The sequence below is a fragment of the Bordetella bronchialis genome (genome assembly GCF_001676705.1).
GTDB lineage: Bacteria > Pseudomonadota > Gammaproteobacteria > Burkholderiales > Burkholderiaceae_B > Bordetella_C > Bordetella_C bronchialis.
In genome coordinates this window covers 4,731,777-5,193,149 of sequence record NZ_CP016170.1, presented here as the reverse complement: position 1 = coordinate 5,193,149, position 461,373 = coordinate 4,731,777, and the positions used below count along the sequence as shown (strand labels likewise).

At 68.2% G+C, this 461,373-nt stretch carries 377 protein-coding genes, 2 tRNA genes and 2 pseudogenes (2 of these 381 running past the window's edge); 159 read left to right on the top strand and 222 right to left on the bottom strand.

Translation table 11 applies throughout. The annotated features are described in order from the left end of the window. Window positions 1–418, top strand: the 3' portion of a protein-coding gene (gene ruvX / locus BAU06_RS22740; protein WP_082993894.1) for a Holliday junction resolvase RuvX. The gene continues 80 nt to the left of window position 1, outside the view; 418 of the gene's 498 nt are visible here — the last part of the coding sequence; its start codon lies beyond the left edge, outside the window; the stop codon is at window positions 416–418. A gap of 432 nt (window positions 419–850) precedes the next feature. Beyond that, window positions 851–1,636 (top strand): lysophospholipid acyltransferase family protein, encoded by a 786-nt coding sequence (locus tag BAU06_RS22735; protein ID WP_066355954.1) that lies wholly within the window; start codon window positions 851–853, stop codon window positions 1,634–1,636. A gap of 111 nt (window positions 1,637–1,747) precedes the next feature. Here BAU06_RS22735 and BAU06_RS22730 read toward each other — a convergent pair whose 3' ends face one another. Next, the gene (locus BAU06_RS22730) at window positions 1,748–6,166 is read right to left on the bottom strand and encodes an RHS repeat domain-containing protein (protein ID WP_066355948.1); all 4,419 of its coding nucleotides are present in this window, start codon (window positions 6,164–6,166) and stop codon (window positions 1,748–1,750) included. 379 nt (window positions 6,167–6,545) lie between these two features. Then, entirely contained in the window at window positions 6,546–11,588 is a 5,043-nt protein-coding gene (locus BAU06_RS22725) for a hypothetical protein (RefSeq protein WP_156770313.1), read from the bottom strand. Between the two features lie 210 nt (window positions 11,589–11,798). Between BAU06_RS22725 and BAU06_RS26940 the strand changes: the two genes are divergently transcribed. Beyond that, window positions 11,799–12,800: an RHS repeat-associated core domain-containing protein gene (locus BAU06_RS26940; protein ID WP_082988422.1), complete on the top strand. Its 1,002-nt coding sequence runs from the start codon at window positions 11,799–11,801 to the stop codon at window positions 12,798–12,800. Between the two features lie 54 nt (window positions 12,801–12,854). Here BAU06_RS26940 and BAU06_RS22715 read toward each other — a convergent pair whose 3' ends face one another. The 13 genes from BAU06_RS22715 to mpl all read right to left on the bottom strand — a co-directional run bounded on the left by BAU06_RS22715 (window position 12,855) and on the right by mpl (window position 29,309). Next, window positions 12,855–13,700, bottom strand: a complete 846-nt coding sequence (locus tag BAU06_RS22715) for a symmetrical bis(5'-nucleosyl)-tetraphosphatase (protein WP_066355943.1) — start codon at window positions 13,698–13,700, stop codon at window positions 12,855–12,857. Then, window positions 13,697–14,875: an LPS export ABC transporter permease LptG gene (gene lptG / locus BAU06_RS22710; protein WP_066355935.1), complete on the bottom strand. Its 1,179-nt coding sequence runs from the start codon at window positions 14,873–14,875 to the stop codon at window positions 13,697–13,699. The genes BAU06_RS22715 and lptG overlap by 4 nt, the downstream gene beginning before the upstream one ends. Before the next feature lie 156 nt (window positions 14,876–15,031). Continuing rightward, entirely contained in the window at window positions 15,032–15,766 is a 735-nt protein-coding gene (gene mtgA, locus BAU06_RS22705; protein ID WP_066355933.1) for a monofunctional biosynthetic peptidoglycan transglycosylase, read from the bottom strand. Window positions 15,767–15,774: 8 nt separating this feature from the next. Further along, window positions 15,775–16,677, bottom strand: a complete 903-nt coding sequence (gene aroE, locus BAU06_RS22700) for a shikimate dehydrogenase (RefSeq protein ID WP_066355929.1) — start codon at window positions 16,675–16,677, stop codon at window positions 15,775–15,777. Then, complete coding sequence (locus BAU06_RS22695; RefSeq protein ID WP_082993789.1) at window positions 16,674–17,567, bottom strand: TonB family protein; 894 nt, start codon at window positions 17,565–17,567, stop codon at window positions 16,674–16,676. Before BAU06_RS22695 ends, aroE begins: the two co-directional genes overlap by 4 nt. A 138-nt stretch (window positions 17,568–17,705) precedes the next feature. Then, window positions 17,706–18,791, bottom strand: a complete 1,086-nt coding sequence (locus BAU06_RS22690) for an ABC transporter ATP-binding protein (RefSeq protein ID WP_066355927.1) — start codon at window positions 18,789–18,791, stop codon at window positions 17,706–17,708. Next, window positions 18,784–20,556, bottom strand: coding sequence for an ABC transporter permease (locus BAU06_RS22685; protein WP_066355925.1), 1,773 nt, complete (start codon window positions 20,554–20,556; stop codon window positions 18,784–18,786). The genes BAU06_RS22690 and BAU06_RS22685 overlap by 8 nt, the downstream gene beginning before the upstream one ends. A 237-nt stretch (window positions 20,557–20,793) precedes the next feature. Continuing rightward, entirely contained in the window at window positions 20,794–21,888 is a 1,095-nt protein-coding gene (locus tag BAU06_RS22680) for an ABC transporter substrate-binding protein (protein ID WP_066355922.1), read from the bottom strand. A gap of 141 nt (window positions 21,889–22,029) precedes the next feature. Next, on the bottom strand, window positions 22,030–24,579 hold the full coding sequence (locus BAU06_RS22675) for a sensor histidine kinase (protein WP_066355920.1): 2,550 nt from the start codon (window positions 24,577–24,579) through the stop codon (window positions 22,030–22,032). A gap of 17 nt (window positions 24,580–24,596) precedes the next feature. Next, complete coding sequence (locus tag BAU06_RS22670) at window positions 24,597–25,268, bottom strand: response regulator transcription factor (RefSeq protein WP_066355914.1); 672 nt, start codon at window positions 25,266–25,268, stop codon at window positions 24,597–24,599. A gap of 49 nt (window positions 25,269–25,317) precedes the next feature. Continuing rightward, complete coding sequence (locus BAU06_RS22665) at window positions 25,318–27,237, bottom strand: ribonuclease catalytic domain-containing protein (RefSeq protein ID WP_066359594.1); 1,920 nt, start codon at window positions 27,235–27,237, stop codon at window positions 25,318–25,320. Between the two features lie 60 nt (window positions 27,238–27,297). Beyond that, the gene (locus BAU06_RS22660; protein ID WP_066355912.1) at window positions 27,298–27,924 is read right to left on the bottom strand and encodes a YqiA/YcfP family alpha/beta fold hydrolase; all 627 of its coding nucleotides are present in this window, start codon (window positions 27,922–27,924) and stop codon (window positions 27,298–27,300) included. After that, on the bottom strand, window positions 27,921–29,309 hold the full coding sequence (gene mpl / locus BAU06_RS22655; protein WP_066355910.1) for a UDP-N-acetylmuramate:L-alanyl-gamma-D-glutamyl-meso-diaminopimelate ligase: 1,389 nt from the start codon (window positions 29,307–29,309) through the stop codon (window positions 27,921–27,923). The genes BAU06_RS22660 and mpl overlap by 4 nt, the downstream gene beginning before the upstream one ends. An 89-nt stretch (window positions 29,310–29,398) precedes the next feature. On the opposite strand from mpl, the gene BAU06_RS22650 reads away from it, so the two are divergent. The 8 genes from BAU06_RS22650 (at window position 29,399) to BAU06_RS22615 (ending at window position 36,790) form a co-directional block, all read left to right on the top strand. Then, window positions 29,399–29,917, top strand: a complete 519-nt coding sequence (locus tag BAU06_RS22650; RefSeq protein ID WP_066355906.1) for a TlpA family protein disulfide reductase — start codon at window positions 29,399–29,401, stop codon at window positions 29,915–29,917. A 199-nt stretch (window positions 29,918–30,116) separates the two neighbouring features. Next, entirely contained in the window at window positions 30,117–30,551 is a 435-nt protein-coding gene (gene aroQ / locus BAU06_RS22645; protein WP_066355904.1) for a type II 3-dehydroquinate dehydratase, read from the top strand. A gap of 95 nt (window positions 30,552–30,646) precedes the next feature. Continuing rightward, entirely contained in the window at window positions 30,647–31,105 is a 459-nt protein-coding gene (accB, locus tag BAU06_RS22640) for an acetyl-CoA carboxylase biotin carboxyl carrier protein (protein ID WP_066355898.1), read from the top strand. Window positions 31,106–31,113: 8 nt separating this feature from the next. Beyond that, on the top strand, window positions 31,114–32,460 hold the full coding sequence (accC, locus tag BAU06_RS22635) for an acetyl-CoA carboxylase biotin carboxylase subunit (protein ID WP_066355896.1): 1,347 nt from the start codon (window positions 31,114–31,116) through the stop codon (window positions 32,458–32,460). 211 nt (window positions 32,461–32,671) lie between these two features. Then, window positions 32,672–33,598, top strand: a complete 927-nt coding sequence (gene prmA, locus BAU06_RS22630; RefSeq protein ID WP_066359592.1) for a 50S ribosomal protein L11 methyltransferase — start codon at window positions 32,672–32,674, stop codon at window positions 33,596–33,598. A 30-nt stretch (window positions 33,599–33,628) separates the two neighbouring features. Continuing rightward, window positions 33,629–35,065, top strand: coding sequence for a DUF3426 domain-containing protein (locus tag BAU06_RS22625; RefSeq protein ID WP_231933940.1), 1,437 nt, complete (start codon window positions 33,629–33,631; stop codon window positions 35,063–35,065). Between the two features lie 26 nt (window positions 35,066–35,091). After that, the gene (locus BAU06_RS22620; protein WP_066355892.1) at window positions 35,092–36,039 is read left to right on the top strand and encodes a carbohydrate kinase family protein; all 948 of its coding nucleotides are present in this window, start codon (window positions 35,092–35,094) and stop codon (window positions 36,037–36,039) included. A gap of 229 nt (window positions 36,040–36,268) precedes the next feature. Next, window positions 36,269–36,790, top strand: coding sequence for an outer membrane lipoprotein (locus BAU06_RS22615; RefSeq protein ID WP_082988420.1), 522 nt, complete (start codon window positions 36,269–36,271; stop codon window positions 36,788–36,790). A 135-nt stretch (window positions 36,791–36,925) separates the two neighbouring features. Here the strand turns inward: BAU06_RS22615 and BAU06_RS22610 are convergent, their stop codons facing one another. The 6 genes from BAU06_RS22610 to BAU06_RS22585 all read right to left on the bottom strand — a co-directional run bounded on the left by BAU06_RS22610 (window position 36,926) and on the right by BAU06_RS22585 (window position 44,836). Further along, the gene (locus tag BAU06_RS22610; RefSeq protein WP_066355891.1) at window positions 36,926–37,486 is read right to left on the bottom strand and encodes a YggT family protein; all 561 of its coding nucleotides are present in this window, start codon (window positions 37,484–37,486) and stop codon (window positions 36,926–36,928) included. Between the two features lie 151 nt (window positions 37,487–37,637). Continuing rightward, window positions 37,638–38,147, bottom strand: coding sequence for a histone H1-like DNA-binding protein (locus BAU06_RS26355; RefSeq protein WP_082988419.1), 510 nt, complete (start codon window positions 38,145–38,147; stop codon window positions 37,638–37,640). A 270-nt stretch (window positions 38,148–38,417) separates the two neighbouring features. Continuing rightward, complete coding sequence (locus tag BAU06_RS22600) at window positions 38,418–39,596, bottom strand: ribonucleotide-diphosphate reductase subunit beta (protein WP_066355888.1); 1,179 nt, start codon at window positions 39,594–39,596, stop codon at window positions 38,418–38,420. 24 nt (window positions 39,597–39,620) lie between these two features. After that, entirely contained in the window at window positions 39,621–42,554 is a 2,934-nt protein-coding gene (locus BAU06_RS22595) for a ribonucleoside-diphosphate reductase subunit alpha (RefSeq protein ID WP_066355886.1), read from the bottom strand. A 328-nt stretch (window positions 42,555–42,882) separates the two neighbouring features. Further along, window positions 42,883–43,848, bottom strand: a complete 966-nt coding sequence (locus BAU06_RS22590) for a Bug family tripartite tricarboxylate transporter substrate binding protein (protein WP_066355884.1) — start codon at window positions 43,846–43,848, stop codon at window positions 42,883–42,885. 157 nt (window positions 43,849–44,005) lie between these two features. Beyond that, complete coding sequence (locus tag BAU06_RS22585; RefSeq protein ID WP_066355880.1) at window positions 44,006–44,836, bottom strand: alpha/beta hydrolase; 831 nt, start codon at window positions 44,834–44,836, stop codon at window positions 44,006–44,008. Window positions 44,837–44,928: 92 nt separating this feature from the next. Here BAU06_RS22585 and BAU06_RS22580 point away from each other — a divergent pair, with 92 nt between their 5' ends. Continuing rightward, window positions 44,929–45,825, top strand: a complete 897-nt coding sequence (locus tag BAU06_RS22580) for a LysR substrate-binding domain-containing protein (protein WP_066355878.1) — start codon at window positions 44,929–44,931, stop codon at window positions 45,823–45,825. 194 nt (window positions 45,826–46,019) lie between these two features. Next, the gene (locus BAU06_RS22575) at window positions 46,020–46,523 is read left to right on the top strand and encodes a hypothetical protein (RefSeq protein ID WP_066359588.1); all 504 of its coding nucleotides are present in this window, start codon (window positions 46,020–46,022) and stop codon (window positions 46,521–46,523) included. A gap of 98 nt (window positions 46,524–46,621) precedes the next feature. On the opposite strand, the gene gltX is transcribed toward BAU06_RS22575, so the two are convergent. Next, on the bottom strand, window positions 46,622–48,034 hold the full coding sequence (gene gltX, locus BAU06_RS22570) for a glutamate--tRNA ligase (protein WP_066355877.1): 1,413 nt from the start codon (window positions 48,032–48,034) through the stop codon (window positions 46,622–46,624). A 58-nt stretch (window positions 48,035–48,092) separates the two neighbouring features. On the opposite strand from gltX, the gene BAU06_RS22565 reads away from it, so the two are divergent. Next, window positions 48,093–50,591, top strand: coding sequence for a bifunctional acetate--CoA ligase family protein/GNAT family N-acetyltransferase (locus BAU06_RS22565; protein ID WP_082993788.1), 2,499 nt, complete (start codon window positions 48,093–48,095; stop codon window positions 50,589–50,591). Here BAU06_RS22565 and BAU06_RS22560 read toward each other — a convergent pair. Continuing rightward, entirely contained in the window at window positions 50,584–51,267 is a 684-nt protein-coding gene (locus BAU06_RS22560; RefSeq protein WP_066355876.1) for an alpha/beta hydrolase, read from the bottom strand. The genes BAU06_RS22565 and BAU06_RS22560 overlap by 8 nt on opposite strands. A gap of 22 nt (window positions 51,268–51,289) precedes the next feature. Next, on the bottom strand, window positions 51,290–51,829 hold the full coding sequence (gene yjgA / locus BAU06_RS22555; RefSeq protein WP_066355874.1) for a ribosome biogenesis factor YjgA: 540 nt from the start codon (window positions 51,827–51,829) through the stop codon (window positions 51,290–51,292). Window positions 51,830–51,889: 60 nt separating this feature from the next. Between yjgA and pmbA the strand changes: the two genes are divergently transcribed. The 11 genes from pmbA to erpA all read left to right on the top strand — a co-directional run bounded on the left by pmbA (window position 51,890) and on the right by erpA (window position 61,747). Beyond that, window positions 51,890–53,254, top strand: coding sequence for a metalloprotease PmbA (pmbA, locus tag BAU06_RS22550; protein ID WP_066355873.1), 1,365 nt, complete (start codon window positions 51,890–51,892; stop codon window positions 53,252–53,254). 285 nt (window positions 53,255–53,539) lie between these two features. Next, complete coding sequence (locus BAU06_RS22545) at window positions 53,540–54,691, top strand: ABC transporter substrate-binding protein (RefSeq protein ID WP_066355871.1); 1,152 nt, start codon at window positions 53,540–53,542, stop codon at window positions 54,689–54,691. Between the two features lie 95 nt (window positions 54,692–54,786). Continuing rightward, entirely contained in the window at window positions 54,787–55,668 is an 882-nt protein-coding gene (locus BAU06_RS22540) for a branched-chain amino acid ABC transporter permease (protein WP_066355870.1), read from the top strand. Between the two features lie 6 nt (window positions 55,669–55,674). Further along, complete coding sequence (locus tag BAU06_RS22535) at window positions 55,675–56,541, top strand: branched-chain amino acid ABC transporter permease (protein WP_066359586.1); 867 nt, start codon at window positions 55,675–55,677, stop codon at window positions 56,539–56,541. After that, complete coding sequence (locus tag BAU06_RS22530) at window positions 56,534–57,319, top strand: ABC transporter ATP-binding protein (protein ID WP_066355867.1); 786 nt, start codon at window positions 56,534–56,536, stop codon at window positions 57,317–57,319. Before BAU06_RS22535 ends, BAU06_RS22530 begins: the two co-directional genes overlap by 8 nt. Further along, window positions 57,316–58,026 (top strand): ABC transporter ATP-binding protein, encoded by a 711-nt coding sequence (locus BAU06_RS22525; RefSeq protein ID WP_066355864.1) that lies wholly within the window; start codon window positions 57,316–57,318, stop codon window positions 58,024–58,026. Before BAU06_RS22530 ends, BAU06_RS22525 begins: the two co-directional genes overlap by 4 nt. 311 nt (window positions 58,027–58,337) lie before the next feature. Continuing rightward, a complete protein-coding gene (rplM, locus tag BAU06_RS22520; RefSeq protein ID WP_066355861.1) occupies window positions 58,338–58,766 on the top strand; it encodes a 50S ribosomal protein L13 in 429 nt (142 codons plus the stop codon). Window positions 58,767–58,775: 9 nt separating this feature from the next. After that, a complete protein-coding gene (gene rpsI, locus BAU06_RS22515) occupies window positions 58,776–59,168 on the top strand; it encodes a 30S ribosomal protein S9 (RefSeq protein ID WP_066355857.1) in 393 nt (130 codons plus the stop codon). Between the two features lie 224 nt (window positions 59,169–59,392). Further along, window positions 59,393–60,457, top strand: coding sequence for an N-acetyl-gamma-glutamyl-phosphate reductase (gene argC, locus BAU06_RS22510; RefSeq protein ID WP_066355854.1), 1,065 nt, complete (start codon window positions 59,393–59,395; stop codon window positions 60,455–60,457). A 48-nt stretch (window positions 60,458–60,505) separates the two neighbouring features. After that, entirely contained in the window at window positions 60,506–61,264 is a 759-nt protein-coding gene (locus tag BAU06_RS22505; protein WP_066355852.1) for a DUF6776 family protein, read from the top strand. A 111-nt stretch (window positions 61,265–61,375) separates the two neighbouring features. Continuing rightward, a complete protein-coding gene (gene erpA, locus BAU06_RS22500) occupies window positions 61,376–61,747 on the top strand; it encodes an iron-sulfur cluster insertion protein ErpA (protein WP_066355850.1) in 372 nt (123 codons plus the stop codon). A gap of 127 nt (window positions 61,748–61,874) precedes the next feature. Here erpA and BAU06_RS22495 read toward each other — a convergent pair whose 3' ends face one another. After that, window positions 61,875–62,993, bottom strand: coding sequence for an anhydro-N-acetylmuramic acid kinase (locus BAU06_RS22495; RefSeq protein ID WP_066355849.1), 1,119 nt, complete (start codon window positions 62,991–62,993; stop codon window positions 61,875–61,877). Window positions 62,994–63,019: 26 nt separating this feature from the next. Then, window positions 63,020–64,438, bottom strand: a complete 1,419-nt coding sequence (locus BAU06_RS22490; protein WP_415834850.1) for a M23 family metallopeptidase — start codon at window positions 64,436–64,438, stop codon at window positions 63,020–63,022. 148 nt (window positions 64,439–64,586) lie between these two features. Between BAU06_RS22490 and tyrS the strand changes: the two genes are divergently transcribed. From tyrS to BAU06_RS22410, 16 genes are all read left to right on the top strand, one after another. Further along, window positions 64,587–65,816, top strand: coding sequence for a tyrosine--tRNA ligase (gene tyrS / locus BAU06_RS22485; RefSeq protein WP_066355848.1), 1,230 nt, complete (start codon window positions 64,587–64,589; stop codon window positions 65,814–65,816). Between the two features lie 56 nt (window positions 65,817–65,872). After that, a complete protein-coding gene (locus BAU06_RS22480; RefSeq protein ID WP_066355847.1) occupies window positions 65,873–66,526 on the top strand; it encodes a YbhB/YbcL family Raf kinase inhibitor-like protein in 654 nt (217 codons plus the stop codon). 304 nt (window positions 66,527–66,830) lie between these two features. After that, window positions 66,831–68,075 (top strand): serine hydroxymethyltransferase, encoded by a 1,245-nt coding sequence (gene glyA, locus BAU06_RS22475; RefSeq protein WP_066355843.1) that lies wholly within the window; start codon window positions 66,831–66,833, stop codon window positions 68,073–68,075. 36 nt (window positions 68,076–68,111) lie between these two features. Then, window positions 68,112–68,594 (top strand): transcriptional regulator NrdR, encoded by a 483-nt coding sequence (gene nrdR / locus BAU06_RS22470; RefSeq protein ID WP_066355840.1) that lies wholly within the window; start codon window positions 68,112–68,114, stop codon window positions 68,592–68,594. 34 nt (window positions 68,595–68,628) lie between these two features. Then, window positions 68,629–69,735 (top strand): bifunctional diaminohydroxyphosphoribosylaminopyrimidine deaminase/5-amino-6-(5-phosphoribosylamino)uracil reductase RibD, encoded by a 1,107-nt coding sequence (gene ribD / locus BAU06_RS22465; protein ID WP_066355837.1) that lies wholly within the window; start codon window positions 68,629–68,631, stop codon window positions 69,733–69,735. Window positions 69,736–69,886: 151 nt separating this feature from the next. Continuing rightward, a complete protein-coding gene (locus BAU06_RS22460; protein ID WP_066355834.1) occupies window positions 69,887–70,528 on the top strand; it encodes a riboflavin synthase in 642 nt (213 codons plus the stop codon). Between the two features lie 291 nt (window positions 70,529–70,819). Further along, window positions 70,820–72,745: a PrkA family serine protein kinase gene (locus BAU06_RS22455; protein WP_066355833.1), complete on the top strand. Its 1,926-nt coding sequence runs from the start codon at window positions 70,820–70,822 to the stop codon at window positions 72,743–72,745. A gap of 10 nt (window positions 72,746–72,755) precedes the next feature. After that, the gene (locus tag BAU06_RS22450; RefSeq protein WP_066355831.1) at window positions 72,756–74,021 is read left to right on the top strand and encodes a YeaH/YhbH family protein; all 1,266 of its coding nucleotides are present in this window, start codon (window positions 72,756–72,758) and stop codon (window positions 74,019–74,021) included. Further along, window positions 74,018–75,553 carry a SpoVR family protein gene (locus tag BAU06_RS22445; RefSeq protein ID WP_231933938.1) on the top strand — a complete coding sequence of 512 codons (1,536 nt, stop codon included), beginning with the start codon at window positions 74,018–74,020 and terminating at the stop codon, window positions 75,551–75,553. The genes BAU06_RS22450 and BAU06_RS22445 overlap by 4 nt, the downstream gene beginning before the upstream one ends. A 143-nt stretch (window positions 75,554–75,696) precedes the next feature. After that, window positions 75,697–77,550 (top strand): ABC transporter ATP-binding protein, encoded by a 1,854-nt coding sequence (locus BAU06_RS22440; RefSeq protein ID WP_066355823.1) that lies wholly within the window; start codon window positions 75,697–75,699, stop codon window positions 77,548–77,550. Window positions 77,551–77,609: 59 nt separating this feature from the next. Beyond that, the gene (locus tag BAU06_RS22435; protein WP_066355820.1) at window positions 77,610–79,139 is read left to right on the top strand and encodes an ABC transporter substrate-binding protein; all 1,530 of its coding nucleotides are present in this window, start codon (window positions 77,610–77,612) and stop codon (window positions 79,137–79,139) included. Window positions 79,140–79,224: 85 nt separating this feature from the next. Continuing rightward, a complete protein-coding gene (locus tag BAU06_RS22430) occupies window positions 79,225–80,151 on the top strand; it encodes an ABC transporter permease (RefSeq protein ID WP_231933937.1) in 927 nt (308 codons plus the stop codon). Between the two features lie 4 nt (window positions 80,152–80,155). Then, a complete protein-coding gene (locus tag BAU06_RS22425; RefSeq protein ID WP_066355817.1) occupies window positions 80,156–81,019 on the top strand; it encodes an ABC transporter permease in 864 nt (287 codons plus the stop codon). Window positions 81,020–81,022: 3 nt separating this feature from the next. Further along, complete coding sequence (locus BAU06_RS22420; RefSeq protein ID WP_066355815.1) at window positions 81,023–82,768, top strand: M14 family metallopeptidase; 1,746 nt, start codon at window positions 81,023–81,025, stop codon at window positions 82,766–82,768. Between the two features lie 164 nt (window positions 82,769–82,932). Further along, on the top strand, window positions 82,933–83,529 hold the full coding sequence (locus tag BAU06_RS22415) for a cysteine hydrolase family protein (protein WP_066355813.1): 597 nt from the start codon (window positions 82,933–82,935) through the stop codon (window positions 83,527–83,529). Between the two features lie 280 nt (window positions 83,530–83,809). Beyond that, window positions 83,810–83,900 (top strand) — tRNA-Ser (locus BAU06_RS22410). A 37-nt stretch (window positions 83,901–83,937) separates the two neighbouring features. Here BAU06_RS22410 and BAU06_RS26780 read toward each other — a convergent pair. Beyond that, entirely contained in the window at window positions 83,938–84,090 is a 153-nt protein-coding gene (locus BAU06_RS26780; protein WP_415834849.1) for a hypothetical protein, read from the bottom strand. Window positions 84,091–84,478: 388 nt separating this feature from the next. Between BAU06_RS26780 and BAU06_RS22400 the strand changes: the two genes are divergently transcribed. Next, a complete protein-coding gene (locus BAU06_RS22400; protein WP_066355809.1) occupies window positions 84,479–85,120 on the top strand; it encodes a DsbA family oxidoreductase in 642 nt (213 codons plus the stop codon). 53 nt (window positions 85,121–85,173) lie between these two features. Here BAU06_RS22400 and BAU06_RS22395 read toward each other — a convergent pair whose 3' ends face one another. Next, window positions 85,174–85,755 (bottom strand): hypothetical protein, encoded by a 582-nt coding sequence (locus BAU06_RS22395; RefSeq protein WP_066355807.1) that lies wholly within the window; start codon window positions 85,753–85,755, stop codon window positions 85,174–85,176. A 294-nt stretch (window positions 85,756–86,049) separates the two neighbouring features. Between BAU06_RS22395 and budC the strand changes: the two genes are divergently transcribed. After that, on the top strand, window positions 86,050–86,814 hold the full coding sequence (budC, locus tag BAU06_RS22390) for a meso-2,3-butanediol dehydrogenase (protein ID WP_066359577.1): 765 nt from the start codon (window positions 86,050–86,052) through the stop codon (window positions 86,812–86,814). A gap of 26 nt (window positions 86,815–86,840) precedes the next feature. Here the strand turns inward: budC and BAU06_RS22385 are convergent, their stop codons facing one another. From BAU06_RS22385 to BAU06_RS22370, 4 genes are all read right to left on the bottom strand, one after another. After that, window positions 86,841–87,371 carry a hemerythrin domain-containing protein gene (locus tag BAU06_RS22385; RefSeq protein ID WP_066359575.1) on the bottom strand — a complete coding sequence of 177 codons (531 nt, stop codon included), beginning with the start codon at window positions 87,369–87,371 and terminating at the stop codon, window positions 86,841–86,843. A gap of 263 nt (window positions 87,372–87,634) precedes the next feature. Continuing rightward, complete coding sequence (groL, locus tag BAU06_RS22380) at window positions 87,635–89,254, bottom strand: chaperonin GroEL (protein WP_066355801.1); 1,620 nt, start codon at window positions 89,252–89,254, stop codon at window positions 87,635–87,637. A 35-nt stretch (window positions 89,255–89,289) separates the two neighbouring features. Further along, window positions 89,290–89,607 carry a co-chaperone GroES gene (gene groES, locus BAU06_RS22375; RefSeq protein ID WP_066355799.1) on the bottom strand — a complete coding sequence of 106 codons (318 nt, stop codon included), beginning with the start codon at window positions 89,605–89,607 and terminating at the stop codon, window positions 89,290–89,292. Between the two features lie 173 nt (window positions 89,608–89,780). Continuing rightward, complete coding sequence (locus BAU06_RS22370) at window positions 89,781–90,425, bottom strand: diguanylate cyclase (RefSeq protein WP_066355795.1); 645 nt, start codon at window positions 90,423–90,425, stop codon at window positions 89,781–89,783. 227 nt (window positions 90,426–90,652) lie between these two features. Between BAU06_RS22370 and BAU06_RS22365 the strand changes: the two genes are divergently transcribed. Continuing rightward, on the top strand, window positions 90,653–91,477 hold the full coding sequence (locus BAU06_RS22365; RefSeq protein ID WP_066355794.1) for a DUF2243 domain-containing protein: 825 nt from the start codon (window positions 90,653–90,655) through the stop codon (window positions 91,475–91,477). Window positions 91,478–91,552: 75 nt separating this feature from the next. Here BAU06_RS22365 and BAU06_RS22360 read toward each other — a convergent pair whose 3' ends face one another. From BAU06_RS22360 to BAU06_RS22310, 11 genes are all read right to left on the bottom strand, one after another. Continuing rightward, window positions 91,553–92,899: a class-II fumarase/aspartase family protein gene (locus tag BAU06_RS22360; RefSeq protein WP_066355792.1), complete on the bottom strand. Its 1,347-nt coding sequence runs from the start codon at window positions 92,897–92,899 to the stop codon at window positions 91,553–91,555. Between the two features lie 73 nt (window positions 92,900–92,972). Further along, window positions 92,973–93,935, bottom strand: coding sequence for a Bug family tripartite tricarboxylate transporter substrate binding protein (locus tag BAU06_RS22355; RefSeq protein ID WP_066355790.1), 963 nt, complete (start codon window positions 93,933–93,935; stop codon window positions 92,973–92,975). Window positions 93,936–94,004: 69 nt separating this feature from the next. Beyond that, window positions 94,005–94,676, bottom strand: a complete 672-nt coding sequence (locus tag BAU06_RS22350) for a 3-oxoacid CoA-transferase subunit B (protein ID WP_066355788.1) — start codon at window positions 94,674–94,676, stop codon at window positions 94,005–94,007. After that, on the bottom strand, window positions 94,673–95,341 hold the full coding sequence (locus tag BAU06_RS22345; protein WP_066355787.1) for a 3-oxoacid CoA-transferase subunit A: 669 nt from the start codon (window positions 95,339–95,341) through the stop codon (window positions 94,673–94,675). Before BAU06_RS22345 ends, BAU06_RS22350 begins: the two co-directional genes overlap by 4 nt. A 37-nt stretch (window positions 95,342–95,378) precedes the next feature. Then, window positions 95,379–96,548, bottom strand: coding sequence for an acetyl-CoA acetyltransferase (locus BAU06_RS22340; protein ID WP_066355784.1), 1,170 nt, complete (start codon window positions 96,546–96,548; stop codon window positions 95,379–95,381). Further along, window positions 96,545–96,964, bottom strand: a complete 420-nt coding sequence (locus BAU06_RS22335) for a Zn-ribbon domain-containing OB-fold protein (protein ID WP_066355779.1) — start codon at window positions 96,962–96,964, stop codon at window positions 96,545–96,547. The genes BAU06_RS22340 and BAU06_RS22335 overlap by 4 nt, the downstream gene beginning before the upstream one ends. Window positions 96,965–96,983: 19 nt before the next feature. Then, window positions 96,984–97,886 carry an SDR family NAD(P)-dependent oxidoreductase gene (locus tag BAU06_RS22330; protein WP_197509366.1) on the bottom strand — a complete coding sequence of 301 codons (903 nt, stop codon included), beginning with the start codon at window positions 97,884–97,886 and terminating at the stop codon, window positions 96,984–96,986. 278 nt (window positions 97,887–98,164) lie between these two features. Further along, the gene (locus tag BAU06_RS22325) at window positions 98,165–98,401 is read right to left on the bottom strand and encodes a hypothetical protein (protein WP_066355776.1); all 237 of its coding nucleotides are present in this window, start codon (window positions 98,399–98,401) and stop codon (window positions 98,165–98,167) included. A 16-nt stretch (window positions 98,402–98,417) separates the two neighbouring features. Further along, window positions 98,418–99,023: a YbhB/YbcL family Raf kinase inhibitor-like protein gene (locus BAU06_RS22320; RefSeq protein ID WP_231933936.1), complete on the bottom strand. Its 606-nt coding sequence runs from the start codon at window positions 99,021–99,023 to the stop codon at window positions 98,418–98,420. Between the two features lie 133 nt (window positions 99,024–99,156). Continuing rightward, the gene (locus tag BAU06_RS22315) at window positions 99,157–99,435 is read right to left on the bottom strand and encodes a hypothetical protein (protein WP_066355772.1); all 279 of its coding nucleotides are present in this window, start codon (window positions 99,433–99,435) and stop codon (window positions 99,157–99,159) included. Between the two features lie 137 nt (window positions 99,436–99,572). Next, window positions 99,573–99,833: a hypothetical protein gene (locus tag BAU06_RS22310; protein ID WP_066355770.1), complete on the bottom strand. Its 261-nt coding sequence runs from the start codon at window positions 99,831–99,833 to the stop codon at window positions 99,573–99,575. A gap of 257 nt (window positions 99,834–100,090) precedes the next feature. On the opposite strand from BAU06_RS22310, the gene BAU06_RS22305 reads away from it, so the two are divergent. The 4 genes from BAU06_RS22305 (at window position 100,091) to BAU06_RS22290 (ending at window position 107,916) form a co-directional block, all read left to right on the top strand. After that, window positions 100,091–101,272 (top strand): NAD(P)/FAD-dependent oxidoreductase, encoded by a 1,182-nt coding sequence (locus BAU06_RS22305; RefSeq protein WP_066355767.1) that lies wholly within the window; start codon window positions 100,091–100,093, stop codon window positions 101,270–101,272. A 151-nt stretch (window positions 101,273–101,423) separates the two neighbouring features. Then, the gene (locus tag BAU06_RS22300; protein ID WP_082993787.1) at window positions 101,424–103,082 is read left to right on the top strand and encodes an argininosuccinate lyase; all 1,659 of its coding nucleotides are present in this window, start codon (window positions 101,424–101,426) and stop codon (window positions 103,080–103,082) included. Between the two features lie 157 nt (window positions 103,083–103,239). Further along, window positions 103,240–106,737 carry a hypothetical protein gene (locus tag BAU06_RS22295; RefSeq protein WP_156770311.1) on the top strand — a complete coding sequence of 1,166 codons (3,498 nt, stop codon included), beginning with the start codon at window positions 103,240–103,242 and terminating at the stop codon, window positions 106,735–106,737. A 33-nt stretch (window positions 106,738–106,770) separates the two neighbouring features. Continuing rightward, a complete protein-coding gene (locus tag BAU06_RS22290) occupies window positions 106,771–107,916 on the top strand; it encodes a winged helix-turn-helix domain-containing protein (RefSeq protein WP_066355761.1) in 1,146 nt (381 codons plus the stop codon). Between the two features lie 42 nt (window positions 107,917–107,958). On the opposite strand, the gene BAU06_RS22285 is transcribed toward BAU06_RS22290, so the two are convergent. The 4 genes from BAU06_RS22285 to BAU06_RS22270 form a co-directional block, all read right to left on the bottom strand. Further along, on the bottom strand, window positions 107,959–108,888 hold the full coding sequence (locus BAU06_RS22285; RefSeq protein WP_066359566.1) for an isocitrate lyase/PEP mutase family protein: 930 nt from the start codon (window positions 108,886–108,888) through the stop codon (window positions 107,959–107,961). A 253-nt stretch (window positions 108,889–109,141) separates the two neighbouring features. After that, the gene (gene araD, locus BAU06_RS22280; RefSeq protein WP_066355756.1) at window positions 109,142–110,929 is read right to left on the bottom strand and encodes an L-arabinonate dehydratase; all 1,788 of its coding nucleotides are present in this window, start codon (window positions 110,927–110,929) and stop codon (window positions 109,142–109,144) included. Between the two features lie 13 nt (window positions 110,930–110,942). Next, window positions 110,943–111,743: an aldolase/citrate lyase family protein gene (locus BAU06_RS22275; protein WP_066355754.1), complete on the bottom strand. Its 801-nt coding sequence runs from the start codon at window positions 111,741–111,743 to the stop codon at window positions 110,943–110,945. Between the two features lie 9 nt (window positions 111,744–111,752). Next, window positions 111,753–112,748, bottom strand: coding sequence for a Bug family tripartite tricarboxylate transporter substrate binding protein (locus BAU06_RS22270; protein ID WP_066355750.1), 996 nt, complete (start codon window positions 112,746–112,748; stop codon window positions 111,753–111,755). Window positions 112,749–113,012: 264 nt separating this feature from the next. On the opposite strand from BAU06_RS22270, the gene BAU06_RS26350 reads away from it, so the two are divergent. Continuing rightward, the gene (locus BAU06_RS26350; protein ID WP_082988414.1) at window positions 113,013–114,116 is read left to right on the top strand and encodes a LacI family DNA-binding transcriptional regulator; all 1,104 of its coding nucleotides are present in this window, start codon (window positions 113,013–113,015) and stop codon (window positions 114,114–114,116) included. Window positions 114,117–114,238: 122 nt separating this feature from the next. On the opposite strand, the pseudogene BAU06_RS27155 reads toward BAU06_RS26350, so the two are convergent. From BAU06_RS27155 to BAU06_RS22245, 4 genes and pseudogenes are all read right to left on the bottom strand, one after another. Continuing rightward, a pseudogene (locus BAU06_RS27155) lies at window positions 114,239–115,453 on the bottom strand (amidase family protein); the annotation flags it as partial. Window positions 115,454–115,585: 132 nt separating this feature from the next. After that, entirely contained in the window at window positions 115,586–116,782 is a 1,197-nt protein-coding gene (locus tag BAU06_RS22255; protein ID WP_066355744.1) for an MFS transporter, read from the bottom strand. Next, on the bottom strand, window positions 116,769–119,378 hold the full coding sequence (locus BAU06_RS22250) for an amino acid adenylation domain-containing protein (RefSeq protein ID WP_066355742.1): 2,610 nt from the start codon (window positions 119,376–119,378) through the stop codon (window positions 116,769–116,771). The genes BAU06_RS22255 and BAU06_RS22250 overlap by 14 nt, the downstream gene beginning before the upstream one ends. A gap of 14 nt (window positions 119,379–119,392) precedes the next feature. Next, a complete protein-coding gene (locus BAU06_RS22245) occupies window positions 119,393–120,394 on the bottom strand; it encodes a hypothetical protein (RefSeq protein ID WP_066355740.1) in 1,002 nt (333 codons plus the stop codon). A 402-nt stretch (window positions 120,395–120,796) separates the two neighbouring features. Here BAU06_RS22245 and BAU06_RS22240 point away from each other — a divergent pair, with 402 nt between their 5' ends. Next, on the top strand, window positions 120,797–122,302 hold the full coding sequence (locus tag BAU06_RS22240) for a tripartite tricarboxylate transporter permease (protein ID WP_066355739.1): 1,506 nt from the start codon (window positions 120,797–120,799) through the stop codon (window positions 122,300–122,302). Here the strand turns inward: BAU06_RS22240 and BAU06_RS27225 are convergent. Beyond that, window positions 122,299–124,818 carry an ATP-binding protein gene (locus tag BAU06_RS27225; RefSeq protein ID WP_082988413.1) on the bottom strand — a complete coding sequence of 840 codons (2,520 nt, stop codon included), beginning with the start codon at window positions 124,816–124,818 and terminating at the stop codon, window positions 122,299–122,301. The two genes, BAU06_RS22240 and BAU06_RS27225, sit on opposite strands and share 4 nt — an antisense overlap. A gap of 306 nt (window positions 124,819–125,124) precedes the next feature. Between BAU06_RS27225 and BAU06_RS22230 the strand changes: the two genes are divergently transcribed. Genes BAU06_RS22230 through BAU06_RS22220 form a run of 3 tightly spaced genes read left to right on the top strand, consistent with a single transcriptional unit; the run spans window position 125,125 to window position 129,058 of the window. After that, complete coding sequence (locus BAU06_RS22230; protein WP_231933935.1) at window positions 125,125–125,796, top strand: (2Fe-2S)-binding protein; 672 nt, start codon at window positions 125,125–125,127, stop codon at window positions 125,794–125,796. A gap of 9 nt (window positions 125,797–125,805) precedes the next feature. After that, window positions 125,806–126,810, top strand: a complete 1,005-nt coding sequence (locus BAU06_RS22225) for an FAD binding domain-containing protein (protein WP_066355730.1) — start codon at window positions 125,806–125,808, stop codon at window positions 126,808–126,810. 16 nt (window positions 126,811–126,826) lie between these two features. Further along, a complete protein-coding gene (locus BAU06_RS22220) occupies window positions 126,827–129,058 on the top strand; it encodes a xanthine dehydrogenase family protein molybdopterin-binding subunit (protein ID WP_066355729.1) in 2,232 nt (743 codons plus the stop codon). A 42-nt stretch (window positions 129,059–129,100) separates the two neighbouring features. Here the strand turns inward: BAU06_RS22220 and BAU06_RS22215 are convergent, their stop codons facing one another. The 12 genes from BAU06_RS22215 to BAU06_RS26775 all read right to left on the bottom strand — a co-directional run bounded on the left by BAU06_RS22215 (window position 129,101) and on the right by BAU06_RS26775 (window position 142,189). Beyond that, window positions 129,101–130,453 (bottom strand): amidase, encoded by a 1,353-nt coding sequence (locus BAU06_RS22215; RefSeq protein ID WP_231933934.1) that lies wholly within the window; start codon window positions 130,451–130,453, stop codon window positions 129,101–129,103. Further along, window positions 130,450–130,665 (bottom strand): hypothetical protein, encoded by a 216-nt coding sequence (locus BAU06_RS22210; protein WP_066355725.1) that lies wholly within the window; start codon window positions 130,663–130,665, stop codon window positions 130,450–130,452. The genes BAU06_RS22215 and BAU06_RS22210 overlap by 4 nt, the downstream gene beginning before the upstream one ends. A gap of 17 nt (window positions 130,666–130,682) precedes the next feature. Then, a complete protein-coding gene (locus tag BAU06_RS22205; protein WP_066355723.1) occupies window positions 130,683–132,086 on the bottom strand; it encodes an amidase in 1,404 nt (467 codons plus the stop codon). A gap of 29 nt (window positions 132,087–132,115) precedes the next feature. Beyond that, the gene (locus BAU06_RS22200) at window positions 132,116–133,546 is read right to left on the bottom strand and encodes an amidase (RefSeq protein ID WP_066355721.1); all 1,431 of its coding nucleotides are present in this window, start codon (window positions 133,544–133,546) and stop codon (window positions 132,116–132,118) included. Between the two features lie 12 nt (window positions 133,547–133,558). Continuing rightward, a complete protein-coding gene (locus BAU06_RS22195) occupies window positions 133,559–134,656 on the bottom strand; it encodes an AbrB family transcriptional regulator (protein ID WP_082993785.1) in 1,098 nt (365 codons plus the stop codon). Then, the gene (locus tag BAU06_RS22190) at window positions 134,650–135,699 is read right to left on the bottom strand and encodes an ABC transporter ATP-binding protein (RefSeq protein ID WP_066355717.1); all 1,050 of its coding nucleotides are present in this window, start codon (window positions 135,697–135,699) and stop codon (window positions 134,650–134,652) included. The genes BAU06_RS22195 and BAU06_RS22190 overlap by 7 nt, the downstream gene beginning before the upstream one ends. 14 nt (window positions 135,700–135,713) lie before the next feature. Next, window positions 135,714–136,775, bottom strand: a complete 1,062-nt coding sequence (locus BAU06_RS22185) for an ABC transporter ATP-binding protein (protein WP_231934126.1) — start codon at window positions 136,773–136,775, stop codon at window positions 135,714–135,716. Between the two features lie 117 nt (window positions 136,776–136,892). Beyond that, window positions 136,893–137,804 carry an ABC transporter permease gene (locus BAU06_RS22180; RefSeq protein ID WP_082993783.1) on the bottom strand — a complete coding sequence of 304 codons (912 nt, stop codon included), beginning with the start codon at window positions 137,802–137,804 and terminating at the stop codon, window positions 136,893–136,895. A 13-nt stretch (window positions 137,805–137,817) separates the two neighbouring features. Further along, window positions 137,818–138,741 carry an ABC transporter permease gene (locus tag BAU06_RS22175; protein ID WP_066355715.1) on the bottom strand — a complete coding sequence of 308 codons (924 nt, stop codon included), beginning with the start codon at window positions 138,739–138,741 and terminating at the stop codon, window positions 137,818–137,820. A 36-nt stretch (window positions 138,742–138,777) separates the two neighbouring features. Continuing rightward, on the bottom strand, window positions 138,778–140,382 hold the full coding sequence (locus tag BAU06_RS22170; RefSeq protein WP_066355712.1) for an ABC transporter substrate-binding protein: 1,605 nt from the start codon (window positions 140,380–140,382) through the stop codon (window positions 138,778–138,780). 80 nt (window positions 140,383–140,462) lie between these two features. Beyond that, window positions 140,463–141,959, bottom strand: a complete 1,497-nt coding sequence (locus tag BAU06_RS22165; protein WP_066355710.1) for an amidase — start codon at window positions 141,957–141,959, stop codon at window positions 140,463–140,465. Beyond that, window positions 141,956–142,189, bottom strand: a complete 234-nt coding sequence (locus BAU06_RS26775; RefSeq protein WP_156770310.1) for a hypothetical protein — start codon at window positions 142,187–142,189, stop codon at window positions 141,956–141,958. The genes BAU06_RS22165 and BAU06_RS26775 overlap by 4 nt, the downstream gene beginning before the upstream one ends. 315 nt (window positions 142,190–142,504) lie before the next feature. Between BAU06_RS26775 and BAU06_RS22160 the strand changes: the two genes are divergently transcribed. Further along, window positions 142,505–143,239, top strand: a complete 735-nt coding sequence (locus BAU06_RS22160; protein WP_066355708.1) for a TetR/AcrR family transcriptional regulator — start codon at window positions 142,505–142,507, stop codon at window positions 143,237–143,239. An 85-nt stretch (window positions 143,240–143,324) separates the two neighbouring features. On the opposite strand, the gene BAU06_RS22155 is transcribed toward BAU06_RS22160, so the two are convergent. Further along, window positions 143,325–144,350, bottom strand: a complete 1,026-nt coding sequence (locus BAU06_RS22155; RefSeq protein WP_066355705.1) for an aldo/keto reductase — start codon at window positions 144,348–144,350, stop codon at window positions 143,325–143,327. A gap of 390 nt (window positions 144,351–144,740) precedes the next feature. Here BAU06_RS22155 and BAU06_RS22150 point away from each other — a divergent pair, with 390 nt between their 5' ends. The 3 genes from BAU06_RS22150 to BAU06_RS22140 all read left to right on the top strand — a co-directional run bounded on the left by BAU06_RS22150 (window position 144,741) and on the right by BAU06_RS22140 (window position 148,028). Then, window positions 144,741–145,694: an NUDIX hydrolase gene (locus tag BAU06_RS22150; RefSeq protein ID WP_066355703.1), complete on the top strand. Its 954-nt coding sequence runs from the start codon at window positions 144,741–144,743 to the stop codon at window positions 145,692–145,694. A 433-nt stretch (window positions 145,695–146,127) separates the two neighbouring features. Continuing rightward, window positions 146,128–146,946 carry a carboxylating nicotinate-nucleotide diphosphorylase gene (nadC, locus tag BAU06_RS22145; RefSeq protein WP_066359560.1) on the top strand — a complete coding sequence of 273 codons (819 nt, stop codon included), beginning with the start codon at window positions 146,128–146,130 and terminating at the stop codon, window positions 146,944–146,946. A 176-nt stretch (window positions 146,947–147,122) separates the two neighbouring features. Next, window positions 147,123–148,028: a tripartite tricarboxylate transporter substrate binding protein gene (locus BAU06_RS22140; RefSeq protein WP_231934125.1), complete on the top strand. Its 906-nt coding sequence runs from the start codon at window positions 147,123–147,125 to the stop codon at window positions 148,026–148,028. A 37-nt stretch (window positions 148,029–148,065) separates the two neighbouring features. Here BAU06_RS22140 and fabI read toward each other — a convergent pair whose 3' ends face one another. The 3 genes from fabI to gloB all read right to left on the bottom strand — a co-directional run bounded on the left by fabI (window position 148,066) and on the right by gloB (window position 151,221). Next, entirely contained in the window at window positions 148,066–148,848 is a 783-nt protein-coding gene (gene fabI / locus BAU06_RS22135) for an enoyl-ACP reductase FabI (protein WP_066355701.1), read from the bottom strand. Between the two features lie 107 nt (window positions 148,849–148,955). After that, window positions 148,956–150,380, bottom strand: a complete 1,425-nt coding sequence (locus tag BAU06_RS22130) for a transglycosylase SLT domain-containing protein (protein ID WP_066355700.1) — start codon at window positions 150,378–150,380, stop codon at window positions 148,956–148,958. Between the two features lie 7 nt (window positions 150,381–150,387). Beyond that, complete coding sequence (gene gloB / locus BAU06_RS22125; protein ID WP_066359552.1) at window positions 150,388–151,221, bottom strand: hydroxyacylglutathione hydrolase; 834 nt, start codon at window positions 151,219–151,221, stop codon at window positions 150,388–150,390. 19 nt (window positions 151,222–151,240) lie between these two features. Between gloB and BAU06_RS22120 the strand changes: the two genes are divergently transcribed. From BAU06_RS22120 to BAU06_RS22095, 6 genes are all read left to right on the top strand, one after another. Beyond that, window positions 151,241–152,005 (top strand): class I SAM-dependent methyltransferase, encoded by a 765-nt coding sequence (locus BAU06_RS22120; protein ID WP_066355698.1) that lies wholly within the window; start codon window positions 151,241–151,243, stop codon window positions 152,003–152,005. 49 nt (window positions 152,006–152,054) lie between these two features. Beyond that, entirely contained in the window at window positions 152,055–152,540 is a 486-nt protein-coding gene (rnhA, locus tag BAU06_RS22115) for a ribonuclease HI (protein WP_415834848.1), read from the top strand. 101 nt (window positions 152,541–152,641) lie between these two features. Continuing rightward, window positions 152,642–153,388 carry a DNA polymerase III subunit epsilon gene (gene dnaQ / locus BAU06_RS22110; protein WP_066355692.1) on the top strand — a complete coding sequence of 249 codons (747 nt, stop codon included), beginning with the start codon at window positions 152,642–152,644 and terminating at the stop codon, window positions 153,386–153,388. A gap of 152 nt (window positions 153,389–153,540) precedes the next feature. Continuing rightward, window positions 153,541–153,615, top strand: a tRNA-Val gene (locus BAU06_RS22105). A 411-nt stretch (window positions 153,616–154,026) separates the two neighbouring features. Next, a complete protein-coding gene (locus tag BAU06_RS22100) occupies window positions 154,027–155,163 on the top strand; it encodes a Fic family protein (protein WP_066359546.1) in 1,137 nt (378 codons plus the stop codon). Between the two features lie 118 nt (window positions 155,164–155,281). Beyond that, window positions 155,282–155,728, top strand: a complete 447-nt coding sequence (locus BAU06_RS22095) for an SRPBCC family protein (RefSeq protein ID WP_066355690.1) — start codon at window positions 155,282–155,284, stop codon at window positions 155,726–155,728. A gap of 32 nt (window positions 155,729–155,760) precedes the next feature. Here BAU06_RS22095 and BAU06_RS22090 read toward each other — a convergent pair whose 3' ends face one another. After that, window positions 155,761–156,651 (bottom strand): YihY/virulence factor BrkB family protein, encoded by an 891-nt coding sequence (locus BAU06_RS22090; protein ID WP_066355688.1) that lies wholly within the window; start codon window positions 156,649–156,651, stop codon window positions 155,761–155,763. A 129-nt stretch (window positions 156,652–156,780) separates the two neighbouring features. Beyond that, window positions 156,781–157,302 (bottom strand): winged helix-turn-helix transcriptional regulator, encoded by a 522-nt coding sequence (locus BAU06_RS22085; RefSeq protein WP_066355685.1) that lies wholly within the window; start codon window positions 157,300–157,302, stop codon window positions 156,781–156,783. A gap of 241 nt (window positions 157,303–157,543) precedes the next feature. On the opposite strand from BAU06_RS22085, the gene BAU06_RS22080 reads away from it, so the two are divergent. Beyond that, window positions 157,544–158,725, top strand: a complete 1,182-nt coding sequence (locus BAU06_RS22080) for an MFS transporter (protein ID WP_066355684.1) — start codon at window positions 157,544–157,546, stop codon at window positions 158,723–158,725. Window positions 158,726–158,905: 180 nt separating this feature from the next. Here the strand turns inward: BAU06_RS22080 and BAU06_RS22070 are convergent, their stop codons facing one another. Next, on the bottom strand, window positions 158,906–159,640 hold the full coding sequence (locus BAU06_RS22070) for an IclR family transcriptional regulator (protein ID WP_066359543.1): 735 nt from the start codon (window positions 159,638–159,640) through the stop codon (window positions 158,906–158,908). Between the two features lie 141 nt (window positions 159,641–159,781). Between BAU06_RS22070 and BAU06_RS22065 the strand changes: the two genes are divergently transcribed. From BAU06_RS22065 to BAU06_RS26345, 7 genes and pseudogenes are all read left to right on the top strand, one after another. Continuing rightward, entirely contained in the window at window positions 159,782–160,582 is an 801-nt protein-coding gene (locus tag BAU06_RS22065) for an enoyl-CoA hydratase/isomerase family protein (RefSeq protein WP_197509362.1), read from the top strand. A gap of 173 nt (window positions 160,583–160,755) precedes the next feature. Next, a complete protein-coding gene (locus tag BAU06_RS22060; protein ID WP_231933933.1) occupies window positions 160,756–161,739 on the top strand; it encodes a Bug family tripartite tricarboxylate transporter substrate binding protein in 984 nt (327 codons plus the stop codon). Between the two features lie 166 nt (window positions 161,740–161,905). Further along, a complete protein-coding gene (locus BAU06_RS22055; protein ID WP_066355673.1) occupies window positions 161,906–162,880 on the top strand; it encodes a Bug family tripartite tricarboxylate transporter substrate binding protein in 975 nt (324 codons plus the stop codon). An 85-nt stretch (window positions 162,881–162,965) separates the two neighbouring features. Further along, window positions 162,966–164,165, top strand: coding sequence for a CaiB/BaiF CoA transferase family protein (locus tag BAU06_RS22050; protein WP_066355672.1), 1,200 nt, complete (start codon window positions 162,966–162,968; stop codon window positions 164,163–164,165). Window positions 164,166–164,198: 33 nt separating this feature from the next. Beyond that, window positions 164,199–165,053, top strand: coding sequence for a citryl-CoA lyase (locus BAU06_RS22045; protein ID WP_066355671.1), 855 nt, complete (start codon window positions 164,199–164,201; stop codon window positions 165,051–165,053). A 127-nt stretch (window positions 165,054–165,180) separates the two neighbouring features. Next, window positions 165,181–166,287, top strand: coding sequence for a mandelate racemase/muconate lactonizing enzyme family protein (locus tag BAU06_RS22040; RefSeq protein ID WP_066355670.1), 1,107 nt, complete (start codon window positions 165,181–165,183; stop codon window positions 166,285–166,287). A gap of 38 nt (window positions 166,288–166,325) precedes the next feature. After that, window positions 166,326–167,114: pseudogene (locus BAU06_RS26345) on the top strand (SMP-30/gluconolactonase/LRE family protein); the annotation flags it as partial. A 190-nt stretch (window positions 167,115–167,304) separates the two neighbouring features. On the opposite strand, the gene BAU06_RS22035 reads toward BAU06_RS26345, so the two are convergent. The 7 genes from BAU06_RS22035 to BAU06_RS22005 all read right to left on the bottom strand — a co-directional run bounded on the left by BAU06_RS22035 (window position 167,305) and on the right by BAU06_RS22005 (window position 174,218). Beyond that, a complete protein-coding gene (locus tag BAU06_RS22035; RefSeq protein WP_066359537.1) occupies window positions 167,305–167,979 on the bottom strand; it encodes an amino acid ABC transporter permease in 675 nt (224 codons plus the stop codon). Window positions 167,980–168,116: 137 nt separating this feature from the next. Further along, entirely contained in the window at window positions 168,117–168,794 is a 678-nt protein-coding gene (locus BAU06_RS22030) for an amino acid ABC transporter permease (RefSeq protein WP_066355668.1), read from the bottom strand. Window positions 168,795–168,846: 52 nt separating this feature from the next. Then, on the bottom strand, window positions 168,847–169,635 hold the full coding sequence (locus BAU06_RS22025) for an amino acid ABC transporter ATP-binding protein (protein ID WP_066355667.1): 789 nt from the start codon (window positions 169,633–169,635) through the stop codon (window positions 168,847–168,849). A gap of 178 nt (window positions 169,636–169,813) precedes the next feature. Further along, complete coding sequence (locus BAU06_RS22020; protein ID WP_082993781.1) at window positions 169,814–170,665, bottom strand: transporter substrate-binding domain-containing protein; 852 nt, start codon at window positions 170,663–170,665, stop codon at window positions 169,814–169,816. 89 nt (window positions 170,666–170,754) lie between these two features. After that, a complete protein-coding gene (hydA, locus tag BAU06_RS22015; RefSeq protein WP_066355665.1) occupies window positions 170,755–172,227 on the bottom strand; it encodes a dihydropyrimidinase in 1,473 nt (490 codons plus the stop codon). Between the two features lie 29 nt (window positions 172,228–172,256). Then, window positions 172,257–173,180, bottom strand: coding sequence for a dihydrodipicolinate synthase family protein (locus BAU06_RS22010; RefSeq protein ID WP_066355663.1), 924 nt, complete (start codon window positions 173,178–173,180; stop codon window positions 172,257–172,259). Between the two features lie 114 nt (window positions 173,181–173,294). Next, window positions 173,295–174,218 (bottom strand): LysR substrate-binding domain-containing protein, encoded by a 924-nt coding sequence (locus BAU06_RS22005; RefSeq protein WP_066359529.1) that lies wholly within the window; start codon window positions 174,216–174,218, stop codon window positions 173,295–173,297. Window positions 174,219–174,373: 155 nt separating this feature from the next. On the opposite strand from BAU06_RS22005, the gene BAU06_RS22000 reads away from it, so the two are divergent. Both BAU06_RS22000 and BAU06_RS21995 read left to right on the top strand, forming a co-directional pair. Next, window positions 174,374–175,054, top strand: a complete 681-nt coding sequence (locus BAU06_RS22000) for an aspartate/glutamate racemase family protein (protein ID WP_066355661.1) — start codon at window positions 174,374–174,376, stop codon at window positions 175,052–175,054. A gap of 2 nt (window positions 175,055–175,056) precedes the next feature. Next, window positions 175,057–176,463: an FAD-binding oxidoreductase gene (locus BAU06_RS21995; protein WP_066355660.1), complete on the top strand. Its 1,407-nt coding sequence runs from the start codon at window positions 175,057–175,059 to the stop codon at window positions 176,461–176,463. 1,282 nt (window positions 176,464–177,745) lie between these two features. Here BAU06_RS21995 and BAU06_RS21990 read toward each other — a convergent pair. Continuing rightward, window positions 177,746–179,203, bottom strand: coding sequence for an N-acyl-D-amino-acid deacylase family protein (locus BAU06_RS21990; protein ID WP_066359523.1), 1,458 nt, complete (start codon window positions 179,201–179,203; stop codon window positions 177,746–177,748). Between the two features lie 304 nt (window positions 179,204–179,507). Here BAU06_RS21990 and BAU06_RS21985 point away from each other — a divergent pair, with 304 nt between their 5' ends. The 8 genes from BAU06_RS21985 to BAU06_RS21950 all read left to right on the top strand — a co-directional run bounded on the left by BAU06_RS21985 (window position 179,508) and on the right by BAU06_RS21950 (window position 188,787). Continuing rightward, complete coding sequence (locus tag BAU06_RS21985; protein WP_066355659.1) at window positions 179,508–180,947, top strand: M81 family metallopeptidase; 1,440 nt, start codon at window positions 179,508–179,510, stop codon at window positions 180,945–180,947. Between the two features lie 79 nt (window positions 180,948–181,026). Beyond that, window positions 181,027–182,604: an ABC transporter substrate-binding protein gene (locus tag BAU06_RS21980; protein ID WP_066355657.1), complete on the top strand. Its 1,578-nt coding sequence runs from the start codon at window positions 181,027–181,029 to the stop codon at window positions 182,602–182,604. A gap of 75 nt (window positions 182,605–182,679) precedes the next feature. Next, a complete protein-coding gene (locus tag BAU06_RS21975) occupies window positions 182,680–183,615 on the top strand; it encodes an ABC transporter permease (RefSeq protein WP_066355656.1) in 936 nt (311 codons plus the stop codon). 134 nt (window positions 183,616–183,749) lie between these two features. Continuing rightward, complete coding sequence (locus BAU06_RS21970) at window positions 183,750–184,628, top strand: ABC transporter permease (RefSeq protein ID WP_066355642.1); 879 nt, start codon at window positions 183,750–183,752, stop codon at window positions 184,626–184,628. A gap of 14 nt (window positions 184,629–184,642) precedes the next feature. Then, window positions 184,643–185,734: an ABC transporter ATP-binding protein gene (locus BAU06_RS21965; RefSeq protein WP_082993780.1), complete on the top strand. Its 1,092-nt coding sequence runs from the start codon at window positions 184,643–184,645 to the stop codon at window positions 185,732–185,734. Window positions 185,735–185,753: 19 nt separating this feature from the next. Then, window positions 185,754–186,797, top strand: a complete 1,044-nt coding sequence (locus tag BAU06_RS21960) for an ABC transporter ATP-binding protein (protein WP_066359519.1) — start codon at window positions 185,754–185,756, stop codon at window positions 186,795–186,797. A 69-nt stretch (window positions 186,798–186,866) separates the two neighbouring features. Next, the gene (locus BAU06_RS21955) at window positions 186,867–188,432 is read left to right on the top strand and encodes an amidase (RefSeq protein ID WP_231933932.1); all 1,566 of its coding nucleotides are present in this window, start codon (window positions 186,867–186,869) and stop codon (window positions 188,430–188,432) included. Between the two features lie 121 nt (window positions 188,433–188,553). Further along, window positions 188,554–188,787 (top strand): DUF3820 family protein, encoded by a 234-nt coding sequence (locus BAU06_RS21950; RefSeq protein ID WP_066355640.1) that lies wholly within the window; start codon window positions 188,554–188,556, stop codon window positions 188,785–188,787. On the opposite strand, the gene BAU06_RS21945 is transcribed toward BAU06_RS21950, so the two are convergent. The 5 genes from BAU06_RS21945 to BAU06_RS21925 all read right to left on the bottom strand — a co-directional run bounded on the left by BAU06_RS21945 (window position 188,784) and on the right by BAU06_RS21925 (window position 194,889). Further along, window positions 188,784–189,614 (bottom strand): amidohydrolase family protein, encoded by an 831-nt coding sequence (locus tag BAU06_RS21945; protein WP_066355635.1) that lies wholly within the window; start codon window positions 189,612–189,614, stop codon window positions 188,784–188,786. The two genes, BAU06_RS21950 and BAU06_RS21945, sit on opposite strands and share 4 nt — an antisense overlap. A 139-nt stretch (window positions 189,615–189,753) precedes the next feature. After that, window positions 189,754–190,746: an NAD(P)-dependent oxidoreductase gene (locus tag BAU06_RS21940; protein WP_066355633.1), complete on the bottom strand. Its 993-nt coding sequence runs from the start codon at window positions 190,744–190,746 to the stop codon at window positions 189,754–189,756. Then, window positions 190,743–191,882: a LacI family DNA-binding transcriptional regulator gene (locus BAU06_RS21935; RefSeq protein ID WP_066355628.1), complete on the bottom strand. Its 1,140-nt coding sequence runs from the start codon at window positions 191,880–191,882 to the stop codon at window positions 190,743–190,745. The genes BAU06_RS21940 and BAU06_RS21935 overlap by 4 nt, the downstream gene beginning before the upstream one ends. Before the next feature lie 9 nt (window positions 191,883–191,891). Next, window positions 191,892–193,793: a TRAP transporter large permease gene (locus BAU06_RS21930; RefSeq protein WP_066355626.1), complete on the bottom strand. Its 1,902-nt coding sequence runs from the start codon at window positions 193,791–193,793 to the stop codon at window positions 191,892–191,894. A 46-nt stretch (window positions 193,794–193,839) separates the two neighbouring features. Next, window positions 193,840–194,889 carry a TRAP transporter substrate-binding protein gene (locus BAU06_RS21925; RefSeq protein WP_066355624.1) on the bottom strand — a complete coding sequence of 350 codons (1,050 nt, stop codon included), beginning with the start codon at window positions 194,887–194,889 and terminating at the stop codon, window positions 193,840–193,842. 292 nt (window positions 194,890–195,181) lie between these two features. Here BAU06_RS21925 and BAU06_RS21920 point away from each other — a divergent pair, with 292 nt between their 5' ends. Next, window positions 195,182–196,204 carry a glycosyltransferase family 2 protein gene (locus BAU06_RS21920; RefSeq protein ID WP_066355621.1) on the top strand — a complete coding sequence of 341 codons (1,023 nt, stop codon included), beginning with the start codon at window positions 195,182–195,184 and terminating at the stop codon, window positions 196,202–196,204. Between the two features lie 178 nt (window positions 196,205–196,382). Next, window positions 196,383–197,879, top strand: coding sequence for an ArnT family glycosyltransferase (locus BAU06_RS21915; protein WP_231933931.1), 1,497 nt, complete (start codon window positions 196,383–196,385; stop codon window positions 197,877–197,879). On the opposite strand, the gene BAU06_RS26340 is transcribed toward BAU06_RS21915, so the two are convergent. Then, entirely contained in the window at window positions 197,839–198,234 is a 396-nt protein-coding gene (locus tag BAU06_RS26340) for a GtrA family protein (RefSeq protein ID WP_197509360.1), read from the bottom strand. The two genes, BAU06_RS21915 and BAU06_RS26340, sit on opposite strands and share 41 nt — an antisense overlap. Window positions 198,235–198,324: 90 nt before the next feature. On the opposite strand from BAU06_RS26340, the gene BAU06_RS21910 reads away from it, so the two are divergent. Next, window positions 198,325–199,098 (top strand): ChbG/HpnK family deacetylase, encoded by a 774-nt coding sequence (locus tag BAU06_RS21910; RefSeq protein WP_231933930.1) that lies wholly within the window; start codon window positions 198,325–198,327, stop codon window positions 199,096–199,098. On the opposite strand, the gene BAU06_RS21905 is transcribed toward BAU06_RS21910, so the two are convergent. The 5 genes from BAU06_RS21905 to BAU06_RS21885 all read right to left on the bottom strand — a co-directional run bounded on the left by BAU06_RS21905 (window position 199,085) and on the right by BAU06_RS21885 (window position 203,553). Then, window positions 199,085–199,735 carry a GntR family transcriptional regulator gene (locus tag BAU06_RS21905; RefSeq protein ID WP_066359508.1) on the bottom strand — a complete coding sequence of 217 codons (651 nt, stop codon included), beginning with the start codon at window positions 199,733–199,735 and terminating at the stop codon, window positions 199,085–199,087. The two genes, BAU06_RS21910 and BAU06_RS21905, sit on opposite strands and share 14 nt — an antisense overlap. A gap of 182 nt (window positions 199,736–199,917) precedes the next feature. After that, a complete protein-coding gene (locus BAU06_RS21900) occupies window positions 199,918–200,850 on the bottom strand; it encodes a dihydrodipicolinate synthase family protein (protein ID WP_066355610.1) in 933 nt (310 codons plus the stop codon). Between the two features lie 63 nt (window positions 200,851–200,913). Further along, a complete protein-coding gene (locus tag BAU06_RS21895) occupies window positions 200,914–201,870 on the bottom strand; it encodes an alpha/beta hydrolase (RefSeq protein WP_082993779.1) in 957 nt (318 codons plus the stop codon). Between the two features lie 38 nt (window positions 201,871–201,908). Next, a complete protein-coding gene (locus BAU06_RS21890; protein WP_066355602.1) occupies window positions 201,909–202,544 on the bottom strand; it encodes a LysE family translocator in 636 nt (211 codons plus the stop codon). Window positions 202,545–202,632: 88 nt separating this feature from the next. Beyond that, window positions 202,633–203,553, bottom strand: a complete 921-nt coding sequence (locus tag BAU06_RS21885; protein WP_066355591.1) for a DMT family transporter — start codon at window positions 203,551–203,553, stop codon at window positions 202,633–202,635. Window positions 203,554–203,787: 234 nt separating this feature from the next. On the opposite strand from BAU06_RS21885, the gene BAU06_RS21880 reads away from it, so the two are divergent. The 3 genes from BAU06_RS21880 (at window position 203,788) to BAU06_RS21870 (ending at window position 206,191) form a co-directional block, all read left to right on the top strand. Then, entirely contained in the window at window positions 203,788–205,257 is a 1,470-nt protein-coding gene (locus BAU06_RS21880) for an aminotransferase-like domain-containing protein (protein ID WP_066355575.1), read from the top strand. A gap of 28 nt (window positions 205,258–205,285) precedes the next feature. After that, window positions 205,286–205,645, top strand: a complete 360-nt coding sequence (locus tag BAU06_RS21875) for a protein tyrosine phosphatase family protein (protein ID WP_066355559.1) — start codon at window positions 205,286–205,288, stop codon at window positions 205,643–205,645. Between the two features lie 81 nt (window positions 205,646–205,726). Next, window positions 205,727–206,191 carry a universal stress protein gene (locus tag BAU06_RS21870; RefSeq protein WP_066355555.1) on the top strand — a complete coding sequence of 155 codons (465 nt, stop codon included), beginning with the start codon at window positions 205,727–205,729 and terminating at the stop codon, window positions 206,189–206,191. A gap of 154 nt (window positions 206,192–206,345) precedes the next feature. Here BAU06_RS21870 and BAU06_RS21865 read toward each other — a convergent pair whose 3' ends face one another. Both BAU06_RS21865 and BAU06_RS21860 read right to left on the bottom strand, forming a co-directional pair. Next, window positions 206,346–207,317: an RHS repeat-associated core domain-containing protein gene (locus BAU06_RS21865; protein WP_082988402.1), complete on the bottom strand. Its 972-nt coding sequence runs from the start codon at window positions 207,315–207,317 to the stop codon at window positions 206,346–206,348. Window positions 207,318–207,500: 183 nt separating this feature from the next. After that, a complete protein-coding gene (locus BAU06_RS21860; RefSeq protein WP_197509358.1) occupies window positions 207,501–208,478 on the bottom strand; it encodes an RHS repeat-associated core domain-containing protein in 978 nt (325 codons plus the stop codon). A 358-nt stretch (window positions 208,479–208,836) separates the two neighbouring features. On the opposite strand from BAU06_RS21860, the gene BAU06_RS21855 reads away from it, so the two are divergent. The 3 genes from BAU06_RS21855 (at window position 208,837) to BAU06_RS26935 (ending at window position 212,005) form a co-directional block, all read left to right on the top strand. Next, a complete protein-coding gene (locus BAU06_RS21855; RefSeq protein WP_066355543.1) occupies window positions 208,837–209,790 on the top strand; it encodes an RHS repeat-associated core domain-containing protein in 954 nt (317 codons plus the stop codon). Between the two features lie 165 nt (window positions 209,791–209,955). Further along, the gene (locus BAU06_RS21850) at window positions 209,956–211,002 is read left to right on the top strand and encodes an RHS repeat-associated core domain-containing protein (protein ID WP_082988399.1); all 1,047 of its coding nucleotides are present in this window, start codon (window positions 209,956–209,958) and stop codon (window positions 211,000–211,002) included. Beyond that, window positions 210,986–212,005, top strand: a complete 1,020-nt coding sequence (locus BAU06_RS26935) for an RHS repeat-associated core domain-containing protein (protein WP_197509356.1) — start codon at window positions 210,986–210,988, stop codon at window positions 212,003–212,005. Before BAU06_RS21850 ends, BAU06_RS26935 begins: the two co-directional genes overlap by 17 nt. Window positions 212,006–212,060: 55 nt before the next feature. Here the strand turns inward: BAU06_RS26935 and BAU06_RS21840 are convergent, their stop codons facing one another. From BAU06_RS21840 to BAU06_RS21815, 6 genes are all read right to left on the bottom strand, one after another. Next, complete coding sequence (locus BAU06_RS21840; protein WP_066355524.1) at window positions 212,061–213,728, bottom strand: OFA family MFS transporter; 1,668 nt, start codon at window positions 213,726–213,728, stop codon at window positions 212,061–212,063. A 181-nt stretch (window positions 213,729–213,909) separates the two neighbouring features. Next, entirely contained in the window at window positions 213,910–214,167 is a 258-nt protein-coding gene (locus tag BAU06_RS21835) for a formate dehydrogenase subunit delta (protein ID WP_066355517.1), read from the bottom strand. Between the two features lie 14 nt (window positions 214,168–214,181). Further along, entirely contained in the window at window positions 214,182–215,123 is a 942-nt protein-coding gene (fdhD, locus tag BAU06_RS21830; protein WP_082993778.1) for a formate dehydrogenase accessory sulfurtransferase FdhD, read from the bottom strand. 33 nt (window positions 215,124–215,156) lie between these two features. Continuing rightward, window positions 215,157–218,021 (bottom strand): formate dehydrogenase subunit alpha, encoded by a 2,865-nt coding sequence (gene fdhF / locus BAU06_RS21825; RefSeq protein WP_066355510.1) that lies wholly within the window; start codon window positions 218,019–218,021, stop codon window positions 215,157–215,159. A 55-nt stretch (window positions 218,022–218,076) separates the two neighbouring features. Next, window positions 218,077–219,726: a formate dehydrogenase beta subunit gene (locus BAU06_RS21820; RefSeq protein ID WP_066355502.1), complete on the bottom strand. Its 1,650-nt coding sequence runs from the start codon at window positions 219,724–219,726 to the stop codon at window positions 218,077–218,079. Beyond that, window positions 219,723–220,277 carry a formate dehydrogenase subunit gamma gene (locus tag BAU06_RS21815; protein ID WP_066355494.1) on the bottom strand — a complete coding sequence of 185 codons (555 nt, stop codon included), beginning with the start codon at window positions 220,275–220,277 and terminating at the stop codon, window positions 219,723–219,725. The genes BAU06_RS21820 and BAU06_RS21815 overlap by 4 nt, the downstream gene beginning before the upstream one ends. 221 nt (window positions 220,278–220,498) lie before the next feature. Here BAU06_RS21815 and BAU06_RS21810 point away from each other — a divergent pair, with 221 nt between their 5' ends. Genes BAU06_RS21810 through mobA form a run of 3 tightly spaced genes read left to right on the top strand, consistent with a single transcriptional unit; the run spans window position 220,499 to window position 223,434 of the window. Beyond that, a complete protein-coding gene (locus tag BAU06_RS21810) occupies window positions 220,499–221,575 on the top strand; it encodes a substrate-binding domain-containing protein (protein WP_066355492.1) in 1,077 nt (358 codons plus the stop codon). A gap of 42 nt (window positions 221,576–221,617) precedes the next feature. Then, window positions 221,618–222,739, top strand: a complete 1,122-nt coding sequence (gene moaA / locus BAU06_RS21805) for a GTP 3',8-cyclase MoaA (RefSeq protein ID WP_066359498.1) — start codon at window positions 221,618–221,620, stop codon at window positions 222,737–222,739. Between the two features lie 50 nt (window positions 222,740–222,789). Beyond that, window positions 222,790–223,434: a molybdenum cofactor guanylyltransferase MobA gene (gene mobA, locus BAU06_RS21800; protein ID WP_066355489.1), complete on the top strand. Its 645-nt coding sequence runs from the start codon at window positions 222,790–222,792 to the stop codon at window positions 223,432–223,434. On the opposite strand, the gene BAU06_RS21795 is transcribed toward mobA, so the two are convergent. The 6 genes from BAU06_RS21795 to moaC form a co-directional block, all read right to left on the bottom strand. Further along, window positions 223,429–224,634, bottom strand: a complete 1,206-nt coding sequence (locus BAU06_RS21795) for a molybdopterin molybdotransferase MoeA (protein ID WP_066355486.1) — start codon at window positions 224,632–224,634, stop codon at window positions 223,429–223,431. The genes mobA and BAU06_RS21795 overlap by 6 nt on opposite strands. A gap of 127 nt (window positions 224,635–224,761) precedes the next feature. Further along, complete coding sequence (gene moaB, locus BAU06_RS21790) at window positions 224,762–225,310, bottom strand: molybdenum cofactor biosynthesis protein B (protein ID WP_066355483.1); 549 nt, start codon at window positions 225,308–225,310, stop codon at window positions 224,762–224,764. Next, window positions 225,307–225,792: a molybdenum cofactor biosynthesis protein MoaE gene (locus BAU06_RS21785; protein ID WP_066355480.1), complete on the bottom strand. Its 486-nt coding sequence runs from the start codon at window positions 225,790–225,792 to the stop codon at window positions 225,307–225,309. The genes moaB and BAU06_RS21785 overlap by 4 nt, the downstream gene beginning before the upstream one ends. Window positions 225,793–225,798: 6 nt before the next feature. Further along, entirely contained in the window at window positions 225,799–226,050 is a 252-nt protein-coding gene (gene moaD, locus BAU06_RS21780) for a molybdopterin converting factor subunit 1 (protein WP_066355477.1), read from the bottom strand. A gap of 148 nt (window positions 226,051–226,198) precedes the next feature. After that, window positions 226,199–227,395: a membrane-targeted effector domain-containing toxin gene (locus tag BAU06_RS21775; protein ID WP_156770308.1), complete on the bottom strand. Its 1,197-nt coding sequence runs from the start codon at window positions 227,393–227,395 to the stop codon at window positions 226,199–226,201. Window positions 227,396–227,775: 380 nt separating this feature from the next. After that, window positions 227,776–228,267, bottom strand: coding sequence for a cyclic pyranopterin monophosphate synthase MoaC (gene moaC, locus BAU06_RS21765; protein ID WP_066355452.1), 492 nt, complete (start codon window positions 228,265–228,267; stop codon window positions 227,776–227,778). Between the two features lie 178 nt (window positions 228,268–228,445). Here moaC and BAU06_RS27355 point away from each other — a divergent pair, with 178 nt between their 5' ends. From BAU06_RS27355 to BAU06_RS21740, 5 genes are all read left to right on the top strand, one after another. Continuing rightward, a complete protein-coding gene (locus tag BAU06_RS27355; protein WP_066355444.1) occupies window positions 228,446–232,414 on the top strand; it encodes a DUF748 domain-containing protein in 3,969 nt (1,322 codons plus the stop codon). A gap of 56 nt (window positions 232,415–232,470) precedes the next feature. Further along, window positions 232,471–233,364: a dienelactone hydrolase family protein gene (locus BAU06_RS21755; protein WP_066355440.1), complete on the top strand. Its 894-nt coding sequence runs from the start codon at window positions 232,471–232,473 to the stop codon at window positions 233,362–233,364. 111 nt (window positions 233,365–233,475) lie between these two features. Next, window positions 233,476–233,979 (top strand): peroxiredoxin, encoded by a 504-nt coding sequence (locus BAU06_RS21750; RefSeq protein WP_066355438.1) that lies wholly within the window; start codon window positions 233,476–233,478, stop codon window positions 233,977–233,979. 71 nt (window positions 233,980–234,050) lie between these two features. Next, window positions 234,051–235,418 (top strand): MFS transporter, encoded by a 1,368-nt coding sequence (locus BAU06_RS21745; RefSeq protein WP_066355434.1) that lies wholly within the window; start codon window positions 234,051–234,053, stop codon window positions 235,416–235,418. 293 nt (window positions 235,419–235,711) lie between these two features. Next, window positions 235,712–236,050, top strand: coding sequence for a DUF4148 domain-containing protein (locus BAU06_RS21740; RefSeq protein ID WP_066355428.1), 339 nt, complete (start codon window positions 235,712–235,714; stop codon window positions 236,048–236,050). A gap of 166 nt (window positions 236,051–236,216) precedes the next feature. On the opposite strand, the gene BAU06_RS21735 is transcribed toward BAU06_RS21740, so the two are convergent. The 19 genes from BAU06_RS21735 to tssA (BAU06_RS21645) form a co-directional block, all read right to left on the bottom strand. Further along, window positions 236,217–237,926, bottom strand: a complete 1,710-nt coding sequence (locus BAU06_RS21735) for a protein kinase family protein (protein WP_066355426.1) — start codon at window positions 237,924–237,926, stop codon at window positions 236,217–236,219. Window positions 237,927–237,950: 24 nt separating this feature from the next. Beyond that, window positions 237,951–238,718, bottom strand: coding sequence for a type VI secretion system-associated protein TagF (gene tagF, locus BAU06_RS21730; protein ID WP_082988588.1), 768 nt, complete (start codon window positions 238,716–238,718; stop codon window positions 237,951–237,953). Between the two features lie 73 nt (window positions 238,719–238,791). After that, window positions 238,792–242,406, bottom strand: coding sequence for a type VI secretion system membrane subunit TssM (gene tssM, locus BAU06_RS21725; RefSeq protein ID WP_156770426.1), 3,615 nt, complete (start codon window positions 242,404–242,406; stop codon window positions 238,792–238,794). An 8-nt stretch (window positions 242,407–242,414) separates the two neighbouring features. Continuing rightward, a complete protein-coding gene (locus BAU06_RS21720) occupies window positions 242,415–243,698 on the bottom strand; it encodes a DotU family type VI secretion system protein (RefSeq protein WP_066355423.1) in 1,284 nt (427 codons plus the stop codon). Between the two features lie 25 nt (window positions 243,699–243,723). After that, complete coding sequence (tssK, locus tag BAU06_RS21715) at window positions 243,724–245,058, bottom strand: type VI secretion system baseplate subunit TssK (protein ID WP_066355421.1); 1,335 nt, start codon at window positions 245,056–245,058, stop codon at window positions 243,724–243,726. 48 nt (window positions 245,059–245,106) lie between these two features. Beyond that, complete coding sequence (gene tssJ, locus BAU06_RS21710) at window positions 245,107–245,646, bottom strand: type VI secretion system lipoprotein TssJ (RefSeq protein ID WP_066355418.1); 540 nt, start codon at window positions 245,644–245,646, stop codon at window positions 245,107–245,109. After that, the gene (locus BAU06_RS21705; RefSeq protein WP_066355411.1) at window positions 245,643–246,038 is read right to left on the bottom strand and encodes a TssQ family T6SS-associated lipoprotein; all 396 of its coding nucleotides are present in this window, start codon (window positions 246,036–246,038) and stop codon (window positions 245,643–245,645) included. Before BAU06_RS21705 ends, tssJ (BAU06_RS21710) begins: the two co-directional genes overlap by 4 nt. Before the next feature lie 107 nt (window positions 246,039–246,145). Then, window positions 246,146–248,794 (bottom strand): type VI secretion system ATPase TssH, encoded by a 2,649-nt coding sequence (gene tssH, locus BAU06_RS21700; RefSeq protein ID WP_066355407.1) that lies wholly within the window; start codon window positions 248,792–248,794, stop codon window positions 246,146–246,148. 24 nt (window positions 248,795–248,818) lie between these two features. Then, window positions 248,819–249,259, bottom strand: coding sequence for a DUF2195 family protein (locus BAU06_RS21695; protein ID WP_197509354.1), 441 nt, complete (start codon window positions 249,257–249,259; stop codon window positions 248,819–248,821). Beyond that, complete coding sequence (locus BAU06_RS21690) at window positions 249,246–249,770, bottom strand: L,D-transpeptidase family protein (RefSeq protein ID WP_082993777.1); 525 nt, start codon at window positions 249,768–249,770, stop codon at window positions 249,246–249,248. The genes BAU06_RS21695 and BAU06_RS21690 overlap by 14 nt, the downstream gene beginning before the upstream one ends. Then, a complete protein-coding gene (gene tssG, locus BAU06_RS21685; RefSeq protein ID WP_066355399.1) occupies window positions 249,767–250,873 on the bottom strand; it encodes a type VI secretion system baseplate subunit TssG in 1,107 nt (368 codons plus the stop codon). The genes BAU06_RS21690 and tssG (BAU06_RS21685) overlap by 4 nt, the downstream gene beginning before the upstream one ends. After that, on the bottom strand, window positions 250,848–251,504 hold the full coding sequence (locus BAU06_RS21680) for a DUF3540 domain-containing protein (RefSeq protein WP_066355397.1): 657 nt from the start codon (window positions 251,502–251,504) through the stop codon (window positions 250,848–250,850). Before BAU06_RS21680 ends, tssG (BAU06_RS21685) begins: the two co-directional genes overlap by 26 nt. A 30-nt stretch (window positions 251,505–251,534) precedes the next feature. After that, window positions 251,535–253,442, bottom strand: coding sequence for a type VI secretion system baseplate subunit TssF (gene tssF, locus BAU06_RS21675; protein ID WP_066355395.1), 1,908 nt, complete (start codon window positions 253,440–253,442; stop codon window positions 251,535–251,537). Beyond that, window positions 253,442–254,062 (bottom strand): type VI secretion system baseplate subunit TssE, encoded by a 621-nt coding sequence (gene tssE / locus BAU06_RS21670; RefSeq protein ID WP_082993776.1) that lies wholly within the window; start codon window positions 254,060–254,062, stop codon window positions 253,442–253,444. The genes tssF (BAU06_RS21675) and tssE (BAU06_RS21670) overlap by 1 nt, the downstream gene beginning before the upstream one ends. Beyond that, the gene (locus BAU06_RS21665; protein WP_066355386.1) at window positions 254,062–254,892 is read right to left on the bottom strand and encodes a type VI secretion system accessory protein TagJ; all 831 of its coding nucleotides are present in this window, start codon (window positions 254,890–254,892) and stop codon (window positions 254,062–254,064) included. The genes tssE (BAU06_RS21670) and BAU06_RS21665 overlap by 1 nt, the downstream gene beginning before the upstream one ends. 5 nt (window positions 254,893–254,897) lie before the next feature. Continuing rightward, window positions 254,898–255,386 carry an Hcp family type VI secretion system effector gene (locus BAU06_RS21660; protein ID WP_066355384.1) on the bottom strand — a complete coding sequence of 163 codons (489 nt, stop codon included), beginning with the start codon at window positions 255,384–255,386 and terminating at the stop codon, window positions 254,898–254,900. 166 nt (window positions 255,387–255,552) lie between these two features. Beyond that, window positions 255,553–257,055, bottom strand: a complete 1,503-nt coding sequence (gene tssC, locus BAU06_RS21655; protein ID WP_066355382.1) for a type VI secretion system contractile sheath large subunit — start codon at window positions 257,053–257,055, stop codon at window positions 255,553–255,555. A gap of 17 nt (window positions 257,056–257,072) precedes the next feature. Continuing rightward, on the bottom strand, window positions 257,073–257,642 hold the full coding sequence (tssB, locus tag BAU06_RS21650; RefSeq protein WP_066355380.1) for a type VI secretion system contractile sheath small subunit: 570 nt from the start codon (window positions 257,640–257,642) through the stop codon (window positions 257,073–257,075). Window positions 257,643–257,674: 32 nt separating this feature from the next. Further along, complete coding sequence (gene tssA, locus BAU06_RS21645) at window positions 257,675–258,787, bottom strand: type VI secretion system protein TssA (RefSeq protein WP_231933927.1); 1,113 nt, start codon at window positions 258,785–258,787, stop codon at window positions 257,675–257,677. 505 nt (window positions 258,788–259,292) lie between these two features. Between tssA (BAU06_RS21645) and BAU06_RS21640 the strand changes: the two genes are divergently transcribed. From BAU06_RS21640 to BAU06_RS21620, 5 genes are read left to right on the top strand one after another with little or no spacing between them, the layout of a single operon-like run. Next, complete coding sequence (locus tag BAU06_RS21640; protein WP_066355378.1) at window positions 259,293–261,680, top strand: type VI secretion system Vgr family protein; 2,388 nt, start codon at window positions 259,293–259,295, stop codon at window positions 261,678–261,680. Further along, the gene (locus tag BAU06_RS26335) at window positions 261,677–262,078 is read left to right on the top strand and encodes a hypothetical protein (protein WP_082988394.1); all 402 of its coding nucleotides are present in this window, start codon (window positions 261,677–261,679) and stop codon (window positions 262,076–262,078) included. The genes BAU06_RS21640 and BAU06_RS26335 overlap by 4 nt, the downstream gene beginning before the upstream one ends. 4 nt (window positions 262,079–262,082) lie before the next feature. Next, window positions 262,083–264,725 (top strand): DUF2169 family type VI secretion system accessory protein, encoded by a 2,643-nt coding sequence (locus tag BAU06_RS21630; RefSeq protein ID WP_066355372.1) that lies wholly within the window; start codon window positions 262,083–262,085, stop codon window positions 264,723–264,725. After that, window positions 264,722–265,774, top strand: coding sequence for a pentapeptide repeat-containing protein (locus BAU06_RS21625; RefSeq protein ID WP_066355366.1), 1,053 nt, complete (start codon window positions 264,722–264,724; stop codon window positions 265,772–265,774). The genes BAU06_RS21630 and BAU06_RS21625 overlap by 4 nt, the downstream gene beginning before the upstream one ends. Window positions 265,775–265,788: 14 nt before the next feature. Beyond that, window positions 265,789–266,172: a DUF4150 domain-containing protein gene (locus tag BAU06_RS21620; RefSeq protein ID WP_066355360.1), complete on the top strand. Its 384-nt coding sequence runs from the start codon at window positions 265,789–265,791 to the stop codon at window positions 266,170–266,172. Window positions 266,173–266,197: 25 nt separating this feature from the next. Here BAU06_RS21620 and BAU06_RS21615 read toward each other — a convergent pair whose 3' ends face one another. The 3 genes from BAU06_RS21615 to BAU06_RS21600 all read right to left on the bottom strand — a co-directional run bounded on the left by BAU06_RS21615 (window position 266,198) and on the right by BAU06_RS21600 (window position 269,008). Then, window positions 266,198–267,523 (bottom strand): sensor histidine kinase, encoded by a 1,326-nt coding sequence (locus tag BAU06_RS21615; protein ID WP_066355356.1) that lies wholly within the window; start codon window positions 267,521–267,523, stop codon window positions 266,198–266,200. A gap of 13 nt (window positions 267,524–267,536) precedes the next feature. Further along, a complete protein-coding gene (locus BAU06_RS21610; RefSeq protein WP_066355349.1) occupies window positions 267,537–268,277 on the bottom strand; it encodes a response regulator in 741 nt (246 codons plus the stop codon). A gap of 359 nt (window positions 268,278–268,636) precedes the next feature. Further along, window positions 268,637–269,008, bottom strand: a complete 372-nt coding sequence (locus BAU06_RS21600) for a GFA family protein (RefSeq protein ID WP_066355330.1) — start codon at window positions 269,006–269,008, stop codon at window positions 268,637–268,639. 249 nt (window positions 269,009–269,257) lie between these two features. Here BAU06_RS21600 and BAU06_RS21595 point away from each other — a divergent pair, with 249 nt between their 5' ends. Further along, a complete protein-coding gene (locus BAU06_RS21595; protein ID WP_066355323.1) occupies window positions 269,258–270,007 on the top strand; it encodes a cytochrome c biogenesis CcdA family protein in 750 nt (249 codons plus the stop codon). Between the two features lie 10 nt (window positions 270,008–270,017). Continuing rightward, complete coding sequence (locus BAU06_RS21590) at window positions 270,018–270,545, top strand: thioredoxin family protein (protein WP_066355322.1); 528 nt, start codon at window positions 270,018–270,020, stop codon at window positions 270,543–270,545. 71 nt (window positions 270,546–270,616) lie between these two features. Here the strand turns inward: BAU06_RS21590 and bioD are convergent, their stop codons facing one another. The 4 genes from bioD to bioB all read right to left on the bottom strand — a co-directional run bounded on the left by bioD (window position 270,617) and on the right by bioB (window position 275,104). Next, window positions 270,617–271,357: a dethiobiotin synthase gene (gene bioD, locus BAU06_RS21585; RefSeq protein WP_066355319.1), complete on the bottom strand. Its 741-nt coding sequence runs from the start codon at window positions 271,355–271,357 to the stop codon at window positions 270,617–270,619. Beyond that, the gene (gene bioF, locus BAU06_RS27135) at window positions 271,354–272,541 is read right to left on the bottom strand and encodes an 8-amino-7-oxononanoate synthase (RefSeq protein ID WP_066355317.1); all 1,188 of its coding nucleotides are present in this window, start codon (window positions 272,539–272,541) and stop codon (window positions 271,354–271,356) included. The genes bioD and bioF overlap by 4 nt, the downstream gene beginning before the upstream one ends. Next, window positions 272,538–273,914: an adenosylmethionine--8-amino-7-oxononanoate transaminase gene (gene bioA, locus BAU06_RS21575; protein WP_415834881.1), complete on the bottom strand. Its 1,377-nt coding sequence runs from the start codon at window positions 273,912–273,914 to the stop codon at window positions 272,538–272,540. Before bioA ends, bioF begins: the two co-directional genes overlap by 4 nt. An 89-nt stretch (window positions 273,915–274,003) precedes the next feature. After that, window positions 274,004–275,104, bottom strand: coding sequence for a biotin synthase BioB (gene bioB / locus BAU06_RS21570; RefSeq protein ID WP_082988392.1), 1,101 nt, complete (start codon window positions 275,102–275,104; stop codon window positions 274,004–274,006). Between the two features lie 357 nt (window positions 275,105–275,461). Here bioB and BAU06_RS21565 point away from each other — a divergent pair, with 357 nt between their 5' ends. Continuing rightward, window positions 275,462–275,764: a YciI family protein gene (locus tag BAU06_RS21565; RefSeq protein ID WP_066355311.1), complete on the top strand. Its 303-nt coding sequence runs from the start codon at window positions 275,462–275,464 to the stop codon at window positions 275,762–275,764. 31 nt (window positions 275,765–275,795) lie between these two features. On the opposite strand, the gene BAU06_RS21560 is transcribed toward BAU06_RS21565, so the two are convergent. The 5 genes from BAU06_RS21560 to BAU06_RS21540 form a co-directional block, all read right to left on the bottom strand. Beyond that, on the bottom strand, window positions 275,796–277,358 hold the full coding sequence (locus BAU06_RS21560; RefSeq protein WP_066355306.1) for a hypothetical protein: 1,563 nt from the start codon (window positions 277,356–277,358) through the stop codon (window positions 275,796–275,798). A gap of 253 nt (window positions 277,359–277,611) precedes the next feature. Beyond that, entirely contained in the window at window positions 277,612–278,160 is a 549-nt protein-coding gene (locus BAU06_RS21555; protein ID WP_066355303.1) for a cysteine hydrolase family protein, read from the bottom strand. Window positions 278,161–278,190: 30 nt separating this feature from the next. After that, entirely contained in the window at window positions 278,191–280,011 is a 1,821-nt protein-coding gene (locus BAU06_RS21550; protein ID WP_066355297.1) for an ABC transporter ATP-binding protein, read from the bottom strand. Window positions 280,012–280,300: 289 nt separating this feature from the next. Further along, window positions 280,301–281,155 carry a hypothetical protein gene (locus tag BAU06_RS21545; RefSeq protein ID WP_066355292.1) on the bottom strand — a complete coding sequence of 285 codons (855 nt, stop codon included), beginning with the start codon at window positions 281,153–281,155 and terminating at the stop codon, window positions 280,301–280,303. A gap of 313 nt (window positions 281,156–281,468) precedes the next feature. Next, entirely contained in the window at window positions 281,469–282,857 is a 1,389-nt protein-coding gene (locus BAU06_RS21540) for an MFS transporter (RefSeq protein ID WP_066355290.1), read from the bottom strand. Window positions 282,858–283,077: 220 nt separating this feature from the next. Here BAU06_RS21540 and BAU06_RS21535 point away from each other — a divergent pair, with 220 nt between their 5' ends. Together BAU06_RS21535 and BAU06_RS21530 are read left to right on the top strand one after the other, a co-directional pair. Beyond that, a complete protein-coding gene (locus BAU06_RS21535) occupies window positions 283,078–284,082 on the top strand; it encodes a Bug family tripartite tricarboxylate transporter substrate binding protein (protein ID WP_066355284.1) in 1,005 nt (334 codons plus the stop codon). A 65-nt stretch (window positions 284,083–284,147) separates the two neighbouring features. After that, window positions 284,148–285,908 (top strand): IlvD/Edd family dehydratase, encoded by a 1,761-nt coding sequence (locus BAU06_RS21530; protein ID WP_066355282.1) that lies wholly within the window; start codon window positions 284,148–284,150, stop codon window positions 285,906–285,908. Between the two features lie 30 nt (window positions 285,909–285,938). Here BAU06_RS21530 and BAU06_RS21525 read toward each other — a convergent pair whose 3' ends face one another. Then, entirely contained in the window at window positions 285,939–286,841 is a 903-nt protein-coding gene (locus tag BAU06_RS21525; protein WP_066355280.1) for a LysR family transcriptional regulator, read from the bottom strand. 252 nt (window positions 286,842–287,093) lie between these two features. On the opposite strand from BAU06_RS21525, the gene BAU06_RS21520 reads away from it, so the two are divergent. Further along, window positions 287,094–288,053, top strand: a complete 960-nt coding sequence (locus BAU06_RS21520) for a dihydrodipicolinate synthase family protein (RefSeq protein WP_066355277.1) — start codon at window positions 287,094–287,096, stop codon at window positions 288,051–288,053. 63 nt (window positions 288,054–288,116) lie between these two features. Here the strand turns inward: BAU06_RS21520 and BAU06_RS21515 are convergent, their stop codons facing one another. The 18 genes from BAU06_RS21515 to tssA (BAU06_RS21430) all read right to left on the bottom strand — a co-directional run bounded on the left by BAU06_RS21515 (window position 288,117) and on the right by tssA (BAU06_RS21430) (window position 314,829). Then, window positions 288,117–292,046, bottom strand: a complete 3,930-nt coding sequence (locus BAU06_RS21515; protein WP_066355269.1) for a type VI secretion protein IcmF/TssM N-terminal domain-containing protein — start codon at window positions 292,044–292,046, stop codon at window positions 288,117–288,119. Window positions 292,047–292,072: 26 nt separating this feature from the next. Further along, window positions 292,073–292,750, bottom strand: coding sequence for a DotU family type IV/VI secretion system protein (locus BAU06_RS21510; protein ID WP_066355261.1), 678 nt, complete (start codon window positions 292,748–292,750; stop codon window positions 292,073–292,075). A gap of 4 nt (window positions 292,751–292,754) precedes the next feature. After that, window positions 292,755–294,149, bottom strand: a complete 1,395-nt coding sequence (gene tssK / locus BAU06_RS21505; RefSeq protein WP_066355257.1) for a type VI secretion system baseplate subunit TssK — start codon at window positions 294,147–294,149, stop codon at window positions 292,755–292,757. A 20-nt stretch (window positions 294,150–294,169) separates the two neighbouring features. After that, entirely contained in the window at window positions 294,170–294,868 is a 699-nt protein-coding gene (gene tssJ, locus BAU06_RS21500; RefSeq protein WP_066355253.1) for a type VI secretion system lipoprotein TssJ, read from the bottom strand. 11 nt (window positions 294,869–294,879) lie between these two features. Next, the gene (locus BAU06_RS21495) at window positions 294,880–295,284 is read right to left on the bottom strand and encodes a DUF4150 domain-containing protein (protein ID WP_066355250.1); all 405 of its coding nucleotides are present in this window, start codon (window positions 295,282–295,284) and stop codon (window positions 294,880–294,882) included. Window positions 295,285–295,297: 13 nt separating this feature from the next. Then, window positions 295,298–296,005, bottom strand: a complete 708-nt coding sequence (locus BAU06_RS21490) for a DUF3540 domain-containing protein (protein WP_082988391.1) — start codon at window positions 296,003–296,005, stop codon at window positions 295,298–295,300. Between the two features lie 18 nt (window positions 296,006–296,023). Continuing rightward, the gene (locus BAU06_RS21485; protein ID WP_066355246.1) at window positions 296,024–296,974 is read right to left on the bottom strand and encodes a pentapeptide repeat-containing protein; all 951 of its coding nucleotides are present in this window, start codon (window positions 296,972–296,974) and stop codon (window positions 296,024–296,026) included. Further along, window positions 296,967–299,594, bottom strand: a complete 2,628-nt coding sequence (locus BAU06_RS21480) for a DUF2169 domain-containing protein (protein WP_066355242.1) — start codon at window positions 299,592–299,594, stop codon at window positions 296,967–296,969. Before BAU06_RS21480 ends, BAU06_RS21485 begins: the two co-directional genes overlap by 8 nt. Window positions 299,595–299,598: 4 nt before the next feature. After that, the gene (locus BAU06_RS21475) at window positions 299,599–302,043 is read right to left on the bottom strand and encodes a type VI secretion system Vgr family protein (RefSeq protein WP_066355240.1); all 2,445 of its coding nucleotides are present in this window, start codon (window positions 302,041–302,043) and stop codon (window positions 299,599–299,601) included. A gap of 15 nt (window positions 302,044–302,058) precedes the next feature. Beyond that, on the bottom strand, window positions 302,059–304,518 hold the full coding sequence (locus BAU06_RS21470) for a type VI secretion system Vgr family protein (protein ID WP_066355238.1): 2,460 nt from the start codon (window positions 304,516–304,518) through the stop codon (window positions 302,059–302,061). A gap of 2 nt (window positions 304,519–304,520) precedes the next feature. Continuing rightward, a complete protein-coding gene (gene tssH, locus BAU06_RS21465) occupies window positions 304,521–307,316 on the bottom strand; it encodes a type VI secretion system ATPase TssH (RefSeq protein WP_066355234.1) in 2,796 nt (931 codons plus the stop codon). After that, complete coding sequence (gene tssG, locus BAU06_RS21460; RefSeq protein ID WP_066355232.1) at window positions 307,313–308,377, bottom strand: type VI secretion system baseplate subunit TssG; 1,065 nt, start codon at window positions 308,375–308,377, stop codon at window positions 307,313–307,315. Before tssG (BAU06_RS21460) ends, tssH (BAU06_RS21465) begins: the two co-directional genes overlap by 4 nt. Next, on the bottom strand, window positions 308,341–310,065 hold the full coding sequence (gene tssF, locus BAU06_RS21455; protein WP_066355229.1) for a type VI secretion system baseplate subunit TssF: 1,725 nt from the start codon (window positions 310,063–310,065) through the stop codon (window positions 308,341–308,343). The genes tssG (BAU06_RS21460) and tssF (BAU06_RS21455) overlap by 37 nt, the downstream gene beginning before the upstream one ends. Window positions 310,066–310,094: 29 nt before the next feature. Beyond that, entirely contained in the window at window positions 310,095–310,514 is a 420-nt protein-coding gene (tssE, locus tag BAU06_RS21450) for a type VI secretion system baseplate subunit TssE (protein WP_066355223.1), read from the bottom strand. A 42-nt stretch (window positions 310,515–310,556) separates the two neighbouring features. Continuing rightward, a complete protein-coding gene (locus tag BAU06_RS21445; protein WP_066355218.1) occupies window positions 310,557–311,045 on the bottom strand; it encodes an Hcp family type VI secretion system effector in 489 nt (162 codons plus the stop codon). A 122-nt stretch (window positions 311,046–311,167) separates the two neighbouring features. Continuing rightward, the gene (tssC, locus tag BAU06_RS21440; protein ID WP_066355216.1) at window positions 311,168–312,661 is read right to left on the bottom strand and encodes a type VI secretion system contractile sheath large subunit; all 1,494 of its coding nucleotides are present in this window, start codon (window positions 312,659–312,661) and stop codon (window positions 311,168–311,170) included. 3 nt (window positions 312,662–312,664) lie between these two features. After that, window positions 312,665–313,183 (bottom strand): type VI secretion system contractile sheath small subunit, encoded by a 519-nt coding sequence (gene tssB, locus BAU06_RS21435; protein ID WP_066355212.1) that lies wholly within the window; start codon window positions 313,181–313,183, stop codon window positions 312,665–312,667. A 23-nt stretch (window positions 313,184–313,206) separates the two neighbouring features. Beyond that, window positions 313,207–314,829 carry a type VI secretion system protein TssA gene (gene tssA, locus BAU06_RS21430; RefSeq protein WP_066355210.1) on the bottom strand — a complete coding sequence of 541 codons (1,623 nt, stop codon included), beginning with the start codon at window positions 314,827–314,829 and terminating at the stop codon, window positions 313,207–313,209. Window positions 314,830–315,214: 385 nt separating this feature from the next. Between tssA (BAU06_RS21430) and BAU06_RS21425 the strand changes: the two genes are divergently transcribed. Further along, complete coding sequence (locus BAU06_RS21425; protein ID WP_066355202.1) at window positions 315,215–318,814, top strand: AAA family ATPase; 3,600 nt, start codon at window positions 315,215–315,217, stop codon at window positions 318,812–318,814. On the opposite strand, the gene BAU06_RS21420 is transcribed toward BAU06_RS21425, so the two are convergent. From BAU06_RS21420 to BAU06_RS21395, 6 genes are read right to left on the bottom strand one after another with little or no spacing between them, the layout of a single operon-like run. Beyond that, on the bottom strand, window positions 318,758–320,203 hold the full coding sequence (locus tag BAU06_RS21420) for an amidohydrolase family protein (protein ID WP_066355199.1): 1,446 nt from the start codon (window positions 320,201–320,203) through the stop codon (window positions 318,758–318,760). The two genes, BAU06_RS21425 and BAU06_RS21420, sit on opposite strands and share 57 nt — an antisense overlap. Beyond that, the gene (hydA, locus tag BAU06_RS21415) at window positions 320,200–321,747 is read right to left on the bottom strand and encodes a dihydropyrimidinase (protein ID WP_066355197.1); all 1,548 of its coding nucleotides are present in this window, start codon (window positions 321,745–321,747) and stop codon (window positions 320,200–320,202) included. Before hydA (BAU06_RS21415) ends, BAU06_RS21420 begins: the two co-directional genes overlap by 4 nt. Then, window positions 321,744–322,475, bottom strand: coding sequence for a maleate cis-trans isomerase family protein (locus BAU06_RS21410; RefSeq protein WP_066355195.1), 732 nt, complete (start codon window positions 322,473–322,475; stop codon window positions 321,744–321,746). Before BAU06_RS21410 ends, hydA (BAU06_RS21415) begins: the two co-directional genes overlap by 4 nt. A 48-nt stretch (window positions 322,476–322,523) precedes the next feature. Further along, window positions 322,524–323,297: an ABC transporter ATP-binding protein gene (locus BAU06_RS21405; protein ID WP_066355191.1), complete on the bottom strand. Its 774-nt coding sequence runs from the start codon at window positions 323,295–323,297 to the stop codon at window positions 322,524–322,526. Next, the gene (locus BAU06_RS21400) at window positions 323,294–324,115 is read right to left on the bottom strand and encodes an ABC transporter permease (RefSeq protein WP_066355187.1); all 822 of its coding nucleotides are present in this window, start codon (window positions 324,113–324,115) and stop codon (window positions 323,294–323,296) included. The genes BAU06_RS21405 and BAU06_RS21400 overlap by 4 nt, the downstream gene beginning before the upstream one ends. A 22-nt stretch (window positions 324,116–324,137) precedes the next feature. Next, the gene (locus BAU06_RS21395; protein ID WP_066355184.1) at window positions 324,138–325,142 is read right to left on the bottom strand and encodes an ABC transporter substrate-binding protein; all 1,005 of its coding nucleotides are present in this window, start codon (window positions 325,140–325,142) and stop codon (window positions 324,138–324,140) included. Window positions 325,143–325,706: 564 nt separating this feature from the next. Between BAU06_RS21395 and BAU06_RS21390 the strand changes: the two genes are divergently transcribed. From BAU06_RS21390 to BAU06_RS21350, 9 genes are all read left to right on the top strand, one after another. Further along, on the top strand, window positions 325,707–326,375 hold the full coding sequence (locus BAU06_RS21390; protein ID WP_082993888.1) for a GntR family transcriptional regulator: 669 nt from the start codon (window positions 325,707–325,709) through the stop codon (window positions 326,373–326,375). 171 nt (window positions 326,376–326,546) lie between these two features. Beyond that, the gene (locus tag BAU06_RS21385; RefSeq protein WP_066355168.1) at window positions 326,547–327,092 is read left to right on the top strand and encodes a hypothetical protein; all 546 of its coding nucleotides are present in this window, start codon (window positions 326,547–326,549) and stop codon (window positions 327,090–327,092) included. Window positions 327,093–327,233: 141 nt separating this feature from the next. Further along, window positions 327,234–328,790, top strand: coding sequence for an amidase (locus BAU06_RS21380; RefSeq protein ID WP_066355163.1), 1,557 nt, complete (start codon window positions 327,234–327,236; stop codon window positions 328,788–328,790). Between the two features lie 799 nt (window positions 328,791–329,589). After that, the gene (locus BAU06_RS21375; RefSeq protein ID WP_066342657.1) at window positions 329,590–330,837 is read left to right on the top strand and encodes an IS256 family transposase; all 1,248 of its coding nucleotides are present in this window, start codon (window positions 329,590–329,592) and stop codon (window positions 330,835–330,837) included. Window positions 330,838–331,765: 928 nt separating this feature from the next. Continuing rightward, window positions 331,766–332,707 carry an ABC transporter permease gene (locus BAU06_RS21370; RefSeq protein ID WP_066355158.1) on the top strand — a complete coding sequence of 314 codons (942 nt, stop codon included), beginning with the start codon at window positions 331,766–331,768 and terminating at the stop codon, window positions 332,705–332,707. Beyond that, window positions 332,707–333,540 carry an ABC transporter permease gene (locus tag BAU06_RS21365; RefSeq protein WP_066355155.1) on the top strand — a complete coding sequence of 278 codons (834 nt, stop codon included), beginning with the start codon at window positions 332,707–332,709 and terminating at the stop codon, window positions 333,538–333,540. Before BAU06_RS21370 ends, BAU06_RS21365 begins: the two co-directional genes overlap by 1 nt. 2 nt (window positions 333,541–333,542) lie before the next feature. Then, window positions 333,543–335,663, top strand: coding sequence for a dipeptide ABC transporter ATP-binding protein (locus tag BAU06_RS21360; protein ID WP_082993774.1), 2,121 nt, complete (start codon window positions 333,543–333,545; stop codon window positions 335,661–335,663). Window positions 335,664–335,828: 165 nt separating this feature from the next. Beyond that, window positions 335,829–337,418 (top strand): ABC transporter substrate-binding protein, encoded by a 1,590-nt coding sequence (locus BAU06_RS21355; protein ID WP_066355152.1) that lies wholly within the window; start codon window positions 335,829–335,831, stop codon window positions 337,416–337,418. 14 nt (window positions 337,419–337,432) lie between these two features. Continuing rightward, entirely contained in the window at window positions 337,433–339,010 is a 1,578-nt protein-coding gene (locus BAU06_RS21350) for a M81 family metallopeptidase (protein ID WP_231933925.1), read from the top strand. A gap of 30 nt (window positions 339,011–339,040) precedes the next feature. On the opposite strand, the gene BAU06_RS21345 is transcribed toward BAU06_RS21350, so the two are convergent. Further along, window positions 339,041–339,937, bottom strand: coding sequence for a LysR family transcriptional regulator (locus tag BAU06_RS21345; RefSeq protein ID WP_066355146.1), 897 nt, complete (start codon window positions 339,935–339,937; stop codon window positions 339,041–339,043). 70 nt (window positions 339,938–340,007) lie between these two features. Continuing rightward, the gene (locus BAU06_RS21340) at window positions 340,008–340,907 is read right to left on the bottom strand and encodes a LysR family transcriptional regulator (RefSeq protein ID WP_066355143.1); all 900 of its coding nucleotides are present in this window, start codon (window positions 340,905–340,907) and stop codon (window positions 340,008–340,010) included. Between the two features lie 153 nt (window positions 340,908–341,060). Here BAU06_RS21340 and BAU06_RS21335 point away from each other — a divergent pair, with 153 nt between their 5' ends. From BAU06_RS21335 to BAU06_RS21315, 5 genes are all read left to right on the top strand, one after another. Beyond that, on the top strand, window positions 341,061–341,891 hold the full coding sequence (locus BAU06_RS21335; RefSeq protein ID WP_066355134.1) for an amidohydrolase family protein: 831 nt from the start codon (window positions 341,061–341,063) through the stop codon (window positions 341,889–341,891). 44 nt (window positions 341,892–341,935) lie between these two features. Next, a complete protein-coding gene (locus BAU06_RS21330; protein ID WP_066355123.1) occupies window positions 341,936–342,928 on the top strand; it encodes a tripartite tricarboxylate transporter substrate binding protein in 993 nt (330 codons plus the stop codon). Between the two features lie 147 nt (window positions 342,929–343,075). Then, entirely contained in the window at window positions 343,076–344,005 is a 930-nt protein-coding gene (locus BAU06_RS21325) for a LysR family transcriptional regulator (protein ID WP_066355112.1), read from the top strand. Between the two features lie 149 nt (window positions 344,006–344,154). Further along, the gene (locus BAU06_RS21320; protein ID WP_066355109.1) at window positions 344,155–345,039 is read left to right on the top strand and encodes an amidohydrolase family protein; all 885 of its coding nucleotides are present in this window, start codon (window positions 344,155–344,157) and stop codon (window positions 345,037–345,039) included. 107 nt (window positions 345,040–345,146) lie between these two features. Then, window positions 345,147–346,139 (top strand): Bug family tripartite tricarboxylate transporter substrate binding protein, encoded by a 993-nt coding sequence (locus BAU06_RS21315; RefSeq protein WP_066355106.1) that lies wholly within the window; start codon window positions 345,147–345,149, stop codon window positions 346,137–346,139. A 15-nt stretch (window positions 346,140–346,154) separates the two neighbouring features. On the opposite strand, the gene BAU06_RS21310 is transcribed toward BAU06_RS21315, so the two are convergent. The 14 genes from BAU06_RS21310 to BAU06_RS21240 form a co-directional block, all read right to left on the bottom strand. Further along, a complete protein-coding gene (locus BAU06_RS21310; protein WP_066355104.1) occupies window positions 346,155–347,132 on the bottom strand; it encodes a Bug family tripartite tricarboxylate transporter substrate binding protein in 978 nt (325 codons plus the stop codon). Window positions 347,133–347,195: 63 nt separating this feature from the next. Next, the gene (locus tag BAU06_RS21305) at window positions 347,196–350,435 is read right to left on the bottom strand and encodes an autotransporter outer membrane beta-barrel domain-containing protein (protein WP_082993773.1); all 3,240 of its coding nucleotides are present in this window, start codon (window positions 350,433–350,435) and stop codon (window positions 347,196–347,198) included. A gap of 125 nt (window positions 350,436–350,560) precedes the next feature. Continuing rightward, entirely contained in the window at window positions 350,561–354,565 is a 4,005-nt protein-coding gene (locus BAU06_RS21300) for an autotransporter outer membrane beta-barrel domain-containing protein (RefSeq protein WP_066355095.1), read from the bottom strand. A gap of 816 nt (window positions 354,566–355,381) precedes the next feature. After that, window positions 355,382–355,924, bottom strand: coding sequence for a superoxide dismutase family protein (sodC, locus tag BAU06_RS21295; RefSeq protein ID WP_066355093.1), 543 nt, complete (start codon window positions 355,922–355,924; stop codon window positions 355,382–355,384). A gap of 173 nt (window positions 355,925–356,097) precedes the next feature. Further along, entirely contained in the window at window positions 356,098–357,471 is a 1,374-nt protein-coding gene (locus BAU06_RS21290) for a heavy metal sensor histidine kinase (protein WP_066355090.1), read from the bottom strand. Continuing rightward, entirely contained in the window at window positions 357,468–358,154 is a 687-nt protein-coding gene (locus BAU06_RS21285; protein WP_066355084.1) for a heavy metal response regulator transcription factor, read from the bottom strand. The genes BAU06_RS21290 and BAU06_RS21285 overlap by 4 nt, the downstream gene beginning before the upstream one ends. A gap of 48 nt (window positions 358,155–358,202) precedes the next feature. Continuing rightward, window positions 358,203–361,391, bottom strand: a complete 3,189-nt coding sequence (locus BAU06_RS21280; RefSeq protein WP_066355081.1) for an efflux RND transporter permease subunit — start codon at window positions 361,389–361,391, stop codon at window positions 358,203–358,205. Further along, on the bottom strand, window positions 361,388–362,641 hold the full coding sequence (locus BAU06_RS21275; RefSeq protein WP_066355080.1) for an efflux RND transporter periplasmic adaptor subunit: 1,254 nt from the start codon (window positions 362,639–362,641) through the stop codon (window positions 361,388–361,390). The genes BAU06_RS21280 and BAU06_RS21275 overlap by 4 nt, the downstream gene beginning before the upstream one ends. A gap of 36 nt (window positions 362,642–362,677) precedes the next feature. Next, window positions 362,678–364,273: an efflux transporter outer membrane subunit gene (locus tag BAU06_RS21270; protein WP_082988387.1), complete on the bottom strand. Its 1,596-nt coding sequence runs from the start codon at window positions 364,271–364,273 to the stop codon at window positions 362,678–362,680. 217 nt (window positions 364,274–364,490) lie between these two features. Then, a complete protein-coding gene (locus BAU06_RS21265; RefSeq protein ID WP_231933924.1) occupies window positions 364,491–364,913 on the bottom strand; it encodes a CopD family protein in 423 nt (140 codons plus the stop codon). A gap of 53 nt (window positions 364,914–364,966) precedes the next feature. Further along, window positions 364,967–365,515 (bottom strand): hypothetical protein, encoded by a 549-nt coding sequence (locus tag BAU06_RS21260; protein WP_066355078.1) that lies wholly within the window; start codon window positions 365,513–365,515, stop codon window positions 364,967–364,969. After that, window positions 365,512–366,429 (bottom strand): hypothetical protein, encoded by a 918-nt coding sequence (locus BAU06_RS21255; RefSeq protein WP_066355076.1) that lies wholly within the window; start codon window positions 366,427–366,429, stop codon window positions 365,512–365,514. Before BAU06_RS21255 ends, BAU06_RS21260 begins: the two co-directional genes overlap by 4 nt. A 108-nt stretch (window positions 366,430–366,537) precedes the next feature. Continuing rightward, window positions 366,538–366,954: a GreA/GreB family elongation factor gene (locus BAU06_RS21250; RefSeq protein WP_066355071.1), complete on the bottom strand. Its 417-nt coding sequence runs from the start codon at window positions 366,952–366,954 to the stop codon at window positions 366,538–366,540. Between the two features lie 1,038 nt (window positions 366,955–367,992). Next, the gene (locus BAU06_RS21240; RefSeq protein WP_066355062.1) at window positions 367,993–368,835 is read right to left on the bottom strand and encodes a FadR/GntR family transcriptional regulator; all 843 of its coding nucleotides are present in this window, start codon (window positions 368,833–368,835) and stop codon (window positions 367,993–367,995) included. A gap of 162 nt (window positions 368,836–368,997) precedes the next feature. Between BAU06_RS21240 and BAU06_RS21235 the strand changes: the two genes are divergently transcribed. From BAU06_RS21235 to BAU06_RS21205, 7 genes are all read left to right on the top strand, one after another. After that, complete coding sequence (locus BAU06_RS21235; protein WP_066355057.1) at window positions 368,998–370,197, top strand: ABC transporter substrate-binding protein; 1,200 nt, start codon at window positions 368,998–369,000, stop codon at window positions 370,195–370,197. 88 nt (window positions 370,198–370,285) lie between these two features. Then, window positions 370,286–371,143 carry a branched-chain amino acid ABC transporter permease gene (locus tag BAU06_RS21230; protein ID WP_066355055.1) on the top strand — a complete coding sequence of 286 codons (858 nt, stop codon included), beginning with the start codon at window positions 370,286–370,288 and terminating at the stop codon, window positions 371,141–371,143. Beyond that, the gene (locus BAU06_RS21225; protein WP_156770307.1) at window positions 371,140–372,126 is read left to right on the top strand and encodes a branched-chain amino acid ABC transporter permease; all 987 of its coding nucleotides are present in this window, start codon (window positions 371,140–371,142) and stop codon (window positions 372,124–372,126) included. Before BAU06_RS21230 ends, BAU06_RS21225 begins: the two co-directional genes overlap by 4 nt. Continuing rightward, window positions 372,123–372,890 carry an ABC transporter ATP-binding protein gene (locus tag BAU06_RS21220; protein WP_066355025.1) on the top strand — a complete coding sequence of 256 codons (768 nt, stop codon included), beginning with the start codon at window positions 372,123–372,125 and terminating at the stop codon, window positions 372,888–372,890. The genes BAU06_RS21225 and BAU06_RS21220 overlap by 4 nt, the downstream gene beginning before the upstream one ends. Next, a complete protein-coding gene (locus tag BAU06_RS21215) occupies window positions 372,887–373,585 on the top strand; it encodes an ABC transporter ATP-binding protein (RefSeq protein ID WP_066355012.1) in 699 nt (232 codons plus the stop codon). The genes BAU06_RS21220 and BAU06_RS21215 overlap by 4 nt, the downstream gene beginning before the upstream one ends. Before the next feature lie 51 nt (window positions 373,586–373,636). Continuing rightward, on the top strand, window positions 373,637–374,896 hold the full coding sequence (locus tag BAU06_RS21210) for a Zn-dependent hydrolase (protein WP_066355006.1): 1,260 nt from the start codon (window positions 373,637–373,639) through the stop codon (window positions 374,894–374,896). Beyond that, window positions 374,893–376,443 (top strand): M81 family metallopeptidase, encoded by a 1,551-nt coding sequence (locus tag BAU06_RS21205; RefSeq protein ID WP_066354992.1) that lies wholly within the window; start codon window positions 374,893–374,895, stop codon window positions 376,441–376,443. The genes BAU06_RS21210 and BAU06_RS21205 overlap by 4 nt, the downstream gene beginning before the upstream one ends. Here BAU06_RS21205 and BAU06_RS21200 read toward each other — a convergent pair. Further along, a complete protein-coding gene (locus BAU06_RS21200) occupies window positions 376,406–377,611 on the bottom strand; it encodes a YbfB/YjiJ family MFS transporter (RefSeq protein WP_066354985.1) in 1,206 nt (401 codons plus the stop codon). The genes BAU06_RS21205 and BAU06_RS21200 overlap by 38 nt on opposite strands. A 174-nt stretch (window positions 377,612–377,785) precedes the next feature. Here BAU06_RS21200 and BAU06_RS21195 point away from each other — a divergent pair, with 174 nt between their 5' ends. Continuing rightward, complete coding sequence (locus BAU06_RS21195) at window positions 377,786–378,376, top strand: TetR/AcrR family transcriptional regulator (RefSeq protein ID WP_066354983.1); 591 nt, start codon at window positions 377,786–377,788, stop codon at window positions 378,374–378,376. On the opposite strand, the gene BAU06_RS21190 is transcribed toward BAU06_RS21195, so the two are convergent. The 3 genes from BAU06_RS21190 to BAU06_RS21180 form a co-directional block, all read right to left on the bottom strand. Further along, complete coding sequence (locus tag BAU06_RS21190) at window positions 378,373–379,668, bottom strand: MFS transporter (protein ID WP_066354980.1); 1,296 nt, start codon at window positions 379,666–379,668, stop codon at window positions 378,373–378,375. The genes BAU06_RS21195 and BAU06_RS21190 overlap by 4 nt on opposite strands. A gap of 159 nt (window positions 379,669–379,827) precedes the next feature. Further along, window positions 379,828–381,678, bottom strand: coding sequence for an ABC transporter ATP-binding protein (locus tag BAU06_RS21185; protein WP_066354977.1), 1,851 nt, complete (start codon window positions 381,676–381,678; stop codon window positions 379,828–379,830). Window positions 381,679–381,690: 12 nt separating this feature from the next. Further along, window positions 381,691–382,569, bottom strand: coding sequence for a LysR family transcriptional regulator (locus BAU06_RS21180; RefSeq protein WP_066354972.1), 879 nt, complete (start codon window positions 382,567–382,569; stop codon window positions 381,691–381,693). Window positions 382,570–382,709: 140 nt separating this feature from the next. Here BAU06_RS21180 and BAU06_RS21175 point away from each other — a divergent pair, with 140 nt between their 5' ends. Beyond that, the gene (locus BAU06_RS21175) at window positions 382,710–383,687 is read left to right on the top strand and encodes an AEC family transporter (RefSeq protein ID WP_066354969.1); all 978 of its coding nucleotides are present in this window, start codon (window positions 382,710–382,712) and stop codon (window positions 383,685–383,687) included. A gap of 43 nt (window positions 383,688–383,730) precedes the next feature. Here BAU06_RS21175 and BAU06_RS21170 read toward each other — a convergent pair whose 3' ends face one another. Further along, window positions 383,731–383,988: a DUF378 domain-containing protein gene (locus tag BAU06_RS21170; protein ID WP_066354966.1), complete on the bottom strand. Its 258-nt coding sequence runs from the start codon at window positions 383,986–383,988 to the stop codon at window positions 383,731–383,733. A gap of 241 nt (window positions 383,989–384,229) precedes the next feature. Here BAU06_RS21170 and BAU06_RS21165 point away from each other — a divergent pair, with 241 nt between their 5' ends. After that, entirely contained in the window at window positions 384,230–385,633 is a 1,404-nt protein-coding gene (locus BAU06_RS21165) for an MFS transporter (RefSeq protein WP_066354963.1), read from the top strand. 5 nt (window positions 385,634–385,638) lie between these two features. On the opposite strand, the gene BAU06_RS21160 is transcribed toward BAU06_RS21165, so the two are convergent. Further along, window positions 385,639–387,246: an EAL domain-containing protein gene (locus BAU06_RS21160; RefSeq protein WP_066354961.1), complete on the bottom strand. Its 1,608-nt coding sequence runs from the start codon at window positions 387,244–387,246 to the stop codon at window positions 385,639–385,641. Window positions 387,247–387,393: 147 nt separating this feature from the next. Beyond that, on the bottom strand, window positions 387,394–388,140 hold the full coding sequence (locus BAU06_RS21155) for an SDR family oxidoreductase (RefSeq protein WP_066354957.1): 747 nt from the start codon (window positions 388,138–388,140) through the stop codon (window positions 387,394–387,396). A gap of 275 nt (window positions 388,141–388,415) precedes the next feature. Here BAU06_RS21155 and opgC point away from each other — a divergent pair, with 275 nt between their 5' ends. After that, complete coding sequence (gene opgC, locus BAU06_RS21150; RefSeq protein ID WP_231933923.1) at window positions 388,416–389,633, top strand: OpgC domain-containing protein; 1,218 nt, start codon at window positions 388,416–388,418, stop codon at window positions 389,631–389,633. On the opposite strand, the gene BAU06_RS21145 is transcribed toward opgC, so the two are convergent. Beyond that, window positions 389,614–390,423, bottom strand: coding sequence for an SGNH/GDSL hydrolase family protein (locus tag BAU06_RS21145; RefSeq protein WP_082988384.1), 810 nt, complete (start codon window positions 390,421–390,423; stop codon window positions 389,614–389,616). The two genes, opgC and BAU06_RS21145, sit on opposite strands and share 20 nt — an antisense overlap. 376 nt (window positions 390,424–390,799) lie before the next feature. Between BAU06_RS21145 and BAU06_RS21140 the strand changes: the two genes are divergently transcribed. The 4 genes from BAU06_RS21140 (at window position 390,800) to BAU06_RS21125 (ending at window position 394,946) form a co-directional block, all read left to right on the top strand. Next, complete coding sequence (locus BAU06_RS21140) at window positions 390,800–391,603, top strand: ABC transporter ATP-binding protein (protein ID WP_066354954.1); 804 nt, start codon at window positions 390,800–390,802, stop codon at window positions 391,601–391,603. 1 nt (window position 391,604) lies between these two features. Beyond that, the gene (locus BAU06_RS21135; RefSeq protein WP_231933922.1) at window positions 391,605–392,564 is read left to right on the top strand and encodes an ABC transporter permease; all 960 of its coding nucleotides are present in this window, start codon (window positions 391,605–391,607) and stop codon (window positions 392,562–392,564) included. A gap of 71 nt (window positions 392,565–392,635) precedes the next feature. Beyond that, window positions 392,636–393,613 carry an ABC transporter substrate-binding protein gene (locus BAU06_RS21130; RefSeq protein WP_066354949.1) on the top strand — a complete coding sequence of 326 codons (978 nt, stop codon included), beginning with the start codon at window positions 392,636–392,638 and terminating at the stop codon, window positions 393,611–393,613. 10 nt (window positions 393,614–393,623) lie between these two features. Beyond that, entirely contained in the window at window positions 393,624–394,946 is a 1,323-nt protein-coding gene (locus BAU06_RS21125; protein ID WP_197509352.1) for an amidase, read from the top strand. A 176-nt stretch (window positions 394,947–395,122) separates the two neighbouring features. On the opposite strand, the gene BAU06_RS21120 is transcribed toward BAU06_RS21125, so the two are convergent. The 3 genes from BAU06_RS21120 to BAU06_RS21110 form a co-directional block, all read right to left on the bottom strand. Continuing rightward, a complete protein-coding gene (locus BAU06_RS21120; RefSeq protein WP_066354938.1) occupies window positions 395,123–396,088 on the bottom strand; it encodes an N-carbamoyl-D-amino-acid hydrolase in 966 nt (321 codons plus the stop codon). A gap of 337 nt (window positions 396,089–396,425) precedes the next feature. Then, the gene (locus BAU06_RS21115; protein WP_231933921.1) at window positions 396,426–397,022 is read right to left on the bottom strand and encodes a hypothetical protein; all 597 of its coding nucleotides are present in this window, start codon (window positions 397,020–397,022) and stop codon (window positions 396,426–396,428) included. A 290-nt stretch (window positions 397,023–397,312) separates the two neighbouring features. Beyond that, window positions 397,313–398,578 carry a DUF445 domain-containing protein gene (locus BAU06_RS21110; RefSeq protein ID WP_066359467.1) on the bottom strand — a complete coding sequence of 422 codons (1,266 nt, stop codon included), beginning with the start codon at window positions 398,576–398,578 and terminating at the stop codon, window positions 397,313–397,315. Between the two features lie 297 nt (window positions 398,579–398,875). Between BAU06_RS21110 and BAU06_RS21105 the strand changes: the two genes are divergently transcribed. Then, entirely contained in the window at window positions 398,876–399,820 is a 945-nt protein-coding gene (locus BAU06_RS21105; RefSeq protein ID WP_066354933.1) for a ketopantoate reductase family protein, read from the top strand. A gap of 60 nt (window positions 399,821–399,880) precedes the next feature. After that, window positions 399,881–402,148 carry a hypothetical protein gene (locus BAU06_RS21100; protein WP_156770306.1) on the top strand — a complete coding sequence of 756 codons (2,268 nt, stop codon included), beginning with the start codon at window positions 399,881–399,883 and terminating at the stop codon, window positions 402,146–402,148. 31 nt (window positions 402,149–402,179) lie between these two features. Here BAU06_RS21100 and BAU06_RS21095 read toward each other — a convergent pair whose 3' ends face one another. Further along, window positions 402,180–402,617 carry a hypothetical protein gene (locus BAU06_RS21095; protein ID WP_066354930.1) on the bottom strand — a complete coding sequence of 146 codons (438 nt, stop codon included), beginning with the start codon at window positions 402,615–402,617 and terminating at the stop codon, window positions 402,180–402,182. Between the two features lie 351 nt (window positions 402,618–402,968). Here BAU06_RS21095 and BAU06_RS21090 point away from each other — a divergent pair, with 351 nt between their 5' ends. Together BAU06_RS21090 and BAU06_RS21085 are read left to right on the top strand one after the other, a co-directional pair. Then, window positions 402,969–403,322 (top strand): YciI family protein, encoded by a 354-nt coding sequence (locus tag BAU06_RS21090; RefSeq protein ID WP_066354924.1) that lies wholly within the window; start codon window positions 402,969–402,971, stop codon window positions 403,320–403,322. Window positions 403,323–403,533: 211 nt separating this feature from the next. Continuing rightward, window positions 403,534–404,820, top strand: coding sequence for an RNA polymerase sigma factor (locus BAU06_RS21085; protein ID WP_066354923.1), 1,287 nt, complete (start codon window positions 403,534–403,536; stop codon window positions 404,818–404,820). 13 nt (window positions 404,821–404,833) lie between these two features. On the opposite strand, the gene BAU06_RS21080 is transcribed toward BAU06_RS21085, so the two are convergent. The 3 genes from BAU06_RS21080 to BAU06_RS21070 form a co-directional block, all read right to left on the bottom strand. Continuing rightward, window positions 404,834–405,397: a Dps family protein gene (locus tag BAU06_RS21080; protein ID WP_066354920.1), complete on the bottom strand. Its 564-nt coding sequence runs from the start codon at window positions 405,395–405,397 to the stop codon at window positions 404,834–404,836. Window positions 405,398–405,468: 71 nt separating this feature from the next. Continuing rightward, window positions 405,469–406,770, bottom strand: a complete 1,302-nt coding sequence (locus BAU06_RS21075; protein ID WP_066354918.1) for an NYN domain-containing protein — start codon at window positions 406,768–406,770, stop codon at window positions 405,469–405,471. Beyond that, window positions 406,770–407,480, bottom strand: a complete 711-nt coding sequence (locus tag BAU06_RS21070; RefSeq protein ID WP_066354916.1) for a DUF2239 family protein — start codon at window positions 407,478–407,480, stop codon at window positions 406,770–406,772. The genes BAU06_RS21075 and BAU06_RS21070 overlap by 1 nt, the downstream gene beginning before the upstream one ends. A gap of 236 nt (window positions 407,481–407,716) precedes the next feature. Between BAU06_RS21070 and BAU06_RS21065 the strand changes: the two genes are divergently transcribed. Next, complete coding sequence (locus tag BAU06_RS21065) at window positions 407,717–408,265, top strand: hypothetical protein (RefSeq protein WP_066354914.1); 549 nt, start codon at window positions 407,717–407,719, stop codon at window positions 408,263–408,265. Window positions 408,266–408,369: 104 nt separating this feature from the next. Here the strand turns inward: BAU06_RS21065 and BAU06_RS21060 are convergent, their stop codons facing one another. Further along, window positions 408,370–409,344, bottom strand: coding sequence for a tripartite tricarboxylate transporter substrate binding protein (locus BAU06_RS21060; protein ID WP_066354912.1), 975 nt, complete (start codon window positions 409,342–409,344; stop codon window positions 408,370–408,372). A 327-nt stretch (window positions 409,345–409,671) separates the two neighbouring features. Here BAU06_RS21060 and BAU06_RS21055 point away from each other — a divergent pair, with 327 nt between their 5' ends. Next, window positions 409,672–409,896: a hypothetical protein gene (locus BAU06_RS21055; RefSeq protein WP_066354911.1), complete on the top strand. Its 225-nt coding sequence runs from the start codon at window positions 409,672–409,674 to the stop codon at window positions 409,894–409,896. Between the two features lie 10 nt (window positions 409,897–409,906). Here the strand turns inward: BAU06_RS21055 and BAU06_RS21050 are convergent, their stop codons facing one another. After that, window positions 409,907–410,248: a 2Fe-2S iron-sulfur cluster-binding protein gene (locus tag BAU06_RS21050; protein WP_066354910.1), complete on the bottom strand. Its 342-nt coding sequence runs from the start codon at window positions 410,246–410,248 to the stop codon at window positions 409,907–409,909. A gap of 72 nt (window positions 410,249–410,320) precedes the next feature. Between BAU06_RS21050 and BAU06_RS21045 the strand changes: the two genes are divergently transcribed. Next, on the top strand, window positions 410,321–411,217 hold the full coding sequence (locus tag BAU06_RS21045; RefSeq protein WP_066354908.1) for a LysR family transcriptional regulator: 897 nt from the start codon (window positions 410,321–410,323) through the stop codon (window positions 411,215–411,217). Window positions 411,218–411,292: 75 nt separating this feature from the next. After that, on the top strand, window positions 411,293–413,020 hold the full coding sequence (locus BAU06_RS21040; protein WP_082988381.1) for a chloride channel protein: 1,728 nt from the start codon (window positions 411,293–411,295) through the stop codon (window positions 413,018–413,020). Between the two features lie 12 nt (window positions 413,021–413,032). Here BAU06_RS21040 and BAU06_RS21035 read toward each other — a convergent pair whose 3' ends face one another. Beyond that, window positions 413,033–413,905, bottom strand: coding sequence for a glycosyltransferase family protein (locus BAU06_RS21035; protein ID WP_066354906.1), 873 nt, complete (start codon window positions 413,903–413,905; stop codon window positions 413,033–413,035). Window positions 413,906–414,144: 239 nt separating this feature from the next. Between BAU06_RS21035 and BAU06_RS21030 the strand changes: the two genes are divergently transcribed. Further along, window positions 414,145–414,744, top strand: coding sequence for a DUF4142 domain-containing protein (locus BAU06_RS21030; protein ID WP_066354905.1), 600 nt, complete (start codon window positions 414,145–414,147; stop codon window positions 414,742–414,744). A gap of 238 nt (window positions 414,745–414,982) precedes the next feature. Here BAU06_RS21030 and BAU06_RS26760 read toward each other — a convergent pair whose 3' ends face one another. The 15 genes from BAU06_RS26760 to BAU06_RS20955 form a co-directional block, all read right to left on the bottom strand. Continuing rightward, window positions 414,983–415,195, bottom strand: a complete 213-nt coding sequence (locus BAU06_RS26760) for a hypothetical protein (RefSeq protein ID WP_066354903.1) — start codon at window positions 415,193–415,195, stop codon at window positions 414,983–414,985. A 30-nt stretch (window positions 415,196–415,225) separates the two neighbouring features. Further along, window positions 415,226–415,705, bottom strand: a complete 480-nt coding sequence (locus BAU06_RS21020) for a hemerythrin domain-containing protein (protein ID WP_066354902.1) — start codon at window positions 415,703–415,705, stop codon at window positions 415,226–415,228. A gap of 82 nt (window positions 415,706–415,787) precedes the next feature. Next, complete coding sequence (locus BAU06_RS21015; protein WP_066354901.1) at window positions 415,788–416,057, bottom strand: hypothetical protein; 270 nt, start codon at window positions 416,055–416,057, stop codon at window positions 415,788–415,790. A 145-nt stretch (window positions 416,058–416,202) separates the two neighbouring features. Further along, the gene (locus BAU06_RS21010) at window positions 416,203–417,126 is read right to left on the bottom strand and encodes a glycosyltransferase family 2 protein (RefSeq protein WP_156770305.1); all 924 of its coding nucleotides are present in this window, start codon (window positions 417,124–417,126) and stop codon (window positions 416,203–416,205) included. Next, on the bottom strand, window positions 417,123–417,857 hold the full coding sequence (locus tag BAU06_RS21005) for a PIG-L deacetylase family protein (RefSeq protein WP_156770304.1): 735 nt from the start codon (window positions 417,855–417,857) through the stop codon (window positions 417,123–417,125). The genes BAU06_RS21010 and BAU06_RS21005 overlap by 4 nt, the downstream gene beginning before the upstream one ends. A gap of 54 nt (window positions 417,858–417,911) precedes the next feature. Further along, the gene (locus tag BAU06_RS21000; RefSeq protein WP_066354900.1) at window positions 417,912–418,910 is read right to left on the bottom strand and encodes a UDP-glucuronic acid decarboxylase family protein; all 999 of its coding nucleotides are present in this window, start codon (window positions 418,908–418,910) and stop codon (window positions 417,912–417,914) included. After that, entirely contained in the window at window positions 418,907–419,875 is a 969-nt protein-coding gene (locus BAU06_RS20995) for a glycosyltransferase family 4 protein (RefSeq protein WP_066354898.1), read from the bottom strand. The genes BAU06_RS21000 and BAU06_RS20995 overlap by 4 nt, the downstream gene beginning before the upstream one ends. Continuing rightward, window positions 419,868–421,034, bottom strand: a complete 1,167-nt coding sequence (locus BAU06_RS20990; protein ID WP_156770303.1) for a glycosyltransferase family 9 protein — start codon at window positions 421,032–421,034, stop codon at window positions 419,868–419,870. The genes BAU06_RS20995 and BAU06_RS20990 overlap by 8 nt, the downstream gene beginning before the upstream one ends. After that, on the bottom strand, window positions 421,031–422,014 hold the full coding sequence (locus BAU06_RS20985; protein ID WP_066354894.1) for a glycosyltransferase family 2 protein: 984 nt from the start codon (window positions 422,012–422,014) through the stop codon (window positions 421,031–421,033). The genes BAU06_RS20990 and BAU06_RS20985 overlap by 4 nt, the downstream gene beginning before the upstream one ends. A gap of 59 nt (window positions 422,015–422,073) precedes the next feature. Then, window positions 422,074–423,813 (bottom strand): carbamoyltransferase family protein, encoded by a 1,740-nt coding sequence (locus BAU06_RS20980; protein ID WP_066354892.1) that lies wholly within the window; start codon window positions 423,811–423,813, stop codon window positions 422,074–422,076. A gap of 50 nt (window positions 423,814–423,863) precedes the next feature. Further along, a complete protein-coding gene (locus BAU06_RS20975; protein WP_082988378.1) occupies window positions 423,864–425,048 on the bottom strand; it encodes a glycosyltransferase family 9 protein in 1,185 nt (394 codons plus the stop codon). After that, complete coding sequence (locus tag BAU06_RS20970) at window positions 425,045–425,638, bottom strand: D-glycero-alpha-D-manno-heptose-1,7-bisphosphate 7-phosphatase (protein ID WP_066354890.1); 594 nt, start codon at window positions 425,636–425,638, stop codon at window positions 425,045–425,047. Before BAU06_RS20970 ends, BAU06_RS20975 begins: the two co-directional genes overlap by 4 nt. Next, window positions 425,635–426,363, bottom strand: coding sequence for an SDR family oxidoreductase (locus BAU06_RS20965; protein ID WP_066354880.1), 729 nt, complete (start codon window positions 426,361–426,363; stop codon window positions 425,635–425,637). Before BAU06_RS20965 ends, BAU06_RS20970 begins: the two co-directional genes overlap by 4 nt. 12 nt (window positions 426,364–426,375) lie before the next feature. After that, window positions 426,376–427,662, bottom strand: a complete 1,287-nt coding sequence (locus BAU06_RS20960) for a glycosyltransferase (protein WP_066354878.1) — start codon at window positions 427,660–427,662, stop codon at window positions 426,376–426,378. Window positions 427,663–427,975: 313 nt separating this feature from the next. Then, complete coding sequence (locus BAU06_RS20955) at window positions 427,976–430,666, bottom strand: ABC transporter transmembrane domain-containing protein (RefSeq protein WP_066354872.1); 2,691 nt, start codon at window positions 430,664–430,666, stop codon at window positions 427,976–427,978. A 220-nt stretch (window positions 430,667–430,886) separates the two neighbouring features. On the opposite strand from BAU06_RS20955, the gene BAU06_RS20950 reads away from it, so the two are divergent. The 5 genes from BAU06_RS20950 to BAU06_RS20930 all read left to right on the top strand — a co-directional run bounded on the left by BAU06_RS20950 (window position 430,887) and on the right by BAU06_RS20930 (window position 437,105). Next, the gene (locus tag BAU06_RS20950) at window positions 430,887–432,461 is read left to right on the top strand and encodes a DUF1800 domain-containing protein (protein WP_066354867.1); all 1,575 of its coding nucleotides are present in this window, start codon (window positions 430,887–430,889) and stop codon (window positions 432,459–432,461) included. Next, a complete protein-coding gene (locus BAU06_RS20945; protein WP_066354864.1) occupies window positions 432,458–433,885 on the top strand; it encodes a DUF1501 domain-containing protein in 1,428 nt (475 codons plus the stop codon). The genes BAU06_RS20950 and BAU06_RS20945 overlap by 4 nt, the downstream gene beginning before the upstream one ends. A gap of 172 nt (window positions 433,886–434,057) precedes the next feature. Continuing rightward, on the top strand, window positions 434,058–434,810 hold the full coding sequence (locus BAU06_RS20940) for a lytic transglycosylase domain-containing protein (RefSeq protein WP_066354862.1): 753 nt from the start codon (window positions 434,058–434,060) through the stop codon (window positions 434,808–434,810). Window positions 434,811–434,980: 170 nt separating this feature from the next. Further along, on the top strand, window positions 434,981–435,610 hold the full coding sequence (locus BAU06_RS20935) for a phosphatase PAP2 family protein (RefSeq protein WP_066354860.1): 630 nt from the start codon (window positions 434,981–434,983) through the stop codon (window positions 435,608–435,610). A gap of 103 nt (window positions 435,611–435,713) precedes the next feature. Then, window positions 435,714–437,105, top strand: coding sequence for an MFS transporter (locus BAU06_RS20930; RefSeq protein ID WP_066354858.1), 1,392 nt, complete (start codon window positions 435,714–435,716; stop codon window positions 437,103–437,105). 54 nt (window positions 437,106–437,159) lie between these two features. Here BAU06_RS20930 and BAU06_RS20925 read toward each other — a convergent pair whose 3' ends face one another. Further along, a complete protein-coding gene (locus BAU06_RS20925; protein WP_066354857.1) occupies window positions 437,160–437,597 on the bottom strand; it encodes a DUF2501 domain-containing protein in 438 nt (145 codons plus the stop codon). 185 nt (window positions 437,598–437,782) lie between these two features. Between BAU06_RS20925 and BAU06_RS20920 the strand changes: the two genes are divergently transcribed. The 3 genes from BAU06_RS20920 to BAU06_RS20910 all read left to right on the top strand — a co-directional run bounded on the left by BAU06_RS20920 (window position 437,783) and on the right by BAU06_RS20910 (window position 441,871). Beyond that, window positions 437,783–438,766, top strand: coding sequence for a D-2-hydroxyacid dehydrogenase (locus tag BAU06_RS20920; RefSeq protein ID WP_066354853.1), 984 nt, complete (start codon window positions 437,783–437,785; stop codon window positions 438,764–438,766). 319 nt (window positions 438,767–439,085) lie between these two features. Beyond that, window positions 439,086–440,696: an arylsulfatase gene (locus BAU06_RS20915; protein ID WP_066354851.1), complete on the top strand. Its 1,611-nt coding sequence runs from the start codon at window positions 439,086–439,088 to the stop codon at window positions 440,694–440,696. 38 nt (window positions 440,697–440,734) lie between these two features. Continuing rightward, on the top strand, window positions 440,735–441,871 hold the full coding sequence (locus BAU06_RS20910) for a formylglycine-generating enzyme family protein (protein WP_066354849.1): 1,137 nt from the start codon (window positions 440,735–440,737) through the stop codon (window positions 441,869–441,871). A gap of 7 nt (window positions 441,872–441,878) precedes the next feature. On the opposite strand, the gene BAU06_RS20905 is transcribed toward BAU06_RS20910, so the two are convergent. From BAU06_RS20905 to BAU06_RS20890, 4 genes are all read right to left on the bottom strand, one after another. Then, window positions 441,879–442,874 carry a tripartite tricarboxylate transporter substrate binding protein gene (locus tag BAU06_RS20905; RefSeq protein ID WP_066354848.1) on the bottom strand — a complete coding sequence of 332 codons (996 nt, stop codon included), beginning with the start codon at window positions 442,872–442,874 and terminating at the stop codon, window positions 441,879–441,881. Window positions 442,875–442,946: 72 nt separating this feature from the next. Beyond that, window positions 442,947–444,014 (bottom strand): lactonase family protein, encoded by a 1,068-nt coding sequence (locus BAU06_RS20900; RefSeq protein WP_066354844.1) that lies wholly within the window; start codon window positions 444,012–444,014, stop codon window positions 442,947–442,949. After that, window positions 444,011–446,689: an aconitate hydratase AcnA gene (gene acnA, locus BAU06_RS20895; protein WP_197509351.1), complete on the bottom strand. Its 2,679-nt coding sequence runs from the start codon at window positions 446,687–446,689 to the stop codon at window positions 444,011–444,013. The genes BAU06_RS20900 and acnA overlap by 4 nt, the downstream gene beginning before the upstream one ends. Before the next feature lie 86 nt (window positions 446,690–446,775). Then, the gene (locus BAU06_RS20890) at window positions 446,776–447,657 is read right to left on the bottom strand and encodes a LysR family transcriptional regulator (protein ID WP_066354841.1); all 882 of its coding nucleotides are present in this window, start codon (window positions 447,655–447,657) and stop codon (window positions 446,776–446,778) included. Between the two features lie 125 nt (window positions 447,658–447,782). On the opposite strand from BAU06_RS20890, the gene BAU06_RS26755 reads away from it, so the two are divergent. Next, window positions 447,783–448,364, top strand: a complete 582-nt coding sequence (locus BAU06_RS26755) for a hypothetical protein (RefSeq protein ID WP_156770302.1) — start codon at window positions 447,783–447,785, stop codon at window positions 448,362–448,364. On the opposite strand, the gene BAU06_RS20880 is transcribed toward BAU06_RS26755, so the two are convergent. Then, on the bottom strand, window positions 448,255–449,223 hold the full coding sequence (locus BAU06_RS20880; RefSeq protein WP_066354837.1) for a LysR family transcriptional regulator: 969 nt from the start codon (window positions 449,221–449,223) through the stop codon (window positions 448,255–448,257). The two genes, BAU06_RS26755 and BAU06_RS20880, sit on opposite strands and share 110 nt — an antisense overlap. 181 nt (window positions 449,224–449,404) lie before the next feature. Here BAU06_RS20880 and BAU06_RS20875 point away from each other — a divergent pair, with 181 nt between their 5' ends. Next, window positions 449,405–450,574 carry a mandelate racemase/muconate lactonizing enzyme family protein gene (locus BAU06_RS20875; protein ID WP_066354832.1) on the top strand — a complete coding sequence of 390 codons (1,170 nt, stop codon included), beginning with the start codon at window positions 449,405–449,407 and terminating at the stop codon, window positions 450,572–450,574. 808 nt (window positions 450,575–451,382) lie between these two features. Here the strand turns inward: BAU06_RS20875 and BAU06_RS20870 are convergent. Further along, entirely contained in the window at window positions 451,383–452,804 is a 1,422-nt protein-coding gene (locus BAU06_RS20870; RefSeq protein WP_231933920.1) for an MFS transporter, read from the bottom strand. Between the two features lie 153 nt (window positions 452,805–452,957). Here BAU06_RS20870 and BAU06_RS20865 point away from each other — a divergent pair, with 153 nt between their 5' ends. Then, complete coding sequence (locus BAU06_RS20865; protein WP_066354825.1) at window positions 452,958–453,923, top strand: LysR family transcriptional regulator; 966 nt, start codon at window positions 452,958–452,960, stop codon at window positions 453,921–453,923. Window positions 453,924–453,999: 76 nt separating this feature from the next. On the opposite strand, the gene pgl is transcribed toward BAU06_RS20865, so the two are convergent. The 6 genes from pgl to tkt form a co-directional block, all read right to left on the bottom strand. Continuing rightward, entirely contained in the window at window positions 454,000–454,722 is a 723-nt protein-coding gene (gene pgl, locus BAU06_RS20860) for a 6-phosphogluconolactonase (RefSeq protein ID WP_066354822.1), read from the bottom strand. A 94-nt stretch (window positions 454,723–454,816) separates the two neighbouring features. Beyond that, on the bottom strand, window positions 454,817–455,689 hold the full coding sequence (locus BAU06_RS20855; protein ID WP_066359455.1) for a Cof-type HAD-IIB family hydrolase: 873 nt from the start codon (window positions 455,687–455,689) through the stop codon (window positions 454,817–454,819). Beyond that, window positions 455,671–457,218 carry a glucose-6-phosphate dehydrogenase gene (gene zwf / locus BAU06_RS20850; protein WP_066354815.1) on the bottom strand — a complete coding sequence of 516 codons (1,548 nt, stop codon included), beginning with the start codon at window positions 457,216–457,218 and terminating at the stop codon, window positions 455,671–455,673. The genes BAU06_RS20855 and zwf overlap by 19 nt, the downstream gene beginning before the upstream one ends. Further along, window positions 457,218–458,195, bottom strand: a complete 978-nt coding sequence (gene gnd / locus BAU06_RS20845) for a phosphogluconate dehydrogenase (NAD(+)-dependent, decarboxylating) (protein ID WP_066354813.1) — start codon at window positions 458,193–458,195, stop codon at window positions 457,218–457,220. The genes zwf and gnd overlap by 1 nt, the downstream gene beginning before the upstream one ends. A 79-nt stretch (window positions 458,196–458,274) precedes the next feature. Further along, a complete protein-coding gene (locus tag BAU06_RS20840) occupies window positions 458,275–461,118 on the bottom strand; it encodes a bifunctional transaldolase/phosoglucose isomerase (protein WP_066354811.1) in 2,844 nt (947 codons plus the stop codon). Further along, window positions 461,115–461,373: the final stretch of a transketolase gene (tkt, locus tag BAU06_RS20835; RefSeq protein WP_066354805.1), read on the bottom strand. Its footprint extends 1,841 nt past the window's final position; only the last 259 of its 2,100 coding nucleotides appear in the window; the start codon falls outside the window, past its right edge; its stop codon occupies window positions 461,115–461,117. Before tkt ends, BAU06_RS20840 begins: the two co-directional genes overlap by 4 nt.

Below are 461,373 nucleotides of genomic sequence, written 5' to 3'. Positions count from 1 at the left end.
TGGTGGGCCGCGCCGCGCCGGGGCGGAGGAAACCCTGCTGGCATTCGACTTCGGCACCAAGAAAATCGGCATCGCCATCGGCAATACCCTGACGCGCCAGGCGACGCCGATGGAAATCATCCACAGCGAGGTCCGCGATGTGCGTTTCGGCCGCATCGCGGCCTTGCTGCGGGAATGGCAACCCCAGCGCCTGATCGTCGGCCTGGCCCTGGCCGCCGATGGCGGCGAACAGGAAGCCACCGCCCGCTGCCGCCGCTTCGCCAATCAATTGCACGGGCGTTTCGGGCTGCCGGTGGAGCTGGTGGATGAACGCGGCTCCAGCATGCAGGCCCAGGCGCTGCTGGGCACCAATGCCCCCGACGACGCGGCGGCGGCGGCCGTCATCCTGCAGCGGTATCTCGACAGCTTGCCGGCCTGAGATGCCGGGTTCCTGGCTTCCGGCTCCGCGGCCTCTCGGCTCCGCGGGTGTTCGGTCCCGCGCCCCGGCGGCCCTGGCGCGCGGTCCCCAGCGTGATGCCGGCCCGGTGATGCGGGCGCCACGGCGGACCGGATCTGAAACATGGCGGCGTGGTATGGTGGCGTCCGCACGGCGGCACCGCCCACGCCAATTTTTTATTTCGATATGACAGACCGCGGATCCTCAGCCACCCATCCGGAAGCGACTTCCACGGAATCCATGGATTCCGGTCCAGCCGCGGATATGCGCCGCGATAGCGGCCCGGACCGTGGTCAGGCCGCCGAGCCAGGCACATTGCATGGCGCTGGATCGTCCTCGGGAGCGCGACGTGATTCCACCCCGCTGCCTGTCCGCCTTGTCCGCTTCCTGCCTCGGGCGCTGATCGTCACGCTGATGGTCCTGGCGGGACTGTTGCTGGTCGGCCTGGTGTACCCCATCGTCGGCCCGCGTGGCCGCGACTTCCTGAATCGCACGTGGTCGCGCTGGCTGTTGCGCGTCTGCGGGGTGCGGCTCGTCGTGCGCGGACGGCCGGTGTTGCAAGGTCCGGTGCTTATCGTGGCCAACCATGTGTCCTGGCTGGATATCTTCGTCATCAACGCGGTTCGACCCACGGCATTCGTCGCCAAGGACGATATCCGGCGCTGGCCCGTGGTGGGCTGGCTGGTGGCGGGGGCGGGTACCTTGTTTCTCCGGCGCGGGCACCGCCAGGCGATCCATACGGTGGGCGAGGCCATGCGGGCCAGGTTCGCCAATGAAGAGGCCGTGGGACTGTTTCCCGAAGGCACGACCACGGAGGGATTTTCCCTGCTGCCTTTCCATGGCAGCCTGTTCGAACCGGCCAGGCTGGCCAATGTGTCCATCCAACCCATCGCATTGCGTTTCCTGCGCCACGGCAGGCGCGATGCCTACGCCTGCTTCGTCGGCGAGGAAACCCTGGTAGGCAATCTCTGGCGGGTACTCGGCGCCACGGGGTTGGCGGTGGAAGCCATCTACCTGGATCCGCTGGGTGTGCAGCAAGACGGGGGGGCAGGACCAGGCCGGGCGGCATCGGCCCGCGCCTTTCCTCACGACGCTGAACCTGGCCGGGCCGAACCTGGCCGGGGCGCTCCCAGCCGGACCGAGCTGGCAGGGCTCGCGCGTGCCGCCATTGCGCGCGCCATGGAAGACGGCCAGCGCTGACTGACCGGCCGGCCATGATGCAGCGAAGCGCCGCGGCCGCCTGCGAAGACGGCCGCGTTTCGCCACCGCGATCCCCGCGCTACGGCCGCGTATCGCTATCCGGCCTACCCGCTACTTGAGCGACTCTTCCCCGTAGGGCGAATAAGCCCGTTGCTCCACGTCCGACGGCTGCCCATTGCTGGAATTCAATACCGATCCCAATTGATCGGCCCCCAGCATCCATGCGCCGGCCTGGTCTCCCGCGCTGTTGTATTGCGCCGCGGGCGCGCCCGACAGCGAACGGTACAGGCGTATGTTGTTGCCGCTGCCCTGTATCAGGTTCACCAGCTCGTTGGAACGGTAGTAGAAGTAGTTGACGGCGTTGTCGGTATCGGACGACGTGGTGACGCCCTGGCGGTTGAAGGCATCGTAGGTGTAAGTGCCGTTCAGTCCGGTCAGTTCGCTGGCGGCGGTACTGACGCGTCCCATCGCGTCATAGCTCAGCGTGGTGCCCTGTCCGTCGTTCGTGATCCGCCCGGCGGCGTCGTATTGCACGGTGAAGCTGGCTGTATAGCCCATCTCCGGCTTGCTGTTCGTGCCGGTGAGCAGACGGCAGGGATCGGTGCTGTAGTCGAAACTGAACGTGGTCGTGTTCACCCCCGTGCTCGACGCGTTGCTCAGCTGCGATACGACAGTAGTGACGTTATTCAGCGCATCGAAGGTGAACACCTGCGTTCGCATCGTGTTGCCATATCGGTCGCAAGGGGCCGGAAGGTCGGTGCCCGTAACGCCGCAGCTCCATTGCTTGAGGCGATTGCGCGCATCGTAGGTATAGACCTCGCTGCGCGTGGACGAATTCAACTCGGTGACGCGCTGTCCCAGCAGGTCATTCTTCTGCCAGTACGAGGGATCTTGCGTGATCGTCCACAGATTATTCACGTCCTGTATCGTGCGCTGGGTCTCCCGGCCGAAGTCGTCCAGGGTCAGCGTCGTCGTCAGGACATAGTCGTTATTGGTCTCGTCCTTGGACTGCCATCCCGTCAGCCGCCCGGCATCGTCGTACTGAGGCGTTACCGTCACATCGTCATCCGCGACGGACGAAATCCTGCCCTGTGCATCGCGCTGGACCACGGTCGTCGCCCCGTCGACATGGACATACTTGCTCATCGCGCCGCCGATGGTGTACCAGTACGACGTGGTCCGTTCGAACGCGTCGGCCTGCTGCGCTTGTGGGGCGTCCGGCTGCGGATAGTCTATGGTTTCGCCCTGCAGGCGGCCGGACGGGAATGGCTGGAAGCTGAGCAGGCTGGTCTGCGTACTGGCTTGTTGCTGCAGGTCCTGCTGGGCGCTCGTCATGATGCCGGTTACCGGCTCGTACTCGAACTGCTGGGTGTACTGCGCCACCGTCAGTTTGAGCAAGGCGGCATCGTGCTCGTAGTCGTATTCGTACTGGTAGGTCTGGTTATCGGGCGAGACCGCGGAATCCGGCTGCGGATAGCCGTCGAAGGCCGTGCTGTCGTACGGGTAGTGGTATGTCCACGTGCACCCGCCCACCGTCTTGCTGGTGATGCGCCCCAGGCTGTTGAAGTTGCGCGTGCCTACCGTGCAGGTTCCCTGCTGCGCCGTGCCCTGGCCCGTGAGCCAGCCGTTGACGGTGATGCTGCTTACCCATGAGGCGGGCGATTTGCGGCTATAGCCGCGGGTAACCACGGTGGCCGGCGTTTTGATCTGGTTCGAGGTGGTATAGGTGGCGTCGGGCAGGGTCGTGACGGTCGTGCGGCCCCATGCGTCCTGCGCATAGGTGGTCTTGCGGTTCATCTCGTCGGTGTCCGACATTACCCAATACAGACCGTTGTAGGTGCGCGTGCGCTGGCTGTACGGCGTGGCCGCATCCGGCGTGGCCGCGCTTTGGCGGCGCTCCATCTTTATGGGCTTGCGGTTGGCGTTGTAGTCGTAGGTGGTGACGTACCATGCGGTTCGCAGCGTAACGGTCTGGCCATCCGTCATGCCGCAGCGGGTATGGCTGATGGTCTTGCCCACGGGGTCGTATACCGTCAGGTCCGCCGTGTCGTCGGTGTAGGAAACCTGCTTTGCCTGGCCCCAGTTGTCATACAGGGTGGTGGCCACCAGGGTGTAGGGATCGCCCTGCTGGTTGCCTTCGTCGTCCACTTCGTAATCCAGCACCGTATGCGTCGACAGGCGCCCCATATTGTCGTAGCTGCGCGTTTCGGTCTTCCACCAGGTGGAGACGCCGTTCGGCACGTCCGGGGCGTTGATGTCGTGCCGGATCCGCCGATGAAGCCCATCCATCGTGTAGCACGCCGAGTTATTGTTGGGGTCCGTCTGGGATACCTGGAAGGGGTAGGTGGCGCTATCGCCTAGCAGCGACCCGGCGATCGCATACTGGTAGGTGAAGGTGTTGGTGGCGCCATCGGTGCTTAGCGCGTTCAGGCTGCGCGAGGTAACCCGTCCCAGGAAGTCGTATTGATACTGGGTGGCGTTGCCCACCGTGTCCGTCTCCTGCAGCTTGCGCCCGCTGTAGTTGGACGTGGTCACGGTGCCTTGTACCTGCAGATAGCCGGCCGGATGCCCGTTGGCCTGTTCCGCCTTCACATCGGGGTCGTCGGCCTTCAAGGTGTGGGTCGTCGTCAGGACGGCATAGCTGTCCGTATCCGACGGCGCCGGGTAGCTGAAGGTGCCGGCGGTATAGGTAAAGGACTGGGTGCTCTTGTAGCTGGCGCTGGAAGTGCCGGTTTTGCCATCGGGATAATGTGTCGCCACCTGCTGCGTGACACGTCCGGCGTTCAGCTGGCCGCCGGTGTCATAGGCGTGGGTGACCTCGGCGATCAAGGTGCTGCCGCTGGTGTGCGAGGAATAGTTTTGCAGCACCAGGCCGTTGACATACGACGTGGTCGACGAGATCGCCGCGGGGGTCACCGACGCATAAGTAAAGTTCGTCTGCTGCGCCGGTGCGCCGGACTCGATATAGTCGCCCGTGACGCCGCTGGGATCGATCTTCATCCATTGCGCGTAGCGGGTGAAGCCGTTGGGGTCCGCGGGGCAGAGGAGCTTGCTCGTGTCCTGGGTATCGTAGGTGTCGGTGCTGCCATCGTAGTAGGACCACTGCGTGAACAAGCCATCCGGCGCGGTCATCCGCAAGGGGTTGCCCCAATTGTCCCAGCCGGGATTGCTGTCGTCGCCGTAGGACGTGGTTTCGGCGATGTGGGGGTCGGAGTCGGGATCGCTGCCATTTACCCAGGTCGTGGTTTTGGTCTTGGGGCACTGGAAGAAGGCGTACTGCAGGTCCTGGTAAGCGGCGCTCTCGTCCGCGTAATACGCGGTCTGCATGACGATGGTCTTTTGATCGGTGCCGGACCCCTGCGTGACCTTCTCGACGGTTTGCAGATGGAATTTGTTGTAGACGCGCGTGGTGACGCGATCGACGCAGGTTTCGACGGAGCCGTAATCGTAGGCGCTGGAATAGTCGTACAGGTTGTCGCGGTTGGTGCTCCAGCTGGCCATATCCGTCGCGCCGGCGACAAAGTTATGGCCGTCCATGTCCGTCCCGGACTGCTGCGAGCTGTAGGTGTAGGTCGTCGTGATGGCGGGCTGCCCGGCGCCTGGCGTCTGGGTATGGCTGCGCACCGCCGGCAGGTCGGGAAGCCCGGCGGACGGCGGGAAGGAATGGGTGGTCATATACGTGACCGACTCGCTGCCGCCGCCCGGCAGGTCCAGGCCCGTCACCCATCCGGCCCACTTGGGATCGGAGGAGTACGAGGCGTAGTTCAATGTCCAGCTCAGCAGCGGATCGGCGGTATCGCTTTTCCGGATCTTGACTTGCGTGAGCTTGCTGGCTGCCTGATAAATAAGTTCCGCCTGATAGCTTTCCGGCGTGTCGGGATAGAAGGTGAATACCGTCATGTCCTGGGACGCTTTCATCAGCGTTGCGCCAGTGTCGTCCAGCACGGCGGCCAGCCAGCATGTGGAGCCCTGGTATTGCCATTGGAACGCCAGGGCTTGTCCGGACGGGGTAATGCTCAGCAGGGGGAGTTTGGTGGGATTCCCCATATTGCCGCCCTGCAGGATTTCCACCATGCCGGATTTCTGGATGACCTTGTAGCAGGAGGTGATGGCGGCGCCACCTTTCCAGGGAATATTGCAACTGTCATAGCGCTTGAACGTCACGCTCTGCAGCTTGGATTGGACCAGCGGGATAATCACACCCCCGTCGCCGTCCGGCGTACCCGCGGACTCATCCACCGGGTAGCTTTCGCCGGTGGACATGATCAGCATCTGGTTCTGGGTGTCGTACATGGACATGCAAAGCGTAATGCCATCGCCCAGGTTCAGGTCGGTACCCTGGTTGCCCTGGATAATGGTCATCGGGCTGTATTGCAGCGTGACGGGCCAGGCGGGACCGATGCCCTGGTTGCCGATGATTTTGCCGAGCGTGATGTTCGTGCCATAAAGGCCGGTGCGCGGGTCGACCTGCCCCGACACCGCGCTGCTGAAATTGCCGGCCTGGCTGACAAAACTAGGGGCGTTGCTCATTGTGCGTCTCCAGTGCGATAGCCGAGTAGGCGTGAGGTTGGCCGCACTGTTGACCAGTGCGAAACGGGCCGCAGCCGCCCAGGGCCTTGGCGGTGATCGGTGATCGGGGCACGTGAGGCCGCGACGTCCCATGCGCGCGCGAAGTGTTGTGCCGGACACGGTTCACTGCTGTCGAGAATATCGAACTGAGCGTGGACGACTTTTCAACGAGAGCTCAAACCTTTTGCTTTCAGGTTGTCGTTCGAGTCACGGTCATGGCTCAACCACACGCCTCGTCCGGCCGCGATGCAGCGAACCGATGGGCCTGCCTCAGGTCCGCTACGCATATCGCCGCTCGGCACGTTGGGCAGGCCGGGCCGCCAGCTGCATTGCCCCACTATCAATAGTCAGTTTCGTCCTGAGTGAATCGCCATAGCCAGCGGTTGTCGAAACTCCCGCCTGTTGGATTCCCATACATGGCTGCGCCGTCTTTCTCAGGTGTCCAACACCATACGTATTGGCTTCCGGACCAGAACCCATCGTGCATAATGAAACCGTTTTGTGTCCACACCGGGCGCATCACGCAACCGATCGCGAATTCGGGACGGGCGAACACGTTGGGCATCTGTTGATTGTCCACCGTCAATCGTACTCCCCAATAAAATCCACCGTATCCCGCGTTATATAACGCCATGGAGTTTGACGGAGGCGTCGGTACCAGGTATATGAAGCTCCACTTGAACCGGTCGCTTCTTTCTCCGGCATGCGTCAACTTTTCTGCTCGCAGTGGCGATTGCAGGAATGTTTTCGAATCCAGGTATGCCCATTGTGTACTTTTGAGCGAGAACAAGTACGCGTACGATTGCGTCAGCGTCGGAGGACTGGATGCGTTGGTCGTGATGACGTCGTCGAAGCCGGAGATTTGCGTATTTCCAAGTTTTATTGGAATGATGCTGGCGTTGCGAGGATAGCTGTCGCGCGAAGGATCGTACTGTTTTGGATAGTAGGTCGACGGAAGGTTGAAATTGACATAGAACTCTCCTGGGTTGCCGTATTGGTCGTGGAACGTTACTTTTCCCAGCCAAGGGCTATCGCCGTTCTTGTACGTTACGCATGAGAAAGGGGAAATCAAGTTCACGTACGACAGAAATATCAGGGTGATGGAACCTGCGCTTTCTCCGCTTTCGAGCGTGATCGGATAGCCGGGCCATAGATTCTTTTGCAGCTTTGGCGTGCCGCTCCAGCAGATATACTCTTCAGTCGTGTAATAATTCCTGGTATATCCTAGGAATTGGACGCTGCTTGGCTTGCCATCCGCGCTACTCATCTCCACGGAAACACCGTCGACCGCGAAGTCGGCGATCTTCTTATCGCCCGCCTGGTCGTTCACGGACGACCCGTCGCGGTTCCGAATGACAACGCGATAATTGTCTTGACGCCAATAGAAGTCGGGAGACCAAGCATTCGTGTCGGTATGGGTCTGCCAGTAGTTGTCGTCGTCGCTGCCGAATGCCAATCCCCGCTGTACGTGTGTACCGTCGTACCCCAATCCGCCGTTGTAGACGTTGGCGTTGTACTTGGTGTAGGCGTATACGGTCACAGGAAGCGGAGCCGTACCATCCACATTCTTCCACCCGTAGGTCGCCATAACGCCACTGGGCATACTGACCATCATGCCGATTTGCGTCGATCCGGACGTCGTTGACGTGTAATACCGACGTGCGCACCAGTCAATTGGAACGTTAGCGTTGACGGTGGGGAGGGAAGACACCGGTTCCATTTGCTGCGAGCCGGCGATTGCCGCGGTATAAGCCGTGGGCCCTAGCAGCGAATGTGTCGCGTCGACTGGCTCGCCATTGGCTTCCATTAGCGAAATTGTGAAGCCTGTATGCGGTTCGCTGGAGTCGGATGATGCCGACAAGTCGTTTCTCGACACAAAGCCGAGAGTTTCCATATATTGTTTGAAGTACTTGCCGGGCTGTTGTGTGTAATCGGGAGAGATTATGCCGTCGCTACCGGAGGGATTGAAATAAAGGACAATTCCCGTGCAGTGGTTGCCATTGCCGAAGATATAGGCCGATTTGACCTTGGTGTCATAAGCCAGGTACTGGTCTTCCGTGGCATTGAATGCATGGGCCCAATTATCGTTGTCTGGCTGTCCCAAGGCTGGCGGCGGATGGTTCATGACATTGGCTACGCCGCTCGGGTTGGTGCAGATGTAGTAGGCACCCTCGATATATCCGGTCCCAACGAAGTCGGACCCCAGTAGCTGGTAGATATCGTGCTGCTTGGCGTTGGCGTCGTGGCGGAAGTACTTCGGATCATCGAAGGACCCCCCACGGGGGACGACGAACTTGAAGTTCAGGGTCGTCGGGTCGGAGGGCAGGATATCGTTGTCGTCGTAGTCGATGTCGGCTTTTAACCCCACGGTCTCTCCCTTGACATCCACGAACTGTGCCGTGGCGGTGTCGTTGACCAGCGGCGCGACCAGGACTTTGTGCGCTGTATCGCCATAGGTTTGCTTGTCCTGCAGCACGAAGGTGGCGGATTTGTTCGCGGGCAGGGTAAAGGTCACGTTCCAGGGGTAATTGATGGTGGCTTTTTTCAGCGTGGCGGTGGCCGTGTGTTTGCTGGTGCCGTCGGCCGCCACGCTGGGCAGGCCATCGCCTTCCAGGCTCAGGTAGAGCTTGGGCAACTCCGAGAAGGTGAAATTCACGGCCGACGCGGGTAACTTCACGACGTCATTGGCGACGGTGGCATTCAGCGCCACGGTTTCGCCTTTGGGCTTGTCGTCGACAAATCGGGCCGTGGCCTGGTTGTTCGAGAGCCTGGCATACAGGATGGTGCGGTCGGTTCCGTCGGTCCCACCGTAGGTCTGGCCATCCTGGGCGACGAATCGGGCGGATTGGACTTCCGGCAGGCTGAAGGTCACAATCCATTCGTAGTTCTTGCCCGCCGTTCCGTTTACCAGTGTCGCGGTCGCAGAGCAGTAATCGACCCCGTCGGCCTGTGGGTGGACGTTTGGATTGTTGTCGCGCAGGTCCAGCGCCAAGGCGCCGGGCAGTGCTTCGAATTTGAAGGAAACCTTCGCGGGTACCGAGTTGAGCGTGCCCCCACTCACCTCATCATTCTTGATCGTCGCGCCCAGCTTCACGGTCTCGCCGTTCTTGTTCGTGTCGACGAACTTGACCTTGGCGACGTTGTTTTCCAACGGAGCGATGAGCATCCTGGGATTCGTGCCGCCATCCCCAATCCGTTGCCCCGTCTGCGGGACAAACGTGGCCGAGGCATCCGTCGGCAGCGTGAAGGTGACATCCCAAGGCTCTTGCTGGGATTGCTGCAGCGTGGCCGTCGCGCTATACGTGCTATAGCCGTCGGCTTCCACGGAGGCGCCCCCATCGCTCTCCAGCTTCAGGACGTCATTGAAGTCGAATGTCAGGATATTGGAGAAGAGACCCAGATCCTCGTTGGAGGCTTCCAGCGATACCGCTTCCCCCGTGAGGCTGTCGTCCACGAACTTTACCGAGGCCTTTTTGTCGGTCAGTGGCGAAATGAGCGTCCTACCGTTATCCAACACACGCTGGCCTGCCGTCTCGTCGACGAACCAGGCGCTGATGTCCTTTTTGGAGCCGCGGGCCGGGCTCAACTTGAAGGTCACCAGGAAATCCGCCGGCACATCGCCGCCCTCGAACGTGACCGTGGCGGTGTGTTGTGCCACGCCGTTCGCCAGGGTGGCTGTGCCTTCATCCGGGCTGGTCAAGTTCAGCTTGCTATTGGTGAGATAGTCGAGTTCGGGCGGGTGCGATGGCAGATAGATGTCGTTGTTCTCGATATAGGCCTGCACCGCGACTACCTCGCCGCTGGCCTTGCTGTCCTGGAAGTGCGCGTACGCCGTGCCCTCGCTCAATTGAGCTGTCAGTACCTTGCCGTTCGCGCTGATCGTCTGGTTGTCGTCGGGCAGGAATGTGGCGGACGAATCGGCCGGAAGCGTGAATGTCGCTTTCCACAGATTCTGGACCAGCCCACCCAGCCCTTTCGCTGCCGCGATGGCCTCATAGATGTACATATCCTTATCTTTATTGGTTCCGATCAGCGCGTAGCCGCGTTCCAGATCCAATGACGCGCCGATGTTGCGCGAGAACGTGAACTCCACGGACGTCGGCGTGGACTCCAGGTAGTAGGAGCTGTTGCCCGGATCCATCTCCACGGTGGCCCGGACGGCAACGACTTCGCCATTGGTGGCGGTGTCCACGAACTGCACGCTGGCCTTGCCTGTCACGGGATCGGCCGGCGCCCTGACTTCCTTGCGATCGGCGCTCAGCGTTTGTCCGGCCAACTGGATAAAGCGTGCGGTCCTGTTGTCATCGGGCAGGCTGAAGATGATGGGATAAGGGAAGTTGGCGACCGCGCTGCCGTCCTTGCTGATGATGGCCGTGGCGGTATGCGGGGTAAGCCCGTCGGCCTGCGGCGCCAGATTGTCGTTGCCCTGCAATTGCAGCGTGTACGGGGATTGCGGCGGCTGTACCGGAACTTTCGACAGATACTTCAGTGTGAACAGTTCTCCGGCATCGCCCTGCATCAGGGCGGGGACTTGTATGCCCCCGATCGTCGCCAAGGCGCACATGTACCCGGTCTCGGGGTCCCAGAGCCGGAAGGCGCCGGTGTCGGGGTTGTAGTCCCGAATGAGCAGATCGGTGCCGGTATTTTCGTTAGGCTCCATCACGAAGATGTATTGACCATTGCCCACTGGCCGTTTTTTCAGCCCCAATCGGTTCGCACTGAATCGGACCTGGTTGTTCGTGACGACGCGCATGTCGAAACGGGTTCGGATGTCCGTCCCGTTCGTCGTGAGCATCACGGTGTAGGGCGAATACGACGAGGCGCCATCGATCCAGTATCGCCCGTTCGCACTGATGATCTGTACTTGGCCTTGATCCAGGGGGGCGACGCGTTCGGCCGCGCTGAAGGAGAAGTACCCGCCCGGCGGATCGGGCATGAAGCTTCCGCCCGCGGAATCCATGACGAATACCTTGAGATAAGCACCATCGCCGTCCGGATTCGTGCAGACGAACTTGACGGTCGTCACGCTCTGCAAGGGCATGGTCAGGGTCTGCCTGTCCGGGCTCAGGGTCTGGTTGTCCGCCGTCCGCAGGAAAATTACGGAGTCGTTGGCCCCCGTAAGCACGAACTTGGATTCAACCCACGGAGCCTCTACCGGTATAAGCAGCGTCAGCGTGACCGTGTGAGGCGTTATTCCGTCTGCCTGCGGCAGCCTGACTGTATCGGTGGTAAGAGTGGCCCAAGCGCTCATCGTGGTTTCCTTTGAAGTGCACGATGCGCGGTATGCCGGTATCCGAATCACGCATCCGTGTCTGGCCAGCATATCGATACGCGACCAAGCAACCTTTTCGGACGCGTCAAAACGTTTTGTTTTCCGGTTCATTCGTCCGGGCTCCGATGACGTAGGGGAAGCGCTTACAGGATCAACTCGAAACACAAAATTGCGGCGCGCGTTCATCCAGGGTCCGACCGAAGTTGTACTGTCGGGGCATCGGCTGTCCCAGCATGGCGACACGGTGGCGTATTTACGTATTGAGCCGCGTGGGCCGGCGCGGACACCCGGTTAGCGGGACGAATTGTGGGAAAAAACCAAATGTCTACACGGATGGTGCAAGGCTATACCGGCGAATGGCGCGACCCGGTCACGGGCGTCATGCCGCTGGGCAACGGATATCGCATATACCTGCCGGGCTTGATGAGATTTTCAGCGCCGGATGACAGCAGCCCTTTCGCCGCGGGAGGCATAAACAGCTATGTCTATTGCGCGGGCGACCCGATCAACCGCAGCGATCCCGGCGGACACAGTTTCCTTGGGCTGGGCAGCCTGTGGTCTGCCTTTGCCTCGCACGTATTGAAGCCGGTAGTAAAGGCCTATATCGACATGATGGCGGCGCCGGGCCACTTCGACGTTCTCAAGCTCTTGGAACAGACGCTTGTGACAGGACTTTTGGCGGGGGCCGGAATCGCAATGACGATTGCGACGGTCGGCACGGCCGGCTGGATGGCCGTGGGAATGTTAATCCTGGCCGTGGGCGGTGGACTATTAGCGGAAGGGCAAGTCATCTCGGGGCAGTTTTCCGGCAAGGGTGCCCAGCAAGCCGGGAAAGACATGATGTACGCGTCGTTCGGCACGGACGCGGCGGAGATCGCGTTGGGTGGCGTCGAGGCGATCTCAACCATCGGCGACGATGTCGCGGAAGGCACGCGCGCCGTGGGCGCGGCGGCCGCGGAAGCGGCAAACGCGGCTTCCAAAAAAACCCGGACATTGGCCGGAAACGTGTGGAAATTCGCGAAGGATTCCATTTTCAAGGCCGGCACCAGCGTGGGCATGTACTACGGGATGAACGCCCTTGTGAAATGGGTGTACCCCCCCATGCCTGAAGCCGAACCCACCAAGTCCGCGCCGCGGCATGTGCCGCATTCCGGCGTCGGGCTCAGCCTGCCCGCGACCAACAGCCTCCTGGCCAGCAACGCGCTACCCGTCAGCAACGCTTTACCCGCCAGCAATGCCTTCCCCACCAGCCTGTCGTTTTCTTCGGGGGGAAACGGCCGCCGCCCGGGCTACCCGCCGCAGTACAACGCCTTGTGGGGCTAGGCTAGGCCAGGCATACGCTTGCGCGGCGATCGCCCGAGCGACCCGGGTGAGAACTCAAGCCCCCGCATCCGCCTTCAACGGATCCAGCCCCTTGCCGCAATTGACCTGCACCAGGCGGCGATCCTGCAGCCGCAGGGCTGTCAGCATCCCGCCCCAGACGCAGCCCGTATCCAGGCATACGACGTCCTTGCGCAGCAGCAGCCCCAGGGTCGACCAATGCCCGAAAACCACGGTGACGTCGCGCGTCTTGCGATTGGGCACGTCGTACCAGGGAATCAAGCCCGGTGGCCAGGCGCCGGGCGCCACCTTGGTGGCGAACTCCATATGCCCCTTGGGCGTGCACAGCCGCATGCGGGTCAGCGCGTTGATGATGACACGCATGCGCTTGGCGCCGTGCATCTCGTCGTCCCAGGCGACCGGCTGGTTGCCGTACATCTTCTGCAGCGCCCGCTGCCAGTTGGGCCCGCGCAGGGCGTCCTGCACCTCTTTGGCCAGGGCCAGCGTCTTGGCGACGTCCCATTTGGCCAGGGTGCCGGCGTGCACCAGCAGGTGTCCTTGCTCGAAGTGCGCGAGCGGGCGGTAGCGCAGCCATTCGATCAGTTGGGTGGCGTCCGGCGCGTCCAGGATTTCCTGGATGGTGTCGGACTTGGTGGGGCGCCGGACGCCCGCGGCAGCGGCCAGCAGGTGCAGATCGTGATTGCCCAGCACGGCCACCGCGCGGTCTTCCAGCGCCATCACGCGCCGTAGCGTGGCCAGCGATTGGGGACCGCGGTTGACCAGGTCCCCCGCGAACCAGAAGCGGGACTCAGGCTCGCCGACCAGGTCGGGGTGCGCGAGCAGCCTTTCCAGCGGGTCGCAGCAACCCTGCAGGTCTCCGATCATCCAGATGCTTGCGGTCATACCGGCGAACGGCGCCAGGGCCAGCGTTGGTCCATCACGCGCGCGACGGTGTGGCGGTATTCCATCAGCGTCAGCGCCCCCAGGGCAAGCAGCAGCGCGGCCAGGTTGGGCACGATGGCCGTGACCCAGGGCGGCCAGTGACTGAGCATGCCGACGTTCAGAGACAGCTGGTTGACCATGAAGAAGGCGACCCCGAGCAGGATGCCGACGAAGACTTTGGCGCCCACGCCCCCGCGGCGGGTCTGCATGAATGCCACCGGCGCGGCGATGGTCATCATAATCAGCAGGGTGAAGGGGTAGACCGCCTTGCGCCAGACCGCGACGACCTGGCGGTCGGCCTGCAGCTGGTTGTGGCGCAGATAGTCGATATAGTCCAGCAGGGTGACCAGGGACATGCGTTCGGGTGTCAGCACGCGGGCCAGCAGGCGGCCGGGGCTGAGCGTGGTCGTCAGCTCCCGTTGCGGGATCTTCACCACTTCGATGACCGGGCCCGGCGGCGGCTTGGCGTTGTCCAGCGCCTGCACGGCGTCATGCGAGATGCGGTTTTCCACCACGTTGTACAGGATCAGCTTGCCATCGGCGAAGCGGCCCCGTTCGGCCTTGGACAGGGCGATCAATTCCAGGTCCTTGCGGAACTCGTACAGCGTGATGCCTTCGACCTCGCCGTCTGCCTTCAGGGTGGCGATGTTGATGGTGCGCGCGCCGCCCTCGGCCGTGGGCTCCTTGAACCAGTAGCCGCTTTCCAGGCGATTGCCGCCCGCGCTGCCGCGGTATAGCAGATTGGCCTCGCCGCTTTTGATCTCCGCGATGGGCGTGACCCATTCCGACAGTACGGTGGCGCCTATCATGACGGGCACCGTCACCAGCCACAGCATGCCCAGCAGCTTCAGGCCGCTGACGCCCGAGACCCGCAGGATGACGAGCTCGTTGCGCTGCGCCAGCCCGGCCAGCGCCAGGATGGAGCCGATCAGCAGGCCGATGGGCAGCAGGTCGTACAGCCGCGTGGGCATGGCCAGGGCCTGCAGATAGAACAGCGCCAGGATGGTGAATTTGCTGCCGACGTTGTCCAGGTCGTCGACCAGGGCGAAGAACGTGAACAAGCCGAGCAGGGCCAGCAGCACCACGGTGCAAGAGCGGTAGATTTCTCGGGCCAGGTATCGGCGGGCGGTGCGCATGGGTTACGGCAATAGGCGGGACAGGGTGGTGCGGTGCTGGATCTAGCGGTGCGGAATCCGATAAACGAAGTAGCTTAACAAAAATATGCGCCGCATCCGGCGTGCCGTTGAAATCTCGCCGATATGAAGGAGGGCGCCGCCGGCAACGATGGCGCGTCAGGGGATCTCTACCTGCGGCATGCGCCGTTGCAGGATGGCGGCCCGGCGAGACAGGTAGGACGTGACGCCGCGCTTGTCGTAATAGCGGGGATTGGGCAGCATCGCGGCCAGGCGCGCCGCCTGGGCCGAGTTCAGCCGCGCCGCGCTGGTGCCGTAGTAATGCTCGGCGGCCGCCTGGGCGCCGAAAACGCCCACGCCCCATTCGGCGATATTCAGGTAGATCTCAAGAATGCGCCGCTTGGGCATGACCCATTCGATCATATAGGCCAGGATCAGTTCCTCGCCCTTGCGCAGATAGGTGCGGGAGCCGGACAGGAACAGGTTCTTCGCCACCTGCTGCGTGATGGTGGAGCCGCCCCGCATGCGGCTGCGTCCCAGCTCGGCCTGTTCCTGGTTGTATTCCCAGGCCTTGCGCATGGCTTCCCATTCCACGCCGTCGTGGTCGGTGAAATTCGCGTCTTCCGACGCGATCACCGCCCGCTTCAGGGTGTTGTTGATCTGGGCGTAGTCCACCCATTCGAAGCGCAGCCGCGCCTTGGGATCTTCTTCGCGCAACCGTGCCATCTCCTGGCGCATGACCGAACTGCTGCCGGGATTGCGGTGCGCATACCAGACCACCATGCAGAACAGCCACAACTGGTACAGGATGGCCAGGCAAAGCAGCAGCATCACCCCGGCCGAGATGACCCGGAACCATGAAATCCTTCCCGTGGAGCCGCGCCGCGTCGCCATCCCGGCGGCTACCGTGGTGGGGCCGCGGCCAATTCCTGCCGCAGCGCCGCCAGGACCGGTTCGGCATCCGGCCGCACGCCATGCCAGATGAAGAAGCTTTCCGCCGCCTGGCACACCAGCATGCCCAGGCCGTCCGCGGTGGCGGCCGCGCCATCGGCCCGTGCCTGCCGCATGAAGGGGGTAGGCTGCGCGCCGTACATCATGTCATAGGCCAGGGCTCCCTCGGCATACAGGCCGCCCGGCAGGTCCGGCGCGGCGTCGCCCAGGCTGCTGGCCGTGGCGTTGACCACCACGTCCCAGGGCCCGCCCTTGTGCGCCTCGTCCAGCGCGCCCGCGCTGACCGTGGGCGATGCGGCGCCGGTGGCGCGCAGCCATTCCGCCGCCAGGGTGTGCGCCTTTTCCGGGGTGCGGTTGACGATATGGATGCGGGCGCAGCCTGCCTCGGCCAGGGGTTGCAATACGCCCCGGGCGGCGCCGCCGGCGCCCACCATCAATACCCGCGCGCCGGTCAGGTCCATGCCCAGGGCGCGCAGGTCGGCCACCAGGCCGATGCCATCGGTGTTGCAGCCATGCAGCGCGCCATCGCGCTGCCAGAGGGTGTTGACGGCGCCCGCCAGGCGGGCGCGCTCGCTCAGCCGGGGCGAAGCCAGCGTCCAGGCCTGCTGCTTGAAGGGGACGGTGACGTTCAGCCCGCGCCCGCCGCCGGCGAAAAAGCCCCGCACGGTGGCCTCGAAGCCATCCAGCGGCGCGGCAAGCAGGCCATATTCCAGCGCGATCCCGGTCTGTTCGCCGAACATCGCATGGATGCGTGGCGAGCGGCTGTGCGCGACGGGGTTGCCGATCACGGCATAGCGCCCCGGCTGGCCGCCGGCCGGGGGAAGGATCGCCTGCGGGGAAGCATAGGCCGTCATGGCGCCCGGGTCTCCAGCGTGTCGTTGACGAAATTCCACGTGCGCGTGATCGCCAGGATGTCGGTATCGCGGGCGATGTCCGGCGGAAAGGGCGCGAAGGGGGCGGACAGCTGCACGATACGGCGGGCGGCCTGGTTCAGTACGGGGTACTGCGACGGGGTGTCGATCTCCACATCCGCCACGCTGCCGTCGGCGCGCACGTACACCGTCATGCGCAGCGTGCCGTACAGCTTGCCGCGCGCTTCCGCCGGGTAATTCTGCGTGCCCACGGCTTCTACCCGGCTGCGCCAGGCGTCCAGGTATTGCGCGTAGCGGGAGGCTTCGGCCGAAGGCGCCACGAAGGTGCGCCGCGGACGCTTGTTGTAGGCCTGCACGCGGGCGGCCAGTGCCGCCACCTGCGCGTTCTGCAGGACACTGTCCTGGTCCTGGTCCTCGCGCCCCGGCGTGTCGGCGTTGGGCGCCGGTTCGCCGGACTGGCGCGGGGGATTGACCTGGGTGCTGGCCTGCAACTGCGACAACAGGCGTTGCTGGGTTTCCTCCAGGGCCGCCTGGCGCTTGCGCATGGCTTCCAGCACCACGGCGCTGGGCGCGTTGCCGGATTGCGGCAGCGGCGATTGGGCCATGCCCTGGTCCGCCTCGCCGCCGCCTTCCACGTTGGCCTGCGCCTGGGCCTCTGCCTTGGCGGGCGCGTTGTCGGTCTTGGCGTTGACCAGGATGATTTCCAGGGATTGCGCGGGGGGATGCGGCGTCCGGGGCGGCGCGAAGCGCACCGCAAGCACGGCCCCATGGACGATTAGGGAAATCGCCAGGGCCAGCCAGAGGTGATGTCGGGCCGGGGCGCCCACCCAGTGGGCCGCCCGGCTCAGCGAGGAGTCGGGATCGTCATGCACGGACGCATTTTAGTCGTGTTGCGCGACCGCGCATGCGCCGGACGCGATCGCATGCCGGCCGGGCCCGGCCTCGCCCCGCCAGGCGCGGCCGGCCCAGGCCCGCCCCGCCTAGGCCGGCCGCGCCTGGTCCGGCCGCGCCTAGGCCGGCCGCGGAAAGATCCACATGCTGGACGCCGGCAGCGCCAGCCGCTGGGCGCCCGGCGCCCGGTTTTCCTGGCCGTAGGCGCGCAGCGCCATGGTGCTGACGGATTCCTCGCCGGGCGGGCGGAACACGTATTCCCAGCGGTCGCCCAGGTACATGCTGGTCATCAGCCGCATGTCGACATGATTGCCCTGGCTTTCGTCTCCCAGGCGCACCTGCTCCACGCGGATGACGCCCACGGCCTCCTGGCCCGCCTGCACTCCCGCGCCGGCCTGGCCCCACAGCGCCCAGCCCTGGCCTTCCAGCCGCGCCTGGCCGTCGCGGACTTCCGCGACCCGGCCGTTCAGGCGGTTGTTGGTGCCCATGAACTCGGCGGCGAACAGGGTGGCCGGGGTGCCGTACATTTCCTGCGGCGTGCCTTGCTGCTCGATGCGGCCGTTGTTCAGCAGCAGGATGCGGTCGGAGATGGCCATCGCTTCGCTCTGGTCGTGCGTGACCATCAGCGCGGACAGGCCCAGGCGCACGATCAGCTCGCGCAGGAAGGCGCGGGCTTCCTCGCGCAGCTTGGCGTCCAGGTTGGACAAGGGTTCGTCCAGCAGGATGACCGGCGGGTTGTAGACCAGGGCGCGGCCGATCGCCACCCGTTGCTGCTGGCCGCCGGACAATTGGTGCGGATGCCGCTGCGACAAATGCCCCAGGCCCAGCTGGTCCAGGACTTCCTGTACCCGCTGTTTGGTTTCCGCGGCCGGCGTGCGGCGCAGCTGCAGCGGATAGGCCACGTTCTCGAAAACCGTCTTGTGCGGCCACAGCGCATACGACTGGAACACCAGGCCCAGGTTGCGCTCTTCGGCCGGCACTTCACGCCGGGCCGCGCCGTCGTACACCAGGCGTTCGCCGATGGCGATCTTGCCGCGCTTGGGCGCCTCCAGGCCGGCGACGGCGCGCAGCAAAGTGGTCTTGCCGCTACCCGACGGCCCCAGCAGCGAGACCACCTCCCCCTGCTTGAGCGCCATCGATACGCCCTTGAGCACGGGGTTGTCCCCGTAGTCCAGGTGCAGGTCGTCAACGGATAGTTCAATCATGAAGTTTCACTCCGAATCGCAGCGCTATGCCCAGGCCGACCACGACCAGCGCGATATTGATGAAGGACAGCGCGGCCACGATGTCGATGGCGCCGGCGGCCCACAGCGAAACCAGCATGGAGCCTATGGTCTCGGTGCCGGGCGACAGCAGGTACACCCCGGTGGAATATTCGCGCTCGAAAATCAGGAACATCAGCAGCCAGGAACCGATCAGCCCGTAACGCGCCAGCGGCACCGTGACCTGTCGGGTCACCTGGCCGCGGCGGGCGCCGGCGCTGCGCGCCGCCTCTTCGAGCTCCGGGCCGACCTGCAGCAGCGTGGACGAGATCAGCCGCAGCCCATAGGCCATCCAGACCACCGTATAGGCCAGCCAGACGCTGAAAATAGTGCTGCGTATGGATCGCAGCCATTCCACGAAGTTGTCGCGCAGCCAATCCGCATACGGCAGGAAGGACAGCAGGCCGCCTTCGTCCAGCGAGTTGTCCAGCCATAGCGGCACGAACAGGAATACCCACAGGAAGGCCAGGCCGGCCAGCAGGCCGGGCACCGCGCGCGGGACCAGCACGCTGTAGTCCAGGAAGCGCGTCACGTGGTCCGGCTTGCGGTGCATGGCCAGGCCGATGAAGGTGTAGCAGACCACCGCCAGGGCGCCGCCGAACACGCCGATGGCCACGGAGTTGACGATGGCGCGCAGCAGGTTGGGCTGGCCCCATACCGAGCGGAAGGCATCCAGCGACAGCACGTCCAGCAGCGATACGCCCATCCCCCAGTTCGATACGAAGGCGCGCAGCACGACGCCCGTCAGGGGCACGAAGATGGTCACGATCAGCCACAGCCACACCACCGCGCTGGCCACGCCGCGCCATTTGCCCAGGGGCAGCGGCCGGGCCCGCGAGGCCTTTCCCTTGACGGTCACGAAGCGGTTGGCGGTGCGCATCAGCCGCCGCTGCAGCGCCACCAGCGGGATGGTGATGCAGATCAGCACCACGGCCACCGCGGCCATCAGGTGGTACGACGGCGTGCCCAGCTTGTTGGTCAGCTTGTACAGATAGGTCGCCAGCACCAGGTTGCCTTCGGGATCGCCCAGCACCAGTACCAGGCCGAAGACCTCCAGGCCCAGGAAGAACAGCAGCACCGATGCGTACAGCAGCGCCGGCCGCACCATGGGCAGGCTGACGGACATCATCACGCGCAAGGGCGAGGCGCCCGTGACGCGCGCGGCTTCCTCGACGTCCGATCCCATGCTGCGCAGCGCCGAAGAGATGTACAGGTAGGCGTGCGGCACGTGGGTCAGGCCGGCGATGATGACGATGCTGGTCATGGAATAGACGTTCCATGGCACGAAGCCCAGCAGTTCCCTGGCCCATATGGAGAAGAAGCCGACGGGGCCCGCCGCCACGACATAGCCGAAACCCAGCACCATGGGCGAGACGAACACGGGCACCAGGATCAGCGGCTGTATCCAGTTGCGGCCCGGCAGGTCGGTGCGGATCAGCAGGAAGGCCAGCATGCCGCCCAGCGGCACGGCGATGATGAACAGGCCGAATGCCAGGATCAGGCCGCTGACCAGTGCTTTGTAGAAATCCGGATCATCGAAAATGAAGCGGAAGGCATCCAGCCCCAGTTCCTTCGATGGCGAGAAGAAAGGGGCGGATAGAAAGCTCTGGTACACGATCAGCGACAGCGGCACGTAAATCGCCAGCGCCGTGATCAATACCACTACGCCGCGCGGCAACGATTGCCATCTGGAGCGCAATGTCTGCATGGATGTATCCCGGTGTTCAAGCCCTGCGCCGGCGGGCGGCGCCCTACGCGACGGTACGGCGAGGGCGGGTGGGCACGGCTCGTGGCCTTGCCCCCCGCCCGGCGCGCGGTCCGTTTCGGTCCGCGCGCCGACCGTCCTGTTCACCCCCTTGCGCCGGCGGCGGCGCCGCGCCGCCATGGCGCGCGTCCCGCCCGCCCGCCAGGCGCGGGGGTCTTGTTCCTTGCCCGGCCGGCAGGCTTACTTGCCCGCCGCCTTGCGCCAGTCGTTGATGAATTCCAGGCGCTTCTTCTGCTGCAGGTAGTCCAGCAGCGTTTCATTCACGGGAATGGGCTTGAGCGCCTTGCCCAGCTTCTTGGTCAGGCCGTCGACATCGTTGTCGCCCGGCACGTCGTCGCGGATGGACGCCATGTCGGCCTTGTTGGCGACCAGGTCCTGGCCCTTCTGCGACAGCAGGTAGTCCATCCACAGCTTGGCGGCGTTGCGGTGCTTGGACTTCTTGCTGATGAAGGCCACGCGCGAGAGCACCAGCGTGTAGTCGGTGGGGTAGACGATGCCGATGGACTCGTCCTTGCGGGCGCGTGCCTCGGCATAGGAGCCCAGGATGTTGTAGCCGATCAGGTTCTCGCCGGATGACACGCGCTCCATCATCGTGCCGGTGGAAGACTGCACCACCAGGCCGCCCTTGGCGGTATCGCGCAGGGTGTCGAAGTAGTGCGGATCGTTCATCTTGTCCTGCACGGCCAGCATGAAGCCGACGGCGGATTTCTCGATATCGTAGGTGGTGACCTTGTTCTTGAACTTGTCCGTTTGCGCGGCCACCAGCTTGGCCAGGTCGCCGTGGGTTTTCGGCACGTCGCCCTGCGGGATCAGGCGTTTGTTGTAGATGAAGACGGCCGGCTCGTAGGTCGTGCCGTAGGCCGCATCCTTCCACACCGCCCAGGAGGGCAGCTTGCCTGCTTCAGGCGACTTGTACTGCAGGGCGTAATCCTTGGCCAGTTGCAGCGCGGAATCCATGGATGAGCTCCACACCACATCGCCGCTGGTGCCGCCGGAGGCCTGTTCGCTGATATAGCGGTTATAGAGCTCCGTGCTGTTCATGTCGTTGTATTCGACCTTGATGCCGGGATACGCGGCTTCGAAGCCCTTGATGATCGGGTCGGCGGTCTTGGTGTCGGTGGTCGAATAGATGACCACCGTGCCTTCCTTCTTGGCGCCGTCGATGATCTTCTGGTAATCCGAGGGATAGCCTGCCGGCGTCTGGGCCAGCGCGTTCGCGGCGGTCAGGGAAAAAGCGGCGGCGCAGGCCACCGCCAGGCGTGACGGGACGAGCATTGTCTTCTCCATTTGGAATAGTTTTGCTGGACGGCGCCAGCGTGGCCGCATCTTAGTGGCCGCATGCTGTCGCCGTCCTGTCATGCGCAAGGCGCGATAGGGCGGCCGTTGATGCGTCGTTGATTGCGACGGGACAGCCGGCTAGGGCGCGGGCGGTTTCGCCGCCGGCGTATCGGTGACCAGGCGGGTCCAGTTCTGGATGAAGCGCGCATGCCGCTGGCGGTCCAGGCCGACCAGCAGGGCAGGGCCCAGTACGACGGGCTGCACGATGCCCTGCGAGCGCGTCAGCGCCGTTTCGCCGCTCCAGGCCGCGCGGCCATCGTCCACCATGGGGCCCAGGCCGCTGACCGTGGCGATTTCGGTCTGGCCCGCGGGCGATAGCAGCCAGTCGATCAGCGCGCGCGCGAGCGCGGGATGCGGCGCGCGGCGCGCGATCAGCGCCGACCGCGGCAGCACCAGCACATAGTCCTGCGGGAACACCACGCCGATACCGCGGCCGGCGGCCTGGCGCGCCAGCGCGTAGGAGCCCAGCACGTTGTAGCCGATGTCCAGCTCGTCGTTTTCGATGGCGTTCAGGATCCCGGCCGTCGTGGCGCTGAGCCGCACGCCCACCTGCCCCAGGGCGTTGGTCAGGCCCCAGAAGTTGGAGGACACCTGTTCGTCCTCCTCGGCCAGGACCTGGCCGACGCTGCTGCGCGCGATGTCGTAGGTGCCGACACGGCCGTGCAGTTTTTCGCGTTCGGTTTCCAGCAGGCGCAGCAGTTCCTGCCGCGACCGCGGCACCGTCGCCTCGGTAAAGCGGCGCGGGTTGTAGACGATGACGGCGGGCTCGAAGGCGAAGCCGAAGACCTCGTCGCGCCATACCGCCCAGGACGGCAGGCGATCGGCGCCGGGCGCGTCGTAGCGCATTGCATAGCCGTCGTTGGCCAGCCGGACCTGCAGGTCGGCCGCCGAGCTGATCAGGACGTCCACATCCGCCAGCCGTCCGGCGACCGTCGCCTGGTACAGCTCGCGGCTGCCCATCTCGCGGTATTCCACGGCGACGTCGGGCTGCTGGGCCTGGAAGGCGACGATGATAGGCGCGGCCGCGGGCGTGTCGGTGGTGCCCGCGATCACCAGCAGCCGTCCCGGCGGCTGCGGCGCGGGAAACCGGGTGATGGTCGATGGCGCGGGCGCGGCGCCCTGCGGATCCCGCGCCGACGGCTGCGTGCGCGCCGGCCCGCCATCCGGCGATGCCGCGCGGGCGGCCGGCGGCGGCACGGCCAGCAGCATGCCCACGATCGCCGCCGCGGCCAGCAGGGTGCGGGGATAGGCCGGCCGCGCGCGCGGCAGCACCACGCGGGCGGACAGGCCGCCGCCCTGGCGGTCCTGCAGCCACAGCGCACCGCCGTGCGCTTCGGCCACGGTCTTGGCGATGGACAGGCCCAGGCCCGAACCGGGCGTGCCGGCGCCCGTGCGGCCGCGCGTGAAGCGTTGCTGCACCGCGTCCTTTTCGTCGTCGGCGATGCCTGGGCCGGCGTCGTTCACGGTCAGGGCCACGCGGTAGCCGGCGACGGGCGTCGCCGTGATTTCCACCGGCCCATCGGGCGCGTACCGCAGGGCGTTGTCCACCAGGTTGCGCAGCATCTCGCGCAGCGCCACCCGGTCGCCCACGACACGGGCGCGCCGCACTTCCGGCGCGATGGATATCCGCAGGCGCCGGGCTTCGAGGGGGCCGATGCGTCGGCGCGTTTCATTGACGGTTTCGGCGATGCCGACGGATTCGTGCCCCCGCATGCCCAGGCGGTGCGTGATGGTGGCATCCATCAGCAATTGGTTGATCAACTGGCTGGCATGGGTGGCGTTCTGGTGGATGCGCGCGACACGGGTGCGCAGGCGTTCCGGATCGGTTTCGTCCATCGCCACTTCCGCCTGCGCCCGCAGCGACGCCAGCGGCGTGCGCACCTGGTGCGCCGCATCCGCCACCAGGTTGTTCAGCGACGACATGATGCCGTTCAAGCGCCGCATGAAACCGTTCAGCGCCTCGGCCAGGCCCTTGACCTCGCGCGGTACGGGCGCCTCCAGGGGCGTCAGGTCGTCGGGCGCGCGGGCGCGCAGCGATCGTTCGATCACCGCCAGCGGCGCGAAGGCCCGCTGGATGCCGAACCACAGCAGCGCCAGCGCCACCGGCACCACCACCAGCAGCGGCAGGGCGCTGCGGTTCAGGATCTCGGCGGCCAGCGCCTCGCGCGCGTCGCGGGTTTCGGCGACCCGGATGGTGACCCAGCCGGCGTGGCGGCCGGCGGAGATCAGCCGCCCCACGGTGGCGATGCGTATCGGTTCGTCGTGATAGGTGGCGTCCGAAAACACCGGCGCGGCGGACTGCGCCAGGGGCAGTCCGGGTGCCAGGTCGTCGTAGCCGGTGATCGGCTTGCCGCTGGCATTGCGTACGCTATAGAACACACGGTCATTGCCCGATAGCATGGCCAGGGACGAGAACGGCGGCTCGGCCGTGACGTCGTTCTCGTCGATCTGCACCGACCCCGCGATGGTCAGGGCCGAGGCGGCCAGCAATCTGTCGAAGGCGCGGTCGGCGGCACGGTGCGCGTACTCGCGCAGGAACAGGCTGACGGCGATCGAGGCGCAGAGCAGCAACAGGCAGCCCATGGCGAACACCCGCCCGCGTATGGAGAAGGCCGTGCCGGTCTTCATGGACGCTGGGGCGCCGTTCAAGAGGGATCGTGCAGGCGGGCCTGATAGCCGACGCCCCGCACGGTAACGATATCGACCGTCGCGCCGGCGATTTTGCGGCGCAGGCGCGATACCAGCAGTTCCAGCGCGTTGGGCAGCACGTCTTCCAGGTCGAAAAGCTGGCTCATCAGCCTTTCCTTGCCGACCGTGCTGCCCAGGCGGTCCAGCAGGATTTCAAGCAGGCGGAATTCGCGGCGGCCCAGGGTCACCGGCACGCCGCCGATGTGCGCCGTGCGCCCCGCCACGTCCAGCGTCAGGTTGCCGTGCACCGCCACGCTGGTGGTGCGGCCCGCCGGGCGGCGCAGCAGCGCGCGCAGCCGGGCTTCGAGTTCGCGCAGGTCGAAGGGCTTGACCAGGTAGTCGTCGGCGCCCAGGTCCAGCATATCGATCTTGTCCTCGATCTCGGCCCGCGCGGTCACCACCAGCACCGGCGCGTCCATGCCGGATGCGCGCAGTTCGCGGATCACGTCGAAGCCGCTCTTGCCGGGCAGCATGATATCCAGCACCAGCGCGTCCCACTCCTCGTGCCGGCTCCATTGCAGCGCGGCTTCGCCATCGCGCACCCATTCCACGCTGTGGCCCGACGCGCGCAGCTTGCTTTCGATCGCGTCGCCCAGATCGGCATTGTCTTCGACCAACAGTATGCGCATGGTTCGGTCTCCCGCATCGGCCCGGATCGCGGCATGGGCGGACGCTGCGTTATTCGGTGTCGGCCACGCCTTCGTCGGCGGGCGCCGCCGCCAGTTCGCCGACGAAGCGGCACTGCACTTCCAGCGTCAGCTCGTCGCGCTCCAGCAAGTCGATTTCCACCTGGGCGCCGCGCGGCAGGGCCGGCAGGCCGCCCACCCGCGTGACCAGCGGGGCATCGTTCAGCCGCACCAGGTCGTCGCGCAGCACGCTGGCCCTGGCGCGCGTGACGCCTTGCTGCGCCAGCCAGCGCAGGCACCAGTAGCGCTCCATGGTGTTCTGGAATTCCCCCCAGGCGGCATACTGCGCGTCGAAGGCGCCGATGATGGCGAACAAGTCCGCGTCGCGCGGCTTGAAAGGCGCCACCAGCCGCGCGGATACGCCGTTTTCCACCGCCGCGATCAACTGCCACTGGTTCACCAGGTCCACATAGCGGCGCAACGGGGAAGTGCTCCAGGCATATTGGGGCACGCCGATGGCTTCGTGCGGCAGGGGCTGGGTGCTCATGCGTACCCGGCCGGCCTGCTGCGAGCGGTAGATGCCCGGCACGCCATGCTGCGCCAGCAGGCCGCCCCACAGGTTGTTGGCCAGGATCATGTATTCCGCCACCATGCGGTCCAGCGGCGCGTTGCGCCGGCGCGGCACCAGGCGCACGGGGGTGTCGGGGTTGTCCGGGTCGCCGTCCACGTAATAGCTGTATTCGACCCGGCTGTTGTTCTCGGGCTTGCCGCGTACTTCATCGCGGCGCGCCGACAGGGACTGCGCCAGCCGCCACAGCGGCCGCAGCCAGTCGCCATACGGCAGCGGCCCTTGCGGATCGTCCAGCGCGGCTTCGGTGACCGTTTCGTCCAGCAGATTGTGGCGCAGGTTCTCCCGCACCACGATGCGTTCCAGCCGGCTTTCATGGGCCAGGATTTCGCCATTGTCCGGATCCGCCGTCACGTAGAGCGACAGGGCGGGGACCTCGCGTCCGGCATCCAGCGAAAACGCCTGGATGACGGTGTCCGGCTGCATGGGGATCTTGTCGCCGGGCATATAGACCGTGGAAAGGCGCGCCCGCGCCAGCTTGTCGAGCTCGCTGCCGCGTGTCACGGCCAGGCCCGGCGCGGCGACGTGTATGCCGACACGCAGCTTGCCGTCCGGCAGGGCGGTGACGGACAGCGCATCGTCGATCTCCGTGGTCGTAACGTCGTCGATGGAATAGATCTCGGCCTCCGCCAGGGGCAGCTCGCGCGATGGCGCGGGCAGCTCCACCTCCGGAAAACCGGTGCCGCGCGGAAAATACTGGGCCAGGAAGCGGCGCTTGTGCAGCGCCAGGGCATGTGGGAAAGCGCCCAGGTCCAGCAGCAGGCGGTCCGGGCTTTTCTGCAGCCGCGAGCAGGCGCTTTCCAGCGCCTTCCATTGCATGGTGTTCTTGTCCGGCCGCACCACCAGCGTTTCCGCCATGGCGGCGATTTCCGCCGGCAGCCGCCCGGCGACCATCTCGTCCACCCATTCCTGCTGCTGGGCGGCCTGTTTCTGCTTTTTCTCGATGGCGGCCAGCGCGGCCGCCAGGATGTCCGGCGGCGCGGGGCGATAACGGCCCTTGCCGCGCCGATGGAAGTAGGCCGGCGCGCCATGCAGGCGCATCAGCACGGCGGCCTGCTCCGTGGGCGAGGGCGCGTGGCCGTAATAGTCGGCGGCCAGCGCCGAGGTATCGAATTCCTCCTGCGGCGCGCATTCCCACAGGAATTGCAGGTCGATCTCCTGCGCGGCGGCTTCCGCCTGGCGCAGCAGTTCCGCCGGCTCGGGCGCCGGAAAGGTAAAGATCGCGTTGGCCCGCTTGATCTTGCTGCGTTTGCCCGATTCGGACTCTACCTGCAGGCTGGCGTCCGCTTCGGAAAGGATATGTCCGGCCTTGAGCTGGCCGTCGTCTTCGTAAAACACGTGCATGGCGTGGTCCATCTGGGGCGCGGGCGGCTGCCGCCGTCCGCGCGCGATCCTGCTGAATAGTTATTGGTCGGGGCCTGTCGATACCGGCGGGGTGTCCAGCGCGAATTGGAGGACTTCGGGCATCCAGACGGCGAAGTCGGACAATCCGTGGTCGCTGCCTTCGACGATGCGCTGCCGGCAGCCCGCATACCAGTCCCGCATCTCGCGCCAGTCAAGCAGTTCATCGCCGGTGGCGGCGACCAGGAAATAGCGTTCCGGCCGGGTCGGCGCTTGCACCGCCAGGGCGGCCAGTTCATCCACGTATTCGGGGCGGAAGTCGAACGGCGCGCCCGAATGATACATACTCTGCCGGCCCACCTGCGTGGCAAGGTCGCGCGGCGCGTGCACGGCCGGGTTCAGTAGTACCGCCTTGCAATCGAGCTGTTCCGCCAGCCACGTGGCGTAGTAGCCGCCCAGCGAGGATCCGATCACCGTCAGGGCGCGGGGCGAGGTCCTGCCTTGGCGGGACAGGGCATCCAGCTGGTCCCGCGCCAGCGACATGGCCAGGTCCGCGGCTTCGCGGGGGCTGGGCGGCAATTGCGGGCAGCGCCAGTCGGCGGACAGGCCGCGCCGCGCCATTTCGTCCGCCAGCATGCGCGCCTTGAACGAGGCGGGGGATGACCGGAATCCGTGCAGGTAGAGAATCATGGCCGCTCCGGCGCCGGCGGCGATGCGGCCAGCGCATCGAGCAGTTTGCCGTGGATGCCGCCGAAGCCGCCATTGCTCATAATCAGTATGTGGTCGCCCGGGCGGGCGGCGCGCGCGATGGCGGCCACCATCGCGTCCAGGTCGTCGTAGGCGGCGGCGCGGTCGCCCAGCGGGGCCAGCACCCGGGCCGGGTCCCATCCCAGGGCATGCTTGCCCGACTGCGCGCCGAAGCAGAACACGCGGTCGGCGGCCTGCAGGGCGCCCGGCAGCCGTTCGGCCATGGTGCCCAGTTTCATGGTGTTGGATCGCGGCTCCAGCACGGCCAGGATGCGGGCATCGCCTACCCGCCGCCGGAGGCCGGCGACCGTGGTCTCGATGGCGGTGGGATGGTGGGCAAAGTCGTCGTAGACGGCCACTCCGCGCACCGTGCCGCGCAGTTCCATGCGCCGCTTCACGCCGGCGAAGGCGGAAAGCGCCTCTACCGCGGCCCGCGGCGACACGCCCGCGTGTTCGGCAGCGGCGATGGCGGCCAGCGCGTTCAGGCGGTTGTGTTCGCCCAGCAGGCGCCAGCGCACCATGCCGACGTCGACGCCCTGATGCCGTACCGCGAAGGCGCCGTCCGCGTCCGGCGGCCCGGCCTGCCATGGCGCATCGTCGCCGAAGCGGGCGGTATCCGACCAGCAACCGCGCGCCAGGACGCGCTCCAGCGCCGGGGAGCCGGCGGGCAGCACGATGCGCCCGCTGCGCGGGATGGTGCGTACCAAGTGGTGGAATTGCGTCTCGATGGCGGCCAGATCGGGGAAGATATCGGCGTGGTCGTATTCCAGGTTGTTCAGAATGGCGGTGCGGGGGCGGTAATGGACGAACTTGGACCGCTTGTCGAAGAAAGCGGTGTCGTATTCGTCGGCCTCGATGACGAAAAACCGGCGCGACGGGTCGTAGCGCGCCGACACCTGGAAGTCTTGCGCCACGCCGCCCACCAGGAAATTGGGCCGTAGTCCGGCGTATTCAAGTATCCAGGCCAGCATGGCGCTGGTGGTGGTCTTGCCGTGCGTGCCGGCCACGGCCAGCACATGCTGGCCCGCCAGCACGTGGTCCCCGAGCCACTGCGGTCCCGAGACGTAGGGGGCCCCCGCGTCCAGGATGGCTTCCATCAAGGGATTGCCGCGTGTCACCACATTGCCGATCACGTAAAGGTCGGGACGCAGATCCAGCTGTTCGGCGCCATAGCCCTCGACCAGCTCGATGCCCTGTTCGGCCAGCTGGGTGCTCATCGGGGGATAGACGCCGGCATCGCAGCCGGTGACCCGATGGCCCGCCGCGCGGGCGATCAGGGCCAGTCCCCCCATGAACGTGCCGCAGATGCCTAGAATGTGCAGATGCATATGGTGTTTCTCCTGCCGGCATTGTAGATGCAGCAATGCGCCGCCCTGGCGGCTTTCCGCGCGCCCCGGGCGCCGGGTAAGATGACACGATGAAACGACGCACTGTTCTCCGATCGCTGGCCGCGCTGGGCGGCCTGGCGGCTGCCCAATCCGGCCTGGTCCGCGGCGCGGCCGCCGCGGATACCGCCGGGTCCGCCGCGGGCCTGCTGGCCCAGTCTTTTCCCGATACCCAAGGTAAGCCGCAACCGCTGTCGCAGTGGAAGGGCAAGCCCATGCTGGTCAACTTCTGGGCCACGTGGTGCCCGCCCTGCGTTAAAGAGATGCCGGAACTGGATGCGCTGCATAAGCAGCACCCCGGCGTGCAGTTCCTCGGGCTGGCAATCGATACATCGGCCAACGTCGGCAAATTCATGGCGAAAGTGCCGGTATCCTATCCCGTGCTGATCGCCGGGCCGGGCAGCATAGACCTGATGCGCAAGCTGGGTAACGCGCCGGGAGGGCTGCCGTTTACCGTCCTGTTGGGCGCAGATGGCGCGATTAAACAGCAGATCCTCGGTCCGGTGGACGTCGGGGCGCTGGAAAAGACGCTGACCGCGCTGGCGGCGTAACGCGCATGGACAAATAGGCGAAATTGTCGTAAAAAGCGGGGTTATTCGCGGTTTTCGTGTCAAAACCCCCTGGTGTGCAACCCGGCGGTCATGATGCGAGCCTAGGTGGGCGGCTTCGGCCGCCGATTCCGATTCACCCCGGCATGCAGTCCTGACGCGCCCCGTGCGCGGATGGCGCCGGTCCTCCATTCTGGCAGCAATGGCGCAACGCATACTGGTCTTGCACGGCCCCAACCTGAACCTGCTGGGTACCCGCGAACCGGGCATCTACGGCAGCCTGACGTTGGCGCAGATCAATGACGGCCTGGCGGCGCTGGCTGCCGACCTGGGCGTGTCCTTGACGGCGTGGCAGGGCAATCACGAAGGCGCGCTGGTCGAACGCATCCAGGCCGCCCGCGAGGACGGGACGGATTTCATCGTGATCAACGCGGCGGCCTACACGCACACCAGCGTGGCGGTGCGGGACGCCCTGGCGGCCGTGTCCATTCCTTTTATTGAAGTACATTTGTCCAACTTGTATAAGCGCGAGCCATTCAGGCATCACTCCTACCTGTCGGACCTGGCGGTGGGACTGATTTCGGGCCTGGGACCCGATGGCTACGAAGCCGCGGTTCGCTACGCCGCGCGCCACTGACTTCGTTCGACCGTTTTCCTGTCCCCCACAACAGAACCATCCAATGCGGCGCGGCAGCTCGGCCGCCTGTCGTCAACATTCCGGGAAGCACTTATATGGATCTCCGAAAACTCAAGACCCTGATCGACCTGGTGGCGGAGTCCGGCATCGCCGAACTCGAAATCACCGAAGGCGAAGGCAAGGTCCGCATCGTCAAGTTCTCGCAGACGGTGCAGCCGGTCGCCTACCACCAGCCGACAGAGGCCGCTCCCGCGCCGCAGGCCGCACCCGCCGCCAACGTGCCCGCGCCGGCCGCGCCCGCCGCGGCGCCAGCCGTGCAGGGCCACGTGGTCAAGGCGCCCATGGTCGGCACCTTCTACCGGTCGCCCAATCCCGGCGCCGCGCCCTTCGTCGACGTCGGCCAGACCGTCAAGGAAGGCGACCCGCTGTGCATCATCGAAGCCATGAAGCTTCTCAATGAAATCGAGGCCGACAAGTCCGGCGTCATCAAGGAAATCCTGGTCGAAAACGGCGAGCCCGTCGAGTACGGCCAACCCCTGTTCGTCATCGGCTGACTGTTCCCATGTTCGAAAAAATACTGATCGCCAACCGCGGCGAGATCGCCCTGCGCATACAGCGCGCCTGCCGCGAGCTGGGCATCAAGACCGTGGTTGTCCATTCCGAAGCGGACCGCGACGCCAAGTACGTCCGGCTGGCTGACGAGTCGGTGTGTATCGGGCCGCCGCCCTCGCGCGAAAGCTACCTGAACATGCCGGCCATCATCTCGGCGGCGGAAGTGACCGACGCGGAAGCCATCCACCCCGGCTACGGCTTCCTTTCCGAGAACGCCGATTTCGCCGAACGGGTGGAAAAGAGCGGCTTCGTCTTCATTGGCCCACGGCCGGATTCCATCCGCCTGATGGGCGACAAGGTCAGCGCCAAGCGCGCCATGATCGAGGCCGGCGTGCCGGTGGTGCCCGGCTCCGAAGGCGCCTTGCCCGACAATCCCCAGGAAATCCTGCGCATCGCGCGCGAGGTCGGCTATCCGGTCATCATCAAGGCGGCGGGCGGCGGCGGTGGCCGCGGCATGCGCGTGGTGTACACCGAGGCCGCGCTGATCAATGCCGTCAATATGACGCGTTCGGAAGCCGGGGCCGCCTTCAACAACCCGGAAGTCTATATGGAGAAGTTCCTCGAGAACCCTCGCCATATCGAAATCCAGGTGCTGGCCGACGGCGGACGTAACGCCATCTGGCTGGGCGAGCGCGATTGCTCCATGCAGCGGCGCCACCAGAAGGTCATCGAAGAAGCCCCCGCGCCCGGCATCGCCCGGCGGCTGATCGAACGCATCGGCGACCGCTGCGCGGATGCCTGCCGCAAGATCGGCTACCGCGGCGCCGGCACCTTCGAGTTCCTCTACGAGAACGGCGAGTTCTATTTCATCGAAATGAACACGCGTATCCAGGTGGAGCATCCGGTGACCGAGCTGATCACGGGCATCGACCTGGTCCAGCAGCAGATCCGTATCGCGGCGGGCGAGAAGTTCATGCTGCGCCAGCGCGACGTGATACTGAAAGGCCACGCCATCGAGTGCCGCATCAATGCCGAGGATCCTTTCCGCTTCGTGCCCAGCCCCGGCCGGATCACCAACTGGCATACGCCGGGCGGTCCCGGGGTGCGCATCGACTCGCATGCCTTCAACGGTTATTTCGTGCCGCCCAACTACGACTCCATGATCGCCAAGGTCATCACCTACGGCGACACGCGGGAGCAGTCGCTGGCGCGCATGCGCATCGCCTTGTCGGAAATGGTCGTCGAAGGGATTTCCACCAATATTCCGCTGCACCGGGAGCTTCTGCAGGACGCCCGTTTCATCGAGGGCGGCACCAGCATCCATTACCTGGAGCAGAAGCTGGCCCAGCGTCCCTGAGCAGAAGCCGCGCGGGCGTTTCCGGGCGGCCCGCCCCACGTACAATACGACGGTCCGGCCGCGCGGCCCCCAGGGTCCACGGCAGGGCAGGGGCGGACCGCGGCACACCGGGTGCGCGCGCCCGACGTAGCCAGGGATGCGCCGCGCGCGGCCGCGGCGCAAGCCGGGCGGCGCCGGCCGGTCCGCGGATATTCATACGGAAGATCGTTTCATGCGTGAGCTGGTGCTCCATTCCTCCGAGGCGCAGGCCGAAGCGCTGTCCGATGCGCTGCTGGAGGCCGGTGTCCTGTCGGTCTCCGTGGAAGACGCCGACCGGGATACCGACGCCGAGCAGCCGCTCTTCGGCGAGCCGGGCACCGAGCCTGCCGTCCAGGCCTGGGAACGCAACCGCGTGGTCGCATTGCTGCCCGACGGCACGGATCCGGCGCAGATCGTCGAAAGCGTGGCCGCGGAGCTGGGCGGCGACTATGCCGACGCACTCGCCGGCTGGTCGCTGCGCGATGTGCCGGACGCCGATTGGGTGCGGCTGACGCAACAGCAGTTCGGGCCCATCCATATCGCCGACCGCATCTGGATCGTGCCCAGCTGGCACCGCGACGATCCGGCCGTACCCGGCCTGGGGCAGCCGGAGCGGAACGGCGATATCCATATCGAACTCGACCCGGGGCTGGCCTTCGGCACCGGCAGCCATCCCACCACCCATCTTTGCCTGGCCTGGCTGGAGGCACAGCTGCCGGCCGGCGCGACGGTGCTGGACTATGGCTGCGGATCGGGCATCCTGGCCATCGCGGCGCGCAAGTTGGGCGCCGGCCGTACCTGGGCCGTCGACATCGATGAGCAGGCCGTGGTCGCCACGCGCGATAACGCGCGGGTGAACGGCGTGGAGCTGCTCGCCATGCTGCCGGACGAACTGGGCGAAGGCGCCAGCGACGTCGTCGTGGCCAATATCCTCTCGAATCCGCTGAAAGTGCTGGCGCCCATGCTGTGCGGCCGCGTGGCGCAGGGCGGATCGCTGGTCCTGTCCGGCGTGCTGGCGCGCCAGGCCGAGGAAGTCTGCGCCGTCTACGCGCGCTGGATGCCGATGTCGGTGTGGCGCGAGCGCGATGGCTGGGTCTGCCTGCACGGACGCAAGGCCTGAGAACGGGCCGGGACGGTAGCGCAGATGGCCATGACCACCCGTTGCCCGCATTGCGGTACCGCCTTCAAGGTGGTGGCCGATCAATTGCGCGTGCGCAATGGCCTGGTACGCTGCGGCGCCTGCTCACGGGTGTTCGATGGCCAGGCCTGCATCGTCGGCGGCCAGGGTGCCGCCACGCCGGCACGGCCCACGCCGGCGTCCGCACCCGCGCCGGCGGTTCGCCCCACCCCGGGCGCGCACACCGAGTCCGCTTCCGCCCAGGGCGCCGTGCCCGCACAGGCGTCGCCCGTGCTATCCGTGCGCGCGCCGCAGGAGCCGCCGGCCTACCATCCGCCGTCCTATCCCGCGCAGCAGGAACCTCCGGCCTACCATCCGCCGTCCTATCCCGCGCCGCAGGAATCGCCGTACTATCCCGCGCCGCCCCGTCAGGCGGCCTCCCATCCGGCGCCGTCCTATCCCCCGGCACCGGATACCGCTTCAATCGATACGGCCTCGCCCGACACCGCGGCATCCGGGAACGCGCCGGCCGGTTCGGCATCCTGGCACGCCGCGCCATCCCGCGCCGCCGTTCCGCCTTCCCGGACCGTGCCTGCCGGCGTCACTCCGGAACCCGCCGTCCTGCGTGGGCGGGAGGATACCCGGCGCGCCATCCCCGAGCAGCACGGACCTGTCTTCGGACCCGCGACGACGCCACGACGGAAGGATGTCGAAGACTTCGATGAAGACGATGCCGCCGGCTACCGCGAACCCTATGCGCCATACCGCCAGGACGATCTGGAGGACGCCGAGCAGCAGGCCCGCGATATGGCCCTGCCGCGCGACGACCGTTTTCCCATCTACGCCGATCGCGACCTGGTCGACGAGGACGAACCTGCCTTTGTCGCGGTGCCCGGCGAAGCGCGTACCCGCTACGACGACTTGACCGATGCCGGCATGGCGCCGCCCATCTTCATGGATGAAGAGGTGCAGCGTCGTCGCTCGCTGTTTGCGCGGCTCTGGGTGGCTGGCTGCCTGGTCGGGCTAGTCGCCCTGGCGCTGCAATGTGTGTATATCTACCGCACCTCCATCGCGACGGCCGTGCCCGCGCTGCGTCCCGTCCTGGAGGGCGCCTGCGCGCCGCTGGGCTGCCAGGTCGGGTACACGCGCCGCCTGGAGCGTATTTCCATCACGGCGTCCTCGCTGCAGCCGCAAAGCGGCGTGGCGCAGGAGGACGGCGTCATGCGGCTGACGCTGCGCGTCACCCTGCGCAACCGCTATGACAAACCGCAGCCGTGGCCGGCCCTGGTGCTGCAGCTGACCGATCTTTCGGACACAGTGGTCGTACGCAAGGTGCTGTTGCCCGAAAACTACCTGCCCCCGGGCACGCGTGGCCCCTTCCAGGCCGGGGCCGAGCAAACCCTGGCCGTGCCGCTGACCGTGAACGGCTTGCACGTGAACGGCTACCAGCTCGACAAATTTTTCCCCTGATCTTTCTGGATAAAGGATTCCCCAACATGGCAGCTCCAGTTCTGGTCTGCGGTTCCATGGCGTTCGACACCATCGCGGTGTTCGAGGGCCGGTTCAAGGAGCACATCATGCCCGACCGCATCCATTCGCTCAGCGTGTCCTTCCTGACGCCGTTCATGCGCAAGGAGTTCGGCGGCTGCGCGGGCAATATCGCCTACAACCTCAAGCTGCTGGGGGGCGATCCCCTGCCGGTGGCTACCGTGGGCGAGGACGCCGGGGGCTACCTGGAACGCCTGGCCGGCCTGGGCATCGACACCCGGCACGTCAAGGTCGTCCCGCAGACCTTCACCGCGCAGTGTTTCATTACCACCGACCTGGACGATAACCAGATCGCGGCCTTCCATCCGGGCGCGATGGCGCACGCGGCCGAAAACGATCTTACGGGCACGGCCGCGCAGTGGGCCATCGTCGCGCCGGATGCCAAAGAGGGCATGTTCGCGCACGCACAGCGCCTGAACGCCGCCGGGATCCCGTTCGTCTTCGACCTCGGCCAGGCGATGCCGCTGTTCGATGGCGCGGACCTCCAGCGCATGCTGCAGCTGGCCCAGGCCTTGACGGTGAACGACTACGAGGCCGGCGTGGTGGAACAACGCACCGGCAAGAGCATCGCGCAACTGGCCGCCGGCCTGCGCGCCGTCATCGTCACCCGTGGCGCGGAGGGCGCCAGCCTCTGGACCGAAGGCACCGAACACACCATCGCGCCGGTCCGCGCGCAGGCGGTGGTGGACCCGACGGGATGCGGCGACGCACATCGCGCCGGCCTGCTGCATGGCTTGACCAGCGGATGGAGCTGGCTGGACAGCTGCAAGCTGGCGAATGTAATGGGCGCAATCAAGATCGCCTCGCGCGGGCCGCAGAACCACGCGCCCACGCGGGACGAAATTGGTAATCTGCTGCAACAGACCTATGGCCTGAAGTTGCCGGCCGCCGCCTGAAAAAGGCCGTCGCGGGGGCGCTGCTTTCCCAGCGCGGTGTCCCTGCGGTCCGGCGTTTACGCGGCTCGGGAGAAAAACAGGGCCCGGCCTGAAACTTGCGGGCGCGCCGCCGGACTAAGCTAAAACAGACGTTGCAACGTATTTCCCAGTGCGTGATTTCGGCGATCCCGCCCGGACCGCGGGAGTATCATCCGTAACGCTGGTATGTACCGACAGGAGCCGCATCATTATGAATAACACCGTTCCCTCCGTTTCCTTCGGCCCCGCGCGGGTTCGCGGCTCGCGCGCGGCTCGCTGGGTTGCCATTACCGCGGCCGTTGCCGCGGTGGCCTTGGTATCCGGTTGTGCCAACCGCAGCGCTTCCAGCGCCGTCTACAGCTATGACCAGGCGCAGCGCGAACAGATCGTACGCACCGGCGTCGTCACGGGCGTGCGCCCTGTCACTATCCAGAACGACAAGTCCAGCGGCGCGGGGCTGCTCGCCGGCGGCGCGCTGGGCGGTGTCGCCGGTAATGCCATCGGCGGCGGCAGCGGTCGTACCATTGCCACCGTGGGCGGCGCCATCCTGGGCGCCCTGGCCGGCAATATGGTGGAAAACCGCGTCGGCACGACGTCCGGCCTGGAAATCACCGTACGCCTGGATAACGGCGAGACCCGCGTCGTGACGCAGGAAGCCGACGTGCCGATCAGTGTCGGCCAGCGTGTCCAGGTGATCAGCGGCAATGGCCCCACGCGCATTACGCCGATGTAAGGCCGCCGTGGCGGCCGGCATGCCCGGCCGTCCCTGAAGCGGGATCGACGGGCAACGTCATTCACAGTCGCGGATGCCGTTGCCGAAAAGCAAAAGCCTGTCTTGCCACCGCAAGACAGGCTTTTTCATCGCCCGCTACAAGCCGAACGCGGCGTAGGTGATGCGTGTGATGATCATCAGGGCCACTTGCGCCAGCACCAGCAGCACCAGCGGCGAAAAATCGATAGGCGTACGCGGCAGGATGCGGCGGATGGGATCGAGCAGCGGATCCGTCAATGCCTGCAGCACCGGCATCAGCGGCGCGCCGGGATTGACCCAGGACAGGATGGCCTGTGCCAGCGTGACCCAGACGATCAGGTTGAAGACCCACTTGACCACGGTCAGGAAGGAAATGCCCAAGGCCATCGGCAACGCGGAAAGCGGGATGATCATGCCCAGGGACGTCACCCACATCAGCAGCAGATAGACCAGCGCGGTGACCCATGCGGCGATCAGCGCGGCCCAGTCGATCGGGCCGGCCGACGGGACGATGCGCCGCAAGGGATTCACCAGCCAGTTGGTGGCCTGGTATATGAAGCGGGCCACCGGGTTGAAGGGATGCATGCGCACGGCATGCATCCATGCCCGCGCGATCAGCGCGGCGCCGAACAGGGTGAAAAGCGTGTCGAGCAGAAAACGGAAGATATCGCCGAACATGGCCGCCTGCTTTGTTGGAAAGAAGTATTAGAAAGGGGTCTTACGGCAGGCCAATTGTCGCACGATGTCATGGCCTGCTTTTCTTCCCAAGGCAAAAAAGCCACCTGGCAACGCCAGGTGGCTTTCGTACTACAGTGCTGCGGTGTCGACCTTACGGACGGCCGCCGGTCGGGAACGGCCACGACGCGGCAGGGTTCAGCGCGGTCTTCGCACCCGGCGCGGCAGCGGTCGAAGGCGGCGTGGCCGGCTTCTTGGCGGCAGCCTTCTTTGCAGCAGGCTTCTTGGCGGCAGGCTTTTTCGCAGCAGCCTTTTTGGCAGGCGCCTTTTTGGCGGCCGCTTTCTTGGCGGGCGCCTTCTTGGCAGCCTTCTTGGCCGCTACCTTCTTGACCGCGGCTTTCTTGGCCGGGGCCTTCTTGGCGGCGACTTTCTTGACGGCGGCTTTCTTGACGGTGGCTTTCTTCGCTACCTTCTTGGCCGGCGCCTTCTTGACAGCCTTCTTCGCTACTTTCTTGGCAGCGACTTTTTTGACTGCGGTCTTCTTGGTGGCGACCTTCTTGACGGCGGTCTTCTTGACAGCCTTCTTGGCGGGGGCCTTCTTCACAGCTTTTTTGGCTGCGGTCTTCTTAACCGCCTTCTTGGCGGCCTTCTTGGCAGTTGCCATGGCATTGCTCCTTAGGTTCAGGGGTCCCAGAACTTAAACCCGTGCACCCGCCCATGCCTTCTGGCGTGGTCGATGCCCGGGCTATTCATCGGCGCATACCCGCTGCCCCATACGGGCGACAGCCTGCTTCGATGTGCGCTAATGAATACGGCACTGCCATTTGATATGGCCCCCGCTCCTTCTGGCGCGAGCCATTTCAAATGGCGCCGACAGGCGACGCGGCCATCCGCGTCGCCTATCGCTACGTTGCTTCCGACACCCTGGACCGGTTTATTCCCAGCTCAGCGTGCCTCCGGTTTGGTATTCGATGACTCGAGTTTCGAAAAAGTTTCGTTCTTTCTTGAGGTCGATCATTTCCGCCATCCACGGGAAGGGATTTTCTTCCTGCGGGAACAATGCTTCGATACCGATCTGCTGGCAGCGGCGATTGGCGATGAAGCGCAGATACGACTTGAACATCGGCGCATTCAGGCCCAGCACACCGCGCGGCATGGTGTCTTCGGCGTAGGCGTATTCCAGTTCGACGGCCTTCAGGAAAAGAGCACGGATTTCTTCACGGAACTCGGGCGTCCAGAGGTGCGGATTCTCGAGCTTGATGGTGTTGATCAGGTCGATGCCGAAATTGCAGTGCATGGATTCATCGCGCAGGATGTACATGTACTGTTCGGCAGCGCCGGTCATCTTGTTCTGGCGCCCCAGCGCCAGGATCTGCGTGAACCCGACATAGAAGAACAGGCCTTCCATCAGGCAGGCGAAGACGATCAGCGACTTCAGCAGCTTCTGGTCGGCTTCCGGCGTGCCGGTGTGGAAGTTCGGGTCCGCGATCGCGTCGATGAACGGGATCAGGAATTCGTCCTTGGCGCGGATGGACGGAATCTCGTTATAGGCGTTGAAGATTTCCGATTCGTCCAGGTCCAGGCTTTCGACGATGTATTGGTAAGCGTGGGTATGGATGGCCTCTTCGAATGCCTGGCGCAGCAGGAACTGGCGGCATTCCGGGGCCGTGATGTGCCGGTAGGTGCCCAGCACGATATTGTTTGCGGCCAGCGAATCGGCCGTGACGAAGAAACCCAGGTTGCGCTTGACGATGCGGCGCTCGTCTTCCGTCAGCCCGGTGGGGTTCTTCCACAGCGCGATGTCGCGCGACATGTTGATTTCCTGCGGCATCCAGTGGTTGGCGCAGGTGGCCAGGTACTTTTCCCAGGCCCATTTGTATTTGAACGGGACCAGCTGATTGACGTCGGTCTGGCCGTTGATGATGCGCTTGTCGGCGACCTTGACGCGCTGTGCGCTGCTGCCCGGCTGCGAGCCGGCTTGCGCCGGCGCGGCCGCGGGCAGCGCGGCGTCGTCGAAGGCGCCCGTCGACGCGCGCGCCGGCATGCCGGCCGCCGGCTTGGCGGCGGGCTGGCCCGGTTGCGTTGCGACGTTGTCGTCTTCCCAATTGATCATGTGAAATTCTCCGGAGGCGGTCGATTACTGGCAGGCTTCGCACTCTTCGAAGCCGGGATCGCCCGGCCGCATGGTGCAAACCGCTCCGACGATTTCAGGTTCCGGCAGGACCGGGGCCGCGGAGGCGGCCGCCGTGCCGGTCTGGCTGCCCGACGCGACGGCGTTCAACTCGCCGCCGCGACCGGTGGATTTTTCGGCGCTGGTGGCGCCCAGCGTGCGCAGGTAGTACGTGGTCTTGAGGGCACGCTGCCAGGCCAGCTTGTAGGTTTCGTCGAGCTTCTTGCCCGATGCGCCGGCCATATAAATATTGAGCGACTGCGATTGATCGATCCACTTCTGGCGACGCGACGCGCATTCCACCAGCCAACGCGGTTCGACTTCGAACGCGGTGGCGTAGATTTCGCGGAGTTCAGCAGGCACGCGATCGATACGGGACAGGCTGCCGTCGAAGTACTTGAGGTCGGCGACCATGACTTCGTCCCAGAGACCGAGTTTCTTCAAGTCGCGTACGAGGTATTCGTTGACGACCGTGAACTCGCCGGAGAGATTCGATTTAACGTACAAGTTCTGGTAAGTGGGTTCGATGCACGCAGATACGCCAATGATATTGGAAATCGTCGCGGTTGGGGCGATTGCCACGCAATTGGAGTTGCGCATGCCATGCGCTTTGATGCGCGCACGCAACGCATCCCAATCCAGCGTGGACGACATATCGACATCGACATTACCGCCACGCTCTTCGAGCAGCATCTTCAACGTGTCTTGCGGAAGAATGCCACGGTCCCACAGCGAACCCTTGTAGGTGGGATAGTGGCCGCGTTCTTCGGCCAGCTCGCTCGAAGCCCAGTACGCGTAATAGCACACCGCTTCCATCGAGCGATCGGCGAATTCCACCGCGGCTTGCGACGCGTACGGCACGCGCATCATGTGCAGGCAATCCTGGAAGCCCATGATACCCAGGCCCACCGGGCGATGGCGCTCGTTGGAGTCCTTGGCCTTCTTGACGGCGTAGTAGTTGATGTCGATGACGTTGTCCAGCATGCGCATCGCCACGCCGATCGTGCGCTTCAGTTTTTCCAGGTCCAGCTCGTAGCCGCCGTTGGCGGTGGGCTTCATGTGCGCGACCAGGTTCACCGAGCCCAGGTTGCACACCGCGATTTCGGATTCGTTGGTGTTCAGCGTGATCTCGGTGCAGAGGTTGGAGCTGTGCACCACGCCGACGTGCTGCTGCGGCGAGCGGATGTTGCAGGGATCCTTGAACGTGATCCAGGGATGGCCGGTTTCGAACAGCATGGACAGCATCTTGCGCCACAGCGTGACGGCGGGCATCTTCTTGTAGAGCTTCAGTTCGCCGCTGGCCACCTTGGCTTCATAGCCCAGGTAGGCCTGTTCGAACTCGCGGCCGTACTTGTCGTGCAGGTCGGGGCAATCCGAAGGCGAAAACAGCGTCCACTCGCCATTTTCCATGACGCGCTTCATGAACAGGTCGGGGATCCAGTTGGCGGTGTTCATGTCATGCGTGCGGCGTCGTTCGTCGCCGGTGTTCTTGCGCAGTTCCAGGAATTCCTCGATGTCCAGGTGCCACGTTTCCAGGTAAGTGCAGACGGCGCCCTTGCGCTTGCCGCCCTGGTTCACCGCGACCGCGGTGTCGTTGACGACCTTCAGGAAGGGGACCACGCCCTGGCTTTCGCCGTTGGTGCCTTTGATGTGGCTACGCAAGGCGCGTACCGGGGTCCAGTCGTTGCCCAGGCCGCCGGCGTACTTGGCCAGCAGCGCGTTTTCCTTGATGGCGTCGTAGATGCCTTCCAGGTCGTCCGAGACCGTGGTCAGGTAGCACGACGACAGCTGCGAGTGCAGGGTGCCCGAGTTGAACAGCGTGGGCGTGGAGCTCATGAAGTCGAAGGACGACAGCGTCTCGTAGAACTGGATGGCGCGCGCTTCGCGGTCGACGCCCGGCTGCGTTTCGCCCAGCGCGAGGCCCATGGCCACGCGCATGTAGAACACCTGCGGCAACTCGATGCGGCGGCCACGGATGTGCAGGAAGTAGCGGTCGTACAGGGTCTGCAGGCCCAGGTAGCTGAATTGCAGGTCGCGCTTGGCGTCCAGCGCCGCGGCCAGCCGCGGCAGGTCGAACTGCGCCAGCTTGGCGTCGACCAGGCCGCCCTCGATCCCGCGCGAGATGAACGTCGGGAAGTATTCCGCATAGCGCTGCGCCATCTGCGCCTGCGAGACTTCCTCGCCCAGGACTTCCTTGCGGATCGTGTGCAGCAGCAGGCGCGCGGTGACCTGGCTGTAGGCCGGGTCTTTTTCGACCAGCGCGCGCGCCGACAGGATCGCCGACTTGAAGACTTCGTCGACCGGGATGCCGTCGTACAGGTTCTTGACCGTTTCCTTCAGGATGGTCTCGGCGTCGATGTAGTCGGACAGGCCTTCCCCGGCCGCTTCGATGGTGGCGCGCAGCGCGGCCAGGTCCAGCGGGCGCTTCACGCCCTGGTCGGTGACATTCAGCACATGTTCGGGCTGCGCCGCGGCGGCCGGCTTGACGTGCTCGGCGGCGGCGCGTTCCTGCGAACGCTTTTCGCGGTACAGCACATAGGCGCGGGCCACGTCGTGCTCGCCGGAACGCATCAGCGCCAGTTCGACCTGATCCTGGATTTCCTCGATATGGAAGGTGCCGCCGTTGGGGCGGTTGCGCAGCAGCGCGTTGACGGCCTGCCGCGTCAGCGTGTCGACCAGCTCGCGCACGCGGGCGGACGCGGCGCCCTGGCCGCCGTTGACGGCCAGGAAGGCCTTGGTCATCGCGATGGCGATTTTGCTGGGTTCGAAGCCGACCACCGCGCCGTTGCGGCGGATGACCTGGTAGCCGGCCCATTGGCCGGACGCGGAGGTCGACTGTTCATCGTTGGAAGGCGGCACGGCGCTGGGCCGAGTCACAGAGGCGATCGAAGTGTGCTGCATGGAAGCTCCTGTGCGTAGTGGAAAGCGCGACCGGCGTCGCGCTTGGATATTCGAGTCTTGCCAGGGAGAGGTTGCGGTTACCAATGGACGCAGGCAGGCCGGGAAGCGCCCGGCCCTGGTCCCTAACCACAAGATGTTGTGTCTATCCCCGATCCCAGGCCAAATTCTAGTGGTGGTTGGGGATGGCTACAAGCGCGATTTGAAACGCGATACTTCTTTAAGTTGTTACGAATTATATCGGTGGGGCGTTATCTTGTCTGACGGCGAAGTGCCCGCTTCGTCACTCGCGATTGTCGCATGGAAGGGGGATCGGCGCCCCTGCGGGGCGCTATTGCGGCGCGATGCCCGCCGTGGCGATCCACTGCTTCCAGCGTTCGCCATCCTCGCGGACGAAGGACTCGAAGCGGGCTACGTCCATGCGTTGCGGCTGCAGCCCCAGCCGGGTCAGCTTGCCGCGTACCTCCGGGTCGTCCACCGCTTCCGCAAGATAGCGGTTCATGGCCTGGACGACCGCCTCGGGCGTGCCGGCGGGCGCGGACAGGCCCAGCCATCCCAGTACGACGAAGCCGGGGTAATACGACGACATGGTGGGTACGTCGGGCCAGGCGGGGTGGGGGGCTTCGCCGGTGACGGCGATGGCGCGCAGTCCCTTGCCGTCGATCTGCCCCATGGCGGTCAGGTAATCGACGAAGGCGAAATCGATCTGGCCGCCGCGCAGGTCGGTGATGATCTGCGTGACATTCTTGTATGCCGCGCCGTCTATCTGCAACCCGGCTCGCGCCTTCAGCAGCGCCGAAGGCACCTGCGACGAGGAACTGTAGTAGCCGTAGAACACCTTGCCGGGGTGCTGTTTCGCGGCATCCACCAACTGCGGCATGCTGTGGAAGGGGCTGGCGGGGGCGACCACCGCCACCGACCCGAAAGTGCCCAGTATCCCAACCTGGCGGAAATCCTTGAGCGGGTCGTAGGGCAGCGATTTATACAGATAGGGATTGGCCGCCTGCGTGGAATTGGTGGACAGCAGGAAGGTGTAGCCGTCGGCCGGCGCCGACTTGACCGCATTGGTGCCGACGATGCCGCCCGCGCCCGGGCGGTCTTCCACCACCACGCTCTGTCGCGTCCTGGCCCCCAGGAATTGGGCGAAGGTGCGGGCAGTCAGGTCGGCGGCGCCGCCCGCGGCGGAGGGCACGACGATCGTCACGGGACGATCCGGCCACTCCGCCGCGCCCGCCGGCGCCATCGCGCACACGCCGCACATCACGAGCAATGCCGACAGCTTTTTATGGCTTTTCATTGTGGTTCCTTATCGCGGTCAGGGATGGCGCGGAGTCGCGACGCGCCCATCCTCGTTGTCTCCAGTGTGCGCTGCATCGCTTCGTCGCCCCGGCCATGCTCTCTATATATATAGATATAGGCGCGCGAAGCGGGTAATCGTCCGGGACCGGGGCGGCTCAGTCCGGAAAGCTGCGCCGGTACCAGCCGTGGATGGCGGCGGCGCTTTCTTCCCAGCCCCGTGCGTACATCATGCAGTGGGGCAGGCTGGGCAGCAGGCGGTATTCGAAACCGTAAAGGTCCGCCACCGCCTTGTCCTGTCCGGGGGGATGACGTTCGGCATCGTCGTCGCCGGCCTCCAGGCAAAGGCCCGGCGCGTTCACCGCATGCGGCGGTATCTCCAGCCGCAGCAGATAGCGGTCGTTCATGGCTTCCGCGCTTTCGGGGCAAAGGCGGATCGCGACGGCGGCCACTTCGTCGCGGGTCATTTCGCCGGTAAAGCGGCGCCGTATGGCCTCCAGTCCAGGCGGTGGCCTGCTGGCATCGGGGGGAACGGGCGGCAACGCCCGCGCGCCGGGGACGTTGCGGGGCGGCGAAGGGGCCATCAGTACGACGGCGGCGACTTCCCGCACGGTGGCCGCGTACAGCACGGGCAAGGCGCCCATGCTGTGTCCCGCCACGATGACAGGGCCTTCGATCAGATCCATGGCCTGGGCGACGCAGCGGCCGTAGTCGCGCACGCCGTAGCGATGGAACTCCGGGGTTTGCGGCAGCCAGCCATGGCCGGGAAGGTCCAGCGCGGCGCAGCCGATACCGTGCGCCGCGAAATATTGCAGATACGCGGCATAGCACCAGGCGCCGTGGAAGGCGCCCGGCACGAAGAGCAAAGAGGGGCGCGCCGGGGCGCCCCGCGCGCCTATCACCAGGCGGCCTTCGCCTGCCGCCTGCGAAGGCAGGCGGTCGACCACGTCGAAGTCCGGCAGGGCAAAGGGCGTGGAGAGTGTGTCCATGCGGCGAATGGTAGGGCCCGCGTTCCGATCAGAAAAATTTATTTTTTCTATTCGATAATAAGCCCGGCAAATACCTCGGAGCCTTTCCTTTCATGAGCCAGCTTCCGGATCTGTCCATCACGCATTACCGGCATTTTCTGCTGGTGGCGGAGCTGCGCAGCTTCCGCGCCGCGGCCGCGCGCGCATTCCGCTCCCAGCCCGCCCTGTCGCTGTCCATCCGCGAGATGGAGCAGCGCCTGGGCCAGCCGCTGTTCGAGCGTGGCGCGCGGGTCACATTGACGCGCTTCGGAGCGTCCTGCCTGCCGCTGGCCCGCGAGCTGGTCGATCATCACGACAGGGTCGCCATGAGCCTGGGCGGCCTGGCGCGCAGCGAAACCGGCCTGTTGACGCTGGCGGCGGTGGCCACGGCGGCATGGCTGTGGATACCCGAGGCAGTGGCACGCTACCGCGCGACGCATCCAGGCGTGGCCATGCGGCTTTACGACGACAACTCGGAAGGCGTGGAGCGCATGGTCCTGTCGGGGCAGGTGGAACTGGGCATATGCAGCCCGGTGCTGCGCGACAAGCGGCTGGCCTTCGAGCCGCTGTGGCGCGACGAATTCGGCCTGGTGTGCCGGAACGATCATCCCCTGGCGGGCCGGTCATGGGTGACATGGAAAGAGATCGCGGCGCTGCCGCTCATCGGTACGGTGGCGCATCGGCAACTGGCCGGCCACCGTGCCGCCGCCTTCATGGCGGATACGCCGCTGTTCGTGTCGCACATGATGTCGCTGACGGCCATGCTGGAACGCGGCGTGGGCGTCACCGTGCTGGCGGAGCTCGGCAAACCGCCGGATGCGCGCAGCCTCGCCTTCGTGCCGCTGCGCCGGCCGCGCATCGGCCGCTCGTTGGGCATTACACGCCTGGCGGGGCGGACCTTGTCGCCCGCGGCGTCCAGGATGGAGGCGCTGCTGCGCGACCAGGCCGCGCGCTCGCCGCACGCCGCCTGATCGCGTGCGCGTTTGCCCGCGCCATCTCCGCCGTGCGGCCGGGATGTTGCGCGGTTCGCACAAAAGCCATGGCAAGCGCGCTCGCGACGGGCATGGACATTGCGTCTTGCCGCGGCGGTATTCAGAATCGAGATGTCACACCGATGCGTTTTTCCCGCGCAAATGCGGACATCTCGGTGGTCTGTGAGGATTTCATGAGCAGTGCGTTTTCGCGTTACGCCGGCGTTGCCTGCGCCGCGTTTATTCTGGCGGGTTGCGCGACCAGGAAGGATTCGCCGCACCCCGCGTCCCAGCCCGCGCCACCCCCCAAACCCGTCGCCTGCGCGGCCAGCTCCGGCGCCGATGCGCTGGCCGGAACCTGGTATTCGGTGACCACGCCGCGCGGCGTGGCGGGCACGCAGCAGACCGTGATGGTGCTTTCGCCGGATGGCAAGATGCGCTATCAAACGCAGCTCAAGATCCGCAACAAGTCGCGGCCCGGGCTGGACGAAACGGGCTGCTGGTCCTTCGCCAACGGCGTCTACACCATGCAGACCACGGAATCCAACGGCGACCCGGTCGATCCCTCGGACCCGATCTACACCAACCGCTACAAGGTGGAAAGCGTGAACCAGGCGACGCTGGTGCTGCGCGAGCAGAAGCCCGGCGGGGAAGTGCTGAAAGCACGCAAGATGCCGCCGGGATATTTGCTGCGTTAGCGCGCCGGGGCCTGGCGGGCAAACCGCACGCCCCGGTACGCTTCGCCCGATACGCGCGTCCCCTCTGGCGCGGACCGCCCTGGCTGGATGCGACCGACTCAGCCCAGCGCCCGCTGCAGCCGTTGCAGGACTTTCTCCTTGCCCAGCAGGGCCAATACCGCATCGATGGCGGGCGTCTGCGTCTGGCCGGTGACGGCCACGCGCAGGGGGATCGCCAGCTGCGGCATTTTCATTCCCCGGGCGGCCAGCACACGCTTGATCGCGGCGGACAGGGCCTCTTTGGTCCATTCCGCGGCGCCTGCTTCCGCCGCGAATGCTTGCAGGGCCTCGCGGGCCGGTTCGGTCAGGTGCTGGGCCGCGAGTTCGACGGGCGCGCCGGCGTAGGGGCCGCAGAACAGCATCGCGCCGTCGGCCAGTTGTTCCAGCGTTTCGGCCCGGTCCTTCAACAGCGCCATGACGGCGGGCAGGTCCGCCGCCGCGGGATCGCCGCCGCGGCGGGCGATACGCGGGGCCACGCGCTGCGCCAGGTCGGCATCGGCCAGCTGCCGCAAATAATGGGCGTTGACCCAATTCAGCTTCTTGGGATCCCACTGCGAGGCGGACTTCGACAAATGCCGGGTGTCGAACCACTGCACCAGCTGCTCGCGGCTGAAGAGTTCGTCGTCGCCGTGGCTCCAGCCCAGGCGGGCCAGGTAATTGATCATGGCTTCCGGCAGGTAGCCGTCCTTGTCGTATTCCATGACGCTGACCGCGCCATGCCGCTTGGACAGTTTTTCGCCGTCGGGCCCCAGGATCATGGGCACGTGGCCGTATTCCGGCAATTGCGCGCCCAGCGCGCGCAGGATGTTGATCTGCCGGGGCGTATTGTTGACGTGGTCGTCGCCCCGCAGGACGTGCGTGATGCCCATGTCCCAGTCGTCCACCACGACGCAGAAATTGTACGTGGGCGTGCCGTCGGGGCGCGCGATGATCAGGTCGTCCAGCTCGCCATTGTCGAAGCTGATCGGTCCCTTGACCATATCGTTCCAGCTGGTGACGCCGGTCAGCGGGTTCTTGAACCGCACGACGGGCTGGCGGCCTTGCGGCACGGGCGGCAGGGTCTTGCCCGGTTCGGGGCGCCAGGTGCCGTCATAGCGGGGCTTCAGTCCCTGGGCGCGGGCGCGTTCGCGCATGGCTTCCACTTCCTCGGGCGTGCAGTAGCAGTGGTAGGCGGTGCCGGCGGCCAGCATCTGGGCCACGACTTCGCGGTAGCGGTCCATGCGGCGCATCTGGTAGAAGGGGCCCTCGTCGGGTTGCATGCCCAGCCAGTCCATGCTGTCCAGGATGGCCTGCACCGCCTCGGGCGTGGACCGCTCGACGTCGGTGTCCTCGATGCGCAGGATGAATACGCCGCCGTGGTGGCGGGCGAAGGCCCACGAGAAAAGCGCCGTGCGTGCGCCGCCCAGATGCAGGTAGCCGGTGGGCGAAGGGGCGAAGCGGGTGCGGACGCGGGAATTGGAAGTCTGAGTCATCGGAAAGGCCGGCGGTTATATTGCGCGATGGCGGCATTTTAGAATAGGGTGGCAGACCATGCTTCGACACGCGCTGGCTTCTCTGTTCGATCCGCGGTCCTTGCTCATCATCGCGGACCGGCCCCTGCCGGGCACGGCCTCGCTGCCCGCGGGGCTGCGCGCGCGCACGACTTGCCTGGCATGCCCGCCCGGCGTGGCGCCCGACATTCCCGACACCCTGGCCGGCCTGGACGAGGGCGAGCGCCCCGATCTTGCACTCCTGTGCGTGGCGCCCTCGGTCTTCGCCGAAACCCTGCGGCGGTTGACGCCCCGCGCGCCGCGCGCGCTGATCGTCCTGCCGCATGAACAGCCGGATCCCTATCCGCGCGGGACGGTCGCCCTGTGCCAGGCCTGGGCGCAGGAAAACCGCTGCAAGCTGCTGGGTCCGCGCGCCTTCGGCGTGCAACGTCCCCATGCCGGCCTGAATTTCAGCCAGCATCCCACCCTGGCGCGCGACGGACGCGTCGCGCTGGTGGCGCAGTCGCGCTCCATCATCGCCGCCGTCATGGACTGGGCGGAAGACGCGCAAATCGGCTTTTCGACCGCCATCGCCCTGGGCGACGAAGCCATCGTGGGACTGGGCCCCGTGCTCGACTACCTGGCCACCGACCCTCGCACCGACAGCATCGCGCTGTATCTGGAAGACGTCGGCCCCGCCCGTCCGTTCATCAGCGCCCTGCGCGCCGCGGCCAGCGCCAAGCCGGTGGTGGTGCTTAAGGCCGGCCGCGGCGGCGGCGACGATGCCGTGTTCGATGCCGTGCTGCGCCGTGCCGGCGCGGTGCGGGTGCGCTACTTCGTGCAGCTGTTCTCGGCGCTGAAGGTACTGGGCTATGCCCGCCGCCCACGCGGTCGCCGGGTCGCCTTGTTCTCCAATGGCAGCGGTCCGCCGCAGCTCGCGCTGGATCTGATCGGCCCGGACGCCGCCGTGTCGCGGGCCGAGCTGTCTCAAGCGACCGTGCAGGCGCTGACGGGGCTGCTCGAGCCGGGGTGCGCGGTGGGCAATCCCGTCATCACCCACGCACCCTTGACGCCCGACACCGCACAGGCGGTATTGGATGCCTTGATCGACGACGCCGGCGTGGACGGCGTCCTGGTGCTGCTGGCGCCGGACGCCTTGGCGGACCTGCGCGCGGTGGCCGAGCGCCTGGCGCAGATCGCGCCCCGCGCGCGCAAGCCCATCGTGTCCTGTTTCATGGGCGATGCCGGCATGCGGCCCTTGCGCCGCATGCTGGACAATGCGGGCACTTCGGCCTTCCGGACGCCGGAATCGGCCGCCGATGCCTTCGGCGTGCTGTCCACGCACTATTACAACCAGCAACTGCTGCTGCAGTCGCAGCCCCCGCTGCCGCAGGGCCCGCAGCCCGTGCCGGGCGCGGCGCAGGCCATCGTGGACGCCGCGCGCCGCGATGGCCGCCATGCCCTGGCGCCCGCCGAGGCCCGCGACCTGCTGTCGACGTACCTGGTTCCCATACAGGACGCGATGCCCAGTGGAGCCTTCGAGCCCTTGTCCCGTCCGATGGCCATACGTGTGCATCGGGATGCGCGCTTCGGCCCGGTGATCCGTTTCGCGGCGGGCGGCCCGGACGCGGTGCTGAACGCCGCGGACCGCGGCATGGACCTGCCGCCGCTCAACGGTTTCCTGGCGCAGCAACTGATAGAGCGCAGCAGCCTATGGCGCAAGGTGCTCGCGCACCGCATGGGCATCGCGGCCTTCGAGACCCTGCAGCAGGTGCTGGTGCGCATATCCGAACTGATTACCGACGTGCCGGATATCGAGACGCTGGAAATCGATCCGCTCTATGCCGGCGAAGCGCGCTTGTACGCCCGCTCCATGCGGGTGGGGTTGACCGCGCAGCCGGCTGCCCAGTGCGTGCACCTGGGCGGCTATCCGCACATGGCCATCCATCCCTATCCGGCGCGGCTGGTGCAGGTGCTGCGCTTCGACGATGGCACGCCGTGGATCGTACGGCCCATCCGGCCCGAAGACGCCGATGCCTTGCAGGGCTTTATCCGGGAATTGTCGGAGCGGTCGCGCTACATGCGCTTCGTCTCGATGATGCGCGAGCTGACGCCGCGCATGCTGGCGCGCTACACCCAGGTGGACTATGACCGCGAGCTCGCCCTGGTGGCGACCACCGAACTACCCAATCCCGCCCACCGCGGCCACCGCCACGACGCCGTGATCGGCCTGGCGCACTACCTGCGCAATCCCGACGGACGCGGCGCGGAGTACGCCCTGGTAGTGGCCGATGCGTGGCAGGGGCGCGGCCTGGGCCGCCGCCTGATGAGCATGCTGATCGACGCCGCGCGCGAGCAGGGCCTGGAATATATAGAAGGGCTGGTGCTGGCGGACAACCGCCCCATGCTGCGGCTCATGACGAGCCTGGGCCTGAAAAACGATCCCGACCGGGACGATCCATCCATGCGGCGGGTGTGGCTGGACCTGGGCCGTCCCCACGGGGCGCGCGCGAACGCCGCCGTGCCGGGCGTCGGTACGCCCGGCGTGCGGGCTACTTGAGTACCTGCAGCAGGAATTCCCGGATATCGGCGACTTCTTCGGCGCACACCGAGTGTTGCATGGGATAGGTGTGCCAGCGCACGTCGTGGCCCAGCGTACGCAGCATGTCGCGCGACGCGGTGGCGCGGGCGATGTTCACCACGGGGTCGTAGTCGCCGTGGGCCAGGAAAATCGGCGTGTCGGCGTTGGCCGCCTGGCGTTCCGCGGCGGCCAGGTCCAGCAGGGGCAGATAGCCGGACAGGCCCATCATCCCGGCCAGTTTTTCCGGCAGCCGCAGCCCCGTGTGCAGCGTGACCGCGCAGCCTTGGGAAAATCCGGCCAGGACGATGCGCGAGGTCGGAATGCCGCGGGCGTTTTCGCGTGCGATGAGGGCGCGCACGGCGGCCTCGGAACGGCGGATGCCGGCCGCGTCCTCCTGGCGCACCAGGTCCATGACCAGGATGTCGTACCAGGAGCGCATGTGCATGCCGCCGTTGATGGTCACGGCCTGCACCGGCGCGTGCGGGAAGACGAAGCGCACGGCGGGCGCGGCGGGCAGCCGCAGTTCCGGCACGATGGGCGCGAAGTCGTTGCCGTCGGCGCCCAGGCCGTGCAGCCAGATGACCGCGTGCGTGGGGTTGGGGCCGGTTTCGAGCTCGATGCTGTCCAGCAGGTCGGGGGTGGAGTCTGCGGTCATGGCGTGGGCCTTGGTCACTGGGTCAGGGCTGCAGGGTCTTGAGGGCCTGGAACAGGGCGCGATAGTGCTTGCGCCTGGGCTCCTGGCCCTGGGCCAGGGCGGCATTGGCGCGCGCTTCCTTGCGCGCTTCGCGGATCAGGGTGCGCAACTGCTGCGCGTCCACGCCGGGGTTGCGCGACAGCAGTTCGGTCAGGACGGCATCGTCGTCCAGCAGCCGGTCGCGCAGGTTTTCCAGGCGATGCATCGAGGCGGTTTCCTCGCGCGAGCCGTTCTCCCAGGCGTCCAGCTGGCGGCGGATGTCGTCGGCGGGCGCGTCGCGCATCAGCTTGCCCACGTAATGCGTCTGCCGCCGCAGGCCTTCGCGGCTGGTGGTGCGCTGGGCTTCGCGGATGGCGTCGTACAGGCGTTCGGCCAGCGGCAGCTGGCGCAGGCGTTCGGGCGAAAGGGCGATCAACTGCTTGCCCAGTTCCGTCAGGGCAAGCATTTCGCGCTTGACCTGGGATTTGCTGGGGCGGTCGTAGCCGTCGTCCTCGTCGGCCGCGGACTCGGTTATTTCTGACATTGTTGGAACAGCGGATAGGCGGACTTGGCTATGATACCTGTCTCTCTCAAGCGAGTTTCAATGGTCACCTATTCCTCCTCCCTGCCGGTCGCCGAAAACCACGCCCGGTTCAGTGAACTGGTCCAAAGCGTCCTGGACCATGCGCGCAAGGTCGGCGCGAGCGACGCGGTCGCGGAAGTCTCCGAAAGCCTGGGCCTGTCGGTATCGGTGCGCAAGAACGATATCGAGACCGTGGAGCAGACGCGCGACCGGTCGCTGGACGTCACGGTCTATGCCGGCCAGCGCCGCGGTTCGGCGTCCACTTCCGATTTTTCCGAGGCCGCGCTGCGGGAAACCGTGGAAGCCGCCTGGCACATCGCCAGCCACACGGCCGAAGACCCGGCCGCCGGCTTGCCGGACGAAGATCTGCTGGCACGCCAGTACCCGGACCTGGCGCTGCATTATCCCTGGGCCATCGGCACCGAGGAAGCCGCCGAACTGGCCCTGCGCGCGGAGCGCGCGTCGCGCGCCGTGGATCCGCGCATTACCAATACCGAGGGCGCTTCGGTCGGCACCTTCGAAGGCCAGTTCGTCATGGGCAATACCCGCGGCTTCCTGGGCGGCTATCCCTATTCGCGCCACAGCCTGTCGGTGGCGCCCATCGCCGGCCGTGGCAACGGCATGCAGCGCGACTACTGGTACAGCAGCGAACGCGATGCCCGCAACCTGGCCGATCCCGAAGCCGTCGGCCGCTATGCCGCCGAGCGCGCGCTGTCCCGCTTGTCCGCCCGCCGCATCCGCACCGGCAAGTTTCCCGTGCTGTTCGAGGCCCCCCTGGCGCTGGGCCTGCTGGGGGCGCTGACGCAGGCCGCCAATGGCGGCGCCCTGTATCGCAAGGCCAGCTTCCTGCTCGATAGCCTGGGCAAGCCCGTCTTCGCCGACCATATCGACATCGCCGAGGATCCGCACATCGCCGGGGCCATGGGCAGCTCCCCCTTCGACGACGAAGGCGTCGTCACGCGGGCGCGCGACGTGGTCACGGGCGGCGTGCTGCAAGGCTATTTCCTCTCCACCTATACGGCCCGCAAGCTGGGCATGCGCACCACCGGCAATGCCGGCGGTTCGCACAACCTGACGCTGCGTTCGCGCCTGACCGATCCCGCCGACGACCTGCCCGCCATGCTCAGGAAAATGGGCACCGGATTTATGGTGACGGAGCTGATCGGGCAGGGCGTCAACTACGTCACCGGCGATTATTCCCGGGGCGCATTCGGCTACTGGGTGGAAAACGGCCAGATCCAGCACGCCGTGCAGGAAGTCACCATCGCCGGCAACCTGAAGGACATGTTCCGGCAGATCGTCGCCGTCGGCGCCGACACCATTGCCCGCGGGACCAAGTCCACCGGCTCGATCCTGATCGAGCAGATGGCGATCGCCGGGGCATGACGGCCGGCCCGGTGCCGCCGGCAGCGGTGGCCCGGCCGCGGCGATGCCAGGCCGGTGCGCGGGGCATCGTGCCCGGCTTGCCGCCCACCGGGGCCGGCGATGCGGCGAAAAGGTCGCGTTTTACCGGCCTTTCGGCGGGTAATGGGGTTGCAACCCGCAACAAATCTGGCAATTCGAGTAATAATGGCGGACTTGTCCGCGCCGGCCCGGCCGGCACGGGCCTGCTCATCCAGCGAGGCGCAGACCCTCGCGCAGACATATAACGCCCGTGAGAGAGGCTTTCCCATGAAGACGACATACACCCTGTTGGCGGCCGTGGTCGCCAGCGCCATCCTGCCCGCCGCCCACGCGGCCGAGATCAAGCTGGGCGTGGCCGAGGCCCTGTCCGGCGGCGCCGCCCAGTACGGCATCTCCATCCGCAACGGCTTCCAGCTGGCCGCGGACGAGATCAACGCCGCGGGCGGGATCAACGGCAACAAGATCGCCCTGGTCATCGAAGACGAACAGGGCAAGAAAGAAGAAGCCATCAATGTCTTCAAGAAGCTGATCTTCCAGGACAAGGTCCTGATGACCTTCGGCCCGACGCTGTCGAATTCCGCGCAGGCCGCCGATCCCATCGCCCAGGCGGCCAAGACGGTCGCCTTCGGCACCTCGAATACGGCCGACGGCATTACCTCCATCGGCAACTACATCTTCCGCAATTCGGTCACCGAAGCCGACGTGCTGCCGGCCACGCTGACCACCGTCAAGAACAAGGTCGGCCTAAAGAATGTCGCCGTGCTGTACGGCAATGACGACGTCTTCACCAAGAGCGGCTACGACAACTTCAAGAAGGCCCTGGAAGACCTGAAGATCCCGGTCACCACCACGGAAACCTTCGCCAAGGGCGACGTCGACTTCAAGGCCCAGCTGACCAAGATCAAGGGCACCAACCCGGACGCCATCGTGCTGTCCGCGCTGCTGGCCGAGGGCGGTCCCATCATGGTGCAGGCGCGCCAGCTGGGCCTGAACGTGCCGGTCATCGGCGGCAACGGCATGAACTCGGTCAAGATCTTCGAACTGGCGCCGGGCGCCGCCTCCAACAATCTGTGGATCGGCAGTCCCTGGTCCATCGAGAACAAGACGCCCGAGAACACCAAGTTCATCGACGCCTACAAGGCCAAGTACAACATCGCGCCGGACCAGTTCTCGGCGCAGGCGTACGACGCCATGTACATCGTCGCCCAGGCGCTGAAGAAAGTGCAGCTCAAGGGCGACCTGGCCGCCGATCGCGCCGCCGTGCGCGACGCGCTGCCCGACGTGCAATGGACGGGCGCCACCGGCCCCTTCAAGTTCCGTCAGGCCAAGGACCGTGCCGGCAAGCCCGCGGGCTACGACGCCGAGCAAGCGCCTATCGTCAGCAAGACGGAAAACGGCAAGTACGTCATAGAAAAGTAAATCCTGTGCGCGAGCGCGGCTGAACGCCGCCTCCGACGCCTTGCAGGCTGCGCCGGCCGCGGCCCGCAAGGCGTTTTCGATTCGGAAGTCCCGGTATGTTGGAACAACAATTCGTCAATGCCCTGTCGCTGGGCTGCGTGTACGCCCTTTTCGCCCTGGGATTCACGCTGGTCTTCGGCGTGCTGGGCATTATCAACCTGTCGCATGGCGCGGTTTTCATGGTCGGCGCCTATGCGGCCCTGTCCATCATTACCAAGCTGGGCATTCCGCTATGGATCTCGCTGGTCCTGACCTTCGTGGTGGCCGGCGCCCTGGGTGCATTGATCGACTGGCTGGTATTGAAGCCCCTGCGCCGGCGCAATGCGCCGCACCTGATTCCCATGATCGCCACCATCGGCGTGGGCATCGTGCTGAATAACGGCATCCAGGGCATCTACGGCGCCAACAATCTGCGCTTCCCCCCGGGCGTGGTGCCGGACGACACCCTGGTCGTGGCCGGCATCCATGTCACCGCGATCGAGCTGGCGATCATCTTCCTGTCCTTCGCGCTGATGGCCGTGCTCATGGTGGTGATGCGGCGCACCCAGTTCGGCCGCGCCTTGCGCGCCATCGCCGAATCGCCCAAGGCCGCCTGGCTGCTGGGCATCAACGTGGAACAGCTGTTCCTGTTGACGTCCTTCCTGGCCGGCGGGCTGGGCGGCGTGGCCGGCCTGCTGATCGGCCTGTATTCGAACGCGCTCTATCCCCTGATGGGCCAGCCCATGCTGCACAAGGGCATCGCGGTCATCATCCTGGGCGGCATGGGCGACATCCGCGGCGCGATGCTGGGCGGCCTGTTCCTGGGCTTCGCCGAGGTGCTGTCCGTGGCCTACATCGGTTCGACCATGCGCGATGCCGTGGCCTTCGGCCTGCTTTTCCTGATCCTGCTGGTGCGCCCCCAGGGCCTGTTCGGCAAAGTGGTGCAACGCAAGGCCTGATTGATCATGAATGCATTCGATAGTTTCTGGGCCATCTACGGCAATGTGGTGCTGACGCTCGGCACCAACGCCCTGCTGGCATTGTCGATCTGGCTGACCCTGGCGTGCGGCATGCTCGCGATGGCCAACGCGGCCTTCATGGGCATCGGCGCCTATACCGCGGCCATCCTCACGATGAACTACGACGCGCCGTTCTCCGTGGCCCTGGCTGGCGGCATGGCCGCTCCCGCCGTGGTGGCCGCGCTGATCGGCCTGCCCACGATACGGCTGTCCGGGGTTTATCTGGCCATGGCCACCCTGGGCTTCGGCGAAGTCGTCCGGGTCACCGTCCTGAATACCGAATCGCTCACCGGCGGCGCGCTGGGACTGAACGGCATCCCGCAGTCGACGCAGTGGTGGCATGTGGCGCTGGCGCTGGCGCTCGTGCTGCTGGTGCTGTGGCGCGTGCGCGTATCCAAGCTGGGCCGCGCCTTCGACGCGATACGCGGCGACGAGACCGCGGCCGGCCTGATGGGCATCAATGTCCGGGCCAACAAGATGCTGGCCTTCATCCTGGGGGCGATGATCGCCGGGCTGGCCGGCGCGCTCAACGCCCACCTGACATTCTTCATCGGCCCGGGCGAATACGGCTTCGACCGAGGCGTGGAGATCCTGACCATGGCCATCCTGGGCGGCATCGGCGGGCTGCCGGGGCCGGTGGTGGGCAGTGCCATCATTACGCTTTTGCCGGAAGTGCTGCGCGGCTTCAGCGATTTCCGGCTGGTCGCCAATGGATTGATTCTCGTGCTGATCGTGCTATTCCTGCCGCAAGGCATCTGGGATCCGGCGCGTTTCGCGCGCTGGATGCGCAAGGGGGGCGGGCGCCATGCTTGAGCTCTCTTCCATTTCCATGCGTTTCGGCGGCCTGCATGTGCTGCAGGACGTCAATCTGCACGTACCCGAAGGCGCCATCTTCGGCCTGATCGGGCCCAATGGCGCCGGCAAGACGACGGTATTCAACATCATCACCGGCCTGCTGCGGCCCAGCGGCGGTAAGGTGCGTTTCGCCGGACAAAGCCTGATCGGATCCGCGCCGCACCAGATCACGCGAGCCGGCATCGCGCGTACCTTCCAGAACATCCGCCTGTTCAAGGAAATGACGCTGCTGGAAAACGTCGTGGTGGGCGCCTATCGGCATATGCATTACGGCGTGGCCGGGATGCTGTTCAGCCTGCCCGGTTTCCGCCGGCACGAGGCCAAGGCGCGCGAGCGCGCGCTGGAGCTGTTGTCCTGGATGCGCCTGGACCACAAGGCGCACGACCTGGCCGATAACCTTTCCTATGGCGAGCAGCGCCGCCTGGAGCTGGCCCGCGCGCTGGCCACCGAGCCGCGCCTGCTGTTGCTCGACGAGCCCGTCGCGGGCATGAATACCGGCGAGCGCGCCGAGCTGATGCGCGAAATCGAAGCCATCCGCGCCCGCGGCTATACCATCCTGATGATCGAACACGATATGCGTTTCGTCATGGGGCTGTGCGAGACCATCGCAGTCCTGAACTTCGGCAAGATCATCACCAGCGGTCCGCCCGAGGCCATCCGCACCAACGAACAGGTCATCGAGGCCTACCTGGGCCGCGACGACGAAGAGGACGCCGCGCGGGAGGTGCACGCATGACCGCCATGCTGGAAATCCGCGGCCTGGAAGTGAACTACGGACATATCGAGGCCGTGCGCGGGGTGGACATGACCCTGCGATCGGGCGAGATCACCGCCCTGGTGGGCGCCAACGGCGCGGGCAAGTCCACCACCCTGCTTGCCCTGTCCGGCCTGCTGCCCAAGGCCAAGGGCGCCGTCATTTTCGAGGGCGAGGACATCACCCGCCTGGCGCCCCACCAGATCGTGGCGCGCGGCATCGTGCAGGTCCCGGAAGGGCGGGCCATCCTGACCACCATGACGGTGCGGGAGAACCTGGAGCTGGGCGCCTACCGGCGCGGGCGCGCCGAGACCGGCACCGACCTGGAGTACGTGTTCAACCTGTTCCCGCGGCTGAAGGAAAGGCTGGACGGCATCGCCGGCAACCTGTCGGGCGGCGAACAGCAGATGCTGGCCATCGGCCGCGCCCTGATGGCCAAGCCGCGCCTGCTGCTGCTGGACGAACCTTCCATGGGCCTGGCCCCGATCGTGGTGCAGGAAATCTTCCGCGCCCTGCGGGCCATCAACGCCGACGGCCTGACCCTGTTCCTGGTAGAGCAGAACGTCCGCCAGGCGCTGAAGATCGCCGGCCATGGCTACGTGCTGGAAAACGGCGCCCTGGCGCTGTCGGGCACGGGCCGGGAACTGCTCGGGCATCCCCGGGTGCTGGAAGCGTATCTGGGCGCCTGAATCCGCGCGGCCGGGACGCCGCCGGAGCGGCGGCGCCGGCGTGCGATAGCCGCACCCGGGACGGAACCGGGCCCAGGGCCAGGGCCATTCCGCGCCGGCCGTGGCGGCCGGGCGGCCGCGTGGACGGGCCCGTTACAAATCTCCTTCCGCCGTGTCGCTCAATTTTTGAGCGATTTCGTGCTAGAATCGACAGCTTTCCCTCATTTCCACCAGCACGGGCGGCTGATAACGCTTAGGCAGGTCGAAAAAACGCGAGGGAAAAACACCCCGGCCGATTTCCGGCGGGTGAACATATTCATTCAGGAACCATCATGAAGACCTTTGTGGCAAAGCCGCACGAAGTCAAGCGTGAGTGGTTTGTGATCGACGCGAAGGGCAAGGTCCTCGGTCGTGTGGCCAGCGAAGTCGCACACCGTCTGCGTGGTAAGCACAAACCCGAATTCACGCCTCACGTCGATACGGGCGATTACATCGTCATCATCAACGCGGCGGACATCGTCGTCACCGGGAACAAGTCGCAGGACAAGAAGTACTTCCGCCACACGACGTACCCGGGCGGCATACGCGAGACCAATTTCGAAAAGCTGCAGCAGCGCTTCCCGGGCCGTGCCATCCAGAAGGCGGTCAAGGGCATGCTGCCGAAGGGTCCGCTGGGCTATGCCATGATCAAGAAACTGAAGGTGTACGCCGGTGCCGAGCATCCGCACACCGCCCAGCAGCCCAAGCCGCTGGAAATCTAAGGAATCGCCATGATCGGTAACTGGAATTACGGAACCGGCCGCCGCAAGACGTCGGTGGCCCGCGTGTTCCTCAAAAAAGGCACGGGCAAGATCGTCGTCAACGGCAAGCCCGTCGACGAGTTCTTCGCGCGCGAAACCGGCCGCATGGTCGTGCGTCAACCGCTGGAACTGACCGGCCACCTGGAATCGTTCGACGTCAAGGTCAACGTCCACGGCGGCGGTGAATCCGGCCAGGCTGGCGCCGTGCGCCACGGCATCACCCGCGCCCTGATCGATTACGACGCCACGCTCAAGCCCGCCCTGTCGCAGGCCGGCCTGGTCACGCGCGATGCGCGAGAAGTCGAACGTAAGAAAGTCGGCCTTCGCAAGGCACGTCGGCGCAAGCAGTTCAGCAAGCGCTAATGTCCAGCAAAAAGGCCGCGAAAGCGGCCTTTTTGTTTATGGGGCGGACCCGGACGGGTCGATGCGGAACCGTCCAGTCCGATCCAGCGGGGTGGGGCGGCGGTGTCGTTCCTTCCCTGGAGTGAAAATATGGGCCTACCGGCGTATCGGATTGGTCCATGGGGCCGCCAGGCGCGGCGATACAATTCCCATTCGTCCTTCGGAACCAGCAGGAACCAGCAATCATGGCACAAGCATCCAGCGCACGCGTCAAGGTCGGCATCGTAGGCGGGACCGGATATACCGGCGTCGAGCTGCTGCGCCTGTTGTCCCAGCATCCCAACGCGGAGCTCACCGCCATCACGTCCCGCAAGGAAGACGGCATGCCGGTCGCCGACATGTTCCCCAACCTGCGTGGGCGCGTGAAGCTGGCGTTCTCCACGCCGGAAAAAGCGCCGCTGGGCGACTGCGATGTCGTCTTCTTCGCCACGCCGCACGGCGTGGCGATGGCGCAGGCGCAGGCGCTGCTGGACGCCGATACCCGCATCATCGACCTGGCGGCGGACTTCCGCCTGCAGGACACGGCCGTGTTCGAGAAGTGGTACAAGATGCCGCACGCCTGCCCGGCCATCCTGAAAGAAGCCGTGTACGGGATCCCGGAAATCAACCGCGCGCAAGTCGCCAAGGCCCGCGTCGTGGGAAACCCCGGCTGCTATCCGACCACGGTTGCGCTGGGCCTGGCGCCGCTCCTGGAAAACGGCGCCCGGCTGGTCGACACGCAAACCCTGATCGCCGACTGCAAGTCCGGCGTCTCCGGGGCGGGCCGCAAGGCTGAAATCGGCCTGCTGTTCTCCGAGGCCAGCGACAACTTCAAGGCCTATGGGGTGGCGGGGCATCGCCATCATCCCGAAATCTCGGAACAGCTCGAGCGCCTGGCGGGCGGCAAGGTCGGGCTGACCTTCGTGCCGCATCTGGTGCCCATGATCCGCGGTATGCACTCCACCATCTATGCCCGGATCCTGCCGGATGCGCGCGGCACCGACTTCCAGGCCTTGTACGAGAAGCGCTACGAAAACGAGCGCTTCGTCGATGTGATGCCTGCCGGCAGCCTGCCGGAAACGCGCTCGGTGCGCGCTTCCAACGATTTGCGTATCGCCCTGCACCGGCCGGAGGGCGGGGACCTGCTGATCGTGCTGGTGGTGCAGGACAACCTGGTGAAGGGCGCGGCCGGCCAGGCGGTGCAGAACATGAACGTGATGTTCGGCCTGCCGGAAGACACCGGGCTGGGTCAGGTGGCCGTTCTCCCTTGAAGGCCGTGGCCGGCGCAGGCAAGGTTGGCCCATGAGCGGGCGCCCGGTATGACCAGGCAGGATCCGGACGAACCGGTCCAGGCCGGGCCGGATGCCCGTTCCGACCGGGGTTTTCGGCTGGGCCTGATCGCCGGCGCGGTGGGCGCGCTTGTGACGGCCGCCATCCTGGCGGCCATCGTCGTCCTGCTTTGGCCCGCCAGGCAGGGGGCATCGGCCCAGGAACAACTGGCGGCCTTGCAATCGCAGGCGGCGCAGGATCAGGCGCAGGTATCGGCCCTGCGCGGCCAGCTGGCCGCATCCGACGCGGAACTGGCCGTGGAACGCGCGGCGCGCCGTACGCTGGAAGACTCCGTGGCGGCACTGCAAGCCCAGGCCGGGCAACTGCGCGACCGGCTGGCGTTCTACGACCAGCTGTTTCCCGCCGGGCCGGCGGGCACCGTCTCGATACGCGCGGTGGAAATCGCCCGCGTGCCGGCCGGCCTGCGCTATCGCGTGCTGCTGATGCGCAGTGCGCGGCCGGGCCTGGCTCCCTTCGTGGGCAGCCTGCGTTTCGTCGCCAAGGGGGCGCGCGATGGCGAGCAGATCGGCCTGCCACTGGCCCCGCTGCAGGCCGCGGCCGCGGCCGAGGCGCCCCCGCAGGCTGCCGTTACGGAAGCGTCGCCCCTGGTGCCGCTGGAGGTCGACCAGTATCGCAACAGTGAAGGAATCCTGGCGGTGCCGCCGGATTTCACCCCCACCGAAGTCACGGTAGAGGTGATCCAGGATGGCGCCGTCCTGGTGTCGCAGCAGGCGCCGGTCGCATTTTGATTCGCCGGGGCGCTGCGCTATAGTAAGACCAAATCAGGGCGGTATTGGACGCCCTTCACGGATTGGACAGGCCCGGAGCGGGCCACGCCCCTAGTGGGCAGGAGTCAGGAAATGAACGCAGTAACCGAAACCGTCGATCTGCAGTCGGCACCGCCGACCCCGCTGATTTTCACCGATGCCGCCGCAGCCAAGGTCAAGGATCTGTTGGCCGATGAGGGCAACCCCGAGCTCAAGCTGCGTGTGTTCGTGCAGGGCGGCGGATGCTCCGGCTTCCAGTATGGCTTCACCTTCGATGAAGTCGTCAACGAAGACGACACGGTGCTGGATAAAGCGGGTGTGCAGCTCCTGGTGGATCCCATGAGCTTCCAGTACCTGGTCGGCGCAGAGATCGACTACAAGGAAGACCTGGAAGGCGCGCAGTTCGTCATCCGCAACCCCAACGCCACCACCACCTGCGGTTGCGGGTCGTCGTTCTCGGTATAAGGGCGGCTCCGGGTCCGCTCGTCCGGCGGCGGGGTCAGGTAGCGAGACCTGGCGCGCCACGGATGGAATCGAAAACGGGCGCTTGTCGGCGCCCGTTTTTCTTTGCTCGCTGCCCGGGGAAAACGCCTCAGGCGGGATACAGCGCCCCCAGCACCCGTGCGCCGCGGGCGCCCGTTACCTCGGGCAGGCCCGCCGCGATGCGGTGGACATGGGCATAGGCCAGCCAGGCGAAGGCCAGGGCTTCCACCGATTGCGCCGGGATGCCATGGTCGTCCGTGACGGCGACCGGGCGATTCAGGCATTCCGCCAGGTCGCGCATCAGGCCGCCGTTGCGCGCCCCGCCGCCGCATACCAGGACTTCCCGTGTGCCGGGTGCCTCCCGCTCGATGGCTTGCGCCACGGTACGCGCGGTGAACCGCTGCAGGGTGGCCTGGATATCCTGCGGCGTCAGGCGCCGGCAATAGCCATCCCAGGCATTCAGCCGGCTGTCCAGCCAGGCGGCATTGAACAGATCGCGCCCGGTGGATTTCGGCGGCCGCTTGGCCAGCCAGGGTTCGCTGGCCAGCAGGTATTCCAGGATGTTGTCGTCGACCTTGCCGGCGGCGGCAAAGCGGCCATTGTCGTCGTAGTGCTGCCCGGTGTGCCGCCGGCACCATTCGTCCAGCAGCATGTTGGCCGGCCCGGTGTCGAAACCGGTCACCGGCTGTCCTGGCGCCAGCAAGGTCACGTTGGCGATGCCGCCCAGGTTCAGCACGGCGCGCGGGACATCCGCCGCGAAGATCGCGGCATGGAAGGCCGGTACCAGCGGTGCGCCTTGGCCCCCCGCGGCCACGTCGCGCGTGCGAAAGTCCGCCACCACCGCGATACCCGTGCGTTCGGCGAGCAGGGCGGGGGCATTCAGCTGCAGGGTGTAGCCCAGGTCCGGCCGGTGCCGTACGGTTTGCCCATGCGCGCCTATGGCGGTGACATCGCCCGCGGTCACGCCCGCGTCGCTCAGCAGGCGGGCCGTGGCGTCCGCGTACGATCCGGCCAGCGCCAGCGAGGCCAGTGCCGCACGTTCCAGTTCGTTGTCGCCCGGGGCGTTCAGCGCGAGAAGCGCCTGCCGCAGCTCGTCGGCCATGGGCAGGCTGGTTTCGGCCAGCACCGCTGGCCGGCCGTCCGGCGCGATCCGCGCCAGGACGCCGTCCACGCCGTCGGTGCTGGTGCCCGACATCAGTCCGACATATAAACCGGCTGCTGTCGTCATGGGCCTGCCCCGATGGTCCGCCGGCTTCAGTTGCCGGCCGCGCTGGCCAGCGTGGTGCCGGGCATGGATTGCTGGAACTGCGCCAGCATGTTCAGCTGCTGCTTGTAGACGCCGGTTTCCTGGGCAAAGGCGGTCTTGTCCTTGCCTTCCAGCGCCTGGGCGACCGGCAGGTCGACGGACAGCGGGTCCACCGGCTTGTCGTTGATGCGGAACTCATAGTGCAGATGCGGGCCGGTGGCCCAGCCGGTCTGCCCGACATAGCCGATGACTTCGCCCTGCGCGACGCGCACGCCTTTGCGGATGCCGGGCGCGATACGGCTTTGATGCGCGTACAGGGTAGAGAACTTGTTGTCGTGCTTGACGATCACCACATTGCCATAGCCGCTTTGCACGCCGGCGAACTCCACTTCGCCATCCGAGGTGCTGTGGATGGGCGTACCGGTGGGCGCCGCGTAGTCGACGCCCTTGTGCCCCGTCCACGTCTTGTGGATGGGGTGCATGCGCATGCCGAAAGTCGAGCTGATACGGCTGAACTTCAGCGCGGTGCGCAGGAAGGCGCCGCGCAGGCTCATGCCGTCGAAGTCATAGTACGAACCCGTGCCGCCGCCCGGCGGCGTGAACCATACCGCCGTGTACAGCTTGCCCTGGTTCTGGAATTCCAGCGCCAGCACCCGGCCGGCGCCGGCGTAGCGGCCGTCGTGCGAGCGCGTTTCGTACACCACGCGGAACTGGTCGCCCTGGCGCAGGCTGCGCAGGAAGTCGATCTTGGCGCCCAGGATATCGGCCATCTGCAGGGTGATGGAATCCGGAATGCCCGCCGCATCGGTGGCGGCGAACAAGGAGGACTCGATGGTGCCCATGGCCACGCGGACCTGGCGGTCCGTGTCTTCGGTCATTTCCTGGGCGGCGTAGCCATCGGCCTTGGGTTTGACCTCCAGGAACCGCGTGACGATCTGCCCATCCGATTCATTTCCCGGCGTGTGGATGTAGCGCAGCCATACCAGATTGCCGTCGCCGTCGGTGGCCGCCTGTACCGAGCGCCCCGGGTACAACTTGTAGATGCTGCGGGCGCTGGGGTCGTGCGTCAGGAAAGCCTGCAGGGCATCGCTGTCCAGATGCAGGCGCTGCAGCACGGCCGCCAGCGTATCGCCGCGCCGGATGCGCGTCTCGTTGATAAAGGGGGCGGAAGACCCGTCGCTGACCTGGTAATCGTCCGGCGACAGTGCCATCACCTTTTCTATCGTCCGCGTGGGCGGTAGATCGGCGGCGTCCGGATGCTGCACCATACCGACGGCGGCGGCAGCGGCGAACAGGCCCAGCGCGGTGGCGAGCGCGGCCGCGCGGAGGATTCTGGAACGGCGGGAGGGGAATGCGGAATCGGGCAGGGTGGGGAGCGCAGCGGATAGCGGGCCGCCGGTCCCGGTTTCTTTGGACCCTGTAGTCATCTTGTGAAAAACCCTGGGGCCACGGTGCCCCCTATGACAGTTGCGTATGATTAGGGCGGTATCCTAGCCGATTCGGCTAGAATTTTCGACAACTTTTGTGCTTTTTACCTCCTTGTCATCGTCCGGGCGGGTTAAGCCGTCCCTCAATATGCCCCAATCCGAAGCTCCCATTACCCCCGAGGTCGAGGCCGACCTGCGCATCGCCAAGCGCGGCTGCGACGAATTGCTCGTCGAGTCCGAATTCGTCCGCAAGCTGGCGCGCAGCCGGGCCACCGGCGTACCGCTGCGCATCAAGCTCGGCCTGGACCCCACCGCGCCCGATATCCACCTGGGCCATACGGTCGTGCTGAACAAAATGCGGCAGCTGCAGGACCTTGGCCATACGGTGATCTTCCTGATTGGCGACTTCACCTCCATGATCGGCGACCCCAGTGGACGCAACAGCACCCGTCCCCCTTTGACGCGGGAGCAGATCGAGGCGAACGCGAAAACGTATTACGCTCAGGCCAGCCTGGTGCTGGACCCGGCCCGCACGGAGGTCCGCTACAACTCCGAATGGTCGGACCCTCTCGGCGCCCGCGGCATGATCCAGCTGGCCTCCCGCTATACCGTGGCGCGGATGATGGAGCGCGAGGATTTCACCAAGCGCTTCAAGGGCGGCATCCCCATCTCGGTGCACGAATTCCTGTATCCCCTGATGCAGGGCTATGACTCCGTGGCCCTGAAATCCGACCTGGAGCTCGGCGGCACGGACCAGAAGTTCAACCTGCTCGTGGGCCGCGAGCTGCAAAAGGAGTACGGCCAGGAACCCCAGTGCATCCTGACCATGCCGCTGCTCGAGGGCACCGACGGCGTCGAGAAGATGTCCAAGTCCAAGGGCAATTACATTGGCATCTCCGAGTCGCCGGGTTCGATGTTCGGCAAGCTCATGTCCATTTCGGACACGCTGATGTGGCGGTATTACGAGCTGCTGTCCTTCCGTTCCCTGGACGATATCGCCGCCTTGAAGGCGGCCACCGATGCCGGCCGCAACCCGCGCGATGCCAAGGTGGAACTGGCGCAGGAAATCGTCGCGCGTTTCCACGGCGTCCAGGCCGGCCGCGATGCCCTGGCCGAATTCGAGGCGCGTTTCCGCGATGGGGCGATTCCCGAGGACATGCCCGAGGTCGCCGTGGCCGGCGCCCCGCTCGGCATCCTGAAGGTCCTGCGTGAAGCGGGCCTGGCCGCATCGGGCGCCGAAGCACAGCGCAACGTCGAACAGGGAGGTGTCCGCGTCAATGGCGAGAAGGTGGAAGACAAATCGTTGCAATTGTCCGCGGGCGTCTACGTGATCCAGGTAGGAAAACGGAAGTTCGCGCGTGTTACCTTGGCGTCGTAGGGAATTTTCCAGCGTCGCCCACGACCCATCCTTTTAGTTTGCAAAGGAGGCATGCCATGAAGCTAGCGAGCTTGTCTTTTTCCGATAACGAGTCCATCCCTGAGCGCTATGCCTTCGCGCGGATCGACCCGCAGTCGCATGTCGCGCTGGCCGATAACTTCAATCCCCAGTTCTCGTGGGATGACGTGCCGGATGGTACCCAGTCTTTCGTCATGATCTGCCATGACCCCGACGTGCCCAGCAAGCCGGACGACGTCAACCAGGAAGGCCGCGTCGTGCCGGCGGACCTGCCTCGCGTGGAATTCTTCCACTGGGTGCTGGTGGACCTGCCTGCGGATATGCGCGAAATCGAGGAAGGCGCTTTTTCCAACGGTATTACGCCTCGGGGCAAGGGCGGGCCGCTGGCGCCGCACAACGCCCGCCAGGGAATCAACGACTACACGGGCTGGTTCGCCGCCGATCGCGACATGAGCGGCGACTACTTTGGCTACGACGGCCCTTGCCCGCCGTGGAACGATGCGCTGGTGCACCACTACATCTTTACCCTGTACGCCTTGAGCGTCCCGCGGGTGGAAGTGGAAGGCACGTTCAACGGCAAGCAGGTGCTCAGCGCCATCCAGGGCAAGATCCTGGCGCAGGCATCCGTCACGGGGACATACACCCTTAACCCGGCCCTGGCTCCCAAGGTCATCGGCACGACCTCGGCGTGATGGCCGGCGGGACGCCGCCGCCAGGGCCCCTGGCGTCCCGTCCGCCGGCATCCGGGCTCATCCAAGGGCGCCGCCTGTGCGGCGCCCTGTCTTTTGCCGAAGCCGTTTCGGCCGCCATGCCGCCCCCGCAGGATGAACGATGCTCAAGCTGGCATGAGCCGGTTTTCCCGCGCTGGCGCCTTCCCCGCGGAAAATGCTCCGCAGGGCACTTCCAGCCCGTCAACCGGGGGAAATGCGCCGTAAGCGCACGGTAAACTATGGACAATCCGCGTTTCCCGCTTTTTGACTCCGTTCAGGAACCTCCATGTTCGACCGTACCCGCACCATCTCCCAGGTAGACGAAGAAGTCTGGGCCGCCATCCAGAAGGAAAACCACCGCCAGGAACAGCATATCGAGCTGATCGCGTCGGAAAACTATGCCAGCCCCGCCGTCATGCAGGCCCAGGGCACGCAGCTGACGAACAAGTATGCGGAAGGCTATCCCGGCAAGCGGTATTACGGCGGCTGCGAGTTCGTCGACATCGTGGAACAGCTGGCCATCGACCGCCTGAAGCAACTGTTCGGCGCCGAGGCGGCCAACGTGCAGCCCAATTCCGGCTCGCAGGCCAACCAGGGCGTCTACATGGCCGTCCTCAAGCCGGGCGATACCGTGCTGGGCATGAGCCTGGCCGAAGGCGGCCACCTGACGCATGGCGCGTCGGTCAATGCGTCGGGCAAGCTGTACAACTTCCTGCCCTACGGCCTGGATGCCGACGAGGTCCTGGATTACGGCAAGGTCGAAGCCCTGGCCCAGGAGCACAAGCCCAAGCTGATCGTGGCGGGCGCCTCGGCCTACAGCCTGCACATCGACTTCGAGCGCATGGCCCGCATCGCCCGGGACAATGGCGCGCTGTTCATGGTGGACATCGCCCACTATGCGGGGCTGGTCGCCGGCGGCGCCTATCCCAATCCGGTCCCGCATGCCGATTTCGTCACCTCCACCACGCACAAATCGCTGCGCGGTCCGCGCGGCGGCGTCATCATGATGAAGGCGGAGTTCGAAAAAGCCGTCAATTCGGCGATTTTCCCCGGTATCCAGGGCGGTCCGCTGATGCACGTCATCGCCGCCAAGGCAGTGGCCTTCAAGGAAGCCCTGCAGCCCGAATTCCGGGATTACGCCCACCAGGTCGCCAAGAACGCCAAGGTGCTGGCGGAAACCCTGGTCAAGCGGGGCCTGCGCATCGTGTCCGGCCGCACCGAAAGCCACGTCATGCTGGTGGACCTGCGCGCCAAGGGCATCACGGGCAAGGAAGCCGAAGCCGTGCTGGGCCAGGCCCATATCACCGTCAACAAGAACGCCATCCCCAACGATCCCGAAAAGCCCTTCGTGACCAGCGGCATCCGCCTGGGCACGCCGGCCATCACCACCCGGGGTTTCAAGGAAGCGGAAACCGAGCTGACCGCCAACCTGATCGCGGACGTGCTGGACGACCCGCGCAACGAAGCGAACATCGCGGCGGTGCGCGAACGCGTCGACGCCTTGACCTCCCGTCTGCCGGTCTACGGCTGAACGGCCGGCCATCACGGGCTCTAGCGGGGGAACACGGTGCGTTGTCCTTTTTGCGGCCACGCCGATACCCAGGTTATCGATAGCCGGGTACTGGAAGAGGGCGAAACCATCCGCCGGCGCCGGCGTTGCCAGCATTGCGATAAGCGCTTCACCACGTACGAACGGGTGGAACTCGTCATGCCGTCCGTGGTCAAGCGCAACGGCAGCCGCAGCGAGTACGACCAGGGCAAGCTGCGCGCCAGCCTGTCCCTGGCGCTGCGCAAGCGTCCCGTCAGTACGGAGGACGTCGACGCGGCCGTCGCCCGCATCGAGGAAGCCCTGCTGACCAGCGGCAAGCGCGAAGTCCCGTCCGCCTACGTGGGCGAGCTGGTGATGACGGAGCTGCGCAAGCTGGACAAGGTCGCCTACGTGCGGTTTGCCTCCGTCTACCGCAGCTTCGAGGACATCGGCGAATTCATCGAGGCGATCCGCGAAATGCAGGGTCCGCTGTTGTCCGGCAAGCTGCGCAAAGAGCCCTGACGTGCCTGCGAGCGCGGACCAGGATCGACACTGGATGCGCCACGCGCTGGAGCTGGCGGGCCGGGTGCTTCATACCACCGCCCCCAATCCCCGCGTCGGCTGCGTCATCGTGCGCGACGGACGCATCCTGGGCGAAGGCGCCACGCAGCCGCCTGGCGGTCCTCACGCGGAAATCTGCGCCCTGCGCGATGCCGCCGCCCGCGGCGAATCCGTCGTGGGCGCCACTTTTTACGTCACACTGGAGCCCTGCAGCCATTTCGGACGTACCCCGCCCTGCGCGGATGCCGTCGTCGCGGCTTCGCCGGGCCGGGTGGTGGTCGCCATGGGCGACCCCAATCCGCAGGTCAATGGCGCGGGCCTGGCCCGCTTGCGCGCCGCGGGCATTCCCGTCGCGACAGGTGTCTGCCTGCCGGAGGCCTTGGCCTTGAATGCCGGTTTCGCGGCCAGGATGAGCAGGGGCAGCCCCTGGGTATGGCTGAAGATGGCGGCCTCGCTGGACGGCCGCAGTGCGCTGCATAACGGAATGTCGCAATGGATTACGGGCCCGCAGGCCCGCGCCGATGGACATGCCTGGCGCGCGCGCGCGGACGTCGTTCTTACCGGCATGGGCACCGTACTGAAGGACGATCCCCGGCTGACCGTGCGGGACGTCCCCGTGCCGCGGCAGCCGCGCAAGGCCGTCGTGGATGGCCGCCTGCAGATTCCCGAAAGCGCCCGCCTGTTCGACGGCGAGGAAGTCTGGGTCTTCACCGCGCACGAAGATCCCGTCAAGGCCGAGCGGCTGGCGCGGCGCAATGCACGCGTGATTGTGTTGCCTGGCGCCGAGCCGGGGCGGGTGGACCTGCCGGCCATGATGCGATGGATGGCGCGCCAGCATATCAACGAGGTACACGTCGAGGCCGGCGCGGGCCTGTCCGGCGCCTTGTTGTCCGCCGACTGCGTGGATGAGATCCTGGCCTATGTCGCGCCCGTATTGCTCGGGGACGCCTTGGGCATGGTAAAGCTGCCCATGCTTACCCACCTGGATGCCGCGCGCCGGTTCGAATTCATCGACGTGGCGCCGCTGGGCCCGGACGTGCGCCTGCGCGGGCGCTTCGCCGACCGTTGGCAGACGCTGATGGCTGCTGCCAACCCGCGTTGAAGCCTTATACGTTCAGGTTATTCCCATAGCGCCCCTGCTCTGCGCGGAGCGCGTATCCTATCCCCATCCGCCGCCTTGGGCCCGCCGTATGCGCAGGGTCTGCCGACGGCGCCGATATCCGTGTAGTCCAACATCTTCAGGAGCGTTTTCTATGTTCACCGGCATCGTCACGGCCGTCGGCCGTATCGTGCGCGTTCAACCCCATGAAGCCCATGATGGCGGTGGTGGTATCCGGGTGCGCATCGATGCGGGAAACCTCGGCCTGTCAGACGTCCAGTTGGGCGATTCCATCGCCGTCCAGGGTGCCTGCATGACCGTCGTTGCGCTGGAAGCCAATAGCTTCGAAATAGACATTTCGCGCGAAAGCCTCCGGCGCACCGTCGGCCTCGATCGTGAAGGCGAGGTCAATCTGGAAAAATCGCTGCGTGTCGGCGATGCCTTGGGTGGACATCTGGTATCGGGCCACGTGGACGGCCTTGGGGTTGTTGTCCGCTACGCGCCGGTAGGTGAATCGCGGGAGCTTATCATCCGCGCGCCGAAGGAAATGGCCAAATATCTGGCCTACAAAGGCTCTGTTACGGTTAATGGCATCAGCCTTACAGTGAACGGCGTACAAGATGGTGTGGAGGGTAGTGAGATCACCATTAACGTAATTCCCCATACCCAAAACATGACCACGTTGCGTAACGTAAACGTAGGCGACAAAGTTAACTTGGAGATCGATACGATCGCGCGATACGTCGAACGAATGATGCAGGTGTCCGATGTGGCTGGCCGTCCGCAGGCAGCTTGAACGGGCCGCGCAATCCCGACGTTATCGCGATGGTTATTCGGCTCCGCCGGAGAAACAAAGGACCTTTCCAAAAGCTATTTCAAACGCCTTCGCGAACGGAACTTGCTTGGTTTGCGTAGGACTAAATCGTATGGCCGTAATACCGTTGCGATTGCTGTGTGTGGGGAAAGCAACATAGCATCACCATGAATCTGTATCCGCTGAACACCACTGGCGACACGGAGCCAAATAGGGCACACAATGGGGATGACGGACGGCTAGCCCTTTTCTGATGTTGTTGGAGGTATCCCAATGCTGAACATCGTCGAAGGCTTTAAGTCGCAGTACGCGCGGGATCAGGAAACCGAGCTCTCGCTCGAGGAATATCTGAACCTGTGCAAGCGCGATCCGATGGCATATGCCAGCCCCGCGGAACGGATGCTTGCTGCGATCGGTGACCCGGAAATCGTCGATACGCGCAACGACCCGCGGCTGTCCCGCCTGTTCTCCAATCGATTGATCCGCCGTTACCCCGCCTTCAAGGAATTCTTCGGCATGGAGGACGTGATCTCGCAGATCGTGTCCTTCTTCAAGCATGCCGCCCAGGGCCTGGAAGAACGCAAGCAGATCCTTTATCTGCTGGGCCCGGTGGGGGGCGGAAAATCCTCCATCGCGGAGCGCCTGAAAACGCTCATGGAGACCTATCCGATCTACTGCCTGAAAGGCTCGCCGGTAAACGAGACGCCGCTGGGCCTGTTCAACCCCACCCGCTTCGGCGACCAGCTGGAGCAGGATTACGGCATTCCACGCCGTTATCTGTCCGGCATCATGTCCCCCTGGGCCGTCAAGCGCCTCAAGGAGTATGACGGCGACATCTCGCAATTCCGGGTCGTGCGCCTTAATCCGTCCGTCCTGCGGCAGATCGCCATCGCCAAAACCGAGCCGGGCGACGAAAACAACCAGGACATTTCCTCGCTGGTCGGCAAGGTGGATATCCGCAAGCTGGACCGCTATTCCCAGGACGATCCGGATGCCTACAGCTATTCCGGCGGCCTGTGCCTGGCGAATCAGGGCCTGCTGGAATTCGTGGAAATGTTCAAGGCGCCGATCAAGATGCTGCATCCCCTGCTGACGGCCACGCAGGAGGGCAACTTCAAGGGGACGGAAGGTTTTTCCGCCATTCCCTTCAACGGCGCCATCCTGGCGCACTCCAACGAGTCCGAGTGGCAGACGTTCCGCAACAACCGGCATAACGAAGCCTTCCTGGATCGTATCTACATCGTCAAGGTGCCCTACTGCCTGCAGGTGAGCGAGGAAATCCAGATCTACAGCAAGCTGCTGCACAACAGCTCGCTGGCCGAGGCCCCCTGCGCGCCGGGTACGCTGGACATGATGGCCCAGTTCTCGGTCCTGACGCGGCTGAAAGAGCCGGAGAATTCCAGCATCTATTCCAAGATGCGGGTCTATGACGGCGAAAGCCTGAAGGACGTGGATCCCAAGGCCAAGGCCCTGCAGGAGTACAAGGATTATGCAGGGACGGATGAAGGCATGACCGGGGTCTCCACGCGGTTCGCGTACAAGATCCTGTCCAGCGTCTTCAACTACGACCAGACGGAAGTGGCGGCCAATCCCGTCCACCTGATGTACGTCCTGGAGCAGCGCATCGCCCGGGAGGACTTCCCGGAAGACACGCGGCGCCGCTACCTGGAGTTCATCAAGGGCTACCTGGCCCCGCGCTACGCCGAATTCATCGGCAAGGAGATCCAGACGGCCTACCTGGAATCCTATTCCGAGTACGGGCAGAACATCTTCGACCGCTACGTCACCTTCGCCGACTGCTGGATCCAGGACGAAGAGTTCCGGGACCCGGAAACGGGGGAAAGTTTCGACCGGTCGGCCCTGAACGACGAACTGGAGAAGATCGAGAAACCGGCGGGGATCGCCAATCCCAAGGATTTCCGCAACGAGATCGTCAACTTCGTGCTGCGGGCACGCGCCAACAACAGCGGCCGCAATCCGACCTGGACGAGCTACGAGAAGCTGCGCGAGGTGATCGAGAAGAAGATGTTCTCGAACACCGAGGACCTGCTGCCGGTCATCTCCTTCAATGCCAAGGCGTCTGCCGAGGACAAGAGCAAGCACCAGAGCTTTGTGGAGCGCATGGTGGAAAAAGGCTACACCGAAAAGCAGGTCCGCCTGCTCTGCGAGTGGTACTTGCGGGTGAGAAAGTCCTCCTGAGCGAGGTAGTATGAATTCACTTATCGATCGTCGTCTCAACGGACGCAACAAAAGCGCCGTCAACCGCGAGCGATTCCTGCGGCGCTACAAGACCCAGGTTCGTAAGGCGGTGCGGGACCTGATACGCGAGCGTTCGATCGAAGAGATGGACCAGGGCGGGGAGATCAATCTTCCCGCCCGGGATATCTCCGAACCCCGCCTGCGCCACGGTGCGGGCGGCGATCGCGAAATCGTGCACCCGGGCAACCGGGAGTTCGCCAAGGGCGACACCATAGACCGGCCCGACGGGGGAGGCGACGGCGGCGGCCGGGGCGATCCCGGGGAAGGCGATTCGGTCGACCAATTCACCTTCACCCTATCGCGCGCCGAGTTCCTGAACTTCTTCTTCGAGGACCTGGAGCTGCCGCACCTGGCGCGCAATCAGTTGGGCGATGTGCACCAGAAGAAATGGCACCGCGCCGGCTATACCACCACGGGCTCGCCCAGTTCGCTGGCTGTCGGCCGGACGTTGAAGGCCTCGCTGTCGCGGCGCATCGCGCTCAGCGTCGGTGCCCGGCGCGAGCTGACCGAAGCCGAGGACAAGCTGGAGGACCTCGAGCGCCGGGGCGCGCCCCTGGCGGCGCTGGAAGCGGCGCGCGCCGAAGTCGAATCGGCCCGCGAGCGCGTGGCGCGGGTGCCCTTCCTGGACGAGATCGACCTGCGCTACCGGCACCGGGTGTCGGTGGCCGTGCCCATGGCGCGCGCGGTGATGTTCTGCCTGATGGACGTCTCCGGCTCGATGGATGAGAACAAGAAGGACCTGGCCAAGCGCTTCTTCACGCTGTTGTACCTATTCCTGATGCGCAAGTACGAGCATGTGGACCTGGTATTCATCCGGCACACGGACAACGCCGAGGAAGTCGACGAGGACACATTTTTCCACGATCCCAAGAGCGGGGGCACGGTGGTGCTGTCGGCCCTGGAGCTCATGCACGAGATCATCGAGAAGCGCTATTCGCCTTCCACCTGGAATATCTACGCCGCCCAGGCCAGCGACGGCGATTCCTTCGGCGCCGATGCGGCCCGCAGCTCGCGCTATCTCTCCGAGCACCTGCTGCCCGCGGCGCGCTATTTCGCGTACATCGAGATCCACGATACGCACGACGTGCGCAAGAGCAGCCTGTGGGCGGAATACGAGCGCGAGCCAGCCGAGCACTTCGTCATGCGCCGTATTTCCGAACGCGGCGAAATTTTCTCCGTCTTCCACGAGCTGTTCCGGAAGGAGGCCGTTGTATGAGCGATGTCATGAGCCGGCTCGAGAGGCCGCGGGGCGACAAGCTGGTGTCCCCTATTTCGACCGGGTCGGAGTGGACCTTCGATCTGATCCGCCGCTATGACGAGGCCATTGCCGAAGTCGCGGCGGAATTCAAGCTTGATACCTATCCCAACCAGATCGAGATCATTACCTCGGAGCAGATGCTGGATGCCTACGCGTCCGCCGGGCTGCCCGTGGGCTATCCCCATTGGTCCTACGGCAAGGAGTTCATCCGTAACGAACAGGCGTACCGGCGGGGCGTCCAGGGGCTGGCCTACGAGATCGTCATCAACTCCAACCCCTGCATTTCCTACCTGATGGAAGAGAATTCCATGGCGATGCAGGCGCTGGTGATCGCGCATGCCTGCTATGGCCACAATTCCTTCTTCAAGGGCAACTACCTGTTCCGGCAGTGGACCGACGCGGACGGCGTGCTGGACTACCTGGTCTTCGCGCGCAATTACGTGATGGCCTGCGAAGACCGCTACGGCATCGAGGCCGTGGAGGAAATCCTCGACTCCTGCCATGCGCTGTCCTCGCATGGCGTGGATCGCTACAAGCGGCCCCACCCGGTCTCGTACAAGGAAGAGCTGCAGCGCGTGGCGGACCGCGAGGAATACCAGCGGGTGCAGTTCAACGACCTGTGGCGCACGGTGCCCAAGGCCGAGACCTCGGATACGGAGAAGCGCGACGTCTTTCCCGCCGAGCCGGAAGAAAACATCCTGTACTTCATCGAAAAGCATTCGCCCAAGCTGCAAACCTGGCAGCGGGAACTGGTGCGCATCGTGCGCAAGATCGCGCAGTATTACTACCCGCAGATGCAGACCAAGGTGATGAACGAGGGCTGGGCCACGTTCTGGCACTACACCATCCTGAACCGCCTGCACGAAAAAGGCCTGGTGGACGACGGCTTCATGATCGAGTTCCTGCAAAGCCATACCAATGTGGTGTGCCAGCGGGGCTTCGACCAGCGCGGCTACGGCGGCATCAATCCCTACGCGCTGGGCTTCGCCATGATGACGGACATCCGCCGTATCTGCGAGCACCCCACGGAAGAGGATCGCCGCTGGTTCCCCGACATCGCGGGCGGCGACTGGCTGAAGACGCTGGACTTCGCCATGCGCAACTTCAAGGATGAGTCCTTTATCTCGCAGTACCTGTCGCCCAAGCTGATCCGGGATTTCCGCTTCTTTGCCATCGCCGACCACGAGGAAAACCCGCAGCTGGAGGTCGTCGCCATCCACGACGACGAGGGCTACCGCCATGTGCGCAAGCTGTTGGCGCAGCAGCACAATCGCGACAACCTGGTCCCCGACGTACAGGTCGTTCAGTTCAACCGGGATTCCGATCGGTCGCTGGTCTTGCGTCACCAGCAGACGCGCGGCAGGCCCCTGGTGGCCGAAGAGGCCGACCAGGTCATGAAACACCTGTCCCGGCTGTGGGGGTTCAAGGTACGCATGGAAGAAACCGACGCCGACGGGCAGACGCTGGCATTCCGCGAGCTGGGGGGCTGACGGCCGTCGGCCTGGGCATACAGGCGGCGAAAGCCGCCATTTTTGTGCGTTGCGCAACCCGGGTTTCCCCGCACCGCGCCGGTTGTTCAAGATTTACCGATAAATCGTTAACATCCCGTTTTCTCTTCGCTTCACCCCTTTCCTTGGCTACGCCCCCAGATACGAATCCCCCGCCGCTGCTTTCCCTGCGCGGGGTGTCGGTGGAATTTCCGTCGGAAGACGGCGTGTTCCGCGCCGTCGATGGACTGGATTTCGATGTTTTCCCCGGCCGCACCCTGGCCATCGTGGGCGAATCCGGCTCCGGCAAGTCCGTGACCTCCATGGCCATCATGCGGCTGACCGACTACACCGGGGGCCGCATTGCGGAGGGCAGCATCCTGCTGCGCGACAAGGCGGGCCGGGAACTGGACCTGACCCGCGCCGACGAGGACACGCTGCGCGAAATCCGCGGCAACGATGTGGCGATGATTTTCCAGGAGCCGATGACCTCGCTCAACCCGGTGTTTACCGTGGGCGACCAGATTACCGAGGCCATCATCCTGCACCAGCGCCTGAGCCGTCCGGCCGCGCGCGAGGCGGCGCGCGCATTGCTGGAAAAAGTGCGCCTGCCCGATGCGGCAAGCATGCTGGACCGTTATCCGCACCAGCTCTCCGGCGGCATGCGCCAGCGCGTGATGATCGCCATGGCGCTATCGTGCCGCCCGCGCCTGCTGATCGCCGACGAGCCGACGACCGCGCTCGACGTGACCATCCAGGCGCAGATCCTGAATACGATCCGCGAACTGCAGCGGGACCTGGGCACCGCGGTCATCTTCATTACGCACGACATGGGCGTCGTGGCCGAAATGGCCGACGAGGTCGTGGTCATGCTGCGCGGCCGCAAGGTGGAGCAGGGGCCGGTGGAACGGATATTCCGTGCACCGGAGCATCCCTACACGCGCGCGCTGCTGGCCGCCGTGCCCCGGCTGGGCAGCATGACGGGCCGGGACCTGCCGCTGCGCACGCCGCAGATCGTGCTGGAAGCGGGCGCCTTGCGCGAAGTCGGCAGCACGCATGAGCAGGATACGGCCGACTACACGCAGCCCCTGCTCAGCGTGCGGGACCTGACGACGCGCTTCGACGTGGGCCGCGGCTTCCTGGGCCGCGTGACGCATCGCGTCCACGCGGTGGAAAGCGTCAGCTTCGATATTTTTCCCGGCGAGACCCTGGCGCTGGTGGGCGAGTCGGGCAGCGGCAAGTCCACCATCGGCAAGACGCTGCAGCAACTGGTCGATCCGACCTCCGGGCAGGTGCTGTTCCAGGGGCAGGACATCTTTTCCATGGACGCCGCGGGCCGTCGGCGATTGCGCCAACAGGTGCAGTACATCTTCCAGGACCCGTATGCCTCGTTGGATCCCCGCAAGACGGTGGGGTTCAGCATCGCCGAGCCCATCGTCACGCACGGCTTGCTCCACGGGGACAAGGCCATCGCCGCGCGCGTGGCGGAATTGCTGGAACAGGTGGGCCTGCGCCCCGAGCATGCGCGCCGGTATCCCCATGAGTTTTCCGGCGGTCAGCGCCAGCGGGTGTGTATCGCCCGGGCGCTGGCCAGCGATCCCAGCCTGATCATCGCCGATGAGTCGGTATCGGCCCTGGATGTCTCCATCCAGGCGCAGATCCTGAACTTGCTGATGGACCTGCAAAAGGACCGCCGGCTGTCCTATCTGTTCATCACGCACGACATGGCGGTGGTGGAGAAAGTCAGCCACCGCGTCGCCGTGATGTACCTGGGCCAGATCGTCGAGATGGGCCGCCGGCGGGCGATTTTCGAAACGCCGCGGCACCCCTACACTCGCAAGCTGCTGGCCGCCGTGCCCGTGGCCGAGCCGGGGCGGCACATCGATACCACGCTGATCTCCGGCGAGATCCCTAGTCCGGTGCGCCGGGTGGGGGATGCGCCGCGCGTCGTCCCCCTGGTGGAGATCGCCCCGGGGCACCTGGTGGCCGAGGCGGCCTGACCGTCATGCCCCGCGCATCGTTCTTTTCCTCGTCATCGAAAACGTCCCTGGAGGCGCTCATGTTTACCTACACCAAGACCGTTCGCGCGCTGGGCGCGGCGCTGGCCGTCAGCGGCACGCTGGCCCTGGCCGCGCCCGCGCAGGCCGCCGGCACGCTGAACGTGGCCATCACGCAGGACGCCGGCAGCTGGGATCCCATCGACACTTTCGTGACGTGGTGGGGCTCGGTGGGCAGCAATCTGTTCGACGGCCTGACGATGCGGGGCGCCGACATGAAGCTGCAGCCGGGCCTGGCGACCAGCTGGGAATTCCTGGACAACGACACGCGCATCCGCTTCAAGCTGCGCGAGAACGTCAAGTTCCACGATGGCGAACCCTTCAACGCCGACGCGGTGAAATTCACCTTCGATCGCCTGCTGGGCCCGGAGGGCGCGAAGGGGCCGCAGCAATCCAACTACAACTCCATCGACAAGGTCGTGGTGGTGGATGAGCACACCGTCGACTTCGTGATGAAGCGGCCGGACCCGGTCATCCTGACCAAGCTGGCCGGCTATGGCGGCATGATCGTCCCGCCCAAGTACCTCCAGGAAAAGGGTGACGCCTATTTCAACGAGCATCCCGTCGGCACCGGCCCTTTCAAGTTCGTCGAGTACAAGCCCAAGATCAGCCTGACCCTGGCGCGCAATGACGACTACTGGGGCGGCAAGCCCAAGCTGGACCAGGTGGTGTACCGCTTCATCGCCGAGCCCGCCACCCAGGTCGCCGAACTGCAGGCCGGCCGCGTGGATATCGCCACCGCCATCCCGCTGGGCCTGGTGGACACGGTGAAGAAATCCAGCAATGCCACCATCGTCAGCACCAGCGGCCCGGGCACCGTGGTGGCCCGCTACGATACCTCGCGCGGCATTACCAAGGACCGCGACGTGCGCCGCGCGCTCATCATGGCCGTGGACCGCGACGCCATCATCAAGCAGTTGCTGCTGGGCTATGCCAAGCCCATCGCCAGCTTCCAGGGCGATCTCTCGTTCGGCTACGACCCCGCGCTCAAGCCGCTGCCCTTCAATCCCGCCGAAGCCAAGAAGCTGCTGGCCAAGGCCGGCGTCAAGCCGGGCGCCGCGATCCAGCTGGACATCCGCGGCAGCGATTCGCAGTTCCGCGAAGTGGCGCAGGCCATAGCCGGCTATCTGCAGGGCGTGGGCATCAAGACGACCATCAAGCCCTACGAGACGCCGGTGCTGATCAACGACATCATCCCGCAGGGCAAGACCGGCGAGATGTGGCAGATGTATTGGGGCGGCTGGACGTACGACTACGACAACACCGCCTACCTGATGTACCACACCGGGCAGAAATGGAATCCGTACGACAAGGATGCCAAGCTGGACGCCATGCTGGATGCCCAGCGCAACACCTACAAGACGGATGAGCGCCAGAAAACCCTGCGCGCCATTGCTGCCTATGTCGCCGACAATGCGCTGGAAATGCCGTTGTACGCGCTGGATACCGTGGTGGGCGTGAACAAGCGGGTCAAGAACCTGAGCGTGCCCGGCGACATCCGCTTCCGTTTCGTCGACGCCAGCGTCGATTGACGCCTAACCCTGGCGCGCTCCGGCCGCGCCCGCCTGCACCGGAATATTCTTCCGGCTGCGGGCGGTCCCGGCACCGGACGCAGAGATGATGATCGCTTTTCTAATCAAACGTATCCTGCAGGCGGTTTTCGTCATCTTGGCGGTGACCCTGCTGGTTTCCTATGCCGTCCGCATGACCGGCGATCCGGCCATCATGCTGAGCCAGGGCGCGGGCAGCGTCACCGAGCAGGACCTGCAGAATATCCGCGAGGCGCTGGGGCTGAACCGGCCGTTCTCCGTGCAGTACCTGTCCTATATGCATGGCATCGTGACGGGCGATTTCGGCCGCAGCTTCATGGGCGGGACGTCCGTGTCGCACCTGATCGGCGATGCGCTGCCGGCCACGCTGCTGCTGGCCTTCGTGTCACTGGCCCTGTCGCTGGCGATATCCATCCCCCTGGGGGTGCACGCGGCCGTGCACAAGGGCAAGGCCGCCGACCAGGCGATACGCATTTTCTCCCTGGTGGGGCTGTCGTTTCCCAACTTCTGGCTGGCGCTGATGCTGGTCCTGCTGCTGTCCATCACGTTTCCGCTGCTGCCCCCGTCGGGCTGGGATGGGCCGGTCAGCCTGATCATGCCGGCCTTGACCATGGCGATCATCCTGAGCGCGACCAATGTGCGGCTGGTGCGTACCACGATGCTGGAGACCCTGTCGGCGCAGTACATCATGGTGGCGCGCAGCAAGGGCCTGAGGGAGCGCGTGGTGCTGTACAAGCATGCGCTGCGCAATTGCTCGATCCCGCTGATTACCTACATGGGCCTGCAGTTCGGCGGCCTGATCGGCGGCATCGTCGTGATCGAGAAAGTCTTCAACTGGCCCGGCATGGGCACGTTGGCCTTCGATGCCATCGCGGCGCGCGATTATCCGGTGCTTCAGGGCGCGGTAACCGTCCTGGCGCTGGTCATCATCATCGTCAACCTGCTGGTCGACATCGCCTACGGCATCGTCGATCCGCGCATCCGCATACGCTGAATCCATGCAAACGACGCTGACTGAAACCGCAGGTAAGCGGCGCTCGCGCCACCGTTTCCGCTCCCTGGAATTCGTCATGGGCGTGGTGCTGACCGGCGCCGTGGTGCTGGCGGTGCTGCTGTCGGGCTGGCTGTTCCCCGACGGCGGCGAGGGCATGGACCTCGCGGCGCGCCTGACGCCTCCGTTCCAGAGCCTGGCGCATATCCTGGGGACCGATCCGCTGGGCCGCGACGTGCTGGCGCGGGTGGTGGTGGGCGGGCAGATTTCGCTGACGGCCGGCTTCGTGTCGGTGCTGTTCGGCGCGCTGTTGGGCACCGTCATGGGCCTGATCGCCGGCTACTACCGCGGCTTCTGGGACGTACTGGTCATGCGCTTCGCCGATGTGCAGCTGGCGCTGCCCTTCATCCTGGTGGCCATCACCTTCATCTCCATCCTGGGCGGCGGATTGTTCAACGTGATCTTCTTCATGGTGATTTCGCAGTGGGTGCAATATGCGCGCCTGGTGCGCGGCCAGGTGCTGGCGCTGCGGGAGCGCGAATTCGTGCAGGCCGCGCGGGCCTTCGGCGTGCGCGACCTGGCCATGATCCGCCATCACATCGTGCCCAACCTGCTGGGGCCGCTGATCATCCTGATGGCGCTGAACGTCGCCAACAATATCCTGCTGGAAAGCAGCCTGACCTTCCTGGGCCTGGGCGTGGATCCCACCATACCCAGCTGGGGCGGCATGCTGGCCGACGGCCGGACGTATCTGCAGACCGCGTGGTGGGTGAGCGTGTTCCCCGGACTCGCCATCATGCTGACCGTACTGGGACTGAACCTGCTGGGCGACTGGCTGCGCGATCGTCTCGATCCGACTGGAAAGGTATAAGCCATGACTGTGTTGCTGGACCGCAGTATCGACCGCACGCTGGACGCGTGGGTGCGTGAGTTCGGGCAGGACGAATACCGCGGCGCGCGGGTGCAGGCCTGGCTGTTCGAGGACGAGGCGGCGCGCCGCGCGGCGGAGCGCCGGCTGGCCGCTGTGGGCGTGACGGCGGTGTTCCGCAGCGCCTACAAGCCGCTGGTGCATTTTTTCCTGGAAGAGGTCGACACCGAAGGGCTGCAAGCGGTGTCCGTGCGCTATCCCGTGCGGCAGGAAGCGGTGCAGCGCCGTTTCTCCCTGGAGGCCTATCCCCTGGCCGGCCTGCTGGACGGCATCGACCTGGAATTCGTCGCGGGCGACGCCGACCTGCACTACGAGGTAACGCTGCAATATGCCGACGGCCGTGTGGAGACGGCGTCCGTGTTCGCGCCCAATCGCGTGGCCGACGACCATGCCGGCGTGGTCAATCTGTCGCCCACCGGATGGGTGCGGGTGGAAGGGCGCGAGGACGGCGTGGAGATCGACGAAGCGCGGCCCACGGAGTTTTCCCAGGCATTCAGCGCGATCGTCGCCGCCGTGCGCGACCATCGCTGGGGGGACACCGAGCCCTATTTCGAGCGCCTGGACATCCGCGTCGATATCCCGGGGATCGAACGCGACCTGCACTACCACGACGAAGTCATCAGCACGGTCGAGGCGCTGCACGAGGACTTGTACTTCGGTTTGCTGGAGGTGTTCCAGCGGCATTCCGGGCGGCCGCTGGGCAATCGCGGCCTGCAACCCGGGCAGATCGTGCCCGATGTGCGGCGTGTCGATGGACCGGCGCGCGTGCGCGTGGCGCTGCAATCCTTTCCCGCCGTCGCCCAGGTGGCGCCGGACGCTGCCGGCCTGCCGCTGGACGAGGTGGACGGCGCGCTGTCCTTCGGCCGCATCGCGCACGAGATGGAACGCATCGGGGGCGAGCCCTACACCGCGCGTACGCGGCAGGGCCGCCCGGTGCTCTGTACCTATCTGAAGGGCTCGAATAAGCCCGTGGTCATCTCCGGCGGCCAGCATGCCAACGAGACGTCCGGCGTGGTTGGCGCCCTGCGTGCCGCGCAGGTGCTGCGGCGGCAGCCGGGTGCGCACTTCGTGCTGTTCGCGTCGGAGAACCCCGACGGCTATGCGCTGCACCGCGAGTTGTGCGAGCACAATCCGCGCCACATGGCGCATGCGGCGCGTTATTCGGCCCTGGGCGATGACCTGGCCTATCGCGAGCGCGCGCCGTGGTACGAGCGCGAAGCGCGCCGCAAGGCTTATGAGCTGAGCGGCGCGCAGTTGCACGTCAACTTGCATGGCTATCCGGCGCATGAATGGACGCGGCCTTTGTCCGGTTACCTGCCGCGGGGTTTCGAGCTATGGACGGTGCCCAAGGGATTCTTCCTGGTGCTGCGGCACCATCCCGGCTGGGTGGACCAGGCCGATACGCTGCTGCGCCATGTGTCGGCGCGGCTCGCCGAGAAAGTGCCGGGCCTGGTGGAGTTCAATGCCCGCCAGATGCGCATGTTCGAGACGCACGCCCTGCAGCGCGGGTTCGAGGTGATGAACGGCATACCCGTGCAGCGCACCGAAGGCGTCGGGGAAGACGTGCCGCTGGTATTGATTTCGGAGTTTCCGGACGAGACCATATACGGCGAGCCGTTCCGGTTCGCGCATACCGTGCAGATGGAGACCGTGCTGGCGGCGGTCGAAGGATATCTGGCGCTGGAGCTCTGACGAGCGGGGCCGCTGCCCAAGGCGGGGTGACCGATGCATCGTCTGCTTTGAGCAGTATTCCGGTCCGGGCATTTCGATGGTCTTGAACGGCTTCGGTCGTGAGCCGTTCAGTTTTGTTCGAGCGCCGTCGGTTGTCCCGATCAGCCTTGAACAGGGAGAGCGAAATGGGCAAAGCCACTTCTCTTTTTTTGGTGCTGGACATGCAGAACGATCTGGTGCACCCGGATGGGCCGGCCGGGAACACCCCGTTGGGGGCGCAGGTCCGTGAGCGCCAGCTGATCGCCAAGACCGCGGCAGCCATCGCCAAGGCCCGCGCGGCCGGGGTCGCGGTAGGCTTCGTGCGGGTCGGGTTTTCCGAAGGTTATCCGGAATGCCCGCCGGCATCGCCGGTGTTCGCGGCGGCGGCGCAGCATGGCCTGTTCAAGCTGGGCGCCTGGGGCACGGAGATCCACCCGGACCTGGAGCAACGGCCCGGCGACGTCCAGGTGGTCAAGCACAGGGTCAGCCCGTTTTATTCGACGACACTGGAAGTGCAACTGCGCGCGCGCAACGTACAGCGGATTTATTGCTCGGGCGTGTCCACCCAGGCGGTGGTGCAGGCCACCGTGCGGGACGGCCACGACCGGGATTACGAGATGATCGTGCTGGAGGATCTGTGCGCGGCACACAGCGCGCAGGAACACGAGAATTCCATCGGCAGCATCGGGCGCTTCTGCAGAATCGAGTCCAGCGATACGGTGGTGTTCGCGCAGCCGGGCTGAGGCGACGCGACAGCGGCCGCAAAACTCTGCTAGAATCGCGGATTGCCGTTTTCCGGGTCGGATCCTATGCCGATCCGTGCGTTGGGTGGCCGGATGGCCGAGGCAGGCAGGGCCGTGGTAGCGGCCCGCGGGTTTCGGGCAAACGGGCAGCGGTGGGGCAGCGGTGGGCAGAGCGGTAATCGGCCCGCCCGCGCCCATAGGCGAAAAACGCAGGAAAACGCCGGGAAACCGGTCTTAGCAGGCAAGACGGGCTTCCGCAGCCCGCAGCAGTACCGGATCAGGACAGGTGGCCGAGTGGTTGAAGGCGCACGCCTGGAAAGCGTGTATACGTCAAAAGCGTATCGGGGGTTCGAATCCCCCTCTGTCCGCCAGAAATCCAGAACAATCAAAGTAGTTTGCGACACCGGCTCAGCGAAGCGGCTTGATATTACGCATCCGTAGCACGCCGTTCCATCGCTCGGTTTCCTCCGCGATCAGTTCCTGGAAGGCCATCGGCGTGTTGGGGGGCTGGGGTGTGGCGAAGGCTTGCCGCGCCATGGGGTCGTGCAAGGCGGGGTTCATCAGCGCGGCGTTTATCGACCGATTCAGTATTTCGACGACATCGGTTGGGGTGGCTGTCGGTGCGCAATGAGTTGTGCCAGCGCGTCGGCGCTACCACCGGGCGGGAAACCGATCACCAGGGTAACGGGACGTTGCGGGTACGCCGCTTCCTGGTCGGACGCCGCTACCGCCCATGGCATGGCGGCACTCGCCAAGGCAATGGCCGCCAGGTCTCGCTTAAGATGATGCATCTCGTCTCCGTCCTACTACTGTTGTCGGCGACATGTCGGCATGACCTCGCGAAGCGTCCGCGACATGAGTAAAAGGATGATCTGCCCCGACGGGGCAGGCCTGAGTAACGGGGACGACATATGCGTTCAGAGAATCTTGCGAGAACGGAGGTACGTCAGTGACCCTGGCCCTGAGAATAGATTTCGTGTCCGATGTGGCGTGCCCCTGGTGTGCAATCGGTTTGTCCTCGCTGCAGCGGGCGCTCGAGAACGTGGGCGGCCTGGTTCAGGCGCAGATCGTCATGCATCCCTTCGAGCTGAATCCCGATATGGGACCGGAAGGCGAAGCCATCGTCGACTATATCGGCCGGAAGTACGGCCGCACGCCCGAGCAGATCGCTGAATCGCAGGCCATGATCCGGGAGCGCGGTGCCGGCGTGGGGTTCAGCTTCGGTCCGCGCACACGGGTCTATAACACCTTCGACGCGCACCGCCTGCTGTTCTGGGCCGGGGTCGAGGGCGAGCAATTGCCCCTGAAGATGGCGCTATTGCAGGCCTACCATTCAGATGGCAAGGATCCCAGCAAGCACGATGTGCTGGTCGACGCGGCACGGTCCGTCGGCCTGGATGCCGATCGTGCGCGGGATGTCCTGGAAAGCGGCCGGTATGCCGACGAGGTGCGCGCCGAGGAGCAGCAATACCTGGGGATGGGTATCCAAGCCGTGCCGGCGATCATCTTCAATCGGAAGTATCTCGTCAGCGGAGGGCAGCCGGTCGAGGTTTTCGAGCAGGCGATACGGAAGATCGCCGCGCAGGGCTAGTCTGCCCGGAACAGGACGCGATAGGCCGTGCCGCGCGCCCGTGCCGGCGCGGCCTAGCGACTCTTGCGATTCCGAAGGCTGACGAGCAAGACGCTGAACTCAGCAGGCAGCGTGGGCACAAGGATGGAGACACGGGTTTTGCCGTCGGGCAGCGGAACCAGCCTGTTCCGGCAGTTTTCGGCCTTGGTTCCGCACGCCACCCGGTAGTCGAGCGAGCGGACATTCTGCGGCAAGGTGGTGTACCGGATCGTGACGAGGGCTTCCGTCCCGGCCCTTTCGGTATAGCTGATGGTGGCCACCGTTTTGCCTAGCGTCATCCTGTCCTGGGTGGCCGTCCAGCGGATGTAGGCGTCGCAGCCGCTCTTGATGTTCAAGGGAAGCGGAAGCGTTTGATCCTGTACGACGTCGAAAGTCTTCATGCCCGGGTTCGTTACGCAGTCGTTGTGCGCGTCCCACATCACCTTGAGCGGCGCATTTACCAGGTTGCGCCACGTGACTGTGCCGGCGCCGGATGCCTGGGCCGCCGCGGATGTACAAGCCCACAGGATCACGGCAAGTGGCGCGGAGGCCAGCAGCGTTGTCCGGGGCGGGGTTGCCCGCTCGATGGGGCGTGGCCGAAATTGTTCGCGGTGCATGTCGAGTCCCCGATCTGTGGCCGCGGAACCGCTCGCCAAGACAAGCGCGGCGCATCGCTGCGGCGGTAGTGCCAGCATGTCAGCGGCGCGCCGTTTCGGATAGGGTGCGCGGCTTGCGGGCAGGTACTTTTCTGTATCCGCGGGTGAGACGCGCTCGCGCGCGGGGCGGGCGAGGGGGCTCCGCGACCGGCGGCGCGTGGCGGTATGCCGTTTGCGTCCCGCCTGATTCTTCGCGGCGCCGCCTGCCTCGGCGGCCGGCGCCCTTGCTCAGCAATCAGGAGGCACGGCATGAACATGACGCGATTCACGGACCAGGTTGTCATCGTGACGGGAGCCGGGTCCGGCATAGGCGAGGCCACCGCGCGCCGCTTCGCCGACGAGGGGGCCAGGGTAGTGCTGGTGGGCCGCACCGAGGAAAAGCTGCGCAAGGCCGCGGCCGGCATGCCGGCCGACCGGGTAATGATCTGCGCGGCGGACGTATCGCGCATGGAGGACGTGCAGCGCGTCGTCGATGCCACGATAGCGCGCCATGGCGCCCTGCATGTGCTGGTCAACAACGCGGGAGTGGCGCCGGAGGGCAAGATCACGGAGGCCAGCATGGACGACTGGCGGCAGGTCATGGCGACCGACGTGGACGGCGTCTTCCACGGATGCCGCGCGGCCATCCCGCACCTGATCGAGACGGGCGGGTCCATCGTCAATGTTTCCTCTGTTTCGGGCCTGGGCGGGGATTGGGGCCTGAGCTTCTACAACGCCGCCAAGGGCGCCGTCACGAACTTCACCCGCGCGCTGGCCATGGACCATGCGCGCGACGGCATCCGCATCAATGCCGTTTGCCCCAGCCTGACGCGTACCGACCTGACCAGGGATATGTATGGCAACCGCGAGCTGATGGACAAATTCGCTGAGCGCATCCCGATGGGACGCGGCGCGGAGCCGGAGGAAGTGGCCGCCGTGATCGCCTTTCTGGCCAGCGACGACGCGCGCTTCGTCAATGGCGTGAACCTGCCCGTGGACGGAGGACTGACCGCGTCCAATGGCCAGCCGCCGCAGGCTTGACTGCTGGCGCGCGAGCTGAAGTAGCTTCAGCGCAAGGCGGCCCGCACCGCGCAGCCCATGGCCAGCACGGCCAGGGCGCCCAAGGTGAAGGTGGCCATCGGCATGCCGCGCGCCATGTCGCGCGCGATTTGCCCCGTCCGCGGACAGGCCAGTTGCAGCCGGCGGCGCGTCATCTCGCGGCCCAGCTCCTGCAGGCGCGCTTCGGAGAACCGTCTTTCCGCTTCGGGCAGCACGACGGTTTCCTCGTCGGCCACGTGATGGATGACGTCGCGCATGAGCGCCATCAGGGTCTCGTCATAGCGCGGATCGTCCGGCGTCATGGTGCGCAGTTCGTCGATCAGGCGCCGCATCTCCATGTGCTCGGGCACGCTTTTACGCAGGACCTCGTTGTCCGTGACCGCCCGCACGGCGGGGTAGAAAATCTCTTCTTCGAGCGTGGCGTGGATCTCCAGCGCCGTACAGATGACGCCGACCAGGCCGGCCTTGCGCGAAGCGGGAAGGTCCTCGTGGTAGCGATGGAATGTGGACAGCACGTGCGTGTGGTCCAGGCGGATCATGCTGGTGGCGCGGGGCATCAGGCGCTGGTACAGCGGCTGGCCGCGACCGGAGGCGGGTTGCGCGGCGTCGAAGGGCATTTCGGTGGCGTTCATGGCGGTCTCTTGAAGTGGGGAGCCGGAAGTCGGCCGGAACGTGCCAGGGGCAAGCGTCATTCCTGCCCGTCCTTGCAAATGAAAAAAGCCGCGCCGCCGTATCGCGGCGCGGCTTGGTGCCGCTATGGACGGGTCCGGCTACTCATCAATTGCCGGCCGCTACTCCGCCATCAATAGTCCATTTCCGGCGCCGGCGCGGCCGCCTTTTCTTCCTTGGGCAGCTCGGCGACGGTGGCATCGGTGGTCAGGATCAGCCCGGCGATCGAGGCGGCGTTCTGCAGGGCGGTGCGCGTGACCTTGGTGGGGTCCACCACGCCGGATTCCAGCAGGTCGCCATATTCGCCGGTGGCGGCGTTGTAGCCGAAGTTGCCGCTGCCCTCCAGCACCTTGGCCACGACCACCGAGGGCTCTTCGCCCGCGTTGGCCACGATGGCGCGCAGGGGGGCTTCCAGCGCCCGCAGCACGATGCGGATGCCGGCATCCTGGTCGGCGTTGGCGCCCTTGAGCTGGCCGATGGCCGACCGGGCGCGCAGCAGGGCGATGCCGCCGCCGGGGACGATGCCTTCTTCCACCGCGGCACGCGTGGCGTGCAGGGCGTCGTCGACGCGGTCTTTCTTCTCTTTCATCTCGACTTCGGTCGCGGCGCCCACCTTGATGACCGCTACCCCGCCAGCCAGCTTGGCCACGCGTTCCTGCAGCTTTTCGCGGTCATAGTCGCTAGTGGCCTGTTCGATCTGCGCCTGGATGGACTTGACCCGCGCATCGATGCGCGACTGCTGGCCCGCGCCGCCGATGATGATGGTGTTTTCCTTCTGCACCTCGACGCGCTTGGCGCTGCCCAGGTCTTCCAGGGTGGCCTTTTCCAGCTGCTTGCCGGTTTCCTCGGAGATCACGGTGGCGCCGGTCAGGATGGCGATGTCTTCCAGCATGGCCTTGCGGCGGTCGCCGAAGCCGGGCGCCTTCACCGCCGCCACCTTGAGCACGCCGCGCATGCTGTTGACCACGAGCGTGGCCAGCGCTTCGCCTTCGACATCCTCGGCCACGATCAGCAGCGGCTTGCCGGCCTTGGCCGACGCTTCCAGCACCGGCAGCAGTTCGCGGACGTTGGAGATCTTCTTGTCGTGCAGCAGCACCAGCGGGTCGTCCAGGGTGGCAACCTGCTTTTCGGGATCGTTGATGAAGTAGGGGCTGAGATAACCGCGGTCGAATTGCATGCCCTCTACCACGTCCAGCTCGTTTTCCAGCGACTTGCCGTCCTCGACGGTGATCACGCCTTCCTTGCCGACTTTATCCATGGCGTCGGCGATGATCTTGCCGATGGCCTCGTCGGCATTGGCCGACAGCGCCGCCACCTGCGCGATTTCCTTGCCGGTGGAAATGGGCTTGGACTGCTTGCGCAGGGCGTCGACGACGGCGGTCACGGCCTGGTCGATGCCGCGCTTCAGGTCCATGGGATTCATGCCGGAAGCAACGAACTTCATGCCTTCCTGCACGATGGCCTGGGCCAGCACGGTGGCCGTGGTGGTGCCGTCGCCGGCCACGTCGGCGGTCTTGGAGGCGACCTGCTTGACGACCTGGGCGCCCATGTTCTCGAACTTGTCCTTCAGCTCGATTTCCTTGGCCACGGACACGCCGTCCTTGGTGATGACGGGGGCGCCGAAGCTGCGCTCCAGCAGCACGTTGCGGCCTTTGGGGCCGAGGGTCACCTTGACGGCATCGGCAAGGATGTTGACGCCTTTGACCACGCGGGCACGGGCAGTGTCATGGAATTTGACGTCTTTCGCGCTCATGTTCTACTCCACTCGCATAGATAGCCTGGCCGCGATCACGCGGCTTTTTTCAGTTCGCCGCTGTCCTGCTCGAAGATGCCGAAGACATCTTCCTCGCGCATGACCAGCAGCTCTTCGCCGTCTACCTTGACGGTCTGGCCGGAGTATTTGCCGAACAACACGCGGTCGCCGGCCTTCAATTGCATGGGGCGGACGGTGCCGTCCTGCAGCACCTTGCCACTGCCGACCGCGATCACTTCGCCTTGTTCGGGTTTTTCGGTGGCGGAGTCCGGGATCACGATGCCGGAGGCAGTCTTGCGCGCTTCTTCGATTCGCTTGACGATAACCCGGTCGTGAAGGGGACGAATCTTCATGATTGATCTCCTAAGCGATGACAGATCACCTGAAACGGATCGATGCCTTGCCGGCGCCGGGCCCTGCCCGTGGCCGGGGGAAGGCATCCGCGAACCGGTAGTCGCCGGTCCGCGGACGTGATGTAGGGACGGCCGCCAGGCGCTTCAAGAGGGTGTCCGACGGCGACGTTGTATCAGTGTGTATCAGGAAGAATGAGCCGATCCACCCGGCCGAGCCGGTAGACGAAGCGCTGGTCGCGGGCCTCCATCCAGGGGCGCGGGCGGACCGGGCAGGGCGGCGGGCGGCCCCCGCCTTCGTCCACCGTGCTGTCTTCGTCGCCCAATTGGGACCAGACGCCGGCCTTGCGAGGGCGGAACATCCAGCGGACGTAGCCGCGCCGGGCGGCCATCTCCATCAAGGCCGGGCGGTCCGGGAGGTCGGCGACCAGTGTTTCGATGCCGTCCTCCGCGTCGGGGTAATCGCCGAAGGCGCGGCGGCAGGCCAGGGCCTCCGCGGCCGGTGCGCCCAGCCGCCGCCAGGGGCGGTGGGTGACCCGTTCGACGTCCCAGGCGCCGAACCGCCAGGCGGCGTCCAGCATGGCCTGGTCGACGGTGGCCATGGAATCCCAATGCGCGTCGATCTGCAGCGCCGATCCCGGCACCGGGCGGGGCGGCATCGGCACGCCCGGCACATGCACCGGCGTCTCGCGCCGGAAGCCATGCCAGTGCAGCATCAGCAGGACGGGCGTATCGACACGGGCAGCCGCCGTCACCGTGACGGCGTACAAGGGCAGGCGCATCGCGTCATGGTGCGCCTTGATGGTTTCGAACAACTCCATGTTCACCTCGCAGCGATTCCGCCGGGGCTCGGGCCGGGACGGCATGCCAACGCGGTGGCACGCGACGACGGACGCCGGCCGGCCCCGACAAGCAAAATTTAGGCATTTCCCGTCCGCCTTACAAGCGGCGATGCGGCCCCGCCGCAGCGGGCGCGGAAGATGCTGCGGCGGCCCGGGGCGCGCCATGGGGCGCGCATCGGCGCGAGGACAATCGGCGCGAGGACAGCATGGACCGGACATTCATCCCGCGGCGGGCGGCGACCCGCTATTCCTCTTCCTATACCTGGGCGGGCTACACGCTGGGCTTCGCCATGAGCGGATTCTTCGACGGCATACTGCTGCACCAGATCCTGCAGTGGCATCACCTGCTGTCAGGCCTGACGTCCGCGCGCTTCGCCGACCTGCGGATACAGATCATGGCCGACGGCCTGTTCCACGCCCTGATGTACGTCATCGCGCTGGCTGGCTTCTATATGCTGTATCGGGCGCGCGCCGATTTGTCCTTGCCGCGCGCCGGCAGGCGGCTGCTGGCGAATTTCTGGATCGGCTTCGGCGTATGGCACGTCGTCGACGCGCTGCTGTCGCACTGGATCACGCGCATCCACCGGATCCGCATGGACAGCGACTATCCGCTGGCCTGGGACCTGGCCTGGCTGGTGGCCTTCGGGCTGGTCCCGCTGGCGGTGGGATGGTGGATGCGGCGGCGTCCCGGCGCATCGCCGTCCGCGCCTGCCGGGCTGGCGATGGGGCTGGTGGGCGCCTGCCTGCTCGCCGGAACGGCAAACCTGTTGCCGCTGCGCGGCGGCGGCGACACCCTGACCGTGGTGCTGCGTCCGGGGGCCACCGGCGCCGGGGTACTGGCCGCGCTGGAGGGCACGCAGGCGCGCGTGGCCTGGAGCGATCCGTCCGGCGCCGTATGGGTGCTGCGCGGCCAGGCCGGGCTGGACGCCTGGCGGTTCTACCGCCAGGGCGCGATGTATGTGGGCGGCCAGGGCGCGCTGGCGGGATGCGCGGGCTGGCTCGCGGAGGCTAGAACCCCGTTTCGCGGATGACCACGACAAAGTCGTTTTATTTCCATCGCGCCGGCATGCGGGCGGACGCATGCCTACGCGCCCGCAGCCGGTCCGTCAGCGTGCCGGGAAGGCCCGCATGCGATCCACCATCCGCGGCGCGGCGCCCAGGTAATTGCCCGGGTCGCACAGCCTGTCGATGGCGGCGCGGTCCAGGTGCTGCGTGACGCGGGCTTCGCGTTCCAGCACCTGGGCGAGCGGGCAGCGTTCCGCCAGCGCGGCACGGCAGGCGTCGTACACCACGTCGTGCGCGGTCTGGCGGCCCAGGTAGGGCGCAAGGCCCATCATCACGGCTTCCGCGACGATCAGCCCGCCGGTCAGGTCCAGGTTCTGCCGCATGCGCCGGGTGTCGACCTCCAGTCCGCCCAGCATGAACTTGGCCTGGCGCAGCGCGCCGGCGGTCAGGACGAAGGATTCGGGAATGGCGGACCACTCGATATGCCAGGGCCCGGTGGCGCGCTCGAAATCCTGCACCATGGCGTCCAGCGCCAGTCCTGCATGTTGCCGCACGGTCTTGGAGGCGCTGAGCATCAGTTCGCAGGAAATGGGATTGCGCTTCTGCGGCATGGTGCTGGAGGCGCCCCGGCTCTTGACGAAGGGCTCGAAGGCTTCGGCGATTTCGTTGGTCATCATCAGCATCACGTCCAGCGCGATCTTGCCCAGCGATCCGGCCACCAGTCCCAGGAACTGGATGGTTTCGGCCAGGCCGTCGCGCGCGACGTGCCAGGTGACCGGCGCCGCATGCAGCCCCAGTTCGCGCATCAGCGCCTCTTGCACGGCGATGCCCTGTTCGCCCAGCGAGGCCAGCGTGCCCGCCGCGCCGCCGAACTGGCCCACCAGCGCGCGGGGCCGCAGCTGGGTCAGCCGCTCGCGGTGGCGGCGGACCATCAGCAGCCATACCGCGGCCTTGTAGCCGAAGGTGATGGGCAGGGCATGCTGCAAATGGGTGCGGCCCGCCATGGGGGCGTCGCGGTAGCGCTGCGCCAGGCTGTCCAGGATGCCGTCCAGTTCGACCAGGTCCGCCTCGATCAGGTCGAGCGCCTCGCGCACCTGCAGCACCGTGGCCGTATCCATGATGTCCTGCGTGGTGGCGCCCCAGTGCAGGTATTCGCCCTCCGGGCCGCACATGCGCGCCAGCTGGTGGACCAGCGGCAGGATGGGATAGCCGACGATCTCGGTTTCGTGCCGCAGCACATCCAGGTCCAGGGCGGCCGCGTCCGCGCGCGCGGCGATGGCATCGGCGGCGGCTTGCGGGATGATGCCCAGCCGGCCCTGCACGCGTGCCAGCGCCACCTCCGTTTCGACGTAGCGGCGCAGCGTGGCCGCGTCGTCGAACACCGCGCGCATCGCGGCGGTGCCGAACATATCTTTGAAAATAGCGGATTCGATTACGGAAATAGGCATAGTGTCGGTGCTGCTCGGGTTCGATGATGAGACCCCGCGCGCGTCCGTGGCCGGAGCGCGCCGGGCGTTGCCGCTACTGGAGCTTGATGTCGGCGTCCTTGACGACCTTGGCCCAGCGCGCCGTTTCCTGCTTGATGTAGTCCATGAAGCCGGCGGGATCGGAGGGGGACGGGATATAGCCCAGGTCTTCGACCGTCTTGACGAACTTGGGATCCTTGACCGCTTCGGTCAGCGCCTTGTTCAGGACGCCCACCACGTTATCGGGCGTGCCCGCCGGCGCCAGCAGGCCGTACCAGCCCTGGACTTCGTAGCCCTTCAGGCCGGCCTCCTGGACCGTGGGCACGTCGGGCATCAGCGCCAGGCGTTCGGGGCTGGTGACGGCCACGGTATGCAGCCTGCCCGCCTTGGCCAGGTGCAGCGAGTCCGGGCCCGCGAACACCGCGTCCACTTCGCCGCCCATGGCGGCCGTGACCGACGGGCCGCCGCCCTTGTACGGCACGTGCAGCAGTTTGACGCCCGCGGTGGTGGCGAAGAGCTCCGTGGCCAGGTGGCTGGTGTTGCCGTTGCCCGCCGATGCCACCGACAGGCGGCCGGGGTTGTCCTTGGCGTACTTGATGAACTCCGGCACGGTCTTGGCCGGGAACTTGGGGTTGGTATAGAGGACGAGCGGCAGCTTGGCGACCATGCCGATGGACGTGAAGTCCTTGACGGAATCATAGGGCAGGTTGGGGTACAGGCTGGGATTGATCGCGTGGGCGGCCAGCACCATCACCATGGTATAGCCGTCGGGCTTGGCCCGCGCCACATACTGGGTGGCGATGACGCCGCCGGCGCCCGGCTTGTACGAGACGACGATGGGCACGCCCAGTTTTTCCTGCAGCGCGGCCGACAGCGGCCGCGCCACCGCGTCCGCCGTGCCGCCGGGCGGGTAGGGGATGATGATCTCCACGGCGTGGTCGGGGAAGGACGCGGCGTGCGCCACCGTGGCCAGGCTCAGCGCCGCGGCGCCCAGCAACTGTTGGATCAATCGTTTCATCGTGCTTGTCTCCGGTATGCGCCCGTGGGTCGATGTGCCTTCATGGCGCGGGTGTCGATAGGGGTTGGGTCAGATCAGGGCCACGTCGTCGGCGTAGCTCAGGGGCGCGGCCGTCGCGGCCTGCAGGGCTTCGCGGCTCAGACCGCGCGCCATGGCGCGCACCACGAAACCGCGCGCGGGGTCGACGTCGATCACGGCCATGTCCGTGTAGATGGTGTCCACCACGCCCTTGCCGGTCAGCGGAAAGGTGCAATCGCGCAGCAGCTTGGGCCGGCCGTCGCGGGTGGTGTGCTCCATCACCACGATGACCTTGCGGGCGCCGGCGACCAGGTCCATGGCGCCGCCTATGCCCGGCACCGCCTCGGTATCGTTGGTGGCCCAGCTGGCGATGTCGCCCTGGCAGGAAACCTGGAAGGCGCCCAGGATGGTGGCGTCCAGGTGGCCGCCGCGCATCATGGCGAAGGACAGCGACTGGTCGCAGATGGACGCGCCGGGAATGAGCTGCAGGCGCGCCTTGCTGGCGTTGATCAGGTCTTCGTCGCCCGGGTCGCCGGCGGTGACGTCCTCGATGCCCAGGATGCCGTTCTCGCTGTGCAGGATGATTTCCTTGGCGGGATCCAGGTACTTGGCGACCAGCGTGGGCATGCCCAGGCCGATGTTCACGTAGCTGCCCGGGGCGATCTCGGCGGCCACTTGTTGCGCGACGCGGTCGCGGCTGAGTTTGTTGGCGCTTTGGCTCATTTGCTGTCCTTGCGTACGACGCGGCCGACGAAAATGCCGGGGGTGACGACGGATTCGGGATGGATCAGGCCCAGGGGCAGGATGTCGTCCACCTGCACGATGGCGGTCTCCGCCGCCATGCACATCACGGGGCCGAAGCCGCGGCCCGCCAGGCGGTAGGTCAGGTTGCCCCAGCGGTCCGCGTGGCAGGCCTTGACCAGCGCGAAATCGGCACGCAGCGGTTCTTCCATGACGTAGCCCTTGCCCTGGTACACGCACTGCGGCTTGCCCTCGGCGATGGGCGTGCCGTAGCCGGTGGGCGTGTAGAAGGGGCCCAGTCCCGCGCCGGCGGCGCGCATGCGCTCCAGCAGCGTGCCTTGGGGAACCAGTTCCAGCTCGATCTTCTTTTCCCGGTACAGCGCGGTGAATACGTCCGCGCCGGAGGACTTCGGATACGTGCAGATCATCTTGCGCACGCGGCCGGCCGCCAGCAAGGCCGCCAGGCCGGTGGTGCCGGTGCCGGCGTTATTGCTGATGATGGTCAGGTCCTTCGCGCCGTGGTCGATCAGCGCGTGCAGGAGCTCGCGCGGCAGGCCCGAGTCGCCGAAGCCGGTCACCATGACCGATGCGCCGTCGTGGATGCAGGACACCGCTTCGCGCAGGGAGGGGAATATCTTGTTGATCATCTCTGTCTCGTTCTATGCGTATTCCGTGCGTCCGGCGCTACAGCGCCGCGGCTGTCCCGAAGATGGCCGTGGACTGGCTGGACAGCGTCGCGCCGTTGCCGTGCACCAGGGCCACCTCGCAGGGCTGCTGCCGCTCGCCCGCCTGGCCGCGCAGCTGGCGCACGGCCTCGATCACCAGGAAGACGCCGTACATGCCCGGGTGGCCGAAGGACAGGCCGCCGCCGTTGGTGTTGACGGGCAGCCTGCCGCCGGGCGCGATGGCGCCGCCGGAGACATAGCGTCCGCCTTCGCCCTTGGGGCAGAAGCCCAGGTCTTCCAGGAACAGGATGGTGTTGATGGTGAAGGCGTCGTACAGGCATAGCAGGTCGATGTCGTCCGTCGACATGCCGGCCATGCGCAGGGCGCGCGGGCCCGATTCCGCCGCCGCCGTCACGGTCAGGTCGTCCATGCTGGAGATCTGCCGGTGCCAGACGGCCGTGGCATTGCCCAGCACATAGGCGGGCGGATGCGGCAGGTCGCGGGCGCGATCGGCGCGCACCAGCACGAAGGCCCCGGCGCCATCGGTCAGCAGGCAGCAGTCGCGCACGGTAAGCGGATCGCACACCATGCGGGCGTCCAGCACGTCCTGGATGGACAGCGGGTCCCGCGAGTAGGCTTCCGGATTGAGCCGCGCCCAGGCTCGTGCCGCGACCGCGACTTCCGCCAGCTGTTCGCGCGTGGTGCCGTACTGCGCCATGTGCCGCGCCGCCGCCAGCGCATAGGCGCTGATAGGCTGCATGGGCTCGTAGGGCGTTTCGTAGGGCTGCGGGTCCAGCACCTGGCGCATCTTGCCCACGGCGGCGCGGTTGACGGTGCCGGTGCGCTGCGTGCTGCCGTAGCACACGAGCACCGCGTTACACACGCCGGCGGCCAGCGCCTGGATGGCGGGCAGCAGGTGGGCGACGAAACTGGAGCCGCCCAGCATGGTGCTGTCGATGAAGGCCGGCCGGATGCCCAGGTATTCGGCCACCGGCATGGCCCACATCGTGGCCGAGGCGCTGCAGGTGCACAGGCCGTCGATGTCCGACATGCGCAAGCCGGCATCGGCCACCGCGCGCGCCGCTGCCTGCGCCAGGATTTCCATTTCGGTGTAGCCGGCGGCCGAACCCATGCCGGCCTGGCCCACGCCCACCACCGCGGCCGCGCCGCGCAATGCGTTTCCGCTCATCGTGCCTGCTCCGTCAGGGTGAACACCACCAGGTTCTGTTCGCCCTCGCGGCGGATGTGCGCGCGGACGCGGTCGCCGATGCGGGGCAGGGCGGGATCCACATCCTCGACGCGGCTCATCATGCGCACGCCTTCGTCCAGGTCGACCAGGCACAGGTTGCGGTCGCCGCCGGCCTGGGCCGGCCGCCGCATCACGGTGGTGGAATAGATCGTGCCCAGGCCGGACGGCGCCACCCAGTCGAAGTCCTGGCCGCCGCAGGCCAGGCACGCCATGCGGGGATAGAACTGCGCCTTGCCGCAGGCGCGGCAGTGGGGCAGGCGCCACTCGCCATCGGCGAGATAGCGGAAATAAGTCTGTTCGGGACCGAGCGGGCCCGGGGGCGGGCTGTCGCCGCGCCCATTGTTTTCCTTGGACATGCGGATTCCTCGCGAAAATTCAGATGGGATCCCAGCTCACCACGTCGGGCGAGCGTTCCAGTGCGTAGAAGCTGGCGCGCATGGCGGGTATGGCGATGTCCGCGATCGATTGCGGCGTCCAGCCCTCGCTCATGTGCACCGAGCGGACGGGGCGGGGCTGGCTGAACAGCAGGATCTCGTTGGCGCGCACGCCGAAGATCTGCCCGGTGACGCCGGCCGCGGCATCGCTGGCCAGGAATACCGCCATGGGGGCGATCTTGCCGGCTTCCATCTTCTTCAGCTTCTCGACGCGCGCCGCCTCTTCCGGCGTGTTGGCCGGAATGGAGTCGGTCATGCGGCTCCAGGCGAAAGGCGCGATGCAGTTGGAGCGCACGCCGTATTTCTGCATGTCGAGCGCGATGGATTTGGACAGGGCGACGATGCCCAGCTTGGCGGCGGAATAATTGGCCTGGCCGAAATTGCCCACCAGGCCCGAGGTGGACGTCATGTGGACGTAGGCGCCGCCGTTCTGCGCGCGGAAATGCGGCGCGGCCGCGCGGCTCACGAAGAAGGTCCCATGCAGGTGCACGTCGATGACGGACCGCCATTCGTCTTCTTCCATGTTGTGGAAGAAGCGGTCGCGCAGGTTGCCGGCGTTGTTGACCACGGCGTCGATGCGGCCGTAGGTGTCCAGCGCGCAGGCGACGATGCGGCGGGCGCTGTCCCAATCCGACACGCTGTCGGTGCATGCGACCGCCTGGCCACCGGCCGCGCGGATTTCTTCGGCCAGGTTTTCCGCCACGCCGCTGTCGCCGCCCTGGCCCGAAAGCGATACGCCGACGTCGTTGACCACCACGCGGGCGCCGGCCCGCGCCAGGGCGTGCGCGATACCGCGCCCGATGCCGCCGCCGGCACCCGTTAGAACCACTACTTTGTCTTCCATGTCACCCGTCCACCGATGGGAGGCGGCCGCGGCCCCTGCCGCATGCCCGCCGGCGCCTTGCATCACGCTGTTTATATGTCTATACATAATATTATGTACAGGACATATTCCTGTCAACAGGCACGTCGCGGCTGCCGTCCGTGGCGGGACGCGCCGGCATGTTCGAGGCATGGAGGAACGGGAAGGAACCGGCCGGGCGCCGATCCGCGCGGCGGCAGGACCGCTATAAGGCCCGGCCGCGATCCCGGCCGATGTTCACAGGCAGTGGTGCGGGCGGCTCAGCCGCCGACCGAGCGGTTCTGTGCCGCGCCCAGTACGTCGTCGACGCGCGCCTCGTAGGCCGCGCGCGCGTCCGCCGGCCACTGCGGACGATGCTGATCCAGCCAGGCCAGCACGTCCACCTTCATCTGGGCGATGAAGGTTTCGGGGTCGGGCTGCTGGCCGGCGATAAGGCGCACCAGTTCCGACAGGATGCGGGCGTCGGCGGCGAGCGGGGCGAAGTCGGAGTCGGTCATGGCAAGCTGCCTGGGATCAGGTTATCGATGGCGAGCCCACCTGCGTGGCCGCGAGCGCGGGGTTCAAGGTGTAGGTCCCCGTCAGCGAGCATTCCGCCAGTATCAGGCCCTGCATGGCCTGGACCACATCCGGGCCCGTGAAAGGCTCCGGCAGCGCCAGGCGCGGGACGGACAGGGCGTACACCGTGAAACGGTAGCGATGCGGGCGGGCATCGTTCCAGGGAGGCTCCGGTCCGCCATAGCCCTGTCCCACGCTTTCGTCCCGGCCGGGCGTGCCGGCATAGTCGTTCCGGCCCCGCCGGCAAGGGGGCGTGGCGTAGGCGGCCGTGCCCGGATCCCCAGGCAGTGCGACGAAAGCGCCTTCGTCGATCTCGCGCACGGTGCCCGGCAGATCGGCCAGCACCCAGTGATAAAACACGCCACGCGGACTGTCGACGGCCAGCACGATGGCGGGGTTGTTGACGCCCGACCGGTCTTCGGGCGCATCGAGGTCGACACACAGCAGGGCGAACGATGCCGTGTCTTCCGGAACATCGTCCCAGGCCAGTTGCGGATTGAGGTTTTCCGCGGGGACCAGGATGGTGGGGCCGCTGTTGCGGGAGAGCGCATATCGATCCGGCATGATCTCTCCGTCCAGAAATGAAAGGCTGCTGAGCTTCACTATTCCGCCGCTTGCTGATGTCGTGGGAGCCGCCCACTTCGTTGCGCGGGACGTGTGTCCTTCCCGCGGCGCGGCGTTGCTGCAAGCCTCGTACCTATGGCCGCCGTTCCTGCCCGGCATGGTCTGCCGCCCGCAGGTCCGCGGATGTCACCATGATGTCGCCGGCGCGCGCGGCGCCCACTTGCTGGGCCACCGCATGGATGCTGCGAAAGTTGGCGCGGTATGCATCCAGCAGGCGGGCGTCGCTGTCGTCGGCGCCGAAGTACTCCCGCAGCGCGGCGCCCGAAACGCGTACCGTGCGCAGGCCTTCGGGGAAGTGCATCGTGAAACGGACGTCGCCGCCTTCGGCGCGGGCATCGGGGTCGAAGCTCATGGCTGCTCCTGGGATAGCCGCGCGAGTGCGGCGGGAGGACGCTGTCCATGGGCAAGCGCCGTGCGCGCTTTCGCCCGGACCCGGACATGCGCGGCAATGGCGGTGGCGCTCATCCGTGGCAAAAACTGCCCGAGCATCTAGTCGAAGCGGCCCGCGCGGAATTCCTCTGCCGTCAAGGGCGTGTCCCATGCGGCCTGGGGCAGGACGCCGGACGTATCGGCATCCGCATCGCCGCCGACGGAAGCGAGCAGATCGGCCATCCGGTCCGCGGCGCGGGTAAGAGGCGGATGCCATGACGGGCCCGCTTGTTTTGCATCGCCGTCGCGGCGGCGGTGCGGCGACGGTTGCAGCGACCCGTAGGCGACGGGGGGCGAGTAAGCGTTCTGCACGTTGGACATGGTTGCTCCACAAAAAGGTGCGTTCAGAAGCGGGATGGGCCCAAGGCTGGGCCCGGACGCCCTGGCTTGACCACGGCGCCTGTGTGGTCATGGCGGTCCAGGAATTCCAGGCGGGGCCGTTGAAGCGATCTCATGCGGCACGCGGCAGCGTGGGCTGGCGGAATGCGCGGATACCGGCTCCGGGCAGGGCAATCTCCAACAGCCAGCCGCCGCGGGGAGTGGCATGATCGCCCTTTCATGCCCCTACGGATGCGCATATGAGTCCAGCCCAATGTCCTCGCCATGACGTCGCCATCATCGGCGGCGGCATCGTCGGTTCCAGCACCGCCTTCTTCCTGAAACAGGCCGACCCCGGCCTGTCGGTCTGCGTGATCGAGCCGGATCCCAGCTACGAGTTCGCCTCCGCGCTGCGGGCCTCGGGCGGTTGCCGCGTGCAGTTCACCTGTCCCGAGAACATCGCCATGTCGCGGTTCAGCATAGACTTCATCAAGTCGTTCGACCGGACGATGGGCACGGCGACGCAGCCCGCCAATATCGATTGGGTAGAGGGCGGCTATCTGTTCATCGTGCCGCCTGCCGGCATCGCCAACCTGGAGCGCAACGTGCGGCGGCAGCAGGCGCATGGCTGCACGGTGGATCTGCTGACGCCTTCCGAACTGAGGCGCCGGTTTCCCTCCATGAACGTGGCGGACCTGGGCGCCGGCGCGCATACGCCCCTGGATGGCTGGTGCGACCCCTACGGACTGCTTTGGGGGTTCCGGCGCAAGGCGGTGGAACTGGGCGTCGAGTACGTGCAGGACCGCGTCGTGGCCGCCGACGTGGACGCGGCCAAGGCCAAGGCCGTGCGGCTGGAAGGCGGCGGCATGCTGTACGCCGACAGCTTCGTCAACGCGGCCGGGGCATGGAGCGGCGACGTGGCGCGCTTCTTCGGCATGCACCTGCCTGTGTCGCCGCTGCGCCGCTTCGAGCATTACTTCACGGCCGGCAACCCCATCGAGCCGCTGCCTTACGTCAAGGATGTCGCGCGCCTGGCTTTTCGTTCGGAGGGCAAGGGATTCTCGGGCGGGCTGGTGGCCGGCGACGCCGCGCGCGGCTACAACTTCGAGGTGGACCACAATTATTTCGAAGAGGTGGTGTGGCCCGCGGTGGCCCATCGCTTCCCGCCCTTCGAAGCCGCCAGATGCCACCGCACATGGTCCGGGCTGTACGAACAGAACGAGCTGGACGGCAATCCGGTCATCGGGCGCTGGAACCGCCGGCTGCCCAATCTGCTGACGGTGGCGGGTTTCTCCGGCCACGGGATGATGCACGCGCCGGCCGCCGGGCGCGGCATCGCCGAACTGATCGTCCATGGCGGCTTCCAGACGATAGACCTCTCGCGCCTGGGATACGAAAGGGTGGAGGACGGGCAGCCCTACGCGGAGGAAGGGATCCTGTAGCGGTATCCACGCGCACCGGGGATGGCGCGCCGAAGCGATGCCGTCGCGCGGTGGCATGACCCGGCCAGGCGGAGCGGCGGGCTGTCTGGCGGGCTGTCTTATCGGACGTGCATGGCCTATAGAATGGGGGCCCACCAAGAAGGAGGCCCCCATGAGACCCGAGCCGCGACGCCGTTTCCTTACCCCGAGCTGTATCGCCATTGCCTTGAGTTGCCTGACTTGTTGCCTGACTTCCGTCGCGGCGGCACAGTCGTCTCCCGCGGCGCCGGCACAGTCATCGTCCGCGGGGGCGCCCCAGGCCCCCTCGTCCGGCGCGCCGGCGGCGGCCGTGCCTTCCGCCGCCAGCGGCAGGATCGGCAAGGCGCCCGGTCGCGACGAGTTCTTCTGGCTGGGCGAAATCAACAAGGCCACCGCCGTGATCAATACGGACGAAGGCCTGCTGGACAAATCCATGGCGCCGCGCCTGGCCGCCGCGGTGGCCAAGGTGATCCAGGACGGCGACCAGCCCGGGGCCAAACGGCCTTCCACCGTCATCACTTTCGAGCCGCTGCTGATCAAGGCGGGCGGCCTGGACGTTACCCTGCTGCACGCCGGCCGTTCCAGCCAGGACATGCACGCCACCTACCGCGCGGCCATCCTGCGCGACAAGCTGCTGGAGCTGGCCAGCCAGTTGAACGCGACCTCCACCACGCTGATCGATCTGGCGGCCCGGCATGTCGACACCATCGTTCCCAACTACACGAACGGCGTGGCGGCCCAGCCCAATAGCTACGGTCACTATCTGCTGGGCTACGCGGCGGCCCTGGACCGCGACGCGCAGCGCATCCGCGAGACCTACGCGCGAGTCGACCGCTCGCCCATGGGTACCACCGTCCTGAACGGCACCAGCTGGCCGCTGGACCGCAAGCGCATGGCGGACTACCTCGGGTTCCCCAAGCTCGTGGACAACGCCTACGATGCCTCGCAGCTGTCCTCCATGGACGAGCCGGTGGAAGTCTCTTCCATTGTCACCGCCGTCGCGCTGCACGCCGGCAACTTCATCGAGGACATCATGACCCAGTACGCGCAATCGCGTCCCTGGATCCTGCTGGAGGAAGGCGGCGGCAATACCTATGTGTCCAGCGCCATGCCGCAGAAGCGCAACCCCGGCCTGCTCAATTCCACGCGCAGCGATGCCTCGACGGCCGTTACGCTGGCGATGGGGCCCATCATCCAGACGCACAACATCACCCCGGGCATGCCCGACCCCAAGGACGTGGAACAGAACTCCGCGATGGTGGACAGCGCCATCAAGGTGTTGAAGAAATGGGACCGCGTGCTCAAGGCCCTGGTGATCAGCCCCGACCGCGCGCTGGAAGAGCTGAACAGCGACTGGACGGCTTCGCAGGAGCTGGCGGACCTGCTGATGCGCAAGTACAAGCTGCCGTTCCGCGAAGGACACCACTTCGCGTCCCAGGTGGTGGAGTACGCGCGGCAGAACAATATCAAGCCGCTGGAATTCAAATATGCCGACGCGCAGCGCATCTATGCGGAGACGGTCAAGGGCACCAAGTATGCGCAGGAGCTGCCCATGAGCGAAGCGGAATTCCGCGCCGCGCTGGATCCCGTGGCCATCGTCAGGAGCCGCGCCACCTCGGGCGGCCCGCAGCCGGCGGAAATGGCGCGCATGCTGAAGGAAGCGCGCGAGAAGCTGGCCGCCCAGGATGACTGGATCAAGCAGCGCCGCGCGCATATCGACGATGCCCTGTCCCGCCTGGACAAGGACTTCGGCCAGCTGGTCGCGAGCGCGCCGCCCGCCCCCGCGAAATAGGCGGAGCGCCACGGCCCCTTGACGGGCCGGCGTCATCCTGGGTAGCGGCCGCCCCCGGGAACCATCGGATCGCCGCGTGTACCCACCCCGCTCGATGCGTCGTACCGTGCGCCTTGCCGCACCGTGCGACGCATTTTCTTTGCGCGGAGATCCAGGCATGAGCGTAATCGTCATCCCCCCCAACTTGCCGGACAGTGTCAGGATGCTGCTAGGCCAGGACCCGCCGGCGCGGCCCGTGCCTGGCGCGGTGGCGGCCACGTGCGCCGAGTGCGCCGGCGCCGCGGCGGCGCTCGCCCAGGCCCCGGCCACGGGCGAGCCATCCCCGGCGGCACGCGGCGGCCTCGCGCCCACCGATGTATGGGTGCTGGCCTCGCTGCTGTTGCCATGGGACGGCCATGCGCGGCCGGAGGCCGCCACGGCCATCGACGCGGGCGACCCGCGCTGGATGGCCGTGAAGGCCGGCATCGCGGCCGCCGGCGTGCTCGATATCGCGCCGCAGGATTGCACGCCCGAAGAACTGGCGCAATTGGGCCAGGACACGCTGATCCTGGCCGCCGCGCGCAAGGCCGGCCTGATGGACGAGGCCGGCGTGCAAGGCGCGGATTCCGGCAGCCTGGTGCAAAGGCTGGAGTCCGCCGTGCGGGTGGAGTTCGCCGATGCCATCGCCTTCTACCAAGCGATGGACCAGCTGGACAACCTGCGCATGCCCACGCGCGACGAGGTCGCGCGGGATGTACTGGCCGAGGCCGGCCTGAACCCGGACTACCCGCGGTTCCAGCACACCGTCGTGGACTATCCCGTCGCCAGCATGGTCTGGGGCGCACAGCCGGGGCGCACGGTACTCAGGACGCCGGCCGACCGCTACTACGCCAGCGATGCGCTGTCGGCCCAGGACGTGCAGGCGCTGTGGACGCGCGACAATACGAGGCCGACGCCGGCACAGGTGTCCGAGATCCTGGCGCGCCTGCCCGCATCGCTGAATGCGGAGTTCGACGCGCGCTTCGATGCCTATGCGAACCAGGCCGCGGCGCAGATGGCCATCCTGGTGCGACGCAAGCTGGCCATGCACGCCGCCGCGAACGCCATCGATCTGTCGTCCGCCACCGTCTCGGTCGCCAGGCCCGCGCTGGAAGCCTTCCTCAACGAGGTCATGCCATTGCGGGGCGGCGCCGTCGTCTACGAAGGCAAGGCGCGCACGGTGCTTCAACCGGAAGGCTATGTGTACACCGTCCGGTCGGCGGGCGCGGAGCGGCGCTTTTTCCTGTCCTCGAAGAACGCGCCGCCGCGCGAATTGCCGGCCGATGTCTCCATCGAGGACTGGGTCCATGCCAATCGCCGCATCGTGTTCGGCGAGGCGGCGTTCGCCCGCGGCATGCAGCCGCCGTTCCGCACGCGGCTGACCCGCGGGGAACTCGCGGCGGGCGACCTGTCCACCCTGGACGCCCGCCTGGCCGCCGCCTTTCGCAAGGATATCGAGGCCCTTCGCGAGGCGGCGCGGGGCCAGACGCCGCAGGAGCAGATGGCGGAATTGCTGCGCGGGCTGATCCCTTTCCGGGAGACGATACAGGCCGTACGGCGCAACGATCCCGCGGCGGCCGTGACGGCCGCGGGTGTCGAAATCGTTTCATTGATCCCTACGCTGTACGCCGGCGGCCGCCTGGCGGCGCTGGGCGTCAAGCTGGGCAGGCAGGCGCTGCTGGCGACCGTCGCGACGATGAGGTCGCCGCAATGGGCGGCAGCCATGCACGCGCTGGGCTCCCAGGCGACGGGCATGTCGGGCGTGCATGGCGTGGCGCGGCTGGCTCGTTCGCTGCGCGACGCCATCCAGCCCGGGACCCTGCAGGGCGCCGCCGGTATCTGGGGGCGCATGGTGCCACGGCGGCCCGGGACGATTACCGGCGGCGTCGGCGCGGCGCCGGCGGGCGGGGCGGCCGGCGGGGCGGCCATAACGCGCGCGCCGCGCGCGGCCGCGCCCGCCGATGGCTGGTGGCGCGTGCCGGCACGGCCCGTCCATGCGGCGGAAGCCATGGCCGACGATGCCATCGACAGGCTCCCTTCCGTGGTCGCACAGGGCAAACACGGCGGCGAACTGCCGCTACAGCCTTACGGACGGTCGGGCGCCTATACGCAATACCATTCCGGTACCGGCGAGCGCTACGGCCCCGTCATGCTGGCGGGCCGCGGCGGCCTGCTCTATCGAACGCTGGCGGTGGAGGCCATACGGCGCTACCGCGTGAATGCACCGGACCTGCTTTCCCGCCTGGGGGCGCGGCCGCCGGCCGCGGACGGCACCATCGCACTGGCCGGCCGTCACTATGCGCGCATCGGCGACGACTATATCGAGATTGCCGTGGACCTGGCCGTCTCCACGGCGGCGCGGCAGATCTGGCGCGCCGTGCCGGCGGCCTCGTCCGGCGGCGAAGCGGCCCTGCATCGGATCGTCTACGACAAGGACCAGGCCTTGTGGCGCCAGGCCGGCACGCCCGGGCTGGAAGGCGGCGGCCGGATCCCTCGCCTGGGCTCGGGAGATATGTCCTTGTCGCGCGGCGCTTCGCTGGATGCAGGCTCGGTGGACACGTCGCCGGCCCAGGTGTCTTCGGGCACGGCCTCGCCCGCGGCCACCGTGTCCAGCAGCACGAGCGGCGCCTTCTCGTTCGATACCCCGCCGTCGCGCCATTCCTCTTTCAGCCCCGCGGGGGGCGTCGCGCCAGGCAAATCGCAGCTGGAACTGCAGCCCTTCGGACACGGCATCCGCGCGCGCCATCCCGGCTTGGTCGGACACGCCAGGAAGAACTACTTCGTCCAGGGCCCCGATGGACAGGTCCGCCGCTTTCCCGGCGGCTATTCGGGCGGTACGGTCACCCCGGAATTGCTGGACGGCGAATTCGTGCGTTCCATGGATCGCATCGTGGATTATTCCCATGCCAAGGCATTGGGCGAAGTCCTGGCGGGTTATCGGCACGATGCGGCCAAGGCAGCCGTCAGCTTTCGCGTGGGCACGCGGGCGGTGTCCTCGTACGACGCCGCAAGAGCCGTATATCCGCTGCGGGAAGGGCCGCATGCCCAATACATGATTCCCGCCACCGACCAGCTGGGGGACGCGGAGGCCTGTGCCCAGATGCTGCTGGCCGAGGGCAAGACGCCGGCCCAGGCGGTGGAGCAGGTGAACCGGTACCAGCAGCTGCGGCCCAGGTATCCGCGTGGTCAGGATGCCTACAGCGATACCCTGCTGCCGCTGGCCGCCCAGCTCAACGGGGCCGCGGTGACCACCTACACCAATGGCGCCACGCACGAGGCCACGCTGCAGATGCTCCAGCGCTCCCTGCGGGCGGACGCGCCGCTGATCCTGTTCAGGAAGGACAAGGCCGTCATCCTGGATGCGATCGGAACCGACGCGGAGGGCACCTGGCTTACCATCAGGCATCCGGTCACCGGCAGCCAGGTGCGCATACGCGATCATCGGGAATTCTGGACCGGCGACGATCGTGCCCTGACCGTAACCCCGACCACGCCGGACATGGTGTTGCACGATATCCGTGTCATCGCCATCGAGCACGAGCATCGCCTGCGGCATCTCCAGGCCGTGCGGCAGCAGGCCGCGTCCGGATCCTCCGTGGCCACGGGCGATCCCGGCAGCCATACCGTGGTGGATTAACACGGGCTGGCGGATTGCGCTAAAAATGCAGGCATGAGCAAACCGTCATACGTCCTGACGCCCGCGCAGGCACGGGCAATCTGGCTGCGCGCGCAATGCCTGGACCGCGAGGAACCGTTCGGCGCCGGGCCCGACGCCACGCGCCAGGCCGTCGCCCATCTGGGCTATGTGCAGATCGACACCATCCATGTGATCGAGCGCAGCCATCACCACATCCTGCATACCCGCATTCCGCGGTATGCGCGTGGCGACCTGGAGCGCGCGCAGTCGGTGGACAAATCGGTATTCGAGTACTGGACGCACGCTCTTTCCTATGTACCCACCGCCGACTACCGCTACTACATGCCCGCGATGGCCCGGCATCGCGAGGCGCCGCGTACGGCCTTCACCGCCGTCAGCCCGGAAGACTACGCCGCCCTGCTGAAACGCATATGCAAGGAAGGCGCGCTGTCCATCCGCGATATCGAAGAAGAGCTCGTCGAAAAAACCCATCCCTGGGACAGCCGCAAGCCGTCCAAGCGCGCGCTGCGGCTGGGCTTCCTGAATGGCGACCTGGCCATCAGCCAGCGCACCGGGATGCTCAAGCGCTACGAACTGGCGCCGCGCCATTTCGGCTGGCCGCCGCGTCCCCGGCCGGCCACGGAGCGGCAGTTCGCCCAGTACCTGCTGGAGCGGGCCCTGCGCGCCCAAGGCATGGCCAGCCTGGACTCCATCTGCTTCGGCAACCTGTCGATGAAGCCGGCGGTCGCCGAACTGATCGCCGCGCGGGTGCGGCGCAAGCAGCTGGTGCCGACGCATATCGATGGCCGCGAGCAGGTCCGGCATTGGGCCGAGCCGGCGACGCTGGACACCGTCCCTGCGTCGGATGGCGCGCCGCCGCGCGTGCATATCCTGTCGCCCTTCGACCCTCTGGTGATCCAGCGCAAGCGGCTGCACGCATTCTTCGGCTACGAACATCGCTTCGAGGCCTATGTGCCGCCGGACAAGCGCGTGCTGGGCTACTTCGCCCTGCCGGTGCTCGTCGGCGACCGGATCGCCGCCGCGGTCGACTTGAAAACGGATCGCCAGGCGGGCCAATTGGTCATCAAGCAGTGGACCTGGCTGGCGAAGCCGCGGGCCGGCGTCAAGGCGGCCATCGAAGAGGCCCTGGCCCGCTTCGAGCGCTTCCAGCTGGGGTAAGGGCACGCGCGGCGGCAAGGATGCCGGTCTGCGCGCCCGTGTCTAATGGTCGCCCTGGATCACGAGGGACTGCTTCACCCCGTGGTATTTGCGCGCCAGTTCCTCTTCGGTCAGCAGGCTGGATTCGAGTTCGTCGATGAAGGCATAGCCCATCAGCGAAGCGATGTCCTCGATGCCCACCAGCAGGTCGGGGCGATCGTGGCGCGTGCCGGTCGCGGCGCTGTCCATCAGCAGGTCCAGCGCCTGGCCCATGGCCATCAGGGCCGCGGCCGGCAGCATGCGCGCATAGCTGACGCGCGCCACCCCCATGGCCTGCAGCTGCACCGGCGTCAGCAAGGGGGTGGTGGGGCGCGAACGCAGGCCGAAACCCATATTGATGCTGACGGGCGCCTTGACGGCATCGACGAAGCGCTGGATGTCGTCGGCCGATCGGATGGCGTCGGGATAGACCATGTCGGCGCCCGCGGCCACGTACATGCGGGCGCGCTCGATCGCCTTGTCCAGGCCCTCCACGGCGATGGCGTCGGTACGGGCGTTGATGATGAAGCCCGGATCGCGCTTGGCCCGCGCCGCGGCTTCGATCTTGCGCGCGGCCTCGCGCGCGTCGACGACTTCCTTGCCGCGCATGTGGCCGCAGCGCTTGGGATAGCTTTGGTCCTCGATGTTGATGCCAACCAGGCCGGCTTCCTCGAAATACTGCACGGTGTGATAGACGGTGACCGCGTTGCCGTAGCCCGTATCGGCGTCGGCCATCACCGGAATGGAAACGGAGCGCGCGATGTGCTGGCAGGCGTTGGCGTTTTCCAGCAGCGACATGATGCCGATGTCCGGCTGGGAGTAGCGTGAATTGGACGTGGCCGACCCGCTGATCGCCGCGGCCTGGAAGCCCTTGCGTTCCACCATGCGGGCACTGTAGCCGTCGTAGATGCCCGGGGCGACGATGATCTTTCCCGAGGCCAGCATGTCCCGCATGCGGCGGATCTTGTCGGCCTGGCTGACGGGACGGGCCAGGTTGTTGGGATACTGCGTGGGATTCGGTGCATCGTGGCTCATGGTGTTGCTCATCCAGCTTGGTGGGGGAGGACCGTGGTAACGGTCATGCCATAGCTTGAGCCAGCGGATGCCGATCCGCAATAGACCGGGCGCGCGACCCGTGCATGGCATGCATGGCGCTGGAAAGGCGGTACGCCGGGCTGCCCGGCGTACCCGCGGCCGCGGTGCCGCTTCAGTAGATGGGCGGTTCGGGCGTCGGCGCGGCGCCGGACAGCGAACGGAAATCGCAGCCCTGGTCCGCCTGCGTGACTTCCGCCTGGTAGATGCGTGTATACCCGCGCGCATAGGGCTGCGGCGCGGGCCGCCATGCCTGGCGGCGCCGGGCCAGCTCCTCGTCGGACACCAGCATGTCCAGCCGGCGTTCGCCAATGTCCAGGCGTATCGTGTCGCCCGTGCGCAGCAGGGCCAGCGGTCCGCCCACGGCCGACTCCGGCGCGACGTGCAGGATGCAGGTGCCGTAGTGGGTGCCGCTCATGCGGCCGTCGGAAATCCGCACCATGTCGCGCACGCCCTGCCGCAGCAGTTTTTTCGGGATGGGCAGGTTGCCCCATTCGGGCATCCCGGGCCCGCCCACGGGGCCGGCGTTGCGCAGGACCAGCACGGTGTTTTCGTCGGCGTCCAGTTCCGGGTCGTCCACCGCGCGCAGCATCTCTTCGTTGGAATCGAACACCAGGGCGCGGCCGGTGTGGCGCAGCAGCCGCGGGCTGGCGGCGGAAGGCTTGATGACCGCGCCGTCCGGGCACAGGTTGCCGCGCAGCACCGCCAGCGCCATGCCGGCCTCGGGGCAGTCTTCCGTGGCCGGGATCAGCGGCCGGTCGCAGGCCCGGATAGTGGGCGCGGCGCCCGCGGCCGGTCCCTCGTCGGCATCGGGCCAGTCGGCGATTTCCTCGCCCAGGGTGCGCCCGGTGACGGTCAGCGCGTCCAGGTCCAGGTGCGCGGCAACCTGCTTGAGTACCGCGGGCAGGCCGCCGGCGTAGAAGAATTCTTCCATCAGCCCCTTGCCGGAGGGGTAAAGATCGACGATCACGGGAATATCGCGCGCGACCGCGTCCAGCTCGTCCAGGCCGAGCGGGATGCCGGCGCGGCCCGCCATCGCGGGCAGATGCACCGCCGCGTTGGTGGAGCCGCCCAGCGCCATGTAGGCGACGATAGCGTTCCGGAACGAAGCGCGGTTGACGAAGCGCGAAGGCTTCAGGTCCTCCCACACCATGTCCACGATGCGGCGGCCGCAGGCCCAGGCCATGCGCGGATGCGCGCTGTCGACGGCGGGAATCGCCATGGCGCCGGGCAGGGACAAGCCCATGGCCTCGACGATGGCCGTCATCGTGCTGGCGGTCCCCATGGTGTTGCAGGTGCCGGGCGTGCGGGCCATCTTGCCTTCCAGGCGTATCCACTCGTCCCGGCCGATATTGCCGATGGCGTATTCTGCCCAGAACTTCTTGGTGTGGGTGCCGGCGCCCACGGCCTCGCCGCGATAGCGGTCGTTGATCATGGGACCGGCGGGCAGGAAGATACAGGGGATGTCCATGGACAACGCGCCCATCACCAGGCCCGGCGTGGTCTTGTCGCAGCCGCCCATCAGCACGACGCCGTCCAGCGGCAGGCTGCGCATGAGCTCCTCGGCTTCCATGGCCAGGAAGTTGCGGTAGATCATGGTCGTGGGCTTGACCATGACCTCGCCCAGGCTCATCGCCGGCAGCTCGAAGGGGAAGCCGCCTGCCTGCAGGATGCCGCGCTTGACGGACTCCGCGCGCTCGCGCAGATGCGCGTGGCAGGGCGAGAGATCGCTCCAGGTGTTCAGGATGCCGATGCAGGGGCGGCCCAGGAAGGCCTCGCGCGAGAAGCCCTGCTGCTGCATGCGCTGCCGGTGGGCGAAGCCGCGTATCTCTTCGTTGGCGAACCAGCGCTGGCTGCGCAGCTGGTCCAGGGTCTTGCGGGGTGCGTCGAGGCGTTGCGTCACGGTGGGTATCCGTTCAGTAATGGGCGTCCGCGGCGGGCTTGCCGGCCCGGGCGAAGCGCGCGGCGACGTCGTCGGCGGCCTTGCGCAGCAGCACCTGGTCGGTGGCGACCGCGACGAATAGCGCGCCCAGTTCCAGGCAGGCCCGCGCGCGCTTTTCGTCCAGCATCAGGATGCCGGGGGCCTTGCCGCATGCGCGTATGCGCCGGATGGCGTCATCGATGGCGGCGCTTACCTTGGGGTGCTGGAGCTCCCCCGGATAGCCCATGCTGGCGGACAGGTCGGCCGGCCCGATGAATATACCGTCGATGCCGTCCACCGCTGCGATGGCCTCGATATTGTCCAGCGCTTCCCCGGTTTCCACCTGGACCAGCACGCAGATCTCCTTGTGTGCGTCGCGCACGTAGGCGGCGTCGCGGCCGAAGTCGCTGGCGCGCATGGTGCCGCCCATGCCGCGTATGCCCAGCGGCGGGTAGCGGGTGGCGGCAACCGCCGCGGCGGCTTCGTCGGCGCTCTGCACGAAAGGCAGCAGCAGCGACTGCGCGCCGATGTCCAGATAGCGCTTGATCAGTACGGCGTCGTTCCAGGCGGGCCTTACCACCGCGCAGGTGGCGCGGCGCGGGTCGGCGGCCACCGCCTGCAGCTGCTGGAGCATGATGGGCACGTCGCTGGGGGTGTGTTCCGTGTCCAGCAGCAGCCAGTCGAAGCCCGAGCCGGCGATCAGTTCGGAAACATAGGGCGATGCCAGGGTCGACCACAGGCCGATCTGGGCGCGGCCGGCCAGCAGGGCCTGCTTGAATGCATTGGGTTGCGGCATGGTTGGTGCTCAGTCGATGTGGACGTTGCCTGCCCGGATCACCGCGCCCATGGCGTCGTAGTCCTTCTTGAGCCGGGTGGCGAATACGTCGGGCGTGGAGGAGAGGATCTCGAATCCCTGCGCTTCCAGCGGCTTGCGGAAGGCCGGGTCGTCCAGGATCTTGCGCATGGCGGCGTTCAGGCGGTCGACGATGGCCGGCGGCGTGCCGGCGCGTACCAGCATGCCGCTCCAGGCCACCGATTCCACGCCGGGCAGGCCGGCTTCGGCCATGGTCGGCACATCCGGCAACAGCGGCGAGCGCTTGACGTCGGCCACCGCCAGGACGCGCACCTTGCCGGCATGATGGAAGGGCAGCACCGCCGACAGGTTGTGGAACATCATCGGGATCTGGCCCGCCAGCACGTCGTTGAGCGCCGCCGGACCGCCCTTGTACGGGATGTGCATCAGCTGTATTCCCGCCTTGGATTGGAATTGCAGGCCGACCAGATGCATGGTGTTGCCGTTGCCGGCCGAACCGAAGGCCAGCGCGCCCGGCTTGGCTTTGGCCGCCGCGATGACGTCGGCCACCGACCGGTAGGGCGTCTGCGCGCCCACCACCAGTACATTGGGCGTCTGGTTGGTCAGCGTGATGGGTTGGAAGTCCTTGAAGGGATCGAAACCGGCGTCCTTGTACAGGTGCGGGTTCACCGCCAGTGTGCTGACGGAGCCGTAGAAGACGGTGTAGCCGTCGGCGGGCGTTATGCGCGCGACGTTGGCCGCGGCGATATTGCCGTTGGCGCCCGGGCGGTTGAGGATGATCACCGACTGGCCCAGCTCCTTGCCCAAGGCCTGGCCGAAGGGACGGGCGAACTGGTCCGCCGCGCCGCCGGCCGGTTGCGGCACGACGATGGTGATGGGCTGGGCCGGATAGCCCGGTGCGGACTGCGCCTGCGCGGGCGCCACACCCAAGGAGGCAAGGACCAGGGCGCCGGCCAGCAGCGGGCGCGGGAAGGGGACGAGGGACATATCGCGGTCTCCGGATCTTTTACTTGGGCCGGCGGCGCCAGGGTGGCCGTCGGCGGTTTTATGGGTCTGCTCGGTGTGGGCTGCGCGTCCTTCGGCCAGAGTGTGGCTGGGCCGCGCCGCCGTATGGAACCGGTTTCATTTTTCGACACGATCAAACAATGAAACCGGTTCCATCGGGGCGGAAGTGTATTATTCCGCCTCGTCATCCGTCAATCCGCGCGCCCGGCAACGCCTGGCAGGGCGCGCGTGCACCCTGGGACATCCATGAGCGCCAAGGAACCGGGCGGCCCGGCCGCGGCCGCCGACGACAGCGCGGGCGCGCGCCGCCGCGGCCCGCGTCCCAAATTGCTGGCCACCACCAACCGCGACATCGCCAAGCTCGCCGGCGTCTCGGTCGTCACGGTATCGCGCTACTTCAACTCGCCATCGTCGGTGTCCGAGACGCTGCGCGAGCGTCTGCGTCAGACGATAGAACAGACCGGCTACGTGCCCAGCCAGGTCGCAAGACGCCTGGCGTCGTCCGCGGGCGGCGTGGTGGGCGCGGTGATGCAGAACGTCGGCAGCCCGACTTTTGCGCGGGTGGTGCAGGGCATCACCGAAGTCCTGGAGCAAAACGCGCTGCAGCTGCTGCTTGCCAGCAGCGACTACATGCAGGATGCGGAGGCCCGTGCCATCCGCACCTTCCTGGGCTGGCATCCCGCGGCATTGATCCTGACGCGCGGCGACCACACGCCGGACATCGAGGCGCTGCTGCGCGGCACCCGTATTCCGGTCGTGGAGGCCTGGGACATGGTGGAGGACCGGCCCTTCCACCAGGTCGGATTCCGGCAAGCGGATGCCGGCGCCCTGGTCGCCCGGCATTTCATCGAGCAGGGCGTGCGGCGCGCGCGGTTCATCCTTCCCGCCACGTCCCAGGACGTGCGCGCGACGCGGCGCGGGGAGGGTTTCGCACTCGCCATGCGCCAGGCCGGACGGCATGCGGAAGTCGTGCGCGCGCAGGCTGGCGATGATTTCCTGGCCGGCGAGGCCGCCGTCGCCGCCTGGGCCGCGGAAGACCCGGCATCGCGGCCGCGCGCGCTGGCCTTCGCCAACGACAACATGGCGGTGGCGGCGATTCTGCGCGCGCCGGCCTATGCCGTGCAGGTGCCGCGGGATTGCGGCGTGGCGGGGTTCGGCGATGCGCCGGTGGCGACCATACTGTCGCCATCGCTGACGACGGTGCGGCCGGAGCCTTATGAGATCGGGCGTGCGGCGGCGCTCGCGGTGCTGGCCCTGTTGAAGCGCGATGCCGGCGAACCGGCCGCGGCGCTGCGGCAGGAAGTGCCCTGCGCGCTGGTCGCCCGGGCCAGTACCGCCATGGGCGGATAGTCGGCGGCGGCCTGCCATCGGGCCGGCACGGACAGGATGGACTCCAACGTCAGGCCGATGGACAGCAACTGCCGGTCGGCATGGGGCGGACCATCGATCTCGATACCCACGGCCTGGCCCTGCGCGGTATAGCCTGCCGGCAGGGTCAGGCCGGGCAGCCCGGCGTTGCTGGCGGGCAGGGTATTACGCAGATAGGCATAGTTGGCCGAGACCGGCGACTCGTTCAGCTCCACGACGCCGCCCGCGGAGGACAGGCAGCCTGCCACGGCGATGGTGGTCGGCAGGACGATGCCGTCCAGCTTGTGCCGGCAGAATTGTTCCAGGAACAGGCGGCGCAGCGCCGGGCGATGGGTGCGCAGCGCGGTTTCATAGCCTTCCGGCGTGACGCCGTGCGGCGAGCCGGGCGCGAGGAAATTCTCGATCAGGGCCCGGACGTCGCTGCCGGCGGCGGCGCGTGCCACGTCGGCCATGGACAGGCCGGTGTCGTGGGTCCGCAGGTAGTGTTCCATGGCGGGCCAGAACTCGGCGAAGCCGATGGCCGTGCCGGCGGTCTCGCTGAGCGTGCCCAGCTCGGGCATGCGCAGCTCGATCAGTTGCACGCCGCTATCCTGCAGGCGCTGCAGCGCGGCATGTATCAGCTGGTGGACCTGGACATCCAGGCCTTCGAAGAAGAAGCCGCGCACCACGCCCAGGCGTATGCGTTCGGGCCTGACCGGCACGATGGGGCGTTGCGACCCGGTGATGACCTGATCGACCAGGGCGACGTCGGCCACGGTGCGGGCCATCGGTCCCGGGGTGTCTCGCGTCGGGCTGACCGGCGCCACGCCGTCCGCCGGATACCGCCCCACGGTGGGGCGCAGCCCGACAATGCCATTCAGGGCGGCCGGGATGCGTATCGATCCCGCGGTATCGGTGCCGATCGCCGCGTAGGCCAGGCCAAGCGCCACGGCGACGGCGCTGCCGCCGCTGGATCCGCCGGCCAGGCGCGACGGATCGCGTGCGTTGCGCACGTCGCCGAAGTGCGCGTTGTGCGAGGTGACGCCCAGCGATAGTTCATGCATATTGGTCTTGCCCACCAAGAGCGCGCCGGCCTCGCGCAGGCGGCGTATCACGGTGGCGTCGCGCCCCGGCCGGAAGCCGGCCAGCCCCGGCGTGCCGGCGGTGTTGGCGAAGCCGGCCACGTGGACATTGTCCTTCACGGCGATGGGCATGCCATGCAGCGAAACAGGCGCCAAGGGCGCGTCCGCCGCCGTGTCGTGCGCCCACCCTTCCAGCAGGACTTCGTAGGCGGCGGAAATGAAAGCGCCGGAATGGCTGTTTTCCGCATGGCGGCGCATCGCGGCGGCGATGACCTCGCGCGGGCGTATGGTGCGGCGGCGCAGCGCCGCAATGGCCTGGGTAAGGGTGAAGTCGGCGATGTCCGCGGGTAGCGCCGCGGCGCGGAACGGTAATAGCACGACGATGCTCCTTCAGGCGAGTCGTTTGCGCAGGGCGAGATAAAGCGCGAAGTTGGCCATGCCCAAGCCCAGCATGACACCGCCGAACGCGGCGGGCCGGTGCGAGGTCAGCGGGCCTATCGCTTGGGCGGCCAGCGCCGCGCAGGAAAGCTGCAGGAAGCCGGCCAGGCCCGAGGCGCTCGCCGTGTGGGCCCGGGCCGCGCCTACCGCCGCGGCGGTGCCCAAAGGGAGCAGGAAGCCGTTCGCGAAGGTCAGCACCGAGACGCCGGCCAGCAGCAGGGCGGTGGAAGCCGGCAGCAAGGGCAGGCCCACGCCCAGCGCGATGCCGGCGCACAGGAACAGCAGGCTGCCGTGGCGGTAGAGCGCCGGACTGCCGACCCGTGGCGCCAGCACGCGGGCGACGGTATTGCCCGCCACATAGGCGGCCGCCAGGCTGATATAGGCGTAGCCCAGCGCGCCGGCCGGCACGCCCTGGCGCAGCAGCAGGAAGGTGGATTCGGACAGATAGGCGAAGTAGGCCGCTTGCGCGACCGCGATGATGGCCGTGTTGAGCAAGAAGCCCGGCGCGCGCAGTACCTGCGCATAAGCGGTGAGCGCATGGCGCACGCCCACCCCGGCAGCCGCCGCCGCGTCGCGGCTTTCCGGAAGTCCGGCGTAGACCAGCAGGCCCAGCAGCGCGCCGAAGGCCGCCGTGAAGACGAAGCAGGCCTGCCAGCCCAGGGCCGAGTACAACTGCTGCCCCAGCACCGGCGCCAGGGCGGGCGACATGCCCACGAAGATGGATACGCCCAGGAAGAAGTCGCGCAACGCGTCCCCGCGATGGAAATCCGCCGCCACGGCGCGCCCCACCACGATGGCGCCGCAGGCGCCCACGCCCTGCACGACGCGCCAGAGCAGGACGGCTTCATAGCGGTCGGTCCAGGGAATGGCGAGCGAGGCGATCGAATACGCCGCCAGCGAGGCCAACAGGGGGATGCGCCGCCCCAGGACATCGGAGAGCGGGCCATGGACCAGCTGGCTGACGGCCAGGGCATAGAGGAACACGCTGAACATCGCCTGGATCTGCGTGGCGTCCCGCTCGTAGGCCAGCGACAGCGCCGGAATGGCCGGCAGGAAGATGTCCGTGGCGACGAAGCCGCACACGGACGTCATGGCGACCAGCAGGGGAAGATGGCGCGGCGCGGCCGGCCTCTTGCTAGGCCACGGCATGGACCTTGCCCTGCAGCGAGCGCTGGATCGCCGACTCGATCAAGGCGGCGATGTAGGGCGCGACGGGCGGCCGGTACAGCGTGTAGTGGTCGGCCGGCACGTCCTGCACGTGCAGCCACTTCAGCAGCGGCGGCCACCCTGGCAGGCTGTCGCGGATATTGCCCGTGCAGCGGATGAACAAGGCGGGCCCTTCGAAGGCATCGCGCGGAACGTGCGTTTCGGCCGCCTGGTTGTTGGCGATCCATATCGCCAGGCCTTGCTCCACATCCCGCAGCGTGGCGTCGGCGGGCAGATGGCCGCCGCGCACGCCCATCTCGAGCAGCAGTTTGTTGCGTGCGCCCACCGGCATGGCCGCCAGGGCGGCACGCGAGGGCGCCTGGGCGCCGCCGTCGACCAGCTTGCGCGCATAACTGGCGATGAAGTCCAGTGTGTCCTGGCCGGTGGGCCGGCTGATGTAGGTGTCCAGCAATGCCAGCAAGGCGGGCTCCACGCCCTGGGATTGAAGGTACACCGCCATTTCATAGGCCACATTGCCGCCGAAGCTGTAGCCGCACAGGATCACCGGTTCGTCGGATTGCCGCGCCAGGATGCGGTCCGCGTAGCGATGGGCCATGCGTCTCAGGTCCGTTTCATAGCCGCCGGCCTGGTCCAGCGGCTCGCAGGCGATGCCATAGGATTCCACCCCGCTGGCCGCTTCGGCGATGTCGCGATAGCACCAGATGCCGCCGCCGGCCGGATGGATGAACCACACCCGCGGCGCGCCCGCGCGTCCTGCCAGTTTGACGAAGCCCGGGCCGGCGCCGCGGCGTGCGGCGTCGGCCACGGCCGCGCGCACCATGCCGATCAGGCTGCCCAGCGTGGGTTGCGAGAACAGCGCGCTGGCGGAAAGCGCCAGGCCGAAGTCCCGGTTCAGCGCGGCGATCAATTGCATGGCAAGCAGGGAATGGCCGCCGCCGCGGAAGAAGTGGCTGTCGTCGCCCATGTCCCGGGGCAGCAGCGCGGACCAGGCCGCGCGAACGCGGTCTGCGACCTCGTCCTGGGCGGGGGCCTGCCGCGTCGGGGAGGCGGCATCGTCGCGGCTGCTATCGACGACCCGGGCTGCGCCGCATGCGCTCAAGCGGCTCAGGGCAGCGCGGTCCCATTTGCCGTTGGGCAGTGCCGGCAGGCGGTCCAGCACGGTGTACAGGGCCGGCTGCATGTAGGCGGGCAGCGCGCCCGCCAATGCCGCGCGAGCGGCGGCTTCGTCCCAGGGCATCGTGCCGGCATCGACGAAGAGCTCGATCTGCTGGGCGGGGTTGACGATCGCCATGGCGCCGCGCAGCGCCGGCATCGCGCGTAGCAGCGCCTGTTCGATTTCCTCCAGCTCTATCCGCAGTCCGCGCAGCTTGACCTGGTTGTCGCCGCGGCCCAGGAACAGGTAGTCGCCACGGCCGTCCCGCATGACGCGGTCGCCCGTGCGGTATGTGCGCCCGCCCGTCCGCGAGACGCCGAAGCGCGTCGCGGTCAATTCGGGCTGGCCGCGATAGCCCTGCGCCACCCCGGGGCCCTCTACGATCAGTTCGCCGGCGCCGCTTTCGGCGTCGGCGGCGTCGATGTGGAAGGCCGTGCCGGGCAGGGGGCGTCCCAGCGGCACCGGATCGCGGGTGTCGCCGTCGCCGGGCTCGCACACGTGGAAAGCGCATTGGACGGTGGCTTCGGTCGGCCCGTACAGGTTGACGACGGGGATGGGCAGGTGCCCATGGACCTGGTCGACCAGGCCGCGGGGCAGGGGCTCGCCGCCGCTGAACAGCAGCCGCAGGCTGGCCAGGTCGCGCAGCGCCGCCGGCTCGGCCAACACGCGCAGCATGGCCGGGACCACCTGCAATAGCGTGGCGCCGTGCCGGCGGGCCGCCTCGGCAATGGCGTCGGGCGTGTTGTCGGCGATGACCATGGTGGCGCCCACGCTCAACGGCGCCAGGTATTCCCACACCGATGCGTCGAACGCCGTGGGCGTCTTCTGCAGGAAGACGTCGTCGGCGGTGCACGCGAACTCGCCGACGAACCAGGCCATCTGGTACGCGAGGGCGTCGCGGGAAACGACCACGCCCTTGGGGCGGCCGGTGGAACCGGACGTATAGAGCACATAGGCGGGATGGCCGCCGTCCACGGATGGCTCGGACGGGCCTGTCGCCACCGGCGGGGCCCCGGGCGAGCCGGCTTCATCCACGTACGCGCCGTTCGCCAGTTCCTCCATCGTCAGGGCGCGGTCCCCGCCAAGGTGGCGGTGCGCGGCATCGGCGATGATGTGGCGGGCCCCGCTGTCCGCGATGTACAGCGCAAGCCGTTCCTCCGGATATGCCGGGTCCAGCGGCAGATAGGCGGCGCCGCATTTCAGGATACCCAGCATGGCGGCGACCCATTCGATCGAGCGGTCCAGCGCGATGCCGACGATGGCGCCCGGGCCGACGCCCAGGTCGCGCAGCCGTGCGGCCACGCGCCCGGACGCCGCCTGCAGTTCCGCATGGGTGCAGGCGCGGTGGCCGTGGATGATGGCGCGGCGCGCGGGCATGGCGCGAGAGCCACGGTCGATGGAATCGAGAGAGAACGGCGTGCGCATGGGAGGTCTCCGGTTCAGCCGTTGACGATACGGGGGCGGTCTTCGGCGAAGTACTGTGCGTGCTGGGCCAGGGAACGTACGTTCACGGTTTTCATCAGCCAGCGGTTGCGCAGGGCGTCGGCGTCGCGCACCAGGCCGACGTCCTTGTTGTGCAGGCAGTCGTTGTTGGCGGCGCCGACCAGGTCCCCCGGCAGGATCCGCACACGCTGCTTCAGCTTGTGCAGCGCGATGACCACGGCGTCGATCGCGCGGCTGGCCCGCGGCGTCAGCCCGCGCGTCCGGTTCTCGAAGAAGCGCAGGTCGGTCGGCGTCGCGCCGCCCAGGACCGGATGTACGTCCGCCTCGCCCAGCCGTACCTTGCTGTTGTGCATGGTCAGGTCGTCGTAGGGAGTGTGGAATTCCTCGCGGCGCAGGTCGGCGCAGATGGCCTCGCCCAGCTCGGCGAGCAGGTCCTTGTTGCGCACATAGGAGGTATAGATGTCGTTTTCCGGCGAGGCGCGCAGCCCCAGGATGTTGACCCAGTCCGGGCGCACGAAGTGGTTGGCCAGGTCCTTGTGGAAATAGATCGGCTTCATCGCTTTCTGCGATTGGCTTTCCGCCAGGTTCTTCTTGGGATGGATGTCCTGGAAGATGTCGCCATCGTTGACGTTGGCATAGCCGATCGGCTCCTGGCCCATGAGCTTGGCGTACAGCAGCAGGAAGGCTTCGGCGACGTAGGTCTTCTTGCGGGTCCGCTTGTCGGTGACGGGGTCGTCGAAGTCCAGGTAAGGCAGGTCGGCATCGATCGGGCAGTTGCGCAGGACCACGTAGGGGCTTTCGTAGGTGTCGGCATGCCGTAGCGAGGCGCAGGCGTCCAGGAAGGCCTGGGGCACCTGTCCGTGGCGGATCACGGCGTCGACCCGCGCGTCGAACTCGCCGTAGCGGGTGTACGGGTTGGCGCCTATGGCTGTCAGCGCGCGCTGTAAGCGCGCCGAGTCCTCAGGGGCGAAACAAAAGTCCACGGTTAATTCCATCATGGGGAGACCTCGTGCGGCAGAGCGCCGGATGGGTGTATCCGGCTTGGCGGCGGCAGACTAGGCGAGCCACCCCGGCATCGCCGATCGTGGAAAGGAATATCGGACCGCTTTACTTCGATAGGCCCGGATGCAGGACGGATCCGGTGTCAATCGACCGCACCGTTATCAGAGGTATCCCTACCTTTCCCCCGTAGCTACGCTCGGCTACGATTTTGTTCAGTAAATAGTCAGTTGAATGTATGTGTATTGAAAGGTAACGGCGGCGGGGCCCATGGCTTTCGCGGTCGGGCGCCATCGGGTCGGCCGATCCGCGGCGCCACACGGGCAGCGGCGGCGCGCGCACGGCGCGTCGTCCGGTCGCGCGGCCGGCCCGGACGAATAATCGATAATCAGGGAGGCAGCGTGGATCTTCTGCAAAATCTCGCGTTGGGTTTTTCGGTCGCCGTATCGCCGGAAAACCTGCTCTATGCCTTGCTCGGCTGCATCCTCGGGACGTTGGTCGGCGTGCTGCCCGGCCTGGGACCCGTGCCCACCATCGCGATGCTGCTGCCCATTACCTACGTGCTGCCCCCTATCGCCGGGCTGATCATGCTGGCCGGCATCTACTACGGCACGCAATATGGCGGGTCCACCACGGCCATCCTGGTCAATCTGCCGGGCGAGACATCCGCCGTGGTGACCACGCTGGACGGCCACCAGATGGCACGCAACGGCCGTGGCGGCGCGGCCCTGGCCCTGGCAGCGATCGGTTCATTCTTTGCGGGTACCGTGGCCACCACCATCATTGCCGCTTTCGCGCCGCCACTGGCCGAAGTGGCATTCAAGTTCGGGCCCGCCGAGTATTTTTCCCTGATGGTGCTTGGGCTGGTGGGCGCGGTCGTATTGGCCTCGGGCTCGCTGCCCAAGGCCATCGCAATGATCCTGCTGGGATTGTTGCTGGGCATGGTCGGCACGGACGTGAACTCCGGCGTCGCGCGCTATGACTTCGGCATTCCGGAATTGCAGGACGGCATCGACTTCGCCATCGTCGCCATGGGCGTGTTCGGCTTCGCCGAAATCATGACCAACCTGGAGCTCAAGGATAAGCGCGTCGATATCTCCGACAAGGTGGGATCGCTGTATCCGAGCCGCAAGGAATTCCGCGAGGCCGCCCCGGCCATTCTTCGCGGCACGGCGCTGGGCTCTTGCCTGGGCATCCTGCCGGGCGGCGGCGCGACCCTGTCGGCATTCGCCTCGTATACGCTGGAAAAGAAGGTATCGCGCGAGCCGCAGCGTTTCGGCAAGGGCCATCCGGCCGGCCTGGCGGGCCCGGAATCGGCGAACAACGCCGGCGCGCAAACCTCTTTCATCCCGCTGCTGACGCTGGGCATCCCGGGCAATGCCGTGATGGCCCTGATGGTGGGCGCGATGACGATCCACAACATCCAGCCCGGTCCCCAGGTGATGAGCAGCCACCCCGAGCTGTTCTGGGGCCTGATCGCCTCGATGTGGATCGGCAACCTGATGCTGGTGGTGCTGAACCTGCCGCTGGTCGGGCTGTGGATCAAACTGCTGAAAGTGCCCTACCGCGTACTGTTTCCGGCGATCCTGGTCTTCTGCACGATTGGCGTCTACTCCTTGAATTACAACTCCTTCGACATCTTCGTCACGGCGGTATTCGGCGCCATCGGCTATCTCTGGGCCAAGCTGAAGTGCGAAGGCGCGCCCTTGTTGCTGGGCCTGGTGCTGGGCCCGATGATGGAGGAAAACTTCCGCCGGGCCTTGCTGCTGTCGCGCGGCGATTTCACGACCTTCATCACGCGGCCGCTGTCCGCCTGCCTGCTTGCCGCCGCCGCGGCGCTGATCGTGATCGTGGCCTTGCCGTCCATACGCAAGAAGCGCGAGGAGACCTTCGTCGAGGAAACCTAGGGGCCTGTGGTGCCTTGCAGTGCCAGGCGCAGCAGGCACTCCATGTCGAAGCTGTCCACGCACCGGGCGACCTCGTCGTAGAAGGTCGTGTACTGCGGATAGGCGTCGCGTGTTCCGCTCACCCAGGCTTCGATTTCGGAAAGTTCGCCGTCGCGCGCCAGGCGCGCCAGCACCAGGCGCACGGCCAGCGGCGGCGCCTCGAGTTGCCGCGCGGGCCCGCCGGCAGCCGGCATGGGCGCCCCGCCTATGGGCCGCGTGGCGACGAGCGTCCGGTCGACCAGTTTGACCGGCACGGTGAGCGTGAAGCGGGTGCCGCGCTCCGGGGCGCTTTCCACGTCGATGGAGCCGCCCATGGCCGTGGCGATGCGTTCGACGATGAACAAGCCCAGGCCCAGGCCCGCTTCGCGGCGATGCAGTTGCCGAAATGCCACGAAAATGCGTCCCTGGTCCGCTTCCGGGATATGCATGCCATCGTTGAAGACGCCGATATCCAGCTCGGGCCGAGGCCCGTCCATGCCGCGCACGCGCGCATCCAGCCGCACGATCCCCTCGCTGGTGAACTTGGCGGCATTGCTCAGGAGGTTCAGCACGGCCTGGCGCAGTCGCTTCACGTCCAGCAATACCAGGGCCGGCAGCCTGGGCACCGGCAGATACTCGAAGCGGTTCCGTTGGTGCGTGCACAGCGCGATGCCGAAGTGGGCGAATTCTTCCATGAGCGGGCGCAGCTCGACGGACTCCGCGCTGACGGTGAAGGGCTGCAGTTCGGACTTGCTGTAGGCCAGTATCTCGTCGACCAGCTCGAACTGGTGCGCGACACTTCGTTCGATGACGTCCAGATAGGCATGCTGGTGGGGCGTGGCGGCTTGCCGCAGCATGCGGATATAACCGCTGATGATGGCGAGCGGCGCGCGCAGGTCGTGGCCGACATAGCTCAGGATCAATGCCTGGCGGTCGTCGCCGATCGAGCCCTCCGCGTCCCGCCTTGGCGCCGCATCGGACGCGCCCGGCACCGTGCCGGATGCCGCGGTCGGCAAGGCCCCCCGCGGATGCGCGGGCGCCGGCCGGTCCACGGATCCCGGCGGCAGGCCGGCGGGCGGCGGCACGGTATTCGCCGGCGGTACCGGCACGTCGGGTGCGGCGCCTGGAGGCATGCGGATCGCGCCGCCGCTACCCGCTTCGGCGACGGGGCGCGCCAGGACATCCGGCGATACATGGGCGGCGATGCGCGTGCGCCATGGATTGCCCGATAGCCGCGCGGCCCACAGCGTGAGCACGGTCAGGTTGCCCGCCACCCCCAGCAGCGCCAGCGGCGGCGATCCGGAATCCAGGATCAGAGTGACGGGGATCAGGGGCGTGGGCAATAGCGGGCCGATGGTCCGGACGGCCGCGTCCAGCGCGATGAATATCCCCGCCAGTGCGAGCAGCGCGGCGGTGACCTGCGCATGGGTGTCCGTTGGCCGGCCCGCCCGCAAGCGCGCCGGGCCGGCCAGCATAACGGCGGATCCCAGCAGGCACAGCGAAAGCGCGGCGGCCAAGGCCTGGTATAGCCACACCGCGGTCTGCACCGGCCATGCCGCCTGCCCTGGCAGTAGCGCGGCGATCAGCAAACCGCCGGAGAGCCCCGCCACGGCATTCGTGTACACGCGCGTGCCGGGTATGGAAATAATTTCACGGCGCGCCGCGCTGCGGATGAAGAGGGCGCAAAGCGCCAGATGAATGACGTCCAGCGTGAACTCGAGCCGGTAACCCCAGTTGCCGTCCAGTGGCAGGGTCAGGCGTTGCAGGTATTCGCGCGCGGCGGCTTCGCGCAGCAGGGCGCCGGCGGCGATCGCCGATAACCAAAAAAACGGCATCCGCCGCCCGACGATCGCCACCAACATAGTGCACCAGACCAGTGCACTCCCGGCGCCGACCAGAATTCCGTCGTAAGCCATCGTGGTGTGCATGGCCGTACGGAACAGACGGTCTGTATACGCCACAGGCGTGAGCGTGTAAGGCGTGGGACTTTTGATTCTTATCCATATACGGGCGGTATCTCCGGCTGCCATCTGCAGGCGCAATGCCGGATAGCGGGTCAGGTCCTGCTGCTGCAGAATCGGTACTCGCGTGCCCGCGCGCGTGTGCAGTTCCTGCCCGGCCTGCGCGACGTAGAAATCCACCTCTTCAAGATTGGGCGGCCCGGCGACCACCACCACGCGGCGCATGCGGTCGCTTGCGTTCGCGATGTCGGTCCGCAGCCACCAGGCCGAGCCCAGGCGCGCGCGGGCCGGTCTTTGGATTTCCGCCGGTTGGAAGATTTCGGGGTTTTTCTCGTGCAGTTCGCGTATCTGGTCGAAATCGAGGCGGCCGGTGGAGTCCTCGTAAGCCTCTGCGTACGGTTGCAGCGAGATAGCGACTTCCTGGTTGGGGGGCAGCTCCAGCGCCTGGCCCGCGTTCGCGTCCCCTGGCAGCGCCAGTCCCAATAAGGACGCCAGCCAAAGGATAGCGTTCAGGAGTCGTGTTTTGAGTACCCGCATCTGGTGGTGTTGAAGAATGTCGGCACTTCATGGACGGCGTCGAGCGCCCGTTTCGAATTGTGTATTAAGCCGAACGCTGTATCGACAAATACTGCAGTAAATCCCTGCGATAAGCCAGGATTTATTGACGCATGACAGCCATAACAGTAGCGATGGGTTCTGTATAGAACGGCAAGAAAACGCGATGCGGCCGGGCGTGGGCGCGTGGCGGCTTCAGGGTCGCGCAGGCCGCGGGTACGAGTCTTGCCGTCGGTAGAAGTTTTGCCCTTCCAGCCTGCATCGTGCTGGGTCACTCCGGAGACCTTCATGCCATCAGCTTCCCCTCCCCAACGGCCGCACGGAGGCCCGCAGGACGGCCTGAACCGTCCTGCACGAAGGACCTTCCTGGCCGGCATGGGCGCCGCCGGCCTGTCGGCGACCGCGGCGGCCCATCTGGTCGCCGATGCGTCCGCCTCGGGCGGCCAGGCCGCCGAAGCGCCATCCACCGATAGTCCGGCCGCGCAAGCGCCGAAAGGAACGATACCCATGCAACTGACCGTGAACGGCCAAGCCCACCAGTTGAATCTGGATCCGCGCACCACCCTGCTGGATGCGCTGCGCGAACATCTGCATCTGACCGGCACCAAGAAGGGTTGCGACCACGGCCAATGCGGCGCTTGCACCGTGCACGTCAATGGCCGGCGCGTGAATTCCTGTCTGAGCTTCGCCGCGACGCATGAAGGCGACACGATCACCACCATCGAGGGGCTGGGCCAGCCCGGCCAGCTCCATCCCATGCAGGCCGCCTTCGTCGAGCACGACGGCTATCAGTGCGGCTATTGCACCTCGGGCCAGATCATGTCCGCTGTGGCCATGCTGAAAGAGCCGTGGGGGCAGGCGGATGCGGAGGTCCGCGAAGCCATGAGCGGGAATATCTGCCGCTGCGGCGCGTATCCGAATATCGTCGCGGCCATCCAGGACGCGCGGCGCAAGGTCTAGGAGACAGCCATGGAAATGTTCCAGTTGACGCGCGCGAGCGATGTGCAGGACGCGGTACGCGCGGGCGCGGCCGCGCGTACCGCGCAACAGGGCGCGGACGTGCGCTTCCTGGCGGGCGGCACCACCTTGATCGACCTGATGAAGCTGGACGTCGAGCGTCCCGCCCATGTCATCGATATCAGCAGGCTGGCGCTCGACCGCATCGAACCGCGGCCCGACGGCGGCGTGCGCATAGGCGCGATGGTGCGCAACGCCGATCTGGCCAATGACGCGACGATCAAGCGCGATTACGCGGTGCTGTCGCAGGCCTTGCTGGCCGGCGCTTCGGCGCAACTGCGCAATATGGCCACCACGGGCGGCAATCTGCTGCAGCGCACGCGCTGCGTGTATTTCCGCGATACCGCCGCCGCCTGCAACAAGCGCGAGCCGGGCTCCGGCTGCGCGGCCATCGGCGGCTACAACCGCAACCTGGCCATCCTGGGCACCAGCGAACATTGCATCGCCAGCAATCCGTCGGACATGAACGTCGCCCTCATGGCGCTGGAGGCCACCGTGCATATCCAGGGCGTGCAGGGCGAGCGCGCCGTGCCGATAGGCGAGTTCTATACCTTGCCAGGCGATACGCCGGATCGGGAGACGGTGCTGCAGCCCGGCGACCTGGTCACGCATGTGAGCTTGCCGGCGCCCGCGCCCGGCAGCCGGTCCGTATACCTGAAGCTGCGCGATCGCGCCTCCTACGAGTTCGCGCTGGCGTCGGCGGCGGTGGTCGCCACGGTGGAGCAGGGCGCCATAGCGCAGGTGCGCGTCGCGCTGGGCGGCGTGGGCACGCGCCCGTGGCGCTCGCCCGAAGCGGAAGCCGTGTTGCGCGGGCAGGCGCCGGGCGAGCCGCTGTTTCGCGCCGCCGCGGATGCCGCGCTCAAGGAGGCGCGTCCGCAAAGCCAGAACGCCTTCAAGATCGAGCTGGCGCGCCGCTGCCTGGTCCAGACGCTGAAACAGGCCACGCAGGCCGCCTAAGACAGGAGTTCGACTCATGAATACAGTCGCAGAAGCTTCCCGCGCGCAGGTGGCCGACATCATCGGCCGCGCCACGCCGCGCGTGGACGGACCGCTGAAGGTCAGCGGCCAGGCCATGTACACCTCGGACTTCCACTTTCCGGGCATGCTTTACGCGGTACCCGTATGCAGCACCATCGCCAATGGCCGCATCGAGTCCCTGGATACCTCGGCGGCGCAGGCAATGCCGGGCGTCCGCCTGATCCTGCACCGGCAGAACATCGGCAGGCTTTACCGGGTACAGGGAGCCAAGGTGGACGAGGAACGGCCGCCTTTCCACGACGACGTCATCCGCTATTACGGGCAGTACGTCGCCGCAGTGATCGCGGACACCTTCGAGCAGGCCACGGCCGCCGCGGCGGCCGTCAAGGTGCGCTACGCCGAAGACAAGCCGGCGGTCGATACGCGCTTGTCCGCCGATACCGAGATCAAGGTGGGAAGCGAGCGGGGTCGCGTGCAGACCGCCTACGAGGCCGCGCCGGTGAAGGTCGACCAGACCTACGTGACGCCGGTGGAAACCCACAACCCCATCGAGCTGCATGCCACGGTGGCCGTGTGGGACGGCGAAAGCTACACGCTGTACGAGACCTCGCAGGCCGTGGACAACCACAAGGCCGTCATGGTGCAGTCGCTGGGCACCACGCCGGAGAAGGTGCGGGTGATATCGCATTTCCTGGGATCCGGCTTCGGCGGCAAGCTGTGGCCGTGGCCGCATTGCATGGTAGCCGCCGTGGCGGCGCGCCAGCTGGGCCGGCCCGTCAAACTGGTGGTGACGCGGCAGATGATGTTCCAGAATGTCGGCCATCGCCCCATCACCCAGCAGCGCATACGGCTGGGAGCGACGGCGGACGGTAAGCTGGTGTCGCTGCAGCATGACTACCTGACCCAGACGTCCATCCTGGACGACTACGAGGAAAACTGCGCGGAAGCCACGCCGCATATGTACAGCACGCCCAACCTGCGCACCGCTTCGGCACTGTGCCGGCGCAATATGGGCACGCCCACGGCCATGCGCGGACCGGGCGCCGTGCCCGGCTTGTTCGCGCTGGAGTCGGCCATGGACGAGCTGGCGGTCGCGTTGAACATGGACCCGGTGCAACTGCGCCTGAAGAACGAGCCCGATCATGACGAAAGCAATGGCCTGCCGTTTTCGTCGCGGCACCTGACCGAATGCATCCAGCGCGGCGCCGAAAAGTTCGGCTGGTCGCGCCGCACGCCCGAGGTCGGTTCCATGCGGCGCGATGGGAAGATACTGGGATGGGGCATGGCCTGCTGCTCGTGGCTGGGCGCGCGCCAGCCGACCCATGCCCGGGTGGAGCTGCGTGCCGACGGATCCGCGCATGTGTCCTGCGGCACCCAGGATATCGGCACCGGGACCTACACCATCATGGCGCAGCTGGTCAGCGCGGAGACCGGCATCCCCGTCGACCGCATCGAGGTCGTGCTGGGCGACACGGCGCTGCCGCCCGGCCCGGTCTCCGGCGGATCCACCGTGACCTCATCGGTGATTCCGGCCGTGTTCCAGGCCACGCGGGCTGCCGTCAAGTCGACGCTGCAGACCGCCTGCAAGGCCAACGAGGGCGAGTTCTCCGGCCGCGAACCCGATGACCTGGCCTTCACCCAGGGCCGCGTGCATCTGAAGGACCAGCCGGCCGACAGCGGCACACCCTTCGCGCAGATCATCGCGGCCGCCGACCTGCGCGCCATCGCGGGCGAAGGCAGCGAAACCGCTGGCAACTTCGGCAACGATCCGCTCAAGCGGAAGTACTCCATCAATTCCTATGGCGTCCATTTCGCCGAGGTCGAATGGCAGCCGGAAATCGCGCGCCTGCGCGTCAGCCGCGTGGTGACCGTGATCGACGCCGGCCGCATCCTGAACCCGCGTCCCGCGCGCAACCAGATCGAAGGCGCGGTGGTGATGGGTGTGGGCATGGCCCTGTTCGAGCACACGGTCTACGATGACCGGTCCGGCAAGCCGGCCAACAGCAACCTGGCCGACTATATCGTGGCGTCGAACGCGGATACGCCGGAGATCGATGTGACCTTCCTGGATTATCCGGATCCGGTGCTCAACGAGCTGGGCGCACGTGGCGTGGGAGAGATCGGTCTGGCCGGCACGGCCGCGGCCATCACGAATGCCATCTATCACGCCACCGGCATAAGGGTGCGCGAGCTTCCCGCGATGATCGAGGACCTGATGCAGGCCTGACGGCGCCGGGCGCGCGAGGCATGCCGGCGGCGCCGGCATGCCTTACGCGGCCATCGCCTCGTCCACTTCGATCTCGCCCAGCATGCCGTTCTCGTGGATCACCGGAGCACAGGCCGCCGCGATGGCCAGCAGGCGGGAGTCGGCGAAGCGCGGCCCCACCAGCTGGATGCCCAAGGGCAGGCCGCGCGCGCTCTTGCCGACCGGGATGGCCACGCACGGCACGTGCAGCAAGGTCCACATGGCGTTGAAAGCGGGGTTGCCCGTATCCTGCAAGCCCTGGGGCGCTTCCCCGGGCGATGGCGGCGTCAGGACGACGTCCAGGTCCGCGCCGAACAATCCGTCGAAAAGGCGGCGGCACGCCGCGGCCAGGTCGTAGGCCTGCACGAGTTGCGCGGGCGAGATGCCGCGCGCGTTCTCCACCATTTCACGGAAGTCCTCGTGCAGCAGGTGATGGCTGCCGAGATAAGCCGGCAGGAAGGCGGCACGGCCTTCGCCGCGCATGACGGTCTGCTGGGCGGCGTCCATGCCGTCGAATTCGGCCGGCAGCGTCAGTTCCCGGACGATGGCGCCCGCCGCTTCGAGGCGGCGCGCGGCTTCCATCAGCGCCGCGCGGCCGTAGGCGTCGGCGGCCTGCCATACGGGCGTACGGCACAAGCCGACCCGCAGGCCCTTGACGCTGGCCGGCTCGACGGTACCGGCCCCGGGATGGCCGTCCGACCCGGGAAGCCGGAAGGCGCTGCCCACCAGCTGCAGGTCCTCCACGGAGCGTCCATACCAGCCTATGGTGTCCAGGGTGTGGGAATACATCTTGGCGCCCTCGCGGCTGACGATGCCGTGCGTGGGCTTGATGCCGTAGATGCCGTTGAACGCGGCCGGACGGATGTGCGAGCCGCCGGTCTGCGTGCCGAAGGCGAGCTGCACCTGGCTGTCGCCGACCGCCGCGCCGGAGCCGGACGAAGAGCCGCCGGGCGTGTGCGCCGGATTGTGCGGATTGCGCGTGACGGCGCGGCGCCCGCCCGAAGCGAACTCGACGGTGTCGGTCTTGCCGACGATCAGCGACCCGCTATGGCGCACCACGGCCACGCAGGCGGCGTCCTGCCCGGGCCTGTGGTTCACGTGTATGGGAGAGTTGTGCTGGGTCGGCATGTCGGCCGTGTCGATCACGTCCTTGACCCCGAAGGTCAGGCCGTGCAAGGGGCTGCGCGGCGGGGTTTTGTCCAGCTCGCGCGCGTTGCGGATGATCGTGTCCGCGTCGAACCAGCTCCATGCGCGTACTTCGGGATCGCGCGCAAGGATGCGATCCAGCGTGGAGCGCGCCAGTTCTTCGCAGGACAACTTGCGCGCGGCGATCAGGGCCGAGGCTTGGGTGGCGGTCAGTTCGTACGGTTCCATCATGCTTCCTCGCGGTTGGATGAACCTGCCGGCAGGTTGAAGACCAAGGCGGGTTCGCGGTCCTTGGTCGGCATGCGCGCGATGGCCATGCCGGTTTGCGTCACGGTGGTGGATAGTTCCTGCATGCGGCGCATCAGCGGCTCGGGCAGGCGCAGGCCGTAGCGTTCGCAATGCGCCTGGATGTCGGCGGCGCTCCATAAGGGGGGCGTGGTCATGGTGTGAGTCCTCAAGGTCAGAGCAAGGGGCGGCGCTCGCGCCATGGCGTGGCGCATTCGTAGGCGCGCGCGACGCGGAATACGCGCGCTTCGTCGAACCAGCGACCGACGATCTGGGCGTTGGTGGGCAGTCCATCGGCGTCGTAGCCGGTGCAGACCGTCATGGCGGGATGGCCGGACGCGTTGAACGGTGGGCAGGCGTTCTCGCGGGTGTAGGCCCGCATCGCGGCCTGGTCGTCGAAAGCCGGTGCGACGCGGAAGGCGCAGGGTGCGATCAGGGCGTCCACGGATCGAACCACCGCGTCCGTGGCGTCAGCCAGCTCACGCCGCCGCCGCTGCGCGGCCACGTAGTCGACGGCGCGGGTCATGGCGCCGGACATCAGCTTGTCGCGCAGCGCATAGCCCATGTCGGGAGCCCGCCGCACGAAGTCTTCTTCGTGTATGGACAGGGATTCGGTCCAGTTGATCACGGACGTCACGCTACGGTATTCGTCGATGGGCGCGGGTAGCGCGACGTCGACGATGCGCGCGCCGGCGTCGCGCAGTACCCGGGCCATGTTGTCCAGGGCCGCGGCGTTGGCCGCATCGATGCTGCCCGGCGTGGCGCCGACGTCGCGCATCATGCCTATCGTCATGCCGGCCACGCCTTCGTCCAGGCATTCCCTGTAGTCGGGCACGGCGCGATCCGCGCTGGCCGGATCGCGGGTGTCGCGGCCGGCGATGGCGCCCAGTACGATGGCGCTGTCTTCCACCGTCCAGGTCAAGGGCCCGGGCGTATCCATGGTGTAGCAATTGGGCAGGATGCCGTGGCGGCTGACCCGTCCATAGGTAGGCTTCATGCCTTGCAGCCCGCACGCGGCGGCCGGCAGGCGTACCGATCCCGTCGTGTCCGAGCCCAGGGCGATCATGGCCGTGCCGGCCGCCACCGCGGCGCCCGCGCCGGTGGAGGAACCGCCGGTAAAGCGCGACAGGTCCCAGGGGTTGCGCGCGGGTTCGAAGGGCAGGTCGAAATACACGCCGCCGTTGCCGGTGCCGTATTCCCAGGTGTTGAGTTTCCCCAGCATGATGGCCCCGGCATCGTCCAGCCGGCGTACCGCGGTGGCGTCATGGTCCGGCACGAAGTCCAGCAGCAGGCGCGAAGCGGCGGTGGTTCGCAGCCCGCGCGTGTAGTAGTTGTCCTTGACCGCGTAGGGAATGCCATGCAGCGGTCCGCGGTAGCGGCCCGCCGCGATATCGTGTTCGGCCTGCCGCGCCCGCGCCCGGGCCCGATCCGCCGTCACCAGCAGATAGCTGCGGACCCTGTCGCCGACCGCCGCGATGCGGTCCAGGAATGCATCCACCAGCGCCACGGGCGAGAGCTCGCGGCGCTGGATCAGGCGCGAAGCCTGGCACACGGTCAGGTGGAACAGCGGCGTGGTCATGGGCGGTCGTCTCCGATGAGTGCGGCTTATCAGGCGCTTTCGAGCGCGGGCAGCGCTTGCAGCGAGGGCCGGCGTTCCCGCCATTGCGTGGCGCGCTCATGGGCGCGCGCCACGCGCAATACCGTGGCCTCGTCGAAATAGCGGCCGGCGATCTGCGCATTCGTCGGCAGGCCCGCGGCGTCGAAGCCCGTGCACACCGCCATCGCGGGGTGGCCGGACATATTGAAGGGCGGGCAGGCCGTGTCCGTGGTGTAGGCCTTGACGCGATCGAAATCGTCGATGGGCGGGGCGGTATGGAAGGCACAGGGCAGGATCAGCGCATCCACGCTGCGTATCAGCGCGTCGGTGGCGGCGGCGAGTTCGCGGCGCCGGCGCTGCGCGGCAAGATAGTCGACCGCGCGGGTCATGAATCCGCTCATCATCTTGTCCCGTAGCGCCTGCCCCATTTCCGAGGCGCGGGCCATAAAGTCGCTTTCGTGGATGGACAGCGATTCGGTCCAGTTGATCACGCTGCTGGCCTGCCGGTAGTCCGCCACGCCGGCGGGCAGGACGACCTCCACGATGCGCGCGCCCTGAGCGGCCAGGACGCGAGCAATGTCTTCCAGGCCCGCGCGGTTGGCCTCGTCCAGGCCGTCGCCTTCCCGGCCCAGGTCCCGCACGATGCCTATGGTCATGCCGCGGACCCCGGCCTCCAGCCCGGCGACGAAGTCCGGAACGGCCACCCGCGCGCTGGCGGGGTCGCGCGGGTCGTGGCCGGCCATGGCGCGCAGGAACAGGGCGCTGTCTTCCACCGTCCACGTCAGGGGACCCGGCACGTCCAGCGTGTAGCAATTGGGCAGGATGCCGTGGCGGCTGACGCGGCCATAGGTGGCCTTCATGCCCTGCAGGCCGCAAGCCGCGGCGGGCAGGCGGACCGAGCCCCCGGTGTCCGAACCCAGCGCCGCCATGGCGGTGCCGGCGGCCACCGAGGCGCCCGAGCCCGTCGAGGAGCCACCCGTAAAGTGCGCCAGGTTCCAGGGATTGCGCGCCGGTTCGAATGGCAGGTCGAAATGCACGGCCCCCGTTCCCGTGCCGTACTCCCAGGTATTGAGCTTGCCCAGCAGGATCGCACCGGCATCGCGCAGGCGCTCGATGGCGGCGGCGTCATGGTCGGGCACGTGGTCCAGCAGCAGTCGAGAGGCGGCGCAGGTGCGCACGCCGCGGGTGTAGTAGTTGTCCTTGACGGCGTATGGGATGCCGTGCAGCGGACCGCGCCAGCGGCCCGCCATGATGTCCTGCTCCGCCGCGCGCGCGGCGGCCCGGGCCTGCTCGGCCATCACCAGCAGATAGCTGTGCAGGCGGTCGTCGACCGCGTCGATGCGCGCCAGGAAAGCGTCCACCAATTCGACCGGCGACAGCTTGCGGGCCTGGAGCAGGCGGGCGGCCTCGGCCACGGACAGGAAATGCAATTCGGCGTTCATGCCGTCACTCCTTCAAGTGGACCGCGCGGCGGTCGCGGGAACTTCGATAAGGCCCCCGCGCCGCATGGCGGCGAAGACCCAGGGTGTGGCCGCCAGGACGACGAATACCCGGCAGACGTGGAAACCGACGATCAACGGCACCTCCAGGCCCAGGGCCCGGGCCGTCAGGCACATCTCCGTGACGCCGCCGGGCGAGGTGGCCAGCACCAGCGAGTGCGGATGCGCGCCGGACATGGCGGCCAGTGCCATGGCCACGCCCGCGCACCCGCCCGCCAGGATGGCGACGTTCAGCACGATGGCGGGCAGGGCGCGCCGCACGGCAAGCAGGTCCTTGCGCCGGAACGCCGCGCCCAGTTGCGTGCCGATGAAGACCTGCGCCAGGCTTGCCAGCGGGCCCGGCATCGCGGAGGCGGTCCAGCCCGACAGCGTCGCCGCGATACCGACCGCCAGCGGTACCAGCAGCCAGGCGCTGCGCATGCCGGCGCGCGCCATGAGCAGGGTGGCGATGCCGGACACGATCAGTAGTCCGGCCAGCGCGGGCATGTCCACCGTCCCGGTGCCTGCCAAGGGGAGCACAGGCGACTTGCCGCCATCCGCGCTCCAGGTGAGCACGGCCGGCAGCACGATCACGAGCAATACGACGCGCAGCATTTGCGCCACCGCGATGGGGGTTGCCGCGCCGCCGTAGCGGCGTGCCAGCAGGCACATTTCCGCCGCTCCCCCGGGGACGCTGCAGAAGAATGCCGTCACGCGGTCGATGCCCGCCGTGCGGGTAAGCAGCAAGGATGCGGTGCAGGCGATCAGCAGCGTCGCCAGCACGGCGGCCAGGATCAAGGGGATATGATCCAGCAGCTGCCGTGCGGCTTCCGGGGTGAACGACAGGCCCAGCGCGGTGCCGACCACCGTCATGCCAAGATTGCGCAGTGCGGCGCGCGCCATCACCGGCAGGCCGGCCAGGGATGCCGCCGCGGTGAAGGCAAGCGGGCCCAGCATCCATGGCAGCGGCACCCGCGCTTGCTGGAACAAGCAGCCCGCCAGCGCCGCGCCGGCATAGGTTGCCGTGGCGCGAAACACGGTGGACCGCAACGCGGCATGCAGTCTCGTTACCATCCCGCCGCTTCCAGGCGGGGGTTCTCGGCGCCGATGCGTATGCAGCGGGCCGCATGGCCGCTACCCGGCATGGCGAGCCGTCCGCCCTCCATGCGCAGCGGCTCGCGCAGCACCGGCACCCCGGCGTCGCATTCCGGCTGGTGCATGGGGCAGCGTGGCGCGAAGCAGCATCCGGGCGGCAGGGCAGCCAGGTCCGGCGGCGCGCCGGGTATCGGCAGCAGGTCGCTGTCGCGCATGCCGGCGTGCACGGTGGAGCGCAGCAGTCCCTGGGTGTAGGGATGCCGGGGCTGGTCCATGACGTCGGCGATGGTTCCGGTTTCCACGAAACGGCCGGCATACATGACGGCGACCTTGTCGGCGACCTCGCAGGCCACGCCCAGGTCGTGCGTGACGAATATCGTCGCCATGCCCAGTTCGCGCTGCAGCTCGCGCAAGAGCAGCAGCACCTGGATCTGCACGGTGGCGTCCAGCGCGGTGGTGGGCTCGTCGGCAAGCAGAAGGCGCGGGCGGCAGGACAGGGCCAGGGCGATCATCGCGCGTTGCCGCAAACCGCCCGACAGTTCGTGCGGATAGGCCGCCAGCCGGCGCGCGGCCGACGGTATCTGCACCAGTTCGAGCAGCTCCAGCGCGCGGCGCATCGCATCCCGCTTGCTGACGCCGTCGTGCCGGCGTACGGTTTCGGCGATCTGCTGGCCTACGGTGTAGACCGGGTCCAGGGCCGTCAGCGGTTCCTGGAAAATCATGGAGATCAGCGCGCCCCGTATGTCCGGCAGCCGGCGGCGCGGCAGGGCCAGTATGTCGTGGCCGCCCACCGTGACCTGGCCGCCCAGGCGTGCGCTGTCCGGCAGCAGGCGCATCAGGGCGCGCATGGTCACGCTTTTGCCCGAGCCCGACTCGCCCAGCAGGCAAAGGACCTCGCCTTCCTTCAAGGCGAAAGAGACGCCGTTGACCACCGGCACGTTCATGTCGCGGTTGACGAAACGCACCGTCAGGTCCTGCACGCGGACCAGCGGCGCATCGATGTATCCGGAAGCAGCGATCATGGGCAGGTCTCCAGTCAGGCGCGTAGCCGCGATGCGGCGTCGACCTCGGCGATGCCCGTCGTGCCGTCGGCCGCATCGGGCGCGGCGTACCGCAGGGCCTGCGCCTCGCCCGGGCGCAGCGGGTAATGGCAGGCGGCAAGGTGGCCGGCGTCGTCGTCCGCCGCTGCCAGCGGCGGTGCTTCCTCCGCGCAGCGGGCCTGGGCCCGCGGGCAGCGGGTCCGAAAGCGGCACCCCGACGGCGGGTCGATGGGGTTGGGCGGGTCGCCGGACAAGGGCGGCCGCGCGACCCGGCGGCGCGGGTCCATCGACGGTCGCGAGGCCAGCAGCGCGGCGGTGTAGGGATGCCGCGTGGTCTGGTAGATGCGCGCCACCGGGCCGGACTCCACCACCTGTCCCAGGTACATGACCAGCACGCGGTCGCTGATGTACTGCACCACGCTCAGGTCGTGCGAGATGAACAGATAGGTCAGGCCGAGTTCGCGCTTGAGTTCGCGCAGCAGGTTGAGCACCTGCGCCTCCACCGATTTGTCCAGCGCCGAGACCGATTCGTCCAGGATCAGTACCCGGGGCCCCATGGCCAGGGCGCGCGCGATGTTGACGCGCTGGCGCTGGCCGCCGGAAAGTTCGTGGGGATAGCGGCGCGCGAAGGTCTCCGGCTCCAGGCCCACCATGCGCAGCAGGCTGGCCGCGCGGACTCGCGCCTGGGCTTCCGACATGCCCACCACCTTGGGCCCGAAGGCGATGCTGTCGGCGATGGTCAGGCGGGGATTGAGCGACGCGTAGCTGTCCTGGAACACCATCTGCATATGCGAGCGCAGATCGCGCACACTGATGCCGCGTACTTCGGAGACCTCTTCGCCGTCGAAGATGACGCGTCCGGCATCGGGCTTCAGCAGGTGCATCAGCAGCCGGCCGGTGGTGGACTTGCCGCAGCCCGATTCGCCCACGATGCCCAGGGTTTCCCCCTTGGCGACCTGGAAGCTGACGCCGTCGACCGCGCGCACCACCGTGCGCGGCCCACCCAGGCCGTTACGGCCCACGTCGAAGTGCTTCTTCAAGTCCTGCACGATCAGCATGGGCTGGGCGGGGCCGCCGCGGTCGCGCGGGTCGGGATGCTTGTCCAGCAGCCGCAGGGCGTCGGAAGCTGCCGGCCGCGAGCGGGATTTCAGGCGTGCGAACATGGTGGGCTCCGGTCAGGCCTTGACGTCCATGGCACCGCGCAGGCCATCGCTCATCAGGTTGAAGCACATGGAGGTGACGAAAATCATGATGCCGGGCAAGATGGCGTTCAGCGGGCTGACGTAGATGGCCTGGCGCAGGGTATTCAGCATGAGGCCCCACTCGGCGTTCGGCGGGCTGACGCCCAGGCCCAGGAAACTCAGGCCGGACGCGATGACGATGCCGACGCTGATCAGGCTGGAGGCATACACCAGGATGGGGCCGATGACATTGGATAGCACGTGGCCGCGCACCACGCGCAGCCCCGATGCGCCCGTGGCCCGGGCCGCTTCGACGAAGTCCTGTTCGCGCACCTGGGTCGTGACGCTTTCCGCGATGCGGGCGATGGGCGGGATGAACACCAGCGTCAGCGACACGATGCTGTTGGTCAGCCCGGCGCCCAGGGCGCCGGAGATCGCCACCGCCAGCAGTACCGAGGGGAATGCGTAGAACACGTCGACCAGGCGCATGATCACCATGTTCCAGCGGCCGCCCGCGTAGCCGGCGGCGATGCCCAGCGCGCCGCCGGTCAGCGTGGCCAGCACCACCGGTACGAAGCCCGTGAACAGCGACAGCCTGCCACCGTGGATCAGCCGCGACAGCATGTCGCGTCCCAGTTCGTCGGTACCCAGCAGATGGCCTTGGTAGCCCGGGGGCTTGAGCCGCCGGATCATGCTCATCTTGTAGGGATCGTCCAGGCCGATCCACGGCGCCGCGATGGCCAGCGCCACGATGACCAGCAGGACCAGCGCACAGCCGATCGCCACCGGGTCGCGGGACAGGCGCCGGCCCACGCCGTGCCAATAGCCGCGGGTCGGACGGCGAAATCCCGCGTGCGCGGTAATGGCCTGCGGCAAGGCGGACAGGGAAGCGGTGTTCTGCGTCATTAGGACAGCTCCTTCAGGCGCGCTTGACGCGCGGGTCCACCAGCATCTGCAGCACGTCCACGATCAGGTTGGTAAAGACGAACAACATCGCCAGCACCAGGATGGTTCCCTGCAGAATGGGCAGGTCACGCGTGAAGATGGCCGCGTTCAGCAGGAAGCCGGTGCCCGGCCAGGCGAACACCGTCTCCACCAGGATGGAACCGCCCAGCATCTGGGCGAACTGCAGGCCCATGACGGCCATGACGGCCGGCGCGACGTTCTTGGCAACGTGCGCCAGCACATGCCGGCCGCTCAGGCCTTTGGCGTACAGGGTCTGCACGAACTCCTGCTTGCGGATCTCGCTGACGGAAGCCCGTACCGAGCGCGCGACGATGCCCATGGGAATGACGGAAAGCGTGACCGCGGGCAGGATCAGGTGCGCGATATCGGGCGCGCCCATGCCGGTGGCGGGCAGCAGGCGCAGTTCCACGGAAAACAGCACGATCAGCACCATGCCCAGCCAATAGTGCGGCAGCGAGACGCCGGTAACGGCCAGCGCCGTCACCGTGCGGTCGACGGCGGGGCGCCGCGTGTAGCCGGCCAATCCGCCCAGGATGCAGCCGCCGGCGAAGGCCAGCGCGATGGCCACCGCCGCCAGCAGCATGGAGTTGCGTATCGCCGGCGCGATTTCCCACAGAACGGGCCGCCCGGTCTTGATGGAGGTGCCCAGGTCCCCGGTCAGCACGCGCTCGAGCCAGATGAAGTACTGCGCGGGTAAGGGCTTGTCGAAGCCGTATGCGGCGCGGATCTCCTGGATCACCGCCGGCGAGGCGTTCTCGGGCAGTACCGCGCTGATCGGATCGCCCGGTGCCAGGTGCACCAGGGCGAAGCAGACCAGCGATACGCCTATGGCGATGGGAAGCGTGTACAGCAGGCGGCGAAGCACGTAACGCAGCATCTCGCGGTCCTCCAGGGCGGCAGCGCGCCGCGCGGCTTACTGTTGCAGGTACACGGGGGTCAGGTCCTGGAACCAGCTCTGCGCCTGGACGAAACCCTTCACGTTGGGAGCGAGGGCGCGCGGGTTCAGATCGTGTACGACCCATATCCACATCGCCTGGTCGACGATGCGGGCATGCAGCTGCGCCAGCAGCGCGTCCTGCTTCTTGGGATCGAACTCCACCTTGGCCTTGGCCGCCAGTTCGTCGGCTTGCTTGTCGCTGAAGCCGCCCCAGTTGTAGCCCGCGGGCGGCCGCATCCTGGACCAGGATGTGCCGATCAGCCCGATGTCCGGATCCCAATAGCCGAAGCTGTTGTTGATGCCGTCCACGCCCTTGTTCTCGGGCGCGTCCGAACCCGCGCGGCGTCGCGCGCGCAGGGCTTCCCATTCCATTACTTCCAGTTCGACGTCGAAGCCTACCGCTTTCAGGTTCTCCTGGACGAACTCGTTCATGGGCAGGGGTTGCATCTGGCCGGAGCCGGACGTGGAGATGGCGAACTTGACGTGCAGGGGATGCTGCGGGCTGTAGCCGGCTTCTTTCATGAGGCGGCGCGCTTCGTCCGGGTCATAGCGGATCTTGAAGTCCGGATGGCCGAACCACGGATGTTTGGGATCGACCATGCCTTCGGACGGGATGGCCGTTCCGCCCAGGAATTCGACCAGCCCCTGGCGGTCTATCGCCAGATTGGCCGCCTTGCGGATGCGAATGTCGCGAAACGGCGAGCCCTCGGAATAGCTGAGCTGGTAGGGCCAGTTGTGTGGGTAGATGTTGGTGACGATCTGCATGCCCGCTTCCTTCAGGCGCGGAAGGGTGTCGGGCGGCGGCGCCTCGACCCAGTCGACCTGGCGCGACAGCAGCGCCGCCACGCGGGTATTCGGATCCGGCATGGTCAACAGCACCATGCGGTCGGACTTCGGCACGCGCTGGGGATCCCAGTAGTTCGGGTTGCGTATGAGCTCCGCGCGTTCGCGCGGGACCAGCTTGTCCAGCATCCACGGGCCCGTGCCCGAGGGCCGTTGCGCCACCTTGGTCCAGTCGCCGCCCAGTTCCTTGTAGCGGGCGGGACTGGACATCATGACGTCGGCGATCAGGTAGGGAAAGACGGCGTCGGCGTACTTGGTCGTGATTTCCACGGTCATGGGGTCGACCACGCGGTACGACGCGACGCCCGACACGTACTGGCTGGCCTGGGTGGCCTGCGCCTGGTCGAACTGCGGCGCATCGCGCTTGAGCAGCTTGTCCAGATTCCATACCACCGCATCGGCATCGAAGGCGGATCCGTCATGGAATTTGACGTTGGGCCGGAGCTTGAAGGTCCATTTGGTATGCGTGGCATCGTCGACCGACCAGCTGGTCGCCAGTCCCGGCACGAGCTTGGCGGGCTGGTCGGCCTTGGACAGATCCCAGCGGATCAGCGCGTCGTAAAGCGTGAAGCCGATGAAGCGCATGCCTTCGCCGCCCTGGCTGGGCTGGCCGGTCGTCAAGGGAATGTCCGACAGCGTGGTGGCGACGCGCAGCACCATTTCGGCCCGCGCGGCGGGGGATGTGAAAAGGACGAGCGAGGCGGCGAAAAGCGGGGCCGCGAATTTCTTCAGTACCAAGGCATATCTCCGATGGACGATGCCCGCCGTCCCCAGGGGGACGGTGGCGTGGAACCGGTGCAGCACGAAAGAAAGCGGTCTTATGCGGGCGCGGTCGCCGCCGGACCGGGGCTGGCGGCAGCCGCGCTGCTCGTCGGGGCCGTGGCGCCGGCGTCGCGGATGGCCGCCGACTGTGCGGCAAGCGCCGCGATGTCGGGACGGCGGCCGCGCCAGGCGGTTGCCTTCTCATAGGCATCGCCGACGCGCAGTACCGTGGCTTCGTCGAACAGGCGCCCGGCGATCTGCATCGACCAGGGCATGCCGTCGGAGTCGTAGCCATTGCATACCGAGAGGGCAGGATTGCCGGCGGAGTTGAACGGCGTGGTGTAGTTGGGCTGCGTGAACATCCAATGCGGCGATGTCGGCTCGAGTTTGCCGGCGGGCTCGGCGCAATGCGTCACGATCAGGTCCACCTGGCCGAAGACGGCCTGCGTGGCGGCCGCCAGCTCGGCGCGCATGCGCATGGCCTGCACGTAGTCCTCGGCGCGCAGCAGCGCACCGCCGATGATGCGGTAGCGCAGGCTGGCGCCGAGCAGGTCCGGTTGCGTGCGCAGGGTGCGCTCGTGGATGGAGAACAGCTCGGCCAGCGCAATGATGCGCTTGCAGTCGTTGTAGGCCAGGAGCGGTGGCAAGGAAATCGGCTGGACCGTGGCGCCCAGTTCGCGCAGTACGTCCAGGGCCGCCTCGAGCGCCTGCCGCGAACCGGCGGAGATGGGCGCTTCGCTTTCCATCCAGGCCCACGGCACGCCTATCTTCAGGCCTTTCGCGTGGCCGCACAGGGCAGCGCGATAGTCGGGCACCGGACGGTCGGCGCTGCCGGGGTCCCGCGCGTCATGGCCGGCCACCACGCCCAGCAGGATCGCCAGGTCCTCCGACGTCCATGCCATCGGCCCCGTATGGTCGTGGCTGAACGAGTTCGGCAGTACGCCGCGCCGGCTCACCCGGCCGTAGGTGGGCTTGATGCCGGCGATGCCGCAGGCCGCGGCCGGCATGCGGATGGAGCCGCCCGTGTCGGACCCCATGCTGGCCAGGCACAGTCCCGCGGCGATGGCGGCGCCGGAGCCCGACGACGAGCCGGCGGGATGCCGGCTGGTGTTCCAGGGGTTATGGGCAGGCGGCGCCACCACGTCCCAGGATGGCCCGCCGTGCGCGAATTCCCAGGTGGTGGTTTTCCCCAGCAGCACGCCGCCCGCGGCGTTCAAGGCCTCTTGCGCCGGGCAATCACGGGCCGGCACATAGTCCGCCAGGGCGCGCGATTGGCCCGTGGTGCGGATGCCCGCCGTCTCGTAGATGTCCTTTAGGGAATACGGAATGCCGTGCAGGGCGCCGCGCGTTCCGTCGCGCACGATCTCGGCCTCGGCGGCGCGGGCCTGGGCCACAGCGAGGTCGGGCGTGGGCGTGATGAAGCTGCACAGGGCGTCATCGACGGCCTGCATGCGCTTCAGGCAGGCCTCGGTCAGCTCGACCGGCGACAGCGCCTTGCCGGCGATCAGGCGGCTGGCCTCGGCGATGGTAAGGAAGGTCGGATCGCTGTTCATCGGGCCGGCTCCTCGCCGGCGCGGAAGCTTGCCGGCACGAAGGTATGCGCCGGTTCGTCGGCATAAGGCCGGCTGCGGCGCACGCGATCGAGCATGGGCGCGATATGGCGCCAGGCGTCGGCCAGTTCGGCAAGGTGGGCAGGGGAGAGCGGCAAGCCCGCATGGGCGGCCAGGATCCGTAGATCCTCCGGGCGTGGGGACGCCTCGGATGAAACCGATGTGTCTGACATGGAAAAGCCCCTTGAGCTAATGGATAAGCGCGTGTTGCAACGCACATTCCATTTATTTATCAATACCTTAACGCATGTCCAGCCGATAAAACAGTTGTTTAATTCTAGGAACCGCCCTCAGGAGCGTCAAGGTAAAAATGGCCGGGTAGTGGTAAATCCTAGTGCGGTGCAGCAAAACGCCCGCCGCCGAGCCGGTCGTGCGAAAATCACGGAATCTCGCGCCATATCAGGGGCTTGCAGCGCAAGCGCCCCGCCAGGCGCGGGAGGGGTTGTGAAGCAAATTAAAACAATTGATAGACCAACAGGGAGGACGCCATGACGAGCGCGTACGTGGGCGGCATGTCGCCGGCCAAGCTGGACAGCGCCGAGGACACGGGCGACATGCCGGTTCCGGACCGCATCCTTCGCGTGGCGAAAGAACTGATCGCGCGCACGGGCCCGTTCAATACGACGGTGCGGGACATTTGCGACGCGTCGGGTGTCAACGTGGCGTCGATCCACTACTACTACGGATCCAAGGACGCACTGGTGAAATCCGTGCTGCTGTCCGTGCTCGAGCCGGTCAATATCGAGCGGCGCATCCGGCTGGAAGAAGCGCGCCAACGCTATGGCGACGGGCCTTTGCCTATCCCGGTGATCCTCGAAAGCCTGCTGCGGCCCTTGGTATCGTGCGAGCGCGGCGAGGACGGCGGCCGGCTTTTCGTGCGCATGGAGCATCACCTGCGCGCGGTGCCGGACAGCGACTACACCCTGTTCGTCGCGCGCCACCTGGACGGCTACGCACAGACGTTCATCGACGCGCTGGCGCAGACCCTGCCAAGGTTCACGCGTTCCGAGATCATCTGGCGCTACGAATTCGTGCGCGGGTCGGCCATGCACCTGCTGGCCAATTGCGATCCGCTGTCGCGCAAGTTCCAGGTATTGGCCGGCGCGGGCGGCATGATAGACCTGAACGACGACGAGCTGATATTGCGGGAGCTGCTGGGGATCGCGGTGCTTGGGATAGGCGCGCCGGCGGTGTGGACCGCCGACGCGGGCGCCTCGCGATAAGGCCCGGGCCCGGAGGCCGGGCGCCGGCCGGCAGGCGGCGTGCCCATATGCCTGTCGCGGGCAGCGCCAAGCCTGGGTCGTCCGGTCAAACGGGGAAAGGATTGCGTTCCGCGAACCCGACCTGGTGCCAGTACGGATAGGCGCGATCGACCGCGCTGGCCTGGTCCAGCTTGGCGACCTGTTCGGCGGTCAGGTTCCAGCCCACCGCGCCCAGGTTCTGGCGCAGCTGGTTCTCGTCGCGCGCGCCGATCAGCACGGTGCTGACGGTGGGCCGCTGCAGCAGCCAGTTCAGCGCGATCTGCGGGATGGTCTTGCCCGTTTCGGCCGCCACTTCGTCCAGGGCGTCGACCACGCGGAACAGGTATTCGTCCGGTACGGGAGGACCGTATTCCGCCGTCTTGTGCAGGCGGCTGTTGGCGGGCAGCGGCTGGCCACGGCGGATCTTGCCGGTCAGGCGGCCCCATCCCAGCGGACTCCACACCACCGCGCCCACGCCCTGGTCCACGCCCAGCGGCATGAGCTCCCATTCGTAGTCGCGGCCGATCAGCGAGTAGTAGGTCTGGTTGGCGACGTAGCGCGGATAGCCATAGCGATCGGCGGTCGCCAGCGACTTCATCAGATGCCAGCCGGAAAAGTTGGACACGCCCGTATAGCGGATCTTGCCTGCGCGTACCAGGGTGTCCAGCGTGGACAGGACTTCCTCGACAGGCGTGCGGGCGTCGAAGCCATGCAGCTGGAACAGGTCGATATAGTCGGTGCCCAGGCGCTTGAGCGCATTGTCCACCGCCCGGATCAGATGAAAACGCGACGAGCCGACATTGTTCGGTTCGTCGTCGAAACGAAAGGTGGCCTTGGTGGACAGGATGACCTTGTCGCGGCGGCCCTTGATGGCTTCGCCCAGGATGGACTCGGACGCGCCGCGCGAGTAGATGTCGGCCGTGTCGAACATCGTCACGCCCTCGTCCAGGCAGATGTCGATCAATCGCCGGGCCTCGGCGACGTCGGTCTTGCCCCAGGCCTCGAAGAGTTCGCCCTTGCCACCGAATGTGCCGGTGCCGAAGCTCAATACGGGAACCTTGAATCCCGATGCACCCAGATGTCGATATTCCATGTATGGCCTCTGTAAGTAGGGAGGGAGGAACGCGCGGTGGGCCGGGTGGCCCGCCGCGTCGGTAAACAGCGATTGTGCGCCACGCCAGGACAGCGAAAAACCCCGGTGCCGGCGAAACACTTGTTCGTCCAGGTAAAGAATCCCGGTCATCGCCGCGGCAATCCCGGCGGGTCGTGGTCGCGGCATCGCCGCGCGCGGGTGGCGTCAGTCGGCCAGCGTCGGCGGGGCGCCGGGGCTATTGCTCCGCATGCCGCGGGCGCTTGCGGCCGACGCCGGGCAAGCAGGCCCGTGTACCGGCATTCCGGTCATGATGGCCCCGTATAATGCCTAGCCTCGCGGCCGGGAGCGATCCTTCCGCCGTCGTCTCCATCCGCCGCGATCGGCGCGGCGATGCTGCCATCCTTGCGCACCTTGACCGAACCGATCGAAAGCCGCGTCTCCGCCGAACTCGTTGCCGTCCTCGTCGCAGTGACCGACGGACAGCCGCGCGTGCTGACCACCGAGGATGCGCGGGCACTGCCCGCGGGGCCCTTCCAGTCGGCCCACCGGTCCTTGCAGGCGGGCCTGCGCGCATGGGTGGAGGCGCGCACCCACCATCCGCTGGGTTATGTAGAGCAGCTGTACACGTTCGCGGACAGCGACCGGGCGGAACAGCCCGATACCCGCATCATCTCCGTCAGTTATCTGGGCCTGACACGCGAGCTGCCCCACACGGGCGAAGCCGGCGTGGGCTGGCAAAGCTGGTATCGCTATTTTCCCTGGGAGGACCGGCGCGATGGCGCGCCCGCCTTCGTCGCGTCGCTGGTGGAGCCGCGCCTGCGCGCCTGGGCGGCCAGCGGGCCGGCGGCGCAGCGCGGCCGCCGCTACGATCGCGCGGCCATTACCTTCGGGCTGGACGGCGCCGCCTGGAACGAGGACATGGTGCTGCAGCGCTACGAGCTGCTGTACGAAGCCGGCCTGGTGCCCGAAGCCAGGCGGCGGCCGATCCGGCCGGCACTGCCGGGCACGCCGATGACACACGATCACCGCCGCATCCTGGCCACGGGCATCGCCCGCCTGCGCGCCAAGATCAAGTACCGGCCGGTCGTGTTCGAGCTGATGCCGGAGGAATTCACCCTGCTGCAGTTGCAGCAGACCGTGGAGGCCCTGGCGGGCCGCGGCCTGCACAAGCAGAACTTCCGCCGGCTGATCGAACAGCAGGAACTCGTGGAGGAAACCGGGGGCATGACCAGCGGCACCGCCGGACGGCCGGCCAAGTTGTTCCGCTTCCGCCGCGACGTGATGCTGGAGCGCGCCATATCGGGCAGCAAGCTGCCGCTCGCCCGCGAATCCCATCTGGTATAGCGTGCGGTCGCGCCGCCGCGGCGCCTGGGGAATCCATTCCATCGCGGGCCGGCGCGGGCCCCGCCGCCCGCCCGTTGGCGCCACGTATTTCGCGCCGCACAAAATCCCATATCCCGTGGCTGGCAAGCACGCGGACGCGATTTTCGGCCCGGCTAGCGCGGGCTTTTTCCGCGCCGCCACAAGGAGGGTAACCGCGAACGTGCCCGTCCCGATGGCGGAAGAAGCCAGCCGGCGTCGCGAAAAAAATGGTTGACAGTCTATTATGCTCAGAAATAGTATAAATCCACCCCTGGACTCCGTCGTCGTAATACTCAAAATGAGCATAAGCATATTACCCCGTGATTCCGCGGTCCGCCTGGACCCCCGTGAACCCGCTGCGCGCGGTACCCCGGAAAAGGGAAGCGCCCATGCGCCATCCCCGTTGCCGGCCGTCATGCTGGAACCGGTCGTACGCGCCGCCTTGCTGGAAGACCTGGGTCGCGCCGGCGACATCACGACCGATGCCATCGTCGATCCGGATACCCGCTCGCGCCTGCGCCTGGTCGCCCGCAAGCCCGGCGTGCTGGCCGGGCTGGACCTGGCGCGCCTGGCATTCACGCTTACCGACCCGCGGATCGAGTTCCTGCCGGGCATGCGCGATGGCGCGCGCCTGCGTCCGGGCGACGAGATCGCCGTCGTGGCCGGGCCCGCGCGCGGCATCCTCACGGCCGAACGCACGGCCCTGAACATGCTATGCCATCTGAGCGGCGTGGCCTCGGCCACGGCGGCCATCGCCGATGCCATCCGCCCCTACGGCGCGCGCGTCACTTGCACGCGCAAGACCATGCCCGGCATGCGCGCCCTGCAGAAGTACGCGGTGCGTGTCGGCGGCGGCAGCAATCACCGCTTCGGCCTGGACGATGCGATGCTGATCAAGGACAACCATGTCGCCCTGGCCGGCGGCATCCGCCCCGCGGTCGAACGCGCGCGCGCCGCCGCGGGCCACCTGGTCAAAATCGAACTGGAGGTCGACACCCTGGCCCAGCTGCGGGAAGCACTGGACCTGGGCGTGGACGTCGTCCTGCTGGACAACATGGACCTGGACGAATTGCGTCAGGCCGTCGCCATGGCCAAGGGCCGCGCGGTGACCGAGGCCTCCGGCGGCGTGACGCCCGAGACCGCGCCGGCAATCGCGGCGACGGGCGTGGACCTGATCGCCATCGGCTGGATCACGCACAGCGTGCAGGTGCTGGATATCGGCCTGGACGCGTAACGGAGCTGACGATGAATACCTTGCAGCGGCGCCCGTGGCGCCGCATGGCCGGCGCGCGCCTGCGCGGCGCGATGTTGGCCGTCATGGCCTTGCTGGCCGTCGCGGCTTGCCTGCGCGCGGTCGGCGGCCAGAATGAAGGCCCATCCGGGGCGGGCGTCGCGTCCACCGGGCGCGATATGGCCGGCCGCTATCCGGCGCATCCCATCACCATCATCGTGACTTTTCCGCCGGGCGGTGGCACGGACCTGCTGGCGCGCCGCCTGGGCGCCGCCCTGCAGCAGGACCTGGGCCAGACCGTCGTGGTGGAAAACCGCCCCGGCGCCAGCGGCGTCATCGGCGCGCGCGAGGTGGCGCAGGCCGCGCCCGATGGCTATACGCTGTTGATGGTGAACAGCTCCTATGCCATCAATCCCGGTGTGTACCGCGACTTGCCGTTCTCGCCGACGCGCGACCTGAAGGCCGTGATCAACGTGGCCTTCGTGCCGTCGGTGCTGGCGGTGCCGGCGTCTTCTTCCTTCCACACGCTGGCCGATGCGCTGGCCGTTGCGGGCAAGGACGGCAAGGCCTTGCCCTATGCATCCTGCGGCAACGGTACGCCCCAGCACCTGGCGGGCGAAATGCTGCGGCTTGCCAGCGGCCGGCTATTGCAGCACGTCCCCTACAAGGGCTGCGGTCCCGCCTTGACGGACGTACTGTCGGGCCAGGTTGGCATGGGCATCGTCACCGCGTCCAGCGCGGCGCCTTTCCTGGCCGCCGGCAAGCTGCGCGCGCTGGCGGTGACCTCTCCCGCGCGTACCGAACTGATGCCATCCGTGCCTACCGTGGCGGAGCAGGGGTTCCCCGGCTATGCGCTGGACCAGTGGCACGGCCTGCTCGCGCCGGCGGCCACGCCGCCCGCCGTCGTGGCGAAGTTGAACGCCGCGGTGGCCGCCATCATGAAACGCCCGGACACCCGGCAGGCCTTGCTGCAGCTGGGCTATAGCCCGACGGCCAGCACGCCGGAGGAATTCCAGGCGCTGATCGACGCCGATATCGACCGCTTCGGCAAATTGACGGCGCGCCTGGGCTTGCGCGCCGATTGATGACTCCCGTCCGGGCCGGCCCTGCGCCGGCTCGCGCTTACTCCATGCCGGCCACGACCGTGGAGAAGCCCGCATCCACGTGGGTGATCTCGCCGGTGACGCCGTTGGCCAGGTCCGACAGCAGGAAGGCCGCCACGTTGCCGACATCGTCGATGGAGACATTGCGGCGCAGCGGGGCGTTGCTCTCGACGAACTTCAGGATGGAAGAGAAGTCCTTGATCCCGCTGGCCGCCAGCGTCTTGATGGGACCGGCGGAAATGCCGTTGGCGCGGATGCCCAGCGGACCCAGCGACGTCGCCAGGTAACGCACGCTGGCTTCCAGGGAGGCCTTGGCCAGGCCCATCGTGTTGTAGTTGGGAACGACCCGTTCGGCGCCCAGGTAGGTCAGGGTCAGCACGGAGCCGTTGCGGCCCTTCATCAGCGGCAGGGCCGCCTTCGCCATGGCCGGAAAGCTATAGGCGGAGATATCGTGCGCGACGCGAAAGCCTTCGCGCGACAGGCCTTCCAGGAAATCGCCCGCGATGGCCTCGCGCGGGGCGAAGCCGATGGAATGCACGAGTCCGTCCAGCCCGTCCCAGCGCTGGCCCAGCTGCGCGAACGCGGCTTCGATCTGCGCATCGTCGGCCACGTCGCAGGGCAGCACGATGTCGCTGCCGAACTCGCCGGCGAACTCGGCCACGCGGTCCTTGAAGCGGTCGCCCACGTAGGTAAAGGCCAGTTCCGCGCCTTCGCGATGGCAGGCGCGCGCGATGCCATAGGCGATGGAGCGGTTGGAGAGCACGCCCGTGACGAGTATGCGTTTGCCGGCAAGAAAGCCCATGTGTCGAATCCTCTAGACTGAAACCGCTATTTTAGGTGAAGGGCAAGAAAAAGCCGGCGCGCGAGCGCCGGCTTTTCGTATCGCGGGGGCGGGCCCGCGCGGCGTGCTCAGCCGCGCACGTTGGTGCCCGGCACGCGCAGCACGCTGCCCACCTTCAGGGCATTGCCCTTCAGGTTGTTCAGGGCGCGCAAGGCATCCACCGTGGTGCTGTACTGCCGCGCCAGGGAGTACAGCGTATCGCCGGACTTGACCTTGTGCTGCCGCACATTGGGCCGCGGCGCATTCATCTTGGCCGACGCGACCTGTGCGGTCGCCGGGCGGACCGAACCGCGGCTGACCGGCGCGCTGCCGTTGGCCGGCCCGGCGTTATCCAGCGATGCCACCTGGACGCCGCCGCGCGCCGGCACCAGCAGATGCTGGGCGGTGGCGATGCGTTTCTGGCGGGACGGGATGTCGTTCAGGCTGCGCAGCGTGGCTTCCGAGATGCCGAAGCGCCGCGCGATGGAGGCATAGGTATCGCCGCGCTGCGGCTGGTACACCCGCCAGCTGGAGAGCTCGCCCTTGTAGTTCTCCATGTTGGCGTTGAAGATCTCCACGCGGTCGGCCGGCAGGATCACCGAGGCGTGTTCGCCGCGGATCACCGGGCGGTTGAACGAGGGATTCAGCGCCTTGAATTCGTCGACCGGCATTTCGGCCAGGCGGGCGGCGACTTCGATATCGATGTCGCGGTTCTTTTGCACGGTGGCGAAGTAAGGCGTGTTGCTGACCGGCGGCAGGACCACCGCGTACTTGGCCGGATTGGCCACGATGTTCTTGATGGCCTGCAGCTTGGGCACGTAGTTGCGGGTCTCGTCCGGCATCTGCAGCGACAGATAGTCGGTGGGCAAGCCCGCGGCCTCGTTCTTGGCCATCGCGCGCTGCACGGCGCCTTCGCCCCAGTTGTACGAGGCCAGCGCCAGGTACCAGTCGCCCTGCATTTCGAACAGGTTTTCCAGGTAGTCCAGCGCCGCGTTGGTGGAGGCAATGGGATCGCGCCGTTCGTCGCGCCACCAGTCCTGCTTCAGGTTGAAGTGCTGGCCGGTGGCGGGCACGAACTGCCACAGGCCGGACGCCTGCGCGCGGGACAGGGCCGTGGGGTTGTAGGCGCTTTCCACGAAAGGCAGCAGCGCCAGTTCGGTGGGCATGCCGCGCTGGTTGATTTCTTCGGTGATGAAGTAAAGGTACTTGCCCGCGCGTTCAGCCATGCGCTGGACCGCCTCGGGGTGCGAGGCATAGTAGTCGGTCCATTGATCGACCAGCGGGTTATGCAGATTGGGGATGGCGAAGCCGCGGCGGATGCGGTCCCAGACATCGCGCGGCGGGTGCGTCAGGTCGATGGTGCGTGACGTGACGGTGGCGACGTAGCGGGTCGGATAGCCGGGTTGCTTAGTGTCGAGATCGGTGTCTTGTAGCGTTGCCTGTTTGTGTGTCGTTCCCGCGCAGCCGGCCAATACGGCCAGGAGCAGGGGAAAGATAAGCCGGAACAATTTCATCGATTGATCACTTGAAGTTATTTTTCCATTCGCGAAGTACGGCGAATACTTCGACGGGCGAGTTTAGCGAACGCCCAGCATGTGCTGCGGCAGCCTGGGTAATTTCAACTTGCCGGGTACGCAGGAACGGATTGGTGTCCCGCTCCAGCCCGATGGACGAGGGAAGCGTGGGAATACCTTGTTCGCGCAGTTGCTGGGCCCGCTGGTACCACTGTTGCAGGGTGCGGTTGGCCGGATCGACGGCCAGCGCCCAGCGCAAGTTGGCAAGAGTGTACTCGTGTGCGCAGCAAACTTGTGTTTCAGCCGGTAATGTTACGAATTTTCCCAGGGAATCCGCCATTTGCGCGGGCGTGCCCTCGAAAAGCCGTCCACAGCCCCCCGCGAACAGGGTATCCCCGCAAAAAAGCACGGGCTCGACCCCGGCGACGCGCCCGTAATAGGCGATGTGGCCAGCCGTGTGGCCCGGGACGTCCAGGACTTCCATGGCCAGGTCCAGGGCTTCGATGCGCACCAGGTCGCCTTCCTTCAGTGCGATATCGCACCGCGGCAGGGTCTCATTCGCCGGGCCATATACGACCGCCCCCGTGGCGAGCGACAATTCGAGCACGCCCCCGACGTGGTCCTGGTGGTGGTGCGTGAGTAGAATGGCGCGCAATTGCAGGCCGTGCTCGCGCAATGCGCGCAGCACGGGCTCGGCCTGGCCGGGGTCGACCACGACGGCCTGGCCGTCGCGGTGCGCCAGCCAGATGTAGTTATCGGAAAAGGCGGGCACCGGCACCAGTGACGAAAACGAGGAAGGTCCCGGCACATCGACGTCTGCGGGGGCGGAGGTGGCTTGCATCATCAGAGGAACCCATAGCGTGGCAGAAGAAAGTGCGCCGATTGTAGAACTGGCCGAGTGGTTTCAAACGCCCCCCGGGCAGTACGTGCTGCGTTGGGAGCAAACCCAGTTCGATGCCGTGGTGGCCGATGTGTTCGGCTACAACGCGCTGCAGGTTGGCCTGGCGGAGCTGGACCTGCTGCGCAACAACCGCATGCCTTTCAAGGCCTATGTGGGCACGGTCATGCCGGAGCCCGAGGCGGCCGCGCATTGGCAGGCCTGCGCGCTGGCGGACCCGCGCGCGCTGCCCTTCGCCACGCAAAGCATCGATCTGCTGGTGCTGCCGCATGCCTTCGAATGCACGGACGCGCCCCACGACGTGCTGCGAGAGGTAGAGCGCGTCCTCATGCCGGAAGGGCGCGTGGTGATCTCCGGCTTCAATCCCTGGAGCCTGTGGGGGGCCCGCAACCGCATGCCCGGCATGGAGCCCTGGCTGCCGCATGCGCCGTCCGCGCAGGTGTCGCTGGCACGTGTCAAGGACTGGCTGAAACTGCTGTCCTTCGAAGTCGACCGGGGCCGTTTCGGCTGCTATGCCCCTGCCTGCCAGACCGACATCTGGCTGCAGCGCTGGCGTTTCATGGAAAAAGCGGGCGACCGCTGGTGGGCGGTGTGCGGGGCGGTGTATATGGTCTCCGCCGTCAAGCGGGTGGCCGGCATGCGGCTGATCGGGCCGGCCTGGAAGCAAAAGCGCAAGCCCGCCGCGGCGGCCTCCGTGGTGGCGAACCATCGCACCGGACAGTTGTGAAAGCCGCGATGACAATATCGCTTTGAGCAGTACTTTGCAGGAACAGCAGATGAATGAAATTGGAATGGCCGACGCGGATGCCGGGCTGGAAGCCGTGGAGCTGTGGACCGACGGCGCATGCAAGGGCAATCCCGGCCCCGGCGGCTGGGGTGTGCTGATGCGCTCCGGCACCCACGAAAAAACCCTGCACGGCGGCGAAATGGCCACCACCAACAACCGCATGGAATTGATGGCCGTCATCCAGGGCCTGACGGCGCTGAAGCGCCGCTGCCGGGTCACCATCCACGTCGACTCCCAGTACGTGATGAAGGGCATGACGGAATGGATACCCAACTGGAAGCGGCGCGGCTGGATGACGGCCGACAAAAAGCCCGTGAAGAACGCCGAACTGTGGCGCCTGCTGGACGAACAGGTGGCGCGGCACCGGGTGTCGTGGAAGTGGGTGCGTGGGCATGCCGGCGACCCGGGCAATGAGCGCGCCGACCAGCTGGCGAACCTGGGCGTGGAGGAAGCCCGGCGCGGGCGCGCTGCCTAGCGGGCATCCAAAGGTACACTACCGCATTCGGCCGATGCGGCCCGTGCGGCGGGCGGCCGGTCTTCCGTCTTTTGCCCTTTTGCATTGCCTTTGATCCCACCATGCGCCAGATCATCCTCGATACCGAAACCACCGGCCTGGAGCCCGCCCAGGGCCACCGCATCGTTGAAATCGGTTGCCTGGAAATCGTCAACCGCATGGTCACGGGCAACACCATGCACGTGTACCTGAACCCGGACCGCGACAGCGATCCGGAGGCGCTGGCGGTGCACGGCCTGACCACGGAATTCCTGTCCGACAAGCCGCGCTTCGCGGACATCGCGGACGAGCTCGTGCGCTTCCTGGATGGCGCGGAAATCATCATCCACAACGCGGCCTTCGACACCAAGTTCCTGAATGCCGAATTGGCGCGCATCGGCCGCCCGGCCATGCATGAGATCTGCGCCACCATCACCGACTCGCTGATGCACGCGCGGGAGTTGCACCCCGGCAAGCGGAATTCGCTGGATGCGCTGTGCGAGCGCTACGGTATCTCGAACGCCCATCGCACCCTGCACGGCGCATTGCTCGATGCGCGGCTGCTGGGCGAGGTCTGGCTGGCGATGACCCGCGGCCAGGACGCCCTGCTTATCGACCTGGACGAAGGCGAAGGCAAGGGCGCGGGAGAAGGCCTGGTGCTGGCGCGCTTCGATGCGTCCGGCCTGCCCGTCATCCGCGCCAGCGCGGAGGAACTGGCCGAGCACGAGGCATATCTGGCGGCGCTGGACAAGTCCGTGGGCGGCGCGTGCCTGTGGCGGCAATGGGATCCGGCGCCGGTGCCGGCCGAAAGCCAGGCGCAGGCGGCGTAGCGGTTCGGGTTCCGGGGCGGTTCGCCAGTCCCCGGCTTGTCCGGCGCCTGGTCCCTGCTACCGCGATGCCTCGGTGGCGCCGCGCGGTGCTGGAGGCAGGGCGCGCTGGATTGCATCGTTTCAAAATCCCATGCTAGAATCGCTGTCTTCTTGGGCGGTTAGCTCAGTGGTAGAGCACTGCCTTCACACGGCAGGGGTCACTGGTTCGAACCCAGTACCGCCCACCAAGATGGCTTGCAGATCAACGGCTTAGCTTTTATGGCTAGGCCGTTTTGCTTTCTGGGCTCCGAAAAGTAATTACTCCTCCAACGCAAAACTGGTCTATAGCGAAGATCTGGATCTGTCTATAGCGAAGGTCCTTTGGGCGGCTCGGTGCGGACTTTCGCCACTCACTTCGTGCCCACTTTGGCAGGCAGGGATGGTTGTTTATTGAATCTGAGAAGCAAATTCGCTAGTTGCTAAAGATAGGCTCTTTGTTGTTCTCAAAGGCAATAGACTCTCATCTTCGGAAGACAACTCCGCTTGTCTCTCGGATCTCCCAAGCGCTGACCAGCTATCGACGTAGAGTTCCAGGAAAAGTAAAATATTGAAATCAAAGCCTCTTGGCTTCGATGTATGTAGAAACCTGGGAATCTACCATGGTCACAAGACTCGCTTCGCCCGATCTTTCCGAGGCTGTTCAGTACCACTACGGGCGCTTCCCGCCTGCGCAGCTCGACTATGGAAAGCTGGTGCCGCAATTGGTCAAAGCCACGGACGCTATAGCCCGTTTCGACCAAATGCTCAAGAACATGCATAACAGTGAGATTCTTCTGCGACCCCTGAGGAGCCAAGAGGCCGTGATCTCCTCTCGAATGGAAGGCACGGTTAGCACTATCGATGAGATCCTCCGCTATGAAGCGGATCTGGAGGACGATGCGAAAGAAAGCATGCACGCTCGCTCGGAGGTTATCGAAACGTTCCTCTACCAGCGCGCTTTGAAGGGCGCGCAGTCGGCTATCGAGGCGGGTCAGCCACTCTCCCAGCATCTGATTCGCTCGGCGCATCAGACGCTTCTTTCCGTGGGCAGGGGAGCGCGGCTTGCGCCTGGTAGCTTCAAGACGGAGCAGAACTACCTTGCTGATAGGTCGAGACGGAAGATATTGTTCGTGCCCATTAGCCCAGAGCATCTACAAGAGGGATTGGACAACCTCTTCAAATATATCGACGACAACTCAGATGTGCCTTTGATAAAGGCGGCTATCTCGCACGTTGAGTTTGAGGCGCTACATCCGTTCAAAGACGGTAATGGGCGCATCGGACGCATGTTGATCACCCTGCTCCTTTGGAGTGCAAAGGTGATCTCGGCGCCCCACTTCTACATAAGCGGATTCTTCGAAGAGAACAAAGATCAGTACATCGACATCATGCGCGAGGTTTCTGCTTCGAATGATTGGACAAGCTGGTGCCTGTTTTTTCTGGAGGCAGTGGAGAAACAAGCGTTCAAGAATCTGGAAGTGGCCGAGAACATCAGACAGCTATATGAACGGATGAAGATCGAGTTCAGTGACGTCCTCGCTTCGAAGTGGAGTGTCATCGCGCTCGACTACGTCTTCACTTACCCTGTGTTTCGGAACAACAGATTCACACGGGATAGTGGCATTGCCGTCTCCAGCGCGATTCGGATTACCAAGGCTTTGCAGGAGCGTGGCCATCTTCGTGTGTTGGAGGAGCCTTCTGGGCGCCGTCCCGCACTTTATATGTTCGAACCGCTGCTTCAACTGGTGCGGGTGTAAGCCCTCGACCGCCTTCCTGGCCTTGACGCTTCAGGGTTTTTCCCTATCATCCCGTGTCGATATCGGCGGGGTTCGAACGTCGTCCCTGTACATCCACTTCATATCGAGGCAAACCACCATGGCTACCGGTACGGTCAAACTTCATCGCGTCTTCAAGGCCACTCCCGAGCGCGTGTATCGCGCGTTCCTGGAGGCGGATGCGATCGCCAAATGGATCCCGCCGTATGGCTTCACCTGCACGGTGCATAACATGGATGTGAAGGTGGGCGGGACGTTCAAGATGTCCTTCCGCAATTTCGGCACGGGGACCAGCCATTCCTTTGGCGGCGAATACCTGGAGCTGGTGCCCAACCAGACCATCCGCTATACCGACCGATTCGACGATCCGAACCTGCCGGGACAGATGCAGGTGACCGTCTCGCTGCGCGAAGTGATCGGCGGCACGGAATTCCATGCGGTGCAGGAAGGCATCCCGGAAGTGATTCCGGCGGAAATGTGCTATCTGGGCTGGCAGGAATCGCTGGAACAGCTGGCCAAGCTGGTCGAGCCGCAGATTCCGGGCTGATGGCGTGGCGCGGCCGGGCCTGATCCGCGGGATCAGCCTGGCACGGCGCGCGGCGCCTGGTCCTTGTCCCGCACGCCGCGCCGTGAGCCGTGCTCATTGGCGTACACCCAGGTGAACTCCGCGCCCAGCAGGAAAACCTGCGCCGCGTAATACACCCAGATCAGCACCACCACCAGCGAGCCCGCCGCGGCGTAGGAAGAGGCGACCGACGCCTTGCCGACGTAGAGCCCGATCAGGAACTTGCCGATCTCGAACAGGACTGCCGTGACGAAGGCGCCTGTCCAGACGTCATGCCAGGCCACGGACGCTCGGGGCATGAAGCGGTAGATCATCGCGAACAGCACGGTCATGATGGCCAGGGCCACCACGGTGTTGATGACCTGCAGCAGGATTTCCCACCCGGGCAGCAGGCCGGTCGCCCAGCTGCCCATTGCGCCCAGCACCGTGCTGACCACCAGCGATACGATCAGCAGGAAGGCGAGCGCCAGGACCAGCCCCAGGGACAGCAGGCGGGCACGGATCATGTTCCAGATGCCGGATTTCTTTTCGGCGGCGGGGACTTCCCAGATGCGGTCCAGCGCGCTCTGCAATTCCGAGAACACGGTAGTGGAGCCCACGACCAGGACGATCACGCTGGCCACGGTGGCGGCGATGCCTTGCGCGGGCTCCTGCGCGCCCTGCACGACGCTTTCCACCGCCTTGGCCCCGTCGGGGCCGACCAGGGCGCCGATCTGTTCGAAAAGCTGTCCCTGTACGGCCTCGCGGCCCCAGAAGAAGCCCGCCACGGCGATCACGATGATCACCAGGGGCGCCAGCGAGAAGACGGTATAGAAGGCGATGGCCGCGCCCATGCTGGGCGCATAGTCGTCCAGCCACGCGCTGACGGCTTTTTTCGCCAGGCCGAAGAATCGTTTGATATGCATGAGCCGCCCCCTGGAATCGTGTGGGACGTGTCATGCAAGCGGTGTGCCCCGCCGGGACGATATTCATGGGGCATGCCGCCGAGCCCCGATGGCTGGTCGCGGGACGCCGGTGCGGCTTCTTGCGCCGGCCTACGCCGTATCGTCGGCCGGCTGGCCCAGTATCCGCCGATTGCGGTTCGCGATGGCGCGCGCCGTGGTGGAGGTCGCGCCGGGACCGGCGGCGAAACGGATGTCGCGGAAGGACAGGGGCGTGCCGTTCCTGGCTTGGACGGCGATCCGCTCTATGGGCTCGCCCGTTTCCTTATCCAGCATTTCGAGCGGCGGCTTGCCGTCGGGCGCGAGCCAGTCGTCGCCCCATTGCTTGAGCGCGACCAGCACGGGGTAGAGCGCTTCGCCCTTTGGGGTCAGCCGGTAGCCGTCGGTATTGGCGCGGTCGGCCAGGGGGAAACGCTCGATGATGCCCGATTCGATCAAGCGCTCCAGGCGCGCTGCCAGCACGTTGCGGGCAATGCCCAGCTCGCGCTGGAACTCGTCGAAGCGGGTCGTGCCCTGGGTGCATTCCCGCACGATGAGCAGGCTCCACCATTCGCCGACCTCGTCCAGGGCGCGCGCGATGGTGCAGTTCATGCCGGTGAAGCGTTTTCGGTACATGGGGTTTTTTTACCACTGTTAGTTTTGTGATGCAACTTTCTGGCCTTGAATAGTTGCTTGAAAAAACTATCCGCGCGTATAGTTTCGTCAAGCAACTTATCTGCGACCGGAAGTGATGCCAGGAAGAGACGCCATCCAGGGCAGGGCTGGGCGTCGATGGCTTCAAGGCCATGTATCGGTCGCTGGAACGCCGTTCGTCGACCGGGCCCGCGGGCCATCATCATTTCAAGGAATCCTGACCATGGATCGTCGCCTTCTCGTCCTGGCCTTGGGCATGTTCGCGCTGGGCACCGACAGTTTCGTTGTCGCCGGCATCCTGCCCCAGCTCGCGCAGACCTATGGCGTCAGTATCGGCGCGGCCGGGCAGATGACCACGGTGTACGCCATCACCTATGCGGTGCTGGCGCCCACGATCGCGGCGCTGGCCGCGTCGGTGCCGCGCAAGCGCCTGCTGCTGGCGGGCCTGGGCCTGTTCGTGGTGGCCAATCTGGCGACCGCGCTGGCGCCTACATTGGGCATCGCCCTGCTGACCCGGGCGCTGGCGGGGCTGGGCGCGGCGATGTTCTCGCCTACCGCGACGGGCGCCGGGTCCATGCTGGTGCCGCCCGAGCGGCGCGGCTACGCGCTTTCGATTATCGTCGCCGGCTTGACGGCCGCCACGGCGCTCGGGTCTCCCATGGGCGCCGTGATCGGCGGGGTAGGCGACTGGCGCTGGACCATGGTCTTTGTGTCCGCGCTGGGCGGGGGCTCGCTGCTGGGGGTGTGGCTCCTGCTGCCGCAAATGCCCCTGCCCCCGGCGGTCACGCTGCGCAAGCGGCTGGCGCCGTTGGCGGATACGCGGGTCGGCCTGACGCTGGCCACCACGCTGCTGGCGATGAGCGGGCTGTTCACGGTCTATACCTATTTCTCGGTGGTGTTCGAGCGCGCGGTGGGCGACAGCGCCGCCGTGCTGGGTGTGTTGCTGGTGATCTGGGGCGTGGCGGGCACCGCTTCCAACCTTATGGCGGGGCGCCTGATCGATACCGTGGGCTCGCGCAAGGTGCTCGTCACGATGCTGGCGGTGCTGGTCGTGGACATCGCGCTGCTGCCGTGGACCGGGTCCAACGTATGGACGGCGGCGCTGGCGATCGCGGTGTGGGGCGGTTGCGGCTGGGGCCTGCTGGTGCCGCAGCAGCATCGCCTGGTGACCATGGCGCCGTCGATCGCGCCCGTGCTGCTCGGATTGAATACGGCGGCCACCTATATCGGCGTGTCCGCGGCCGGCCTGATCGGGGCCGGCGCCATACAGGTGCTCGGCGTGGACCAGCTGGGGTTCGTGGCGGCCTTGCTGCTGGCCGCCTCGCTGATCGTGTCGGAGCTGGCGACGCGCCGCATCGCGGTGGTGGCCGCCGGCCTGCCGCGGTCTTCGAGCGCGGCGGCTTAGGGGCGCACAAAGGGCGGAACCGAGGGTGGCCGGCGAATCGCAGCGCGGCGATCGCGGCGCCACCAATGGCGGGGCCACCAATGGCGGGGCCACCAATGGCCGGGCCGCCAATGGCGGGGCCACCAATGGCCGGGCCGCCAATGGCGACCCCGTCAATCGCGCCTCCTGGGCTTTAGTCCTTCAATCCTGGGCCGGCGGCGGATAGTCGCCGCCCAGCATGGTTGTGAGCTTGCGGGCGGCCCGCATGACGGGCTTGTCGTAATCCGCCTTGAAGCGGTCGGCGGGCATGGTCAAGGTCATGGCCCCGAGCAGTTCGCCGTCGGGATTGAAGACCGGCGCCGCGATGCCGGCGATCTCCGCAATGCGGTCGCCGACCAGGACGACGACTTGTTCGCGCCGGATGCGCGCATAGACGGCGCCCCGCGCGCCGGCGTACGCCGTGATGATGCGCCCGCCCGCGCCGCGATCCAGGGGCAGCAGGTCGCCGGGACGGATGTGGTCGCGCACGGGCCGTGGGGAATCGACGCGGTGCAGGCACAGGCGGTGCTTGCCCTGCCGCACGTGAAAGGCGGCGCTTTCCTGCGTGGCGGCCACCAGCTCGCGCAGCGCGGGCATGATGACCGATTCCAGCGAGAAGGACGCCGCATAGATCTGGTGCAGGCGCACGATGCCGGCGCCCAGCGTGTAGCGGCCGTCGGCCTGGCGCCGCACCAGATGCGCATGCTCCAGCGAGGCCAGCAGGCGCAACACCGTGCTCTTGTGCATTTCGGTCAGGGCGGCGATATCCGCCAGGCCGAGCACGGGCGTGCCGGCCGAGAACACGCCCAGTACGGACAGCGCGCGATCCACGGCGGCGACGCCGCCTTCCGCGGCGTTGCGGTCGGCAAGGGAGGGCGTGGCGGATTTGCGCGGCATATACGTCTTGTGCTGGGTGGAAGGAGAGCGGATGCGCGGTACCGGCAAGGGCGGGGCGCGCGGGCCGGGCGGAGTCGCCGATTGACTTCCGCAGCATAGCCGTACATCATAGATAGAACAGTATTCTATCTTATGAAACGCATGGAGACAACAGACCACGCTGGGGACGGTGGCGCGGGCAGTGAGCAGGCGAGACCTGTCGCGCCGTCGCGCGGCTGCGCCGGCAATGTGGTCGTGGAGCGTCATCAAGGCTGGGCCATCGTCCGCATCGCGCGCGAAGCGAAGCGCAATGCCCTGGATCGGCGCACCCGCATCGCGCTGCTGCGCGCCTTCGACAGCTTGCAAGGCCAGGCACGATGTATCGTGCTGACGGGCTCCGGCGGCAGTTTCTGCGCCGGGCTGGACCTGAAGGAGCGGGCCAGCGAACGCGCGTCCGGTCTGCGCGATACCTCCGGCGACGAATGGATCGCGGTGAATATGGCCATACGGCGGCACCCCGCGGTGTTCATCGCCGCTGTCAACGGCATGGCCCTGGGCGGCGGCATGACGCTGGTCAACTCCTGCGACCTGGCGCTGGCCGCGCAGGACGCCTGGCTGGGTTGCCCCGAATTGGCGTCGGGCGCCTACGCCGGCGCCGCGGGCCCCACCGGCCTGCTGTCCTGGCCGCGCAAGCGGGCGGCATGGCTGCTCCTGACGGCGGAGCGCATCGACGCCCGCACCGCCGAGCGCTGGGGCATGGTCAACGAAGTCGTGCCGCCGGACAGGTTGATGGAGCGGGCAGCGGCGCTGGCCGCGCGCATCGCCGGCTTCGATGTCGCGGCCCTGGAGGAAACCAAGAAATCGCTGGACCATGTGCCCGGGCAGGTCTCGGATTGGGAAGGCGCCCTGCGCTACGGTCAGACCGTGAATGCCACGATAAGCGCGAGACGGGAGCAGACATGAGGGCGCAACGGGCAAGGGTGCCGCGCGACGGCCGGCCCGGCTGCGCTGCCATAGGTGCGGCATGCGGACACCGTACGCGATATTCCAGCACCACCACCATTCGTATTTCACCTGGCCGGCGCCGAATTCGCGGCGCCCATGACGCATAACACACTAGCCCTCGAGGAGACATCATGAACCCACACCGCCGCACCCTGCTGGCCGGCATGGCGGCCGCGCCGCTGCTGTCCTTGCCGGCGATCGCCCGCGCGCAAGGCAAATATCCCTCGGGCCCGGTCACCCTGATCGTGCCCTTTCCGCCGGGCGGCGGGACCGATGCGTCGTCGCGCACCATCGCGCAGGCCATCACGCAGCTGACGGGCTGGAATATCGTGGTGGAGAACCGCCCCGGCGCCGGCGGCAATATCGGCCTGGGCCAGCTATCGCACGCCAATCCGGACGGCATGACCATAGGCATGGGCCAGACGTCCAACCTGGCGATCAATCCCACGCTGTACAAGACCATGCCCTACGACGCGCGCAAGGATTTCGCGCCCATCGCGCTGGTGTCGGGCCAACCCATGATCCTGGTGGTGCGCGAAGGTTCGCCGCACAGCACCCTGCGCAGCCTGGTCGACGCGGCCAAGGCGAATCCGGGCAAGCTCAACATGGCGTCGGCCGGTATCGGCACCGTCGGGCATCTGGCGGGCGAGATGTTCGCCAAGGAGGCCGGCATCAAGATCTTCCACGTGCCCTACCCGGGCGCGGCCCGCGCCCTGGCGGACCTGGCCGGCGGACAAGTGGACCTGTACTTCGGCACCCCGGCCAGCGTGCTGCCGTTGATGCAATCCGGCAAGCTGCGCGCGGTGGCGGTGACCTCCCTGAAGCGGCTGCCCGCCGCCAAGGATGTGCCGACCATCGCCGAACTCGGTTATGCCGGTTTCGAGGCGGAGGACTGGAAAGCCCTGGTGGCGCCGCGCGGCACGCCGGCGGCCATCGTCGACAGCCTGAACCGCGCCGCCAACGAGGCCCTGAAGCAGCCGCTGACGCAGCAGCGCTTCGCGGCCGAAGGCAGCGTGACGCTGGGCGGCAGCGTGGCCGACGCGAGCAAGTTCATGGCCAGCGAATACGAGCGCTGGGGCAAGGCCGTGCGCGACTCTGGAACGAAGATGGAATAGCGATTCGCCAGGGCTTCCGCGCGCGGGGCCGGGCCGTCAGAAAAGCGGCGCGCGCGTGGGCGGCCCCATAAAACCACGCCGCACAGGGCGGCCCGCGTCCGCCAGCGCCGACGCGCGGCAGCCTCGCGCGCAACGACGCCGCACACAAGGTATTCAAGGAGACAACATGAAGCATGCATTTTTCACCCGACTGCTGGGCGCCGTGCTGGGCCTGTGCGTGGCCGGCGCCGCGGTGGCGGCCGACGATTATCCCAGCCATCCGATCAACATCATCGTGCCTTTCAGTGTCGGCGGCTCGACGGATCTGGTCGCTCGCCTGGAAGCGAAGGCGCTGGCCCAGGAATTGAATACGTCCGTCGTGGTGGAGAACCGCACCGGCGGCGGTGGCGTGATCGGCTGGGGCAGCGCGGCGCGCTCGGCGCCGGACGGCTACACCCTGCTGACGCAGGAGATGTCCTATGCCATCGCGGCAAGCCTGATCAAGAACCTGCCCTACGATCCGCGCAAGGCCTTTACCAATATCACCACGCTGGTACAGGTGCCGCACGTGCTGGTGGTGCATCCTTCCGTGCCGGCGAAGACGGTGCAGGAGTTCATCGCGCTGGTGAAGGCCCATCCCGACAAGTATTTCTTCGGGTCCGGCGGGGTCGGCACCAATACCCACCTGGGCGGCGAGCTGTTCAACAGCTTGGCCGGCGTGAAGATGTCGCACATCCCGTTCCGCGGCGCGGGTGCGGCGCTGCAGGACCTGTTGGCCGGCCGCGTGCAGGCCATGATTACCTCCGTGCCGACCGCGCTGTCGCAGATCCGCTCCGGCAAACTGCGCGCGCTGATGGTGGCCAGCGATCATCGCATCGAGGTCCTGCCCGACGTGCCGGATGCCAAGGAGTCGGGGTTGCCGGGCATGAACATGCAGTTCTGGGTGGGCTTCGCCGCGCCGGCCGGCACGCCCAGGCCTGTGATCGACAAATTGAACGCCGCGATGGTCAAGTCCTTGCAAAGCCCGGAGATGCGGGCGCAGCTGAAGGATCTGGCGCTGGAGCCGGTGGGCAGCACGCCGGAGCAGGCCGCCAAGCTGGTCAGCGACGAGATCGCGCGCTGGCACGCGGTGATGGAGAAGGCCGGGATCAAGCCGGAATAGCACGGCCATGGAAGACGGCGCGCCGGATCGCCGGCCGCCGGATCGCCGGTCGCCGCATTGTCGCAACGTAAAGAGGAAACTCCACATGTCCAAGCCCCTGGCAGGAATACGCGTCCTGGACCTGACCAACGTGCTGGCGGGCCCGTTCTGCTGTCATCAACTGGCCCATATGGGCGCCGACGTCATCAAGGTGGAAACGCCCGGCAGCGGCGACCTGGCGCGCCAGCTGGGGGCGGATGCGGACCTGAACAAGGCCCATATGGGCGTCTCGTTCCTGGCGCAGAACGCGGGCAAGCGCTCAATATCGGTGAACCTGAAGCATGCCGCCGGCAAGGAGCTTTTCCTGCGCCTGGTACGCGGCGCGGACGTGCTGGTGGAGAACTTCCGCCCCGGCGTAATGAAGCGGCTGGGCCTGGGCTTCGAGGTGCTGCGCGAGCATCGTCCCGACCTGGTCTACTGCGCGATCTCGGGTTTCGGGCAGGAGGGACCGCTGCGCGACTATCCCGCCTACGACCAGATCATCCAGGGCATGTCGGGCGTGATGAGCATTACCGGCGACGCCGAGACGGCGCCCTACCGTGTGGGGTATCCCATCGCCGACACCATAGGCGGCATGACGGCGGCATTCGCCGTGGCGGCGGCGTTGGCGGAGCGGCCCCGCACGCAGGCGCGCTTCATCGATGTGTCCATGCTGGAAGCCACGATGGCGACGATGGGCTGGGCCGTGTCCAACTATCTGGTTGCCGGACGCCAGCCCGGGCCCATGGGCAACGAGAACATCACCGCCAGTCCCTCGGGCACCTTCCGCACGGGCGAAGGCCTTCTGAACATTGCCGCGAACAAGCAAGAGCAGTTCGAGGCACTGTGCCGCGTCGTGGGCCGCGAGGATCTGCCCGCGCATCCCGATTACGCCGAACGGCATGCCCGGCTGCGCAACCGCTATGCCCTGAAGGCCGAACTGGAGTCGGCCCTGGCCGCGCGCGGCGCGCAGGAGTGGTGGCCGCTGCTGACGCAGGCGGGCGTGCCCTCCGGCCCCGTGTACACGGTGGAGCAGGCCCTGGCCCATCCTCAGGTCCGCGAACGCGGCATGGTGGCGACCTTCCCGGATGTGCCCGGCGTGGGACGCGACGTGCGCGTGGTGCGCACGGGCTTCAAACTGGACGGCGCGGCGCCGGCGGTGGACAGCCCGCCGCCGACACTGGGCCAGCACAATGAAACGCTATTGGCGGAGCTGGGATATACCCCGGAAGACATACGGCAACTAAAGGACCAGGGCGCGATCTGACGCGCACCGGGCACAAGGACGAACAGGTGCGAGATGAGCGATAACGACACGAACGAAGGACTGGAAAGCCGCAAGTGGTGGCACACCGGCATCACCGACATGCGGCCCGGGGTGATCCGCTACCACGGCTATGCCATCGAGGACTTGATCGGCAATGTGCGGTTCGCGCAGATGGCCTGGCTGATGCTGCGCGGCGAGCTGCCCACGCCGGGCCAGGGCAGGCTGCTGGATGCGGCCTTGATGGCGGGCGTGGACCACGGGCCGCAGGCGCCCAGCATCGCCATCGCGCGCATGGCGGCCACCTGCGGCGTCGGCCTGAACAACGCCATGGCCTCCGCGGTCAACGTGCTGGGCGACGTGCATGGCGGCGCCGGCGAACAGGCGGTAGAACTGTATGAGGACGTGGCGGCGCGCATGGACCAGGGCGTGTCGCGCGACGCGGCCGTGCAGGGCGCGCTGGACACGTATATCGAGAACCACGGGAAGTTCGTATCCGGCTTCGGGCATCGCTTCCATCCGGTCGATCCGCGCGCGCCGCGGCTGCTTGCGCTGGTCGACGAGGCCGCGCGGGCGGGCGAGGTCGGTGGCCGGTACGCCGCCATCGCGCGTGCCATCGAGGCCGAACTGGCCGCGCGCAAGGGCAGGACCATCCCCATGAACATCGACGGGGCGACGGCGGTGATCTATGCCGAGCTGGGCTTTCCCGCGCCGCTGGCGCGCGGCCTGTTCTGCCTGTCGCGTTCGGTCGGCATCCTGGCGCACGCCTGGGAACAGACGCGCCAGGGCGGCCGCAACAAGGGGCCCATCCCGCGACAGTACATCCCGCTTTACGACGGGCATCCGCCGCGTCCGCTGCCGCCGGAAGCGCTGGACGGACGCCAGGGCTGAACCGTGCGTGACGCGGCACGGGGCCATCGAGCGGGCCTTGCCGCTGCCGCGGCCCGTCGGCGTGGCGGGGACGTCCCTCGCGGCGCGATGCCGCCACGCCATGGTTGGAAGGACACAAGGAGACGCCATGCGCATAGAACGTATCGAGGCCATCCCGTTGCGGATGCCGCTGCCCCGGCCGCTGAAGGCCGCCACCGCCCTGATCACGCATCGCTGCACGGTGCTCACGCGCGTGTATACCGACCAGGGCGTGGTGGGGGAGTGTTTCGGCAATAACGAGGACACCGGCCAGGCGGAAATCCTGCGGCTGATCCGCGACGAACTCGCGCCGCTGCTGATCGGCCGCGATGCCTTCCTGGTAGAGGCCTGCTGGCAGGCGATGCAGCCCGCCACGCGCGATATCCTGCGCGACCGCCGCATGGCGATACGCGCCATCGCCTGCATCGACGCGGCACTGTGGGATGCGGTGGGCAAGGCGCTGAACGTGCCGCTGCACCGGATGTGGGGCGGCTATGCCGACGAGGTGCCCGCCTATGCCATGGGCGGTTATTACCGCGCCGAGGACGATCTGGGCGCGGTCGCGCGCGAAATGGCCGCGCTGCGCGAACAGGGTTTCGCCGGCTGCAAGCTGAAGGTGGGCGCCTTGTCGCCGCAGGCCGATGCCGAACGCGTGCGTGCCGCGCGCGATGGCGCGGGGCCGGGTTTCCGCTTGATGCCGGATCCCAACCAGGGCTGGAGCTACGAGCAGGCGCTGGCCTTTGCGCGGCTGGTCGAGCCGCTGGACATCTTCTGGCTGGAGGAACCCTGCTACTGGTCCAACGACCGCCAGGACCTGGCGCGCCTGCGCCGCACGGTGCCCATCCCGATCTGCGCGGGCCAGAGCGAGATCAGCGTGGCCGGATGCCGCGAGCTGATGGCGGCGGGCGCCATCGACATCTGCAATTACGATCCCAGCTGGGGCGGCGGCCCCACCGCCTGGCGCAAGGTGGCGGCGCTGGCGCAGGCGCATGGCGTGGGCGTGCTCTCGCACCTGGAGCCGCAAGTGGGCGCGATGCTGGCGGCGTCCGTGCCCAACGGCGTGGGCGTGGAGGTGATGCAGCCGGATCGCGATCCCCTTTACCACGCGCTGGTGGCCAATCGGCCGGCCATCGCCGGCGGCCGGCTTAAGCTGCCGGACGGGCCGGGCTGGGGCCTGGAGCTGGACCGCGATGTGGAAAAGCGCCTGGCGGCATGATCCGCCGCGCCGGAAGACCGATATAGCTGGAAACCGATATGTGGAACATGAGTTTTACACCCCCGCAGGTGATCGAGGCCCGTCCCTTGACGCGGCTGCCGGACCGCTTCCGCGACGCCCGCGACAACGCCTGGGCCGCGGCCAACAAGCCCGGCCATCGTGTCGATTGCTTCCTGGAAGGGCCGAGCTTCGACCGTGACGGCAACCTGTATGTCACCGACATTCCGTACGGAAGGATCTTCCGCATCGGCCCGACGCTGGACTGGGAGCTGGTCGCCGAGTACGACGGCTGGCCCAATGGCATCGCCATCCATGCCGACGGCAGGCTGTGGATCGCCGACTACCGGCGCGGCATCCTGCGCCTGGACCCGAAGACCGGCGCCATCGATACGCCGCTGGGCCACCGGAATTCCGAAGGCTTCAAGGGGCCCAACGACCTGACCTTCGATGCCGCGGGCAATCTCTATTTCACCGACCAGGGACAGACCGGCCTGCACGATCCCACGGGGCGCGTGTACCGGCTGTCGCCGTCCGGCAAGCTGGATCGCCTGCTGGACAATGTGCCCAGCCCCAATGGCATCGCCCTGGACCGCGACCAGGCCTTCCTCTACACCGCCGTTACGCGAGGCAATTCTGTCTGGCGCGGGCCCTTGCTGGCGGATGGATCCCTGTCCAAGGTCGGGGCCTTCCGGACCTTCTTCGGCACCAGCGGTCCCGACGGGCTGGCGGTGGATGCGGACAACCGACTGGCGGTCGCGCATGCCAGCCTGGGTGGCGCCTTCCTGGTGGCGCCCAATGGCGACGTGACGCATTTCGTCCGCAGCCCCATGGGCGGCACCGTTACGAACATCGCCTACCGGCCAGGCACGTCGCGGCTGGTGATGACGGAGTCCGCTAGCGGAACCGTCCTGGAAGCGGAGCTGCCGGCGCCGGGGCTGCGGCTGTTCTCGCACGGGCCGGCGCCGGGCTGTGCGTGCTGCCCGCGTGCGTGCGTCGCGGCGCCTGGCCGCCGTGGGTTCAACGCGGCGCGATATGCCGATGTTCCAGACGGCTCAACAGCCGCACCACCGGCCACAGCAGCGCCAGGTAGAACAGCGCCGCCAGCACGATGGGAGAAGGGTTGTACACCAGCGACTGCGCGTCGCGCGCGACACGCAGCAGCTCCGGCAAGGCGACCGCGCTGGCCAGCGTGGTCAGCTTCACGACTTCCAGCGTGTTGCTGATCAGGTCCGGCATGACGTTGCGCGTGGCCTGCGGGATTTGTATATGCCAGAGCGTCTGCGCGGCGCTCAGGCCGGTGGAGCGGGCGGCCTCGATCTGGCCGCGCGGCACGCTTTCCAGCCCGGCGCGGAAGACCTCGCCGTAGTAGGAAGAGTTATTCAGCATGAAGCCGATGGCCACGGCGAGCAGCTTTGGCAGGTCCAGGCCCAGGAAGGGCGCGCCGAAGTAGATGAAGATCAACAACACCAGCGGCGGTAGCGCGCGGAAGAAATCGATGTAGGCGGCCAGCAGAAAGCGCGCCCAGCGCCGCTTCAGCGTGATGGACAGCACGCCTATCGCCAGCCCGGACGCCAGGCCGACAGGGATCACGATCGCCGACAGCATCAGCGTGCGGCCCAGGCCCTGCAGCAGGTAGGGCGCCACGCTGCGGTAGATGTCCAGGTTGAAGAAATTCTGCAGCAATTCATCCATGTTCACGGCCTATGCGTGTGCGTGTGCGTGTGCGTGTTCATATGCGTGGGCGGGGTCGTGCCGCGTGCTTGCCGGTCGCGTCCCGTGCCAGCGGCCATCCCGGCTTGCGCGCGAGCCATCGACCGGTGCCCCGGCATCTAGCTCTTCCAACGGAAGCGCGTTTCCACCCACCGTCCCAACAGCACGACGGGAATGAAGATCGCCAGGCAGGCGATCGCGCCCAGGGTCAGCGGCGTGGCGTTGCCGGCGTTGCTGCTGGCCGATTGCGCGTTGTTCAGGACCTCGCTCAGGCCGACCACCGAGCCCAGCGCCGTGCTCTTGGTGATGGCGATGAGCCGGTTCGTCAGCGGCGCCACGGTCAGGCGCACGGCCTGGGGCATGACGACATGGAGCATGGTCTGCAGCCATCCGAGGCCGGTGGCGCGGGCGGCCTCGGCCTGGCCGCGCGGCACGGACAGGATGCCGGCCCAGAAGATCTCTTCGGCGAATGCCGCCAGGACCAGCGTCAGGGACAGCCAGGTCGCCGTGAAGGCGGACATCGACAGGTTGATATAGGGGAAGGCGAAGAACAGCACCATGATGACCACCAGCGGCGGCAAGGCGCGCAGGATGTCGGCGAAGCAAATGATGGCGGCATTCAGCACGCGCAGGTGCAGGGCGCGCAGCAACGCCAGCACGAAGCCCAGCGCCAGTCCGCTGACGGCCACCGCGGCGCCCAGTTGCAGGGTGACCCACATGCCGGCCAGGATGTCGGGCAGATAGCGCCAGGCGACGTCGGCATTGAAGAAGGAGAAGGCGAAGGCTTTCAGATCCATGGCGTTTCCGGTGCGCGGCGTTTTCCTTGGCGAGGCGTGTCCCGCGTGGAATTCATGCCGCTCGTGCTTCGGCGCCGTCCGGGCCGCCCGTGCCGCCGGCGCCGGGATCGGCCATGCGGGCCAGGAAGCTGCGCGTGCGCGGGTGCGTGGGCGCGCCGAAGACCTGTTCCGGCGGACCTTGCTCCACGATCGCGCCGCCATCCATGAAGACGACGCGGTCGGCGGCGGCGCGGGCGAAGGCCATTTCGTGGCTGACCACCACCATGGTCATGCCGTCGCCCTTGAGTTCGCGCATGACGTTGAGCACGCCGCCCACCAGTTCGGGGTCCAGCGCGCTGGTCGGTTCGTCGAACAGCACGATCTTGGGGCGCAGCGCCAGCGCGCGGGCGATGCCCACGCGCTGCTGCTGTCCGCCCGACAACTGGTCCGGATAGGCATCGCCGCGATCCGCCATGCCCACGCGGCGCAGCGCCTCCAGCCCGCGCCGGTCCGCTTCCGCGCGGCCCAGCTTCTGCACCTTGCGCAGCGCCAGCGTGACATTGCCCAGCGCCGTCATGTGCCGGTACAGGTTGAAGTGCTGGAACACCATGCCGATGTTCTGCCGGATACGGTTCAGGTCGGCCCCATGCGCGGTGATCTCGTCGCCGTCCACCACGATCTGCCCCGCCGTGACCGTCTCCAGGCGATTGCAGCAGCGCAGCAGGCTGCTCTTGCCGGAGCCCGACGGCCCGATCACGAACACCAGCTCGCCCCGCCGCACATCCAGGTCCACGCCCTTCAAGACCTCGTTCTTCCCGTAGGACTTGTGCAGACCCACAACCCGCAAGATGGGACGTTCCATATCAGTCATCCATAACCAGACATACCGCAAGAATCGAGTGCCCCTCGATCGGGGACGCCGTGGAGCCGGCTTCGCCGGTCCACAGGCGTCGCCCCCTCGAGGGGGGAGCGCGGAGCGCTTCGGGGGTGGGTGTTTCCCTCGGGGGGAGCGCGGAGCGCTTGGGGGTGGGCCCTTCCCTTCAGCAGTTCGGTTTGACGGGCGTGGCGTCGTAGCCTTCCAGGCCGGGCACGCCCTGGCCTTCGCCGACGGTCGCGGCGGCCGAGCCGGGCGCGGGGGTGAACCCGAACCACTTCTGCGCCAGCCTGGAGACCGTGCCGTTTTGCTTCAGGCATTTCAGCGCGGTGGAGACCTTGTCGCGGCCGGCCTGGTCGTCCTTGCGGAAGGCCAGGGCCCAGACCAGGCCGGTCTGGATGGTGTAGCTGGTCTTTACCGCCGGGTTCTGCTTGGCCGCCCAGGCACTGACGGTATTGCCGGCCAGGTTGGCGTCCGCGCGGCCCGACTGCACCGCCTGCACCGCGTCGGCGTTGGTGGCGTAGACGTCGTACTTGAAGCCGTACTTGGCTGCATTGTCATGGGCCCAGTTTTCATAGGCCGAGCCCTTGTTGACGGCGATGGTCTTGCCCTTCAGGTCCTGCAGTCCCGCGATGTCCGGCTTGGACTTTGCGACCAGGAAGGTGTAGTCGGTGTTGAGATAGCCTTCGGAGAACAGCAGCGATTTGGCGCGTTCGGGCGTGGCCGTGGTCGGCGCCAGCACGAAGTCGTACTTCTTCGCGTTCAGGCCGGGTATCAGCGCCGAGTATTCCGTGCCTTCGATGGTGATGGTCGTGCCCAGCTGCCTGGCCAGGGCCTCTCCCAGGTCGATATTGAAACCCTGAAGCCCGCCTCCCAGCTTGGGCATGGCGTGCGGCGCGAAGGTGGCATCCACGCCCGTGACCAGCGGCGGGGCGCTCCAGGCTGGACCGGCGCAGGCAACGGCGAACAAGGCGCCGGCCAGGCAGGCGGCCAGGGATGGGAAGGCGGTTCGTATCATGGGTCGGTCCTCGGTAAGGGCGGCGTCGATGCAGGGCGGTTCGCAGGCCTGGGTGCAGGCATGTCGTTGCGTGAAAACCCCTGGCGCCGTCAGGCGCCCGGGGCGAAGACCTTGCGCATGATGCTGTTGGGATTGCCGTTCAGGCGTTGGCGCAGCACGGGTTCCGGGGTGCCGCGCTTCAGGAACCGGCCGCTGCCCCGCTCGGCATGCAGGCTGCCGTCGCGCACGACGATGCGGCCGCGGCTGGTGACGATCTCCGGCCAGCCGCACAGCGTGCGGCCCTCGTAGGGCGTGTAGCCGACCTGATCGTGCAGCATGCCCGCGCTGACGCGCACTTCGCGTTCGGGGTTCCATACCGCGATGTCGGCATCGGCGCCGACGGCGATGGTGCCCTTGCGCGGATGCAGGCCATAGGTGCGCGCATGATTGGTGGACGTCACGGCGACGAAGCGTTCTATCGTCATGCGGCCCGTCAGCACGCCTTCGGAGAACAGCAGCGGCATGCGCAGTTCCAGCCCCGGCACGCCGTTGGCCATGTCCTTGAAGGTGGTCTGGTCGCCCTTGGGCAGCTTGCCGCTGGCATCGAAGCGGTAGGGCGCGTGATCGGAGGAATACATCTGCAGCGTGCCGTCCAGCAGGCCTGCCCACACCGCCTGCTGCGAGGCGGCGTCGCGCGGCGGCGGGCTGCAGCAATATTTGGCGCCTTCCAGGCCGTCGCGGTCCAGGTCCTCCTGCGTCAGGAACAGGTACTGCGGGCAGCTTTCGGCCAGGATGGGCAGGCCCAGGGCCTGCGAGGAATGAATCACGCGTACCGCCTCCAGCCCCGCCACGTGCACGATCAGCAGCGGCACATCCATCAGGCGGGCCAGCGCCACGGCGCGGTGGGTGGCTTCGCTCTCGGCGATGGGATCGTGGGCGACGGCGTGGTACTTGGGCGCGGTCATGCCGCGCTCCACCAGGCGCCGGGCGATCCAGCGGATCATGTCGTTGTTCTCGGCATGGACCATCACCAGCGCGCCCTCGCGGTTGGCGACTTCCAGCACGTCCAGCAGCTGGAAGTCGTCCAGCTTCAGGCGCTCGTAGGTCATGTAGACCTTGAACGAGGTAATGCCGTCGCGGATCAGTGCCGGCAGGTCCTGCTTGAGCGCCTGTTCGGTGGGATCCGACAGGATCAGGTGAAAGCCATAATCGATGACGGCTTTTTCCGCCGCGCGGCGGTGGTAGTCGGCGACGACTTCCGGGATGGCATTGCCGCGGTGTTGCGCGGCGAAGGGGATGATGGTGGTGGTGCCGCCGAAGGCCGCCGAGACGGTCGCGCTGTAGAAATCGTCGGCGCACATCACGCCCATGCCGGACAATTGCTCGACGTGGCAGTGGCTGTCGATGCCGCCGGGCAGCACCCAGCGTCCCTGGACATCGATGTCCTCGCGCCCGGGCGGCAGGTTCTGCGCGACGGCGGCGATGATGCCGTCGCGCACGCCGATATCGGCGTGGAACGTTTCGGATGCCGTACTGATGCGGCCATTGCGCAGGGTCAGGTCGAACTCGCCGGATACAGCCATGGTGATGATTCCTTGCTAGTGATACGGGCTCAGGCGATGCGTTGCGCGCCCGGCATGTCCAGCGACAGGCCGACGCGCCGCACCGTGGCTTCCAGTTCGGCGGCGGTGACGGGGTCGATGCGCATGCCGGGCGCACGCAGCGCGTTGCTGCGGATGGCGCCGCGCCGCTGGTAGATGTACTTGCGCAGCGCCAGGCCGATCCTGGGCTGGAACTCGTAGCGGATCAGCGGGCAGTAGCGATCGAAGATCGCCGCCGCGCCGGCCTCGTCGCCAGCCGCATGGCGCTCGTAGATGGCGACCAGGATTTCCGGGAAGGCGAAGCCCGTCATCGTGCCGACGGCGCCGCGCTGCAATTCCTCCAGGAAGTACACGCCGCCCAGGCCGCCGAAGATTTTCATGGGGGCATCGCCGCACAGCTCGCGGATGCGGGTGATCTTCTGGCCCACCGGCGGTTCTTCCATCTTGATGGCGTGCACGCCGCCTTCGCGCGCCAGACGCGCCACGACTTCCGGGCGGATCTCGGTGCCGAAGGAGTCCGGGAAATCGTGGATCACCACCGGAATGCTGACGGCTTCCGCGACGGCCTTGTAGTAGTCGAACAGCAGGGCGTCATTGGCGTTGTCCAGCGGCGCGGCGAACACGGCGGCCGCGCCCAGTTCCTGCGCCTCGCGCGCCTGCTCGATGGCGCCGGCGATGCCCAGGCCGCGCACGCCCACCCACACCGGCGCGCGGCCGTCGGCCTGTTCGACGAAGGTGCGCAGCACCAGCCGGCGCTCGGCCGCCGACAGCTTGTGCAGCTCGCCCAGGAAACCGAGTACCGCCAGGCCCTTGATGCCGGTTTGCAGCAGGAAGTCCACCAGGCCGCGGATGCTGTCGGTGTCGACCTGCAGGGCATCGTCGAACGGCGTCGGGCAGATGGTGAAAACGCCTTGGGCGTCGGGTGGGGCGGTCATCTCGTCTCCATGTCGGTCGGTTGCCCGGCTGGCCGCGCCGGGCATGGATGACCATCCTAAAGGCGATCCCGCAGAACTCCACTTGCTTTTTTATCGGCGACCTATAACACGCCGTTAATTTCGGGTTTGCCCGGATGCCAGGTCGAATCCCTGGGCGCGCATGGTCAGGCGCAGGGTATCGACGAAGGCCTGGGCCAGCTGCGACAGGGGCTCGAAGCGCGATTGCAGCAGGCTGGCGGTCAGCACCTTGGACTGGGCGATGGGCCGCACCACGAACTCGCCGGAGGTACGGCTGCGCACGGAGAACTCATCGACGATGGCGATGCCGGCGCCCGCCTGCACCAGGGAACAGGCGTTCTGGGGGGAGCTGACCTCCACCGCCAGCCGCCGGGGTTCGCCCGCTTCCTGGTACATCTGTTCCACCAGCGCGCCGAAGGGCGTATCCACCCCATAGGAGATCAGGGGGTAGGGCAACAGGTCCTGGATCGTCAGCATGGCGCGGTGCGCCAGGGGATGGTTATAGGGGCAGATGCAGACCAGCCGGGCCTCGCCGATGGGCTGGGCGACCAGATTGGGATGCTGGGCGGGCAGGATGACCACGCCGAGCTCGGCGCGGTTGTCCAGCAGCATCTGGGTCAGCGGACGGAAGGACAGCGCCTGGAAGGTGACCTTCACGTCCTCGTGCGCCGCGCGGAAGGCCGAGATGGCCAGCGGTATCAGCATGTGGCCGATGCTGGGGCTGGACACGATGTGCAGGATGCCGGTGCGGCGCTCGGCCAGTTCGCCCGCGAGCTCGCCGACGCGGCGCACGCCGGCGTAGACGTTTTCCACTTCGCGGAACAGCTGCCGGGCCTCCGGCGTGGGGTACAGCCGCCCCTTGATGCGCTCGAACAGGCTGAAGCCCAGGCGCTGTTCGGTGTGCGCCAGCAGCCGGCTGACGGCGGGCTGGGAGACGAACAGCAGCTTGGCCGCGCCACTGATCGAACCGGTGGTCATGACGGCGCGGAATACTTCGATCTGCCTGAGATTGAGCAACATGGCGATAGGGTGGTCCGGAAGGCGGCGGAGCGGTGCGCCGGCCGCCATAACAACATGTTAAGCGCGGCCGACAAAATGACATTGCCGCGCGCCCGCGGCCCGCTGATAGACTCGCCCGGGATAGGCCCCGATAGGCCCTTTGCGCAAGGAAAGCCATGGAACGGACGCTGTACGTCATCAACCCGAATTCTACCCAGGCGGTGACCGACGCCTTCGACGCCGGCCTGGCGCCGCTGCGCGTGCCCGGCGGGCCGCGCATCGCCTGCCTGACGCTGCGCGAAGGGCCCCCCGGCATCCAGACCCAGCTGGACGTCGAGAACGTCACCTTGCCGCTGGTGCGCATGGTGCAGGGACTGGACCGCGAGCACGGCGACGCGGCGGCCGGCTACGTGATCGCCTGCTTCAGCGATCCCGGCCTGCACGCGGTGCGCGAGGCCACAAGCAAGCCGGTGCTGGGGATCAGCGAATGCGGCATCCTGACCGCGATGACCCTGGGCCAGCGTGTCGGCGTCATCGCGATCCTGCGCCAGTCCATCCCCCGTCACGGCCGCATGTTCGGCGCCATGGGCATCGGCGGCCGCATCGCGGCCGAGCTGCCCCTGGGCCTGGGCGTGGTGGAACTGGCCGACGCCGCCCGTACCCGCGAGCGCCTGGCCGATGTGGGCCGCCAATTGCGCGACGCGCACCAGGCCGACGTCATCGTGCTGGGCTGCGCCGGCATGGCGGCCTACCGCGAATGGCTGCAGGCCGAACTGGGCCTGCCGGTGGTCGAACCCACCCAGGCCGCAACCGGCATGGCCATCGCCCGCATACTGCTGAACGCCGCGGCGCGCTAGGCATGGACGGCGAACTGATCCGCCGCCTGGCCCACGTGGTCGGCGACGAGGGCCTGGTGCTGGACGAGGCCGCCCAGGCGCCCTATGTGGAAGACTGGCTGCGCAAATGGCGCGGCCGCACGCCGGTGGTGGTCCGGCCGCGCAATACGACGGAAGTCTCCGCCGTCATGCGCCTGTGCCGCCAGACGGGCACGCCGGTGGTGCCGCAAGGCGGCAATACCGGCATGAGCGGCGGCGCGGCGCCGGACGATAGCGGCGCGCAGGTGATCCTGAGCCTGAACCGCATGAAGCGGATCCGCGAAGTGGATGCCGTCAACAATACGATCACCGTGGATGCCGGCGTGCTGCTGGCCGAGGTGCAGGCCGCGGCGCGCGACGCCGGCCGCTACTTTCCGCTGAGCCTGGGCGCGGAGGGCAGCTGCACCATAGGCGGCAACCTGGCCACCAATGCGGGCGGGACGGCGGTGCTGCGTTACGGCAATACCCGCGACCTGGCGCTGGGCCTGGAAGTCGTGCTGCCCGACGGCCGCGTCTGGAGCGGCCTGCGCGGCCTGCGCAAGGACAATACCGGCTACGACCTGCGTGGCCTGTTCATCGGCTCGGAAGGAACGCTGGGCATCATCACTGGCGCGGTACTCAAGCTGTATCCGCGGCCGCTGGGGCGGGCGACCGCCTGGGTGGGCGCCGGATCGCCGGACGCCGTCGTATCCCTGCTGTCGCGCATGCAAGGGCAGTGCGGGGAGCGCCTGACGGCCTTCGAGATGATGTCCGCGTATTGCGTGGATCTGGTGCGGGCGCATGTGAGCGATGCGGTGTGTCCCTTGGAAAGCGCCCATGCCTACCATGCGCTGATCGAGTTGTCGGATGCCGCGGCGGAAGGCCTGGGCGATATCCTGGAACGGTCGCTGGCCGGTGCGCTGGAAGACGGGTTGATCGCGGATGCGGCCATCGCCACCAGCGAGTCGCAGGCGCGTTCGATGTGGCGTCTGCGCGAGGGGATCTCGCAGGCGCAGGTGCGGGCGGGGAAGGCGGTAAAGCACGATATCGCGCTGCCGATTTCGCGCTTGGCGGCGTTCATCGAAGAGGCGGACGCGGCGGTATCGGAGGCGTTCCCCGGGCTGCCGATCGTGAATTTCGGCCACGTGGGGGATGGGAATCTGCACTACAACGTGCTGCTGCCCTTGGATGTGTCGCAAGAGGATTACGGGCGGTATACGGCGGGGTTGAATCGCTGCGTGCATGATCTGGTGGTCCAGCGGGGGGGCAGCATTAGCGCGGAACACGGCGTGGGGCAGCTGCGGCGGGACGAATTGCGGCGGTACAAATCGACCGTCGAGATGGATCTGATGCTGATGATCAAGCGGGCGCTGGATCCGGATCAGTTGATGAATCCGGGGAAGTTGTTGTAGCGGTGGTGCGGGATGCCGGCGGTGGCAATGCCGTGGGTGTTCCGGGCGGCAGCGTTGGCGGATGGATCTTCCGGGGGGCTTCGGAGGGCTGTTGGTCGCTTTGATCGGGGTGTTCTTCGGTCGCTTCGCTTGGGGCTTTTGCCGGTTGGTTTGCTTGGGGGCTTTGCCGGTTGGTTTGCTTGGGCCGTCCGCCGGGGATGATGCCTGTCGCGGCCGGACCAATCGACCGGTCCGGGCCCCAGGGCCCGGACACCGCATCGCTGACCTCGTCCGCCGGGCGTTGGGTCGTTGTGTCCTTCTCCATGGCGTCCGCGCCACGGCTCCCTACGGTGCCCGCTCGCTCGGTCTCAATGGTCCGGCCCCGACAGGCATCATCCCCGGCGAACTCCGCCGTGCCTTATTGTCGGTTGCTGGCTCGGTCTTTGTTCTTGGCGCTTCGTGGGTAGGGGTTGGAGCTTCAGGAAGATCTTTCGTTGCCCGTCGATCCTTGGCCGCCCAGCGCGGCCAAGGATCGCCTACGTGCTGGAGCATGCCGGGGTGGGGGTGTGCGGGGGTGGTGGTATGCAATGGGTCGTGGCATGCAATGGGTCGTGGCATGCGATGGGTCCTGGCATGCGATGGGTGGTGCATGCGTTGGGTGGTGGCATGCAATGGGTGGTGGCATGCAATGGGTGTTGGCATGCGGCGGGTTGGGCTCTGGAGTGGAGGCTATGGCCGCCCGGAATCTGGGGGGAAACGAGTCGGTGTGGGCGGGCCGCCAGCCGGCCCGCCCACACCGTAGGCAATGTGCCTTGCCACGGATCCGATGGTGGGTACGGGTGTGTCGATAGCTTCGCCATGAACCGGGCGACGCGAACGCCGCCGCATGTCGCGGTATGGAAGATCATTCCGGACCCGCAGGGGGGCCGGAATGATCGGACCCTGCGAAGTCTTCCAACACCGGAGCAAGAGCCCACGAAGGGCCAAGCAAGCCGTCGGTCGCGGCATCCGTGAATGAGGCACAGCGGAGTTCGCCGGGGGTGATGCCTGTCGGGGCCGGACCATTGAGACCGAGCGAGCGGGTACCGTAGGGAGCCGTGGCGCGGACGCCATGGAGAAGGACGCAACGACCCAGCGCCCGGCGGACGAGGTCAGCGATGCGGTGTCCGGGCCCCGGGGCCCGGACCGGTCGATTGGTCCGGCCCCGACAGGCATCACCCCCGGCGGACGGCCCAAGCAAACCCACCGGGGGGACGGCCCAAGCAAACCGACCGGGCGGACAGCCGGTTCGCGGGCGAGCCCTTTACCGGTTGGCCCGCCCCGGACGGTCCGCGATGAACCGGCCCGGCCGTGCGCCCGTGGCGTTGCCGTCCAGCCAGGTCGCCACGCCGCCCACGAACACATGCCGCATCCCCGTGCAAACCTGCGTCGGTTCGTCGAACGTCGCGTTGTCGATGATCGTCTCCGGGTCGAACACCGCCAGATCGGCATGGAAGCCCGGAGCGATGCGGCCGCGTTCGTGCAGGCCCAGGCGCAGCGCCGTCAGTCCCGTCATCCGGTACACCGCGGTCTCCAGCGGAAACAGCCCCAGCTTGCGTCCGTAGTGGCCAAGCACGCGCGGGAAAGTCCCCCACAGGCGCGGATGCGGACGGCCTTCGCTGGCCAGGCCGTCCGAGCCTATCATCGTGTCCGGGTACGTCAGGATGCGGCGCACATCGCCGTCGTCCATGATGAAGTACACCGCGCCCGCCGGCAGCAGCGCTTCGGCGGCTTCCCTCGGGCTGACCTTCCATTCGCGCGCCAGGTCTTCCAGGTAGCGGCCGGCCGCCTCCGGATGCGGCTCGGACCACGTGATCATCGTGCGGTCGCAGATCTCCACCCGTTCCGGCCGCAGAATGGTCGACGACGCATCGTAGGGATAGCAATCCAGGCAGACCTGCTGCGCGCGGGCCGCTTCCCCGATGCGCGCCAGCGTCTGTGCCGAGCGCCCGTGGTTCTGCTTGCCCACCAGCTTGTGATGCGAAATCACGACCGGCACATTCAGCGCCGCCCCGATGCGCAGGCTCTCCTCGATCGCCTCCATCACCCGATCGCCCTCGTCGCGCATATGCGTCGCGTAGACACCGCCCAGCCGCTTCATCGGCTCGCACACCGCGATGATCTCGTCCGCCGTGGCCGCCGCCGCCGGCGGGTAGAAGGTGCCCGTCGACACGCCCAGGGCGCCATCGTTCAGCGCCTGCTCCACGTCGGCGCGCATGGCGTCGATCTCCGTTCCCGTCGCCGGCCGCGTCACCTCGCCCATGCGCATCACGCGCAGCGTCGAATGGCCCACCATGGCCGCCACGTTGACCGCCGGCGCCGTGGCGTCGATGGCCTTGCGATAGTCCGCGAAGCTGGCGCAGGCCTGGCCGCGGCCAAGCAGGTTGAGCGGCGGCACCAGCGTCTCGTGGCCGCGCAGCGGCGCCAGGCTGATGCCGCAATTGCCGTTGACCACCGTCGTGACGCCCTGCGACACCTTGGGCAGCATGTCCGGCATATCCAGCACGGCGCGGTCGTCGTGGGCATGGCTGTCGATGAAGCCGGGCGCCACCGCCAGGCCGGTGACGTCCAGCCGCTGCGTGGCCGGCGCGCCGGACAGGTCTCCCAGCGCCGCGATGCGGCCCGCGCGCACGCCCAGGTCCGCCCGCCGCCGGGGAGCGCCCGTGCCGTCCACGATATCGCCGCCGTGCAGAATCAGATCGTAGGGTTGCTGCGTGTCCATGTTCGCGGTCCGGTGCCAGTAATGGGGATGCGGCATTGTGCGCCCGCGTCCGGCGCCAGGCCAATGCCTATGGCTGCATGCGTCATAACTTTTTGGCATGCTGCGGACCTGCCGGGATGGCGGTCTGGTACAGGCTATTAGCGTTAACCCTAGGGGCGCAAGCAATATCCCCTTGCGGCATAACCATTTGTTATGGACCCTGGCCCAATTGCTATTTGTACGGCCGGGCGGCCAGGCGGCATGATGCGCCAGGATTTCGCCCGCGGGCGCGGCGCTCGGGCGCTTCCCTTCCAAGGACAACAGCATGCGTATTTTCAGCGCCGGCCTCGGCACCGAAACCAACACCTTCGCGCCCCTGCCGACCAGCCTCGAATCGTTCCGCGGCCGGGAATACTTTCCCGCCGGCACGCATCCCGACACGCCGACCTCCCAGGGAGCGCCGCTTTGGGTGGCGCGCAGGCGCGGCCGTGCGCTGGGCTGGACGCTGAAGGAAGGGCTGGTCGCCACCGCGCAACCGAGCGGCATCACCACGCGCTCGGCCTACGAGACGCTGCGCGACGAAATCCTGGCCGACCTGCGTGCGGCCTTGCCGGTGGACATCGTGCTGCTGGGCCTGCATGGCGCCATGGTGGCCGACGGCTACGACGACTGCGAGGGCGACCTGTTGGCGCGGGCGCGCGAGATCGTCGGGCCGGACGTGGTGATCGGCACCGAGCTGGACCCGCATGCGCACCTGAGCCCGCTGATCGTGGAAAGTGCCGACATCGTGGTGCTGTACAAGGAATATCCCCATACCGACATCGTGCATTGCGCCGAGCAATTGCTGGACCTGTGCCTGGACAAGGCGCAGGGCAGGACGCGCCCCGTGGCCGCCATGGTCGACTGCCAGATGGTGGTGCCCATGCACACCTCGCGCGATCCGGCCTTGTCCTTCGTCGACAAGCTGCGCCGGATGGAAGGCAAGGATGGCGTGCTTTCGCTGTCTTTTTCCATGGGCTTCGCCACAGGCGACGTGCCGGAGATGGGCACCAAGGTCCTGGTGTACACCGACGGCGACCCGGGCAAGGCCCACGCCCTGGCGCGCGAGCTGGCCGACGAGTTGATCGCCCGGCGGGAAAGCCTGATGGTCGAGTACCGCACCGTGGACCAGGCCATCGACGAGGCCCTGGCCTTCGACGGCGGTCCGGTGGTGCTGGCCGACCGCGCCGACAATCCCGGCAGTGGCGCGCCGGGGGATTCGACCTTCGTGCTGCGCCGACTGCTGGAGCGCGGCATCCCGAACGCCGCGCTGGGACCGCTGTGGGATCCCATGGCGGTGCGCATCGCCTTCGACGCGGGCGAGGGCGCCACGCTGCCCATGCGCCTGGGCGGCAAGATAGGCCCGCTGTCCGGCGAGCCCGTCGATGCCGACTGTACGGTGCTGGCGCTGCGCCGCGACATGACGATGACCGGCCTGACGGGCAGCCCCATGGCCATGGGCGATTGCGCGCTGGTGCGGGCCGGCGGCGTGGACATCGTGCTGGTGTCGCAGCGCAACCAGGCGATGAACATAGACCTGTTCACCCGGTTGGGCTGCGATCTGACGGCGCGCAAGATCGTGGTGGTGAAGTCGGCGCAGCATTTCCATGCGTCGTTCTCGCGGATTGCCCGGCACATCGTCTACGTCGGCGCGCCCGGCGTCGCCACGCCCGACTGGAAAACCCTGACCTACAAGAAGATCCGCATGCCCAAGTGGCCTTTGTAAGGCGGGCGGTACCGTCGCCCGCCGGCCTGCCCGCATCCGCCCATTCCCGTTCCTTCGATTCCGACCACGGAGCCGTTCCATGAAACGCCGCATACTTTCCGCGCTCGCCACCTTTTCGATGGCCTTCGCCTGCCTGGCCGCCGGGCCCGTCCATGCCCAGGGCAAGACCCTGCGGCTGGTGCCCTATGCCGACCTGAAGGTGCTGGATCCCTTCTTCACCACCGCCTACATCACCCGCAACTTCGGGTTCATGGTGTACGACACCCTGTTCGCGCCGGATGCCAAGGGCGTTCCGCAGCCGCAGATGGTGGCCGAGTACAAGACCTCGGCCGACGGCAAATCCTGGACCTTCACCTTGCGCGACGGGCTGAAGTTCAGCGACGGCAATCCGGTCAGGTCCGCCGACGTGGTGGCCTCGCTGCAGCGCTGGGAAAAGCGCGACAACATCGGCCGCGCCATGGTGGCGGCCGGCGGCAAATGGGCGGCGGTGGACGACAAGACCTTCACCCTGACCCTGGATCAGCCCTTCGGGCCGGTGCTGGACGGCCTGGCCAAGGTTGCCAGCTATCCCGCGTTCATCATTCCGGAACGCCTGGCCAGGATGCCCGACACCTCGCCGCTGAACGAGGTCGTGGGCTCCGGGCCCTATCTGTTCAAGCGCGACGAGTGGGTGCCCGGCAGCAAGCTGGTATTCGTGCGCAATCCCGCCTACGTGGGCCGCAGCGAGCCGCCTTCGGGCCTGGCGGGCAACAAGACCTCGCACGTGGATCGCGTGGAGTGGGCCATCCTGCCGGATTCCAACAGCGCCATCGCCGCGCTCAAGAACAATGAAGTCGACATGATCGAGGAAGTGCCGCCCGACTATATCGACGCGCTGCGCGCCGACAGCGCCATCCATGTGGGCGTGACCGGCAAATCGCAGGCCTACATCATCATGAACTTCCTGAATCCGCCGTTCGACAAGGTGCAGGCGCGCCAGGCGCTGCGCCATGCCATCGACCAGGAGAAGTTCGTGACCGCCATGGGCTATCCCGCCGACATGCGCATGGCCTATTGCGCCACCTACTTCATCTGCGGCAGTCCCAACGAAACCAGTGCCGGCGCGGAGCCCTATCGCAAGGTGGACATGGCCCTGGCCAAGAAGCTGCTGGCGGAATCCGGCTACAAGGGCGGGAAGATCGCCGTGCTGCTGCCCACCGACGTGGCCTACCTGAACTCCGCCACGCTGGTGGCGATCCAGGCCATGCAGGACCTGGGCATGAACCTGGATATCCAATCCATGGACTGGGCCACGGAAACCGCGCGCCGCGCCAGCAAGAACCCGGTGGACAAGGGCGGGTGGAGCATCTACCTGTCCTCGGCCGCGGACTACAGCGTGAATTCGCCGATCAACAACACCTATCTGGGCGCGGCCTGCGGCAACAGCCTGCCGGGCTGGCCCTGCGACAAGCAGCTGGACGAGCTGCGCACGCAGTGGATCGCCGCCACCGATCCGGCCAGGCGCAAGGAATTGTTGGACAAGTTCCAGGAGCGCGCCTACGAGGCCATTCCCTATATCGCGGTGGGCCAGTACAACCGCGTGCATGCGGTGCGCAAGTCGGTCCAGCACAGCAACCTGCTGTGGGGCCTGCCCAATGTCTGGGTGTTGGACAAGTAAGGCTGCCGCCCCGCCGCCCCGCCGCGGCCCTGCCCCTGGCGTGACATCGATACAGCATCAGAAGCCGGAGTTCCCATGGCTTATGTCATACGGCGCGTCCTCGCCACCCTGCCTGTCATGGCGGTGGTGGCGGTGATCGTCTTCCTTCTTATCCATCTGTCGCCGGGCGACCCGGCGGCGCTGATCGCCGGCGACCTTGCCACGGCGGAAGACATCCAGCGCCTGCACGTGGCGCTGGGCCTGGACCAGCCCTTGTGGCGGCAGTTCTTCCTGTGGGCGGGCAGGCTGTTCCAGGGCGACCTGGGAACGTCGCTCTTCACGCAGGTGCCGGTATCCAGCCTGCTGGCGCAGCGCCTGGAGCCGACGCTGTCGATCGCGCTGCTGACGATGGGGCTTTCCATCCTGGTGGCGATCCCGCTGGGCGTGCTGGCCGCCTACAAGGCGGGTACCTGGATCGACCGCATTGTCATGGTGTTCGCCGTGCTGGCATTTTCCGTGCCCGTGTTCCTGGTGGGCTATCTGCTGATCTACGGCTTCGCGGTGCAGCTGCACTGGCTGCCGGTGCAGGGCTACACGCGGCTGTCCAGCGGGCTGTGGCCCTGGCTGCGCAACCTGATCCTGCCTTGCGTGAACCTGGCGCTGGTGTACATCGCCCTGATTACCCGCATGACCCGGGCCACGGTGCTGGAAGTGCTGCACGAGGACTATATCCGCACCGCGCGCGCCAAGGGCCTGGGCGTGATGCCGGTACTGGGCCATGCCCTGCGCAATGCCGCGATACCCATCGCCACCACGGTGGGCGTGGGCATCGCGCTGCTGATCGGCGGCGTGGTCGTGACGGAAACCGTGTTCGCCATCCCCGGCATCGGGCGGCTGGTGATCGATTCGGTGCAGCACCACGACTATCCGGTCATCCAGAGCGTGCTGCTGTTGTCGGCCGGCGTCTATGTGCTGATCAATCTGCTGATCGACCTGAGCTATCGGCTGTTCGATCCACGCATACGTTATTGACGCGGCCCCGGGGGAAACATTACATGACCGAGACCACATCTTCCGCGGCGGGGTCGGCGCACTCGCGCGACACCGCCACGTCGGGCGCGACCGGCGTGCCGGCCACCGCGGTGCTGCTTGGAGCGGATGCCGCGATGGCCGGCGCCGATGCGGCCCTGGCGGCCGCCATCGAGCCGCCGCCTTCGCTGCGCTGGCGCTGGCTGCGCAAGCACCCGACCCTGATCCTGGGCATCGCGCTGCTGCTCGTCATCGCCGCGGTGTCGCTGGCGGCGCCCTGGATCGCCACCCACAATCCCACCGCGATCAACCCGCTGCAGCGCCTGAAGCCGCCGTCGGCCGAGCATTACTTCGGCACGGACGCGCTGGGCCGCGACGTGTTCAGCCGCGCCGTATGGGGCGGCCGCGTATCGCTTATCGTGGCGATCTCCGTGGCGGCGCTGGCCACCGTGCTGGGCGTGGCGCTGGGCCTGATGGCCGGCTTCGTGCGCTGGGCCGATTCCATCATCATGCGCGTGATGGACGGCATGATGGCCATTCCCGACATCCTGCTGGCCATCGCCCTGATGGCGGTGATACGCGCCAGCCTGTCCACGGTCATCCTGGCCATTACCATCCCCCAGGTGCCGCGCGTCGTGCGCCTGGTGCGTTCGCTGGCGCTGACCCTGCGCGAACAATTGTTCGTGGAGGCCGCCCATGCCATCGGCACGCGCCTGCCGGTGATCCTGGTGCGGCACGTCCTGCCCAATATCGTGACGCCGCTCATCGTGCAGGCCACCTTCATCGCCGCCACCGCGGTGCTGACCGAGGCCGTGCTGTCCTTCCTGGGCGTGGGCGTGCCGGCCCAGGTGCCCAGCTGGGGCAACATGATGGCCGAGGGACGTAACTTCGTGGCGGTGGCCTTTACCATCATCCTGTATCCCGGCACGCTGCTGGCGTTGACGGTCCTGTCCATCAACATGATGGGCGACGGGCTGCGCGATGCGCTGGACCCGCGCCTGGCCAACCAACTGTAAGGGGACGGTGCGATATGACTGAAGCCTTGTCGTCCGCGCCCGTCCTGCTGGAAGTGGACAATCTGTCGACCTGGTTCGATACCGTCGCCGGTACCGTCAGGTCGGTCAATGGCGTTTCATACCAGGTGCGCGCCGGCCAGACGCTGGGCGTGGTGGGGGAGTCGGGCTGCGGCAAGAGCGTGACCGCGCTGTCCATCATGCGCCTGCTGTCCATGCCGCCGGCCCGCTTTGCCGGCGGCGCGATACGCTATCGCGGCACCAACCTGCTGGACCTGAACGAGAAGCAGATGCGCGCGATCCGCGGCAACCGCATCTCCATGATTTTCCAGGAGCCCATGACCTCGCTCAATCCGGTGCTGACGGTGGGGCGGCAGATCGCCGAGACCGTCATGCTGCACCAGAAGGTCGGCCGCCGCGTCGCCATGGCGCGCGCCACGGAGATGCTGCGCCTGGTGCAGATCGCCGAGCCCGAACGGCGCGTCAACGAATATCCGCACCAGCTGTCCGGCGGCATGCGCCAGCGCGTGATGATCGCGCTGGCCCTGTCCTGCAATCCGGAAGTGCTGATCGCCGACGAGCCCACCACCGCGCTCGATGTCACCATCCAGGCGCAGATCCTGGACCTGTTGCGCGGCTTGCAGCAAAAGCTGGGCATGGGCATCGTCATGATCACGCACGACCTGGGCGTGGTCGCCGAGTGCTGCCAGCGCGTGGTGGTGATGTATGCCGGCCGCAAGGTGGAAGAGGCGCCGGTGGCCGATCTGTTCGATCGTCCCCTGCATCCCTATACGCGCGCCTTGATGGCTTCCATGCCGTCGATGAACACCGCCGGGCGGCTGACGGAAATACCGGGCATGGTGCCGCCGCCCACGCAGCTGGGCCTGGGCTGCAGCTTCGCGCCGCGCTGTCCCTACGCCACCGAGCGCTGCCGTCGCGAAACACCGCCCCTGCGGGCCTTGGGCGAGGACCATGCGGTCGCCTGTTTCGAGGCGGAACGGGTGGCCGGCGTGGCGCCGGCGGCCGCCGCGGGCAGGGACACGGCATACGGCGGGGCGATGGCCCCGGCCCCGGGGGCGGTCCGCGCGGGCAAGGAAGTGGAGGAATGACGGTATGAATGCGATCCCCATGCAGGCCGGCGGCGGCGCCGCCACGCCCGCCGCGCCCGATGCGGCCGCCGCCACGCCCTTGCTGCAGGTGCGCGAGCTGGTCAAGCACTATCCTGGTTCGTCGGCCTGGCTGGGCCGCCGGCGGCCCACCGTGCAGGCCGTGGATGGCGTGTCCTTCGACGTGGCGCGCGGCGAAACGCTATCGCTGGTGGGCGAGTCGGGCTGCGGCAAGACCACCACGGGCAAGTCCATCCTGCGCCTGATCGAGCCCACTTCCGGATCCGTCCTGCTGGAGGGCGAGGACATCGCCCGGCTGGACATGTCGCGCATGCGCGAGCGGCGGCGCGACATGCAGATCATTTTCCAGGATCCCTATGCGTCGCTGAACCCGCGCATGACGGCGGGCGCCATCGTCGCCGAGCCCATGCGCAATTTCCCCGGCGAGCACGGACATGGGGCGCGCGAGCGCGCCGAGCGGGTCGCGTGGCTGTTTTCCAAGGTGGGCCTGCGGCCGGAAGCGATGAAGAAGTTTCCGCACGAGTTCTCCGGCGGCCAGCGGCAGCGGCTGGGCATCGCGCGCGCGCTGGCCCTGCGTCCCAAGCTTATCGTCTGCGACGAACCGGTATCCGCGCTGGACGTGTCGGTGCAGGCGCAGGTCATCAACCTGTTGATGGACCTGCAGAAGGAATTCGGCATCGCCTATCTGTTCGTCGCGCACGATCTTGCCGTGGTGCGGCATATCAGCCATCGCGTCGCCGTGATGTACCTGGGCCAGATCGTGGAGCTGGCGGACCGCGACACCTTGTTCTCGCGGCCGCTGCACCCCTATACCGAGATCCTGCTTTCGGCGGTCCCCGTGCCCGATCCGCATGTGCGCAGCCAGCGCATATTGCTGCGCGGCGATCCACCCAGCCCGGCCAATCCGCCCAGCGGCTGCCGTTTTCATACCCGCTGCCCGCTGGCGCAGCCCATCTGCAAGCAGGAGCGGCCGGCGCTGACGCCCCGGCCCGCGAATGGCGGTGCCGCGGGCGCGACGCAATGGGTGGCGTGCCACTTCCGTTGAGCGCCGGCGGCGCGGGCCGGGCGATACACGCCCGTCCGTGCCCATGGACGCCCTGAACAGGGGACCAAGGTGCAAGACCCCACGGGACTGGATCTTTCCCAGCTGCGCGCGGCCCTGGAGGCCGGCGCGCTGACGTCGGCCAGCCTGGTCCATGCCTTCCTGGCCCGCATCGCCGCGCACGACGCGCGAGGCCCCGGCATACACGCCATGACGGCGCTGCACCCCGACGCCCCCGAGCAGGCGCGGCGCCTGGACCGCGAGCGCGCCGCCGGCCTGGTGCGCGGCCCGCTGCATGGCATTCCCATCGTCGTGAAGGACAACATCGATGTGCTGGGCCTGCCCACCGCGGCGGCCTGCGCGGCATTGCGTGACCATAGGCCGGCGCGCGACGCGCAAGTGGTGCGGCGGCTGCGCGATGCGGGCGCCATCGTGCTGGGCAAGGCCAATATGTCCGAGCTGGCGTGTTCCAACGGCCGCTACGGCTATAGCTCGCTGGGCGGCCTGACGCTGAACCCCTACAACCGCGCGCGCAACGCGGCGGGGTCGAGCAGCGGCAGCGCGGCGGCCGTGGCGGCGGGCTTCGCGCCCGCCGCGCTGGGGACGGACAGCTTCGGGTCCGTGCGGGCGCCAGCCTGCGTGACCGGCCTGGCCGGCTTGCGGCCCACCCACGGCCTGTTGCCCGTGGAAGGCGTCCTGCCCCTGGCCTTGTCCTTCGACACCGTGGGGCCGATGGCCCGCTGCGTGCGCGACGTGGCGCTGCTCTTGCGCGCCATGTCCAGCGCGATGCCGGGCGCGGAGCGCGACGAGTACCTGGACGGCTTGCGGGAGGACGCCGCGCGCGGGGCGCGTATCGGTGTGGTGGTGGATTATCCCGGGCAGGACGAGGAAGTGCGCGCGGCGATGCAAGCGGCGCAGGTGATCCTGCGCGGGCTGGGGGCGGTCCTGGTGCCGTTCAAGCTGCCCGAGCCGCCTTTGCAGGACGGGCTGGTGGCGGCGTCCGGCGGCGGCGCCCATGCCGATACGGCCGCGTCCGGCGACGGCGAACCTTCATACACACGGACGCTCTACCCCGGCCTGCTCTCGCCCCTGGCGGAGGCGGAGTGGCCGGCTCAGCTCGATGCCTTCCTGGCCGCGGGCATTGGCGGCGGCCCGCGCGATATGGCGCGGTTGCTCGCCGCCGCCCAAACCTGGTCGGCCGCGCATCCCGGTCGCGCCGTCAACCCCCGCACCCTTGCCGGCATGCAGCGCGCGCTGGAGCAGGCCGCCCGGCGGACCGCCGCGCAACGTAACCAGGCCCAGGCCGCGCTGGCGGCTTATCGCGCCGCCGTCGTGCACGGCATGCGCCGGCTGGACCTGGCGGCCGCGATATTCCCCACGCTTTCCTGCCCCGCATCGCCCCGCTACGATCGCGAGGATCCCACCTATGTGCCGTACCCCGGGAACGCCTACGCCGGGCTGTACGTCGCCAGCGCCGCCGGCCTGCCGGAAATCAGCGTGCCGGCGGGCATGGCGCGCGCCGGTGTGCCCATGGGGGTGTCTTTCATGGGCGCCCCCTATGACGAGGCGCGCCTGCTGGGCTTGGCGCATGCCTTCGAACAGGCGCGCGGGCGCTGTCCGGCGCCGGTGCTGGACTGATTGCGCGGGAGCTGGGGCTCGCAGCACGTCGGGCCGGCCCGGCCCGGCCTGGCCAGGCCTGGCCTAAAATCGGGCGCCGTTCCTCTCGCCCCGATCCGGCGCTGCGCTTGCAGCCCCCGCCATGAACCCCGAAGATCTCAAGCTGCTCGTCACCTGGACCATGCCATACGGCAAATACAAGGGCCGTCTGCTGGCGGACCTTCCGGGCCATTACCTGACCTGGTTCGCGCGTGCAGGCTTTCCGCCCGGGCACCTGGGCCGGCTGCTGGCGCTGATGCATGAACTGGACCACAACGGGCTGAAGCCATTGCTGGATCCCTTGCGCGAAGGCGGGGCGGTGCCGCGGTCCAACTAGAAGCCGTACAGGCGGGCGGGATTGTCCACCAGGATCTTCTTCCGCACGGCCGCGTCCGGCGCCCAGCGTGCCAGCAGGTCCAGCATATCCGCATTGTCCGGCGCGTCCGTGCGGCCCGGATGCGGGTAGTTGCTGGCCCACAGGCAGCGGTCCGGATTGGCCGCCGCCAGGGCGCCCGCCAGCGCGCCGACGTCGTCGTAATGCGGCGGCCCCGAGCGCGATGTCTCGTACGGCGCCGACAGCTTGACCCACACATGCCCGCGATCGAGCAGGCGCAGCAGGCTCTGGAAACTGGCATCGGAAGGCGCGACCGGCGTCAGGTATTTGCCGTTGTGATCGATGCTGAGCTGGCAGGGCAGGTCGGCCAGGCGGTCCTCGCAGGCCGGCAACTCGCGGCCATCCAGCTGCAGATTGATGACCCAGCCGAGCTCCGCGATGCGCGCCGCCATGGGCGCCAGGTCGTCCCAGCCCATCACGCCGCCGCTGTTCGGGATCATCATGAAGCGCACGCCGCGCACGCCGGCCTCGTGCAATTCGCGCAGCCGCGATAGCGGCGTGTCGGCGGCCAGGGTGGCGATCATGCGGGCGGAGCCCCGCGCCCGTTCCAGCGCTTCCAGCGCGCAGCGGTTGTCGAAGCCGTAGCCCGTGGCCTGCACGATGACCGCCCGTTCCAGGCCCAGGGCCTGGCGCACCCGCAGGTAGTCGTCCCAGGAGGCCTGCGGCGGGCCGAAGGTGGCGGTGGGCGCGAGCGGATACCGCTGCAGCTCGTAGACGTGGATGTGGCAATCGCAGGCGCCGGCCGGCGCTTTCAGGCTGGGTGTTTTCATATGCGCTTTCCTGGTGTGTGTACTGGCACGAAGGCCCCGGCGCGGCGGCGCCCGGCGCGGCGGCGCCCGACTCGGCGGCGCCCGACTCGACGCCGCCCGGCGCCACGGCGGCCAAGGCAACGGCCTCCGGCGCCGGAAATCAACGCTGTAGCCGTTTCAGTCGCGAGGCCCGCGCCAGGTTGACGGCATGCGGCGGGGTGGCGCCCGTCACGATGGCGCGCACCTGCTCCACGGTATCCATGGCCTGGTGTTCGGCGGCCTGGGGCGTCAGCCCGCCGATATGCGGGGTGGCGATGACGCGCGGGTGGGCCGCCAGCCAGGGCGAGGGCATCTGGTCCTGCGCGCGCCCGACGTCCAGCGCGCAGCCGGCGATGGCGCCGCTGTCCAGCGCATCGCGCAGCGCTTCCTCGTCCACCAGTTCGCCGCGGGACGCATTGATGAAGATCGCATCGCGCTTCATGCGCGCATAGGCATCGCGTCCCATCAGTCCCGCCGTTTCCGGCAGGGCGGGCGCCAGGCAGACGACGTAGTCGGATTCGGCCAACAGGGTATCCAGGTCCACCTGCCGCATGCCGCCGGGCAGGCTCTGCGGCTGGGGATCCTGCACCAGCACGCGCATGCCCAGCGCTTGCGTGACGCGGGCCAGGTAGCTGCCGATGTGGCCATGGCCGATGATGCCCACGGTGGCGCCGCGCAGTTCGCGGCCCATGGCCACGGGCGCCGGTTCTCCCTTCCAGTAGGCGTGGGCCGCGCGGCTGATGTGGCGGCTGGCATCGATCATCGCCCCGACGATCCATTCGGAGACCGAGGCATCGAAGCCCGGCGTGGCGCGCGTCACCAGCACGCCGTTGCGGCTGGCGGCGTCCACGTCGATGTTGCGGATGTCCACGGCCACGCGGCAATAGGCGACCAGGTCGGGCAGGGCGTCGAACACCTGCGCGGGCGCGGCCGCCAGACGGCTGGAGACCACGATCTGGCAGCCCTGGGCCAGCCGCACCAGGGCTTCGGGCGTGGTCGGATCCTCCCCCGGGTTCAGCTTGACCTGGCCCAGTTCGCGCAGGCCGCGCAGCGCGCGGTCGCCGTAGTAATTGGCCAGGGCTTGCGGGGAATGCGTCAGCAATATCGTGGTCATGCGGAGGTCTTCCTTGGGGACCGCGCGGCGGCGCGCGGGGATGCGGCGGCACCGCGCGCTCGCGCGGGGGCCGGGGAAGCAGGGCGCGGCGGGGTCGCCGGCGGCGGCGCGCCCACGGACTGGCGTTCGATCAGCCGCGGCTGGAACAGCACCTCGCGCGCCGGCAGGTCCGGCCGCGCGAGACGTTCGACGACCATGGCGACCATGGCGCGCGCCATGTCGGCGCTGGGCATTTCCACCGTGGTCAGCGGCGGATTGGCGTAGGCTGTCATGACGAGGTTGTCCATGCCGACCACCGACACGTCGTCCGGCACGGCAAGGCCGGCCCGGTGCAGCCCGGCCATTAGGCCCAGCGCCATCATGTCGTTGATGGCGATGATGCCGGTGGGACGGTCCTTCATGGCGGCGATGCGGCCCGCCATGGCGTAGCCTTCGTCGGCCAGGTTCGAATCGCCGTAGCCCGAGCCCGTGGCGCCTTCCAGCACCTGGGCATGCGCGGCCAGGCCCGCCTGCGCGGCCGCCGACAGGAAGCCCTGGCGCTTGAGCGTGCGGCTGACCGTCTTGACGTCGGGCGTGACCAGCGCCAGCCGCCGGTGGCCGTGCCGGGCCAGGTGTTCCACCGCCAGGCGCGCGGCCAGCGTGTTGTCCGGCGATACGTGGTCGATGCGCGAGCGGGTGTCGCCGTCGCCGCCGCGGTCATAGCTGACCACGGCCAGGCCGCGCGCGATGGCGGCGTCCAGGTGGTCTTCGTCGGTGCGCGAGGACGCCAGGATGACGCCGCGCACGCCCAGCGAAATCAGGTCGTCGAAGGTGCGCGATTCCTGCTGGCGGTCGCGATGGGTATTGCCCAGCAGGACGCGGAAACCGTGGGCGTCGCGCGCGGCGGCTTCCACATGCACCGCCAGTTCGCCGAACATCGGGTTGGCGGTGGACGGCACCAGCAGGCCGATCAGCGGCGCGTAGCCCGTCTTCAACTGGCGGGCCACCAGGTTGGGGCGGTAGTTCAGCTCGCGGATGGCGTCCTGCACGCGCTGCAAGGTGTCGCGGCCCAGCCGGTCCGTGCGGCCGTTCAGGACATTGGAAACCGAGCTTACCGACACGCCCGCCAGCGCGGCCACATCCTGGATCGTCGTCATTGCGTCTACTCAAGCCATGTTCATCATGCGGGGCACCCACAGGCTGATCGCGGGCACGAAAATCAGCACTATAAGCATGATTACCAGCAGGACCAGGTATTTCACCATCGGCCGCGCCACCTGCTCCACGCGGGTGCCCGTCATGGCGCAGGTCGCGAACAGGCCCAGGCCGAAGGGCGGGCTGAACAATCCCAGGCCCATGGCGATGACCACCACGGTGCCGAAATGCAGCGGGTTCACACCCACCTGCTGCGCGATGGGGGTAAGCAGCGGGCCGAAGATGATCAGCGCCGGCGCGCCTTCCAGGATGGCGCCGAAGATCACCATCAGCAATGCCGACACCAGGATGAAGGCCGTGCTGCCGTAGCCATGGGCCAGCTCCGTCATGGTGTCGGACAGGAAGGAGGGCAGCTGCTGCACCGTCAGCGCGAAGGCCACGCTGGACGCCGCCGCGATGATGAACAGGATGCCGCCCGCCATGGAAGCCGCGCGCACGAACAGCGCCACGATGGCCCGCGGGGTCAGTTCGCGGAAGGCCAGCGCGCCCGCCGCCAGCGCGTACACCACCGCGAAAGCGGAGACCTCCGTGGAGGTGGCCACGCCGGAAGTCACCCCCTTGCCTATCATGCCCACCATCACCAGCGCGATGAAGGCGCCGCCCAGCAGCTGCGGCCATGGCATGCGGACGGGAAACGCCCGCAGCGGATCCACTTTCTTGCCGAACCAGATCGCCATCACGGACAGGCCCGTGGCCAGCACCGCGGCGGGCACCAGCCCGGCCAGGAACAGGCCGCCGATGGAGATATTGGCGACGAAGCCCATGATGATCAGGTTCACGCAGGGCGGTATGGTTTCCGCCATGACGGCGGAGCTGGCCAGTACCGCGGCGGTTTCGTTGACGTCCTGCTCGGTGCGCCGCACCGCCGGCACGACGATGCCGCCCACGGCGGCGATGTCCGCCAGCTTGGACCCCGACACGCCGGAAAAGAAGGCCGTGGCAAGGATGGAGATCAGGTTCATGGATCCGCGTACCCGGCCGAACATGCGCACCAGCAGTTCGATCAGGCGGGTGGACATGCCGTTGGACTCCATGATCAGGCCGGCCAGCACGAAAAAGGGAATCGCCAGCAGCACGAAGTGGTCCATGCCGGCCATCACCTGCTGCGAGTAGATGATCAGCGGCAGCGTGGGCTCCGCCATGAAATAGGCCAGCGAGGACAGCGCCAGCACGAAGGCGATGGGCACGCCCGCGACCAGGCTGCCCAGGAATGCCGCGGTCAGCAGCATCCAGGGACGGATGGTCCAGGGCTCCGGCATCCAGGCATTCCAGGCCCACACCGCCAGGCACAAGGCCACCGCGCCGGCCAGCGTGCCATAGACGGCGCGCCGGGGACCGCACAAGGCGTTGGCGATGCCGACCACCGTCATGAAAAGCGCGCCGACGAACACCGGCAGGACGCTGAGCCACTGCGGCGTACCGATGGGCGTGGTGACGTTCACCGAATCGAGCAGCAGTTCCCAGGACGAATAGCACAGGGCCGCCGAGGTGCCGGCGACGGCCCAGCCGCCCAGCTGTACCGCGGGCTCGCGCCAGGCCGCGGGCAGCAGCCCGCGGAAGACCTCGATGCCGACGTGCTGGCGCCGCGCCAGCACGGTCGCGCCGCCCAGGAAAACCAGGGTCACCATCAGGCCGCGTGCCGCTTCCTCCGCCCAGTCCACCGGGCTGTGCAGGAAATAGCGCAGGATCACGGAGACGAAGACGACTCCCACGTCCACGGCCAGCACCAGGCCGCAGAAGTGCTCGATGACCGTGCAAAGGCGTCCCAGCCAGCGCGCGTGCGCGGCGGCGCTTTCCGGCGCGGCGTGCCCGTGCGGCGTGGCGGCGCTACCCGCCAGTACGTGTGCGTTCATGCTGTGCTCCCGGCCGCGTGGCGGCATCGTCGCGGTTGTCGGGCGCTCAGGCGCGCGACTGGTTGATGATGTCCAGCATGGGCTTGGTGACGGGGTATTGCGAGGTCACGCTGGGCCAGAGCTTGTCTTCCATGGCCTGGCGCAGGCGCTGCCGTTCGCCGGGGTCCATGGGATGGAATTTGATGCCTTGCTTTTCCAGCTCGGCCAGGGCTTGCTTGCCCTTGGTACCCGCCACCTGGCGCTGGTAGAGCGAGGCTTCCTGTGCCGCCTTCAGGAAGGCGGGCTGCAGGTCGCCGGGCACCTTGGCCAGGCCGCGCTTGCCGATGGCCGTGATGGAGGGGCTGAACAAATGGTTGGTCAGCCAGCAATTGCCGACCACTTCATTGAACTTGCTGGACAGCACGGTGGCCGCGTCATGCTCGAAGCCGTCCACCACGCCCGTCTGCACGGCGGTATAGAGCTCGTTGATCGGGATGGGCGTGGGAATGGCGCCCATGAGCTTGAAGGTTTCGACGAAGATGGGCGTCGGCAGGACGCGCAGCTTGACGTTCTTCAGGTCGCTGTCGTGCTCCACCACTTTCTTGGTGTAGACGCTGCGCGCATTGAAATGGTTGCCCCAGCCGATGAAGGTGCAGCCGGTGCGCGACTGCAGCAGCTTGTTGAACTGCTCGCCCACGCCCGCGTCGACCGACTTGTTGACGTGTTCCCAGCTGTCGAACACGAAGCCCATGTCCAGCAGGGCCAGTTCCGGCAGGGCGGTCGCCCAGATGGAACTGCCGGTGATCATCATGTCGATGGAGCCCAGCCGTACCTGCTGAACCACGTCGGATTCTTTGCCCAGCTGGCCATTGGGAAAAATGTCCACGCGGATGCGCTCGCCCACGGATTGCTTGAGATCGGCGGCGAAGCGCTCGTACCAGATGTACTGCGCCGATTGCTGGTCGGCGGGCTGCGATATCGAGCAGCGCAGGGCAACCGTGGCGGGGGCCGCGAGGACGCGCGGGGCGGCGATGGCGGCCGCGGCGCCGGCCGCCGACTGAAGGAAGGCGCGGCGCGTCACGGCGCCCGCCGTACGTGGAATGGCGTGCGATTTCATGCTTTTGTCTCCGTCCTTATAGGTCTAGGTATAACGATTTAGTAAATCGTTATACTCATCGTAGGGGTTTTGCCGTTTCTTTACAATAGGGGCCTCTCCCCGGCCCCTTTTCTTCTCCAGGCCCGGGCACTCCCACGCAGCGCGAGGGGGCAGCATGTCCCATGTCGGTCCATTCCTGCGGCGCGGCAAACGGGTTCCCGGATCGCCGGATCCGGGTGGCGATCCATTTGATGAAAATTCGACGACCCCAGGGCGATACTGCGCCGCAGCAGCTTCTTACCCTGCGATCGCCATGCACATCGAATCCCGTTCCGAAGCGTTGGTGGCCCGTACGCTTCCCGCCGAAGGCGTCCAGCGCAAGGACGACCCCCGCGACATCCGTATCTCCTGCGTCGTTCCCTGCCTGAACGAGTGCGACAACCTGCGCGTGCTGCTGCCCGCGCTGATGTCCATGCTGAGCAAGCTGTGCACGGCATGGGAAGTCATCGTCACCGACGATGGCAGCACGGACGGCACGGCCGACCTCATGCAGAAGTGGTCGGCCATCGACGGCTTCCGCTACCTGCGGCTGTCGCGCAACTTCGGCAAGGAGGCCGCGCTGAGCGCGGGCCTGGAGGCCTCCACCGGCGATGTGGTGATTTCGCTGGACGCCGATATGCAGCATCCGCCGGCGCTCATCCCGGAAATGCTGGCGCGTTGGCGCGCCGGCGCCGACATGGTGTACGCCGTGCGCGAGAACCGCGACAGCGAGTCCTGGTTCAAGCGGGCCGGTTCGCGCCTGTTCTACCGCATGCTCAGCGACGGCCGCGGCGTGGACGTGCCGGCCAACGCCGGCGATTTCCGGCTGATGGATCGCCGGGTGGTACAGGCGCTGAACGCCTTGCCGGAACGCACCCGCTTCATGAAGGGCCTGTATGCGTGGGTCGGCTTCCAGGCCGAGGCGCTGCCTTATGTGCCGGATGCGCGCGCCCACGGCAACACGCACTACAGCAAGCGCAAGCTGTTCAAGCTGGCCTTCGCGGGACTGACCGCGTTCACGACCTGGCCCTTGCGCCTGGTCAGCATGATGGGCCTGGCGTTTTCGCTGGTGTCTTTCGCCTACGGCTGTTATCTGGTGGTGGACTACCTGATGTACGGCAACGCCGTGTCCGGCTGGACCACCATCGTGGCCGCCCTGATGTTCTTCGCCGGCATCAACCTGCTGTCCCTGGGTGTGGTCGGCGAATATGTCGGCCGTATCTTCGATGAAGTCAAAGGCCGGCCCCTGTACGTCGTGCGGGAGCAGCGCGGCAAGGTCTTCACCGAAAAAAAATAAGCCGCGGGCCGCCGACGGCTTTCTTCCATCGACGCAAGTCTTTCCTATACCGAGTTAATTCCCGATACCTATGTCGCGCGTGCTGGATGCATGGATGCGCCGCCTTGAGGCGCTGTCCGAGGGTTGGCTTTTTCTCATTACCGGAGTCTGGCTGTTATGGCTGTCATGGCTGCGCCCCATGACGCTGCCCGACGAAGGGCGCTACGCGGGCATCGCCTGGGAAATGCTGCGCACCGGGGAACATGGCGTGCCGCTGCTGAACGGCATGCCATTCTTCCACAAGCCACCGCTTTACTACTGGCTGGCCTCGGCCGCCTTCGACGTATTCGGCGTCCATCCCTGGGTGGCGCGGCTGCCCTCGTGGCTGGCGGCGTGGGCGGCGGCGATGGCCGTCTACATGTTCCTGCGGCGCTATCGCGGCGTACGGACGGCGACGGTCGCCTTGCTGGTACTGGCCACGCAACCCTTCTTTTTCGGCGCGGCGCAGTTCGCCAATCTGGACATGCTGGTCGCGGGCATGATCACGCTGACCACCGTGGCGGGAGCGGCCGCCGTGTTGAACGCGCAGGAAGGGCGTGCCTGGCGGCGGCTGGCCGTGGCCGCCGGCGTGCTGGCCGCGCTGGGCGTGTTGTCCAAGGGCCTGATCGGCGTCGTGCTGCCCGGCGGCATCCTGCTGATATGGATCGTCATGCTGCGACAGTGGCGCGGCCTGTCCGCGTTGTTGTGGCCGCCCGCCATCCTGGCCTTCCTGGCGGTATGCCTGCCCTGGTTCTGGTCCATGCAGGAGACTTTTTCCGGGTTCTTCAACTACTTCTTCATCTACCAGCAGTTCGACCGCTTTGCCGAGGCCAGCTTCAACAACCGTGAGCCGGTCTGGTTCTATCTGCCCGTGCTGGCGGGGCTGGTCCTGCCCTGGACGTTCTGGCTGGGAGCCGTGTTCCGCAGGGCGTTCTGGGCCGAACGGGAAGGGCAGGCTCGCGCGGTACGCCTGTTGATGGGTATCTGGATCGTCGTGGTGCTGGCGTTCTTTTCGCTGCCGGCGTCCAAGCTGGTGGGTTATGTGCTGCCGACGCTCGCGCCCCTGGCCGTCCTGGTGGCCGAAGTGATCGTGGCCGGCCTGTCCGGCGCGGGCGGCCGCGACGCGGAAAACACCCACCGCAGCTACCGCGCCTGCCTGTGGGCCGCGGTGGTGCTGTGCGTGCTGATGACAGTGTTCGTGACCATCTACGCGCGGCCCACTTCGGCGCCCCTGGGCGTGCGGGCGCGCGCCGACTTCAAGGCCGGCGACCAGATCGTCATGCTGCATGCCTATGCCTACGATCTGCCCATGGCGCTGCGCGATCCGCAGCCGGCCTGGGTGGTGGACGACTGGACCAATCCCGAAATTCCACGGCGCGACAACTGGCGCAAGGAACTTTATGACGCCGGGCAGTTCCGACCCGAAGTCATGAAGGACACGTTGATTTCCATGCACGAATTGCAGTCCCGCCTGTGCGCCGCCCCGGCCGGCCAGGCCTTCTGGTTCTGGGGCAACCCCGCGGACGACCAGGACGCCTATCCCGCGCTGCGCGGCCGCGCGCCTTATGCGGTCAGCGGCAAGCGCGCGTTGTGGCGGGTGGTGCCGGACGACGCGTTCAGGTCGCAGTACTGCGGCGGAACGCCCAAAAACGGCTGAAAAGGAAAGTCATGACCGCGATGCCGACCAGGATCAGCGCCAGTAGCACGTCGTACCGCAGCGGCGTGCGGTGCAGCAGCCAGGCATATGCGGCTTCGTTGATCAGGAAGCCGGCCGCGGATATGCAGAAAAACCGCAGCGCCGCCACGTGCCATGCACTGGCCTGGTGACGGAAAGTGAGTCGATAATGGCCACTGAACGAAACACAGAACGCCACCAGCCAGCCCACCACATTCGCGGCCAGCGGTGGCATGTGCAGGGCTTCCACGCAAGCGACTACGGTTACCCAATGGGTAGCGGCGGCCGCGCAGCCAACGGCGATGAACCAGCTCAATTGTCGGACAAGAATCCGCATTCCAGGACTTCCATGGGAATGACGTCGAACGAACCGCCGCATACCTGTGCGGACGTCCGGCGTATTGTCGTATGCGCCGACGATTTTGGCATGAATCCGTCCATCGACGAGGGCGTGCTGGGCCTGGCGCGCGCGCAGCGGCTGAGCGCGGTGGGATGCCTGTCGCTGGCGCCGGAATTCCGCCGCGATGCCGCATCCCTGCGTGAACTGGATGTCGATGCCGGCGTGCACCTTAACTTCACCGAAGCCCTGGGGGAATCGGGCCTGTACCTGCCGCTGCCGCGCCTGATCGCCTGCACCTATGCGCGCGTGCTGGATAGCGGCCGCGTGGCGCGGCAGATCGAACGCCAGCTGGACGCCTTCGAATCGGCGATGGGCCGCGCGCCGGATTTCGTCGATGGCCACCAGCACGTCCATCAGCTCCCGCAGATCCGCCATGCGCTGTTCCGGGTACTGGCGCGCCGCTATCCGCGGCAGGGACCCTGGCTGCGCCATACGGCGCCAGGTTGCCTGGACGGCGTGCCTACCCCGCTGCGCCGCAAGGCGCGCATTATCGCGGCGCTGGGGGCCGGCCCCTTCGCGAAGGCCGCGGCGGAAGCCGGCCTGCGCACCAACCGGCGCTTCCTGGGGGTCTACGACTTCGCGGGCGGCGCGCAGGCCTACGACGACCTGCTCACGCTGTGGCTGCGCAACGCCTGCGACGGCGACCTGTTGATGTGCCATCCGGCCATGCCGGCGGGCGGGCGGCGCGGCATGGACGCGCAGCGCGGCGCCGAATACCAGGTGCTGTCCCGGCCGGGCCTGGACGAATGGATGCACACCATGGGATTGCGCGCCGTGCGCTACGCCGCTATGCGGCAATGACCTTGCGCGCGAAGGCTTCCAGGTAGTCCATCAGCGTGTCGGCCCCGCGCGCGGCCGCGCGTTCGTTGCCGCTGGCGATCCCTTCGGCCATGGCCATATGGCGGCGCGCGCCTTCGTTGACGTCGCCCTCGTGCTGGTAGGCGTACCAGAAGCGGCGGCACTGTATCAGCAGCGGCGTCACGGCCGTCACGGCGGAAACATTGCGGCAGGCATCGTGGCAGGCGTGGTCCAGCATCTGGTCCGCCCGCATATAGTCGTCCAGGTTGCCGCCGTCCGCGGCGCGCATCATATTGGCCGCGCATTCCAGGATGGCGGCGCGCTGGGGCGGCGTGGCGCGCCGGGCGGCGCCCGTGGCGATCAGGCGCTCCAGCGCGCGCCGCGTCTGCAGCAGGTCCAGGTGGTCGGACAGCTGCACATTGGACACCCGCAGTCCACGCCGCGGTTCCTGGGTGACCAAACCCGCCGACACCATGCGCAGCAGGGCTTCGCGCAGCGGCGTGCGGCCCAGCCCCGTGCGTTGCACCAGCTCGGCCTCGACGACCGGGCTGCCGGGTTGCAGCTGCAGGGTGGCGATCATGCTTTCGACGGCATCGTAGGCAACGTCGGCGGCTCGGCGTTTGGGCAGGGCTGCGCTCATGGTTATGGACGGTTGTGGTCGTGTGGCGCCGTATGGTAGCCCAGTGGCGCGTGCATCGATGCTCGGCGCGACGCCCGGCGTATCGACGCCCGGCGTATCGACGCCCGGCGTCTCGACGTCCGGCGCTTCGGCCCCGGTGCCGCGGCGCGCCGGCGCGATGGCGAGGCGCCCGGCCATCCGGCTTATCGGGCGGGGCCCATGGGAGGCCGCGAACGGAATTCCTCCGGACGCTTCTCCAGCGCGGCCTTCACGATCGCTTCCACGCGGGCGCGTTCTTCGCCGGCCAGGGGCAGGCGGGGCCGGCGGACATGCTCGTTGCCGACACCGGCCAGCGTTTCCGCCAGCTTGATGTTCTGTACCAGCTTGGTAGACACGTCCAGGTGCAGCAGGGGCGTAAACCACTGGTAAAGCTTCAGGGCCTGGGCCCATTCGCCCGCCTTCATCAGGTCGTACAGCGCCACCGTCTCGCGCGGGAAGGCGGTGACCAGGCCGGCCAGCAGGCCGTCGGCACCCAGCGCCAGCGCTTCGAAGGACAGGTCGTCCACGCCGATGAACAGCTGGTAGCGCGTCCCCAGCGCGTTGCGCAGGTCCGTGATGCGGCGGATGTCGTCCGTGCTTTCCTTGATGGCCGCCAGCCACTCGCAATCGGCCAGTTGCGCCATGTGTTCGGGCTTGAGGTCGACGCGATAGGCCACCGGGTTGTTGTAGATCATGCAAGGCTTGCGGGCGGCCTCCGCGATGGCGCGGACGTTCTGCATGGCTTCGCGCGCGTCGGCCACGTAGAGGACCGACGGCATCACCATGAAGCCGTCCACGCCCAGGTCCACGGCGGACTTGACGTAGCGCAGGGCCTCGCGGGTGCTGGTCTCCGAGACATTGGCCAGCACCGGGATGCGTCCGCCGCTGACATCCACTGCGGTGCGGGCCACCGCGAGCTTTTCTTCCATCGACAGCGTGCTGGCTTCTCCCAGTGAGCCGCAGGTGACCATGCCGTGGACGCCGTTGTCGATCAGGAAACCGAAATGCCGGCGCATTTCCTCGTGGTCCAGGGATTCGTCCTCCCGGAATTTGGTGGTGACGGCGGGAAACACCCCTTGCCAGCGGGTACGGTTCAAGTCCTTCTCCGGGGGAAGGCGCGCGGCGCGCCGATGGGGCAGTCTAATGGCTGCTTAATATATTTACAACGGGCCGGACGCCGTTGGGTCCGCGCTGCGGGCGTCCACGGGCGGGCGCTGCGGCATGGGCGCGCCGTGGAAAGCCGCGGCGGCGTCCTGGACGAAGGATTCCACCGCCTGGTCGTACACCGGACCGCTGCGCACCGCGCCGGAATGCGAGGCGCCGTCTATCTTTACCAGCCGCTTAAGGTTGGGCGCCACTTTTTGCGCGGCGGCGAACAGCTGGTCGCTCATGGTGTGCGGCACCACGCGGTCGTTGGTGCCGTGCAGGAACAGCACCGGCGTGGTCAGGTCGGCAAGCTTGTCCAGGGAGTCGAAGGGCTGGGTGACGAGCAGGCTGGCGCCGGGCACCCAACCCCATTTCAGGGTTTCCAGCATGGCCGCGATGCTGGTGAAACTGGATTCCACGATCAGCCCGGCGATGGCGGGCATGTCCCGGCGGGCGGCCAGGTCGATGGCGATGGCTCCGCCCAGGCTGTGGCCGTAGACGAAGCGCCTGGCCGGATCCGGCTGCCGCCGGGCCAGTTCGCGCAGGGCCTCGGCCGCGTCCTGGCCGGCGCTTTCCTCGGACGGCAGTATCCGGGTCGAGTCGCCGAAGCCCCGGTAATCGATGGCCAGCACCGAATACCCCAATCGCGTCCAGCTGGCCATGCGGAAGGCGCTGCCGTTCAGGTTCCAGCGCGCGCCGTGCAGGTAGAGCACCGCGGGAGCTTGCGGGTCGGGGCTTTGCCAGTACCAGGCCCGCACCTGCTGGCCGGGCGCCACGGCCAGGTCGAACACCCGGGTGCCCGCCGGCGGTTCGCTGAACCAGCGCTGGTCGCCGTGCGCCGGCGAAAAGATCGCCTCGCGCTGCCAGGCATCCAGCTGCGTGCAGCCCACGACGGCGGCGCCGGCCAGCAGCGCGCAAGCCATGGCGCGCCGCAGGGTGATACGGATGGGCAGGCGGGGGAAGGAGGGCATCGTCGATAGACCGGCCATGGCGGCGCGGGTTCCCGCCGCTAGCCCATCGACGCGGCCAGCTCCAGGGCGATGGGGTACAGGGAAAGCACCAGCAGCGTAGCCATGGTCAGGTTGAAGGCCCGTATCGCGCCGGGCTTGTGCAGCACGCGGCGCAGCGCCGTGCCGAAGGTCACCCACACGCCGATGGCCGGCAGGTTGACGATGCCGCAGACGATGGTCGCCACCACCAGGTTCATGAAGAACCCGGATTCCGGGATGTACGTGGCGGCCAGTCCCACGACCATGACCCAGGCCTTGGGGTTGACCCATTGGAAGGCCGCGGCCTGCAGGAACGTAAAAGGGCGCGCGCGCCGTCCGCCTTCGCGGATCTCCCCGGCGGTGGCGATCTTCCACGCCAGGTACAGCAGATAGATGGCGCCGCCGTACTTCAGCGCGGTATAGATCGCCGGCGATCCGTGGAAGACCGCCCCCAGTCCCGCGCCCACCAGCAGGATCATCAGGGAAAAGCCGATGTTGACGCCGAACATGTGCGGCAGGGTGCGCCGGAAGCCGAAGTTCAGGCCCGATGAGGCCAGCATGATGTTGTTGGGGCCAGGCGTGATCGAGCTGACCAGCGAAAACAGGATCAGCGGTCCGAGCAGGCTGGCGGAAAGAAGGGGGATGGTGTCGCTCATGTTCCGGTGCAATGGGTGGTGGCGTCTGCGTACGTTCGCGTGTTTCGCTGCGGGAGTGCCGTCCGGCCGGCGCGCGCGGTATCTGGCATTACCTGCGTCCCCGCGCCGCCGCCGCGCGGCCGCCGGCAATGACGCCGATGATGGCGAGCGCGAAGGCCAGCGTGGCCGGCCCGACCTGCTCGCCGAACAGCAGCGCGGCGGCCGTCACGGTCAGGAAAGGCTGCAGCAGCTGGACCTGGCCGACCCGGGCGATGCCGCCGCGCGCCAATCCGCGGTACCAGGCGAAAAATCCCAGGAACATCGAACCGAAGGAAAGATAAGCCAGCGCCGCCCACACCGTGGGCGAGGGGGACGGCGCCTGCGTCGCCATCCAGGCCACGGGCGCGACCAGGAAGGGCGCGCTGAAGACCAGGGCCCAGCAGATCGTACGCCAGCCGCCGAGCGTGCGCGACACCCGCGCGCCTTCGGCGTAGCCCATGCCGCCCAGGGCGACCGATACCAGCAGCCACAGGTCGCCGGCTTGGAACGCGCCGCCGCCCTCGCGCAATGCAAACGCCGCCACGAGCGCCGCGCCGGCCACGGCCCAGGCCCAGAACTGGCGCGTCGGGCGTTCGCCGCTGCCCAGCGCCGCGAAAGCCGCCGTCGAGAGCGGCAGCAGGCCATTGACGACCGCGCCATGGGCCGCCGGTACCGATTGCATGGCCAGCGTGGACGTCAATGGCCAACCCACGATGACGCCCAGCGCCGCCAGGATGATGCCTTTTCTTTCGTCGCGCCGCGGCAGGCGGCTGCGCGTCAGCCATAGCAACAGGCCGGCCGGTACGGCGGCCGCCAGCGCGCGTCCCAGGCCCACGAGCAGCGGATCCAGTTCCGCCACCGCGATGCGCGACATGGGCAGCGTCAGGCTGAAGACCAGGATGCCCAGCAGGCCGGCCCCATAGCCTTCCCAGCCGTGCGGGGCCTGGGTGGGGGAAGACAGCGCGGCAAGCGGGGATTCGGGGCGTGGCATCGAGGCCTCCTGGGCAGTGTGGCGGCAGGCGTGCGGCGGTCGGCCCCGGATTACGAGCCTGGCCGCGGCCGCCTGCCGGCGGGTCCCGCGCGTCCGGTCGCGCGGCCGCCGGGAAAACCCCCGGCCGCGACCGCTTGCGCCCGGCTGCGGAAAATGACACTCTACGCAGGGATCCCGGTACAGTACCGGTACACTTTTCCGGTTCGCTGGAATAACTGGCCTGGTCTTTCCACCATGACACTTTCGTCTTCTCCGCCCGTGTGGCGGCCGGTACGCGGCAATGACGTGACGCTGGCCACCCAACTGGCGGACGATCTGGCACGGCGCATCCAGGACGAGGGCCTGCGGCCCGGCTCGCGCCTGCCTTCCATACGGGCCATGGCCGAGCAGGCCGGCGTCAGCCGCTTCACGGTGGTCGAGGCCTACGATCGCCTGGCGGCCAGCGGCATGGTGCTGTCGCGGCGCGGCGCGGGGTTCTTCGTCGCCCCGCGCGATACCGCCCGCGCGGCCGCCGCGGTGCCGGCCCCCGAGGCGACGCTGGATACGCCGGCACGCATCGATATCTCCTGGCTGTTGCGCAGCATGTTCCGCGAGTCGACGGCCCCGGGCATGCCCGGCGGCGCCGGCCTGCTGCCGGCGGAATGGCTGGACGCCGACATGATTGCCGGCGCGGTGCGGGCGGTGGGCCGCACGGTGCGCGGCAATTTCCTGGCGTACGGACACCCGCAAGGCTATCCCGCGCTGCGCCAGCAGATCGCGGCGCTGCTGCAGGGCATGGGCGTGCCCGCGCATCCCGACCACAATCTGCTGACCACCAACGGGGTAACCCATGGGCTGGACCTGATCGCCCGCCTGCTGGTCGGGCCCGGCGATACGGTGCTGGTGGAAGACCCGGCCTGGTTCGTGATCTTCGGCCGGCTGGCGGCCGTGGGCGCGCGCGTCATCGGCGTGCCGCGCACGCCGGCCGGGCCGGACGCCGCGCTGCTGGACAAGCTCGCGGCCCAGCACCGGCCCAAGCTCTTCATCGTCAATAGCGTGGTCCACAATCCGACCGGCCATACCCTGTCGGCCGGCACGGCCTACGACATCCTGCGCATCGCCGAGCGCCACGACTTCACCGTCGTCGAGGACGACACCTATTCCGAGCTGCACCCCGGCAATGCCATGCGCCTTTCGGTGCTGGACCGGCTCAACCGAGTCATCCTGGTGGGCGGTTTTTCGAAGATGCTGGCCCCCAGCCTGCGGGTGGGCTATGTGGCCGCGCCGCCGGCATTGCTGCAGAAACTGGCGGACCTGAAAATGCTGGCCGGTTTGACCTCGCCGGAGCTCGGCGAACGCGTCGTCCATCGCATCCTGGCCGACGGGCAGTACCGCCGCCATGTGGAGCGGGTGCGCGCGCGCGTGGACGATGCGCGCGAACGCTGCGCCAGGCGACTGGCCGAGCTGGGGCTGCGCATACCCGATATGCCGCATGCCGGCATGTTCGTCTGGGCCGATTGCGGCCGCGACGGCGAAACCGTGGCGCGCGAGGCCGCGCGCCGCAATATGCTGCTGGCCCCCGGCTCGCTGTTCTCGCCCACGCAGGCGCCGTCCACCTACCTGCGTTTTTCCGCCAGCATGGTGGACAACGCGGCGGCCTGGCAGTTGCTGCGGCAGTTGATGCGTCCGGCTCCGCCGGGCGGCACGGCCGCATATACTGCCTGACCGCCCACATCATCCAGGAAGATCCATCATGTCCGTTCCCATCAATCGCCTGACCGAAACCTTCGCCGTCGCCCCCCAGCTGTCGCCCGACGATATGGCGGCCGTGGCGGCCGCCGGCTACAAGAGCGTGATCATCAACCGTCCCGACTATGAGGGCGGCCCCGACCAGCCCACCGCGGCCGCGGTGTCCCAGGCGGCGCTGAACGCGGGGCTGAACGTGGAATACCAGCCGGTCGTCAGCGGTGGCATGACGACCGAGGACGTCGCCCGCTTCGCGCAGTTGCTGGACACCTTGCCGCAGCCCATCCTGGCCTATTGCCGTACCGGCACCCGCTGCACCAATCTGTTTGTTGCCGCGCAGCACGCCGGCTCCAAGGGCCGGGGCTAGCGGGGGCAGGGATGCTGCTCTGCCGCCGGCCGGGTATTTCCGGTAGGATTGGCTACACACATTCCGTGTAAGGAGCAGGACATGTTCAAAAAAATCCTCATTCCCACCGACGGGTCCCCGCTGTCCGCCCAGGCGGCCAATGCAGGGGTTTGCTTCGCCCGCTCCGTCGGGGCGGAAATCGTCGCCCTGCACGTCACCCAGCCTTTCGCCGCCACCATAGGTTTCGACGGCATGGCGGCGGCCTACGCCATTACGGACGAAGACTACGAAAAAGCCTCCGCCGAACAATCCAAGCGCTACCTGAAGCAGGTGCTGGATCGGGCGGAAACGGCCGGCGTCAAGGCCACCGCGCGAGCCGTATCGAATTTCAATGTGGCGGACGGCATCGTCCAGGCCGCGCAGGAAAACGGCTGCGACCTGATCTTCATCGGCAGCCATGGCCGCAGCGGCCTGTCGCGCCTGCTGCTGGGCAGCGTCACCGCCAAGGTGCTGTCGCTGGCCCACGTGGCAGTCCTGGTGTACCGCGTCAAGGAAGAAAAAGCCTGATGCCGCGCAGCGGCGCCCCTGGGCGCCGCCGCCCTCGATCCGCCTGCGTCCTGCGGTGCCGGCGGATTTTGTTTTATGGCGTGCCGTCAATGCGGATGCGAGCGCCGCTGAAGCGAACAGGCGGCGGTGTCGCCACCCGACCGGGAAAGCACGCTTAGAATTCGATTTCGATAACAAAGGTCGTACGCGAGTACCTTCCCTTCATTCCCAGTCGCTTGGCGGACCTGGCGAACTCCATGCCATAAAGGCGTTGTATCGACGCGAAGTTCGTTACGAACTTGGACGTTGGAATCAGGATAGGCGTGTAGCGCGGCGGATCCTTCCGCACGCCGAGCGCGATATCCAGCGCTCGTGCCACTGGCACCTGATATGGAAGCACGATCGGGTAAGGCGCATACTCGGCCCACGAAGTGCCTGCGCCTTTGCGCGACGCCCCATAGTGTCTGAGGAAGTCGGCCAGGGTCGGATCGTTCCGGCCGAGCTCCCGGCCGTGCAGCACAATGCGGGCTCGCCAGCTGATAAGTGTGCGCGACATGGCCTGGCCGTCGGGGTTGAACGTCAGCTGACCCGCCCGATGTGCCTGGTTGAAAAGCTCCGCGAACCCCTCGGGGGTGCTGGGCAATTGGCGCAGGCGTATCGGTAGCGGGTGCCCTCCTGCGATGCGCAGCATGGGTCCGGGCAGGGCCGGCGCGGCGGCCATCGCGGGCGAGGGCGTATGGCGCCTTGCCACGGGCTCCGGCCCGGCATCCGCGGTGCCGAGCACCTGGTCCACGGTGTCCGCATCCAGTACGGGCAGTTCGCCAAGGTGGTGTTCCAGGTCGGCGGCATGCAGTTGTCCGGGCCGGAACTCCGCCGCCGCGGCCGCGGCCAGGACGTCCAGGCCTTCGATCATGTCCTCCGGGCGAAACATCGGCACATGGCCCGTCGGATCGGCGCCGGTAACCGGGTTCCCCAGGCAGTAGCCATAGCTGTTCAAGCCGCCGAGGCCGAAAGGGCTGTCCGTGTCCGGCACGGTAAAGCGCATCAATGCCGGCGAGTAGAAGCGGTACCCATCGCCTAAAGGGTAGGCGCTGGTGATAGGGTCGGGAATCGATCCCGTGTAAGCGCATATCGCCGCATGGCCCATGTCACGTCCTGGCGGGTGGGTAGGGCGCGCACGCAGGCATGGCGCCAGGCGCTAGTATGCCCGGTCATCGGGCGCCCCAGGACAGCGAGACGCGTAATACTGGGTTGCCATACGTAGGCCTTGGGGTGTCGCGAGGCGGGCCGCCAAGGCCGCACGTATTCGCACCCGGCCGGCTGGACAGGCTCAGAAGTGGATCTCGACGACGTAGGTCGTGGGCGAGTAACGGCCCTTTATGCCCAACCGCTTGGCAGCGTCGGCGAACGCCGCGCCGTAAAGGCGTTGTATCGACCGTTTTGATGCGGCGAACCTGGCCGTTGGAATCAGGATAGGGGTGTAGCGGTCGGGGTTCTTCCCCACGCCTAGTGCGATATCCAGGGCGCGCGGGACTTGTATCTCATAGGGAAGCATGATTGTGTAGGGCGCATCCTCGGCCCACGGGCCGCGCGTGGACCAGTCGAAGCTCGACGCGCCATAGTGCTTGAGGAACGTGGCCAGGGGCCTGTCGTTGCGGCCGAGCTCCCGGCCCATCAATACGATGCGGGGCTGCCAGCTTAGAAGCGCGCGCGACATGGCCTGGCCGTCGGGGTTGAACGTCAGCTGACCCGCCCGATGTGCCTGGTTGAAAAGCTCCACGAACCCCTCGGGGGTGCTGGGCAATTGGCGCAGGCTTATCGGTAGCGGGTGCCCTCCTGCGATGCGCAGCATGGGTCCGGGCAGGGCCGGCGCGGCGGCCATCGCGGGCGAGGGCGTATGGCGCCTTGCCACGGGCCCCGGCCCGGCATCCGCGGTGCCGAGCACCTGGTCCACGGTGTCCGCATCCAGTACGGGCAGTTCGCCAAGGTGGTGTTCCAGGTCGGCGGCATGCAGTTGTCCGGGCCGGAACTCCGCCGCCGCGGCCGCGGCCAGGACGTCCAGGCCTTCGATCATGTCCTCCGGGCGAAACATCGGCACATGGCCCGTCGGATCGGCGCCAGTAACCGGGTTCCCCATGCAGTAGCCATAGCTGTTCAAGCCGCCGAGGCCGAAAGGGCTGTCCGCGTCCGGCGCGGTAAAGCGCATCAATGCCGGCGAGTAGAAGCGGTATCCATCGCCTAAAGGGTAGGCGCTGGTGATAGGGTCGGGAATCGATCCCGTGTAAGCGCATATCGCCGCATGGCCCATTTCGCGTCCTGGCGGGTGGGTAGGGCGCGCACGCAGGCATGGCGCCAGGCGGGAGTATGCCCGGTCATCGGGCGCGCAGGACAGCGAGACGCGTAATACTGGGTTGCCATACGTAGGCTTGCTATGCGCAGGCATCGGAGGAGAGTCGGCGGCGGCGTTCCGAAGAGACGAAACCGCCGGCACCTGGCGTCCCGGCGCATTGCATGCGGCAACGCGAGATTACGTCGCGCCGTGGTCCACGAAACACACTCGATACGCATAATGGGCCCTGAGTCGCACTTCCGGCGCATGCGTGCGAATAAACAAAGGCGGATGGATCATGACTGGCGGGCATGCTCTTGCTTATACGGGATCCCCCTTGGACGGGGTCACAGGGGGCTATGCGCTGGGCAACGGCTATCGCATGTTCCTGCCGGCGCTGATGCGATTCAATGCCCCGGATACGGACAGTCCGTTCGGCCTGGGCGGCGTCAATGGCTATGCGTATTGCGCGGACGATCCGATCAATGGCTCGGACCCGAGCGGGCACATGATGCTGGGCGCCGGGATGTTGCGCGATGCGCAGGACGCGCTCGAACAAACCATCGCGCGCGCGGCCGATCCATCGAGGTTCCTGGACGCCGATGGCGTGGAGGCGGTCCTCGCGGCCCCATCGGGGCAACGCCGCAATAGCGCTGACGAGGTGGCCGATTTTTTTGGCGACCTGGATAACCCTGGCCATGCCGCGGCGCCCGTTGCGGGCCCATCCGCGCCGACAGAGGTGCCATTGGCGCCAGGACATGCGGCGGCCGCTGGCCTGCGCCCGGCGCATGCGGCCGCGCCGGGCGCGGTGGAGGGCGTGGTGGGGCAAACCGTCCGTCTTCGGCGACTACCGGCCAACTACGCAGACCTGGACGAGTTCGTGAGAGCGCTTCATGACGCCGGCTCGATCGATATCAATCCGGATCGGCGAGCCATCTCGCGCAAGGTCTACAGCATCACGCCGCAGATTGTGTTGAACGGCGTGGCCCTTGGGAGGAACGACCCGGTGGTCGTCAACCTGATGAAACGCCTTGGCGCCACGCGCGGACGGGGCGGATCGCTCATCGCGCCGTATGTTGTCAAACTGAAAGATCCAACGGACAACGCCACCGCGCTGGACGTGGCTTTCAGAGGAACGGTGCCGGGAGCGCCGGACTTCAGCGTGGTCGTGGTGCCACTGGGCAGGTCGTATACCGTGCCCGTGTTCGTGCAGGCTTTTTTCGACCAGGCCAAAACAATGGGCAAGCGCGTTCGCTGGAACGTCGTCAAACACCGTAACGAATTCTATTGATGCGCGCCGTAGGGCGTACCTGAACGCGACCACCGCCTGTTGCGGCGCTATCCAGAGACTCCAGGTCGTGATACGCCCTGTCGCGGCACCGGCGGGTTGCATGCGGCAACGCGAGATTACGCCGCGTCCGGGCCGCGATGCAGTCCCCGGCGGGCACAATGCATCATGAAGAGCGTGTCGACGCGCGTGTCGGGGGACAACCGTGGATCTGTCATGAAAGGCGGCTGTGTTCTGGGATATACGGGGTCCGTCCAGGACGCGGTGACCGGTGGCTATGCATTGGGCAACGGCTATCGCATGGCTCTTCCCGCGTTGATGCGATTCAATGCTCCGGATACGGACAGCCCTTTCGGCCCGGGGGGCGTGAATGGCTATGCGTATTGCGCGGACGATCCGGTCAATGGCTCGGACCCGAGCGGGCACATGATGTGGGGCGCCGCGATGTTACGGGATGCGGAGGACGCGCTGGAGCAAACCGTGGCACGGGCGGCCGATCCATCGGAGCTGCTGAACGCCAATGGCCCGGGCGGCGACATCGCCGGCACGTCGGGCCAACGGCGAAAGAGCGCGGAATGGGTGGGTCGATTTTTCGACGAGCTGGATGATCCGGGCCATGCCGCGGCCCCCGCCGCACCCGCACGGGCGCCAGTGGCAGCGCCTCTGGCACTCGAACAGGCGGTAGGCGCCGGTCGGGGCAATCGGGATCCGGCCGCCCTTGGCGCCGTCGTGGGCGTGGTGGGGCAGACCGTGCATCTCCGGTATATACCGGTAAGCGATGCCGATGTGCAGGAATTTTTCAGGGCGGCCTATGCCGCCAGGCTCGTCAACATCAATCCCGACGGACAGGCCGTTTCACGCGTGCTTTACGAGATCGAGCCGAGCATTGCCATGAACGGTGTGCCGGTGAACAGGAACGATCCGATGGTGGTCAGTCTGATGAAACGCCTTGGCGCCACGCGCGGACCGGGCGCGCCGTACGCCGGGCGGTACATTGTCAAGCTGAGGGCGCCCGCGAACCGGGCCGAAGCCCTGGATGTGCTTTTCATGGGTACGGTGCCAGGGGCACCGGACTTCAAGTCTATCGTGATGACGCCCAAGCCGGGCGGGAAGTACACGCACACCTTGTTCGAGCAGGCGTTTCTCCAGCAGGCCAAGCACATGCGCAAGCGCGTGGCCTGGAACGCGGCAGAAACCCGTGCCCAATTCTACTGATCCGGCATGGCCGCACCGGAGTTCTGCAGACCGCGGACAAGTCATGAATAAGGCAACGATACCTGCATACGCGGACGCCATTCCCGACCCGGTCACCCGCGCCTACCCCTTAGGCAATGGCTACCGCTTCTACTCGCCGGCGCTGACGCGGTTCACCGCGCCGGACGCGGACAGCCCTTTCGCGCTCGGCGGATTGAACGGCTATGGGTATTGCCTGGGAAACCCCGTCACCGGTACCGATCCGACGGGCCATGTGCCGATGTTTCGCCTGGAGGAGATGCTCCCGCACTTGGACGTTCAGGCCGCAGAGGCAGCGGCCGAGTTCCGGCCGGGACAACTGGATGCCGCCGACCTGGACAGGTGGCTGGGCGAGGAGGAGTCGCCGGCGCCGCATTCGCCGGCCCTTCTGGCGCCGGGGGGCGGCCCGGGACCGGGCACTTCGGCCGCAGGCCGGGCGGGTGGCGTCGCCGCGCATGCCGGCGGGGCGGCCACCTTGCCGGACGCGCCGGTCGGGCAGCAACTCGCCAGACTCGACGTGCCACGCGGTATCCCGCCCCCGGCCATCGTGCTGCGGGCGCTGCCCCAGGACGATCTGGGCTTGAAACGATTTTTCAATAGCGCCTATGGGCTGGGCTATGTCACGCTCAGCCCCGATGGGCCGGCCAAATCCGCGATCCTTTTCACCATCCATCCCCGGATAGCGCTACTGGGCCGTCTCCTCGACCACCATGATCCGGACGTGGTCGAGCTGATGAAGCGGTTCGGCGCGAGCTGCGGGCAACCGAAGGGCGGGTGGCGCGACAGACCCTACACCGTATCCCTGACAGCACCGGTGGCGCCGGAGTCCGGATTAATCGTCGCATTGGGAGGCCGGCGGCCCGGCAGGCACGGCTTCGACCCGATCCTGCTTAGCGCCGCTCAGACACGCACGCCGCACCTGAAAAGGGCTTATACCCGCGAGTTCCGCGATAGGGCGGCGCTTCTAAGGCTGAACATCTTGTAAGGGATAGAGGACCCTGCGAGCGGCGGCAGGATGCAAGATCCCGCCGCCGCATGGCCTAGCGGAACAGCACCACCGCCTGCTGCAGCGTTACCCAGATGCCCCAGGCCAGCGGGATGCCCACGCAGGCCCAGGCGAAAGCGATGACTCCCGCCGGCGTCTTGAAGGTCGAGGTCGATTCGCCATGCACCTCGGCCGCCACGGCCCGTTCATGCGCCAGCGCCTTTTCCTTGGCCAATTCCTCGTCGGTCATGAAGTGCTTGGGATTGACGGGACGGATGGCCAGGTTGCACAGGAAGCCGATGACCAGCAGGCCGGCCAGGATGTACATGGTGATGTCGTATACCTGCGCGCGCGGCACGCCGATGGACAGCTGGTATTCGCGCAGATAGCTGATCAGCACCGGCCCGAAAATCCCCGCCGCCGACCAGGCCGTGAGCACGCGGCCGTGGATGGCGCCCACCATCTGCGTGCCGAACAGGTCGGCCAGGTAGGCCGGCACCGTGGAGAAGCCGCCCCCGTACATGGACAGGATGATGCAGAAGGCGCCGACGAACAGGGCGAGGTGGCCGGCGTGCGCCGACCACGGCACGGAGGCATACAGCACGAAGCCCAGCACGAAGAAGGTGAAGTAGGTCATCTTGCGGCCCAGCTTGTCCGACAGGCTGGCCCAGACGAAGCGGCCGCCGATGTTGAACAGGCTGAGCAGGCCGGTGAATCCGGCGGCGATGGTCGCGATGGCGGCCAGCTGCTCTTTGTTCAATTGCGAGAAGGTCAGCGCGTCCTGGCCGATCAGCTTGCCGGCGAAGACTTCCTGCAGCAGCGGCGAGGCCATGCCCAGGATGCCGATGCCGGCCGTCACGTTCAGGCACAGGGCCCACCACACCAGCCAGAACTGCGGCACGCCCCAGATCTTCTTCACATGCACGTGGCCGTGCGTGATCATGGCGTTCTGCGTCCGCGCCGCGGGCGGCGTCCAGCCCTCGGGCTTCCAGTTGCTGGCGGGCACGCGGTAGGACAGCGCGCCGGCGGTCATGAATACCGCATAGACCACGGCCAGCGTCAGGAAGGTTTCCCAGACGCCGGGCGAGCTGGCCGAGGCATAGTGGCGCATCAGCAGATTCGCCAGGGGAGCGCCGACCATCGCGCCGCCGCCGAAACCCATGATGGCCATCCCGGTGGCCATGCCGCGGCGGTCCGGAAACCATTTGATTAGGGTGCTGACCGGAGAGATATAGCCCAGGCCCAGGCCCACGCCGCCGATCACGCCGGAGCCCACCCACAGCATCCATAGCTGGTGCATATAAATGCCCAGCGCCGAAACGACCAGGCCGCCGCACCAGCAGGCCGCCGAGACGATGCCCGCCTTGCGCGGGCCGGCACGCTCCAGCCAGCCGCCCCACATGGCGGCGGAGCAGCCCAGCAGGACGAAGAACAGGATGTAGGTCACCGTCATGCTGGAGATGCGCCAGTCGCAGCTGGTGGTGAAGAGTTCGCTCGCCAGGCTCATGTCCGCCGGGCAGGCCAGCGGCGCGGTGCCGCCCAGCGACTTCGACAAGGGCAGCCAGAAGACGGAAAAGCCATAAGCCATCCCGATGCACAGATGGATCGCCAGGGCGGCGGGCGGCACCAGCCAGCGGCTGAAGCCGGGGCCGGCGATGGTTCTTTCCTTGTCCAGGAAGCCGGGTTTGCCGGCGGGTATATCCAGCGTGGTCGCTGTGCTCATGTCCTCTCCTTTGTTTTGGCTCGAACGGAACGCCCGCGGTGCCGCGCGCGTGGCGTTCCGGTGTTGTCGGGCCTCGTGGGCCCGTTGTCCGGATGGCTGGTCTGCCGTGTTTCCCGCGCGCGCCGCCGGCATCCGGTTGTCCGCCGGGCGCGCGTTCAAATCCTGGATGTATTCGCCGCCTTCAATGCGCGGGCGCTTTCGGAGTCAGGCGCTGGCGATTGCGGGTGATGGCCTCCAGCACGATGGGGCTGAGGCGAACCTCGCTGTCCTGGCCGTCGGGATGCCGTTCCAGGAAGTCCAGCAGCGCGGTGCGCATGCGGGGCTCCCAGAATTTCTGGATGTGGCTGGCGATGCCTTCGACCGCTTCCGGGCGGTCGGGCATGGCATCGAAGAAGTCGCCGATGCGGTTGGCCATGCGGATAAGGTTGGCGCTGTCCATTCTTGCTCCAGGGGTCACGCGCGTATGCGTTCCGCGTGCGTGTATAGCGTGGCGTCGTCGTCGCGCATGAAGCCGAGCAACGCGATATTCAGGCGCTCGGCCAGCCGTTGCGCCAGGGCGGTGGGCGCCGAGACGGCCGCCAGGATGCCGACGCCCGCGGCGGCGGTCTTCTGCACCATTTCAAAACTGGCGCGGCTGGACACGGCGATGAGCCCGCTGTGCGCGGGCGGGGCGCCGTCCGCGCGGCGTGCCAGCGCGCCGATCAATTTATCCAGGGCGTTGTGGCGGCCCACGTCCTCGCGCACCAGGCCCGGGACGCCGTCCGCGCCGGCCCAGGCGGCGGCGTGCGTGGCGCCCGTCTGCGCATGCAGCGGCTGGCGCTGGCGCATCGCGCGCATGGCGTCCAGCACCGCGCGCGCCGGCACGGCCGTGCCGGCCGCCACGGGCGGAATGTCGCGCAGCACTTCGGGCAGCGTTTCCACGCCGCACAGGCCGCAGCCGGTGCGGCCCGACATGGCGCGCCGCCTTTCCTTCAGGCGCGCCGCGCAGGCGCTGGAAATCGTCAAGGCCAGCACGATGCCCGCCGCGCCGGGCCGTGTTTCGATGTCGCGCACGTCGCGTGCGCCCTCGATGATGCCTTCGGTCAGCGAAAAACCGACGGCGAAGTCTTCCAGGTCGGCCGGGGTGGCCAGCATCGTGGCGTGGCTGATGCCGTTGTATTCCAGCGCGATGGGCGTTTCCTCGGCAAGGACATCGTCCTCGGGTCCGGGGGCGCGGACGCCGCCGCGGATGCGCAGCACGCGCGCGGGGCGCGAAGTGGGGGTCAGCAGGCCGGGCAGGTCGTCGCCGCGCACGTAGCCCGGGGTGTCGGCGCCGCCGCCCCGCGGCCCGGCGGCGGGCCGGGCGGGGGCCGCTGCGTCCGGCGCGGCGGGTTGCGGCTGTGTCGGTATTGCCATGTCCTTGCGATATCTGCCTGAGGGGCCCGCCGCCTACTTGCCGGCCGGCACGGTTTCGCGCTGGGCCAGCAGTTTATTCTGGATATCGCTGAACCGGCTCCACTGGCGCTGCCATTCGGATGGCTGCGACACGCGCATCACCTGCACCGCCGTGACCTTGTACTCCGGGCAGTTGGTGGCCCAGTCGGAGTTGTCGGTGGTGACCACGTTGGCGCCCGATTCGGGAAAATGGAAGGTGGTGTACACCACGCCGGGCTGCACGCGGTCGGTCAGCACGGCGCGCAGCACGGTCTCGCCCGCGCGGCTCTGCACGCCCACCCAGTCGCCTTCGGCGATGCCGCGGTCCTCGGCATCCTGCGGATGGATTTCCAGCACGTCCTCGGCATGCCACATGACATTGGGCGTGCGGCGCGTCTGCGCACCCACGTTGTATTGCGACAGGATGCGGCCGGTGGTGAGCAGCAGCGGGAATTTGCGCGTACTGCGTTCCTCGGTGGGCACGTACTGCGTGATGATGAACTTGCCCTTGCCGCGCACGAATTCGTCGATGTGCATGATGGGCGTGCCTTCCGGCGCTTCGTCATTGCAGGGCCATTGCAGGCTGCCCAGGCGGTCCAGCTTCTCGTAGGTGACGCCGGCGAAGGTCGGCGTCAGGCGCGCGATCTCCTGCATGATTTCACTGGGATGGCGGTAGTGCATGGGATAGCCCATGGCGTTGGACAGGTCGACCGTAATTTCCCAGTCGGACTTGCCGTTGCGCGGCTCCATCACCTTGCGCACGCGCGAGATGCGCCGTTCCGCGTTGGTGAAGGTGCCATCCTTTTCCAGGAAGGAAGAGCCGGGCAGGAAAACGTGCGCGTACTTGGCCGTCTCGTTCAGGAACAGGTCCTGGACGACGATGCATTCCATGGCCGCCAGCGCGGCCGCCACGTGCTGCGTGTTGGGATCGGACTGCACGATGTCCTCGCCCTGGCAGTACAGGCCTTTGAAGGTCCCCGACAGCGCGGCGTCGAACATATTGGGAATGCGCAGGCCGGGCTCCGGCTGCAGCGTCACGCCCCAGTCGCGCTCGAACTGGGCGCGCACCGTGTCGTCCGAGATATGCCGGTAGCCCGGCAGCTCGTGCGGGAAGGAGCCCATGTCGCAGGAGCCCTGCACATTGTTCTGGCCGCGCAGGGGATTCACGCCCACGCCTTCGCGGCCGATATTGCCGGTGGCCATGGCCAGGTTGGCGATGCCCATCACGGTGGTCGATCCCTGGCTGTGCTCGGTCACGCCCAGGCCGTAATAGATCGCCGCGTTGCCGCCCGTGGCGTACAGGCGCGCGGCGCCGCGCACCGCGGCCGCCGGCACGCCGGTGACGGCTTCCATGGCCTCGGGCGAGTTCTCCGGACGCGATACGAATTCACGCCACTGCTGGAAGGGCAGGGTCTCGCAGCGTTCGGCCACGAAGGCCTCGTCGATCAGGCCTTCGGTGGCGATGACGTGGGCCAGCGAGGACAGCAGCGCCACATTGGTGCCGGGACGTACCTGCAAGTGATAGTCGGCCTTGATGTGCGGCGAGCTGACCAGCTCGATGCGGCGGGGGTCGATGACGATCAGCCGCGCGCCTTCGCGCAGGCGGCGCTTCAGGCGCGAGGCGAACACCGGATGGCCGCTGCTGGGATTGGCCCCCATGACGACGACCACGTCGGAATACATGACGGAATCGAAAGTCTGCGTGCCGGCCGATTCGCCCAGCGTCTGCTTCAGGCCGTAGCCCGTGGGCGAATGGCATACGCGCGCGCAGGTGTCGACGTTGTTGGTGCCGAAGCCGGCGCGCACCAGTTTCTGGACCAGCCAGGTTTCCTCGTTGGTGCAGCGCGACGAGGTGATGCCGCCGATGGCGTCGCGGCCATGCTGCGCCTGCAGGCGCTTGAATTCCGACGCGGCGTAGTTGATGGCTTCTTCCCAGGAAACTTCGCGCCAGGGGTCGGTGATGCGCTTGCGTATCATGGGCTTGGTGACGCGTTCCTTGTGCGTCGTGTAGCCCCAGGCGAAGCGCCCCTTCACGCAGGAGTGTCCGCGGTTGGCCTGGCCGTCCTTCCAGGGCACCATGCGCACGACTTCCTGGCCTTTCATTTCCGCCTTGAAGCCGCAGCCCACGCCGCAGTAGGCGCAGGTGGTGACCACGGAATGCTCGGCCTGGCCCATCATGATGACGGTCTTTTCCTGCAGCGTCGCGGTGGGGCAGGCCTGCACGCAGGCGCCGCAGGACACGCATTCGCTGTCCAGGAAAGGCTGGTCCTGGCCGGCCGACACGCGCGAGTCGAAGCCCTTGCCGGAAATCGTCAGGGCGAAGGTGCCCTGGGTTTCCTCGCAGGCGCGCACGCAGCGGTTGCAGACGATGCACTTGGCGGGGTCGTAGGTGAAGTACGGGTTGGACTCGTCCTTGGCGTCGTTCAGGTGGTTGGCGCCCTGGTAGCCGTAGCGCACGTTGCGCAGGCCCACCACGCCGGCCATGTCCTGCAGTTCGCAATCGCCGTTGGCCGGACAGGTCAGGCAGTCCAGCGGATGGTCGGAGATATACAGCTCCATGACGCCGCGCCGCAGGTCATGCAGCTTGGGCGTTTCCGTGCGTACCACCATGCCGTCTTCCACCGGCGTCGTGCAGGAGGCCGGATAGCCGCGGCGGCCGTCGATCTCCACCAGGCACAGGCGGCAGGAGCCGAAGGCCTCCAGGCTGTCCGTGGCGCACAGCTTGGGGATGTTGATGCCCGCCTCGGCGGCGGCGCGCATCACCGAGGTGCCGGCCGGCACGCGGATTTCCTGGCCGTCTATGGTCAGGCTGACCTGCTTTTCGGATACGCGCGCGGGCGTGCCGTAGTCCCGGTCTCGTTTGATGACGGTTTCCAACATGGTGGAGTCTCCAAATCTTTCTTCACCGGCCCGGGGCGGTCCCCGGCCTTCAATGTCAAAGGTGCGGCGGGCGGGCGTCCGTGTCGACGGCAGCCAGGCCGGCGGGATCCGGGGCTTGCGGGGAAAGACCGAAATCCTGGGGGAAGTGGTCCAGCGCGGACAGCACGGGATACGGCGCCATGCCGCCCAGCGCGCACAGCGAGCCGCCCAGCATGGTGTCGCACAGGTCGCGCAGCAGGTGCACCTGCTGCGCGTGGTCCGCGCCGCGCGCGGCGATGCGGTCTATGGTTTCCACGCCGCGGGTCGAGCCGATGCGGCAGGGCGTGCATTTGCCGCAGGATTCGATGGCGCAGAATTCCATGGCATAGCGCGCCATGGCCTGCATGTCGACCGTGTCGTCGAAGGCAACCAGGCCGCCGTGGCCGATCATCGCCGAAATCTTGACGTAGGCCTCGTAGTCCAGCGGCACGTCCCATTGCGATTCGGGCAGATAGGCGCCCAGCGGGCCGCCCACCTGCACGGCGCGCAAGGGCCGGCCGGATGCGCTGCCGCCGCCGAAGTCGTAGAGCAGCTCGCGCAGCGTCAGGCCGAAGGCCTTTTCCACCAGGCCGCCCTGTTTGAGGTTGCCGGCCAGCTGGAAGGGCAGCGTGCCTTGCGAGCGGCCCACGCCGAAGTCGCGGTAGTATGCCGCGCCGCGGGCCAGGATGATGGGCACCGAGGCCAGCGAGATCACGTTGTTGATGACGGTGGGCTTGCCGAACAGGCCGGCGATGGCCGGCAGCGGCGGCTTGGCGCGGACCACGCCGCGCTTGCCTTCCAGGCTTTCCAGCAGCGAGGTCTCCTCGCCGCAAATGTATGCGCCGGCGCCGGTGCGCACTTCCAGGTCGAAGCGCTTGCCGCTGCCCAGCATATCGTCGCCCAGCCAGCCCGCCGCGCGGGCCTGGACGATGGCCGCTTGCAGCGCGGCGATGGCGTGGGGGTATTCCGAGCGCACGTAGATGTAGCCCTGCGTGGCGCCCACCGCGATCCCGGCGATGGCCATGCCCTCGATCAGGACATAGGGATCGCCTTCCATCAACATGCGGTCGGCGAAGGTGCCGGAGTCGCCCTCGTCGGCATTGCAGACGATGTACTTGCGGTCGGCCGGCGTCGTCAGCACCGTCTTCCATTTGATGCCGGTGGGAAAGGCCGCGCCGCCGCGTCCGCGCAGGCCGGAGGCCTGGACTTCTTCGACGATCTGGGCGGGCGCCATCTGCAGCGCGCGCCGCAGGCCGGCCAGGCCGCCATGCGCCTGGTAGTCGTCCAGGCTGAGCGGGTCGGTGATGCCGACGCGGGCGAAGGTCAGGCGTTCCTGGCGCTTCAGGTAGGGGATGTCTTCCGTGGGACCGTGGCCCAGCGCATGGCTGCCGCCATGCAGCCAGCCGGCTCCGAACAGCGCGGCCACGTCTTCGGCCTGCACGGGCCCGTATGCCATCCGGCCCGCGGGCGTCGCCACTTCCACCAGGGGCTCCAGCCACAGCAGGCCGCGGCTGCCGTTGCGCACGATGCGCACGGGCTGGCCGCGGCGCGCGGCCTCGGCCTGGATGGCGCGCGCCACGTCGTCGGCGCCCACCGCCAGGGCGGCGGCGTCGCGCGGCACGTAGATCGTGATGGCGGCAGGGTCGTCTTGCCGGGCCTGGGGGGCGTCGGGCAGGGGCGTGTTCATTCCGCCTCCTTCACATAGCCCAGGATGGTGTCGAAGCGCGCGGGCGTCAGGCGCGCATAGGGCACGCCATCGACCAGCATGGCGGGCGATTGCGCGCACAGGCCCAGGCAGTACACGGGTTCCAGGCTGAACGCCCCGTCGGCGCTGGTGGCGTGGAAATCGCAGCCCAGCTTTTTGCGCGCATGGGCGGCGATCTGTTCGCCGCCCATGGCCTGACAGGACTCGGCCCGGCATACCTCTACCACGTGCCGGCCCGGGGGCGTCTGGCGGAAGTGCGGGTAGAAGGTGATGACGCCGTGGACTTCGGCGCGCGACAGATTCAGGGCTTCGGCGATAGGCTGGACGGCCTCCGCCGGAATACAGCCCAGTTCGTGCTGCACGGCATGCAGGATGGGCAGCAGGGCGCCCGGGACGCCCTGGTGCGCCTCGATGGCGCGCGCGGCGGCGGCGACGGCCGGATGTCCGGATTGCGCGGCCGCCTGGCGGGCGAGTTCACCGCCGCGGGCGCCCGCGTTGGATGCCAGGTCTGCCCTGGCTTGACCTTCTCGCATGGAGTCGGACTCCTTCTACATCGTTTTCTGGCAGCGCAAATATGTCTTTTGGAACATAATAGACGGCGCTGTTGTCTCTCAGGTGCGACTGTATCGCCGCTCTAGGCGGGTTTCAATATGAATTCTTGTGCCTATATGGCAGTGCCAGCCACCCGTTCATGCGCCCATTTGGCGGTGCCGGCGGCCCGCTCCCGCGCCCAGGCGGCCCCGGCGGGGCGGCCATGAGCGGCGGCGCATTCCGCATCGCGCTGCGGCCGGGATGGTGGCTGACCCAGGGCGGCGCCGACGATGGCGTGGCGCTGCGGGAAGTGCTGGCCCTGCTCTCGGCCATCGACGCGGTGGGCCATATCGCCGGCGCCTGCCGCGCCTGCGGGCTGTCGTATCGCCATGCCTGGGGCGTGCTGCGCCGCTTCGAGACCATCTTCGGCACGCCGCTGCTGGTCACGCGGCGCCGCCAGGGTACGGAACTCTCGCCCTTTGCCCAGCGCCTGCTGTGGGCCAACCGCCGCATCGAGGCCCGGCTGATGCCCATGCTGGAAAGCCTTGCGTCGGAGCTCCAGGAAGACCTGGAACGCCTGCTGCCGGAAAGCGGCCCGCACCTGCGGCTGCACGCCAGCCACGGCTTCGCGGTGGAAGCGCTGATGCAGCACATCCAGGAGCCCGGCCTGGAGCTGCGCTATCGCACCGCGACCGAGGCCCTGGCGTCCCTGGACAGCGGCGAGTGCGACCTGGCCGGCTTCCAGGTGCCGCAAGGCGATTTCCAGGCCGCCATGCTGCGCCATTACGCGCAATGGCTGCATCCGGCCGAGCACTTGCTGATCCATCTGGCGGTGCGCAACACGGGCCTGTTCGTCACGGCGGGCAATCCCAAGAACATCCGCGGCGTGGCCGACCTGGCGCGGCCGGGGGTGCGTTTCGTCAACCGGCAGATCGGCTCCAGCACGCGCCACCTGGTGGAGCTGATGCTGCGCCAGCTGGCCATCCCGCTGGCGCAGGTGCACGGCTACGAGAACAGCGAGTTCACGCACATGGCCGTGGCCGCGCATATCGCCAGCGGCATGGCCGACGCCGGCATCGGCGTGGAAACGGCCGCGCACCGCTTCGGGCTGGACTTCATCCCGCTGGCGCGCGAGCGCTATTTCTTCGCCATCCGCAAGGCGGCGCTGGACCAGCCGGCCATGCAGGCCCTGCTGGCCATCATGCGCGGCGCGGACTACAAGGGCTATGTCGGGCAACTGGTGGGCTACGATGCCAGCGAAACCGGCCGCATCCAGACACTGCAGGAGGCATTCGGCTGAGCCTGCCTGCAAAGGCCGGGGCCTGCGGCTATGATGACCATCATGTCGAAAGTGATCTACCTGACCGATGACCGGACGCCCGCGGCCCCCGGTTCCGCCGCGGTGCCCGGCGCCGCCGCCTTGCCCGCGCCGGGCCAGGCGGTGCGCGACCGCCGCGCGCGGCCGCTGCGCGACCTGCGCATCTCGGTCACCGACCGCTGCAACTTCCGCTGCACGTACTGCATGCCGCGCGATACCTTCGACAGCAATCATGTGTTCCTGCCGCACGCGCAGTTGCTGTCGTTCGAGGAAATGACCCGCGCGGCGGCGGTGTTCGTCCGCCTGGGCGTGCGCAAGATACGCCTGACCGGCGGCGAACCGCTCCTGCGCAAGAACATCGAAACCCTGGTGGGCATGCTGGCCGCGCTGCGCACGCCGGAAGGCGAGCCGCTGGAACTGACGCTGACCACCAATGGCAGCCTGCTGGCGCGCAAGGCGCGCGCGCTGAAGGATGCCGGACTGGCGCGCGTCACCGTCAGCATGGACGCGCTGGATCCGGACATGTTCGCCCGCATGAGCGATACGGATTTTCCAGTGGCCGACGTGCTGCGCGGCATCGATGCGGCGGCCCAGGCCGGCCTGGCGCCGGTCAAGGTCAACATGGTCGTGCGCCGCGGCGTCAACGACGACCAGATATTGCCCATGGCGCGGCATTTCCGCGGTACCGGCCACATCCTGCGCTTCATCGAATACATGGACGTGGGCAGCACCAACGGCTGGAACATGGCCGAGGTCCTGCCCAGCGCCGACGTCATCGCCCGCATCAACGCGCACTTTCCGCTGGTGCCGGTGCGAAGCGATCCCATGGGCCGCGTGGCCCAGCGCTGGGCCTACGCCGACGGCGGCGGCGAGATCGGCGTCATCTCCAGCGTCACGCAGGCTTTCTGCGAGGGCTGTACGCGCGCGCGCCTGTCGCCGGAAGGCCGGCTGTTCCTGTGCCTGTTCACGGGACGCGGCCATGACCTGCGCGCGCTGATACGCGGCGGCGCGGACGACGACCAGTTGGCGGCCGCCATCGCCGGCATCTGGGCCGGGCGCGGCGACAACTATTCGGAACGCCGCCTGGCGGCCACGCCGGGCGCCCAGGCGGAACCGAAGGTCGAAATGAGCTATATCGGCGGCTAGGGCCGGTCCGCAGGGAACCGGCCTACCCGCCACCCCGGAGGAAGGCTTGCATGAACGCGCAGACGGAACGGGTGGAAGGTGCGGGGCAGGATGCCATCGATACGGCGCGGATCGCCGGGCTGATACTGGCGGGCGGCCGCGGTTCGCGGATGGGCGATGTGGACAAGGGCTGCGTGCTCTTGCGGGGCCGCCCGATGGTCGAGCACGTGGCCGCGCGCTTCGCGCCGCAAGTCGGGGCGCTGCTGATCAGCGCCAACCGTAACCAGGAACGCTATGCCGAGTACGGCAAGGTGGTGGCCGACGACCCGGCGCATGGGGAATGGCAAGGACCTCTTGCGGGCCTGGCCTCTGGCCTGGTGGCGTCGCGCTGCCCCTGGATGGCGACCACGGCCTGCGATGTGCCTTTCCTGCCGCAGGATATGGTGGCGCGCCTGCGCCAGGCATTGCGCCTGCACGGGCCCGGCGCGCGGCTGGCCGTGGCGTGCAGCGGCGGCAGGCGCCAGCCGGTATGCATGCTGCTGTCCCGCGAGCTCCTGCCGGACCTGCTGCGCTATCTGGCCGAGGGCGGCCGCAAGGTCGATACCTGGCAGTCGCGCGTGGGCTGCGTCGAAGTGCCCTTCGACGACCAGCCCGATGCCTTCATGAACGTGAACACCGCGGGCGAACTGGCCGACGCCGACCGCGCCGGATCATGACAGCCAGTGCTGGAAGTCGTAATAGGCCACCATTTCGCCGTCGCGCACGGTCTGGCCCGCGGGTATGCGCGCCAGTCCGGTGGCCCAGGGCAGCGAACTGACCACGCCCGAGCCCTGGCGGTCGAAGGGCTGCAGTCCCGCCACGCCGCCATCGTCGATCGCCAGCCGCACGCGCAGGAATTCCTCGCGGCTGTCCTGGCGCGGCGAGTCGGTGCGCAGGCGCTGCCTGCTGACCGGCGGGAACAGGTCGCGCCGGCCCTGCATGCGCCGCAGCAGCGGCGACACCAGTACCGTGAACACCGCGAAGGCCGATACCGGATTGCCGGGCAGGCAGACGACGGGCTTGCCGTCGATATGGGCCATGGCCACGGGCTTGCCGGGTTTCATGCGCACGCGCCACAGGTCCAGTTCGGCGCCCAGGCTTTCCAGCACGGGCTTGACCAGGTCCTTGTCGCCCACCGACACGCCGCCGATGCTGACGATCATGTCGCAGTCTTGCGCCAACTTCTGGAAGGCCGACCGGAGCGCGGTTTCCGTGTCCTGGGCATGCAGGACCTGCGTGGCGCGGGCGCCCATGCCTTCGACCAGCGCCGCCATCATGGCGCCGTTGGAGTTGTAGATCTGGTGCGCCTCGCGCGGCTGGCCGGGCGCCACGAGTTCGTCGCCGGTGGTCAGGATGCCGACCCGCACGGCCGGGTGCACGACGACGCTGGCGATGCCCTGCGAGGCCAGCAGGGCGATCTGGGCCGGCCCGATGCGCGTGCCGGCGGGCAGCAGCGGGCTGCCGGCCGCGGTGTCCTCGCCCCGCCGGCGCACATGCTGGCCCGCGCGCGGCGCCTGGGTGATTTCCAGCCGGTCGCCGACCACCCTGGTGTCTTCCTGCATGACGACGGTGTCCGCGCCGGGCGGCATGAGGCTGCCGGTGAACAGGCGGGCGGCGTGCCCGGGCGCCAGCGGCCCGGGCGCCTGGCCGGCGTAGACGACCTGGTCGATGGGCAGGGTGGCGCCCGGGCGATAGTCCGCATGGCGCAGGGCGTAGCCGTCCATGGCGCTGTTGTCCGCGGGGGGCAGGTCCAGCGTGGCGGTCAGGTCGCGGGCCAGCACCAGTCCGGCGGCCTCGCGCAGAGGGGTTTCCGTGGTGGCTCGCGGCAGCGGCGCGCCGTTGGCCAGGCGGGTCTGTGCGTCGTCGAAATCCAGCATGTCGTGTTTGCTCGCGTGTCGAAGGCGGCCACGCAGGGAAGCGGTGCGTGGCCGCCGGGTTGCGTGGGCGGCCGGGCAGGGCGCGGCCCGGTGGCGCGCCGCGGACGGTGGCGGATGGGGGCCCGGCCTAGCGGCCGGCGCGCTCCTTGGACTCCAGCGCTTTCTTCTGCAGGTGGCTGGCGAAATTGCAGGGCTTGTGGCGGCTGTCGAGCTGCTCGCGCAGGATGTGGTTCCAGGCGGTCTCGCATGCGCCGGTGGAGCCGGGCAGGCAGAAGATCACCGTATCGTTGGCATAGCCCGCCAGGGCGCGCGACTGGATGGTCGAGCTGCCGATCTCCTGGTAGGAAACATGGCGGAACAGTTCGCCGAAGCCGGTGATTTCCTTGTCCAGCAGGGCAGCCACCGCTTCCGGCGTGGAATCGCGGTGCGAGAAGCCCGTGCCGCCGGTGATCAGGATGACCTGTACCCGCGTATCCGCGATCCAGTCGCTGACGACCCGGCGGATTTCGTAGACGTTGTCCTTCACGAGGTCGCGCCGCACGCAATCGTGGCCGTCGCGCGCCAGGGTTTCGGCCAGCCAGTTGCCCGACGTATCGTTGCCCGCGGTGCGCGTGTCGCTGACCGTCAGCACGGCGCAAGCCAGGGACGCTTTTTTCTCTTCTTTGAGCTCGCTCATGGGGTTTCCTTCGATGAAGCGCTGCCGCCGGCATCCCAGGACTGGGTCCGGTCATGATCCGATTGGCGTTGTTCCACCCAGAAGCTGCGGCCGCCGGCCAGCGTTTCGCGCTTCCAGAAAGGCGCGCGCGTCTTCAGCGCGTCGATGATGTATTCGCAGGCGCGGAAGGCGTCGCCGCGATGGGCGCTGGCGGCGCCCACGAAGACGATCTGGGCATTGCGGGACAGGGCGCCCACGCGATGCACGATGACGAAATCGATGACGCGCCAGCGCCGCATGGCCTGGTCGCCGATGTCCTGCAGTTCGCGTTCGCACATGCCCGGATAGTGATCCAGGAACAGCGTTTCGGTGGCCTGTTCCGCGGAGAAGTCGCGGACGTAGCCGGTGAAGGTGACGATGGCGCCCGCACCGGGACCGGCGCGCTCGCGCAGGGCGGCGTGCAGCGCCGCCGCGTCGAAGTCGGCTTCCTGTACGACGACCATGGCGGTTCAGCCTCCGGTGACGGGCTCGAAGATGGCGACCTCGTCGCCCGCCCGTATGGTGACCGTGGGTTTGGCGTGCGTCTGGTTGACGGCCAGCTTCAGCCGCGCCGCGGGCGCCAGCTGCGGGTAGCGCTGTTGCAGGCTTTCCAGCAGGTCCAGGCCCGTGGTGGTTTCCGCGGGCAGCGTCCAGGCTTCCGCCCGGCGGCCGGTGAGTTCGGCCACGCGCGCGAAATACAGCAGTTGGATGGCCGGGTTCATGCCGGGGTTCACATGGTCTCCGCTCACCGCGCACCTCTGGGCCGTCGGCCCGAAATCGTCTGCATACTGTGCCCTGCCGCGCCGGCGTGGCGGCGGGAACGGACGCGGTGCCGGCCGTGAACGCACCGGTTCTCAGGACATCCGCATTCTACTCCGTCGACGGACGGGGGGACGCGCCGGCGTGGCCCGCCGGGCCCATCCGGCGCGGCGGCGGCGGGAAGACATCGACTTCGAGCAGGGCATCGCCCTGGATGGTGCCGGGGTGTTCGTCGGGCCAGGCGCCGTGGGTATCGGAGTGTTCCGGGGCGCATCCCGGGTCCGGCCCCAGGCGGTTGGTCCGCCCGTCCTGGACACGGATGCCGGGTACCCCCATCAGCGCGGGCAGGCCGGGGATGTCGTCGACCTGGTTCAACTGGGTACGCTCGACCAGGGCTATCCATTTGCCCCCGTGACGGCCGGCGCGGGCCGGCCCGGTGCCGTCGGTTTCTTCCGTTTCGCCGATCACCTGGCGGGACAGGAAGTTCAGCAGCGCGATGCGCCCCGGCCGCTGGCCGGCATCCGCGTCGCCGGACGGGAAATAGCTGGCCGCGCAATCCAGCGCGATGACGCGGATGCCATGCCGGTGCGCCGCCGCCACCAGCATGTCCAGGGCGTAGGCCTCGTTGGTGCGCGCGTTGATCCAATAGCGGAAGCGCGCCGGCTTTTCCAGCATGCGGATGTATTCGGCCAGGTCCATCGATATTTCGTTATGGGCGGACTCGTACAGCCGGTCCAGCTGGGGGCCATGCAGGTCGGACAGCAGATGCTCCATGTAAAGGCGCTCCACCCCCATGGCCTTCAGCGCCCGCATGTTTTCCATCAGCAGCTTCCGGGCGCCGACCTGGAAGCGCACCTGTCCCATCACCAGGCCGGGCCAGGCCTCCAGCAGACCGGCGAAGGCGGCCTCCAGCTGCGCGGCATCCATGCCCGTGGGACACGGCAGGCCGCCCAATGGGCGGCGCGAGGCGGCCAGGGCCGCCTTGTCCAGCCCCGCGAAAAAGGCGGCAGCGTCCTGGCGCAGGATGCGCTGCCTGGCGCGATGCTGTTCCCGCACCCCCCGCATGATGTCGTCGCGGCCGGCATCCCGGTTGGGGGCCGCGTCCGGATGGAAGGCTTTTTCGTCGCGGGCCAGGCAGCGATGGGCCAGCGATGCCGCGGCCTGCAGGTAGTCCGGCGGGATTTCGTACCGGTGGCGCGGGTGGGCGGAGCCAGGCTCGGCCATGGCCGGCGGCCTGCCCGGCCCCGCCGGCTCGCCGGCGATCCGCATCGGCAGCGGCGGTATGGACGAGTTGGAATCGACGTTCATTGCTGTCCTCCTGGAGCGGGCCTGGGCCCCGCGTCATCGGCGGACATTCCTGTTTAGGCGTGTGTCCCTGGTCCTGGTCCTGCCCGGGGCGCCTGGTCAGGGGCGTCCCGTTAGGGGCGCCTGGCGAGGGGCGCCCGGCCAGGGCGGCCTGCTCAGGAACGCCTGCTCGGCGACGCCCGGCATCGGGACACCGCGGCTGGCGGCGCCCGGCCGGGGGCCCGGCGAGGGGCGCCGGGCGAGCGGTGCCGGGCGAGCGCGCGACGAAGGGGAGCCGTTCAGGAGTCCCTGACCGGGAAAGGCCGGCAAGGGTGTCCGTCGAACTTGAAAAGGACAGATAAATATCCGCGGCGGCGGGGACGCGCCGCTATGCGCGGCGCAAATCAGCCATCTGCCCGCCATTCACCGCTTTTGCCGCCCGCTTTGTACTCCAGGCGGACCTGCTCGATGACGATGCCTTTGTCGGCCGCCTTGCACATGTCATAGACGGTGAGGGCGGCGACGCTGCAAGCCGTCATGGCTTCCATTTCGACGCCGGTGCGGAAATCCGTGCGGCAGGTGGCGCGGATGTCGATGCTGTGCGTGGCGTCGTCCAGCGCGAAGTCCACGCCAACGAAGGACAGGGGCAGGCTGTGGCATAGCGGGATCAGGTCGGCGCAGCGCTTGGCGGCCAGCATGCCGGCTACGCGTGCGGTGTTCAGGACTTCGCCCTTGCCCTGCCCGGGCTGGGTGAGCAGGCCGTAGGCGGTGGCGTTCATGCGGACGCGCGCGGCGGCGATGGCCACGCGCGCGGTGACGTTCTTGCCGCCGACGTCGACCATGCGGACCTGGCCCGATTCGTCGAGGTGGCTCAAGGCGGGGGGAGTCGTGGACATGCTGGCTGCATCCGCTGGGCGCGGACCTGTTCAATTTGAAACGAAATCGAGCCCGGAACGTAATCGCTTGATGTTGCACCTAAACGCGCCCCGAAACGGGCTCGGGCGGTGCCTATGATAATGGACGCCATCCGGCCCCGGGGGCGATAATTGCCGCAACTTGTACAGGAGATGCTGGATGCCCTCGTATTTGCCCCGGATTCGATTCACGCGGCGGTTTTTGCGGATCACAGGGGCGGTCGTGGCGGTCATCCTGCTGTTGCTGGCCCTGGCCGCATGGCAGGTGCCGGAATTGACGCGCCGCGCCTTGACGCGCGATGTGGCGGCCATGCTGGGACGCGACGTCCAGGTCGGCAAGATTACGTTCAATCCCTTCTCGTTGACGCTGCGCGTCCACGATATCGTGGTGGCGGCGGCGGGCGGCGGGCAATCGGGAAGCGCACAATCGGGAAGCGCACAATCGGGAAGCGCACAATCGGGAAGCGCACAATCGGGAAGCGCACAATCGGGAAGCGCACAATCGGGAAGCGCACAATCGGGCGGCGGGCAGCCGGGCGACGCGCAATCGGGTGGCACGCAATCGGGTGGCACGCAATCGGGTGGCCCGCAATCGGGTGGCACGCAAGCCGCCGGCGCCGGAACGGCCAGCGCGCCGCCATTGCTGACCGTGGCGGAGGCCGACGTCAGCGCCTCATGGAAATCGCTGTTCTGGCTGGCGCCCGTCGTGGACGCGCTGGTGCTGCGCGAGCCACGCCTGGCGCTGGTGCGAGACGGGCAGGCGCATTTCAATTTCACGGATGTGCAGCAGAAGCTCGCGCAACTGGGTGAAGGCGAGCCGGAACCGAAGCCGGAAAAGGAAACCGGCCTGCCGCGTTTTTCCCTGAACAATATGCGCCTGGAAGGCGGCGCGATCACGCTGGACGACCAGGTCACGGGCCGCAAGCAGGTGGTGGACGAGATCGCGCTGGGCGTGCCCTTCATCTCCAATTTCGGCTACGCCACCGACATCGATGTGGTGCCCAAGTTCCACGCGCGCATCAATGGCAGTCCCTTCGACCTGAACGGCACGGCGCGGCCTTTCGACGTCACGCCCAGCTCGACGCTGGATGTGGTGTTCAGCGGCCTGGACCTGGAAAAATGGGCCGACGCCTGGGGCGTGCCGCTGCCGGTCAAGCTGACCCGGGGGCTGCTGGATTCGGATCTGCACATCGTCTTCGAACAGCCCAAGGACGCCGTACCCAAGCTGCGCATCACCGGCGGGCTGAGCCTGCGCGAGCTCGACCTGCGCGAGGCCTCGGACGAGAGCCTGGTGGCGTGGCAGGCCCTGAGTGTGCGCGGCGTGGACGCGCTGCCGCTGGAGCGGCGCGTGCGTGTCGGCGACATCGAACTGGTGGATCTGCGGATCCAGACGCGCCGCTACGCCGACCAGCGTATCAACTGGCTGGATGTCGTCGACAAGCTGCAGCGCCTGGGCGCGGGCGCGAAGACGGAGGGGCCGGCGCCAGTCAGCACGGTGAAGACCGCCGCCGTGCCGCCGGTCGCCGCCGCCGGCGTGCGGACCGCGCAGGCGGCGCCCGAGGCGGCCGCCGGGGCGTCGCCGGCACCTGCCGCTCCGGCGGCGGGCCGGGGCAACGCGGCCGTCACCGCCCATCCGCCCGCCGCGAATACACCGGGCGCCACTACACCGGGCACGACTGCACCGGGCGCGACTGCACCGGGCGCGACTGCATCGGGCGCGACTGCACCGGGCGCGACTGCACCGGGCGCGACGGCACCGCCGGCGAATATACCGTCGGAGCATACGTCCGCGGCCGCGCCCGCCGTCGAGCCCGATCCCTGGCACATCGACGTCGACAAGATCGCCGTCGCCAATGGCCAGCTGCGCCTGCGGGACGCGGCCACCAAGCTGGACTACACGCTGGACAAGCTGTCCCTGTCGGTCACGCAGGTACAACTGCCGCAGCCCAAGGACCGGCCCATCGCCATCCAGCTCGGCGCGGAAAACCCGGACGGCGCGACGCTGCAGGCCACCGGCGGCGTGATACTCCAGCCGCTGGCGCTCAACCTGGATGCCAAGGCGGCGCGCCTGCCGCTGGCGCCCTTTGCCAGCGCGGTACGCAGCGCGGCGCCCGTCACGCTGCTGGGCGGCACGGCAAGCGCCGCGGCCAAGGTCGACGTCAAGGACCTGAATGGCACCTACGCCATCCAGGCCTCGGACATCAAACTGGACCTGGCCGGCGTGTCGGCGCGCGACGAGACGCTGAACCCGCCCATTACGGTGGCGCTGAAGACCTTGTCGTTCGGAATGGACAAATTCGTCCTGGGATCGGGGGCTTCCCGGTTCGACCTGCGCGCGGCCGGCTTGCTGGGCGAGGGCAACCTGGCGTCGCAAGGCAGTTTCACGCTGCAGCCCCTGGCGGTGAAGGCCAGCATCGATCTCTCGAACCTGAATGTGGCGCAGCTGGCGCCCTATGTCGCGTCCCGGCTGAATGCCACGGTGCGGTCGATACGGCTGGGCGCCAAGGGCAACGTGGAGTTCGCCGCGGCCACCAATGGCGGCGCCGCCGGCAGGCCCGGGAATGGCGCCGCCTCGCCCATGAAGGTGACGTGGAAGGGCGCCGTGGACGTGGACGACCTGAACCTGCAGGACCGGGTCAACCGCGCGGACTTCCTGGCGTGGCGGCAGCTCAGCCTGCGCAATATGGCGATATCGCTGGCCGGAGGCAAGCCGGACATCGACCTGGGCGACGTCACCCTGGACAACTTCTACGGCAACGTGCTGCTGAATTCGCAAGGCCAGCTCAATGTGCTGGAGCTGGTGGCCGAACCGGGCCAGGCCGGCCGGTCGATCACGCAGGACACGCCGGCCCCGGGCGCGCCGCCGGCGCGCACCACGCCGGCCCGGTCCTCGCGGCCGGTGGAGGACAAACCGGCCGCGGCCAAGCCGGCGTCCGATATGCCCAACATCGCCGTGCGCAGCATCACGCTGAAAAACGGCCGGGCCACGTTCAACGACCGCTTCGTGCGGCCCAATTACACGGCGGAGCTCTCGGCCATCGAAGGCTCGGTGTCGGCGGTGTCCTCCACCGACCCGAAGCCCGCCAAGGTCAGCATCAAGGGACGGGTCTACCGCACCGCGCCCTTGACCATCAGCGGCATCGTCCAGCCTTTCGCCAAGTTCCTGACGCTGGACATCCAGGCTTCCGCCCGCGGCGTGGACCTGCCGCGCTTCACGACCTATTCGGCGAAGTACGTCGGCTATCCCATCGAACGCGGCAAGCTGTCCATGGACGTGGAGTACCGCATCAAGAACCGCCAGTTGCAGGCCAGCAACCACGTCATGCTGGACCAGCTGACCTTCGGCCCGAAAACCGACAGCCCGCAGGCCACGACGCTGCCCGTCATGCTGGCCGTCGCATTGCTGAAAGACCGCTCGGGCAATATCGATGTGAACCTGCCGATCTCCGGTTCGCTGGACGATCCCAGCTTCTCGGTGGGCGGCATCATCCTGCGTGTCATCGGCAACCTGGTCGTCAAGGCCGTCACCTCGCCGTTCAGCCTGCTGGCGTCGGCCTTCGGCGGCGGCGACGAGCTTTCCTATATCGCCTTCGCGCCGGGCACTTCCACCCTGACCGATGACGGCAAGGAAAAACTCAAGAAGCTGGCGGCCGCGCTGGCGGACCGCCCCTCGCTGAAGATGGACATCGCCGGCCGGGCGGATCCCGTCTCCGACGAGGCCGGCCTGCGCCAGGCCTGGGTGGATACGCGCATCCGCATCGCGCGCTCGCGCGCCACGGGCAAGAGCGGCCGCCTGGACGGCGATGCGCCGCTGACCGATGCCGAACGCGCGAAGTACCTGAAAGCGGCCTATGACAATGCGGACATCGAGAACAAGCCGCGCAATTTCATCGGCATGGCGAAATCCCTGCCGCCGGAACAGATGGAAACCCTGCTCAGGCAGGCCGCCCCCGCCGGCGAAGCGCAACTGCGCAGGCTGGCCGATGCGCGGGCGCAGGCGGCCTATGAGCAGCTGCAGCAGGATGGCGCGCCCATGGACCGGGTGTTCATGGTGGCGCCCAAACTGTCGGCGGAAGGCATTAAGGACGATGGACCGCCGAACCGGGTGGAGTTTTCATTGAAGCGTTGAGCAGCGCGCCCGCCGGGGCGGTCCCGGCATTCGAACGTGAACGGAGTGTCCCCAGCATGGACGACAAGCACCTCGATAGCCTCTTGCCGCCGCTGCGCCTGAACCGCCGCGGATTCCTCACGGCCGCCACGGCCTCCGGCTTCTGCCTGGCGGCCGGGCCGGTGATGGCCCAGACCGCCATCAAGACCGACGCCAAGGGCTTGACCGCCGGCTGGGTGGAGATCCCCGCCGCGGGCGGCAATATGCGGGCCTACCGCGCGCGCCCGGAAAAGGCCACCCGCCTGCCCACCGTGCTGGTCGTGCCGGAAATCTTCGGAGTGCACGAATATATCCAGGACGTCTGCCGGCGCCTGGCGCACGTGGGCTACCAGGCCATCGCGCCCGACCTTTTCGCCCGGCAAGGCGATCCGACGAAATACACCGAGATCGCCAAGCTGCAGGCCGAGATCATCAGCAAGATCCCCGATGCGCAGGTGATCGGCGACCTGGACGCCACCGCCAAATGGGCAGGCAGCCATGACGGCGATCCGGCCATGCTGGGCATCGTGGGCTTTTGCTGGGGCGGGCGCTTCGTATGGCTGTATTCCGCCCACAATCGCGGCCTGAAGGCCGGCGCGGCCTTCTACGGGGCCTTGCGCGGCAAGCGCGACGACACGCTGCGGCCCAAGTTCCCCGTGGACATCGCCGGCGATATGCATGCGCCCGTGCGCGGTGCCTATGGCGCGGAAGACACCGGCATCACGCAGGATGACGTGGCCGCCATGCGCGAGGCCCTGGCCAAGGGATCGGCGGCGGCCAAGGCTTCCGTCATCGACGTCTACCAGGGCGCGGGCCATGCCTTCCACGCCGATTACCGGCCCAGCTATCGCAAGGCCCAGGCCGAGCAGGCGTGGGGCCGGATGCTGGAGTGGTTTTCGCAGCATAATCTGGCACCGTCGTCGCAAACGTGACCACGGGTCCGCGCCCGCCCATGCGGTCGGGGCACGGACCTTGCAGGCGGTCCCGGAATGCCGGGACGCCCGCCCTGAAAGGCGTTTTCCCTTGTTTCACTGGAGATATCAATGACCATCAAAGTCGGCGACCGGGTGCCGGACGGCACCTTGACCGAATTCATCGAAACCGAGACCGAAAGCTGCGCGCTGGGTCCCAACAATTTCCAGGTCGCGGACCTGGTCAAGGGCAAGAAGATCGTCGTGTTCGCGGTGCCGGGCGCTTTCACGCCCACCTGCTCGGCCAAGCACCTGCCCGGTTTCATCCAGAACGCGGCCGCCTTCAAGGACAAGGGCGTGGACGAGATCTGGTGCGTGTCCGTCAACGACGCCTTCGTCATGGGCGCCTGGGGCCGCGAGCAGAAGTCGGGCGGCAAGGTGCGCATGCTGGCCGACGGCTCGGCCACGTGGACCAAGGCCCTGGGCCTGGAACTGGACCTGAACGGCCGCGGCATGGGCGTGCGCTCGCAGCGCTATGCCATGGTGCTGGACGATGGCGTGGTCAAGACGCTGAACATCGAGGCGCCCGGCAAGTTCGAAGTCAGCGACGCCGCGACGATGCTGGCGCAATGCTGAAGCGCGGCCCCGCATCCTGAGTACCGCCATCCCGAGAGCCGCCGTGTGCGGCTCTCGCGCTTAAGGGCATTATGTTCGCCACGATCTCCTCGTTTTCTTCCCTGTACACCGCGGCGCTGTTGATGCTGTGCGGCACGGGGCTGTTCAACACATTCATGGGGCTGCGCTTGACCGCGCAGTCCGTCAGTCCGTTCTGGGTGGGCACGCTGATCGCGGGCTATTACCTGGGGCTGGTGTGCGGTGCGCGGCTGGGGCATCGGCTGCTGATACGTGTGGGCCATATCCGCGCCTTCGTGGCCTGTGCCGCGATCGCCGCGGTCATGGTGCTGGCGCAGGCATCGATCGAGCTCCTGCCGCTGTGGCTGGGGTTTCGCTTCATCGCCGGCATCGCCATGGTGACGCAGTTCATGGTGCTGGAAAGCTGGCTCAACGAGCAGACCGAAAATCGCCTGCGCGGGCGCGTGTTCTCGGTCTACATGCTGATGTCGGGCCTGGGCACGGTGCTGGGCCAGCTGTCCCTGACGCTGTATGCCACGCTGGACCTGCGGCCGCTGACCCTGGTCGCGATATTCCAGATCCTGTGCCTGGTGCCGGTGGCCCTGACCGCGCGGTCGCATCCGGCCACGCCGGTGCCGGCGCCGCTGGACCTGAAGTTCTTCGCCCGGCGCGTGCCGCTGTCCTTGACGGTGCTTTTCGTGGCGGGCCTGCTGTCCGGCGGTTTCTATGGGCTGGCCCCGGTGTATGCGGCGCGGCATGGTTTTTCGACGGCGCAGGCCGCCGTGTATGTCGCGGTGGCCGTGACGGCGGGGCTGTTGTCGCAGTTTCCCATGGGCTGGATTTCCGACCGCGTCAATCGCGCGGGCCTGATCCGCTTCAACGCGGCGCTGTTGACGCTGCTGCCCGCCCTGCTGTGGGGTTGGCTGCCCATACCGTTTCCCTTGCTGCTGCTCCTGTCCTGCGCGTTCGGGGTGCTGCAGTTCACGCTGTATCCGTTGGGCGCGGCGTTCGCCAACGATCACGTCGAGCCCGAGCGGCGCGTGGGACTCAGCGCGATCCTGCTGATGGCCTATGGCATCGGCGCCTGCGTGGGGCCGCTGATCGCGGGCGGGCTGATGTCGCTGGCGGGCCCGAATATGTACTACGTGTTCATCTCGGCCTGCGCCGCCGTCCTGGTCCTGACCGTGCGTCCGCTGCGGGTGACGCACGAACATCAGGTCGACGAGGCGCCCATGCACTTCCAGGCCATGCCGGATGCGCTGCAAAGCTCGCCGGCGGCGGCCGCGACGCTGGATCCGCGCGTGGATCCGGACATCAAGGAGCTGGTCATGGTCGAACCGCAGCCAGGGGTCGTGGAACCGCCCCGGGCTGCATCGGCGGAAGCGGATACGGAGGAAGCAAGGGCCCGGGAAGCGGCGGCCGAGGACGAGACGCGGGTCTAGGCGGCGCGCCGTTATCCGGGCCGGCGCCGGCCGCCGCGCCTGGCCGCGGAGCCGCCGACGGCGGCCATCGGGGGGAATTGGGATTTTCTATCGGCGCGATAGCGTCGACCCGGCGCGGTGGGATTATTCAGGTTTATGGAAATATCATTTCCTCATCCTAGGGTTTATCCCTAGAGCTTGGCGGCGCAGAATTCAGTCCATCGGGAACAGCAACGGACACCTCGAAGTTCCTACCCCCTCCCGCTCCGGGGTGTCCGTCCCGAATCACTCAACCAGGACTAAGGAGTACTGCCATGAAAGCCAAGACCATCGTTTCCGCTCTGATTCTTTCGTTCGCCGCCATCGGCGCGGCCCAAGCGGGCACCCCGCGCGGCGATTCGGACAACACGCCCTTCCAAGGCGTCTACGGCCAGGCCGATACCGGTGTGAGCCGCGCCCAAGTCGTCGCCGAGCTGCAACAAGCCCGCGTGGCCGGCCTGACGGGCAACAGCGAACCCAACAACGCGCCCTTCGTCGCCCAAGCCGATAGCGGCGTGACCCGTGCGCAAGTCATCGCCGACATCGACCGCGGCAACACGACGACCAGCATCGCCTTCGGCGATCTGGACAACCAGCCCTTCCAAGGTGCGTAAGCACGCGCGGGATTCGACGCCCGCCACGCTTTACCGCGGCGATCGCCGCGTGGATATCGGCCCCGTCTCGTACGGGGCCGATGTGTTTCCGCCGGGGGCATGGGCAGACGTTCGAGCGAGGTATGCCAGCCGGCGTGCCGGCGGCACGCCGGCGCGGGCGCTCCGGTCAGTTGAAAGTGTGCGAGATGATCGCGCTCTTGCCCCCGGTAATCGTCAGGTTCTGGTGCACGTCGGGACTGGCGTTGTTGCGTATGGTGATGCTGTACTTGCCCGGCGCCAGGGTAAGGCTGCTTAGCGGTGGGCTCACGCCGCGCGATTTCCCGTTGACGATGATTTCGCCCCAGGGGCGGACGGCGACGGCGACGGGCACGGGGGCCTTGCTTGCCGGCGCGACCGCTGCCGTGGCGCGGGGCGCACTCGCCCCCGTGTTGCCGCCGTCCGGGGTGGCATTACCGCCCGTGCCATTACCGCCCGTGCCGGCACCGGTCGGGCGATTAGCCGCCGTGCCGATCCCAGCCGCGCTGTGATTGGCCGTTCCGCTACCGGCCATGCCGGGAAGCGGATTGAAATATCCGTCGCCGTCCAGGGCGGGCGCGGCAAGCTCGCCCGTGACGACATCGATGGTGGTGGCCCCGTTGCTGGGTGGCCGGCTCGTCGCGCCGGTCGGTGTCGGCAAGGTCTCGCTGCCCTTCGAGTTGCCAGGCGTGGCGGAATTCCCCGGGTTGCCAGTACCGCCCGGATCGCCGAGGGCGGCGTTCGCCCGATCGAAGGCGCTGGGCGCGGTGGAAGGTGCGCCGGCCTGCGCCACGGCCTGGGTTTTTCCGCCCGGCCGCGGGTCGGCCGCGGGCGTGCCGGTCCCGGCAGACGGCGCGGCGGTACTGCCAGGTCCCCTGGCCGCGACGCTCGTCCCCGGCGCCGGCTGCGGACGCAGCCACACATAGAGGACCGCCCCCACCATCACGACGACGGCCAGCACCATGAGCAGCGGAGGACGCTGGCGCGCCGGCGGACGCGCCCGCGGCGGCATCCGGCCGCGGGCGGTACGCTGGGGCTCGCCGTCCCGGGGCGCATGGATGGAGGCGACCGCCGCGTCGTATTGCGCGGCCGCGACGGCCGCCTCGCGGTCCGGATCCTCCTGGTACAGGGCGACGCCGTGCGCCCGCGGCCTGTCCGCCGGCGCCGCCACAGGGGCGCCGTTCTCGCCAGGGGGCCATGTATCCCCGGTACGCCCGGCGGCGGTGGCTTCCAGGCCATCGGCATCTTCCAGGCTGCCCAGGCGGGCATCGCGTCCGTCGCCCGGCACGGCTGGCCGTGTGCCGGCGGGACTATCCGGCATGTCCAGCCCCAGGGCGCGGGCGAACGCGGCGATATCGCGCGGCCGCGCGCGCCCGTCCATCGCCAGGCCGCTGTCCAGCACCGCGCGGAAGTCCTGTTCGTCCGCCCCGTCGCGCCGTGCCAGCGGGACGTACTCGTCGCGCACGCAACGGGCCAGGGCGGAAGGCGGGGCCTGGCCCGTCAGCAGCGCGCAGGCCGTGGCTGACAGCGCATAGATATCCGTCCAGGGCCCGCAGGGCGTATCCGGATCGTCGGTGTATTGCTCGAAGGCCGCGTAGCCGCTGCGGCGCGGCGCGTGTTCCGCATTGGCCGCCGGCTCCAGCGGCGGCGTCAGCAGGAAGGCGCGTCCGGCTTCGTCCAGGCCGATGGTGGCGGGCGCGATGTCGCCGTGCGCCAGGCCCGCGCGATGCAGGGTCCGCAGCGACGGCGCCAGGTCGGCCAGGATACGGCGGACGCGATCGGGCGCCATGCCGCCGGCGGCCGCGTGGCGCGCCAGCGTTTCCGGGTCGCGCGTGGACAGGGAGGCGGAGGCAGGGGACATGTTCGGCTCCTGGGTCTTGCGTCGTCATGGCCGCCAGGTGGGCAGCGAAGAGAACAACCGGGTGAACAATGTTGCGTTCAGCGCGCCGCCGTGTACATAGGTCTGAAGCGGGGCCCCGTCGGCCTGGTTGGTCCACCAATAGCTGGTATGAGAGCTCGGATTGAAGCAGAAGGGCAGGTCGGGCCAGGCGGCCAGCCCGCGCGCCGCCAGCGGCGCGGCGCCCGGGCCGGTACCGGCATTCAGGATGTCCATGATGTCCTTGCCGGCGGACGAGGCGCGGTCGGGCACGGCGCGGGGCAGCGGCACGTAGCGCAGCGCCCGGTCGAAGACCTCCGGCGTGCAGCCGTGCCGGACCGCTCCCAGCACATTGATGCCGATCTCGCGGTAGTACTCGCCGGCGTCTTCCAGCAGGCCGCCGTGGTATTCGTCGGCGCGCAGGGGCAGCGCCACGCAGACGGGATAGCCGCGCCCGACCCGGTCGCGGCTGGGCGCGATGCAGCCCAGCTGCGCGACACCGGCGCCCAGGCCCGCCGGGATGGCGAAGTTCCAGATTGGCGCGGCCGCGAAGCCGCGCGCCGTATGCGGGTCGAGCGCCTGTTTCAGGCCCGCGACGCCGTGCTGCAGCCAGCGGTCCCACCAGGCGATCAGCTCGCGCGGCAGCCGCCGGTGCACGAAGTCCCCGGAGGCGGGGATCTTTCCATACCAGCCCAGCCGCGTCCCGCCTTCCGGCGGCGCCGCCTGCCCGCCCCCTGCCCACGCCGGCGTCCTGCCGCCCGGTCCCGCCGGCCGCATGTCATCCCAGGTGTCCATCGCGCGGCTTCCGATTCGTTTCTCCATGCCGGGATCCGTCCGTGTCGCGCCGCGTTCAGCCGCGCCCAGGGCATGCATAGCCCTGCATCTCGGCCAGGCGGAATGGACTCTTCACGCTGCTCGCCGTGATCTCCAGCACCACCTTGCGGCCGCCGAAGTCGAAAGTCGCCACGGTGGTTTCCGGCGATGTGCCCGGCGCCAGCGCGGCCTTGTCCAGCATGCGGTTCAGGGCCCACGGCCCGGACGTGCTCATGCCGGCGGTGCCGACCTGGGGCGTGAGTTCGATGCTGACCTGGTTGGAGCCGCGCGGGCCGGGCCACTGCACGGTCGCGGCCACCTGGGGGCCGTGGGCATAGCGGATGGCCTGGCCGTCCACGTCCATCAGGAACTGGGTGATGCCGGCGTCCATTTCCAGTGGCCGGATGGACACGCGATAGGACGGCATGGGGTTGCCCGCCGTGAAATAGACATCGCGGATGATGCCGGCCTTCTGGAAGGCATCCAGGTAGCCGGAAGGCGGCGCCGGCTTGCCGTCTATGCCGGGCTTGAAGCGCCAGCGCGGCCCCGACACGTCGATCTGGCTGACCAGGTTTTTCTGGAAGAAGTCGTCCATCATGCCGTTGGGCGCGAACAGGCGCGCCATGTCGTTGGGCGCGACATCGCGATTGGATTGCGGCGCGAAGGGATAGCGGCCGGCGATGGATTGCCGGCAGAACAGGCCGATGGTGGCCGCGACGGTTTCGCCCATGCGCTCGCGCGCGACGCCCGACACCTGGCCGGAGGCGTTCACCGACAGTGTGTTGAGCAGATCGCGCACCGGTTCGGGCATGCGGCCGGCCTCGGCCTGCAGCTTGGTCACCACGTCCGACCCCGGCGCCGGACTGGCGCTGCGCAACGCCGCGTCGGCCGCGGTCAGGTAGGTATAGAGCTCGTCGATCAGGCCCGTGGTGGCCGCGATGGGGGGCGGGCTGCCGGCGCCCGCGCCCTGGGTCAGGCGGCGATAGGGTTCGAAATGCTTGTCGACGATCAATTCCAGCTTGTCGTCGCTGGCGTCCGCGCGGGTGGCGGCGCCCGGGCCGGTCGGGCCGAACATCTGCTCCAGCGCGTCGCGCGTGCTGCTGACGCGGTCGCGGGCCTGGTCCATCAGCGAGCGCGCGTCGCCGCCGGCGTCGCGCAGCAGGGTGGTCTCGCGGGCCACGCCGCGCACCAGCTGCGCCAGCGGCGAATCGGGCGCCGACAGCGTGCGCGCCATCTGGATATTGGCCAGCAGCGAGGTACTGGGCGCCAGCTGCAGGTCGTTCAGGTAGGCATCCCAGCGTGCGACGTAGTCGTTCAGGTACAGGCGCTTGATGTCGACGATCAGCTGGCGCCGCGCGGCCTCGTCCAGCAGGCCGGGCGGCGGAATGTCCAGCACCCAGGCGTCGTCGCCGCGCAGGACCTCGGCGACGCGGTCCACGCGTTTATTGAAAACGTCCCAGTAGCCGCGATAGCTGTACAGCGCCGGAATGCCGTCGGTCAGCGGCTTGCCGCTTTTGCGTACGAAGACCGATGTGGCCGCCGGCCCGCCCAGCGTCACGGCGGTGTTGTCGGGTGCGTCCTCGCCGTTGGCCAGCATGCGCCGCAGGCGGCTGTAGGCGCGCTGCGCGAGCGTATAGCGCGCCAGGCGCTCGCGCGCGGCGCGCACCAGCTGGTCGTCCCGCGGAAAGGGCGAGGACAGCACGCGGTCGCGCACCAGGTTGCGCAGGTGCAGGGAGAGCTGGTCGTACTGGCGCCGCGTGTAGCCCTCCGGCAGCGTCTTCTGCATGTCGGACAGCAGCCAGGCGTGCATGAACTCGGCGTCGTAGCGGTCGGCCTCGTACAGCATCAGGTAGGCGCGCAGCGCCTCGTAAGAGAACTCCAGGTCGTCCGCGGGGGCCTTGCGCAGGGCGGTCTCGACGCGGCGCGCCACCTGCGGCAACAGGGTCTGTTCCAGCGTGCCGCGGTAGACGCCCAGCGCCGCGGACGCCATTTTGCGGCCCTGGTACAGGCCGAAGGTGTAGTCCAGCGGCGGCGCGTCCACCTCGAAATCGGCATCGCGCGGCAGGTACCACAGGCTGTCCAGGAAAGGCATCAGGCCCAGTACGTCGCCGGCCTGCGTGATCTTCAGCTCGCGTCCCAGCTTGTCCACCGTGGGCACGCGGCGGGCCACTTCCTGTACATAGGCGGCATTGTTGCGGTAGCTGAGCGCCCAGCCCGCCACCAGGGCCAGGAACAGCGCCGTGATGACGCCATAGCCGGTCCAGTGCAGGCGCCGGTAGCGGCGTTCCCAGCGCAGGTTGCGGCCGGCCAGCCCCGCCTCGCGGAAGATCACATCCTGCAGCAGGTTCTTCAGGAAATAGCTGCGCCCCTCGCCCTCGGCGGGCGGTTCGGCCGCAGTGCCGCCGGTATCGATGCGCAGATAGCGCTTCAGGTGGCCGGTGACCTGGTCGAAGGTGGCCGCGCCGCCCTGCGTGCCGCTGGTGAAATACACCCCGCGCGGGAGCAGTCGCGCCTCGTACTTGGAGCTGGCGAAGACATCGCTCAGGAAGTGGCCCAGCACCGCCTGCAGGCCGGCGAACTGCTGCGGCAGCATATACGCCAGCGCCCGCCGCGCGGCGTCGGTTTCCGCGGCCAGCACTTCCGGCAGGGCGTCGTCCAGCCGCCGCTGGAGCAGGCGGTATTCGGCATGGAAGGCTTCGTACAGGTCGAAGTCCGGTTCCTGCGTGCGGGCATAGGGCAGGGTAAAGCCCCAGACCTGCGACAGGTCATCGCGGCTGAAGGAAGCAAAGTATTCCTCGAAGCCGGACAGCAGGTCGGTCTTGGTGACCAGGACATACACCGGGAACTGGATGCCCAGCTGCTCGCGCAGCTCCTGCAGGCGGCGGCGCAGCACCGCGGCGTGCTGGGCGCGCTCGGAGTCGGATGCGCCCAGCAGGTCTTCCACGCTGATGGTCAGCATGGCGCCGTTGATGGGCTGGCGGCCGCGGTACCGGGACAGCAGGCCCAGGAAGCCCTTCCATTCGTCCTCGTCGCCCGTGGGATCGCTTTCATGCGTGGTGTAGCGGCCCGCGGTGTCCAGCAGCACGGCGTCGTCGGTAAACCACCAGTCGCAGTTGCGCGTGCCGCCCACCCCGCGTAGCGCCACCTTGCCGAAGCGGTCGGCCAGGGGGAAGTTCAGGCCGGAGTTCACCAGCGCGGTGGTCTTGCCGGCGCCGGGCGCGCCGATGATGACGTACCAGGGCAGCTGGTAAAGATACTGTTTGGAATACCGGTGCAGGCTGAAGCGGCCCCCTTCCTGGAAGCGGGTCTTGCGCAGCAGCTCGACGGCTTCGTCGAAGCGTTCCTCCAGCTGGCGCATCTGGCCGTTGTCCACCGGCCGGGCCGCAGGCGCTTCCTTGGCCGGCTTGCGGATCTGCCCCAGCAATTGGGCGTTGAGCCGGCCCTCGCGCCATTTGCGCCAGAGCAGCCGCAGCAGCCAGATGCCGAACAGCGCGGCGATGACGGCGATGCGCACCGTTTCGCTTTCCAGGGGGCGGGTGGCGCCGATGGCCAGCAGCGGCCCGACGATCCATACCAGGATGGACAGCGCCACGATGCCCAGGAAGTTCCACAGGCCCCGGCTGAACAGGAAACCGAAGAAGCGATAGAACAGCGAGGCGATCATGGCTGCGCGCCCTCCAGCGTGGTTTCGCGCGGCACGGGCGGAATCATCAGCGTGATCTCCACGCGGCGGTTCAGCGCGCGGCCGGCGGGCGTGTCGTTGGGCGCCATGGGATCGGCGTCGCCGCGGCCTTCGGCGCGCACGCGGCCGGGCTGGCCCAGGCGCTGTTCCAGGATGGCCTTGACCGTGTCGGCGCGCGCCTGCGACAAATGCCAGTTGGACGGATAGCGCGCGCTGCGCATCGGCACATTGTCGGTGTAGCCGCGCACCAGGATCACGCCCTGGGTCTCGCGCAGCGCGTCGGCCACCCGCGAGAGCACGGTCATATAAGGCCCGCGCACCTCGGCCGCGCCCGATTCGAAGGCGCCGTCGCCGCGCAGCACCACCACGCTGCGGTCGACCTGGTCCTGCACGGTGACCAGGCCGTCGCGGATCTCCGGCGCCAGGAATACCGCCAGCCGCGGGGCCGGCGCGGGGCGCGGGCGAGGCGGCGCGGCGATCTGCACGGTGGGCGCCTTCAGCGCGTTGATGGCGGCGAACACCTGGTCCGATTGCCCGCCCAGGCGCCAGCCCAGCAGCAGGTAAAGCAGCAGGGCCAGCGCGGCCGCCAGCGCGCCATAGGCCCACAGGGGCACGGGCAGGCGGCGCAACTGGGCCTGGGCGGGCGCGTCGCGCCAGTGCGGCGAGAGCTCGCGCGCGACCTCGCCGCGCGCCGCGCGCAGGATGCGCAGCAGGCGCTGGCGCAGCGTTTCCAGCTGCGAGCGGCCGTTGTCGATCACGCGGTAGCGGCCCTCGAAGCCCAGCAGCAGGCAGTAATAGAGCAGCTCCAGCAGGTCCAGGTGCTGGCTGGGATTCTGGGACAGCCGGCTCAGCAGCTGGAAGAACTTCTCGCCGCCCCAGGTTTCGTTGTGGAAGGTCACCAGCAGGCTGTGCGCGGACCATACGCCGTTGCCGCCCCAGGGCGTCAGCGCGGCGGCCTCGTCCAGCGCGGTGCACAGGCAGTAGCGCGCGCCCAGGATGGTTTCGTTCGGAATCCCGGCCTGTTGCGCGCGCAGTTCGAATTGCCGCACTTCATCCAGCAGGTGTTCGCGCAGCAGCGCCGGCGAAGGATGGCTGGCGGTGGCGCGGATCTGCGGAATCAGGTCCAGCAGGGGATTGGCCGCCGCCACCAGCGGATTGGACCCGCTGATGACGTACTCGTGCGGACGCAGGCGGCTGGTGGCCGTCGCGTCCGCGTCGCCGAAGCCGCCCAGCGGCGGCAGGGCGCTGTCCGATGCATGCATTGCCTTTGTCTCCCAGGGCCGGCGCTCAATCGCGCAAGGCCCAGAATTCCATCGCCAGGCCGGGGAATTCGCCGGCCAGGTGCAGGGCCAGCGCGCCGGTGCGCTCCAGCTGCTTCCAGAAGTCGCCGTTCTTGTCCAACTCGAAATACACGTGGCCGGCGCTGTACGGAATCTGCCGCGGCGCCACCGGCAGCGCGCGCACGCCTACGCCGGGCAGCTGCAGGTGCACCAGGTCGCGGATTTTTTCCACGGGGCCGATCTTGACCTGCGCCGGAAAGCGCGTGCGCACCGTGTCCGAGGGCATGTCGGCGCGCACGGCCAGCACGAAGCCGGCGCTGCGCAGCAGCTCCAGGTCGGGTACCTGCGCGACGCGCACGCCCTGGCCGCGGTCGTCCAGCGGTATCCGCAGGGCCCGCTGTTCCAGCACCGCCGACAGCGAGCGCCGCAGTTCGTCCATCAGCGGCGCGAAGGTCGACGCCAGGTCATCGTGCGCATACGTGGGCAGGACCTGCGGCCGGCGCATCGGCGAGGTATACGTCGCCAGGTCGCAGGCCAGCATCAGCGCGTCGTGGAACAGGCGCTCGGGATGCAGGCCTTCCGTCTGCCCGGCGTGCCATAGCGCGCCCACGTAGCGGTTGACCGTCTCCAGCAGCATGAAGTCGGAGACCTCGGCCACGCCGCCGCGCCCGGGGCCCGAGAGCCGCTGGGCCAGGGCTGCGCCGCGCGCGTCCAGCAATCCATGGAGTTCCTGTACGTAGCCGCGCAGCACGGGATGCGCGCCGCAGGCCAGCCAGGGCGCGATATAGCGGTCGTCCAGCACGATGCGGTTGTCCGCCCGGCGCTCGGCCACGCGGGCCACGCTCAGGCCCACCCATTCGTCGCCCAGCTCGCTTTCCAGCATCAGGCGCAGCCGCAGCCTGCCCACCTGCACCAGCGCGGGCTCCAGCCCTTGCGTGCCGCTGTCCTCGATCTCGGTCTCGTCGACCAGGTAGCGCGCCAGGGTGGCTTCCTCGTCTTCATAGGCGATGTCGCCCGCGCCGGCGCGCACGCGCGGCAGCGCCAGCATCACGCGCGCGCCGCTGGTGCCGGGCGGCACATCCAGCGCCGGCGGCGCATCGCCGGCCTGCCAGAACTCGAAGGGCGTGCCGTCGGGCAGGACCCCGCGCGCCTCGGCCAGGGCGATCTTGCCCAGCGCCAGCGCGTCGCGGTCCAGGGCCAGATGGGTGTAGCCCCAGAAGAAGGCCTGCGCCGCGGCGGCGCGCTGCTGTATGGCATGTTCGAGATAGCGCTCGAACTGCTGGAAGTGCTGGGGACGCAGGAACATCCCCTCGGACCAGATGACTTTATTCCGCTGTGCCATGGCGTCGATTCAGGATTTCTCGTTGTGCGGGGTTCGCGGGGACCGGCTTCAGAACGGCCACCACGACCGGCCGCGGTCGGTTTCCGACAGGCCCTCGGCGCCCACCGCGATCCGGATCTTTTCCTCGTTGGGGGAGAACTGCCATACCTTGTAGATATTGGTGTTCTGCGCCTCGGGCAGCGGCACGACCAGGCGCCATCGGCTGTTTTCCAGGTCGCGATAGCCGGCGACGATGCCGACCGCGCGCGCCTCGGGATTGCCGGGCCGCTCCAGCGTCCGCGTTTCGCCGGGCTTGACGATGACCTGGTCGCTGTTGAGCAGGTCCTTGCCCAACGCCGCCTGCGGGTCGGCCTGCAGCGCGTAGTAGTCACGCGATTGGAAGGTGCCCGGCGACTTCAGTTCGTAGACGGTGACCTGGATGGGCGAGGGGCGCCGGTTGGTGTCCGGATTCACCCGCGGGTCGGCCGACAGCACGATGGCATAGGGAATGGGCACTTGCCTGGCGGTGGAGGAACAGCCGGCCAGCACGGCGGCGCCGGCCAGCGATGCCGCCGCCGGCGCGAACAGGAAGGCGCGTCGTGTCGTCATGCCGAGCCGCTCCGCGCCGCTTGCCGCGCATGCTCGAAGACCGGTCCCCACATGGGATGCCCCGATTCGTTGGCGGGCAGCCGGAAGGACGGTTCGATCCGCAGGATGCGCAGGAAGCCGTCCTCGCAGAGCCGCGTGTAGCGGGTCAGGCAATAGCTGTAGGCCTGCAGTTTCAAGGCTTCCACGCGCGTGTCGTCGGGCGCCGCCGCCAGCGTTTCGGACGTGGCGACGGTACGGATCACCGCGCCGTAGTCTCCGGCCATGTATTGGTCGCGCACCGTTTGCAAGGCCTGCCGGGCCGCGGGGCTGGTCGTCGCGCAGCCGGATGCCGCCAGGGCGAGGAAGCCCCAGGCCAATGCGTGCCGCAACCGCGATCCGGAAGGCCTGGCCATCGGGATACGCGCCATCGAAGCGGCGGCCGCCGTGCCGGCTCGTGCGGGGCGCGCCGGCGCGCGGGAAGCCGAAAGTCGCGAAGTCATAGAGGGTTCCTGGCGGTTCATCATGCGTACTCGTAGCGAAACTCGCCGTCCGCGGCGTCCAGGGCGATGCGGCGGACGCCGCGCTCCTGCGCGGAGGCGGTCAACAGTGCCTGGCTGATGCGCGGCAGCACGGTATGGGTCAGGATCGCGTCCACCATGCGGGCGCCGGATTCGACTTCGGTGCAGCGCTGCGCGACCAGCGCGGCGGCGGCGGGCGCGACCTCCAGCGCGATGCCGTGGTTCTGGCGCAGGCGTTCGCGGATGCGGTCGAACTGCAGCCGCACCACGCCGGCCAGCATGTCGTCGCTCAGGGGCAGGTAGGGCACGACGGCCAGGCGGCCCAGCAGCGCCGCCGGGAATACGCGCAGCAGCGGTTCGCGCAGGGCCGACGCCAGGCCCTCGGCATCGGGCGCCAGGGCGGGATCGCGGCACAGGCGCGCGATCAGGTCCGCGCCGACATTGGAGGTCAACAGGATGATGGTGTTGCGGAAGTCGATGTGGCGGCCCTCGCCGTCCTCCATCCAGCCCTTGTCGAAGACCTGGAAGAAGATCTCGTGCACGTCGGCGTGGGCTTTTTCGATCTCGTCCAGCAGCACCACGCTGTAGGGCCGCCGCCGCACGGCTTCGGTCAGCACGCCGCCTTCGCCGTAGCCGACATAGCCGGGCGGCGCCCCCTTCAGCGTCGAGACCGTGTGCGGCTCCTGGAACTCGCTCATGTTGATGGAGATCAGGTTCTGCTCGCCGCCGTAGAGCGCCTCGGCCAGGGCCAGCGCCGTTTCCGTCTTGCCGACGCCGCTGGGGCCGCACAGCAGGAAAACGCCCACCGGCTTGTGCGGATCGGTGAGCCGCGCGCGTGAAGTCTGCACGCGCCGCGCCACGGCCTCCAGCGCGTGGCGCTGGCCGATGACCCGGCGTTCCAGCGTGGTGGCCAGGTCCAGCACGGAGCGGGCTTCATCGCGCATCATGCGGCCCACGGGGATGCCCGTCCAATCGGCCACCACGGCCGCCACGGCGGCGGCGTTGACGGCCGGGTGCACCATGGGCGTTTCGCCCTGTACCCGCGCCAGCTCGCGCTGCGTGCGGCCCAGCTGGTCGCGCAGGTCCGCCGCCTGCGTGGCGGCGGTCGCGCTGTCTTCCAGCTGCTCGCGCAGCGCCAGCACGCGCGCGCCCAGGCTGCGTTCCTCTTCCCAGCGCGCGGCCAGCGCGGCTTCTTGCGCACGGGCGTCGTCCAGCTGGCCGTCCAGCGCGAGCCCGCGCGCGTCGCCGTCCAGGCCCAATTGCGCCTCGCGGCCGGCGATGTCGCGTTCGGTTTCCAGCGCCTGGATGCGGCGGCGCGCGTCCTCCAGCGCCGGCGGCACGGCATGCTGGCTGACCGCGACGCGTGCGCAGGCCGTATCCAGCAGCGCCACGGCCTTGTCCGGCAGCTGCCGCGCGGGGATGTAGCGGTGCGACAGCGCCACCGCCGCGACCATGGCTTCGTCCAGCAGCAGCACGCGGTGATGGCGCTGCAGCGTGTCGGCCAGGGCGCGCAGCATGCCCAGGGCGCGCGCCTCGTCGGGTTCGTGCACCTGCACGACCTGGAAGCGGCGCGTCAGCGCGGGGTCTTTCTCGATGTATTTCTTGTATTCCGACCAGGTGGTCGCGCCGATGGTGCGCAACTGCCCGCGCGCCAGCGCGGGCTTGAGCAGGTTGGCCGCGTCCCCCGTGCCCGCGGCGCCGCCCGCGCCGATCAGGGTATGGATCTCGTCGATGAACAGGACGATGGGCTTCTCGCTGGCCTGCACGTCGTCGATGAGGGCGCGCAGGCGTTGCTCGAACTCGCCCTTGACCCCGGCGCCGGCCTGCAATAGGCCCAGGTCCAGCAGGTATAGCGACACGTGGCGCAGGGCCGGCGGCACGTCCCCGGCGGCCAGGCGCAGGGCCAGTCCTTCCACCACCGCGGTCTTGCCCACGCCGGCCTCGCCGGCCAGCAGCGGGTTGTTCTGCCGCCGGCGCATCAGGATGTCGACGATCTGGCGGATTTCCGCCTCGCGTCCCGAGACGGGATCGATTTCGCCCGCGGCGGCGCGGGCCGTCAGGTCGACGGCATAGCGCGCCAGGGCCTGGCCGCGCCCGCCCGGCATCGTGCCGGAAGGCGCGCCGCCGGACCCCGCGTCATGGCCGCCTGACGCGGCGGGCAGGTCCGCCGCGTCCTCCGGCGAGCCGGCGACGATGGCGGGCAGGTTCTCCAGCAGCACGTCCGGCACGATGCGCGCGAACTGGCCCGACATGCCCAGCAGCACGTTGCGCAAGGCATAGGTCTTGACCAGCGCCAGCACCAGGTGGCCGCCGCGTATGCGCGCGCGGCCATAGCGCAGCGAGGCCAGGATCCAGGCGCGTTCCACGGAATGGTCGATATGTTCGGAAAGGTCGGATACCGAGCCCGCGCCGCGTGGCAGCTGTTCCAGCGCGCCGGCCAGGTCGGCCTGCAGCCGTCCGGCGTCCAGCTCGAAATGCCGGGCGATGCGCTGCAGGTCGCCATCCGCGTGCCGCAGCAGATGGTGGATCCAGTGGACCAGCTCCACATAGGGATTGCCGCGCAGTTTGCAGAACGCGGTCGCCCCCTCCAGTGCCTGGTAAAGCAGGGGATCGAGCTTGCCGAAGAGATCGATGCGGCCGATGTCGGACATGGGTGCCTTGGGTGGATCGGTGAATCAATCGGGCGCGGCGCACTCGAAGCTGAGCGTGACCGGGCGATCGCCGGCCAGCGTGGCATCCGCCGCCAGCGGCAGCGTGCGCGGCGTTGCGCCTGTCGCTGCCTCCGTCGTGGCGCCGGCGCGCGTGTTCAGCCTGCCTTGCAGCAGCAGGCCGCGCGCGCCGCCGTCCAGCAGGACCCGGGCGGTGTAGCCGACGATGGCGGATTTGCAGCCGCATGCGCCGACCGGTTTGCGCGTGTCCAGCGTCAGGGCCTGCAGCAGTACGCCACGGTCGATGGTGCGCGTGCCCAGCTGCACGGCCATGCAGGCTTGCAGCGGGTTGTCCACGGTGACGGCGCCCGCCGCGCGCGCCGGCGTGGCGGCCAGGGCCGTGGCGGCCGCGCCCGCCGCGCAGGCGAGCATCCCGGCGATGCGTGGCAGGGAGTTATGGCGCGGCACGGGTGCCTCCGTAGGTGGATCGGCCGGCCACGTACCGCACCAGCAGGATCATGGAATCGCGATGGCTGCCGCGCGAGTAGGTGCGCAGCAGCGGAAAAATGCGGCCTTCCACTTCGATGCAGCCGTGGCTGTAGCCCTTGATCGAATCGTGCAGGTAGAAGCCGCCGCGCGCCGGCGTGCAGCGATGGCGGGTGGCCTCGTCGGCGGGCTCCATGCGCGCGCGGTTCCAGCCCCAGTTGGCCCAATAGGGCTCGCATTCGCCGGCCGCGGTGCCGCGCGGTATGGACTGCATGCCCCAGGCCGGCTTCAGCGCGCAGGCATGGCGGCCGTCGTCCTGCGCCGGCCCCCGGTCGGCCAGCATGATCTTGTAGTAGCCCGGCGGGATGGGACCGCTATCGCCGGCGCAGTACCGGTCGGGCATCTGGTGCCCCGGCAAGCCGCTGCTGGCGCGGAATTTGCCGTGTCCCGGCCAGTCCAGCACCTGGCCGTCGTAGAACATGTCGTGCCTCACTGCGGGATCTCCTCGGTGGATAGGTGGGCGGAAATCGCCGGCTCCCCGCCGCGGCGCCCCCGGCTAAGGCGCCCCCGGCTCTCATAATCGAGCAGGAGGTCGCCGGCGTGGCCCTGCGCCGGGCGGCGGCGGCCCAGCCAGGACGACAGGCCCAGCGGCTGGTCCTGCCCCAGCCGCACGCCGTCTACGTCCTGCGCGCGCAGGATGGGCCGTGCGTCCCAGGCGAACTCGACGCCGATGTAGTGCCGCACCCAGTGCATCAGCTGGCGTCCGCGCGGTCCGCCGGGCAGGAAGGCGCGGTAGGTGGCGAGATCCAGCGGGCCGATCTCGATGCGGAATTTGTGCTGGGCGTCGCGCACCGCCGCGCCCAGGACGGTGTCGCGTCCCAGGCCCATGGCGCCGCCCAGGGCCATGCGCTGCGCGGGGTCCAGGCGTATCCATTGCGGCACGAACTCCCGGATGCGCACGGGCACCTGGAAGAAGGCCTGCAGGATGTGCTTGATGCCTTCCGGGTTGCGGGTCTGCCGCAGCAGATGCCCCGCCATGTAGTACTTGGCGTGGTCCATGACGGCGTCGCGCCCGCGCATGGACGGCTGCCCCATGTGCAGCAGGCTGGCCACGTAGCCCGTGAAGCGTTCCTCGCCGCGATCCAGGCTGACCGTGCTCTGGGCGTCGGCCCAGGCGCGGTAGAACAGCAGGATCAGCCGGTGATGGAAGATGTCGGCGAAGGCGGCCAGCGTGCCGTCGCGGTAATGGTGCATGCGCTCGCGCGCGTGTTCGGTCAGGTGCAGCGGCAGGGGGCCATTGGGGCCGAACAGCCCGAAGCTGTAGATGGACAGCTCGGGCGGCCGGCCGTCGCGGGCGCCGCGCGCCGCCGCCAGCGTCGATGGCGCGAAGGCCATGGACGGTTCCTGGCGCAGCCGCACGGGCTCGTTGCGCGGCAGGCTGTCGCGGCCCAGCGGCGACCGGTTGCCGGCCCGCGCGTCTATCCACCGCAAGGTGTTGAACAGATCGTGCGACCAGGGGGCGGCCTCCAGCCGGCGCCAGAATTCGCCGGGCAGGGCGGGGCCGCCGGCCTTATCCCATGTGGATCTGCTTGGCATCGACCTTCACCAGTTCGCCGCCCGTGACCAGGGTATAGCTGGCATGCACGCGCGCGGCCTGTTCGGCCTGGTAATCCAGCGTGCCGGCGCGCACCTGCTCGATTTCCTCGACGGTGCGGAAGCTGATGCGGCTCATCAGCGTCATGCGGTCCAGCACGGCCTCGTAGGACTTGCCCACCAGGCGCGTCGTGCCGACGGTGGCCTGCAGTTCGGCGGCCACGTAGCGTATGCGGTCGGCCACGCAGCGCGCGTCGCGGGCGCGCAGCTCCAGTTCGCCGGTATCCACGCGCACCGCGCTGCCGCCGCGCAGATGGATGGCGCGGGCGCTTTGCAGGGCGAGATCGCCGTCGGCCGCTTCCAGCGCGGCGCCGCCCGCCAGCTCCAGCCGCGCGCGGCCCGGATCGGCCTGGGCGATCACCGCGATCAGGTAGACGCGCGCGGCGTCCGGTCCGCTGATCAGCACTTCGTCGCCGACCTCGGGCGCCAGCAGGCAGCTGGCCGCGCGCCGCGCGGTCCAGGGCCGGCCGTCGCAATCGACGCGATAGCGGCCATCGTCCCCGCGCGCGACGACGCGCCCCAGCAGGTGGACGGGATCGTAGGCCGGATAGCGGCGCGCGGCGGCGGTGTTCATGGCGGGCTCCTCTTGTCTTTCCAGGGTGGGCTATACGGCGGGCCGGGTGCCCATGCGCGGCTTCCATCTGGCAATCTCGCCGCGCTGCAGGGTGGACAGGACCAGTTCCGACATCATGTTGATCGATACGTGGCGGGCGAAGAATTTCTCCAGCACCGCGCCGAACAGATAGGGGCTGATGCCGGAGAACGCGCCTTCGTCCACGTCCAGGCCGATGCGCACGCCGCGGCCGTACAGGAAGGGGCCCGGCGCCGGCAGGCGGTGATGCATGGGTTCGACGCGTACATGGCGCACGCCGGCGATGTGCTTGCGCACCGCCGGGTCCGCCAGGTTGCCGTACAGGGTCAGCATCTCGCGCAGCGTCTGCGCGCCGGCCTCTTCGTTCAGGTCCATCAGGCTCAGGTAGTTCAGGCCCAGATGGCTGATCAGGTGCCAGGCGGCGGCGTCCTCGGCCAGCGCCGGATGCGGGCGCGTCGGCCCATGCAGCACCTTGATGGCGGCGACGGGCGCGGAAACGCGCAGGGTCAGGTCGGTCTGCGTGCCCAGCGGCAGCAGCACCGCCAGGTCGCGGTTGGTGCACAGCGTGTCCAGGGTCAGGTGCCGCAGCTGCCCGGAAAAAGGCGCTTCGTGGCGGTCGACCAGGGACAGGTAGACCTCGCTGCCGGTATAGCCGGTGCGCGTGCCGTTGCGTCGCGCGGCCTCGGAGACCAGCCGCGGTTCGCGACGCATCGAATAGTAGGCGCCATAGTCGTCGGGATCGCTGAACACGGAGCCGTAGAACGGCCGGAACTCCTGTTCGGGGCGGTCCGCCGCCGCATGGCCGGTGACGCGCGTCACGCCGTAGACCTCGTAGTCCAGCGGGCGCGTGCGGTCCACCACCACGTGGTATTCCGAGGTGCGGGCCGTGACGGCGATGCGGTCGGCGCGCTTGGGAAACAGATTGATCGCCGGCACGCAGTGCAGCGGCAGGTTGTCCGCGCCGATGGCGCCTTCCAGCTCGGGCGCCGCCGTTGAAAACAGCAAGGTCAGCTCGAAGGCGCGCGTCTCGCGCGGCTTGCCGGACGATGCGGCCGCGCCGGTGCGCAGTCCCTGTTTCAAGCCGTTGACACTGAAGAACAGGTAGCGGCGCGGGAAGGCGAAGTATTCCTGCAGCAGGCGATAGCCCTGGAAGACCCGCGCATCGGCGGGCAGCAGCGCCTGCTCGTCGTCGAAGCCTTCGTGGCGCACCGCGCCGGCCGGCATGCGGTTGATCCAGGCGACGGGTCTGGCGCTGTCGTGCCCCAGCACCGCCACCGTATGGCCCATCGCCACTTCCAGCAGGCGCTGCATCTGCAGGTCCTGGCCGTTCAGGTAGAACACCAGCTGGTCCAGGTCCAGGTCCTCCAGCCGCAGGCCGCCGCATACTTCGATGCGGATACGCAGCGCGCTCAGCACGCGCGCGCCGCGGCCGGCCAGGCCCAGGCGGGCCAGCGGCAGGTCGGGCGGCGGCGGACCGAAGGCGGCCTCCACCACGCGCAAAGGCCACAGCTTCAGCGCGTGGCCGGTCATGAATTCGGCCGGCGTCTGTTCGCCGCGTGGCACTTTGCCGCGCAGCAAGGTGCCACGCGGCAGGTCGAAGCCCCGGGCCAGCGTGCCCTCGTTCATGCTGGGCTCGAAGCGCACCACGGCCATGGCCGGCGTGGGCGCCAGGTAGTTGGGATAGACGACCTCCAGCAGGCGCTGCGTGAAGCGCGGGAACTCGGCATCCATCTTCATGTGGATGCGCGCGGTCAGGAAGCTGAAGCCTTCCAGCAGGCGCTCCACATAGGGGTCCGCCACCTCGGTGGCGTGCATGCCCAGGCGGCCGGCCACCTTGGGATAGTGCTGGGCGAACTCCGCGCCCATCTCGCGCATATAGACCAGTTCGCGGTTGTAGTAGTCCAGCAGGCGCGCGTCCATCAATAGCCTCCCAGGTCGCGCAGGTCCATGTGGCCGCTTTCCAGGTCGATGTCGGTGCGGAACAGGAATTCCAGCGGATGCGGCACGCACCACAGCATGCCCTTGATTTCCAGGCTGAGGACGTTGTGGTGCTCCAGCGTGCCGGTGTCGGTCACGCAGCGGACCTCCACCGAGGAATCCAGGATGCGCGGCTCGAAGGCGGCGATGGCGCGGCGGATGGAGTCCTCCACGTCGATCCAGTCGATGTCCGACATGCGTTTGCCCGCCAGGGCGCGCACGCCGTAATTCACCACGGATCCCGCCACGCGGCGCCAGGGCCCGAGATCGTCGGTGGTTTCCAGGCTGACGGTGTTCAGCAGCCAGCGCAGATCGCGCAGCACGACCTCGCGCAACCGGGCGTGCGTCAGCATCGTTGCCTCGCGCGCTTCCTCGCGCTTGCCCGGTTCGTCGTCCATCAGGCGGTCCAGCAGCGAGGGCTGCAGGCGGTCGCGCGCGGCGCGTTCGGCCAGCGGCGGCGCCACGCGGGGCCGCGCGGCATCCAAGGGCGCGGCGCCGCGCGCGGCCGGGGCCCGCGGGCCGGGGTCGCGCAAGGCCAGCGCGCGGGGATCGCTGTGTCCCATCAGGCGCGCTCCAGGCCGCGAATATCCAGCAAGGCGTACTCGCCCCGGTCCGTCAGCCACATCTTCTGCCCGGCGCCGGTATACGCGGGATACGCGCCCTGGCCCGCGTGCAGCGGTTCCCATTGCGTCAGGCGCCCCAATCGCAGCCGTTCGTCCTGATCGCCCATGCGGCGGCCGGCGGGGGCCGGATAGCGGGCCGGGACCAGCGCATGCAGCACGCGTCCATCGGCCAGCGCGATCTCGGCCCGCGCCCAGAGCACATCGCTCAGGCCTTCCGGCGGCAGCAGCCGGATCCCGCGCACATACGGGAAGGGCAGCCACGCGTAGTGTTCGCCGTGGATGAATTCGAAGACCGGGCCCAGGCGGCTGTCGCCGTCGCAGATCCAGTCGAAAGGCCGCGGCGCGCCTTCGCCGGCCAGTTCCAGCGTGCCGGCCTGGGTGTCGGCATCTTCCAGCGCCCGTGCGCGCAGCGCGGCGGCCCGTGCGCCGTCGGCGGGATCGTGGCGCAGGGCTTGCAGCAGCGCGTCCAGCCAGTCCGGCCGCGGGCCGGGCAGGGCGGGCTCGGCCTGGCCGGCCAGGACGGCTTCGCGCCGCCGTTCGGCCGCGATGGCACGGTCGTACATCAGGGCCATGGGCGCGGCCTGGGGGTTCAGCTCCGCGCAGAGCTTGATCTGTTCGGCCGCGCGCTCCCATTCGCCCTGCACGGCCAGCAGCTGGAACAGTTGCGCGCGCAGGTCGGCGTCGCCGGGCTGGCGGCGCACCCCCGCGACGACGGACTCGATGCGCGCGGCCAGGCTGCCGGCATGAAGGGGAGCGGCGGTCAGGGTCATGGGTGTCAGCCCACTTCCTTGTTCTGCTTGATGTCCCAGGCCACCAGGGTCTCGGCGCCCTTGCCGCCCTGGTCGGTCTGCTCCCAGTACTGCTGCTTGACCTTGGCGGCCTGAAAGGCGAAGTTGGCGATGACGCCCGCTTCGGAACCGCCGTCGCCCGAGATCTGCACGGACGACACCAGCACGTCTTCCAGGGTGATCTTGGAATATTCGATCTGCGTGCCGCCGGCCTTGCACATGGAAAGCTGCACCATGTTCAGGTGCTTGCCGCTGGCGCAGTGCTTCATTACCGCCGGCGCCGCCTTGTCGATGCGCGCCACCACGTGCAAGTCGTTGAAGCTGGCCTTGCCCGCGCCCAGGCCGCCGCCGCTGGACATATTGCCGGGCTGGGTCGCGCCCCAGGAAAACGACAGTACGTCGGTCCAGTCCTTGTGGTTGGCATCCTTCGATTCGCCATTGGCGCCATCGATTTTCATGAAAATATCAACAGCCACTTGCTTCTCCTAGGTTCAGATCGCTCAAAGTCCTGCTCGGAAAAAGCCGTGCCGCGAGCTTCCCGCGGGGCCCCCGGGCGCAGGCGGGCCCCGTCGCGGAAATCCTGACGGAATCGGCAATGAAAATGCCCTTGGGACGCACGCCGGCCAAGGGCCGGCCCGCCCTTCAGCCCTCGTTCTGCTTGAGAGAGGGCAACTTGGACACGAGGCGCAGCGACACCGTCAGCCCTTCGAGCTGATAGTGCGGCCGCAGGAAAAACTTGGCGGCGTAATAGCCGGGGTTGTCCTCGACTTCCTGCACCTGGACCTCGGCGGCCGCCAGCGGCTTGCGGGCCTTGGTTTCCTGCGAGGAGTTCACGGGGTCGCCGTCCACGTAATTCATGATCCAGTCGTTCAGCCAGCGCTCCATGTCGTTGCGCTCGCGGAAAGAGCCGATCTTGTCGCGCACGATGCACTTCAGGTAGTGCGCGAAGCGGCAGCAGGCGAACAGATAGGGCAGCCTTGCGGACAGCTTGGCGTTGGCCGCCGCGTCGGCATCGTAATAGTCGTGCGGCTTCTGCAGGGACTGCGCGCCGATGAAGGCGGCGAAATCGCTGTTCTTGCGGTGTACCAGCGGCATGAAGCCGTTCTTGGCCAGTTCGGCTTCGCGGCGGTCGCTGATGGCGATCTCCGTCGGGCATTTCATGTCCACGCCGCCGTCGTCGGTGGGAAAGGTGTGGCAGGGCAGGTTCTCCACCGCGCCGCCCGATTCCACGCCGCGTATGGAGGTGCACCAGCCGTACAGCTTGAAAGAGCGGTTGATGTTGGCCGCCATGGCATAGGCCGAATTGGCCCAGGTATAACGGTCGTGGTTGGAGCCGTCGGTGTCTTCCTCGAAATCGAACTCGTCCACCGGATTGGTGCGCGCACCGTAGGGCAGGCGCGCCAGGAAGCGCGGCATGGCCAGGCCGATGTAGCGCGAGTCCTCGGATTCGCGCAGGCTGCGCCACGCGGCGTACTCGGTGTTGGTGAAGATCTTGGTCAGGTCGCGCGGATTGGCCAGTTCCTGCCAGGTATCCATCTGCATGACGTTGGGCGAGGCGCCCGCGATGAAGGGGCAGTGCGCCGCGGCCGAGATGCGCGCCATCTCGCCCAGCAGCTCGACGTCCGGCGGGCTGTGGTCGAAGTAGTAATCGCCCACCAGGCAGCCTATGGGTTCGCCGCCGAACTGGCCGTATTCTTCCTCGTACACGCGCTTGAAGATGGGGCTCTGGTCCCAGCCCACGCCCTTGTGGCGCTTGAGCGTGCGGCCCAGTTCCTGCTTGGACACGCACATGACCTGGATCTTCAGCAGCTCGTCGGTCTCGGTGTTGGATACCAGGTAGTGCAGCCCGCGCCAGGCGCCTTCGAGCTGCTGGAAGTCGGCGTGGTGCATGACCAGGTTGATCTGCTCGGACATCTTGCGATCGATCTCCGCGATGATGGCCTGGATGGTGCGGTAGGCATCCGACGACAGGCCGATGCCGCTGTTCTGCAGCGCCTGGTGCGCCAGCGTGCGCACGGCATGCTCGACTGCCTCGCGCGCCTGCTCCGTCTTGGGCTTGAACTCCTTTTTCAGCAGGGCGGACAGGTCGTCCGCTTCCAGCGTTTCGCTGGCGGGCTGCGGCGCACGTTGGGCCGTTGCGGTCATGGCGTTCTCCATTGTGGTCAGTTCGCGTCGCGCACCGCGCGCGTGCCGCCGTCCGCGTCGGCGGCGCCGTCCTGCGTCGCATCGGCCGGCCTGGGCGCGGCGGCCAGCGCGTTCAGCAGCGCCGGGTCTTCCAGCACCTTGCCGATCAGCTCTTCGGCGCCGGTCTTGCCGTCCATGTAGGTCAGCAGGTTGGCCAGCTGGGTACGGGCATTCAGCAATTCATTCAGCGGGCCGACCTTGCGCGCCACCGTGGCCGGCGAGAAATCGTCGATGCTTTCGAAGGTGATATCGACGTTCAGGTTGCCCTCCCCCGTCAGCGTGTTGGCGACCTGGAACGCGGCGCGCGGCCGTATGGATTTCATCCGTTCGTCGAAATTGTCGATGTCGATATTCAGGAACTTGCGTTCGCCGATATCGGGCTGCGGCGTGTCCGAGCGGCCCGCCAGGTCGGCCAGCACTCCCATGACGAAGGGCAGCTGCACCTTGCGCTCGGCGCCGTAGATCTCCACGTCGTATTCGATCTGCACGCGGGGCGCGCGATTCCTCGCGATGAATTTCTGCCCGCTGCCTTTCAGGGTGGTTGCCATGCGGTTCTCCTGGTTGTTCTCGATACGGTGGATCAGGGCGCGGGCCGGCCGTCGGCGTCCCGGGGCAGCAGCAGCTCGAATTGCTCCAGGCCCTGCGGCGCCAGATTGCGCATGATGTCGTGGAAGCTCATGGGGATGAGCTGCTGCGCGCGGCGGATGACATAGGGGGCGGGATGGCCAGGCTCGTGCACCTCGAAGTAGGCGCAGACCTTGGTCAGCATGGCCATCGCCTCGTCGCGCGTATGGATCTGCGCGTCCTGCCAGCGCACGGAAGGCGCGGCCGGCCGCGGCGGGGCGGCCGGTGCGCCCGTGGGAAGGGCGGCGTCCGCGCCGTGGCCGGCCGTCGCCGCCGGGTCGGCCTCATGCGCGGACGAGCCGCCGTCGCCCGGCGCGTGCAGATCCTGCAGGACGATGTCCAGCGCGCGCAGCACGGCGGTGTAGTCGGGCATCCATTCGCTGCCCAGCCTGGCCGCCACGGTTTCCTGTATGCGGCGCAGCGTGCGTTCCGCCGCGGCCAGCGACGACAGGCGCGGATCGCCGGCGACCCAGGCCTGGCGCAGATGTTCGACCAGGCGCGCGCGGCCGCCGGGATAGGCGTCGGCCTGCGGGCGGCTGCCGTCCAGGATGGACTCGGCCTCGCGCAGGCTCAACCTGCCGTGCACGCCGTCGATCAGGCTGGCGGAGCGCACGCTGCGCGCGCAGCCCTGTACGTCGCCCAGCGACGCCAGCGCGTTCACGCGCGGCAGCGGATCGTCCTCGCCCACGCTGTCCAGCCGCGGGTGCACAGCCTCCCAATAGTCCTCCAGCGCCTCGGCGCACAGGGCCAGGCCATCGGCATAGCCGGGCAGCCCGCGTGTCTCCGTCCACGCCCGCGTCAGATGGCTCATGACGCGTATGTCGCGCGTGCGTTCGAGCAAGGCCAGGGCCTGCTTCTCGACCTCGCGCCAATCGGGCGCCTGGGCCGGGATGATGGTGGTCCCGAATTGCTGTTCGCTGCGCTCCGCGGCCGACTGCTGCAGCCGCAGGAAGTCGGCGTCGTATTCGAGGTCCTCCCCGCACGGCAGCCACGGGCCGGGCGCGGCGCGGCCTGGGGCGGCCCCCTCCAGCGTGCTCGGTATTTCGGCGAATTCCATGGTCATCGTCATAGGGCGTTGCCCTTGCGGGGCGTTGCCGGTACACACAACCGGGTGTCCGTCTGGATCTGTTCTGGTCCGTGCACTGCTCACGGAATGCGCATTCTATGCACTCGGCTTAGTCCGTTTATTGCAACTCACACGCGCTGTTTCTTCTTACGATTGCTTAACAAGCATGAAAAATTCCGAACATCTTTTTCGCTCGAAAATTGACGTCCTGTAATGAAACTTACGTAGCCGGGCGGTTCGTCCCTGGCAGCAGACAAAGACATGCAACAACCGTGAATTTTGAGTTCTACCGTTTGTGTCGTGTAAAGGTGTCCAGGTATTTCGATTTCGTAAAAACGACAAACGCTTGTGAAGCGGCTTCTCCTGGTCTTGCAAGCTGTTTAGAATCGCCCGTCTCGCGCATCGGCAGCGATGGTGCGTCGAATCACCGACACCCACGGCGCTCGCGCGGCGCTCCGAGAACATCGAGCACAGGAGCGCGGCGGGCGTTGTCTCTCCAGGAGAAGAGATGGACCGCATGGTGGACAGCGATCGCATCATCCAGGCACACACGCCGCTGCCGCCCGACCAGTTGCGGTTTCGTGCCATGCACGGCGCGGAGACCCTGTCGCAGCTGTTCGAGTTCGAGGTGGACCTGCTGGCGGAGTCGTACACCCTGGATATGAAGGCGTTGCTGGGCAAGCCCATGACGCTGGAGATCCTGACCGCCAGCGGCACGCCGCGCTACCTGGGCGGCGAGATAACGCGCTGCGTGCTGGTGGGCCGCGACACGGACGGCGGCCGGCATTACGTCTACCGCGCGACGCTGCGCCCCTGGCTGTGGTACCTGACGCAGACCTCCGACAGTAAGATCTTCCAGAACAAGAGCGTGCCGGACGTGATACGCGAGGTCCTGAAGGATTACCGCTATCCGGTCGACTACAAGCTGGCCGACCGCTACCGCACCTGGGAATATTGCGTGCAGTACCAGGAAACCGATTTCGCCTTCGTCAGCCGCCTGATGGAACACGAGGGCATCTATTACTGGTTCCGCCACGAAAAGGACAAGCACATCCTGGTGCTGACGGACGACATCACGCAGCACGAGGCCGTGGCCGGCTACGAGCACATCCCGTACTACGGCCCCGACCGCAACGCGGTGCCGCGCGAGGACTACATCCACGAATGGGAAGTGGCCGAGCAGATCACGCCCGGGGCCTTCGCCACCACGGATTACCATCCCCTGACGCCCGCCGCCAGCCTGGAGGCCCGGCGCAACAATCCCGGCCCGCACGACAACGGCGACCTGGAAATGTACGAATGGCAGGGCGGCTACACCAACCCGGAGGACGCCGAACACTACACGCGCGTGCGCCTGGAGTCGCTGCAGTGCCAGCGCGAGCAAGGCCGCGGGTCCTGCAACGCGCGCGGCCTGGCGCCGGGGCGCCTGTTCACCCTGCGCAATCATCCGCGCCAGGCGGAGAACCGCGAGTACCTGGTGGTGGGCGCCTACTACCGCTTGCGCGAGGGCGGCTATGCGACGGGCTCCGGCGAACCCGCCACCTTCGATATCGACTTCGTCGTCCTGCCCGCTTCCGTGCAGTTCCGCGCGCCGCGCGTCACGCCCGTCCCGCATACCCATGGCCCGCAGACCGCCACGGTGGTCGGCAAGCAAGGCGAGGAAATCTGGACGGACAACATGGGCCGCGTGAAGGTGCAGTTCCATTGGGACCGCTATGGCAAGAAGGACGAGAACAGCTCCTGCTGGGTGCGTGTGTCCAGCCCCTGGGCGGGCGGCGGCTTCGGCGGCATACAGCTGCCGCGCGTCAATGACGAAGTGGTGGTGGATTTCATCGGCGGGCATCCCGACCGGCCCATCGTGATCGGCCGCGTGTACAACGCCAGCAATATGCCGCCCTGGAACCTGCCGGACAACGCGACGCAAAGCGGTTTCCTGAGCCGCTCGAAGAACGGCACGCCGGCCACCGCGAATGCCTTCATGTTCGAGGACCGCGCGGGCGCCGAGCGCATCTGGCTGCATGCGGAGCGCAACCTGCACACCGAAGTCGAGTGCGACGAATTCCACAACACGGACGGCCAGCGCAATACCGTGATCGGCGGCAACGACATCAAGCGCGTCCTGTGCAATCGCGATATCGACGTCACGGGATCCGACAAGCTTTCCGTGGGGCAATCCCGTACCGTGCACGTCACCGGCCACGAGGACTACACCGTCAAGGCCTCGCGAACCGTGCATGTGCAGGACGGCTTGATGGACGAAAAATTCGACAACGGCCTGAAGACGACGGTGGCGGCCGGCGGCGAAACCCGCGAGATCGCGGGCGCCTTCGACGAGACCCTGAAGACCGGCGAAAAGATCACCGTGACCGAGGGCGATTCCCTGCACGACGTGCAGGCGGGGACGCTGACCGAGCAGGCCAAGGGCCAGGTGGTGGTCAAGTCCGGCAGCGCCGGGCTGGAGGCCACCGCGCCCCGGAAAGTGCTGCTGGAGTCGACCGGCGATGCCCTGGACGTGAAGTCCAAGGCCGCGATGCTGCTGAAGTCCAGCGGGTCCACGGTAAACGTGGAGGGCGACGCCGACATTACCTTGAAGACGCCCACCGCCATCGTGCTCAATGCGCCCAAGGTGAAGAACATGGCCGATGGCCAGTGGTACACCGTCACGCCCTACGGCCTGTCGCTGGCCGGGTTCAAGGCGGAGATCGGCGTGGGCCGCATTGCGCTGTACCGCACCACGATCATGGTGAATGTGTCGTTCACCAATTACTCCGCCATCAGCAATATCGGCGCGCTGGCCTCCTATCGCACTTCCGGCACCAGCTATGCCTTCGACGCCGTGAAGGCACAGTCGGTGGGGCTGAAGCAATCCATGGTCGGCCTGTGGAGCATATTGTGACGCCGTCCGCCGGCCTGCCGGGATGGGCCTGGGGCGTCATCGTCGTGCTGCTGCTGTCGGTCGTGCAGGTCGCCGTCATGCTGCGCGGCGAAATGCGCCGCCGGGCGCAGGAGGCCGCCGTCGTGGCGCGCCAGGACCAGGTGCGCCAGACGGGCCGGCCCGCCACGGCGGTGGTCGTCCGCACCGTGGATACGGGCACGCGCCTGGGCGCCATGCGGTTCTTCGTCATCGACATCACGCTCGGCGTGGAAGCCCAGGACGGCGTCGAGCCTTTCGAGGCCACGCTGCGCGTGCCGGTATCGCCCGTGCGGCTCGCCGATTTCGCCGAGGGGCGGGTGGTGCGGGTGCGCGTGGAGCCCGGCACGCGCGAGGTCGCGCTGGACCAGCGCACGGAATAGCGCCGTGAAGACCGTCAAGCCATTCCGCCTGGGCCTGCTGGCGCGGCCCTATCGCTGGCGGCGCCAGGATACGCTGGGCGTCGCGGTGCTGGCGCTGGCCCGCCTGGGCGACACGCCGGCCCTGCTGCCGGAACAGGACCTGTGGACGCTGGCCGGCGAGGAGGCCGGCGGCGTGCTGGACACCGGCATGCCCAAGCCCGTGCCGGAAGTGCTGGCGACGGGCTATGCCTATACGCGGCACCAGCAGGACAAGCGCGCCTGCGCCGTGCGGCTGAAGGTGGACGGCATCGCCGACAAGCCATTGCTGGTGTTCGGCGATCGCTGCTGGGTCGACGGCCGTCCCGGCGAACCGCGGCCCTTCGACGCCATGCGCGTGGACTGGACGCGCGCGTATGGCGGCCCGGGCGTCGCGGAAAATCCGCTGGGCATGGGCGCCGCCGAGGAAACGGTGGACGGCGTGCGCGTGCACAGGCTGCCCAATATCGAATCGCCGGACGCGCGCCTGTCGCATCCTTCGCAACGCCCACTGCCGGCGGGCTATGGTGCCCTGGGCATGGATTGGCCGCAACGGGCGCGCCACCTGGGCAGCCGCTACGACCAGGACTGGCTGGAGAACGACTTTCCCGGCTTCGCGCCGGATATGGACGCGCGCTATTTCCAGGCCGCGCCGCGGGACCAGCGCGCGGCGGATCCCGGCGCCACGCTGGCCGGCGCCGCCTACGAGATATGGAATATGCACCCCGAGCATGCGGTGCTGCGCGGCCGCCTGCCGGACTGGCGCGCGCGCTGTTTCGCCAGCATGCAGGCGGACGGCAGCCAATTGCGCGAGATCGCGCTGAGCCTTTCCACGGCCTGGTTCTTTCCGCACCGCGACCGCGTGGTGCTGGTGTGGCATGGCGGCATGCCGGTGGGGGAGGATGACGCGGCCGACGTGCGCTTCATCATGCCCGCGCTGGAGGGCGCGGATTTGGGGGGCGGCGAGCCATGGGACGGCGGTTCGCGCGACGGCCGTACGCCGCGCGACCTGGCGTATTACCAGGATGTCCTCCAGCGTCGGCTGGACCCGCGGCACGGCGCCCTGTACGCGCTGCTGGACGACGAACTGGTGCCGGGTGCGCTGTGCGGGCCCTGGCTGGACACCCGGTCGCGCGACGAGCGGCAGAGGCCCTCGCGCCGCAATCTGCGCGCCGGGGCCGAGCGCCGCCATGCCCGGGCGCGGGCCGAGCTGCTGGCGCAAGGCCTGGATCCGGCGCGCTACCTGGCGCCCCTGGAGGTGGAGGCGCCGGCGCCCGCGTTGGCCGAACTGCCGGCGCATATCCTGCGCATGGAGCGCGAACTGGAGGAGGCCCGGCGCGGCGAGGGCGCGGCGGCCGCGCTGCATGCCGATGCGGAACTCGCCGGCCTGGCGGCCGGCATCGGCATGGACCTGGACGGGCTGCGCGGCGTGGACACGAACCACCCGGCGCCGGCTTTCGATTTCGCCGCCCTGCGCCGGCATCTGCGCGAAGCGCGCCGCCAGCCGTGGATGCGCGGCGGCGCCGGCGATGGCACGGGCGGCGCGCACGCCGCGGCGCACACCGCCTATCTGAACGCCGCCCAGCAGTTCGCGCCCCCGCCGCCCATGCCGCCGCATCGCGCGCGGCGCACCCGCGCGCGCCTGCAAGCGCGCGCAGCGGCCGGCCAGCCCGCCCGCGGCCTGCCGCTGGCGGGCGCGGACCTGTCCGGCATGGACCTGCGCGGCATGGATTTCCGCGGCGCGGACCTGGCCGGGGCCGACCTGACCGATGCCTGCCTGGACGGCTGCGATTTCACCGACACCGTGCTGGCGGCGGCCTGCCTGCGGCGCACGTCCGCGCGCGCGGCGGTGTTCCGCAACGCGAACCTGGGCGGCCTGCGCGCGTGGGAAGTGGATTTCCGGGACGCGGACTTCAGCCAGGCACGGCTGGACGAAGCGGTGCTGGACGACTGCGTCCTGCGCGGCGCGCGTGCCGAGGGCGGGCGCTGGTTCAAGACCTTGCTGCGCGGCTGCGACCTGGCCCAGGCGCGGCTGTCGCAATGGACCGGCATGAACGTCATTCTGGAACAGTGCCGCTTCGCCCAGGCGTCGCTGGCGCTGTGCGCCTTCTTGGAGAGTGCCTTGCAGGATTGCGATTTCACCGCCGCCCGGCTGGAACGGGCGGGCTTTACGCGATGCCGGTTTTCCGGCGCCACGACCTTTGCCGGCGCCGACGTGCAGGCCAGCGCCTTCGCCGGCGAACCTGACCTGTCGGCCGCCAGTTTCCGCGATGCCACGCTGCACAATAGCAGCCTGCGCGGGGCGATGCTGGCGGGCGCCGACCTGTCCGGCGCGACGCTGGAGGCCTGCGACCTGTCGGAATGCCGCCTGCAAGGCGCCGACCTGTCGCGCATCCGCGCCCCGCGCAGCCTGTTCGTGCGCGCCCGGCTGGACGCGGCCGTGCTGCGCGGCGCCAACCTGATCGAAGCGATCCTGTCCAAGGCGACGCTGCGCGATGCCGACCTGGAGGCCGCCAACCTGTTCCGCGCCGATGTCTCGCAGGCGCTGATGGACGCCTCCACGCGCATGCGGGGCGCCTATACGGCGGGCGCCAAGCGCCATCCCTTGCGCCGCGCGGAGCGTGCCGCATGAATATCGAGACCCTGCAGGACAAGATCCGCCATGGCGAAGTCGTGGAAAACGCCGACCTGCGCGGCGCGGACCTGGCCGGCCTGGACCTGGCCGGCGGTTTTTTCGACGAGGTCGATTTCAGCGGCGCGCGTCTGGCCGGGTGCCGGCTGGACGACAGCCAGTTCACGCATTGCCGCTTCGACGGCGCCGACCTGGCCGGTGCCGGACTGGAAGAGTCCCGGTTCGTACTGAGCTCGCTGCGGCAGGCCGATCTGCGCGGCGCGGCGGCCCGGCAGCTGATGGTCAGCGAATGCGACCTGACCGGCGCGGGCCTGGCCGACGCCATGCTGGATCGCGCCAGCTTCCACGCCACCTGCCTGAGCGACGCCGACCTGCGCATCCCCCGCCTGGACCGCGCGATGTTCTCCAAGACCGACCTGCGGGGCGCGGATTTCAGCGGCGCGGTGCTGTCCTTCGTGACCTTCTACCAGCTGGACCTGCGCGAGACCCGGCTGGAGGGGATCGGCGGCGAAAGCGCCATGTTCGTCGAATGCGACCTGAGCGGCCATGGCTTTGCCGGCCTGCGCTTCACGCTATGCCAGTTCACCGACAGCAAGCTGGACGGGGTGGACTTCAGCAGGGCGCAGTTGCGGCAGTCCAACTTCAAGGGGACCTTGCTGCGGCAGGCGCGCTTCGTCGGCGCGATGGGCCCGCAATGCCTGTTTCCGCAGGCCGACCTGGCGCACGCCCGGCTGGCGGGCGCGCAGTTCGAAGGCGCCATCTGGGCCGAGGCCAACCTGGACGACGCCGATCTGCGCGGCGCGCGCCTGGACCTGGGCGTGTTCCACCGCGCGCGGTGCGCGCGCGCCGATCTGCGCGACGCCAGCCTGGTGGACGCGGATTTTTCCACGGCGGACCTGACCGACGCGGACCTGCGCGAGGCCCGCTTCACGCGCACGCGATTCCACCGGGCCATCCAGGTGGGCGCGCGCCTGTCGCACCGCGCCGGCATCATCGAAAACGACCCCGCCATGCTGGAGGCCGAGCTCTGGTCGGCGGGCAGGACCTGAACGAGGAGAGAGCCATGCTGGCCGTGTGCCAACTGCCGGGGGTCGCGCTCGGCTTCCCGGACGTCTGCAAGACGCCGATTCCGCCTTTCCCGCACGTGGACGTGGCGACGTCCAGCATGGGCATACCCGTGGCGTGGAACGTGCTGCTGCTGGCCGCGCCGGTGCACAACATGGCCACGCCGGTGCCGATCACGCTGGGCGATACCGCGGGCGTGGGCGGCGGCGTGATCTCCCAGACCTTCATGGGCAGTTCGCGCTACGTGACGGGGGCCTTTACCGTGCTGGTGATGGGCACGCCCATCGTGCGCATGACCAGCCTGACGGTACAGAACACGATCAATACCGTGGGCATGCAGGTGTTTTCCCCGCAGCCCAAGGTGCTGGTGCTGGCCCCCTGACAGGATGGCGCGGCGCCGGCCGCGCTTACTCCAGTCCGTCCAGCCGCAGCTCCGCGCACAAGCCGCCGCCTTCCCGGTTGCGCAGCGTCAAGGTGCCGCCGGTGACCGATGCCAGCTGGCTGGCGATGGCCAGGCCCAGTCCCGTCCCGCCCGTGTCGCGGTTGCGCGAGCCCTCCAGGCGATAGAAGGGCTGCATGACGTCCTCCAGCTTGTCGGGCGGGATGCCGGGGCCGCGATCCAGCACGGATACCGTCACGCCGCCGTCGTGGGCCTCGACCTGGACCTGGGCCGTGCCGCCGCCGTACTTCAGGGCGTTGTCGATCAGGTTGCCCAGCAGGCGCCGCAAGGCGTGCGGACGGGTCACCAGCGGCGCGGCGCAGGCGCCGGACAGGCTGACGTCCTTGCCCGTGTCCTGGTAGTCGCACACCAGGCTGTCCAGGAAGGCGCAGATATCCAGCCGCGCGGATTTCTCCAGGGCGCCGTGCGCGGTGCGCGCGTAGGCCAGGCCCTCGCGCACCAGGCGCTCGACTTCGTCCAGGTCCTGCGCCAGCTTGCTCTTGTCCGGCGTGTCGTCCATCAGTTCGGACCGCAGCTTCATGCGCGTGATGGGCGTTTGCAGGTCGTGCGATATGGCGCCCAGGATGCGCATGCGTTCGGCCAGGTGGGCGGCGATGCGGTCCTGCATGGCATTGAACGCGGTGGCGGCATGCGCGACTTCCATGGGGCCGTCCTCGTCCAGGCGCGGCCCGGTCTTGTTGGGATCTAGCGCATCGGCCGCGCGCGCCAGCTGGGTCAGCGGCCGCACGGACAGCCGCACCGCGTACCAGGCGCAGCCCGTCATCAGCATCAGCTGCAGCACCAGTACCACCGGCAGCCACATCGCCAGCGGCATCAGCAGCAGGTGGATGTCCAGCGTCATCGGGCTGCCGTCGCTCAGCCGGATCATGGCCTGGATATGCTTGGCGTCGCTGGCCATCTGGCGCACCTGTACCTCGCGGTGGCGCAGCGCCTTGTGGATGGCCTCGGCGGCGGAGCGGCCCGCCGACGTCGTCACGGGCTGGTCGGCCGTGGACGGCTCCAGAAGATACTTGCGGTTGCCGCTGCTCAGGCGCGGCAGCCAGGCCGGGCGCTCGTCCGGCGGCAGGCGGTCCAGGATATCCGTGGCGATGGAGACGTCGCTTTCCAGGTTGCCGAGCATCATGGATTTGCCGGCCTCGTAGCGCTCGTAGAACAGCAGCGCCAGCGACAGGGCCTGGGCCACGACCAGGCCGATCAGGAAAAGGACGAACAGGCGCATGAGCAAGGTGCGCGGCCATAGCGAGATGCGCCGGACGGCGGCGAGGGCGGACATCGCGGGATTCCTCTCAGGCCTCGTCTTCGGTGATCTCGACGGCGGAGGCGAATACATAGCCTTCGCTGCGCACCGTCTTGATGTACATGGGTTCGCGCGCATCCTCGCGCAGGCGCTGGCGCAGGCGGCTGACCAGCAGGTCGATGGAGCGTCCGAAGACGTCGGCGTCGCGGCCCTGGGTCAGGTTCAGCAGCTGGTCGCGCGTCAGCACGCGCTGCGGGTGATCCAGGAAGACGCGCAGCATGCGGTATTCCGCGCCGCTCAGCGATACCACAGTGCCGCTGGCATCCAGCAGGTGGCGCGCGGTGGTGTCCAGGCGCCAGTCGCCGAAGCGGATCTGCCGGCCCGATTCGGTCACCTGGAAATTGGGCGGCAGCATGCGGGTGCGCCGCAGCACGGCCTTGATGCGCGCCAGCAGTTCGCGCGCCACGAAGGGCTTGACCAGATAGTCGTCGGCGCCCATCTCCAGGCCGATGACGCGGTCCATGTCGTCGCTGCGGGCCGTCAGCAGCACGACGGGGATGCGCTTGTGCTTGCCGCTGCGCAGCTCGCGGCACAGCACCAGGCCGTCATCGCCCGGCATCATGATATCCAGCACGATCAGGTCGACGGCGGTGCTTTCCAGCAGCGTGCGCATCTGGCGGCCGTCGGCGGCGAAGCTGACGTTCAGGCCGTTCTTCTTCAGGAAGTTGCCGGCCAGCTCGCGGATTTCTCGATCGTCGTCGACGATCAGGACGTGATCGACATGGTCCATCGGGGTGCCTTTCTTCGTTGGTGTCTGGGCGGTCGGCGCACGGCGCGGGGGATGTCACGCCGCGGCCCGCGAGCAGTGTATTTAAAAATCGTGCCGCGATCGGCGGTCCAGGGCGTCCCGGCAGCCGTAGCGGGCATGCCGGCACGGCCAGGCGCCGGCTGGATCCCGCGGATCGCGGGCATTCCATCTGTCCGGGCCATCCCTGCCATCGCCGTCATCGCCGTCATCCGGTCCATCCCCGCCATCCGGATACCTGCCGGTTCCGCGAGCGGTACTGGCGATCAGCGTGCAGGGCCCGCCCTGGACGGCTTCGGCACCCAGCCCGCCCACCGTGAACAGTAACGCCGCCAGCCAGCGCTTCATGATTGTCCCTCCACGGACAAGGCGGCCCCGTGCGCCACGTCGAAGGGCAGGCCGTAGACATCCACGCCTTCCAGGCAGCCCAGGTTGACCCGCCACCGGGACGGGTCCGTGCGCGTCTGGTGGAAGGGATAGATGCCGCAATGCTTGCAGAAATAATGGCGCGCGACGCGGGTATTGAACTGGTACAGGGTCAGCGCGTCCTCCCCGGCCAGGATGCGCAGGTCCGCGCGGGGCAGGGCCGGGGACATCAGGGCGCCCTTGCGGCGGCACAGGCTGCAATCGCAGCGCGTGGCCGGCAGCAGCGGCGTGGTGACTTCGAATCTGACGGCGCCGCAGTGGCAGGAGCCGGCGTGGCGGGGAGCGGTCATGCGTTTTCTCCTTGGCATCGGGGCCCGGGCGGCCGTGGAATGCGGGCCGGGACGGCGCGGCCGCGCGTATCCCGTCCGGCCCGGGCAGGCCGTTTCGATGCCCGCTTTATACCGCCGGCAGGCAGGGCGGTTGTGTCGTACTGTATACGCCCCGGCGGCGGATACATAAGCCCGGAAAAATCCCCCTGGCTGGCACAGGCGGGATACCTGGCGCAGGTGCAATGCGGTCTCGGAAAACGGAGACCCGCCATGGACCTTATCGAACCTCCCCTCGCGCTCCTGGCCGGGGTGCTGACCATCGCATCGCCCTGCGTTCTGCCGCTGCTGCCGGTGGTGCTGGGCAGCTCGGTGGAGCGCTCGGGCCGGCTGCGGCCGCTATTCATCGTGGCGGGATTCGTCCTGTCCTTCGCCAGCCTGGGCATCCTGCTGGGGCTGCTGTCGCATTCCTCCGGCCACGTGCAGGAGGCCGTGCGCTCGACATCCATCGTGCTGCTGGCGCTGTTCGGCGCCGTACGCATCTGGCCGCGGCCCTATGACTGGCTGATGGCCCGGCTGGGCGGCCCGCTGCAGCGGCTGGCGACGCCGGGCGGCGGCCTTGCGGCGGGCACTGTTACGCCGCGGGACGGCGCGCGGGACGGTGGCGGCCGGGCCGCATCGTCGCGGGGCAATGCCGCCGGTTTCCTGCTGGGCATGTCGCTGGGCGCGGTATGGACGCCCTGCGCCGGGCCGGTGCTGGCATCCATCCTGGTGCTGGCCGCGCGGGCCCAGGACGTCGGCCATTCCAGTTTCCTGCTGCTGCTCTATGCCGTCGGTTCCGGCATTCCGATGCTGGCCATCGCCTACGGCGGAAAGTTCGTCGCCACGCGCGTGCGCCGCGTCTCGCGGCACACGCTGGCCCTGCAACGCGCTTTCGGGGTGCTGCTGATCCTGACCGCCGTGGCCATTCATTTCCAGTACGACGTCCTGGCCTATGCCTGGATCGCCAATCTCTTTCAATGAGGAATCCGTCATGCTCGCCCGACTGAAAAAGCTCGTCCTGTCCGCCGCCTTCGCCTGCGCGCTGCCCCTGGCCGCCGCGGGGCGGGTGGAGGCCGCTCCGCCCCAGGCGCCGGAATTCACCGGCATCGAGAAATGGCTGAACAGCGAGCCGCTGGATATGGCGTCGCTGCGTGGCAAGGTGGTGCTGGTGGACTTCTGGACCTACACCTGCATCAACTGCATCCGCACGCTGCCCTATGTCAAGAGCTGGCACGAAAAGTACAAGGACCAGGGCCTGGTGGTGGTGGGCGTGCACACGCCGGAGTTCGCCTTCGAGCGGTCGACGGCCAACGTGCAGGATGCCATCAAGCGCTTCGGCATTAGCTACCCGGTGGCGCAGGACAACAAGTACGCCACCTGGGACGCCTACCGGAACATCTACTGGCCGGCCTTCTACCTGGTCGACAAGCAGGGCCGGGTGATCTACACGCACTTCGGCGAGGGCCGCTACAAGGAGACGGAGGCCATGATCCAGCAGGCCTTGGCGCAAGCCGGCTAAGGGCAGGACCGCTGCCGCGATCCCGGCGACCGGGGCGGCGTACGTGTCGGGCCGCGGCCCCGGGGCCGCCATCAGGTCCGGCGCGATGCGCTGCCGCTTGCCGCGGGCGGACGCGCCAGCGGCGCGATATCCAGCCAGCGGGCGGCCGCCGCGCCGGACGGTTCGTCCAGGCGGGGAATCATGCCCAGCAGCGGCGCGCCGTGGCGCCTGCCGAAGCGGTCGCGCAGCGTGGCGATGTTCTCGTCCGGCAGGCGCATGCCGGGGTCCACGGTGTTGGCGATCCATCCCGCCATGCGCAGCCCGCGTGCCGCGATGGCTTCGGCCGTCAGCAGGGCGTGGCTCAGGCAGCCCAGGCGCAGGCCGACCACCAGCACCACCGGAAGCTCGAGCGCGCGGGCCAGGTCCCCCGTATCGCGGTCCCCGTCCAGCGGTACGAGAAAACCGCCCACGCCCTCGACGAGGGTGACATCCGCGCGCGCCGCGACCTGCCGGTAGCAGCGCACCATGGCGTCGATCTCCAGCGCGACGCCCGCGCGCGCGGCCACCAGGTGCGGGGCGGCGGGTTCCCGCAGCAGATAGGGCGTGGACAGCTCGCGCGGCACTGCCACGGTGGCGTGGGCCGCGAGGGCCTCGGCGTCCTCGTTGCGCCAGACGCCATGGCGATCCAGGCTGGCGCCGGCCGCGACGGGCTTCATGGCGGCGGTGGACATGCCCAGCGCCGCGAAGGCATGCAGCAGCGCGCAGCTGGACAGCGTCTTGCCGATCTCGGTATCGGTACCGGCGATGAAATACGCAAGGCGGGACGATGTCATGGTCGATGCAGGGTTTCCAGTGCCTGTGCCAGTCGTTGTACGTCGGCGGTTTCGTGGGCGGCCGACAGCGATAGCCGCAGGCGCGCGGTGCCCGGGGGAACGGTGGGCGGACGGACGGCGGGCGCCCACAGGCCACGTTCGAGCAAGGCGTCCGCCAGTTGCAATGCGGCCTCGTTGCCGCCCACCATGAAGGGCTGGATGGCGGTGCTGGAGCCGTGTGCCGGCATGCACCGCGCAACCGTCTCGCGCACTGTGGCGATATGGGCCTGCAATGTCGCGCGCCGCGCGCGTCCTTCCTCGCCGCGCATCAGCGCGATGCTGGCGCGGGCGGCGTGGGCCAGGGCCGGCGCCGCCGCGGTCGTGAAGATATATGTCCGCGCCCGCTGCACCAGCCATTCGATGACGGTGTCCTCCGCCACGACGAAAGCGCCCGCCACCCCGGCGGCCTTGCCCAGCGTGCCCATATAGACGATCAGCGGCGATCGCAGCCCCAGCGCCGCCACCGTGCCGGCGCCGTCCGCGCCGTGCACGCCGAAGCCGTGCGCGTCATCGATTACCAGCCAGGCCTGGTGCTTCTCCGCCAAGGCGAGCAAAGCGGCCAGCGGGGCGATATCGCCATCCATGCTGAACACGGCGTCGGTCGCGATGATCCTGACGCCGTCGCCGCGATCGGCCTCCAGCATCGCGGCCAGCGCCGCCACGTCGGAATGCGGATAGATGCGCACGTCGGCGCGCGACAGCCTGGTGCCGTCGATCAGGGAAGCATGGTTCAGGGCGTCCGAATACAGCCTGGCGCCGCGTCCGCCCAAGGCCGTCAGGATGGCGATGTTGGCCATGTAGCCGGTGGAAAACGACAGGGCGCGCGGGTGGCAGGCGAAGCCGCCCGCATACTCGGCCAGGGCGTCCTCCAACAGCACGTGGGCGCGGGAGTGGCCGCCCAGCAGGTGGGAGCCGCCGCTGCCCGCGCCGTGGCGCCGCGCGCCTTCGGCAATCGCATCGACCAGCCCCGGGTGGTTGGCCAGGCCCAGATAGTCGTTGCTGGCGAAGGCGACCAGCTCACGGCCGTCCAGGCGGATGCGCGGCGCGCACGGCGTGTCGGCCACGCGGCGGCGACGGGTCAGGTGGCCAACATCCAGATCGGCGAGGCCCGCCTGCAATACGTGGAAGGGATGGGGCAGGTTCATGCACGGGTTCCGGTGGGTCGATGGACGGCGGGCGCGTCCAGCGTGCGTTCCAGGGCCTGCACGGTGGCGGCGGCCAGCAGGGCGATCTCCTCGTCATCCAGGATGTAGGGCGGCATCAGGTATACGGTGCGGCCGATGGGGCGCAGCAGCGCGCCGGCGTCCAGCGCATGCCGCGCGTAGCGGCGCGCGAAGTCGCCGCCGGCGGCCGGGTCGATCATGGCGTCGAAGGCCAGGATCGCGCCGCGGCGGCGCAGGTGCGCCACGCGCGGATGCGCGGCCAGGCCCGCCAGCGCCTGGGCCAGGGCATCGAAGCGTCGCTGGTTGGCGGCCAGCGCGTCCTGGCTGTCGAACAGGTCCAGCGTCGCCAGCGCGGCGCGGCATGCCAGCGGATTGCCCGTGTAGGAATGGGAATGCAGGAAGCCGCGCGCCACGTCGTCGTCGTAGAAGGCCTGATGGATGGCGTCGCGCGACAGCACCACGGACAGGGGCAGATAGCCGCCCGTGATGCCCTTGGACAGGCACAGGAAATCCGGGCGGATGCCGGCCTGTTCGTGCGCGAAGAAGGTGCCGGTGCGGCCGAAGCCGACGGCGATTTCGTCGGCGATCAGGTGCACGCCGTGGCGGTCGCACAGCGCGCGCAGCCCGCGCAGATAGGCCGGGTCGTGCATGGCCATGCCGGCGGCGCATTGCACCAGGGGCTCGACCACCATGGCGGCGATGGCGTCGCCACGGCTTTCGAACAGGGCCGCGACATCGGCCAGGGCGCGCGCCGCGACGTCGCCCGCGCTTTCGCCGGGCAAGGCCAGCCGCGCGTCCGGCGACGCCACGCAGTGGGCCTGCCGCAGCAAGGGGCCGTAGGCATCGCGGAACAGCGGCACGTCGGTCACCGACAGCGCGCCCAGCGTTTCGCCGTGGTAGCCGTGCCGGACGCAGGCGAACTCGCGCTTGCCGGAACGGCCGCTGTTGCGCCAGAAATGGAAGCTCATTTTCAGCGCGATCTCGACCGCCGACGCGCCGTCCGACGCGAAGAATGCATGGCCCAGTGTGCCGTCGGTGCGCGCCGCCAGGCGCTCGGCCAGCTCGACCGCGGGCGCGTGGGTGCAGCCCGCCAGCATGGCATGTTCCAGCGTGTCCAGTTGCGCCGCCAGCGCGGCGTTGATGGCGGGATGCGCATGCCCGAACAGGTTGACCCACCACGAGCTGATGCCGTCCAGGTAGCGGCGGCCGTCGGCGTCGTACAGCCACGCGCCCCGGGCCCGGGCAATGGGCAGCAGCGGAACGCGCTCGTGGTGCTTCATCTGCGTGCACGGGTGCCACACGGCGCGCCGGCTGCGCGCCGCCAGGCCGGCGTTGCCGCCGGCAGGGGTTTCGATGGCCTCATCCGCATCGCGGCCGGTATGTAGGTCGATGGCGTCGCCGGCGTCACGGCCGGTGTGCGGACCGGCGCCGCTATCGGCCGGGTTCATCGCGTGCATCCGGCGGCCTCCGCGGGTACGGCGTCGCCGGCCTGCATGCCCAGGAAATCCAGCAGGCGCCGGTCGGCCTCCACGCGCGGATTACCCGTGGTCAGCAGCGCTTCGCCGTAGAAGATGGAGTTGGCGCCGGCCAGGAAGCACAGGGCCTGGGTAGCGTCGTCCATGTGCTCGCGCCCGGCGGACAGCCGGACCACCGCGCGCGGCATGGCGATGCGCGCCACGGCGATGGTCCGCACGAATTCGAAGGGGTCCAGGGGCTCGGCGCCATGCAGCGGGGTGCCGGCGACCCGCATCAGGTTGTTGATCGGCACGGATTCCGGATAGGGATCCAGATTGGCCAGTTGGGCGATCAGCCCGGCGCGCGTCCGGCGGTCTTCGCCCATGCCGACGATGCCGCCGCAACACACCTTGATGCCGGCGTCCCGCACATGGCGCAGCGTATCCAGCCTGTCCTGGTAGGTGCGGGTCGTGATGATGCGGCCGTAGAACTCCGGCGACGTGTCCAGGTTGTGGTTGTAGTAGTCCAGCCCGGCGTCCGCCAGGCTGCGTGCCTGGCCGCCGTCCAGCATGCCCAGCGTGACGCAGGTTTCCAGGCCCAGGGCCTTGACCTCGGCCACCATGCGGGCCACCGCGGCGACCTGTTTCGGCTTGGGCGAGCGCCACGCGGCGCCCATGCAAAAGCGCCGCGCGCCGGCCGCCTGCGCGGCGCGGGCGGCGGCCAGTACGTCTTCCAGCGGCATCAGCGGCTGCGGCCGCACGCCGCTGTCGTGGTGCGCGGACTGCGAGCAATAAGCGCAGTCCTCCGGACACCCGCCGGTCTTGATCGACAGCAGGCTGGAGAGCTGGATGGCGGTGGGATCGAAGTGCGCGCCATGCGTTGTTTGCGCGCGGTGCATCAGGGTGGGGAAGGGAAGCTCGTACAGCGCGGCGATGTCCTCGACCGTCCACAAGGCGGTGCCCTTGGCGGACGGCAGCGCCGGTTTGGATGCCGGCGGCAGTGGCGCGGGGACAGGCGGCGCGGACGGACGGGCGCGCGAAGCGACGGCGTCCGCGCCGGGCGAGGGCTGAGCGGTTGAAGTGCTGGGCATGCGGATTCTCCGGCGAGGGTCTGAAAAACGGCCGGATCGTAGGGAGTGGGCCAGGGGCAGGCAACCGGGCGTTTTATCGCGGGATGGCGGGGCGTTGCGTACAACTCCGCGGAGTTGGCCGATGTTGTGCCCTGGCCCCATGGATTCTGCCGCCTACGTCGGCGGCGGCCGCGCGCCGGGTTTCTCGTTTCAAGTTGTATCTGCGGGGTGGGCCGACTGCGTCCTATCGGCGAGATGCCGTACGCGAGCGCCCCGCGTATGATCGGCGAGGGCGTCCGGTCGCGTGTCGGGACGTCGGGAGACAGGCGACTGACCCCGGCCCCATGCCGCCATCCACATCCAAGAGGGAGAAGAACCGTGCTCTATGCCATCCACATGCTGGACAAGCCCGGCGTTGCCGACATACGCGCGCGCGTGCGCCCCGAACATCGCGCCTATCTGGCCACCAAGGCGGACCAGATGGCCTTTGCCGGTCCGTTGCTGGCGGACGATGGCGAGACGATGATCGGCAGCCTGCTGGTCATCGACTTTCCCAGCCGCGGAGCGGCCGAGCAGTGGCTGCAGGACGAGCCTTTCACCCGGCATGGCGTGTACGCGTCGACGTCCATCCATGCCTTCGCCAACCTGTGGCCGCAAAAGGTGGGGTTCCCGCCGGCCTGAGATACCCCAGGCGCGCTGCGTCCCCCGATCGTCAGCGCACCTTGCGCGCGGGAGACCTCTTCTTCGCGCCCGCCCGCGCGCCAGTGTTTTTCTTCGCGGTCACGAGCCGCCCGGAAGCCGATGTTTTCCCCACGGCTTTGGTGGCGGTTTTCCTTGTCCGGGACTTGGCGGGGGCTGCGCTTGTGGCAGTTTTCCCGGGCGTTTTCGTCGCGGATTTTCCGGCGCGCTTGGCGGTTTTGGCGCCCCCGCTTCCGTCGGCCGGCTTTTTGCCTGGCGTCTTGCCCGGCATGGCGGTGGAAGTGCGCTTCTTGTTGGCCGCCTCGGTTGCCGCGCCGCCGGACGAAGCGGTTTCTTTCCGCGGTGCCCGCTTGCCCGCGGCCGGCTTGGCCGGTTCCGCGGTCGCCGCCGTCCGGAAAGCCGGCTTGGCGGCTTTCGCCGGGTCCCCGGCCGCTTTCTTCCCGATCTTGTCCGCTTTCTTACCGGCCTTGGCCGTTTCCGTATCGCCGTCCTGCGCCGCTTCCGTGTCTGCTTCCCGCCCCGCGTCGGTCGGCCTGCGCCGCATGGTGTAGCAGGCATTGCCCAGGCCGGTGCCGACGGTCAACACGCCCCATCGCCGCACATCGTCCAGATACGGCAGTTCCGACAAGCCCTGGACGATGGCGTCGTTGTGCAGCATTACCTGCACCTGCTGTCCATCGATCTTCGGCAGCCGTTTGCACAAGGCGCGCGGCAGGTGGAAATCGCGGCGGGCCCAGTCGCCCGGCAGGTTCTGCGTGCCGCGGCTGATGGTGCCGTCCTGGCGGATGCGGCCCGGGCAGGCCACGCCCACCCAGGGCGCCAGCTTGATGCCCTTCTTGCGGGCATAGTCGATCTGCCGCGTCAGCATGTCGGCGATGCCCTGGATCACGTGTTCCTTGCGGGTGGTGTCCTCGTCGCGGGCGTGGCTCCATTTCTCGGAGATGACCACCTTGGCCTTGCGCGGGTCGCGGTTCTTGGGCAAACGCACGATGCCGCAGCGGATATTGGTCCCGCCGATGTCCACGGCCAGCATCGCCCGGTACTGTTCCGCCAGATCGGGGGGCATCAGGTGCAGCCAGCCGATCAGGCCGCCTTCGTCCGCGTGATGGTGCAGCAGGCGCAGCTGCACATGGACATCCTCATGGAACAGGCGCTTGGCCACGGCTTCCATGGCCAGGGCGCCGATGTCGCTCTGTTTCAGGCCGCCGCCGATGATGACCCGCTGCACGCCTTTCCATGATTTCTGGGCCAGGAAGCGGCGCACCACGCGCGCCAGTTGTTCCGCGTAGTCCTGCAGCGCGCCGTGGATGGCGGCGGCCGCCGGGCCTTCCTCCGCCATCATTTCATCGAGTTTCTTCTTGGGGATTTCCTCCGTGGGCGCCTTGCCCAGGGGGTCCTTGCCGTGCAGCGCCTCGAAGAGATTGCGCCAGGCGTGGAGGATGGCCTGGAAAGCCGGACGGCTGGCATTGTCGCCCACGAAACCGTTGTCGTCGCGCAATGCCAGGCTGTAGGTTTCGATGGTGAAGTCCGGAAACTCCAGGGCACCGTGCCGCAAGTGGCTGTCAGGGTCGGGCATGCTCGCTCCAAAGGCGTTGGGGTGGGCGGCTCGATCACGCGGCATCCTGGCGTGATGGGCGGCGCCGGACCGTCCCGCGGACGGCCGGCCGCCGCGCCAGCCTAGCACGCCGCATGCCAAGCACGGGGGCCTGGAGGAATGAGGCCGGCGACCGGCGGATCCGGCGACCGGCGGATCCGGCGAGCCGGACGGGATCGATGCACGAAGCCGACAGGCTCGATAGCGCCGGCCCGGACAGGCTCGATGGGACGCCTCAGGCCCGCGGAGGACGTGTGCGGAAGACGATCTGCTCCGCCGGCAGGGCCTCTATCCGCACGCCGTAGCTGCCCAGGCTGGACAGCGTGGCGTTGTGGTGGGCGCGGATAAGGGCTGCGTCCGCGTGCGGCTGGTCATGGGTGGTATGGGCGTCCGCCGCCAGGGTCACGTCGTAGCCCAGGGCCGCGGCGCGCCGCACGGTGCTGTCCACGCAGAACTCGCTCGCGTAGCCGCACACCGCCAGATGGGTGGCGGCGTGCGCGTCCAGCAGGGCGGACAGTCCCGTGCGCAGGAAGGCGTCGGAGGCGGACTTGCGGATGCGGTGGTCGGCGGCCTGGGCATGCAGGCCGTCTGCCAGGGCCCAGGCGGGTGTATCGGACGCCAGCGACTTGCCTTCGTGCTGGACGAAGACCACCGGCACGCCGGCCGCGCGGGCCCGCGCGGCCAGGACATTGATGCGGGCGATCACCGCGTCGGCATCGGCGGGGCGGGGGGATGGCGCGAAGAGTCCTTGCTGGACGTCGATGATCAGTAAGGCGGAAGCCATGGCGGTCGCCGGATTCGGTTGGGGGCTAGTCTACACGGCGCCCAGCTCCGCGGCCGCCGGGCTGGTCAGCGACAGGGCCTGGCGCTCGTACAGCCGCCGATAGACCCCCTGCGGGCGAGCGACCAGTTCGTCGTGGGTGCCTTCCTCGATGATGCGGCCTTTTTCCATGACCAGCAGCCGGTCCAGCGAGCGCACCGTGGACAGGCGATGCGCCACCACCAGCGTGGTGCGGCCCACCATCAGGCGCTCCATGGCCTGCTGGATCAGCTGTTCGCTTTCGCTGTCCAGGCTGGAGGTCGCTTCGTCCAGGACCAGGATGGGCGCGTCCGCCAGGAAGGCGCGGGCGATGGCGACGCGCTGGCGTTCGCCGCCGGACAGCTTGATGCCGCGTTCGCCGACCAGGGTCTGGTAGCCGCGCGGCAGGGTGGCGATGAAGTCGTGCGCATTGGCCAGCCGGGCGGCCGCTTCGATCTCGGCCTGCGAGGCGCCGGGCCTGGCATAGGCGATGTTCTCGGCCAGGGTGCGGTGGAACAGGATGGGTTCCTGCTGCACGATGGCGATCTGCGCGCGCAGCGTCGCCTGCTGGACGGCCGCGATATCCTGCCCGTCGATCAGGATGGCCCCCGCGGTCACATCGTGCATGCGCTGGATCAGCTTGACGAAGGTAGTCTTGCCCGAGCCGGAATGCCCCACCAGTCCCACGCGCTCGCCCGGCGCGATGCGCACGGAGAAGTCGCGGTACAGCGGCGTCGTGTGGCCGCCGTACTGGAAGGTCACGTGCTCGAAGCGGATCTCGCCGGCCTCGATGGCGATCGGCACCGCGCCGGGACGATCGGCGATGCCCAGGGGCTGGCGTTCCAGGCCCACGAGTTCTTCCATATCGTTGACCGAGCGCTGCAGGTTGCGGATATTCGTACCCAGTTCCCGCATATACCCCTGCAGCACGAAGAACATGGTCAGGACAAAGGCGATGTCTCCCGCACTGGCGCGTTGGCCGGCCCACAGCAGCAGCGCCGTGCCGACGATGGCCACCCGCATCAGGACCAGCAGGCCGCCCTGGGTGCTGCCGTTGACCGTGCCCCGTATCCAGCCGCGATAGGTGCGCGCGCGCCATTTGCGGATGATGCCTTGCAGGCGCGCTTCTTCGCGCTGCTCGGCGCCGAAGGCCTTGACCACGGCGTTGCAGGTGATGGCGTCGGCCAGCGCGCCGCCCAGGCGCGTGTCCCAGGCGTTGCCCAGCCGCGCGGCCGGCGCCACATAGCCCAGGGACAGCAGCACCACCGCCACCAGATAGATCACCGCGCTGGCGCCGACGATCATGCCCATGACCGGCCAGTGCAGGCCCAGGAGCACGGCGGCGCCCGTCAGCATGATCAGCGTCGGCAGCAGCGCCAGCAGCAGCGTGTCGTTCAGCAGGTCCAGCGCCCAGATGCCGCGCGTGATCTTGCGCACGGTGGACCCGGCGAAGGTGTTGGCGTGCCAGTCGCTGGAAAAACGCTGCACCCGGTGAAAGGCGTCGGCGCAGATCCGGCTCATCATGCGCAGCGTCATGGCGGAAATCGTGGCAAAGGCGAATTGCCGCGCTATCAGGCTGGCCACGCCCAGCCCGATCAGCAGGCCGAAGGCGACCAGGGCGGCGTGCCAGCTGTCGGGCTCGGCCGCCGTGCCGGAGGTCACCGCATCGATCAGGCGGCCGGCATACATCGGCGTGACGACATCGGCCACCGCCGAGCTGAGCATCAGCACGGCGACCAGCGCCACCTGCCCGGGCTGGCGGCGCCAATGGCGAAAGGTAAAGGCGAGGGCGTCCTTGAAGACGCTTCCTCGCAGGTCGAAGCGGAATCGGGTCATGGAAGGCGGCGGGAAAAAACGCGCCCGAGGCCGCGGCGAAGCGCGGGGGGCTGGATGCGCCATTATCGCCGACCGGCCGTGGAATGGCGGAATGACCCCAATGCCATGAAGTTCAGGGCCGCATCACTACGGGTGAGCCTTATCGGGGGGCAGGATGAGCTGGCCGACTGTCGGGCTTGAACTGGGCGGCACGGGCTCTTGACGCCACGTCCGCGGACTTAGGTCGGGTCGCGGGGGAGAAAGTCGGCAGCCTGCGGCCCGCCGGTATCCCGCACGCCGCCGCACACGCTTATGTTTTGGACCCTTCGGCGTGCGATCGGGTGGCTTCCGTTTCGGCCGAAGCCACCGGATAGGCGTCCGCGTGAAGCACCCCCTGCAGGTAGGTCGCGTAGCGTTCTTGCAAGTGTTTGAGCGACCGGCCCTTGTCGACATTGAATTCAAGCCGTTCCTGGAAGAATTGCATGCGGGCGCGGTTGTCGTCCAGCACTTGTGCCCAGGTCTTGATGTAGATAGAGGCGTTGGCGCTTTTATGGATGAGGCCCGTCGCGGTGTTCTCGCCGATGTTGAACTTCCCAACCGGACCGACGTCATCGCTGATAACCCAGAAATCCCACTTGACGTCGACATTGCGGAACCGTTCATCGGAGGTGACCGAGGCGGCATAGCCGACAATCTGCGAAATCTCGTCCCTGTCGATCTTGACGTTGGGTGCCTTAAGCTCCACGACGAGGTGGGTCAAGTCGTTGGCGCGGTGTCGTCGGATCTGCCGTGACAGCATCAGATCGACAATTCCACGCGTTTGAGCGACATGCTTGACCGGGGCGTCTATCACGATGTCGTCACCCAGCAGTGCCTTATGCTTGCGTAGAACTTCCGTCAGTGACATGTCGTCGACGGAAAGATGGAACTCTTCGCCGAAGACCCACGGGTTCTCCGCCAGGATGCGGTGTAGCTGAGTTCGCTCCTTGAGTCGCTGCTTGGGACCTTTTTCAAAGAGTATTGTTTCGAGTCCAGCCAGGAATTTGAGACGATCGGCAACAACCTTGGCCGCGTTGATGATCGACGACAGCGACCCTTCGCGCAAGAGCTCGGCAAGCTCCTCCTGCTTGCGGGTGGGCAGATTCAAGACTTCAGTCAAGATCAAGTGATTTTCTCGATGAAGTCCGGCTGAACTTCGACTTGGAACTCGTCGACTTGCTGCATGGGCCCTCTCTGTACTTGCCGCGTGCTGCCGATCGACGCGTCTTATTCCACCGCCTCGGTAGGCAATCCCGAATGTTACTGGCGCGGTTCAACGCCGGCAATCGGCCGTCAACCGAGAGCGCGGCCTCCATTAAACGGTCTCGAGTTGGATTGGCGCGCTCTCGCGCCGCGGTACGTTGGAGCGGCCGCTTTACTGCGCCTTTACGCCTGAGCTTCGTTTTTCCACGTTGGTAATGCATATGTAGGCACGATGTCTAGTGCGAGCGCCCATCCGCGGATGACCGGCGCCGCCGCAGTACGACCAACTGCACCGCCGCCATCGCCGCCAACTGCGCCGCCACGACGAAGAAGGGGATGCGGTAGCTCCCTGTCAGCGTGACCAGTATGGAAAACAGCGAGGGACCGACGAAGTAGCCCAGGAAGGAAACCAATACCGAGGCCGATGTCGCTTCGACGATTTTTTCCGGCGGGGACAGCCGCGCGATCTCGGCCAGGTAGATGCCGTTCCAGCTGGCGGCGAAGAATCCCGCCGCGCCGGCGACGAAACCGGCCAGCAGCAGCGAGGGCGACGCCGGCAGCAGCGCATAGGCCACCACCACGGCGGCGGCGATAAGCGCCTGGATGGTCAGGTTGTAGGCCGGCCTGCCGGTGCGGTCCGCCAGCCAGCCCAGGAAGATGCGGGCGAAGACGCCGGCGAACTGCATGCAGGCGTAGGCGATCCCGGCGGTGGCCAGCGGCATGCCGCGCGCGGTGACCAGATAGGTGACGGAGAACGAGAACAGCGAGCCCTGCACGATGGCGAAGGAGAACGCCAGCGCCGACACCGTCAGCAAAGAGGGCGCGGCGCGCAGCACGCGGTAGGGCGTGGCCAGTGCGCGGGGATGTATCAGCACCTTCAATTGGATGGAGCGCTGCGGGTCGCGCTCCGTATCCAGCCGCTGGCGCGCCGGCGCGATGACGCAGGCGGCGGCCACGCCGATGGCCATGGACACCAGCATCGCGCCTTCCCATCCCCAGGCCGCCGCCGCGGGCGCCAGGATCAGGCCCGCGCAGGCGGCGCCGGCTGGCGCGCCGGCCTGCTTGATGGAAAAAATCAGCGTGCGATGGCGGGGCGGCGCGGTCGCCGCCAGGATGCGGCTGCCCGCCGGGGGCGAGGGGCCGTAGCCGATTCCCATCAGGATGGCGCCCACGATCAGCAGGGGCCAATACCCCGTGGCCGCCAGCGCCAGGCCGAACACCGCCAGCAACGCGCCCGCCTGCAGCATGCGGACGGGTCCCAGCCGCGCCAGCAGCGGCGCGCCGAACAGCAGGAACAGCACCGTGCCCAGGGAATTCAGCGAAGACAGGTTGCCCACCCGTTCCGGCGACAGGCCGGCCCCGGCCGTCAGCAGCGGCGCGATGACGGGCAGGCTCAGGTCGAGGAAGGACGCCACCGTCTGCATGCCCAGCGTGGTGGACAGCGCCAGCACCCAAAGCGGAATGCCCGTTGCGCGGTCGCCCATCGCCGCCATGGCCTTGCCGGCGGCGGGTGGGATGGCGCCGCGCCCTGGCTCGCCGGATGTGGAACCTTGGACCGGCGGCGGGTCGGCCGCCGGCCCGTCAGCGGTGGAGGAATCCTGCGAAGACTGCGGCGTGTCTTTCATGGCGGCGTGGGAAGCGTCCGGAGAAGGTGCGTTCGGGCCATACAGGGGAGCGGCGAGACGGCGAGCCGCGTCGCGCGCAACATCGTACCGCGCCTGCCGCCGCGCGCGTCGCGCCGGCCAGACCTGAAAAATATCTCATTGTGAACCCAGCAAAACCTGCGTTATCCGCAGGTCCGCCCATCAATAATGAACGACCAGAAAAACGAAACGGAGACTAGCCATGCCCAACCGCCATTCCGCGCCGCGCAGGCGCCTGCTAGGCACAGCCGCCCTCTGTACGGCCGCCATGCTGGCGCCGCTGGCGCCGAGCGCGCAAGCCGCCTATCCGGACCATGCCTTGAAGCTGGTCATTCCCTACCCCCCGGGCGGGGCCACCGACGTGGTGGGCCGCGTCATCGCCATGAAGCTGTCGGAGGAACTGAAGCAGCAGGTGGTGGTGGAAAACCGCGGCGGGGCCGGCGGCAACCTGGGCGCGGACGCCGTGGCGCGCGCCGAGCCCGACGGCTACACCTTGCTGATGGGAGCTATCACCTCGCACTCCATCATGGCGACCCTGGAGAAGAAATCGATCTCCTACGACCTGATGCGCGACCTGACGCCGGTGGCGACGATCGCCGCCGTGCCGCTGGTGTTTGTGGTCAATCCCAAGCTGCCCATCCATAACCTGAAGGAGTTGATCGCCTATGCCAAGGCGAACCCGGGCAAGCTGACTTATGCGTCCTCCGGCGCGGGCGCGCCGCAGCGCATGGCCGCGGAGCTCTTCAAGCGGCAGACCGGCGTGGATATGCTGCACGTTCCCTATCGCGGCAGCGGCCCCGCCATGACGGACCTGGTCGGCGGCCAGGTGCTGACCATGGTGGAGACGGTGCCGGCCTCGCTGCCTTTCATCAAGAGCGGCCAGCTGCGCGCGCTTGCGGTTACGATGCCGGAACGCATTTCCATGCTGCCCGACACGCCCACCGCGGCCGAGGAAGGCCTGCCCAATTTCAATGTGGCGTCGATGTTCGGCGTGCTGGTCCCGGCCAAGACGCCCAAGCCCGTCGTCGATACGCTGAACGCGGCCCTGGCCAAGATCCTGGTCATGCCGGACACCAAGGAAAAGCTCTTGCAGCAGGGCGCCTACGCGGTGGCGCCGGCCTCGGCCGACGACGCCCGCAAGCGCCTGCAGGCCGAGGTCGACCAGTGGGCCCGCGTCATCCAGGACGCGAAAATCACGGTGGATTGACGCCCCGGCGGTATGGCGGCGCATCCCGGACCGGATGCGCCGGTTTCAACAAGCGAAGGATATTCATGTCATCGAAGTCTTCCCCCACGAAGGGCGCGGCCGCCAGCGGCATGCGCAAGGGCCTGACCAGCTACGGCGATGCCGGGTTCTCGTTGTTCCTGCGCAAGGCCTTCATCAAGGGCGCCGGGCTGAGCGACGACGCGCTGGGCCGGCCCATCGTGGGCATCGCCAACACGGGCAGCGGCTTCAACCCCTGCCACGGCAACATGCCGCAGCTGATGGAGGCCGTGAAGCGCGGCGTCATGCTGGCGGGCGGCCTGCCGGTGGAGTTTCCCACCATCTCGGTCCACGAGAGCTTCGCCTCGCCGACCAGCATGTTCCTGCGCAACCTGATGTCCATGGACACGGAGGAAATGATCCGCGCCCAGCCCATGGACGCGGTGGTGCTGATCGGCGGCTGCGACAAGACCGTGCCGGCGCAGTTGATGGCTGCGGCCAGCGGCAAGGTGCCGGCGATCCAGCTGGTGACCGGCTCGATGCTGACGGGCTCGCACCGCGGCGAACGCGTGGGCGCCTGCACCGACTGCCGCCGTTTCTGGGGCAAGTACCGGGCGGAGGAAATCGACGACGCCGAGATCGCCGACGTCAACAACCAGCTGGTCGCCAGCGTGGGCACCTGTTCCGTGATGGGCACGGCCAGCACCATGGCCTGCATCGCCGAAGCCCTGGGCATCGCGGTGCCGGGCAGCGCATCGCCGCCCGCCGTGACGGCCGACCGCATCCGCGTGGCCGAGCGCACCGGGGCGGAGGCCGTGGCGATGATAGAACGGCAGCTGACGCCCGACCGCATCCTGACGGCCAAGTCCTTCGAGAACGCCTTGCGCGTGCTGCTGGCCATCGGCGGTTCGACGAACGGCATCGTCCACCTGACCGCGGTGGCGGGCCGCCTGGGCATCGGCCTGGACATGGAAGCCTTCGACCGCATCGGCAAGGAAACGCCCGTGCTGGTGGACCTGAAGCCCTCAGGCCAACACTACATGGAGGACTTCCACAAGGCGGGCGGCGTGCGCACGCTGCTACGCGAACTGCGCCCGCTGCTGCACCTGGACGCGCTTACCGTGACCGGCCGCACGCTGGGCGAAGAACTGGACGACGCGCCGCCGCCTTTCCCGCAGGAGGTCATCCGGCCTTTCGACCGGCCCATCTACGGCCAGGGCGGCATCGCGGTGCTGCGCGGCAACCTTGCGCCGGGCGGGGCCATCATCAAGCAGTCCGCCGCCACCCCGGCCTTGATGGAGCACGAAGGGCGCGCGGTCGTCTTCGAGGACCTGGAAGACCTGGCCACGCGCGTGGACGACGAGGCCCTGGATATCCAGGCCGACGACATCATGGTGCTGAAGAACATCGGCCCTGTCGGCGCGCCCGGCATGCCGGAAGCCGGCTACATGCCCATCCCGCGCAAGCTGGCGCGTGCCGGCGTCAAGGACATGGTGCGCATCTCCGATGGCCGCATGAGCGGCACGGCGTCGGGCTCCATCGTGCTGCACGTCACGCCGGAATCGGCCATCGGCGGTCCGCTGGCGCTGGTGCGCACGGGCGACCGCATCCGCCTCAGCGTCCGGCAGCGCGAGCTGTCGCTGCTGGTGGACGAGGCGGAGCTGGCGCGCCGCCGGGCGCAATGGCAGCCGCGTCCGCCGCGCGAAGGCGACGACCGCGGCTACCGCAAGCTGTTCCTGACCTCGGTCACGCAGGCGGACAAGGGCTGCGATTTCGATTTCCTGCGCGGCACCCGGGACAACGGCAGCACGCCGGTCGGCAAGCCCTGAAGGGGCGGGCGGCGCCTTGCCGCCGCCCTTTCAGTCGCCACGCGACGCGTGGCGTCCGCCCGGCCGGCCGAAGATCGCGCGCGCCACGTCCAGCAGTGTTTCCGCCAGCGCGGTGCGGGCGCCCTGCGCCTGCCACACCAGGCCGACGCGCCGCACGGGCGCGCGGCCGGGCAGCGGCACGCGCGTCAAGGCATAGCGCGAGGACCACAGCGAGGACCAGTCCGGCAGCAGCGCCACGCCCAGTCCCTGGTCCACCAGCGCCGCCACGCCTAGCAGGCTGTCCATTTCCAGGCGCTGGTGCGGCACGATGCGGTGGTCGCGCAGGTAGCGGTCGGCCAGCTGTCCGCCCAGCACGGAGCGGTCGTAGCGGATGAAGGGCTGGGTGCGCAGCAGGTCGTGCGCATCCTGGCCTTTCATGGCGGCGGGCGCGACCACCACCAGCGGTTCTTCCATGATGGATTGCCAGCGCACGGATTTGCCGATGGCGAACTGCGGTTCGACAACGATGGCGGCATCCAGCTCGCCGCCCGCCACGCGATGGCAAAGGTCCACGGACGCGCCGGGCATGACGAAGACCGACAGGCTGGGATAGCGGTCGTACACGCGCTTCAGCACAGGCGGCAGCACGCTGGTCATGGCGGACACGAAAACCCCCAGCCGCAGTTCGCCGTAGGAGGCCTCGTCTTCCGCCAGCGCGGCCAGGTCGCGGGCGTCGCGCAGCAGGGCGCGGGCGCGTTCCAGGATACGCATGCCGGCCTCGGTGGGGCGCACCGAGCGCCCGGCCCGCTTGATCAGGGTCAGGCCCAGGGTGTCCTCCAGGGCCTTGATGCGCGCCGCCACGGCGGTGGGGGTCAGGTCCAGGCGGCGCGCGGCCTGGGCGAAGGAGCCGCTTTCGGCAACGGTGACGAAGCTCTGCAGATAGCGGGTATCCATGGCGGTCGGCGTGGCGGGCGTCCCGGGCGGCCGCCGGGCGACTCCTGAAAATTATTGCGGTGTGATAGTAACGGAAGCCGCTTTTTTCTTGTTCTCCGCCGGCCCACACTGCTACTTTGCCCCTATGGCGCCGGCCCGGCCTTGCCCGGGACGCGCCACCCCGGCCGGCGGCCGAAACCCCGCGCCGGGAACCCATACGAACGTCACTGCACCGGCGCCGCGCTGGCGACCGGTCCGCCTGGAGGAGCTTCCATGTCCCATCCCCACGACCACCGCCTGCGCGGCGTGCTCTCGCCCGTCCTGACGCCGTTCAACCTGGATCGCACGCCCAGCGCCGACGGCCTGGTGCGGCATTGCCGCGGCCTGGTCGAGCAGGGCGTGGGATTGGCCGTCTTCGGCACCAACTCGGAAGCGGCATCGATGTCGGTCGCGGAAAAGCGCGGGCTGCTGGATGCCCTGCTGGCGGCCGGGCTGCCGCCGGACCGCATGATGCCCGGCACGGGCGCCTGCGCCGTTCCCGACGCCGTGGAGCTGACCCGCCACGCCGTGCAGGCGGGCTGCGCCGGCGTGCTGGTGCTGCCGCCGTTCTACTACAAGGGCGTCAGCGACGAGGGCCTGTTCCGCGCCTACGCCAACCTGATCGAGGGCGTGGGCGACGACCGGCTGCGCGTGTACCTGTACCACATCCCCCCGGTCAGCGGCGTGCCCATCACGCTGCGCCTGATCGAACGCCTGCTCAAGGCCTATCCCAAGCAGGTGGCGGGCGCCAAGGACAGCTCCGGCGATTGGGACAACACGGCGGCGATGGTGCGCGAATTCGCCGCCGACGGCTTCGACGTGTTTCCCGGCAGCGAGGTCTTCCTGCTGCCCGGCCTGCGCGCCGGCGCGGTGGGATGCATCACCGCCACGGCCAACGTCAACGCCGCGGAGATCATGCACCTTTATCGCAACTGGCAGACGCCGCAGGCCGACGCCTGGCATGAGCGCATCCGCCAGGTCCGCGGCATCTTCCAGGCCCTGCCCATGATCTCCGCGATGAAGGAAGCCGTGGCCTGGCAGTCCGGCGACGACGCCTGGCGCATCGTGCGGCCGCCGCTGGTGGAGCTGGCCGACGAGCAGGCGGCCGGGCTGCGGCGCCAGCTGACCGAGGCCGACTACCGGCTGCCCATGGCGGAGACCCTGGGCTATTCGGCGCGGGCGGACCGCGCCTAGGACCATCCAGCATGCCGCGGGCACGCCGGGCGGGGCCCGGCCGGCGCGCCCGCATGTCCCGCGCTATTCGTCCAGGCTGATCACCACCGGCTTGAGCCGCAGCAGGCCGCCGATCTTCTCCGCCGCGCTGTCGGCGGCATCGCGGTTGGCGTAGCCCACCGCGCGTATCTGCCGGTAGGCCTCGCCCTTGATGGTGATGGCCGAATCCTGCACCGCATAGCCGTTCTTCTTCAAGGCATCCAGCACCGACTCCGGGTGGGCGAAGATCCCCACCTGCACGGCGTAGGGGCCGCTGGCGGCCGCCGGCTTGGGCGCAGGCGGCGGCGGCGCGCTACGCCGCGGATGCGGCGCCGGCGCGGGCGTCGCGGTGCGCGGCGGCGCCGTGGGCACGGGGATGACGGGGGGCGGCGGCGGCGCAAGATCGGGCCCGATGTCGTTCACCGGCCCCATGCAGTAGGCGACGATGCGTTGCGGCACGCTGGGCGCCGACGCCGGCGGCGGCATGGTCGAGCCCGGCGCCGTGCCCGGCTGCAGCAGCGCCAGGCGCGCCTTGATGCCTTCCATCTGCGAGCCCAGCGTCGCGGCCTGCGAGAACGCGCCCACCAGCGGCGCCTGGCCCTGCTGGCGATAGGTCACCACCAGGTACTGGATGCCGGCCCGCGTCATATCGTCCCTTTGGTCGGGGAAGTCGGCGGGCGTATAGCGCCGCTGTCCGCTGGCGAACTCGCGCAGGAAGTCCACGAAACCCTGCGCGCCCGTCCACTGCCGCGTCAGGTCGAAGTTCGCGTAGTGGATGCGCAGGGTCGTGTCGCCGCAGGTCTGCATGGACCACGGGAAGACGCCGCTGTTCGGGAAGTTGAGGTTTTCCAGCGTGAGCGTGCCGCTGGCGCATTGCAGGCTCAGCGTCACGCTGAGCGGCAGCACCTGCGCGGTCGGGTTGGTCTGCGGCGGCACGGTGTTCAGCGTCACCGTGCCGGTCGTCGCCTGCAGCTTGGCGATCTGCTTTTCCAGTTCCGCCTGCTGCTGCGTCAACGCCTGCGCCTCGTCGGCCGAGCGCTTCGATTGCAGCTGCTGCGTCGCCAGCGCCACCTGGCGCAGTTGCGTCATGCTGGCGAAGGCGAAGAACTGTCCGTTGAGGGGCACCTTCTTGTCGTCGGCCGCGCGGGCCTGGAAGCGCACGGCATCCTGGTCCACGAAGTACTTGACGTCGCCGTCCATGAAGGCCTTGACCTGGCCGCGTTCGCCATACAGCAACTGGTTGGCCAGCTCCGCATCGCTCACGCCCTGGACCGCGCTGAGCACCGTGTTCTCCCATTGCTGCTGCAGGCGGCAGCCGGCACTGCGCGCCGCGTAGTCCAGCACGAAGTCCAGCGGGCCCCCGGCGATATCCCACACCACATGGGTGCGGGTGCCCAATGCGCCCTGCTGCTTGTGCAGGGTATCCAGGGCCGTCTTCGCATCGATCAGCGGCACGTTCTTCACATTGGGATCGTGGCCATAGGACCAGATTTCCACCGCGGCCTTCATCGCCGTGCCGTCGCCCTGCTGCAGCGGCGTGATGGTGTCGCGTACGCCCTTGCGGTAAGCCTGCAGCAGTTGCAGCGCGGCGCTGTCGTTCTTCAGCTGGTTCAGGCCCTGGTTCAGCGAGCCGCCCTGGGGCAGCGCCTTGATGACCTCGCCGCCGAAACGCTGCACCACGCCGACTTCCTGCAAGGCGCCGGCCGCCGGATCGGCATAGGCCAGCCCGTTCAAGGCGTCCAGCTTGGAGGCCTGCACGATCCAGTCGGGACGCGTGCCCAGCGGCAGGCGGTCGCCCACCGCGGCCAGCTGGCGCATCAGGCGCAGATAGGGGTCGTTGCGGGTCAGCAGGATGGACATGACCGCGCGGCGCGAGGCGCCGTCGGGCAGCAGGTCCGGCACGTGGGGGAAGACGTCGGCGAACTCGAACCAGGCTTCCAGGCCGGCGCTCTGGTAGTGCTGCTGGAATTCGCGGCGGCGCGCCGCCCACTCGGCGGTATCGCCGGTGGCGCGTCCCAGTTCGTCCAGGAAGCCGGAAGCGGCGCGCTCGCCCTCCGGCGTCAGCGCGGCGGGAATGATGGGCAGGCCGGGACGATCGGGGATGTCCCAGAAGTCCGTCATGCGCACCGGCTTCAGGCTGCCCTGCATGTCCACCCAGGCGTAGATCCAGCGCGTCGTGCGGTCCGTCAGGCCCAGGCTGGCCAGCACCTGGCGCAAGCCGCGCGATTCGTCCTGCAGCAGTTGCCGGTTGCCTTGCCAGGTCAGGTAGTCGCGATACATGTCTCCCAGCAGGATGCCGTCCATGGGATCGCCCAGGGTCTGGTGCGCGCTGGCCAGCAGCACCGGCAGTTCGCTGCCCGGCGCCGGCAACGCGTACACGTCCTGGCCCTTGAGCGCCGCGTCCAGCAGGTTCAGGCGGCGCACCAGGGTCTGCGCCCAGGCCGCGAGCAGGGTGTCGTTCTGGCCGTTGGCCAGTTGCGGCAGGCTCTTGATCAGCAGGGGATCCAGGTCGGCGGCGATGACCTCGCGGTGGAACTGGCCGACGAAGCGGGTCATCAGCGCGCGTTCCACCGTATTGACGCGCCACTGGAACGGCATCCAGCGCTGCTGCCAGGCGGGACGGGCGCGCAGCGCGTGGATGGCGGCGCGCTCGCCCTGCAAGGCGTGCAGATCGCCCGACATCGGGCCGGAGAAATCCGGGTCGCCGTAGCCTTGCGCGGCCGCGACGCGGATCTCCTCGCGCGCGGTGTTGCCCGCATGGATCAGGAAGATGCCGACGCCGACGCAGGCGGCCAGCCAGGCGATGACCACGGCATGGCGCAGCACGCGGCGCCAGATGCGCCAGCGTTCGACCGGACGCCATGCGTGCCGCTGGGCCGGCAGCGCGCTATGGAAAAGGCCGGGGCTGAACCAGCCGGGCTGGCCGCGGTCGCTGCCCGGCGCCTGGCCGGTCAGGAACAGCCCTCGCATCAGCGGCGTTTCGGCGTAGGGCGTGGGCTGGAAGGCCGAACGCAGGACCTTGGCCAATTGCTTGGCCAGGGGCGCCATGCGTTCGGGCAGCGCGAAGGCGTCCGCCGCGGGCAGGCCGTGCACGCCCTGCAGCACGCGCAGGTCGAACATGCGATGCACGATGCTGTTGAAGGCATCGCTGATGAACTGGGTCACGCTGGCGTTGGGCGTGGCGTTCTGGTAGCCCATGGCGTGGCGCGTCACGTCGGGGCCCAGCGATGCGGCCCAGGCGGAAAAGCCGGGGATGGCCTGGCAGCCGGTCAGCACGATGTAGACCGGGATGCGGGCGTCGTAGATGCGGGTGAGTTCGTCCAGTCGCTTGCGCAGGCCCTGGCCGGCCTCGTTCAGTTCGGCGTCGGTGCCGTCGGCCAGCCAGACCGCGTTGAAGGCCAGGATCAGGCCGTTCAGCGGCTCGCGCCGGCGGGTGCGCATCATCCAGTGCAGCAGGCGCCGCCACTGCGGGGAGTCGGGCGCCTGTTGCTCGTCGGGCATTTCGGCCGTGGGATCGAGCACGACGCCATTGCGCAGCAGCCACCATTGCAGCACGGCCGGGTCGTCGCCCTGGCCCTGCACGGGCGCGGTGCCGGCCACGCGGCGCAGCAGTTCGTCCTTGGCCGCGTCGCGCGGGCCCAGTATCAGGTACCACGGCAGCACGTACAGCGGCGAGCCGAAGCGCGACAGCCGCGACTGCTTCAGGGCCGCCAGGCCGGCGCGCCAATCGGCGTCCAGCCGCGCGGTGCTGACGGTGGTGGTGCCCACGGGGCGGGCCAGCCGCCGCCGCAGCCGCCAGGCCAGCCAGCGGCCGCGCAGCCACCACAGCAGCCAGAGGCCGACGATGACGCCCAGGAACAGCGCGACGGAACGCCACAGCGGCCAGCCCTGGTACAGGCCCAGCACCCAGCATCCCAGCGCCAGCAGCAGCAGGCCCAGCAACCAGGCGATGACGACAAGCAGTTTTTTGATCATTGCGGCAAGCAGCGTAAGCGTTCAGGTCAGGAGCCGGTTCGGCCGGAAGCGACAAAGCCGGCCGCGTCGGTGGCCACGCCGTAGTCCAGGTACAGGTACAGGCCCAGCAGCGCGCACAGCGGCAGCACGATAAGAATGAAAGTCACCAGCGAAGGCGCCAGGCCGCGGCGGTATTGCGGCGAGCGGGCGCGGCGTCCGCCGGCCTGCGGAAACAGCGGCAGGTCCGGGTCCAGCGGCGCCATCTGGCGCTCGTCGGCGATGCGCGCCAGCAGCGCCGACCGGTAGGCGGCCAGCTCGCCGGGCGGGCGGTGCGTATAGCGCCCGCTGAAGCCCGCCAGCAGCGCCAGGCCGTAGACCTCGCGCACTTCGATGGCCTGGTCGGGCAGGGCTTCGAGTTTCTCGAAGAATTCGGCGCCGGCCCGCGTGGTGGAAAAGTAGTGGCGCTGCAGGGGCGCCAGGCGCCAGGTGGCGCCGCCCGCCCATTCCCGCGACATGGCGAGTTCGTCTATCCATGCCACCACCGCGAACAGGCTGGCCTGCACTTCGGCGGCGGTATAGCCGCCGGACTGCGCGCGCGCGACCGCCGCGTCCAGCGAGGCCTTCAGCTGTTCGGCGACCGCCGCCGCGTCCTGATTGGCGGTGGGGCCGTTGATGGCGGCCCTGGCCTGTTCCATGGAGGAAACCCAGATATTGCTGAGCCGCACGGTTCTATCCTTTGATGACGATCAGTTCCAGCCGCAGGTCGGCGGGCGAGTCGGGCAGGAAGAGCGACAGCCGCCCGTCGTGCACCACGGCGTCCCACGCTTCCGACAGGCTCTCGATGCGGAAGTAGGCGCTGCCCGCGCGCCGCGGCATGCCCAGCGGCAGTGTCTGCAGGGGCATGACCTCCACGCCCGGCAGCGAGCGCGTGACCAGGGTCTCGATCTGGTCGGGCGTGCCCAGCTTGGCTTCCAGCATGACGGACTCGGCCAGGGCCTTGGGATCCAGGCTGCTGCGGGCCATGATGTAGTAGCGATGGCGCGGGCCGAAGAAGGATGGCGGCATGTCCGCGCGGAACAGGTTGCCGGTCGCGCCGTCCTGTTCGAAGTGCACCAGCATCTCCGGCCCGATAGTGATTTCGTTCAACAGGCGGCGGATCAGGTCCAGCACGCCCATGAAGGACGGGCCCAGGTCGGTGTGCTTGTAGGGCCGCACCAGCTGCTGGTTGTCGCGGGTTTCGCCCAGCAGGTCGCAGAATTCCGAGAAGGTGCTGAGTTCCCCGGCCAGCTGGCGCAGCACGCCATAGATGGTCCACGGATGCGTCTGGCGCGCTTCGACCAGGTGGGTGATCTGCGGACCGTAGCGGTTCAGCACCGACAGCGCCAGCAGCGGCGCGAACTGGCCGTCCTCGCCGGAGCGGCCGGCCACCGGCTGCTTGAAGACCTCCAGCTGGCGCGCGCGGCCGATGACTTCGTCGCGCAGCTCCATCATCATCAGTTGCAGGGGCCGCGACGCCGCCAGGTTCAGGCAGGGTGGCACGAAGCGCGGCGCCAGGCGCACGATCTCGCCGTCCTGTTCCAGCCGGGCGACCGGCATGACGTCGTAGTCGCTGAGGTCGTTGATTTCCTCTTCCCAGAACAGCCGCAGCACATAGGTCATCAGCGTGACCCGGCCGGTCGGACCGCTGGTGTAGCGGTCGGGGACCTCCTGCGGATCGGCCGGCACCACCAGCCGCGCGTCCGCCTGCACGGCATCGTCCAGGTTCTCGTACTTCAGCACATTGGACTGGTCCTCGATGTGCCGGCGCAGGCCCACGTATAGCGTGCGCGCGCCCTGGGAGAAGTCCGCCAGTTCGAAGCGGCGCGATTCGATGCGGGCGTTGCCGGGGATTTCCGTCAGCGTGCCGTCGCGCCAGCGCAGCGCCATGTGGTCGATGACCACCTCGCGCGCGCCCAGCGCCGTTTCGTTGATTTCCAGCGCGCCGAAGCCCCAGTACCAGGGCATGGTCAATTCCACCTGCCGCGCCAGCATGCGCTCGGTCCAGGCGTCCTGGTACTGGAAATGATGGGGCTGCAGGAAAAGCCCCTGGTGCCAGTACAGCGGTTGTTTCAGATACGTAGCCATCGGTGGGTGTGCGGTTCGGGTTATTTGGACGGCGCCGTCGCGGGCGCGGGCGGCGCGATGCCGGATGCGGGTTGCGCGGGCTTGGCGATCGGCGGCGAGACTTCGCCGCCCTTGGGCCGCACCGGTTCGACGGGCGGCGTGCGGGTGCCGGGCGATTCCTCGATGCCGTCGGGGCCCAGGCGCAGGTCGATCTTGAGCGGTTCCGGCGACGCATTGCGTGTCTTGATCACGATGCCGCTGGAATCGACCTCCACGCCGACCTGGTACAGGCGCGCGCTGCGCGCCGGGTCCAGATGGTAGTAGCCGGTGACCAGCCCCACGTACTGCGCTTTTTCGACGCGCGGCAGGGTGACGGTCTGGTTCTCGCTCGGCGTGATGAACAGGCGGTTCAGCGCCAGCAGGCCAGGCGGCGGCGCATCGGCCAGCAGCAGGGCCGACATCTTGGACGAGCTGCTGGCATACGGCGCGAAGACGCTGGGGTCTTCCATCTGCACGACGGTCATGGCCAGCGTGTGCGGCTGGCCGTTGGACTGGTTCAGCCTGGGATCGGCCGTCACGGCGATCTGCACGCCGTCGCCGGCGTAGGTCCATTTCATGGCCTTCAGCGCGTCGGATTCGGAATTGCCGCCCATCATGCTGTTCAAAGAGCTGCAAGAAGACAGCGCGATGCCGCACAGCAGGGCGGGCACGAGGCGGTTCAGGGTGCGGGTAAGCGTCATGGCGAGCCTGTTCAACCTAGCAGCAGGACCACGGTCTGGCTGGGCGCCGCCACCAGGCCCATGGTGTTGTTGGAATTCTGTGTCGTCATGCAGGTCAGGCGCACGCCGGGCGGCCCGCCCACCATGACGGTGGGGCTGCCGGTGACGAAGGCGGCCTCGCCCATGATCTGGCCGCAGGCCACGCCGCCGCCGGCCGTGCCGCCCTGGTCGCCGTTGCTCAGCATGACGACGGAAGACTGGTTCAGCGCCGGCATGCCGCACACCAGCACGTTCTCGACGATGGTGCCGGGGTTCGCCATATCGGTCGTGGCGATATTGGGATAGGGCACCGGTATGGGAGACGGCGCCGCGGGCGTCAGGCAGACGTCGGGCACGGTGGCGGTGCACATGGCGCCGGCGGTATTGAGCATGAACATGATGGGCGCTCCTTCAGCCTATCTGCACCGAGCCGGCGTCGATGGCGACCCGGTCGCGCGCTTTCAGGTCCGCCGTCGCGGCCTGCACGGACCAGTCCTCGTCCACCGTCTGGCGCAGCGAACCCGCGCTGACGTCCTCGTGCCCGGCGATGCGGCGCACGCTCTGGGCCAGGTGGGTCTCGCCGCGCGTGGCGATATCCAGGCGGGTGCCGCTGACGTCGGTGCGCGTGGTCCAGCATGTATGCATGTCCTGGCCGGCCAGGCGCAGGGACTCGCTGGCGACTTCGGCGCGGTCGAAGGCGGCGGTGGCCGATTGCGCGCGCAGCGACAGCGCGTCGCCGGCGTCCAGCGCCACGCCTTGCCGCGCCTGGACCTCCAGGCGGCCGTCCGGCACCGACAGGCGCAGGCTGCCGGGAATTTCGATGCAGGCGATGGACTCGGGCGTGCCGCGTTCCAGCACGGTCAGGATGTAGCCCTGGCCGGCGGCCACGCTGAGCAGCACCAGGTCGCCGACTTCCGGCTGCAGCAGGCAGCCCGCCGCGGCCGTGACCCACGAGGCGCCTTCCTCGGTCAGCGCGCCATAGCGCGCGCCGTCGCGCATCACCAGGCGCGCGTGGTACATGCGGGCGCCGGGCCCATAGGCCGGCGTCGTGGCGGGGGCCGGGGCCGTGCCGGCCGGACCGGGGATCTCGGATCGAAGCGCTGCGTTGAGAGAATTCATGGCATATCCGATCAAGAGTTAAACGGGGGGCCGCCACAATTCGGCGGCACGCAATTCGGGGTCGTCGCGGCGCACGTTTTCCAGCACGGTTTCGCGCCACGAGGCATCGGGCAGGTCGGCGGCGTGCAGGCGGGCGCCGGTCATGTCGGCCCGGCCGAAGTCGGCATGGGCCGCGCGCAGGTGCGACAGGTCCGCGTCCACCAGCTTGGTGGCGCCGAAGGAAATCCCCACCGACGTGGCGGCGTGGAACCGGGCGCCCTGCAGCGACGCGCGGGCGAAACTGGCGCGGTCCAGCCGCGCCTGGTCGAAGATCGCGCCGTCCAGCACCGCGCCGTCGAAACGGGCGTTCTCCAGCACGGCGCTGTAGAAGGACACGCCGGGCGCGGTGATGCCGGTGAAGTCGGCTTGCGGCGCATGCGCCCGGTTGAAAGAGCACTGGGCCAGGATGGCGCCCGCCAGCGACGCGCCGGCCAGCTTGCTGTCGGGCAGGTGGCTCTGTTGCCATGCGGCGCCCGCCAGGTCCAGGCCGGAAAGGTCGCACTCGGACAGCCAGGCCTTGTCCATTTTGGCGGTCTTCAATTTGGCGCCGGGGAAGGCGGTGTTCTGCGCCGCCAGCCGGGCCAGTTCGGCCAGGTGGAAATCGGCGTTCTGCCACACGCAGTCCTTCATCCACACCTTGGTCAGCTTGGCCTCGCGCATGGAGACGGCGTCGCCGCGGCAGGCGGTAAAGGACGCGCCTTCCAGTGCGGCGCCGTCCATGCTGGTTTCGTCCAGCCGGCAGCGCGCCCAGATCGTGCGCCGCATGTCGGCGCCGTCGAAGCGGGCGCCGCGGGCATCCAGGTTGGCCAGCCGCAGTCCGGACAGGTCGGCATTGCGCAGGTCGGCGCCCGCCAATGCGTCGGGCGCCAGGATCTCGCCGGCACGCAGGGCCTCCAGCAGCGGGTTGCGGTTCTGCTCGGCCTTACCCACGGGCGTAGTCCTCGAGTAGCCGGCAGCGCGTCAGCAGTGCCTGTTCCAGTTTCACCCCCTGTGCGGTGGCGGTGCGGGTGTCGGCGGCGTGCAGGTTGGCGCCCGTCAGGTCGACGTCCTGCAGCAGGACCTGGCGCAGGCGGGCCTGCATCAGGTTCGCGCCGCGCCAGCTGGCCTGCACGATGCGGCTGCCGGTGAAATCGCACGTCCGCGCGACCAGGTGCCAGGCGTCGGTGCCCGACAGGTCGCAGTTCTTGAGAAATCCCCGGTCCATATGGGTCTCGCGCAGGGTTGCCTGACCCAGGTCGGTGTCCTGCAGGACCGCGCGGTCCAGCTGGGCCCGGTTCAGGTTGGCCTGGCGCAGGCTGGTGCCCTTGAGCGTGCGCAGTCCCGCCATGCGGGCACCGTCGAAACGCGCGCCGCCGGCCTGGCAGGCCGTCAGGGTGGCGCCGTCCAGCGCCGCCCCGTCCAGGGTGGCGTCCTGCAGGATGCAGGCATCGAACAGGGCCTTGGGGAAGCGGCTTTCCGTGGCGTCCACGGCGGCGAAGCGGCAGGCCTTGAAGCGCGGCTCGCGCCCCTGCGCCTGGCGCAGGACGGCCTTTTCGAAATCGCATCCCGTGGCCTGGGCGTGGGTCCATGTGCTGCCGCTCAGGTCGGCCCGGGTGAAGACGGCCTTGTCCAGGCGCGCCAGCGTGAAGTCGGCGCCGGCCAGTTGCGCCTGGACCGCCTTGCCGCCGCGCCATTGCACGCGCTCCAGCCGTGCCTTGGTCAGTTGGGCGCCGTCCAGGTCGCAGTCTTCGATCAGGCAGCCGGTCAGGTTGGCGCCCCGCAGGTCGGCGCCGCGCAGGATGCAGCCGCGCAGCACCGAGTTGGACAAGTCCATGCCATGCAGGTCCGCGTTGGACAGGTCCAGTCCCAGCAGGCTGGACCAGGCGGCCGATTCGCCGGCGTCCTGGCGGGCCAGCAGTGTCTCGCGGTCCAGCAGGGCGCGCGGGCCCGCCGGCATGCCTTCTTCGGGAACGGGCAAGGGCGGCGGCTCCTGGGCGCGCAGGGCCTCGGCCTTTTTGGAGATCTCCGCCGCCTGCGCCTGGACGCCGGCGATCTTGGCCTGGAAGGCCTCGTACTGCTTCAGCAGCGCCTGTTTTTTCTCGGGCGAGATCTTCAGGCCGGCCAGCACCGCGGCCGGGTCGGGCTCGACTTGCGGCTGGGCCTTGGCGCGCGCCAGTGCCGCATCGAAGTCGCCGCCGAACTCCTTCCACTTGGCGCGCACTTCGGCCTCGCCGGCGGCCAGGGCGTCGGCCACGTATTTCTGGACGGCGGCCTTGAAGGCCACGGGATCCTTGGGCCATACGGGCGGGGGTGGAAGCGGGGCGACGCCTTGCGGATCGGCCTTGGCCAGTTTGGCCGATAGCGGCCCCTTGCCAAAGGCGCGCATATGCTGGTCGGCCTCGGCCAAGGCGCTTTTGCGCGCCTCTTCTATGGTCTTCTCGATCTTGGCGCGATGCGCCTCGGCGGCCTTGGCGGCCGCGGCGGTTGCCTCGGCCGCCGCCGCGAGCCGCGCCTGCGCCTCCGGTCCGGGCGGGGCGGCCGGCGCGGGCTTGCCTTGCGCCTCGTCATGTTCCTGCCAGCGGCGCGCCCAGTATTCCAGCGGTTGCGGTGCGTCGGCCATTTTCTCGGTGAAGACGGCCACGCCCAGCACGTCTTCCGCGTCTTCCCGCCGCACCGCGGTTTCCGCGCGATACAGCACCAGCACCCGTTCGTCGTTGGGGAAGAGCCAAACGGTATCCAGGTCCAGGTGCAGTTCGGCGCGCTGGTCGGGCGCGGCATCGGTGCGCATCAAAAGGCGGGGACGCAGGCCCGGCAGCGCGCCGCGCACTTCGGCGCGATGCGGATGCATGTTCTGCGCGAACCAGGGTTCGTCGCCGCGCCAATAGCCCTGGCGGCACTGATCCTGCTCGAAGCGGTCGAACCAGCGCGGGTCCGTGTCGTCGGGCAGCCACGGCAGGCGCTCGCGCTGCCAGCGGGCATCGAAGCTGCCCAGCCATCGCGCCAGCGCCGGGCTGCCCTGGGGCAGCACGCCGAGCACGGCCGGCGCCGGCGTGTCCGCGGGCCGCAGCACCGGCGCTTCGGGACGGTCGATATTGGGCAGCGCGACGCCATCGGCCTGGTCCGCGTCGGCGCAATGGCCGCGCCCATGCGGATTGGCCGCCCAGCCCTTGCCGCCGTAGGCGCGCTCCAGGCCCAGCGGCATGCGTTCGAAGGGTTGGGGGGCGCTGGCCTGCCAGCCGGCAATGCCGCGCGTCCAGTAGCGATCGCCCTGGACCAGCACGGATTTGCTCAACTCGCCCACGCCGGCGCGCACGGTCAGCCCGGTCACGGACGATCCCGCCGGGGCGCAGGCGTCGCCCGCCACGCCGTAGCCGCCGCGCGATTTCTTCAGCGACAGGTCGAACGGCTCCTGCTTGAACATGGGCATCAGCCAGGCCCAGGTGTCCTGTTCGGACACGGTGGCGCCGTCCGGGCCGCAGCAATAACCGACGGTCACCGTGAGCGAGGGCTGGCCGCCGCGGGATTGGTATCCCAGCAGCAGCATCGCGTCGGCGGGCTTGTATACGCGCATCGTGTTATCCGATCGTGATGATGCTGGCGGTGATCGACAGGTCGGCCAGCGTTTCCAGGTCGATGCCGCCGGATGCGTTGACCGCGAATTCCGGGGCTTCCACCGCCATGCTGGCCAACGTCAGCTCGATCTTCGAAATCCCGCCCGACAGCGTAGTGGCCACCGAGCTGTTCACCGTGACGCCGCCCGAGCCTTCCACGGTGACTTCCATGCCGGTCAGCGTGGCGCCGGCCGGCTCCAGCGCCAGCGAGGCGGGCACCGAGCCGATCCAGAGCGCGGGCGTGAAGACCTTGTAGGACTCCAGGGCCGTGGTGGTCATCTGGCCGACCTCTTCGGTCTTCTCCGCCAGGATGCCGTTCCACTTCGCCGCGATCCAGGACGTGATGGCATTGGTATGGCTGGACGCATCGTGCAGGATGTTCTTTTCGACCAGGTTGATTTCCTTGGCCAACACCGCTTCCATCGACAGCTTGGCGCCCAGGGTCGTTTCGAAGGCCAGGGCCTCGTTCATTTCGGCTTTGGCGCCGAAGAAGTTCTCGACCGTAATGGCCTCGACGCTCTCGATCTTCATGCCCAGGAAGTTCTCGATCACGATGCCGCCGCTCTGGCCGGCCGTGATGCCGGACGGCAGGCCCTGCGCCTCCGAGCCGAGGAAGTTGCTCATGTCGCCGCCCGCCGCCACCCGGTAATGGCCGGGGACTTCGATCAGCATGGTCTCGCCGCAATACAGCTCGCCGTGGTTGTCCGTGGTCAGGTGCCAGCCGCTCTCGATCTCCGGATCGTCCGTGGTGCCCAGGTTCAGCGAGGACTCGTCGACCGGGCTGTACAGGCGGATGGCCGGCGCGCCCTCGGTGCCGCCCGGCGCCGCGTCGGCCAGCACCATCGTGTTGCCGCCGGGCGTGCCTATCCTGTGATGGGCGGCGTTGTCGGCATTGACCACGCTGGGTGCTTCGGTGTTGGGCAGGGCGGAGACAATGACCGGCCGGTCGGGGTCGCCGTTGATGAAGGCGATCAATACTTCCGTGCCCTCGCGCAGCGGGAAATGCATGCCGGCGGGCTTCAGGCCCTGGGATGACGCGCCGCCCGCATAGGGCGTGGCCATGCGCAGGAAGGCGGAGTTCTGCTCGCCGTCGTAGCGCTGCTTGGTGAACAGGAAGCGGATCTTGTAATTGCCGTTCGCATCCGGCCGCGCGAAGGTATTCGGCGACCCCGGCGTCGCGATGTCGACGAAGCCGTTGACGAGCCGCGTGACCTGCGGGACGGGCGTAATGCGGGGCGGCCGGTATTGCAGCGGATCCGACGCGTTGTCGGGATCCAGGTTGCGCGGCAGCGCGACGAAGCTCGCGCGGTAGGCGTCCAGCTCCGTCTGCGGCTGCGTCTCCAGGGTCTGCGTGCCTTCGTGGCTGACCTCGATGACGTAATACTGCCGGACCCGCGCGCCGCGCACCGATTCCGAGACGTCCAGGAAGCGGCCGGCGCGCAGGCCCGGCGTGCGGGCTTCGCCTTCCACCCGCATGCGGCCGCAGGCGGCCTCCTGCGCGCGCCAGGTGGCCAGGCTGTCGCCGGAGACGCCCTCGCCGCCGTTCAGGGTCAGGAAGTGATCGGCGGCGCTGTGGATTTCTCCCAGCGGCTGGGCCGACGCGGGCCGCGGCACATTGGCCTGGCTGGACAGCGTCACCGTGGTGTTGTCGTGCTCGGTCGAATCGTGCAGCACCACCATGTCCGGCGGCAGGCCCACGCGCCGCTTCAGGCGCGTGATGGCGATTTCGTGCACGTCGGGATCGATGGTGCCGCGCGGATACCACACCGCCTCGTCCGCCGGGTCCGGCTGCTGGGAAACATCGTTGGCGAACACCACCGATTCCCGCTCGTCGCCCTGCTCGAACCAGAAATACACGCCGTAGTGCTCCAGCTTGCGCGCCAGGAAGTCCAGGCAGCTTTCCTCGAACTGGCAGGCGAAGTCGGTCTGGGTCTGCGTCAGCTGGGTGGCGGCGATGCGGTAGTCGTAGGGCGCGTTGTCCGAGCTATACGGTTCGTTCAGCCCGGCGTAGCCCAGCAATTGCTTGATCAGGTCGGCCAGGTCGCGCTTCAGGTAGATATCCGACCAGCACATGCTGCGCAGGCGCGCCATGCGCGGCTCCAGCGTCATCTGGTAATAGCAGTGCGTTTCGTCGCGGCCGTCCTCGCCGGCCTGCGTGACGATGCCGTGCCACAGGCGGGTGCTGCCGTCCGGCGCCCTGGCCGCCAGGGTGGCCGGCTGGTTCAGCACTTTCTCCAGGGCGAGATCGGGCTGGGTGACGGCCAGGGTGATATCGAAGCGATAGAGCCTGGACACGGCCTCGGTACCGCGCCAATGCGTGACCACGATGCTGTTCGCCGGCCCGCTGGCCGGCGGCAGCAGCGCCTGCAGCGCCGGACAGTCGAAGGTGTAGTCGTAGGTTTGCGCCATGATGGCCTCTTCGTGTTATCCGATCTGGATCAATGGGCCGACGATAAAGACGCTGCCGGCGGTGGACAGCAGATCGATGTCCCCCACCGTCTCGATGCCCACCACGGGCGCGTCTATCTTGGCCGACGCCGGCGTCAGGGCCATGCTGGACGCGCCGGCTTCCAGCGTGGTCGATACGGCCGACTTGATACTGGTGGCCGCGGTGGCATCCGTATTGATGGCCGTCGCCATGACGTTCAAGCCGGCCGCGCTCATGGACACCGCCGCGGCCCCCGCCGCGCTGAAGGCGATATTGGGCGAAGCGAGCGAGTAGCTTGCCGCGGCGACCACCGAGCCGGTCCCCAGGTTGTCGTTCTGGGTGGCGACGTTGTTGGTGACGGTGCCCGCCGTCCGGGTGACGGTGACGTAGGTCTCGTTGAGATCCGTCACCACGGTCTTCTTCTCGAAGGGCGCGAACTTCCAGGTCTTGCTCCAGTCCACCACCAGCTTGAAGCCCAGCGTGAAGTCGAAGAATGCCCCTTCCTTGGTGTCCGACTTGATGCCCAGGAAGTTGCTGATCGCCATGCCGCCGACGCTGTCCAGCTTGGCGCCGACGAAGTTGGTCATGACGATGCCGCCGGTCGTCGAGCCGCTGATGCCGGGCGCGAACGACTTCGTGCTGCTCAGGAAGTTGGACAGTTCGGCATTCGTACCGCCGGCCGATACGCGATAGTGGCCGGGCACTTCGATCAGCATGCTGGTGCCGGCGTGGATATCGCCGTTGCCGTCGGTCCGCAGGCTGAAGCCGTCGGCGACGCCGGCGGTATTGGACGTGCCCAGGTTCAGCGAGGTATTCGCCACGGGGCTGTACAGGTTGACGGATGGCTGGTCCGCGGTGCCCCCGGTCCGCGTATCGGCCAGCACCACGCTGTTGCCGGCCGGCGTGGCGATGACGTGCTGGCCCGCGTTGTCGACGTTCACCGGACTGGGCGCCTCGACATTGGGCAGGGCGGCGACGATCACCGGCCGGTCGGGGTCGCCGCGCAGGAAGGCCAGCAGCACCTCCGTGCCTTCGCGCAGGGGGAAATGCATGCCGGCATTGGACAGCCCCTGCGTGGCGGCGCCGCCCGCGTAGGGCGTGGCCATGCGCACGAAGGCCGAGTTCTGGTCGCCGTCGTAGCGCTGCCGCGCGAAGAGAAAGCGCACTTTGTAGCGCCCGTGTTCGTCCGGCTGGGCGTAGCGCTTGGGCTGCCGGGGATCGGAAATATCGACGAAGCCGTTCAACAGCCGCGTGACTTCCGGCACCGGCGTGCGGCGCGGCGGCCGGAACTGCAGGGGCTCGGACGGTTTGGCCGGGTCCAGCCAGCGCGGCAGGGCCACGAACTCCGCGCGATAGGCAGGTCCCTTGCCGCGCGGCGCCGTCTCCACGGCCTGCGAGCCTTCGTGCGTGACCTCGGTCACGTAGTAGTCGTGCGTTTCGTTGCCGCGGTGGTATTCGGAAACCTGCAGGTACCATCCCGCGCGCAGGCCCGGCGTGGCGGCCTCGCCCTCGGCCCGGATGCGGCCGCAGGCCTGCTCCTGGGCGCGCCAGCGCGCCAGCGTCGTGCCCGATATGCTGCCGTCGCCCTCGACCTGTTCGAAATGGTCGTCGACGCTGTGGATTTCGCCCAGGCCGCGCTCGTTCGGCGGCAGCGGCACATTGGCCCGGCTCAGCAGGGTCAGGGTGGTGTTGTCGTGGTCCTGGTGGCCGTGCAGCACCACCGCGCGCGGCGGCAGGCCGACCTGGCGGTTCAGGCGGCGGATGGCGATGTGCCGCGCGTCCGGATCCAGGATGCCGCGCGGGTAATGGATGGCGATGTCGGGCGTGGCCGGCTGTTGCGTCACGTCGTTGGCGAAGACCACCGACTCGCGGTCCTTGCCCTGTTCGAACCAGAAGTAGACGCCGTAGTATTCGAGCCTGCGCATCAGGAAGTCCAGGCAGGATTCCTCGAACTGGCAGGTGAAGTCCGTGCGGGTCCTGGACAGCTGCGTGGCCGAGATGCGGTAGTCGTAGGGCGCGCCGTCGCCGCCATAGGTGTCGGTCAGGCCGGCGTTGTCCAGCAGCTGCTTGATCAGGTCGGCCAGGTCGCGCTTCAGGTAGATATCCGACCACTGCATGTTGCGCAGGCGGACCAGCCGTGGCTCCAGCACCACCTGATAGTAGCGATGCGTCTCGTCGCTGCCGGCCTCGCCGGCCCGCGTGACGATGCCATGCCATTGCCGGGCGCCGCCGCCGGGCATCTTCGCCGTCAGCGTCGCGGCGCGGTCCAGCAGTTTCTCCAGGGGCAGCGCGGCGTGGCCCACGGCGAATGTGATCTCGAAGCGATACGGGCGCGAGACGGCTTCGACGCCGCTCCAATGCGTCACCACGACGCGGCCGGGGGCGCCGGCCGGGCCGTGCAACAGGCCTTCCAGGGTGTCGCAGCGGAAGGTGTAGTCGTAGACGCCCGTGGCCATGATCAGCGGGCCTCCTCCTGCACGGAGACCTTCCAGTCGCCGTTGTCGCCCGGCTCGACCTGCAGCGCGGCGATGCTGCGGCCCTCGGCCATGGCGGAAAGCACCGCGTCGGACAGCACGGGCGTCAGGCTCTTGCGCAGGATGAAGTCGATATTGCGCGCGCCGCTGTCCACTTCGGTGCAGCGCGCGGCGATGGTGTCGGCCACCGTCGGCGCGAACTCCAGCTTGATGCGGTTGGACGCGGCCAGGCGCTGCTGCAGCTTGCCCAGCTTGAGATTGACGATGCCCGCCAGTTCGGAAGGCGGCAGCGTGTAATAGGGCACCACGGTCATGCGGGCCAGTAGCGCGGGCTTGAAGTGCCTGGCCAGGACCGGATGGATGGCCTGCGCCAGCGCGTCGGGATCGGGCCGTCCGTCCTGCGTCAGGCGCGTGATCTCCTCCGTGGCCAGATTGCTGGTCAGGAACACCACCGTGTTGCTGAAGTCGATCAGCCGGCCCTCGCCGTCGGACAGCGTGCCTTTGTCGAATACCTGGTAGAACAGGTTCACCACGTCCAGGTGGGCCTTTTCCACTTCGTCCAGCAGCACCACCGAATAGGGGCGCTTGCGCACGGCCTCGGTCAGCACGCCGCCTTCGCCGTAGCCCACATAGCCCGGGGGCGAACCCACCAGGCGGCTGACCGTGTGCTTCTCCTGGAACTCGCTCATGTTGATGGAGACCAGGGCCTGGTCGCCGCCGAACAGCTGGTCGGCGATGGCCAGCGCGGTTTCCGTCTTGCCCACGCCCGAGGGGCCGACCAGCAGGAACACGCCCATGGGCTGCTGCGGATCGCGCAGGCCGGATTGCGCGGCCTTGACCACCGCGGCGATCTGGTCGACCGCATGATCCTGCCCGCGTATGCGTTCCTTCACGTGGTCGGCCAGCGCCATCACGCCGCTGACGGCGTCGCGCTGCATCTTGCCCAGCGGCACGCCGGTCCAGTCGGACACCACCCGGGCCACGGCGTCGGGATCGGTCTCGATGAAGACCAGCGGCTCGCGGCCTTGCAGGGACTTCAGGCGGGCGCGCGCTTCTTCCAGCCGGGCGGTGAGCGCGCCGATGTCGGCCGGCGCCGCGGCCGCCGCGTCCTGCGCGGCCCCGGCCTGGCCGTCCGCGGTGCTGGCGGCGGCATCCCCGTCGGAGGCCTGCGCGGTGTTCGCGGCGGCCTGCGGGGTCTGCGCGGCATCGGCCGCGCCGTCGCCGGCCGTCGCATTGACGGCCGGGGTGCCTTGCGCCGCGCCCAGTTGCCGGCGCAGGTCCAGCACCGCCTGCGCGGCCGCTTTTTCTTCCAGCCAGCGGGCCTCCAGGGCCGCGCGGCGCGCCTCGAGGTCTTCGCGTTCCTGCGCGATGGCGTCCAGCCGCTCGCTATGGCTGCCCGGCTCGTAACGCACGTCGCGCGCCAGGGCCTCGCGCTCCCGCTCCAGGCCGGCCAGGCGGCTTTCCAGGTTTTCCAGTTCGGCCGGCTTGATGCCCAGGCCGATGCGCACGCGGGCGGCGGCGGTATCGAGCAGGTCCACGGCCTTGTCCGGCAGCAGGCGGCCGGTGATGTAGCGGTCGGACAGCTCGGCCGCCGCCACGATCGCATCGTCGCGCACCGTCACGCCGTGCGCGGCTTCGTAGCGGTCCTTCAGGCCGCGCAGGATCTGCACGGCGGTCGGTACGTCCGGCTCGTCCAGCTTGACCACCTGGAAGCGCCGGGCCAGCGCCGGGTCTTTCTCGAAGTACTTCTTGTATTCGCTCCAGGTCGTGGCGGCGATGGTGCGCAGCTCGCCCCGCGCCAGCGCGGGCTTCAGCAGGTTGGCCGCGTCCGAGCCGCCGCTCTGGCCGCCGGCGCCGATCAGCATGTGCGCTTCGTCGATGAACAGGATGGTCGGACGGGCCGCGCCCTTGATCTCGTCGATGACGCCGCGCAGGCGGTTCTCGAATTCGCCCTTGACGCTGGCGCCCGCTTCCAGCAGGCCCATGTCCAGGCCCAGCAGCCGCGTGTCGCGCAGGAAGTCCGGCACGTCGTTGTTGACGATGCGCAGGGCCAGGCCTTCGACCACGGCGGTCTTGCCGACGCCGGGCTCGCCCACGCAGATGGGATTGTTCTTGCGGCGGCGCGCCAGGATGTCGATCATCTGGCGGATCTCGCTGTCGCGGCCGAACACCGGGTCGATCTTGCCGGCCGCGGCCTTGGCGGTGAAGTCCTCGCAGAAGCGGCCGATCGCCGCTTCGCCGGCGGCGGCCGGGCGCGCCGCGCCGCCGGATGCCGTGGCGCTATCGGCGATCTGCGTGCTGGCTTCGGCCGAGCCGTCCACGATGCTGCCGAAATCGCCGGCCAGCTTCTCGCGCGAGATGCCCCGCAGCGTCTCCGCGTAGCGCGTGCCCGCGCCGTAGTAGCTCAGGCGCGATACCAGGGCCAGCAGCATGGCGCCGCCGCGCACGCGGCTCTCGCCCAGCGTGATCGAGGCGGTCAGCCAGGATTCCTGCACCCATTCCGTCAACAGCGCCGAGAACACCGGACGGCCGGGATTGCCGTTCTTCAACTGGGCCAGGCTCTCGTCCAGCTGCGCCGCCAGGCGCAGCGGATCGATGTCGAAGTGCGCCAGGATGCGGTGAACATCGCCGCCGGGTTCTTCCACGAGCCGGCGCAGCATGTGTTCGACGGCAATCTCGTAGTGGTTGCGCGCCAGCGTCAGGCCGGCAGCGCCTTCCAGCGCCGCCGAACACGTCGGATTCAGGCGCGCGAACAAGGGTTTCAGTTCTACCAGCATCATTGCAAAGCCCCTTCGGATATCCGTGTTGATTCGGTGTCGATCGGCAGGAATACGTCGTCGTAGCGCGGCCAGGGCACGGTGGCGTCATCCGGATCCGCTTCCGGCAGCCAGGTATCCAGGCCCAGTTGATGCCACCCGGTGCCCAGGCGGGCTCCCGGGCGGTCTTGCGGCGCCACGTGCAAGGCCAGCACGCAGCGCAGCGGCGTCTTCAGGTACAGCGCGATGGCGTCGACCAGGTCGTTGTGCCGCTTCGTGCCGGGCAGCAGCGCGGGCAGGCGATGCGGCGGGATCGGCCCGACGTGGATCACCAGTCCGCCCGAACGTTCCTCGATGCGGCTGCCCAGCAGCGCGTCCTCGCCCAGCACGCAGGCCTGGGTGTCCAGCAGGCAGCGCGCGGGGCGGGGGATGAAGACGGTCTCCGCCACGCAGGGCTCGACTTCCACCGGCAGGTGGTCCAGCAGGCCGGACACCAGCGACTGCAGGCCCAGGGCGGACCGCGGGAACTGGTTGAAGTTGCCGGCATGCGGCAGCAGGGCGCGCGCGCCGGGCCGCCGCGATACGCGGCTGCCGCCCAGCCCGATCAGGGAGAACAATTGGTCCAGCCGCGTCTGGTCGCCACGCTCGGCGACGGCCAGCCACAGGCGGTTTTTCTCCCAGGCGCGGAACAGCAGCGGATAAAGCGCCGCGTGCAGGATGTCCAGGAAATCGCGCGCCGTGGAATTGCCTTCCAGGTGCTGGTCGATCAGGTCTTCGGTATAGAAGGTCGGTAGCGGCGAGGTGACGCCGTACAGCCCGAAGAAGTTGGCCGTGATGCGGTACTTGCCCGCCGCGTCGCGCTCGATGGTCTCGATATCGCGGTCGGGAAAGGCCAGCGACAGCGCGGGACGCACGCGGATATTGCGGGCGAACGCGCCCTCGTCGGAGTCGCGCAGCCGCAGCAGGCGCAGGGCCTGGAAAAACGCGTAGCGATGCCCTTCCTCCAGCAGCGGGTCGGCGTCGGCGCCCGCGCGGCCGGCGGGGGGCGCTACAGCAAGCGGTAGCGACCGATCTTCGCTGGCCATTTCAGCGTTTCTCCATTGACGATGTCCACCAGCGTCAGCGCGCTGTAGGTGTTGAGCGCGGTCGTGCCGGCCAGGAATTCGTCCAGCACCGTGCCGAAGACGAACAGGCTGCCCGGCCCGGGGAAATGGTCCCCGCGGCATTCGATGCGCACTTCGCTGCCCTGCACCGGCATGCCGCGCACGATGCGCCGAGCGGGTTCCACCGTGACGTTCTGGATGGATTCGATGCTGCGCCGCGCCGCGGCGTTGCGCTGCGCGTCCACCTGGCGCGGCGGGATATACAGCGACAGCAGGTCGCGCAGCTGTCCTTCGCTGGCCAGCGCCAGGTGATTGGCGTTCAGGTGCGAGAGCACGCGCCACAGCAGCGCGCTGTCGATCACCGGCGGGCAATGCGGCGTCACGCCATGGATATTGCGAAAGCCGATGCGCGCGGGCGAGTTGTCCGTGGGCTCGCTGATGTCCCCCAGCCGCAGGCTTTCGGGCAGGCCGCCATGGGTGCAGGTCAGGCGCACCGAAAGGGTCTGCGGCCGCGGCGCCTCGTTGCCCGCGTAGGGCAGGCTCAGGTAGTGGTCGTAGTCGCGGTGCAGCGCCGACGAGCGGATGCTGACGTTGTACGAGGCGTCGTCGCCTCCGCGGAAAGCCGCGAAGGGATGGTAGTCGCGTTCGGCGCCGTCGCTGGCGCGGGCGCGCACGCTGTCGACGGAAAAGATGCGCTCGACGGCCTTGTTGGTGCGCGCGATCGGATGGATGCGGTAGTCCGGCTGCAGGTGGTCGACGCGGATGGGATGGGCGTCCTGCGCGAAAAGGTTGGCGGCCGGCGTGGCGTTCAGGACGAAACTGGACGGGCCCACCGCCGGCGCCCAGTCGGGCACCTGGTCGAACAGGATCTGGACGGAAAAGCCGGTGGCCTTGCCCCGATTGGCCCACGTCGACAGGCCGGTCAGGTCCAGGAACATCAGCTTTTCCGGCAGCGCGAAGTACTCGTGCAACACGCGCCAGGCGGGGTGCGCGCCGGCCGGCCAGGGCAGCAGTTCCAGGTCGGGCCGCAGTCCCGCGGGTTCGATGCTGGTGGGCGGCAGCACGGTCACCGGGCCGCCTTCGGCGCCGATGCGCACTTCGCTGACGTAGCGCTGCAGCAGCAGGTACAGGCGCGCGGCGTCGGCGGCGTTGTCGCCCAGGTACAGGCGCAGCCGGTCGCTCTTCCAGTCGGCGGCCGCCGGGCCCACCATCGCGAACTGCAGGCGCAGCGAGCGCGGCCGCGTGCCGCCGCCTTCCCACTGCACGGATTTCAGTTCCACGGGTTCCAGCGTGACGGCGAACGATGCGCGGAAAATGGTGCGCTGCCCGTCGACCGGAACGGAGGCGAACTCCGTGCCGGCGGGAATGGTGAGCGGCCCTTCCAGCGTGGCGCGCGGCTCGTAGCGCATGATGGTCATGCAGGGCAGCGGCCGCAGCATGTGCGGAAAGAGCAGCTGCGCCAGGTTCTGGATGAATTCGGGGAAATCGTCGTCCAGCCGGTGGCGGACGAGACCGGTCATGAAAGCCACGCCTTCCAGCAGGCGTTCGACATCGGGGTCGCCGGCGCTTTCCGCGCCCAGGAGCGGCGCCAGCGCGGGATTGCTGGCGGCGAATTCGGCCGCGAGCGTGCGCAGATAGCCCAGTTCCTGTTCGTAGTAGCGATTCAGCATGCCCTTACTGCCTCATGACGGGTTTGTACTTACTGGCGGCGCAGCGATACGCGGCCGTTGGAGGCCACGCTGGATGCCAGCCTTACGGGGATCTCCCGGTTGTCGACCGCGATGAAGCCCGAGATGGCGAAGGCCAGGGACAGCACTTCGTCCTGGGACTCCGTGAAGGAAATGCGGGGTTGCCGCAGGCGCGGCTCGTAGCGCTGGATCATGCGGGTCATGTCTTCGATCATCTCCGCCGTGGTGCCGGTGCTGAACGAACCCGCCAGGTTGGTGAAGTCGGGCACGCCGAACGACAGGTCGATCGGCACGCTGCCTTGGCGGGTATTCAGGATGCGGCGCAAGTGGTCCAGGATGGAGTCGACCAGGATCTCCGCCCGCGTGATATGCGAGCGTTCGTCGTCGGAGCCCAGGCTGGCGATGCGTTCCAGCAGCCGATGTTCGCGCATGGCGGTGCGGGCAGGGCGGGCCGGCGGGCCCGCCCTTGCGCCTTAGGCCTTCGGCGCCAGCCACGAATCCTCGGATTCGATGCCGTCCGGTTCCCACGTCCAGGTGATCTTTTCGTAGGTCAGCGAGACATCTTCCATGTGGCCGAGCTGGCGGTTGTCAGGCTGCAGGCAGTTGGGGACCCACAGGTGGGTGCCGACAACCACGGCGTTCTCCAGCTTGATGGTGTAGTACTTCTCTTCCGTGCCCTTGGGGCTGATGCGGTAGAACTCCAGGGTCGCGGTCTTGAGCTGTTCGCCGGAGCACAGGGCCTGGTAGATCTTGGGCGAGGACTTGTCGATTTCCTTGACCAGGGTCATGCCCAGGTGCTGGCGCTTGCCGGAGGGCAGGCCGGATTGCGGGTTCTTGGGGATCTCGATGTTGTGATCGACCGCTTGCACCAGGATCTTGCCTTGGTGGCCGGTGATTTCGCACGAGCCTTCGATCTTGCCTTGGTTCTGGCCTTCCAGGGTGAGGTAGCAGGGCATAGCCATGTTAAATTCTCCTTGCAGTTGTTGACGCTATAGGCACGCACGTGTAACCGAGGCGTGCTGTGGCACGTAACCGGCGGCGTGCCGGTGGCAGCCGGCACGCCAGTTCCGGTAGGTCTTCGGGGTCAGCTCTTGTCGAGCTTGCCCACCAGCGACAGCGTGAAAGACGCACCCATGTACTTGAAATGCGGGCGCACCTTCAAACTGACGCGATACCATCCCGGGTCACCTTCAACATCCGAAACGGTAATTTCCGCCTGGCGCAGCGGACGGCGGCTACGCACGCCCGGCGCCGGGTTGTCCATGTCCGCCACGTACTGGCGGATCCAGTTGTTCAGCTCGGATTCCAGGTCGGTGCGTTCCTTCCAGGTCCCGATGTTTTCGCGCTGGATGACCTTGATGTAGTGGGCCAGCCGGCTGACGATGAAGATATAGGGCAGTTGGGTGCCGAGCTTGTAGTTCAGCTCCGCTTCCTTGCCTTCCTTGTTGTTGCCGAAGAACTTGGGCTTCTGCACCGAGTTGGCCGAGAAGAACGCCGCGTTGTCGGTGTTCTTGCGCATGGTCAGCGCGATGAAGCCCTGTTCCGCCAGTTCGAATTCGCGGCGTTCGGAGATCAGCACTTCCGTGGGGATCTTCGTCTGCGTTTCGCCCATGGCCTCGTAGTTGTAGATGGGCAGGTCGCCCACCGTGCCGCCCCCCTGCGGGCCGATGATGTTGGCGCTCCAGCGGTACTGCGCGAAGCTGTCCGACAGGCGGCTGGCGAAGGCGAAGGCGGCATTGCCCCACAGGAAGTCCTTGTTGCCGCCGGTCACGTCCTCGTTGTAGCGGAACTTCTTGCTGGGCACGGTATCGTCGCCATAGGGCACGCGCAGCAGGAAGTTCGGCATGGTCAGGCCGACGAAGCGGGCGTCCTCCGACTGGCGGAAGGCATTCCACTTGGTGTATTGCGGGCCCTCGAAAATCGCCGACAGGTCCTTCAGGTTGGGCAGGTCCGAGAACGAGTCCATGCCGAAGAACTGCGGGCCGGCCGAGGCGATGAAGGGCGTGTGCGCCATCGCCGCCACGCTGGCGATCGATTGCAGCAGCTTGATGTCCTGGCCGCCTGGATTGAAAGCGTAGTTGCCGATGATGGTGCCGAAGGGCTCGCCGCCGAACTGGCCGTATTCGGCGGTGTAGACCGCCTTGTACAGGCCCGAGCGGGTGATGTCCGAGGCGTCCTCGAAATCCTCCAACAGCGCTTCCTTGGACACGTTCAGGATTTCGATGCGGTTGTTTTCGCGGAAATCCGTGCGGTCGATCAGGAACTTCAGCGAGCGCCAGGACGATTCGAGCTTCTGGAACTGCTCGTTGTGCATGATGGCGTCGACCTGCCGGCACAGCTTGCGGTCCAGACCGGCGATCATCTCGTCGATCAGGCCCTGGCTGACCTTTTCCTGGGAACGGCTGGGTTCCAGCAGCTCGGCCACGAAGGCTTCCAGGCCCTGGCGCGTGATGGAATAGGCTTCGTCACCCGGCTTGACGCGCGTGGACTCGATCAGTTGATCGATCAGCGATCCGCCGGCCTGCGCTTCGCCCTGGGGCGCGGCGCCGGCCTGTTGCTGGGGGGATTCCTGGCTCATCGTTTACTCCTTGGTCTTGTCCGCGGACTCGTCGGACGCCTGCACACCCAGTTCGCCCAGCAGCCGCTCGCGCGCGCCTTCGTCCTGGATCAGCGATTGCAATTTCTTGCGGAATTCGGGCAGGTTGCCCAGGGGACCCTTCAAGGCCTTCAGGGCCTCGCGCAGTTCGATCAGCTGGCGCAGCTCCGGCACCTGGCCGACGATGGCGTCCGGCTCGAAGTCGCGGATGTTTTCGAACTTCAGGGAAACCGCCATCGCTTCGTCGGTTTCGCCTTCGGCCAGGCGGTTGGGCACGGACAGCGTCAGGTTCAGGTTCTGCGCCTTCAGCACGTCGTTGAAGTTGTCCTTGTCGACGCGGATGGGCTTGCGCTCGTCCAGCGGCGTGTCGGATTGCTGCAGCGTGAAGTCGCCGATCACCAGCTGCTTCAGCGGCAGTTCGACCTGTTCCTGCGCGTCGCCGGTGGCCGGCTTGTAAACGATGTTGACGCGTTCCTTCGGGGCTACCGATCCTTCATTTGCCATGTTTATCTCCTGGGTTTCGGTGATCAGGCTGCGGCGGTTGACTGCGAAAGTTGCCAAGCGGCCCTGCAATCGACACTGGCCAGCCTGGCCAGCGCGCTGGAGGACCCGGCGTCATCGGCGCCGTATCGCAGTTCGACGGCCGCCGCCAGCGCCAGGGTTTGCCGGGCGAGTTCCGGCTCCCATGACGGCAAACGATGGGCGTCGAGTTCTTCAATCAGGGGCATGAGCAGCGGCCGGATGTCGGCGCGGCCGTCGAAGCGGTGCAACAGGGCGCATTGCGCCAGGCGCAGGCGGAAGCGGGCGCGCGCGCCTTCGCTGCGCCGCGCGGCCTGCTGCAGGCGGTCCAGCGCCTCGTCCAGGTTGCCGGCGGCCGCGTCGGCCTCGGCGGCGGTGGACAGGGCGGCCAGTTCGTCGCCGTCCTTGCCGGCGGCCGGCTGTGCCGCGCCGCCCAGTCCTTCCAGCCAGGCGCGCGTTTCGGCGTCGGCGAAGGGCTGGCCGTCGCTGAATTTCAGGTCTTGCAGGCCGGGCAGGCGTTCCAGCATCCGGGCGGTCTCGAAGGCCACCGTGGCGGCGGCCTGGGTGGCCCCCAGGCGAATCAGCGCCGCGTGGCTGGCGCGGTTCAAATCGAGCCAGTAGCGATGCGCGATCAGGTGCGATTCGGCGAATTGCACCACCGCATCCGGCTCGGCGGTCTGGGCGATGCGCTTGAAGCCGTCGACCGTCTGCATGGGCGGCGGCATCAGCAGCGTGGCGCCGGCGCGCACCGGCGGCAGGCTGTCCAGGGCGGCCCACGCGCAGATCCGGTTGATGCGGAAAAGCAGCGGCTGCGTCGGCTGCGTCTGCAGGTACCAGTCGATCAGCGGACGCAGGCCGGCCAGCGCGGTTTCCGCGGCATCCTGCGGGTCGCCGCCGGCGGCCGGCACGACGGCCGCGGCGGGCGGCGGCGCCATGACGGCGGTCGTGGCGGGGGTAGCGGGGGCGGCAACGGCGGTGGCCGTCGCCTGCTGCGCGGCCACCGCGGGCACCGCGGCGGAAGCCTCCGTGGCGGCCGGCGCGGGCGCGGCCTCGGCCGGGGCCGCGGGCTCGGGTGCTGCCTGCACCGGCAGCGCGCGCAGCGTCGAGCGCAGGCCGTAGAAGGCCGGCGCTTCTTCGTCGTGGGACTGCCAGGCCGCGTCCAGCGCTTCCCAGTCGGCCAGCATGGCCTCGTAGGTTTCGGCGGGCAGGGGGGCATCGCCCTCGCGGCCCGGCTGCAGGCGCTCGCCCAGGTGGTCCAGCAGCCACTGCATCTGGTTGCGCCGGCCCCGCAGGCGCGCGGCCGGGGGCGACATATCGTCCCAGTAGGTCTCGACCAGGTCGCGCAGCACATGGATGCCGGCGGCCAGCCCCTGCAGGCCGGCGGTTTCCAGCAGGCCGGCGGCCAGCCAGGCCCCCGCCGCCAGGTCCTTGCCCTCCTGGCCGAGCACCTGGTTCGCCAGCGTCACGACCGCGCCCCAATCCATGGGCGCGTTCGCGTGGATATCGGTCAATTGGTCGATCTGTGCCTTCAGGGCCGCGAACGCATCGCCCTCCCGCGGGTTATCGCCGGCCGGTCGGTCGCTGCTGATGGGTTGCTTACCCACATCACGGTTGACGAGAGCTGCGGACACAGTGTTTCACCTTTGTATCAGCCTCGCGGGTCCGGCCGGAAATGGCCTGATACGCGCTGCTGCAATCTTTCGACCCATTTGGGGAAAAACTGTCAAACCCCGATCGATGGAACGCATGCTATCGGCGTGGCGTTAACCACACGTTTAAGGATCGGTCCAGGCCGCCGTTACACTATGAAATGCATTAAACGGTAATTAAACGTTTAATGTGTACAAAGCGGTTTGCTTCGTAGCGGGCGGATACCAGCCGGAGACATACATATATAGGGGATGGAAGACGTGAACTTGATGACAGCCCGTCTCGCGGCCGCCCGTTAGGGCGACCGCCCGCTCCCCCCAGGTTGCCGTGCATCCTGCCCTGCTACGCCCCATACAACTACGCCTTTTGGGCGAGTTCGACGTCGCCGTGGGCGACGTCAATGGCACGCGCGCCATCAACTACAGCAAGCCCCGGCTGCTGCTGGCGCTGCTGGCGCTGGCCCAGGGCAAGCCCTATACGCGTACCGAACTGGCCGACATGCTGTGGCCGGAGGAATTGCGCGACGCCCGCGCCAACCTGCGGCACGCCCTGTTCGTATTGCGCCGGCTGTTCGAGCCGGTGCCCTCGGCCTGGCTGTCCGCGGGCGGCACGCTGGCGCTCGATCCGCGGGTCATCATGGTCGACGTGCTGGCCGTTACCGGGGCCAGCGGCTACGAAAGCCTGACGCTGGAAGAGCGGCTGTCGTACGACCGCGGCCGCCTGCTGGAATACACGGAGCTGCCGGAAAGCCCCGCCTTCGCCAGCTGGCGCACCAGCTGGCAGTCGCGCATCGAGCGCGAAATCTCGGAAAGCCGCCGGTCGCTGGTGGCGCAACTGCGCGAGCAGGGCCGGCAGGCCGAGGCCCTGGAGCACGCCAAGCGCTGGGTGCAGGCGCATCCGGACGACGAAGGGGCGCACCGCCACCTGATCCGCCAGTTGCTGGACAGCGGCAATCGCGAGGCCGCGCAACTGGCGTATGACGACTGCATCGCCCTGATCCGCGAACGCTACGACTCCGAGCCTTCGCAGGAGACGCGCGCGCTGATGGAAGGCGCGCCGGCGTCCTGGCCGCGCCTGGATACCCTGGAGCTTCCGGAGGAACGGCAGTACCGGCCGCTGGCGATCCTGGCCGTGGTGCTGTCGCCGGAAGAACAAGGCCTGCATCCGGAACAGACGCTGCATGGCCTGCAGATGGCCCGCAAGCACCTGGTGGATCTGGCCCACAAGGAAGGCTGTCACGTGATGCTGGGCCTGGCCAGCACCCTGGTCGTGGTGTTCGGCTATCCGGCCCTGACGGAACGGCCCACCCATGCGGCCGCCCGGCTGGCCTGCGCCATCCGCGGGCTGACGCTGCCGCCCGGGGTGCGGGTAGGCATGGGCCTGCATTCGGATATCGCGCTGGTGCTGTCGGACGAACGGCCCGACGCCGGGGCGCTGGTCACCCAGGAAGCCGTGCGCATGGCCTATCTTGCCGAAGCGGGCGAAGTCATCGTCAGCCCGGCGGTGCACGAGCGCCTGTCCGACCAGTTCGTGGTGCGCGATGAAAAGCGCCACGGACGCGAGCTGTGCCTGCTGGAGTCCCAGCTGGAAGCCCAGGCGGTGCGGCGCATGTTCGGCCGCGCGCGCGAGTTCGACGCCCTGGTCCATGTCTGGGCGCGCCTGCCCATGGCGCAGCCGCTGACGGCCATGGTCGTGCGCGGCGAGCCCGGCATCGGCAAGTCCCTGCTGGCCGGCGTCATGGCGGAATATGTTCGGCGCACGGGCGGCGAGGTCTGCCAGCTTTATTGCCACGAAGGCCACGGCGCGACGCCTTTCCATCCCGTTCGCGAGTACCTGCTGCGGCGGCTGTCGCTGGAATGGGGCGCCACCGACGTGGCCGACCTGCCCTCCGGCGACCTGCAGAGCCGCTCGGTGGACATCCTGTGCCGGCGCGTGGGGCTGGACGCCAGCGTGCGCCAAGGCCTGAAGCGGGTGCTGTTTCCGGAAAGCGGCCGTGGCGAAAGCGGCAGCTGGATTCCCGGCGATACGCCACGGGAGGTGCTGGTCGATGTGCTGGCCGCCATCCTGGCGCATCACGACGCCCCGGGCCGGCCGCGCCTGCTGATCTGGGAGGACCTGCACTGGGCCGACCAGTCCAGCCTGGCGCTGATCGAGAACCTGATACGCCGGCCGCAGTCTTCCCCCATGATGCTGCTGGCCACCGCGCGCGAAGAGTTCGCGCGGCCCTGGCCGGGCCACGAAATGCTGCTCAAGCCGCTCGAACGCCAGGCCATGGCCGAGCTGGTCATGCACCGCTCGCGCGGGCAGCGCCTGGCGCCGCGGCTGCGCGCGCAGATTGTCGACGGTGCCGAGGGCATCCCGCTGTACGCCGAAGAAATGGTGCGCCAGGTCGCCCTGGGCACGGAAGTCGGCGTCACCCCCGTGATCGCCGACCTGGTGGCCGCGCGCCTGTCGGACCTGGATCCGGCGGCGCGCCGGCTGGTGCAGTTCGCCGCCGTGGCGGGGCGGCTGGACGATGTGCTGCTGACCCGCGCGGCGGAAGGCGCCGGTTTCAACCGGCGCGATATTCCCGGGGTGTTGAGCGAACTGCACCGCCGCGGGCTGATCGGCGACAGCGTGCCGGCCAACTTCCGCCACGAGCTGATCCGGCTGGCCATCTACCGTTCGCTGGGCCCGGGCGAATGCCGGCGCCAGCACAATCTGGTGGCGCAATACCTGATCGACGGCGACCCGCAGGCCAAGGCGGCCGATCCCGCCTATGTCGCCCTGCACCTGGACAAGGGCCGCCATCCCGACGCTTCGCGCTGGTGGTGCCTGGCGCTGCGCGACGCGCTGACCCAATCGGCGGTGCGCGAAGCCCAGGACCTGATCGACCGCGCGCTGGCGGCCTTGGCGCTGATCGAGGATCCCGCGGCGCGCCGCCAGGCCGAACTGGAATGCCAGCTCCTGCGCGGGGCGCTGTTCACCGCCCTGCGCGGCGGGGGCGCGCCCGAGACGATATCGGCCTATGAGCGCACGGCCGCGCTGCGCAGCGCCAGCGACAACGCCCACGTCCAGCTCCAGCAGCATTGGGGCGAATGGACCGTGGCGTTCTGCACCGCCGCGCATCGGGATGGCCTGCAGGCGGCCGACCGCATGCACCGGTACGCGGAACAGACCGGCGACGGCTTGCACCTGGGCTGGGCGCAATATGCCTACGGCTACACCCGCCTGTGGATGGGCGATGCCACCAATGCCGAGCGCTGGGTCCGTGCCGCCATCCAGACCCTCTCGGCGCAGCCGGATCACAGCCTGCGCTATGCCTTTTGCGGCGCCGACGGCGTCAGCCTGGCGCGCGTGGTGCTGGGGCAGGCGCTGGTACTGCAGGGACGCGAGGAAGAAGGCCTGGCCTGCGCGAATGCCGGCGTGCAGGCCGCCGATGCGCTGGATCACCTGGCCAGCCGGGTCCTGTGCCTGACGGTCATGACCAAGGTGCATTGGCTGCGCGGCGACGAGGACGCCACCCGGCAGACCGTGGAACGCCTGGCGGTCCTGGCCAACCAGGGCGAATTCGCCCTTTGGAAACAGGTGGCGCAGGGCTGGGCCGCCTGGGGCCGGGCGCATGATGGCGACCCCACGGCCATCGCCCACATCGAGGCCGCCCTGCGGGCGTGCCGCGAAGGCATGCCCGTACTGCAGTCCAACCTGGAGTTGCTGCTGGCGCAGGCGCACCTGTATGCGGACGACGCCGGCGCGGCGATGGCGGCGCTGGAACGCGCCGGACATTTGCTGGATGTCTTCGGTACCGAGGCCCTGCGCGGCGAATATCTATGCATGCTGGGCGACGCCTGGGACCGGCGCGGCGATGGCGCGCGCGCCGTGGCCTGCTGGCGCCAGGCCGTCGCGGAAAGCCGCCGGTTGGGCCTGCTGCTATCGGCCCGCAAGGCCGAGGCGCGCATCTGGACCGGCGCGTCCTGGGCCGCGTAAGCCGGCCTGCCCGCCGTTCCTGGTCCGGGCCTTGTCCCACACCTGGCGCGCCACGCGCCGGGCTTGCTCGCAGAGGGAGGGCAGATCGGCACGCAAGGGCCGTCCCTGCTCGACGACGATTTCGCCGGCAACGATCACGGTCCGCACATCGCGTCCCTGGCCCGTGTGGACCAGCGTGCCCAGGGGATCGGTCAGCGGCACCCAATGCGGGCGGCTGGCGTCCAGCAGCACGATGTCGGCGTCCTTGCCCACCGTCAGGCTGCCCAGGCGGTGGCCCAGGCCCAGTGCGTCGGCGCCGCCCTGCGTGGCCATGTGGAAGACATCGGCGGGCTGCCAGGTATCGTCGACCTTGCCCTCCTGGATGCGTGCCGTGGCCAGCGCCCAACGCATCAGTTCCACCATGTCGCCGTGCTGCGTATCGGTCGCCAGCGCGATGTTCAGCCCGGCCCGCCGCAGCATGGGCAGCGGCGCCAGCCGTCCCGAGGCCGCATTGCACTTGGGAATGTGCGCCACGTGCGCACCCGCCGCGGCCAGCCGCGCCGCGTCGTCAGGTGTCACATATATGCAGTGGCCGGCGATCAGCCTGTCGTTCAGCAGTCCCGCTTCCTCCATGGCCTGCGTCGATGTCCTGCCCTTGCGCGCGCGCACGCGGTCGACTTCGGCCTGGCTCTGGCCCAGGTGGGTATTGACGCGCAGCTGGCGCTGCCCGGCATGCCGCGCCACTTGCGCCAGCAGGGCGTCGGAGCAGGTGTCGGCCGCATGCGCGGCCAGTTGCACGGTCACGCGCGGATGCCCGGCCCAACGGTCCGCCAGCGCCAGGCCCCGTTCGAGCAGGGCCTGGCCGATGGCCGGATCGTGCACCCATTCCCGGCTGCGCGCGACGCGGTCGAAATCCACGTCCAGGATGCGCCAGCTGGCGGCGATGCGCGGGCCCAGGTCGGCGACGGCGGCGGTAGTACTGTCGGCGTGCGTGAAGTGGTCGCCGATCACGGTGGAGCCGGCCAGCAAGGCTTCCATCACGCCCAGGCGCGCCAGCGCGCAGGCCTGCTCCTCGTCCAGGTCCGAAGCCTTGGGGATGCCCGGGGTATAAGAGGGCGCGAAGCCCAGGTCCGCCGCCACGCCGCGCACCAGCGTCAGCACGGAATGCGTGTGCACGTTGACGAAGCCGGGCGTGGCCACGTGTCCCGTGCCATCCAGCGTGCGCGTGGCGGTGGCGCCGGGCGGCGGCGCATCGCCGATCCAGGCGATGCGGCCGTCGCGCACACCGATGCAGGCCGCTTCGATGCAGGGGCGCGACGGGTCCGCCGTCAGGGCGGTGGCGCCGGCGATCAGCAGGTCGAAGCGCGCCGCCGCGCCCGCGCCCGCTTCCGCGTTGCCGCGGGCCTTCATTCCCGGCCCGCCTTGCCGCCGGATGGGGCCTGGGCGATGGGATCCATGCGCGACAGCGCGGCCAGCCAGGGCGCGTGGCGCCGCGCCGCGCGGCGCGGGCGCGCCGGTTCCGGTCGCTCGCAGGCCAGGAAGCGTCCATGTCCCGCCCGGCCCTGGAACACGCCGTCGGCATAGACCACCTGGCCGCGGCTCAGGGTGATCGCCGGCCAGGCGTGCACGGTGCGCCCCTCGTAGGGCGTGTAGTCGACGTTGTGGTGCAGGTCGGCGTTGCGGATGACGCGCGCTGCGCCGGTGTCCCAGACCACCATGTCGGCATCCGCGCCGATGGCGATGGTCCCTTTGCGGGGATAAAGGCCGTAAAGCCGGGCGGGCCGCGTGGCGGTCAGCGCGACGAATTCGGTAATGTCCAGGCGGCCTGCGAGCACGCCCTCCGAAAACAGCAGCGCCAGCCGGGTTTCCAGCCCGGGTATGCCGTTGGGTACGTGGTTGAAGGGCGTGTGCTCACCCTGCGGTTTCTTGCCGCCCGCGCCCTCGAAGCGGAAAGGCGCATGGTCGGAAGAGAACACCTGGAAGGTGCCGTTCGCCAGGCCGTTCCACACCGCCTGCTGGGCGGCTTCGTCGCGCGGCGGCGGGCTGCAGATGCAGCGGGCGCCGTGCAGCAGGTCGCCCTCCAGGTCGGCGGCGGTCAGGAAAAGATACTGCGGGCAGGTCTCGGCGTAGATCCTCAGGCCGCGCGTCTGCGCCCAGCGTATCTGCTCGATGGCGTCCGGGCCGGAGACATGGACGATCAGGATGGGGGTATCCAGCAGCTCGGCCAGCGATATCGCCCGGTGGGTCGCCTCTCGTTCGGCCACCGGCGGGCGCGACAAGGCGTGATAGGGCGGCGTATCCAGGCCTTCGGCCAGCATGCGCTCCGCCAGCCAGGCGATGCAGTCGCTGCTCTCGGCGTGGATCATGGTCATGGCGCCGTGGCGGCGCGCCGCGTACAGCACATCCAGGATCTGGCGGTCGTCCAGCTTCAGGTCGTCGTAGGTCATGTAGATCTTGAACGACGTATAGCCCTGGTCGATCAGCGCCGGCAGCTCTTCCTCCGTCACGCGCGGCGTGGCGTCGGAAACGATCATGTGGAAGGCATAGTCGACGCAGGCCTGTCCATCCGCCACCGCGTGGTAGTCGCGCACGGCCTGGACCAGCGATTCGCCTTTCAATTGCGCGGCGAAGGGGATCACCGTGGTGGTGCCGCCGCAGGCCGCCGAGCGCGTGCCCGACAGGAAATCGTCGGCCATCACCGAGCCGTCGCCGGTCTTCTGCGCCAGGTGGCAATGCGCGTCCACGCCGCCGGGCAACACCCAGCGGCCCGCCGCATCGATTTCGCGCGCGCCGGGCGGCAGCCCGCGCGCCAATGCGGCGATGCGGCCGCCGATCACGCCGATGTCGGTGTCGAAGACATCGGATGCCGTCGCCACGCGCGCATTGCGCACCACCAGCTCATAGCCGGTGTTCGGGACGCCGGGGGCGCTCGCGGCGCCGTGGCCGGCGTTCATGCCACCTCCCGGAACAAGGTGCCCCAGTTGCGCACGCGCCGCACATCGCCGCCGGCCAGGCGCAGGGACTTCCAGACGGCGGTGGCAATGGTGTCGTAGATGGGAATGCCAAGCTCCCGCTCGAGTTCCTCTACCAGCGGCGCGCCGCGCAGATTGGTGCAGAAAATCGAGATCGCGTCCGGCCGGGCGGCGGCCACCTCGCGCACCATGCCGCGCAGCGTATCGGCGTCGACCTCGGAAAAGGAAAAATTGTCGCGCTTGCCCAGGTGGCGCTCGGCCACGCATGCGTAGCCGGCCCGCGCGTAGTTGTCCAGGATGCGCGACTGCACGTCATCGGTGTAGGGCGTGACCAGCGCGTAGTTCTTCACGCCGGTGCGTTCGAAGATCTCATTCAGCGCCAGCACGGAGGTGCAGGCGGGGATGCCCGTCGCCGCCTCGATGCGCCGGCACAGGTCGCGGTCGGCCTCGAACCCGAGCCAGCCGGACGACGTGCCGTTCCAGCAGATCACGTCCATTTTTCCGTGCGCCAGCAGTTCGGCGGCGCGCAGGATGGGCGTGTCGTCGAACTGCGCCAGGGCGCGGTCCGACAGGGCGATCTCCGTGACCGGAAAGCGGCCGAAGTGGGCGCTGGCCTCGTCCAGGCCGGCCAGCATGGCGCTGGTCACGGGTTCCAGCACGGTATTGGAAGAAGGGGTCAGCATGCCCAGGAGCAGCCTTTTCGTGGTCATGGTCGGATTTCCAGCGTGGGGGTTCGGAAGGCCGGCGGGCGAGGTCGATCACGCGGCGCGCGCCAGCGCCGCTTCCTCGCGGATCAGGGCCAGGACGTGGCGCTTGATCTCGTTGAACACCGCCGAGGTGGTGTCGCGCGGGCGCGGCAGGTCTATGGGTATCAGCTCGCGGATGCGCCCCGGCCGGTGCGTCATGACGGCGACCTGGGTGCCCAGTATCAGCGCTTCCTCCACGCTGTGCGTGACGAAGACGATGGTCGACCGGGACTTCTGCCAGATGGACACCAGTTCTTCCTGGATATCCGCCTTGGTCTGCGCGTCCAGCGCGGCGAAAGGCTCGTCCATCAGGATCACGCCGGGGTTCAGCAGCAGCGCGCGGGCGATGCCCACGCGCTGGCTCATGCCGCCGGAGAGCTCCGAGGGATAGTGGTCCTCGAACCCGGTCAGGCCGACCAGGTCGATATAGGGCTGCGCCAGCTTGCGCCGCTCGTCGCGCGGCTTGCCGCGCAGGCGGTAGGGAAAGGCCACGTTGTCCCACACGGGCAGCCAGGGCATCAGCGTGGCCTGCTGGAACACCATGCCGCGGTCCGCGCCGGGCCGCGTGACGGGTTTGCCTTCCACGGTGACGCGGCCCGTGGTCGGCTGTTCGAAGCCCGCCAGCATGTTCAGCAGCGTGGACTTGCCGCAGCCCGACGGCCCCAGCAGGCAGAGCAATTCATGCCGGCCGACGCTCAGGGAGACGTCCTTCAGCGTCAGCAGCTCCGTATTGCGGCGGGCGTCGTAGAAGGTCTTGCCTATGCTTTCGAAAACGACGTGGCTCATCGAGCGCCTCCCGCGCCTTGGTGGCTGCCCTGCAGCGTGGAGCCGCGCTGCCAGTGCAGGCAGGCGTTCATGATGGTCTTGAGCAGCAGGTCCGACAGATAGCCCAGCAGCCCGATGCTGACCATGGCCGCGATGACCAGGTCATAGCGCAGGAAGTAGTAGGAATCCCACAGCGAATAGCCCAGGCCGCTCTTGACCGCCACCATCTCGGCGGTCACCGTCAGCATCCAGGCCGAACCGATGGCGATGCGCAGGCCCGAGAAGATGCTGGGCAGGGCGGCCGGCAGTACCACGTGGCGCAGCAGTTGCCACTGCGTCGCGTCCATCATGGCGGCGGCGCGGATCAGGTTGCGGTCGACGTTCTTCACGCCATGGATGGTATTCATCAGGATGGGAAAGAATGCGCCCAGGAACACCAGGAAAATCGCCGGCTTGTTGGCGATGCCGAACCAGATGATCGCCAGCGGAATCCAGGAGACGGGCGGGATGGGCCGCAGCACCTGTATCGTGGGTTCTATGGTCTTTTCCACCCAGCGCCACCACCCGATGGCGATGCCCAGCAAAATCCCGCTGGCGGCCGCGATGGCATAGCCGGCCAGCACCCGCATCAGGCTGGCGAAGGCGGCCGGCAGCCATTCGCCGCTGTAGGACTGCGTGCTGCCGTCGGTGCCGAAGATCCAGTCGGCCCAGGTCAGGATGACGCGCGACGGCGCGGGCAGCAGGGCGGGCGGGATCAGCCCGGACCGGGAGAATGCCTCCCAGGCCAGCAGGACGACGACGGGCACCACCAGCCGCTCTTTGTGGGCGTATAGACGCATGCGATTCTCCGTGCCGCCGGCGTCAGTCGCCGAGGTCGCTCTTGGATTTGCCCGTGGCCTTGGCCAGGAAGCCGTAATCCATGTGCGCGGGGATCTGCGCGCCGACGTCCGTGGACACGTAGTGCAGGTCCTTCATCATCTTGGCGATGGCCAGCGTCTGCTTCTGGTACATCGCGTAGTCGGGATAGGCATTGTCCAGCGCGGCGGCCGCGACCTTGGGATCCAGCGCCGTGTATTTGGAGATGCTGTCTATCCACACCTGGCGGTCGCTCTTGAGCTTGTCGACCAGGGCCACCACGGCGTCCACGGTGGCCTGCACGGCTTGCGGCTTGTCCTTGATGACGTCCGAGCGGGTCACGATCAGGTTGGTCAGCTTGCCGGCCGCCTGGTCGTAGGGGAAATCGAAATGCTTGCCGGCGCCGTTCATGCGGATCTGCGACGCGAAGGGCTCCACCGTGGAGACCAGGTCGATTTCGTTGCGCTGCAAGGCCGCCGCATGATCGGCGGGATTGGGGATGTTGATGAACTGCACGTCCTTGTCCGGATTGATGCCGTGCGTGGCCAGCACGCCGCGCATGTGCAGGTCCTGCGCATTGCCGCGCGAGGCGGCCACGCGCAGCGGCTGGCCGGCCTTCTTGCGTTCGGCGACCAGCTTTTTCAGCGCATCCCAATCGTCGGCCTTCAGGTTCAGGCCCGGCGCGGAAAGCAGCTCGGAGCCGCCGTTCACCTGCCCGGAGATCGCAACGACGTCGAAGCCCTTGTCCAGCGCCGTCACGAAGTGCAGGTAGGTGACCTGCGCGACGTCCACGCTCTTGGAAACCAGCGCCGTCAGCACATCGTTGCCCGACGTGAAGGCGGTGGCGTCGATTTTCACGCCCTTGGCCAGCTGGGGAGTCAGGCTCATCGGCACGCAGTGCGCGCATTTGGCGAAGCCGAGCTTGATCTCGGGGTCGGCGGCATGGGCGGCGCTGTATGACCCGGCCAGGGTCGCCAGGGCAAGGGCTGCCACCGCTTTGATGAAAGACATGGGAAGGCTCCTGTGGTGCGTGGTCGGTACGGGTCCAGGGACACGGGGCGCCGGCGAGCCGGGCGGGATCCGCCAGGAGTCAAAGCAATAGCTGTGCCAATTTTTCGTGATGATTGTGCACAATCTCGTCGACGTTTGTCTCCAGGGCGGCGGGTGGGGCCGGGCATCCCGGTCGGCTCTTGCGCGCCGCCCGCGATGGGCCATAACGGGGCCCAATGCACTATGTGGGCGCAAGAAGTGGTGCGGCCCGGCCGGCCCGACGGCCCGCTGTCCAGCCGGAAGGAAGGCGGGCGCGACGCGTAAGGGAACGGGATGGCTGGTGCGGCACCGCATGCAGGGCGTGGCCCGGCGCCGACAATTTGCCGCCCAGGCGCCGTTTCCGTTTTCCTTTGGATTGCGCACAATCTAGAATGTCGGTCAGCCGGGACCGACGGCGCGATAGCCGCGCCCGGTGCCCGCCCCACCGCCGTTTCTTCCTGGACCAGCCTCCCCGTCTTTATGGACTCCCCGCGCGACAAGACCTCGTCCCGGCGCCCCGCGGATACCGCCGCCGCGCCGTCCTCCATGCTCGCAAACGAAGAGATCTACCGCAGGCTCCAGCAGGCGGTATTCGAACATCGTCTGCTGCCCGGCACGCGCCTGGTGGAGGACCACCTGGCGGAGGTCACCGGCAGCACGCGCGGGCGCATCCGCCAGGTGCTGGCCCGCCTGGCGCACGAGAACCTGGTCACCCTGATCCCCAATCGCGGCGCCTTCATCGCCAGCCCCAGCGTCGAGGAAGCGCGCGAAGTCTTCGCCATGCGGCACATGATCGAGCCGCCCATGGCGGAACAACTGGCGCGCGACTGCAAGGCCGCGCAGATCAACCGCCTGCGCGCCCACGTGCGCCGCGAAGCCGCGGCGCGCGAGGCGGGCGAACGATCCGTCATCATCCGCCTGTCGGGCGAATTCCATTTGCTGATGGCGGAACTCACGGGCAATCGCATCCTGATGCGCACCTTGCGCGAGCTGTGCGCGCAGACCTGCCTGGTCATCACGCTGTACGACAAGCCGAATACCCCGGCCTGCCCCTATCACGAGCACGAAGAGGTCATCGACGCCATCGAGGCCCGCGACGGCCGGCAGGCCGGCGCACTGATGCGCCATCATTTGCAGCACATCGAGGCCACGCTCGCGCTGGAAGAACCGGAAGCCTCGCCGCGCGTCGACCTGCAGGCATTGTTCGCTTCCTGAGGCGCCCTCATCCTGCCCCGGATGTCTTGCGCGGCTTCGCTGGCGCGCCGCTCGCCTGCCGGCCGACGCGCGGCGCGTCTCCCGGCACGCATATGCATCCGGAACCGGCGAATCGATCCAGGCACGTACCGGCGCTGCGGCGTTCGCAGCGCCATCCGAGGGAACGCCACCATGGAAGTTTCGCCATCCTTTCCCGCCATCGCGCTCACCCATCCCGACCCCGGCCACCTGCCGCCGCGCGACGCCGTCATGCCGGGCTTCACGGCGGCGGAGATCGAATCGTCGGTCAAAAGCTGGGCCGAAAAGCTCGGCCAGGACCTGACGCGGGAAACGGAAAGGCAGCGGGTCGTCCTGGATCGGCTGCGCGCGCAACTGGAACACTGCGGCCAGCGCGATCCGCGGGCGCAGCACCGCATAGAGACCCAATTCCTGGCGAACAAGCTGAAGCAGGAAAGAGAACAGCTTCCCGCCGAACGCCTCATATGGGAAAAACTGGCCAACGGCGGCGGGATCACCGTCCACGGTCCGGGGTCCTTCTCCATCGAAAGCGGAACCGCCTTCAATAACTGGAAGGCACTCACGAAGAAGAACAGCACGCACATCCTCCAGCATTCCAGGGAATTCCATCGCTTCGTCGAGCGCCAAAGCGGCATTCCCGGCTATGCCACGCGGCTTGCCTACGCCAAGGAGCTGCAGCGGCTGCGCGAGCTGTGTTAAGGCGCTTCACGTAGCGCGCGCCGCTGGCGGCATCCCGCTCCGCTTCGAATTAAGAGAACGAGCGCTGCGAAAAACTCTAATGGACAGACGCGCGCTCGACTTCCAGAATCGGCATGGTCTTTTCCTGTCTGGATCATGCCCATGGCGACCGCCGCCGATTCCCTCGTCTCCTGGTCCACGGTGGCATTGCGCCGCGCCATCGGCGACAAGACCGTCTCTCCCGTCGAGCTATTGCAGGCCTGCCTGGCCCGCATCGAATCGCTGAACCCCTACCTGAACGCGATCACGGCAACCTGCTACGACCGCGCCATGGCCGAGGCGCGCGCCGCGGAGGACTCCGTCATGCGTGGCCTGCCCCTGGGCCCGCTGCACGGCCTGCCGCTGGGCGTCAAGGACCTGGAAGAAACCGAAGGCCTGCTGACGACTTTCGGATCCCCCATGTACCGCGGCCATGTCCCGGCCGCGGACAATCTGATGGTGGCGCGCATGCGGCGCGCGGGCGCCATCGTGGTGGGCAAGACCAATGTGCCGGAACTGGGCGCGGGCGCCAACACCCGCAATCCGGTCTGGGGCGCGACGGGCAATCCCTTCGACCCACGCCTGAACTGCGGCGGCTCTTCCGGCGGTTCGGCGGTGGCCCTGGCCACGGACATGCTGCCGCTATGCACCGGATCGGATACGGGCGGGTCCTTGCGTATTCCGGCCGCCAAGTGCGGTGTGATCGGTTTCCGTCCTTCTCCGGGCCTGGTGCCGGTGGAGCGCCGCGCGCTGGGCTGGACACCGATTTCGGTGGTGGGTCCGATGGGCCGCACCATGGACGACGTGGGCCTGCACCTGTCGGCGATCGCGGGCCGCGCGGATTGCGACCCGCTCTCCTACGACGTCGACGCGTCGGCGTTCGCTAGCCCGCGGCCACGGGATCTGGCCAGCCTGCGGGTAGGCTACAGCGTGGATTTCGGGGTGTGCGATGTGGACGCGGACATCCGCCGGGTGTTCCTGGCCAAGATCGAAGCGATGCGGCATTTGTTCAAGACGTGCGAGCCGGTGCGGCCCGATCTGTCGGCGGCGCACCGCTGTTTCGACGTGATCCGCGCGGCGAACTACGTGGCCCGGTATCGCGAGGCCTACGAGGCGGATCCGGATAACCTGGGGCCGAATCCCCGCGCGAATTACGAGATGGGCGCATCGATGACGCTGGCCGACCATACGGCCGCGCACCTGGACCAGACGCGGATGTTCAAGGCTTTCCAGGCGCTGTACCAGGACTACGATGTGATCCTGGCGCCGACGACGCCGGTGTCGCCTTTCCCGTGGACGCAGCTGGCGCTGGACGGTGTCGACGGGAAGCCGCAAGAGAACTACTACCGGTGGCTGGCGCTGACGTACGTCATTACCCTGATGACCAATCCCGCGCTATCGATGCCTTGCGGCCGTGACCATGCGGGCATGCCTTTCGGCATGCAGGTGATCGGCGGTTTCCGGCAGGATCTGGCGCTGCTGGAAATCTGCAAGTCGCTGGAATGGGCGTGGGCCCGCGAACCGGAACTGGCGCGGCCGCTGCCGGACCTGGAGCGGCTGCGCGCGCAACCGCCCGTGGATTTCCGTACGGGCATCGTGACGGCGCCGCCGGAAGCGGCGTTGGTTCGTGGGAGCGGGGCGGGACCTCGGGCGGTGGGCACGGTGGATGTGGCTGTTTGACGTCGCGGGGTGGATGTATATCTTCTTGGGGGGGCTTCGTTCGCGATGCTGCTTTTGACGGGCGCATCGCGGGATGTTATTCAGCGATGCGGTCGGTGGTCGCCGTGCTAATGCTGTCCGTCGATGCCGTCGCTGGTCGGTTTGCTATTGCCGTTCGTCGATGCCGTTGCGGGTCGGTTTGCTATTGCCGTCCGTCGGGGGCGATGCCTGGCGTGTCCGGCCCGGTCGGGCGGTCCAGCGCCTTCGCGCTGGACTGCCGCTGCGTCTTCCTCGTTCGGCGGCCGAACAGGCGTTGGGGTTCTTGCGGCTTTTTTGCCCGGCCGTCCTGCCTTCGGAAGCCCGCGCGCGCCCTCCGACGGGCCGGCCCCGCCAGGCATCGCCCCCGCCGGACTCGCGGTTTGCCCACGCGACGGTTGCCGCGACCGTCGGTTTACTTGGCCCTTCGTGGGCTGTGGTTTTGGGTTAGGAAAGATCTTCCATCGCCCGTCGTTTCCGGGCCGCCCTGCGCGGCCCAGAAACGCCTGCGCAGTGTGGCTCTGCATAGGGCGGCGGTATGCGGCGGCCGGCGATTCGGAGTGGTGCCGCTCTTGATACGGCGATGCCGCCTTGTCGCGATAGCGCCGGCCGTTAGGCCCCAAGCACAAAATTCCTGACACTCCCGCACCGACTTATCAGATGCTGCCGCGCCATCGCCAGCATCCGTGGCAAGGCACGGTGCTACGGTGTGGCGGGCCGGCTGGCGGCCGGGAGTGTCAGGAATTTTGTGCTTGAGGCCTAACATGTCGAAAACGGAGCATGTATGGCAACCCGAAAGAAGAATCCCCCTAAAGAGCTGCCGGCGATTCCTGCCGAGTTGGTCGAGCAATTGGTCAAAGGGCCGATGACGGCCGAGGCGGTGCAGGACCTGTCGATGGCGTTCAAGAAGGCGTTGATCGAGCGGGCACTGGGCGCGGAGCTGGGTCATCACCTGGGTTACGCACCGGGCCAACGGTCTGAAACGGCAACGAACCGACGCAATGGCACGAGCTCGAAGACCGTGCTGACCGACGACGGGGCCATCTCGGTAGATGTGCCGCGCGATCGCGACGGCAGCTTCGCCCCGATCCTGATTCCCAAGCATGAGCGGCGCTTCACGGGGTTCGATGACAAGATCATCGCGATGTACGCGCGCGGCATGACAGTGCGCGAGATACAGGCGTTTCTTCTGGAGCAGTACGGCACTGAGGTATCGCCAGAGTTCATCAGCTCGGTGACCGATGCGGTGGTCGAGGAGGTTACAGCCTGGCAAACCCGCCCGCTGGAGACGATGTACCCGGTGGTGTTCTTCGATGCGCTGCGGGTGAAGATCCGCGAGGACGGCGTGGTCAGAAACAAGGCCGTGTATCTGGCCCTGGCCATCCTGGCCGACGGCACACGCGACGTGTTGGGCTTATGGATCGAGCAGACCGAAGGCGCCAAATTCTGGATGAAGGTCTTCAACGAGCTCAAGACTCGTGGCACGCAGGACATCCTGATTGCAGTCACCGACGGCCTGAAGGGCATGGAGCAGGCCTTAAACGCCGTATTCCCTGCCACGACGTTGCAGACCTGCATCGTGCATTTGATGCGCTCAAGCCTGGACTATGCCAGCTGGAAGGAGCGCCGTGCCGTGGCTGCTGCGCTCAGGCCCATCTACAGTGCGCCAACGGTGGAGGCCGCGCAAGCCGAGCTGGCACGCTTCGAACAGGGCCTGTGGGGACAGCGCTACGCGCCGATCGCGCAGGCTTGGCGCAGCGCCTGGGACCGCGTGATCCCGTTTTTTACCTTCCCGCCGGCGATCCGCAAGATCATCTATACCACCAACGCCATCGAGAGCATCAACGCCCAGCTGCGCCGGGCGGTCAAAACGCGCGGGCACTTCCCCTCCGACGAGGCGGCCACCAAGCTGCTGTGGCTGGTGCTACGTAATATCACCGGCACCTGGGGCAGTTCCACTCACGAGTGGAAGGCAGCCATGAACCAGTTTGCGATCATCTACGCAGAGCGCTTCACCAATCCATATCGCTGAAATATCATCACTGGGCTGGGGCTCTTATAGACCGGCCTTTAATGCCTCAAGCACAAAAATACTGACACACCCTGGCGGCCCGCCACACCGCCTTGTTACCCCCACTCTGCGAGGGCCGGGATCTCACTTCAGTTCCCCGCCAGTCGCATGCCACGACCCTATGCAGGCCAGAATGCGTAGGCGTTTCCGGGCCGCGCAGGGCGGCTCGGAAACGACGGGCGACCGAAGATCTTTCCTAACTTAGAACCGCAGCAGACGAAGGGCCAAGCAAACCGACGGCCGCGGCAACCGTAGCGTAGGCAAACCGCGAGTCCGGCGGGGGCGATGCCTGGCGGGGCCGGCCCGTCGGAGGGCGCGCGCGGGCTTCCGAAGGCAGGACGGCCGGGCAAAAAGGCCGCAAGAACCCCAACGCCTGTTCGGCCGCCGAACGAGGAAGACGCAGCGGGAGTCCAGCGCGAAGGCGCTGGACCGCCCGACCGGGCCGGACACGCCAGGCATCGCCCCCGCCGGACGGCAATAGCAAACCGACCAGCAACGGCATCAAGGAACGGCAATAGCAAACCGCCCAGCAACGGCATCGACGGACGGCAATAGCAAACCGACCAGCAACGGCATCGACGGACGGCAATAGCAAACCGACCACCGACAACATCGACAAACGGCCATCATCGAACACGGCATCGGCAAGATCCCACCCATCCGGGATATCCCCATCAGGGCGACTACGCACTCCCCCGAGATCCGCATAAACACTGGCCCGCCAGCCAGTTCTAATTTCGGCAACGCCCGCTGGCGAATATTGAAATTGCTGCACACACAACCCCACCCATAGAATTTTTGCACCGCGCCAATCCCGCGACTCCATCCGGAAGGTGCACGCTGTCCCGCGTGCCGCGACGCTTCCGAGCACGTTCACAGACGAGGTCCGATGTTCTCGTACGTCCTGCGCCGCCTGCTCGCCACGCTGCCCGTCATGTTGTTTGTCGCGCTGTTCGTGTTCGCGCTGCTCGACCTGGCTCCCGGGGATCCCGCCGCGCTGCTCGCAGGCGAGGACGCCACCGCGCAGGACATCGCCCGCATTCGTGCAACGCTGGGACTGGATCAGCCATTCCTGGTCCGCTTCGGCCACTGGATATGGGGCGTGCTGCATGGCGACCTGGGTACGTCGCTGTTCACCAGCCAGCCCGTCAGCTACATGATCGGCCAGCGCCTGGCGCCCACCTTCAGTTTGATGATCATGACCCTGATCCTGTCCGTCGCGGTCGCCGTCCCGCTGGGCGCCCTGGCGGCATGGCGCCACAATGCGTGGCAGGACCGGGGCATCATGGTCGGGGCCGTCCTGGGGTTTTCCGTGCCGTCCTTCGTCGTCGGCTACCTGCTGGCCTGGGTGTTGGGCCTGCAACTGCGCTGGTTTCCCGTCCAGGGCTACGTCCCGCTCTCGCGCGGACTGTGGGCCTCGCTGTACACCTTGGTGCTGCCGGCCCTGGCGTTGGGCAGCGTCTACATCGCACTGATCACCCGCATCACGCGCGCCACCCTGCTGGAGACGCTCTCCCAGGATTATGTAAGGACCGCGCGAGCCAAGGGCGTGCATGATCGTACGCTGCTGTTTCGCCATGCCTTGAAAAACGCGGCCGTCCCCATCCTGACCGTCATCGGCAGCGGTGTTGCCCTACTGATCAGCGGCACCGTCATCACCGAGACCGTATTTTCCATCCCCGGCCTGGGCCGCCTTACCGTCGACGCCATTTTGCGCCGGGACTATCCCGTCATCCAGGGCGTCATTCTGCTGTTCAGCTTCATGTACGTCCTGATCAACCTGGCGGTGGACCTGCTCTATCGCGTCTTCGATCCAAGGATCAAATACTGATGCGCGCGTTCTTCAGGGTGATGCGCGAGCATCCCACCATTGCCGTGGGCGGGCTGCTCCTGCTGTTGCTGATACTGGTGGCCGTGCTGGCGCCCTGGTTGCACACCGTCGATCCGACGGCGCTGTCGCCCATCAACCGCACCCGGCCGCCCAGCGAGCGCTTCTGGTTCGGTACCGATCTGCTGGGCCGCGATGTCTACTCGCGCGTCATCTACGGTGCGCGCGTATCGCTCATCGTCGGTTTCACCGTCGCCGTGCTATCGACCGTGGCCGGCGTGGCCATCGGCCTGGCGGCGGGTTTCGTGCGATGGATCGATGCCGTCGCGATGCGCATCATGGACGGTTTCATGTCCATCCCCACCATCCTCCTGGCCATCGCGCTGATCTCGCTGAGCCGGGCTTCGTTGCACAATGTCATCGTCGCCATCACCCTGGCGGAAATCCCGCGCGTGGTGCGCCTGGTGCGCGGCGTAGTGCTTTCCCTGCGCGAACAGCCTTACGTGGAAGCGGCCGTGGCGGCCGGCGCCAGCCGGCTGCGGGTCGTACTGCGGCACATTCTGCCCAATACCGTGGCGCCGCTGACGGTGCAGGCCACCTATATCTGCGGCGTGGCCATCCTGGCCGAGGCGGGGCTGTCCTTCATCGGCGCGGGCGTTCCACCCGCCACGCCATCGTGGGGCAACATCATGGCAGAGGGCCGGGCGCTGTGGCAGATCAAGCCTTACCTGATCGCCTTCCCCGCGATCTTCCTGTCGGTGACCATACTCGCCATCAACATGCTGGGCGACGGGCTGCGGGATGCCATCGACCCGCGCATGGCCAAGAGGATATGACCATGGCATCGCATACGGATCGCGTTCGTCCGGCGGCGGGCCTTGCAGACGGCACCCGCCAGGGCGGTGCGGCACTGCCCGGGTACGGCGGCGCCGACCCGGCCCGTCCCGGCGCCGGCCCTGCCCATTCCGGCCGTACCGATTCCGGCCGCGCCGATGCCGCGCGCCGGGTGCTCGATGTCGCGGGCCTGACCGTCGTCTTCGGCGCGGCGCCGCAGGCGACTGTCGCGGTGCGGGATATCAGCCTGCACGTGGACCGCGGCGAGACGCTGGCCATCGTCGGCGAGTCCGGCTCGGGCAAATCGGTGACCTCGCTGGCCGTCATGCGGCTGGTCGAATTCGGCGGCGGCCGCATCGCGCAAGGCGCGATGCATTTCCGGCGCCGCGACGGCACGTCCGTGGACCTGGCGGCGGCCAGCCACGAACAAATGCGCGCCATGCGCGGCGCCGACCTGGGCATGGTCTTCCAGGAGCCGATGACCTCGCTGAACCCCGTCATGACGGTGGGCGCGCAGATCGTCGAGGCCATCCGCCTGCACCAGCCCGGCGATGCCCGAAGCGCCGAAGCGGAAGCGCGCCGCATCCTCGATCGCGTGCGCATCCCGGATGCCGCCGCCGCGCTGCGCCGCTATCCGCACGAGCTGTCCGGCGGCATGCGCCAGCGCGTCATGATCGCCATGGCCCTGTCCTGCAAGCCGGCGCTGCTCATCGCCGACGAGCCCACCACGGCGCTGGACGTCACCATCCAGGCGCAAATCCTGCAACTCATACGCGAGCTGCAGGGCGAGATGGACATGGGCGTGATCTTCATCACGCACGATATGGGGGTGGTCGCCGAAGTCGCGGACCGCGTCATGGTCATGCGGCGCGGCCGCGCCATCGAGACCAATACCGCGGCGGCTCTGTTCGCGCATCCGCGCGAGAGCTATACCCGCGCCCTGATGGCCGCCGCGCCCAAGCTGGGCGCCATGCGCGGCACGGCGCGGCCTGCGCGCTTCGACCTGGTGGAAGACGCGCCCTCCGCGCCCGCGAATACGGCGGCGCCTGCCGCGCCGCCGTCGACCGCGTATCCGGAAGCGCCATCCGCCGGCGGGTATCCCACGGCGTCGTCCACCGCGTATCCGCCAGCATCGTCCGCGCCGCCTCACCCCGCGGCGGCCGCAGGCCGCGATCCCGCCGACGCGCCATCCAAGCATCCCATCCTGCGCGTGCGGGACCTGGTCACCCGTTTCGACGTGCGCGGCGGCGTGCTGGCGCGGGTGAAGCGTCGCGTGCACGCCGTGGAAAAGGTCAGCTTCGACCTGCATGCGGGGGAAACGCTGTCCCTGGTGGGAGAGTCGGGCTGCGGCAAGACCACGACGGGGCGGTCCATCCTGCAGCTGACGCGCGCGACTTCGGGCAGCGTGGAATTCGCCGGCCAGGAGGTGCGCGGGGACGATCCGCTGTCATTGCGGACGCTGCGGCGGGGCATGCAGTTCGTCTTCCAGGACCCCTACGCTTCGCTCAACCCGCGCATGCGCGTGGGCGAATCCATCAAGGAGCCGATGCTGATCCACGGGCTGGCCAGCGGGCCCGAGGCGGACCGCCGCGTCGCCGCGCTGATGGAACGCGTGGGCCTGGATCCCGCCATGGCCAGCCGGTGGCCGCACCAGTTCTCCGGCGGCCAGCGCCAGCGCATCTGCATCGCGCGCGCGCTATCGGTCCAACCCCGCGTGCTGATCGCCGACGAATCGGTGTCGGCGCTGGATGTATCCATCCAGGCGCAGATCGTCAACCTGCTGATCGACCTGCAGCGCGAGCTGGGCGTCTCCTACCTGTTTATTTCGCATGACATGGCGGTGGTCGAGCGCATCAGCCACCGCGTGGCCGTGATGTACCTGGGCCAGATCGTGGAGATCGGGCCGCGCCAGGCGGTGTTCGAGGACCCGCGCCATCCGTATACGCGCAAGCTGATGCAGGCCGTGCCGGTGCCGGACCCCTCGCGTCGCCGCGAGATCCGCGTGGACAACGCCGAACTGCCCAGTCCGGTGCGGCCGCTGGGATATGAACCGGAGGTACCGCCGCTGGAGCAGGTCGGGCCGGGGCATTTCGTGGCCCGGCACCGCGTGGGCGGCCTGTATTGAGCGGGGCGGGGAATACCGCGCGGGCGGGCCGCCAGGACGGGGCCCCCCGCGCCTTGGTTCGATTGCCGGGCAAGGCCGTGAACGGGCCCTGTCCGGCGCTGTTTCCGCGTGGCCTTCCGCGCGGGGATCCTGAATGTAGTGTCCATCCTTCAAGGGGAGCCAAACATGGACCGCAGGCAATTCCTGATCACCACCGGCGCCAGCGCGGCGACCCTGGCCTTGCCGGGCTATCTGCGCGCGGCGCCGCGCGTCGAGTTCCGCTGGATTCCGCAGACCGACCTGACCTTGCTGGATCCGACCTTTACCACGGCGACCATCACGCAGAACCACGCGCAGATGGTCTTCGATACGCTGTACGGCATGGACAACGACTACCAGCCGCATCCGCAGATGGCCGCCGGCCACGAGATGGACGCCGACGGATTGCGCTGGGTGATCACGTTGCGCGAGCAACTGGTGTTCCATGACGGCTCCCCCGTGCGCGCCCAGGATGCCATCGCCAGCCTGCATCGCTGGGCCCTGCGCGACTTGATGGGCAAGTCCTTGATGAGCGCCACCGCGGAACTGACGGCGCTGAACGACAAGCAGCTGCAGTTCAAGCTGAAGAAGCCTTTCCCCCTGTTGCTGCACGCGCTGGGCCGGCAGACGGGCAGCATGGCCGCCATCATGCCCGAGCGCCTGGCCAAGGGGCCCGACGACAAGCCCGTGACGGAAATGATAGGCAGCGGCCCGTTCCGTTTCGTGCGCGAACAGTGGGTGTCCGGCTCGCGCGTGGTCTACGAAAAGTTCGCCGGCTATGTGCCGCGCAAGGACAGCTTTCCGCCGCAGTTCAGCGCCGGTCCCAAGATCGCCCACATGGACGAGGTACGCTGGAACGTCGTGCCGGACCGCGCCACCGCCATCGCCGCCCTGCAGGCGCACGAGGTCGACGGCGTCGAGGCCGTGGACAACGACTTTATCGGCATGCTCAAGGCCGATCCCTCCATCACCCTGGTCAAGCGCAGCCTGCCCACGGTGGCGATCCTGCGCTTCAACCACCTGCAGCCGCCCTTCGACAACGTGCTGATGCGCCGCGCGGTACTGGCCTCGATCAACCAGACCGACTACATGACGGCCATGAACGGCACCGAGTTCAAGGAGTACTGGACCGACCGCATGGGCGTGTTCGTCGAGGGCACGCCCATGGCCACCGAGGCCGGCCTGGACAAGCTCACGGGCAAGCGCGACCTGGACAAGGTGCGCGCCGACCTCAAGGCGGCCGGCTACAAGGGCGAGACAATAGTGCTGCTGGACCCGGCGGATTTTCCGGCGTACCACGCCGCGGCCCTGGTGACCGCGGACCTGTTCAAGCGCATCGGCCTGAACGTGGATGTGCAGACCATGGATTGGGGCACGGCGGTGCAGCGGCGCAACAACCAGGATCCGCCGTCCAAGGGCGGCTGGAACGTCGCCTTCACCGGCCTGACGGGGCCCAATAACCTGGATCCCGCCGGCCATCTGGCGCTGCGGGGCAACGGCAAGGCGGCCTGGTGGGGCTGGCCCGACAGCCCCAGGCTGGAGCAGCTGCGGCAGGATTGGTTCAACGCGCCCGACCTGGCGACGCAGAAGAAGATCTGCGAACAGATCCAGCTGCAGGTCATCGAGGACGTGCCCTATATCCCCCTGGGCGCGACCTACCAGGTCAGCGCGGTGGGATCGGAGTGGAAGGATTTCCAGCCGCAGCTGCCGCTGTTCTATACCGTCCACAAGGCCTGAGGCGGGAGACGATCATGAGCGCATCCATGCAAGGCACCAGCACGAGCACAACCGCGCCGCGCGTCGCCGTGCTGGGTTTCCACCTGGAGTCCAACGCCTTCGCGCCGGTCTCCGTGGAAGACGATTTCCGCGCCCAATGCTGGGAAGAGGGCGAGCGCATCAGCGCGCTGGCGCGGCAGGTCAGCCACCTGCCCAGCGAGCTGCCCGGCTTCTACCAGCGCATGGACGCCCTGGGACCCTGGCAACCGCTGCCGCTGATCGTCATCGGCGCGCCGCCGGGCGGTCCGGCCAGCGCCGCGGTGTGGGCCACGTTTCTGCGCGAGACGCGCGCGCGGCTGCAGGCCGTGCTGCCCGTGGACGCCGTGTACGTCGCCAACCATGGGGCCTCGTCGGCCGAAGGCGAGGACGATACGGAGGCGGCCCTGGCCACCATGCTGCGGCAATTGGTCGGGCCCGGCGTGCCCATCGTCGCCACGCATGACCTGCATGCGAATGTCTCCGCCGCGACCATGGAGTCACTGGACGCGCTGATCGGCTATCGCACCAATCCCCACGTCGACCAGCGCGAGCGCGCGGCCGAAGCCGCCGACCTGCTGCACGAGATGCTGGGCGGGATGAAGACCGCCACCGCCCATATCCGGTTGCCGCTGACGCCGCCGTCCGTCACCCTGGGCACCCGCGAAGGACCCTACGCCGACCTGATCGCGCGGGCGCAGGCATGCATGGCGCCCGCCGGGCAGGGTCCCATCGCCAATGTGTCGGTGCTGGGCGGTTTCGTCTTTTCCGATCTGCCCAAGTGCGGCCTGACGGTGAACGTGACCGCGCGCGGCGACCTGGCGGCGGCGCGGCGCACCGCGCTGGCCCTGGCGCGTGCCGCCTGGCAGGACCGCCATCGCTACGTGCCGGACATGATAGAGGTGGACCGCGCCGTGGCGCTGGCCGCCGCATCCGCGATGCCGCTGCTGTTCGCCGACGTGGCGGACAATCCCGGCGGCGGTGGGCGCGGCAATACGTCCTGGCTGCTGGCGGCGTTCCACCAGGCGCGCATCCCGGATACGGTGCTCGGGGTGTTCGTGGATCCCGCCTTGGCCGCGCAGGCGCATGCGCTGGGCGAGGGCGCCAGCTTCGACGCCGTCTTCAACCGCCAGGAATCCGAGTTTTCCCGGCGCTTCCAGGCGCGCGCCCGTATCGTCCGGCTGACCGATGGCGAAGGCGAGGGACGGCGCGGGGTCATGCGCGGCCGCAAGTTTTCCCTGGGGCCCAGCGTGCTGCTGGAACTGGAGGACTCCGGCCTGCGCGTCATCGTGGGCAGCCTGCGCCGCCAATTGGCCGAACCCCGCATCGTGGAAATGCACGGCATCGACATCGCCAGCGTGAAGAACCTGATCGTCAAAAGCCGCGGCCATTACCGCGCGGGCTTCGACGAGTTCTTCACGCCGGAACGCATCCATGACGTGGACAGCCCGGGCCTGACCACGCCCAATCTGAAACGCGTGGGCTTCCGCCGCTTGCCGCGGCCGGTGTGGCCGCTGGATGCCGACGCCGTCTGGCGCGAGCCCGACTGGGCGGCGGATCTGGCGCCGGAAGGATAGCGGCGCGCCTGGCGCCGGCGCGCGCCGGCCCTAGGCCGCCAGCGTGACGTCGCGCACGATGGCCTGCACGATGCGCGCGACGCTGGACGGCAGCTCGCGGCCCAGCATGGTCTGGATATGGAAATGCCGCTGGTGCAGGTCGGTGTTGGTCAGCGGGACGGCGACCAGTTCCTTGCGCTGGATGCCCGCCAGCACCGTCAGCCGGCTGCCGAAGATGATGGCGCCGTAGTTGCGGCTCAGGTTCTGCAAGGCGCCCATGTTGTTGCTGGTCATCACCACATTCAGGTCGATGCCTTCGTGCATGCAGCACAGGTCGACGATGAAGCGTATGGTGCTGCCATGGCCCATCAGGGCCACCGGATAGTCCGCGACTTCCTGCATGGATACAGTGCCGCGCCGCGCCAGCGGATGATCCGGCGCCATCACCGCGCATACCGGCAGGATGCCGACGTGCTGGATCTGCACGCCTTCCGGCGCCGACAGGCTATAGCTCACGCCGATGTCGTCCTTGCCCTCGCGCACCCGCCGGTTGATTTCCTCCGACTGCAGGATGTTCAGCTCAAAATGCACGCTGGGCTCGGTCTTGCGGAACTCGCCGATCAGGCGCGGCAGCAGTTCGCGGCCGAAGGCCTGGTTCGCGGAAATCTTCACCAGGCGCTGGCCGACCTGGCTCAGGTCGCGCACGTCCGAACGGGCCCGTTCGGCATCCATGTGGGCGCGCCGTGCGTAGCTGGCCAGCAGCTGTCCGGATTCCGTCAGCACCATGCCGCGCGCATGGCGGTCGAACAGCACCGTGTCGTACTCGGCTTCCAGCTTGCGGATCATGCGGCTGACCGCCGACGGCGCCACGTGCAGCGCCTGCGCGGCGACCGTCAGGGATCCGTTGTTGACGACTTCCAGGAAATACTTGAGTGCGGTGTTCAGCATGGGCGATGCGGCAGTCCGACGCGGCGGCGGCTGCCACTATGGCAAAAAAGCCCGCCGCTCGCCATCCGGCTCATCCCGATGCCGGATGCGGGCCCAGGTCCAGGCTGGCGAACAGGTCGGCCAGCGTCGGCACGGAGCGCGCGGGCCAGATGGCGCTCAGGTCGAAACTGGGCAGCTCCTGGCCATCGGCCACTTCGCAGAAGCGCACGCCGCGGAAATCCAGCGACCGTATCCAGCTGGGCAGCAGGCCCACGCCGCAGCCGCCGGCCACGCAGGCCAGCACCGTCAGGGTGCGGTTGGCTTCCTGCGCCACCCAAGGTTCGTGGCCGGCCTTGCGCATGGCGTCCAGGATGGATTCGTACAGGACGGGCAGCTGCGTGCGCGGAAACAGCACCAGGCCGGCGGCGGCGATCTGCGCCAGCCTGACCGTGCCGTCCGCGGCGACGGGGAATTCGTCGGGCACGGCGGCCACCAGGCGATCGCGCAGCAGCTGGCGCTCGCGCATGCGGCCGCCCACCGCCACCGGCGTATGCATCAGGCCGATGTCGATCTCCCCGTTCTGCAGGGCCTGCGCCTGTTCGGCATTGCTCATTTCGCGCAGGATCACGCGCACGCCGGGCGCGCGTTCGCGCATCTGGCGCAGCGCGCGCGGCAAGGTGTCGAAGAGCGCCGACGACACCAGCCCCACCGTCAGCTGGCCGGCGCTGCCGCGGCCGATGTCGCGGGCGCGGGCGGCGGCGGCGTCGATGCGCGCGACGCTGGCGCGGACATCCTCCAGGATGGCGCGCGCGGCCGCGGTCGGTTCCGCGCCCCGGCGCGAGCGGTCGAACAGGCGCACGCCCAGTTCCTTTTCCATGCGGGCCAGGGCCTGGCTGAGCGCCGGTTGGGCCAGCCCCAGCCAGTCCGCCGCGCGGCTGACGCTGCCGTGGTCCACGACGGCCAGGAAATAGCGAAGGTGGCGGGTTTCCATGCGGCGGACTTCTATATCGAAACGATATATAAAAAAGAGGATGGACACATAGAAAACTATACCTGGCATTTCTAGAATGCGGCGCATTACGAGGCCCTTTCCGGCCGCGCCTGGGCGCGGGGAAGGGCGGCATCGAAATGCCTGGAGCCTGTCTTGCCTGTTGTCGCCGCACCCGCCGAAATCGCCATCGACACCCACGCCCATGTCTTCGTGCAGGGCCTGGGGCTGGCCGACGGGCGGCGCTACACCCCGGACTATGACGCGCGCCTGTCCGACTACCTGGCGCAGCTGGACGCCCACGGCCTGAGCCATGGCGTGCTGGTCCAGCCCAGCTTCCTCGGCACGGACAACGCCTACCTGCTGAGCGCGTTACGGCAGGCCGCCGGCCGGCTGCGCGGCGTCGTCGTGGTCGAGCCCGCTGTCTCGGACGATGCCTTGGGGGCGATGGCGGCCGCCGGCGTGGTCGGCATGCGGCTGAACCTGGTCGGACAAGCGCCGCCCGCGCTGGATGCATCGCCATGGCAGGGGCTGCTGGAGCGTGTCGCCGCGCTGGGCTGGCATGTGGAGGTGCACCTGCCTGCCGCGCGCCTGCCGGAGGTGATGCCACCCCTGCTGGCCGCCGGCTGCACGGTGGTGGTGGACCACTTCGGGCGGCCGGACCCGGCCGGGGGCATCGCCGATCCCGGCTTCCAATACCTGCTGCGGCAGGCCGGCAGCGGGCGCGTCTGGGTCAAGCTGTCGGGCGCCTATCGCAACTGGCCGGCCGGGCAGGAGGCGGCCGCGGGCCGCGATGCCGCGCGCCTTTTGCTGGATGCCTATACCGCGGGGCGGCTGGTCTGGGGCAGCGACTGGCCCCATACCGAGCATCGCCATATTTCGTATGCATCCACGCGGCAGTCGCTGGACCGCTGGATAGAAGATCCCGGGATCCGGCGCGCGATACTGGCCGATACGCCGGCGCGCCTGTTCCAGGTGGCTCGCTGACCGGGCAAGCCGGTCGTTCAACACCCGATATCACGGAGACAACCATGAAATCCGCATCCCTAGCCACTTTCGCGCGCCGCGCGTGCCGCTGGCTGGCCGCCTGCGCCATGACCGGCCTGGCGGCCGGCGCCGCCGCGGCCTATCCCGAGCGTCCGGTCACCCTGGTGGTGACCTATCCGCCCGGCGGCACCGTCGACCTGGTGGCGCGCCTGATCGGCCCGCGCCTGTCGGCGGTGCTGGGCCAGCCCGTCGTCATCGAGAACAAGGGTGGCGCCGGCGGCATGATAGGCGGCGCCTACGTCGCCAAGGCCGCGCCGGACGGCTATACCCTGATGCTGGACGCCTCCAATCACGGGCAGAATCCGGCGCTGCACAGCAAGATGATGTTCGATACGCTGCGCGATTTCGCGCCCGTGTCCCTGCTGCTGCGCGTGCCGAATATCCTGGTCGTCACGCCCTCGTACCAGGTCAGGACGGTCGCGGACCTGATCAGGCTGGCCACGCCCGCGGACGGTCCGCACGTGTACTACGCCTCGTCCGGGCCCGGCTCGGCCCAGCACCTGGCGGGCGAGCTGTTCAACTTCCTGGCCCATACGCATATGCAGCATGTGGCCTACAAGGGCGGCGGTCCCGCCATGGTCGACGTCATGTCCGGCCAGGTGCCGGTCATGTTCGCCAGCATGGGGTCGTCGTGGGCGCACGTGAAGAGCGGCAAGCTGCGCGCGGTGGCCTCCGGCGGGACGCAGCGCTCGGCCTCCGCGCCGGACCTGCCCACCATCGCGGAATCCGGCGTGCCGGGCTATGCCTCGTATGAATGGAACGCCGTGTTCGCGCCCGCCGGCACGCCGCCCGCCATCGTGGAGCAGCTATCCCAGGCGCTGGCCCAGGTGCTGAAGGATCCGCAGGTTTCCAAGCAACTGGTCGACATGGGCGCCGAACTGGTCGGCTCCACGCCCGCGGAGCTCGATACCTTCCGCCGCGCGGAAATCGACAAGTGGAAGAAGGTTGTCGAGGAAGCGCATCTGCAATTGGATTGACCGGCGGACTGGATCGCGGAAGGGTTGTCGAGAACTCGATGTGAAGCACGTCGACTTCCGGGGATGTTGTATTGTCCCGCTACGCCGGCATCCCCGCGAGGGCCGGCAGGGCCCGGTATCGGCCGATGCCGGCCGGCGGGAGACTCCATGGACCTGCGCCAACTCGAATACTTCGTCCACGTCGCCGAACTGGGCAGCTTCACCAAGGCCGCGGCCATCCTGGACGTGGCGCAGCCCGCGCTCAGCCGCCAGGTGCGCCGCCTGGAAATCGAACTGCGCCAGACCCTGCTTTACCGCAACGGGCGCGGCGTCAGTCCCACCGAGGCCGGCAAGCGGCTGCTGGCCCACGGGCGCGGCATCTTGCAGCAGTTCGACCGCGCCCGGCAGGAAGTAGAGGACGCGCGCGGGTCGCCGGTGGGGCGCGTGGTCGTCGGCGTGCCGCACTCCATCGGGCGCCTGCTGACGGCGCCTTTCGTCGCCGAGTTCCGTCGCGCGTTTCCGCGCGCCACGCTGTGCCTGACCGAGGGCCTGACCGTACATCTGCATGAATGGCTGCTGTCCGGGCGCATCGACGTCGCCATCCTGCACGATCCGATTCCCACGCCGGGGCTGGAATTCCTGCCGCTCAGCGAAGACCCGCTGTTCCTGATCGAGCGGCGCGCCAAGGGCCGCGCGCCGATGGGCGCATCCATTCCCGTCAAGGACCTGGCCGACGTTCCGCTGATCATTCCCAGCCGGCCCCATCCGCTGCGCATGCTGGTGGAGACCCGGCTGGCCAGCCTGGGCCGCAAGATCTCCGTCACGCTGGAGATCGACGCCGTGGGCGCCATCGTCGACCTGGTCACGCAGGGCTACGGCCATGCCATCGTCACGCAGAACGCCTTGCTGATCACCGGCGACGCGGCCAAGCTCAGCGCCCGGCGCATCGTGTCGCCGCGCATGACCAGCACGCTGGCGCTGGCGACGTCGGCCGAGCGGCCGGAGACGGCGCTGGGCCGCCAGACCGCGCAGCTCATCGCCGATTTCACTCCCAGGGCGTTGGCGCAGGCGGCGCGCCGGGCGGCGGGCAAACGCTGAGCGCGGCCAGCATAGCGGGCACCTGCCTGACCGGGCGGCAGCTATTCATTCCAGGAATATCAGCTAGATCGGAAATGCCGTTCCGCTCTTGCTGCCCCGGGTCTATAGTCACTTTTCTATACATTTGACCGGCGTGGCAGGAGAGCGGTTTGTTGATCACCGATACCCAGGTGCACTTGTGGGAGGCGCATCGTCCGGACCGGCCCTGGCCGGCGGAGGAAGTCGAGCGCAAGGTCTTCGTGGCCGTCGAAGGCGCGCGTCCGCATCGGGAAGAACCCCTGGGCGCGGAAGAATTCCTGGCGACCATGGATGCCGCGGGGGTGCAACGCGCCATCATCGTCCCGCCTTCGCCCGTGGGGGACGGCAACGAGACCGCGCTGGAAGCCGCCGCGCGGTATCCGAAGCGGCTGGCCATCATGGGTCGTTTCAACCCGGAAGCGCCAGACGCCCGCGAGCGCCTGGATCGCTGGCTGGCGCAGCCCAATATGCTGGGTATCCGCCTGACCTTCCACAAACCCAAGTGGAGCGGCTGGCTGGAGCCGGGCGGCATGGACTGGTTCTGGGCCGCCTGCGAGCGCCTGGACATCCCGCTGATGGTCTTCGTGCCCGGCCACGTCGACAAAATCCCCTACCTGGCACAACGCCACCCGGGCCTGCGGCTGATCCTGGACCACATGGCCCGCCGCAGCAACCTGCGCGATGACGCCGCCTTCGCCGACCTGGACGAGCTGCTGGCGCTGGCCCGCTTTCCCAATATTTCGGTCAAGGCCTCGGCCGCGCCCTGTTATTCCAACGAGCCTTATCCCTTCGCCAATCTGAACCCCTATCTGCGGCGCATCTTCGAGGCCTTCGGCCCCCAGCGCACGATGTGGGGTTCCGATTACACGCGCCTGCCGTGCAGCTACCAGGAATGCGTCGACCATTTCCGCGTCGCGCTGGATTTCCTGGACGACGACAGCCGCGCATGGGTGATGGGCAAGGCCGCGGCGCGGATCCTGCGCTGGCCCGAATCCGCTTTTGACGACGACGCCTGACGTCACGGGAGCCGTGGGCTCCCTTTTTTTTACCCAAGCCGTCCCCGGGCGCCAACGCGCATCGCGGGCGATGCGAAGGCGCTTTTTTCAATAATGAGAGACCAGACATGATATCCGCACGATTCCGCACGCCGGCCTGGCTGCTGGCGGCCACGCTTGCCGTCGCCAGCATCGCTCCGCTGGGAGCCGCCCACGCCCAGGCCAGCTATCCCGACAAGCCGATCAGGATGATCGTGCCTTTCCCGCCGGGCGGCGCGGTCGACATCCTGGGCCGCCTGGTGGCGCAGCATATCGGCCAGCAGATGAACCAGTCCATCGTGGTGGAGAACCGCTCCGGCGCCAATGGCAGCGTGGGCAATGAAGCGGCCGCCAAGGCCGCGCCCGACGGCTACACCATCCTGCTGGGCGCCAACGGCCTGGCCACCAATGTGGCGCTGTATCCCAAGCGGCCGTTCTCCGAGCTGAAGTCGCTGACGCCCATCGCCTACGTGGGTTCGTCGCCCCTGATCATGATGGTGCCGGCCGATTCCCCGGCCAAGTCGCTGAAGGACATCGTCGACACGGCCAAGGCCGACCCGGGCAAGATCAGCTATGCCTCCGCCGGTCCCGGCAGCTCGGCCCACCTGGGTTCGGAGCTGCTGAAGTACGTCACCAAGACCAATATGCTGCACGTGCCCTACAAGGGCGGCGCGCCGGCCATCGTCGACCTGACCGCCGGACGCGTGAATTTCATGCTGCTCGATCCGGTGCAGGGCCTGTCGCAACTGCAGTCCGGCCGCTTGCGCGGCTTGGTGGTGGCCAGCAAGGATAGGCTGGCGCTGCTGCCCGACGTGCCCTCGGCCGCCGAGGCCGGTTTCCCCGATTTCGAGGCCAGCGTGTGGTGGGGCTTCATGGCGCCCAAGGGCACGCCGCCCGGGATCGTCAACCGCCTTAATGCGGAAATCAACAAGGCGCTGACCAGCCCGGATGCCCGGAAGGTCCTGGCCGGCATGGGCGTCACCACCCGGCCCGGCACGCCGGAGGATTTCGCCAAGTACCTGGATGCCGAGGCCGCGAAGTGGGCCACGGTCATCAAGTCGGCCAATATCACGGCGGACTGACGGCCCGCCGCGGCCTTATTCCGAACGGATGCCGGCTGTGTCGATCAGCTTCTTCCACTTGGCGACTTCCGCCTTCTGGAAGGCCGCCAGTTGCTGGGAGTCCATGCCGCTGCCGTCGATGGCCATGTCGTCGAACTTCTTGCGGACGTCGGGTTCCTTCAGGATTTTCAGGATCTCGGTGCTGAGCCTGTCGACGATGGGCCTGGGCGTGCCGGCGGGCGCGAACACGGCCTGCCAGGATACGACCTCGTAGTCCTTCAGGCCGAGTTCCTGCATGGTCGGGACATCGGGCAGGTGCGGATCGCGCTTGGCCGAGGTCACGGCCAGGGCGCGCAGCTTGCCCGATTGGATCAGGGGCAGGGCGGGCGGGATGTTATCGAAGGCCATGGACAGCTGGCCGCCCAGCAGCGCCTGCAGCACGGGCGCGCTGCCCTTGAACGGCACGTGCATGATATCGACCTTGGCGGTGGCCTTGAACAACTCGCCGGACAGGTTCTGCGAGGTGCCGTTGCCCGAGGACCCGTAGCTGAGCGCGCCCGGCTTGGCCTTGGCCGCGGCCAGGACATCGGCCACGCTGCGCAGCGGGCTGTCCTCCTTGACGAGCAGGACGTTGCCCAGCTTGCCGGTCAGCGCCACGGGCACGAAGTCCTTGACCATGTCGTAGGGCATGTTCTTGTACAGGCTGCCATTGATGGAATGCGAGCTGATGGTGCCGCCCACCAGGGTGTAGCCGTCGGGTTTGGCCTTGGCGACGAAATCCGAGCCGATGTTGCCGCCCGCCCCCGGACGGTTTTCCACGACGACGGTGGTGCCCAGCGCGGGTCCCAGCTTGCTGGCGACCAGGCGGCCGATGATATCGGTGGCGCCGCCCGGCGCGAAGGGGACGACATAGGTGATCGGTTTGCCGGCGGGCCATGCGTCATCGGCATGCGCGGCCGTGGCGATGCCCAGGGCGCAAAGGGCCGACACGGCGAGTCGGGTGGCAGCGTGCATGATGTCTCCTCATGGGGGTGTGGTTATAGGTGTTGCACCGCCATAGCATATACCGCCCCGTGGTCACCAACGGTACTGGTATCCGGCCAGCATGGCGCGCGAGCGCGAGACCCGCCCGCCCCGGCCGGCTTCGGCCTCGGCATAGAGAAAATGCCGGCGGCCCATTCGTGCTTCCACCCCCGCGCCCACGTCGACGCGGTTGCCGGACAGGTCCGTGCGCAGGGCCGTGCCATCGGCATCGATGGTGCCGCGGTTGCCGTATTCCCGTGTCCAGGTCAATTTGAGGTAGGGCGTCGCGGTATTGCCCTTGCCGGATTGCCAGTCGCGCCCCGCGCGGATGCCGGCCCGCGTATGCAGTGCGTGCCCGCCGCGGTCGTGTACCGCCGTGCCGTCGTCCAGCGTATAGCGCGCGCCGCCTACCCGGAAATAACCCAGGCCCACGGCGGGCTCCAGGAACCATCCGCGCGCCAGCGCCAGGCGCTGGCCCGCCGTCAGCGCGATGCCGGCCCCGGGCTGGTGGAAGCGGCCCGTCGCGGTCTCGTCCAGGCCCTGGCCGTGCGCCTGTACCGTATTGCGGAAGCGGCCGCCGGATGCCGCGACGCCGGCATATGCGCCGTTATCCAGCCGTAGCAGCGCATAGGCGCCGAAGAGCACCGCGGACGATCTGCCCTTGCCGTCGTCGAAGCGGCGGTGCGCGTCGACCTGGCTGATGGTGGCGCCCAGGTACCAGCGGCCCGCCGCGACGGCCACGGCGCGATCGGCGCCCAGGGTGTAGCCGGACAAGGACTCCGTGTAGCGGCTGCCGGCGGCCTGGCGCAGGTGCTGGCGGGTATCGATACCGCGTACCCAGACGCCGGCGCCCCACGGGTCCGGCAGGTCCGGTGCCGTGCCTGTCCGCGCACCGCTCGCGCGCAGCGCGTGGCCCCGATCGTCGACCGGGCGCAGCGCCGCATTCCAGATCGCGCCGGCGGACGCGAGACCGCTGTTGTTGACCAGGGCTGCCTGGACCGCGCGCGGCAGCGGCATCGCTTGCATGGCGCCGCGGTCCGGGGGATAGGGGGTGGCGTCCTGCGCGCCGGTATCGGCATCGGCATCGGCGTCGAACGCGGCGATGCCTGGCGGCGTATCCCCCGCGCCGTCGTCATTGCCGCCCCGGTCGGCGCCGCCATCGGCGTTGCCGCCGGCGTCGCCGAGGGCGCCTGGCCGGTCATCGCTGGCGCCGCCTGCATCGGCGCCTCGGCTGCCACCGCCATAGCCACTACCTCCGCCACCGCCACCGCCACCGCCACCGCCACCGCCACCGCCTCCGCCACCGCCACCGCCACCGCCACCGCCTCCACCATCGCCGCCACCGCCTCCGCCATGGCCTCGCGGGTCACCGGCCTGGGCCGGCCTTTCCAGCGCCCAGACGATACCCTGGTCCGTTTGCGTCCGGTTCAGGGTATAGCGCTGCCCTTGGACGTCCACGGCCTGGCCGGCATTTTCAAGCACGAAAGTGGCGTTGCCGCGGCGTGCCCTGACGAGGGGGACGGCGCGCGGACCAGGGCCTTCTCCCGCCTGGGACAGGTCGGTGATCAGCACCGCATAGGAGCCATTGGCGGCGCGGCCCACGTCGAGCCGGTCGGCCAGGCCGCGGGCCAGGTGCGAGCGCATTTCCAGGCGGCCCTGGCCGCGCAGCCTTTCACGGACCGTCAATGTGTGGAAACGCGGGGGCGGTAGGGGCACGCCGCCGGCGGCCGCGCCGCGCGCCTGTGCGAAGCGCAGCGTGCCGCGGTCGTACATCGTCATGCTGTCCACGGTGGAGTCCCCATCCATGGCCCAGGTGCTGCGGCTGCCCAGGTGCACCTTGCCCCCGATTCCCGTGTGGCCCTGCCATATCGAGCCGTTGGCCAGGGCGATATGGGCCCGGGCTTGCGGGATGCCGCGCACCGCGCCTTCGGCCCGCGTGTCGTCCAGCTTGAGCATGACGTAGTAGGGGCGGCCGGGGCGCGCGGGGTCGGCGGCCTCGTGGTGGACCACGTCGAGCAGCGTATGGGCCGCGCTGCGGACATCGGCCTTGGCCAACTGGAACAGGGCGCCTTCGTAGCGGCCCGCCGCCTGCGGCGCATACGCCCAGGCACGCAGCGCCGCCCCGTGGCTGCCGATCAGGGCGCGCGTCTCCTTGCCCCGCAGCGTGAACCGGCCTGCCGCGTTGCCGACGGTATAGGCGGTATCGGGTCCGGTCGTCAGCGAGACATCGCGCAGATGGACGACGGCCCGCCGCACCTCCACGGCGGGAGAACGCGGACCCTGCATTTGCACGAAGCCGCGCGAGATCCGCAACACGGTGTCGCTATCGCCGCATTTGCCGGCATTCGCGTCCACCCGGCAAGGCGACCTGCCGATGGCGAGCAGGCCAAGGCTGTCCGCGCCATTGCCGTACAGCCACATGTCCGTACCCGTCAGCCTGGCGTTGCCGCGCGCCAGGATGCCGGTGCTGGAATGGCCGTACAGGATGGCCCGCAGGCCGTCGAAGCCGGCCTTGACGTTGCCCGCCGTATAGAGCGCGGTATTGCGCGAGCCGTGGCCGAAGATCCATACCATGGCCTCGCTGCCGGACCCCGCTGCTGCGGCGGCGTCCCGCGATGGCGCCGGGCGCCCCATATGGATGCGGCCGGCCGTGCCGGCGGCGTGCAGGCCATGGGATCCCGTGCCGTGCAGCGAGATCGTGCCACTGGCCACATGCAGGTCGCCTTGGTCCGCCCTGATCCAGCCGGGCAGGTCGTCGCTGGGGTCGTCGAAATTCGCGATACCGTGGGCTCCCTCGCCGCGGGTGGTAATGCTGGCGCCGGTGACGGACAGGCGCGGTGCCCCGCTGAAATACAGGCCATGGGCGCCGTCGCCGGCCGTATCGATGGCCGTGCCCGGAAGATCCGCCTGGCCGTAGCGCAGCGCCTGCACGCCGTGCCGGCCATCGCCCTGGGTGCGCACCGGCCCGCGTACCCGGGTCTTGCGATCGGGGTCGCCGTTGGTGGCTTCTATCGTGCGGTCGGACCAGCCGTAGTCGGCGGCGTAGCCCTGGGCGCGCACGTCGCAGTACGGTTGCAGCAGCAGTCCCAGCGCCGCGGCGCCGCGCGCGATGCCGCCTTTCCAAGGCGGGGGTTCACCGGGCTGCCGGCGGCCGCGGGGCGCCGTGCGCGGCGGGCGGCGGGCGGCGTTCGTGCAGCATGTGCGGGCCTTGCCGGCCCCTGCGTGGCGATGTCCATGAGAATCCAGGCGGGCCATGATGGCGAGCTCCTTCGGTATCTGCGCTACGTGGGACATGGCCGGGCTGGGCGCCGGGCCTGTGAAGACATCCGGCCGCGGTCGTCCTGGTGGCGGACGACCGCGGCCGGCGGCGGGAACGACAGGCGATATGTACGCGCCGTGCGGTTTGTGTTCCGCCCGCGCTACCAGCGGTACTGGAAGCCCGCCGTTACCATGCGGGACTGTTCGAAGCGCCGGCCCTTGGCGTAGCCGATGTCGACGTACACGCTGTGTCCCTTGCCCAGCCGCGCCTCGACACCGGCGCCGGCCTCCACGCGGCTGCCGCCCAGGTCGGCCGCCAGGGATGCGCCGTCCACGCTGACGCGGTTGCGATTGCCCGCTTCATACGCATAGCCGGCGCGCAGATACGGCGTGACGGTGCCGCCGTTGCCGGTGTCGAACACGCGGCCCACGCGCGCCCCCGTACGCCATTGCAGCGAATGGCCGCCGCGGTCGCGCACCGAGGTGCCGTCGTCCAGCCGGTAGCGCGCCCCACCGACGCGCAGGTAGTCCACGCCCACATGCGGCTCGACGAACCATGCGGGCGGCAGCACGATACGTTTGCCTGCCTCCAGGGACGCGCCCGCGCCCTTGTTGCGGAATGCGCCGGCCACGTTCGCGTCATCGCCGCGCTTGCCATGCATGCGGTGCCGGTAGCGGCCCGCCGTGACCATGGCGCTGGCATAGCCGCCGTGCGACCCCAGGAACGTGGCATAGCCGCCGATATGCGTGCCATGGGTATCGCCTTTGCCATCGTCGAAATCGCGCCGGGCGTGGATGCGCGCGGCCAGCAGGCCGATGTGCCAGCGCCCGGCCGCCACGTCGATGGCGCGGTCGATGCCGGCGACGAAACCCTGCAGATGCTGGCGGTATGGGCCGGCCAGCGGGTTGTCGATTTTCTGGCGCGCGTCGGCGGCATCGATCCAGACGCCGGTGCCCGCCGCATCGAGCGCAAGGATGCCGCCTGGCGGCGCCCCGCCCCCGCCGTCGCGCAGCGCGCGCAGGCGGCGGCCGACCGCGTCCCGTTGCGCGTTCCAGATCGCCTGGCCGGCCGCCAGGCCGGCATTGTTGACGACGATCCGGGCAGCGGGCGACAGGACGATGGGAGGTGGTGGCGCGGCCAGCTGCGTGGCCGGTGACGTTTCAGCTTCCTGCTCGTCCGGGTTTTCTTCCGGGTTTTCTTCCGGCTTGCTGTCTTCCAGGCTGCCTTCTTCTTTTCCTTTTTCGCCCGCGCCTTCGCTTTCTCCCTCTTCTTCGTTGTCCGCCCCTGCCTTATCGGCCCCCTGGTTGGCCGGACCTTCGCCACCCGTCTCGTCCTTGCCTGCTTCGTCGTCGGCTTGTCCTTCGAGCGCTTTGTGCGTGCCCCCTTCCTCGTCTCCAGCCCCTGTCTTCCTGCGGAGCTTGTCCTTCAACCGGTCGTTGTCCCGCGCTTTGTTGTGGTCCGGCTGCGTGTCCCCGTCCGTGTCGTGTGCCGTCTTGACATCGTTGCCGTCGTTGCCGTCGTCGCCGGTACCGCAAGGCGCCTGTGTGCAGCCGGGTGGATGAGGATGGTCGGGTGTCGGCGGCCGGGGGCCGCCCGGTGGCGGCACCGTGTCACGTTCGGTCTTCCTTTCCGGTCCCCCATGCCGCGGCGGCGGGCCTTCCGATGGGGGACCGGCCGTGCCGCCAGGTGGCTGCGGCGATATGGCGTCGACGGTGCCTTGATAGCCGGCCGGCATTTCCGCGATGACGATGGGCTGGCCGGATTCCGGCGGTGGCAGGTGCATCACGCTCCTGCGTATCTCCGCCGGCATCTCGGCGATGACGACGGGGCTATCGGGCCCCGGCGGTGGCAGGTGCATCACGCTCCTGCGTATCTCCGCGGGCATTTCGGCGATGACGACGGGCCTGTCGGGCCCCGGCGGTGGCAGGTGCATTACGCTCCTGCGTATCTCCGCCGGCATTTCGGCGATGACGACGGGCTGGTCGGGCCCCGGCGGGGGCAGGTGCATCACGCTCCTGTGCGTCTCCGGCGGCGCTTCGGCGATCACGACGGGCTGGTCCGGCCGTGGCGGTGGCAGGTGCATTACGACCCGCGGGATTTCCTGGGGCGTTTCGGTGATGCCCACGGGCTGGTCATTACCGGCCGGCGCGTCGATGGACGCGCTGTAGACGCCCGCCGGTATTTCGGCGATGACCCGATCCCCCCGGGCCGGCGGCAGATCCAGCGTGGCATGGCCGCGTACGAAGGGCGCGCCTTCGGGAACCAGCCAAACGCTGACGGAAGGATCGTCGGGCGCCGTCTCCTTGTGCAGCTCGAAGGGCTGTTGCCCCAGGTAGACACGTTTGGCGCGATTGGGCAGCGTATAGTTGGCCGGACCGCCCTGGCCGGCATGGAACAGTTCGATGGACGTCACGGGCTCGCCGGTCTTGCCCGTGTCCCGGACGGCGACCGTGATATCGCCATGCACGCTGCCATCGACCACCACCATATCGCTTTCGCCGCGCGCGACATCGGCACGCATGCGGATCTCGCCCTTGCCCCGGATATCCTTCAACACGTGCAGGCGATGAAAACGGGACTCCCGCGTGTCGGGCGTGGGCCGGGAATACGGTTCCTCCGCGACCAATACGTCGGCCTGCTTTTCCGCCGTACCGGGCCGGTCGCGTTCGCGCCGCGCCACGTGGCGCCCGGGCACGTCCTGGAACACGATGGCGCCCGTGTCCAGGGAGACGTCGTCGACGGTGGAATGCGCATCCATCTGCCATCCACTTTGCCCGTCCACCGTGACGGTGCCGGCGATGTCGGTACTGCCGCGCCAGCTCGAGGCCTGGCGCAGCGCGATATCGACGCGGGGCGCCTGGGGGCTGCCGCTCCAGATCCGGCCCTGCGCATCGCTGTCCCGCAGCGACATGTCCACGCGGGCGGGCAGCGCCGGCCCGCTGTCCCCGCGATCGCGGCCTACCTCCAGCAGGCTTTCGGATTCGCTGCGGACCGATACATTGCGCAGGTCGAAGGCCGCCGTTTCGCGATCGCTGGAGGTCCACGCCGCCAGCGCCGATCCCTGCGCGCGCAAGGATGCCCGCGTGCGCTGGCCTTCCATGCGGAACAGGCCGGCTTCGTTGCCGACCGCGAAGCGCGCGCCCTCGGCGGTGGCGATGGATACGTCCCGCAGGGCGACCTGGGCGCGCACCAGCTCCACCGCCGGCGCATCGCGTCCGCTCATGACGATATGGCCCTGCGCCAGGTTGACCGAAGTGGGAACCGGGCAGCTGCCCGCATCGCCGCGGCGCGCCGGGCCGCCGCGCACCCGCAGGCCGAAACTGCCGGGCCCGGACGCCGCGATCCCGACGTTCTTGCCATCCACGCGCGCCTGCGGCCCCACGGACATGCCGACCGCGCCGGCGTTGCGCAGGTCCATGCCCACGCCGTTCATCTCCAGCCGGCGCTGGCCCTGGATGGCCACGCCGACGTTCCGTTCACCCCAGGCCTGGATGCGCAGGTCGGGATCATGGGCGCTGGCCGGCCGCGTATAGCCCATGGCCCAGAGTGTGGCGTTCCCGGCATCGCGCAAGGGCCGGCCCAGCGTGGCGACCGGCGATGTGGTTTCCACGCCGACGCTGTCGGGGCCGTGCAGCGTAATCGTCCCCTGCCGCAACGCCAGCGTGGATGCTGGCTGGTCCCCGGGCCGCGCGCCGGCCTGGCCCGCCGCCCGTGCGCCGGGCGGCGGCGCGGCGCGATCCGGCGCGGCGGGCAAATGGCCGCGGAAACCCTGTACGCCGTGGGCCCGCGCGCCGCGCGTCACGATATCCACGTCATGCATCGTCACGCGGGCCGTGCCGCCGTAGTAGACCGCATAGGCATCGTCCCCAGCGGTGGAGATCGCGCCGCTGAGCAGTGCCGCGCCGGGTTCCAGCGCGAGAACGCCGTGTTCCCGGTGGCCCTGCGTAACGACGGGGCCGCGTACGCGCATCATGTCTTGCGGCTTGCCATCGGTCGCATGCACCGTGGCGCGGGAAGCGCCGTGATCCCGGATATCGCCATCGGCATGGGCAGGGGTGGCGATCAGGCTGAAGGAGGTCGCGCCATACAGCGCACGCAGGAACCAGGGAGTCGTGCCTCGCGGAGAGACCGGATTTCCGCCGGGTGGGCGGATGCGCTGAAACATCGGGGGAGGATGGGACGATGGCGGGGATGCAGGGTGTTGCGGGTAAGACATACTGCTCCTTTAGCGCTGGGGTGGGACAACTCGGGTGCTGCGTACTCTCTGGTAATGGATGAAAAGCCGCGGGGATATGCGGACGATGCGTGCGTAAGGCCATCGCCGGGCGACGGCCGGGGCGGGGCCGCCCGTCATGGCGCGGGCGGGCCGCCGGGGCTCGGCCGCCGGGACGGGACAGGTTGGGTGATGCGGGATCGCGACGGTCCGGTCCGTGTTGCCGCGCGGGCCTTACGGGGCCCGGGCCGGCGCGTGTTCAGGACGTGCGCGCGCAAGTTCGCATGCCGGTCAACGGCATGCGTGTGCGTGGGGTGCGGACTTGGGGGAAAGGCGTCAGCAGGGAGGCCGCGCGTATCGATGGCCGATGCGGCAGGCGCGGCTTCGGCGAGAGGAAAGTGGGCGTGGCATCGTCATCGGCGATGCGCAGGCCGCGATCGGTGTGCTGGCGGGAGGGGAATGGCGGTGCGAGGGCAAGGTGGAAGGCTTCATCGAGCTGCGTGACCTACGGCCAGATTCGATCTGGATGCAACGGGTTGATTCATCAGGACGCCCGTTCGTCGCGCGCGGGAGAGACGCGGTTCCGGCCTCTAGGGGGAATCCCCGGTCTCCCGGCCTTATAAGACCTACTCGCCGCGAAAGATCCGCGGCCCCTGGAAAAGTGAAATGTGGCGTTACTGAGGGACCTTGCAAAACGCCGCCCCGCCGGCATCGACCGGCCGGGCCTGCGTGGCCCGGCCTGCGCGGCCGGGCCTGCGCGGCCCGGCCTTACGGGATGACGCCGCAGGCGACGCGGCCGCCGCCGCCGCCCAGCGGCATGGGATGGTCGCTGTGATTGTCGCCGCCGGCGTGGACCATCAGGGCGTGATGATGGACCTCGGATAGCTTCAGGCGGGGCGCCAGGACGGGATTGGTGGCGTTGCCGTTGCTGTCCACGTACAGGGCCGGCAAGTCGCCGCGGTGGCCGTCGCCCCAGGGCGTGCCATGCTTCTTGGTCTGGTTGGGATCGTAGTGCCCGCCCGCCGCGCCGGCGGGCACGGGCTTGCCGTCCTGCTGCGAGGGCCCGCAATCGCCTTTGTCGTGGACGTGGAAGCCGTGCAGGCCCGGTGGCAAGCCTTTCAGGTCGGGCGTCAGCACCAGGCCATACTTGTTCTGCGACAGCGTGACCGTGCCGATGTCCTGGCCCTTGCCGGTGGGCGTGGCCAGCGCCATCGGCACGGTGACGTCGGCCTGGACCGGCGTGGCGGCGCACAGCGCGGCGCCAAGGGCCGCCGCGGCGGCCAGGATCTTGCGGGTGTGGGTGGGATACATCGCGCCTCCTGGGAAAAATTGCCGGCGTCGCGCCGGCGGGGTGGTCTGGCAGGAGCAGTGTGCGCGATGCCGGGCCGATGCGCCACGGGAAATGCGTTACCGGGTCCCGGCGCGGGTCCCCGTGCCGCGCGGCACCCGCACCGGCCCCGGCCGGACCGGGACGCCCGGGGGCCTCAGGCCAGCACGCTGAAGCCTATGGTGGTCGTGCCGTGTTCGCTGTGCGCGAACACATCGCCGCCGTGCATGGTGGCGACCGCCTTGACGATGGCCAGGCCCAGGCCGTGGCCATGGCTGCCGCCCTGGTCGTTGCGGGATGCGTCGACGCGGTAGAACCGGTCGAACAGGCGCGGCAGGTGGCAGGGATCGATGGGCTCGCCCGGATTGGAAACGGCGATGCGCACCGCGCCGGGCTGCTGCTCGATGCGCACGGTGATGCGCCGCCCGCACTCGGTGTGCTGGATGGCGTTCTGCAGCAGGTTGGTGACGGCGCGGCGGAAGCGCGCGGTATCCAGCGCGGCCTCGGCCTGCACGTCGCCCTGGATATCCACCCCCAGGCGCATGTCGTCCAGGACGAACTCGAAGAACTCGATGGTCTTGCTGACTTCCTCGGCGACCGGGGCGCGCACCAGGCCGGTCGCCGCCTCGCCCTGGTCGGCGCGAGCCAGGAACAGCATGTCGTTGACGATGGCGCGCAGGCTGTCCAGTTCTTCCAGGTTGGACTGAAGCACTTCCTCCAGGTCGGGGGCGCTGCGGCGGCGCGACAAGGCCACCTGCGTCTGGCCGATCAGGTTGGTCAGCGGCGTGCGCAATTCATGGGCGACGTCGGCGTTGAAGGCTTCCAGGCGCGTGTAGGCGGTTTCCAGCCGGCTCAGCGCGCCGTTGAAGGCGTTGGCCAGATCCGCCAGCTCGATGGGCAGGGTCGCGACGTCCAGGCGCTGGGACAGGTGGCGCGGGCTGAGCTTGCCCGCCTGGCTGGACAGTCGCTGCAGCGGCAGCAGGCCCATGCGCGCCACCCAGTACCCCAGCAGCATGATAAGCAGCACCGCGGACAGCAGCAGCGCGGCCAGGGCGGTCAGGAAGGTATGCAGGGTGTGGAAGTAGGGCGCCGTTTCCAGGCCGACGATGAACTTCACCTCCGGCCGCTCCTGCAGGGCCGGCACCGTGCGCACCAGGATGCGCATGGGGTACTCGCGTCCGGGAATGGCGATGCTGTCGATGCCGTCGGGCGGGGGCGCCGATGCCAGCGCGGCGGGAACGTCCTTGCCGTAGGCGTAGACCGGATCCGGGCTCAGGATCCAGAAACGCAGGCTGCCGTCGGCGGGCGTCAGTGTATCCATCTTGGCTTCCGCCCGGCTCCAGCGTTCCAGGTTGCCCATGCGGTTCAGGGCATACAGCATCTCGTTGGCGGTGGTGGCCAGCACGTCGGTCTGCTGGCGCATCAGTTCGGTGCGCAGCACGCCATACAGCGCGACGCCGATCAGCGAGAAGGTCAGCAGGGCCACCGATGCGAACATCACGGCCAGGCGGGCGGTGATCGACGGCTTCATTCCGGCAGGGCGTCCTCGCGCTGTTCCAGGACATAGCCCATGCCGCGGATGGTGTGCAGCAGGCGCGTGCCGAAGGGGCTGTCTATCTTGGCGCGCAGGCGCTTGATGGCGACCTCCACCACGTTGACGTTGCTGTCGAAGTTCATGTCCCAGACCAGCTCGGCGATGGCGGTCTTGGACAGGATCTCGCCCTTGCGCCGCGCCAGCACGGCCAGCAGGGCGAACTCCTTGGCGGTCAGGTCGATGCGCACGCCCGCGCGGTACGCCTTGCGGCTGGCCAGGTCGATCTGCAGATCGCCGATGCGCAGGTGCATGGGCTCCTGCGCGCGCCCGCGCCGGGTCAGCGCCTGCAGGCGGGCCAGCAGTTCCAGGAAGGAAAAGGGCTTGACCAGGTAGTCGTCGGCGCCGTCCTGCAGGCCGCGGATACGGTCCTCCACGCTGTCGCGCGCCGTCAGCATGATGACCGGCGTCTGGCGGAAGCGGCGCAGCTCGCGCAGCACCTGGAAGCCGTCCCGGCCGGGCAGCATGGCGTCCAGCACGATGACGTCGTAGCCATGCTCCAGGGCCAGGTGCTGGCCGTCCACGCCGTTGTGCGCCAGGTCGACCGTGCAGCCCTGCTCGGTCAGGCCCTTGTGCAGGTAGTCGGCCGTTTTGAGCTCGTCTTCGACGATCAGGATTTTCATGGCGGGGGCGCACGCATACGGTGGGGTGGCGATTGCGGTTCTTTTACCCTATTTCTGCACCAGCGGCTCGCGCGGCTCGGCCGGCTGCGCGCCGGCTTGCCGGGCGGCCGCCTTGCGGGCGGCGCGCGCCTCCTTGCGGCGGATATACCAATAGTGGGCGCGGTCCAGGTACAGGTAGACGACGGGCGTGCTGAACAGGGTCAGCGCCTGGGAAACCAGCAGGCCGCCCACCATGGCGTAGCCCAGCGGGCGGCGCAGCTCGGCGCCCTGTCCATTGCTGAGCATCAGCGGCAGGCCGCTGAGCAGCGCGCACATGGTGGTCATCATGATCGGGCGGAAGCGCAGCAGGCAGGCCTCGTAGATGGCGTCCCGCGGCGACATGCCGCGCTCGCGCTCGGCATGCAGGGCGAAGTCGATCATCATGATGCCGTTCTTCTTGACGATGCCTATGAGCAGAATGATCCCGATCAGCGCGATCACGCTCAGGTCGTAGCCGCCCGCCCGCAGGATCAGCAGCGCGCCCAGGCCGGCCGAGGGCAGGGTCGACAGGATGGTAAGCGGATGGATGTAGCTTTCGTACAGGAAGCCCAGCACGATGTACACGGCGATCAGGGCGGCGGCGATCAGGTAGGGCTGGCTCCGGAGGGAATCGCCGAAGGCCTGGGCCGCGCCCTGGAAGGATCCCACCAGCGTCGCCGGCACGCCCATCTGCGCCTTGGCGGCGTCGATGGCCTGGACGGCCTCGCCCAGCGACGCGCCCCGGGCCAGGTTGAACGACAGCGTCACCGCGGGAAACTGCCCCTGGTGGTTGATCGCAAGGTAGTTCGTCTTGGTGGTATCCAGCTTGACGAAGGTCGAAAGCGGAACCTGCTCGCCCGTCAGCGGCGACGTCAGGTACAGCTTGCTGAACAGCGACGGATCGCGCTGCAGCGCGGGGGTGACCTCCAGTACCACGTGGTAGCTGTTCAACTGCGTGAAGTACTGGGCGACCTGGCGCTGCCCGATGGCGTCGTCGATGGTGGCGTCGATCAGGGCGGGCGAAATGCCGAAGCTGGATGCCCGCGCGCGGTCTATGGTCAGCGTGGCGGTCGGCGCGTTGCTCTGCTGGTCCGACGCCACATCCGTCAGCTGCGGCAGCTCGGCGAAGCGCGCCGCCAGCCGCGGCGCCCACTGGTTCAGTTCCTCCAGGTTGGAATCCGTCAGGGTGTACTGGTATTGCGTGCGCGACAGGCGGCCGCCGACGTTGATGTCCTGTCCCGCCTGCATGTACAGCGTCACGCCCTCCACCTGGGCCACCTTGGGACGCAGGCGGCGGATCACTTCGTCCGCGTTGTCGGTGCGGCCGTCTTCCTTGGCGCGCAGGGCGATAAAGAAGCGGCCGGTGTTGAACTGGGTCGGGTCGCCGCTCATGCCGAAATCCGCCACGTCCTTGTCCTGGCGCACGATGTCCGCCAGCTGCACCATGCGGCGGTTCATGGCGCTGAATGACGAGTCCTGGGCCGATTGCGCGAAGCCGAAGATATAGCCTGTGTCCTGCTGCGGGAAAAAGCCCTTGGGGATGGTGATGAACATCAGTCCGGTCAGGGCGACCGTCGCGATGAAACTCATCAGGGTAATGAACTGGTGGCGCAGCACCCATTGCAGCCCGCGCTTGTAGCCGCCCAGCATGATATCGAAGCCGCGTTCGAACAGCATGAACATGCGTCCATGCGCGCGCCCGTGCTGGTTCTTCAGGTAGCGCGAGCACAGCATGGGGGTAAGGCTCAGCGAGACGATGACCGAGACCGCGATGGTCAGCGTGACCGTGACGGCGAACTCGCGGAACAGGCGGCCCACGATGCCGCCCATCAAGAGCAGCGGTATGAACACCGCCACCAGCGAGACCGAGATCGAAACGATGGTGAAGCCGATTTCTCCGGCGCCCTTGTAGGCGGCCTCCAGCGGCCCCATGCCTTCCTCCACGTGGCGGTAGATGTTCTCCAGCATCACGATGGCGTCATCCACCACGAAGCCCACGGCGATCGTCAGAGCCATCAGGGAAAGGTTGTCCAGGCTGAAGCCCGCCACGTACATCATGGCGGCCGTGCCCATCAGGGCCAGCGGGACCGTGACGCAGGGAATCAGGGTGGCCGCCACATCGCGCAGGAAAACGAAGATGATCATGACCACCAGCGCAAAGGTCAGGACCAGCGTGAACTCCACATCGTGCACCGAGGCGCGGATGTTCTGCGTGCGGTCGATGATGGTATTGATCTGTACCGAGGGCGGAATCGCCGCGCGCAGGCGCGGCATGGCGGCGTTGATGGCGTCCACGGTCTCGATGACGTTGGCGCCGGGCTGCTTGCTGATCTGCAGCACGATGCCGCGGCCATTGGTAAGGGTGTTGCCCGGCGCGGCGGCCGGGCCGGCATAGGCCCAGGCGGCCAGCTTGTTGTTTTCCGGGCCGTCGACCGCCACGCCGACGTCGCGCACGCGGATGGGCGCGCCGTTGCGATAGGCCAGCACCATGTCGTTCCAGGGCGCCGCCTTCAGCAACTGGTCGTTGGTATAGGTGGTGAAGCTCTGCGTCGGGCCGTCTATGGTGCCCTTGGGCTGGTTGACGGTGGTGTTGGCGATGACGCCGCGCACGTCCTCCAGGCTGAGGCCCAGCGATTTCAGCTTGGTGGGATCGAGCTGGATGCGCACCGACGGCTTCTGTTGCCCGCCGATGTTGACCAGGCCCACGCCCTTGATCTGCGAGATCTGCTGGGCAAGGATGTTGTCGGCGTAGTCGTTGACCTGGGTGATGGGCAGCGTGTCCGACTGCACGGCCAGGATCAGGATGGGCGCATCGGCCGGGTTCACCTTGCGGAAGGTCGGCGCATTCGGCAGGTTCGACGGCAACTGGCCGGACGCCGCGTTGATGGCCGCCTGCACGTCGACGGCGGCCGAATCGATGCTGCGGTCCAGGTCGAACTGCAGCGTGATCTGCGACTGGCTTTGTCCGCTGAGCGAGGTCATCTGCGACAAGCCGGCAATCAGGGAGAACTGCCGTTCCAGCGGTTGCGCGACATTGGACGCCATGGTTTCCGGACTGGCGCCGGGCAGGTTGACCGTGACCTGTATGGTGGGAAAGTCGACCTGGGGCAGCGGCGCCACGGGCAGCAGCGGCCAGGCGGCCACGCCCACCAGCAGGATGGCCAGCGCCAGCAGGCTGGTGCCGATGGGGCGCTTGATGAAGGTGGCGGATATGCTCATTGCCGGGCTCCCTTGGCCGGGGCGGCCGCCGCCGCGTCGCCCGCGGTCGCCGCGCCGGCGGCGGGCGCTGCCGCGGGCGTCCCGCCCGGTCCGCCCGCCATCGCGGTCGTCGTCTTCGATTCGACGGTATGCAGGCCGGGCCGCAGCTTGTACTGGCCGTCCACGACCACGCGTTCGCCGGCTTTCAGGCCATCGTCGACGACGGCCACATTGTCCTGGATGACGGCCACGCGTATGGGCTGGACCCGGGCCACGCCCTGGTCGTCCAGCGCATAGGCATAGGTGCCGTCCTGCCCGCGCTGCACGGCGGCGGCCGGCACCGTCAGCGCCTGCTTGCGCGTTCCCAGCTGCAGGCGCGCGTTCACATACTGGCCCGGCCACAGCACATGGCGCGGATTGGGAAACACGGCCTTGAGCTGCACGGTGCCCGTGGTGGTATCGATCTGGTTATTCACCAGGACCAGCCTGCCTTCGCCCAGCGGCTGGTTCGATTCGCGCCCGAGCGCGGTCACGGGCAGGCCTTGCGGCGTGTCCGCCATGGCGGTGTTGATATCGCCCACGGCGGACTCCGGCACGGTGAACAGCACCGATATCGGGTCGATCTGGTTGATCACCACCAGTCCGCCGGTATCGGTGGCGTGCACGATATTGCCCGGGTCGACCAGGCGCGCGCCGACCCGCCCGCCGATGGGCGCCGTAATCGTGGTGTAGTCCAGCTGCACCTGCGCGAACGCCACCTGCGCCTGGTCCATCTGCACGGTCGCTTCCAGCTGCGCCACCAGCGCGCGCTGGGTATCCAGCTGCTGCTGCGTGGCCGCGTCTTCCTTGGTCAGTTGCGTGAAGCGTTTCAGGTCCAGGCGCGCATTGAGCAGTTGCGCCTGGTCCTTGGCCTGGGTGGCCTTGGCCTGCGCCAGCTGGGCTTGCAGCGGGCGCGGATCCAGCTGCGCCAGCAACTGCCCGGCCTTGACGTCCTGCCCCTCGACGAAGCCCACCTTGTCCAGCTCGCCATCCACCCGCGTTTTGACGGTCACCGACTGGTTGGCCGTGACCGTGCCGACGCCGGTCAGGTAGATGGGCACGTCCTGCTGCTCGACCCGTGTGGAGGTCACGATGACAGGCGGCGTCTTGGGCGCCGGGGCGTCGGCCGACTCGGCCTTGTGCGCCACGCCCCAGAAGGCGGCGGCGACGGCCGCCAGGGCCACGGCGGCGGCCGCGTATCCGGCGCGGCGCCGGGACAATGCATCTGCCATGATCTTCGCTCTCGTTTTCTTGAATACAGTCGGGGTTCAGTGGGCGTTGCCTGCGGAAGCGGCGTTGCCCGCCGATGCGGCCGCGCTCGCCGATCTGGCGGTGCCGGTCGATGCGGCCGTGGTGGCCGGCGCCGGGAGGGCGCCCGGCGTGCCGCGCGGATCCGCCTCGGACGCCGCCATCGGCGCATCGAGCTGCGCGGCATTCCATCCGCCGCCCGTGGCCTTGATCAGCGCCACGCTGGCCAGCAGCCGGCGTCCGAGCAGATCCGCCGCCGTGCGCTCGTTCGACAAGGTCAGGGCCTGGGCGGTGACCACCGTCAGATAGGTCGTGGTGCCGGCGCGGTACTGTGCCAGCGCCAGCTGTTCCGACAGGCGCGAGGCGGCCACCGCCTGGTCCTGGGCCACGCTTTCGTCGGCCAGCACGCGCAGATTGGAAAGGTTGTCTTCCACTTCCTGGAAGCCCCCCAGCACGGTCTGCTTGTATTGCGCGACCGCCGCGTCGAAACCCGCGCGCGCTTCATCCACGCGGGCGCTGCGCAGCCCGCCGTCGAATAGGGTCTCGGCCAGCGCCGCGCCCAGCGACCAGACACGGCTGGGCGTGCTGAACCACCGCGACAGCGAGGCCACGCCGCTGCTGAAGCCCACGCCGGCGCTCAGCGTCAGGTCCGGATAGTAGGCCGCGCGCGCCACGCCGATCTGCGCGTTCGCGGCGGCGGCCAGGCGTTCCGCGCTGGCGATATCCGGACGACGCTCCAGCAGCTGCGACGGCACGCCGGCCGGGATCCGCGGCACCGTGGCGCGCCAGCTTTCGGGCGCGGGCGGCAGGGTGAAGTCGGCCGGCGCGCGTCCGGTCAGGATGGCGATCGCGTGCTCCAGCTGGTTGCGCTGGGTATCCAGGTCGATCGCCGAGGCCTGCGCCGTGCGCAACTGCGCTTCGGCCAGGGCAACGTCGGAGCGCAGCGCGACGCCCGCGTTGTACTGGCTTTGCGTCAGTTTCAGCGAGCGCTCGAAGGCCGCGATGGTTCTCGCGAACAAGGCCTTGAGTTCGTCCGTCACGCGCAGCTGCAGATAATCCTGGGCCAGCGCCGCCTGCACGCTCAGGCGCGCCGCCGCCAGCTGCGCCGCGCTCGATTGCGCGCTGGCATCGCTGGATTCCACCGAACGCCGCACCGCGCCCCACAGGTCCGGCTCCCAGGCCGCGTCCAGCGAGGTCGCATAGGTATTGCCCAGCTTGCTGCCGCTGTTGCCCAGCGTGCGCGAGCGGTCGGCCGACACCCCGGTCGTCAGTTGCGGCCAGAAGGCCGCGCGTGCCTGGTCGACCAGCGCGCGCGCCTGGCGGTATTGCGCGGCGGCCTGGGCGATGGTCTGGTTGGCGGCGTTGGCCTGCTGCTCCAGCCCGTCCAGCGTGCTGTCGCCATAGATCTCCCACCAATTCTCGTTGGCATCGATCTCGCCCGGCTGGGCCGTCTTCCACGGGCCGGCCTCCTTGTAGGCCGCCGGCACGTCCATCGTCGGCCGCACATAATCGGGCCCGACGGTACAGCCGGAAAGCAGCGCCAGCGCCGACAGCGCGGCCGGAACGAAGGGTATGCGGCGCCGCGCGCGGCGCCCGGGCAGGGTAGGGGCGGTCATGATGCGCCCAATGTACGAAACGGCGCAGGACGATACGCTGTCCGAAAACTGACAATCCTGTCAGTTACAGCGCCTCGCGCAAGGGCCATCCGCGCGCGGTCCCGGGCGGGAAGCGACATCGCGCCCGGCATGCCGGCCTCGCCATCCTGTCGGCTTCATACTGTGCAAGCCCGCACCGCCGGGAACGATCGCCGCCCGGCGCGCATCCCCGGTCCGCTCAGAATGGCTTGGCCAGGGCCAGCGCCAATATGGCCAGCGTCGCCGTCGCCACGATCAGCGGCGTCAGCCGCCACACGCCCGCGGGCTGCCCCTGGGCGCGGCGGCGCAGCGTGCCTGCCTGGACCCCATGGATGGCCGACAGCAGCACCACGCACGCCACCTTCGCATGCAGCCAGCCGCCGGCCATCCAATGCCCCCGCACGGCCAGCGCGATTCCCAGCGCCCACGTCAGCAGCATGGCGGGCGTGGTGACGGCGCGATACCAGCGCCGCATCCTGGCCGCGGCGACCTTGCCTTGCGAAGCGTCCGGCGCGTCGGCCACCAGCACCAGCGATAGCGCCGACACGCCGATGACGAACGTCAGCGCGGCCGCGACGTGCAGCACCTTCAACCACGTATACAGAACAGCGAATTCCATCATCCCAGCCCGGCCGCTACCCTGCGGGCCGGCCCCCGATTGCACCGGCCCAGAGTCTAGCCCATCGCGGCCTCCCGCCGGCGGGCCAGCCCCCACAGCATCATGCGCGTGGAAAGATCGTCCACCACGGCGGCGTCGACACCGCCGCCCAGGCAGGCCAGGGACTTGCCGCGCAACGCCACATAGCCCAGCCGGTACCGCGTGCCCAGCGACAGCCACAGCGCATGCGCCGCCGCCGACTGGCGCGCCCCGCTGACCAGGCACCAGCCGGCATCCAGCTCCCGCGCATACAGGTACCGGGCCAGCCCTCGGCGCTGGTACTCACGCCGGAAGCGCGAATGCGGCGACCGTACGTGGCGGTCGGTCCAGCGGTCCACCTCCACCAGCCGGTTGAACACCGTGCAGCCGGCCAAGACGCGGCGGCGCGGGTCCTCCACGTACAGGTACGATTCCCCATCGGCCTCGCGCCGCCGCACCGCCAGGCCCAGGTGCGGCAGCGTCGCCACCACCGGCGCATAGCCTTCGCCCTTTTCGCACAAGCGCCGATAAAGCGCGTCCAGCTCGGCCTCCAGCGACGCCGGATCCAGGTCGACATCCACCCTCATGGGTCGTCCGGAAGCGCGATCGCATCATCGCCGGCATCGCGGCCGGCCACGCGTTCATCCGGACCCGCCCACCAGCCGCTGTGCAGCTGCGCGGGCCGGTGTCGCGCGCGCACCTGCGCGCTGGTTTCCCATGCGTCGTCGCGCACGTCCAGGCCCGCATAGATGCCATACCCGGCCCCCGCGCGGATCTCGCCGCCCGCGCGTATGCTCTCGCCCGCGCGGATCGCACCCTGCACCACGATCGAGCCCGCGGCGCGTATGCCCCAGCCCGCGTCGACGTGCCCGCCGCATCGCAGCGTCGCGCCGCAAGCCACGCCATGCCGCACGCGTATGCCGGCGCCGCATTCCAGCGCCTCGCCCACGCGCACGCCGCCCAGCCCCTCCAGAACGCCCTCCAGCCACAACGCGCCGCCCACCGTGACGTCGGCGCGCGCACGCAATCCCGCGCATCCCGCCAGATCCCAGCCGACCCGCAGCCGCTCCGCCGAAATCGAATTCCCGGCATCCAGGTTCCACGCCACCAGCAAATCCCCGCCTGCCGAGACCGCCGCATCGCAAGCCAGCGCCGCGCCGCACCGGATATCGCGCCCCGCCGCGACGCGGCCTGCGCGCAGGCCGCCGTCCACGCGCAGATCGCGCCCCGTGCGCAGCACCGTGTCCACCCGCGCCGTCCCGCGCACATGGAGCGTGCCGGCGAACACCATCGCCGGCACCTCCAGCTCACTGACCACGCGGACGGCATCGGTCGGACCGAACTGGTCCAGCAGCCAGCACGCATCGCCCACGCGGCCATCGGCCACCAGCGCATCGAGCAACTGTTGATAGGATTCATTGGCCGTGGCATTGCGCAAGTACCAGCGAAAGCCGTCCGCGCAAGGCTGCTTGGCCTTGATAAACGCCTTGGTGATATCCATGTCTGTCCTCCTGCGCGCCCGGCAGGCGCGACGCGGCCCACCGGCAGGCCCAGGCGGGCACCGGAAAGGGCATATCGCTGTCGCGGCGCGCCTCAGGGCGCGCGTCGTTCAGGTGCCGTAATCGCCAGCCGCTTCGGGCTGGTACAGGATCTTCGCGACCGTGCCCGCATGCATCACGCGGTCGCGCCCTTGCCACTGGACAGTCTGTCCTTCGCGGCAGCCCAGCAGGCTGAGCCCCAGCGGCGAAAGCACCGAGATGCAGCCCTGCGCCACATCGGCTTCGGCCGGATACACCAGCGTCAAGGTTTGCTCCGCACCGGCCGCGTCGCGCAGCAGCAACCGCGTGCGCATCGTCACCAGATCGGGCGGAACCGCCGTGCCCGGCACGGTGGGACTGGTCACGATCAGATCGTGCGCGTCCTGGGTCGCGTCGTCATGGCGGCTGGCGGTCAGCCGCGTGAGCAGGCCGACGAGCCGGACATGGTCCAGCTCGCTGAGCAATCTTTCATCGGCGGATACGTGCATGGAGCACTCCTGTAAGGTCGTGCGCCGCACGAACGTGCGGCACGGCTTTGCGCGGGCTGGGCCCGACGACCTGGAGGAATGCGCTTTGGGGGGAAAGGTGCTGCGGGTCGCCGGGCTCAAGCATGTGCGGCAAAAGCCGCGGCCGGTCCGGTCTTATGAAGCTGAGGCGGGCATGCACACGCCAGCACCGGCCGCTGAAGCGGACGGCTGCCAATGAAAGCGCGCACGAAATGCCGAAAAGTCATGCCCACGATTGTAGGCCGTCCCACGCACAGAGTCCAACGATGAAGCCCCACGAGCCCCGCCCACGCGCTTCACGCGTGTGCGGACAAAACTGTCAGCACGCCATTGTGCAGGCCAAGCCCCCCAAATCCGACCCACCATACGCACACCAGCACACACAGGCACACGCACACCCGCACGCACAGGCACCCCCACACCCGCACAAAACCCGCAACGCGTAGGCGTGGCGCGGCCGCGCAGGGCGGCCACGCCACGACGGGCGCCAGCAAATCATTCCTGCCCCGACCCCGCCGCCGACGAAGCGCAAGCAACCCGGCCGCCCCAGCGACCGCGTATGAGAGACACCAGAGTCCGGCTGGGGGGAGGCCTGTCGGCGCCGGCCCATCGGAGGCCGCGCGAGGGCTTCCGAACGTAGGACGGCCGGGCAAAACAGGCGCAAGAAACCTACCGCCCGTTCGGCCGCCGTAGGAGGAAGACGAAGCGGAAGTCCAGGGCGTAGGCCCTGGACCGGCCGACTGGGCCGGCGCCGACAGGCCTCCCCCCAGCCGGACGTCCCAAGCAGCAGCCCACCGCCGGCATAAACCACAACGCCCGCCCCAAGCAGCAAGCCCACCGCCGGCATAAACCACAACGCCCGCCCCAAGCAGCAAGCCCACCGCCGGCATAAACCACAACCCCCGCCCCAAGCAGCAAGCCCACCGCCGGCATAAACCTAAACCTGAACCTAAACCTGAACCTAACCCTAAACCGCAAAGCCCCCAAAGCAACAGGCAACCAAGCCCCTCCCGGCCCCCATCACCCCCGCCCAGCCTTCACCCTGCTCGCGATCCCCTTCCGGGCCACCCCATTGCGCCGCGTCATCTCCGAGTCCAATATCAACCGCCCCCGCAGCTTCCCATTCAGCTTCTTCACAAACCCCGACGCCTCCGCCATATGCTCGGCCATCAACCGCCTAACCCGATCAGCATCCCGCGCCCGCGCCGCCTCCACGATCGCCGCATGTACGCGTACATTCGCTTCCCCGAAGCGCCGCTGCGTCCGTGTCGGCGTATCGTTCTCGAACACCGTCAACTGCCGCAGCATCTCGTTGATCAACTGGCATGTAAACCGCAGAAAAGGATTCGGATTCGCCAACGCCAGGATATCGTGGAAGTTCAGATCCTCCTTGCGCTGCGCCACCACATCCGCCGTCCTCCCCGACGACGGATCGCAGCACTCGATGCTATGGCCCAAGGCCTCGAAATCCGCCTCGGTCAAATACGGTACCGCCCCCGCCGCCAACTCCGGCTCCAGCAGCTTGCGCGCCGCGTAGATATCGTCGATCGTCACTTCCTTGAAAAACAGATAGTTTTGCATCAGCTGGAAAGTCCGATCCAGCGTCACCTCCACGATCCGTCCGCCACCCGCCGGCCCCGTGCTGATCGTCACCAGCCCTTGCACCTCCAGCGACTTCAACGCCTCTCGCATCGTGCTCTTGCTCACCGAGAACAACTGCTGCAGCTCGTTCTCGCGCGGCAGCTTATCGCCCGGCCGCAAATCGCGTTCGGTAATCAGCCGCTTAATCTCCTCCGCGACCAGATCGGCGCGCTTGGATCTGCCCGGCGCGGCGGGCGCCTGGGCGGCGGATTCGCGGGCCATGCGTGCTCCTATCCCTGTGGTCCGGGCGTTGAAGGATATCCGGCCATCCACCCGTCCTAGGGTAAATACGGCCTTCATTCCATGCCCTGCCGTGTTGACGTCGAAAAACGCCAACCATATCATCAGTTCGTCCTATTTATCATGATAAATAAGGGGAAGGCCTTGAACCGTCGCGATCTGCTAAAACTCGCCGCCCTGTCGGCAATCCCGGGTTCCTTCGCGCTGCGCGATGCGTATGCGCAGGCTGCCCAGGCCATACAGCTGGGATGTCCCGTTCCCATGTCGGGACCCTTCGCCGCCAACGGCAAGTATGCGGACCTGGGCATGAAGCTCGTCGTCCAGCAGTACGGCCAGCTCCTGGGCCGTCCCCTGGCCTACACCACCCTGGATACGGAAGGCAAACCCGCCACCGCCGTGCGCAAAGTCCAGGAACTCGCGCAGCAGAAAGGCGCGCGCTACTTCGCCGGCGGCATCCTGTCCTCCGAAGCCCTGGCCATGGGCAAGGAAGTCCTGAAGGACGGCGGCGTATTCATCACCACGGCGGGCGCCGACGAAATCACCGGCTCGGACTGCAACAAGTCCACCTTCCGCTGGTCCGTGCCCACCTATGGCGCCATCGAACAGACCGTGCGGCCCCTTATCGACAAACTGCCCAAGGCCAAGCGCTGGTACACCATCACGCCGCAGTACGTCTTCGGCGACGGCCTGCTCAACGCCGCCAAGAACATTTTCAAGGAAAAGGGCATAGAGCACGTCGGCAACAGCTACCACTCGCTGACGGAAAAGGAATTCAGCGGCTACCTGACCAACGCCATGGCCGCCAAGCCCGACGTCCTGCTGTTGCTGAACTTCGGCTCGCAATCCTCCGACGCCTTGCGGCAGGCGGTCAGCTTCGGCATGAAGCAGAACACCACCATTTTGATGGCCTGGGCCTCGGGCCTGGAGCAATTCGAAGCCCTGGGCGCCGACCTGTGCGAAGGCGTGTACTTCGGCGCCCAGTACTGGCATGGCATAGACAGCCCGGGCAACAAGGACCTGGTCAAGCGCTGCCAGGATACCTTCAAGGCCAACCCCAACTACAGCCTGGCCGGTTCCTACATCTGCGCCAAGATCCTGATCGACGCCATCGCCAAGGCGGGTACGGACGATCCCGCCAAGGTCATCCCGGTGCTGGAAGGCATGAAATACACGGGCCTGACCGGCGACGAGGAAATCCGCGCCCAGGACCACCAGGTACTCAAGAACTATTACCTGCTGCGCGGCAAGGCCAAGAAGGCCATGAAGGACAAGGACGACTACGCCGAGATCCTGAGTTCCGGCAAGTCCTTCCTGCCCATCGCGCAGACCGGCTGCAAGCTGTAAGCGGGCATCGCGGCGGGCGCGGCCGGCGGCGCGCCCGCCGCGCACCTCTATCCTTGACCCTATACACGTCCAGCCTGCTGTCGGATTCATGAACGTCTACCTCCTGCAAGTCGTCAACGGCATCGGCATCGGGATGCTGTATTTTCTGCTGGCGGTCGGGCTGTCCATCATTTTCGGGCTGCTGCGCTTCGTCAACTTCGCCCACGGCGCTTTTTACCTGCTGGGCGCCTACTTCTGCTACCAGGCGGTGGCCTGGGGCCTGGACTTCTGGCTGGCGCTGGCCGTCGTGCCGGTGCTGGTGGCGCTGCTCGCCTGGCTGGCCGAACGGTCGCTGCTGCGGCGCGTCTACGACCAGCCGCATGAATTCCACATCCTGATCACCGTCGGCCTGGCCCTGGTGCTGCAAGAGGCCGTCATCCTGGGCTGGGGGCCGCTGGGCGACAACGTCGCCACGCCGGACGCCTTGCAGGGCGTGGTCATGTGGGGCGGCTTCATCTATCCCAAGTACCGCCTGTTCGTCATCGGCTTCACCGCGGTGTTCGCGCTGGTGCTGTGGTGGGTGCTGGAAGGCACGCGCCTGGGCAGCGCCGTGCGCGCCGGCAGCGAATCGGCGGAAATGGTCTCCCTGCTGGGCATCAATGTGTACCGCGTCTTCGGCCTGGTCTTCGCCCTGGGGGCCGGCACCGCCGCCCTGGCCGGCGCCCTCGCCGCGCCCATCCGCGGCGTCGATCCCTTCATGGGCCTGGAAGCCCTGGGCGTGGCCTTCGTCATCGTGGTGGTGGGCGGCATGGGCAGCTTTACCGGCGCGCTCGCGGGCGGGCTGCTGATCGGTGTCGTGCAAAGCGTCATGAGCACGCTATGGCCGGAGGGGGCGCGCCTGATGATCTACGTGGCGATGGCCGCCGTACTGCTGCTGCGGCCGCATGGCTTGCTGGGGAGAGGATGATGCGGGCGCTGCGCGGTCATGGGGGCTTGCTGCTGGCGGCGGCGGTGGTGCTGTTGCTGCCGGCGGTGCTGGACTCCGGCACGCTGGCCACGGAAGTCCTGGTCTATGCGCTGGCGGTGCTGGGCTGCAATCTGCTGCTGGGCTATACCGGGCTGCTGTCCTTCGGCCAGGGCATTTTCTTCGGCATGGGCAGCTACGCCGTCGGCATACTCATGACGCGGGCCGGCCTGCCCTTGCCGCTCGCCGTGCTGGCGTCCATCGCCGTCGGGGCGGGGGTGGCCGGCCTGGTGGGCTGGTTCGCCATCCGCCAGCGGGGAACGTACTTCGTCATGCTGACGCTGGCCTTCGCGCAGATGTTCTACTTCCTGGCCTACAGCCTGCCGTCCTGGACGGGCGGCGACAACGGCCTGCTGGATATCCCGCGTCCGCCCATCGCCGTGGGCGGCGTGACGCTGATGCCGCTGGATACGCCGTGGCGCTTCTATGCGCTGGTGGGCCTGTGCTTCCTGGTCGTATTCTGGCTGCTGCAGCGGGTAACCGACTCGGTCTTCGGCCGCACCCTGCTGGCCATCCGCGAAAACGAATCGCGCGCCCGCGCCGTGGGCTACGACACGCGTGCGCTGAAGCTGGCGGTCTTCGCCCTGTCCGGCGCCGTCACCGCGCTGGCGGGCGCCTTCCATGCCCTGATGACGGGCATCGCGCCCCTGTCCAACATCGAATACCACACCAGCGAGATGATCCTGGTGATGACGGTGATCGGCGGCACCGGCAATCTCTTCGCTTCCGTGCTGGGCGCGGCCTTCTATGTGCTGGTCTCGGACTGGCTGTCCACGCTGTGGCCGCGCTGGCTGATGCTGCTGGGTTTCCTGCTGATCGCGGTCAGCCTGTTCATGCACAAAGGCCTGTGGGGCCTGGGCGAACGCCTGTGGTCCTTGCGGCGGGGCGCGTCCGCCCCGGCGGCAAAGGAAAGGGAAGCGCGATGACAGCACCGATTCTGGATGCCACCGGCATCGTCAAGCGCTATGGCAAGTTCACCGCGCTGGCCGGCGTGGACCTGCGCGTCATGCCCGGCACCGTGCACTCCGTCATCGGCCCCAACGGCGCCGGCAAGACCACGCTGTTCCATACCCTGACGGGCACCGTGCCCGTCAGCGAAGGCCGCATCGTCTTCGATGGCCACGACGTGACACGCGAACCGGACAACGTGCGCGTGCGCCGGGGCATCGCGCGTTCTTTCCAGGTGACCAGCCTTTTCGCCAACCTGGACGTGCGCGAGAACCTGCGCCTGGCGGCGCAGGGCGCGCATGCGGCCGGGGCCTTCGATATGTGGCACCGACCCGGGCGCGACGCCAGCTTGAACGAACTGGTCGACAGCCTGCTGGAGCGCCTGTCCCTGCGCGCGCGCGCCGGCGTCGCGGCGGCCGCCTTGTCGCATGGCCAGCAGCGCCGCCTGGAAGTCGGCATGGCCATGGCGGCGCGCCCGCGCGCCATCTTCCTGGACGAGCCGACCTCCGGCATGGGCGTGGACGACCTGGACGCGATGAAGGCCTTGATCCGCGGCCTGGCGGCGGACCATACCGTGGTGCTGATCGAGCACAACATGAACATCGTGATGGATATTTCCGATACCGTGACCGTCATGCAGCAGGGCAGGGTGCTGGTGCAGGGCACGCCCGCGGCGATCCGCGACGACCCGCGCGTGCGCGCCGCCTACCTGGGCAATATGATCACCGGAGGCCGCGCATGAAGCTGGAAGTCCGCGACGTGCATGCCTACTACGGCAAAAGCCATATCCTGCAGGGGGTGTCGCTGGCCGTCGGCGAAGGCGAACTGGTCACCTTGCTGGGCCGCAACGGGGCCGGAAAATCCACCACCTTGAAGACCATCGCCGGCGCGCTGCATCCGGCCCGCGGCACCATACATTTCGACGGCGCGCCGGTGGGCGGGCAGCCGGCCCACCGCGTGGCGGGCCGCGGCCTGTGCCTGGTGCCCGAGCATCGCGGGATCTTCCGGCTGCTTACGGTGGAAGAAAACCTGCTGCTGGGCGCGCGCCGCGCCTCGCCCTGGCAGCTGCAGGACGTCTATCGCATTTTTCCGCGCCTGAAGGAAAGGCGGCGCAATGGCGGCGCGCAGCTGTCCGGCGGCGAGCAGCAGATGCTGGCCATAGGCCGCGCCCTGATGAACCATCCGCGGCTGCTGATGCTGGACGAGCCGGTGGAAGGCCTGGCGCCGGTCATCGTGGAGGAAATCGTCGCCCAGCTCAAGCTCATCCGGCAGCAGGGCGTAGCCATCCTGCTGGTGGAGCAGAACCTGGAGGTCTGCACCCAGCTGGCCGACCGCCACTACATCATCGAACAAGGCGCTATCGTCTACGAAGGCAGCAATGCCGACTTCGCGGCGAATGACGCCATCAAGGACCGCTACCTGGGGGTCGGCGTCTAGCAAGGCGGCGCGGCCGGGCCGCGCCATGCCGCATCTTTACGAGGAAAGAACATGTCGGATCCTGAGACCTTTATCCCGCGCATCGACGGCCAGCGCCTGTGGGCGTCGCTGATGACCCTGGCGCGTATCGGCGCCACGGACAAGGGCGGCGTGCGCCGCCTGGCCCTGACCGACCTGGACCGCCAGGGCCGCGAACTGGTCATGCAATGGGCGCGCGAACTCGGCTGCACCGTGCGCATCGATGCCATCGGCAATATCTTCATGCGCCGGCCGGGCCGCCGCGACGACCTGCCGCCGGTGATGACGGGCAGCCATATCGATACCCAGCCCACCGGCGGCAAGTTCGACGGCAACTATGGCGTGCTGGCCGGCATCGAAGTCCTGCGCACCCTGCAGGCGCACGGCATCGTCACCGAAGCGCCGGTCGAGGTCGTCGTCTGGACCAATGAAGAAGGCTCGCGCTTCGTGCCGGTAATGATGGGTTCGGGCGTGTTCGCCGGCGCCTTCACCCTGGAGCACGCGCTGGCGCAGCGCGACCGCGACGGCATCAGCGTGGCCGAGGCCCTGAAGGCCATCGGCCACGACGGGCCGGAACCCGTCGGCGGGCGCGCCGTGGCGGCGTACTTCGAGGCCCATATCGAACAGGGCCCCATCCTGGAGGCCAGCGACAAGACCATAGGCCTGGTGCGCGGCGCGCTGGGCCAGCGCTGGTTCGACGTCACCGTCACCGGCATGGAAGCCCACGCCGGCCCCACGCCCATGGCGCTGCGCCACGATGCCTTGCTGGCGGCGGCGGACATCGTGCGGCAGGTCAACCGCATCGCCCTGGACCACGCGCCGCATGCGCGCGGCACGGTGGGCTGCCTGGACACTTATCCCAATTCCCGCAACGTGATTCCCGGCCGCGTCCAGCTGACGGTGGACCTGCGCGCCGCGGACGACGCCACCCTGACGGCCATGGCCGCCGCCCTGCGCGAATACTGCGCCGCGCGTCCGGGCGTGGCGGTGGACGTGCGCGAGGTCGTGTACTTCCCGCCGCAACCCTTCGACGAGACGCTGGTTTCCGCATTGGCCGAGGGCGCGCGCGGCCTGGGCCTGTCCTTCATGGACGTGGTCAGCGGCGCCGGCCACGATGCGGTCTACCTGGCGCGCGTGGCGCCCACGGCCATGATCTTCGTGCCCTGCAAGGACGGCATCAGCCATAACGAAATCGAGGACGCCCGCCCCGAACACCTGGAGGCGGGCTGCAATGTGCTGCTGCGGGCGGTGCTGCGCACCGCCGGCGTCGCCGCCCGGGAGGTCGCCGCATGAAAGTCCTGATCGCGCGGATGAACCACGAGACGAATACGTTCTCGCCCGTGCCCACCCCCTTGTCCGCTTTCGGCCGCAACGGGCCCGCCTATGGCGACGATGCGCGCCGCGAAAACGAGGGCGCCCGCACCGCCATGGGCGCCTTTATCGATCTTGCCAAGGCGCACGGCGCGGCCATGGTCACGCCCTTGTCCGCCTGGGCCTATCCCAGCGGGCCGGTCGACGCGGACGCCTACGACGAAATGTGCGCCCGCATCCTGGCCGATGTGCCGGGCTGCGACGCGATCTTCCTGGACCTGCACGGCGCCATGGTCGCGCGCAACAGCGACGACGGCGAAGGCGATCTGCTGGCCCGCGTGCGGGCGGCGGCGCCCGGCGTGCCCATCGCGGTCGCCCTGGACCTGCACGGCAATGTGACCGCGCGCATGGTGGACAACGCCGATGTGATCGTCAGCTTCAAGACCTATCCGCACGTGGATATGTACGAGACCGGCGACCATGCCGGCCGGCTGCTGTGGCGCATGATCGCCGGCGAATTCCATCCCGTGATGGCGTGGCGCCGTCCGCCGCTGATGACGCACACCCTGCGTTCGGCAACCGACACCGGCGCCATGCGCGACGCGGTGCGGGCCGCGCGCGATGCCGAAGCCCAGGGCCTGGCGGCGGCGTCGGTGCTGGCCGGCTTCGGCCTGGCCGACATCCCCCACCCCTGCATCAGCGTGGTGGTGGTGGCCGATGGCGATCGCGCGCTGGCGGAAGCCGCGGCCGAACGCATCGCGGCGGGCATCTGGGCCGGCCGCGACGGCTTCGTCTACCGCAGCGAGCCCTTGCCGGATTCGCTGGCGCGGGCGGAGTCCATGGCACGCGATGCGCGGCGGCCCATCCTGCTGCTGGACCACGGGGACAACTGCAATTCCGGCGGCACCTGCGACACCACCGCCGTGCTGGAGGCCGCCCTGGCCCGCGGCATGAAAGACATCCTGTGCGGCATCGTCTGCGACCCCCAGGCCGTGGCCAGCATGATAGAGGCGGGCGTGGGCGCCCGCGTGACGCTGCCGCTGGGCAACAAGCGCTCGCTGGCGTCGCTGGGCATCCACGCGCAACCGATGCGGGCCAGCGGCACGGTGCTGGCGATCACCGACGGCGATTACGTGATCACGGGCCCCACCTATACCGGCATGCGCGTAAGCATGGGGCGCACGGCGGTGCTGGACCTGGGCGATGCCCGCGTGGTGGTGTCGGAGCAGACGCACGAACCCTGGGACCTGGCGGTGTTCGAGAGCGTGGGCCAGGACCCGCGCCGCGCGCGCTTCCTTTTGCTGAAGTCGCGCATGTACTGCCGCCCGGTGTTCGTTCCGATCTCCGACGGCCTGGTGGAATGCGACAGTCCGGGCGTCACGACGTCGGACTATTCGATTTTTCCCTATGCCAAGCGGGCGCGGCCCCTGTATCCGCTGGAAGACGCGGCCTTCGACCCCGCCGCGCGGCCGGGGCCCGCCACGCCCGGCGTCAGCGCGCCGCCCGCCGTTCCCGGGACAGCAGGCTGAGCAGCAGGGTGGCGACCAGCATGGCGGCGGAGACCAGGAACAGCATGCGATGGTTGCCGCCGCTCGCATTGAACAGGGCGGAGAACGCGTAGGCCGCCACGGCCAGGGCGGCGGCGGAAACCACGCTGGCGCGGGTCCATGCCGCGTTCTGGCGCGCCGCGCCGTGGCGCACGACGTCATGCACGCAGGCCAGCACCAGCGGCACCATGCCGGGGGCGAACGTGCCGATCGCCAGCGTCAAGGCGCCCAGCAGGGCCATGTCGCTGCTGGCGTACAGGCCCAGGAACACCACGGCCATCGCCACCGCCACCACGCGCAGCGTCGGCCGCGGCCCCAGCCGGTCGGCCAGGTAGCCGTACAGGGGCGGCCCGGCGATGGCGCCCAGGCCGTAGATGGCCCAGAAGACCGATCCCAGGTAAGTGCCCTTGCCCAGTCCGCGCGCGACGAAATCCACCAGGAAGACCATGGGCGGCACGGCGGCCGCGGCCATCAGGGCGTATTGCGCATAGAGCGAGCGGACGTCCCAGCCGAAACGCGGTGCGCGAGCCGCCGGCGCATCGTTGCGGCTGGCGGCCAGGGCGCTGGCGGGCCAGGCGAACCAGCTCAGCGCCGTCAGCAGCACCGAAATCGCGCCCAGGCCCAGCCAGGTCTGCGCCAGCCCCCATTGCAGCAGGAGCGGGATGACGGTGCCGGAGCCGGCGATGCCCAGGCCCAGGCCCAGGAAGATCGCGCCGCCGGCCGCGCCGCGGCGCGCCGGCGGCACATGTGGCAGGATGGTGCCGGCGACCAGCACCATGACGACGCCGCCCGCGATTCCCGACACGAAGCGCCAGCCGAAGTACCACGAGAAGGACAGCGGGAACGCGCAGGCGACGAAGGCGGCGGAGATCAGCAGCATCATGGCGCGCAATACCTGCTCATTGGCCAGGCGCGCGGCCAGGGGGCGGCCCATCAGGGCGCCCAGGACATAGCCGGCCAGATTGGCGGCGCCCAGATACACCACGGCGGACGTGGTGAACCAATGCGCATGGATCAGTTCGGGGATGAGCGGGGTAAAGGCGAAGCGCGCCAGGCCGATGCTGTCCAGGCTGGCGCACAGGCCGGCGAAGATGTACCGCCATACGAGCAGGCGGTCGATACGGGATAGGGGAAGCGGAGAGGCTGACATCGGATTTCCATGGCCGGATGGGGCCGCAGCGCCGGCGCCGCGCTGGCATGCGCGCCGGCTGATATTTGACAACAGTGTCAAGTTTGACAATCTAGTCAAAGTTGACACGAGTGTCAAGAAAGTGTCCAATGCCCGGATGTTGATATCCATCGCGCATGCGATGCGGAGCACGCCATGGCAGGAGTCCGCCAATTCGACGAGGCCCAGGCGCTGGAGAAGGCACTCGGTCTTTTCTGGCAGCAGGGCTACGGCAATACCACTATGCAGGAGCTGGCCGCCGTCACCGGCGTGCAGCGCGGTTCGCTGTACAACGCGTATGGCGACAAGGACGCGCTGTTCCTGCGCGTGTTCGGCGTGTACCGGGAAAGATATGTCGGCCAGATGCGGGCCGCCTTGGACAAGCCGGACCTGCGCGCGGCGCTGCGGCGCTTTTTTGCCTTCGCCATTAAGTCCATGACCACGGGTACGCCGGCCCGCGGCTGCCTCAGTACCAAGACCGCCCTGGGCACGGAGAACCTGGACGAATCCATCCGCGCGGCCATCCGCGATTTGATGGATGAGATCGAGGCGGCGCTGCTGGAACGGTTCTCGCGGCCCGATGCGCAAGGCCGGCTGCAGGCGGATCCCGTGCAGGCGGCGCGGACCATCGTCACCATGACGCGCGGCCTGGTCGTGATCGAAAGAGTCTATCGGGACCAGAAGCGGATGCGCGCGGTGGCCGATCTATTGATCGACCTGCTGCTCGTGCCCGAGGCGGCCGCCTAAGCCTTGGGCGCTTTTTCGCGGGACGCCAGGGCGTAGCCCAGCAATCCCAGCACGGGGCCGGGGACCAGCAGCCACGTCGCGTCCAGGCCGATGCGCTGGAACAAGGCCATGGCGCCCGCGATGGACACAATGGTGATGGCGAAGCCGATGGCATTCTGGATCGCCAGCGCGCTGCCTATCAATTGCGGCGGACAGGCCCGCGCGCTCAGCGCGGAAAACTGCGGCGAATCGGCGACCACCGCGGCGCCCCATACCAGCAGCAGGACGGCCAGCATGGGCGCCGGCAGCGCCGGCCAGCCCAGCGAGAAAACCAGGGCGCACACGCCCGACAGGGCCAGGGCGCCCAGCGCCACTTTGGCGCTGCCCAGCTTGCGCGACAGCGCGCCGCCCAGCAGGCATCCCAGCGCGCCGATGCCGATCACGCAGAATGACGCGGCGGACACGCCCATTTCCGGGAACAGGGCGGCCGCCGACGATCGCGCGATCAGCAGCGGGACCAGCGTCCAGAAGGCATACAGCTCCCACATATGGCCGAAATAGCCCAGCGCGGCGGCACGGTAGCGGCGCGCCCGGAAGGCATCCAGCAGGGTCGGCCGCCGGTCTTCGGGCGCGCTTGCCGCAGGCAAGGCCTTACCGGCCGCTGCCAAGGGCGCCGCGGCATCGCGCCGGCCGGGCCCGTCGCCCAGGATGCGTATCATCGCCGCCCCCAGCAAGGCCAGCGCCGAGGACGCCGCGATCACCGCCTGCCAGGGCAGTCCCGCGCCCGCCGCGCGCAGCGCGTGCGGCAGCGCGGTACCCAGGGTCAGCATGGCGACCAGCTGGGCCAGCGCGGCGCCGGTGCGATCCGGCGCCCAGCCGACGATAAGCTTCATGCCGACGGGGTAGATGCCGGCCAGGCTAAGGCCCACCAGGAAGCGGAACACCGCGCCGCTGGCGATGCCGTCGGCCAGCCAGGCGAAGGCGGCGTTGCAGGCGGCGCCGGCGACGGCGCTGCACACGAAGATGGCGCTGGCGCGGAAGCGGTCCGCCAGGCCGCTGATGGAGATCGCCAGCGTGCCCAGGATGAAGCCGGTCTGCACGGCGCTGGTCAGCAGGCCGATATCGGCGGCCGTCGCGCCCCAGGCGCGTGCCAGGTCGTCGGCGGCGCTATTGGCGCTGAACCACAGCGAGGTGCCCAGCAGCTGGGCCAGGGATATCGTCAGGACCGGGCCCAGGCGGTGCGCGAGCAACGCGTGCGCGATGCCACCGGCCTTCGCGCCGGACGGCGCCGCGCGTTCGCTGGTTTCTTTCATGGGATGTGCGCCTCCGGCTACGCAGGCTACCCGATGGCGCGGCCGTGCGCCAGGGGAGGCCGGCGCCCGGCCCGTCCGGGCCGGCCTGCGTCATCCTTTATGGCGACGGCGGGCAATCGAGCCGGCCCCGGGCCGGGTCGGGCCCGCATGCGAGCCCCATCACTCCAGGCCGACGAAGCCCCCGGTCTGGCGCCGCCACAGCCGCGCGTAGACGCCGTCCCGCCGCAGGAGTTCGGCGTGGGTGCCCGTTTCGACGATGTTGCCGTGTTCCATCACCACCAGCCTGTCCATCCTGGCGATGGTGGACAGGCGGTGCGCGATGGCGATCACCGTCTTGCCGCGCATCAGGGTTTCCAGGTTCTCCTGGATGGCGGACTCCACGTCCGAATCCAGCGCGGAGGTGGCCTCGTCCAGCACCAGGATGGGCGCGTCCTTCAGCAGTACCCGCGCGATGGCGATGCGCTGGCGCTGTCCGCCGGACAGCTTGACGCCGCGCTCGCCGACATTGGCGTCCAGGCCGCGGTTGCCTTCGCCATCGGTCAGGTCGAAGATGAATTCATCCGCGCGGGCCTGGTGGATGGCATGCATCAGGGCTTCCTCGCCGGCGTCGGGACGGCCATACAGCAGGTTCTCGCGCAGCGAGCGGTGCAGCAGCGACGTATCCTGCGTGACCACGCCGATCTGGGCGCGCAACGTTTCCTGCGAGACCTTGGTGATGTCCTGTCCGTCGATCAGGATGCGCCCGGCCTCCACGTCGTAGAGCCGCAGCAGGATGCTGACCAGCGACGACTTGCCGGCGCCCGAAGGCCCGATCAGGCCGATCTTTTCGCCGGGGGCCACGTCCAGGTTCAGCCGGGTGAAGACCAGTCCGCCCTTGCCGTAGCCGAAGCCCACGTTCTCGAAGCAGATGCGGCCGCGCGTGACCTGCAGGGGCTGGGCATCGACGCGGTCGGCCACCACGCGCGGCCGCGAAATGGTGCGTATGCCGTCCTGCACCGTGCCGACGTTTTCGAAAATGCCGTTCACCACCCACATGATCCAGCCCGACATATCGGCGATGCGCATGGCCAGGCCCGTGGCCAGCGCGATATCGCCCACCGACATGCGGCCCTCGCTCCATAGCCACAGGGCCAGGCCCGGCGTGCCGGCGATCAGGATGCCGTTCAGGATGGCGATCGTGAAGCCCATCCCGGTGATCAGGCGCGCCGCCATCTGGGCCTTGCCCGTCTGTTCGGCCATGGCCTGCCGCGCGTAGAGTTCCTCGCGCTGGCTGTGGGCGAAGAGCTTGAGCGTGCCGATGTTGGTATAGCCGTCGACGATGCGGCCCATCAGCTTGGAGCTGGCTTCCGAGGCCGTGGCCGAGCGGGATTTCACCCGCGGCACGAAATGGACCAGGGTCACGATGTAGCCGACGATCCAGACGATCAGCGGCAGCGTCAGGCGCCAGTCCGCATCGAAGAACAGGATCAGCGCGCTGCCGGAGTAGATCAGCACGTGCCACACGGCGTCCACCGCCTGCAGCGTTGAGTCGCGCAGCGCCGCGCCCGTCTGCAGGATGCGGTTGGCGATGCGGCCGGCGAAATCGCTGTGAAAAAAACCCAGGCCCTGTTTCAGCACATAGCGGTGGTTCTGCCAGCGCACCAGCGTGGTCAGCCCCGGGGCCAGCGTCTGGTGCACCAGCAGGTCGTGCAAGGCCGTGACGACCGGGCGCAGGACCAGCACCACCAGCGCCATGCCGACCAGGGTCTTGCCGTGTTCGCTGAAGAAGGCCGCGGCGGGCTGGTCCTTGACCAGGTCGACGATGCGCCCCAGGAAGCGGAACAGGGTGACGTCGATCAGCGCGCCCGCCAGCCCGACGAACAGCAGGAAGACCAGGGCCGTGCGCACCTGCCCCAGATAGTGGCGGTAGAAGCGGATGACGTCGTCCGGCGGCGGTTCGTCCTGCGCCGGGCGGAAAGGATCGATCAGGGTTTCGAAGCGGCGATAGATAGGATTGCGGGATGTGGGCATCTAGGGGACTCTCTATGCCGGCGTCGCCAACGCCAGGAAATTGGACAGGCAGGGATTGCGGTTGCGTGGCGACCAGAGCAGGACCAGCTCGGATTGCGGGGCGTCGGCCAGCGGCCGGAAGACCACGCCGGGCAGGCGCGATTTACGCATGGAGGCCGGCACCAGCGCGACCCCCACGCCCTCGTCGACCATGTTGAGGACGGTCTGCTGCAACTGTACCTCCAGCCGCACGCTGGGCTCGAAGCCGGCGCGCCGGCAATGGGCCACGATGCTGGCGCGCAGCGCGGGCGCGACTTCGGCAGAGGTCATGACGAAGGGCTCGCCGGCCAGTTGCCCGATGCGCAGCGCGCCGCGTGCCCGCGCGCGCGCGTGGTGGCGGGATAGCGCCACGCACAGCGGCTCGCGCAGCACCACGCGGCTGGACAGTTCGCCGTACTGGCCGCCGGCCATCACGACCGCGGCGTCGATGCGGCCGTCCAGCACCTGCGCCGCCAGGTCGTGCGACACCACTTCGCGCAGCGCCAGGGTCACGTCCGGATAGGCGCCGCCGTAGGCCTTGGCGTAGGCCGGGATGACGCTGTAGGCGGCATACATGGTAAAGCCGATGGAGAGGGCGCCGGCTTCGCCGCGCGCGGCGGCCAGGGCGTTGCGGCCGGCTTGCTCCAGCGCGGCCAGGATGGCGCGGGCGTCGGCCAGGAAGCGCTCGCCGGCAGGGGTCAGGGACACCATGCGCGGATTGCGCTCCAGCAGCTTGACGCCCAGCGCGGCCTCCAGCGCCGCCAGCTGGCGGCTGAGCGGCGGCTGGGACAGGTGCAGGCGCGCGGCCGCCCGGCCGAAATGGCGCGTCTCGGCCAGGGTGACGAAATAGCGCAGGGGCTTGATGTCGAGCACGATGCAGGAAAGGTATTGTCGAAGGTCGAATAAAGAATTGGATTGTATCGTCGGCCCCGCTTACGCTGCGGGGACCGTCACGCCCACGACCGGGCGGGCGCCGCGACCGGCACGCGATTTTGCCCGTCCAGGAATCCATCATGTTGTCCGCCTTGCCTATCCTTGCCCCGATTTTCGCCCTGATCCTTGCGGGCTTCGCGCTGCGCTGGCGCGGCATCGCCGGCCCGGCCGCCAGCGTCGAGCTGAACCGCTTCGTCGTCTGGCTGGCGCTGCCGGCGCTGATGTTCAAGCTCATGGCCCACGCGTCCTGGGCCCAGCTGTACCAGCCCGCCTTCGTGGCGGCCTTCGGCCTGGCCTGCGCCGCGGTCTTCGTCATGACGCTGGCCTGGCGGCTGCGCGCCGGCCGCCACCTGGCCGACGCCAGCGTCGATGCCATCGCCGCGTCGTATGCGAATACCGCGTATATCGGCTTTCCCCTGGTGCTGGCCCTGTTCGGCGATGCGGGCATCGCGCCCGCCACGGTGGCGACGCTGCTGGTGGTCTCCGTGCTGTTCTCCATCGCGGTGGTGCTGATCGAAGTCGGCCTGCAATCGGAAAGGCGCCCGCGCAAGGTGGCCATGAAAGTCTTGCACCGCATGGCGCGCAATCCGCTGATCGTCGCGCCGGCGGCCGGCGCGGCGGTGGCCGTGGCGGGGCTGCCGGTGCCCGCGCCGGCCGAGACCTTCCTGGACCTGCTGGGCGCGGCGGCGACGCCTTGCGCGCTGGTGTGCCTGGGCCTGTTCCTGGCGGAGAAACAACCCGCCGCGCGCACCGCCGGCGCCGCCGGCAAAGCGGGTTCCGCCCCCGGCTCGTCGGTCATGCTGGCGCTGACCGCCGGCAAGCTGCTGCTGCAGCCGGCGCTGACGTGGTGGCTGGCGATGCGCGTCTTCATGCTGCCCGCGCCGCTGGCCCAGATGGCCGTACTGCTGGCGGCGCTGCCCACGGGCACCGGTCCGTTCATGCTGGCCGAGTTCTACCGCCGCGAGGCCTTCATCACCGCGCGCACCATCCTGCTGTCGACGGTGGGATCGCTGATTTCCCTGACGATACTGCTGGGCTGGATGCGGCATGGCGGGTAGCCGCCGGGCGAACGGTACCCGCCATGCATGGCCGTAGCCGAGATCAAGCTCTGCTGGTCGAGCTCATCCGCACCGCGAAGAAGATCAGGTACAGCGCGGCCAGTCCGACCAGAATGTAGATCACCCGGGCGATCGCGGAACCCGCGCCGAAGATCGCGGCGACCAGGTCGAAGCTGAAGGCGCCGACCAGGCCCCAGTTGAGCCCGCCGATGATGGCGAGGACAAGGGCGATCCAATCCAGGGGGGTGACGACGCGGACGGCCGTGCTGCCGGCGGTGGTGTGGGTCGTATTCAGGGCCATGGCGGACTCCTTGGCATGGTAAGCGGCCGCCGGCAAGGACGCCCGAACGGGCGGACCGGGCCGCTTGGGAATTTTCAGCAACGACCATGCCTGGGATCCGACGCCGTTTGACAGTGATACCTACAAGCGGTACACCCTTACCCGCTTTTGCCTGGCTGAGTCCTCCCCGGCCTGGCGGTATCGCGCGCCCGGCAGCCAGGCGCGCGGCGCCGCCGGGCGCCCCTACTGTCCTCGGTGTCGGATGTTCCTTTCCTTCGCGGTTCAAAAAGCCTATCCCTTCGGCGCGGGCATGCCCGTCCACGAGCGTTGGGCCGCCACGCTCGGCCTGCTGCTGGGCGTCTGCATGGCCAGCCTGGATACCGCCATCGCCAATACGGCGCTGCCCGCCATCGCCCGCGACCTGCAGACGTCGGAGGCGCGGTCGATCTGGGTGATCAGCTCCTATCAGCTTGCCATGGTGGCGGCGCTGCTGCCCGCGGCCACGCTGGGCGAGATCGTCGGCCACCGGCGCATCATGGTCTTCGGCCTGGTGTTGTTCACGCTGGCTTCGCTGGCCTGCGGCATGGCGCCTTCCCTGGAATGGCTGGTGGCGGGACGGGTGGCGCAGGGCCTGGGCGCGGCGGCCACGATGGCGGTGAACGGCGCGATGCTGCGCTTTATCTATCCGGAAAAGCTGCTCGGCCGCGGCGTGGGCCTGAATTCGGTGATGGTGGCCATGGCGTTCGCCGCGGGGCCCACGGCGGCATCCCTGGTGCTGACGGTGGCCACCTGGCATTGGCTGTTCCTGATCAATGTGCCGGTCGGCCTGGTCGCCATCTACTTCTGCCTGCGCGCGCTGCCGGTCACCACGCGCACCCGGCGCCGTTTCGATACCCTGGGCGCGGTGCTGTGCGCCGGCTTCCTCTCGCTGCTGGTGTTCAGCCTGAACGAAGGCGCGCAGCTCGCCGACGCGGCAACCCTGATCGCGACCTCGGTGCTTTGCGTGGTGTGCCTGCTTCTGCTGCTGAAGCGCCAGGCGGGCCATCCCGCGCCGTTCCTGGCGGTGGACCTGCTGCGGCGGCCGGTCTTCGCGCTGTCGGCGGCGACGGGCGTCTGTTCCTTCGCGACCCAATCGCTGGCCTTCGTCTCCTTGCCCTTCATGATGCAGAACATCCTGGGCTATAGCCAGGTCGAGACCGGCTTCCTGATCACCCCCTGGCCGGTGCTGGTGGCGGTGATGGCGCCCATCGCGGGCTATTTGTCCGACCGCATGCACGTGGGGATCCTGGCCGGCATCGGCATGGCCATGCTGTCGGTGGGCATGGTCCTGCTGGCCACCATGCCGGCCGATCCCTCGGTGTTCGCGATCTGCTGGCGGCTGGCGGTATGCGGCGCGGGCTTCGGCTTTTTCCAATCGCCCAATGTGCGCGCCATCATCACGGCGGCGCCGCCGGAGCGCGCGGGCGGCGCCAGCGGCATGGTGGGCACGGTGCGCCTGCTGGGCCAGTCCAGCGGCGCGGCGCTGGTCGCCGCGTGTTTCCACGCGTCCACCGAGCGGGGCGCGATCCTGGCCCTGTGGCTGGGCGCCGCTTTCGCGGCCGCGGCGGCCGTCGCCAGCGTGATGCGCCTGCGGTACCGCCCCCGTCCCGGCGCGCCGCGCGCCTGAGGCCGTCAGGCCAGGCCGGGCGCGGGCAGGTCCGCCGCGGGCGCTCGCGCGCCGTCCGCCTGCCTGGCCCGCCAGGCGCCCAGTTCGCGCGGCGGCATGGGCCGGGCGAACAGATAGCCCTGCGCGTACTGCACGCCCTTGGCGCGCAGATAGCTTTCCTGGGCTTGCGTCTCGATGCCTTCCGCGATCATGGCCAGGCCCAGCTGCTGCGCCAGGCCGATGATGGTGTCCAGCACCACGTTGCCGACGGCTTCCGTGCCGGCCGTGCTGACGAAGGCGCGGTCTATCTTCAGGTAGTTCGCGTGCAGCGTCTGCAGATAGGACAGCGAACTATGGCCGGTGCCGAAGTCGTCCAGGGCCCAGCGCACGCCGCGTTCGCGCAATTCCGCCATGTGCCCGCGCAATTGCGGCGTGTCGGGCAGCGGATGGCGTTCGGTGACCTCCAGCACCAGCGTGACGCCGTCGTGGTGGCGTACGCGCGCCAGCAGCGCATCGACGTCGGCGACGAAGCGGTCGGAGACCATGTGCTGGCCGCAGACGTTCACGGCCAGGTGGCTGCCCGGCGGCAAGTCCAGCTGGGCCAGGTCCGCGGCCGCCAGTTCGAACATATGGCGCGTTAGGTCGTCGATGATGTGGTGTTCCTCGGCGGCCGCGATGAACAGGTCGGGCCGCACATTGCCCAGCCTGGGGTGGCGCCAGCGCAGCAGGGCCTCCACTCCCGACATGCGGCCGCTGCGCAGATCGATGACGGGCTGGTAGACCAGGTGGAACTGGCGCAGGCGCATGCCTTTGCGGATCTCGCCGGGGATGGACACCCGCCAGCCATATATGCGGTAGGCGGCATAGCCGCACAGCACGCTGGCCAGCACCAGGAAGGCGGCGTAGCCGCGCCACACGTGGGCGCGCACCGCCTGGCGCTGCGCCTCCAGCGGGGTCACGCGCACCTGCACGGGAAACATGCCCGAGCTGGATTGCTGGGTGTCGGGCACCGGCGTGCGCGGGCCGCGCTGGCGCTCGCCGGCGTCGAGCAGCGGCACCTGGCGCGGCCCTAGCAGGATGTCGACGTCATAGACGCCGTCGCGCGCCGCGGCCAGCTTCAGGTCGTACAGGTACTGCGCATCCAGGAAGGCGACCACGCCGTTGCCGTCGCGCTGCCCCAGCGACACGATGACCGCCGGCCGATCCGGCACCAGCAGCGTGCCGGCCACGGGGGCCACGTACATGCCCTGGGGCACGTGTTCCTGCGGCGACAGGGCGATCAGCGGCGTGTTGGGCATGCCGTACACCGACGAGCAGGTCACCACGTCGTTGTGCACCAGCAGCAGCGACCGGAAGTAGGGCTGCAGCGACCCGATCTGCCGCAGCAGGCCCAGCACTTCCTCGCAGGGCCGGTGCAGCGTGGGCGTCAGCCGCTGCGTCACGTCCTGCGCGCGCAGCAGGATGTTCTCGAGCTGCCGTCGCAGCACGCCGGCGGTGACGTTGGCTTCCCCGGCCAGTTGCCGCTGGGACTCGTGCAGGACGATGGGAAGGATCAGGGCGAAGGGCAGGGCCGCGGCCGACAGCGTGACCAAGATGGCGGCGATCCGGCGACGGATCGATAGGCTGGTAGGCACGCGCAGTGTCCTCGGGGCCGTGCCCGGCGGTCCGGAATGGACCGCTGGCGCCCCGGTATGTCAGCAGAATTCAGACAAAATGTAAATAACTGATAGCCTGATCAACTGTGGGAATTTTCGCGCGCGGGCGGCCCCGTCGCGGCACCCTTACCGCCCGCCCGAGACGTCCAGGAAAGCGCCGGTGGAATACGCCGCCTCGGGCGTGAAGAACCACATGATGGCCCCCGCCACTTCCTCGGCCGTGCCGCCCCGCCGCAGGGGCACGCTGTGCTTGACGCGTTCCACGCGCCCGGGCTCGCCGCCGCTGGCATGGATCTCGGTATCGATGACGCCGGGGCGCACCGCGTTCACGCGTATGCCCTCGTCCGCGACTTCCTTGGACAGGCCGATCGTAAGCGTGTCGATCGCCCCCTTGGACGCCGCGTAGTCGATGTACTCGCCCGGCGAACCCAGGCGCGCGGCCATGGACGACACGTTGACGATCACGCCCCCCTGGCCGCCATCGCGGGTGGACATGCGCCGCACCGCTTCCCGGCAGCAGGCGAAGACCGACACCACATTGACTTCCAGGATGCGGCGCAGGCGCGCGGCGTCCATGTCGCGCAGCGGCGATTGCCGTTCCAGGATGCCGGCGTTGTTCACCAGCCCGTCCAGGCGGCCGAAATGCGAGTCGATGGCGGAAAACAGCGATCGGATCTGGGCCTCGTCGGCCATGTCGGCCTGGACCGCGATGGCCCGCCCGCCCGCGGCCGCGATCCGCGCCACCACGGCTTCCGCCGCGCCCGCGTTCTGCTTGTAATTGACGCAGACGGCGTAGCCGCGCTGCGCCGCCATGATTGCGGTCGCGGCGCCGATACCGCGGCTGGCGCCGGTGACCAGCATGACTTTCTGCATGGAATCCTCCTGGTGTGGGATAGGCGGTCATGCTGTACCGGCGGGGCCCGGATGGCAATCCGGCGCTGGCATGACGCGGGGACAGGGCAATTCTGCACGATGTCCCCATGCTTGTGCCGGGATGCAACCCCGGCCGCCAGGCCGGCGGGACCATGAAACAAAGCGCTACAAGGATGGCGTGCGCGCGCTGGCGGGCGGTGTCACCCTTGAGCCTCCGGGTTTACCCCAGCCTTGATGTACCCTTACGGGTTTGCCCGCATGAGTCCGGATACGCCATGAACATGTCTCCCTCCTGCCTGCCGAACACGGCCCGCGCCGCCGCCGCGCCGGTCGACGCCAGCCGTCCGCGGCTATGGGAGCTCGACGCGCTGCGCGGACTGATGCTGGTGCTGATGCTGTCCACCCACCTGCCCACCAATTTCGGCATTCCCACCAGCCAGCCCCTGGGATTCGTGTCCGCCGCGGAGGGCTTCGTCATGCTCTCCGCCTACATGGCGGGCCTGGTCTACACGCAGCGCTACCTGCGCCACGGCATGGCGGCGATGCAGCGCGCCTTCCTGAAGCGGGCCATGGTGGTGTACGGTTGCCAGGCCGCCTCGCTGCTGTTCCTGTTCACCGTGATCGCCGGCCTGGGGCTGACGCTGTCGCAGCCGGCCGTGCGCAACCTGATCTGGTTCTACCTGCAGCAGCCCTTCACGGCCTTCCTTTCCAGCCTGGCCCTGGTCTATAACCCTCCGCTGCTGGACATCCTGCCCGTCTACGTGCTTTTCATGCTGGCCAGCCCCTGGGTGCTGACCTACGCCTTGCGGCACGGCTGGCGCGCCATCCTGGCGGTCAGCATGGTGCTGTGGTTCGCCACGCAATTCGAGCTGTCGCGCTTCCTGTACGGCGGCGTGGTGGCCCTGACCGGCCTGCCGGTGCCTTTCAGCGAAACCGGGGCCTTCGAGACCTTCGGCTGGCAATTCCTGTGGGTGTTCGGCCTGTGGCTGGGCTCCACCCATGCCCGCGTGCCGGCCGGACAGCGGCGCCCCATCCCGCAGTGGATGGTGTTCGGCGCCGCGGTGATCGCCGGCACGTTCTTCATCTGGCGGCACATCGCCGGGCTGGGCGCCTTTCCCGACGGCAACCCCTTCAATTTCCTGTTCGACAAATGGCACCTGGGCATCCTGCGCCTGTTGAACTTCATGTCGCTGGTCGTGCTGGCCATCCATTTCAGCGAGTGGCTGAAGGCGCGGCTGCCGCGGATGCGCTGGCTGGAGACCATGGGGCGGTCGTCGCTGTCGGTGTTCTGCGCGCACCTGGTCATCGTGCTGCTGGTGCTGACCGTGATCGGCGAGCCCTCTCCGGACCGGCCCCTGTGGCAGGATCTTCTGCTGTTCGCGGGCAGCGTGTTCGCGCTTTATATCGTGGCGCGATTGGTCTCGGACAATAAAACGCGGCGGGCGGCGGCGCCCGCGCCGCGGCCCGCGCGCCTTAATTCAGATGCGCCGTGATCACCTGCTTCCATAGCGCGTAGCCGCGCGCGTTCAGGTGCAGCAGGTCCTCGCGGAACAACTCCGCGCGCGGCTGGCCGGCGGCGTCCAGCATGGGCGTATAGATATCGATGAAGTCCGTATTGCGCGTCTTCAGCGTGTACGCCTGGATCAGCGCGTTGGCCTGGCGGATCTCCGGCATCAGGCCGGCGCGCGAGGGGCTGGGCTTGATCGAGATGTAGGCGATACGGGTGGCGGGCAGGGTCTGCCGCACCCCTTCCACAAAGGCGGAAAACGCCTGCAGCACCTGTTCGGGCGTGCGGCCTTCGGCCAGGTCGTTGTCGCCGGCATAGACCAGGACCAGCCTGGGCTTGTAGGGCTCCACCAGCTGGTGCAGGTGCCGCGCGCAGTCCAGCATGCGGGAGCCGCCGAAGCCGCGCTTGACCACCACGGGCAGGGACTGGAATTCCGTTTCCAGGTCGTTCCACAGGCGTATCGATGAACTGCCGACAAACAGCACGCCGCCCGGCTTGGGCGGATGTGCCTGGTCAGCCGCGGCGAACGCCGCCAGGCTTTCGGCCCAGCGGTCGCTCGCCGCGCTGACGGCCACGGCTGTCCCGGCCAGCGGCGCCGTATTCCCCTTGGGTGCTGCGGTAATCGCGGGTTCCGTATCCGGCGCGATGGCATGGATGGCCGGCTGGGCCGGTGGCGCCGCCTGCGCGCGCGCCTGGCCCGGCAGCGCGCCGCCGGCCAGGGCGGCGCTTGCCGCCAGGGCCGAGGTCAGGAAGGCGACGCCGCGCGGGATGGCCATGGGTTTTGTCTGGAGTGCGGAACAATCAGCGCCATCATGCAGCGTTTCCGGCGGCAGAAGTATTAGCGCTTGCCCTGTATCGCCGTTTGGCGGCGGGGTTTGTGGCGGCGCCGCGACGCTGGCGCCGGGTTGGCGCGGGATCCATGCCCGATCCACCGCGGGTCCACGCGAGCTTGGCGCCGGATTGGTGCCGGCGCCGGGCGCGCCAGGCACCAGGCACGGGCGCCCGCGCGGCACGACATCGGCGCACGGCGGCCTGCGGCCCGCCCACGGATGGCCGCCCCGCCCGCGGAAAGGCGGGTCATCCCGCGCGGACCGCTGCCCCGAAAATTGGCATGGCTTTTGCATTCTGTCCTTGCCAAGGAGAGCGTCCGCCATGTCCTCGATTCCGCCTTCGGCCTCCGCGCCGGTTCAACTCAGCATCCGCGACGTCCGCAAGTCCTTCCCCGGCAAGGGGGGCGCGGTGCCTGTCCTGGATGGCCTGAGCTTCGACATCCACGAACAGGATTTCGTCAGCATCATCGGCCCCAGCGGCTGCGGCAAGTCGACCATCTTCAATATCATCGCCGGCCTGCTGCAGGCCGACAGCGGCCAATTGGTCTATCGCGGCGAAGCCGTGAGCAGCATGCGCGGACGGGTCGGCTACATGATGCAGAAGGACCTGCTGTTTCCCTGGCGCACCGTGCTGCAGAACGTGCTGCTGGGCCTGAAGATACGTGGCGTGCCCGAGGCGGAGGCCATCGACACCGCGCGCGAATACCTGTCTACCTTCGGCCTGTCGGGCTTCGAGAACGCCTATCCGCAGACCCTGTCGGGCGGCATGCGCCAGCGGGTGGCGCTGATGCGCACGCTGATCATGGACCCCGACATCCTGCTGCTGGACGAACCGTTCTCGGCGCTGGACTACCAGACACGCCTGTACCTGGAAAGCGTGCTGCTGGAGGCGGTGGAGACCTTCCACAAGACCGTCATCCTGGTTACGCATGACGTCGACGAGGCCGTGGCCCTGTCGCGCCGCGTGGTTGCGCTGAGCGGCCGCCCCACCAAAGTCAAGAACGTGCATCGCATCGACATCGAGCGGGGCAGCCCCATCGAGGCGCGCGCGGATCGGCGCTTTTCCGAATACTTCCACACGCTATGCGGCGAGCTGGACATCCAGACGCGCAAGAAGGCGGCCTGACATGTCATCGATCCCTCATCGTTCCGGCGCTCCGTCCAACCCGGCCGTGCCCATGGCGCCGGCCGCGCCCTTGCCGGGCGCCGCGGCGGCCACCGCCACGGCGCAGCGCGCGGGCGGCAACGCATCCGCCCCGGCCGCCGCGCAGGGGCAGGGCGCATCGCGGCGCCGCCTGCGCGCCCTCGACACCGCTGCGGGGCGCTTCCTGCTGCAGCTGCTCGCCGTGCTGGTTTTCTTCCTGCTGTGGGAAGCCGGCGTGCGCGCCGGCTGGATATCCGAATTCCTGATCGGCAAGCCCAGCGGGATCTGGGCGATCTTCATCAAGAGCGTGATGGACGGATCGCTGCTGTGGGATACCGGCTATACCCTGTTCGAGGCCTTGCTGGGGTTCGTCGCCGGCACGGCCATCGGTTCGGTACTGGGCCTGGCGATGTGGTATTCCGTCTTCGTCGCGCGGCTGGTCGAGCCTTTCATCGTGGCGATCAACAGCGTGCCCAAGATCGCGCTGGCCCCCATCGTGCTGCTGTGGTTCGGCACGGGGCTGGTCTCCAAGGTGGCGCTGGTGGTCTCGATGACCGCGGTGGTGGCGCTGATCGCGGCCTACCAGGCGGCGAAGGACGCCGACAAGGACCTGCAGGCGCTGCTGTATTCGATGGGCGGCAGCAAGCACCAGATTTTCTACGGCGTGATCGTGCCGTCGGCGCTGCCGGCCATCATCGCCAACTTCCGCATCAATATCGGCCTGGGCCTGGTGGGCGCCGTGGTGGGCGAATTCATTTCCTCCAAATACGGCCTGGGCCATCTCATCTACACCGCGTCCAGCCTGTACGACCTGAACTCGGTGTGGGTCGGGCTGTTCGTGCTGATGCTGGTCGGCTTCCTGCTGTACCACGCCATCGATGCGCTGGAACGCAATCTCCTGCCCTGGAAGCTGGACGACGGCAGGCCGCACATCCAGGTTTGACGCCCCATTCCCCGCCGCGCCGCCGCCCGCGGCGCGGCGTTTTCCGTGTTCCCTTATCGGAGGTTGCAAGCATGCGCTTTTCCACGAGTAGCCTGGCGGCCCTGCTGGCCGCCGCGTCGCTGGCCTTGGCGTCCGGCCCGGCGTCGGCCCAGGCCAAGAAAGTGACCGTCACCCAGGCTTTCCAGTCCATGCTGTACCTGCCGCTGTACGTCGCGATGGACCAGGGCTTCTTCAAGCAGCAGGGGCTGGATGTTTCCAAGGAAAACGCCGGATCGCCCACCGCCGCCTTGTCGGCGGTGCTGTCCGGCAGCGCGCAATTCTCCGTGCACGGTCCCGAGTGGACCGCGATCGCGGCGTCCAAGGGCGCCAAGGTCGGCATCATCAGCAATGTGGTCAACGGCGCCGCCGTGTATATCGCGACCACGCCGGACTTCCCGTATGACGGCGTCAAGAGCCTGAAGGGGCAGAAGGTGGTGACCGGCCTGATGCCGACGACCAGTACCTCGCTGTTCATGAAGCTGTTGAAGGAAAACGGCATGGACCCGAACAAGGACGTGGACATGATCCAGGTGCAGACCGGTTCGGAAGCCGGGCCTTTCCTGGGCGGGCAGGCCAAGGTCGCCGTACTGTACGAGCCCGGCCTGGACCAGGTCGCGGCGCAGGGCATGAAGGTGGTGCTGGGCTTTCCCAAGCAATACGGCCCGTACGCGTTCTCGTCCGTGACCGCGCGTGCCGACGTCGATCCCGACGCCGCGCAGCGCCTGGTCAACGGCATGGAGCTGGCCCTGCGCTTCATGCAGAAGAACCACGACCAGACCGTGCAGATCGCCTTGAAGGAATTCCCCACGCTGGATCCCAAGGTGGTGAAGAACGCGGTGGACCGCATGCTGGCGGACAACGTCTATCCCAAGAGCGTGGAGACCACCGCGGATGCGTTCAAGACCGGCATGGACACGCAGATCGCGCTGGGCAATCTGAAGGCCCAGCCGGACTACGCGACCTTCGTGGTGCCGACGTATGTGAAGAAAGCCCTGGCGCTGCCCCAATAAGGTCGATGGCATGACAATGACTCCCGCTGTATTGCCCGGCCTGCTGGAAGCGCTGCGCGGCTTCCAGGCCGGATCGCTGGACCGCGATGCCTACCTGCGCGCCTGCGCGGCGCGCGCCGACGAGTGCGAGCCCTGGCTCAAGGCCTTCGTCACGCGCGTTCCCGCCGCCGGCCTGAAGGCCGCGGCGCAGGGCCCGCTGGCCGGTATCCCCATCGGCGTGAAGGACATCATCGCCACGGCCGGCCTGCGCACCACCAACGGCTCGGCGATCTTCGCCGACCACGTACCGGCCGAGGACGCGGCCATCGTCACCGCCATCAAGCGCCTGGGCGGCACGGTGTTCGGCAAGACGGTCACGACGGAGTTCGCCTTCCGCCATCCCGGGCCCACGGCGAATCCCTGGAATCCGGCGCATACGCCGGGCGGATCCTCCAGCGGCTCGGCCGCGGCGGTGGCGGCCGGCATCGTGCCCCTGGCGCTGGGCACGCAGACCATGGGATCCATCGTGCGTCCGGCGGCCTACTGCGGCATCGTCGGATTCAAGGCCAGCTTCGGCGCGGTCCCGCGCGACGGCGTGCATCCGCTCTCCGGCTCGCTGGACCATGTGGGCTTCATGGCGCGCTGCGTGGACGACGTGGCCTGCGCCCTGGCGCTGCTGGGCGACCCGGGCTATGTGCTGGCGGACGGCTCGGACCTGGCCGCCTGGCGTTTCGATATGGCGCGGGGGCTGGCGCCCTGGCCGGCGCCGTCGCTGGCCGTGGTGCGTGCGCCGGACTGGGACAAGGTCAGCGCCGAACAGCGGGCCGTGCTCGACGCCACGGTGGCGGCCCTGCGCCGGGCCGGCGCGACGGTGGAGGAAGTGGGCGTGCCGGAGATCGGCCGGCCCACGCTGGCGCCGCTGCAGCGCATACTGGACTGGGAAGCGCGGGACATCTACGCCGACCTGGTGGCGCGCCATCCGGAGCGCGCCAGCGCGCCCCTGAAAGGCCTGGTGGAGGGTGCCCGCGCCACCGATCACGCCGCCTATGTCGCGGCGCGGCGCACCCAGCGCGAGCTGCGCGCCGGCCTGTCCACGCGGCTGTCCGCCTATGACGCGATCCTGACGGTGCCGGCCAGCGGCGAGGCGCCGGAAGGCCTGGGCAACACCGGCGATGCCTCATGGTGCGCGCCCTGGACCTTCCTGGGCTTTCCCGCGCTGACCGTGCCGGCGGGGCGGTCCGCGCGCGGCCTGCCGCTGGGCGTGCAATTCGTAGGGACGTTCGGCCGCGATATCCGCACCTTGCGCGTGGCGAAGTGGGCGGAGAGCGTGCTGCAAGAGGCGGCGGCGCGCTAGCCGGGGGCGTGGCGTACCGCGGCGCCGGGCCGGCAGGATAGGGCTCCAGCGCCTCGGGTCCGTTATGGGGCGGAAATCAGGCGCCGGGGCCACGATCCGATGCCGCCGGCCCCGGTGCGGGTCATCGCCAGGCTGTCGACAAGGCAGGCGGCCGCGCGGCCGCGCTGTCCTTGCGGTTATCCGCGCGCTTCGGGCGGCAGCGGCAGCGGTTCGCCCGCGCCGGTGCGTTCCACGATCAGGTGGTAATGCTGCGGGCTGCGGTGCTTGGCGAAGTTGAAGACGTGCTGGCGGAAGGTCGCGCCCAGGTCCAGGTCGATCTGCGCGGTGATGACTTCGTCCTCCTCGCCGCTTGCGCGCGCCACGATCTCGCCCGAGGGCGCCACGATCATGGAACTGCCGATCATATGGAAGCCGTCTTCCGAGCCGCACTTGGCGGCGGCGCCTATCCATACGGCGTTCTGGTAGGCGCTGGCCTGCAGGACGATCTCGTGATGGAAGGTGCGCAGGTGCACCGGCTCGTTCCAGTGGATATTCCAGGACGGCGTGTTGTAGCCCAGGACGATCAGCTCGGCGCTCTGCAGCGACATCGAGCGCCAGGTTTCCGGCCAGCGCCGGTCGTTGCAGATGCACATGCCGACGTTGACGTCCTGCGTATTCCACACCGGGAAGCCCAGGTCGCCGACCTGGAAGAATTTCTTCTCCAGGTGCTGGAACGGCGCGTCGGGCTTGTGGTCGTCATGGCCGGGCAGGTGCACCTTGCGGTACTTGCCGACCACCTTGGCGCTACGGTCGACCAGGACGGCCGTATTGAAGCGGCGGCCGTCGGCGGTGAGTTCGGCGTAGCCCAGGTAGAAGCCGACGCCCAGTTCGCGCGCGGCGTCGAACAGGGGCTGCACGTCGGCATTGGGCATGGCGCGCTCGAAATAGCGCTCCACGGCTTCTTCCTCTGTCATCCAGTAGCGCGGGAAGAAGGTGGTCAGGGCCAGCTCGGGAAAGACCACGAAGGTGGACTGGCGTGCCGCGGCTTCGCGCAGCATCTCGACCAGCCGCTTGACGACTGCCTGCCGGGTATCGGCCAGGTGGACCGGTCCCATCTGGGCAACGGCCAATCCGAATTTGCGGGCGCGGTTAGTCTGGGGCATGAGGCAGGCTCCGATAGAGAAAACAATGCGGGCACGGCGCGGCGGCGGACCGCCACGCGCGGGGTTCGATTCCTGGGGAACCTGCGCATGATGCGCGAAGGCGAGGGCGGACGAAACCCGCGCGCCGCTCGCGCGGTTGCGATGCAACATCGACGCGCCGGCCCGCAAGCCGATGATTTTGAAAGGGTTTCCTTCGTGCGGACGCGGTCCGGGCGGCCGGCCGTATAACGCCGTCTTATAGGCGCCGCACAAATCTCGATAGCATCGGGGCCGGGTCCGCCGCGCAGCGGGGGCCCCGCCGGTCCGTCCGCGCGCCGCCGGGCTTCCCCGTGCGCGGCTATTCGCTGCGCTGGTAGCGCTGGTCCGGTCCCGAGTGATAGTGGGTGACCTTGTCGCCCCGCGGGCCGAAATACACGTACATCACCGAGTGCCAGCGCCCGTCCAGCACGTAGTAATACGACCAGACGACTTCGTGCTTGTCGCCCAGGCCCACCGCGCCGATGCGCGCGGGCGGTCCGAATTCGCAGCGCACCGCCTCGGGCGTCCAGTCGCCCGTGCGCAGGCGCTGGAAGTGCCCGGGCGACATCAGGGCCTCCATGCGCACGGCGCGGCCCTGGGCGTCCAGGTCCGTGCCCCAGGCATAGCTGCCGGACGGCAATTGCGACCAGACCGCCCGCCGGGTGCCGTCCGGCCGCGTGCATGTGTAGGTCGGCGCGCCGTAGCGGGACTCCATATCCGCCAGGGACGTACCGGGCGGGGTCTGGGCGATATTCGCGCAGCCGGCCAGCAGGCCCAGCATGGACAGCGCCGCCGCCATGGCCCGCGAAGCAGGCGTCGACCGCCTTGCCTGGGCGGTGGCCGGGGCCAGTGCGGAGCGCCGGACGGTGGAAGGGATGGGCGACGCGGCGCGGGTGCGCGGCAATGGGCGGGTCATGGCGGTTTCCTGCAAATTGCCGCCGCGCGAGGGCAGGAGGCGGCGAGCGGCGGGGAATTCATGCGGGCGGCCTGAGAGGGCCGACGGCGATACAGCTTAACGCCGGCGGGGAAGCTTGCGCCATCGTCCGGACCGGGACGGCCGGCGCCTCGTGGCCGGCAGGCCGGCCCGCCAGGGCGGCCATGCCCGGACCGGCACAGGCCGGTGACGCGCGTTGCGGGCCTGAGCTCCCGCAAGACGGCGATCCAGGCTTGCCGGCGATCTCATCCAGCCGCGCCCGGATTGGCGGCTCAAGAGGCCGCGAACCAGCCCCCGCGCTGCGCCAGCCAGACGCAGGCGTGCAGCGCCAAGCCGATCAGCCCGCCCACCACCATTCCGTTGAAGCGGATGTATTGCAGGTCGCGGCCGATGCTCAGTTCGAGTTCGTCGACGAACTGGCGCTCGTCCCAGGTTCGCACGGTTTGCGCGATGTGGTCGGTGATGCCCTGGCGCAACCCGGTGGCCAGGCGTTCGGCGCCGGCCAGCACGTGCTGGTTGATCGCATCGCGCAGCGCCGGCTCCGCGCCCAGGTTGCGGCCCAGCGCGGACAAGGTCTGTTCCAGATGGCGGCCCAGCGCCGAGTCGGTGCTGGACAGGTCGCGGCGCAAGGCCTCGCGGACTTCGTCCCAGATGCCCTGTACGTATTCGCGCACCTGCTCATGGGCGATGATGCGTTCCTTCATGCGCTCCACCTGGCCTTGCAATTGCGGGTCGTCGCGCAGGCGGGCGACATAGCCCCCCAGCCACGCTTCGTAGTCGCGCCGCAGGGGATGGTCGCGCTGCGCCAGCACGTCGTGCAGTTCGTCCAGCAGCGCCCGCGCCAGGCGATCGGCCAGCGTATCGGCGATGTCGTCCACCGGCCGCACCAGGTTCAGCGCCTTGGCCATGCGCGGCCATTCCTTCCTTGCATACTTCACCATCAAGGCCGCGGCGCGCTCTTTTACCGGATCTCCCTGCAGATAGGCCGCCAGGCGGTTCAGGGCCTCGTCCAGCAGCGCGTGATGGCGCCCGTCGCGCGCCAGCAGATCGAACAGGTCGCCGGCCGTCCGCGCCGCGTTCCACTCCCGCAGCCGGCTCACCACGAAAGCGTGTATGCCTTCCCGCACCGCGTCTTCGTCCAGCAGATTCATGGCATGCAGCGCCCAGGCGCGGGCCGTGCCGGCCACCACCCGGGCCTGGCGCGGATCGGCCAGCCATTGGCCCAGGCGGGCCGCCGGGTCGAAGACCTTTAGCCGTTCCAGCAGCGTGGCGCGGTCCAGGAAATGATCGCGTACGAAGACCGCCAGGTTATCGGCGATGCGCGCCTTGTTGGCGGGGATGATGGCGGTGTGGGGGATCGGCAGGCCCAGCGGCCGGCGGAACAGCGCCACCACCGCGAACCAGTCCGCCAGGGCGCCGATGGTGGCCGCTTCGCAGAATGCCCGCACCCAGGCCCATGCGCCCTGGCCCCCCATCGCGTAGCTGAGCGCCACGCCGGCCAGGGTCGCGGCCAGCGACGCCAGGGCCAGGGTCTTCATGCGGCGCAAGGATATTCGTCGGGGATCTGCGGGCAAAAACGGTCTCCTGGCAAGCGGGCGTTGGGGGAAGGGCGCCCGGGGGCGCGGCGGTACGGCCGATTTTATGGGCACGCCGCCGCCGTCCCGGGCTTGGGGCGCTTCGGGGCCGGGACGGTTCCGCGGCCTGTCCGCGGCGTTGCGGTTAGTATCTGCGTGACGGGCGCGGCGGTCCGCGTGTGCAAGCAACGATCCCGGCTGGCCATTCGTCCCGGCCGCCGCCGGACCGTATCGGGCGCCCCATTCTGCAAGGAGACAGGCATGAAAGTCGCGGTAATGGGCGCCGGCGCGGTCGGCTGCTACTTCGGGGCCATGCTGGCCCGTGCCGGACACGAGGTCGCGCTGATCGGGCGCCCCGTGCACGTGGAGGCCATCCGGTCCAAGGGTTTGTTCCTGGACACCCGCAGCTTCCAGGCGCACGTGCCCATGCAGGCGGGTACCGGTCCGGACCTGGCCCAGGGCGCCGAGGTCATTCTTTTCTGCGTGAAGTCGGCCGACACGGAAAGCGCCGGGCGGGCGCTGGCGCCGTACCTGGCGCCCGACACCCTGGTGCTTAGCCTGCAGAACGGCGTGGACAATGCCGAGCGGCTGCGTACCGTCCTGCCGCGGACGGTGGTGCCGGCGGTCGTCTACGTCGCCACGGAGATGGCCGGGCCCGGCCACGTCAAGCACCACGGCCGCGGCGAGCTGGTCATCGGCCCTTCGGCGGGCAGCCGGCGTTTCGCCGACGCATGCGCCGCCGCCGGCGTGCCGGTGGAGATCTCCGACAACGTCGCGGGCGCGCTGTGGGCCAAGCTCATCGTCAACTGCGCCTACAACGCCCTGTCGGCGATCGCCGGCATGCCCTACGGCGAGCTGTACCAGGGCCAGGGCATCCAGCAGGTCATGCGCGACGTCGTGCATGAATGCCTGGCCGTGGCCCAGGCCGAAGGCGTCGTCGTGCCGGGCGACAGCTGGGCCGCCGTGCTGAAAATCGTCGAGACCATGCCGACGCAGTTCTCGTCCACCGCCCAGGATATGGCGCGCGGCAAGGCCACGGAAATCGATTTCCTGAACGGCTACATCGAACGCAAGGGGCGCGAACGCGCCATCGCGACGCCGGTCAATCGGGCCTTGCATGCCCTGGTCAAGCTGATGGAAAGCCGCGGCCGGGGCGGCGCGCCGGATACCGCGGGCGCGGCCGCCCCAGGGGTGGGCGCCGCCTGAAGGCGGGCGGAGGAACCGCCGCGTGGGCATGTTCCTAAACGCATTTTCGCGAGGACATCCATGCTCACGCCCCCGAACCCATACTCGAGCGCTGACTTCCCCGCGGCGATCGCCGCCCCCGGCGGCGCGCCGGCGGCTCCCCACGACGAACGCAGGAAAGCGCTCGAAAGCAGCCTTGCCATGGCGGTGTGGCAACTGCACGACCTTGCCTTCGACCGCGACGCCCTGGAGCATCTGGTCCTGTCGGTGCTGCATGAGGCCGACCCGGCCGCCGCTGCGCAGACGCACGGCGCGAGTCACCGGGCGACGAATCCCGGCCCGCATCCCGGCCCGCATCCGCCAGCGCCGCCGTCCCCGGCGGTCGACTCGCTGCATACGCTCCTGGCCGAGCTCCTGGAATCCTGCCCGGAGCTGCCACGCCAGACGCCTTATCCCAAGGCCAGATACGGTCCGATCCCGGACGAAGTCGTCCATGCCATAGGCGGCCCTGCCTTGCTGGCGATCGTGCGTCCCGAGCGCGCTGGCGCGCTGCCGCCAGGCGCGCTTGCGGATATCCGGGACCTGTGGTGCCAGCAGGTCCGGTATCTGGAACAGGAAGGCGAGGCGGTGCGCTCTCCCGTGCCCAGCCCGGCGCTGCTGCGTTTCATCAAGTCGCATCTGGCGAAACATCCTGGCCTGGACCAGGACGCGTTCTTCCTGCCGTTTCGCCAGTTGGCCGAGCGTTGCATGAGCGTCATCAATCCGGATGGGGGCGCCGAAGCGCTGCCCTGCATGCTGGGCCAGGGCCTGGAAAGCGGGCTGATCCCTTACGAGGAATTCAGGGCGTGGGCCCAGGCCTGCGCGCGCGACGTCCCGCCGGTGACCCTGGCCGGGTTCCACGAGGCTCCGCACCGGTTCGGGTTCGGTACGCCGCACGCCTTTTGGGATGTCAACCTGGTCGCCCTGTTTTCGCCGCTGGCGCTGGGCCTGCTGCAGCACAAGCGCGCCTCGCTGGAGACGCTGACCGCGTGGCTGGGCGTGGACGCCCGGGTGCAAGCGCGCGGCAATGCCAGGCCGCCCGCGCCGGCGTCGAGAACGGCGTACCTGCTGGCGTCGATGGCGGTGAACCGCGCCTGTTCCCGGCCCGGCGCCTTGGCGAACCCCGAGGTCATCGTGCGCCTTGCCCAGGCGGTCGTACCGGTCAAACATGTGAATGTCCTGCTGGGCTACGCGGGGTCCGTGGGCGCCCAGGCGCTGGAGGACGAGATCGCCCGCGTCATCGAAGGCTACCGCTCGCTCCAGGCGGCGTCCGCACCGGCCACGCCGTCCACCTCCCCCGACTATTCCGGCTTCTACCTGCGCGTCGAAAACTGGCATCCCGGGTCGCCCAAGATGGCGCGGATCCAGCAATCGTTGCAGGCGCTCATGCCGCATTGCCGGCTGGAAGCGGCAAGAAACCATGCCCGCCTGAACCGGCCGGTCGTGGCCGTGTCCGCGGCGCCGGCCGCGGGAAGTCCGCTGCGCCGCACCCTGCAGCGCGCGGACGAATTGTTCGCCGCCTGGCGCGCGGAAGGGATGACGGCCGACGAACAATCCCGCCTGAGCCGCGTGTTGATGCAGGGCTTCGACGACGCCTGGGCCCGCGCCGCGATATTCTCCGGCACGGTCAGCCCAGCGCGCGTGGAAGCCTGGTTCGAGCGGGCGCAGCCCATGGACCTCGGCGCCTTCCTGGACCGCTCCATGAAGGAGGCTACCCTGCGCTGGTTGCGCGATACGGAGATCGATGCGGACCTGCTGTGGACCGTGCCGGCGATGATCCTGAGCCGGTTGGATATCGACGAGATCGATGCGGCCCTGCGGTCGGAATCCGCCACCTTGCTGCCGGGCCTGCCGGTGCTGTTCGACCCCGACACACAGATCCCGCTGCGGGTTCGCTACGGAGTGGTCTCCCCCGACCGGCTGCGGGAAGCGATGCGCGACCGTTCCACGCTGTTCCTGGCGCAGAACCTGAAAAGCGCGCCGCTGGACCCGCTGGCGATCTCGCCCTTGCGCTACGCCCTGGGCGACATGCTGTGGCGCCTGCGTCGCGGCGTGGTGATCCTGGACACCGTGCGGGGTGTACTGGCGCCGGACAGCGCCGGTGCGGCCCGTTGCGCCCGCCTGGAGCGCGCCTGGCGCGATGCCATCGAACGGCTGGATGCCTTGTTGTGCCCGGCCATGGAAGAGGCGCTCGTCCGCGATCCCGCGCGCATGGAGAACGAGCTATCGCGTCTGCGCCACGACGTGCGGGACGCAATGCCGGATGTTCCAGGCGCGCATGCCGGGGCGCATGCATGGGCCCGGGCGTAGCGGTGCCCGCCGGATGCGGGCCCCGGCCGGCCTAGCGGGCGCCCGCGCAGCGCGCCCGCGCCGCGTCCAGGCTTGCCGCGGCGGCCCGCATGCGGGCCGCCTGCTGGTTGGGATCCTGCGGCAGCTTGCCTGAAGCGAACGCCAGCACCACGTTATCCGGCATGTTGGCTACATAGCCCTGTCCGACGCAACTGCAATAGCCCTCCCAGGCGGCGGACGACTTCGGCGCATACGGATCCAGCTGCGGCTTGCGTTGCAGCAGCGACCGGCATTGCTGCACGTTGGCGGGCACCAGCTTCTGGCGCAGCGACGGCAGGTTGGCCGCCGGTTCGGAGCGGGCATCGCCCGGCCAGCCCAGCACGGCGCCGGCGAGCAGGCAGCCGCCCAGGCCGGCGAGCAGGCGCAGGAAGCCACGGGACAGCAGGGGTGGGGGATTGTCGCGTTGGATATGGCTGGGCATCATCTTCATGATCCGCGTTGCAGGCAAGCCGCGATCGCACGGCGGGTACGGTATTGTGGGCAGGGAACGTGCTGCAACAAACCGAAAATAAGGCGATATATCGGCCGCTGATTCGCCTTAACGCGGCGCCGTGCCACGTTAATGTTCAAGGCCCACGGCGCCCTGGGCGCACGAGACGGCCAAGGTCGACCATCGGCCGCACGGTGGGCGAGGTCGTGCGCACCATGGGCGCCACTACCGAAAGCTCGGGCGCGCCGCCCCACGGCAGCCGACGGCGCCTGCATGCCGGCACGTCCATCGCGCGGCGGGCAGCGGATACAATGCGCTGCACGCCGGCGCGCCCGGCCGGAGGAAGCCACCATGTCTTACATGCTGCTTATCGTCGAGCCGCGCGAACAGCGCGCCCAGCGCTCGGAAGCCGAAGGCCGCCAGGTCTACGACCAGATGCGGCGCTTCGCCGCGGACCTCCAATCCCGCGGCAAACTGCTGGCCTGCGAATCGCTGGCCAGCGACAGCGAAGGCACGCGCGTCCAGGTGCGCGAAGGCCGCGCGCGCCTGACCGACGGCCCTTTCGCGGAAGCCAAGGAAATGGTCGGCGGCTTTTTCCTGCTGGATTGCCAGACTCGGGAGGAGGCCCTGGCCATCGCGGCCGACTGCCCTGCCGCCGCCTGGTGTACCGTCGAAGTCCGCCGCGCCGCGCCCTGCTACGAATAACGGGCGCCGCCGTGCCGGTCGCCGCGCCATGCCCCACGCCCAGGCTGGGGTTTTCCCGCAAGCCGTCTCGCCCCTGTCGAAAGCCGCGCCGCATGGCCGTCGTACAGGCATGGGCGCCGCCGGGGCGGCGCCCCGCAACGGGAGACAGCCATGCGATATCCGCCCAGCCGCACCGCGGCACGGCACGGCCGCGCCGCGCCGGGAGGCTGCGATGAACCGGTCCGCCACGCACGCCGCGATCGAGGCGGTATGGCGCAGGGAAGCCGCCAAGGTCATCGCCGGCGTCGCCCGCCTGGTGCGCGACGTGGGGCTGGCGGAGGACTACGCCCAGGACGCCCTGGTGGCGGCGCTGGAGCACTGGCCGCGTACCGGCGTGCCGGATAACCCCGGGGCCTGGCTGATGACCGCCGCCAAGCACCGCGCCCTGGACCGGCTGCGCCAGGATGCCTTGCACGCCCGCAAGCAGGAAGCGCTGGGGCAGGACATGGAGACCCTGGGCACCGCCGTGGAGCCGGATTTCGTCGACGCGCTGGATGCGGCGCGCCAGGACGATATCGGCGACGATCTGCTGCGCCTGGTCTTCACGGCCTGCCATCCGGTGCTGTCGACGGATGCCCGGGTCGCGCTGACCCTGCGCCTATTGTGCGGCTTGACCACCGACGAGATCGCGCGTGCCTTCCTGGTAAGCGAGCCCACCATCGCCCAGCGCATCGTGCGCGCCAAGCGCACCCTGTCCAAGGCGGCCGTGCCTTTCGAGGTGCCGCCCGCCCACCTGCGCGCCGAGCGCCTGGCCTCGGTGCTGGAAGTGATCTATCTGGTCTTCAACGAGGGCTACGCCGCGACGGCCGGCGACGACTGGATGCGGCCGGCGCTGTGCCAGGAAGCGATACGGCTGGGCCGCGTGCTGGCCGGGCTGGCGCCCGACGAAAGCGAAGTGCATGGCCTGCTCGCCCTGATGGCGTTGCAGGCATCGCGCCTGCCCGCCCGGCTGGACGCCCAGGGCGCGCCGGTGCTGCTGGCCGACCAGGATCGCGGCCGCTGGGATCGCGCCTTGATCGCCAGCGGGCTGGATGCGCTGGCGCGGGCCCAGGTCCTGGGCGGGCAGGGGCCTTACGCCTTGCAGGCCGCGCTGGCCGCCTGCCACGCGCGCGCGCCCACGGCGGCCGATACGGATTGGGATGGCATCGTGGCCCTGTACGACGCGTTGATGCGCCGCGCGCCGTCGCCCGTGGTGGCCTTGAATCGCGCCGTCGCCGTGGGCATGGCGCAGGGGCCGGCCGCCGCCTTGCCCCTGGTGCAGGCGCTGGGCCATGAGCCTGCCTTGCGCCAGTATCCCTGGCTGCCCAGCGTGCGCGGCGATCTGCTGGAACGCCTGGGCCGCAAGGCCGAGGCGCGCGCGGCCTTCGAAGAGGCGGCCGCCATGACGCGCAACGCGCGCGACCGCGCCATGCTGCTGGCGCGGGCGCGCGCGCTGGAAGAGGGCGCGCGGGACGCGTAGGCGGGGCGCCGGCTCAGTGGCCGGTGGCGTCGCCGCGGCGGCTGGTCTCGAACAGGAACCAGGTCCGCTGTTCGGTTTCGTCGATCCAGTTTTCGATCAGGCTGGCGGTGGCGATGTCACGATGCTCGTCGCACAGGTCATGCACTTCGCGCATGAAGGACGTCAGGCTCTTGTTGTCTTCCTGCAGCTCGGCAATCATGTCCAGCGGCTGGACGTAGTCGGCGTCGTTGTCCAGCAGGCGCTGCGTGCGGGCGATGTGGCCGATGGACTTCAGCGTGGGGCCGCCCAGCTTGCGGATGCGCTCGGCGATCATGTCCGTCATCGCGAAGATCTCGGTGGCCTGTTCGTCCAGCAACAGGTGGTAGTCGCGGAAGTGGGGGCCGCTGACGTGCCAGTGGAAGTTCTTGGTCTTGAGGTACAAGGCGAAGACATCCGCCAGCAGGCGGTTCAGCGCGCCGCCGATATCGCGGGTGCCTTCGGCGGAGATATCCGACGGGGTGGCCAGAGGCGCCATGCGGCGCTTTTCGAGGCTGCTTTTCTTGGACGTGTTCTTGGAGCTGCTTGCGGGTTTCTTCATGGATGTCACCTGGGAGAAGCCGTCGTTGAGAGACTCCCGTCCCGATGGGACGGGCCAAGCGGGAGTCTAGCTCAGGTTTCGCTGCCGGAGGGCGCCGTCTTGCGCGGACGCCGCGTTCGCGAGGCGGTCTTGCGTGCCGTCTTGCGCGGCGCCTTCGCTGGCGCGGCCGGGGCTTGCGCGCCGGGTTCTTCGGTCGCAGCATCGTGCATCGGCATGGCTGGCTCGGCTTGCGGCGCTTGCACCGGCCACGTGGCCTGCGCCGAGGCGTCCGCGGCCGATGCGGCCGCCGGCGTTTCGGCGGCATGCTCGATCGCATGCACGTCCATCGCCGGCGCTTCGGCCTGGATGTCATCGGTGCCCGGGGTGTCGGACGCCGGCGATGCGGCGCCGCGCCCGCGGCGGCGCCCCGTGCGCTTGGGCTTGTCCGGCGCGGCGTGCGCGACGGCTTCCTCCTGCGGCGTGGCCCCAGCGTGGGCGGCCTCGTCCAGGTTGGCGTCATAGGCCTCGCGATGGGCCGGTTCGTCGATGGACGCGGCCCGCGGTTCCGGCGCGGGGGGATGCAGCCGATAGACGTAGGTGCCCGACTTTTCGTCACGTCCGACGTCCAGCAGCCCGCGCGCCTGGGCTTCTTCCAGCAGATTGCCGAAGGCGCGGAAGCCGTAGTACGACTCGTTGAAGTCCGGCTTGCGGCGCTTGATCGCATCCTTCAGCGCCGATGCCCATATCTTGCCGCTGTCGCCACGCTCGGCGACCAGGGCTTCGAAGGTCTCGACCGCGATATCGATGGCCTGGCTCCGGCGGGTATCGACGTCTTCCTTGCGACGCCGCTCCTCGGTGCCGCCGCGCCGTGCGGCGGCGTTGTCGCGCCCGCCCCGGCGCGAGGAAGAACGGGCGTTCTCGCGCACCAGGTCGTCGTAGAAAATGAACTCGTCGCAGTTGGCGATCAGCAGGTCCGAGGTGGACTGCTTCACGCCCACGCCGATGACATGCTTGGCGTTTTCGCGCAGCTTCGAGACCAGGGGCGAGAAATCGGAATCGCCGCTGATGATCACGAAGGTGTCGACGTGCGACTTGGTATAGCAAAGGTCCAGCGCGTCCACCACCAGCCGGATATCGGCGGAGTTCTTGCCGGACTGCCGCACGTGGGGAATCTCGATCAATTCGAAATTGGCCTCGTGCATGGCGGACTTGAAGGTCTTGTAGCGATCCCAGTCGCAATAGGCCTTCTTGATGACGATGCTGCCTTTCAACAGCAGCCGTTCCAGTACCAGCCGTATATCGAATTTTTCATAGTTGGCGTCGCGCACGCCCAGCGCGACGTTCTCGAAGTCGCAGAACAGCGCCATGCTGACGTTGTCGTGGGAAGAAATCATCAATGCTCCTGTTCCGCGAACGCCAGCCGCAGCGCGTGTTCACGGATGTCGTCGGGCCAGGCGGCCATGTGTCCGGCCATGGCATGGGTATCGGCGGCGAACAAGGCGCGCGTGGCTTCCTCGAAGCCCGGCATGTCGCCCGCCATGGCCGACATGAACCGGTAGGCGGCTTCCCGCCGCGCGCGCTCGCGCGAACCGCGGTCCCGCATGCCGGCTTCCACCAGCTTGCGCAGCGCGACCGAGGCGCCGCCCGGCTGGGCGTTCAGCCATTCCCAGTGGCGGGGCAACAGCGTGACTTCGCGCGCGATGACGCCCAGGCGCGGCCGTCCGCGCCCGCGCGGCGTGCCGCCGGCATCGCTGGAGGCCAGGGACGCGCGGCGCCCCTGGCGCAAGGCCGCGCCCGTGCCGGCCAGGTTCGCGCTTGCGGTCTCCGCGCGCCCTGTGTCCGCGCTGGCGGCGTCCGCGCTCGCGGCTTCCATCGCGGCATGCGCGCGTGCCAGGCGCGCCAGCACATCGTCGCGGCTGCCGCGCGTATCGATATCCACCACGCGGCCAGTGGTGTCGTCGAAAGTCAGGACGCTGCCGTGCTGGGCGGCGGCGGTTTCTTCCAGCGCCGCCTTGACCGCGAGCGCGACGTCGGCCAGCGGGCCCGCCGCGAGCCGGCGGTGTCCGGCAAAGGCGGTGCAGGGAGTTTGGACGGTAAGTGTCATGGTGAGTCTGCGGGACGAGTGGATGCTCTGCTATCGCTTGATACGAGCCGCTAATTTTACCCGGATTAAATTTGCGCGTCTATGCACATGCGTCCAGGCGCCGTCGAAATGCCCTGAAACCACCGCGGTGTTACACGGCGCGGGATTCGCTCGCCAGGAGGCCGCCAAAGTGAGTAGAGTAGCGATATGGTTTCTCCTGCCGCCCTTGCGCGCGGGGAAAGCATGGAGCAGAGCAGATGAAGACCTTTCCCTTACGGGCCGCTGTCGCGGCTCTCGCGCTGGCGACGGCCGCCGGCGTTTCGTCGCCGGCCATGGCGCATGGCTATTACCACGGCGGCTGGCATGGTTCCTCGGCAGGCTGGTGGGTAGGCGGCGCGCTGGCGCTCGGCGCCGCCGGCGCCATCATCGCGGCCAATTCGCGGCCCGCGGTCATCTACAGCGCGCCCGTCTACGCCGCCCCGCCGGTGGTGTATTCCGCGCCGGTGTATGCCGCCCCCGTGTATGCCGCGCCGCCCGTCGTGTATACGCCGCCGCCGGTGGCCTACACGCCGCCGCCCGTCTATGCGCCGCCCCCGGCGCCCACGGGCAACATGATCGCGTATCCGGCGCGCGGCCAGAGCCAGGCGCAGCAGACCCGCGACCGCAGCGAGTGCAACGGCTGGGCCATGAACCAGAGCGGCTACGACCCGGTGCATCCCAATGCCTGGACGACGGGGGTGATGGTGGACGCCTATAACCGCGCGATCTCGGCCTGCATGACCGGGCGCGGGTACACCGTGAGCTAGCGTCCAGTCGCGCGGATACACCCGCATGCGGACGTATCCGCGGGAAGCACGCCATGCGACCGCCGGCGTCGTGCGCCGGCCGCCGTGGCGGCCATCCCGGGCCGTCACTCCACCTTGCCGATCTTTCGCACGGCCTCGCGCATCTTGGCCGCATCGGCGTCCCAGTAGGCCTGGAAATCCGCCGCATCCAGATACAGGATGGGGCTGCCGGCCTGCTGGATGGTATCGCGCACCTTGGGATCCTTGGCGGCGGCTTCCGCCGCGGCGCGCAGTTTCCGCACGATCGGTTCCGGCGTGGCGGCGGGCACGAACAGCCCCGACCATTGCGCGAAGGTCACGTCGTAGCCCAGTTCCTTCAGCGTGGGCACGTCGGGCAGCGCCGCCAGGCGGGTTTCGCCCCAGGTGGCCAGCGCCCTGACCTTGCCGGCCTGGATGTATTGCAGCACCGATGCGGGGCCGGTCGATACCGCCTGGACCTGCCCGCCCAACAGCGCCACGATGGCGGGCCCGGCGCCGCCGTACGGCACGTGCAGCACCTTGATGCCGGCGGCGCTGTGCAGCATTTCCATGGGAACGTGCATGGTGCCGTAATTGCCGGACGACCCATAGCTGACCGGCGTGGCGTCCGGGCGCTTCAGGTCGTCGATGAACTCGCGAGCGGTCTTCCAGGGGCTGTCCGCGCGTACCACGAGTACCGTCGGGTCGGCGGTGAAGCGCGCGATGGGCTTGAACTGGTTCAACTGGTACATGGGCGCGCGGCCCAGTATGCGGTCGGCTTCCGGAATGATCGAAATGGACGACAGCGCCATGAGCACCGTGTAGCCGTCCGGTTCGGCGCGCGCCACCACGCCCATGCCGAGTCCGCCGCCAGCGCCCGCGCGGTTTTCCACGACCACCGATTGTTTCAGGCTGCGGCTCATGGCGTCCGCCACCGGCCGCGCCACGGTATCGGCGACGCCGCCCGGCGGAAAGGGCACGATCATGGTGATGGGTTTGGCGGGCCAGTTGTCCTGCGCCTGGCAGACGGTGGCGGCGCACAGGGCCAGCGCGGCGGCTGCCGCCTTGAAGGTCGATCCCATTTGTCTTCTCCGATTTGTTGTCTTTCTGGCGCCGCCGTGGCGGCGCTGTTCTTTCGGCGGGCTCGCGTGCGCCGCATCCGTGCCCGCGTCATGCGCCTGGATGATCGGGCGCGGCGCGGGCGAGGTTTAGTCTAGCCTTTCGCGCCGCGCCGCGGAACCGGTCCTTGCGCGCAATGCCGCGCGGCTGCCTCATGGATGTGCATAGGGGCGTTCAATCGCCGCCATAAAACTATTTGGCTTCCACGGGAACCGCGCTTTCCCTATCCTGTCCATCTACAAATACCGGACGATTTCGCGCCGGATGATTATGCGTAAGGAGTAGCGGCGATGAACGAGCTTTTCAAGGGTTTGATTGGTGCGGAATTGACTTTGCTGGGGGTTCCCAATCAGGCCTTGCCCCAGAACATGATGTCCGAGCCGGCCCGGGCGCTGCCCCGTATCGACGCGCGCGCCGCGGAGCTCGCGGCTGCCATTCAGCAAACTGACAGCAAGCGTGAGGCGCCGGCCGCCGTCGAGTTCAACGAAAGCCATTACCGCATCAACGCGGGCTGACTCATGCGTTTCAGCGCCGCGGCCCCGTCATGATGGGGCGGGGCGGCGCGATCTCCAGCGGCGCGGCGTCCGGCACTTCGATGCGCAAATCGGTGCGGGCGCGCGCCACGCAGGGCAGTATCCAGCCTTCCTGCATTTCTTCCGCCGTCAGGCCCGGCCGGCCGCCGGGATAGGCGACTTCCCCTTCCACCAGCGCGCACATGCAGGTGCGGCACGTGCCATTGCGGCACGACGCGGGCAGCCGTATGCCGGCGCGCGCGGCCGCGCCCACCAGCGCTTCGCCGGGACCGGCCTCGAAACGCCAATCCGCGGGCATCACGTTCACGACATGGGAGTCCTGGGCATCGCTCATGGGCTCGATTCTAGCCGCGCGCCGCGCTACACTTTGGATTCCCGATGGTTATGAATCGCATGACTGGAATTCATGGATTTTTCCCTGCGCGATCTTTCCTATTTCCTGGCGGTGGTCGCCCATGGCCACCTGGGCCACGCGGCCTCGGCCTGCGCTGTGACGCAGCCCGCGCTGTCCAAGTCGCTCAAGCGCCTGGAAGACGAGACCGGCCTGGCGCTGTTCGACCGGGCCGGACGCGCCATCCGCCCCACGTCGGCGGGGCTGGCGTTCGCCGAGCATGCGCGCAAGGTCGTCAATCAATACGATGACGCGGTGCGCCACGCCGAGGGACTGCGCGCCGGCGGCGGCGGCCTGCTGCGCCTGGGCGCCACCGCCGCCACCATGGACACCGTCGTCATGCCCGCCCTGGAAGCGCTGTTGCCGGCCCAGCCCGGCCTGCGCGTGGTGCTGACCCTGGGGCTTTCCGATGAACTGCCCGACCTGGTGGAACGCGGCGACCTCGACCTGGCCGTGGCGCCCTCGGACGGCACGCGCGGCGGCGTGCTGCGCCAGGATGCCATGGGTCATGATGTCTTGCGGCTGGTGGCGGGCCGGCGCAACCCGCTCTTCAAGCGCGCCGCCCTCGGCCTGGCCGATCTGGCGGAACAGCGCTGGATACTTCCCAAGCGCACCTCGGTGGCGCGGCAGCGCCTGGACGCCTCGTTCGCGCGGGCGGACCAGCCGCTGCCCCGGGCCGTGCTCGAAGTCGATTTCATCTCCGCCGGCGCCTTGAAGCTGGTCGCGGGCACGGACCTGTTGACGGTGGCGCCGGCCTCCTTGCTGGAAGACAACGCCGAGGCCGGCGTCGCGGCGCTGCCGGTGGAAGCGTCGCTGCCGCTCAAGCGCGACATCTCCTTATTGAGCCGCAGGCAGGCGGTCTGGTCGCCGATGATGAAAGCCTTCCGCGCCGTATTGAGGAACCGGTCATGACCGCGCGCCCGCGGCGGATGGCAAGGACATGCCGCCTGGCGTCCATGCGCGGCGCCATTGAAAAGGACGAGAGACATGCAGGCACGCTTCCTGGATAAGGTGGACAAGGAAGGGCGGACCGTGCCCGACTACCTGCGCGGCATCGTCCTGGCCGTCGCGATGGGCATACTGGGCGCGCTGGCCGCGCATGTGTTTCGCTGGGCCCTGGAACATGCGTCGGCACGGCTGTTCGGCACCGACGCCGACATCACCGAAGTGTTCGCCGGCCTGCCCTGGTACGCGCGCATCGCCTTTCCCACGATAGGCGGCGCCATCGCCGCGCTATTGCTGGCGCGCGCCCAGCGCCAGGAAAAGCAGCAGGGCGTGGTGTCCGAATACCTGGAAACCATAGACGGCAGAATGGCGCGCATTCCCGTGCTGCCGTCCGTGCTGCGCTGCGTGTCTTCGTTCTTCTCCATCGTGTCGGGCGGTTCCATCGGCAAGGAAGGCGCCATGGTGCAGCTGTCCGCCACCGCCGGCTCGGTGTTCTGCGCGCGTTTGCTGCCCGCGGTGCGCGGCGCGGATTTCCGCCTGGCGGTGGCGATGGCCGCCACGGGCGGCCTGACGGCGGTGTATCACACGCCGCTCGCGGCGGCGGTCTTCGTCGCCGAAATCGCCTTCGGCTCGCTGGAGCTGCGGCGCATCGGCTACCTGTTCACCGCCGCCGTCGCATCGACCTGGATAACCAGCGTCATCGGGCAGTTCAACCCGCTGTACGACTTGCCCGCGTATGCCTTCGACGTGACCGGCAAGAGCGTGCTGGCCGTGGTGGCCCTGGGCCTGGCTGCCGGCGTGGTGGGATCCGCGTTCCTATGGAGCACCCGGCTGGCAAGGAAGTGGTTCGCCACGGCGTTCTCGTCCCTGGTGTTGCGCATGAGCGTGGGCGGCCTGATCGTCGGCGTGATCACGCTGGCGGCGCCGGACGTGACGGGCAACGGCTTCGCGCCCGTCGCCCGCCTGCTGGAAGGCAGTCCGCTGGTCACGCCGCTATTCCTGTTGCTGCTGCTGAAGGTGCTGGCGACCGCGGCCACGGTGGGTTCGGGCGCCATCGGCGGGCTGTTCACGCCGTCGCTGCTGATCGGCGCCCTGACCGGCGTGGCCTGCGCGCCGCTTGCGGCGCAGGCCTTCGGGCTGCAGGACGCCGCCGTGCTGTTCGGCGTCCTGGGCATGGCGGCGTCCCTGGCCGCGACCACGCAGGCGCCCTTGATGTCGACGCTGATGGTCTTCGAGATGACCAGCGAGCCGTCGTTCGTCTTCCCGCTGATGATCGCTACGGTGGCGGCCTATGCGGTGTCTATGCTGTTCCGCCTGACCGGTACCTATGAAGTGATCGCGCGGCACCGCGCCCGCGACGAACGGCGCAGCCTGCTCGCGGATGCGACCGCCGCGGCGGTGATGCGGCCCATCGGCCTGCTGGCGCCGCTGTCCGCGACGCTGCAGGACGCCTTGCAGGTCGGCCTGAAGCAGCGCAACCGCTTCGTGTTCCTGGTCGACGACGCCCAGCGCTTCGTGGGCGCGGTATGGGTGAACGACCTGATGGCGCGCGTCAATGCGGGCGAGGGCGCGGACACCACGCTGGCGCGCATGGCCACCACCGATTTTCCCGTCGTGTATGCCGATCAGCGCCTGCTGGACGTCTGGCAGACCGTGGTGGAGTCGCCCGCCGAACGCACGCCGGTGCTGAGCGACCGCGACGGCCGCAGGGTGGTGGGCATGCTGCAGAAAAGCGAATTGCTGAAGCAGGCGCGCCAGCTGTTCGCCTGAGGGGCCTGCCGCTCAGGCTTTGCGGGACGGTCCCAGCTGCCCGAACAGGCGCCGCATCCAGCCCCGCCGCGTCCGCCGCACATTGCCGGGGTAATCGCGCTGCGTGGCCTTGGGCAAGGGGCCGAAGGGTGCGGCCCGGTAGGCTTCGGGGCGATAGCCGGCGTCCAGCGCTTCCTGGTAGTAGCGGTCGAACAAGGCCGCGAGGTCCGTGCGCGGATGCCTGCGCACGGGGCCGTCGTACCAGTGCTGCCCGCCCTCGGCCTGCCGGCGCGGGATGGCGTGGCGATGGCTGAACTGCGTGCTCATGTCCGAGTAATGCAGGATGCCGATCTCGGCGGCGGGCCGGCCCTCGCCGTCGATGCAGTTGTAGCGCGGGTCCAGCGGCTGCACCAGGCGCGGATGGCGCGCGAAGTAGCGCTTGAGACGGCTGTGGGCCTTGGGATCCGACCGCATTTCGTGCAGCGGCGGCAGATGGCGGCGCGCGGCCTCGCAGTCCCATAGCGTGACGCAGTACAGCCATTCGTCGCCGTCCCGGCGCGCGGCCATGACCGCGCCGTCGCGCAGCGGCTGCGTCCATATCGGGGCGATGTCCTCCAGCACCAGCATATCGGCGTCCATGTACAGGGCGCGGCCGCGGTAGTCGCGGCAGGCCGGCAGGCTCCAGCGCAGGGCGGAAAATGGCGTGGACCAGGTTTCGGTGCGCCAGCCGCCGCCGGTGTCCGGATCGCAGTACCACGGGCTGTCCGCATCGGCGTTCAGCCGCATCCAATGGATCCTGACGGGCAGCGACGCATGCTTGCGCACGCTGTAGTCCAGCACCATCATCTGCTCGAGATCGCCGTTGTTGGGATCGCAGCCCACATAAATTTGCACGGTGTCCTGCACCCAGTCCTCCTCACTTGTATCCCCGTTTTGCGGGATCGGGAGTTGTAGCGGGTTTTCATCGCATATGGACGCCGGGGCGGCCACATCCGATGCGGACATTTCAACGATCATTCACCGGTGTCGCGCCATGGATGGGTACAGCGGTTGCGGCGCGGTGCATATTTCGCGCACAGGAGATCGCCGTGAAATACCCGGTACGTGCAGGATATCCAATACGGGCGGCAATAGGGATACTGCTTTTGGGCATCGCCGCCGCCGTCCATGGGCAGGAAGCCGATCGCCGCGACGCGCGCTTCCTGGAACAGGCCGCGCAGGCCGGCGCCTTTGAAATCGAGGCCAGCCAGCTGGCGCTGCGCAATGCGGAACACGATGAAGTGAAGGGCTATGCGCGCAAGATGATCGAGGCGCACACGGAAATGGCGCGCGAACTGAAGGCGCTGGCCAAGGCCGGGAACGTGGCCCTGCCCGCCGATCCGTCGCCCACGCAGATGCGCATCCTCAAGGCCCTGCAGGCCGAAACGGGCGCGCCGTTCGACCGCGAATATGCCGGCGACGTCGCCATCGCCGCCCACCAGGACGCCGTCCAGTTATTCGTGGACGCCGCCGAGCATGCCGTCGATCCGGAGGTCAAGGCCTACGCGCAGCAGCAGTTGCCCACGCTGAAAGCGCATCTGGACGCGGGGCTGGCCCTGGCCAAGACGCTGGCCGCCAGCGGCAAGGCCAGCCCGGACGAAAGCCCCTCGTCCAGCGGGGCGGGCGCGCCGGGCACGGTATCGCCCGCCTCCCGGAATGCGCCGCCCACGCTATTGCCGGGCGACAAGGGCGCACCCACGCAATGAATCCGCCGGCGAGCCCGCGCCCGTACCGGCCAGCGGACCACGATCCACGAACCGCCAACGCCGGACCGCCAACGCCGGACCACGAACCATAAGCGCGGCGCGGGCACCTCCCGGCCCACGGGCCGGGCCCCCAAAAGAAGCGCGCCGCACAAGGCGGCGCGTGGCTTCCGTTCCAGGTGGCGAGGGCCGCCGGCTCCCGGCCGGCCCTTGCGCTCGAGCCCGAAGGGCCGGGCGACCGTCATGGCGGTACGGCCAGCTCTTCCAGGGCGCGTATGCCGTCCAGCGCGGCGTCGGTGGGCGTGCGGAAAACGAACTGGGATTGAATGACCTGGGGCACCGCCGTCTTACCCGTATCGACGACTTCGACTTCCCAGCGGAAACCTCCCTGCATGGTCGGCGCCAGCCAGAGCGTGGCCCGGCTCCCGGAGGTTTCCTTCGTCAGGATTTTCATTTCAATCCGATCCCCACCGGTATTCCGGTGTCACGCCAGATGCGCCACCGTGGCGATTTCTTCCTTGCGCTGCTGCATCTTCCTGGCGATGTCGCGCAGGTCCACATTCAGCACGACCAGCTTGGGAAAGAGCTCGCCTTCCTCTTCTTCGATGTGATGGCCGATGTACTCTCCCAGCACCGCGACGCGGGCGTGGAAGAGCGGGTCCTCGCTGGTCATGCCCTGGATCTGCGCGATCAGGTTGCGCGCGACGCCATGTTCGACCACCGCCTTGTCCAGCAGGCGGCCGAAGGCGACCGGGTTCTGGGCACGCAGGAAGGGATAGAAGAGCTCTTCCTCGATCTGCGCCAGGACGGTCAGCGTCATGCAGGCTTCGTGGGCGATGGCTTCGCGGATCTCCGGGTCGGCCGTCTTCCCGAAGTCCTTGAAGAGCTTCTTGACCGTGCAGTGCTCATCCAGCATCAGGGTCAGGGCGTCGCGCTGCGCGAGAGGGATTTCCGCCTTATTCATACAGTTCTCCTTGTCCACGGGAATGCCGCAATGGCGCGGCGCCGCAACTTAGCAAGCAGCGTGCCCGGCGCACGGCCGGCGGCTAGTTTTTCCGCCCCGAGCGGTTGTCCACCGGGGGTGCGCCGGGGGTCTGGCGCCCTGGATCGAAGACGTCGGCGGCATCGACCCCGGGAGGAAAACGCTTTTCCGCCGCGGAGTTAGGGTCCAGCGGGCGATTCTGCAGGGAGCGCGGATGGGCTTCCTTCGGCCTTTCTGTATCCGGCCGTAAAACGCGATGCGCCTGCGGCTCGCCGCTATGGTCGGTGGCGGGGCGCGGATCGGGTTGGCGGGGGGATTTGTCGTCCCGGGTCATGGCGATCTCCTGGGCAGGCCGGTCATTCCGGCCGGTTTATTGGTTGCCCGCACGCAGGCACCGTGCCCGCCCCGTCCGCGCCAGCCTGCGGGCCGCCGCGCGCCGGCTTTGCAGAAATGCGCATCAAGGATGAGTATGGTCTGTCCTACGGGCTGGAAACGTCGCCCGGCGTCGCGGACGGCTGCGTCGCCGCGCCCGGCGCGGGACCGATGGCGACCAGCTGGCGCCAGTGCTCGACGTGGTCGGGAATACGCCGCCGGTGGCGCGCGACCCAGGCCGCGCCGGCCAGTGCCGATAGCGCCACGCGGGTGGCGGCGCCGCGGCGCGCGGCGGTGCCCAGCACCGACAGCGTCTCCGCGATGGCCGAGCGCGCCGGCAGGCGCAGCCAGGCGGCCCAGATGGCATTGCGGCTGAGCAGGTGCACGCGGCGGGGCCGGTCGCGCTGCGGCGAAGGAAGATGCCAGGTGCGGACGCGGCCGGCATACAGCATTTCCCATCCCAGCGTCGCCAGGTCCAGGGCCAGGACGGTTTCCTCGCCGCCGATGAAGAAGCGCGGCTCATAGCCGCCCGCCTGCAGGAAGGCGGCGCGGCGCATGACGCAGGCGCCCGCCATGAAACCGAGCAGGCGCATGGTGCCGGCGGGACCGGGGCCCAGGGGGCTGCGGGCCATGATGTCGCAGGTGGAGTCCACCCTGCCGGTGGGCCCTACCAGCACGCAGGCGTTGATCACGCCGGCGCGCGGCGCGGCATCCAGCAGGCGTTCGGCCTGTTCCAGGGCGCCGCTTTCCCAGCACGTGTCGTCATCGCAAAAGGCGACATAGGGCGTGGCGGCGGCGGCCACGCCCAGATTACGGCCGGCCGCCCCGAGATTGCCGGGCGCGCGTATCAGCGTGAGCGCGGGGAACGCCGCGGCGACCGCCTCGGCGGTACCGTCCGCCGACCCGTTGTCCACCACAATGATAGGCACGCCGGGATGGTCGCGATGCAGGCGTGCCAGGTTGCCCAGCACCTCCTGGCGGCGGTTGTAGGTCAGCACGACGATGGACACGCGTGGGGCGGCCGTGGTCATGGGGCGGTCGCGCCATCCCTGGGCGCCTGCTTCACGGATTCGCTCAACAGCCAATAGCGCTCGGGTTCGGCCGTATCGCCCTGGCTGCCCGCGCTCAGGCCGAGCTCCGCCATCTGGCTGCCGTAGGCGGACATGGCGGTGGCCTTGCGATGGGCATTCGCGGCGCGGAAGCCCACTGGGGTAAGCGAAATGCCGCGGGTATAGAACTGCACCAGGCGCGCCTGCAGCAGGCCGGGTTTGGCGCGATAAAGAGCGTCCTCGTAGGCGATCCAGGTGCGGTCCGGCATGGCGGCGAAAAGACGCAGGCAGGCGTCGGAGGCCAGGAAGTGGTCGCCGTGGAAAAGACCGAGCGGGAAGAGCACCGTACGCGCGCCGGCCTTATCCAGGGCACCTTGCAGCGCGTGCGCGATTTTCTCGATCTTGGGGCTGGCAAGCCCCATGGCACGCACGTACTGGTCGTCCAGGAAGGGCAGCCGCACCGCCTGGGCCTTGAGCAGGTGCAGGGCCTTGTCGTCTTCGCCGGCGCGCCATTTCATGGCGGACTGGCCGTCGCCGAAGCCGCAGCGGCGATCCCACTCCGTGACAGGCAGCGCGGCGTCGGGGATGCCGGCGAATACCGTGATGACGGTACTGCCGGGCATCGCGGCCAGCAGGGCGCCGCAGCCGGCGACCGCATCGTCCATATGCGGCGACACCGCGGCGATCACGCCCGGATCTTCGATGAATCGCACCTTGGTCTCCTGGCCGGCGAGCGGGGCGGCAAGCGTTTCCACGCCCCCGGGGACTCAGAGCGGCACATCGGCGCGCGCCGGCGCGCGCACGATGTCGGCGTTCACGAACTGGCTGAAGTAGCGGATAGTATGGCGCAGCCCGTCGTCCACCGGGACGCGCGGCGCCCATCCCAGTTCGCGCGCCGCCAGGCCGATATCGGGACATCGCTGCGTGGGGTCGTCGGGGGGCAGCGGCTGGAACACCAGCGGGACGCGGGTGCCGGCAAGGCGCTGGATGCGCTGCGCGATGTCCAGCACCGTCAGCTCCTCCGGGTTGCCCAGGTTGATGGGCCCCGTCACGTCCTCTGGGCTTTCCATCAGGCGCTCCAGCGCGTCCACCATGTCGTCCACATAGCAGAAGGCGCGGGTCTGGCTGCCGTCGCCGTAGATGGTGATGGGCTGGCCTTGCAGCGCCTGCAGGATGAAGTTGGACACGATGCGGCCGTCGTTCGGCGCCATGCTGGGGCCGTAAGTGTTGAAGATGCGGGCGATCTTGATCTTGACGCCATACACGCGGGCATAGTCGTGGAACAGCGTTTCCGCGCAGCGCTTGCCTTCGTCGTAGCAGGACCTGACCCCGATGGGGTTGACGTGCCCCCAGTAGCTTTCGCGCTGCGGATGCACCTGGGGATCGCCATAGACTTCGCTGGTGGACGCCTGCAGGATGCGCGCGCCCGTCTTGCGCGCCAGTTCCAGCATGTTCATCGCGCCCAGCACGCAGGTGCGCAGCGTGTGCACGGGCTGCGTCTGGTAGTGGATGGGCGATGCCGGGCAGGCAAGGTTATAGATGCGGTCGACCTCGGCATCGAAGGGCTCGACCACATCGTGCGTGACCAGCGTGAAGCGCGGGTTGGCCTTCAGCGGCTCCACGTGCTGGACCTGGCCGGTGTAGAAGTTGTCCAGGCAAAGCACGGTATGCCCTTTGCCGAGCAGCCGCGCGCACAGGTGCGAGCCGATGAAGCCGGCGCCGCCGGACACCAGCACGCGCAAAGGACGAGGAAAAGCCTGGGTCATTGTTCATCTCCCATGAGCCTGTCGAACAGGCGGGTCCAATCCGCCACGAAGCGGTCCATGCCATAGCGCTCGAGTGCGGTTTTCCTTGCCTGCGCCCCCCAGGACGCGGCCAGCCTCGGGTCGTCGATCAGGGTTTTCATGACCGCTATCAGGCGGTCCGGGTCGGTATCGATATAGCCGTTGCGGCCGTTGACGATGACGCGGGCCAGTTCGGTGGCCGCGAAGCCCACCACCGGCACGCCGGCCATCATGGCCTCGATCAGGGCCAGGCCCAGGCTGGTGTAGCGGATGGGGCTGTAGAAAAAGCGGTAGCGCGCCACGAAGGCGGCCACTTCCATGTTGGAGACCTCGCCCAGCCCGCCCATCGCCTCGGCGTCCATGCCGATCAGGTCCAGGGGCACCTGCTCGCGGGCCTGCTCGAACAGGTCCGCTCCCATGCGGCGGCCACGCCGCTTCAGGTGGTTGATGACGGCGATGCCGCGCGGCAGCGTCGACGCCGCGGGCACCCGCCCGGGCGCCGGCACGCCATGCTCGATCACGGCGGTGCGCATCGCGCCGTTGTCCCAGGCCGCGCGGTTGTAGTGCGTCACGTGCACCAGGATGCCGCGCTCGTGGGTGAACCAGTGCGCGGTATCGGTGGGATGCGGCATCGGCGGGTCATGTTCGATGTAGGCGCAGGGCAACGCCAGTTGCCGCGGGGTCAATAGCTGCTCGCGTTCCTCGTAGGTGCGCCGCGACTGGTAGACGATGCAATCGAAGTCCGCGTCGCGCAGGGCCTGGGCGGGTATTTCGCGTACCCGGCTCCCCCATGGAATGCGATGGCCCAGCGCGCCATAGCCGGGCGGGTTGCCTTCGCGCACGGGAATGACGAACTCGTGCGGCACGCGCGTCAGCGCATACAGGTAATTGCCATGGACGTGCCAGGTCAGGATGCGCAAGGGGCGCGTCGGGCTGGGACTAGGCATGGAGAGTCCTTTCCTGCGTGGAAGGTTGGGGCGCGCCGGTGCGTGCCTCGGGTTCGCGACCGACTTCGCTGCCCGGGTCACGGCCGGATTCGCGGACGGGCGCGGCGATGGCGCCCGCGAGTTGCTCGTGGACGGCCGCCAGCACCCGGTCGACGGAGACGTTCAAGGCGCAGACATGGCCGATGGGACATTCCTCGTACGAGCAGGGCCGGCAGGGCGGATAGTCGGCGATGACGGTATGGCGCCGGTCGTCCAGCGGCGCCCAGCGATGCGTATCGCTGCCGCAGGCCACGACGACGCTGCGCGTGCCGACCGCCGCGGCGATGTGCGAGACGCCGGTGTCGTTGCAGACCAGCAGCGGGGCGCGCGCCAGCAAGGCCGCCAGTCCGCCCAGGGAGGTCCGGTCGGTCAGGTCGATCGCGGCCTGGCCGGCGCCCTGCGCCACCGCCGCCGTCAGGGCACGCTCGGCCCCGCTGCCGGTGACGGCGATGCGCCAGCCGCGCCGCGCCAGGATGGCCGCCAGTTCCGCGTAGCGCGCGGCCGGCCAGCGGCGCGACCGCAGCCGCGCGCCGGGGTGGATGAACAGGGTGCGCTCCGGCTCGAATGCGAATTCCGCCGCGATGGCGCGCGCCTCGTCCATATCGCTTTCGCCCAGGGGCAGCTCCAGCGCGTCGCTGTGCACCGGTACGCCCAGGAAACGCATCAGCCCGGTGTAGCGCAGCGGTTCCGGAAGATCGTCGGGCCATGCCATCAGGCTGCCGGCGCGCGCCATGTCCTGCCGCGGCACGAAGCCGGCATGGCGCCGCGCGCCCAGGGCCTGGACGACGGGCAGCGACCGCGTGCCGCTGCCGTGCATCTGCAGGGCCAGGTCGAACTGGCGCGCCCGCGCCTGGCGATAGAACTCGGGCAGGGCCTGCGGCCGCGCGCGCTGCTCCGGGAATTCCGGGATGCCGGGAAAGGGCATGAGTTCGTCGATGTAGGCCTGGAAGCGCTGCACGAAAGGCCGGGCATTTTCCAGCCCGACCAGCGTGATGCGGGCGTCCGGGCAGTGGCGGCGCAAGGCCCGCAGCGCCGGTACCGCGCACAGCATGTCGCCCAGTTGCAGGGCGCGGAACACCGCGACGCGGCGCGGCGCGGGATGCCAGAGTGCGTCCATCATGGGAATCCCGCCCGGTAGCGCAGCGAACCCACCACGCGCCAGAAGATGGACACCGGGGGAATGGCCGCCGACGTCATCACGGTTTCGGCGATATGGTCCAGGGTGCGCCGCGTGCCGCGCAGCCGCTTCAGGCTGAACCAGCCGGTCAGCGCCAGCCAGCCCGCCACGGCGGCGGCCGCGACGGGCGCCCAGCCCGCGCCGACGGCGATAAAGGCCAGCAGCAGCAGCCCCGTCACGGACAGGTAGAACCAGGGCGGATGCGGGCGTATGCGCTCGCGGTACAGGCGCGGGTGCTTTTTATAGAGCAGGGTGTCGTAGAGGATTTTGCGCTGCATGCCGATGCCGGCGCCGAAGGCGGCGGGCCGCACCGGGTGCACGACGATGGCCTGCGGCGCGCGCAGGATGCGCATGCCGTGTTCGAGCAAGGTGAAGTGCAGGTCGGAATCCTCTCGCCAGGCCAGGCGGAAGCGCGGGTCGAAGCCGCCGACCTGTTCCAGCACGGCGCGGCGGACGAATACATTGGCCGTGGCGAACTCGGCGTCCTGCAGCCGGCTGGCGTCCTTTTCGTAGTCGGTGGGATCCGGCGGCAGCGGCATGACGATGCGGCCGGACAGCGCGTCCGCATCCGGCCGGAAGGCCGCCAGCCCCGCCGCAAGCCAGGCCGGATCCGGCACCGTGTCGTCGTCGGTAAAGGCGATCAGCGGCGCCCGCGCGGCGCGCCAGCCGGCATTGCGCGCGCCGGCCGGGCCCTGGGTATCGTGCACGGGGATATAGCGGACAGTCGGTCCCCCCGCCACCGGCATCGTCTTTTGCACGGTCTGGCGGGCCGCCTCGCTGGGGCCGTCGTCGCAGACGATGATCTCGTAGTCGTTCGCGGGCAGCGTCTGCCGCAGCAGCGCGCCCAGGCAGCGTTCCAGCAGATCGGGGCGGCGGTAGGTGGGGACCACCACCGATACCTTGGGCAGGTGTTCAGCGCTCATTGTCTACCATCCTGTTCTCCATCGCGGTCCGGCGGACCTGTATCCATGCGGCCGGGGCCTCAGACCGGTTTTTCCACCACGTAGCTGCCTATCACCAGCGCGTCCAGCGGCGAGGTCCAGAACGACTCCAGCGCGTCCCGGGGCGTGCAGACCACCGGCTCGCCGCGCGTGTTGAAGGAGGTGTTCACCAGCACGGGCACGCCGGTGCGCCGCTCGAAGGCGGCCAGCAGGTCGTAGTACAGGGCATGCTGGTCGCGCCGCACCGTCTGCACGCGCGCGGTGCCGTCGATATGCCGCACCGCGGGAATCTGCCGTTCGCGATGCGGCAGGACGTCGTAGACGAACAGCATGAAGGGGGCGCAGATGCCCGCGCCGCCGCGGGCGTCGAACCATTCGTGCGCGCGTTCCTCCATGACCACCGGCGCGACGGGGCGGAAGTCCTCGCGGTCTTTCAGTCCGTTGAGCCTGGCCTGCATGGCGGTATCGCGGGGCGAGGCCAGGATGGAGCGCGCGCCCAGGGCGCGCGGGCCGAATTCCATGCGGCCCTGGAACCAGCCCAGGATCTTCTCCTGCGCCAGCAGCTCGGCCGCTTCTTCCGCCACGTTGTCCAGGCGGCGGTAGGCCAGGCGCGAACGGTCCAACAGGCGCTCGATTTCCTCGTCGCCGTATTCGGGCCCCAGGTAGGCGTGCTGCATCGTCCAGTGGCGTCCCGGCGATTCGCGCTTTTCGTAGTCCACCCATAGCGCCGCGCCCAGCGAGGTGCCGGCATCGCCCGCGGCCGGCTGGACCCACACGGACTCGTAGGGGCCTTGCGCCGCGATGCGGGCGTTCATCACGCAGTTCAAGGCGACGCCGCCGGCCATGCTCAGGTGGCGCGCGCCGGTCTGCTCGTGCAGCCAGCGCGCCATATGCAGGGCCGTTTCCTCCAGTACGTACTGCAGCGAGTGCGCGATGTCCATGTGGCGCTGCTCGAAGGGGGCGCCGCGCTTGCGCGCCGGCCCGAAGCGCGTGACCAGGTTCACCGGCTCCAGGGTGTAGCCGCCTTCCTTGTCCAGCCTGACGATCTGCCGGAACAGGTCCACGTATTCGGGCTTGCCGTAGGAGGCCAGCGCCATCACCTTGTATTCGTCGGACGAGCGCAGGAAGCCCAGGTAGTCGGTCACGTCCTCATAGAGCAGTCCCAGCGAATGCGGCAGGTCGATCTGCTTCAGGCGGCGATAGCGCCCCTTGGAAAAATGGCCGTAGCTGGTGGTGGCGCGTTCGCCGCGGCCGTCCATGGTCAGCACCGCGCATTCGTCGCAGGGCGCGGCCAGGAAGGCGCTGGCTTCATGCGACAGATGGTGCTCGATGAACTGCCAGCGGCTTTGCAGCTGCTCCAGCGTCAGGCCCTCGAAGCGCTTGCGCAGGTGATGCGGCGCGCCGCTCATCAACTGGCGCGGCGCGTTGACGATGTAGGACAGGAACAGCGGATCCCAGGGCGAGCCGCCATCCGGGCCGCGCGCCTGGCGCGAGGGCTCCAGCGGCAGCGTGATCGTCTCCGGCAGGCTGCGCGCGCCCGACAGCAGCGTGGGGTCGAAGGAATAGGCGATGTGGTCGACGTCGTGCAGCGTGATTCCCGCGTGGGCCAGGCAATAGTCGATGGCGTGATAGGGCAGCTGCCATGCGGTGAACGGCACGGGCCGCTTGCCGTGCTTCACGCGGGTGAAGCGTTCTTCCTCGGCGGCCGCCAGCACTTCGCCGTCGCGCAGCAGCGCGGCGGAACAGTCGTGGAATGCGGCATTGATACCCAGTGTGTACATGACGTCGTCCTTCCGATGCTCGTTGTTCGATGAGTCGCGCGGTGTCGGCGTCAGGCCGCCTCGATCATGATCGGCATGCGCGCGGGGGGATGGCTTTCCAGCAGCTCGAACGCGGCTTGCGCCACTTGCGCGGGGTCGACCGCGCTCAGGCAGGCGTGATGGCCCAGGGGGCACACGCTGCGATAGCAGTATTTGCAGGGCACGTCGCGGTATAGCAGGCGGTGCGCGACTTCCCACGGCGTGTGCTGCGGATTGGTCAGGGCGTAGAGATCGACGACCGGCGTGCCCAGGGCCGCCGCCATGTGCACGGGGCCGCTGTTGTTGGACACCAGGACGCCCGCGCGTGAAATCAGGGCGCCGAGCTCGCCCAGCGTCAGGCGGCCGGCCAGGTTCACCAGTTTGCCGGGATCGCCGCTGCGCGCCACGACTTCGTCGACCAGGGCGCGTTCGTCGCGGGATCCGGTCAGGATCACCGACTCGCCGGCGCCGGCCAGCATATCGATGGCCTGGGCGAATAGCGATGCCGGATAGCGCCGGGATTCCGCGGTGGCGCCGCAATGCGCCAGCACCCAGCCCTGGGACGCGGCCACCGCGTGCTCGCGCAGCACCCGGTCCAGCGCCTGGTGGTCGGGCTCGCGCACCTGGAAAGACAGGCGGGTGTCGGCCGCGGTCGCGCCGACGGTCGCGACCAGGTCCAGCTGGCGCTGCACCTCATGCCGCGGTTCGGGCAGGGGCTCGATCTCGCGGGCCCAGTCGCTGATCAGGTGGTAGGGATTCTCGCGGCTATAGGCCAGCACACGCGGGATGCCGGCGGCATGGCACATCAGGGCCGCCGGCAGGGCGCTCTGGCTGTAGACGGTGAAAATGACCGCACCGTCGAACCGGCCCTGCCGCAAGCGTTCCACGATGGCATGGAAGGCTTCCGGCGGGCTGCCGGCGTTCTTCACCCAGGCCGCCTCGTGCACGATGAGCGCGTCGATCTCCGGCACGTGGGGCGCGACCGCCGCGCCGGAGCGCGAGGCCAGCAAGGTCAGCCGGCGACCGGGCACGGCGGCCTTCAGGGCGCGCAGTGCCGGCGTCGTCATCAACACGTCGCCCATATTGTCCAGGCGGATGCACAGTACATTGCGCGCCTGTCGCCAGCCGGCGTGCGCCTGGGCCGCGGCCTCCGGCCGCGCGCCGTCGATGCCGAAGGCGGGAACACAGGCCGAAGCCGGGCCGGTGGGTGCGGTCATGCCGTCTCCTTCCCCCGCGCGGGCGCCGTGCGGAGTTTCTGCGCGATCAGCCGCGCGGCCATGAATAGGTCGGGCGCCACATCGTCCGGGGTGCGCCAGCGGCCGCGCACCCATTCGGTTTCGTGCCCGTTGTCCAGCAGGACGGTGTGGCAGCCGGCGCGCGCGCCCGCTTCCACGTCGTTCAGGATGTCGCCCACGAACCAGGAGGCCCGCAGGTCTATGCCGTGGTCGGCCGCCGCCAGGCGCAGCAGCCCGGGCATGGGCTTGCGGCAGACGCAGGACAGGGCGTACGCCGGGTTCTTGCCCTGGGGGTGGTGCGGGCAGTAGTAGAAACCGGCCAGCCTGGCCCCCTGGACGCGGAACATGACCGCCAGGCGCCGGCGCACGGCGCCGAGCGCGTCTTCGTCGAAATGCCCCAGCGCGACACCGGGCTGGTTGCTGATGACGATCAGCGGATGGCCCAGGCGGCCCAGCAGTTCGACGCCCTCGCGCGCGCCGGGCGCCCAGGCCATGCGCCCGGGGTCGACGTTGTAGGGCATGTCGGTCAGCAGGGTGCCATCCTTGTCCAGGAAGACGGCGGGCTTCATCATGGCCACGAGGTCTCGCGCATCGGCAGGACCATGACTTCCGGCACCACGGTCTCCTCGGGCTGCATCAACACGAAGCGCACGGCGCGCGCGACGTTGGCGGGGTCCTGCAGCACGCCGGGGTCGATGTCCGGAAAGCGTTCCAGCAGGAAAGGCGTGCGCATGCCGCCGGCGATGACGGCCGATACCTTGATGCCCTTGGGGCGCAGCTCCGCGTGCAGCGCATGCGACAACCCCATCAAGCCCCACTTCGTGGCGTGGTACACGGCCGCGTTGGGCCAGGCCCGCCGCGCCGCCGTGGAGGCGATGTTGACGATGTGGCCGCCATTCTTCAGATGCTCCAGGCCGAACTTGGAAACCAGGAAGGGGCCCGTCAGATTGGTGCGGACCACGCGGTCCCAGTCGCCGACCTGCAGTTCTTCGAGCGGCGCCGTCACGTCCACGCCCGCGTTATTGATCAGGATGTCCAGCCTGTCGTGGCGCTCCACGATCTGGCGCAGCGCCCGTCGCACCTGTTCCGCGTCGCCCACGTCCAGGTGCAGCGCGTCGCCGCGTTCTCCCGGCAGGGCGCGCGCCACGCGCTCCGCCGCGTCGGCGTTGTAGTCCGCGACGATCACGCGCACGCCGTCCTCGGCGAGCGTTTCGCAAATGGCCTTGCCCAGGCCGCTGCCGCCGCCGGTCACCAGGGCGACGCGTCCGGACAGGGTCGATGAATCGGTATCACGCATTCAGGCTGCTCCTCAGGCAATGGCGCGCGCGGTATCCGCGGGCGCGGGGACGGCGTCGGGCAGGGTCTCCGGCGCCATGATCTGTTCGAACACGTCCAGCAGTTGCTGGCTGACCTGTTCCCACGTAAACAGTTCGCGCGCGCGCTTCAGGCCGGCTTCGCCCATGCGCCGCCGCAACAGGCTGTCGCGCGCCAGCAGCGCCAGGCGGTCGGCCAGCGCGTCGGGATCTTTGGGCGGCACCAGCCATCCGGTGTGACCGTCCAGGACCGAATAGCGGATGCCGCCGGTGTCCGAGCCCACCACCGGGCGCCCGCAGGCCATGGCTTCGAGCGGCGTAATGCCGAAGGGCTCGTACCAGGGCGTGGTCACGAAGACATCGCTGGCGCAGTAATAGGCGCGCAGCTGCAGGCGGTCGCGTTGCCCCGTGAATTCCACATGGGGCAGCACGCCTTCCTCGCGCGCGATGGCGCGCAGCCGCGCCAGCTCCGGCGTCGCGGTTTCCGACGGCGTGGGGCTGTTGCCGCCGACCACGCATAGCCGCGCATCGATGCCATGCCGCGACCGCAGCCGGGCCAGCGCGCGGATCACGTTGTCCACGCCCTTGCGCGGCACCATGCGGCCCAATTGCAGCAGGGTGAAGCGGTTGTCGTTCCATCCGAGTTCGGTGCGCGCGCGGGCCCGGTCCATGGGCTGCATTTCGGCGGGATCGTAGCCGCAGGGCACGATGGATATGCGGCCGGGATCGGCGCCGTACAGCTCCATCATGTCCTGCCTGTCCTGCGGGCATTCGGCGATGACGCGGTCGGCGCGCCGGATGACGTCGTCCTCGATATCGAAGCGGCATTCGGGAAACAGATCCGCTTCCTTCTGGAACCGGCGGCGCACGCGTCCCAGGGCATGGAAGGTGACGGCGAAGGGAATGCCGCATGCGCGGGCAGCCGGCATCGCCGCCAGCGCCGACATGAAGAAGTTGGCGTGCACGATGTCGTAGCGCCGCGGCTGGCTGGAGAACTGACGATGCAGGAAATCGCCGAAGGCGCCCATATGGGGCAGCAACTGCTCTTTCGGTATCTGCCGGGCGGGGCCGGCGGGCACGTGGATGATGCGGACGTTGTCCTCCCAGGCGACCACGGCCGGCAGGCGCCTGCTGTCGGCGCGGGTATAGACATCGACCTGATTGCCAAGCCGGGCGAAATGCCGGGCGATTTGCGCGACGTAAATATTCTGGCCGCCGCTATCGACGCTTCCGGCCAATGCCAGCGGCGACGCATGTTCACTTACGATCGCGATTCTTCGCATAGTCCTCTCCATACCGGTCGATGTATCGGGCCGCTGAGAACCAAGCCGGGTCACACGCAGCGGGCTGCGTGGGGGTTTGACTAATCCTCTGCTCGGGCATGGGGAGAACCGCAAGGGCCGTGCCGTTATATCGCAAGGCGTGTAACGGTTCTCTTGTAACGGTTCAAGGATGCGCAGCTTCGCTCATGCATGCCATGCGCGTACGGGGCCGGTACCCTTTACAAGCGTTGGCACATCTCACTCATGAGATGCCGGCGGGCTCCAGGGGCGCGCGTCCTCATCCGTGCATGCTTCGCTGGCCGCTGCGCCGCCGTCACGCCACGGGCTTTTCGCTCATGAGGCGCGCCGTGGTCCGGATCACCGTGTCGGTATCCGCGGGACGCGAGCAATGCGTCTGGTAGCCGGCCATCAGTGCGCGCAGCCTGCCCTCGGAAGCGGTATGGCCGGAGATCGCGATGGCCGGCAGGCGTTGCGCCAGCGCGATGCCGCGATCCGCCTCCAGCTTGCGCACCTCGCCCACCATCGCGTAGCCGTCCATGTCGTCCAGCGTGACGTCGCAGATCAGCGCGTTGGGCCAGCCGTCGGTCGGGGTGTCGCGCAGTTGCTCCAGCAAGGCCGCGCCGGCCTTGAAGTCGCGCACGGTGGCGCCGGCGGCCTGCAGCGCGGCGCTCACGCGCGCGCGTTCTTCCTCGCTGTCGTCCACCAGGAAGATTCGTGCCCCGTGCAGCGACACCGGCGGCACCGGGCCGACGAAGGGCAGGGCGGGCGTGGCCACGCGCAGGGGCATCTCCAGCCAATAGGTATGGCTGGGACCCATCGCCGCGGTATCGCTGCCGAAACGCCCGCCGAACCTGGCGATCTCGGCGCGGGTCCGCGCGGCATCCAGCGGCGGCCTGTCCGCCAGCACGGCGTTCATCTGGTCGGCGGTATCCAGCGCGGCCGAGTCGGCCGGCGGCAGGCGCCCGTCGGTCACCGCCAGCCGCGCGCAGTCCTGCGCGCGCCGCAGGCTCAGCTCGATGCGGCCGCCGGCCGGCGTGGCGGCGATGGCGTTCAGGCACATGTCCCAGATGGTCTGCTGCAGCACGCTGGGATCGCCGGTGACGCGCGCGTTCTCCATGCTGAGCTCCGTGAATAGCGTGACGCCTTTTTCGTCGATGACCTGGCGTATGCCATCCAGCACCGCGGCGACCAGCGCAGCCAGGTTGACGGGCTGCGCCGCTTGCCGCGTCCCCGCCTGTTCCAGCTCGCTTTGTTGCCGCTGCAAGGCCCACATCTGGGCATAGATACCTTGGCGCGCCAGCAGCTCCTGGTGCTTGCCGCGCTCCGCGACCCGGCCGTGTTCCAGTACGACGATCTCGTCCGCATCCACCACGGTGGACAGCCGATGCGCAATGATCAGGGTCGTGCGGCCCTGGGCGATGCGGTCCAGTTCTTCCTGGATGGCGCGCTCGGTCCGCGTGTCCAGGGCGGAAGTCGCTTCGTCGAACAGCAGGATGGGCGGGTTCTTCAGGATGGCGCGCGCGATCGCGATGCGCTGCCGTTCGCCGCCGGACAGTTTCACGCCGCGTTCTCCCACCACGGTTTCGTATTGCGCCGGCAGGCTTTGCACGAAGTCGTTCAGCCGCGCGCCCTTGGCGGCCTCGATGATGTCGGCCATCGACGCGCCCTGCCTGCCGTAGCCGATGTTGTAGGCGATGGTGTCGTTGAAGAGCATGGTGTCCTGGGGCACGATGCCCAGGTAGCGCCGCAGGCGGGTGGGATCGACGGACCGCACGTCCATGCCGTCCACGGTGATGCGGCCGGAGTCCGCCTCGTAGAAGCGGAAGAGCAGCCGGCCCAGCGTGGACTTGCCCGAGCCGCTGCCGCCCACCACCGCCAGCGTCCCGCCGGGCGGCACATGCAGGCTGATGTCCCACAGTATCTGGCGGCCGGGTTCATAGCTGAAGTTGACGTGATCGAAGCGCAGCTCCCCGCGCGTGGGCTCGAAGGGCAGCAGCGGCGTGGCGGGATCGGTCTCGGGGGGCAGGCGCAGCAGCGTGCACACCCGTTCCGCGTTGATCATGGCTTCCTTGGTCTGGCGGAACACCAGCCCCAGCGTGTTCAGCGGCAGGCAGATCTGGATGATGTAGGCGTTGACCAGGACCAGGTCGCCGACCGACATCGCGCGGCCGGTTACCTGCACGCCCGCCAGCAGCATGACGGCGCCCACGCCCAGCGCGATGACGGCGCTTTGCGAAATATGCAGGGTGGACAGGGCCCGCTGGTTGTCGATGCCCACCGCGCGCCAACGGTCCAGCAGCTCGCGCAGGCGGCGCGATTCGCCCGCTTCGTTGGTGTAGACCTTGACGGATTCGTAGTTGAGCAGGCTGTCGACCATGCGCCCGCCGGCGGCCGAATCCAGCTCGTTGATCATGCGCTGGTAGAAGATGCGCCGCTTGGTCAGGACATAGGTGACCGTGGCGTACATGACAAAGGTCGCGCCCACGATGGCGGCGAACCACAGGTCGTAGGCGCCCACCAGGATCACCACCACCGAGGCGATCTCCACCAGCGTCGGCAACAGGGTGAACAGCGCCGTGCCCATCAGGAAGCCGATGCCGTTGGTGCCGCGCTCGACATCGCGCGCCAGCGTGCCGGTCTGCCGGTTGGCATGGAAGCGCGCGCCCAGGCGCTGCAGGTGTTCGAAGATGCGCAGGTTGAAATCGGCCACCGTGGCTTGCGCCACCGGGGAAAAGACAATGTCGCGCAGTTCCGTGAACAGGCCGCCCGCGAAGCGCAGCAGCGTATAGCCGATGAGCAGGAAGACCGGCAGTGTCAGCACGGCCCCCGGTACGCTCAGCTCGTCGACCACCATCTTCAGGGCGACGGGGACGGCCACCGCGAAGGCCTTGGCCAGCACCAGCAGCACCAGGGCGGCGGCGGCCCGCTTGCGGTACTTCCACAGGGCGTGCCAGAGGGTGCGCAGGACCTCGGCGCGTGCGTAGCGGGATGCGTCTTCTGTCATGCCTTTTCCCCCAAGGATGAGTTGGCCAGGCGGCTGGCGGCAAGGTTCGTGCCTCATGCATACGGTGGAGCCCGATGTGGGCGGCGTCCCCGCCGGCGCCGGCACGGCCCGCTGTCTTAATCCCTATGGCGTAGCCCGTGGCACCCCCTAGGCCAAGCGTACGGATTGTGGGCATGCTGCGATGCGGCTAAGGTGACCGGGTCGTAGCTTCGATGCCGCCATGTCCGTGACCGCTTCCCGGCCGCCGCGCGCCGATCCCGCTTCCCTGGGCAATGACTATCCCCGCCCCACGCCGGGGCAGGCCTCGCGTTTCCTGGCCCAGGCCACCTTCGGGCCGACACCGGCGGAGATCGACCGCGTGGTCCGCATGGGCTATGCGGCGTGGCTGGACCAGCAACTGGACATGCCGCCCTCGCAAACCCATTTCGACTGGCTGCTGTCCATCCGCGCGGACAACGAGGCCAACAAGGGCAACGGCATCAATGCGCCCCTGGAATCCACGCTGTGGCGCAAGTTCATTTCGGCGCCCGACCAGGTGCGCACCCGCACCGCCTTCGCGCTGTCGGAGATCTTCGTGGTCGGCGTGTCGTCCATCACGGCCAACTGGCCGCTGTTCGGCGCGGCCTCGTTCATGGACATCCTGGCCGAACACGGGCTGGGCGACTTCCGCGCCTTGCTCGGGGCCGTCACGCTGAACCTGTCGATGGGCTGCATGCTGACCTACCGCGGCAATCGCAAGGAAGATCCGCGCACCGGCCGCGAACCGGACGAGAACTACGCCCGCGAAGTCATGCAGCTGTTCACCATCGGCCTGTATGAGCTGAACCCGGATGGCACCCCCAGGCTGGTGGACGGCAAGCCCGTCGAAACCTACACCAACGACGACGTGCGCGGGCTGGCCAAGGTGTTCACCGGCTGGGACCTGAACGGCAGCGAGGAAAACGTCGCCTTCCACCGCCGGCCCATGGCCCTGAACCCCGCCTTGCACTCCATGGCGGAGAAGCGCTTCCTGGGCGCCACGATCCCCGCCGGCACCGGCGGCGTCGCATCCCTGAACAAGGCCCTGGACGTGTTGTGCGCGCATCCCAATGTCGGGCCGTTCATCGGCACGCAGCTGATCCAGCGGCTGGTGACCAGCAATCCCAGTCCCGCCTACGTCGGACGGGTGGCGGCCGTATTCGCCGACGACGGCCGCGGCCGGCGCGGCAACCTGCGCGCGGTGGTCCGCGCCATCCTGCTGGACCGCGAGGCACGCTTCCCGGACCTGGCGTCGCCCACCTGGGGCAAGGTGCGCGAACCCATCGTGCGCTTCGCCGCCTGGGCGCGAGCCTTCGGCGCGACCTCCAACAATGGCAAGTGGGCCATGCCGGATACCACCGACAACACGATCAGGCTGGCGCAAAGCCCCATGCGGTCCGCGTCGGTGTTCAATTTTTTCCGGCCGCGCTATACGCCGCCGGGCAGTCCCATCGCCGCGCGCGGGATGGTGGCGCCCGAGCTGCAGATCACCGACGAGACCAGCGTGGCCGGCTATCTGAACTTCGTGGCCATCTACGTGGATCGCGGATGGGAGGACCTGCAGACCTCCTACGCCGCGGAAGCCGCCATCGCGGGCGATACGCAGGCCCTGGTCGATCGGATCGTGCTGCTGATGGCGGGCGACGTGTTCGATCGCGATACGGCGGCGGCCATCGCCCAGGCGGTCGCGACCATACCCGCCGGGCGCCCGCTCGACCGCGTGCGCGCCGCCATCACGCTGGTGGCCGCCACGCCCGACTATCTGGTGCAGCGATGACGACATCCTCTTCCCGCCGCGAGTTCGTGCAGCGCATCGCGGCCCTGGGCGCGGCCGGCGTGGCGGGCGGCGCCATGCCGCTGGCCACGCGCCTTGCCGCGGCCGCGGAAGCGGCCGCGCAAGCGGCGCCGGCGGGCCGGGCAGACATGGCCGGCGAAGACTACAAGGCCCTGGTATGCGTCTTCCTGTACGGCGGCAATGACCCGTACAACACCGTTGTGCCCTACGACGCGGAAAGCCATGCCCGCTACTTCCGCATCCGCTCCGATATCGCGCTGGCGCGCGACAAGCTGGAAGCGACGGTACTGCGCCGGCCGGCCGCGCGCGGCGCATCCGCGGACGATGGCGCCGCCGGCCGCGCCTACGCGCTGGCGCCGTCGCTCGCGCCGCTCAAGCCGCTGTTCGAACGCGGCGTGCTGGCGGTACAGCTGAACGTCGGCCCCATGGTGGTGCCCACCACCAAGGCCGAATACATCGGCGCGCGCGTGCCCATGCCGCCCAAGCTTTTTTCGCACAACGACCAGCAATCCTACTGGCAGGGCCTGGCGCCGGAAGGCGCGTCCTCCGGCTGGGCCGGGCGGCTGGCCGACCTGTTCGCGGCCGGCAACGGCCATAGCACCTTCGCCAATGTCACGGCGGGCGGTACCGCGCTATGGCTGTCTGGCCGCCACGTCTCCGCCTACCGCGTCAGCCCGGCCGGTTCCACGCCGATCGAACTCCTGCAGCGCGATACCTATGGCTCCACGGCGTGCACCGATCTGCTGCGCGCGCTGCTGACCCGGCCCGGGCCGCACTTGTTCCAGCAGCAGATCGCCGCCACGCTGGACCGCTCCATCCGCGCCGATACGCAGTTGCGCAGCGCCCTGGAAGGCGTGGCGGTACAGGGGGATTTCGGCACGCCGCTGGGCGGGCAGCTGAAGATCGTCGCGCGCATGATCGCCGCGCGGCAGGCGCTGGGCGTGAGGCGGCAGGTGTTCTTCGTTTCGCAGAACGGCTACGACAACCACGACGGCCTGAACGGCACGCATCCCGGGCTGCTGCGCGAACTGGGCGGCGCGCTGGCGGCCTTCCAGCAGGCCATGGCGGCCCTGGGCGTGGAGGACCGCGTCACGACCTTCACGGCCTCGGAATTCGGCCGCACGCTGGTCTCCAACGGCGACGGATCCGATCATGGCTGGGGCGGCCATCACTTCATCCTGGGCGGCGCCGTGCGCGGCGGCCGCTTCTACGGCACACAGCCCGAATGGGACATCGAAGGCCCCGGTTATGTGGACCATGGGCGCCTGCTGCCGAGTACCTCGGTGGAAGAGTTCGGCGCGACGCTGGGCGCCTGGTTCGGCGCCGGCGCGGGCGCCCTGGACGACGTTTTCCCACATCTGCGCAATTTCGGTAACCGTGATCTCGGCTTCATGCGCCGGGCCTGATCGCGGCCCTCCATCCGACCTAGTGCTCGGCTCGATGCGCTAGTGCGTCAAGGCAGAAGACAGCCCGCGCCGGCCTGGCCCAATATCGAGGGCCGGGGGAGAGACGTGGCGGCGCGCCTGCGCCGCAGGGGCCGCGGCTGCGCGGATGGCCTCCGCACCAAGCACGAGGACCATGAGAAAACAATGGCGAATCAGCGCGGAATGCGACGGGCGACGATGGCTTTTCCTGGCCTCCATGGCGCTGGGACTCGGGCTGTCGATGATGGCGAAGGATGCCGGGGCGGGCGAGGTCTACCGCTACAAGGATCCCTTTGGCGTCTGGCGCAGCATGACGGTGGACAAGGGCATGTCCAAGTACTACACGCGGGCGCAGGCCCGCGCGGCCGCGCGCTGTGCCCAGTGCGCGCCGCGCCTGCGGGTGGCCGGCCCGGCCGGGGCGGCCCGCACCGCCACGGTGGCGCGGGCGGAGCCGGAGGCGGACGAGGGCCGGGTCGCCGCCCTTAGCGCGCATCGCGGCCTGGAGGACTATCGCGGCGTCATCGCCAAGGCCGCGGCCCAGTATGGGCTGGACAGCGCGCTGCTGGGCGCGGTGATCGCGGTCGAATCCGGCTTTCGCAAGGACGCGCGCTCGCCCAAGGGCGCCCTGGGGCTGATGCAGCTGATGCCGCGCACCGCGGCGGCGCTGCTCAGCGATCCGGACGTCGAACGGGCCCTGGTGGATCCCGCGACCAACGTGCAGGCCGGATCGCGCCACCTGCGCAGCCTTATCGACCAGTATCCCGGACGCCTGGACCTGGCCCTGGCGGCATACAACGCGGGGCAGGGCGCGGTGCAGAAGTACGACGGCATCCCGCCCTACGCGGAGACGCAGCAGTACGTGCGCGACGTGATCGCCTTGTACGCCCGGTACAAGGCTGGCTGGTAGACGTCCGGCGGCGCCGCATGAGCGGCGCCACCCCGCATGCGTAGGTCCATGGGAGGATCCCGCCGCGCCATCCGGCCGATAGGGGATAGGCAGCCGAGCCGGGATGTGCTTCCATCGCATGCTTGGGCCCGTCGACGGGCCCCTTGTGACGTTAGCGCATAAGGTGAGGCATGCACGGTTTCTGGATGGCGGTTTCCGCGATGGGCGAGTCGCGCCTGGTATTGCCGGCGGCGCTGGTCGCGATGGTGTTCGTGGCGATGTCGGATCGCCCGCCGGCCTTCAATTGGCTGTGGGCCTTCGCGATCGCGGGGGCCGCGGTGCTGGTGTCCAAGCTGGCCTTCCTGGGCTGGGGCATAGGGTGGGCGGCCATCGACTTCACCGGCATCAGCGGGCACTCCATGGTGTCGGCCGCGGTGTATCCGGTGCTGGGTTATGCCATCGGCAACCGCTATACGCGGCGCCGCGCCGCCGTGCTGGCATGGGGCGGCGCCGGCCTGGCGCTGTCGATCGGGATCTCGCGCCTGGTGCTGGGCGCGCATTCGGTATCGGAAGTCATCCTGGGCCTGGCGGTAGGCGGCATGGTGTCGGGCATCGTACTGGCCCGCTGGCCCGCCGGCCGTCTTGGCCTGCGCGCGAGCGCGGTGGCGCTCGCCTTCCTGCTCTCGGCCATGGCCAGCGTTTCCGTGGCGCCCAAGGTTCGCACGCATGACGTCGTGGTCGCGCTGGCGCTGGCGCTGTCGGGGCAGGATGCGCCGTACACGCGCGATCACCTGCATCGCGGCGTGCGTTCGGGCGTGTGAGCGCGGCGCGGCCCGCGCCACGCTGACCGCGGGCTGAACGGAATGCGCGCGGGGGAATGTCATAATCTCGCTCCATCGCTGACTCCCCCCGCGTCGTTCCGCCATGCCGCTTGCCCTCGGTGCATTCATTGTCCCGCTCATCGTGGCTTGCGCCTTGTTCATGGAGAACCTCGACGCCACGGTGCTGGTCACGGCGCTGCCTTCGCTGGCGCGCGACCTGGGCGAAGACCCCATCACCCTGAAGCTCGCCGTGACCAGCTATGTGGTGGGCCTGGGCGTGTTCATCCCCATCTGCGGCTGGGTCGCCGACCGCTTCGGCCCGCGCACCGTGTTCCGCGCGGCCATCGGCGTATTCGTGGCGGGGTCGCTGCTGTGCGCGGGCGCGCAGTCCCTGTTCACCTTCGTGCTGGCGCGCTTCGTGCAGGGCATAGGCGGGGCGATGATGGTGCCGGTGGGCCGCATCATCATCTTCCGCTCCGTGGCGCGCGCGGATTTCGTGCGGGCGGTCAATTACCTGACTGTGCCTGCCTTGCTGGGACCCGTCGTGGGACCGCTGCTGGGCGGCTTCATCACCACGTATCTGCATTGGCGCCTGATGTTTTTCATCAATGTGCCCATCGGCCTGCTGGGCATCTACCTGGCCAACCGGTATATCGACGATGTGCGCGATACCGAGCCCGGCCATCTGGACTGGCCGGGCTTCGTGCTGTCCGCGGCCGGCGGCTCGCTGTTCATGCTGGGGATGTCGCTGGTGGGCAGCGACGTCGTCAGCGACCGGGCCGCCGCGGCGATGTGCGGCCTGGGCGTGCTGTTTTCCGCGCTATACGTGCTGTACGCGCGGCACGCCCGCAACCCGCTGCTGGACCTGCGCCTGCTGCGCATCCCCACCTTCCACACCAGCGTGATGGGCGGTTCGCTGTTTCGCATCGGCCTGGGCGCGGTGCCCTTCCTGCTGCCCCTGGCCTTGCAGGAAGGACTGGGCATGACGCCCTTCGAGGCCGGCATGATCACCTGCGCCTCGGCCTTCGGCGCGCTGTTCATGAAGACGCTGGCCCAGCCCCTGCTGCGGCGCTTCGGCTTTCGCCCGGTGCTGATGGTGAATGCGGCGCTGGCGGGCGTGGCGCTGGCCAGCTATGGGGTGTTCCACCCCGAGATGTCGCGCGTGACGATCTGGGTGATCGTGCTGTTCGGCGGCATTTTCCCGTCGCTGCAATTCACCGCGCTCAATGCGCTGGCGTATGCGGAGATCGCCAGCATCGACGTCGGCCGCGCGACCAGCGTGGCCAGCGTGATCCAGCAGATGTCGCTGGGCCTGGGCGTGACGGTGGCGGGCATCGTGTTGCAAGTTTCCCATTCCGTGCAGGGTCACGCGCAAATTGTCTGGACGGACTTCTGGCCGGCGTTCCTTGTGCTGGGATTGTTTTCCGCCGCGTCCATCCCGGTGACGGCGCGCATGCCGCGCGGCGCGGGCAAGGAATTGACGCACGGGCGTTGACGCGCGGGGCCGGTCTGCCCGGCGTGGCGTCGTTGCTCGGCGTGCGGGGAACGATCAGAGGAAGGACTTGGCCTGTTCCAGGACGGTATCGCAGACCTGTCCCGCGGCCGCGGCCTTCAGGCCATCGCCGCTCAGGTCCAGGCTGTTGCCCGTGCCGGTCTGCAGGATGCCCTTGGCGCCCGAGAGATAGCCGCTGTCTTTCTGCGCGGGCTGGCCGGTGCTGCCGGTGAGCTTGCTCATCAACTGGTCCTTCAGCGACGACGCGCTGCCATTGGACAGGTACTTGTTCTTGATGCAGTACTCCAGGATGCCGGCGGCATTGCCCAGGCTGCCGGACGTCGGCGCGCCCGAAGCCGATCCGGATCCGCCCAATCCACCCAGCCCGCCCAGGGCGCCTTTCAGGTCCAGGCCCTGGGCCAGCGCGGGCGCGCCGGACACGGCCACCAGCATGCCCGCCAGCAAAGCCGCGCGGGCATGATTGCGTACTTTCATTCGTATCACTCCTGTTGGAAAAAAGGGATCGCGCGATAATGTCGGCGCCCGAGGCCGCGGCGCCGTCCATCACGATGACGCGAGCGCGCAGCGGTGCGATCGATGCGGCCGCTCCGCAGCCGGCGTAAGAATAGGCGGATGGGGAGCCTTTCCAGGTAACGATAGGTGCCATAACACTAGTCATCATGACGATACGTATCTTGCTGTCCCGCAGTACCGCTGAACGCCTGCGCGAGCCTGTCGCGCGCATCATGGACGGTCGTCCGTACGAGCTGCGCATCGCCGAGCCCACCCTGGGCCATGCGCATGGCGACGTGGACATCGCCTTTATCTCGCGCGATGTCACGGGGGCGTCGACCAAGCACGTAGTGATGGAATCCCTGCAGGCTTTCTATGAATCGCTGCGCGCTTCGCCCGGCCTGCGCTGGGTGCACGTGCATTCGGCCGGACTGGACCGCCCGATATTTCCCGAGCTGAAGGCGCGCGGCGTGGAGGTCAGCGCCTCGGCCGGCGCCAATTCCGAACCGGTGATGCAGACCGCGCTGGCCGGGCTGCTGGCGCTGAACCGCCGCATGCACGTCCTGCTCGACGCCCAGCGCCAGGGCCGTTGGCTGAAGGCGACCGAACTGGAGGTGCCGCGCGACCTGGCGGGACAGACCGCGGTCATCGTGGGCTGGGGCAGTATCGGCCAGCGCCTGGGCGCCGTGCTGCGGCTGCTGGGCCTGCGCATCGCGGTGGTGCGCAGCAGCGCCGCGCCCATCGAGGACGCCGGCGACAGCCCCATCGAAACCGCGTCTTTCGAGGACATCGGCACGCTGCTGCCGCGCGCCGACTGGCTGATCCTGGCCTGCCCGCTGAGCGACCGCACGCGCGGCCTGGTCGACGCCCGCGCGCTGGCCCTGCTGCCCAAGGGCGCCCACCTGGTCAACGTCGCCCGCGGCGAAGTCGTGGTGGAGGCGGACCTGATCGCCGCGCTGCGATCCGGCCACCTGGGCGGCGCCTATCTGGACGTCTACGAGCACGAGCCGCTGGATGCCGCCTCGCCGCTATGGCATATGCCGAACGTCATCGCCACGCCCCACGCCGCCGGCCATTCCGACGGCAACGCGGGACGGGTGGACGCGATCTGGCTGCGCAAACTGGAGCAGTGGGTGGCGGCCCATACGTAGCGCGAACAGGTAGCCGGGATAGCCGGGCGGCCGCCTCGCGCGGACCGCGCCGGCCGCCGGCATCGCGATTTCGGAGATGCACGTTCGGATTACGTCCGGGTTTACGACGTGGAAATCGGCCGTAAGCCCTGCCTAATCTGGTCACCCCGGCGAAGGATATCCCGCCGTGCGGCGTTGCCATCCTTTTGCGGCCGCCGCTTCACCCAGCCCGCCATACCCCGCATCACCCAGACGCTGTGGATACGGAAGCGGAATCGGCGGGTTGCGTCAGTGCGTCGGCTTCGGCTTCCTCCAAGGACAACCGTCGAGGAGCCCTGATATGAAGCCACGATCCCTAGCACGCTTGCTGGTCCCGGCCGCCCTGTTGTGGGCGATCGCCACGCCGGGACTAGCCCAGACGGCGGCCAAGCCGCCCAACATCGTCGTCATCATGGGCGACGATATCGGCTGGTTCAACATCGGCGCCTATCACCAGGGCATCATGGCCAGCAAGACGCCCAACCTGGACCAGCTCGCGGCAGAAGGGATGCGCTTCACCGACTATTACGCCGAGGCCAGCTGCACCGCCGGCCGCGCGAACTTCATCACGGGCGAGCTGCCCATACGCACCGGCCTGACGACGGTGGGCCAGGCCGGATCGACGATAGGGATGCCCGCCCAGGCGCCGACGATCGCCACCGCGCTGAAAGCCATGGGTTATGCCACCGGACAATTCGGCAAGAACCATCTGGGCGACCTGAACCAATTCCTGCCGACGGTGCATGGCTTCGACGAGTTCTTCGGCTACCTGTACCACCTGGACGCGATGGAGGATCCGGCTCATCCCAACTACCCGCAGGAGCTCAAGGATCTGGTCGGCCCGCGCAACATGCTGCACACCTGGGCCACCACGACGGACGACGCCACGGTCCAGCCTCGCTGGGGAAAGATAGGCAAACAGAAAATCGAGGATGCCGGCCCGCTATATCCCAAGCGGATGGAAACCGTCGACGATGAGATCCGCGACAAGGCCCTGGCCTTCATCGAGAAGGCGAACAAGGACGGCAAGCCCTTCTTCCTGTGGCTGAACCCGACCCGCATGCACGTCGTGACGCACCTGTCGGAAAAATACGAGTCGCGCCGCAACGCCGAGAACGGCTGGTCCGTGTCGGAGGCGGGCATGTCGCAGCTGGACGACGATGTCGGCCTGGTGCTGAAGAAGCTGAAGGACATGGGCGTGGACCAGAACACCATCGTCGTCTTCACGACGGATAACGGCGCCGAGAACTTCACCTGGCCCGATGGCGGGCAGACGCCGTTCGCGGGCGGCAAGGGCACGGCGCTGGAAGGCGGCTTCCGCGTGCCGGCCATACTGCGCTGGCCTGGCAAGGTCCCGGCCGGCAAGGTGGAGAACGGGATATTCTCCGGCATGGATTGGTTCCCGACGTTCGTGGCGGCGGCGGGCAACCCCGGCATCATCGACGAGCTGAAGAACGGCAAGGTGATGGGCGACCGGACCTACAAGGTGCACCTGGACGGCTACGACCAAACCTCGCTGATCACCGGCCAGGGGCCGTCGGCGCGGCACGAGGTCATCTATTTCACGGAAAGCACGCTGTCGGCCGTGCGCATCGACGACTACAAGTACCGCTTCACCGACCAGCCCAACGGCTGGCTGGGCGGGACGATCAAGGTCGATTGGCCCATCCTTGTCAACCTGCGGCTGGACCCGTTCGAACGGACCGGCATTCCCAATGGGGCCAATGGGTCGCTCCATTTCTACAGCTGGTTCGTCTATCAGTTCTGGCGCTTCCAGTTCGTGCAGAAAGAGATCGCGGAACTGGCGCAGACCGCGCTCGAGTTCCCGCCCATGCAGCGGGGCGCGACGTTCAACCTGGACGCGGTCAAGGAGCAGATCCAGCGGGCCATGGAATCGCACGTGGGCCAATAAGGCCTGTGTGCGCGGAAACCGATGCGGAGACCTGAGCCATGAAGCCACTCTACAAGCAGCGCACCCTGGCGCTGGCGCTGGTCGCCGTGCTGGGCATCGGCGGCGCCGCCGCCGCCTTGCGCATATCCAAGGCCCCGCAGGCGCCGGAGATCCGTGCCGGCGACGGTGTGAAGGGGCCCGTCGGCATGGTGTGGGTGCCCGGCGGGACCTTCATGATGGGCAGCGACGCGCGGCCCGCACAGCCGAACGAGCGGCCGGCGCATCCGGTCATGGTGCATGGATACTGGATAGACCGGCACCACGTGACCAATGCGGATTTCCGCAAGTTCGTCGAGGCCACCGGCTATGTTACGACGGCGGAGCGCAAGCCGGAATGGGAAACACTGCGCGTGCAGTTGCCGCCCGGCACGCCCAGGCCCCCCGATGCCGCGCTGGTGCCGGGCGCGATGGTATTCGTGGGCACGTCCGGCCCCGTGGCGCTGGATAACGTCGGCCGCTGGTGGCGCTATGTGCCGGGCGCGGATTGGCGGCATCCCCTGGGACCCGCCAGCAATATCGATGGCAAGGACGACCATCCCGTCGTGCAGGTCTCGTATGAGGACGCCGAAGCCTATGCCAAATGGGCGCACAAGCGCCTGCCCACCGAGGCGGAATGGGAGTTCGCCGCGCGCGGCGGCCTGGATCAGGCCACCTATGCGTGGGGGGACGAGTTCTCGCCCGGCGGCAAACAGATGGCCAACGTATGGCGGGGACAGCAGCCACGGCCTTTTCCCGTCACGGATCCGGCGTCGCGGACCGCGCCGGGAACCAGCCCGGTGGGCACCTATCCGCCCAATGGCTACGGCTTGTCGGACATGACGGGCAACGCGTGGCAGTGGACGGCGGACTGGTATCGCTACGACCAGTTCCAGCGCCAGGCCGCCAGCGGCAAGACCCTGGTCGATCCGCGCGGTCCGGCCGACAGCTACGATCCCTACGACGCGGGCGTCCCGGCCAACGCACCCAAGCGCGTTACGCGCGGCGGCTCGTTCCTGTGCGACGAAACGTATTGCCTGAGCTACCGGCCCAGCGCACGCCGCGGCACCGATCCCTACAACAGCATGTCCCACCTGGGGTTCAGGCTGGCCATGGACGATGCGCAATGGCGGCGCGCCGCCGCCGTGGCGGGCAGGTAAGGGTCGATCACTCCTGCAGCGTGATGCCGGTGTCCGCGATGACCTTGGCGAACTTCGCGGTCTCGGCGCGGCGGAAGGCGTCGAAGTCCTGGCGCGAGCCGGGGGCCGGTTCCGCGCCCTGGTCCTTCAGCGCCTGCAGCAGGCGCGGGTCTTTCATCGCCGCCACGGCGGCCTGGTTCAGCTTGTCCAGGATCGCGGCCGGCGTGGCGCCCGGCGCGAACAGGCCGAACCAGTTGACGACCTCGTAGCCGCCCAGCGCCGGGGTCTCCGACAAGGCCGGCACTTGGGGCAGCGCCTCCAGCCGGTGCGTGGACGTGACGGCGATGGGACGCACCTGGCCGCTCTTGATGAAGGGCATGGCCGCCGCGACGCTGGTGAAGGTCATGGTGACGTGCTGGGCCACCACGTCGGCGATCTGCTGCGCCGCGCCCTTGTAGGGGATGTGGCGCACGTCGATGCCGCCCATGCGATCGAGCAGCGCGCCCGATACATGCTGAAGGTTGCCCACGCCGCTGGAGGAAAAAGTCAGTTTGCCGGGCTGCGACCTGGCATACGCCAGCAGTTCGGCCGGCGTGCGCGCCGGGACCGAGGGATTGACCACCAGCACATTGGGGATGCGCGCGACCAGCGTCACCGAGGCCAGTTCGCGCGACGGGTCGAACATCATCTTTTCCTTGTACAGCGAGGGATTCACCACGATTTCCCCCGCCGCCGACAGCAGGATGGTGTAGCCGTCCGGCTTGGCCTTGGCCACGTAGTTGGCCCCTATCATGCCGCTGGCCCCGGGCTTGTTTTCGACGATGATGGACTGGCCCAGTGTGTCGTGCAGGCGCTCGGCCATCAGGCGCGCGATCAGGTCCACGCCGCCGCCGGCCGTATACGGCACGATCAGCCGCACGGGCATGGCGGGATAGTCGTTCGCCGCGCGGGCGGCTTGGGGCAGGGCCAGCAGCGCGGCGGCGATGGCCAGGGTGGCGCGCAGGCGCGGGATAAGGCGGGTCATGATGTGTCTCCTCCGGGTGCGATCCCGGTTCAATGTGGCTTGTCGATGAAGCCATTCCAAAGCCGGCGCGGTCTAGGGCGATGCCTGGCGGAACACCATGCAGACCGGGCTGCCGGTCTCCGCCGCGATGCCGGCATGCGTCAGTTCGCCGCTGGCCGCGTCGACGTGGAAGGCGACGATGGTGTCGCTGTCCTCGTTGGCGGCGTACAGGAAGCGGCCTTGCGGGTCCAGCGTAAAAAAGCGTGGCGTGCGGCCGCCGGTGCCATAGGCGCGGATGAAGCGCAGGCGCCCGCCGGCGGACTCGATGTGGAACAACGCGATGCTGTCGTCGCCTCGGTTGGAGGCATACAGGTGGCGGCCGCGCGCGTCGATGGCGATGGCGGCGGCGCGGCTGTTGCCGGTGCAGCTGTCCGGCAGCGTGGGCAGAACCTGGAAGGGCGTCAGCGCGCCGGTCGCGGCCTCGTGGCGATAGGCCGTGACGGTGGAATCCAGTTCGTTGACCGCATAAGCCAGGGGGGCGGACGGGTGGAACGCGATGTGCCGGGGGCCCGCGCCTTCGCGCGCCGGCACGCAAGGCGCGGCCGCGGGCGACAGCCGGCCGTCCTCGAAACGGAAGCTGAAGATGCGGTCCAGCCCCTTGTCGGGTACGACCACATGGCGTCCCGTGGGGTCGAAGGGGTTGAAGTGGGGCTTGGCATGCGGCTGCTCGACGCGGTGCGGGCCGGGTTCGCCGTGCAGGGCCAGCGTCTGGCTGACAGGCAGCAGCGCGCCGTCCTCGGCCAGCGGCAGCACGGCCAGCGTGCCGCTCAGGTGGTTGGACACGACGATGTGGCGGCCGTCGGGCGACACCGCCAGGTGCACGGGATTGCGGCCTTCGGTGGCGCGCCGGTTCAGGAAGGCCAGGCGGCCGCTGTGCGGGTCGATGCGATAGGCGCTGATTTCGCTGGCATCGCCGTGCACGGTATAGAGCACGCGCGCCGTGCGTCCCAAGGCCAGGTAGGAGGGATTCACCAGGCCGTCGACTTCCTGCACCAGGCGCAAGGCGCCGCTGGCGGCGTCGTGGCGCCAGACGGTGATGCCGCGGCCGCGCGCATTGCGTTCACGCGTGGTGCGGCAGCCCACGTAGACATGGTGGTTCATGGCCGCGCCTGGCCGAAGGCCAACTTGCGCACGACATAGGGCAGCACGCCCCCATGCCGCAGGTAGCGGACTTCCTGCTCCGCGTCCAGGCGCAGCGACACCGGTATATCGTCCTGGCCGCCGCCGGCGCGGCGGACGCACAGGGTCAGCGTGTTATCGCCCACCCGCAGGCCGTCCAGGCCGAGCAGGTCGAAGTGCTCGCTGCCGTCCAGGTCCAGCGTGTCCGCGTGCGCCGGTCCGGTGAAGACCAGCGGCAGTACGCCCATGCCGATCAGGTTGCTGCGGTGGATGCGTTCGAAGCTGCGGGCCACCACGGCGCGCACGCCCAGCAGCGCCTGCGCCTTGGCCGCCCAGTCGCGGCTGGAGCCGGCCCCGTAGTTCCAGCCGGCGAACACCAGCAAGGGAATGCCGCGCGCGGCATAGGTGGCGGCCGCGTCGTAGACGGGCAGTACCTCGCGCCGGTCCGCATCCCAGGCCCAGGCGCCCGCGCCGCCGCGCTCGCCGACCAGGCGGTTGCGCACGGCCTTGTTGGTGTAGGCCCCGCGCAGCATGACCTCGTGGTTGCTGCGGCGGGTGGAGTATTGGTTCAGGTCTTCCGGCGCCTCGCCGCGCGCCAGCAGCCACTGCCCCGCCGCGCTGGCGGCCGGGATGGCCCCGGCGGGGGAGATATGGTCCGTGGTGACGTTGTCGCCGAACACCATCAGCGCGCGGGCATCGCGCAAGGCCGCCAGGGGAGCCGGCCGTGCGGCCACGGTTTCCAGGTAGCGCGGACGCCGCAGGTAAGTGGAATCCGGATCCCAGCCATAGCGGACGCTGGCCGGCGCCGACAGGGCCCGCCAATGCGGCGTGCCGGTCCAGAGCGTTTCCAGGCGCCGCTGGAACAGTTCGGGCCGCAGTACCTCGCGCGCCAGCGCGGCGACTTCCTCGTCGGTGGGCATGATGTCGCGCAGCCATACCGGCCGGCCCGCCGTGTCCGTGCCCACGGGCTCGTGTTCCAGGTCGATACCGATATTGCCGGCGATGGCATAGGCCACCACCAGGGCGGGAGAGGCCAGGTAGCCCGCCGGCAGCCTGGGATTGACGCGGCCTTCGAAATTGCGGTTGCCCGACAACACGGCCACGCCGCGCAGGCCCTGGTCCACCAGCGTGTCCGCGGCGGCCGCCAGCGCGCCGGAATTGCCGATACAGGTCATGCAGCCGAAGCCGACCAGGCCGAAGCCCAGGGCTTCCAGGTCCTGCATCAGGCCGGCCTGGGCGAGATAGTCGCCGACGGTGCGGGAACCGGGCGACAGCGAGGTCTTGACCCAGGGCCGGCGCCGCAGGCCGCGCTGGCGCGCGCGGCGCGCCAGCAGGCCGGCCTGCAGCATCAGCAGGGGATTGGCGGTGTTGGTGCAGCTGGTGATCGCCGCCACCAGCACGGCGCCGTCCACCGGCCGGTCCGCCGGCAGGGATGCGGCCCGGGCCACGCCCAGGCGCTCGCTGAAGGACGCGCCCGCGCGCGCCAGCGGCTGGTGTTCGTGCGGCTGGTGCGGCCCGGCGACACTGCGCTGCACGGACGCCAGGTCCAGCGGGATGACGGCATCGAAGCGGGGCGCCGGCATATCGTCGCGCCGCCACAAGCCTTGCGCTTGCAGATAGGCGCGCACGCGTTCGCGGTGGGCCGGCGGGCGCCCCGACAGGACCAGGAAGTCCATGGCCTGGTCATCGAAGGGAAAGAACATGACGGTGGCGCCATACTCCGGCGCCATATTGGCCACGGTGGCGCGCGCCGCCCAGCCCAGCGTGGACAGGCCCGGGCCGAAGAACTCGACGAACTTGCCCACCACGCCGTGGGCGCGCAGGATGCGCGCCAGCGTCAGCGCCAGGTCCGTGGCCGTGACGCCGGCGGGCAGGCGGTTCTCCAGCCGCACGCCGACGACTTCCGGGAAGGCGATGGGGACCGGTTCGCCCAGCAGGGCGGCCTGGCCTTCCAACCCGCCTATGCCCCAGGCCAGCACGCCGATGCCGTTGATCATGGGCGTATGGCTGTCTGTCGCCACCATATCGTCCGGATGCAGCAGGTGTGCGCCATCGGCGGTGCGGGTCTCGCACACGACCTCGGCCAGCGCCTCCATATTCATCTGGTGGATGATGCCGGTGCCGGGCGGGATCACCTTGAAGTTGTCCAGGCTCTGTTCGGCCCAGCGGATAAAGCGATACCGTTCGCCATTGCGGCGGAAATCGATGTCCAGGTTGGCCCGCACCGCGTCCGCTTCGTCGTAGTGCTCCACGATGACGGAATGGTCGATGGTCAGGACGGCGGGGATCGAGGGATTGACCCGCGCCGGATCGCCGCCCAGTTCGGCCACGGCGTCGCGCATGCCGGCGAAGTCCGCCAGGGCCGGCAGGCAGGTCGTGTCGTGGAACATCAGCCGGTTGGGATAGAAGGGGACTTCGCAGGCCGGGCCGCGTCCCTGCGCCCGCGCCAGGACGGCGGGCAAGGCATCGGGCTGGCAGCGCGCGACGTTCTCGATAAGCAGGCGCACCGAGTACGGCAGGGCGGCCAGCCGGTCGGCCGGCAGCAGGCGGCGCAGCGCGACATAGGCGTAGTCGCGGCCGTTGACGGCAAGGCGTTCGAGCAGGGCGGGGTCGGGCGGGTTCATGGCGCGGCAAGGCAGGCGGTCATATGCCCGCATCGTAAGCGTCCGCGATGCCATTGAAAATTGCTGCTTCGCCAAGCAAGCGTTTCCGTTTGGCGAACGGTAGGCCTGCTTGTCGTGTGTCAGGCGCGCAGGTAACCCACCAGGGACCGCGCCGTGGGCGGGAGCGTTTCCATGCTGCGTACACCGATCAGTAAATCCCGGCGCGCCCAGGATTCCGCCAGCGTCAGGGCGCGCAGCTTGCCGCCGCGCAGGTAGGGGGTGGCCACGGCGCGCGGCAGGATGGCGATACCCAGTTGTGCCGCCACCAGTTTGCACATGCAGTCGAAGCCGCTGATGCGGATGCGCGGGCGCAGCGGCTTGCCGCGCTTCTTGGCCTGCGCCGTCAGGAGCGCGTGCACGGAGCTTTCCAGGTGCGGCCCGACGAATTCATAATCCAGCAAGGTGTCGAAGCGGACTTTCTGCCGCTGCGCCAGCGGGTGGGAGGCCGGCACCACCGCCACCAGTTCGTCCTGGCGGTAGGGAAAGAGCTGCAGGCCGTGCGCGGGCGTCTGTTCCGCGAAAATGCCCAGGTCGGCGTGGCCGTCGATCACGGCCTGCACCACGGCCGAGCCGACGCGTTCCTCGATGTCGAACTTGATCTGGGGATAATCGTTGGCGAAACGCTCGATGTCGCCGGGCAGGAATTGCGCCAGCGCGGATGTGATGGCGTGGATGCGCACATGTCCCTTGACGCCGGCGGCGTAGCCGGCCAGTTCTTCTTCCATGAGGGCGAGCGTGTGCTGCATCTGTCGGGCGTAGTGCAGCAGCGATTGGCCGGCGGGCGTCAGGTCCACGCCGCGCGCATAGCGCACCAGCAGGGGCGACCCGGCCTGGGTCTCCAGTTCGGCGATGCGCTTGCTGATGGCCGATACCGCCAGGTGCTTGCGCCGGGCGGCCCGGGTCAGGTTTTTTTCCTCCGCCACGGCGGTGAATAAATCCAGGCTGGTCAGGTCGTAGCGCATGGTGGGCAGGGTCCGGGTATATCCGTTTTTCCGACAGGCTGGCGCGGCCGTTCGTCCGCGGCGGGGCGTCCGGGCGCATAATTACCGCACTCTGTCATAACTCAGGTGGGATTTCACGCCCTGCGATGAAAGCGCAACCGCTAAGATTCGACCGCAATGTGATCGAGGACGTCCTGGCCGGCAGGAAGGTCCAGACGCGCCGCATCCTGAAGCCGCAGCCGCCCGATGGCACGGTCGGCTGGCTGCGCGAGATCGGCCCCGGCGGCAAGTGGATGGCCGTGGAGGATCCGCCCGCGGCGTCCTCGCGCCGGCGGGTGCGCCGCATGGTCTGCCCCTATGGCGACCCGGGCCAGGTGATACGGGTCTATGACGACATGGGCACGGCCTTCGCGCAGGTGACGCTGGTGGGCGTGCGGATCCAGCGGCTGCAGGATATCAGCGAGGCCGATGTGCTGGCCGAAGGCTGCGCCGACGGCCAGAGCGCGCGCGGCGGCTTCCTGCCCGGCATGCCCATGAAGTCGGTGTTCGCCCTGGCCTGGTGCGAAACGCACGGGGCGCGCGCCTGGGCGGTGAACCCGTGGGTATGGGCGCTGGAGTTCAGGGTGACGCAGGCCTTGCCGTACGCGCGCGCGCCGCATGGCGCGGCCGCGGCGCTTCCGGCGCAGGACGGTTCCGCGCCTCGAAATGGGCGGCAAGAAAGTCTATGAAGGTACGTACGCGCGCCGACAGGTGGCGGCCGCCGGGGTAGTAGACGAACAGGTCGGCCGGCGGCAGGGTGTAGGCGGGCAGCAGGCGGCGCAGGCGCCCGGTTTCCAGGTATTTGGCCGCGTCCCATTCCGAGCGGACCAGGATGCCATGGCCGTCCAGCGCCCAGCCCAGGACGATGTCGCCGTCGTTGCTGGCCAGCGCGCCGGCCACTTTGATGGCTTCGGTCTCGCGGTTGCGGGTAAAGCGCCACACACCGTAGGCTTCGTCGTTCTGGCGGTGGATGATGCAGCGGTGCGAGGCCAGGTCGGCGGGCCGCTGGGGCGCGCCGTGTCGGGCCAGGTAGGCGGGCGAGGCGCACAGGAAGCGCCGGTTGGTCAGCAGGCGCCGCGCGCTCAGGCGGCTGTCGGGCAAGCTGCCGAAGCGCACCGCCAGGTCCAGGCCCTGTTCGACCAGGTCGACGGGGCGGTCGGTGACTTCCAGCCGGACTTCGACGTCCGGATGCAGCCGCGCATAACCGGAAACCAAAGGCGCGATGACGGTGCGGCCGAATCCCAGCGTGGCGTTGACGCGCAGGACGCCGCGCGGCTCTGCGCGGCTGCTGGCCACCTGGTCTTCCATTTCCCGGATGTCCGCCAGGATGCGGCTGGCGTGGCGCAGATAGGTTTCCCCTTCGCTGGTCAGGCTGACGCGCCGTGTGGTGCGGTTGACCAGCCGCACCCCCAGGCGCTGTTCGAGCTGGGCCAGCCGCTTGGTGGCGGCCGGCGGGGTCATGTCGAGTTCCCGCGCCGCCGCGGACAGGCTGCCATGCTTGGCGAGCAGGACGAAGAAAGTCAGTTCCGAGGCGGTGGCGGTTTTCATGCGGGATGTGTGTGGGTGCGGCGGGATGGGGCGGGGCCGGGCGCCTGGACGGGCAATCCGGTATTCACCGCAGGTAAATAATAATTTTTCCAATGGTGAATTAAAAGCCGGCGTGCATTCGTTAACCTTGCATGCATCCGGCGGGCGTTGCCATGCCCACCGGCCGACACAGGAGACTGCCTTGAAAATCGTCGAAATCCGCGAGGTGACCAAGCCGATCAGCTCGCCCATCCGCAATGCCTATATCGATTTCAGCAAAATGACGTTGAGCCTGGTGGCGGTCATTACCGACGTGTTGCGCGACGGCAAGCCGGTGGTGGGCTATGGGTTCAATTCCAACGGGCGTTATGGCCAGGGGATGCTGATGCGCGAGCGCTTCATTCCCCGGGTGCTGTCGGCGGAGCCCGATACGCTGCTGGACGCGACGGGACAGAACCTGGATCCGCACAAAATCTGGGACCGGATGTTCATCAACGAGAAGCCCGGCGGGCACGGGGAGCGCTCGGTGGCGATGGGGACGCTGGATATGGCGGTGTGGGACGCCGTGGCGAAGATTGCGAACAAGCCGCTGTTCCAGTTGCTGGCGGAGCGCTATGGCGACGGGACGCCGGATCGGCGGGTGTTCGTGTACGCGGCGGGCGGTTACTACTACCCCGGCAAGGGGCTGGAGAGCCTGCAGGACGAGATGCGCGGGTATTTGGATCGCGGGTATTCGGTGGTGAAGATGAAGATCGGCGGGGCGTCGCTGGACGAAGACCTGCGCCGTATCGATGCGGTGCTGGATGTGCTGCAGGATGGGCAGCGCTTGTGCGTGGACGCCAATGGCCGCTTCGATCTGAAGACGGCGATCGCTTATGCCAAGGCGCTGTCGCGATATGACCTGTTCTGGTATGAAGAGGCCGGCGATCCGCTGGATTACGCGCTGCAGGCGGAGCTGGCGCAGCACTACGAAAAGCCCATGGCCACGGGGGAAAATCTATTCTCCATGCAGGACGCACGTAATCTGATCCGCTACGGCGGGATGCGGCCGGACCGGGATTGGCTGCAGTTCGACTGCGCGCTCAGCTATGGGTTGGTGGAGTATCTGCGTACGCTGGAGATGCTGAAGAGCTATGGCTGGTCGCCGGCCCGTTGCATTCCGCACGGGGGGCATCAGATGTCCTTGAATATCGCGGCGGGGTTGGGGTTGGGGGGGAACGAGTCGTATCCGGATTTGTTCCAGCCTTATGGGGGGTTTCCGGACGGGGTGCGGGTGGAGGATAGCTATATCACCATGCCGGATCTGCCGGGGATCGGGTTCGAGGGCAAGGCGGATCTTTATGCGGAGATGCGGGGGCTTTCCGAGGGGTGAGGCGCGGGGGGCGGGGCTGGGGCTGTTCGTTTGGGCGTTCTGTGCGGTCTTCCGGACCGGGGGGTAGTGGTCGGCCGGGCGTTGTGGTTGTTGACCGTCTGCGGGGGTAGTGGTCCCAGCCGGGTGCTGGGGTTGTTGACCGTTCGCGGAGGTAGTGCCTGGCCGGGCGCTGTGCCTGTTGACCGTTCGCGGGGGTAGTGGCTGGCCGGGCGCTGTGCTTGTTGACCGTCCGCCGGGGTAGTGCCCGGCCGGCGTCGGCGCGATCAGCCGGTCCAGGGCCTTCGCCCTGGACTTCCGCTTCGTCATCCTCCTACGGCGGCCGAACAGGCAATGCGGTTCTTGCGGCTGTTTTGCCCGTCCGTCCTCCGTTCGGATTCCCTCGCGCGGCTTCAACGCGCCGCCGCCGACCGGGCACTACCCCGGCGGACTGCGCTTTCTCTCCATGGCGATCGCCGGGGCGGGAGGGGTTCTATTGCTTCGAGTGAAAGATGCGGGTGGGTGGGGAAGATCTCGTTATGCCCGTCGTTCCGGGGCCGCCCAGCGCGGCCCCGGAACGCCTACGCGGTGTGTGGGGCGTGGGGTCGGCGGGTGCGGTGGTGTGCGCGGGTTGCCGCTCGCTGTGCCGCTGTCATCCCGCTCGGGTATGCCGTGGTCTTCCCGCTTGGGTATGCCGCCGTCTTCTCGCTTGGGTATGCCACCGTCTTGGCGCTCGGGTATGCCGCCGTCTTGGCGCTGGCGTCGTTGCGATGGTCGTGGCGCGCCGGGAGCCGCGATGGCGGCGAGGGCGGGGCGGGGGGCTGCACGGAGGTCATGGCATGTGTGGCGTGGCGCCGCTCCTGAGCAGGCTGGCCACGCTGCCGGCGAGCGCGGCCAGGGCGGCGATTGCCAGGCCGCAGTGCACCGCGTCGTGCGGGGAGAGCAGCGCGAACATCAGGCTCATCAGCAGGCTGCCGAGCGTCAAGCCGGTCAGGCGGGCAGTGCCTTGCGCGCCGCCCGCGGCGCCGCTGCGTTCCTTGGGGGCCGACAGCAGCATGTTCTGGTTGTTGGGCGTCTGGAAGAAGCCGAAGCCCAGGCCGGCAAGGCTGGTGAACAAGGCGATCGGCAAGGCCGGGTCGGCGTCCAGCGGCCACAGGGCGCACAGGGCCAGGCCCATCGCCAGGCAGGCGCTTCCGGCCGCGCACAGCCAGCCACCCGGTACACGACGGGCCAGCCGTGCCGACAGCGGCGCGGCCGCCATCACCGCCAGCGGCCAGGGGATCATGAGAAGGCCGGCGGTCACGGCGCTTTGCCCGAGCTCGTGCTGGATGTAGAAGGGCAGCGCCACGAAAGCGGCCATCTGGGCGGTGAAGCAGCCCACGGACGCCACGACGGAGGCGCGGAACGAGGGCACGCGCAGCAGGTCCAGCGGGATCAATGGCGCGGCCTTCGATGACTCGCGCCGTACCAGCAGCGCCATGCTGACGGCCGATAGGGCGAGCAGCGCGCCGCCCTGCGGCGGATGCGCGACCAGCCGGTCGCTGCCCAGTACGAAAGCGGCGAACATGATCGCGTTGAGGGCGATGCTGCCGGCATCGATGCGGCGCGTCGAGCCCGCCGGTGCGGGCAGTGCCGCGCATGCGGCGAGCACCAGGAGGCCGACCGGTAGATTCACCGCGAAAAGCCAGGGCCAGCTCGCGACGGACAGTATCGAGGCGCCCAGCGTCGGGCCTGCCGCCGAGGCCGCCGCCACGGCGAGTGCATTCCAGGCGATCGAGCGGGCCAGCAATCGGCGCGGGTAGATGAAGCGCAGCAATGCCAGCCCCAGCGGCATGACGGCGGCGCTGCCCAGGCCTTGAAGGCATCTGGCGGCCACCAGCCAGGGCAGCGATGGGGCCAGGGCGCACAAGGCGGACGCCACGGTGAACAGCGCCACGCCGCCCGCGAAGATGCGCCGATAACCGTAGCGTTCTCCGACAGCGGAAGCCGGCAGCAGGAACATGACGACCGCCAGCTGATAGGCGGTGACGATCCAGATCGCATCCGCGGGCGTCGCCTGCAATTGCCCGGAGATTTCCGGCAGCGCGATATTGGCGATGGCGCCATCCAGCACCACCAGTACGCCCGCGCCCAGTACCGCCGTGACGGCGGCAATGCGCCGCGGCAGGGGAAGGCCGTCGGCGTCCTCGGCATTGCCTGCATGTGGGGCAGGGACGGCGAGCGCGATCGTGGGAGCGGGTTTCGGGCTGGGCATGGACGGCAGCATGATGGGAAGACCTGTAATGGCACGCGGTATCGCGCCAGGTCAGCTTAGGCGCGCGGGCAAGGCTTGCACAGCGCGTGGCGCGCAAGTTATCCCTGCATGCGGCGCCTGTCGGAATCCCGGGGGCCGTGCTAGATTTCCCGCATGCCGACCGAAGCCGACCTGAACCTGTTGCTGGCGTTGAACGCGCTGCTTTCCGAGGGCAGCGTCGCCAAGGCCGCGGAACGCCTCGGCCTGAGCGAGTCGGCGATGAGCCGGGCGTTGGCGCGGCTGCGCGCGGCCACCGCCGACCAGCTGCTCGTGCGGGCGGGGCGCGCCATGGTGCTGACCCCCCATGCCCTGGCATTGCGCGATCGCGTGACGGAACTGGTGCGGGAATCGCGTGCGGTGCTGCAGCCTGCCGGCGTGGACCTGGATCCCGCTACGCTCCGGAACCTGTTCACCATACGCGCCAACGATGGCTTCATCGAGGCTTACGCGCACCGCCTGGTAGCGCGCGTCGCCAGCGTAGCCCCGGGCGTCCGGCTGCGTTTCGCGCCCAAGCCGGACAAGGACGTCCGTCCACTCCGCGAAGGACTGCTCGATCTGGATATCGGCGTGCTGGGCGAGGCGGGCCCGGAGGTGCGTGTCCAGGCGCTGTTCCGCGACCGTTTCATCGCGGTCGTGCGCGAAGGCCATGCCTTGCTATCCGAGCCGGCGATCACGGCCGAGCGCTATGCCGCCTGCGGCCATGTGGTGACCTCCCGCCATGGCCGCACGGGCGGGCCGGTGGACGACGCGCTCGCGGCGATGGGACTGGCGCGCAATACCGCGGTCGTGGTGCCCAGCTTCAATACCGCCCTGTCGGTGGCGGCCGCGACCGATCTGGTCGCGTTGATCCCCGCCTCGTACTTCGAACACCTGCGGGAGCGCGGCACCTTGCGCGCGTTCCCGCTGCCGATGGCCACCGAGCCCATTACCGTGTCGCAGATGTGGCATCCGCGCCTGGACCGGGATCCCGCGCATCGCTGGCTGCGCGGGGTGGTGCTGGAGATATGCCGGCCCCCGGACGAGCGGCGCGAACAGGCCTCCGCCCGTGGCTGCCCGCCGGGATCGGCAACGCCGGCGTAGCGCGGGCTGGCGGTGGACGAGAATCGCGCTCGTCGGTCCTGGCGTTGAATGCTGGCGTGCGCGGGGCGCTTTTTTTTCAGGCGTCGCCGCCGGCGGCGTCGCGGTCCAGGTACCAGAGGAGTTCGCCCTGGGGGCGCACGCGGCCGGAGGGAACGTCCGGGTCGTGGGCGCGGGCGCGGCTGACCGCGGGGCGTTTCGCGGCGCCGGCGGCCAGGAAGACGACCGCGGCGGCGCTGTCCAGGGTGGGATAGGTAAGGGAGATGCGCGGTTCGGGCTTGATGCCGGTGACGGCGACGGTCCAGGCCTGCGTTTCGGATAGCTGGGGGGCGCCGGGAAAGAGCGAGGCGGTGTGGCCGTCGTCGCCGATGCCCAGCAGGTTGACGTCGAAGAGCGGACGGCCGGGTTCCAGGCGGTCGGCGCCGTAATAGTCGCGCAGGATGCCGGCGTAGCGGGCGGCAGCGGATTCGGGGGTACCGTCGACGGGGACGGGATGGACGTTCGCCGGCGGGATCGGGATGTGGTCGATCATGGCCTGTTTGACCATGCGGTAGTTGCTTTGCGGGTCGTCATGCGGCACGAAGCGTTCGTCGCCCCAGAACAGGTGGACGCGCGACCAGTCGATGCGTCCGGCGCGTTGCGGTTCGGCCAGCAGGGCGTAAAGCGGGCGGGGGGTGCTGCCGCCGGACAGCGCGAGGGCGAAGCGGCCCTCGCACGCGGCGATGCGCGATATCAGCCAGTCGGCAAGGTGTTCGACCAGGCTATCGGTGTCCGGGAAGATGCAGGCTTGTTCCTTGTTCATGTCTGGCTCCTGGGCGGTACGTGTACGCATCGGGGCGCGGTGCCGCGATGCGGCGGGATGGTCCATGGGTGGGTGCCGGGGCCGGTGATGGCGGCTACAGGGCGGGCAGGATGAAGCGGTGCACGGCGGCGGCAAGGCCGTCGTCGGCGTTGCTGGCGGTGGTGACCGTGGCCCGGGCGCGGACCTGCGCGGAGGCCTGTGCCATGGCGATGGAGAAGCCGGCGCGCTCGAACATGGGAACGTCGTTGTCGCCGTCGCCGATGACGGCGGTTTCGGCCAGGGGGATGCCCAGGTGGCGGGCCAGCGCCGCCACGGCGTCGCCCTTGTTGGCGCGCGCGTGGTTGACGTCCAGGTAGTAGACCTGCGAGCGCGATGCGTGGGCGTCCGGCGCGATGCGCGGGTTGATCTGTTGTTCCAGGTGGATCAGGCCCTGGGCGTCCGCGCTGGCGGCAACGATTTTGCCGATGCGGTCCAGGTAGGGTTCGAAGCTGTCGACCACCGTGCCGTCGTAGCCCAGGGTGTGCCGTTCCAGGGGGACGTAGGGACCGGCCGGATCCCGCAGCAGCCATTTGTCGTCGGCGAAGACCCAGGTTTCCACGGCGGGCGCGCCGGCGAAGAGGTCCAGGGCGATGCGCGCGTTGGCCGTCGAGAGGGGGTGGAATTCGATGGTGCGGCCGCCGGTGTCGACGATGGCACCGCCGTTGAAGGCGGCGGTGGGGGTGTCGATGTCCAGCATGCGGACCAGGGGCAGCATGCCGCGGGGCGGGCGGCTGCTGACCAGGGTAAAGGCCACGCCGGCCTCGCGCAGCGCGCGGATGGCGGCCAGCGTCGGGGCGCTGACCTGTTTGTCCGGGCGCACCAGCGTGCCGTCGACATCGGAGACGAGCAGGCGGATGGCGCGCTTCGCGTCCGGACGCTGGCCGGTACCCGGCGCGTTCCCGCCCGCGCCTAGTTCAAGCTGTGCCATGCGCGTCCGTCCCGGCGCAACAGCTCGTCGGCGGCATCGGGGCCGTGCGAGCCGGCGGCGTACAGGTGGACGTCCGTGCAGCCCTGCCAGGCATCCAGGAAGGGCTGGACCGCGCCCCAGCCGTTTTCGATGTTGTCGGCCCGCTGGAACAGGGTCTGGTCGCCGATCATGCAGTCGTAGAGCAGGGTTTCATAGCCCGTGGACGGCTGCATCTTGAAGAAGTCGGAATAGGCGAATCCCATCTGGATGTTGTCGATTTCCAGGGTGGTGCCGGGCCTTTTGGCCTGGAAGTCGAACCACATGCCTTCGTCCGGCTGGATCTGGATGATGAGGTAGTTGGGCCGCATCTGGTGCACGTGCGTGTCGCGGAAGGGCGACATCGGCGCGGGCTTGAAGCAGATGGCGATTTCGGTGTTGCGCACCGCCAGGCGCTTGCCCGTGCGCAGGTAGAAGGGCACGCCGGCCCAGCGCCAATTGTCCACCCACAGTTTCAGCGCGACATAGGTTTCCGTGCAGCTGTCCGGCGCGACGCGGTTTTCCTGGCGGTAGCCGGGCACGGGCGTGCCGCCGATTTCGCCCGCGGCGTACTGGCCGCGCACGGAATTGCGGCGGGCTTCGTCCGGGGATTGCGGCCGGATGGCGGCGATGACCTTGGCCTTTTCGCTGCGCACGGCGTCGGCGCCGAAGGCCGCGGGCGGCTCCATGGCCACCATGGCCAGCAGCTGGAAGAGGTGGTTGGGCACCATGTCGCGCAGCGCGCCGGTGCGCTCGTAGAAGTTGCCGCGCTGTTCCACGCCCACGGTTTCGGCCGCGGTGATCTGCACGTGATCCACGTAGTGGTTGTTCCAGAAGGCCTCGAACAGCCCGTTGGAGAAGCGGCTGACCAGGATGTTCTGCACCGTTTCCTTGCCCAGGTAGTGGTCGATGCGGTAGACCTGCCGCTCGTCCATTACCGCCAGGATGCCGGCGTTGAGCTGCTGCGCGGTCTTCAGGTCGGAGCCGAAGGGCTTTTCGACGACGACGCGGCGGAACTGGCCGTCGCCTTCCTGCAGCAGGCCGGCATGCGCCAGGCGGGTGATGACTTCGCAGAAAAAGCGCGGCGCGGTGGCCAGGTAGAAGATGGCGTTGCGCGTGCCGGAGGACTCGATGCGCTGCGCGATGGCCTGGTACGTGGCGTCGTCCAGGAAGTCGCCTTCCAGGTAGGTGATGCGCTGCGCCAGGCGGTCCCACAGCTGCGGGTCCAGGGCCGGCTCGGCGCCTTCGCCGCCGCCGCGCTTGGCGGCATTCTTGGCGGCGATTTCGTTCATGAAGTCGCCCAGCTTGCCGCGATATTCCTCGTCGCTGACTTTGTTGTGGTCCACGCCGACGATGCGCAGGGCATCGCCGACCAGGCCGTCGCGCGTCAGGTTGTACAGGGACGGCACCAGCAGGCGCTTGACCAGGTCCCCGTGGGCGCCGAACAGGAACAGGGTGGTGGGCGGCGCCATCTGCGACCGCGCGGAGCGGTTTGTCGATTGCGCGGCCGTCATCACTTTTTCTCCTCGACGTGCCCGCCAAAGCCGAAGCGCATGGCCGACAGCATTTTGTCGCCGAAGGTGGCGTCCTGGCGCGAGCGGAAGCGCGCGAACAGGGCGCTGGCCAGCACGGGGGCCGGCACCGCCTGTTCCACCGCGGCGTCTATCGTCCAGCGGCCCTCGCCGCTGTCCGCCACGTCGCCGGAGAAGCCGGCCAGCTTGGGATCCTTGGCCAGCGCGATGGCGGTCAGGTCCAGCAGCCACGAGGACACCACGCTGCCGCGGCGCCAGACTTCGGCGACGTCGGCGACTTCGATGTTCAGGCGCTGGTCTTCCGGCAGCTGGTCCGAACCCTTGGTCTTGAGGATGTCGAAGCCTTCGGCGTAGGCCTGCATGATGCCGTATTCGATGCCGTTATGGACCATCTTGACGAAGTGCCCGGCGCCGGCCGGGCCGGCGTGGATGTAGCCCTGTTCGGCGCGCGGGTCGCGTCCCTCGCGGCCCGGGGTGCGGGGGATGTCGCCCAGGCCGGGCGCCAGGCACGAGAAGATCGGGTCCAGGTGCCGCACGACGCGGTCCTCGCCGCCTATCATCATGCAGTAGCCGCGTTCCAGGCCCCAGATGCCGCCGGACGTGCCGACGTCCACGTATTCGATCTTGCGCGCGGCCAGCGCCTTGGCGCGGCGGATGTCGTCCTTGTACATCGTGTTGCCGCCGTCGATGATGATGTCGCCCGGGTCCATCAGCCCCGCCAGGGTTTCGATCATGTGCTCGGTGACGGCGCCCGCCGGCAGCATCACCCATACCGCGCGCGGCTTGGCCAGCTTGGCGATCAGGGCCTCTACGTTGTCGACGCCCGTGGCGCCTTCGGACTGCAATTCCTTTACCTTGTCCAGGCTGCGGTTGTACACGATGACTTCATGCTTGTTCCGCATCAGGCGGCGGGCGATGTTGGCGCCCATGCGCCCAAGTCCAATCAATCCGAGTTGCATGGCGATTTCTCCGCGATGAGGGGCCGGCGGGCTGCCATGCCGCGCCTGGCCCGGGGATGCAAGGGGCCTGCGGCCCCGGTCAGTTGGTCACCTGCTTGACGGCCTTGGCCAGGCGCGCCAGGCCGCTTTCCACGTCGCCGCCGCGGATATGCACGCGCAGGTAGCGCCGTCCGCGTTCGGCCAGGACCTGCAGGTCGCCCAGCGCCTGCGCCGCCTGCACGGTGCCGAAGCTGATCTTGCGGCCCGGCACGGACAAATCGTGCGCCGGATCGGCCGTGATCTGCAGGAAGACGCCGCTGTTCGGGCCGCCCTTGTAGGCTTGCCCGGTGGAATGCAGGAAGCGCGGGCCGAAGCCGCCCACCGTGGCGACCTTGCGGCGGTCGCGCACCGTGGCGCGCAGGCTGGCGATCTGCCGTTCGTGCGCGGCGTTGCGGGCGACATAGGCCAGCACGGCGGCGTAGTCGCCCTGGCCCAGCCGGGCCAGGTGGGCGCGCAGCACGCCTTCGGCGGTGCCGTCGGCGGCCAGCGAGGCATCGCCGTAGAAGGCCAGTTCGCCGTCTTCCGCGATGGGGGTTTCGGGCGGCAGCTTGCCGGTTTTCTCGTAGGCGTCGGTCAGCGCCCGGGTCTTGACCTTGCTGGCCTCCACGTCCGGCTGGTCGAAAGGATCGATGCCGATGATGGCGCCCGCCACGGCGGTGGCGACTTCCCAGCGGAAGAATTCCTGGCCGATGGCGGCCGGCCGGGGCAGCGTGATGCGGATGACGGGCTGGCCGGCGGCGGCCAGGGCCTGCACCTTGGCGTCCAGCTGGGTGGTGTCGTCCTCCGCGCAGCGCAGGTAGGCGAAGACGCGGTCCTGTCCGTAGACGTCCGGCGTGCCGATGGGCTCCAGGTCGACCGGGACGATGCCCTTGCCGTGCTTGCCGGTGGATTCGGCCAGCAGCTGCTCCAGCCACGATCCGATGCTGGCCACCGTGGGCGACGCGAAAACGGTGACCTTGTCGCGGCCGGCGCGCGCGGCTTCGCCCAGGATGGCGCCCAGGCGCACGCCCGGGTTGACCGAGGGCGGCGACGAGGGCCCGCAGGCGCGCACCATGGGCTGGGTGACGTCCATGAAGTGGGCGACGTTGTGCCCCATGACGCCCAGCGGCACCATGCCGAACACCGACAGGACGGAATAGCGGCCGCCGATGGCCGGATCGCCATGGAAGATGGCGCGATAGCCGGCCTGTTTGGCCGCGGCCTCCAGCTTGGAGCCGGGATCGGTGATGGCGACGAAATGCCTGCCGGCGTTTTCCTGCCCCACGGCGGCCACGGTGGCCGCATGGAAATAGGCATTGAGGATTTCGGGTTCCAGCGTGGAGCCGGATTTGCTCGAGACGATGAACAGGGTGCGGGCGATGTCGATGCCGCGCTCCACCGCGCAGATCTCGTCGGGATTGGTGGAGTCCAGCGCGTGCAGGGCCAGGCCCTGGCCGGATTCGCCCAGTGTCTGCGCCAGCACTTCCGGGCCCAGGCTGGAGCCGCCCATGCCCAGCAGCACGGCGTGCGTGTAGCGCTCGGCCTGCACGTCGCGCGCCAGGGCGGCGATGGCGTCGGCGTCGATCTGCCGGCCCTGGCCGGCGGCCAGCCAGCCCATCCAGCGGTCTTCCTGTTGTCCCGTCCACATGGAGGCGTCGTGCTGCCACAGGCGGCGCGCCCAGCCATCGGCGCGGGCGCGGTCCAGGCATTTGTCCACGGCCTCGGCCAGCGGCTTGGGCAGTTCATAGGCGACGCCGTTGATCTGTTCGCCCAGGTAGGTCAGGCGCTTGCCCGCCACCGCGCCCAGCAGCGCGTCGAAGGCATCGGAGAACTGGCGGGTGCCGTCTTCCACCAGCTCGCGCGTGACCGCATCCAGGTCCAGCCCCAGCTCGCGGGCGTCGTCCAGCTCGCGCCGCGCGGTGTCGATGTCGCGGGTCAGCGTGGGCTCGACCGTGCCGCCCTGGCGGAAGGCGTCCATGGTGCCGGTGGGCATGGTGTTGACCGTATCCGGGCCGATCAGTTCGTCCACGTACAGGGTGGCCGGATAGGCGGGATTCTTGGTGCCGGTGGAGGCCCACAGCAGCCGCTGCGGGTGCGCGCCTTTCTGCGCCAGCGCCTTCCAGCGGTCCTGGCCTATCAGCTCAAGATAGTCCTGGTAGGCCATCTTGGCGTTGGCGATGGCGATCCGGCCCTTCAGCGCGTTCAGGCGGGCGCTATCGGCGCCGGGCTGTTTCAGCGCGTCCTCGATTTTCTTGTCGATGCGGGTATCGATGCGGCTGACGAAGAAGCTGGCCACGCTGGCCAGGCGGTCCACCGGCTTGCCGGCCTGGGCGCGCGCTTGCAGGCCCTCGATGTAGGCGTCGGCGACGGCGCGGTAGGCCTCGCGCGAGAACAGCAGCGTGACGTTGACGTTGATGCCTTCCTCGATCAGCTGGCGTATCGCCGGCACGCCCTGCGGCGTGCCGGGAACCTTGATCATCAGGTTGGGCCGGTCCACCGCCTTCCACAGGCGGCGCGCCTCGGCCAGGGTGCCTTCGGTGTCGTAGGCCAGGTAGGGAGAGACCTCCAGGCTGACGTAGCCGTCCTTGCCGTTCAGGCGGTCATAGACCGGGCGCAGCGCGTCGGCGGCGGCCTGGATGTCGCGCACGGCCAGTTTTTCGTAGACTTCACCGGGCTCGGCGTCCGCCTGGTACAGGATGGCGTGCAGCTGTTCGTCGTAGGCTTCGCCGTGGCCCATCGCTTTTTCGAAGATGGACGGATTGGACGTGACGCCGGTCAGGCTGTCTTCGCGCACCAGTTTGTCCAGGCCGCCCTGCGCCAGGAAATCCCGGCTCAGGAAATCCAGCCATATGGCTTGTCCGGCCTCCGCCAGCCGGACCAGCGGGTTTTTCGTTGTCTGGTTCATTGCGTACTCCTTGAGTTTGTCACCTGCTCACGCGCGGCGCGAACCACATTGTCCACCGTGAATCCGAATTTCGCTTGCAGCTTGCCGATCGGGGCCGAGGCGCCGAAGGTGCGCATCACGATGGTGGCCCCCGTGGTGCCGACATAGCGGTCCCAGCCCAGGTAGCCGGCCTGCTCGACCGCCACCCGGGCGGTGACCGCGGGCGGCAGCACGCTGTCGCGATAGGCCTGGTCCTGCTCTTCGAAAAGGTCCCAG

Bases quoted from the DNA above. Each gene is read 5' to 3' on its own strand.
- BAU06_RS22200 (WP_066355721.1), bottom strand. From the start codon at position 133,546: ATGAACGCCGAATTGCATTTCCTGTCCGTGGCCGAGGCCGCCCGCCTG.
- BAU06_RS22055 (WP_066355673.1), top strand. From the start codon at position 161,906: ATGAAGCATGCATTTTTCACCCGACTGCTGGGCGCCGTGCTGGGCCTG.
- BAU06_RS22165 (WP_066355710.1), bottom strand. From the start codon at position 141,959: ATGAACAGCGATCCGACCTTCCTTACCATCGCCGAGGCCAGCCGCCTG.
- BAU06_RS21190 (WP_066354980.1), bottom strand. From the start codon at position 379,668: ATGAAAGAAACCAGCGAACGCGCGGCGCCGTCCGGCGCGAAGGCCGGT.
- BAU06_RS22035 (WP_066359537.1), bottom strand. From the start codon at position 167,979: ATGGATGAATTGCTGCAGAATTTCTTCAACCTGGACATCTACCGCAGC.
- BAU06_RS21130 (WP_066354949.1), top strand. From the start codon at position 392,636: ATGCGCTTTTCCACGAGTAGCCTGGCGGCCCTGCTGGCCGCCGCGTCG.
- BAU06_RS21875 (WP_066355559.1), top strand. From the start codon at position 205,286: ATGTCCGTTCCCATCAATCGCCTGACCGAAACCTTCGCCGTCGCCCCC.
- BAU06_RS22725 (WP_156770313.1), bottom strand. From the start codon at position 11,588: ATGAACCGGAAAACAAAACGTTTTGACGCGTCCGAAAAGGTTGCTTGG.
- BAU06_RS21740 (WP_066355428.1), top strand. From the start codon at position 235,712: ATGAAAGCCAAGACCATCGTTTCCGCTCTGATTCTTTCGTTCGCCGCC.
- BAU06_RS21600 (WP_066355330.1), bottom strand. From the start codon at position 269,008: ATGACCGCTCCCCGCCACGCCGGCTCCTGCCACTGCGGCGCCGTCAGA.
- BAU06_RS21915 (WP_231933931.1), top strand. From the start codon at position 196,383: ATGACGCTGCCCGACGAAGGGCGCTACGCGGGCATCGCCTGGGAAATG.
- BAU06_RS22050 (WP_066355672.1), top strand. From the start codon at position 162,966: ATGTCCAAGCCCCTGGCAGGAATACGCGTCCTGGACCTGACCAACGTG.
- BAU06_RS22490 (WP_415834850.1), bottom strand. From the start codon at position 64,438: ATGACTACAGGGTCCAAAGAAACCGGGACCGGCGGCCCGCTATCCGCT.
- BAU06_RS21590 (WP_066355322.1), top strand. From the start codon at position 270,018: ATGCTCGCCCGACTGAAAAAGCTCGTCCTGTCCGCCGCCTTCGCCTGC.
- BAU06_RS22060 (WP_231933933.1), top strand. From the start codon at position 160,756: ATGAACCCACACCGCCGCACCCTGCTGGCCGGCATGGCGGCCGCGCCG.
- BAU06_RS21910 (WP_231933930.1), top strand. From the start codon at position 198,325: ATGAATCCGTCCATCGACGAGGGCGTGCTGGGCCTGGCGCGCGCGCAG.
- BAU06_RS21315 (WP_066355106.1), top strand. From the start codon at position 345,147: ATGATATCCGCACGATTCCGCACGCCGGCCTGGCTGCTGGCGGCCACG.
- BAU06_RS22030 (WP_066355668.1), bottom strand. From the start codon at position 168,794: ATGGATCTGAAAGCCTTCGCCTTCTCCTTCTTCAATGCCGACGTCGCC.
- BAU06_RS26940 (WP_082988422.1), top strand. From the start codon at position 11,799: ATGTCTACACGGATGGTGCAAGGCTATACCGGCGAATGGCGCGACCCG.
- bioD (WP_066355319.1), bottom strand. From the start codon at position 271,357: ATGACATCGTCCCGCCTTGCGTATTTCATCGCCGGTACCGATACCGAG.
- BAU06_RS22595 (WP_066355886.1), bottom strand. From the start codon at position 42,554: ATGCAGCACACTTCGATCGCCTCTGTGACTCGGCCCAGCGCCGTGCCG.
- BAU06_RS22185 (WP_231934126.1), bottom strand. From the start codon at position 136,775: ATGCTGATCGTGCAGGACTTGAAGAAGCACTTCGACGTGGGCCGTAAC.
- gltX (WP_066355877.1), bottom strand. From the start codon at position 48,034: ATGACTCAGACTTCCAATTCCCGCGTCCGCACCCGCTTCGCCCCTTCG.
- BAU06_RS21640 (WP_066355378.1), top strand. From the start codon at position 259,293: ATGGACCGCATGGTGGACAGCGATCGCATCATCCAGGCACACACGCCG.
- tssJ (WP_066355418.1), bottom strand. From the start codon at position 245,646: ATGACGACACGACGCGCCTTCCTGTTCGCGCCGGCGGCGGCATCGCTG.
- budC (WP_066359577.1), top strand. From the start codon at position 86,050: ATGACGCGATTCACGGACCAGGTTGTCATCGTGACGGGAGCCGGGTCC.
- BAU06_RS22360 (WP_066355792.1), bottom strand. From the start codon at position 92,899: ATGCCTATTTCCGTAATCGAATCCGCTATTTTCAAAGATATGTTCGGC.
- BAU06_RS22070 (WP_066359543.1), bottom strand. From the start codon at position 159,640: ATGCCGCGCAAATCCGCCACGCCCTCCCTTGCCGACCGCAACGCCGCG.
- BAU06_RS21075 (WP_066354918.1), bottom strand. From the start codon at position 406,770: ATGATTTCTTCCCACGACAACGTCAGCATGGCGCTGTTCTGCGACTTC.
- BAU06_RS22215 (WP_231933934.1), bottom strand. From the start codon at position 130,453: ATGATGGAACCGTACGAACTGACCGCCACCCAAGCCTCGGCCCTGATC.
- BAU06_RS21705 (WP_066355411.1), bottom strand. From the start codon at position 246,038: ATGGCCAGGCCTTCCGGATCGCGGTTGCGGCACGCATTGGCCTGGGGC.
- BAU06_RS22335 (WP_066355779.1), bottom strand. From the start codon at position 96,964: ATGTCCAAGGAAAACAATGGGCGCGGCGACAGCCCGCCCCCGGGCCCG.
- tssH (WP_066355234.1), bottom strand. From the start codon at position 307,316: ATGATGCTGGTAGAACTGAAACCCTTGTTCGCGCGCCTGAATCCGACG.
- bioB (WP_082988392.1), bottom strand. From the start codon at position 275,104: ATGCCCAGCACTTCAACCGCTCAGCCCTCGCCCGGCGCGGACGCCGTC.
- BAU06_RS21680 (WP_066355397.1), bottom strand. From the start codon at position 251,504: ATGAACACCGCCGCCGCGCGCCGCTATCCGGCCTACGATCCCGTCCAC.
- BAU06_RS22680 (WP_066355922.1), bottom strand. From the start codon at position 21,888: ATGCTCGTCCCGTCACGCCTGGCGGTGGCCTGCGCCGCCGCTTTTTCC.
- BAU06_RS20915 (WP_066354851.1), top strand. From the start codon at position 439,086: ATGAAGCCACGATCCCTAGCACGCTTGCTGGTCCCGGCCGCCCTGTTG.
- erpA (WP_066355850.1), top strand. From the start codon at position 61,376: ATGAACGCAGTAACCGAAACCGTCGATCTGCAGTCGGCACCGCCGACC.
- BAU06_RS21870 (WP_066355555.1), top strand. From the start codon at position 205,727: ATGTTCAAAAAAATCCTCATTCCCACCGACGGGTCCCCGCTGTCCGCC.
- BAU06_RS21745 (WP_066355434.1), top strand. From the start codon at position 234,051: ATGTTCGCCACGATCTCCTCGTTTTCTTCCCTGTACACCGCGGCGCTG.
- BAU06_RS21255 (WP_066355076.1), bottom strand. From the start codon at position 366,429: ATGGATATCACCAAGGCGTTTATCAAGGCCAAGCAGCCTTGCGCGGAC.
- BAU06_RS22580 (WP_066355878.1), top strand. From the start codon at position 44,929: ATGAGCCAGCTTCCGGATCTGTCCATCACGCATTACCGGCATTTTCTG.
- BAU06_RS22355 (WP_066355790.1), bottom strand. From the start codon at position 93,935: ATGAAACGATTGATCCAACAGTTGCTGGGCGCCGCGGCGCTGAGCCTG.
- dnaQ (WP_066355692.1), top strand. From the start codon at position 152,642: ATGCGCCAGATCATCCTCGATACCGAAACCACCGGCCTGGAGCCCGCC.
- BAU06_RS21205 (WP_066354992.1), top strand. From the start codon at position 374,893: ATGAAAGTCCTGATCGCGCGGATGAACCACGAGACGAATACGTTCTCG.
- aroE (WP_066355929.1), bottom strand. From the start codon at position 16,677: ATGACGGCCTATGCTTCCCCGCAGGCGATCCTTCCCCCGGCCGGCGGC.
- BAU06_RS20945 (WP_066354864.1), top strand. From the start codon at position 432,458: ATGACGACATCCTCTTCCCGCCGCGAGTTCGTGCAGCGCATCGCGGCC.
- yjgA (WP_066355874.1), bottom strand. From the start codon at position 51,829: ATGTCAGAAATAACCGAGTCCGCGGCCGACGAGGACGACGGCTACGAC.
- BAU06_RS22020 (WP_082993781.1), bottom strand. From the start codon at position 170,665: ATGATACGAACCGCCTTCCCATCCCTGGCCGCCTGCCTGGCCGGCGCC.
- BAU06_RS22525 (WP_066355864.1), top strand. From the start codon at position 57,316: ATGACCGCCATGCTGGAAATCCGCGGCCTGGAAGTGAACTACGGACAT.
- BAU06_RS21865 (WP_082988402.1), bottom strand. From the start codon at position 207,317: ATGGGCCATGCGGCGATATGCGCTTACACGGGATCGATTCCCGACCCT.
- BAU06_RS21310 (WP_066355104.1), bottom strand. From the start codon at position 347,132: ATGCACGCTGCCACCCGACTCGCCGTGTCGGCCCTTTGCGCCCTGGGC.
- fdhD (WP_082993778.1), bottom strand. From the start codon at position 215,123: ATGGCAATACCGACACAGCCGCAACCCGCCGCGCCGGACGCAGCGGCC.
- BAU06_RS22620 (WP_066355892.1), top strand. From the start codon at position 35,092: ATGGCAGCTCCAGTTCTGGTCTGCGGTTCCATGGCGTTCGACACCATC.
- BAU06_RS21090 (WP_066354924.1), top strand. From the start codon at position 402,969: ATGTCTTACATGCTGCTTATCGTCGAGCCGCGCGAACAGCGCGCCCAG.
- BAU06_RS21380 (WP_066355163.1), top strand. From the start codon at position 327,234: ATGGCGACCGCCGCCGATTCCCTCGTCTCCTGGTCCACGGTGGCATTG.
- BAU06_RS22610 (WP_066355891.1), bottom strand. From the start codon at position 37,486: ATGTTCGGCGATATCTTCCGTTTTCTGCTCGACACGCTTTTCACCCTG.
- BAU06_RS20900 (WP_066354844.1), bottom strand. From the start codon at position 444,014: ATGAACCACCATGTCTACGTGGGCTGCCGCACCACGCGTGAACGCAAT.
- BAU06_RS21215 (WP_066355012.1), top strand. From the start codon at position 372,887: ATGAAGCTGGAAGTCCGCGACGTGCATGCCTACTACGGCAAAAGCCAT.
- BAU06_RS22325 (WP_066355776.1), bottom strand. From the start codon at position 98,401: ATGACCGACTCCGACTTCGCCCCGCTCGCCGCCGACGCCCGCATCCTG.
- BAU06_RS21920 (WP_066355621.1), top strand. From the start codon at position 195,182: ATGCACATCGAATCCCGTTCCGAAGCGTTGGTGGCCCGTACGCTTCCC.
- BAU06_RS21290 (WP_066355090.1), bottom strand. From the start codon at position 357,471: ATGAAGCCGTCGATCACCGCCCGCCTGGCCGTGATGTTCGCATCGGTG.
- BAU06_RS22365 (WP_066355794.1), top strand. From the start codon at position 90,653: ATGGACCGGACATTCATCCCGCGGCGGGCGGCGACCCGCTATTCCTCT.
- BAU06_RS20995 (WP_066354898.1), bottom strand. From the start codon at position 419,875: ATGCCTAGTCCCAGCCCGACGCGCCCCTTGCGCATCCTGACCTGGCAC.
- BAU06_RS20865 (WP_066354825.1), top strand. From the start codon at position 452,958: ATGCCGACCGAAGCCGACCTGAACCTGTTGCTGGCGTTGAACGCGCTG.
- tssK (WP_066355421.1), bottom strand. From the start codon at position 245,058: ATGGCACAGCGGAATAAAGTCATCTGGTCCGAGGGGATGTTCCTGCGT.
- tssF (WP_066355395.1), bottom strand. From the start codon at position 253,442: ATGGACGCGCGCCTGCTGGACTACTACAACCGCGAACTGGTCTATATG.
- BAU06_RS21840 (WP_066355524.1), bottom strand. From the start codon at position 213,728: ATGAGCACAGCGACCACGCTGGATATACCCGCCGGCAAACCCGGCTTC.
- opgC (WP_231933923.1), top strand. From the start codon at position 388,416: ATGAACATGTCTCCCTCCTGCCTGCCGAACACGGCCCGCGCCGCCGCC.
- BAU06_RS21105 (WP_066354933.1), top strand. From the start codon at position 398,876: ATGAAAGTCGCGGTAATGGGCGCCGGCGCGGTCGGCTGCTACTTCGGG.
- BAU06_RS21785 (WP_066355480.1), bottom strand. From the start codon at position 225,792: ATGGTCGTCGTACAGGAAGCCGACTTCGACGCGGCGGCGCTGCACGCC.
- tssE (WP_066355223.1), bottom strand. From the start codon at position 310,514: ATGCGCGAACATCGGCTGCTGGAACGCATCGCCAGCCTGGGCTCCGAC.
- BAU06_RS21010 (WP_156770305.1), bottom strand. From the start codon at position 417,126: ATGACCACGGCCGCCCCACGCGTGTCCATCGTCGTGCTGACCTACAAC.
- BAU06_RS22270 (WP_066355750.1), bottom strand. From the start codon at position 112,748: ATGTCCCTCGTCCCCTTCCCGCGCCCGCTGCTGGCCGGCGCCCTGGTC.
- BAU06_RS22435 (WP_066355820.1), top strand. From the start codon at position 77,610: ATGTTTACCTACACCAAGACCGTTCGCGCGCTGGGCGCGGCGCTGGCC.
- BAU06_RS20855 (WP_066359455.1), bottom strand. From the start codon at position 455,689: ATGGCACAGCTTGAACTAGGCGCGGGCGGGAACGCGCCGGGTACCGGC.
- BAU06_RS27225 (WP_082988413.1), bottom strand. From the start codon at position 124,818: ATGCGGGTACTCAAAACACGACTCCTGAACGCTATCCTTTGGCTGGCG.
- accB (WP_066355898.1), top strand. From the start codon at position 30,647: ATGGATCTCCGAAAACTCAAGACCCTGATCGACCTGGTGGCGGAGTCC.
- BAU06_RS22195 (WP_082993785.1), bottom strand. From the start codon at position 134,656: ATGGTAACGAGACTGCATGCCGCGTTGCGGTCCACCGTGTTTCGCGCC.
- BAU06_RS21300 (WP_066355095.1), bottom strand. From the start codon at position 354,565: ATGTTTCAGCGCATCCGCCCACCCGGCGGAAATCCGGTCTCTCCGCGA.
- BAU06_RS21340 (WP_066355143.1), bottom strand. From the start codon at position 340,907: ATGGAAACCCGCCACCTTCGCTATTTCCTGGCCGTCGTGGACCACGGC.
- BAU06_RS21000 (WP_066354900.1), bottom strand. From the start codon at position 418,910: ATGACCCAGGCTTTTCCTCGTCCTTTGCGCGTGCTGGTGTCCGGCGGC.
- BAU06_RS21880 (WP_066355575.1), top strand. From the start codon at position 203,788: ATGACACTTTCGTCTTCTCCGCCCGTGTGGCGGCCGGTACGCGGCAAT.
- BAU06_RS22045 (WP_066355671.1), top strand. From the start codon at position 164,199: ATGAGCGATAACGACACGAACGAAGGACTGGAAAGCCGCAAGTGGTGG.
- BAU06_RS21985 (WP_066355659.1), top strand. From the start codon at position 179,508: ATGCGTATTTTCAGCGCCGGCCTCGGCACCGAAACCAACACCTTCGCG.
- BAU06_RS26775 (WP_156770310.1), bottom strand. From the start codon at position 142,189: ATGTCAGACACATCGGTTTCATCCGAGGCGTCCCCACGCCCGGAGGAT.
- BAU06_RS22585 (WP_066355880.1), bottom strand. From the start codon at position 44,836: ATGGACACACTCTCCACGCCCTTTGCCCTGCCGGACTTCGACGTGGTC.
- groL (WP_066355801.1), bottom strand. From the start codon at position 89,254: ATGAGCGCGAAAGACGTCAAATTCCATGACACTGCCCGTGCCCGCGTG.
- BAU06_RS21330 (WP_066355123.1), top strand. From the start codon at position 341,936: ATGAAATCCGCATCCCTAGCCACTTTCGCGCGCCGCGCGTGCCGCTGG.
- BAU06_RS22560 (WP_066355876.1), bottom strand. From the start codon at position 51,267: ATGACCGCAGACTCCACCCCCGACCTGCTGGACAGCATCGAGCTCGAA.
- BAU06_RS22675 (WP_066355920.1), bottom strand. From the start codon at position 24,579: ATGAAGACCGGCACGGCCTTCTCCATACGCGGGCGGGTGTTCGCCATG.
- BAU06_RS20940 (WP_066354862.1), top strand. From the start codon at position 434,058: ATGAGAAAACAATGGCGAATCAGCGCGGAATGCGACGGGCGACGATGG.
- BAU06_RS22130 (WP_066355700.1), bottom strand. From the start codon at position 150,380: ATGAAATTGTTCCGGCTTATCTTTCCCCTGCTCCTGGCCGTATTGGCC.
- BAU06_RS21550 (WP_066355297.1), bottom strand. From the start codon at position 280,011: ATGACCCGATTCCGCTTCGACCTGCGAGGAAGCGTCTTCAAGGACGCC.
- BAU06_RS21260 (WP_066355078.1), bottom strand. From the start codon at position 365,515: ATGAGGGTGGATGTCGACCTGGATCCGGCGTCGCTGGAGGCCGAGCTG.
- moaA (WP_066359498.1), top strand. From the start codon at position 221,618: ATGTCGAAAGTGATCTACCTGACCGATGACCGGACGCCCGCGGCCCCC.
- BAU06_RS22615 (WP_082988420.1), top strand. From the start codon at position 36,269: ATGAATAACACCGTTCCCTCCGTTTCCTTCGGCCCCGCGCGGGTTCGC.
- BAU06_RS21085 (WP_066354923.1), top strand. From the start codon at position 403,534: ATGAACCGGTCCGCCACGCACGCCGCGATCGAGGCGGTATGGCGCAGG.
- BAU06_RS22225 (WP_066355730.1), top strand. From the start codon at position 125,806: ATGGAAATGTTCCAGTTGACGCGCGCGAGCGATGTGCAGGACGCGGTA.
- BAU06_RS21750 (WP_066355438.1), top strand. From the start codon at position 233,476: ATGACCATCAAAGTCGGCGACCGGGTGCCGGACGGCACCTTGACCGAA.
- BAU06_RS22535 (WP_066359586.1), top strand. From the start codon at position 55,675: ATGAATGCATTCGATAGTTTCTGGGCCATCTACGGCAATGTGGTGCTG.
- BAU06_RS21170 (WP_066354966.1), bottom strand. From the start codon at position 383,988: ATGGCCCTGAATACGACCCACACCACCGCCGGCAGCACGGCCGTCCGC.
- BAU06_RS21860 (WP_197509358.1), bottom strand. From the start codon at position 208,478: ATGGGCCATGCGGCGATATGCGCTTACACGGGATCGATTCCCGACCCT.
- BAU06_RS22450 (WP_066355831.1), top strand. From the start codon at position 72,756: ATGAATTCACTTATCGATCGTCGTCTCAACGGACGCAACAAAAGCGCC.
- BAU06_RS22230 (WP_231933935.1), top strand. From the start codon at position 125,125: ATGCCATCAGCTTCCCCTCCCCAACGGCCGCACGGAGGCCCGCAGGAC.
- BAU06_RS21095 (WP_066354930.1), bottom strand. From the start codon at position 402,617: ATGAAGATGATGCCCAGCCATATCCAACGCGACAATCCCCCACCCCTG.
- tssG (WP_066355232.1), bottom strand. From the start codon at position 308,377: ATGGCCAGCGAAGATCGGTCGCTACCGCTTGCTGTAGCGCCCCCCGCC.
- BAU06_RS22650 (WP_066355906.1), top strand. From the start codon at position 29,399: ATGAAACGACGCACTGTTCTCCGATCGCTGGCCGCGCTGGGCGGCCTG.
- BAU06_RS22005 (WP_066359529.1), bottom strand. From the start codon at position 174,218: ATGTTGCTCAATCTCAGGCAGATCGAAGTATTCCGCGCCGTCATGACC.
- BAU06_RS21925 (WP_066355624.1), bottom strand. From the start codon at position 194,889: ATGAAATCGCACGCCATTCCACGTACGGCGGGCGCCGTGACGCGCCGC.
- BAU06_RS21345 (WP_066355146.1), bottom strand. From the start codon at position 339,937: ATGCTGAACACCGCACTCAAGTATTTCCTGGAAGTCGTCAACAACGGA.
- BAU06_RS22600 (WP_066355888.1), bottom strand. From the start codon at position 39,596: ATGATCAATTGGGAAGACGACAACGTCGCAACGCAACCGGGCCAGCCC.
- BAU06_RS22430 (WP_231933937.1), top strand. From the start codon at position 79,225: ATGATGATCGCTTTTCTAATCAAACGTATCCTGCAGGCGGTTTTCGTC.
- BAU06_RS21895 (WP_082993779.1), bottom strand. From the start codon at position 201,870: ATGCCCTCCTTCCCCCGCCTGCCCATCCGTATCACCCTGCGGCGCGCC.
- BAU06_RS21060 (WP_066354912.1), bottom strand. From the start codon at position 409,344: ATGGGATCGACCTTCAAGGCGGCAGCCGCCGCGCTGGCCCTGTGCGCC.
- BAU06_RS21815 (WP_066355494.1), bottom strand. From the start codon at position 220,277: ATGCGAGAAGGTCAAGCCAGGGCAGACCTGGCATCCAACGCGGGCGCC.
- BAU06_RS22210 (WP_066355725.1), bottom strand. From the start codon at position 130,665: ATGACCACGCCCCCCTTATGGAGCGCCGCCGACATCCAGGCGCATTGC.
- BAU06_RS22010 (WP_066355663.1), bottom strand. From the start codon at position 173,180: ATGACCGCCCCACCCGACGCCCAAGGCGTTTTCACCATCTGCCCGACG.
- BAU06_RS21285 (WP_066355084.1), bottom strand. From the start codon at position 358,154: ATGAAAATCCTGATCGTCGAAGACGAGCTCAAAACGGCCGACTACCTG.
- glyA (WP_066355843.1), top strand. From the start codon at position 66,831: ATGTTCGACCGTACCCGCACCATCTCCCAGGTAGACGAAGAAGTCTGG.
- BAU06_RS22385 (WP_066359575.1), bottom strand. From the start codon at position 87,371: ATGATCCGCCTGGACCACACGCACGTGCTGTCCACATTCCATCGCTAC.
- BAU06_RS22090 (WP_066355688.1), bottom strand. From the start codon at position 156,651: ATGCATATCAAACGATTCTTCGGCCTGGCGAAAAAAGCCGTCAGCGCG.
- BAU06_RS26780 (WP_415834849.1), bottom strand. From the start codon at position 84,090: ATGAACCCCGCCTTGCACGACCCCATGGCGCGGCAAGCCTTCGCCACA.
- BAU06_RS21385 (WP_066355168.1), top strand. From the start codon at position 326,547: ATGGAAGTTTCGCCATCCTTTCCCGCCATCGCGCTCACCCATCCCGAC.
- BAU06_RS21935 (WP_066355628.1), bottom strand. From the start codon at position 191,882: ATGACGACGATCCAGGATGTGGCCGCGCTGGCGGGCGTGTCGGTAAGC.
- BAU06_RS22150 (WP_066355703.1), top strand. From the start codon at position 144,741: ATGCTGCCATCCTTGCGCACCTTGACCGAACCGATCGAAAGCCGCGTC.
- BAU06_RS21065 (WP_066354914.1), top strand. From the start codon at position 407,717: ATGAAGACCTTTCCCTTACGGGCCGCTGTCGCGGCTCTCGCGCTGGCG.
- BAU06_RS21665 (WP_066355386.1), bottom strand. From the start codon at position 254,892: ATGACCCTGACCGCCGCTCCCCTTCATGCCGGCAGCCTGGCCGCGCGC.
- BAU06_RS20990 (WP_156770303.1), bottom strand. From the start codon at position 421,034: ATGATGGACGCACTCTGGCATCCCGCGCCGCGCCGCGTCGCGGTGTTC.
- BAU06_RS26755 (WP_156770302.1), top strand. From the start codon at position 447,783: ATGAAAGCGCAACCGCTAAGATTCGACCGCAATGTGATCGAGGACGTC.
- BAU06_RS21625 (WP_066355366.1), top strand. From the start codon at position 264,722: ATGAATATCGAGACCCTGCAGGACAAGATCCGCCATGGCGAAGTCGTG.
- hydA (WP_066355665.1), bottom strand. From the start codon at position 172,227: ATGGCTGTATCCGGCGAGTTCGACCTGACCCTGCGCAATGGCCGCATC.
- gnd (WP_066354813.1), bottom strand. From the start codon at position 458,195: ATGCAACTCGGATTGATTGGACTTGGGCGCATGGGCGCCAACATCGCC.
- aroQ (WP_066355904.1), top strand. From the start codon at position 30,117: ATGGCGCAACGCATACTGGTCTTGCACGGCCCCAACCTGAACCTGCTG.
- tssA (WP_231933927.1), bottom strand. From the start codon at position 258,787: ATGACGATGACCATGGAATTCGCCGAAATACCGAGCACGCTGGAGGGG.
- nadC (WP_066359560.1), top strand. From the start codon at position 146,128: ATGCTGGAACCGGTCGTACGCGCCGCCTTGCTGGAAGACCTGGGTCGC.
- BAU06_RS22540 (WP_066355870.1), top strand. From the start codon at position 54,787: ATGTTGGAACAACAATTCGTCAATGCCCTGTCGCTGGGCTGCGTGTAC.
- BAU06_RS20930 (WP_066354858.1), top strand. From the start codon at position 435,714: ATGCCGCTTGCCCTCGGTGCATTCATTGTCCCGCTCATCGTGGCTTGC.
- zwf (WP_066354815.1), bottom strand. From the start codon at position 457,218: ATGACGGCCGCGCAATCGACAAACCGCTCCGCGCGGTCGCAGATGGCG.
- fabI (WP_066355701.1), bottom strand. From the start codon at position 148,848: ATGGGCTTTCTTGCCGGCAAACGCATACTCGTCACGGGCGTGCTCTCC.
- BAU06_RS21370 (WP_066355158.1), top strand. From the start codon at position 331,766: ATGTTCTCGTACGTCCTGCGCCGCCTGCTCGCCACGCTGCCCGTCATG.
- BAU06_RS21265 (WP_231933924.1), bottom strand. From the start codon at position 364,913: ATGATGGAATTCGCTGTTCTGTATACGTGGTTGAAGGTGCTGCACGTC.
- BAU06_RS21410 (WP_066355195.1), bottom strand. From the start codon at position 322,475: ATGACCACGAAAAGGCTGCTCCTGGGCATGCTGACCCCTTCTTCCAAT.
- BAU06_RS22395 (WP_066355807.1), bottom strand. From the start codon at position 85,755: ATGCACCGCGAACAATTTCGGCCACGCCCCATCGAGCGGGCAACCCCG.
- prmA (WP_066359592.1), top strand. From the start codon at position 32,672: ATGCGTGAGCTGGTGCTCCATTCCTCCGAGGCGCAGGCCGAAGCGCTG.
- sodC (WP_066355093.1), bottom strand. From the start codon at position 355,924: ATGTATCCCACCCACACCCGCAAGATCCTGGCCGCCGCGGCGGCCCTT.
- BAU06_RS21965 (WP_082993780.1), top strand. From the start codon at position 184,643: ATGACTGAAGCCTTGTCGTCCGCGCCCGTCCTGCTGGAAGTGGACAAT.
- BAU06_RS27355 (WP_066355444.1), top strand. From the start codon at position 228,446: ATGCCCTCGTATTTGCCCCGGATTCGATTCACGCGGCGGTTTTTGCGG.
- BAU06_RS20890 (WP_066354841.1), bottom strand. From the start codon at position 447,657: ATGCGCTACGACCTGACCAGCCTGGATTTATTCACCGCCGTGGCGGAG.
- BAU06_RS20950 (WP_066354867.1), top strand. From the start codon at position 430,887: ATGTCCGTGACCGCTTCCCGGCCGCCGCGCGCCGATCCCGCTTCCCTG.
- BAU06_RS21540 (WP_066355290.1), bottom strand. From the start codon at position 282,857: ATGAAAGACACGCCGCAGTCTTCGCAGGATTCCTCCACCGCTGACGGG.
- BAU06_RS22095 (WP_066355690.1), top strand. From the start codon at position 155,282: ATGGCTACCGGTACGGTCAAACTTCATCGCGTCTTCAAGGCCACTCCC.
- BAU06_RS21275 (WP_066355080.1), bottom strand. From the start codon at position 362,641: ATGGCAGATGCATTGTCCCGGCGCCGCGCCGGATACGCGGCCGCCGCC.
- BAU06_RS21350 (WP_231933925.1), top strand. From the start codon at position 337,433: ATGAGCGCATCCATGCAAGGCACCAGCACGAGCACAACCGCGCCGCGC.
- pmbA (WP_066355873.1), top strand. From the start codon at position 51,890: ATGGTCACCTATTCCTCCTCCCTGCCGGTCGCCGAAAACCACGCCCGG.
- BAU06_RS21885 (WP_066355591.1), bottom strand. From the start codon at position 203,553: ATGCCACGCCCCGAATCCCCGCTTGCCGCGCTGTCTTCCCCCACCCAG.
- BAU06_RS21795 (WP_066355486.1), bottom strand. From the start codon at position 224,634: ATGCTGGATTTCGACGACGCACAGACCCGCCTGGCCAACGGCGCGCCG.
- BAU06_RS21420 (WP_066355199.1), bottom strand. From the start codon at position 320,203: ATGAAGGCCCGCGGCAACGCGGAAGCGGGCGCGGGCGCGGCGGCGCGC.
- BAU06_RS20870 (WP_231933920.1), bottom strand. From the start codon at position 452,804: ATGCCCAGCCCGAAACCCGCTCCCACGATCGCGCTCGCCGTCCCTGCC.
- BAU06_RS22565 (WP_082993788.1), top strand. From the start codon at position 48,093: ATGCTTCGACACGCGCTGGCTTCTCTGTTCGATCCGCGGTCCTTGCTC.
- BAU06_RS22715 (WP_066355943.1), bottom strand. From the start codon at position 13,700: ATGACCGCAAGCATCTGGATGATCGGAGACCTGCAGGGTTGCTGCGAC.
- BAU06_RS22025 (WP_066355667.1), bottom strand. From the start codon at position 169,635: ATGGAACGTCCCATCTTGCGGGTTGTGGGTCTGCACAAGTCCTACGGG.
- BAU06_RS21810 (WP_066355492.1), top strand. From the start codon at position 220,499: ATGAGCGGCGGCGCATTCCGCATCGCGCTGCGGCCGGGATGGTGGCTG.
- BAU06_RS21480 (WP_066355242.1), bottom strand. From the start codon at position 299,594: ATGCGCGTATACAAGCCCGCCGACGCGATGCTGCTGCTGGGATACCAA.
- BAU06_RS21490 (WP_082988391.1), bottom strand. From the start codon at position 296,005: ATGAATTCTCTCAACGCAGCGCTTCGATCCGAGATCCCCGGTCCGGCC.
- BAU06_RS20985 (WP_066354894.1), bottom strand. From the start codon at position 422,014: ATGAGCGCTGAACACCTGCCCAAGGTATCGGTGGTGGTCCCCACCTAC.
- BAU06_RS21405 (WP_066355191.1), bottom strand. From the start codon at position 323,297: ATGAGCCACGTCGTTTTCGAAAGCATAGGCAAGACCTTCTACGACGCC.
- BAU06_RS22255 (WP_066355744.1), bottom strand. From the start codon at position 116,782: ATGCCGTGGCCTAGCAAGAGGCCGGCCGCGCCGCGCCATCTTCCCCTG.
- BAU06_RS21990 (WP_066359523.1), bottom strand. From the start codon at position 179,203: ATGGACACGCAGCAACCCTACGATCTGATTCTGCACGGCGGCGATATC.
- BAU06_RS21230 (WP_066355055.1), top strand. From the start codon at position 370,286: ATGAACGTCTACCTCCTGCAAGTCGTCAACGGCATCGGCATCGGGATG.
- mobA (WP_066355489.1), top strand. From the start codon at position 222,790: ATGAACGCGCAGACGGAACGGGTGGAAGGTGCGGGGCAGGATGCCATC.
- BAU06_RS21775 (WP_156770308.1), bottom strand. From the start codon at position 227,395: ATGAACGTCGATTCCAACTCGTCCATACCGCCGCTGCCGATGCGGATC.
- BAU06_RS22310 (WP_066355770.1), bottom strand. From the start codon at position 99,833: ATGTCCAACGTGCAGAACGCTTACTCGCCCCCCGTCGCCTACGGGTCG.
- BAU06_RS22285 (WP_066359566.1), bottom strand. From the start codon at position 108,888: ATGCGGGACATGCTGGCCTCGGGAAAGATCATCGTCGCCCCGGGCATC.
- BAU06_RS21360 (WP_082993774.1), top strand. From the start codon at position 333,543: ATGGCATCGCATACGGATCGCGTTCGTCCGGCGGCGGGCCTTGCAGAC.
- BAU06_RS22065 (WP_197509362.1), top strand. From the start codon at position 159,782: ATGGAGACAACAGACCACGCTGGGGACGGTGGCGCGGGCAGTGAGCAG.
- BAU06_RS21755 (WP_066355440.1), top strand. From the start codon at position 232,471: ATGGACGACAAGCACCTCGATAGCCTCTTGCCGCCGCTGCGCCTGAAC.
- BAU06_RS21015 (WP_066354901.1), bottom strand. From the start codon at position 416,057: ATGACCCGGGACGACAAATCCCCCCGCCAACCCGATCCGCGCCCCGCC.
- BAU06_RS21165 (WP_066354963.1), top strand. From the start codon at position 384,230: ATGTTCCTTTCCTTCGCGGTTCAAAAAGCCTATCCCTTCGGCGCGGGC.
- BAU06_RS20980 (WP_066354892.1), bottom strand. From the start codon at position 423,813: ATGTACACACTGGGTATCAATGCCGCATTCCACGACTGTTCCGCCGCG.
- BAU06_RS21210 (WP_066355006.1), top strand. From the start codon at position 373,637: ATGTCGGATCCTGAGACCTTTATCCCGCGCATCGACGGCCAGCGCCTG.
- BAU06_RS22175 (WP_066355715.1), bottom strand. From the start codon at position 138,741: ATGCTGCGTTACGTGCTTCGCCGCCTGCTGTACACGCTTCCCATCGCC.
- BAU06_RS21225 (WP_156770307.1), top strand. From the start codon at position 371,140: ATGATGCGGGCGCTGCGCGGTCATGGGGGCTTGCTGCTGGCGGCGGCG.
- BAU06_RS21735 (WP_066355426.1), bottom strand. From the start codon at position 237,926: ATGTCCCCTGCCTCCGCCTCCCTGTCCACGCGCGACCCGGAAACGCTG.
- BAU06_RS20935 (WP_066354860.1), top strand. From the start codon at position 434,981: ATGCACGGTTTCTGGATGGCGGTTTCCGCGATGGGCGAGTCGCGCCTG.
- BAU06_RS21720 (WP_066355423.1), bottom strand. From the start codon at position 243,698: ATGCATGCATCGGACAGCGCCCTGCCGCCGCTGGGCGGCTTCGGCGAC.
- BAU06_RS21115 (WP_231933921.1), bottom strand. From the start codon at position 397,022: ATGACCCGCCCATTGCCGCGCACCCGCGCCGCGTCGCCCATCCCTTCC.
- tssE (WP_082993776.1), bottom strand. From the start codon at position 254,062: ATGGGACACAGCGATCCCCGCGCGCTGGCCTTGCGCGACCCCGGCCCG.
- BAU06_RS21280 (WP_066355081.1), bottom strand. From the start codon at position 361,391: ATGAGCATATCCGCCACCTTCATCAAGCGCCCCATCGGCACCAGCCTG.
- BAU06_RS21220 (WP_066355025.1), top strand. From the start codon at position 372,123: ATGACAGCACCGATTCTGGATGCCACCGGCATCGTCAAGCGCTATGGC.
- moaC (WP_066355452.1), bottom strand. From the start codon at position 228,267: ATGTCCACGACTCCCCCCGCCTTGAGCCACCTCGACGAATCGGGCCAG.
- BAU06_RS21980 (WP_066355657.1), top strand. From the start codon at position 181,027: ATGAAACGCCGCATACTTTCCGCGCTCGCCACCTTTTCGATGGCCTTC.
- BAU06_RS21395 (WP_066355184.1), bottom strand. From the start codon at position 325,142: ATGTCTTTCATCAAAGCGGTGGCAGCCCTTGCCCTGGCGACCCTGGCC.
- BAU06_RS21945 (WP_066355635.1), bottom strand. From the start codon at position 189,614: ATGAAAACACCCAGCCTGAAAGCGCCGGCCGGCGCCTGCGATTGCCAC.
- BAU06_RS21240 (WP_066355062.1), bottom strand. From the start codon at position 368,835: ATGGCCCGCGAATCCGCCGCCCAGGCGCCCGCCGCGCCGGGCAGATCC.
- BAU06_RS20840 (WP_066354811.1), bottom strand. From the start codon at position 461,118: ATGAACCAGACAACGAAAAACCCGCTGGTCCGGCTGGCGGAGGCCGGA.
- mpl (WP_066355910.1), bottom strand. From the start codon at position 29,309: ATGCATCTGCACATTCTAGGCATCTGCGGCACGTTCATGGGGGGACTG.
- BAU06_RS21055 (WP_066354911.1), top strand. From the start codon at position 409,672: ATGAACGAGCTTTTCAAGGGTTTGATTGGTGCGGAATTGACTTTGCTG.
- BAU06_RS21125 (WP_197509352.1), top strand. From the start codon at position 393,624: ATGACAATGACTCCCGCTGTATTGCCCGGCCTGCTGGAAGCGCTGCGC.
- BAU06_RS21520 (WP_066355277.1), top strand. From the start codon at position 287,094: ATGTCCCATCCCCACGACCACCGCCTGCGCGGCGTGCTCTCGCCCGTC.
- BAU06_RS21560 (WP_066355306.1), bottom strand. From the start codon at position 277,358: ATGCCCGACCCTGACAGCCACTTGCGGCACGGTGCCCTGGAGTTTCCG.
- BAU06_RS22140 (WP_231934125.1), top strand. From the start codon at position 147,123: ATGGCCGGCCGCTATCCGGCGCATCCCATCACCATCATCGTGACTTTT.
- argC (WP_066355854.1), top strand. From the start codon at position 59,393: ATGGCACAAGCATCCAGCGCACGCGTCAAGGTCGGCATCGTAGGCGGG.
- tssB (WP_066355380.1), bottom strand. From the start codon at position 257,642: ATGGCAACCACCCTGAAAGGCAGCGGGCAGAAATTCATCGCGAGGAAT.
- BAU06_RS21070 (WP_066354916.1), bottom strand. From the start codon at position 407,480: ATGACACTTACCGTCCAAACTCCCTGCACCGCCTTTGCCGGACACCGC.
- BAU06_RS21375 (WP_066342657.1), top strand. From the start codon at position 329,590: ATGGCAACCCGAAAGAAGAATCCCCCTAAAGAGCTGCCGGCGATTCCT.
- lptG (WP_066355935.1), bottom strand. From the start codon at position 14,875: ATGCGCACCGCCCGCCGATACCTGGCCCGAGAAATCTACCGCTCTTGC.
- acnA (WP_197509351.1), bottom strand. From the start codon at position 446,689: ATGCGGGCATATGACCGCCTGCCTTGCCGCGCCATGAACCCGCCCGAC.
- BAU06_RS21325 (WP_066355112.1), top strand. From the start codon at position 343,076: ATGGACCTGCGCCAACTCGAATACTTCGTCCACGTCGCCGAACTGGGC.
- BAU06_RS22575 (WP_066359588.1), top strand. From the start codon at position 46,020: ATGAGCAGTGCGTTTTCGCGTTACGCCGGCGTTGCCTGCGCCGCGTTT.
- BAU06_RS22340 (WP_066355784.1), bottom strand. From the start codon at position 96,548: ATGAGCGGAAACGCATTGCGCGGCGCGGCCGCGGTGGTGGGCGTGGGC.
- BAU06_RS21045 (WP_066354908.1), top strand. From the start codon at position 410,321: ATGGATTTTTCCCTGCGCGATCTTTCCTATTTCCTGGCGGTGGTCGCC.
- BAU06_RS21930 (WP_066355626.1), bottom strand. From the start codon at position 193,793: ATGAACGCACACGTACTGGCGGGTAGCGCCGCCACGCCGCACGGGCAC.
- BAU06_RS21185 (WP_066354977.1), bottom strand. From the start codon at position 381,678: ATGCCCACATCCCGCAATCCTATCTATCGCCGCTTCGAAACCCTGATC.
- tagF (WP_082988588.1), bottom strand. From the start codon at position 238,718: ATGCGGCCGGCGGGACCGGGCGGCAGGACGCCGGCGTGGGCAGGGGGC.
- BAU06_RS20955 (WP_066354872.1), bottom strand. From the start codon at position 430,666: ATGACAGAAGACGCATCCCGCTACGCACGCGCCGAGGTCCTGCGCACC.
- BAU06_RS22460 (WP_066355834.1), top strand. From the start codon at position 69,887: ATGTTCACCGGCATCGTCACGGCCGTCGGCCGTATCGTGCGCGTTCAA.
- BAU06_RS22295 (WP_156770311.1), top strand. From the start codon at position 103,240: ATGAGCGTAATCGTCATCCCCCCCAACTTGCCGGACAGTGTCAGGATG.
- BAU06_RS20970 (WP_066354890.1), bottom strand. From the start codon at position 425,638: ATGATGAAGCCCGCCGTCTTCCTGGACAAGGATGGCACCCTGCTGACC.
- BAU06_RS21995 (WP_066355660.1), top strand. From the start codon at position 175,057: ATGGACGGCGAACTGATCCGCCGCCTGGCCCACGTGGTCGGCGACGAG.
- BAU06_RS20960 (WP_066354878.1), bottom strand. From the start codon at position 427,662: ATGCGAAGAATCGCGATCGTAAGTGAACATGCGTCGCCGCTGGCATTG.
- BAU06_RS21475 (WP_066355240.1), bottom strand. From the start codon at position 302,043: ATGGCGCAAACCTACGACTACACCTTCGACTGTCCGGCGCTGCAGGCG.
- BAU06_RS21400 (WP_066355187.1), bottom strand. From the start codon at position 324,115: ATGCGTCTATACGCCCACAAAGAGCGGCTGGTGGTGCCCGTCGTCGTC.
- pgl (WP_066354822.1), bottom strand. From the start codon at position 454,722: ATGAACAAGGAACAAGCCTGCATCTTCCCGGACACCGATAGCCTGGTC.
- BAU06_RS21970 (WP_066355642.1), top strand. From the start codon at position 183,750: ATGGCCGGCGCCGATGCGGCCCTGGCGGCCGCCATCGAGCCGCCGCCT.
- BAU06_RS21080 (WP_066354920.1), bottom strand. From the start codon at position 405,397: ATGAAGAAACCCGCAAGCAGCTCCAAGAACACGTCCAAGAAAAGCAGC.
- BAU06_RS21020 (WP_066354902.1), bottom strand. From the start codon at position 415,705: ATGAATAAGGCGGAAATCCCTCTCGCGCAGCGCGACGCCCTGACCCTG.
- BAU06_RS21820 (WP_066355502.1), bottom strand. From the start codon at position 219,726: ATGAACACGCCCCTGCCCGACGCCCCCCAGGCCCGGCAAGACGACCCT.
- BAU06_RS22190 (WP_066355717.1), bottom strand. From the start codon at position 135,699: ATGATCGCTGCTTCCGGATACATCGATGCGCCGCTGGTCCGCGTGCAG.
- BAU06_RS22685 (WP_066355925.1), bottom strand. From the start codon at position 20,556: ATGCAGACATTGCGCTCCAGATGGCAATCGTTGCCGCGCGGCGTAGTG.
- ribD (WP_066355837.1), top strand. From the start codon at position 68,629: ATGCGCCACGCGCTGGAGCTGGCGGGCCGGGTGCTTCATACCACCGCC.
- BAU06_RS22495 (WP_066355849.1), bottom strand. From the start codon at position 62,993: ATGACGACAGCAGCCGGTTTATATGTCGGACTGATGTCGGGCACCAGC.
- BAU06_RS22665 (WP_066359594.1), bottom strand. From the start codon at position 27,237: ATGCACGTGTTTTACGAAGACGACGGCCAGCTCAAGGCCGGACATATC.
- BAU06_RS22305 (WP_066355767.1), top strand. From the start codon at position 100,091: ATGAGTCCAGCCCAATGTCCTCGCCATGACGTCGCCATCATCGGCGGC.
- BAU06_RS20920 (WP_066354853.1), top strand. From the start codon at position 437,783: ATGACGATACGTATCTTGCTGTCCCGCAGTACCGCTGAACGCCTGCGC.
- BAU06_RS20880 (WP_066354837.1), bottom strand. From the start codon at position 449,223: ATGAAAACCGCCACCGCCTCGGAACTGACTTTCTTCGTCCTGCTCGCC.
- BAU06_RS22205 (WP_066355723.1), bottom strand. From the start codon at position 132,086: ATGACCACGCCGCTGTTCCACCTGACCGTGTGCCAGGCTTCGCGCCTG.
- BAU06_RS22300 (WP_082993787.1), top strand. From the start codon at position 101,424: ATGAGACCCGAGCCGCGACGCCGTTTCCTTACCCCGAGCTGTATCGCC.
- BAU06_RS22530 (WP_066355867.1), top strand. From the start codon at position 56,534: ATGCTTGAGCTCTCTTCCATTTCCATGCGTTTCGGCGGCCTGCATGTG.
- BAU06_RS21390 (WP_082993888.1), top strand. From the start codon at position 325,707: ATGCTCGCAAACGAAGAGATCTACCGCAGGCTCCAGCAGGCGGTATTC.
- BAU06_RS22625 (WP_231933940.1), top strand. From the start codon at position 33,629: ATGACCACCCGTTGCCCGCATTGCGGTACCGCCTTCAAGGTGGTGGCC.
- moaB (WP_066355483.1), bottom strand. From the start codon at position 225,310: ATGAGCGAGCTCAAAGAAGAGAAAAAAGCGTCCCTGGCTTGCGCCGTG.
- accC (WP_066355896.1), top strand. From the start codon at position 31,114: ATGTTCGAAAAAATACTGATCGCCAACCGCGGCGAGATCGCCCTGCGC.
- BAU06_RS21135 (WP_231933922.1), top strand. From the start codon at position 391,605: ATGTCATCGATCCCTCATCGTTCCGGCGCTCCGTCCAACCCGGCCGTG.
- BAU06_RS22350 (WP_066355788.1), bottom strand. From the start codon at position 94,676: ATGAGCCAAAGCGCCAACAAACTCAGCCGCGACCGCGTCGCGCAACAA.
- BAU06_RS22220 (WP_066355729.1), top strand. From the start codon at position 126,827: ATGAATACAGTCGCAGAAGCTTCCCGCGCGCAGGTGGCCGACATCATC.
- tssF (WP_066355229.1), bottom strand. From the start codon at position 310,065: ATGCTGAATCGCTACTACGAACAGGAACTGGGCTATCTGCGCACGCTC.
- bioF (WP_066355317.1), bottom strand. From the start codon at position 272,541: ATGAACCTGCCCCATCCCTTCCACGTATTGCAGGCGGGCCTCGCCGAT.
- BAU06_RS21100 (WP_156770306.1), top strand. From the start codon at position 399,881: ATGCTCACGCCCCCGAACCCATACTCGAGCGCTGACTTCCCCGCGGCG.
- BAU06_RS26340 (WP_197509360.1), bottom strand. From the start codon at position 198,234: ATGCGGATTCTTGTCCGACAATTGAGCTGGTTCATCGCCGTTGGCTGC.
- BAU06_RS22330 (WP_197509366.1), bottom strand. From the start codon at position 97,886: ATGGAAGACAAAGTAGTGGTTCTAACGGGTGCCGGCGGCGGCATCGGG.
- BAU06_RS22275 (WP_066355754.1), bottom strand. From the start codon at position 111,743: ATGCCGCAACCCAATGCATTCAAGCAGGCCCTGCTGGCCGGCCGCGCC.
- tssG (WP_066355399.1), bottom strand. From the start codon at position 250,873: ATGCCAAGCAGATCCACATGGGATAAGGCCGGCGGCCCCGCCCTGCCC.
- tssK (WP_066355257.1), bottom strand. From the start codon at position 294,149: ATGGCTACGTATCTGAAACAACCGCTGTACTGGCACCAGGGGCTTTTC.
- hydA (WP_066355197.1), bottom strand. From the start codon at position 321,747: ATGAACGCCGGCCACGGCGCCGCGAGCGCCCCCGGCGTCCCGAACACC.
- BAU06_RS20905 (WP_066354848.1), bottom strand. From the start codon at position 442,874: ATGACCCGCCTTATCCCGCGCCTGCGCGCCACCCTGGCCATCGCCGCC.
- BAU06_RS21470 (WP_066355238.1), bottom strand. From the start codon at position 304,518: ATGGCCACGGGCGTCTACGACTACACCTTCCGCTGCGACACCCTGGAA.
- tssC (WP_066355216.1), bottom strand. From the start codon at position 312,661: ATGAGCCAGGAATCCCCCCAGCAACAGGCCGGCGCCGCGCCCCAGGGC.
- tssJ (WP_066355253.1), bottom strand. From the start codon at position 294,868: ATGACGCTTACCCGCACCCTGAACCGCCTCGTGCCCGCCCTGCTGTGC.
- BAU06_RS22480 (WP_066355847.1), top strand. From the start codon at position 65,873: ATGAAGCTAGCGAGCTTGTCTTTTTCCGATAACGAGTCCATCCCTGAG.
- BAU06_RS21145 (WP_082988384.1), bottom strand. From the start codon at position 390,423: ATGGCCATCCCGCGCGGCGTCGCCTTCCTGACCTCGGCCCTGGCGGCA.
- BAU06_RS22425 (WP_066355817.1), top strand. From the start codon at position 80,156: ATGCAAACGACGCTGACTGAAACCGCAGGTAAGCGGCGCTCGCGCCAC.
- BAU06_RS21835 (WP_066355517.1), bottom strand. From the start codon at position 214,167: ATGGACAGCGCCAACCTTATCCGCATGGCCAACCGCATCGGCGACTTC.
- BAU06_RS22590 (WP_066355884.1), bottom strand. From the start codon at position 43,848: ATGAAAAGCCATAAAAAGCTGTCGGCATTGCTCGTGATGTGCGGCGTG.
- BAU06_RS20965 (WP_066354880.1), bottom strand. From the start codon at position 426,363: ATGCGTGATACCGATTCATCGACCCTGTCCGGACGCGTCGCCCTGGTG.
- BAU06_RS22320 (WP_231933936.1), bottom strand. From the start codon at position 99,023: ATGCCGGATCGATATGCGCTCTCCCGCAACAGCGGCCCCACCATCCTG.
- BAU06_RS21525 (WP_066355280.1), bottom strand. From the start codon at position 286,841: ATGGATACCCGCTATCTGCAGAGCTTCGTCACCGTTGCCGAAAGCGGC.
- BAU06_RS21110 (WP_066359467.1), bottom strand. From the start codon at position 398,578: ATGAAGACCCTGGCCCTGGCGTCGCTGGCCGCGACCCTGGCCGGCGTG.
- fdhF (WP_066355510.1), bottom strand. From the start codon at position 218,021: ATGTTGGAAACCGTCATCAAACGAGACCGGGACTACGGCACGCCCGCG.
- tyrS (WP_066355848.1), top strand. From the start codon at position 64,587: ATGCCCCAATCCGAAGCTCCCATTACCCCCGAGGTCGAGGCCGACCTG.
- BAU06_RS21155 (WP_066354957.1), bottom strand. From the start codon at position 388,140: ATGCAGAAAGTCATGCTGGTCACCGGCGCCAGCCGCGGTATCGGCGCC.
- BAU06_RS22160 (WP_066355708.1), top strand. From the start codon at position 142,505: ATGACGAGCGCGTACGTGGGCGGCATGTCGCCGGCCAAGCTGGACAGC.
- BAU06_RS22545 (WP_066355871.1), top strand. From the start codon at position 53,540: ATGAAGACGACATACACCCTGTTGGCGGCCGTGGTCGCCAGCGCCATC.
- rpsI (WP_066355857.1), top strand. From the start codon at position 58,776: ATGATCGGTAACTGGAATTACGGAACCGGCCGCCGCAAGACGTCGGTG.
- BAU06_RS22080 (WP_066355684.1), top strand. From the start codon at position 157,544: ATGGATCGTCGCCTTCTCGTCCTGGCCTTGGGCATGTTCGCGCTGGGC.
- BAU06_RS22660 (WP_066355912.1), bottom strand. From the start codon at position 27,924: ATGATTCTCTACCTGCACGGATTCCGGTCATCCCCCGCCTCGTTCAAG.
- BAU06_RS21195 (WP_066354983.1), top strand. From the start codon at position 377,786: ATGGCAGGAGTCCGCCAATTCGACGAGGCCCAGGCGCTGGAGAAGGCA.
- BAU06_RS22370 (WP_066355795.1), bottom strand. From the start codon at position 90,425: ATGGAGTTGTTCGAAACCATCAAGGCGCACCATGACGCGATGCGCCTG.
- BAU06_RS26355 (WP_082988419.1), bottom strand. From the start codon at position 38,147: ATGGCAACTGCCAAGAAGGCCGCCAAGAAGGCGGTTAAGAAGACCGCA.
- BAU06_RS22180 (WP_082993783.1), bottom strand. From the start codon at position 137,804: ATGACGCAGAACACCGCTTCCCTGTCCGCCTTGCCGCAGGCCATTACC.
- BAU06_RS22455 (WP_066355833.1), top strand. From the start codon at position 70,820: ATGCTGAACATCGTCGAAGGCTTTAAGTCGCAGTACGCGCGGGATCAG.
- BAU06_RS22290 (WP_066355761.1), top strand. From the start codon at position 106,771: ATGAGCAAACCGTCATACGTCCTGACGCCCGCGCAGGCACGGGCAATC.
- BAU06_RS20910 (WP_066354849.1), top strand. From the start codon at position 440,735: ATGAAGCCACTCTACAAGCAGCGCACCCTGGCGCTGGCGCTGGTCGCC.
- groES (WP_066355799.1), bottom strand. From the start codon at position 89,607: ATGAAGATTCGTCCCCTTCACGACCGGGTTATCGTCAAGCGAATCGAA.
- BAU06_RS26760 (WP_066354903.1), bottom strand. From the start codon at position 415,195: ATGAAAATCCTGACGAAGGAAACCTCCGGGAGCCGGGCCACGCTCTGG.
- BAU06_RS22250 (WP_066355742.1), bottom strand. From the start codon at position 119,378: ATGCGCACGCCGTTCTCTCTCGATTCCATCGACCGTGGCTCTCGCGCC.
- BAU06_RS21175 (WP_066354969.1), top strand. From the start codon at position 382,710: ATGTTGTCCGCCTTGCCTATCCTTGCCCCGATTTTCGCCCTGATCCTT.
- BAU06_RS21365 (WP_066355155.1), top strand. From the start codon at position 332,707: ATGCGCGCGTTCTTCAGGGTGATGCGCGAGCATCCCACCATTGCCGTG.
- BAU06_RS21305 (WP_082993773.1), bottom strand. From the start codon at position 350,435: ATGTCCCACGTAGCGCAGATACCGAAGGAGCTCGCCATCATGGCCCGC.
- BAU06_RS21535 (WP_066355284.1), top strand. From the start codon at position 283,078: ATGCCCAACCGCCATTCCGCGCCGCGCAGGCGCCTGCTAGGCACAGCC.
- BAU06_RS21950 (WP_066355640.1), top strand. From the start codon at position 188,554: ATGAACCCCGAAGATCTCAAGCTGCTCGTCACCTGGACCATGCCATAC.
- BAU06_RS21040 (WP_082988381.1), top strand. From the start codon at position 411,293: ATGCAGGCACGCTTCCTGGATAAGGTGGACAAGGAAGGGCGGACCGTG.
- BAU06_RS20925 (WP_066354857.1), bottom strand. From the start codon at position 437,597: ATGAAAGTACGCAATCATGCCCGCGCGGCTTTGCTGGCGGGCATGCTG.
- tssB (WP_066355212.1), bottom strand. From the start codon at position 313,183: ATGGCAAATGAAGGATCGGTAGCCCCGAAGGAACGCGTCAACATCGTT.
- rnhA (WP_415834848.1), top strand. From the start codon at position 152,055: ATGAATGAAATTGGAATGGCCGACGCGGATGCCGGGCTGGAAGCCGTG.
- BAU06_RS22085 (WP_066355685.1), bottom strand. From the start codon at position 157,302: ATGTACCGAAAACGCTTCACCGGCATGAACTGCACCATCGCGCGCGCC.
- BAU06_RS21200 (WP_066354985.1), bottom strand. From the start codon at position 377,611: ATGTCAGCCTCTCCGCTTCCCCTATCCCGTATCGACCGCCTGCTCGTA.
- BAU06_RS21890 (WP_066355602.1), bottom strand. From the start codon at position 202,544: ATGAGCGACACCATCCCCCTTCTTTCCGCCAGCCTGCTCGGACCGCTG.
- BAU06_RS21140 (WP_066354954.1), top strand. From the start codon at position 390,800: ATGTCCTCGATTCCGCCTTCGGCCTCCGCGCCGGTTCAACTCAGCATC.
- BAU06_RS21120 (WP_066354938.1), bottom strand. From the start codon at position 396,088: ATGCCCCAGACTAACCGCGCCCGCAAATTCGGATTGGCCGTTGCCCAG.
- BAU06_RS22690 (WP_066355927.1), bottom strand. From the start codon at position 18,791: ATGATTGAACTATCCGTTGACGACCTGCACCTGGACTACGGGGACAAC.
- BAU06_RS21940 (WP_066355633.1), bottom strand. From the start codon at position 190,746: ATGACCACGATATTGCTGACGCATTCCCCGCAAGCCCTGGCCAATTAC.
- BAU06_RS22415 (WP_066355813.1), top strand. From the start codon at position 82,933: ATGGGCAAAGCCACTTCTCTTTTTTTGGTGCTGGACATGCAGAACGAT.
- mtgA (WP_066355933.1), bottom strand. From the start codon at position 15,766: ATGGCGACGCGGCGCGGCTCCACGGGAAGGATTTCATGGTTCCGGGTC.
- BAU06_RS21445 (WP_066355218.1), bottom strand. From the start codon at position 311,045: ATGGCTATGCCCTGCTACCTCACCCTGGAAGGCCAGAACCAAGGCAAG.
- BAU06_RS21250 (WP_066355071.1), bottom strand. From the start codon at position 366,954: ATGCACGTATCCGCCGATGAAAGATTGCTCAGCGAGCTGGACCATGTC.
- rplM (WP_066355861.1), top strand. From the start codon at position 58,338: ATGAAGACCTTTGTGGCAAAGCCGCACGAAGTCAAGCGTGAGTGGTTT.
- BAU06_RS21355 (WP_066355152.1), top strand. From the start codon at position 335,829: ATGGACCGCAGGCAATTCCTGATCACCACCGGCGCCAGCGCGGCGACC.
- BAU06_RS22505 (WP_066355852.1), top strand. From the start codon at position 60,506: ATGACCAGGCAGGATCCGGACGAACCGGTCCAGGCCGGGCCGGATGCC.
- BAU06_RS22315 (WP_066355772.1), bottom strand. From the start codon at position 99,435: ATGAGCTTCGACCCCGATGCCCGCGCCGAAGGCGGCGACGTCCGTTTC.
- BAU06_RS20975 (WP_082988378.1), bottom strand. From the start codon at position 425,048: ATGACCGCACCCACCGGCCCGGCTTCGGCCTGTGTTCCCGCCTTCGGC.
- BAU06_RS22040 (WP_066355670.1), top strand. From the start codon at position 165,181: ATGCGCATAGAACGTATCGAGGCCATCCCGTTGCGGATGCCGCTGCCC.
- BAU06_RS22670 (WP_066355914.1), bottom strand. From the start codon at position 25,268: ATGCGCATACTGTTGGTCGAAGACAATGCCGATCTGGGCGACGCGATC.
- BAU06_RS21850 (WP_082988399.1), top strand. From the start codon at position 209,956: ATGAAGAGCGTGTCGACGCGCGTGTCGGGGGACAACCGTGGATCTGTC.
- BAU06_RS21270 (WP_082988387.1), bottom strand. From the start codon at position 364,273: ATGACCGCCCCTACCCTGCCCGGGCGCCGCGCGCGGCGCCGCATACCC.
- BAU06_RS22100 (WP_066359546.1), top strand. From the start codon at position 154,027: ATGGTCACAAGACTCGCTTCGCCCGATCTTTCCGAGGCTGTTCAGTAC.
- BAU06_RS21975 (WP_066355656.1), top strand. From the start codon at position 182,680: ATGGCTTATGTCATACGGCGCGTCCTCGCCACCCTGCCTGTCATGGCG.
- BAU06_RS21595 (WP_066355323.1), top strand. From the start codon at position 269,258: ATGGACCTTATCGAACCTCCCCTCGCGCTCCTGGCCGGGGTGCTGACC.
- tssC (WP_066355382.1), bottom strand. From the start codon at position 257,055: ATGACCGCAACGGCCCAACGTGCGCCGCAGCCCGCCAGCGAAACGCTG.
- tssH (WP_066355407.1), bottom strand. From the start codon at position 248,794: ATGTCCGACATCGGCCGCATCGATCTCTTCGGCAAGCTCGATCCCCTG.
- BAU06_RS22155 (WP_066355705.1), bottom strand. From the start codon at position 144,350: ATGGAATATCGACATCTGGGTGCATCGGGATTCAAGGTTCCCGTATTG.
- BAU06_RS22420 (WP_066355815.1), top strand. From the start codon at position 81,023: ATGACTGTGTTGCTGGACCGCAGTATCGACCGCACGCTGGACGCGTGG.
- BAU06_RS22735 (WP_066355954.1), top strand. From the start codon at position 851: ATGGTCCTGGCGGGACTGTTGCTGGTCGGCCTGGTGTACCCCATCGTC.
- moaD (WP_066355477.1), bottom strand. From the start codon at position 226,050: ATGAACCCGGCCATCCAACTGCTGTATTTCGCGCGCGTGGCCGAACTC.
- BAU06_RS21050 (WP_066354910.1), bottom strand. From the start codon at position 410,248: ATGAGCGATGCCCAGGACTCCCATGTCGTGAACGTGATGCCCGCGGAT.
- BAU06_RS22445 (WP_231933938.1), top strand. From the start codon at position 74,018: ATGAGCGATGTCATGAGCCGGCTCGAGAGGCCGCGGGGCGACAAGCTG.
- BAU06_RS21905 (WP_066359508.1), bottom strand. From the start codon at position 199,735: ATGAGCGCAGCCCTGCCCAAACGCCGAGCCGCCGACGTTGCCTACGAT.
- BAU06_RS21615 (WP_066355356.1), bottom strand. From the start codon at position 267,523: ATGTCCGCCCTCGCCGCCGTCCGGCGCATCTCGCTATGGCCGCGCACC.
- gloB (WP_066359552.1), bottom strand. From the start codon at position 151,221: ATGCAAGCCACCTCCGCCCCCGCAGACGTCGATGTGCCGGGACCTTCC.
- BAU06_RS22345 (WP_066355787.1), bottom strand. From the start codon at position 95,341: ATGATCAACAAGATATTCCCCTCCCTGCGCGAAGCGGTGTCCTGCATC.
- BAU06_RS22245 (WP_066355740.1), bottom strand. From the start codon at position 120,394: ATGATGGAATTAACCGTGGACTTTTGTTTCGCCCCTGAGGACTCGGCG.
- BAU06_RS21960 (WP_066359519.1), top strand. From the start codon at position 185,754: ATGCAGGCCGGCGGCGGCGCCGCCACGCCCGCCGCGCCCGATGCGGCC.
- BAU06_RS21620 (WP_066355360.1), top strand. From the start codon at position 265,789: ATGCTGGCCGTGTGCCAACTGCCGGGGGTCGCGCTCGGCTTCCCGGAC.
- BAU06_RS22730 (WP_066355948.1), bottom strand. From the start codon at position 6,166: ATGAGCAACGCCCCTAGTTTTGTCAGCCAGGCCGGCAATTTCAGCAGC.
- BAU06_RS21610 (WP_066355349.1), bottom strand. From the start codon at position 268,277: ATGGACCATGTCGATCACGTCCTGATCGTCGACGACGATCGAGAAATC.
- BAU06_RS21515 (WP_066355269.1), bottom strand. From the start codon at position 292,046: ATGATCAAAAAACTGCTTGTCGTCATCGCCTGGTTGCTGGGCCTGCTG.
- BAU06_RS22000 (WP_066355661.1), top strand. From the start codon at position 174,374: ATGGAACGGACGCTGTACGTCATCAACCCGAATTCTACCCAGGCGGTG.
- BAU06_RS21555 (WP_066355303.1), bottom strand. From the start codon at position 278,160: ATGGCTTCCGCCTTACTGATCATCGACGTCCAGCAAGGACTCTTCGCG.
- BAU06_RS21495 (WP_066355250.1), bottom strand. From the start codon at position 295,284: ATGTTCATGCTCAATACCGCCGGCGCCATGTGCACCGCCACCGTGCCC.
- BAU06_RS26350 (WP_082988414.1), top strand. From the start codon at position 113,013: ATGAGCGCCAAGGAACCGGGCGGCCCGGCCGCGGCCGCCGACGACAGC.
- BAU06_RS21530 (WP_066355282.1), top strand. From the start codon at position 284,148: ATGTCATCGAAGTCTTCCCCCACGAAGGGCGCGGCCGCCAGCGGCATG.